Annotated in this window: 359 protein-coding genes, 11 tRNA genes and 1 riboswitch; of the genes, 213 read left to right on the top strand and 157 right to left on the bottom strand. The window is 51.0% G+C overall.

The features are described 5' to 3' along the window. The 4 genes from H575_RS09475 to H575_RS09225 all read left to right on the top strand — a co-directional run. Positions 1-202: hypothetical protein (locus H575_RS09475; RefSeq protein WP_211213851.1), on the top strand; the 202-nt coding region annotated here is incomplete at its 5' end. 127 nt (positions 203-329) lie between these two features. After that, complete coding sequence (locus H575_RS01825) at positions 330-803, top strand: hypothetical protein (RefSeq protein ID WP_042696925.1); 474 nt, start codon at positions 330-332, stop codon at positions 801-803. A 180-nt stretch (positions 804-983) separates the two neighbouring features. Then, a complete protein-coding gene (locus tag H575_RS09230; protein WP_155897828.1) occupies positions 984-1127 on the top strand; it encodes a hypothetical protein in 144 nt (47 codons plus the stop codon). Between the two features lie 14 nt (positions 1128-1141). Beyond that, on the top strand, positions 1142-1804 hold the full coding sequence (locus H575_RS09225) for a hypothetical protein (RefSeq protein WP_095641573.1): 663 nt from the start codon (positions 1142-1144) through the stop codon (positions 1802-1804). 68 nt (positions 1805-1872) lie between these two features. On the opposite strand, the gene H575_RS01810 is transcribed toward H575_RS09225, so the two are convergent. The 3 genes from H575_RS01810 to H575_RS01800 are packed head-to-tail and all read right to left on the bottom strand — an operon-like array spanning position 1873 to position 4533. Next, positions 1873-2343 carry a VOC family protein gene (locus H575_RS01810; protein ID WP_042696916.1) on the bottom strand — a complete coding sequence of 157 codons (471 nt, stop codon included), beginning with the start codon at positions 2341-2343 and terminating at the stop codon, positions 1873-1875. Further along, positions 2340-3500 carry a histidine phosphatase family protein gene (locus tag H575_RS01805; protein WP_042696913.1) on the bottom strand — a complete coding sequence of 387 codons (1161 nt, stop codon included), beginning with the start codon at positions 3498-3500 and terminating at the stop codon, positions 2340-2342. Before H575_RS01805 ends, H575_RS01810 begins: the two co-directional genes overlap by 4 nt. Positions 3501-3507: 7 nt before the next feature. After that, the gene (locus tag H575_RS01800; RefSeq protein ID WP_042696910.1) at positions 3508-4533 is read right to left on the bottom strand and encodes a type II glyceraldehyde-3-phosphate dehydrogenase; all 1026 of its coding nucleotides are present in this window, start codon (positions 4531-4533) and stop codon (positions 3508-3510) included. A 208-nt stretch (positions 4534-4741) separates the two neighbouring features. Between H575_RS01800 and H575_RS01795 the strand changes: the two genes are divergently transcribed. The 7 genes from H575_RS01795 (at position 4742) to H575_RS08855 (ending at position 17676) form a co-directional block, all read left to right on the top strand. Continuing rightward, on the top strand, positions 4742-5581 hold the full coding sequence (locus tag H575_RS01795; RefSeq protein ID WP_042696905.1) for a class I SAM-dependent methyltransferase: 840 nt from the start codon (positions 4742-4744) through the stop codon (positions 5579-5581). Positions 5582-5858: 277 nt separating this feature from the next. Beyond that, entirely contained in the window at positions 5859-6803 is a 945-nt protein-coding gene (locus tag H575_RS01790; protein ID WP_042696901.1) for an ABC transporter substrate-binding protein, read from the top strand. A gap of 7 nt (positions 6804-6810) precedes the next feature. Beyond that, positions 6811-7863 carry a FecCD family ABC transporter permease gene (locus tag H575_RS01785; protein ID WP_042696897.1) on the top strand — a complete coding sequence of 351 codons (1053 nt, stop codon included), beginning with the start codon at positions 6811-6813 and terminating at the stop codon, positions 7861-7863. Beyond that, a complete protein-coding gene (locus tag H575_RS01780) occupies positions 7860-8639 on the top strand; it encodes an ABC transporter ATP-binding protein (RefSeq protein WP_042696893.1) in 780 nt (259 codons plus the stop codon). Before H575_RS01785 ends, H575_RS01780 begins: the two co-directional genes overlap by 4 nt. Before the next feature lie 327 nt (positions 8640-8966). Continuing rightward, a complete protein-coding gene (locus H575_RS01775; protein WP_042696889.1) occupies positions 8967-15530 on the top strand; it encodes a molybdopterin-dependent oxidoreductase in 6564 nt (2187 codons plus the stop codon). A 35-nt stretch (positions 15531-15565) separates the two neighbouring features. Continuing rightward, the gene (locus tag H575_RS01770; protein ID WP_042696881.1) at positions 15566-16327 is read left to right on the top strand and encodes a PGF-pre-PGF domain-containing protein; all 762 of its coding nucleotides are present in this window, start codon (positions 15566-15568) and stop codon (positions 16325-16327) included. A gap of 173 nt (positions 16328-16500) precedes the next feature. Next, on the top strand, positions 16501-17676 hold the full coding sequence (locus tag H575_RS08855; protein WP_052319902.1) for a hypothetical protein: 1176 nt from the start codon (positions 16501-16503) through the stop codon (positions 17674-17676). A 159-nt stretch (positions 17677-17835) separates the two neighbouring features. On the opposite strand, the gene putP is transcribed toward H575_RS08855, so the two are convergent. Continuing rightward, the gene (gene putP / locus H575_RS01760; protein WP_209315044.1) at positions 17836-19407 is read right to left on the bottom strand and encodes a sodium/proline symporter PutP; all 1572 of its coding nucleotides are present in this window, start codon (positions 19405-19407) and stop codon (positions 17836-17838) included. Between the two features lie 121 nt (positions 19408-19528). On the opposite strand from putP, the gene H575_RS01755 reads away from it, so the two are divergent. Continuing rightward, positions 19529-19723, top strand: a complete 195-nt coding sequence (locus tag H575_RS01755) for a DnaJ domain-containing protein (protein ID WP_042696873.1) — start codon at positions 19529-19531, stop codon at positions 19721-19723. 268 nt (positions 19724-19991) lie between these two features. Then, entirely contained in the window at positions 19992-20936 is a 945-nt protein-coding gene (locus H575_RS01750) for a magnesium transporter CorA family protein (protein WP_042696869.1), read from the top strand. Here the strand turns inward: H575_RS01750 and H575_RS01745 are convergent. Further along, on the bottom strand, positions 20933-21616 hold the full coding sequence (locus H575_RS01745) for an SAM-dependent methyltransferase (RefSeq protein WP_042696865.1): 684 nt from the start codon (positions 21614-21616) through the stop codon (positions 20933-20935). The two genes, H575_RS01750 and H575_RS01745, sit on opposite strands and share 4 nt — an antisense overlap. Positions 21617-21802: 186 nt before the next feature. On the opposite strand from H575_RS01745, the gene H575_RS01740 reads away from it, so the two are divergent. The 9 genes from H575_RS01740 (at position 21803) to H575_RS01695 (ending at position 33049) form a co-directional block, all read left to right on the top strand. Beyond that, entirely contained in the window at positions 21803-22720 is a 918-nt protein-coding gene (locus H575_RS01740; protein ID WP_143744974.1) for an EamA family transporter, read from the top strand. Between the two features lie 255 nt (positions 22721-22975). Next, positions 22976-24253, top strand: coding sequence for a phosphomethylpyrimidine synthase ThiC (gene thiC / locus H575_RS01735; protein ID WP_042696862.1), 1278 nt, complete (start codon positions 22976-22978; stop codon positions 24251-24253). A 114-nt stretch (positions 24254-24367) separates the two neighbouring features. Beyond that, positions 24368-24832, top strand: coding sequence for an NfeD family protein (locus H575_RS01730; protein WP_042696859.1), 465 nt, complete (start codon positions 24368-24370; stop codon positions 24830-24832). 3 nt (positions 24833-24835) lie between these two features. Next, the gene (locus tag H575_RS01725) at positions 24836-25873 is read left to right on the top strand and encodes an SPFH domain-containing protein (RefSeq protein WP_042696856.1); all 1038 of its coding nucleotides are present in this window, start codon (positions 24836-24838) and stop codon (positions 25871-25873) included. A gap of 141 nt (positions 25874-26014) precedes the next feature. Beyond that, positions 26015-26887 carry a DUF432 domain-containing protein gene (locus H575_RS01720; protein ID WP_042696853.1) on the top strand — a complete coding sequence of 291 codons (873 nt, stop codon included), beginning with the start codon at positions 26015-26017 and terminating at the stop codon, positions 26885-26887. A 1-nt stretch (position 26888) separates the two neighbouring features. After that, entirely contained in the window at positions 26889-27818 is a 930-nt protein-coding gene (locus H575_RS01715) for a mechanosensitive ion channel family protein (RefSeq protein WP_042696851.1), read from the top strand. Further along, entirely contained in the window at positions 27818-28294 is a 477-nt protein-coding gene (locus H575_RS01710) for a HEAT repeat domain-containing protein (protein ID WP_042696848.1), read from the top strand. The genes H575_RS01715 and H575_RS01710 overlap by 1 nt, the downstream gene beginning before the upstream one ends. A gap of 3 nt (positions 28295-28297) precedes the next feature. After that, positions 28298-31723: a DNA polymerase II large subunit gene (locus H575_RS01705; protein WP_042696845.1), complete on the top strand. Its 3426-nt coding sequence runs from the start codon at positions 28298-28300 to the stop codon at positions 31721-31723. A 969-nt stretch (positions 31724-32692) separates the two neighbouring features. Continuing rightward, a complete protein-coding gene (locus tag H575_RS01695) occupies positions 32693-33049 on the top strand; it encodes a cupin domain-containing protein (RefSeq protein WP_180738240.1) in 357 nt (118 codons plus the stop codon). A gap of 26 nt (positions 33050-33075) precedes the next feature. Here the strand turns inward: H575_RS01695 and H575_RS09510 are convergent, their stop codons facing one another. Next, a complete protein-coding gene (locus H575_RS09510) occupies positions 33076-33927 on the bottom strand; it encodes a hypothetical protein (RefSeq protein WP_042696838.1) in 852 nt (283 codons plus the stop codon). On the opposite strand from H575_RS09510, the gene H575_RS09075 reads away from it, so the two are divergent. Further along, positions 33815-34096: an SOUL family heme-binding protein gene (locus H575_RS09075; protein WP_342664203.1), complete on the top strand. Its 282-nt coding sequence runs from the start codon at positions 33815-33817 to the stop codon at positions 34094-34096. The genes H575_RS09510 and H575_RS09075 overlap by 113 nt on opposite strands. A 32-nt stretch (positions 34097-34128) precedes the next feature. On the opposite strand, the gene H575_RS01685 is transcribed toward H575_RS09075, so the two are convergent. Both H575_RS01685 and H575_RS01680 read right to left on the bottom strand, forming a co-directional pair. After that, positions 34129-34210: transfer RNA gene (locus tag H575_RS01685), tRNA-Leu, on the bottom strand. Positions 34211-34852: 642 nt separating this feature from the next. Further along, a complete protein-coding gene (locus tag H575_RS01680) occupies positions 34853-36649 on the bottom strand; it encodes a hypothetical protein (RefSeq protein WP_042696835.1) in 1797 nt (598 codons plus the stop codon). Between the two features lie 137 nt (positions 36650-36786). Here H575_RS01680 and H575_RS08850 point away from each other — a divergent pair, with 137 nt between their 5' ends. Then, positions 36787-37179 (top strand): zinc ribbon domain-containing protein, encoded by a 393-nt coding sequence (locus tag H575_RS08850; protein WP_052319900.1) that lies wholly within the window; start codon positions 36787-36789, stop codon positions 37177-37179. Between the two features lie 45 nt (positions 37180-37224). On the opposite strand, the gene H575_RS01670 is transcribed toward H575_RS08850, so the two are convergent. The 4 genes from H575_RS01670 to H575_RS01650 form a co-directional block, all read right to left on the bottom strand. Next, on the bottom strand, positions 37225-38292 hold the full coding sequence (locus tag H575_RS01670) for a type I restriction endonuclease (RefSeq protein WP_042696829.1): 1068 nt from the start codon (positions 38290-38292) through the stop codon (positions 37225-37227). A 756-nt stretch (positions 38293-39048) separates the two neighbouring features. After that, positions 39049-39381, bottom strand: a complete 333-nt coding sequence (locus tag H575_RS09605) for an energy-coupling factor transporter transmembrane component T (protein WP_342664200.1) — start codon at positions 39379-39381, stop codon at positions 39049-39051. 125 nt (positions 39382-39506) lie between these two features. Continuing rightward, positions 39507-39782: an HNH endonuclease gene (locus H575_RS01655; RefSeq protein ID WP_042696824.1), complete on the bottom strand. Its 276-nt coding sequence runs from the start codon at positions 39780-39782 to the stop codon at positions 39507-39509. A 137-nt stretch (positions 39783-39919) separates the two neighbouring features. After that, positions 39920-40882 carry a methionine synthase gene (locus H575_RS01650; protein ID WP_342664199.1) on the bottom strand — a complete coding sequence of 321 codons (963 nt, stop codon included), beginning with the start codon at positions 40880-40882 and terminating at the stop codon, positions 39920-39922. A gap of 42 nt (positions 40883-40924) precedes the next feature. Between H575_RS01650 and H575_RS01645 the strand changes: the two genes are divergently transcribed. After that, the gene (locus H575_RS01645) at positions 40925-41404 is read left to right on the top strand and encodes a pyridoxamine 5'-phosphate oxidase family protein (protein WP_042696821.1); all 480 of its coding nucleotides are present in this window, start codon (positions 40925-40927) and stop codon (positions 41402-41404) included. A gap of 83 nt (positions 41405-41487) precedes the next feature. Here the strand turns inward: H575_RS01645 and H575_RS09375 are convergent, their stop codons facing one another. Next, positions 41488-41721: a hypothetical protein gene (locus H575_RS09375; protein WP_095641605.1), complete on the bottom strand. Its 234-nt coding sequence runs from the start codon at positions 41719-41721 to the stop codon at positions 41488-41490. Positions 41722-41747: 26 nt separating this feature from the next. Between H575_RS09375 and H575_RS01640 the strand changes: the two genes are divergently transcribed. Beyond that, entirely contained in the window at positions 41748-42167 is a 420-nt protein-coding gene (locus H575_RS01640; RefSeq protein ID WP_042696816.1) for a hypothetical protein, read from the top strand. Continuing rightward, positions 42167-42373 (top strand): helix-turn-helix transcriptional regulator, encoded by a 207-nt coding sequence (locus H575_RS01635; protein ID WP_042696814.1) that lies wholly within the window; start codon positions 42167-42169, stop codon positions 42371-42373. The genes H575_RS01640 and H575_RS01635 overlap by 1 nt, the downstream gene beginning before the upstream one ends. 2 nt (positions 42374-42375) lie before the next feature. Here the strand turns inward: H575_RS01635 and H575_RS01630 are convergent, their stop codons facing one another. The 3 genes from H575_RS01630 to H575_RS09065 are packed head-to-tail and all read right to left on the bottom strand — an operon-like array spanning position 42376 to position 44204. Further along, positions 42376-42660, bottom strand: a complete 285-nt coding sequence (locus H575_RS01630; protein WP_042696812.1) for a Dabb family protein — start codon at positions 42658-42660, stop codon at positions 42376-42378. A gap of 10 nt (positions 42661-42670) precedes the next feature. After that, positions 42671-43960, bottom strand: coding sequence for an aspartate--tRNA(Asn) ligase (gene aspS / locus H575_RS01625; RefSeq protein WP_042696810.1), 1290 nt, complete (start codon positions 43958-43960; stop codon positions 42671-42673). Between the two features lie 7 nt (positions 43961-43967). Beyond that, positions 43968-44204 carry a hypothetical protein gene (locus H575_RS09065; RefSeq protein ID WP_155897827.1) on the bottom strand — a complete coding sequence of 79 codons (237 nt, stop codon included), beginning with the start codon at positions 44202-44204 and terminating at the stop codon, positions 43968-43970. Between the two features lie 52 nt (positions 44205-44256). Between H575_RS09065 and H575_RS09060 the strand changes: the two genes are divergently transcribed. The 5 genes from H575_RS09060 (at position 44257) to H575_RS01605 (ending at position 46817) form a co-directional block, all read left to right on the top strand. Beyond that, a complete protein-coding gene (locus tag H575_RS09060; protein ID WP_209314974.1) occupies positions 44257-44487 on the top strand; it encodes a hypothetical protein in 231 nt (76 codons plus the stop codon). Further along, entirely contained in the window at positions 44484-45005 is a 522-nt protein-coding gene (locus tag H575_RS08845) for an ATP-binding cassette domain-containing protein (RefSeq protein WP_052319898.1), read from the top strand. The genes H575_RS09060 and H575_RS08845 overlap by 4 nt, the downstream gene beginning before the upstream one ends. Next, positions 44951-45406, top strand: coding sequence for an oligopeptide/dipeptide ABC transporter ATP-binding protein (locus tag H575_RS08840; protein WP_081406607.1), 456 nt, complete (start codon positions 44951-44953; stop codon positions 45404-45406). The genes H575_RS08845 and H575_RS08840 overlap by 55 nt, the downstream gene beginning before the upstream one ends. Then, positions 45400-46023 carry an ABC transporter ATP-binding protein gene (locus H575_RS01610; RefSeq protein WP_042696805.1) on the top strand — a complete coding sequence of 208 codons (624 nt, stop codon included), beginning with the start codon at positions 45400-45402 and terminating at the stop codon, positions 46021-46023. The genes H575_RS08840 and H575_RS01610 overlap by 7 nt, the downstream gene beginning before the upstream one ends. Before the next feature lie 65 nt (positions 46024-46088). After that, the gene (locus H575_RS01605; RefSeq protein WP_211213850.1) at positions 46089-46817 is read left to right on the top strand and encodes an AAA family ATPase; all 729 of its coding nucleotides are present in this window, start codon (positions 46089-46091) and stop codon (positions 46815-46817) included. A 24-nt stretch (positions 46818-46841) separates the two neighbouring features. On the opposite strand, the gene H575_RS01600 is transcribed toward H575_RS01605, so the two are convergent. From H575_RS01600 to H575_RS01580, 5 genes are all read right to left on the bottom strand, one after another. Then, positions 46842-47096 carry a 4Fe-4S binding protein gene (locus H575_RS01600; protein ID WP_052319896.1) on the bottom strand — a complete coding sequence of 85 codons (255 nt, stop codon included), beginning with the start codon at positions 47094-47096 and terminating at the stop codon, positions 46842-46844. Then, complete coding sequence (locus H575_RS01595; RefSeq protein ID WP_042696803.1) at positions 47093-47623, bottom strand: 2-oxoacid:acceptor oxidoreductase family protein; 531 nt, start codon at positions 47621-47623, stop codon at positions 47093-47095. The genes H575_RS01600 and H575_RS01595 overlap by 4 nt, the downstream gene beginning before the upstream one ends. Next, on the bottom strand, positions 47624-48751 hold the full coding sequence (locus H575_RS01590; RefSeq protein ID WP_042696800.1) for a transketolase C-terminal domain-containing protein: 1128 nt from the start codon (positions 48749-48751) through the stop codon (positions 47624-47626). After that, positions 48748-49638 (bottom strand): thiamine pyrophosphate-dependent enzyme, encoded by an 891-nt coding sequence (locus H575_RS01585; RefSeq protein WP_042696797.1) that lies wholly within the window; start codon positions 49636-49638, stop codon positions 48748-48750. Before H575_RS01585 ends, H575_RS01590 begins: the two co-directional genes overlap by 4 nt. Positions 49639-50005: 367 nt before the next feature. Then, the gene (locus H575_RS01580) at positions 50006-50917 is read right to left on the bottom strand and encodes a type IV pilin (protein WP_081406606.1); all 912 of its coding nucleotides are present in this window, start codon (positions 50915-50917) and stop codon (positions 50006-50008) included. A 138-nt stretch (positions 50918-51055) separates the two neighbouring features. Between H575_RS01580 and H575_RS01575 the strand changes: the two genes are divergently transcribed. Next, entirely contained in the window at positions 51056-51271 is a 216-nt protein-coding gene (locus tag H575_RS01575; RefSeq protein ID WP_042696791.1) for a hypothetical protein, read from the top strand. Between the two features lie 7 nt (positions 51272-51278). After that, positions 51279-52238 (top strand): biotin--[acetyl-CoA-carboxylase] ligase, encoded by a 960-nt coding sequence (locus H575_RS01570; protein WP_042696789.1) that lies wholly within the window; start codon positions 51279-51281, stop codon positions 52236-52238. On the opposite strand, the gene H575_RS01565 is transcribed toward H575_RS01570, so the two are convergent. The 10 genes from H575_RS01565 to H575_RS01520 form a co-directional block, all read right to left on the bottom strand. Further along, positions 52235-52927 (bottom strand): site-2 protease family protein, encoded by a 693-nt coding sequence (locus H575_RS01565; RefSeq protein WP_042696788.1) that lies wholly within the window; start codon positions 52925-52927, stop codon positions 52235-52237. The genes H575_RS01570 and H575_RS01565 overlap by 4 nt on opposite strands. Beyond that, positions 52928-54112 carry an aconitase X gene (locus H575_RS01560; RefSeq protein WP_042696786.1) on the bottom strand — a complete coding sequence of 395 codons (1185 nt, stop codon included), beginning with the start codon at positions 54110-54112 and terminating at the stop codon, positions 52928-52930. An 18-nt stretch (positions 54113-54130) separates the two neighbouring features. Continuing rightward, complete coding sequence (locus H575_RS01555; protein WP_042696783.1) at positions 54131-55369, bottom strand: UbiD family decarboxylase; 1239 nt, start codon at positions 55367-55369, stop codon at positions 54131-54133. Further along, on the bottom strand, positions 55369-55911 hold the full coding sequence (locus tag H575_RS01550) for a UbiX family flavin prenyltransferase (RefSeq protein WP_042696779.1): 543 nt from the start codon (positions 55909-55911) through the stop codon (positions 55369-55371). Before H575_RS01550 ends, H575_RS01555 begins: the two co-directional genes overlap by 1 nt. Positions 55912-55913: 2 nt before the next feature. Next, positions 55914-57119 (bottom strand): HD domain-containing protein, encoded by a 1206-nt coding sequence (locus tag H575_RS01545; protein WP_042696775.1) that lies wholly within the window; start codon positions 57117-57119, stop codon positions 55914-55916. Then, positions 57120-57452 carry a hypothetical protein gene (locus H575_RS01540; protein ID WP_162139389.1) on the bottom strand — a complete coding sequence of 111 codons (333 nt, stop codon included), beginning with the start codon at positions 57450-57452 and terminating at the stop codon, positions 57120-57122. Between the two features lie 79 nt (positions 57453-57531). Further along, positions 57532-58449 carry an adenosylcobinamide-phosphate synthase CbiB gene (gene cbiB / locus H575_RS01535; protein WP_042696772.1) on the bottom strand — a complete coding sequence of 306 codons (918 nt, stop codon included), beginning with the start codon at positions 58447-58449 and terminating at the stop codon, positions 57532-57534. Next, positions 58431-58985, bottom strand: a complete 555-nt coding sequence (locus H575_RS08835) for a DUF7524 family protein (RefSeq protein WP_052319895.1) — start codon at positions 58983-58985, stop codon at positions 58431-58433. The genes cbiB and H575_RS08835 overlap by 19 nt, the downstream gene beginning before the upstream one ends. Before the next feature lie 6 nt (positions 58986-58991). After that, entirely contained in the window at positions 58992-59171 is a 180-nt protein-coding gene (locus H575_RS01525; protein WP_042696769.1) for a methytransferase partner Trm112, read from the bottom strand. Positions 59172-59174: 3 nt separating this feature from the next. Next, positions 59175-60185, bottom strand: a complete 1011-nt coding sequence (locus H575_RS01520; protein ID WP_042696767.1) for an adenylosuccinate synthetase — start codon at positions 60183-60185, stop codon at positions 59175-59177. Positions 60186-60737: 552 nt separating this feature from the next. Between H575_RS01520 and H575_RS01515 the strand changes: the two genes are divergently transcribed. The 4 genes from H575_RS01515 to H575_RS08830 all read left to right on the top strand — a co-directional run bounded on the left by H575_RS01515 (position 60738) and on the right by H575_RS08830 (position 69122). Further along, a complete protein-coding gene (locus tag H575_RS01515; protein ID WP_162139388.1) occupies positions 60738-63128 on the top strand; it encodes a PGF-CTERM sorting domain-containing protein in 2391 nt (796 codons plus the stop codon). Positions 63129-64406: 1278 nt separating this feature from the next. After that, positions 64407-65924: an AMP phosphorylase gene (locus H575_RS01500; protein ID WP_042696757.1), complete on the top strand. Its 1518-nt coding sequence runs from the start codon at positions 64407-64409 to the stop codon at positions 65922-65924. Positions 65925-65957: 33 nt separating this feature from the next. Continuing rightward, positions 65958-67133, top strand: a complete 1176-nt coding sequence (locus tag H575_RS01495) for a hypothetical protein (RefSeq protein ID WP_042696753.1) — start codon at positions 65958-65960, stop codon at positions 67131-67133. Between the two features lie 51 nt (positions 67134-67184). Beyond that, positions 67185-69122, top strand: a complete 1938-nt coding sequence (locus H575_RS08830) for a tubulin/FtsZ family protein (RefSeq protein ID WP_052319894.1) — start codon at positions 67185-67187, stop codon at positions 69120-69122. A 5-nt stretch (positions 69123-69127) separates the two neighbouring features. Here H575_RS08830 and H575_RS01485 read toward each other — a convergent pair whose 3' ends face one another. Next, complete coding sequence (locus H575_RS01485) at positions 69128-69589, bottom strand: winged helix-turn-helix transcriptional regulator (protein ID WP_245554478.1); 462 nt, start codon at positions 69587-69589, stop codon at positions 69128-69130. Positions 69590-69695: 106 nt separating this feature from the next. On the opposite strand from H575_RS01485, the gene H575_RS01480 reads away from it, so the two are divergent. Beyond that, positions 69696-70181 (top strand): helix-turn-helix domain-containing protein, encoded by a 486-nt coding sequence (locus H575_RS01480; RefSeq protein WP_042696748.1) that lies wholly within the window; start codon positions 69696-69698, stop codon positions 70179-70181. 8 nt (positions 70182-70189) lie between these two features. Here H575_RS01480 and H575_RS01475 read toward each other — a convergent pair. The 3 genes from H575_RS01475 to H575_RS01465 all read right to left on the bottom strand — a co-directional run bounded on the left by H575_RS01475 (position 70190) and on the right by H575_RS01465 (position 71854). Further along, positions 70190-70273, bottom strand: a tRNA-Ser gene (locus H575_RS01475). Positions 70274-70310: 37 nt separating this feature from the next. Next, positions 70311-71159 carry an RNA-guided pseudouridylation complex pseudouridine synthase subunit Cbf5 gene (locus H575_RS01470; RefSeq protein ID WP_042696746.1) on the bottom strand — a complete coding sequence of 283 codons (849 nt, stop codon included), beginning with the start codon at positions 71157-71159 and terminating at the stop codon, positions 70311-70313. Further along, positions 71159-71854: a uroporphyrinogen-III synthase gene (locus tag H575_RS01465; RefSeq protein WP_042696744.1), complete on the bottom strand. Its 696-nt coding sequence runs from the start codon at positions 71852-71854 to the stop codon at positions 71159-71161. Before H575_RS01465 ends, H575_RS01470 begins: the two co-directional genes overlap by 1 nt. A gap of 54 nt (positions 71855-71908) precedes the next feature. Between H575_RS01465 and H575_RS01460 the strand changes: the two genes are divergently transcribed. Further along, on the top strand, positions 71909-73129 hold the full coding sequence (locus tag H575_RS01460; RefSeq protein ID WP_042696742.1) for a tripartite tricarboxylate transporter permease: 1221 nt from the start codon (positions 71909-71911) through the stop codon (positions 73127-73129). Here the strand turns inward: H575_RS01460 and dcd are convergent. Next, positions 73118-73549 (bottom strand): dCTP deaminase, encoded by a 432-nt coding sequence (gene dcd / locus H575_RS01455; RefSeq protein WP_042696739.1) that lies wholly within the window; start codon positions 73547-73549, stop codon positions 73118-73120. The two genes, H575_RS01460 and dcd, sit on opposite strands and share 12 nt — an antisense overlap. A gap of 42 nt (positions 73550-73591) precedes the next feature. On the opposite strand from dcd, the gene H575_RS01450 reads away from it, so the two are divergent. From H575_RS01450 to pdxT, 4 genes are all read left to right on the top strand, one after another. Beyond that, positions 73592-73663, top strand: a tRNA-Arg gene (locus tag H575_RS01450). 152 nt (positions 73664-73815) lie between these two features. Continuing rightward, positions 73816-74799 carry a 5,10-methylenetetrahydromethanopterin reductase gene (locus tag H575_RS01445; RefSeq protein WP_042696737.1) on the top strand — a complete coding sequence of 328 codons (984 nt, stop codon included), beginning with the start codon at positions 73816-73818 and terminating at the stop codon, positions 74797-74799. A 307-nt stretch (positions 74800-75106) separates the two neighbouring features. Beyond that, on the top strand, positions 75107-75982 hold the full coding sequence (gene pdxS / locus H575_RS01440; RefSeq protein WP_042696736.1) for a pyridoxal 5'-phosphate synthase lyase subunit PdxS: 876 nt from the start codon (positions 75107-75109) through the stop codon (positions 75980-75982). Positions 75983-75986: 4 nt separating this feature from the next. Further along, a complete protein-coding gene (gene pdxT / locus H575_RS01435; protein WP_042696734.1) occupies positions 75987-76556 on the top strand; it encodes a pyridoxal 5'-phosphate synthase glutaminase subunit PdxT in 570 nt (189 codons plus the stop codon). A 124-nt stretch (positions 76557-76680) separates the two neighbouring features. Here pdxT and H575_RS01430 read toward each other — a convergent pair whose 3' ends face one another. Then, positions 76681-77523 carry a F420-dependent methylenetetrahydromethanopterin dehydrogenase gene (locus tag H575_RS01430; protein ID WP_042696732.1) on the bottom strand — a complete coding sequence of 281 codons (843 nt, stop codon included), beginning with the start codon at positions 77521-77523 and terminating at the stop codon, positions 76681-76683. A gap of 312 nt (positions 77524-77835) precedes the next feature. Here H575_RS01430 and H575_RS01425 point away from each other — a divergent pair, with 312 nt between their 5' ends. The 28 genes from H575_RS01425 (at position 77836) to cmk (ending at position 93581) form a co-directional block, all read left to right on the top strand. Further along, positions 77836-78240 carry a Tfx family DNA-binding protein gene (locus tag H575_RS01425; protein ID WP_042696730.1) on the top strand — a complete coding sequence of 135 codons (405 nt, stop codon included), beginning with the start codon at positions 77836-77838 and terminating at the stop codon, positions 78238-78240. Positions 78241-79004: 764 nt separating this feature from the next. Next, positions 79005-80006 carry a 50S ribosomal protein L3 gene (locus H575_RS01420; protein ID WP_042696729.1) on the top strand — a complete coding sequence of 334 codons (1002 nt, stop codon included), beginning with the start codon at positions 79005-79007 and terminating at the stop codon, positions 80004-80006. An 8-nt stretch (positions 80007-80014) separates the two neighbouring features. After that, positions 80015-80758 carry a 50S ribosomal protein L4 gene (gene rpl4p / locus H575_RS01415; RefSeq protein ID WP_042696727.1) on the top strand — a complete coding sequence of 248 codons (744 nt, stop codon included), beginning with the start codon at positions 80015-80017 and terminating at the stop codon, positions 80756-80758. A 2-nt stretch (positions 80759-80760) separates the two neighbouring features. Then, on the top strand, positions 80761-81009 hold the full coding sequence (locus tag H575_RS01410; protein ID WP_042696725.1) for a 50S ribosomal protein L23: 249 nt from the start codon (positions 80761-80763) through the stop codon (positions 81007-81009). Positions 81010-81019: 10 nt separating this feature from the next. Further along, positions 81020-81742, top strand: a complete 723-nt coding sequence (locus tag H575_RS01405) for a 50S ribosomal protein L2 (RefSeq protein ID WP_042696724.1) — start codon at positions 81020-81022, stop codon at positions 81740-81742. Positions 81743-81748: 6 nt separating this feature from the next. Next, positions 81749-82159 (top strand): 30S ribosomal protein S19, encoded by a 411-nt coding sequence (locus tag H575_RS01400; protein ID WP_042696722.1) that lies wholly within the window; start codon positions 81749-81751, stop codon positions 82157-82159. A gap of 5 nt (positions 82160-82164) precedes the next feature. Then, positions 82165-82638 carry a 50S ribosomal protein L22 gene (locus tag H575_RS01395; RefSeq protein WP_042696720.1) on the top strand — a complete coding sequence of 158 codons (474 nt, stop codon included), beginning with the start codon at positions 82165-82167 and terminating at the stop codon, positions 82636-82638. Positions 82639-82640: 2 nt separating this feature from the next. Continuing rightward, on the top strand, positions 82641-83336 hold the full coding sequence (locus H575_RS01390) for a 30S ribosomal protein S3 (RefSeq protein WP_042696718.1): 696 nt from the start codon (positions 82641-82643) through the stop codon (positions 83334-83336). A 2-nt stretch (positions 83337-83338) separates the two neighbouring features. Beyond that, positions 83339-83539 carry a 50S ribosomal protein L29 gene (gene rpmC / locus H575_RS01385; protein WP_011832467.1) on the top strand — a complete coding sequence of 67 codons (201 nt, stop codon included), beginning with the start codon at positions 83339-83341 and terminating at the stop codon, positions 83537-83539. A gap of 9 nt (positions 83540-83548) precedes the next feature. Next, entirely contained in the window at positions 83549-83836 is a 288-nt protein-coding gene (locus H575_RS01380; protein WP_042696716.1) for a ribonuclease P protein component 1, read from the top strand. Between the two features lie 19 nt (positions 83837-83855). Continuing rightward, positions 83856-84182, top strand: coding sequence for a 30S ribosomal protein S17 (locus H575_RS01375; RefSeq protein WP_042696715.1), 327 nt, complete (start codon positions 83856-83858; stop codon positions 84180-84182). Further along, positions 84179-84577 (top strand): 50S ribosomal protein L14, encoded by a 399-nt coding sequence (locus H575_RS01370; RefSeq protein WP_042696713.1) that lies wholly within the window; start codon positions 84179-84181, stop codon positions 84575-84577. Before H575_RS01375 ends, H575_RS01370 begins: the two co-directional genes overlap by 4 nt. A gap of 9 nt (positions 84578-84586) precedes the next feature. Continuing rightward, on the top strand, positions 84587-84952 hold the full coding sequence (rplX, locus tag H575_RS01365) for a 50S ribosomal protein L24 (RefSeq protein WP_042696712.1): 366 nt from the start codon (positions 84587-84589) through the stop codon (positions 84950-84952). After that, positions 84952-85671 (top strand): 30S ribosomal protein S4e, encoded by a 720-nt coding sequence (locus H575_RS01360; RefSeq protein WP_042696711.1) that lies wholly within the window; start codon positions 84952-84954, stop codon positions 85669-85671. Before rplX ends, H575_RS01360 begins: the two co-directional genes overlap by 1 nt. Next, positions 85668-86183, top strand: a complete 516-nt coding sequence (locus tag H575_RS01355; protein ID WP_042696710.1) for a 50S ribosomal protein L5 — start codon at positions 85668-85670, stop codon at positions 86181-86183. Before H575_RS01360 ends, H575_RS01355 begins: the two co-directional genes overlap by 4 nt. A 1-nt stretch (position 86184) precedes the next feature. Then, a complete protein-coding gene (locus tag H575_RS01350) occupies positions 86185-86355 on the top strand; it encodes a 30S ribosomal protein S14 (protein WP_011832473.1) in 171 nt (56 codons plus the stop codon). Positions 86356-86368: 13 nt separating this feature from the next. Next, entirely contained in the window at positions 86369-86761 is a 393-nt protein-coding gene (locus H575_RS01345) for a 30S ribosomal protein S8 (RefSeq protein ID WP_042696707.1), read from the top strand. A gap of 12 nt (positions 86762-86773) precedes the next feature. Further along, complete coding sequence (gene rpl6p, locus H575_RS01340; RefSeq protein WP_042696705.1) at positions 86774-87298, top strand: 50S ribosomal protein L6; 525 nt, start codon at positions 86774-86776, stop codon at positions 87296-87298. A 1-nt stretch (position 87299) separates the two neighbouring features. Next, on the top strand, positions 87300-87734 hold the full coding sequence (locus tag H575_RS01335) for a 50S ribosomal protein L32e (protein ID WP_042696703.1): 435 nt from the start codon (positions 87300-87302) through the stop codon (positions 87732-87734). After that, a complete protein-coding gene (locus H575_RS01330) occupies positions 87727-88179 on the top strand; it encodes a 50S ribosomal protein L19e (RefSeq protein WP_042696701.1) in 453 nt (150 codons plus the stop codon). The genes H575_RS01335 and H575_RS01330 overlap by 8 nt, the downstream gene beginning before the upstream one ends. A gap of 3 nt (positions 88180-88182) precedes the next feature. Next, positions 88183-88707, top strand: a complete 525-nt coding sequence (locus tag H575_RS01325) for a 50S ribosomal protein L18 (protein WP_042696700.1) — start codon at positions 88183-88185, stop codon at positions 88705-88707. A 1-nt stretch (position 88708) separates the two neighbouring features. Next, positions 88709-89326, top strand: coding sequence for a 30S ribosomal protein S5 (locus tag H575_RS01320; protein WP_042696698.1), 618 nt, complete (start codon positions 88709-88711; stop codon positions 89324-89326). Next, positions 89326-89787 carry a 50S ribosomal protein L30 gene (locus tag H575_RS01315; protein WP_042696696.1) on the top strand — a complete coding sequence of 154 codons (462 nt, stop codon included), beginning with the start codon at positions 89326-89328 and terminating at the stop codon, positions 89785-89787. Before H575_RS01320 ends, H575_RS01315 begins: the two co-directional genes overlap by 1 nt. A 5-nt stretch (positions 89788-89792) precedes the next feature. After that, positions 89793-90218: an uL15m family ribosomal protein gene (locus tag H575_RS01310; protein ID WP_042696694.1), complete on the top strand. Its 426-nt coding sequence runs from the start codon at positions 89793-89795 to the stop codon at positions 90216-90218. 18 nt (positions 90219-90236) lie between these two features. Then, positions 90237-91676 (top strand): preprotein translocase subunit SecY, encoded by a 1440-nt coding sequence (gene secY / locus H575_RS01305; RefSeq protein WP_042696692.1) that lies wholly within the window; start codon positions 90237-90239, stop codon positions 91674-91676. A gap of 156 nt (positions 91677-91832) precedes the next feature. Continuing rightward, positions 91833-92405 carry an adenylate kinase gene (locus H575_RS01300; protein ID WP_042696690.1) on the top strand — a complete coding sequence of 191 codons (573 nt, stop codon included), beginning with the start codon at positions 91833-91835 and terminating at the stop codon, positions 92403-92405. 39 nt (positions 92406-92444) lie between these two features. Beyond that, positions 92445-93047 (top strand): DUF106 domain-containing protein, encoded by a 603-nt coding sequence (locus H575_RS01295; RefSeq protein WP_245241094.1) that lies wholly within the window; start codon positions 92445-92447, stop codon positions 93045-93047. Next, complete coding sequence (gene cmk, locus H575_RS01290) at positions 93048-93581, top strand: (d)CMP kinase (RefSeq protein ID WP_042696686.1); 534 nt, start codon at positions 93048-93050, stop codon at positions 93579-93581. Positions 93582-94079: 498 nt separating this feature from the next. On the opposite strand, the gene H575_RS01285 is transcribed toward cmk, so the two are convergent. Beyond that, positions 94080-94856 carry a DUF1614 domain-containing protein gene (locus H575_RS01285; RefSeq protein WP_042696685.1) on the bottom strand — a complete coding sequence of 259 codons (777 nt, stop codon included), beginning with the start codon at positions 94854-94856 and terminating at the stop codon, positions 94080-94082. Positions 94857-94952: 96 nt separating this feature from the next. Between H575_RS01285 and H575_RS01280 the strand changes: the two genes are divergently transcribed. Together H575_RS01280 and H575_RS01275 are read left to right on the top strand one after the other, a co-directional pair. Beyond that, a tRNA-Gln gene (locus H575_RS01280) sits at positions 94953-95025 on the top strand. Between the two features lie 65 nt (positions 95026-95090). Further along, entirely contained in the window at positions 95091-95810 is a 720-nt protein-coding gene (locus tag H575_RS01275; RefSeq protein WP_042696683.1) for a thymidylate synthase, read from the top strand. An 8-nt stretch (positions 95811-95818) separates the two neighbouring features. On the opposite strand, the gene H575_RS01270 is transcribed toward H575_RS01275, so the two are convergent. Then, on the bottom strand, positions 95819-96478 hold the full coding sequence (locus H575_RS01270; RefSeq protein ID WP_042696681.1) for a JAB domain-containing protein: 660 nt from the start codon (positions 96476-96478) through the stop codon (positions 95819-95821). 94 nt (positions 96479-96572) lie between these two features. Here H575_RS01270 and H575_RS01265 point away from each other — a divergent pair, with 94 nt between their 5' ends. From H575_RS01265 to uppS, 8 genes are all read left to right on the top strand, one after another. Further along, positions 96573-97073 (top strand): rubrerythrin family protein, encoded by a 501-nt coding sequence (locus H575_RS01265; protein WP_042696680.1) that lies wholly within the window; start codon positions 96573-96575, stop codon positions 97071-97073. A 179-nt stretch (positions 97074-97252) separates the two neighbouring features. Beyond that, positions 97253-97753: a rubrerythrin family protein gene (locus H575_RS01260; RefSeq protein ID WP_042696678.1), complete on the top strand. Its 501-nt coding sequence runs from the start codon at positions 97253-97255 to the stop codon at positions 97751-97753. Positions 97754-97818: 65 nt separating this feature from the next. Further along, the gene (locus tag H575_RS08825; protein WP_052319893.1) at positions 97819-98841 is read left to right on the top strand and encodes an AI-2E family transporter; all 1023 of its coding nucleotides are present in this window, start codon (positions 97819-97821) and stop codon (positions 98839-98841) included. Then, positions 98838-99545, top strand: coding sequence for a pentapeptide repeat-containing protein (locus tag H575_RS01250; protein WP_052319892.1), 708 nt, complete (start codon positions 98838-98840; stop codon positions 99543-99545). The genes H575_RS08825 and H575_RS01250 overlap by 4 nt, the downstream gene beginning before the upstream one ends. 49 nt (positions 99546-99594) lie before the next feature. Continuing rightward, entirely contained in the window at positions 99595-100416 is an 822-nt protein-coding gene (locus tag H575_RS01245) for a DUF4013 domain-containing protein (protein WP_081406605.1), read from the top strand. Between the two features lie 130 nt (positions 100417-100546). After that, positions 100547-102064: a lysine--tRNA ligase gene (gene lysS / locus H575_RS01240; protein WP_042696675.1), complete on the top strand. Its 1518-nt coding sequence runs from the start codon at positions 100547-100549 to the stop codon at positions 102062-102064. 2 nt (positions 102065-102066) lie between these two features. Next, positions 102067-103071, top strand: coding sequence for a radical SAM protein (locus tag H575_RS01235; protein WP_042696673.1), 1005 nt, complete (start codon positions 102067-102069; stop codon positions 103069-103071). Then, a complete protein-coding gene (uppS, locus tag H575_RS01230) occupies positions 103068-103826 on the top strand; it encodes a polyprenyl diphosphate synthase (RefSeq protein WP_042696670.1) in 759 nt (252 codons plus the stop codon). The genes H575_RS01235 and uppS overlap by 4 nt, the downstream gene beginning before the upstream one ends. A 2-nt stretch (positions 103827-103828) precedes the next feature. Here uppS and H575_RS01225 read toward each other — a convergent pair whose 3' ends face one another. Both H575_RS01225 and H575_RS01220 read right to left on the bottom strand, forming a co-directional pair. After that, positions 103829-104536 carry a DNA alkylation repair protein gene (locus tag H575_RS01225; protein ID WP_052319891.1) on the bottom strand — a complete coding sequence of 236 codons (708 nt, stop codon included), beginning with the start codon at positions 104534-104536 and terminating at the stop codon, positions 103829-103831. Next, the gene (locus H575_RS01220; RefSeq protein ID WP_042696668.1) at positions 104511-105110 is read right to left on the bottom strand and encodes a flavodoxin family protein; all 600 of its coding nucleotides are present in this window, start codon (positions 105108-105110) and stop codon (positions 104511-104513) included. Before H575_RS01220 ends, H575_RS01225 begins: the two co-directional genes overlap by 26 nt. 87 nt (positions 105111-105197) lie before the next feature. Here H575_RS01220 and H575_RS01215 point away from each other — a divergent pair, with 87 nt between their 5' ends. The 6 genes from H575_RS01215 (at position 105198) to H575_RS01190 (ending at position 110987) form a co-directional block, all read left to right on the top strand. After that, complete coding sequence (locus H575_RS01215) at positions 105198-105575, top strand: carboxymuconolactone decarboxylase family protein (RefSeq protein WP_245241090.1); 378 nt, start codon at positions 105198-105200, stop codon at positions 105573-105575. Between the two features lie 50 nt (positions 105576-105625). Beyond that, on the top strand, positions 105626-106396 hold the full coding sequence (locus H575_RS08820; protein WP_052319890.1) for an A24 family peptidase C-terminal domain-containing protein: 771 nt from the start codon (positions 105626-105628) through the stop codon (positions 106394-106396). Positions 106397-106461: 65 nt separating this feature from the next. Beyond that, positions 106462-107943, top strand: a complete 1482-nt coding sequence (locus tag H575_RS01205) for a TrkH family potassium uptake protein (protein ID WP_042696666.1) — start codon at positions 106462-106464, stop codon at positions 107941-107943. Positions 107944-108030: 87 nt separating this feature from the next. Next, positions 108031-108837: a Ni-sirohydrochlorin a,c-diamide reductive cyclase ATP-dependent reductase subunit gene (gene cfbC / locus H575_RS01200; protein ID WP_042696664.1), complete on the top strand. Its 807-nt coding sequence runs from the start codon at positions 108031-108033 to the stop codon at positions 108835-108837. A 7-nt stretch (positions 108838-108844) separates the two neighbouring features. Then, on the top strand, positions 108845-109864 hold the full coding sequence (locus H575_RS01195) for a nitrogenase component 1 (RefSeq protein ID WP_052319889.1): 1020 nt from the start codon (positions 108845-108847) through the stop codon (positions 109862-109864). Then, positions 109857-110987 carry a nitrogenase component 1 gene (locus tag H575_RS01190; protein ID WP_042696662.1) on the top strand — a complete coding sequence of 377 codons (1131 nt, stop codon included), beginning with the start codon at positions 109857-109859 and terminating at the stop codon, positions 110985-110987. Before H575_RS01195 ends, H575_RS01190 begins: the two co-directional genes overlap by 8 nt. A 32-nt stretch (positions 110988-111019) precedes the next feature. On the opposite strand, the gene nikR is transcribed toward H575_RS01190, so the two are convergent. The 3 genes from nikR to H575_RS01175 all read right to left on the bottom strand — a co-directional run bounded on the left by nikR (position 111020) and on the right by H575_RS01175 (position 113577). Continuing rightward, entirely contained in the window at positions 111020-111439 is a 420-nt protein-coding gene (gene nikR / locus H575_RS01185) for a nickel-responsive transcriptional regulator NikR (protein ID WP_042696660.1), read from the bottom strand. A gap of 92 nt (positions 111440-111531) precedes the next feature. Then, positions 111532-112509, bottom strand: coding sequence for a cobalt transporter CbiM (gene cbiM / locus H575_RS09370; RefSeq protein WP_342664202.1), 978 nt, complete (start codon positions 112507-112509; stop codon positions 111532-111534). A 114-nt stretch (positions 112510-112623) separates the two neighbouring features. Continuing rightward, a complete protein-coding gene (locus H575_RS01175) occupies positions 112624-113577 on the bottom strand; it encodes a transcriptional regulator (protein WP_042696659.1) in 954 nt (317 codons plus the stop codon). A 49-nt stretch (positions 113578-113626) separates the two neighbouring features. Here H575_RS01175 and H575_RS01170 point away from each other — a divergent pair, with 49 nt between their 5' ends. After that, positions 113627-114850: a tRNA(Ile)(2)-agmatinylcytidine synthase gene (locus H575_RS01170; protein ID WP_042696657.1), complete on the top strand. Its 1224-nt coding sequence runs from the start codon at positions 113627-113629 to the stop codon at positions 114848-114850. Positions 114851-114903: 53 nt separating this feature from the next. Here the strand turns inward: H575_RS01170 and H575_RS01165 are convergent, their stop codons facing one another. Both H575_RS01165 and H575_RS01160 read right to left on the bottom strand, forming a co-directional pair. Then, the gene (locus tag H575_RS01165) at positions 114904-115236 is read right to left on the bottom strand and encodes a P-II family nitrogen regulator (protein WP_042696655.1); all 333 of its coding nucleotides are present in this window, start codon (positions 115234-115236) and stop codon (positions 114904-114906) included. 21 nt (positions 115237-115257) lie between these two features. Then, the gene (locus H575_RS01160; protein WP_042696654.1) at positions 115258-116457 is read right to left on the bottom strand and encodes an ammonium transporter; all 1200 of its coding nucleotides are present in this window, start codon (positions 116455-116457) and stop codon (positions 115258-115260) included. A 238-nt stretch (positions 116458-116695) separates the two neighbouring features. Here H575_RS01160 and H575_RS01155 point away from each other — a divergent pair, with 238 nt between their 5' ends. The 4 genes from H575_RS01155 to pyrF all read left to right on the top strand — a co-directional run bounded on the left by H575_RS01155 (position 116696) and on the right by pyrF (position 120038). Continuing rightward, positions 116696-117613 (top strand): hypothetical protein, encoded by a 918-nt coding sequence (locus tag H575_RS01155; RefSeq protein ID WP_042696652.1) that lies wholly within the window; start codon positions 116696-116698, stop codon positions 117611-117613. A 273-nt stretch (positions 117614-117886) separates the two neighbouring features. Next, on the top strand, positions 117887-118363 hold the full coding sequence (locus H575_RS01150) for a hypothetical protein (RefSeq protein WP_143744978.1): 477 nt from the start codon (positions 117887-117889) through the stop codon (positions 118361-118363). A gap of 97 nt (positions 118364-118460) precedes the next feature. After that, on the top strand, positions 118461-119399 hold the full coding sequence (locus H575_RS01145; protein ID WP_042696649.1) for a deoxyhypusine synthase: 939 nt from the start codon (positions 118461-118463) through the stop codon (positions 119397-119399). After that, entirely contained in the window at positions 119400-120038 is a 639-nt protein-coding gene (gene pyrF / locus H575_RS01140) for an orotidine-5'-phosphate decarboxylase (RefSeq protein WP_042696648.1), read from the top strand. 361 nt (positions 120039-120399) lie between these two features. On the opposite strand, the gene H575_RS01135 is transcribed toward pyrF, so the two are convergent. The 4 genes from H575_RS01135 to H575_RS01120 all read right to left on the bottom strand — a co-directional run bounded on the left by H575_RS01135 (position 120400) and on the right by H575_RS01120 (position 125739). After that, the gene (locus H575_RS01135; RefSeq protein ID WP_155897823.1) at positions 120400-121470 is read right to left on the bottom strand and encodes a hypothetical protein; all 1071 of its coding nucleotides are present in this window, start codon (positions 121468-121470) and stop codon (positions 120400-120402) included. A gap of 107 nt (positions 121471-121577) precedes the next feature. Continuing rightward, on the bottom strand, positions 121578-123233 hold the full coding sequence (gene thsA / locus H575_RS01130; protein WP_042696644.1) for a thermosome subunit alpha: 1656 nt from the start codon (positions 123231-123233) through the stop codon (positions 121578-121580). 185 nt (positions 123234-123418) lie between these two features. After that, positions 123419-124549 (bottom strand): pyridoxal phosphate-dependent aminotransferase, encoded by a 1131-nt coding sequence (locus H575_RS01125; RefSeq protein WP_042696642.1) that lies wholly within the window; start codon positions 124547-124549, stop codon positions 123419-123421. A 59-nt stretch (positions 124550-124608) separates the two neighbouring features. Then, positions 124609-125739, bottom strand: coding sequence for a pyridoxal-phosphate-dependent aminotransferase family protein (locus tag H575_RS01120; protein WP_042696640.1), 1131 nt, complete (start codon positions 125737-125739; stop codon positions 124609-124611). 64 nt (positions 125740-125803) lie between these two features. Between H575_RS01120 and H575_RS01115 the strand changes: the two genes are divergently transcribed. Then, the gene (locus tag H575_RS01115) at positions 125804-126193 is read left to right on the top strand and encodes a 5-(carboxyamino)imidazole ribonucleotide mutase (RefSeq protein WP_042696638.1); all 390 of its coding nucleotides are present in this window, start codon (positions 125804-125806) and stop codon (positions 126191-126193) included. Positions 126194-126304: 111 nt separating this feature from the next. Here the strand turns inward: H575_RS01115 and H575_RS01110 are convergent, their stop codons facing one another. The 3 genes from H575_RS01110 to H575_RS01100 form a co-directional block, all read right to left on the bottom strand. Then, positions 126305-127096 carry an ABC transporter substrate-binding protein gene (locus H575_RS01110; RefSeq protein ID WP_042696636.1) on the bottom strand — a complete coding sequence of 264 codons (792 nt, stop codon included), beginning with the start codon at positions 127094-127096 and terminating at the stop codon, positions 126305-126307. A gap of 96 nt (positions 127097-127192) precedes the next feature. Then, positions 127193-127492, bottom strand: a complete 300-nt coding sequence (locus H575_RS01105) for a ferredoxin-thioredoxin reductase catalytic domain-containing protein (protein WP_052319888.1) — start codon at positions 127490-127492, stop codon at positions 127193-127195. Positions 127493-127553: 61 nt separating this feature from the next. Continuing rightward, positions 127554-128027: a peptide deformylase gene (locus tag H575_RS01100; protein ID WP_042696634.1), complete on the bottom strand. Its 474-nt coding sequence runs from the start codon at positions 128025-128027 to the stop codon at positions 127554-127556. 54 nt (positions 128028-128081) lie between these two features. Here H575_RS01100 and H575_RS01095 point away from each other — a divergent pair, with 54 nt between their 5' ends. Together H575_RS01095 and H575_RS01090 are read left to right on the top strand one after the other, a co-directional pair. After that, positions 128082-128393, top strand: coding sequence for a YunC family protein (locus tag H575_RS01095; RefSeq protein WP_052319887.1), 312 nt, complete (start codon positions 128082-128084; stop codon positions 128391-128393). A 51-nt stretch (positions 128394-128444) separates the two neighbouring features. Continuing rightward, positions 128445-129746, top strand: coding sequence for a PEGA domain-containing protein (locus tag H575_RS01090; protein WP_042696631.1), 1302 nt, complete (start codon positions 128445-128447; stop codon positions 129744-129746). Positions 129747-130217: 471 nt separating this feature from the next. On the opposite strand, the gene fhcD is transcribed toward H575_RS01090, so the two are convergent. From fhcD to hpt, 5 genes are all read right to left on the bottom strand, one after another. Beyond that, positions 130218-131102 (bottom strand): formylmethanofuran--tetrahydromethanopterin N-formyltransferase, encoded by an 885-nt coding sequence (gene fhcD / locus H575_RS01085; RefSeq protein ID WP_042696630.1) that lies wholly within the window; start codon positions 131100-131102, stop codon positions 130218-130220. Between the two features lie 123 nt (positions 131103-131225). Next, positions 131226-132407 (bottom strand): MFS transporter, encoded by a 1182-nt coding sequence (locus tag H575_RS01080; protein ID WP_042696628.1) that lies wholly within the window; start codon positions 132405-132407, stop codon positions 131226-131228. Further along, positions 132404-133006 carry an METTL5 family protein gene (locus tag H575_RS01075; RefSeq protein WP_042696625.1) on the bottom strand — a complete coding sequence of 201 codons (603 nt, stop codon included), beginning with the start codon at positions 133004-133006 and terminating at the stop codon, positions 132404-132406. Before H575_RS01075 ends, H575_RS01080 begins: the two co-directional genes overlap by 4 nt. Continuing rightward, positions 133003-133953, bottom strand: a complete 951-nt coding sequence (gene dph2, locus H575_RS01070; RefSeq protein WP_042696623.1) for a diphthamide biosynthesis enzyme Dph2 — start codon at positions 133951-133953, stop codon at positions 133003-133005. The genes H575_RS01075 and dph2 overlap by 4 nt, the downstream gene beginning before the upstream one ends. Next, a complete protein-coding gene (hpt, locus tag H575_RS01065; RefSeq protein WP_042696621.1) occupies positions 133937-134500 on the bottom strand; it encodes a hypoxanthine/guanine phosphoribosyltransferase in 564 nt (187 codons plus the stop codon). The genes dph2 and hpt overlap by 17 nt, the downstream gene beginning before the upstream one ends. 92 nt (positions 134501-134592) lie before the next feature. Here hpt and H575_RS01060 point away from each other — a divergent pair, with 92 nt between their 5' ends. Further along, complete coding sequence (locus H575_RS01060; protein ID WP_042696619.1) at positions 134593-135081, top strand: hypothetical protein; 489 nt, start codon at positions 134593-134595, stop codon at positions 135079-135081. A gap of 1 nt (position 135082) precedes the next feature. Here H575_RS01060 and H575_RS01055 read toward each other — a convergent pair whose 3' ends face one another. From H575_RS01055 to H575_RS01040, 4 genes are read right to left on the bottom strand one after another with little or no spacing between them, the layout of a single operon-like run. Next, complete coding sequence (locus tag H575_RS01055; RefSeq protein ID WP_042696617.1) at positions 135083-135640, bottom strand: manganese efflux pump MntP; 558 nt, start codon at positions 135638-135640, stop codon at positions 135083-135085. Beyond that, positions 135640-135906: a DUF1894 domain-containing protein gene (locus tag H575_RS01050; protein ID WP_318261560.1), complete on the bottom strand. Its 267-nt coding sequence runs from the start codon at positions 135904-135906 to the stop codon at positions 135640-135642. The genes H575_RS01055 and H575_RS01050 overlap by 1 nt, the downstream gene beginning before the upstream one ends. Beyond that, positions 135903-136364, bottom strand: a complete 462-nt coding sequence (locus tag H575_RS01045) for a DUF1890 domain-containing protein (RefSeq protein WP_042696614.1) — start codon at positions 136362-136364, stop codon at positions 135903-135905. The genes H575_RS01050 and H575_RS01045 overlap by 4 nt, the downstream gene beginning before the upstream one ends. Positions 136365-136413: 49 nt before the next feature. Next, positions 136414-136911 (bottom strand): DUF367 family protein, encoded by a 498-nt coding sequence (locus H575_RS01040; RefSeq protein WP_042697008.1) that lies wholly within the window; start codon positions 136909-136911, stop codon positions 136414-136416. A 48-nt stretch (positions 136912-136959) separates the two neighbouring features. Here H575_RS01040 and H575_RS01035 point away from each other — a divergent pair, with 48 nt between their 5' ends. Beyond that, a complete protein-coding gene (locus tag H575_RS01035) occupies positions 136960-137790 on the top strand; it encodes a nucleoside 2-deoxyribosyltransferase (protein ID WP_042696613.1) in 831 nt (276 codons plus the stop codon). 15 nt (positions 137791-137805) lie between these two features. On the opposite strand, the gene H575_RS01030 is transcribed toward H575_RS01035, so the two are convergent. The 3 genes from H575_RS01030 to H575_RS01020 are packed head-to-tail and all read right to left on the bottom strand — an operon-like array spanning position 137806 to position 139686. Further along, positions 137806-138657, bottom strand: coding sequence for a deoxyribonuclease IV (locus H575_RS01030; RefSeq protein WP_042696612.1), 852 nt, complete (start codon positions 138655-138657; stop codon positions 137806-137808). After that, the gene (locus H575_RS01025) at positions 138650-139453 is read right to left on the bottom strand and encodes a DUF7714 family protein (RefSeq protein ID WP_042696610.1); all 804 of its coding nucleotides are present in this window, start codon (positions 139451-139453) and stop codon (positions 138650-138652) included. Before H575_RS01025 ends, H575_RS01030 begins: the two co-directional genes overlap by 8 nt. Further along, on the bottom strand, positions 139453-139686 hold the full coding sequence (locus H575_RS01020; protein WP_042696608.1) for a hypothetical protein: 234 nt from the start codon (positions 139684-139686) through the stop codon (positions 139453-139455). The genes H575_RS01025 and H575_RS01020 overlap by 1 nt, the downstream gene beginning before the upstream one ends. A gap of 154 nt (positions 139687-139840) precedes the next feature. Between H575_RS01020 and mmp11 the strand changes: the two genes are divergently transcribed. The 7 genes from mmp11 to H575_RS00985 are packed head-to-tail and all read left to right on the top strand — an operon-like array spanning position 139841 to position 146745. Then, positions 139841-140728 (top strand): methanogenesis marker protein 11, encoded by an 888-nt coding sequence (gene mmp11 / locus H575_RS01015; protein ID WP_042696606.1) that lies wholly within the window; start codon positions 139841-139843, stop codon positions 140726-140728. Then, positions 140725-141756 carry a radical SAM protein gene (locus tag H575_RS01010; protein ID WP_052319886.1) on the top strand — a complete coding sequence of 344 codons (1032 nt, stop codon included), beginning with the start codon at positions 140725-140727 and terminating at the stop codon, positions 141754-141756. The genes mmp11 and H575_RS01010 overlap by 4 nt, the downstream gene beginning before the upstream one ends. Next, positions 141753-142880: a thiamine pyrophosphate-dependent enzyme gene (locus H575_RS01005; protein WP_042696604.1), complete on the top strand. Its 1128-nt coding sequence runs from the start codon at positions 141753-141755 to the stop codon at positions 142878-142880. Before H575_RS01010 ends, H575_RS01005 begins: the two co-directional genes overlap by 4 nt. After that, complete coding sequence (locus H575_RS01000; RefSeq protein ID WP_042696602.1) at positions 142861-144027, top strand: homocitrate synthase family protein; 1167 nt, start codon at positions 142861-142863, stop codon at positions 144025-144027. The genes H575_RS01005 and H575_RS01000 overlap by 20 nt, the downstream gene beginning before the upstream one ends. Then, positions 144024-145274, top strand: coding sequence for an aconitase/3-isopropylmalate dehydratase large subunit family protein (locus H575_RS00995; protein WP_042696600.1), 1251 nt, complete (start codon positions 144024-144026; stop codon positions 145272-145274). Before H575_RS01000 ends, H575_RS00995 begins: the two co-directional genes overlap by 4 nt. Next, entirely contained in the window at positions 145274-145750 is a 477-nt protein-coding gene (locus H575_RS00990) for a LeuD/DmdB family oxidoreductase small subunit (RefSeq protein ID WP_042696598.1), read from the top strand. Before H575_RS00995 ends, H575_RS00990 begins: the two co-directional genes overlap by 1 nt. Continuing rightward, positions 145747-146745, top strand: coding sequence for an isocitrate/isopropylmalate dehydrogenase family protein (locus H575_RS00985; protein WP_042696596.1), 999 nt, complete (start codon positions 145747-145749; stop codon positions 146743-146745). Before H575_RS00990 ends, H575_RS00985 begins: the two co-directional genes overlap by 4 nt. A gap of 31 nt (positions 146746-146776) precedes the next feature. On the opposite strand, the gene H575_RS00980 is transcribed toward H575_RS00985, so the two are convergent. After that, positions 146777-147733: a tRNA(Ile2) 2-agmatinylcytidine synthetase gene (locus tag H575_RS00980; RefSeq protein WP_042696594.1), complete on the bottom strand. Its 957-nt coding sequence runs from the start codon at positions 147731-147733 to the stop codon at positions 146777-146779. Positions 147734-148189: 456 nt separating this feature from the next. On the opposite strand from H575_RS00980, the gene H575_RS00975 reads away from it, so the two are divergent. The 13 genes from H575_RS00975 to H575_RS00915 all read left to right on the top strand — a co-directional run bounded on the left by H575_RS00975 (position 148190) and on the right by H575_RS00915 (position 159548). Then, positions 148190-148471, top strand: coding sequence for a 4Fe-4S binding protein (locus H575_RS00975; protein WP_042696592.1), 282 nt, complete (start codon positions 148190-148192; stop codon positions 148469-148471). Positions 148472-148493: 22 nt separating this feature from the next. Further along, positions 148494-149657 (top strand): 4Fe-4S binding protein, encoded by a 1164-nt coding sequence (locus H575_RS00970; RefSeq protein ID WP_081406599.1) that lies wholly within the window; start codon positions 148494-148496, stop codon positions 149655-149657. Between the two features lie 6 nt (positions 149658-149663). After that, on the top strand, positions 149664-150248 hold the full coding sequence (hdrC, locus tag H575_RS00965) for a CoB--CoM heterodisulfide reductase subunit C (RefSeq protein ID WP_042696591.1): 585 nt from the start codon (positions 149664-149666) through the stop codon (positions 150246-150248). A gap of 3 nt (positions 150249-150251) precedes the next feature. Continuing rightward, positions 150252-151178 carry a CoB--CoM heterodisulfide reductase subunit B gene (hdrB, locus tag H575_RS00960; RefSeq protein ID WP_042696588.1) on the top strand — a complete coding sequence of 309 codons (927 nt, stop codon included), beginning with the start codon at positions 150252-150254 and terminating at the stop codon, positions 151176-151178. Position 151179: 1 nt separating this feature from the next. After that, positions 151180-153219 (top strand): CoB--CoM heterodisulfide reductase iron-sulfur subunit A family protein, encoded by a 2040-nt coding sequence (locus H575_RS00955; protein ID WP_042696586.1) that lies wholly within the window; start codon positions 151180-151182, stop codon positions 153217-153219. Next, positions 153219-153647: a hydrogenase iron-sulfur subunit gene (locus tag H575_RS00950; RefSeq protein WP_042696583.1), complete on the top strand. Its 429-nt coding sequence runs from the start codon at positions 153219-153221 to the stop codon at positions 153645-153647. The genes H575_RS00955 and H575_RS00950 overlap by 1 nt, the downstream gene beginning before the upstream one ends. Before the next feature lie 89 nt (positions 153648-153736). Further along, complete coding sequence (locus H575_RS00945; protein WP_042696581.1) at positions 153737-154132, top strand: molybdopterin dinucleotide binding domain-containing protein; 396 nt, start codon at positions 153737-153739, stop codon at positions 154130-154132. A gap of 13 nt (positions 154133-154145) precedes the next feature. Beyond that, entirely contained in the window at positions 154146-155462 is a 1317-nt protein-coding gene (locus tag H575_RS00940) for a formylmethanofuran dehydrogenase subunit B (RefSeq protein ID WP_042696580.1), read from the top strand. Between the two features lie 5 nt (positions 155463-155467). Further along, positions 155468-157180 (top strand): formylmethanofuran dehydrogenase subunit A, encoded by a 1713-nt coding sequence (locus H575_RS00935; RefSeq protein WP_042696579.1) that lies wholly within the window; start codon positions 155468-155470, stop codon positions 157178-157180. Positions 157181-157189: 9 nt separating this feature from the next. Continuing rightward, positions 157190-157990, top strand: coding sequence for a formylmethanofuran dehydrogenase subunit C (locus H575_RS00930; protein WP_042696577.1), 801 nt, complete (start codon positions 157190-157192; stop codon positions 157988-157990). A gap of 170 nt (positions 157991-158160) precedes the next feature. Then, complete coding sequence (locus H575_RS00925) at positions 158161-159042, top strand: 4Fe-4S dicluster domain-containing protein (RefSeq protein WP_245554477.1); 882 nt, start codon at positions 158161-158163, stop codon at positions 159040-159042. Positions 159043-159087: 45 nt separating this feature from the next. After that, on the top strand, positions 159088-159291 hold the full coding sequence (locus H575_RS00920) for a hypothetical protein (RefSeq protein ID WP_042696574.1): 204 nt from the start codon (positions 159088-159090) through the stop codon (positions 159289-159291). A 44-nt stretch (positions 159292-159335) separates the two neighbouring features. Continuing rightward, the gene (locus tag H575_RS00915) at positions 159336-159548 is read left to right on the top strand and encodes a rubredoxin (RefSeq protein ID WP_042696572.1); all 213 of its coding nucleotides are present in this window, start codon (positions 159336-159338) and stop codon (positions 159546-159548) included. Between the two features lie 51 nt (positions 159549-159599). Here H575_RS00915 and mobB read toward each other — a convergent pair whose 3' ends face one another. The 3 genes from mobB to H575_RS00900 are packed head-to-tail and all read right to left on the bottom strand — an operon-like array spanning position 159600 to position 161977. After that, on the bottom strand, positions 159600-160055 hold the full coding sequence (gene mobB / locus H575_RS00910) for a molybdopterin-guanine dinucleotide biosynthesis protein B (RefSeq protein ID WP_081406598.1): 456 nt from the start codon (positions 160053-160055) through the stop codon (positions 159600-159602). A 32-nt stretch (positions 160056-160087) separates the two neighbouring features. Beyond that, positions 160088-161059 (bottom strand): nitroreductase, encoded by a 972-nt coding sequence (locus tag H575_RS00905; RefSeq protein WP_155897822.1) that lies wholly within the window; start codon positions 161057-161059, stop codon positions 160088-160090. A 21-nt stretch (positions 161060-161080) separates the two neighbouring features. Continuing rightward, on the bottom strand, positions 161081-161977 hold the full coding sequence (locus H575_RS00900) for a hypothetical protein (RefSeq protein WP_042696566.1): 897 nt from the start codon (positions 161975-161977) through the stop codon (positions 161081-161083). A 136-nt stretch (positions 161978-162113) separates the two neighbouring features. Here H575_RS00900 and H575_RS00895 point away from each other — a divergent pair, with 136 nt between their 5' ends. The 12 genes from H575_RS00895 to H575_RS00840 all read left to right on the top strand — a co-directional run bounded on the left by H575_RS00895 (position 162114) and on the right by H575_RS00840 (position 172602). Next, positions 162114-163049 (top strand): AAA family ATPase, encoded by a 936-nt coding sequence (locus H575_RS00895; protein ID WP_245554476.1) that lies wholly within the window; start codon positions 162114-162116, stop codon positions 163047-163049. Continuing rightward, entirely contained in the window at positions 163046-163909 is an 864-nt protein-coding gene (locus tag H575_RS00890) for a DUF58 domain-containing protein (protein WP_052319885.1), read from the top strand. Before H575_RS00895 ends, H575_RS00890 begins: the two co-directional genes overlap by 4 nt. Continuing rightward, positions 163909-164850 carry a vWA domain-containing protein gene (locus H575_RS00885; RefSeq protein ID WP_042696563.1) on the top strand — a complete coding sequence of 314 codons (942 nt, stop codon included), beginning with the start codon at positions 163909-163911 and terminating at the stop codon, positions 164848-164850. Before H575_RS00890 ends, H575_RS00885 begins: the two co-directional genes overlap by 1 nt. Next, on the top strand, positions 164847-166271 hold the full coding sequence (locus H575_RS00880) for a hypothetical protein (RefSeq protein ID WP_042696562.1): 1425 nt from the start codon (positions 164847-164849) through the stop codon (positions 166269-166271). The genes H575_RS00885 and H575_RS00880 overlap by 4 nt, the downstream gene beginning before the upstream one ends. Before the next feature lie 22 nt (positions 166272-166293). After that, positions 166294-166998: a hypothetical protein gene (locus H575_RS00875; protein ID WP_042696560.1), complete on the top strand. Its 705-nt coding sequence runs from the start codon at positions 166294-166296 to the stop codon at positions 166996-166998. 2 nt (positions 166999-167000) lie between these two features. After that, entirely contained in the window at positions 167001-167801 is an 801-nt protein-coding gene (locus tag H575_RS00870; protein WP_042696558.1) for a hypothetical protein, read from the top strand. After that, positions 167802-168350: an ECF transporter S component gene (locus H575_RS00865; protein ID WP_042696555.1), complete on the top strand. Its 549-nt coding sequence runs from the start codon at positions 167802-167804 to the stop codon at positions 168348-168350. It begins immediately after the preceding gene. Next, entirely contained in the window at positions 168328-169737 is a 1410-nt protein-coding gene (locus tag H575_RS00860; protein ID WP_042696553.1) for an ABC transporter ATP-binding protein, read from the top strand. The genes H575_RS00865 and H575_RS00860 overlap by 23 nt, the downstream gene beginning before the upstream one ends. Continuing rightward, entirely contained in the window at positions 169734-170534 is an 801-nt protein-coding gene (locus H575_RS08815; protein WP_052319884.1) for an energy-coupling factor transporter transmembrane component T family protein, read from the top strand. The genes H575_RS00860 and H575_RS08815 overlap by 4 nt, the downstream gene beginning before the upstream one ends. Before the next feature lie 127 nt (positions 170535-170661). Next, the gene (locus H575_RS00850; RefSeq protein WP_042696552.1) at positions 170662-171582 is read left to right on the top strand and encodes a hypothetical protein; all 921 of its coding nucleotides are present in this window, start codon (positions 170662-170664) and stop codon (positions 171580-171582) included. A gap of 55 nt (positions 171583-171637) precedes the next feature. Beyond that, positions 171638-171961, top strand: coding sequence for a transcriptional regulator (locus H575_RS00845; protein ID WP_042696551.1), 324 nt, complete (start codon positions 171638-171640; stop codon positions 171959-171961). Between the two features lie 56 nt (positions 171962-172017). Further along, on the top strand, positions 172018-172602 hold the full coding sequence (locus H575_RS00840; RefSeq protein ID WP_042696549.1) for a carbonic anhydrase: 585 nt from the start codon (positions 172018-172020) through the stop codon (positions 172600-172602). On the opposite strand, the gene H575_RS00835 is transcribed toward H575_RS00840, so the two are convergent. From H575_RS00835 to nifS, 3 genes are read right to left on the bottom strand one after another with little or no spacing between them, the layout of a single operon-like run. After that, positions 172599-173261, bottom strand: coding sequence for an HAD family hydrolase (locus H575_RS00835; RefSeq protein WP_081406597.1), 663 nt, complete (start codon positions 173259-173261; stop codon positions 172599-172601). The genes H575_RS00840 and H575_RS00835 overlap by 4 nt on opposite strands. Continuing rightward, positions 173236-173667 (bottom strand): Fe-S cluster assembly scaffold protein NifU, encoded by a 432-nt coding sequence (gene nifU, locus H575_RS00830; protein WP_042696544.1) that lies wholly within the window; start codon positions 173665-173667, stop codon positions 173236-173238. Before nifU ends, H575_RS00835 begins: the two co-directional genes overlap by 26 nt. Next, on the bottom strand, positions 173657-174838 hold the full coding sequence (gene nifS / locus H575_RS00825; RefSeq protein ID WP_042696542.1) for a cysteine desulfurase NifS: 1182 nt from the start codon (positions 174836-174838) through the stop codon (positions 173657-173659). The genes nifU and nifS overlap by 11 nt, the downstream gene beginning before the upstream one ends. A 304-nt stretch (positions 174839-175142) precedes the next feature. Between nifS and H575_RS00820 the strand changes: the two genes are divergently transcribed. Genes H575_RS00820 through H575_RS00810 form a run of 3 tightly spaced genes read left to right on the top strand, consistent with a single transcriptional unit; the run spans position 175143 to position 177854 of the window. Beyond that, the gene (locus H575_RS00820) at positions 175143-176009 is read left to right on the top strand and encodes an Mrp/NBP35 family ATP-binding protein (protein WP_042696541.1); all 867 of its coding nucleotides are present in this window, start codon (positions 175143-175145) and stop codon (positions 176007-176009) included. Position 176010: 1 nt separating this feature from the next. Further along, entirely contained in the window at positions 176011-176916 is a 906-nt protein-coding gene (locus H575_RS00815; RefSeq protein ID WP_042696539.1) for an ATP-grasp domain-containing protein, read from the top strand. Beyond that, positions 176913-177854 carry a hydantoinase/oxoprolinase family protein gene (locus tag H575_RS00810; RefSeq protein ID WP_042696537.1) on the top strand — a complete coding sequence of 314 codons (942 nt, stop codon included), beginning with the start codon at positions 176913-176915 and terminating at the stop codon, positions 177852-177854. The genes H575_RS00815 and H575_RS00810 overlap by 4 nt, the downstream gene beginning before the upstream one ends. 18 nt (positions 177855-177872) lie before the next feature. Here the strand turns inward: H575_RS00810 and H575_RS00805 are convergent, their stop codons facing one another. Then, on the bottom strand, positions 177873-178490 hold the full coding sequence (locus H575_RS00805) for a hypothetical protein (protein WP_155897821.1): 618 nt from the start codon (positions 178488-178490) through the stop codon (positions 177873-177875). Positions 178491-178585: 95 nt separating this feature from the next. Between H575_RS00805 and H575_RS00800 the strand changes: the two genes are divergently transcribed. Genes H575_RS00800 through H575_RS00785 form a run of 4 tightly spaced genes read left to right on the top strand, consistent with a single transcriptional unit; the run spans position 178586 to position 180778 of the window. Continuing rightward, positions 178586-179146: a hypothetical protein gene (locus tag H575_RS00800; RefSeq protein WP_143744981.1), complete on the top strand. Its 561-nt coding sequence runs from the start codon at positions 178586-178588 to the stop codon at positions 179144-179146. A 16-nt stretch (positions 179147-179162) separates the two neighbouring features. Beyond that, a complete protein-coding gene (locus tag H575_RS00795; RefSeq protein ID WP_342664197.1) occupies positions 179163-179891 on the top strand; it encodes a Nif3-like dinuclear metal center hexameric protein in 729 nt (242 codons plus the stop codon). After that, positions 179888-180223: a hypothetical protein gene (locus H575_RS00790; protein WP_042696531.1), complete on the top strand. Its 336-nt coding sequence runs from the start codon at positions 179888-179890 to the stop codon at positions 180221-180223. The genes H575_RS00795 and H575_RS00790 overlap by 4 nt, the downstream gene beginning before the upstream one ends. Before the next feature lie 48 nt (positions 180224-180271). Next, complete coding sequence (locus tag H575_RS00785; RefSeq protein ID WP_052319883.1) at positions 180272-180778, top strand: NAD(P)H-dependent oxidoreductase; 507 nt, start codon at positions 180272-180274, stop codon at positions 180776-180778. Here H575_RS00785 and surE read toward each other — a convergent pair. Next, complete coding sequence (surE, locus tag H575_RS00780; RefSeq protein ID WP_042696529.1) at positions 180775-181566, bottom strand: 5'/3'-nucleotidase SurE; 792 nt, start codon at positions 181564-181566, stop codon at positions 180775-180777. The two genes, H575_RS00785 and surE, sit on opposite strands and share 4 nt — an antisense overlap. A gap of 154 nt (positions 181567-181720) precedes the next feature. On the opposite strand from surE, the gene H575_RS00775 reads away from it, so the two are divergent. Then, positions 181721-181794 (top strand) — tRNA-Met (locus H575_RS00775). 26 nt (positions 181795-181820) lie between these two features. Here the strand turns inward: H575_RS00775 and thiE are convergent. Together thiE and H575_RS00765 are read right to left on the bottom strand one after the other, a co-directional pair. Continuing rightward, entirely contained in the window at positions 181821-182450 is a 630-nt protein-coding gene (gene thiE, locus H575_RS00770) for a thiamine phosphate synthase (RefSeq protein ID WP_042696528.1), read from the bottom strand. After that, a complete protein-coding gene (locus H575_RS00765; RefSeq protein WP_042696993.1) occupies positions 182450-183217 on the bottom strand; it encodes a sulfide-dependent adenosine diphosphate thiazole synthase in 768 nt (255 codons plus the stop codon). Before H575_RS00765 ends, thiE begins: the two co-directional genes overlap by 1 nt. Positions 183218-183259: 42 nt before the next feature. Further along, a riboswitch (TPP riboswitch) is annotated at positions 183260-183372 on the bottom strand. A gap of 158 nt (positions 183373-183530) precedes the next feature. Between H575_RS00765 and H575_RS00760 the strand changes: the two genes are divergently transcribed. The 3 genes from H575_RS00760 (at position 183531) to H575_RS00750 (ending at position 186797) form a co-directional block, all read left to right on the top strand. Further along, on the top strand, positions 183531-184337 hold the full coding sequence (locus H575_RS00760; RefSeq protein WP_042696527.1) for an EFR1 family ferrodoxin: 807 nt from the start codon (positions 183531-183533) through the stop codon (positions 184335-184337). A gap of 61 nt (positions 184338-184398) precedes the next feature. Continuing rightward, on the top strand, positions 184399-185304 hold the full coding sequence (locus tag H575_RS00755) for a protein translocase subunit SecF (protein ID WP_042696523.1): 906 nt from the start codon (positions 184399-184401) through the stop codon (positions 185302-185304). Then, the gene (locus H575_RS00750) at positions 185301-186797 is read left to right on the top strand and encodes a preprotein translocase subunit SecD (protein ID WP_081406595.1); all 1497 of its coding nucleotides are present in this window, start codon (positions 185301-185303) and stop codon (positions 186795-186797) included. The genes H575_RS00755 and H575_RS00750 overlap by 4 nt, the downstream gene beginning before the upstream one ends. A gap of 9 nt (positions 186798-186806) precedes the next feature. On the opposite strand, the gene H575_RS00745 is transcribed toward H575_RS00750, so the two are convergent. Beyond that, positions 186807-188087 carry a lipase family alpha/beta hydrolase gene (locus H575_RS00745; protein ID WP_042696522.1) on the bottom strand — a complete coding sequence of 427 codons (1281 nt, stop codon included), beginning with the start codon at positions 188085-188087 and terminating at the stop codon, positions 186807-186809. Positions 188088-188332: 245 nt separating this feature from the next. Between H575_RS00745 and carA the strand changes: the two genes are divergently transcribed. Next, complete coding sequence (gene carA / locus H575_RS00740; RefSeq protein ID WP_042696521.1) at positions 188333-189394, top strand: glutamine-hydrolyzing carbamoyl-phosphate synthase small subunit; 1062 nt, start codon at positions 188333-188335, stop codon at positions 189392-189394. Then, positions 189387-192548 carry a carbamoyl-phosphate synthase large subunit gene (carB, locus tag H575_RS00735; RefSeq protein ID WP_042696519.1) on the top strand — a complete coding sequence of 1054 codons (3162 nt, stop codon included), beginning with the start codon at positions 189387-189389 and terminating at the stop codon, positions 192546-192548. The genes carA and carB overlap by 8 nt, the downstream gene beginning before the upstream one ends. Before the next feature lie 22 nt (positions 192549-192570). Here carB and H575_RS00730 read toward each other — a convergent pair whose 3' ends face one another. Continuing rightward, positions 192571-193746, bottom strand: coding sequence for an MFS transporter (locus H575_RS00730; protein WP_042696517.1), 1176 nt, complete (start codon positions 193744-193746; stop codon positions 192571-192573). An 83-nt stretch (positions 193747-193829) separates the two neighbouring features. On the opposite strand from H575_RS00730, the gene H575_RS09445 reads away from it, so the two are divergent. Both H575_RS09445 and H575_RS00725 read left to right on the top strand, forming a co-directional pair. Further along, complete coding sequence (locus tag H575_RS09445; protein WP_167815577.1) at positions 193830-193988, top strand: hypothetical protein; 159 nt, start codon at positions 193830-193832, stop codon at positions 193986-193988. 5 nt (positions 193989-193993) lie between these two features. After that, positions 193994-194521 carry a hypothetical protein gene (locus H575_RS00725; protein WP_052319882.1) on the top strand — a complete coding sequence of 176 codons (528 nt, stop codon included), beginning with the start codon at positions 193994-193996 and terminating at the stop codon, positions 194519-194521. On the opposite strand, the gene H575_RS00720 is transcribed toward H575_RS00725, so the two are convergent. The 5 genes from H575_RS00720 to H575_RS00700 all read right to left on the bottom strand — a co-directional run bounded on the left by H575_RS00720 (position 194495) and on the right by H575_RS00700 (position 198315). Next, complete coding sequence (locus tag H575_RS00720; protein WP_042696515.1) at positions 194495-195664, bottom strand: hypothetical protein; 1170 nt, start codon at positions 195662-195664, stop codon at positions 194495-194497. The genes H575_RS00725 and H575_RS00720 overlap by 27 nt on opposite strands. A gap of 107 nt (positions 195665-195771) precedes the next feature. Continuing rightward, entirely contained in the window at positions 195772-196392 is a 621-nt protein-coding gene (locus tag H575_RS00715) for a 30S ribosomal protein S3ae (RefSeq protein WP_042696513.1), read from the bottom strand. 3 nt (positions 196393-196395) lie between these two features. After that, a complete protein-coding gene (locus H575_RS00710) occupies positions 196396-196647 on the bottom strand; it encodes a KEOPS complex subunit Pcc1 (protein ID WP_052319881.1) in 252 nt (83 codons plus the stop codon). Beyond that, positions 196644-197843 (bottom strand): DHH family phosphoesterase, encoded by a 1200-nt coding sequence (locus H575_RS00705; protein WP_042696511.1) that lies wholly within the window; start codon positions 197841-197843, stop codon positions 196644-196646. Before H575_RS00705 ends, H575_RS00710 begins: the two co-directional genes overlap by 4 nt. A gap of 13 nt (positions 197844-197856) precedes the next feature. Continuing rightward, positions 197857-198315: a 30S ribosomal protein S15 gene (locus tag H575_RS00700; protein ID WP_042696510.1), complete on the bottom strand. Its 459-nt coding sequence runs from the start codon at positions 198313-198315 to the stop codon at positions 197857-197859. A gap of 272 nt (positions 198316-198587) precedes the next feature. Between H575_RS00700 and H575_RS00695 the strand changes: the two genes are divergently transcribed. Next, positions 198588-199814: a BaiN/RdsA family NAD(P)/FAD-dependent oxidoreductase gene (locus tag H575_RS00695; protein WP_081406594.1), complete on the top strand. Its 1227-nt coding sequence runs from the start codon at positions 198588-198590 to the stop codon at positions 199812-199814. Positions 199815-199929: 115 nt separating this feature from the next. Next, positions 199930-200001: transfer RNA gene (locus tag H575_RS00690), tRNA-Thr, on the top strand. A 175-nt stretch (positions 200002-200176) separates the two neighbouring features. Here H575_RS00690 and H575_RS09220 read toward each other — a convergent pair. Then, positions 200177-200371 carry a hypothetical protein gene (locus H575_RS09220; RefSeq protein WP_042696508.1) on the bottom strand — a complete coding sequence of 65 codons (195 nt, stop codon included), beginning with the start codon at positions 200369-200371 and terminating at the stop codon, positions 200177-200179. Between the two features lie 605 nt (positions 200372-200976). Between H575_RS09220 and H575_RS00675 the strand changes: the two genes are divergently transcribed. From H575_RS00675 to H575_RS00665, 3 genes are all read left to right on the top strand, one after another. Beyond that, entirely contained in the window at positions 200977-201906 is a 930-nt protein-coding gene (locus H575_RS00675; protein WP_042696980.1) for a DUF1848 domain-containing protein, read from the top strand. 937 nt (positions 201907-202843) lie between these two features. Continuing rightward, a complete protein-coding gene (locus H575_RS00670; RefSeq protein WP_042696505.1) occupies positions 202844-203167 on the top strand; it encodes a PadR family transcriptional regulator in 324 nt (107 codons plus the stop codon). Continuing rightward, positions 203164-203718 carry a DUF2812 domain-containing protein gene (locus tag H575_RS00665; RefSeq protein ID WP_042696503.1) on the top strand — a complete coding sequence of 185 codons (555 nt, stop codon included), beginning with the start codon at positions 203164-203166 and terminating at the stop codon, positions 203716-203718. Before H575_RS00670 ends, H575_RS00665 begins: the two co-directional genes overlap by 4 nt. 173 nt (positions 203719-203891) lie before the next feature. Here the strand turns inward: H575_RS00665 and H575_RS00660 are convergent, their stop codons facing one another. The 5 genes from H575_RS00660 to H575_RS00645 form a co-directional block, all read right to left on the bottom strand. Then, entirely contained in the window at positions 203892-204440 is a 549-nt protein-coding gene (locus tag H575_RS00660; RefSeq protein ID WP_042696500.1) for a GNAT family N-acetyltransferase, read from the bottom strand. A gap of 2 nt (positions 204441-204442) precedes the next feature. Next, on the bottom strand, positions 204443-205297 hold the full coding sequence (locus H575_RS00655) for a patatin-like phospholipase family protein (RefSeq protein ID WP_042696498.1): 855 nt from the start codon (positions 205295-205297) through the stop codon (positions 204443-204445). A gap of 72 nt (positions 205298-205369) precedes the next feature. Further along, a complete protein-coding gene (locus H575_RS00650; protein ID WP_042696497.1) occupies positions 205370-209065 on the bottom strand; it encodes a phosphoribosylformylglycinamidine synthase in 3696 nt (1231 codons plus the stop codon). A 143-nt stretch (positions 209066-209208) separates the two neighbouring features. Then, positions 209209-209346 (bottom strand): hypothetical protein, encoded by a 138-nt coding sequence (locus H575_RS09215; RefSeq protein ID WP_155897820.1) that lies wholly within the window; start codon positions 209344-209346, stop codon positions 209209-209211. A gap of 94 nt (positions 209347-209440) precedes the next feature. Continuing rightward, complete coding sequence (locus H575_RS00645) at positions 209441-210028, bottom strand: hypothetical protein (protein WP_042696494.1); 588 nt, start codon at positions 210026-210028, stop codon at positions 209441-209443. 382 nt (positions 210029-210410) lie between these two features. Between H575_RS00645 and H575_RS00640 the strand changes: the two genes are divergently transcribed. Then, positions 210411-210614 carry a hypothetical protein gene (locus H575_RS00640; protein ID WP_042696493.1) on the top strand — a complete coding sequence of 68 codons (204 nt, stop codon included), beginning with the start codon at positions 210411-210413 and terminating at the stop codon, positions 210612-210614. Positions 210615-210618: 4 nt separating this feature from the next. Here H575_RS00640 and H575_RS00635 read toward each other — a convergent pair whose 3' ends face one another. After that, complete coding sequence (locus H575_RS00635) at positions 210619-210873, bottom strand: TfoX/Sxy family protein (protein ID WP_042696492.1); 255 nt, start codon at positions 210871-210873, stop codon at positions 210619-210621. Positions 210874-211560: 687 nt separating this feature from the next. Between H575_RS00635 and H575_RS00630 the strand changes: the two genes are divergently transcribed. Then, on the top strand, positions 211561-211848 hold the full coding sequence (locus H575_RS00630) for an autorepressor SdpR family transcription factor (RefSeq protein WP_211213849.1): 288 nt from the start codon (positions 211561-211563) through the stop codon (positions 211846-211848). After that, positions 211835-212461 (top strand): SdpI family protein, encoded by a 627-nt coding sequence (locus H575_RS00625; RefSeq protein ID WP_042696488.1) that lies wholly within the window; start codon positions 211835-211837, stop codon positions 212459-212461. The genes H575_RS00630 and H575_RS00625 overlap by 14 nt, the downstream gene beginning before the upstream one ends. Before the next feature lie 642 nt (positions 212462-213103). On the opposite strand, the gene H575_RS00620 is transcribed toward H575_RS00625, so the two are convergent. Continuing rightward, the gene (locus H575_RS00620) at positions 213104-214807 is read right to left on the bottom strand and encodes a C1 family peptidase (protein WP_042696487.1); all 1704 of its coding nucleotides are present in this window, start codon (positions 214805-214807) and stop codon (positions 213104-213106) included. Positions 214808-215072: 265 nt separating this feature from the next. Between H575_RS00620 and H575_RS00615 the strand changes: the two genes are divergently transcribed. Then, positions 215073-216890, top strand: coding sequence for a GmrSD restriction endonuclease domain-containing protein (locus H575_RS00615; RefSeq protein WP_081406593.1), 1818 nt, complete (start codon positions 215073-215075; stop codon positions 216888-216890). 938 nt (positions 216891-217828) lie between these two features. On the opposite strand, the gene H575_RS00610 is transcribed toward H575_RS00615, so the two are convergent. The 3 genes from H575_RS00610 to H575_RS00600 form a co-directional block, all read right to left on the bottom strand. Beyond that, positions 217829-219547 carry a hypothetical protein gene (locus tag H575_RS00610; RefSeq protein ID WP_042696486.1) on the bottom strand — a complete coding sequence of 573 codons (1719 nt, stop codon included), beginning with the start codon at positions 219545-219547 and terminating at the stop codon, positions 217829-217831. Positions 219548-219707: 160 nt separating this feature from the next. Continuing rightward, the gene (locus H575_RS00605) at positions 219708-220082 is read right to left on the bottom strand and encodes a VOC family protein (protein WP_042696484.1); all 375 of its coding nucleotides are present in this window, start codon (positions 220080-220082) and stop codon (positions 219708-219710) included. 85 nt (positions 220083-220167) lie between these two features. Further along, complete coding sequence (locus tag H575_RS00600; RefSeq protein ID WP_042696483.1) at positions 220168-220329, bottom strand: preprotein translocase subunit Sec61beta; 162 nt, start codon at positions 220327-220329, stop codon at positions 220168-220170. Between the two features lie 55 nt (positions 220330-220384). On the opposite strand from H575_RS00600, the gene H575_RS00595 reads away from it, so the two are divergent. After that, positions 220385-221413 (top strand): amidohydrolase family protein, encoded by a 1029-nt coding sequence (locus H575_RS00595; protein WP_042696481.1) that lies wholly within the window; start codon positions 220385-220387, stop codon positions 221411-221413. A 250-nt stretch (positions 221414-221663) separates the two neighbouring features. On the opposite strand, the gene H575_RS09465 is transcribed toward H575_RS00595, so the two are convergent. Further along, positions 221664-221948 carry a hypothetical protein gene (locus tag H575_RS09465; protein ID WP_042696479.1) on the bottom strand — a complete coding sequence of 95 codons (285 nt, stop codon included), beginning with the start codon at positions 221946-221948 and terminating at the stop codon, positions 221664-221666. A gap of 20 nt (positions 221949-221968) precedes the next feature. On the opposite strand from H575_RS09465, the gene H575_RS00585 reads away from it, so the two are divergent. The 4 genes from H575_RS00585 (at position 221969) to H575_RS00570 (ending at position 224159) form a co-directional block, all read left to right on the top strand. Then, a complete protein-coding gene (locus tag H575_RS00585) occupies positions 221969-222397 on the top strand; it encodes a universal stress protein (RefSeq protein ID WP_042696478.1) in 429 nt (142 codons plus the stop codon). Positions 222398-222584: 187 nt separating this feature from the next. Further along, entirely contained in the window at positions 222585-223430 is an 846-nt protein-coding gene (locus H575_RS00580) for a CBS domain-containing protein (protein ID WP_042696974.1), read from the top strand. A 67-nt stretch (positions 223431-223497) separates the two neighbouring features. After that, entirely contained in the window at positions 223498-223767 is a 270-nt protein-coding gene (locus tag H575_RS00575) for a thioredoxin family protein (RefSeq protein ID WP_042696476.1), read from the top strand. 56 nt (positions 223768-223823) lie between these two features. Next, positions 223824-224159, top strand: a complete 336-nt coding sequence (locus H575_RS00570; protein WP_042696474.1) for a hypothetical protein — start codon at positions 223824-223826, stop codon at positions 224157-224159. 669 nt (positions 224160-224828) lie between these two features. Here H575_RS00570 and H575_RS00565 read toward each other — a convergent pair. The 8 genes from H575_RS00565 to H575_RS00535 are packed head-to-tail and all read right to left on the bottom strand — an operon-like array spanning position 224829 to position 229364. Continuing rightward, a complete protein-coding gene (locus H575_RS00565) occupies positions 224829-225365 on the bottom strand; it encodes an aldolase (RefSeq protein WP_042696472.1) in 537 nt (178 codons plus the stop codon). Between the two features lies 1 nt (position 225366). Next, positions 225367-226284 carry an ornithine carbamoyltransferase gene (gene argF / locus H575_RS00560; protein WP_042696470.1) on the bottom strand — a complete coding sequence of 306 codons (918 nt, stop codon included), beginning with the start codon at positions 226282-226284 and terminating at the stop codon, positions 225367-225369. Then, a complete protein-coding gene (purD, locus tag H575_RS00555; RefSeq protein ID WP_042696468.1) occupies positions 226281-227573 on the bottom strand; it encodes a phosphoribosylamine--glycine ligase in 1293 nt (430 codons plus the stop codon). Before purD ends, argF begins: the two co-directional genes overlap by 4 nt. Before the next feature lie 18 nt (positions 227574-227591). Beyond that, on the bottom strand, positions 227592-227729 hold the full coding sequence (locus H575_RS09210) for a hypothetical protein (protein WP_155897818.1): 138 nt from the start codon (positions 227727-227729) through the stop codon (positions 227592-227594). Between the two features lie 10 nt (positions 227730-227739). Continuing rightward, positions 227740-227937 (bottom strand): helix-turn-helix transcriptional regulator, encoded by a 198-nt coding sequence (locus H575_RS00550; protein ID WP_042696467.1) that lies wholly within the window; start codon positions 227935-227937, stop codon positions 227740-227742. Beyond that, entirely contained in the window at positions 227937-228281 is a 345-nt protein-coding gene (locus tag H575_RS00545; protein WP_042696466.1) for a DUF3796 domain-containing protein, read from the bottom strand. Before H575_RS00545 ends, H575_RS00550 begins: the two co-directional genes overlap by 1 nt. Positions 228282-228330: 49 nt before the next feature. Continuing rightward, entirely contained in the window at positions 228331-228840 is a 510-nt protein-coding gene (gene pyrE, locus H575_RS00540) for an orotate phosphoribosyltransferase (protein WP_042696464.1), read from the bottom strand. Then, the gene (locus H575_RS00535) at positions 228834-229364 is read right to left on the bottom strand and encodes a CDP-2,3-bis-(O-geranylgeranyl)-sn-glycerol synthase (RefSeq protein WP_042696970.1); all 531 of its coding nucleotides are present in this window, start codon (positions 229362-229364) and stop codon (positions 228834-228836) included. Before H575_RS00535 ends, pyrE begins: the two co-directional genes overlap by 7 nt. A 126-nt stretch (positions 229365-229490) precedes the next feature. Between H575_RS00535 and tes the strand changes: the two genes are divergently transcribed. From tes to yciH, 3 genes are all read left to right on the top strand, one after another. After that, complete coding sequence (gene tes, locus H575_RS00530) at positions 229491-230966, top strand: tetraether lipid synthase Tes (RefSeq protein ID WP_042696462.1); 1476 nt, start codon at positions 229491-229493, stop codon at positions 230964-230966. 9 nt (positions 230967-230975) lie between these two features. Further along, on the top strand, positions 230976-231620 hold the full coding sequence (locus H575_RS08810; protein WP_052319880.1) for a DUF2115 domain-containing protein: 645 nt from the start codon (positions 230976-230978) through the stop codon (positions 231618-231620). A gap of 70 nt (positions 231621-231690) precedes the next feature. Further along, the gene (gene yciH / locus H575_RS00520) at positions 231691-231996 is read left to right on the top strand and encodes a stress response translation initiation inhibitor YciH (RefSeq protein WP_011832698.1); all 306 of its coding nucleotides are present in this window, start codon (positions 231691-231693) and stop codon (positions 231994-231996) included. 61 nt (positions 231997-232057) lie between these two features. On the opposite strand, the gene H575_RS00515 is transcribed toward yciH, so the two are convergent. From H575_RS00515 to H575_RS00495, 5 genes are all read right to left on the bottom strand, one after another. Then, complete coding sequence (locus H575_RS00515; protein WP_042696460.1) at positions 232058-232288, bottom strand: hypothetical protein; 231 nt, start codon at positions 232286-232288, stop codon at positions 232058-232060. A gap of 1 nt (position 232289) precedes the next feature. Further along, positions 232290-233780 carry a methanogenesis marker 14 protein gene (locus tag H575_RS00510; RefSeq protein ID WP_042696458.1) on the bottom strand — a complete coding sequence of 497 codons (1491 nt, stop codon included), beginning with the start codon at positions 233778-233780 and terminating at the stop codon, positions 232290-232292. A 67-nt stretch (positions 233781-233847) separates the two neighbouring features. Further along, positions 233848-234210: a helix-turn-helix transcriptional regulator gene (locus H575_RS00505; protein WP_042696456.1), complete on the bottom strand. Its 363-nt coding sequence runs from the start codon at positions 234208-234210 to the stop codon at positions 233848-233850. A 2-nt stretch (positions 234211-234212) separates the two neighbouring features. After that, the gene (locus H575_RS00500) at positions 234213-234446 is read right to left on the bottom strand and encodes an LSM domain-containing protein (protein WP_011832702.1); all 234 of its coding nucleotides are present in this window, start codon (positions 234444-234446) and stop codon (positions 234213-234215) included. 57 nt (positions 234447-234503) lie between these two features. Further along, complete coding sequence (locus H575_RS00495) at positions 234504-235004, bottom strand: regulator of amino acid metabolism, contains ACT domain protein (RefSeq protein WP_042696453.1); 501 nt, start codon at positions 235002-235004, stop codon at positions 234504-234506. 130 nt (positions 235005-235134) lie between these two features. Here H575_RS00495 and H575_RS00490 point away from each other — a divergent pair. The 3 genes from H575_RS00490 (at position 235135) to H575_RS00480 (ending at position 237334) form a co-directional block, all read left to right on the top strand. After that, positions 235135-235219, top strand: a tRNA-Leu gene (locus tag H575_RS00490). 211 nt (positions 235220-235430) lie between these two features. Then, a complete protein-coding gene (locus tag H575_RS00485) occupies positions 235431-236468 on the top strand; it encodes a hypothetical protein (RefSeq protein WP_042696452.1) in 1038 nt (345 codons plus the stop codon). Positions 236469-236470: 2 nt separating this feature from the next. Further along, the gene (locus H575_RS00480; protein ID WP_042696451.1) at positions 236471-237334 is read left to right on the top strand and encodes a mechanosensitive ion channel family protein; all 864 of its coding nucleotides are present in this window, start codon (positions 236471-236473) and stop codon (positions 237332-237334) included. A 124-nt stretch (positions 237335-237458) separates the two neighbouring features. Here H575_RS00480 and H575_RS00475 read toward each other — a convergent pair whose 3' ends face one another. The 4 genes from H575_RS00475 to H575_RS00460 form a co-directional block, all read right to left on the bottom strand. Further along, complete coding sequence (locus tag H575_RS00475) at positions 237459-238505, bottom strand: DUF3089 domain-containing protein (RefSeq protein WP_042696448.1); 1047 nt, start codon at positions 238503-238505, stop codon at positions 237459-237461. 164 nt (positions 238506-238669) lie between these two features. After that, positions 238670-239629, bottom strand: coding sequence for a radical SAM protein (locus H575_RS00470; protein WP_042696446.1), 960 nt, complete (start codon positions 239627-239629; stop codon positions 238670-238672). 138 nt (positions 239630-239767) lie between these two features. Next, positions 239768-240319, bottom strand: coding sequence for a tRNA (N6-threonylcarbamoyladenosine(37)-N6)-methyltransferase TrmO (gene tsaA, locus H575_RS00465; RefSeq protein ID WP_081406590.1), 552 nt, complete (start codon positions 240317-240319; stop codon positions 239768-239770). Positions 240320-240332: 13 nt separating this feature from the next. After that, positions 240333-241082, bottom strand: coding sequence for a DUF364 domain-containing protein (locus tag H575_RS00460; RefSeq protein ID WP_042696444.1), 750 nt, complete (start codon positions 241080-241082; stop codon positions 240333-240335). Between the two features lie 118 nt (positions 241083-241200). Here H575_RS00460 and H575_RS00455 point away from each other — a divergent pair, with 118 nt between their 5' ends. The 5 genes from H575_RS00455 to H575_RS09205 all read left to right on the top strand — a co-directional run bounded on the left by H575_RS00455 (position 241201) and on the right by H575_RS09205 (position 244094). After that, positions 241201-241536 (top strand): NifB/NifX family molybdenum-iron cluster-binding protein, encoded by a 336-nt coding sequence (locus H575_RS00455; RefSeq protein WP_011832716.1) that lies wholly within the window; start codon positions 241201-241203, stop codon positions 241534-241536. A gap of 56 nt (positions 241537-241592) precedes the next feature. Beyond that, the gene (locus H575_RS00450; protein WP_042696441.1) at positions 241593-242444 is read left to right on the top strand and encodes an ATP-binding protein; all 852 of its coding nucleotides are present in this window, start codon (positions 241593-241595) and stop codon (positions 242442-242444) included. Next, complete coding sequence (locus H575_RS00445; RefSeq protein ID WP_042696439.1) at positions 242441-243322, top strand: ATP-binding protein; 882 nt, start codon at positions 242441-242443, stop codon at positions 243320-243322. Before H575_RS00450 ends, H575_RS00445 begins: the two co-directional genes overlap by 4 nt. Continuing rightward, positions 243309-243749, top strand: a complete 441-nt coding sequence (locus tag H575_RS00440) for a DUF134 domain-containing protein (RefSeq protein ID WP_280841935.1) — start codon at positions 243309-243311, stop codon at positions 243747-243749. The genes H575_RS00445 and H575_RS00440 overlap by 14 nt, the downstream gene beginning before the upstream one ends. 120 nt (positions 243750-243869) lie before the next feature. Next, entirely contained in the window at positions 243870-244094 is a 225-nt protein-coding gene (locus H575_RS09205) for a hypothetical protein (protein ID WP_245554475.1), read from the top strand. Between the two features lie 117 nt (positions 244095-244211). Here H575_RS09205 and H575_RS00435 read toward each other — a convergent pair whose 3' ends face one another. From H575_RS00435 to H575_RS00420, 4 genes are all read right to left on the bottom strand, one after another. Next, entirely contained in the window at positions 244212-245318 is a 1107-nt protein-coding gene (locus tag H575_RS00435) for a KamA family radical SAM protein (RefSeq protein ID WP_042696437.1), read from the bottom strand. A gap of 258 nt (positions 245319-245576) precedes the next feature. Beyond that, positions 245577-246395 carry a putative beta-lysine N-acetyltransferase gene (gene ablB / locus H575_RS00430; protein WP_042696957.1) on the bottom strand — a complete coding sequence of 273 codons (819 nt, stop codon included), beginning with the start codon at positions 246393-246395 and terminating at the stop codon, positions 245577-245579. A 7-nt stretch (positions 246396-246402) separates the two neighbouring features. Next, positions 246403-247764, bottom strand: a complete 1362-nt coding sequence (kamA, locus tag H575_RS00425; protein ID WP_042696435.1) for a lysine 2,3-aminomutase — start codon at positions 247762-247764, stop codon at positions 246403-246405. Between the two features lie 449 nt (positions 247765-248213). After that, complete coding sequence (locus H575_RS00420; protein WP_042696433.1) at positions 248214-249074, bottom strand: methanogenesis marker 8 protein; 861 nt, start codon at positions 249072-249074, stop codon at positions 248214-248216. Between the two features lie 41 nt (positions 249075-249115). Here H575_RS00420 and H575_RS00415 point away from each other — a divergent pair, with 41 nt between their 5' ends. The 5 genes from H575_RS00415 to H575_RS00395 are packed head-to-tail and all read left to right on the top strand — an operon-like array spanning position 249116 to position 253168. After that, positions 249116-249853, top strand: coding sequence for a heparan-alpha-glucosaminide N-acetyltransferase (locus H575_RS00415; RefSeq protein WP_042696431.1), 738 nt, complete (start codon positions 249116-249118; stop codon positions 249851-249853). A gap of 40 nt (positions 249854-249893) precedes the next feature. Then, positions 249894-250073: a hypothetical protein gene (locus H575_RS00410; protein ID WP_042696428.1), complete on the top strand. Its 180-nt coding sequence runs from the start codon at positions 249894-249896 to the stop codon at positions 250071-250073. After that, positions 250070-251248 (top strand): O-phospho-L-seryl-tRNA:Cys-tRNA synthase, encoded by a 1179-nt coding sequence (pscS, locus tag H575_RS00405; RefSeq protein WP_042696426.1) that lies wholly within the window; start codon positions 250070-250072, stop codon positions 251246-251248. Before H575_RS00410 ends, pscS begins: the two co-directional genes overlap by 4 nt. 2 nt (positions 251249-251250) lie before the next feature. Further along, the gene (locus tag H575_RS00400; RefSeq protein WP_042696423.1) at positions 251251-252354 is read left to right on the top strand and encodes a TIGR04084 family radical SAM/SPASM domain-containing protein; all 1104 of its coding nucleotides are present in this window, start codon (positions 251251-251253) and stop codon (positions 252352-252354) included. 4 nt (positions 252355-252358) lie between these two features. Continuing rightward, entirely contained in the window at positions 252359-253168 is an 810-nt protein-coding gene (locus H575_RS00395; protein WP_042696421.1) for a sulfite exporter TauE/SafE family protein, read from the top strand. Positions 253169-253184: 16 nt separating this feature from the next. Here H575_RS00395 and H575_RS00390 read toward each other — a convergent pair whose 3' ends face one another. From H575_RS00390 to H575_RS00375, 5 genes are all read right to left on the bottom strand, one after another. Next, positions 253185-253610 carry a flavodoxin family protein gene (locus H575_RS00390; protein ID WP_042696419.1) on the bottom strand — a complete coding sequence of 142 codons (426 nt, stop codon included), beginning with the start codon at positions 253608-253610 and terminating at the stop codon, positions 253185-253187. 84 nt (positions 253611-253694) lie between these two features. Next, positions 253695-253913 carry a hypothetical protein gene (locus tag H575_RS00385; protein WP_042696416.1) on the bottom strand — a complete coding sequence of 73 codons (219 nt, stop codon included), beginning with the start codon at positions 253911-253913 and terminating at the stop codon, positions 253695-253697. Next, positions 253910-254032, bottom strand: coding sequence for a hypothetical protein (locus H575_RS09600; protein ID WP_281166562.1), 123 nt, complete (start codon positions 254030-254032; stop codon positions 253910-253912). The genes H575_RS00385 and H575_RS09600 overlap by 4 nt, the downstream gene beginning before the upstream one ends. Positions 254033-254146: 114 nt before the next feature. Beyond that, complete coding sequence (locus H575_RS00380) at positions 254147-254416, bottom strand: hypothetical protein (RefSeq protein ID WP_162139384.1); 270 nt, start codon at positions 254414-254416, stop codon at positions 254147-254149. Between the two features lie 46 nt (positions 254417-254462). Next, positions 254463-255917, bottom strand: coding sequence for a DHA2 family efflux MFS transporter permease subunit (locus H575_RS00375; RefSeq protein ID WP_042696412.1), 1455 nt, complete (start codon positions 255915-255917; stop codon positions 254463-254465). Positions 255918-256007: 90 nt separating this feature from the next. Between H575_RS00375 and rpiA the strand changes: the two genes are divergently transcribed. Further along, a complete protein-coding gene (gene rpiA, locus H575_RS00370) occupies positions 256008-256676 on the top strand; it encodes a ribose-5-phosphate isomerase RpiA (RefSeq protein WP_042696410.1) in 669 nt (222 codons plus the stop codon). A 50-nt stretch (positions 256677-256726) separates the two neighbouring features. On the opposite strand, the gene fen is transcribed toward rpiA, so the two are convergent. Both fen and H575_RS00360 read right to left on the bottom strand, forming a co-directional pair. Next, positions 256727-257728 carry a flap endonuclease-1 gene (gene fen / locus H575_RS00365; RefSeq protein WP_042696407.1) on the bottom strand — a complete coding sequence of 334 codons (1002 nt, stop codon included), beginning with the start codon at positions 257726-257728 and terminating at the stop codon, positions 256727-256729. Then, complete coding sequence (locus H575_RS00360) at positions 257729-258043, bottom strand: hypothetical protein (RefSeq protein ID WP_052319878.1); 315 nt, start codon at positions 258041-258043, stop codon at positions 257729-257731. Positions 258044-258083: 40 nt separating this feature from the next. On the opposite strand from H575_RS00360, the gene H575_RS00355 reads away from it, so the two are divergent. Both H575_RS00355 and H575_RS00350 read left to right on the top strand, forming a co-directional pair. Beyond that, on the top strand, positions 258084-259004 hold the full coding sequence (locus tag H575_RS00355; RefSeq protein ID WP_052319877.1) for a presenilin family intramembrane aspartyl protease PSH: 921 nt from the start codon (positions 258084-258086) through the stop codon (positions 259002-259004). A gap of 43 nt (positions 259005-259047) precedes the next feature. Beyond that, positions 259048-259119, top strand: a tRNA-Gly gene (locus H575_RS00350). 104 nt (positions 259120-259223) lie between these two features. Here H575_RS00350 and H575_RS00345 read toward each other — a convergent pair. Next, a complete protein-coding gene (locus H575_RS00345) occupies positions 259224-259916 on the bottom strand; it encodes a uroporphyrinogen-III synthase (protein ID WP_042696405.1) in 693 nt (230 codons plus the stop codon). Between the two features lie 93 nt (positions 259917-260009). Between H575_RS00345 and H575_RS00340 the strand changes: the two genes are divergently transcribed. Then, positions 260010-260735 (top strand): glucose-6-phosphate isomerase family protein, encoded by a 726-nt coding sequence (locus H575_RS00340; RefSeq protein ID WP_042696403.1) that lies wholly within the window; start codon positions 260010-260012, stop codon positions 260733-260735. Between the two features lie 3 nt (positions 260736-260738). On the opposite strand, the gene dnaG is transcribed toward H575_RS00340, so the two are convergent. The 11 genes from dnaG to thpR all read right to left on the bottom strand — a co-directional run bounded on the left by dnaG (position 260739) and on the right by thpR (position 269805). Further along, positions 260739-262046, bottom strand: coding sequence for a DNA primase DnaG (gene dnaG / locus H575_RS00335; protein WP_042696400.1), 1308 nt, complete (start codon positions 262044-262046; stop codon positions 260739-260741). A 97-nt stretch (positions 262047-262143) separates the two neighbouring features. Next, entirely contained in the window at positions 262144-262674 is a 531-nt protein-coding gene (locus tag H575_RS00330; protein ID WP_042696398.1) for a type IV pilin, read from the bottom strand. A 209-nt stretch (positions 262675-262883) separates the two neighbouring features. Further along, positions 262884-264146: a dihydroorotase gene (gene pyrC, locus H575_RS00325; RefSeq protein ID WP_052319876.1), complete on the bottom strand. Its 1263-nt coding sequence runs from the start codon at positions 264144-264146 to the stop codon at positions 262884-262886. A 2-nt stretch (positions 264147-264148) separates the two neighbouring features. Then, a complete protein-coding gene (hypE, locus tag H575_RS00320) occupies positions 264149-265174 on the bottom strand; it encodes a hydrogenase expression/formation protein HypE (RefSeq protein WP_042696396.1) in 1026 nt (341 codons plus the stop codon). After that, positions 265171-265515: a hydrogenase maturation nickel metallochaperone HypA/HybF gene (locus tag H575_RS00315; RefSeq protein ID WP_042696393.1), complete on the bottom strand. Its 345-nt coding sequence runs from the start codon at positions 265513-265515 to the stop codon at positions 265171-265173. The genes hypE and H575_RS00315 overlap by 4 nt, the downstream gene beginning before the upstream one ends. Then, positions 265508-265744, bottom strand: coding sequence for a HypC/HybG/HupF family hydrogenase formation chaperone (locus H575_RS00310; protein ID WP_042696391.1), 237 nt, complete (start codon positions 265742-265744; stop codon positions 265508-265510). Before H575_RS00310 ends, H575_RS00315 begins: the two co-directional genes overlap by 8 nt. Positions 265745-265802: 58 nt before the next feature. Next, positions 265803-265889: transfer RNA gene (locus H575_RS00305), tRNA-Ser, on the bottom strand. 70 nt (positions 265890-265959) lie between these two features. Beyond that, positions 265960-267153 carry a tRNA uracil 4-sulfurtransferase ThiI gene (thiI, locus tag H575_RS00300; protein WP_052319875.1) on the bottom strand — a complete coding sequence of 398 codons (1194 nt, stop codon included), beginning with the start codon at positions 267151-267153 and terminating at the stop codon, positions 265960-265962. Beyond that, positions 267132-267887: an ATP-dependent sacrificial sulfur transferase LarE gene (larE, locus tag H575_RS00295; RefSeq protein WP_042696388.1), complete on the bottom strand. Its 756-nt coding sequence runs from the start codon at positions 267885-267887 to the stop codon at positions 267132-267134. Before larE ends, thiI begins: the two co-directional genes overlap by 22 nt. Next, positions 267884-269278 carry a CCA tRNA nucleotidyltransferase gene (cca, locus tag H575_RS00290; RefSeq protein ID WP_042696387.1) on the bottom strand — a complete coding sequence of 465 codons (1395 nt, stop codon included), beginning with the start codon at positions 269276-269278 and terminating at the stop codon, positions 267884-267886. The genes larE and cca overlap by 4 nt, the downstream gene beginning before the upstream one ends. Beyond that, complete coding sequence (gene thpR / locus H575_RS00285; protein WP_042696386.1) at positions 269275-269805, bottom strand: RNA 2',3'-cyclic phosphodiesterase; 531 nt, start codon at positions 269803-269805, stop codon at positions 269275-269277. Before thpR ends, cca begins: the two co-directional genes overlap by 4 nt. 101 nt (positions 269806-269906) lie before the next feature. On the opposite strand from thpR, the gene H575_RS00280 reads away from it, so the two are divergent. The 3 genes from H575_RS00280 to H575_RS00270 all read left to right on the top strand — a co-directional run bounded on the left by H575_RS00280 (position 269907) and on the right by H575_RS00270 (position 272873). Then, positions 269907-271886, top strand: a complete 1980-nt coding sequence (locus H575_RS00280; protein ID WP_042696385.1) for a DEAD/DEAH box helicase — start codon at positions 269907-269909, stop codon at positions 271884-271886. A 220-nt stretch (positions 271887-272106) separates the two neighbouring features. Then, positions 272107-272397, top strand: a complete 291-nt coding sequence (locus tag H575_RS00275; RefSeq protein WP_042696384.1) for a 50S ribosomal protein L30e — start codon at positions 272107-272109, stop codon at positions 272395-272397. Between the two features lie 2 nt (positions 272398-272399). Beyond that, positions 272400-272873 (top strand): NusA-like transcription termination signal-binding factor, encoded by a 474-nt coding sequence (locus H575_RS00270; RefSeq protein ID WP_042696383.1) that lies wholly within the window; start codon positions 272400-272402, stop codon positions 272871-272873. Between the two features lie 60 nt (positions 272874-272933). Here H575_RS00270 and mobA read toward each other — a convergent pair whose 3' ends face one another. Both mobA and H575_RS00260 read right to left on the bottom strand, forming a co-directional pair. Further along, on the bottom strand, positions 272934-273563 hold the full coding sequence (gene mobA, locus H575_RS00265) for a molybdenum cofactor guanylyltransferase (RefSeq protein WP_042696382.1): 630 nt from the start codon (positions 273561-273563) through the stop codon (positions 272934-272936). Further along, complete coding sequence (locus tag H575_RS00260) at positions 273554-274468, bottom strand: ketopantoate reductase family protein (protein WP_042696381.1); 915 nt, start codon at positions 274466-274468, stop codon at positions 273554-273556. Before H575_RS00260 ends, mobA begins: the two co-directional genes overlap by 10 nt. A gap of 206 nt (positions 274469-274674) precedes the next feature. Here H575_RS00260 and H575_RS00255 point away from each other — a divergent pair, with 206 nt between their 5' ends. The 8 genes from H575_RS00255 to H575_RS00220 all read left to right on the top strand — a co-directional run bounded on the left by H575_RS00255 (position 274675) and on the right by H575_RS00220 (position 281417). Next, on the top strand, positions 274675-275889 hold the full coding sequence (locus H575_RS00255) for an ABC transporter substrate-binding protein (RefSeq protein ID WP_042696380.1): 1215 nt from the start codon (positions 274675-274677) through the stop codon (positions 275887-275889). A 140-nt stretch (positions 275890-276029) separates the two neighbouring features. Further along, positions 276030-276791, top strand: coding sequence for an ABC transporter permease (locus tag H575_RS00250; protein ID WP_042696379.1), 762 nt, complete (start codon positions 276030-276032; stop codon positions 276789-276791). Beyond that, positions 276788-277570, top strand: a complete 783-nt coding sequence (locus H575_RS00245) for an ABC transporter ATP-binding protein (protein ID WP_042696378.1) — start codon at positions 276788-276790, stop codon at positions 277568-277570. The genes H575_RS00250 and H575_RS00245 overlap by 4 nt, the downstream gene beginning before the upstream one ends. 55 nt (positions 277571-277625) lie before the next feature. Continuing rightward, positions 277626-278126 (top strand): 50S ribosomal protein L16, encoded by a 501-nt coding sequence (locus H575_RS00240; protein WP_042696377.1) that lies wholly within the window; start codon positions 277626-277628, stop codon positions 278124-278126. A 225-nt stretch (positions 278127-278351) separates the two neighbouring features. Then, complete coding sequence (locus tag H575_RS00235) at positions 278352-278636, top strand: hypothetical protein (RefSeq protein WP_042696376.1); 285 nt, start codon at positions 278352-278354, stop codon at positions 278634-278636. 379 nt (positions 278637-279015) lie between these two features. Continuing rightward, a complete protein-coding gene (locus H575_RS09595; protein WP_281166561.1) occupies positions 279016-279150 on the top strand; it encodes a hypothetical protein in 135 nt (44 codons plus the stop codon). A 237-nt stretch (positions 279151-279387) separates the two neighbouring features. Further along, entirely contained in the window at positions 279388-280275 is an 888-nt protein-coding gene (locus H575_RS00225; protein WP_342664195.1) for a PhzF family phenazine biosynthesis protein, read from the top strand. A 143-nt stretch (positions 280276-280418) separates the two neighbouring features. After that, positions 280419-281417, top strand: coding sequence for a CPBP family intramembrane glutamic endopeptidase (locus tag H575_RS00220; RefSeq protein ID WP_162139383.1), 999 nt, complete (start codon positions 280419-280421; stop codon positions 281415-281417). A 156-nt stretch (positions 281418-281573) separates the two neighbouring features. Here the strand turns inward: H575_RS00220 and H575_RS00215 are convergent. Continuing rightward, positions 281574-281645, bottom strand: a tRNA-Thr gene (locus tag H575_RS00215). A 51-nt stretch (positions 281646-281696) separates the two neighbouring features. After that, on the bottom strand, positions 281697-281990 hold the full coding sequence (locus H575_RS00210; RefSeq protein WP_042696373.1) for a DUF3467 domain-containing protein: 294 nt from the start codon (positions 281988-281990) through the stop codon (positions 281697-281699). Between the two features lie 45 nt (positions 281991-282035). Between H575_RS00210 and H575_RS00205 the strand changes: the two genes are divergently transcribed. From H575_RS00205 to H575_RS09460, 5 genes are all read left to right on the top strand, one after another. After that, a complete protein-coding gene (locus tag H575_RS00205; RefSeq protein WP_042696372.1) occupies positions 282036-282719 on the top strand; it encodes a CRISPR-associated protein Cas4 in 684 nt (227 codons plus the stop codon). 37 nt (positions 282720-282756) lie between these two features. Then, positions 282757-283455, top strand: a complete 699-nt coding sequence (locus H575_RS00200; RefSeq protein ID WP_042696371.1) for a metal-dependent transcriptional regulator — start codon at positions 282757-282759, stop codon at positions 283453-283455. Continuing rightward, the gene (gene feoB, locus H575_RS00195; RefSeq protein ID WP_042696370.1) at positions 283452-285326 is read left to right on the top strand and encodes a ferrous iron transport protein B; all 1875 of its coding nucleotides are present in this window, start codon (positions 283452-283454) and stop codon (positions 285324-285326) included. The genes H575_RS00200 and feoB overlap by 4 nt, the downstream gene beginning before the upstream one ends. Positions 285327-285390: 64 nt before the next feature. After that, positions 285391-286149, top strand: coding sequence for a diphthine synthase (dph5, locus tag H575_RS00190; RefSeq protein ID WP_042696369.1), 759 nt, complete (start codon positions 285391-285393; stop codon positions 286147-286149). After that, positions 286143-286703, top strand: a complete 561-nt coding sequence (locus tag H575_RS09460; protein WP_211213848.1) for a DUF357 domain-containing protein — start codon at positions 286143-286145, stop codon at positions 286701-286703. The genes dph5 and H575_RS09460 overlap by 7 nt, the downstream gene beginning before the upstream one ends. On the opposite strand, the gene H575_RS00180 is transcribed toward H575_RS09460, so the two are convergent. The 5 genes from H575_RS00180 to H575_RS00160 all read right to left on the bottom strand — a co-directional run bounded on the left by H575_RS00180 (position 286700) and on the right by H575_RS00160 (position 291796). Further along, a complete protein-coding gene (locus H575_RS00180) occupies positions 286700-288052 on the bottom strand; it encodes an aldehyde dehydrogenase family protein (RefSeq protein WP_281166560.1) in 1353 nt (450 codons plus the stop codon). The genes H575_RS09460 and H575_RS00180 overlap by 4 nt on opposite strands. Positions 288053-288079: 27 nt before the next feature. Then, positions 288080-288304: a DUF3006 domain-containing protein gene (locus tag H575_RS00175; protein ID WP_052319874.1), complete on the bottom strand. Its 225-nt coding sequence runs from the start codon at positions 288302-288304 to the stop codon at positions 288080-288082. Next, positions 288301-289311 (bottom strand): ComEC/Rec2 family competence protein, encoded by a 1011-nt coding sequence (locus H575_RS00170; RefSeq protein WP_052319873.1) that lies wholly within the window; start codon positions 289309-289311, stop codon positions 288301-288303. The genes H575_RS00175 and H575_RS00170 overlap by 4 nt, the downstream gene beginning before the upstream one ends. A 56-nt stretch (positions 289312-289367) precedes the next feature. Next, positions 289368-290954 (bottom strand): MFS transporter, encoded by a 1587-nt coding sequence (locus tag H575_RS00165; protein WP_081406586.1) that lies wholly within the window; start codon positions 290952-290954, stop codon positions 289368-289370. Between the two features lie 65 nt (positions 290955-291019). Further along, the gene (locus H575_RS00160) at positions 291020-291796 is read right to left on the bottom strand and encodes a hypothetical protein (RefSeq protein ID WP_042696366.1); all 777 of its coding nucleotides are present in this window, start codon (positions 291794-291796) and stop codon (positions 291020-291022) included. 201 nt (positions 291797-291997) lie between these two features. Here H575_RS00160 and H575_RS00155 point away from each other — a divergent pair, with 201 nt between their 5' ends. Further along, positions 291998-292927 carry a hypothetical protein gene (locus H575_RS00155; protein ID WP_042696365.1) on the top strand — a complete coding sequence of 310 codons (930 nt, stop codon included), beginning with the start codon at positions 291998-292000 and terminating at the stop codon, positions 292925-292927. 77 nt (positions 292928-293004) lie between these two features. Beyond that, positions 293005-293538, top strand: a complete 534-nt coding sequence (locus H575_RS00150) for a tetratricopeptide repeat protein (RefSeq protein WP_042696364.1) — start codon at positions 293005-293007, stop codon at positions 293536-293538. 38 nt (positions 293539-293576) lie between these two features. On the opposite strand, the gene H575_RS00145 is transcribed toward H575_RS00150, so the two are convergent. The 8 genes from H575_RS00145 to H575_RS00110 all read right to left on the bottom strand — a co-directional run bounded on the left by H575_RS00145 (position 293577) and on the right by H575_RS00110 (position 299426). Beyond that, a complete protein-coding gene (locus H575_RS00145; RefSeq protein ID WP_042696363.1) occupies positions 293577-294494 on the bottom strand; it encodes a Ppx/GppA phosphatase family protein in 918 nt (305 codons plus the stop codon). A 96-nt stretch (positions 294495-294590) separates the two neighbouring features. Further along, positions 294591-295058, bottom strand: coding sequence for a 6,7-dimethyl-8-ribityllumazine synthase (gene ribH / locus H575_RS00140; RefSeq protein WP_042696362.1), 468 nt, complete (start codon positions 295056-295058; stop codon positions 294591-294593). Positions 295059-295068: 10 nt separating this feature from the next. After that, positions 295069-295728, bottom strand: a complete 660-nt coding sequence (ribB, locus tag H575_RS00135) for a 3,4-dihydroxy-2-butanone-4-phosphate synthase (protein ID WP_042696361.1) — start codon at positions 295726-295728, stop codon at positions 295069-295071. Between the two features lie 2 nt (positions 295729-295730). Next, entirely contained in the window at positions 295731-296381 is a 651-nt protein-coding gene (locus tag H575_RS00130) for a riboflavin synthase (protein ID WP_042696360.1), read from the bottom strand. Positions 296382-296598: 217 nt separating this feature from the next. Continuing rightward, positions 296599-296672 (bottom strand) — tRNA-Val (locus tag H575_RS00125). An 81-nt stretch (positions 296673-296753) separates the two neighbouring features. Beyond that, positions 296754-297698, bottom strand: coding sequence for a methenyltetrahydromethanopterin cyclohydrolase (gene mch / locus H575_RS00120; protein WP_042696359.1), 945 nt, complete (start codon positions 297696-297698; stop codon positions 296754-296756). 77 nt (positions 297699-297775) lie between these two features. Further along, positions 297776-298909, bottom strand: a complete 1134-nt coding sequence (locus H575_RS00115) for an ORC1-type DNA replication protein (protein WP_042696358.1) — start codon at positions 298907-298909, stop codon at positions 297776-297778. A gap of 7 nt (positions 298910-298916) precedes the next feature. Next, positions 298917-299426, bottom strand: coding sequence for a hypothetical protein (locus H575_RS00110; RefSeq protein ID WP_143745018.1), 510 nt, complete (start codon positions 299424-299426; stop codon positions 298917-298919). Positions 299427-299649: 223 nt separating this feature from the next. Here H575_RS00110 and H575_RS00105 point away from each other — a divergent pair, with 223 nt between their 5' ends. The 4 genes from H575_RS00105 to H575_RS00090 are packed head-to-tail and all read left to right on the top strand — an operon-like array spanning position 299650 to position 305604. After that, complete coding sequence (locus H575_RS00105) at positions 299650-300699, top strand: hypothetical protein (RefSeq protein WP_042696356.1); 1050 nt, start codon at positions 299650-299652, stop codon at positions 300697-300699. A 54-nt stretch (positions 300700-300753) separates the two neighbouring features. Next, positions 300754-303351, top strand: a complete 2598-nt coding sequence (locus H575_RS00100; protein WP_042696355.1) for a valine--tRNA ligase — start codon at positions 300754-300756, stop codon at positions 303349-303351. A gap of 52 nt (positions 303352-303403) precedes the next feature. After that, positions 303404-305221 (top strand): AMP-binding protein, encoded by a 1818-nt coding sequence (locus H575_RS00095; protein ID WP_042696354.1) that lies wholly within the window; start codon positions 303404-303406, stop codon positions 305219-305221. Positions 305222-305268: 47 nt separating this feature from the next. Beyond that, complete coding sequence (locus H575_RS00090) at positions 305269-305604, top strand: hypothetical protein (protein WP_042696353.1); 336 nt, start codon at positions 305269-305271, stop codon at positions 305602-305604. Between the two features lie 51 nt (positions 305605-305655). Here H575_RS00090 and H575_RS00085 read toward each other — a convergent pair whose 3' ends face one another. Next, on the bottom strand, positions 305656-306390 hold the full coding sequence (locus H575_RS00085; protein WP_162139382.1) for a M48 family metallopeptidase: 735 nt from the start codon (positions 306388-306390) through the stop codon (positions 305656-305658). Between the two features lie 22 nt (positions 306391-306412). Between H575_RS00085 and H575_RS00080 the strand changes: the two genes are divergently transcribed. The 12 genes from H575_RS00080 to H575_RS00025 all read left to right on the top strand — a co-directional run bounded on the left by H575_RS00080 (position 306413) and on the right by H575_RS00025 (position 320181). Continuing rightward, positions 306413-306784, top strand: a complete 372-nt coding sequence (locus H575_RS00080; protein WP_042696351.1) for a Mov34/MPN/PAD-1 family protein — start codon at positions 306413-306415, stop codon at positions 306782-306784. After that, complete coding sequence (locus H575_RS00075; RefSeq protein WP_042696350.1) at positions 306781-307203, top strand: adenylyltransferase/cytidyltransferase family protein; 423 nt, start codon at positions 306781-306783, stop codon at positions 307201-307203. The genes H575_RS00080 and H575_RS00075 overlap by 4 nt, the downstream gene beginning before the upstream one ends. Continuing rightward, the gene (locus H575_RS00070) at positions 307200-307814 is read left to right on the top strand and encodes a DUF2284 domain-containing protein (RefSeq protein WP_052319872.1); all 615 of its coding nucleotides are present in this window, start codon (positions 307200-307202) and stop codon (positions 307812-307814) included. The genes H575_RS00075 and H575_RS00070 overlap by 4 nt, the downstream gene beginning before the upstream one ends. Before the next feature lie 5 nt (positions 307815-307819). Continuing rightward, a complete protein-coding gene (locus H575_RS00065; RefSeq protein WP_042696349.1) occupies positions 307820-309238 on the top strand; it encodes a phosphoadenosine phosphosulfate reductase domain-containing protein in 1419 nt (472 codons plus the stop codon). After that, positions 309225-309833 (top strand): imidazole glycerol phosphate synthase subunit HisH, encoded by a 609-nt coding sequence (hisH, locus tag H575_RS00060; RefSeq protein WP_042696348.1) that lies wholly within the window; start codon positions 309225-309227, stop codon positions 309831-309833. The genes H575_RS00065 and hisH overlap by 14 nt, the downstream gene beginning before the upstream one ends. A 259-nt stretch (positions 309834-310092) precedes the next feature. Further along, complete coding sequence (gene gyrB / locus H575_RS00055; protein ID WP_042696347.1) at positions 310093-312048, top strand: DNA topoisomerase (ATP-hydrolyzing) subunit B; 1956 nt, start codon at positions 310093-310095, stop codon at positions 312046-312048. Then, positions 312038-314512, top strand: coding sequence for a DNA gyrase subunit A (gyrA, locus tag H575_RS00050; RefSeq protein ID WP_042696346.1), 2475 nt, complete (start codon positions 312038-312040; stop codon positions 314510-314512). Before gyrB ends, gyrA begins: the two co-directional genes overlap by 11 nt. A 140-nt stretch (positions 314513-314652) precedes the next feature. Next, positions 314653-314982, top strand: coding sequence for a hypothetical protein (locus tag H575_RS00045; RefSeq protein ID WP_042696345.1), 330 nt, complete (start codon positions 314653-314655; stop codon positions 314980-314982). A gap of 2 nt (positions 314983-314984) precedes the next feature. Next, a complete protein-coding gene (gene hisS / locus H575_RS00040; RefSeq protein WP_042696343.1) occupies positions 314985-316217 on the top strand; it encodes a histidine--tRNA ligase in 1233 nt (410 codons plus the stop codon). Then, the gene (locus tag H575_RS00035) at positions 316201-318003 is read left to right on the top strand and encodes a DNA topoisomerase VI subunit B (RefSeq protein ID WP_042696341.1); all 1803 of its coding nucleotides are present in this window, start codon (positions 316201-316203) and stop codon (positions 318001-318003) included. The genes hisS and H575_RS00035 overlap by 17 nt, the downstream gene beginning before the upstream one ends. Continuing rightward, positions 317996-319093 (top strand): DNA topoisomerase IV subunit A, encoded by a 1098-nt coding sequence (locus H575_RS00030; RefSeq protein ID WP_042696338.1) that lies wholly within the window; start codon positions 317996-317998, stop codon positions 319091-319093. The genes H575_RS00035 and H575_RS00030 overlap by 8 nt, the downstream gene beginning before the upstream one ends. Further along, the gene (locus H575_RS00025; protein ID WP_052319871.1) at positions 319093-320181 is read left to right on the top strand and encodes an MFS transporter; all 1089 of its coding nucleotides are present in this window, start codon (positions 319093-319095) and stop codon (positions 320179-320181) included. The genes H575_RS00030 and H575_RS00025 overlap by 1 nt, the downstream gene beginning before the upstream one ends. 13 nt (positions 320182-320194) lie before the next feature. Here the strand turns inward: H575_RS00025 and H575_RS00020 are convergent, their stop codons facing one another. The 4 genes from H575_RS00020 to H575_RS00005 all read right to left on the bottom strand — a co-directional run bounded on the left by H575_RS00020 (position 320195) and on the right by H575_RS00005 (position 323715). Next, positions 320195-321415 (bottom strand): hypothetical protein, encoded by a 1221-nt coding sequence (locus H575_RS00020; RefSeq protein ID WP_155897817.1) that lies wholly within the window; start codon positions 321413-321415, stop codon positions 320195-320197. 34 nt (positions 321416-321449) lie between these two features. Beyond that, complete coding sequence (locus H575_RS00015; RefSeq protein ID WP_042696336.1) at positions 321450-322403, bottom strand: methyltransferase domain-containing protein; 954 nt, start codon at positions 322401-322403, stop codon at positions 321450-321452. Between the two features lie 87 nt (positions 322404-322490). Next, positions 322491-323393, bottom strand: a complete 903-nt coding sequence (locus tag H575_RS00010; RefSeq protein ID WP_042696334.1) for a DUF2156 domain-containing protein — start codon at positions 323391-323393, stop codon at positions 322491-322493. Further along, on the bottom strand, positions 323380-323715 hold the full coding sequence (locus H575_RS00005) for a GNAT family N-acetyltransferase (protein ID WP_081406584.1): 336 nt from the start codon (positions 323713-323715) through the stop codon (positions 323380-323382). Before H575_RS00005 ends, H575_RS00010 begins: the two co-directional genes overlap by 14 nt. Positions 323716-324318: the final 603 nt, after the last annotated feature.

Genomic DNA, 324318 nt, shown 5'->3' with positions numbered 1-324318 from the left:
TATAGAAATTGACCTGTTTTCTATTGCCCATAATATTCACGAGTCTGTTCAATGGATACACTTAGCATTGGATTCCAGGCTCAATGTATTGATAATAGATGAGGGAGAAGGTATAGTTGTGGATCGAGTTCCAATCTGCACGATTATCCAAAAGAGAGATAACCTCTGCTGCTTACGTAGATTCGGGAAGGAACTCTTCTAACGAGATTCAGATGATGAAATTGCGTATAAAAATTCTTGCTGCATGCATATGCATACTTCTGTTGATCATTAGTGCCGGCTGCATCTTACCGGAACACCACTCAGAAAATAATAGTCTGCCTGACTTCATGCCGGGTATATTTGATACAGGATTTTTTTCATCACCCCCTTCACCCCCTAACACATCGTCATATACTCATGCAATCGACTGGTACTTTGATCTGGACAATGCAACAGGTTTTGTAAGCGTTCAGAAACGGGATGACCGGTCAAATCAGATTCCCATTTACGTTGCAGAACCGGGTGTTGAGGGAAGAATTGCCATAGAAATCACGGCATCCGGGGAGGATATTATTGTTATGCTCAATAGAACATTTCCTATGTCTCCTTTGCCGGAAGGGATGTCGCTCACCCTCGAAGGTGAGCCGATCTACGTGAAGGACGGTGAAACGGCAGATGCAACTCTTATTCTCCAGGTAGATCCCTCTGCAGTGAATTCTGTTACGCACACGGTGGTCTGGCTGGAGACGACGAGCGGGTGGGGACGGGCACGTGTCTGTCAGTTGTATTCAGCCGCTGATGCAAACAGACCGGATATTTGAATATACAATATGCGGATGTGAGATTCCTCCCTTTATTTTATCACTATTTTTCTTACGATCTCGAAGGATACACTCAGCATTGGAGTCTACGCTCAATGTATTGATAACACATGAAAGAAAAGGTATATTCATGGCGATAGAAAAACCGGCATCCGATGAAATCTGCGAGGAAAAATACTGATGAACGATAACGAGTTTTCCAAAGATGTTACGAAAATAGCATTAGGTGTTGTATTAGGTATCGTATCTGCCGTTTGTATTTTATTTATCCTGAGTGTTATTGCCTCCGGCGTTGTCCTTCTCGTCGCACAGATCATGTCGTGAATCTATCCGGGAGCATGACTGACCAAACCCAAACAACCCAACGAAGTGCCGTCTGCATTGCTCTCATCTATTTTTTGCCGGTATCTGTATGGCTGCTGTATATTTTAGTCACGCAATATTATGATCCTGCAATTTCCGGCAGCCTTGCTCCGGTATTCCTTTTCGGCATATCTCTCCTTGCGGTACTTTCGGTCTCCCTTCTCCTCCTCCCGTTTGCCGGGGCGATACAAGGTCTGCGGATGCATACGCTGCAAAAACTTCCCTGCATACTGATAATTTCCGCAGTTGTTCTCATTCTTGGTATATCCGTATGCTTGATGTTCATCGGACATCCCCGTTCATTTTCAGAAGCTCTGCGACTATTCTCCATAGATCTCTTCTTCTTATCGCTGATTTTTACGCCCCTCTACTGTCCGGCGGCATTTATGCTTAGACGGGCCTCTTCGAAAAAGGCAGAATCTGCAAAAATATCGGGTATCTGTCTTGGCATTGCCGGTTTAGGAATGACATACGTGTATTTCTGGGTCTATCGCAGCGTCCAGCAGTATGATACATCACTTAACCTGATAAAAGACATATGGTATTATTCGATCTGGGTATTACTCATCGGTTTTGGCATATGGGCAGTGATCGGCGTGACAGCCGGAATTCTAACGCTTGTGTCAGTAAAAAAATAGAGAGGATCTGCCGTAAATCCTTCATCCAAAAGGACAGGGGATCTGCGCTGCGTCCTATGATCCAGGAGTTATTCCCCTTCCAGGAAGAACTTCACGACCTCTGCCGGGAACATCGTTTTTTCGACGATTCTCTCCAGGGTCATACCCTGTGCCCTCAGTCTCCGGCAGACATGCATCATACTCTCGCCTACTTCGATGATATGCATGTCCGGATCATAGAATCTCACAACTCTCTGACCCCAGGCATACTCCTTCACCGGATGGACATACTTCACACCGCACGTTTTGAGGCGTTCGACGGATGCATCGAAATCCGGCGCCTCAAAATAGAGCTCGGCGTCATTTCCCTGATACCGGATCTCTGAGGCAGGTTTGTCGATAAACTCTGTCCAGGTACTCTTCGACTGGATCGCAAACGACTCGGCAAACGTCACATTTGCTCCAAGATCCATGGTTATCTTCTGATCAAGGACCTCGGTATAGAACTTTTTCGATACTTCGATATCATCAACTACAATTAACGGGCATATAAATTTCATACTTTTGTCTCCTTACCTCTCCACCAGAGGTACCATTCTTCTTTTTTCCGGAACAGAATACAGCCGTCCAGAAATCCCGGCCAGTCATCCGTGAAATCATACCCGGTCAGCGTCGATACAAATGCGCAAAGAAACACATCATGGGTCACGCAGACCGAGACCCCGTCCTGGAATGCCGTATTTTTCAAAAATGCAGACAGCCTTTCGGTTCCCTCGGCTATCGGATAATGACCCGGCAGCGTGCCGGTTCTGATATACTGAAGGGTCACCGTCTTGGTCGGATTTTTCACATAAAAACCGCGGGTCAGCTCGTCATCGAAGATGTATGCCCCGGGGTCGCCAAGCTGATCGTTTGCCTCGGGTTTTTCTTCGGTTCCTCTTCCGGCAAGGATCAGTTCCGCGGTATGCATGCACCGAAACATCGGGCTTGCATACGCTTTGACCGGCCGGCTTCCGAGTCTCTCGCCAAAGGTCAGCGCCGCCCGCTCTCCCCGGGTCGTGAGTTTTTTCTGCGAACCCGGCTCTCCTTTGATGAACGGTTCTCTCTCGGCGTGCCTGACGAGAACGACGGCGGCATCCCACTCGGTCATCTTTAGAATAGTGGGGATCGGACTCTCTTCTCCGATGAATCTGACAATTCCGGAAACAGGATACGGATCATCCGGGGGATCGGCACGCCTGATCTCCTGCCCGATTTTGTCGATAACGAGCCAGCCGTCTTCGTCCCGGACGAGGGCCTCGCCGTTTCGAAAACTCCGGGCATCGAAGTACCAGTCCCCGTAAAGCATCTCGCCGCCGGTCGTGATGTGGGTCGCTCCGTAATTTTTCCGGTAGATGACCGCGGTTCCTTCGACGAACTCCTCTGCATAGAGATAGTTGTTGTGTCCGATCCGTTTTCCCTCTTCGTTGATGTGATAATACTCGCCGTCTGCTGTTTTGACGACAGCACAGTCGTCGGCGTAATCCCCGGTCCAGAGATACCTCTCCTCATAGACGGGATTTCCTGCAAAGTCGATGTGATATGCTCCGGAATCATCGAGGACGGCGGCAAGACCCGGGAATCTGAACGGCCCGACCGTTTTGAACCGTTTATCATAGATCGGAGCTCCGCCGAATTCGTGATACGTCCCGTCGGAACTGGGTATTGGAAGATCCATAAAAAAATTAGCGAATGGCTGTAAGGCCAACTGCTTTATTCGTGATCGAAATCGATTCCATGGCGGTTTTTACATCGCCCGCCATTGCCCGGATACAGTCCACGGTCTCCACAACGACGTCGGCTTCCTGGTGGATCGCCTGGAACAAATAGAGGTCGGTCCCGTCGAGGACCGAGAGTGAGTCGGCAAAGATTCCGTTCTCCCAAAGATCTCCCCTTGGCCGGAGCAGATCGGAGGTGAACTCTTTGAGTTCTGCCGTGCTCGTGATACCCGTGCTCTTCTCGATAAGACCGAGACGGGAGTGGGCTTTGATCAGTTCGATGACCTGCTCTTTGGTCGCCGGATTTTTCAGCTCCATATTGATGAAGTGCATATGCATGAGGGTCGTCGGGACGATCATCGCGGAGGTGACGATGCTGATATGCGGCAGAACGCTCTGCACATCGGGACCGTGATGGGACGGGATGGTGACCGGATTCAAAACGATCGCATCGATCGGTCCGCGTTTGATGTCTCCGGGATCTCCTCCCCGGCGAACCATCGTCGCCCGGACTTTTTTCACGCCGAAGACGGAGTCGATGAGTTTGATGATCCGGCATAGACCGGTGGTGTTGCAGGAAACGACCCGGGCAAACTGCCGGCCGATCGCCTGATCGTAGTTGCAGGACGAGTTGAAGGAAAAGCCGGCGAGTTCATGCTCCTCTCCCCCTTCCCAGATGGCTTTTTTCTGGTACTTTTCGTAGAGGGCTTTGTTTCCTTCGCCGACTCCTCCGGGCGTTGCATCGACGACGATGTCAGCTTTTTGGATCATTTCTTCGACCGAGCCGGCGACTTCGAGGCCCGCTTTGATGAATGCATCTTTTTTGCTGATGTCTGCGATGTAAAGAGGGTAGCCTCTTTCTTTCGCAACGTATGCCTCAGCTCCCGGTTTTGTTTTGGAAACACCGATTATTTCCATATCCGGCTGACAGGAAACCGCGTCGGCGACGCGTTTTCCGATCGTTCCGTACCCATTGACTGCAACCTTAATCATTACAGTATGCTTTTCTTTTTTGATACATAAAAGGGTAGGTCTTCCGCTCTTAAGGAGGGAGGATCTGCGGGGACGCCCCCTCTTCAGCGGATGATTTTCCGGACCATTTTTCTGTTTGTTTAAATCAGTTAACTTTTTAGAAAATATATATGCATTATTTATCAGAAGTCCATCATATCAATAAAGATACATTTTGGAGGTTTATATTATGGATTCTCTTATCAACTGGCAGGCTCTGCAAAAACTCAGTATGCCGCCGATGCCCCCTCACTCGCAAAACGGGGAAAACATGTGGGATACGGCGGCAGTGATGTACAATAAAATGGCGGCTCTGGAAAAAACCTACACGTTGAACCAGATCAATGCCATTCCTCTGCGGCCGACCGACAGCGTTCTCGATATGGGGTGCGGACCCGGCCGTATCACGGTCCCTGCCGCTCAGCGGGTTTCCTCGGTCACCGCCGCCGATTCGGCAAAGTCGATGCTGGCATACTGCGTGGAAAACGTAAAAAAGGCAAATCTTTCGAATGTCGATCCGGTATTTCTTGACTTCAATGATGCCGTTGTGGGAAAAAACATCAACAGACATGATGTGGTCATCTGTTCGCGTTCGGCGGGTCTTCAGGATCTGGAAAAACTCAGTTCACTTGCAGAAAGGATCGCCGCCATCGTGATCTGGGCAAATGCCCCGAGTATTCCCGAGCTTCTCGAAAAACTGTTTGCCGGAACCGGCAGAGAGAACAAAAGACCCCGCCCGGGGCGAAGCGACCGGAGGGTTGGGTATAATCTGTTCTATAATATAGTGTATGATCTTGGGTATGAACCAAGCGTACATATTGTCGATGACGGGTTTACCCGCGAGTATGCTTCACGCGAAGAGGCCTACAGCGATCTTTCGACCCTCGGCACGTTCGATTTGGATAAAATCGATGTGTTTGAGCGAAATGTGGATCGGTTCCTGACAGAAAATGCAGCCGGGGGATATACTTTTCTTTTGGAAACACGTTCTGCCGTCATCTGGTGGGATGTTTCCAGAAAAACCTTCTGATTTTTCCCTCTTTTTTCTCATCTCTGTTTTTTATCATGCGCTTTGTTAATTCATAATGATTACTTTCATGATATTTTTCCGAATAAAATACATCATTTTACATTAACGTTTTCACTAAAATTAGTTAACTTTAATACTGGCTGCGGACGTAACATAACCAGATAAAATGATGAAAAAACCGCTCATTCTTCTCGTATCTCTGGTTCTGATGCTTGCTGTTTCAGCAGCCGGATGCATCGATGTCGGCCAGCCGGCATCCAACTGAACAATTACCGATATGACCGGCGCAGAGGTCGCTATTCCCGCAGAAATACACACCGTGGTGAATTTATGGCCGGCATCCAACTCGGTTATGCTCTGTATGGGTGCGGGCGATAAACTCGTCGGGACAACGGCCTTTACAAAAAAGCTGTTCTGGTCGCAGAAAGTGTATCCGGGCATCGTCGATGTGCCGGTAGCGACCGACAATGTTGAAGAGCTTTTGACGCTCTCACCCGATCTGATCATCACCCCCCAGCAGAAAACCGCAGAAACGCTGCGTGCAGCAGGTCTTCCGGCAATTTGTCTGATGTTCAGCGATTATGATACGATGAAACAGGCGTTTACCATTCTTGGTCAGGCGTTTGGCGGCGAATATATTGAAAAAGCCGCTAAGTGGTCTGATCTTGTGGATCAGAATACCGCCCGCGTTCAGGCGGCAGTCGGCAGCATCCCCGAAGATAAGAAACCCGTCGTCTACTATATCCAGGGTCAGTCGAACCAGGGTCTGTATGCGACCTTCTCCGCAAACTCCATCATGGAGGACTGGACCGAGGTATCGGGAGGTATTTTTGCATCGACGCTTCTTAATCTGAGCGGGACAACGGCATCGGCCGAGGATGTGCTCGCACTGAATCCTGACGTCGTCATCATCGGCGGCCCGGCTCAGCATGAACTTTATGAAGAGCTGATGGCGGCTGAGGAGTGGAAGGGGATCAATGCGGTAAAGAATGTACGTGTCTACACGAATCCAAACGGTCTTTTCCCATGGGAACGGTTCGGTATGGAAAGCGCTCTGCAGATCCTCTTTGCCGCATCGGTGATCCACCCGGATCTGTTCCAAGTTGACATGGTGTCTGAAGTTCAGGACTTCTACAAAGAATTTGTCGGGATCGAGCTGACAAAAGAAGAAGCGCAGAATATGATCAACGGGTACGGACCAAAAGGCGAAGACTACACGTGAGACGCTGATGGGATCTGATATCGCCGGGAAAATCAGCGGGAGAGCGGCATCCAGCGCAAAATATCGGATGATCATGGTATGCCTGGTCATTCTGCTGATCGGCATATTTTTCCTCTCGCTTACTGTCGGCCGATACAGTATCCCTTTTTTTGATTCGATCGCCATTCTTCTGGCCAGGGTCTTTCCCATAGAACCGGCCTGGACCCAGACGATGGAGGCCGTCATTTTTAATCTCCGTCTTCCGCGAACCATCGCGGCGGTCCTGATCGGCGGCGGTCTTGCCCTTTCCGGGGCCGCATATCAGAGCATGTTCAAAAACCCTCTCGTTTCTCCTGATCTTCTGGGTGTTTCGTCAGGTGCATGTATCGGCGCCTCGCTGGCCATACTTTACAGTATGGGGCCGGTGATCATTCAGATCTGGGCGTTTATCGGCGGGATCATCGCCGTATCGATCACGGTCGCGGTTCCCCGTCTGATGCATAACTCCTCGACGCTGATGCTTGTTTTATCCGGTGTGATCGTCGGCGGGCTGATGTCTTCGATCATGGGGGTCATCAAGTATACTGCCGATGCTGATACGGCGTTGGCAGAAATGGTTTACTGGGCGATGGGATCTCTGGCCGATGTGAAGATGATCGATCTTTATTATATCGCTCCCTGTATTCTGGCCGCGGGTTTTGTTCTCCTGTTGTTCAGGTATCGTCTCAATGTTTTATCGCTTGGAGAGGAGGAGGCAAAAACTCTGGGAGTCGATGTCCGAAATGTCCGCAGGATCATAATCGTTTGTGCCACGCTTTTGACCGCGAGCGCCGTCTGTCTTGCCGGAACGATCGGGTGGGTGGGTCTTGTGATCCCTCATCTTGGAAGGATGCTTGTCGGTCCGGACAACCGGAAGCTGCTGCCGGCTGCCGTGATTCTTGGTGCGGTGTTTATGGTCATGATCGATATCACGGCCCGGTGCCTGACAAGTGCCGAGCTGCCCCTCAGTATCATCACCGGTCTGATCGGCGCACCGTTTTATTTCTATCTGCTGATACGGCAGAGGGCGTCTATTACATGAAGCTGGAAGTACGTGATCTCGGTTTTCATTATCCGAAACAGGAAAGGATGATCTTTTCCGATGTCTCGTTTGGCATCGATAAGGGCGAGGTCATCTCTATTCTTGGAACGAACGGTGCCGGAAAAAGCACACTGCTGAACTGTATGGCGAATCTGTACAGGCCGATCCGCGGCGAGATCCTTATCGACGGGCGAAATCTGCGGGATATGCGGTCAAAGGAGGTGGCAAAATATATCGGATATGTTCCCCAGGTGCATAATCCCGCCTATGCCTATTCGGTTCTTGATTTCGTTGTTATGGGGAGAACGCCCTATATCGGGATGTTTCAGACGCCAAAGGAGGGGGATTATTCTGCGGCAGAGGAGGCTCTGCGCTGTATCGGGATCACTCATCTGATCGATAAACCGTACACGGAGATCAGCGGCGGCGAACGGCAGATGGTCACGATCGCCCGTGTCCTTGCCCAGCAGCCGGATGTTATTCTGCTTGATGAACCGACCGCTCATCTGGATTACGGAAATCAGATAAGGATGACCAGGCTGGTGAGAAAACTTGCAGATTCCGGATATGCGGTCATTTTGACGACGCATATGCCGGATCATGTGATCATGCTGCAGGATAAGGTCGGGATCCTGGATCATGACGGGCGCTTTACGTTTGGAAAGGCAGAAGATATTTTGTCGGATTCGCTTCTTTCAAATCTGTACAGTGTGGATCTCAAGCTTGTGTATATCGATGAGGCAAAACGGGATACCTGTGTTCCTTTTGCATACTGAGAGTTTTTCCGTCAGGAAAGTCCACATTCAAGACGGGGAAAACCAGATCGGGATTCGAGGATCCCCGTATCTCCGTACCATCTTTGGGATGGAGCACGGTCCTTTTTTTGCGCGAGGGTGCGGGATACCAGCTAGTATGCCACGTTGATAACCAATTGGTTGCGCACAACGAGTTTAGTTAATTAACTTTACTTTATTCACACACATTATTCTAATAATACATTGAATATAATGCGCATGCTCAAAAATCGGATTCAATGAGCAATACTTGTTGATCCGGCCGCTGTCTTATCTGAGGGGGACAGAAGAGTACTTTGGAGTTATTTTATGAACGAAAACACGAAAAAATCTGCAAAATCCCCCATGCAGCATGCATGGAAGATCCTGCTGGTTCTGCTGTGCATCGGTCTGCTCGTTGGAGCGGTCAGCGCAGCTCCGACGACTTCTGTCGAGATCTCCAGGATCGCGGCTGACGGAACAACCGTTCTCGCAAACCAGACGGTCACTTTTGCATGGATGAAGGAGAATCTGAAAATCACCGGTGACGGCGTAACGCATTACGGTCATCAGGGTCCGGTGTTTGATACACACCCAGACTACTACGGAGATCCCTGGGACCCGCAGGAGATCATCAATACTGATGATGCCGGCGCCTTAAGGGGAACAGCTGTTCTCGATCTTGCTTCATTGGTTGGCGGTATCCCGGAGGGGAGCACTGTTAAAATCATTGCAAAAGACGGGCTTTCCCGAACATTCAGTTCCAGTTACATCCTCTCTCCGGAATCCCGCATGGGACCGCTGGTCCTCGTCTGGGAAGTCAACGGCGTGAACGTTTCCGCAGCAGCAAGCGGCGGGGATGCATCAGACGGTATGCGGATCTACTTCTTTGCCGATGATCATGTCTTTGGAAACTATGATATGCTCCAGACTATGCCGGAAAGTGACCGGTACAACTACTCGAATATCTATCCCTCGACCCGAGGATTATCTGTGCAGTATGTTGACAGGATCAAGATCTACACCGATGAAACCGAGTACATCCCTACCCCAACACCTACGGAGACACCTACCCCAACACCAACCGTAACTCCGACTCCCGGACCAACGTATGATCTTGCCGGCTTTGACCGTGTGATCACCATTGACAATGGCCAGATCACTATCCCTGCTGACACGCTAGGAAGCAGCAGTTCATTGAAAACTGACACTCCTGCCGGAAATAATTCAGTTGCTGCTATGGTGTACAACACCTTCGGCAGTGATGTGACATTCTGGAAAGGCGGAAAGACTGGAGATAAATTCAACCTGGATACATTGCTTGGAAAGGCCCACAAAAATGGAGGCTACTGGTATCTTTTCGTGAACGGTGCAGAACAGAGCATCGCGAACTGGGCATCTGATCTTACCATAACCTCAGGTCAGGTCGTCGAGCTCGTTTATGATTCCGACACTTCCGGGGTTGCAAACTTTACCGTACGGATGAAAGCATCCGATGATCCGATGTACATCTATGATAATGTCTTGGATATTGGAAAGACGGGCGCATTTACCGAAACTATTAACGGTGTCTCGTATGAAATCCCCTGGTATTCTCCGGCAGGAATTCTCAAGAGTCTTGACTTCGATGCAGAGTATCGTGTCACACAGAAAGGTATTCTTAACTTTAATTCCTTCACCGATCTGCAAACAGGAAAGGTCTATACAGGTGATTACATCAATGCCTACAATGCCGCCAATTTATCTGAGACACTCCCGGTTAATGCAGAAATTCTTCCCGGCGACGTGATCTACATCCAGTTCGGCGGGGATAAAAACAAAATCGAGGGATCGACCGCAGTTATCCGCGCTGAAGTGTATGCCGCAGGAAAAACCGCGACCTGGCCTCTCTTTTTGAACGGTGCTGTCGATATCCCTGTTGATAAGGATTACTTCGAAGCAGATGCATCGACCCATTCCCGCGTGACCTACACCGATACCAACGGTGATGTCTGGAGCGGCGTTCCCCTGAGAGTTTTAGTCGGCATGACCGATGATATCGAATCGGTCGGTGTCTCCCATTACACCTTCAACTCGACACGGGCAGCCTCCGGCTACACCATCACCCTCACCAACGGCGACGGAACGTCGTCTGCAGTCAACGCGAACGTCCTGCCGGCAACCCGTAACGCCGACAAGACATACACCGATGATTATCTGATCGCAGACACACTCAACGGCGTGAAAACCGCTCTTACCTTTGTCGGTTCATCCGTACCGGCAAAACTGACGGATGTTCGTTCGATCGACATGGATGTTTCTGCATTCGAACCCGCGACCGAAGTCTGGTCTATCGATCTCTTCGGCAGGATCAACGGCACCCTTGCAGACACCTTCATCTATCTGGCGGTCGACAGCGGATGTGCGCCGACCCACAACGTGACCTACACCGATTCGAACGGTGATGTGTATTATGGAATGGGCATGAGCACCATTCTTGGCTGGGTCGATGACGAACACCCCCACTCTCTCGCATCCGAAACACTCGCGGGAGGGGTCACGATCACGTTTGCAAATGATGCAGGCCAAAAAACGACCGTTGACTCAGATCTTTTCAAAGACGATACAAAGAAAGCGATCATCGCCGTCTACAAAAACGGTGCAAAGATCACACCCACATTCATTGGTGAAGTTGTAGATACCGCAGACCGTATAACTGATGTTTCAACCATTACATTCACCAACTACCGTAATCCGCCCGAGATCGAGGGTCTGACCGTCATCAGGAAAACCGCTGACGGCACGATTCTGAATCAGACCTATATCTCATGGCAGGAAATGCGCGATACCTTCCCGGTGATCGGTAACGGAACCTATAACTACAGTATCCAGGGCCCGATCATGCCCGATTATATCGGGGAATACGGCAACTGGGATGAAAACGAACAGTTCCCTCCCTGCGGAACTGCCGATGATCCGCGGTTCAAAGTCAATGATCAGGTCAAAGGAACGGCGATCGTAAACCTTACCGACCTTGTCGGCGGTATGGATGCAGGAGATCAGTTCAGGATCATCTCTATCGACGGGAGATCAAAGACCTTCACTGACGGATACAGGTATCTGTACAGCCCTGATCCAAAAATGGGAACCATGTTCCTTGCATGGTCTGATGACGGTATTGACGGACCTGCCGGTTACGGTAATCTGTTCCGTCTTTACATGACGTCGGATGACAACATCTTCAGTCTGTGGGATATGCATGAAAGTATGGCGGAAGACGACTGGGGATTCTATGCAGGCACCTATCCGACCCCGGCTGACTTCTCCGTCTACAAGATCAACAAGCTCGAGATCATCGTCAGTGATACAGATTTCACCTACGAATACACCGCAGGCATTGCCAAAGAAGTGGATAATGCATCGGTCATCGGTGTTCTGTACAACACGTTCCCGGGAATGCTGTTTTACTACGGCGGAGATACGGCGACGTACTTCAACGTACAGTCATACGAAGGGAACACGCACAAAAAACCATCAAGCAATGACAAATGGTCTCTTTCGATCAACGGAGTCACCTTAGGCGGCAAAACCGATCCTGACTGGAGTCTTGTTTTCGTCGAAGACAAAGACTTTGTTTCCCTGACGTTTGACAATCAGACCGCCGGAACCAAATCCTGCTACAACCTGACGATCGAGACGGCCCCTGTTGGAACCGTCATCACGATCGTTGACGGCGAAGTTGTCATTCCCGCAGCTGACATCTCAGGAAGCGATGTCGACGTCAGCGTTCCGGGTTCATCACTTATCGGCGTTCTTTCAGGTATCGAAGGTGTCGGATTCTACAAAGGAGGAAATCAGGGAGCATACTTCAACCTTGACTCCTACGAAGGTCACACGCACAAAACACCAACCAAGGATGATAAATGGTACGTTTCTCTTGACGGTGCTGAAGTAACCGAACCAAACTGGACGACCGTCTCTGTTTCTGACGGTCAGCTCATCCGGCTGTTCTTCGATGAAGTATCGACTGGAAACAGCTATGAGTATCTCTTCACCGCTAAGGGCGGAGCGGCACCCGGCTGGTCGGTCAAACTGATCAACGGAGAGACTCAAACGACCCTCACCCAGAAAGAGTTTGAAACACTTGCAAAGAAGTACACCTCATACAACTGCACCGACGAAGACGGTGTCTGGAAAGGTGTTCCCTTATACGTCCTTGCCGGAATCGTTGACGATGAGGATGCCTCCTCGTTTAATGAAAACCTTGCCAATATCGGCTACAGTATCCGGATAACCGATTCCCAGGACAAACCCTACTCGACAAACTTTGACAGCGCGGTGATCACAAACGATAACACCATTATCGTTTCTAACACCCTCAATGGAGATCCGCTCCCCGAATTAACAACAGGCGGAAAGCCATGTGCACCTTTACAGATGAAAGGTGTGTCAGCAGGACAGCTTATTGGAAACATCGGAACCATTGAACTGATCGATGTTCCGGAAGAAGGAAACCTCCTTTTCCTCTCAGGAAAAATGGAGAGGTATATTACTCAGGATCAGTATGACAACAGTAATCACCACTTCGTAACCTACGGCGATTATGAGGGTATGCCTCTCTACACACTGGTTTCAACGGTCGACGACGTCGAGTCGGGAACCCCGGGGACCTACTCGAGCAGTCACTTCACCCTGAACACCACTCTCATTTCGACCGCTCCTTACACGATCCTCATCACAAATGCCGACGGGCAGACACGTGAGATCGCATCAAGCGAGATCGTATCAGGAAAAACGGGAGCATTGAATTACATCATTGCACAGAAAGATGATGGTTCGCTCATACTTACCGGAAACAGTGTTTCAACCATCTTTGAAAATGTCAGATCCATCGAACTGAAAGGCGAAGCTTATCAGGGTGATGACTGGTATATCCTCTTGAACGGACCTGAATTTGGTGTATACGTCAGCAAGACCGAGATCGAAGAGATGGTCGGATGCGAGTGGCACTACAAAGCGTTCACTGATCCGTATACCAGTGAAGTCTGGTCAGGAATGACGCTTGCATCTCTCGTCGGGTATGTTGATGATTCAACGATGCCGATCGGTTCGAACCATGGAGGATCGTTCAATCTTCAGCTTGCCCAGAACGGGTACACGATCATTCTGACGGCGGCAGACGGATACAGTGCGGAAGTAGACAGCAAAGATCTGGCAGACAACAAGAACGGATTCATCATTGCAAACAAAGTTGACGGACAGGATCTTTTCAGATCCGAGAACCTGAAGGAGAACAAATATCCGCTCAGACTTGTCGGCAGCGAAACCTATCTGAATACAGGCGATGCAAAAACCTCGAAATTCACGAGTATCGCGGTCGGCGGTCTGGTGAAGATCGAGCTCAAAGAGTTCGCACCGGAAGCGGCGTCTCCAAAGCTTACCATTCAAAAGTATGATCCGGCAGGAAACATAGTTGCGAGCGAAGAAGTTTTGTGGTCCACGATCTGGTCTGATCCGACCTCCTACCCGGTGATCGGCGACGGCGTAACGAAGTACTCGTTCCAGGGACTTGTCATGGAAGAAGACGGTGAGAAGATCGGCCAGGGTCTTGGCTGGGATCTTGAAGAGAAGTATCTCGCCGGCAACTACAAAGTTTCCAATGCGGTCAAAGGAACCGCGGTTCAGGATCTTACCGATATCGTCGGGGGTATGAATGCGACCGATGAGATCAAATTCATCTGCAGCCTCGACGGCTGGACGACGACGCTGAACTACTCGAACATCTATACACCGACGGTCAGACAGGGAACGGCGTTCCTTGCCTGGTATGCTGACGGAAAGACGGTCCCTGAATATTCACAGGGTCCGCGTCTGTTCTTCACGTCTGATGACAATGTCTTCAGCCACGCTGATATGTACTACTCGCTGGATGAGTCCTACTGGCACTACAACAGCGGCCGTGCATCTGCAGGCGGTATTTCTGCCCAGATGGTGGATGTTATCAAAATCATCCCGAAAGCCGAGAGCTGGACGATCGGTCTGAACGGCGCCATCAATGAGACCATCGACAAAGGATACTTTGAGGCAGGATTGACCTGCACATTTGCAAACGGTACGGTAGCTGACCACCAGGCATACTACACCGATGCGAAAGGCCGCGTCTGGGCCGGTATGCCGCTTTGGATCCTGACAGGATTTGTCGATGATGAAAATTCCCATGTCGGCAATTCATACAACAGGACCCTTGCATTAGAAGGATACAACATTACGGTCGTTGGAGAAGACGGATCGACCGCTGTGATCAGCAGCCGCGATGCGTTCATGAACAACAACTATATCGTTGCAAACACGCTGAACGGGACGCTGCTTGGCGTAGATGACGGCTGGCCTCTGCGGCTTGTCGGTGCAAATGTCACCGGGGCAATGCAGATAAAAGGCATTCAGTCGATCGATCTTGACCTGCAGCCTGCCGCCGAAAAGGAGCTTGAGTATGACAGCACGGTCGTTTTGAGAAACACAACGCTTTCCGTTGATGTGAGCGGCAAGGCGTACGATGTCCAAAGCAACACAGTTCTCGGCGTCATACTCGAAGCAGGATTAGAACCGGTGATCGGCACAAAGAAATGGGATATCGCAGGCATTCTGCTCTTTGACGGTCTGGTCGGATATGAGAATGATGATCATACCGAATGGGTCATCACCGTGAACAATGAGACGGCGATCGACGGTTACAATGACGAGACAAAGAGTGTTGCAGTCAACATCTATGAAGTCAAACCCGGCGATGTGATCACCGGAAAGTTCATCGGAAACGACGGGGTCACCGTCAGTCAGGAGTTTAGCATCACCGTAGAAAAGCCTCAGAGGGGTATAATGACGGTCCCCGTCTCCTCTGGTGGCCTGATACGTCGGTAAATCCATGGGGCAGTCACATATTCGGCGTAGCTGACATGAAAGCAACGATGTATGCATCCGAATGGTATTATTATCAGGGAACCTATCCGACCACGACCGGGATCTCCGCACAAAAAGTGAGTAAGATCAACATCTATATCGGAGGGCAGATCACCCCCACACCCACCCCGACTCCGACACCGACCCAGACAATAAGCGAAGGAGCAATCAATGCATCCGGGATCTTCACGACAAACCAGACGACCGGAGTAACGGCTGTCAGCTTCTCCCGGAATATAACCGGAAATGTGACGATCGTCATCGGATCCATCGGTGATGTTGAACTTCCAAAAAACCTTAGCTACTATAATGTTTATGACATCAAAACACCGGAAAATGCAGGTGTGATCGGGATCAGCTTTTCATTGCCCAAAAACGAGCTTCCCCCCAACAAAACAGCAGAAGATATTATTGTTCTGCATTATAAAAATGAAACCTGGTATCAGCTGGCGGTTAAAGATCTGAAAGAAGATGAGGGGATGATCACCTTCTCAGTCAATACAAACAGCACATCACCTTTTGTGATAGCGTATAATACCGCCGGTCTTTCGTTTCCGTTTGAAGAAGACCCGCTGCCTACAATAAATGCCACGGAAATTCCCACGAATTCGACTGCCAACATTACAAAAACGATCTCAACCCATACGCCTGCCGCAACAAAAGCGCCAGATACGCAGCCGTTTGATTTCTCGTTCATAGGACTCTGCATCGGATTACTGGCCGCGGCAGGGATCATTGCACTGATCCTGAAAAGATAAATGAGGGACATACCCTATATTTTTATCTGAATATTTTTGAATAATAAATTTATTGGTAAAAATTATTAAATCATTAATGTTTACAAATTTCGATAAAGTTTATGTTGCTATCATTTCAATATATCTGTATCGGGGATCAGAAAAATCTGCCGCTCTCGTTGGACGATGTATCTATGAAGTTTGGAAAAGTATTCTATGGGGCTCTCATCGCAGTTCTTGTATTGACCTGTATTATCGGTGCGGTCAGCGCAGCTCCGACGACCTCTGTCGAGATCTCCAGGATCGCGGCTGACGGAACGACCGTTCTCGCAAACCAGACGGTCACTTTTGCATGGATGAAGGAGAATCTGCCGATCACCGGTGATGGCGTAACGCATTACGGCCATCAGGGACCGGTGTTTGAAGGAGATCCCTGGGACCCGCAGGAAATCATCAATACTGATAATGCCGGAGCTTTAAGGGGAACAGCCGTTCTCGATCTCGCGGAATTAGTTGGCGGTATCCCGGAAAACAGCACGGTAAAAATCATTGCAAGAGACGGATTTTCCCGATCATTCAGTTCCAGGTACATCATCTCACCGGAATCCCGCATGGGACCGCTGGTCCTCGTCTGGGAAGTGAATGGGGTGAACGTTTCCGCAGCAGCAGGCGGCGGAGATGCATCCGAAGGCATGCGGATCTACTTCTTTGCCGATGACGGTGTTTTTGGAAACTATGATATGCTCCAGACAATGCCGGAAAGTGACCGGTACAACTTCTCTTCTGCATATCCCTCGACCCGCGGTTTATCTGTCCAGTATGTTGACAGGATAAAGATCTACACCGATGAACCGGGAACAACGCTGCTCTCCCTAAATCTGAGTAATGGATGGAACTTCATTTCAGTCCCAAGGGTCCTCAACGCAGAAAATGCCGCAGCAGAGAGATTATTTTCCGGTGTTGAAACGGAAAGCCGCGCTATTCTTGGATATAATGCGGAAAAGAATGAATGGGAAACCGTTGGCCCCGCTCAAATAATCAAACCGCTTGAAGCCTACTGGATCTACTCTGCCGGTCCGGTCTCTATTCCCCTCACCTACGCCGTGTACCCGCCTCCACCCTCGAAAAAAACTCTTTACCCCGGATGGAACGCTGTCGGCCTGGCTGCTTACGCCAATGTCCCGGCAGAAAATGCCCTTGCAGGCATATCCTGGAAGACTCTGATTCCGTGGGATCTTGAAACAGGACGATATGATGCGGCGATAATACATGGCGGCAGCGGCCCATACAGCCCGGAACGCGGGATGGTGCTTGGGACCGGCTATTGGATCTATCTCGATTCTGAGAGTATTTTCACAGAGCTGCCGTAAAATAGGAAGACGAGTGACCTGGTCATATATCATCATCTTTTTTCGATAAGCAGACAGGATCGCCTGTCACGTATACGATATTTTCACAGCTCATCAGGATATCATCAGTGTCTATAATGAGATTCGGGTCTCTTATAGCGCTCAAAAAAAAGAAAAAGATCAGGTCCTCTCGTCGCCGATCTCTTTTACATATGCGTCAAAGGTATCGAGAACCGCTTTTTCCGGCTCTCTGGTAAGCTTGGTCACGATCACGATCGCAAGCAGACTTGCAATAACGCCGGGAACCATCTCATAAAGACCCGTAACGGACGTAAGGAACGTACCCCACGTAAAGGAAACGACACCGCCGGTAAGAATACCTGCCAGAGCCCCCTGCCAGTTCATCCTTCTCCAGAAAAGACCGACAAGAATGACCGAGCCGAACGTACAGCCGAACCCTGCCCAGGCGTTCGAAACGATATTGAACACCGTCGCATTGCCCATAAGTGCAATAACGAGCGCAATAAGCGAAACAAGAAGGACCGTTGCTTTGGAAACAAGAAGCAGACTCTTATCGGACGCCTTCTTGTTCACGATATTCTTGTAAATATCCTGAGAAATGGCGGATGCCGCCACAAGAAGCTGCGATGAGGCTGTACTCATGATCGCGCCAAGCACTCCGCAGTAAATGATACCTGCGATGAACGGCAGAGATCCAAACATATCTCCCGCCATAAAGATGAAGACCTTCTCCGAATCGAATCCGGCGATTGCTGACGGATCAGGGAACATGATCTGACCGACCAGTCCGACAAAAATCGCTGCTGTGAGAGTGATGAGGACCCAGACCATAGCGATACGGCGTGCTTTGGGGATATCCTCCGGCTTCTCGATCGCCATGAATCTTGGCAGGATATGCGGCTGACCGAAGTATCCGTATGCCCAGGCCAGTCCCGAAACGATCGTAAAGACCGAAACGAACTCAAAGACCCCGTTCGTCGGATCATACTCCCAGAAAAGGGAGAACGTCCGCGGATCAAGACTTGCAAGACCGGCTCCTCCGTCCGAGAGAAGAAGAACAAGAGCAAGCACCGGCACCACGATAAGCGCTGCCAGCATCAAAAATCCCATGATCGTATCGGTCAGACAGACGGCTTTAAACCCGCCGGTAAACGTGTATGAGACAACGATCAGTGCGCAGACAAGAATACCGATGACATAGACCATGCCAAGATCGGGATTTCCCAAAAAGCTCAGATCAAGATTGTAGATCGTCACAAGAGAGCTGAAGAGTTTTCCTCCTGCGACGAACTGTGCCGAGGTGTAGATAACGAAGAAGACCAGAATGAAAATGGATCCGATCGCCGAGATCAGCCCCCGTTTTTCGTTGAATCTGTTCGTGATGAACTCAGGAAGCGTGAGTGAGTTGTCTGCCCTGTGGGTGTACACCCGCAGTCGTTTTGCGACAAATCTCCAGTTCAGATAGGTACCGATCGCGAGACCGATCGCGGTCCAGCCTGCAGAAGAGAGACCGAACGCATACGCCATACCCGGAAGACCCAGAAGCAGCCATCCGCTCATATCCGATGCTTCCGCCGACATAGCCGAAACCAGAGGCGGGAGTTTTCTTCCGCCGAGGATATAGTCACTGGCGGTTTTGTTCTTCTTCATGAAAAAGAAGCCGATATAAATCATTACCCCGAAGTAAATAACAAAGGCGGCAAGGATTCCGATTAAATTCCAGTCTACCACAAAAATACACTCCATTCAACAGATCTTCACCCACACAGGGAGCGTGAAAAATCTATGTATTACGAGTTATATGTTGCGTTCCCATATTATTTATGTAATCTGAATCAACAAAGTAACTGACATGATCGAAGAAATGACAAAGGAACGGGCATATGCCATACTCGGGCTGCCGGTCGGCGCTGACTTCTCCACGACATCGCTTGCATTCCGCAACCTTCGGGACAAATATCATCCTGACATCAACCCGAGGATGAGAAGAGAGTACACAGAGGTCATCGCCGCATTCGAGTATCTCCAGCGCATGTTTTCCGACTGAACGGTCCGGACGAATGCCCGGAAAACCCAAAAAATTGCAGGCAGATTTGGCTATCTCCCTGAGTGAGAACACGATTTTTCAAAATCAGGGGGGCATTATCGCACCGCGCGGTCAGGGGTATATATACTTCCGGGTTGTATCTATCTATTGTAAACCCCCGGGATGAGACTTCTGACAGTACTCTTGTGGTTTGGTCCTTCACAAGTCCATCCTCTTTTCTCCAGAACCATTATTATATTCGTGTCTCCAATGAATCATTCAGAGAATCATGATCGAGATATACTCCTCGATAACCGAGAGCAGACTCCCGGTCCTGCAGGATACCATCACCAAAGGATCCTGGATCCGCCTGATCAGGCCGACGGATGAGGAGGTTTCGTATGTCTGCGATGCCTTGTCTTTGGACAAAGATGAACTGACCATCCTGTTAGATGAAGAGGAGCGGCCGCGTGTGGAGCATGATGCCGGGATATCCCTCATCCTGATCGATACGCCGTATGTCGATACCGAAGAGGATATCGAGTCATACACCACCATCCCTGCCGGATTCGTTCTTCTGCCCGACAATATCATCACTGTCTCTCTGCGGAAAAATCCGATCCTTGATCAGTTCGCATCCGGGAAGATCAAAAATTTTTCGACCGCAAACCGGATCAACTTCATTCTGCTGTTTCTGTACAAAAACGCCGATATGTTTGTGCAGATCCTGCGAAAAATCGACAAACGGATCAGTGCGATCGAACAGACCCTCAAAAAGTCAACCAAAAACGAGCAGCTTTTCCATATGCTCACTCTTTCAAAATCCCTTGTCTACATCACCAATTCGCTGAAAGGAAACGATGCGGTCCTGAAAAAACTTTCCAGGACCCAGGTGGGCGCCGCGATGCTGACCGAAGAGGATCATGATCTTCTGGATGACGCCATCATCGAGAACCGTCAGGCTCTGGAGATGGCCCAGACCTTTTCCGAGACCATTTCAAGTACGATGGGGGCGTTTGCCTCGATCATCAACAACAATGTAAACTGGGTCATGAAAATCTTCACCATTTTTGCGGCAATTATGGTGATCCCCATGGTCGTTGCAGGATTTTTTGGTATGAACGTCAGTATGCCTCTGGAAGATCATCCGTTTGCCTTCCTCGGGATCGTGTGCGGGTCTCTCGGCTTATCGGCACTCGTGATTTTTGTGCTGCTGAAAAAACGGATCCTCTAACCCCGGAACACAAAACATCCCCAGGCCATATATTCCCGCCCGTAGGTAAGGTATTCATCCTGGATCTGCTCAAGATACTCATATAGATCTTCAGAGACGGCATTTTGCCAGACTGCAGATTCATACTGGTCCCATTCCTCATCCGAGGCACTTAGCATACCGGTAAGCGTGAGCCCCAGATATCGTGCCGTTGAAACCAGTTCCAGGGATGTCGGGACATCTCTCCACTCTCTCGCAAAATCGGGCGGCACGGACTCCTTCTTCCAGAACCTGTCTCCGATGATGAGACTCCCTCCCTCTTTTACAAACCCGGCAAGATGTTCCAGGGCTTTTTCCGCTCCGCCGAAAATAAATGATGTGCCAAAGGCGCATACCGCGTCGTACGATCGTTCAGGGATACATTCAGTAGCGTCTCCTTCGATCACCGAGATGCCGGTCCCCCGGAGAAGTTCTTTTGCGCGGGACGCTGACGCTTTCTGCAGCTCGATGCCGGTTCCAAAGATCCCGAACTCTTTTTGCCAGAGATTCAGGAGTGTGCCGTTCCCGCATCCAACGTCCAGAACCGAGGTCCCGTGTTTGAGATCCGCATACTTTCCGGCAAGGATCAGCTTCTTTTCAGAAACAGGATTCATTATATTCATATTTCCCTGGGTCAGCATGCTGATTTCATCCTCGTCCATGACACAATAATGGTTGTTCTCCATTAAAGCAATATTGCACAGATACTCTTGCCAACTAGTAAAATAATTCTTAGTTACCTAAAGAAATACATAATTTATTATAGAATTTTCAGCCAAAACTATTGACAGGAGTTATCTGTGGATCTGAAAAAATTATCAAACTCAGTTGTCTTTTGCTCGATTCTGGTGCTTTTAGCATCTTGTTCGTATGCAATACTTTCAACTATCGTAACGCTCGCCGTAATGAACGGTTTTGGGATACCGGTCATTCTGGTCGGAAAGTTCGTCTACGGATGGATCATCCTTTTCGTACTTGTGGTTCTCATCTGGTTTGTCTATCAGAGAAAACAGCCAAAACATGCACCAAGCACTCTTCCGCTTTGGAAACGTGTTGTAACACTCATCATCACCGGTATTGTGATGGCGCTTGTGACGGTCTGTTACTTCCTCTCGCTTGGATACCTGCCGATCTCTCTTGCCGTTGTTTTACTCTTCCAGTATTCCTGGATAGGTGTGGTTATCGAGTCGGTCACCGGAAGAAGACTTCCTTCGAGAAATAAGGTCATTGCCTGTGTCGTCATCCTGATTGGTACGATCCTTGCAGGCGGTATCATTGGATCAGGTCTCTCACTTGCAGAGATGAATCCAGCCGGTATCGTGCTCGGTCTCCTTGCAGCATTCTTCTACGCCTTGTTCGTTCATCTGAGCGGAAGGGTCAGCCCGGAACTTGCACCAATGAACCGCAGTTTCTTTATTGCTACCGCCGGTATGGCCTTTGTTCTGCTGTTCGTCGGAACGCTCTATGGAGGGGCCGCAGTCATTGAAGGAATCACGAATGTGAATGCGTTGGCCTACAGTATCCCGCTCGGTCTCTTCGGTATCGCAATTCCGATCTTCTTCCTTGCAGTCGGAGCCCCGAAAGTCAGTACCGGTATGGCAACTATTCTGAACTCGGCTGAACTTCCGGTCGAGGTACTTGCAGCTGCCGTGATCATTCTTGAACCGGTCGCAGCACTTCGCTGGGTCGGTGTCATTGTCATCCTCATGGGTATCGCTCTTCCGTACATCCTTGAACGAAAGATCACCAGCGGTCTTGAAAAGTAGATCATACAAAATATTTCATATCACTTTTTTTGGGACCTTCTCCTCTTTGATGTTTTTTTCAGAATATTACGCAAGATCGGTTTCCCGGCCCGCAAGTTTACCATACTCAGGACCAAACTTTACTTGCTGATCACCCCAAATATCCGGGATAAAACACAATAAAACGGTATTTTACTTGCTCACTCAACAAATAAATTTGTTTTTATTTATGGTAAATAAAATAGTTTATAACCTTCAGTCTCCTGACGTATAGGTATGACAATCGTTGAAGATGCAAAAAAAGGCCTCATCACTGAAGAGATGAAGGTCGTGGCAAAGTCCGAAGGAGTCACCGAGGATTTCATCCGCCGGGGGATCGCCGGCGGTCATATCGTCATTCCGATGACGCCCTACCGGAAAGTAAAACTCTGCGGTATCGGCTCGGGACTTCGCACGAAAGTGAATGCATCGATCGGGACCTCGTCTGATATCGTGAATGTGGAAGAGGAGCTGGAAAAGGCACGTCAGGCAGAACTCGCCGGAGCAGACACGTTGATGGAGCTCTCGACCGGGGGGGATTTCCTTGACATCCGCAGAAGAGTCTGTGAGCAGTCAAATCTTTCCGTTGGTTCTGTGCCGCTGTATCAGGCGTTCATCGAAGCCGCGAGAAACAAAGGCGGCGTCGTGTTCATGGACGAGGACGATCTCTTCAAGATCACCGAACAGCAGGCAAAACTCGGTACGAATTTTATGGCGATCCACACCGGGATCAACTATGAGACCGTGAAGAGACTGAAAAATCAGGGCAGACACGGCGGGCTTGTCTCACGCGGAGGAGCGTTCATGACGGCATGGATGCTGCACAACGAGATGGAGAACCCTCTCTACCGCAGGTTCGACTACCTTGTCGAGATCCTGAAAGAGCACGAAGTCACCCTCTCCTTTGGAAACGGCATGCGGGCGGGCGCCTGTCATGACGCCACGGATCGTGCAGCCATTCAGGAACTTTTGATCAACGCAGAGCTTGCCGATCAGGCAACTGCCGCCGGCGTTCAGTGTATCATGGAAGGTCCGGGCCACATCCCGCTCGACGAGATCAAAACGAACGTCCAGCTCGAAAAGCGTGTTACGAACAACAAACCGTTCTACATGCTCGGCCCCCTTGTAACGGACATTGCTCCGGGATATGACGACCGTGTCGCCGCGATCGGCGCTTCCGTCTCGTCGGCCGCCGGCGCAGATTTCATCTGCTATGTGACGCCCGCCGAACACCTCGCTCTTCCGACCCCCGAAGAAGTGTATGAAGGTGTCATCAGTTCACGTATCGCCGCCCACGTCGGGGACATGGTGAAACTTCCAAAGACCCGTGAGGCGGATCTTGAGATGGGCCATGCACGCCGCGATCTCGACTGGGAACGCCAGTATTCCGTCTCTATCAACCCGGAAAAGGCACGCTGCATCAGAAACTCCCGTATGCCGGCCGACTCCGACGCCTGCACGATGTGCGGGGACTTTTGTGCGATCAAGATCGTGCAGAAAAACTTCAACTTCTAATCCCCCCGCTTTTTTTCGAACTCCCCGGTCTTCTGCAGGAAAAACTGGTTAACCTGATCTCTTTTTCTGAGAGCAACTATTTAACGCCCCTCGCCTATAAGTAGTATATCAGATATGTTCGAACTACTCCTCAGCCCAGCGGTACTGCCGTGGGTATTGATCGTCATCGGAGCCGCCCTTCTGCTTATTGAAGCCGGCTCGCCGGGCTTTTTCATGGCAGTTCCCGGAACCGCCCTGATCTTTCTCGGAGTCACGTCATTCTTCTTCGGGTTAGAGTTCCTCTCCTCTCCCTTAGGCATCACGCTGACCGTTTTTGCAGCGATCATCGCTGCGGTCATCACGGTGTTTATGTACAAGAAAATCTCTCCCGATCAGAAACCCACTACCTCGGGTCAGGACTCACTCATCGGCAAAACCGGTTTTGTCACGACGGAAGTCGTATTTGACTCGATCTCGGGCAAAGTCGAGATCGACGGCGTCGTATGGAGTGCCAAATGTATTGACGGGACCATCCCTCCCGGAACAAAAATCGAGGTGACCGCCGCGAGCGGTGTCCACCTCACCGTAAAAAAGGTCTAATTTATGGATGCATTAACATTACTTGCAATAATTCTCGTTGTCATCATCCTTTTCATATTTGCAAAAGGTGTCGTCATCGTTCAGCCGTATCAGAAAGGACTCGCAGTTCGTCTCGGAACCTACACGGGTCAGGTCAATCCGGGTTTCAAATGGGTCGTTCCGTTCATCACGACCGTCTACAAACTCGATCTCAGGACCCAGGTCATCGACGTCCCGTCCCAGGAAGTCATCACGAAAGATAACTCACCGACCGATGTGGACGCCATCATCTATGTCCGCGTCATGGACCCGGAACGCGCCTACTTCGAAGTAGCCAACTACCGTCAGGCGACCGTCGCCCTTGCCCAGACAAGTCTTCGTGGCATCATTGGTGATATGGAACTCGATGAGGTCCTCTACAACCGTGACATGATCAACCGCAGACTGCGGGACATCCTCGATAAGGAAACTGATCAGTGGGGTGTCAAGATCGAACGCGTCGAGATCAAGGAAGTCAACCCGATCGGCGCCGTCAAACAGGCAATGACCGAACAGACCTCTGCGGAAAGAGAACGGCGTGCTGCAATTCTTCGTGCAGACGGAGAAAAGCGTGCCGCGATCCTCAAAGCCGAAGGTCTCAGACAGAGTATGATCCTCGAGTCCGAAGGTGAACGTCAGAGTAAGATCCTTCGTGCGGAAGGTACCCGTCAGAGCCGGATCCTCGAAGCCCAGGGAGAAGCCCAGGGCCTTCGGATCGTCGCGCTTGGTTCAAGAGCGCTGGACAAACGGTCCATCACGGTCCTCTCCTTAAACACCATGCAGAAGATGGCCGACGGCCAGGCTACCAAGATCATCTTCCCGTTCGAGCTCACCAACCTGATCAAACAGGGTGCAAAGTTCCTTGGCGGCGAAGAGCTTGCCGAGATCGACGAGATCCCCGACATTGCTCTGGATGAAAACATCTTAGGCGACCTCCCGGACAAAGAGGAGATCGCAAAGGCCGTAGAAGCGGTCAAAAATGCAAGTGAACTTGCACGGACCCCGGAAGATATCGTCGAATAACCCCCCTCTTTTTTTGATCGTTTGGTATCAGCAGGGATCATTTTCCCGGATGCTTCATCTCTTATGACAAGGAATGTCTGCTAATGAAAACTAACTTACCCCTGCAGTACCTATAGATAGATACATCCAAGGGACGATATTATGGCACTCAAAATACTCCACACAGGCGGCCGCAAAAAAATACGGGATTCTGTAAAATTTGAACTGGAAAACGGCGCCGACACGCCGCAGTTCAGCTACGGCAAATTTCCGATCACCTACGCCGACACGCCGCAGTTCAGCTACGGCAAATTTCCGATCACCTACGCCGTCAACTTCCAGGGACTCTCGCTCTCCGTCGATCAGGAAAAGGGTATGTATCATTACCGGCGTGCTCTTGGCAACTGGAAGACCGAGAAGAACGTGTCCATGTCAAACGGCAGTCTCCTCATCCACCCGGTAGAGCCGCTCAACCTTCCTGACAATGTCACGGATTTTCTGGAGATAGGCTTTGACCCGATCATGATCGAGCCGGAAGGCAGATGCGTCGTTTTTGTGACCATGCCGATCGAGATCGGGGTTTTCATCGAGTCCGAAAGCGGCGAGACCGAGGTACTCGACATCGTCTCCTACATCTACCCCAAATACTCCATGTACGGCAATTCCAGCCGCGGCGTGATAACCCGGCATCATACAAGCAGTGTGTATTATTATCCCCCCAATGTCAGAAACTACCAGTCCGGCCTGCTCAAACTCGAGATCGAAAACAGGACGACCGGCTGGGTCAACATCGGCAGAGTGGTCCTTTATCAGAAAGGACTCTTCCTCTACTTCGATGAGCATATCACCGCAGCGACGGCGACCGTGGTCATCACCAGTCCCGATGTTGCCTCGGTGACGGGGATCGATTACCCTATCCGGGAGGATATGACACCCGCAAGCCGGGTGTATGTTCCCCGCAAGATCACGCCGTTTTATAATATTCCCGGTATGCTCAACGACACCGTCTTCACGATGGACATGGGGCTGATCTGAAATGGTCGATCTGTCGCTTTTCTTTACAGGAAACAGTTTTCTTGACACCAAGCTGATCGGAGAGATCACGTATGGCGACATGCTTGGGGTCATCATCATAGTCGTCGTGACCTATCTGCTTGCCCGCACGCTCTCCACTCTGCTCAGGCGGATTCTCGCGGGAAAAGTCGAGACGAGCAACATTGCGTTTCTGGCGAAACTCCTCAAATGGACCATCTACTTCATCGGCTTCCTTGTCATCAGCCCGTATCTCCACCTTGATCTCTCCGGCCTGATGGTCGCCGGGGGAGTGGTGGCCGTGGCATTTGGTTTTGCCTCGCAGAACACGCTCTCGAACTTTGTCGCCGGCGTTCTGCTGATGTTCGAGCGGCCGGTGGCGGTCGGCGACAACATCAGCGTGAACGGTACCGAAGGATATGTCGAAGACATCGGTCTGTTGTCAACAACGATCCGCACCTACAAAGGGCTGTTTGTCCGTATCCCCAACTCATCGATGTTCAGCTCGGAGATCACCAACTACGTGGCCCACATCGCACGGCGATTCGATTACGATATCAGGATCAGATACACAGATGATGCGAATAAAGCCGTCAAAGTGATCAAAGAAGTCATCGACAAACATCCCTACGCCCTCAGGAGTCCGGCTCCGTCGGTGTTTGTGGACGAACTGGGAAACAACAGTATCAACCTGAAAGTCCGCATCTGGTGTCCGTCAGGCTTCTGGTGGGATGTCAAGACCGACCTGCTCTGGAAGATCTTCAAGGCTCTCCGCAAAGCAAACATCGACATCCCGCTCCCGCAGGTGACCCTCTGGTACGGCGAAGAAGCGCCGAAGTCGGCCCGGTTGTCAGGAGGCAACGGCTTCACGCCTGATGAAGTGCTCGGAAAAAGCGAATCATCGCCGGAAAACGCCGTCAAGGTGATCAAGTAATGGACATAGCCCCTCTCCTCTCCCGCCTCACGGATGCCGATCTGAAACTGCGGCATGAAGCCGTCGAACAGCTGGCAACGCTTGCCCGAAACGATCCGGATCCGGTCGTTCCCGAGATCATTGCGGCACTAAAGGAAGCCGACCTCAACGTCCGCTGGTACCTCGGCCGTGCGCTGATCCGGATCGGCCCGTCCGCGATCCCCTTCCTTGTCGCTGCGTCGGAAGAGGAGACCGACATGGCGGTCCAGAAGTATTACGGCGCCGTTTTTGCGGCGTTCGGCGAAGAGAGCATCCCGACGCTTGTCGGCATGTTCGCCTCGGAAAATCCTACCACCCGCGGCATGGCGGCCGCCGCCCTGGAAAAGATCGGCGAGCCTTCGCTCCCGTCTCTTTTAAAAGCCGCGAAAAGTCCAAACGGCACCGTGAAACTCTGCGCCGTTTTGACGCTCGCAAAATTTCAGATCTATGACTACTGATCCATGGCAGAACTCGTAACCTCGCCTGAGTACCGGGCGTATCTCGACGGCCTTATCGCCGGCCTCGACCGGGCAATGGAGATTGCCAATGCGGCGAAAAGCATCGGCGTCGACCCCCGGCCGTATGTGGAGATCCCGATAGCGAGCGATCTCGCCGGCCGCGTGGAGGCTCTGCTCGGCTACAAAGGGGTCGCTGCAAAGATCCGGGAGCTCGAGGACAGGATGTCCAGAGAAGAGGCCGCTCTCAAGATCGGCGACGCCTTTGTCGGCAAGGAGTTCGGCGAGGCGGCCCGCGAGGAGATCCTCGATCACGCGATCCGTACATCCATGGCCCTTTTAACCGAAGGCGTGGTCGCGGCGCCGACCGAAGGCATCGGCAAGGTCGCCGTTCGAAGAAACGACGACGGGACCGAGTATCTCTCGATCTACTACGCGGGACCCATCCGATCCGCCGGAGGGACCGCCCAGGCGCTTTCCGTTCTCGTCGGTGATTATGTCAGACGGCTTCTCGGGATCGACCGGTACAAACCCCGTGATGACGAGATCGAGAGGTATGTCGAGGAGATCAAGCAGTACAACAACATCCAGAGTATGCAGTATCTCCCAAAAGACGATGACATCCGCATGATCATTCGTCACTGTCCGGTCTGTATTGACGGTGAACCCACCGAGCAGGAAGAGATCTCCGGATACCGGAATCTCGAACGCGTCGAAACGAACGTCGTCCGCGGAGGGATGTGCCTTGTCATCGCCGAAGGTATCGGACTGAAGGCCCCAAAGATCCAGAAGAACGTCGCAAAGATGAACCTTGACGGCTGGGAGTGGCTCGAGGAGCTCATCAGCGGAAACGCGCCCGCTCAGGAAGAGGAGGAGGAACCTGGCGTCCACCCAAAGGACAAGTATATGCGGGATATGCTCGCCGGCAGGCCTGCTTTTTCGTATCCGATGAGGAAAGGCGGGTTTCGGTTCCGCCTCGGCCGGTGCAGAAACACCGGTCTTGCGACCTGCGGATTCAATCCGGCCACCTTGCACATCCTTGACGATTATCTCGCGGTCGGCACGCAGATGAAGGTCGAACGGCCGGGTAAAGCCTGCGGGGTCGTTCCGTGCACAGATATCGAAGGGCCGACCGTCCGTCTGAAAAGCGGCGAGGTCTGCAGAATCGACACGCTCGATTCGGCGAACAAATATTATGATCAGATCGAGTACATCCTCGACATCGGGGAGATTCTGATCTCGTTTGGCGAGTTCATGGAGAACAACCATGTCCTCATGCCGCCAAGCTACTGTGAGGAGTGGTGGCTGCAGGAAGGCGGCTCCCGGCATCCGGCAGACGAAGCCGAGGCTCTCCGTTTTGCAGCGGAGGGCGCCTACCTTCATCCGGATTACACCTGGTTCTGGGACGACTGCACCGAGGAACAGCTGACCTTTCTTGCAGAAAAGACGGCCGCCTCCGGCTCGATGAAAAACGGTGTTTTGTACATCCGCGAGGATCCTGCGGTGAAAAAAGTACTCGAAGAGCTGCTCGTTCCGCACACCGTAGAAGAGGGATCCTATGTCCTGAGAACGCCGCTTGCCTTTCTCCGGGGACTCGGTCTGACCGATACGCTGGAAAGATCGTCAGCCTGGCAGACCCTCCCGCCGTTTACGAACGGTCTGATTATGGCGGCGCATCTCTCGGGTCTGAAGATGCGGTCCAAAGCCGGGACACGGGTCGGGGGAAGGATGGGCAGACCCGGCAAATCGGCGCCCCGAAAGATGAAACCGCCGGTCCATGTGCTTTTCCCCATCGGGGAGGCGGGCGGGATGAAACGTTCCATCGACAGCGCGTCAAAGATCTGCAGTGCAGATTCGGATGAGAACTTTGCGGGAACTTCGGTGACTGCGGGTCAGGTCGAGGGCCTTATCCAGATCCAGACCGGCGAGCGGCGGTGCCAAAAATGCGGGGCCGTCACGTTTAAGAGCCGGTGTCCCGACTGCGGCGCCCATACCGAAGCGGTGTACCGGTGTCCCCACTGTAATCAGGAAGGGGAACCCGGTCAGGACTCCTGCCCGCGGTGCGGAGCGAATCTGGTCTGTTCGAAGGAGAGTATCATCAGTCTGGCGCAGGAGTATGCGGCTGCGCTGAAAAACGTCGGGATGTCGCCTTCTTCAGCCCCCGAACTGAAAGGGGTCAGAGGGCTCATCTCGCGTGAACGGGTGATCGAGCCTATGGAGAAGGGTCTTCTTCGGGCGAAGAACACCATCTTCGTGTTCCGCGACGGGACGATCCGGTATGATATGATCGATCTGCCCCTGACGCATTTCCGTCCGGCGGAGGTCGGGGTTTCTGTGGAAAAGCTCCGGTCGATCGGCTATACGAAGGATATGCACGGGGCGGAGCTGACGGATGCTTCGCAGACTGCGGAGCTCCATCCGCAGGATATCATGGTGTCCGTGGACTGCGGGGAGTATCTGGTCAGAGTGGCCAGGTATATCGATGAGCTTTTGGTGAAGGTGTACGGGCAGGAGGCGTTTTATCATGTGGAGACGCCCGAGGATCTGGTGGGTCACCTGGTGATGGGTCTTGCGCCGCATACAAGTGCGGGCGTTCTCGCCCGGATCGTGGGGTTCACGAAGGCGAAGGCTGGATATGCCCATCCGTATTATCATGCGGCAAAGCGGCGAAACTGCGACGGGGATGAGGACTGTGTGATGCTTCTGATGGACGGTCTGCTGAACTTTTCGCGGTCTTTTCTGCCGAGCACCCGGGGCGGGACGATGGACGCTCCGCTGGTTCTGACGACGACGCTGAATCCAAAAGAGGTGGATAAGGAGACGCTGAACGTGGATGTGATGTCCCGCTATCCGCTGGAGGTTTACCTGGCGTGTCTGACGTACCGGCCGCCAAAGGAGGTCGGAAAGTTCGTGGATTATGTGGAGAAGCGGGTGGAGACGCCCGGCCAGTTCGAGGGTTTTTCCTTTACGCATGATACGACGGATATCTCGGAGGGGCCGATCGATACGATGTATACGAATCCGATCCTGAAGGGGACGGCGGATAAGATCAAGGCGGAGCTGGGGCTCGCTGACCGGATCCGGGCGGTGGATACGAACGATCTGGCAGAAAGGATCATCAACAGTCATCTGATGCCGGATATGATCGGTAATCTGCGGTCGTTTTCCAAGCAGGCTTTCCGGTGTCCGAAGTGTAAGACGAGTTACCGGCGGATCCCGGTTTCGGGGAAGTGCAATAAGTGCGGGGGGCCGGTGAAGGCGACGATGCATAAGGGGAACGTGACGAAGTATCTGGAGATCTCGAAGTATATGGCGGAGCATTATACGCTTTCGGATTATACGAATCAGCGGATCCAGGTGACGGAGATGAATATCAATTCGACGTTTGGAGAAGAGGAGAAGACGCAGATGGATCTGTCGGACTTCTTCTGACGGAAACCTTTAGGTTTCTCAGTGGAGGCGGATCGACGGTGCAACCGGCGATTTCAGCTAAGCAAACCGAAGGTTTGCGACCAAGTCAGAGCGAAGCGAAGACTTGCGACCGCGGGCGAGCCGATAGGCTCGCCCTCAGGTATGCGAAATTTGTAATGGTGCGGGAGTTTTTTTTTTGGTGTTTTTCGTGTTAGTGTACGGGATTTTCATTGATTGAGCGGATTCATCACACGAAATTCACGAAAAATTCACAAAAACACGAAAATAAAAAGAATGAAAAATGGTGAGAAAGATGTGGTTCCCTCCCCCGTCCCCCAACACCAAAAATCACAAATTCGCAAACCTTCGGTTTGCTCAGCTGAGGTCGGCCGCTTTCAGCGTCCAACCCGCCAACGAAATGCACGAAAAGGGGGACAGGGGTGGAGGGATGGAGACTCTTCTTTTTTATTTAGGGGTGTGGGGAAGTGACTGCGGGCTGGACGCTGAAAGCGGCCTTAGCGGAGGCGGATCGATGGTGCAACCGGCGATTTCAGCGGAGCAAGGCTTTGCCTTGCGACCGCGGGCTGACGGCAAAGCCGGCGGTGAATGACTTTTTTTAAATAGGACTTACGCGGTGTTTGTGTAACTCTAATTCGTAAAGGAGTTTTTTGGGTGTGGAAACATAAAAATAACCAACCGCGAATCGGCGCACTCGCAAACCTTTGGTTTGCTCTCCGCTTCGCGGTTGGTTTTATCTCATGTGTCCACACCCAGTACTACCCTTCCCAAATTGGATTGGGAATGACACCGCGTAACTCCTATTTTAAAATAGGAGTCACGCAGGGTTGGGGCGGATCTCATTCAGGCGGAAGATGTTTCCACACTCAGTCACCTCCTTTCCGAATTGGATTGACACGAACACCCCCTCCTCAAATCAACATCTCTGCCTCATCAGTAACCTATTTCCCCTCAGTAGCGAAGCTACATAGTATGACGATCTACGTAACACAACTTGACAAAACCCCCATCGCAGACACCCCTCACAAAGTGGACGTCCGAAAGATCCACGGATCGGCGGTCACCGACATCGTCGTCATCAGTCTCCAGCCGGGCGAATCCCTCAAAAAGCACATGACCCCCGTCGACGTCCTCTTTTATGTACTCGAAGGACAGGGGACCGTCGTCATCGGCGACGAACAGGAAAATGTGGAAAAGAACTCCCTCATCGAAAGCCCCAAAAACATCCCGCATCTGCTCATAAACGACAGCAATGCCCTGTTTCGGGTCATGGTCATCAAACAGCTCACAACCAGCGACGGAAAGGAGATGAAGACCAGGATCCTCTAACCCTCCCCGATGACCCCGCCGGGGGGTCACCCCTCCTTCTGCTTTATTCCGTCAACCAGGAGCTTCAGCCCGGCACAGATCACCAGAACCGGCCCCACCACATAACCTCCCCAGACAACCACTCCGAGAACGCCGAGCAGAATCAGTTTTGCTCCCCGATACTTCACGGGTCTCATCATATACCGCAGGATCAAAACTCCCATGACCAGCGGGATCAGAATAAAGATCGCCGTCACCAGAAACGATCCCGCAAACCCGGTTTTCATAAGCGCCATAAGCGCCTGGACCAGCATAAAACCCGACCCCGCCAGATACAGCAGACCTCCGGCCGATCCGGCGAGCGTCTCCGGATGTAAAGGCAGCGGCTCTTTTTTGAACCTGAACAGATACACCATCCCAATCAGGACAATAAACACGGGAAATCCGACCACAAACGCCTGGCTGCTCCCTTCCCACACCCGCACGTTCCCGATCGAAAGAGGGATCATGATCCATTCCGCCAGAGTGAACTCCTCGCGAAACCCGAGCGCAAGCCCGTAATTTCCGGCATTCGTTCCTTTGTTCACCATCGCGATATAATACGTGCCCGGGACCTCAGCGATGTATTCAGCCTTCAGCCACTGATAATTTGCGGCAGGCGTGAACGGTTCATACTCCGGATGATCGGGCTTTGTTCCCGGGATCACCAAATATCCGCTGCCTGCAGGAACACTGACGGCGGCAAAGATCCCGATGACAGCGCCGGTCGTTTCCGATGCGTCGACGATGTCGTTTGTGATGCCGGCGGGGAAAACCCCGGAAGAGGTCCCGGAGCCGCTGGATAGTAAGGTGCGGATCGTTCCGGTGCCTGAGCGGGAGGCGGCGGTTATCACGTTCAAGGGAAAAACCCGTGAGGAGGAGGTGAAGGAGGTTGAGACCCGGCTCTTGAAAGGGCTTCGTGACGCGGGGATAGAGCCGGCGGGAGAGGTGTTTTTGATGCGGTATAATCCGCCCTGGACGCCGGGATTTTTGCGGCATAATGAGGTGGGGGTGGAGGTTAAGCGGTGAAGAAAAGGGTTTCAAAACAGGAATAATTCCGATGCGAGGGGAGGGATTCGAACCCGCGAACTACTTAAGAACAGATCTTGAGTCAGTCTCCGTTGGCCACTTGGATACCCTCGCGAAAATACTTGTACATATTGGCTATGGGTTCTAATGAAGCTGTCGTCTTTCGGCGGTCAGTTCATCTTATGATAGGAGTTACGCGGTGTTATTCTCAACCGAAATAAACTGATGTACTTATGAGATGTCTTCGAGTTCGTGTATGGGATATCTTTTGAAACAAGAGAAAAACCAACCGCGAATCGGCGCGAACCGCAAAGCTTCGCTTTGCTCTCCGCTTCGGGTTTTCGACCCTCGCTTGAATCCGCCCTACGGGCGAGAGTGAGGATCAGCAAATCCGATTCTTTGAGCAAGCCAACGGCTTGCGGGATTCGCGCCGATTCGCGGTTTGTTTTTCTTCATGCTTCCACACCCAACAAACATCCTTCCCGATATGGATAAAAAAACCCATATTAAATTTGGACACATTTTTCTCAAAACCCTGGGAAAATTTTCTAAACCCTAAATATACCCTTATTTCCTACAAAATACAGAGTTTTGGAAAAAATGTGTCCAACATGATAAAACCCCAAAATCAAGCTATTTTTAATAAAAAACTGAATTCAAAAGGTTTCTCGTGGACACGACCGGTTTTCAGAACGTGTCCAAAACCTCCCCTAAAAAATGAGTTGGACACGTTTCAAAAATACAACGTGTCCAAACTCAAGACCCACATTTCAGCCGGCAGTTGAAAAATCGTCCTGCCCCGGACTTAATCTCCTCAAACCCATACACCCGCATCCCCTTAAACAGCGCCCTCTTCTCCTTCTCCGACAGACCCTGCCGGAAATTCACCTGCGAATACTCATCATACCCCGGCATCTGGATCTTCGAAAGCCCCACCGGAATATCATGCCTGGCACACCACGAAATATACGCCTCCTCCAGCTCCAGACGGGAAACCCGCCCTGTCTCCGACTTCTCCACACACTCCTCAATGAATGCCGACACCTCGAACCCTGCAAGCAGCTCATTCTGCGTCGAAGCACAAAACGCCGGAACCGGCAAAAGACCTTCCTTCGTATATGCGATAAGCTCATCCACCATCATCGAAAAGATCGCATCCTTCTCTGCAAGCAAAGACTCCCGGATATCCTTCACCCGCTCATCCCCCGCAAACAGATGCGGAAACGGGATCGTTTTCAGCCGGCGCAGCAGGGCAAAATCCAGCGTCTTATCGAATCTCGGCAGCTCATTCGTCACCCCCACCGGCGTGCAGACCACCTTCTGCGGCCGCGACTTCGCATACATATCGCGGAACCGGCTCGTCATCGCGTCCCCCGTCAGCGCTTTCACCGTATCCGCACTGATCCGCCCGCCCCGGGACTCCTCATCGCTCGCCTCCGAGATCAGCATCGCACGCTTCGAAAGCGACCGGGAAATACCCGACGCCGGCCGGTCCTCAAATCCTGCATACAGCTCCCGGACCGACGCCTCCGACATCTCGGGCCCGAAGATCTCCCGCAGCACGTCGATCGTCGTCGACTTCCCGTTGCTTCCCTTCCCCCACAGGAAAAGGATGATCTGCTCGGGATTTCCCGGATACAGCAGATAGCCCGTCAGCCGCAGAAAAAACCGGCCGAGCTCAATCATCCGAAGCGTCCGCTCCTCTTCCGAAAGGCCGCTCGTGTTGTCGTCAAACACCTTTTTGAGGTGGTCGATGAACGCCTGCGAGCGAAGCCCGGGCGTGTAGGTCAGATCGAAGTAGATCAGCGGATACTTTTCGCGGATCGAATCGCACGCCCAGATCGGGATGAACTCGCCGGTTTTGCAGTCGATCGCACCGTTTTTGCAGGTGATATACCGGCCGTCGGAAGCTTCGGCGAGGTTCACCTGCATGGAGGAGCCTTCGATCATTTTCCGAAGAGACACCTGTTTTGTGTGGTTTTTGCTGAGGTTCAGGTGATTCTGGAGCTGAGCAACGAGGTTTCGCATCTCGGGGGTGTTTTCGATTTCTGCCCGCCGGTTCCAGTATTTCTGTTCTTCTTCGATGCTTTTGCCGATGAACCGGAGGGTTTTGCCGATTTTGTCGCCGGCAGGTTCCCAGTGATTGTTGATAAAGGCATACCATTCGCCGCTCGCGACGTCGTAGACAAGGTGGCCGGCGGCTTCTTTTTCGAAGCGGACGGCGTTTCCTTCGTCGTTGAGGGAGTTGAGGAGAGCGTCAGGCGAGGGGAGCTGCCGGCGGATCATGGTCTTTCGCTCCCAGGGCGGGGCAGAAGACGGGTCGAAGAACCGGAGAAGGAACGCTTTTTCGGGACCTTCGGGTTCATTGTCCGTGATGTGTTCTTTGACGGCCCGACGAAGATCGGGGCCGGTATCGAAGGTGGTGATTATGTCGACGAGTTCGCCGTTTTTATACAGACCGAACCGGTAGGCGCTCAAATCCAGGTTGACACCGGGGTGTTCGGGCGAGAGTTGTTCTGTGATCGTTTCGTGATGCTTTACTGTGTAAGGCATCGGCAGGGTTGTTTGCACTTCAATCAAGGCTAGGTTGTCACTCCTTTTCTTAGTTTTATCAAATGTATCATGATATACAGAATAATTAGATAGCATAGTATTTATAGCTATAACCCGTATATGTAAATAGATACATTATGTCTGAAGAAAGAAACGATGATCAGATCCTGATCCGGCTCCCGAAGAACCTGAAGATGCAGCTGGAAACGGCGGCACGCGTGGAAGGGACGACGGTTCAGGATTGGGTGCGAAAAGCGATGGTGAATCGGATCAGTCTGCTGAATGTGTGCCCGGCGTGCGGCACGGTGAATTCAGGGACGGCGAAGTTCTGTAATGAGTGCGGGGCGAGTCTGAAGGATAGTAAGAGGTCGATGTATTTCGCGTGGCTGAAGGATCTGCTGAGGGAGGAGCTTGAGGAAGGACGGGATCTTGACGCGGTTCTGAAGGTTCTGGATGATCCGGCAGGGGCGCAGGCGAAGATGGAAAAGAAGGGGAAGTGGATGGTGAAGACGGAGGAGAAGAGGGAGTAGGGGATCCCCTCAATCCTCCAAGGTTATTGGAACGCGTAGGTTTTCTTATTTAATATCGTATTTTTTAACAGTATCCCGAAGTTGCGAGGCGTATTTGTAAATATCCGGAATTGAATTAATAACCTGCCTCTCCTCTTTTTCATTATTAAATAACCCAATATAGCGCTTTGTTTCACTGTTAAAATATAACCGGCAAATTGGTTTTCTATTTGTATCATCCAAAATGATGCTGCAATACGATTTTACATCTCTCATTATGACCCGTTCAGGAGCAACGATATCACTCAGTATTGCACGAATGATGTAGAACCCTTCTATCTCACTTTGGGTTGTAGTAATTTCAGAATCATCTTCAATGATGCCTTCGTCCACTGGTTTTTCTTCTGGTTTTTCAGATAGTTCAGGAGCCATGGCAGATTTCAGCCGCTCATTTATTACATCATTGATATACTGGTTCAAAGCACGTTTGGTGATTTCGGTAAAGTTACTAACCATATTTTTAGTGAGCCGGCCGTCATAAATCTGATGAGCAAAGTATTGCACGATCTCTTGTGATGGAGATTCCATATCCTGAGCGAGAATTTGTTTTATCTCCTTGATATATTTCATGTTCAATGCTGAGGGGAGGATTTTGTCAACATTGAAAGATTCCTTTCTAAACTGTTTGAGTGTCTCAATATTCTGATCAGTGAGGTTTACCATATCCAATTCAAGAAAGGGCTTTGTATCCATCTTGTTTGGAGCATCAATATCAGAGAAAAACAAATATTTCTTACCATTAGTAAGGATCCCAAGTTTTGCCGGAACAACGGAAAAATACCGGAAAAGTTGTGACATGTGTATTGATGCTAAATCAACATCAAAAGATTTACACTCGATTAATATTACAGGTTTCCCCTCTTTCATAATCGCATAATCAACTTTCTCTCCTTTTTTTGTTCCAACATCTGCTATGCACTCAGGGCATACCTCGCTTGGATCAAATACATTATAGCCAAGAATTTGAAGAAAAGGTAAAATTAATCCATTTTTTGTTGCTTCTTCTGTTTTTACACTCTCGATAATTTTTGGAATGCGAACTGAAAAAGCGCGTAGTTGATCGTTAAAATCCATTAAAATTCACAAGTTAATGATATAGTCCAAAAATATATAGTTGTTTCCCCAAATATTCTAGATGGGAGTTACGTGGTGTTGTGATCTCGACTGACACCAACTGACGTACGTATAAGATGTATTTCGATTTCGTGTAACGCTGGGTTTGGATGTATGAGATATTCCACCGCGAATAAGCCCAAGCGGGCAAAGCCCGCTTGAGGCGGCACGCAAGCCTTCGGCTTGCACGCAATCGCGAATCTCCGCGAATCGCATTTTTCTTGCGCCGTCGTGCTCTGCTCCGGCTGATGCGTGCAAATCGAAGATTTGCGTGCCGCCTCAAATGGGCTTTGCCCATTTGGGCTTCGCCTGCGCAGGAATCGCACGCCGTCTGGAAAAGTCCACGAGCTGAAAGCTCGTGAGACGTCTCAAGAGCCTTTGGCTCTTGGACAAATGCTATCGGAAAAACCGGCGTGCCGGTTTTTCTCTCCGTAAACTTCTCTATTTGTGTAATCGAAAAAATAATGAAACAATAGAAAAACCCGCACGCGGGTTTTTCCGATAGCATTTTTCAAGAGAGGGTGCGATTCCTGCGTAGGCGATCAGCCGGAGCAGAGCACCCGAACGTAAGGAAAATGCGATTCGCGTTAATTCGCGGAGATTCGCGGTTAAATAATCTCTTGTGTCTACACCCAGTAATACCCTTTCCGAATTGGATTCAGAATAACACCGCGTAACTCCTATTAAAAAACAAAAAAAAAGGGATTATCCCCCCACTCACAGGATAAACGTCACATACACGATGCCCGCAAAGATCCCGGCAACCAGAAGGACCGTCACGAGATCTGCCGCATGGTAGACCATCTTCCTCCGGTGCTCCGACGCTTTCCGGTAGCCCCGCATATCGATCGTCAGCCCAAGCGTATCCGCCTTTGCAAGCGAATTCAGCATAAGCGGAAGCATCACCGGGCCGAGCTGCTTCAGCTTCCCGATAACGCCTCCTCCGGGAGAGTACCCGCGGGAAAGCTGCGCCTCATTGATCCTGACACCCTCTCTCTGCAGAGTCGGGATAAACCGGATCGCGATCGTCAACGGCGGTTCGCAAGCCAACAGCCCCGACCGTCTCATGACGCCTGGAAACGGTTATTGGGTATATGTCGACACGCAAAGCACGATGACAGGACTCACGGCGTGACAGCAATGAAAAAACTGCTCATCACCCTCCTCCCCTCCCTTCATCTCTCCCCGAAACGCGGCCCTTCGACCCGTGCCGGCGGCCGCTCCCCGCTCCTCACCGGAGCCGGTGCATTATAACACTCCATACACACGATCATACAGTTTCTCACCTCATCCTTCCCCCCTTCAAGAACCGGTTTGATATGCCTCGCCTCCCAGCCTCCCCGTCCCTGCGCACTCCCTCTGCTCGCATACACCAGTTTCTTCCCGCAGACCTGACAATACCCGTTCACCCGGTCAAACGCGTTTTTCACCACATCTTCTGTAAATGCCATATCTTCTCCATTACGTAGGAGTAGGTCTCTCCGTCACTATAAACCTATCCATAACTGCTATTTTCAAAAATCCCGGGATTATGCGGGGAAATGACCCGCAAACTGGCCCCTCATCTAAAAAAAATCTCTCCGTTTGTTCAGAGAGCCCCTCTCACGTTCCGCGTCGCTATGCACATCCTTGCTAGCTTCTCGAATGCCGTCTCAGGCGTATGCATCCGAAGACCGCAGTCCGGATCGATCAGAATATTCTCTGCCCCAAACGCATCCACGCAGAGCATGATCCGCCGCTCGATCTCCTCCACCGACTCCACGTTTGGATCCGAACTCTTCACACACCCGCAGCCGATCTTCTTCCCCCCAAGATCCCGCTTTGAAAGAACCGAAAGATTCTCCATCGAAACCGCATACTCGAAATCCAGAATATCCACCGGAAGCTTCGTCCACGAATCCGCGATCTCCCCAAGCATCCCGCACGTATGGATACACGACGGGGTCTTGATCCCTGCAAAAATGATCTTCAGCGCCTCCCGTGCCGTATCCACAGAGATCGCCCCCGTTGAAAGGATCGGCTCGTCCACCTGAATGATCGAAACCCCCGTCTCCGCAAGAAACTTCGCTTCCTGATGCAGAGCGGCCGCAAGATCCATCACCACCTCCTCCTTATTCCGGTAGATCGGCGTGTTCACCTGCAAAGCATACGCAAGCGTGCAGGGGCCTGTCAGGATCCCCTTCACATACTTCGTCTGCGTCAAAGCATACTTCGTATCGCCCACCGTGATCGGCTTATCGGCCGCCCCGATCCTGCCGACGACCGTCTTTTCAGAGATCCCCGGCAGCTTCGAAACGAATGCCTGCACCATATCCGATCTCACCTGCCCGTCGGAGATGATATCCACCCCTGCTCTCAGCTGCTCTGCTACTGCAAACTGAACCGCTTTTTTATACGGGTCTATAAGGGACGAAAGTCCCGTCCCTTTCACGCAGGGAAACGAACCGACGACCGTCGTCGGCATAAGGCACGGCAGATCCATGATAAAGTAGGTCGTCCTGCGCAGATAAAAATCCTCTGGATCCGGTCTTCCCGATTTTGCCGCGACCAAAGATTATATCAACGCTCAAAGGAATCTATTCATTAGTCACCCATGTCCGCACCATTAAAGATCCCGAAGATGCTAAAACCCGAATACGACTCACTTATTCGTGACAACGTAATATCCCGGATCGCGTTTTTCGGTAAAGATCATCCCTACATCGCACCCTTCCTCTATGTATTCGATGAGAAAAACCTCTACTTCCTCTCGACCAGATACGGCAAAAAGGTGGAGTTGTTCTCCCAGAATCCGGCCGTCTCTGTCGAAATAGAGGATGTCGCTTTGGATATGTCGACATACAGGTTTGTGACGCTTCTCGGCAAGCTCTCCGAGGTGACGGATGACGAGAGAAAACGTGCGGTAAAACGCCACTTCGTCCAGCTGATCTCAGACAAAAAAATCTCGGAAAACAGTCTCTATGCCCTGGGTCATTCACCCACCGAGTCACCTGAGAAGATCATCGGCGAAGACCGGACAATGGTTTGGAAATTGGTTGATGTGAAGGAGATCGTTGCGCTGAAAAACGGATGATCTCCACATTTTAAAAAATTATAGATTGCCTCAAAAAAAGATGCTTTCCCATGCTGGATATACCCCGTGGGAAAAGCATCTGATCATTTAAGCTTTTTCTCGAGTTTCTTGAGCTTTTTCTGGGCTTCTTTGCTTCCGTCGGCAGCCTGCTTGGCGAGTTCTTCTGCCTTTGCTTTCTTTACTTTGTTGAGTTTTTCCAGTTGTTTTTTACTTGTCGGCATACTTTTTACCTCGCTGTACTTTTGCTGATTCAGATTGGCGTTGAACCCTGTTAAAAATATCCCCGGGATTTTTATTTGATGTGAAGAAAACTTCATATGAAATAAACTTCACATACCATAGTATGAAAAAGAATATCCTCATTTCCGTCTGCGGACTTGCCGCCGGGATCGTTCTGATCCTTCTGGCCGTATTTGTATTTACAGGAAGTACTACGTTGAACGGAGCATGTTACGGGATCGGCGCAGCGTTACTCGTTCTCTCGGCGGGAAATCTGGTTGGTGCATCCGTTAAAAAAGCTGTTGAGACGCCCGAAACTCTCAAAATCCAGGAGATCGAGGAGCATGACGAGCGGAATATCCGTATCCGTGAACGTGCCGGCTGGAATACTGTCCGGATCTTTACGCCGGTTTTGTGTGCATGCACGCTTGTTTCGGCGCTGGCAGGAGCCGAGGTGTATGTGACGTTTGCGGCGTGCGGGCTTGTTCTTCTGGTTGCCGGGCTTTCGATCGGGTCGCAGATCTATTACGACAAGAGGCTGTGATGAAGAACCGGATAAAAGAACTGCGGGCCGCCCGTGATCTGACCCAGGCGGAGCTTGCAGAGATCATCTCCGTTTCGTCGCGAACGATCATTTCGCTTGAGAAGGGCCAGTATAATCCGTCGGTCCTCCTTGCGCACAAACTTTCTCTTGTATTCGATTGTCCGATCGAAGAGGTGTTTCTTTTCGGCGAAGAGGACGGGATCTGAAATCAGATGCGATAATCTACGATCACACTTTTTTCACTCACGCTTCTCACATACTTTGTGACCGGATCTATGTGATAGGGATGCTCTGCATATCCGCGGAGAGCGGTTTCGTCGTCTACGATGACTGAAAGCGCGATGTCAAACGACCGTTCGGTGTGCGCATAGTCGATGCCGACTTCGATCTCGCGGATCTGTTGAACAACGCCTTTCATCGAAAGGAGCATCTCGCGGGTTTTTTCAGCGCAGGCAGGGTCTTTGAGTTTGAAAAGGACGATGTGCTTTATCATAAAAAAGGGGTTATGGGCTGACTCTGTGTCGGTCCCGCGGGAAGAGAACGGCTTCTCTGATATTCTGGAGATCGAGCATGGTCATGACCAGGCGTTCGGCACCGAGTCCCCAGCCTGCGTGGGGCGGCATGCCGTATCTGAACGGGTTTAAGTAGAACTCGAACGCATCGGGGTTGAGACCTTTTGCTTTGATCTGCTCAACGAGGAGGGAGTGGATATGACAGCGCTGGGCGCCGGAGGTCAGTTCCATTCTGGGGTGCATCATATCGAACGCACGGCAGATCTCGGGGCGGTCTTCGAAAGGCATGGTGTAGAACGGTCTCGTCGAGGTAGGCCATTCGGTGATGAAGTACATGGTACCCATCTTTTCACCAACGACTCTCTCGGCAGCGGTCGAGAGGTCGTCACCGAAGACGAGCGGTTCGCCGCCGGCGGTGGAGATCTCGATGGCTTCTTTGTAGGTGATGCGGGGGAACGGAACGGTCGGGACCTTGAAGTCGGTGATGCCGAGGGTTTCCAGAGCGTCGCCGCAGTGTTCTGCGACGTATGCATACGCAGAAGCGACGACGTTTTCGAGCATCTTCATGGCGTCTTCTTCGTCAGCGAAGGACATTTCGATATCGATCGAGGTGGCTTCGTTTAAGTGACGAACGGTGTTGTGCTCTTCTGCACGGAAGATCGCGCCGATCTCGAAGACTCTGTCAAACCCGGCACTCATGAGCATCTGTTTGTAGAGCTGAGGGGACTGATTTAAGAATGCTTCCTTGTCGAAGTAGGCGAGCGGGAAGAGTTCGGTTCCTCCTTCGGTTGCGGCAGCGACGATCTTCGGGGTCTGGACCTGGGTGAATTTCTGGTCCCAGAGGTATTCGCTGATGGCGCGGAGACAGGCGTTTCTGATCTGGAAAATAGCGTTGATGCGGGGTTTTCTGAGATCGAGGTACCGGTTGTCGAGCCGGGTGTCGAGTTCGGCGGGAACTTTTTCCGAGACATCCAGCGGCAGCGGGGTCTCGGCACGGGAGATAACGCGAAGCGTCTCGGGGACGAGTTCGCGTCCTCCGGGCGCTTTTTCGGTGGCTTTGACCACGCCTTCACATTCGATGACTGACTCGCGGGTGGCGTCTTTGACGGCGGCGAGTACTTCGGGGGTGACTTTCTTTTTGGGTATGGTGACCTGAAGGATCCCGGTTCTGTCGCGAACGAGGAGGAAGGTGAGCCCTCCAAGATCACGTTCTTCGTGGACCCAGCCTGCAATGTGCGCACGCTCAACTGCGGGGGTCACGTCTTTTATTGGTATACGCATAAAATCTCTATAGTATTTGCGGTGGAGATAGATTAGTGTTTGTTCCAGGCAGATCCACTTTCCATGAGATGTGTGCATACAGCCCTTCGTCCGGGAAGACGAGGCTGCCGTTTGCTCCCCGGACGAGCACTGAATCCAGATATTTTCGGATGATTTCTTTCTGCCGCTCGTCATGGGCTTCCATCCGGTCGGCATACTCGCTGACTGCGGTCTCCAGATCCGGATATCCCCGTTCGTCTTTCATTGGATACACGGCAATATCCGCATAGATCCCCATTTGAAACAGACAGTTCCAGATGACATCGGCTTTGGGTTTTGCCCAGTACTTCTCCCCGTGCAGACTTTCCGACCCCCTTATGGTCTCGTGGGGCGGGATGATCTCGGATGCCTTTACGTACAGCGGGTTCCTTCGCGGTATGTGGTACTGGTGGCTGCCTCCGGCATTATGCATAATTCTCGGCGTTCTGGTGATCACCAGTCTTGCCTTTATCCATGAACGCGGGGTCCGTGAGGTGGTGCAGGTATGACGGATATGCTTGAGATCACTGATCTGTCGGTTTCGTTCCCGGGGTCTGGCGGAAAGATCCCTGCAGTTCGCGATGTCTCTCTCTCGCTTGCGCACGGAGAGTGTCTCGCGATCGTCGGCGAGTCGGGGTGCGGAAAGTCCGTGGTCGCTCAGTCGGTGATGGGTCTGCTTCCTTTCGGGACGGAGGTGCTTGGCAGGATTTCGTATCAGGGTCAGGATCTTTTGCATCTCACTGAACGCGAGCTGGAATCGATCCGCGGTCAGGAGATCGGGATGGTGTTTCAGAGTCCGGAGAGGGCCCTCAATCCGGTGATGAAGATCGGAAAACAGCTGGTCATGCCGCAGGTGATCCACGGACTCTGTTCGGAAACGGATGCAAAGCTGCGGGCCGAAGGGGTTCTCCGGGGTCTTGGTCTGGATGCAGGCCGGGTGATGGATGCCTATCCCTGGATGTGTTCGGGGGTATGTGTCAGCGGATCGTGTTTGCCGCGGTGTCGCTGCTTCATCCGAATCTGGTGATCGCCGATGAGCCGACGAAGGGTCTGGATGCCGCCAATGTGAAGGATCTTGAGGCGATGCTTTCTACGGTGACCGCCGGAAATCGGGCCGGGCTGCTTTTGATCACGCATGATATGGATGTGGCTTCCCGTCTTTCGAACCGGATCGCGGTCATGTACTGCGGGATGATCGTTGAAGAGGGGGAAACGCGTGAAGTGCTGACGTCGCCAAAACATCCCTACACCCGGGGTCTTCTCGGCAGTCTTCCAAAGAACGGATTCGTTCCGATCCCGGGGATCTCTCCCGCACTTACCGATCTGCCGGAAGGCTGCGTGTTCCATCCGCGATGCCCGCATGCCGGCGAACGGTGCAGAACGGCTGTTCCCGATCTTAAAGACGGGGTGAGGTGTCATAAATGCTGATCCTTGAAGCTGAGCATATCTCCAGATCCTACGGCATGAACCCTGCTCTGGATGATTTTTCTCTTTCGCTCTCTCCCGGCGAGACGGTCGGGCTTACGGGTCCTTCGGGTTCGGGAAAAAGTACCTGCGCCCGGATCCTTGCCGGACTGGAACGCTCCGATACCGGGTCCGTCAGGTATGCCGGAAAAACGCTGACCCGCCCTGACCCCGGGATCCAGATGATCTTTCAGGATCCGGCAGGTTCGTTCAATCCGGTTTTGACGATCCGGCAGTCGCTTTCAGCTGTTCTGAGCCTTCGCCGTGTTCCAAAATCGGATCATCACGCCGTTCTTCTGGCTGAGTTCGAACGAGCCGGTCTGCAGACCGAGATCTTATCGCGCTATCCTGACCAGATCTCCGGCGGTCAGGCACAGAGGGTCGCGATCGTCCGGGGCATGCTCGTTCACCCGAAGGTGATGATCCTGGATGAACCGACCTCGGCGCTGGATGTTTCGGTCCAGGCGCAGATCCTGCACCTGCTGAAAGATATCCAGAAGGAAAACGGTGTCGCCTATGTGTTCATCTCGCACGATCCCTCGGTCGTCTCATTCATGGCGGACCGGGTGATTTGTCTGTAAGGTTTTTCCTTCAGATCCTGATGCGCAGTTTGATATTTTTTCCTGCCGATTGTACTACTACTATCATGTCAGGGTCCGTCTATCTGCATAAGATCATGCTGAAGGATTTTCTGGACACGTCGTATCTTGCTGATCTGCCGGTGGTCCAAAATCTTTTGCGTATGGGCGAGCTGTCGTTCGAGTCGCCGGTGACGTTTTTTGTCGGAGAAAACGGTTCGGGCAAGTCAACGCTTCTGGAAGCTATCGCCATTTCAGCTGGGTTCAATGCGGAGGGCGGGTCGAAAAACTTTTCCTTTGTGACACGACCGACCGAGTCAGATCTGCATTCGTATCTGACATTATCGCGCCGAGGCCGGGAGAAGGACGGATTTTTTTATCGGGCAGAGAGTTTTTACAATGTGGCATCACAGGCGGATGATCTGGATCTGGATCTTTTAGGGTACGGCGGGAAGTCCCTGCACGATCAGTCGCATGGGGAAAGTCTGCTGGCGCTTGTCCAAAACCGTTTTCGAGGGAACGGCCTGTATATTCTGGATGAGCCCGAAGCGGCACTATCCCCCATGCGGCAGATGACTTTGCTGCTTGAAATCAAACGGCTGGTCGAAGAGGAGGATTCTCAGTTTTTGATCGCGACCCATTCTCCGATTTTGATAACGTATCCTGGTGCTGATATTTTTGAGATCACGCCGGAGGCTATTTTGAAAACGACGTATGAGAAGACCGCGTCGTATCAGATCACGAAACGCTTTCTGGATGATCCGAGCCGTATGCTCGATGCTCTGTTCGAGGATTGAAACAAAGAAAAAAAAAGAAAAAGGTCAGTGTTCTTCTCTGACCATTTTAATACACTTTTTCGGGCATTCGTTGGAACAAATGCCGCAGCCTTTGCAGTAGACCAGATCGATCTCGAGCGTATCAGGGTCGATGACCGCGTCCGGGCAGAACATCGCACAGATCCCGCAGTGGTTGCAGGTTTCCCGGTCCACGACCGGGCGGAACGTTCTCCATGTTCCGGTGAGTCCGGCGGCAGCTTCGTGCGGGACGCTGATCGTCATTTTCGGCATTCTGCTCATACGATGACCTCCTCATAAGCTGCTTTTGCAGCTGACGTGTTTCTTGGATCGGCGAACGTTTCGGTGATTGCTTTTACGCCTGACTCCCGGCTGAAGAGGCCGAGTTTTGCGAGAGCGCCGATCACCGGCGTGTTCAGGATCGGACTGCCGGCAACCACGAGGTTTTCGCGCAGAGCGATCCCGGTAAGGTCCGCCTTGTACACATTGAACTCTTTCGGGAACGAGACCTCTTCGTGCGTGTTGATGAAGATCGAGCCTCCTTCTTTCAGACCGTCCAGGACATTGACCGTGTCCATGACGGTCGGATCGAGGATGACGATCATATCGGGTTTGTTGATCTGGGAGTAAATTCTCACCGGCGCATCGTCGATCCTGACGAATGAAACGATAGGAGCCCCGCGGCGTTCTGCGCCGTAGAACGGGCAGGCGGTCGCGAACTTTCCATCTTTTACGGCGGCGGAGGCCATCATCCGGGCGGCCGTCACGCCGCCCTGTCCGCCTCTTGAGTGGATACGGATCTCGTACATTTACTGCTCCTCCTGCGGGATCCCGAACCAGAACTCCGTCCCCATCTTGCGGCTGCGGACGAACTCTGCCATATCCTCATAGGTGACTTCCTGACCCCCGAGACCGGCGATGACGCTCGCGATCTTTGCGTCCGGGTATCTTGCCTGGATCTCTCCGGCAATAACACCGCCGAATCCAAACGAGTAGTCCCTGTCGATCACGACGAGGTCTTTTCCTTTGATGTTCATGTCGAGCGGGAAGGGTCTGAACCAGCGGATCCGCATAACGCCGGCTTTGATTCCCTCTTTTCTCAGGAGATCGGCGGCGACCTCGGCTTCTTTGCCGAGCGTTCCCATTGCGATAATGATAACGTCCGCATCATCGCAGAAGTATTCCTCGACCGGCGCATAGCTTCTGCCGAAGCGTTTTGCAAACTCGGCCTCGGTCTCTTTGATGACGGTTCGTGATTCACGCATGCATTTTTCCATGTCGAATCTGAACTGGTAGTGGACGTTTGCCGGGCTCATCGCTCCGTAGCCTTTCGGATCGTTGACGTCGATCTTGTGCGGGAGATCGAGCGGCGGGATGAAGTCTCCCGGTTCGGTCATCTCGAACGGCTGCATGATGTGTGAGAGCAGGAATCCGTCCATGTTGATCATGACCGGCAGAAGAACGCGGTTGTCTTCTGCGATCCGAAATGCCATCAGGGTCGCGTCGTATGCTTCCTGGACGGTCGAGACGTAGACCTGCAGCCAGCCGGTATCCCTCTGCGAGAGGGCATCTGAGTGTTCGGCCCAGATGTTCCATCCCGGAGCGAGTGTTCTGTTGACCTGTCCCATCACGATCGGGAGGCGTGCGCCTGCCGCCCAGTGGAGCATCTCGTGCATGTAGAGAAGACCATGCGAACTTGTCGCGGTGAAAACTCTGACTCCTGTGATGGATGCGCCGATCGCGGCGGTCATCGCGGAGTGTTCCGACTCGACCGGGATGTAGCGTGCTTTGAGTTCGCCTGCTTCGACGTAGTCGGCGATGCTTTCGATGATCTCGGTCTGGGGGGTGATGGGGTATGCGGGAACGACGAGCGGTTTTGCCATTTTTACGGCTGCGGCGACGGCTTTGTTGCCGGTGGACATTACAAGTTCGTTCATTCTGTTTCCTCCGATTGTGCGGCTTCGAGAGCTATTCTTTTGAGGTTTTTGTCGACGTTTGCCTGGATGATTCCTGCGGTCTTTTCATCGACTTTTCTGAATCGTCCCTGGGCTTTGAGGTAGTCGCCTACGGGTGCGGGCCGTTTCATGGCGGCACGCGACGGGGCGCTGACGGTGAATTTGTCGTACTCTTTTTCCCAGAGGACCCAGATGCCGGATTTGACTGCCATCTTTCCGATCTCAACGGTCTTTTCCGAGGGGATCCTCCAGCCCGGCGGGCAGGGCGCGAGGATATGGATGAATTTGGGGCCCGGGATCGACAGGGCTTTTTTGACTTTGTTGTAGATGTCGGCGGGGTAGGAGGAGCAGGCCGTTGCCTGGTAAGGCAGGTTGTGGGCCTCGACGATCCGGTCAAGATCCTTTTTATTGACGGTTTTTCCGTTCGGGGTGGTTGTGGTGATCGCTCCCAGAGGAGTCGCCCCGGATCTCTGCATGCCGGTGTTTCCGTATGCTTCGTTGTCGTAGCAGATGTAGAGGAAGTCCTCGCCGCGTTCCAGGGCGCCGGATAGTGCCTGGATACCGATGTCCGCGGTCCCTCCGTCGCCTGCGTAGACGATGACGTTGGTTTTTTCGCCTTTTGCCCGGAGAGCTTCGCTCATTCCGGATGCACAGGCCGCGGCGGCCGCGAATGCGATGTTATAGACGGGCACGGTGTGAAGCATGTAAGGGTAGACCCCCTGGATCACACTGTTGCAGCAGGCAGGGATCACGAGGACCGTGTCTTTGCCGGCAGCCTTGAGGATATAGCGGAGTGCAAGTAACGAGCCGCATCCAGCACAGGTGGACGGGCACTTTAAGAGCATCTCTTCTTTGGGAATTTCCGTCATGGGTTCGTAATATATTTGTCACGATTTATAATGAGGTTTACTAATCGAAGCGACGCTTCGATAAGTGAACCGCTGAACAAATCTCGTCAGAGATTTGTGATTGGGGCTTGCGAATCAATATCATTCAAAGCTGTGGTAATGCAAAAAAAGGACAGAGGTAATTACGAGGTATAGAGTCTGTCGGCCGTAACAACCCCTCCTGTATTAATGCTTATGATATCTCCATCCAAGATAAAAGCGAGCGGCAACGTATGAGTGAAGTGCAGGATGGAGAAGTTGAGATTATTTCGATCATTTTTGGAGTTTGAGTAGGGATAATTCTCATGTAGATAATGTTTACATTGTTTCAATGAAATATGAGGGGAACTTAGGTGGTCAGCGTTCCGATTAGTCTCCAGCCATTATAGTTTATGTATTGAGCCCCTCCAAAACCTCCGATAGCACCCGTACCGGTCACATTCATGTTGAGATAGAGGCTCGTCCCATCGTTATATAACGCCCCTCTCTCAACTGGTATCACGTCCGACTTGAACACACGTACACTGCCCCCATCTAAGTCAGTATTATCAATGGTAAGTACTCTGCTGGTAACTATTTCCACAAATACATCATATGGTGGTGTATGTGCATTATAATAGAGTGAATTAAATGCTTCAATGGTAAAACTCGGATCACCGGCATTTTCGGTTGAAAGCGGCTCTGGGTTATATGCAACCCAATAATTTCCATCCTGATAATATATTGCGTTTGTTTGGATTAGATAAGATGAACCACTTAGGGAAACATTGTTTTTCAGCATGTTCCATGTTCCATTAAACAAAGGCAGAGTGTAAGCCTTTCCTCCTACTGTTAGAATACTCAGATCTCCTCCTCCGCTCCCCGCCTTCCCGATCCTCTTCTCCGCAAGCAGCGTTGAGACCCCCTTATCACTCGTATAAACTACCGACACCGTTCCGACCTTCTCCGTCCCTGAATCCCACCTCAGCGTGATCCCGGGACCAAAATCCCGTGTTCCCCCGAATGCTGCCGTTTTGTCCACGCCGTCAACGAGGATCTTATAGGATCCTGCCGGGAGTTCCGCTCCGTTAAGATGCGTGACCGTAATGATATTTCCCTGACTTCCGATCGCTATCCCGAGGATCGGCGCCGGCTCCGCCATGCCAAATCCCATTAGTACAGCTCCGATAATCCCGACAAGGACAACTGTGAGGGCGACGAGAAGTATCGTTCCGATAACCGGAGACACGGCGTCTTCCATTCGGGATGCGGGAACGGTCATAATAAAATATACATGAACCCGATAGTATATTAAGCATCCCGGAAGAAAACCCGGACATATTTCGGGATTTCAGATGAAAACCTCCCAAGGCGCGGTGAGAGAAGTATTATCATCTCCTCTCACGCAAGAATCATTACTATGGATGATGTTCCCGATCAGATCGCCACGCTGACGATCTTCTGGGGCAAAGTCACGGTAATGAAACTCCAGTATGAAGTGGCCCTCACCTATCTGGGCAATACGAACAACAATGAAGCGGCGTTTCGAATGCTGATCTCAAGCGACCGGCAGCTTCCCGAGTTCCTCATCACACTCTTCCTCTCCTCGAGCGGGGTGAAGGTCCAGTCAGTATAATCAGAAAATGACAACAAAATCCCTGGTGCTTGGCATCCTGGAAAAAAATCCCGGCAGCTATGTGTCGGGTGAGCAGATCGCCGCTGAGCTTTCTCTTTCGAGAACTGCGGTCTGGAAAGCGGTCCGCACCCTGCAGAGTGAAGGCTATTGTATATCTGCCGTGTCCAACAAGGGGTATCTTCTGGAGAATGCGGATGTTCTTTCAGCTGAAGGCATTCGATCCAGGCTTCTGCCGAAGTATGGCGACACGGTCGTTATCGTGAAAACATCGACCGAGTCGACGAACACTGATGCGAAAGTTTTTGCCGCCGCCGGAGCAAAACACGGAACGGTGATCCTTGCTGAAGAGCAGACCGCCGGCAGAGGCAGATACGGAAAATCCTTTTACTCTCCCAAAGGCACCGGCATCTATCTGAGTATCATCGCCAGGCTCGGCCTTTCCTTTTCGGCCGCGGTCATGATCACGACCGCGGCCGGCGTTGCGGTCTGCAGATCGATCGAATCGGTTTCGGATCTTCAGCCGAAGATCAAATGGGTCAATGATATTTTTCTGAACGGAAAAAAGATCTGCGGGATCGGCACCGAGGCCGTCAGCAGTATCGAATCGGGAATGCTCGAGTCGGTGATCGTGGGTGTCGGGGTGAACTTCAAAACATCCGCGTTCCCTGAGGATCTCAAGGATATCGCGGGCCCGCTGTTTCCAGATGATTTTCCGCTCACCAGAAATGCGTTCGCCGCGATCCTGATCAATCACCTTTTAGAAATGTTTGACGCTCTTCCTGAGAAAAGCTTCATGGAGGAGTACCGCTCACGCTCACTCATTCTTGGAAAAGAGATCATGTTCCTTGAAAATAATCTCTGGCACTCTGCAAAGGCGATCGAGATCGATGATAAAGGCGGGCTGGTTGTCGAAGCCGACGGAAAAATCAGGACCCTGACCTCGGGTGAGGTCAGTGTTCGCATTTAGACAAAGAACTGCAGGATCAGCGTCGGCATAAGCGCGAGATAGAGCAGGGCAAGCGATACGGCGATAACCACGCCGAAGATGACCGGGTTCCATCTCATGATCTTTTTTCCGTCAAGCGGCCCGACCGGCAGCATGTTGAAGAATGCGAGCATCGCATTCACCTGGAAGCCGATCATTCCAAGATAGAACAGGAATCCCGGCAGGGTGAAGAGCACGATTCCCGTTGAAGGCGACATCATAAATCCGATGATCATGATGATGAGGAACGGGATGATCAGGACAAGATTTGTCAGGGGTCCGGCGATGGAGATGAGCCCGTTTTCTTTTTTGGTCATTTCGCGCCCGGCCGTGTTGATCATCGTCGCTCCGGGAGCGGCAAATACGATCCCCGTGATCGCCGCGATGACGACCGCGATGATCAGCATCTGGGTGCTTTTTCGAAACTCCGCCCAGTAGCCGAACTTCATTGCGGTGAATTTGTGGGCAAGTTCGTGAAGCACGAAGGAGAGACCGACCGCAATCAAAGCGACGAGGAAGGTTATCAGAAGCGCCTCGACGGTTATTTTCTGGTACTCGGTGATCAGTGCAAATCCGCCGTTGATACCTAACGTGAAGGCAACGCCGAGGACGAGCCAGGCGATCAGAAGATCTTTTCTTTCAAACGGTGAGATTTTATCAAGGAGACTCATTTATTCACCACATCCTGCACGGACACATTCCTCGAGAGTGCCTAAAAGCGGCGTCGCTTTGCACATTCCCGGAAGGTACGTGAATGCTTTTCCGGAGTTTGTCATGACGACTCCGGCTTTGTCCATCAGCGGCGAGACGACCATACAGGTGTCGGGAACGATTTTTGCCCCGCTGCTGAGGATCTTATTACAGAGATCCGGGTGTTTTGCTCTCAATTCTTCTGCAGCAAAGATGTAAAACGGCATGACGACCCGTCTGTTTTCCAGAAGGAAGGCCAGCTCTTCTAACTCTTCCTCGGATAGGTGAGGACATCCGAGAGCTATGACATCCGCCTCAAGACTGCCGAACAGTTCTTCGATCTCGGCAACTTCGATCTCGACGACCTCGCGGTCATCCTCTTCGATGTGTTTTTTGAAGAAGGGGAAGCGGGTCTCCGGCGTGATCTCGTTTACGTGATACAAGGCAACTGCCCCGCTTGCGGCCATGGCGGCCCCAAGACTTTTGAGCATGTCACGGTTGGGACGAATATCGGTGAAAAACGGGATCCGGTTTCCGGAGATCGCTCCGGCGATGATCCCAAGAGCCCCGTAATGGGCGTTCGTCCAGGATTTTGTCGCCGCCGGGTCGTCGATGTGGAAATCGATCTGGGGAACACGGTTTTTCACGATGTGAAGGCCGTAGTAGGGCGTTTTTCCTGTAAGGGCGGCTGCGAGGGCTGAGGGACCGCCTTCCCGGTTGGTTCGTGCTCCGAGAACAGAGTTCACGTAGCTGACGGCCGAGGACTCAGACCATGCGAGGTGGTCGCCTCGTTCTATGATGTTGAAGTAGTACGGCGTGCATGTGCAGGTCAGACGGATGCCGAGTCGTGCATATGCGGCGTTTACTTCCAGCTGTTTTTTCGCGAAATCGTCCGGGATCCCAAGGTTCTGCCACTCGTCACGCGGCATGCCGATCGGGTTCAGAAATGACGGGACGACGGCTTTTCCCGAGAGGGTATTGAGCCAGGAGAGTCCCGCATCCCCGATGGTTTTGAAGGACGCTCCGGAGACCTGAACACTTTTTACTTCGATGAACTTCTCCGCCTCGTAGATCTTTCCAAGAGCGAGGAGGATCTCCATCATTTTCTGTTTGGTCTCGCCGTATTCTCCGTTCAGCAGCGCCTGATCATATTTGTCTAGTTCCATTTTTCACTTCCTTAGTATTCAATCCCATTCAGCACGGATAAATTCATCTTCTTGACCAAGAGGAATGGTCGCATCCACGCCGGCTTTTACATTCATGCCGTCTCCTATCCTGCAGGGGTCGAGGGACGATCCCCTGACACCAGAAATAATCATGACATCCGTGTCTGCCCGGACGCGTGTTGCGATAGCGAACTCCACGTCCGAGGGGTCGTAGATATCGATGTCTTCATCGACGATGACGACATGTTTGAGCGAGGTGTGGGCGGCAAACGCTGCCATGATGGCATTTTTTCCGTCTCCGTCGGTCATCTTTTTGATCTGAACGACCGCATGGAAATATCCTGCTCCTCCGGGTGTTAAGTAGACGTCTTTTACGTTCGTTACTCCCGCGACCGCCTGATAGATCCGTGGTTCGTAGGGAGCTCCCATGAGCATTTTGTGTTCAGCGCCGGCGGGAACGATCCCGTGGTAGATGAAGTCGGGTTTTGTGTGCATGCCGACGAGCTCAAGCACGGGCTGCATACGGATTGGGTCATAGGTTCCGCTGATGTCGACGAACGGTCCCTCTTCATGGAGTTCTTCGGTCAGATACCCGTAGAGAACGATCTCCGCGTCGGGGACTTTCACCCCGTTCGGGCAGGTGAAAAGATCCAGCTCTTTTCCAAGGATCTCGGCCGCGTACTGCATCTCTTTTCCCTCGGGAACGCGGGTGGATGCGGCAAAGGTCACGGCGGGGTGGGGTCCGATCACTATTGCGATCGGAAGTTTTTTTCCTTCGGAAAATGCCTGCTTCATCAGTTTGTAGGTGTGGCGGCCTTCAACGATCCTTCCGATGAGATGCGTTTCGTCCAGCACCTGCAGGCGGTGGATCGAGGCGTTGGTGACCCCGTTCCATTCTGAAAACACGATCCCCGAGGTCAGATATTTTCCGGCATCCTTTGGGAAATGCTTCATGATGGGGATCTTTGCAAGGTCGGCATTTTCGAACTGAAGCGGACCCGCATCCCGGGTTTTTCCTGCGTAGGTACAGGCGGCGAGTGTTTTGACGAGTCTCTCCTTTGGGATGCCCAGAGCGACCGAAAGTGATTCCCGGTCGAAGATGGTGTTCATCACACATCGGTGACCGTCCATATTCGTAAACTCCAGCATCTTATGTGTCCGGAAGGCAAGCTTCGGGGCTTCGTATACGGAAGATACCGGATCAGTGATCTCTTCGACAAGATCTGCCGATTTCATCTGCTGAATAAAAGTTCTCATTATTTCCACCGTGTTCCAATGGTATGTTCGATCCTGAGGTGATCGAGGATCCGTGCGGCGATCATATCTGCAAGCTCGTCGAGCGTTTTCGGCTGCGTGTAGAGCGGGGGTGATGCCGGCAGGATCAGGGCCCCGGCATCATGGGCCGCGAGCATGTTGACGAGATGGACCCGCGAGTACGGGGTCTCCCGCGGGACAAGGATAAGCGGTCTCCTTTCTTTGAGACAGACATCGGCGGCTCTCGCAATCAATGTTGTCGAGTATCCGTTTGCGATCTGGGCAAGGCTCTTCATACTGCAGGGGACGATCACCATTGCATCGAATCTGAACGATCCGCTGGCGATGCCCGCTTCCAGGTCACAGTTCTCCTCGTAGTGTACCGGGTATCCGGAGAGATCGACCTCTTCGAGTCTGGCGACGGTCCGGGCTGTATCCGAGATGATGAGAAAAACTTCGGCTTCTGCACTGGCGAGTGCTTCAAGCAACCGTTTTGCATACAGTATCCCGGAGGCCCCGGTCACTCCGACAACGATCCTCTTCATATCTATACTATAGTACCTGGGAGTTTATCTTGTTTTGTTGCCCGGCGCAGAGAAAGAACTTCCCGTGCCGCATCGCCTGCTTTGTCAAGGACGTCTGCCGGAGCATAGACCCCGAGCCTCCACTGACCCTGTCGTGTGGCATTCATCATCGATAGCAGGGGGATGATCTCTTCGAAGGCGACCAGATCATGCCTGTTTTGTACCTGGACCCTCATCCGCATCTCTTTTCGAATCGGCGGGATGTCGAGGATGATCTTTTCTTCAGGCAGTCCGGCTGTTTCGGCGATCGCCCGCCTCATCCGGTTCTTTTCTTCCGGTCTGAGTGAAGAGAGCCGGTCCATGTCCAGCTGTTCCCTCCCGGTGTAGACCGCCCGTTTGTAGAGATCTCTTTTTCTTATTCTGTGCATCATCTCGCGGGATATGGCCGAAGGCGAGTTCATAAGAAGGGTCGTTCCAGCAATATCGTCCATTCTCATGAAGGAGTCGGGGGAACTGTCGGCAAAATGACTTCTTCCGGCAAGCAGAAACATCTCTTCTGCGATCCTTCCGACATGATGATAATAGACCGAAGGTCCCATGAGTGTTCTGGCAATAAGGAGGGATTCGGCGGCCGCAATGCCGGATTCTTTGACGGCAAGCCCGTCTTTTGTCAGAACAAGGGATTGTATGAGCCTTCCGGCGTCCGGATTTCCGTACGGAACGCCGGTGTAGTGAGCATCGCGCAGAAGATAGTCCATCCGGTCAACGTCGAGGTCACCGTGTATTATGTCGGCGAGACGATGATTCCCGGCCACGATGTCTGCGATCTCTTGTGGTTTTGTCCCGTTTTCTTTCAGAATGCCGGCGATATCCGGGTCGGCGAGCAGGGTGTATATCTCGTCGTGGGAGAAGGGCCCGTACTCTCTGCGGAGTCTTTCACTTGCATGGGAGAATGGTCCGTGGCCGATGTCATGGAGGAGAGCCGCCGTGCAGACGAGGAGCATGTCCTCTTCCGAAAGGTCCAGCTGTCTGGCCAGGAGCGAGGCGAGATGCATCGCCCCGAGTGAGTGTTCGAACCGGGTGTGGTTTGCTCCGGGATAGACGAGATAGACGAAGCCGAGCTGTTTGATGTATCTGAGCCGCTGGACCGCTTCCGTATCGAGAAGCGGGACTAGAGGTGTTGGGACCTCGATATATCCGTGGACCGGGTCTTTGATCTGTTTCGGCATTTATTCCGCTATTCCCAGTTTGTTTTTCAGATCGGCAGGATCCTTTCCGCCGTCGCTGAATGTGATGACGGATGTATGTTCTTTGATGATCCTGCCGTCTTCTATCGTATAGATGACAGCATATTTTGCATCTCCGTAGTAGACCCCGATCAGCGAAGCGGCGCCGATGTAGTCACCGTCTTCAGTTTTGATGACAGGGATCTCTGTTCCGTCGGCTGCCGTAACGGTGAGGAGTTCGACGCCGAACCACTCTTCCAGGGTGGATGCCTGCCGCTCAAAGGCGTTTGCATTGCCGAATCCTGCAAAACCGAGGGCGACCCCTGTAGATATCATGCAGACTGCAAAAATGACCGCTGGTATTTTCAGATATGTCTCCATGAGTAGAGTATTCGGGGTGGAAGGTAATGAATTTTTATATGAAAATGAGAAGGAGAATGCCGATCGCGGCACAGATGACCGTACACCATTGAATCGTCCTGATGATCATCTTCCCTCCTTCGGCAAGTGTCTGTTCGGGATAGCCGATCTGATAGACACCGGGTTTTTCAAACATTACTCCGCAGCCGCCGGCGATCAGACTCATGGGAATACCGCCGTTGAATCCCGGCCGTAGTTTCCGGTCGTGTTTGAAGATATACCATGCCTGTTTGATTCTTCCTTTGAGGAGGAAGATGAGAAGGAGTACTGCTCCGGTGATCCGTGCAGGGATGAAGGCGAGGATGTCGTCCATTCTGGCAGGGAACCAGCCAAGACGGATCCGGTCGTCTTTGTAGCCGAGCATCGCATCCATGGTGTTGGCCGATCGAAACAGTACTGCTCCGATGATCCCCATGCCGAAGAGGAGTTCAAAGACCACGAACCAGAAGATCGGAGCGATGATGCTGTCGACCAGATTTTCCGCTGCGGATTCGTAGGCGCCTGATCTGATCTGTTCGAAGGAGAGGGTCTTTGTGTCCCGGCTGACGAGATACCGGACGGCTTTTCTTCCCTCTTCCTCACCCTGTTCGAGAGCAGTTTCGACTGCTTTTACATGCTCTTCGAGTGAGCGCCATCCGATGCAGAATGCAAGGACGAGGGCGGAGAACGGGAGGGAAATATACCACGGAGCGTAGAGAAGGATGAGGAGACAGGGAAGGATCGCGATCCCGACGGTGAGCAGCCAGCCGACGATCCCGATGAACCGTTCGGTCCGCGGGGAATAAAAGTTCGTGCGTCCCCAAAGACCGATGAATCTTCCGATCAACGCTACCGGATGGAAATTTGAACGCGGATCACCGATCAGACGGTCGATGACCAGTCCGAAAAAAAGTATTACTGCACCGATCGCCATGTAATGATGATCCCGGCAAGCATGATGATGTAGAGGATCACTGCCATGACGGTGGTGTTGACCGCCGCGGGTGCCTGTATCCAGAAGATGAGAACGATGAAGCCGAGGATCGGGGCGATGAGGTTGATGAGGATCACGCCAAGGCCCGCCGTGGTCAGAGGGGCTCTCCGGGGCGGCTTTTGTGTGGGTTCGGGGCAGACGGGTTCTGTTTTTTCTTCAAGTTCGGGGAGGATGACGTTGACGGTGAAGCCGGACCGCCGCATGCCGTATCCGGAGATGACCTGTATCTCGAAACTGCCGGGGTTTGCTGATGGGAGGATGTCGATTTTTATCTCGGATTCGGCTTCGACGTAGAGGTTTTCGTAGGTGAAACTGGTGTATGCCGATCCTTCGGTCCGAAGCGTCGCGTGTGTGGGGGCGCCGAAGTTTACGACCCTTACGTGGAGGGATGTGCCTGCACTGACTTCTACGGAGTCGGCCAGGACTTCGAGTGAGTTTATTCCGAGACGATTCAGCTGGACTTCAACAATTGGCATTTTTGGTTACCTCTGATCTTCGGGAAGGAGGTTTGCGATCCCTGATGAGATCGGATAGACCCGTTTACATGCAGTACAGGTTAAGAGTCCTTCCAGTATTTCTGTATCATTACCCTCCATCTCTGTAAGCATAAACTTTCCCTTGCACGCGGGGCAGCAGATGATGTCAAGTATCCGGCGTTTCATGTATTACAGCTCTGATCTGATGTCGATGATGTGTGACTGGTCAGGTCCGGTGGAGATGATCCCGACGGGTTTTCCTGTGTCGGCTTCGATTTGATCGATGAACGCAAGTACTTTGGGAGTGAGTTTTGCGTAATCGGTCGCCCCAAAGACTGTTTCGTCGATGTGGTCGACTCCGGTTATGGCGATCGTGGTGCAGCCGTTGATCATTGCGGAGTAGCGGGCCATTTTTCCGTCCCACATGCCGATACGGCGCTCTCTGCGGGTGACGGCGCCAAATTCCTGTATTCCGAGGGCGATGGATTCGTCGTGGGTGAGTTCGGTGGGGAAGGGTCCTTCGCCGACTCGTGTCGGGAATGCTTTGAAGACAACGACGACGTCGTCGATGTTGGTCGGGCCGACACCGACGTCAGCAGCCATCTGGGAAGCTGAGGTGTCTTTGCTGGTGACAAAGGGGTAGTTTCCATAGTAAAGGGAGATGCCGAACCCCTGTGTTCCTTCGATGAGAACGGATTCACCTTTTTCGATCGCGTCGTTGACGTTTTGGGCAACATCGGTTATGTAGGGTGCGAGTTCGGGAACGTCTCTTGCAAGACGGCCTTTTCTCATGACGCGGTCTGAGTTTGCGGGTCCGCATCCGGAGCCGGTGGATCCGACTGTTTTTGCAAGATGCGGATCTTTTTTGTCCATAAGGATGTGCTCTTCTTCGATGATCCCGCAACGGCTGTCGATTCTGGTTCTGCCGGCGCATTTGAGGATGTCAAGTTCGTGAGCGAAGACTCTCGGGTCAACGAGTACGCCGCTTCCGATCATGAGTTCCGCTTTGGGATAGAGGAATCCTGACGGGATCATACGGACAACGTATTTTTCGTTCAGTACGTTTATGGTGTGGCCTGCGTTGGGTCCGACTCCGCCGCGGGCAATGATGGTTGCTTGGTCTTTTTGTGCAATGTGGGCGACGATCTTCCCTTTCCCTTCGTCGCCAAAAAAGCCGCCGACTATGATCGTACTTGGCATGGTTATCGAATATTATTGGATGCAGTTGGTGATAAGGACTTGGGTTACCGGGTTATGAGCGAAGCGAGTAACCTTAGGTGAGCAAACCGCAGGTTTGCGATTGCGGGCCGCATTTGAAAAATGCGGCCTCAGCTGAACAAGTCGATAGACTTGTGAATGCGGGGTGGAAAATCCTTTCCCCCTACAATCCCCTGCTCTCGCCCCACCACTAATATAATATGGTGCACTCACGCTCACATTTATGCAAATGACGTATCCCTGCGAACGCCAATCCGTCGTTTGTCGAAACCACTCCCGGCAGTTTCTTCGCCGGAAAGCCGTGATCATCAGTGTGCGTGTCCGCTCTTTTGGCTGAGCGTATCGCCGGAAATGCCTCGGAACAAGGCTCCTGACCACAAAGTCTATTATATTACATAATCAAATATCAAAGCATATTCCGTTGATCGGAGTATGACCCTTGCAGAATGCTTATTCGACGCATGTCGAATATCACGTATCGCATGTCAAACATGCAAAGAAAAATTTACAATCCTAATTTAGGAGGAATTGAAATTGAAAACAACTAAAATGATTACCGCAGTTCTTGCAGTATTCCTTGCACTGACTTTCTTTGTCAGCGCAGGTGCTGCAATGGATACGGTATTCGTATATGAAGAGATAACTCCAGGTGCTCCATTTACTGCTACCTATGCAGTTGGTAATACCTATTATCACACTAGCGATTCATCAAAGACCGTAACTTGTGTTCTTGGCAGTACCCCTGGTACTGTCATGTTCGTTGGTGACAACATCAAAGAAGGACGATACACATTAACTGGAAGCAGTGCAGCAACTGATAACTTCATCTTAATGTATCCGACCGCACAGGTTGAGATGGTCATCTCTGGAACTACTGCATCAATCATTGGTGGCACAGTTCCATCTACGTCCCTGATTGATGTTTCCACTATAATGCCAACCACTAGTCTGTACACATCAGGTATTGATTATGGTCTTGTATTTACTACCCCAACTGGTGGTAAGACAACCATCTTTGGTCAAGCTGGTGCTCCACTCGCACCCGTTGACTGGAGTACGACTGCAACTCCCGTAGTTGGTGTCGATATTTCTGGTGAAGAAACAGGTACATGGTCCGTACAGGCTAAGTTTGTAAGAGCGCCTGTAGGTAAACTTTCATCCACAACTCCGGACAAGTATCTCGACGGTAAAACAGTATATTCATTCTCCATTGCAGAGACAAAACAGGCAATCACTGTTTCCAAAGACACTATCGTTAAAGGAAACAACTTCCTTGTGACCCTTTCCGGTGTTCCTGGAGATGTTGCCGTTCTGACAGCAGATGTTGCCGGCCTCTTCTCAATTGCGGGACAGCCGGGTGTTGCACCTGCAGCAAGGACTGATTTAACCGCTGTTGGTGGTGTTACTGTAACTATTCCGGATTCCGGTAAGATTGCAGTCGAGATCCAGAGCACTGTCGAAGAGACCTATCTCATTTCCGCTGCATTCACAGGAAGTGCAACCAGCACAAAGGAAAAGAAAGTAACTGTTGAAGGTGGAGATATTACCATCAAAGCAGAAGCTGACTCTTATTACCTTGGTCAGGAAGTGAAGCTCTCTGGAACTAACACTGAATCCAAGACTACTTATATCTTCATCAAAGGTTCAAACGTTCCTGAAACACAGCTCACAACAGCAACCGTGAAAGAAGGTAACGTCTGGTCAAAGGATCTTACGATTTCCGGTGCGAACTATGATGCAGGAACCTATACAATCTACGCTGCAGCTGCGGTAACCGCAACTGGAGCAATGGACAAGGATTCTGCATATGAATCTATCTCTGTAACTCTGAAGCAGCCGTTCCTTACTGCAACCGCAGAATCTTCAACAGTTGCACAGGGTGACAAGATCGTAATTACCGGAACTGCAGAAGCAGCAGACAAAGGTCTTAAGTACTATATCTTTGGTACGAATTACTACTCGTCCGGCAACATCAAAGTCGATGATGATGCACACTACGAAGTAAAGATCCAAACATCAGGTCTTGATGCTGGTCAGTACTTCGTTGTAGTTCAGCACCCCATGTATGATGGAAACTTCAATGTAGCTCCAGTTAACACCATTGTTGTTACACAAGTGACTCCTGGTGTTTTTAACTGGGTTGCAAACAGCAATGCGGCAACCATTGTTATGAACAACAAAGAAGCCGTCAATGCACAGGGCGAATACACGCTGACTGCTGCACAGCAGACAGGTGCCGCAGTATTACCTGTTGTATGGACTGCAAGCAGAGCATATGCAACTCCGTTAGTACTTGCTGATGTTGGTGCATCTGCAGTTATTACTGATGCAGGACAGAACAAAGTACTCTTCAACACTGCTAACCGCCAGAGCGCAAATGCTGCTGAAGCATTATGCCAGGCACTTGACAATCAGGATATCGATGATATCTACGTAAAACTTCAGTTTATTGTTGCCAAGCCATACGTCACTATGGCCCCAGTATCTGATGTTACTAAAGGCTCTGCCCTTAAGGTATCAGGTACCACCAATGTCAAAGCAGGCGAAACTGTAACTGTTGATGTCCTTTCCACTGCATTTACTGCAATTGAAAAGACCTCAGTTAACTCTGCATCGTTCATCACCCTGACCACCAAGGTCGTTAAGGGTGCTGACGGCGTCAACACCTGGGAAGTCACCTTCGACACCACCGGATTAAATGTTGACTCATACACTCTTCAGGCAATAGTAGCTGACCAATCTGCTACTACGACCTTCAAGGTCCTCGAAGCAGCCCCAACCGCAACTGCAACCGCAACTGCAACCGCAACTGCAACCGCAACTGCAACCGCAACTGCAACTCCGACCACGACCCCAGGCTTCGGTGCATTCCTTGCACTCGCCGGCCTTGGCGCTGTCGCAGTTCTCGTCCTCCGCCGCGACTAAATTCTTCTGAAGAATTTTAACGGCTAAGACAGATTTGTGTCCCACCCGGGGCACAAATCCCCAAATTTTCCAAAAAGGCTTTTTTGCAGATTTTGTATTCTGGATATGCGGGTATATTTTCCTTGATGTGGCTGCTTCTCACTCTAGGCATTACTCAGCAAGATCAGATTCATCTGATTTACACGGACGATATTCTCATGTTCCACACCTTATCGCCTCTTTCCCCTATTGAATCAGCATCAACACTGGGGAACTCCTATTTGAATAGGGCTTATGCGGTGTTATCCTCAATTCAATTCAGGAAGGGTATTACTGGGTGTGGAAACATGAAGAAAAACAAACCGCGAATCGGCACGAACCGCAAATCAGAGATTTGCTCTCCGCTTCGGGTCTTCGACCCTCGCTTGAATCCGCCCATCGGGCGAGGCGAATCGGATTTGCTGGTCGTCACTTGAACACGGCGGGTCTTATCGTCCCGCCGGTTCATCCCTCATCGGGAGCGTTCGGGCAAATCCTGTCGGCGCCCCTGCGCCTCCCGTGAGGGAGAGATTCATTGAGCAGTTCTTAATCTGAATAATATCCATTTTACTGACAATTACAACATATAATCATGACATAAGATCAAGAGGCAAATCAATAATGGGAGCCGCTGGGGCGGCGACAGGATTTGCCCGAACGCTCCCGATGAAGGGATGAGCAAGACAGCGAAGCTGGATTGCGAAAGTGAGGAACAGCAAATCCGATTCTGGGAGCAAGCCATCGGCTTGCGGGATTCGCGCCGATTCGCGGTTGGTTTTTTCTCTTGTGTCTAGATTAATGCCGTACACGAAATCGAAGTACATCTCATAAGGACTTCAGTTTTTTTCGGTTGAGAGCACACCGCGTAACTCCTATTAGAATTCAACGCACCCTTTTTTTCTTCACAAACCTCCTGTCTCCTCTCCAAAAGAATCGTCACATCGATACAAAAAACCAAACATACCATCACCGCCCCCACTCGCAAGTCTGTTGACTTGCTCGACTGAGGGCACCCCTTCGGGGTCCCCCGTACTCGCAAATCAAAGATTTGCTCGGTTAAGGTCGGCCGCTTTCAGCGTCCAACCCGCACTCGCAAATCAAAGATTTGCTCAGCTAAGATCGCCGGCTACGCCGTCGATCCGCACTCGCAAGTCATCGTCGTTCGCTCTCGCTCCCTCCGTAACTTGCTCGACTGAGGACGCCACTTCGTGGCGTCCCGTCACAAAATCCTTATCCTTTCCCGACCAAAAGAGAATCATTATGAACCTCATCCTTGATATCATCGACATATCAACTCCCGTTATTCTTCTCAATGACATCGACGCCAGACATATCGGTGTTCTGGAAGGAGACCGGGTCACCATCACCCGCATAAAATCCAAACACACCATTGCCGCCCCTGTCTCCATCACAAAAACCCTCACCAGCCAGGGAACTGCCACCGTATCTCTCGGAACCAACAACGCACTCGACGGAGAAAAAGGGGATGAAATTGAGATCCGTGCGGCCTCCCGTCCCTCCTCCATCGCCTTCATCCGCAAAAAAATGGACGGAGGCAAATTCACCCGCGAAGAAACGGCCGCCATCATCTCCGACATGTCATCCAACGTACTCTCTCCATCTGAGATCACCGCCTACATCACCGCCGCCTACATCAACGGCCTTGACATGGACGAAGTCGAATTCCTCACCCGTGAGATGGTCGCCTCAGGCGAACAGATCACCTTCTCGAAAAAACCCGTCGTCGACAAACACTCCATCGGCGGCGTTCCCGGAAACAAAATCACCCTCCTTGTTGTCCCCATCATCGCCTCAGCCGGTCTCCTCATCCCGAAAACCAGCTCACGTGCCATCACTGGAGCCGGCGGGACCGCCGACCTCATGGAAGCACTCGCTCCAGTCGCTTTTTCGGCATCTGAAATCAAAACAATGACCGAAAAAGCCGGCGGCGTCATCGTCTGGGGCGGATCAACCAACATCGCTCCTGCCGACGACATGATCGTCACCTACGAATATCCGCTCAAAATCGACGCAAGGGGTCAGATGCTTGCAAGCATCATGGCAAAAAAACTTGCCGTCGGATCCGACACCTGCGTAATCGACATCCCGATCGGTCCCGGCACAAAAATCCCTGACGAAGCAGAAGGCCGCATACTTGCAAACGAACTCATCACCCTCGGAAACCGTCTCGGGATCAGAGTGGAATGCGCCGTCACCTTCGGCGGCTCTCCCATCGGCAGAAACATCGGCGTCAACCTCGAAGTCTCCGAAGCTCTCAGCATCCTCGAAGGAAAACGGGGCGCCAACTCCCTTGTCCAGAAAAGTGTCGCCATCGCCGGCATCGCGCTCGAAATGACCGGCAAATCCGGCTCAGGAACCGGCTCGGACGCTGCCTACGACCAGATCAAAAAAGGAAAAGCCCTCAAAAAAATGCTCGACATCATCGACATCCAGGGCGGCGACCCCAAAGTCAAATCGACCGACTTCCCCGTCGGTGAACACACCTTTGTTGTACCTGCAGCTTCAGACGGCTACGTGGTCTCCATCAAAAATCATGCACTCATCAGCATTGCCCGGGCAGCCGGATCCCCGGTAGATCACGGCGCCGGTCTCCATCTCCACAAAAAACCCGGGGAATATGTCAAACGCGGCGAACCTCTCCTCACCATCTACGCCGAACGCGGCTGGCGTCTTACCCGGGCCGTCGAAGAAGCAAGAACCACCTACCCCGTCCTTGTCGAAGGCATGCTTCTCGAACGCATCTCGAGCAACCGATGAACTAATAGGAGTTGACCGCAAAAGATGAATATAATGATAAAGCGTATCCTTGCAGTACTTCTCCTCCTTCTTTTTTTATGCGGTCCCGTCTCCGCCGTCTCCACTACCTTAACGGTAAATGTGTTTGACAACAATGCAAACTACGACCCGGTCAGCGGAGCACACGTCGTCATTACAAAAGGAACGGTCACCAACACCCTCTACACAAATGTCAACGGAGCCGCCCACTTCTCCGAAGTTGAATACGGCGGGGTCTACACCCTCTCAGTTTTCAAATCAGGCTACATCTCCCAGACGAAAACCATCACCATCAGTACAATGCCGAGAAGCGAGTCCGTCTATCTCGTCTCGGAAACACCCGTCTCCATCAAGATCACCGATGAAAACGGCGCAGCGGTCGCCGGAGCGGTAATAAACATAGACGGAAAAGCGTCAGGCACAACCAACAGCGCCGGACTTCTGCACGTCGGCATCGAAAAAGGGTCGTATCACCTGATCGAAGTCACTGCCGGATCGTATGATCCCTACAGTTCATCACAGTACATCGGCACAGACCAGACCTCTCTGACGATACCTCTCACCACCTCCCGGTTAACGCCGCTGATCCTTATCTACAATGAAGCGAAGCTTCCCGTCTCCGGAGCCGCCGTCTATCTCAATAAAAAGATCGCCGCTTACTCGGACTCCTACGGGCGTGCTCAGCTTCCAACCTGCACCTCAGGAAACTATACGCTGACCATTGAAAAAGAGGGATACGTATCAAACGAACAGGCGCTTTATCTCACCTCTGCCGATCCCGATATCATCATCGAACTTGCCTACGCCGTTGTTCCTCTCACGATTCTGGTGACTGCTCATGAAAAACCGGTTTCCGGGGCGATCGTCTACTTCGACAAAACTGCAGCCGGCCTCACCTCCCTCAACGGAACCTACACATCCAACATCAAACCCGGAACAACGCTTGTGCTTTCCGCGTCTGCCGAAGGATACACCGGAACCGATCTCACCTACCTTGTCCGTGCCGATACGGACAACAAAGTCACCCTCACCTTATCGGAGAATCTGCCGACCACGTTCATCGGCATTGCTGCTCTTGGCATCATCATTGTGATCCTTCTCCTGATCCTCGTTACCGCCGGAAAAAGACACCGGACAAAAAAATCCGGAAAATCCCGTTCGCCTGCATCAGGCAGAAAGGATTCACTGTGATATTTTCTATAAACATTATATCTTTGCAAGGGGAATAATACAAACATACAGATGCGGGCGTTACTAATAGGAGTCGGAGGTGCGGGATGCCGGATCGTTGAGACGTTGGCACGTCAGGATGCCAAAAGCGGCGTGAAAAGCGTCCGCTCATATGCCTTTGACTCGGATCGCGATCTCATCAACCGGCTCACCGGGATCCCGGCAGCCAACCGGACCGTATTAACGCCCATCGACCCGGTGAAAGAAGTGTACGATCGCGGTTCTGATTTTGACACCGGGCATCTCGCCAGCTGTTTTCAGGATGCGGGAGTCGACGAAGTCGACGCGATTTTTGTATGTGCCGGACTTGGCGGCAGAATGGCCGAGCTTGTGCCGGATTTTGTCAACCAGCTCAGCGCCGCATTTCCCGATCCGGTTTTTACGATTCTGACCCTTCCTGGAAGAAACGAAGGGATCAAAGTCTCCGCCCATGCCTCCGAGACGCTCGCCGCCATCCGGAAAGTTACGAGCGCTTCTCTGCTCTTCGACAACGAAACCTGGTATACCAAGATCACCCAGGACATCTCCCTCGCTGCGGAAAAGGATCCGGCAGCTTCGAAACCAACGATCGAACAGCTCTACGCCCGGCTGAATGAGGATCTTGCTGCCAGAGTTGGCCTGCTTCTTCGTGCAGGCGAGTTCGGCCTCAGAGGTGTTGAGTCTGCCGAAGTCGTTTTGGATGCCGGAGAGATCCTGAATACTCTCACCGGCATGGATCTGGTATCTATCGGCTATGCTGTGGAAAAACTGCCGACCGCCTGGTCAAGTTTCATGAAACGACTGAGAGTCGAGGAGTATCTCCTCAATGAAGGCCATCTTCGGACCTCCCGTATCGTGGAACTTGCAAAAAAAGCGGTGTATGAGGAGGTCTCGGTCCCCTGCGATCTCACCTCGGCAGAAAAAGCTCTGATCCTCATCTCCGGCCCCTCAAAGGAACTCTCTATGAAAGGATTCCAGACCGTGCGAAAATGGATCGACCGCAGCATTCGCGGGCTTGAGATGCGTGCCGGCGACTATCCGGTCAAATCCACGAAATTTGTTGGTGTCATCATCGTTCTTGCCGGCATACAAAATGTTCCCCGGGTCGCCGAACTTGATGAGATACGGATGGTCTATCAAGCAGAGCAGAACAAAGTCTATGGTTGTGAAGAGATCGAAACATCCGATATCCCTCTTCTGGCAATGGCAAAGGACGAGGTCATCTTCGAAGATGACCTGGTCGATCTTGGACAACTGCCGCAGGGATCGGACGGATATGGGGAACATGGTGATTTTATGGAATATGCAGACGAGGATATTTTTGAAGAACGCATCGCAGTAGAATCTACACCCGACCAGGAGGACGATCTTTTTGAGATCGAGCCGGTGATCATCCGGGCAAAAACTCCGGCAGCGTCCCCTCCCAAAAAACAATCTCCAAAGAAAAAGGATCCGCAGATCGCTGTCGGCGCTGCGAAAAAAACACAAAAGATCGATACCAGCATCCCTCTTCCGAAACGTGACAAGAAGGAGGACGGCGTTCTTTCAGGCAAGGCAAATGTCGGCGGTAATGACAAACCCCGGGAGACGTATGACGGCGGAAAAATTTCTGCGGCCGGACCGGCGAAAAGATCTGAAAGATCGTCATCCGGAGTTCTGGAAGGTTCGGTAATGAAAATGGCTTCTCAGCAGCGCCCGAAGGAGACTGACGGGCAGATCCGGATGGCTGATACCCGGCGCCCGAAGGAAGCGGACGAACAGATCCGGATGTCATCATACACACGCCCTAATGACACCGTCGGATCGGTAAAGGCCGGAAGTTCCAAACGGGCAAAGGATGACTCTGCAGATATTAAAATGTCAAAGACCAGGGTCGCAAAAGATGTCGACCAGCCGATCCGCGTGACCTCGATCCCTCTTCCAAAAAACATCGACGGAAAAGTGGAAGCAAAGAAAAAAAAGCAGATCTGATCTTTTCACTCTTCCAGAACAAATCCTTCTGCTTTTTTCTGTTCAGCGGGTTTAGGTTCCATGTGGATGTGGATCGGACATCCCTCTTCAGCATGTCCGCCGTTTTTGATCACCCATGTAAGAAGCGGGATCAGAAGTTCGCGCAGCTCCCATCCCGTGACGGTCAGATAATATCTGACGGCAGGGGGGCTGGTGTCCAATATTCTGCGGTCGATCAGGTTTCTTTCTTCCAAATCTCTCAGGGTCACCGAAAGGGTTTTTGAACTGACGTTGCCCAGTTCGCGCTTCAGCTCATTAAATCCTGCACACCCTGAGTTTCCTATCACTGCGATGATCATGAGTGCCCATTTTTTACTGATCGTGTCAAGTATTCCATGCATCGGGCAAAAACATACGGTCGTGTGATCAGATTTTTCCAGCTTCTCCATGTGTTCATGATACGATCCGCCCTGTAATAAAAGTAACACTAAGTTTCCAAAAGAAACCCCGGTGTCCAGATGCTTTCACGCGGTCTGTGGTATGAGATGATGGATGAGATTATTTATCCAATAGTATATACTATGATAGAGCAGTATGTTTGAGCAGAGAATATTTGAGACCGATTTTCGGACTGCTTTGTCCGAAGAACTTGATCGCCGGGGTCTAAGCATTCGCCAGCTTTCGGAAATGACCGGGATACCTGCGGTCACCTTGTATAAAATTGCCTCAGGCGAGCGCGATCCACGGCTTTCTACCGTGAAAAAAATCGTTGCAGCCTTCTCTCCCCGTCACGGCAAATTCATCGCATTGATCGCGGCAAAGTTCCTCCTCGACGAGAACGAAGGGGTAAAGATCATAGCAAACGGGACAGAGTACAGGATCAAAGGGTATGCAGCCAACTCTCTTGAAGACTGTCTTATTGTGGCCGTACGAGCACGAAACGACGGGGCAGCCGGCATCATCTGTGCTCCGATCCTTGCCTCTCTTATCGAAAAAATGGTTGATGTTCCCGTAGCGATCCTGAAACCTGATATGCACGCCGTCCTCGGCGCAGCTGAATCCATTGGAAAACGACTCTAAAACAAGAACGCTGAGGGGGAGATTTGAACTCCCGAGAGACTTTCGCCTCACGGGCTTTCCAGGCCCGCGCCCTACCGCTAGACTACCTCAGCATAAAAACTAGCATAAAAGATGTGTTCTCTGCCTTTATTAACTTACTGAGTCGGGCCTGGCGAACACGCGTGTCGATTTCGCGATCAGGCCGGGGCTTCCGCAGACGATCTTGTCCGAATCGAACAGTGAATCAGCAAGCGCGATGAGCATCCCGCTTTGCGTGACCAGAGCAACACTCTGGCCGCGTGAGAATTTTTCCACCGATAAAGCTCCGACGCCGGCGAGCATCGCTCCATTTGCCACTGCTTTTGCTGCGTTGTCTCTTATGACGATCTTCGGGATATCTCCGATCGCCCGTTCCGGCGCAAGGATCATCGCTGCAAGTTTTTCTTTCTCATCCATCTCCACGGCATCTCTTAGTTCATGAAGGGTGTGCGCCTCGTCTGATGAGAACCCGCCGGATTTCGTTCTGCGCAGTTCTACCATCTGGCCTCCGCATCCGAGCACATTGCCGATGTGAACACAGACCGATCTGATATAGGTTCCCGCTTCGCACCGGATCTTTAACAGAACCAGTCTGTCCTGCATGTCGAGTAGTTCGATTCTGTAGATGACCCGTATCCGAAGAGCACGCTTCACTGCCGAGCGTCTGGGTGGTCGCTGATACACTCTGCCGGTGAACTGCTTTACGACCTCTTCAACGCGCTCACGGGGCATATCCGCATGCAGGCGCATACACGCCACATACTCTTTTTCATGCTGAAGCAGAAGGGGGGCGAGCCGAACTGCTTTTCCAAGCATGACAACAAGGACCCCCGAGACCATCGGGTCCAGTGTTCCCGAATGGCCGACATCCGACTTCAGCATTTTGCCGACCCAGGCCGCAACCTGGTGGCTGGTGGGTCCGCGAGGTTTATCGACCAGAATGACCCCCGTGTATCCCATCAGTGGCTCTCCGTCACCAGATAGGCATTCAAAGCTTTCAGTGTCCCTTCGATCGACCCGTCTCCTATTACGGAAGGGGCATCCCCCCCGTACATCATCTCGTGTGCTGTTTCTTCACCGATTGCCATCTGAATGATATTTTCCATTTTTGGAAGTATGGCCAGTCTGAATGCCACAGGACTCGTGAATAAAATCGCCCCGACTCCTGTCAGGTCCATGACTTCATCCGTCTTCTCAACATCATAGCATTTGTATTCTGCAGGTATCCCTCCTGCCCGCTGTATGTCTGCGGTAAGTTTCGGATAGGTGTTTCCTGCTCGCGGGATCCCGATCTTTTTTCCGCGGATCCAACGATCAAGGTACATCACGAGGTCTTTTGTGTAGAAAAACGGCAGCATCTCTGCAGCGAGACCGATATTATGCAGAATTCTTGCGGTTTGCGGTCCGTTCCCTATTATTCTGACCCTGGATGCGATTTTCGGGTCGATACAGGGCCCAAGTTTTTCTGCGACATATGCATTCGGGAAAAAGACGGCGTCGAACTCCTCCTCATTTGCAGCTTTGAGGAACTTGCCGATGACCTCCAGATCTTTGACCGGTTTTATGGGTGATACAACCTTTGCTTTATGGTTGTATCTTTCACAAAGGGCAGCGTCCTCTAAAGCCCCCGTATGACGGGTTATGGCGATTAACATATATGAGATTATTGGACTGTTAGGTTTAATAGGCGTTGTGTATAAATCACTAGTATGCTGGGTGTTGTTGCCGGATTTTTCACAGGTGTCACCCTGGGCATTATCGCAGGTTTTGTGCCCGGCATCCATTCAAACACCCTCGCCGGGCTTCTCGCGGCATGCTCAGTGCCTCTTATCGTTGTATTCGGCATCGATGGCATCTCTGTGATGATCGTGTCGATGATGGTGGTTTATACGTTTGCTGACATTCTTCCGTCCACTTTTTTGGGCGTTCCCGATCCGGACACCGTACTTTCCGTGCTTCCTGCTCACAATCTCTGTCTTATGGGAAACGGCGAAGAGGCGGTCAGAGTTTCAGCTCTTGGCAGTCTGTGGGGTTTTGTCTTCTGTCTTCCGTTATTTGCTCTCTTTATGATCTTCCTTCCCTCGGTTCAGGAGTATGTCGACTGGGGCGTTGGTCTTGTCATCCTGCTTGCAGCCGGACTTCTGATCGTATTCAGCAAAGCTCCTTCCTGGTCCTTTGCCGTTTTTCTTGTGTCCGGTCTTCTTGGCATATATGCAATGCGTTTTTCCTACTTTTCCTTCGGCGTCTTTGGCATAGGTGAGATCCTGCTCCCGCTATTGACCGGTCTTTTCGGGATCCCTGTTCTTCTTACGTCGATGAGGGCTCTGTCAAAACCTGCCGAGCAGACATTTTCCGGACTTATGATCTCACAGGGATCGATCATTGGAAACGGTATCAAAGGCGCTTTCGCCGGAGCGATCGTCGGCTGGCTTCCCGGATTTTCAAGCGGTACCGCGAACGCTCTGCTCGCGGTCAGAAGAAGTTCGGAAAAGATGGATCCGCGCGAGTATCTTGTATCAACATCTGCAGCGAATACGGCAAATGCCGTTTTGGGTCTTGCCGCTTTGTATGCTTTGGGGAGGATGCGTTCGGGGGCTATGGTCACGCTTGCCTCTTTCGATCTTCCGTCGGTATATCTGCTGGTCCTGGCAGCCGGCGCCGCTGCTTTGGCCGGCTATCTCGTCACGGTCTCCTCCTCGAAACTCAGCCGTGTGATCATGCATCTGGATCAGAAGATCATTGCCCGTGGCGTCTTGCTCTTTCTTGTGGGGATGACAGTGATCTTTTGCGGTCCCTTCGGCGTTTTGATCCTGATATTATCCACGCTAGTGGGTCTAGTCCCAGGTATGGCCGACATACCGAGGATATTTTGTATGGGGGCGATCATGCTGCCGGTGATGCTGTTTACGCTCGGGATCCTAAATTTTTGATTTGACCACGCCAAAACTGTCCTGATAATTGCCGTTGTACGCACTTTCCACTTCCCCCTCTACGGTATGGATAAGCATCTGAACGACCCGCATACCTTTGGTGACAGGGATATCCTCTGGTCCGCAGTTAGCCATACAGAGCGTCAGATTCCCTCGAAATCCCGGGTCGATATAGCCGGCGCCAAGCACAACACCTTTTCTTCCAAAAGAGGATCTTCCCCAGAGGGTCGCACAGAGATCTTTTGGGAGACTGACAAACTCCATCGTCGGAACAAGGGTAAGCTGACCTTTTTTCATGATGATATCCTCGGCACTTCTGAGATCATAGGATGAAGGCTGAAGAGATTCTTCAGCAAACGGATCTATGCCCAGTGTCCCGTCTTTGATGCGTGTCCTGATTATCGATGAAGAAAGAACCATATATGATAATACGCACCGGACGCAAATATAATATGAGACTCTGGACTTGTAGGGTAGTGGATATCCTTTCGGGCTTCGAACCCGAAGAACCGGGTTCGATCCCCGGCAGGTCCGTTCCGTTCATAGAGAGCGCATACAAAAAGCCCTGTTTTTCGCATTTTTTTCTGATCGTAGAGAAATGGCCGGAATTCTGCCGCAAATCCCTCTTTTAAATCAGAATATATTTAAGCAGAGGAGAGCAATTTTAACGTGAGGTGTAAAGAACTATGACTTATGGAATTGAGTTTGTTCCAGGAAACGTAAATGTCAAGCAGGTAGTTAACTTCTGCCAGCTCGCAGAGAGCAAAGACATTGACTTTGCATGGATTACCAACCACTACAACAACCGCCACTGTTACCCGGTCTTAACCGCAGTAGCACAGGCAACGACCTCTCTTAAGATGGGTCCGGGTATCATGAATGCATTCACTGACACTCCGGCAGCAATGGCATCCTTTGCCTGCACTCTTAACGAGATCTCCGATGGACGTGCAACCCTCGGTATCGGCCCAGGTGACCTGTCCACCCTTCCGAAACTGGCAATCCAGCCGGAAAAGCCGGTCGCAAGACTCGGTGAAGCAATCGACCAGATCCGCGCACTCTGCAGCGGTGCAGAAGTTAAGAAAGACGGCAAACAGTTCTTCGACTACGATGGTGCCAAACTTACCGGTGTTACACTCCCAGGCAAGAAAGGTATCCCAATCTATGTCGGCGCACAGGGACCCAAAGTTCTTGAGCTCGCAGGACTGAAAGGCGACGGTGCACTTATCAACGCATCCAACCCCAAAGACTTCGCAGTCGCAATCCCAATCATCAAAGCCGCATGCGACTCTGTCGGCAAGAAGGGATTCGATGTTGGAGCATACACTGCACTCTCCATCGACAAAGATGAGAAGAAAGCAAAGAAGGCAGCAAAGATCGTCGCAGCATTCATTGCAGCAGGATCTCCCGAAGCACTTCTTCTCCGCCACGGTCTCGACCTTGCAAACGTAGCAAAGATTAAGGACGCACTGTCCCGCTTTGACTTCGGTGCAGTCGGCGGACTTGTAACTGACAAAGAAATTGAAGCATTCACCATCTGCGGTACCCCAGACACTATCCGCCAGAAGTGCGATGACCTTACCGCCGCAGGCGTTACGCAGATCATCTTCGGTTCCCCGCTCGGACCCGACATGACGACCTCGATCCGCCTCCTCGGCAAGATTATGTAAACTCGGCACTGCCGATTTTACCCTTTTTCTTTTACAATTTTCCCGGAGATCATTTTACAGATTTTTCCCGTGAGTGTCCGCTCAGCTTTCGGATTTTTTACGAAAAGACTCTTGATGTATGCGTTAATTTTCGCTATTCCTCAGATTTCATTTAAAAATGCTCAACTGCATTCCAGTCAGCAAGGTCTCAAGTATCTTTCATTCATCCAAAACCCTGATATAACGTCAGTGGTATATTGAATAAGGTATTCTACTGATAGGTCATCTGCCTTTCAAAGGATAATAACCATACAATCCGTGAGTGTTCATGACAGAAAATCGTTCAAAACTTAACAAGGAACTTGCACAGATGCTGAAAGGAGGCGTGATCATGGATGTCACCTCGCCGGAGCAGGCTAAGATCGCAGAGGATGCAGGAGCCTGTGCTGTTATGGCTCTGGAGCGTATCCCTGCTGATATTCGTGCCGCCGGGGGAGTTTCCCGTATGAGCGACCCGAAGATGATCAAAGGTATCCAGAAGGCGGTATCGATCCCCGTTATGGCAAAGGTCCGGATAGGACATTTTGTCGAAGCGCAGATCCTGGAAGCTATCGAGATCGACTACATCGATGAAAGTGAAGTCCTCTCCCCCGCAGATGATCTCCATCACATCGACAAAACCCGGTTCAATGTTCCTTTTGTTTGCGGCGCCCGTGATCTTGGCGAGGCTCTCCGCCGTGTCGCCGAAGGTGCAACGATGATCAGGACCAAAGGCGAGGCAGGTACCGGCGACATCGTCCAGGCCGTTCGTCATATGCGCACATTGAACAGTGAGATCCGCCGTGTCGTCAGCCTTCGTGAGGATGAACTCTACGTTGCGGCAAAAGATATGCAGGTCCCTGTCCATCTTCTGCAGTATGTTCATGAAAACGGCAAACTTCCGGTAGTCAACTTTGCCGCCGGCGGTGTTGCCACGCCTGCAGACGCTGCACTCATGATGCAGCTTGGCGCCGAGGGTGTATTTGTCGGCTCAGGTATCTTCAAATCAGGCAATCCGGCTAAGCGTGCAGCAGCTGTAGTAAAGGCTGTCACGAATTACAATAATCCGGCAATACTTGCCGAACTCTCCGAAGATCTTGGTGAGGCGATGGTCGGCATCAACGCTGATGAGATCTCCATCCTGATGGCGGAACGGGGAAAATAACGTTATGAGGATCGGTGTTCTGGCACTTCAGGGTGCATTCATCGAACACATCAGGATGCTGGAAAGTCTGGGTGCCGAGACGTTTGAGATTCGCAATATCTCCGATCTCAAAGAAAGACCGGATGGTCTGATCCTTCCAGGGGGGGAGAGCACGGTCATGTCAAAACTCCTCCAGGACCTTGGGCTTTATGAGAAGCTTCGTTCACTCATATTGTCCGGCACTCCGGTAATGGGCACCTGCGCAGGTCTGATCCTGCTTGCAAAATATGTTGAGGGCGGCCGTCCCTCTCTTGCAACGATGGACATTACAGCTGTACGGAATGCTTACGGCCGGCAGCTTGGCAGTTTTGAAACATATGCGCCGTTTGCCGAAACCGGAGATATTCAGATGACCTTCATACGTGCGCCGGTGATAACCGCCCCTGGCAAAAATGTGGTCGTGCTTGCCCAAGTTGATGGAAACATCGTCGCCGCTCGCGAAGAAAATCAGCTTGTCCTGTCATTCCATCCGGAGCTCGGAAAAGATCCCGCCGTCCATCGGTATTTCATCAACATGATCTCAGGCAATGCCTGATCTTTTTTTTTTAATTTCTTCCTGCTGTTGAATAAGGGATTATATTATTTACATATGGGGGCGGGTTTTTTTTATTCCCGCTCCCTGATCCAAAAAGAAAAATGGTAAAATTGGGATGTCCGATTTACTCGGGCTTGCTGATAAGGGCGACCTTGGAGACGATCTCACCGGTCTTCTTGTGCGGCTTGCGGATAACGCCGTCGCATCCCTTCTCGAGTTCACGTGCCTGATCGCAAAGATCTGCTGCTGCACGCATCATTTCGTGTGCGGAGGTGACGATTGGTACGTAGTCTGTCCACTCTTTGGTCATGAAACAGCCTTTGACGTTTACACCTGCAACTGCTGATGCGATCTCGTATGCTGCACGTGCTTTTGCCAGTGCATAGGGGTTTGTGAACTCGCCTTTGGTGGAGTTGTCAGAGTTCAGAACAAGTTTCGGGAGTTCGATCTCTGCACCCTTCTTGCCTGCTTTCACCTGGTCGATTACTTTGTCAAGCTCCATCTGGAGTTTGCGGAATGCACCGGTGAGGGCAAGGACCTTAACGAGGTTGCCGTTGTAGTCTGCCATCTCGACTGGGTCGAGGAATTCGCGGCGGGCGCCGATCATTGCGTCTGCTTTGACGATGATGTAGCCAAAGCCGGATGCCTTGAGTGCTTCCCAGCCTTCTTTCTTGGTCGTGACATCGTCAGTGATGACGATGGTCGGGATACCTGCTGCTTTCAGGTCCTCGCGTGCGCCGACTGGTCCTTCGAGAACTCCGTTCGGGGAAACAACGATTGCGAAGTCAGGCTGCCATGCTTTCAGGTTTGAAACGACACGGTCAACATCTTCCTTCTGCAGTTTGGTTCCGGAAGTCGCCATGAATGTCATCATGTCTTCACGGTCTGCACGCTCATCTAAAAGCAACTCTGCCATAACACCTGATGCGATGTTACCGAGTTTTGCAACTCCTACCTTAACTACCATATTTGATACACCTCTCATTTTGAAATGAGAACATCAGTTTATCGACGAGAATCAATATAAGGTTTGTGAATGGCATTGCCCTCAAACCAAATAATCGTGATTTCGGCCTGTTCACATCTATCAGAATCAAATGCTTAGGTATTTTTACTATGGCTCCTCTACAGTATGTGGGAATAATCGGGTTCTCACGTAATTTTTGTGAAATCCGGGCTGTAATCTTCTCTCTTTGTCTGCGCGTACTGTTATTGGACATCCGTTTCTTAGGAATGTTTAATCAAATCATTTATAGTTAATCAGGTTGAATTAATACTGATGAAAGATACACTTCTTACTGACCGCCAGAAGGAAGTCATACGATACCGGAAACAGGGTATGACGCAGCAGCAGATCGCCGACCGACTTGGCACATCCAAGGCCAACATATGCACGATCGAAAAATCCGCGAATGAAAATATCCGCCGGGCAAAAGAAACTCTTGAGTTTTTGTACACGCTTGATGCGACTGAATTATGTGTTCTTCCCGAAGGTACTGATCTGATGGAAGCTCCCAAGATAATCTATGTGTCGGCTGCCCCTCTCAATATCAAGATCAGGTATGATACACTTGCTCTGATCAACCGTATCTCTTCATATATGCCGGAGAAGATCAAGGGCCGGCACGTCAAAGAGGACATCATCGTTTATCTGAATAATGAAGGCGATCTCTACTTCGGCTAATAATCCTCCTCTCTTCGGTTGTAATGCGCCGTGTCTCTCCCTCTCTCTCATGGCTGTCGGTCGAAACGGTGTGACGTGTATCTTCTAGTTGCTCCGTACCATTTCTTTTTTTTTGATTTCTCTTAGCCATACAACAATTTATATTCTCTCTCCTCCAATAACATAGGAGCCTTCAATAGGCTGATATCAGCACAATCTGCTGAATGAGGATATCCAGTTGGTATGAAACAATCGTGGTTTCACGTTTGTTTTGTAATTGTGTAACTCTGAACGGGTAATTCCGTGGCAGACGTTAAGACCTACAATAGGTCTGATCAGATGCGCCGGGCGAACGTCTCTAAGATGTGCCCTTTCCTGGACGTCAGGAAGCGTATCGGAAGTCAGGTTCTCTTTCGTGAGACTTGGAAATCGCAGTATCATTACTGCAACTCGGGTAAATGAACAGATAAGACGTTATCGTGTTCATAATCGGATATCCCGCAAGGAATCTCAATTGCATGCAAAGCAGAGCTTTGCAGGCCTTCACACGTTGGAATACACGTGGGTTGAACTCCCGTCTTTCCGTCCAATGTGTCACACACTCTCTGCCTCTCGGGCGCAGACCGGGTGTGTCAAACACAGAGACTGACAAATTGCGTCCCGCGGGTCGATTCCTGAATTCTTGGGAAGCCGGCGGTGAAAGAACGGCTGTCATATTGATGACAACCACAGCAGACGTCTTCTTTGCATAATGCAAGAGAAGGCACTAAAGGATTGATTAATAAATGAGAACAGTGAGACCCCGCGCAGGGTCCCTTGCATACTATCCCCGTAAACGGGCCAAGGGTATTGTACCAAAGTACCAGTCCTGGCCTGAATACAACGGACAGCCCATGCTCCAGGGATTTGCAGGCTATAAAGCCGGTATGACCCATGTGATCATGATCGACGATCACAAGAAGAGTCCGACTGAAGGTAAGGAAGTAATGGTTCCCGTGACCGTTATCGAGATCCCCGCCATGAGCGTTGCCGCCATTCGTGTTTACGTCAAAGATACCTATGGCAAACACCCGCTTACCGAAGTCTGGGCAGAAAACCTCGAAGCACTCTCCGGCAGAATCACCAAAGCAAAGACCAACAACGCTGCAAAAGCAACGGAAAAAATCAATGCTGCAATTGGCGATGTTGTCGAAGTAATGGTGCTCATGTACACCAAACCGACTGAACTGACCGGTATCCCAAAGAAGGTCCCCGACCTTATGGAGATCCGTGTTGCAGGCGGCAGTGCACAGGAACGTTTTGACTATGCTCTTTCCATCCTTGGAACCGATGTCGATATGAAATCTCTCTTAAGTGAGGGCCAGTTCGCTGACATCACCGGTATCACCAAAGGAAAAGGATTCCAGGGTGCAGTCAAAAGATTCGGCATCACCCTTCGTAAGAGAAAACACGCAAGAACCAAGAAGGAAAGACACATCGGAACTCTTGGTCCATGGACTCCCCACCACGTCCGCTGGCAGGTACCAATGCCCGGTCAGATGGGTTTCCAGCAGCGTACTGAGTTCAACAAACGCATCATCAAGATCGGTGAGAACGCAGATGAAATCAACCCGGCCGGAGGCTTCCTCCACTATGGTCTTGTCCGTAACAACTACGTCCTGATCAAAGGAAGCATCCCCGGACCGGCAAAACGCCTTGTCAGAATCCGGTCTGCGACCCGCATGGGTGAACAGAAGATTCAGGCACCGGTTGTGGAATATGTCAGTCTTCAGAGCAAGCAGGGGTGAAATGACCGATGAAAGCAAATGTAAAAGCAATTAACGGCTCAGTCCTCCATGAAATTGAACTTCCGGCCGTCTTCGATGAAGCATACCGCCCGGACCTTATCAAAAGGGCCATTCTCGCTTACCAGAGCGAACAGTACCAGCCGCACGGTGCAGATCCGTATGCAGGTCTGCGCACCTCTGCAGTAGGTTGGGGATCCAAACGCGGTGAAGCTAAGATCCCGCGTATCAAAAACGGAAGCCGTGCTGCAAAAGTACCGAACGTAAAAGGCGGTCACCCGGCACACGCACCCAAAGCAGAGAAGATCCTTGTTGAGAAGATCAACAAGAAAGAGAAAGCAAAGGCAATCCGCTCAGCCATTGCAGCTACCGTCAACACCGAACTTGTCGCCGCCCGCGGTCACAAATTCGAAGGCGAAGCAGCAATTATCGTTGATGATTCCTTTGAGCAGATCGCCAAGACCGCTGAAGTCAAGCTCGCCCTTATGGCACTTGGACTTGGAGCTGACCTTGAGCGTGCAAGACTTTCCAGAAATATCCGTGCCGGCCGCGGAAAGACACGTGGACGCAAATATAAGCAGGCAAAGTCTGCTCTTATCGTGACGTCCGGTGAATTCCTTGCAGGCGCCAATATCGCAGGAGTCGACTGCGTCCCCGTCAATGCACTGAACATCAATGTTCTTGCACCCGGAGCCGACGCCGGCAGACTGACCGTCTGGACCGAAGCTGCAATCAAGAAGTTCGGGGAGGCCTAATCATGACACTTGCACACCCCCTCGTAACAGAAAAAGCCATGGTTCTTTTAGAGAACACAAACCAGCTCTCCTTCATCGTTGAAAAGGAAGCCGGCAAAGCATCCATCAAGGCAGCAATGGAGAAGAACTTCGGTAAGAAGATCGTCTCGATCAACACCATGATGACCTCTAAAGGAAACAAGAAGGCAGTCATTACCTTCGAAGAGAAAAACGCCGCTGAAGAAATCCTTTCTCAGCTCGGAATCGTGTAAGGTGAGATAAATGGGACACAGAATCAGTACACAGTCACGTGGAAAAGGCGGTCCAACCTACCGCGCCCCGTCGCACCAGTATAAAGCAGAGCTCAAGCACTTTGGCTCCGCACTTCAGACTGTTCGTGCAACCGTCATCGACATCGAGCACGATCCGGCCCGTCACACGCCGATCGCCGTCGTGAAAATCGAAGGTAAGATCGCTGAAAAGAAAGAATACGCACTGATCACCGAAGGTGTCGGTATTGGCCAGGAACTTGTATGGGGACCTGAAGCCACTGTCGAAAACGGCAACTCGTTACCGCTTTCAGCAATCCCGACCGGAGTTGCCGTCTGCAACATCGAAGCACGCCCCGGAGACGGCGGCAAATTCGTTCGTTCAAGCGGTGTCCAGGCTGTTATCATCGGAAAATCCGCTGGTAAAGTCGGTGTCAGAATGCCTTCAGGAAAACCCAAATGGTTCAATGAAGCATGCCTTGCAACCGTCGGCCTTGTAGCTGGCGGAGGACGCGGCGACAAACCGATCCTGAAAGCAGGTAAACAGTATCACAAGATGAAAACCTCGGCAACCCGCTGGCCAAGAACCCGTGGTGTCGCAATGAACGTCATCGATCACCCATTCGGTGGTGGAGGACATCAGCACCCAGGTAAACCAAAGACCGTTGCCCGTGGAGCATCACCCGGTAGAAAAGTCGGATCCGTTGCAGCACGGAGAACCGGATACCGGAGGTGAACGTAAATGGCAAAGAAAACTACTAAGAGAATGCCAAAGCGGCGAGAGGAATACACCTATCACGGCTTCAATATCGAGCAGCTCAAAGCCATGTCCATGGACGAGCTTCTTGCTATTATGCCCAGCGGCGCACGCAGAAAGGTCCTTCGCGGATTTACCCGTGATGAAGAGGACGTTCGCGCGAAGATCGCTGAAGGTGACGGTGTAAGAACCCACAGCCGTTCAATGATTATCCTCCCCGAAATGGTCGGCAAGAATGTTGCCATCTACTCCGGTAAGGAGTTCGTTAACGTAGAGATCCCGGTCGAAGGAGTTTTCCACTACTTTGGAGAGTTCGCTCTGACCCGTAAGAAAGTTACCCACGGAAGTGCCGGTATCGGTGCAACCAAGTCGAGTAAGTATGTTCCGTTGAAGTGATTGTTATGGCAAGAACAGAATACAGCAACAAACTTACCGGCGACAACATCGCCCGTGCCAAAGCGAACGAACTTGGCTGCTCACCAAAGCATGCTATTGAAATCGCTCACCTTGTCCGTAATATGATGGCAGACGACGCAGTTGCCTACCTTGAACAGGTCATCGACCTCAAGCGCGCAGTGCCGTTCCACCGTTTTAACAGAAACGTCAGCCACCAGAAGAGCTTAAACGGCAAAACCTTCGGAACCGCAGCCGGCAGATACCCTGTCAAGGCAGCCGCAGAATACGTCCGTTTAATCCGCTCCGCACAGAAAAATGCAGAATATGCTGGTCTTGCACCGGAAAAGATGGTCATCATCCACGCCGCTGCAAACAAAGGCCGCTGCATGAAAGGAATCTTCCCCCGTGCAATGGGCAGAGCTACTCCCAAACACAGAGATTCCGTCAACGTTGAACTCATCCTCCGCGAGGTACAGTAAGTATGACAATCGAAAAGAAATTCGTTGCAGACGGTGTCCGCAAAGTCAGAGTCGAGCAGTACCTTAACAAGGAACTCAAACGTGCAGGCTACGGAGGTATGGACATCGTCCGGACCCCTGTCGGCACCCAGGTCACGATCTTTGCAGAGAAGCCCGGTATCGTTATCGGTAAAGGCGGTAAACTGGTTCGCCAGCTGACCTCTGACCTCAACACTGTCTACGGCATCGAGTCGCCCCAGGTCGAGGTCCAGCAGGTCGCAAACCCGAACCTCAACGCGCAGATCATGGCAGAACGCCTTGCAAACGCACTTGAACGCGGATGGTACTTCCGAAAGGCCGGCACCTCCGTAATCCGCCGTGTCATGGACTCAGGCGCTCTTGGCTGTGAAGTCATCATCGCAGGAAAACTGACCGGTGCCCGTGCACGTGTCCAGAAGTTCGTCGAAGGCTACATCAAACACTCCGGTGAACCTTCAGAGTCGATCGTTGAGAAAGGCTACGCAACTGCTATCAAGAAGCTCGGTATCATCGGTGTCCAGGTCAAGATCGTTCCCCCGGGAGCAAAACTTCCTGATCAGTTTGAGATCCGTGCCGATGCAGCTCCTGCTCCGGCACGTGTTGTTGAGACCGATATCTTTGAAGAGTTCGATGCAGAACTTGCAGCCGAACCCGAACCTGAATTTGTTGAGGAGGTCTGAACATGGCTATCTTCAGAGCAAAAGAAGTCGCCCAGTTTTCCGATGCTGAATTAGTCGAGAATGAGCAGAAACTCAAGATCGAACTGATTCAGAACTATGGAAAAGTCAGCGCCGGTGGTGCACCGGAAAACCCCGGAAAGATCCGGGAAGTTCGCAGAACTATCGCACGTATCAAGACTGAACAGACCAAACGTCAGGCATAAGTCTCGTCTATGATCACTCCGCAGAATATACTCAGACACGAACTCATCGGTCTTTTTGTATCTGTGGAGTCTTCACCGAACATGGTTGAAGAAGGGCTATCCGGTGTCATCGTCGATGAGACCAGAAACACTCTTCGGATCCACACAGGGAATGGCATTAAGTGCTTGGAGAAACAACGTAAGTTACTCCGGGTGACCCTCCCGGACAGTGTTCAGGTGATAATAGACGGCAATGCTTTGTCTGTTTCTCCAACGCGGCGCGTAAGTATGCGCGTAAGCCCATATCGCAAGGTATGAGCGAGACATGAGGGTTAATATGGCAAAAAATATCGGCTTAAATGTCGCAGTCCCGGAAAAGGATTGTGACGATGTAAATTGTCCGTTTCACGGCAGCTTACCGGTGCGCGGCCAGGTGATTACCGGTAAGGTCGTAAGCGAACGAATGCAGGGAACTGTTGTCGTGGAGAGGAACTTTCTTCATAAAGTCCAGAAATATGACAGATATGAGAAACGCAGTTCCAGAATCCACGCACACATGGCTCCATGCCTTGACGCCAAAATCGGCGACGAGGTAAAGATTGCAGAGTGCAGACCACTGAACAAAACGACCTCCTATGTAGTTGTCGAGGTGACTAAGGAATGAGAGGCTTAACGTCCAAAATTCCGCGCGCACTTCAGACCGGCTCAAAGATGGTTTGTGCAGACAACACGGGCGCCCGTGTTGTACAGATTGTTTCCGTCTTCGGTTACCACGGTGTCAAAAACCGGCAGCCCAAGATGGGACTTGGAGACCTTGCGACCGTCACGGTCAAGAAAGGAACTCCGGACATGAAAAGAAAGCTCGTGAGAGCAGTCGTTGTCCGTCAGAAGAAGGAATTCCGTCGCCCGAACGGCCTCAGAGTCTCCTTCGAAGAGAACGCAATGATCCTTCTGAACGAAAACGGCGATCCGCGCGGAACCGACATTAAAGGCCCGGTTGCCCGTGAAGTTGCCGAACGTTTCCCCAAGGTAGGATCAATGGCAACCATCATTATCTAAGGTGAAAACATGGCACGTATTTCAAGCACTCAGCCAAGAAAGCAGCGGAAGTTCCGGTATAATGCTCCGATTCACATTCGTGGTGCATTCTTACACTCACCTCTCGCAAGCGATCTTCGCGAAAAGTATGGAAAGCGCAGTTTCCGTGTTGTTACCGGCGATACTGTCAAAGTACTTCGTGGTGAATTCAAAGGAATCGAAGGCGTTGTTGACGGCGTAGACGTCAAAAACACCAAGGTCCTTGTTCACGGAGTTTCTGTCAAGAAAGCCAACGGCGAAGATGTCCCAAGACCACTCGATCCGTCCAAGATAATGATCACCAAACTCAACACCAAAGATGCAAAGCGTGTTGCACGTCTTGAGGTGAAGGCATAATGACCCGAACCAAGAGAATGACTGCACCGGATGCATGGCAGATCGCCAGAAAAGAAAGCAAGTATGTCGTCAGCACCTCAAGCGGTCCGCACGACGGCTCGGCTCTTCCGATCGGCGTCTGGCTCCGCGACCACATGCAGTTTGCATTAAACACCAAAGAAGTCAGAAAGATTCTGCACGACCGTCAGGTTGTCCTGAATGGCCACATCGTAACCGATGAACACATCGGAATCGACGTCTTTGACATCATCAGCTTCCCGAAAATCGACAAGCACTACATGATCCTTGTCGACGAGAAGGGACGCCACAATGAATATGAGATCTCCGCGGATGCAGCAAAGATCCAGCTCGTTAAAGTTGCCAGCAAAACCACCATCAAAGGCGGCAAGACACAGATCAACTTAACCAGCGGTGCAAACTTCATCGGTGAAGACACCTGCAAAGGCAAAGACTCACTCGTCATCGGCATCACCGGCGACGACCGTTTCGCCGTTCAGCAGCACTTCCCGTATGCAGTCGGCAACATGGTCGTAATCATCGGCGGACAGCACACCATGAAGACCGGAAAGCTTGCGGAAATCCTTACTCAGGACTCCTCACTGCCGAACCGTGTTGTCATTGAAGATGCCAACGGCGACAAATTTGAGACCATTGAAGACTATGTCTACATGATCGGAACCACCGAGTCCTTCCTGAAAACCTGGGGTGTTGACGCATGAGTGATATGCAGACCCCGTTCGTTGCAAAAGTCGTCGTCCACATGGGCGTCGGCGAAGCAGGTGAGCGTCTCGTCAATGCCGAGAATATCATGGCCGATCTGACGAAAGGTGCAAAACCGATTCGTTCCTATGCCAGAAATACGCTTCCGGCATTTGGTATCCGCAAAGGACAGCCGATCGGATGCAAAGCCACTCTTCGCGGCAAGAAGGCAATGGACTTCCTCGAGATGGCCCTCAAAACCTACGCTGTGGAAAATGTTCTCCACACCCGTCAGTTTGATGTGACCGGCAACTTTGGTTTCGGTATCGAAGAACACACCGACTTCCCGGGCCAGGCATATGACCCGAAGATCGGTATCTACGGTATGGATATCATCGCTGTCATCGAAAAGAAAGGAACCAGAACCGCACGCAGAAAAATCCAGCAGAAGAAACTCAACAGCAAACTTCGGATGTCTCGTGAAGAGTCCATGAAGTTCGTTACTGAGACCTTCGGCATTGAGGTGGAGTAACATGGCAGCAAAAGACAACGGCAAAGTCCAGCAGAAAAAGTATGGCCGCGGTGCAAACCAGTGCCAGCTTTGCGGACGTAAGCAGGGACTTGTGCGCAGATACAACATTTACTTCTGCCGTCAGTGCTTCCGCGAATGGGCACCCACCATGGGCTTTAAGAAGATGAACTAAGAGGTGAAGGAGAATGACAAAACAGAATCCTATCGCAGACGCAATGAGCGCTATCAAGAATGCCGGTGACACTGGTAAACTTGCAGTGACCGTTGAACCGGCAAGCCGCCTCTTTGGTGACATGCTTAAGGTCATGCAGGAATATGGCTACATCACCGGCTTTGAGAAGATCGACGACGGAAGAGGCGGTCAATTCCAGATTGCTCTCTCCGGCGGCATCAACAAATGCGGTGTAATCACGCCGCGTTTCTCGGTGAAAGTTGAGGACCTCGAGTCCTGGGAAATCAGATACCTTCCGGGAAAGGGCTTTGGAATTATGATCCTGACCACTTCCAAGGGTGTAATGTCCCACGAACAGGCACGTAAGCTCGGCATCGGCGGCGAGCTTTTAGGATACGTCTTCTGAGGAGTGAAAACAATGGCAGAATTGATTTTCGAAATCCCGGAAGGCGTAACGATCACCAAAACCGGTGATTTCGTTACCGTAAAGGGATCCAAAGGCGAACTTACCCGCACAATGTACCACCCTGCGATCAGTATCACTATCGCAGACGGTTCGGTCACGCTTGTAAGTACTTCCGCAAGACGCAGTGTGTATGCACTGCTCGGAACCTACAAAGCACACCTTGGTGTCATGAGCAAAGGCGTATCCGAAGGCTACGAATACCATATGAAAATTGTGTACAACCACTTCCCGATCCAGGTCAAGGTTGCCGGCGACAAACTCGAGATCGGCAACTTCCTTGGTGAGAAGCAGGCACGGTATGCAAACATCGTAGAAGGTGTCAAAGTCAAAGTCCAGGGCGATGAACTGATCTTAACCGGTATCAACCGTGAGACGATCGGCAACACCGCAGCAAATGTCGAACAGGCATGCAAGGTCAGAAACCGTGACCCGCGTGTGTTCCAGGACGGCATTTACATTACCAGCAGAGGCAACTAACATGGCGAGTGAAATCAAGAAACTTATCCAGGCTCGTGGAGCTAAGAAGTCATCCCGCTTTGCACGCCAGTGCCTTCAGGCTAAAGTAAAACTGGCAGACAGCTGGAGAAGACCAAGAGGTCTCCACAGCAAACAGCGTAAGGATTACCGTGCAAAGGGTGCACACCCGGAAGCAGGTTTCGGAGCACCGAAAGCAGTCCGCGGATTCCATCCAAGCGGATACCGCGAAGCTCTCGTCTTTACTCCGGCTGAGCTCAGCACCATCGATCCGGCAACCACCGCAGTACGCATCGGCGCAACTGTCGGCGGTGCAAAACGCAGCGTTATCCAGAACAAAGCAGCTGAACTCGGTATCAAGATCCTGAACCCGAAGGAAGCAAAAGTTGCCGTTACACCGGCTGCAAAACCTGCAGAAGAGGTGAAAGCAGATGAGTGATCTCGCATCCCAGCGCAGAATCGCTGCATCCGTTCTTGACTGCGGTGAAAACCGTGTATGGTTCAACCCGGAAAAACTCTCAGAAATCCAGAATGCAATGTCCCGTGAGGATATCCGCAATCTCATTGATGAGGGTGCGATCTCTTCCCACCAGAAGAAAGGCATCTCCCGCGGACGCGTCCGGGCCCGTATGGTCAAACGTTCCTACGGACACGGAAAAGGTCCGGGACGCCGGAGCGGTGCAAAAGGCGCCAGAACTCCGTCCAAGACCCAGTGGATCAAAAAGATCCGTGCCCAGCGTAAAGAACTCCGTGCTCAGCGCGAAGCAGGATCCATCACACCGACCGAATACCGCAGACTTTACCGTCGTGCAGCAGGCGGTCAGTTCCGTAACGTCGCTCACATGAAAACACAGGTTGAGCTCGTAACCTCCAGGAGGGAGTAAACAATGGCAATTAATGGAAGATATTTCGTTCAGTTCAGAAGACGCCGTGAAGGCAGAACTGATTACTACCAGCGCCAGCGTTTAATCGTTTCTGGTAGAAACCGTATGGTTGTCCGTAAAACAAACCGCCACATCATCATCCAGCTCATCGCAGCCCAGATGGACGGCGACTACACCCTCGTTCACGTCAACAGCCGTGACCTGGTAAACTACGGATACAAAGGATACCTCGGAAACACCCCTGCCGCATATCTCACCGGTATGCTGTTTGCAGTTCGTGCCCAGAAAGCCGGTTACGAAGGCGGAATCGCAGATCTCGGTCTGCAGGTCGCATCGACCGGTGCACGCGTGTTTGCTGCAATCAAAGGTGCAGTTGAAGCAGGTTTCGATGTCCCGGTAGGAGAATCGATCCTTCCGGACGATGACCGCTGCAACGGCGCCCACATCGCTGAATACGATGAGCGCTTTGGTGACCTCGTTGAAAATGTCGAGGCAACTAAAGACGCAATTATGAAGGAGCTGGAGTAATATGGCTTACGAGCAGGAAGTATGGGTTCCAGTAACCGGTCTTGGCAAAAAAGTCATGGCAGGCGAATTTGCAAGCTTCGATGAGATCCTTGCAAGCGGACAGCCCATCAAAGAGGCAGGTATTGTTGACGCAATGCTTCCCGATCTTGTTGACGAAGTCCTCTGTATCGATATGATGCAGCGTATGACTGACTCCGGACGTCGTATTAAGTTCAGAGCTGTGGTCGTCATCGGCAACAAGAATGGTTACGTCGGTTTTGGTCAGGGCAGAGATGTCCAGGTCGGAACTGCAATCAAGAAAGCAATCACAAATGCAAAACTGAACATGGTCAAAGTCCGCCGCGGATGCGGTTCATGGGAATGCGGCTGCGGTATGAAACACTCTGTACCAATGCAGGTCACCGGTAAAGCCGGCTCTGTCACCGTCACTCTCAAACCCGCTCCGAAAGGAATCGGTCTTGTGACTGGTGATGTTGGTAAGAAAGTACTTACCCTTGCAGGAATCCAGGATGTCTGGGTTTACACTAGTGGAAACACCAGAACTACCCTGAACTATGCAAAGGCAACCTTCAATGCACTTCGTGAATCGAATATGATTCGTATCGGAGGGCGCAAATAATGTATGCTGTCGTTCAGGTTCGCGGTGTGGTCAATACCCGCCGTGACATCAAGGAAACCCTGAAGATGCTCCGTCTTCACCACATCAACCACTGTGTTCTTGTGCCTGAGACCCCCGAGTACCTCGGTATGATCCGGAAAGCAAAGGATTTCATTGCCTTCGGTGAAGTTGACGCTGCCACACTGGCAACTATCCTCACCACCCGTGGAAGACTTACGGGTAACAAACCGCTCACCGAAGAGTATGTGAAAACTGCAACCTCCTTTGGAAGCATTGCAGATTTCGCCGCTGCTCTTGTCAACGGTGAGATCCGTATGAAAGATGTCCCCGAACTGAAGCCGGTGCTTCGTATGCACCCGCCAAGAAAGGGATACAAGACCACGAAACGCACGTATACCCAGGGCGGCGCCCTTGGTTATTACGGTACGGAGATCAATGATCTTCTGATCAAAATGAGGTAATAAGCATGCCAGTAAACAAGCGTTCAAAGTTCCGGGGAACCCGCACATGTGGTGGAGGTACGCACAAAAACCGCCGTGGTGCAGGTAACCGCGGAGGTCGTGGAGCAGCCGGATGGCGTGACCACAACTTTACCCGCTGGTATCTTCTCGGGAAGACCGAGGGAAAACACGGATTTGTCAGTAAGATATCTGTAACATATGAGGTTCTTGATATTGGCGACATCGATCAGATGATTCCTGATCTTGTTGCCCGTGGAATTGCAACCGAAAGTGGAGATGTTATTACTCTCGACGCCGCACAGATTGGTGTGGAGAAGGTTCTCGGCGGAGGCAAGGTTACGCGTAAACTTGCCGTCACTGCTGAAAACTTCTCGGCCAGTGCTGTTGCGAAAATTGAGGCCATGGGCGGAACTGCCCAGACCTCTGAATAATTTTTTGGTGTATAACTCATGGGAGAACTGTTGGATCGAATGGAACCACTGTTGGCTCGTATGCCGTCAGTTAAGCCACCGGAAGGCCACGTTCACTTCAAAAACAAACTGATGTGGACGGCTGCGGTGTTGCTGCTGTATTTTATTTTAACGAACATTCCGGTGTTTGGTCTTTCCGCCACATCAATCGATGTTTTTGAGTATTACCGTGCCCTTTTAGCTGGTGCACAAGGTACTATCCTGCATCTTGGTATCGGACCGATCGTTACCGCGTCAATCGTTTTGCAGTTACTCCGCGGTGCTGATCTGATCAAAATCAACACCTCAGATCAGCGCGGCCAGGTACTCTACATGGGTCTGCAGAAGCTGCTTATCTTCGTCATGATCATTCTGGAAGCTCTGCCGAATGTGCTGGGCGGATGGATGACTGCTGATGCATCTGTTTCAGCATTTTTCGGCGGGAATGCCGGATTTGTGATGCTTTTGATCTTCCTGCAGATCTGTATTGGAGGAGTTCTCGTCATGTTTATGGATGAGGTCGTCTCCAAATGGGGTATCGGTTCCGGTGTCGGCCTTTTTATCGTCGCAGGAGTCGCCCAGGGTCTTATCAACGGATTCTTCAATTGGGAAGCAACGACCGATCAGTTCGCTGTAGGTTTCTTCCCGAGACTGTTCCAGGTCATCGCTGATGGTTCAAACTTTATCGAATACTTTGGTCTTCAGCTCCTGGCTCTCGTAACAACTGTGGGACTGTTCTTCGTGATCGTATACGTTGAATCGACCCGTATTGAGATACCGCTCGCTCATGCAAATGTCCGCGGCGCCAGATCGAGATTCCCGGTAAAACTTGTCTATGCAAGTGTTCTGCCGATGATTCTTGTCCGTGTGCTGCAGGCAAATGTGCAGATGGTCGGTATGTTCCTTTCGAGTATTGGATTTACTGCACTTGGCGAGTATAATGGTTCAACCCCGATTAACGGCCTGATGTGGTTCCTCGCTCCGATCAATCAGCCGCAGGACTGGATGTGGTGGCTCTCTTCGTTCACAGGAACCGGTCATGCCGCATGGGAGGTCATTATCCGTGTGGGTATCGACTGTACTGTGATGATTCTTGGAGGTGCCCTCTTTGCAATCTTCTGGGTCAAGACGGCAGGTCTCGATTCGAAGCATGTCGCACGGCAGATCCAGAACTCAGGTATGCAGATCCCCGGCTACCGGAGGTCTCCGGCCGTTCTTGAACGCTATCTGGACAGATACATTCCCCGTGTAACTGTTATCGGAGGAGTGTTCATCGGTCTTCTGTCTGTTCTTGCGAACATGCTTGGTATCATCGGCTTTGTCGGCGGAACCGGTCTGTTGCTGACTGTCTCGATCATTTACCGTCTGTATGAACAGATCGCTAATGAGCAGATGATGGAGATGTATCCGTTTATGCGGGGCTTCTTCGACAGAGAATAAACCAAAATCCCAAAAATATCTCTTATTTTTCCTATTTCTGATTGCTTGACTCATTTCATCCTGAGATTTTCTTTTCATCTCGGGTAACGTGAAAATACCTTTATTAGCATCAAAACCCAACCTTAAAGATACTATCTCCAAAGGAAGAGAATATCCATGTCAGGCAAAAAAGTAATCATCACCGGAGTTCCAGGCGTTGGAAAAACCACCGTCATCAACTCCGCATTTGACAAAATCACCGCTGAGGGTGTCAAATACCAGAACCTCAACTTCGGCAGTTTCATGTTTGAAGTTGCCCAGGCCGAAGGTCTCGTCGCCGACCGCGATCAGATGCGAAAACTCGACCGGATCTCTCAGAAACGTCTGCAGAAGACCGCTGCTGAAAAGATCGCCGCCATCGACGGAAACGTCATCGTCGACACCCACGCATCCGTCAAGACCCCGAACGGGTATCTTGCCGGTCTTCCCGAGTGGGTCGTCTCGGCGATCATGCCCGATGTCATCGTTCTCGTTGAGACCGACAACGACCAGATCCTCGGCCGCAGACTCTCTGACGAAACCCGTGTCCGCGATCTGGAAGGTTCAAAGTCCATCGCCGAACACCAGGAAATGAACCGTGCCTTCGCCGCTGCATACTCAATGCTCACCGGCTGCACCGTCAAGATCATCACCAATGCAGACTTCCTTTTAGACAAGGCAGTCGATGAACTTGCAGCAACACTGAGGTAACTGGTCATGGACAGAGCCGAGTTCAGCAAGAAATACAGTATGTATATAGCCCTTGCTGTAGTTTTTGGCATGATGCTCCTCTACGGCTGGCAGGAAGCCCGTCAGGTTATCGCAGGTGTTGTGAACATCGTTGTAGGTCCGTTTGCGGCACTTGGTCTGCCGTTCTTTGCCCTTGTTCTGATTCTCGCCACCATCACGGGTTTTTACTCCTCCCTGATTCAGAAATACACCATGGATTACGACAAGATGTATGAGAATCAGGCAAAAATGAAGGAGTTCCAGGCGAAGTTCCGGGAAGCCCAGCTCTCCGGCGATGAAAAACTCATCAAAAAGATGCAGGCACGCCAGCAGGCCATGATGGCCGATCAGATGGAGATGTCCAAAAACCAGTTCAAACCGATGGCCTACATCCTGGTTTTGACGGTCCCGATCTTCTTCTGGCTGATCGAACACATCCCGACAGAAGCGCAGATGCTTGCCGATCCAAGTCTCTCGACCGCGATCGTTATCCCGTTCGCCGGACTTTCCACCTACTTTGTAGTCTATCTCGGCTTCTTCCCGCTGTGGATCCTCTGGTATATGCTCTGTTCCTTAGCCATGTCTCAGATCATCAGAAAAGCCCTGAACATCGGGGGAATCTAAGTGAGGATCACGATCAGCGGATCACCCGGATCAGGTACGACAACCCTCGGCCGTTCGATCGCAGAGAAGTACGGATACCGCTATGTTTCAGCAGGAGAAGTGTTCCGGGGTCTTGCAAAAGAACGGAACATGGATATTGCGGCATTTGGCAAAATCGCTGAGAACGATCCTGCGATCGATCTCGAGATCGATGCCAGACAAAAGGAGATCGGCGAGTCATCGGATGATATAATCCTCGAAGGCCGGCTTGCAGGCTGGATGGTCGAGAACGCTGATCTTAAAGTCCTTCTCCGGGCCACGCCCGAATGCCGTTCGACCCGTATCGCGGCACGCGAAGGTCTTACTGAAGAACAGGCATATGAACTGACCGTCGAGCGCGAGGCCTGCGAGGCAGGACGGTATATGGAGTATTATGAGATCGATATCCTCGACTTCTCGCCATATGATCTGATACTGAATTCGGAAACATTCAGTGCAGATGAGTTGTTTGCTGTCGTCGACACTGCTGTTTCTTCGATCCTGAAACGCGCTTAACTCTTCTTCACTCCCTATTTTTGCGAGTATTCAGTTTACAGATCCTGATGTTTCCCTTTTGCCGGCACATCGACATCTGTTTTTGTTCGTGGCCGGTGATAAATGCGGAACTGCCTGGAAATTTTACGCAGAAGACGTAATAACCTGAATTTGACAGTTGGCAAATATACTCTCCCGTCTCTTTCCTTTTTTCTGATTAAGGGGTGCGGGGACGCGACTCCGGCGCGAAGGCGGATCGACGGCATAGCCGGCGATCTTAGCTGAGCAAGGCTTTGCCTTGCGAGTCGGCCCGCGGTGGAAATATCTTATGTTCAAGGCTCACGTTAGCGTTCTGCTTAGCGAATCTTTCGTTGAATAGTCAGAACGGAAGGGATTGGGGGGTATGAGATGTATTTTGAAGGGAAGTGGTTTGGGAGTATGACCATGATCTAATACTTCCCAAATTGGATCAACGCCGCATAACTCCTATCAAAAAAAGAATGAGAGCTCCATCTCAACTTAGAACGATGCGATCAGCGCGGTGATGATCCCTGTAAGGAAGATGCCGTCAAACGTTCCCGCTCCGCCGATCGAAAGCATCGTTGCTCCCTTATCCGAAACATCCTTAAGATGCAGGAGATCAGCGCCGATCAGGGTTCCAAGCGTTCCCGCCACATAGGCGATCCCTGCCGCCGGAAGACCAAAACCGCCGCCAAGGATCAAAGCCGCTGCAAGCGTCACCGCCGGTCCGACAAAAAACGGCGTCGCGATCCCGATCCCCCGTACAGGTTTTGCCGCCAGATACACACAGACCGTCGTGATCGCGAGGGCGGCGATCATCTTCGCCGGATACCAGGGGTCTGATGAGATACTGCCGGATGCTCCCAGCAGGATGATATAGAGAGAGATCAGGATCGGGATCACCGCCCCGCCGAGATTGATGAAGATACGGGTGCTGGAACGTTCCGCATCGCCTGTGTATGGTTCGGGCTCGAACCGGTCGGTCCGATACATCTTATCATACATCGACGGAGCATACTGTCCTGACGGTTTTCTTTTGGCAGGCTCCTCTTTTGGTTTCCGGTCGCGCGGCTTCAGCGTTCCCAGAGGGATATTGATAAAACTCCCGACAATGATCGCGATGATCAAAAGCACGATCATCCAGAACCCAAACCCGAGATTGCCGAGGGCTGCTCCGATCAGTCCGAAAAACAGCAGAGGCAGACCTAGTACGACCACCAGGATCAGGGCCAGCAGAACCCAGATCGAAATCGGGCTGAAGAATACTCTTGACACTGGTATTTTGTTTGTGGGGGCTGATATAAATGCTATCTGGTCGCCCACCAATCGCTATCTTAATATTCTGTGATGTCATATTCATTAAGGTAATTTAGCCCGTTAGTGTAGTGGTCAATCATGGGGGACTCTGGATCCCTCGACAGCAGTTCGAATCTGCTACGGGCTACTTGTTTTTTCATCGTTTCAGTATGACCGGCAACCTCTATCTATCTCAAGGTCCTACTCTATTACATGAAACTTATTCGTGCACCGAATCTTGCACGGGCCCATGAACTTGTTATCCGTTATATCCTGGAAAAAGGTTCTCTGCTGACCACCGAGAACGGCGAGGAAACCGTCGAGACCGATGAGATCTGCATCAGTGTGGACACCCCGCTTGCCTCTCCGATGGTCTCAGCCTCCTCCCGATTCAAGGAAGCATTTCTGGATGAGTATGCCAAAAATCTGATTGAGGGGTCGGATTCGGTGTTTGAGTATGATTATCACGGACGGCTTTTCGACTGGGGCTGCGGTCTTATGCAGAACGGCGAGATCCATCAGGATCAGATCCGCTATATTATCGATAAACTCCGGCAAAGCCCGGTTTCCCGCCGTGCCGTCGCTGTGACCTGGTGTCCCCCGGTCGATGCAAAACTTGCCGACTGTCCCTGCCTTCAGCTGGTTCAGTGCATCGTCAGAGAAGGAAACCTCCATATGAAGATCGTTTTCCGGAGCAACGATATGCTGTCTGCCGCCGGTTCCAATATGTTTGCTCTCGCAAAACTCCAGGAGTACATCGCGGAAAAAATCGGTGTCGGTGTCGGGACATACACGCATATATCACTCGTCCCTCATGTATATTATAAAAGAGATGCCGCCGATATCCCGCCGTTCTGCGAAAAAGGCGCACAGTTCACCCCGCGTGTCGAGGTCTGCCGTGCATGCGGCGTTTGCCAAAAAGCAAAACGCTGACCTTTTTTTTACTCTTCGTCCATAATGCTCCAGAACCCTTCTTTGGGTCCTACGATCAGATGATCGAGCAGTTTGATCCCGAGAAGTTCTCCCGCGGCCTGCATATCCTTGGTGATCTTCAGATCCTGCCTGCTTGGATGGAGGTTCCCGGACGGATGATTATGCACCAGGATCATCGCTGCCGCCCGATCCATGATCGCTCCGGCAAAAACCTCCCGGGGATGGATCTGTGATTCATTGAGAAGACCTTTGGTAATGAGTCTGACCTTCAGTACCTCGTGAGCGCCCGACAATGTAACAGAAACAACGTTTTCCTGCGTGTCATACCGGTACTGGTGAACAAACGGCAGTACATCCTCAGCTTTATGGATGACCGCAAACCGGTGGACCGGGGGAGGAAACCGTCGGGCGAGTTCCAGGGCCGCTATGATCTGGCAGGCCTTCGCCTCTCCCATCCCGTTCACCTCGCAGAGATCGTCAACCATCGTTTCATAGGTCCTGGACATCAGGATCTTTGCGACCTTTTTTCCGATCTGGACTGCGTCACAGCCGGGTATCCCCCTTCCGATGATCGCTGCGACGAGTTCTTCCAGTTCAAGGCTCGCCGGCCCCTTGGCGATCAGTTTTTCGCGGGGTTTATCGATATCTGCGGTGTTCTTCAGACTCATATCTACTTCTCTTTTGGCAAAGAGTATAGATAGTTGTTTCGCAGAATGTCTTGTTCCCAAATCTTTATCCGATTTTCTGAACAATTAATACTGTATGAACACTCAGGACTGTATTGACGCAGCATTTTCCGGCGAATCCCAGGCAAACCGCAAGTATAAATCCTACTCTGAAGCAGCAGCCGACGAAGGATACGATCATGTTGCCAAACTTTTCCGTGCAACTTCGGCAGCGGAAGAGATCCATGCCCGCAGACTTCTGCGTGTCGGCGGATATATCGGCAGCACAGTTGCCAACCTCGAAGCAGGACGTATCGGCGAACTTCACGAGACCAATGAGATGTACCCGGAGTTTGTTGCGATCGCAGAAAAGGAAGACCGGCAGGACGCGGTCATCACCTTCACCCATGCTATGAAAGCCGAGGCGGCACACGCAGCTCTCTATCAGAAGGCACTTGATGCAGTGAAAGCAGGCAAAGACTTTGATGTGAAAACCATCTACCTCTGCCCGGTCTGCGGAAACATCGAGATCAACAAGACCTCCGAGCGCTGCCCGATCTGCGGCATTCCCGGCGCATCATTCAAAGTAGTCGAGTAAATCTGATTTACTCTTTTTTTTCTTTTTGCCCTGAATCTCGCCTCCTTTTCGCCATCATTCTCTATCCCGGATCTTTCAGACGCTGTCAGCTGTTCTTTGGAAAACCGTGCGGTATCTGCATTTTGAAAAAAGTCTCCCCTCCATTATCTTTATCAAATTTCTGGACAAAGTATCATATTATGAACACAGACGACTGTATTCTCAGTGCGTTTTCCGGTGAAGCCCGCGTAAACCGCAAATATAACTCCTTTGCCAAAATAGCGGCCGGCGAAGGATATGATCATGTTGCAAAACTCTTTCGTGCAACCTCAGCGGCGGAAGAGATCCATGCACACCGTCTTCTCAGTATCGGAGGATACCTCGGCACCACGGCCGAAAATATCGAGGCCGGCATAATTGCTGAACTTCGTGCAAGCAATGAAAGTTATCCAAAGTTTATCACGATCGCAGAAAACGAGGATAGACAGGAAGCAGTTGTCACGTTCACGCATGCTATGAAAGCCGAGGCGGCACACGCCGTTCTCTATCGGGAAGCAGCTGATGCAGTAAAAGGAGGCAAAGACTTTGATGCGGAGATCATCTACCTCTGCCCGGTCTGCGGGAACATCGAGATCGACCGGACCCCTGAACGCTGCCCGATCTGCGGCATCCCCGGCTCCTCATTCAAAGCAGTTGAGTAAACCTGGTTTACCCTTTCTCTTTTTTAACCCAGAATTTATTATCCTTTGCCGCCTCTATTCATATAATGAATCTTTCCCGGTATGCAAGAGATCATTTCAGCCTGATACTGATCGCTCTGATATTTCTGGCAATCCTTGCCGTCTCGTGGAACTATATCTTCCTCTTTATCCTTGCATTGTCCGTGGCAGTCGTGATTATGCCGATGCATAGAAAGATGATCAAAAAAATCCCTGCAGGTCTCTCTGCCGGGATTTTGACAACACTCGTTCTCACGGTTATCATCGGCGTCTGTGCGGTCATCGTTGTGGTCATCAGCTCTGACTTTGAGTATTTCATGTCCATTTTCCAAACCATCATCACCTCCGTGACAAATCTTCTCCATCTGACCGACGGCAGCGATTTTTCCCTGCGTGTGGTCGAGGAGGTAAAAACCGTCATCCTCACCCTGTTTCCAAGTTTTGCTCTGAGCGCGGCACAGATGGTCCCTGCCTTCATTATCGATATCATCCTCTTTTACGCTCTGGTCTATCTCTCGATCATCTTTGGCGACCGGGTTTGGGCTGATTTTTGCGGGATCGTTCCGGAGAGTTCGAGGGAAAACGTCTCTTTAATGGCAAAAAAGACCAAGGACATCCTCTTCTCGATCTATATCGTCCATGTCTTCATCGCATTTCTGACATTTTTTTTAGCATACGGCTTTTTCCTGGTGCTCGGCTACGGTCACGAGATCTTCTTTTCCACGATGTGCGCTCTGTTTGCCCTGATCCCGGTCTTAGGTCCGCTGATGGTGATCATCTTTGTCGGCGTCTATGCATTGTGTCTCGGCGATATCCGGGGCGTTCTTCTGACCGCGACGCTTGGCTACTTCCTGACCTGCGTCCTGACCGATCTTATCATCCGTCCCAAACTCACCGGCCAGCGGGTGAAGATCAGACCCATGCTGATGTTCGTCGGATTTTTCGGCGGGGCTATGGCAATGGGACTTCTGGGATTCGTTTTAGGTCCGGTCCTTCTGATCCTCGGGATCACCGGGTATGAGATCTTCATCAAAGAGGCGGGAAAGAAAAAGCCGGGTGATGAAGTATGAAAAAACCCAAGTTTGATGCAAAGCAGTATGCAATGCTCCGTGAATGTTCCGGGGAAAAGGATTTCACCCGCTGGAACGCGTGGTATGCCGTTCATCTGAAAGAGACGATGTATCTGAGAAGTTCGGATGCATACGGCGCCCATCTCGAAGGCGGGGATCTTGCCTACTGGTTTTTGGAAGGTGCCGATCTCAGGTTTGCGAATCTGAGAAATGCCGACCTGTCCTACTCCTATCTGAAGTCAGCCGACCTCTCGTATGCAAATCTTGCCGGTGCAAATCTCTGGCGTGCCTATCTTTCCCGGGCGGTTCTCGACGGCGCCAACCCGGATGCTGCCGTCTATGATTCGGCAGGAAAAATCAAATGCGATCCTGCCCAGGTAGCACGGCTGAAAGCCGGCGTCCCCTCCTGGAACGCGTGGTATGCACACGAGATCGCGAACAAACCGGATGACACCCGGGTCTTTGGCGCGTATCTGGAAGAGGCCTCGTTTGTGGGCCTGGATCTTTCGGGCGTGCATCTCTCCTACGCCCATCTGGAAGGTGCCGATCTCAGGCATGTGAACTTTACGGGAGCTGATCTCACGCACGCCCATCTTGAGGGGGCGGATCTCTGGAAAGCCGATCTTACCGGCGCTGATCTGCGTTTTGCCGAGCTTGGGGGTGCAAACCTCGCCGGATCCGTCAAAGTAAACACCTTGTTTTAAACCGGGCGGCGAAACCATATATAGTTCCAGCAACTGATACGTTAGTATTATGGTAATGGGTTTTAGCGAAAACCTCCAGAATTCAATGGAGTATGCAAACACTGCATTCAAAACATTCGGCAGCTGGTTTGTCCTCATCCTTTTGTACGCGGTGATGTTTGCCGGTACTGTCATGCTGATCCTCGGAATGATTTTCCTGATGGGAAGTCTCATGATGGTTGCCGCGCCGATGATCTCATCGGCGGCCGATCCTGCTATGATGACCGGACCGATGATGACCGATCCGGCATTCGGCATAATCGCTTCGATCTCGGTCTTTTTGTTCATTCTTGGAACGATCGTCACGATCTTTGCCAGCATCTTCATCTACGGATTTATGATGAGGGTCTACCGCGGGGGAGAACTTGCCCTGAACAACTGGGGCAAGATGTTTATCGAGGGTATCCTCGCACTGATCATCCTCTTCATCTACATGATCCCCTACACGGTCGTATCCACGATAACGATGCTTGGTCCGATGGATAATCCGGCCTATCTGATCATCGTTGCGATCATTATCCCGACCATTCTTCTGATCATCTCGATGATGGTTGGAATGATGGGTGTCATAAAATTCGCAAAGGAAGAGAGTTTTGGCGCAGCGTTCCATTTCAAGGAACTTTTCAGCATCATCGCAAGGATCGGGTGGCTCAGATATCTTGGCTACATGATCCTCATCAGTCTTATTGTCAGCGTCGCAGAACTCGTTCTTCTCTGCATCCCGTTCGCCGGCAGTGTTCTGCTCGTTGCAGCCATGCCGTTTATCGTGATCGTCACCGCCCGGTTCTTTGCCAATCTCTATGATTCGGCTATACCGGCAGCTGCCGAATAACTCCCCTCTTTTTTTAATCTCCAGACGTAATGCGGGCTTGCCATACACTGATCTTCCCTTCCCGGACATCAGGTATTATCAGATTTGAAAACACATACGTACAGACACATCTAATAGCAGGTACCAATACATGGAAGAAAAAATACATGAGAAGATCCACTGGGCCGATGCAAAGGCAGCTCAGGTTCCATCCGATGTCCCCCAGCTGATCGCCACCGGTATCACGCCGTCAGGTCCGATCCATCTGGGAAATATGCGGGAGGTCATGACGGGCGATATGATCTACAAAGCCCTCCTCTCACGGGGAGTCGAGGCAGAACTCGTCTATATTGCCGACGACTTCGATCCGCTCAGAAAAGTCTACCCGTTCCTTTCTGACGAATATCAGAAGTATATCGGCTGGCCTGTCAGCGATATCCCGTGTCCCTGCGGAAAACACAAAAGCTATGCAGAGCATTTCCTCGACCCCTTCCTCTCGGCGATCGAAGAGCTCGACATCCACCCCCGTATCATCCGGACAAGTGAAGCCTACCGCTCGGGAATGTTCACCGAGCAGATTAAGCAGGCTCTCATCCATGCTGAAGATATCAAAAAGATCCTTGAAGACGTCTCCGGCAGAAAACTCGAAGAAGGCTGGACCCCGTATTATCCGATCTGTTCATCCTGCGGCACGATTTCCCGTGCGGCGATCCTCTCCCACGATATCGAAAACCATACCGTCACCTACAAATGTCCCTGCGGGCACGAAGGCGTCTCCGACTACTCGAAAGGCGAAGGAAAACTCGTATGGCGTGTCGACTGGCCGATGCGCTGGTCCGTACACGGCGTAACGGTCGAGCCGTTTGGAAAAGACCACGCCTCACCCGGAGGATCCTACGACACCGGAAAGATCATCACGAAAGAGATCTACGGCTACAATGCCCCGGTCCCGGTGACATATGAATGGATCAGCCTGAAAGGAAAAGGCGAGATGCACTCCTCAAAAGGCGTCGTCTTAACGATCCGTGATATGCTCGACATCGTGGCCCCCGAAGTGCTCCGCTACTTGATCGCCAAAACCAAACCCGACAAGACCATCGCTTTTGATCCGGGAATGGGCTTACTCCGATTGATCGACGAGTATGACAAGGCAGCCGCTGCCGGCGAGTCCCGCGAGTTCGAACTCTCCAGGATCGCCTCTCCCCAGACAACGATCCCGTTCCGTCATATGGTGACGGTCGTTCAGATCGCACGGACCGATGATGCCGTTTTCGATATCCTCAGACGCAGCGGATATGAGATCGTCGACAAAGAGGCCGTTCTCGATCAGGCAAGCCGTGCCAAGGTCTGGCTTGAACGGTATGCTCCCGAAGACGCCAAGTTCGCCCTTGCCGAATCCCTGCCGGAAATCGCTGCCGGCGAACGGACCGAGGTCAAAGCAGCCGTCGCTGCATATGCAAAACTGATCATCGGCGCCGAGTGGAAAGCCGATGTTCTCCACAATGCCGTCTATGATGCGGCAGAGGCTGCCGGCGTTACCGGAAAGGATGTCTTTACCGGCATCTACCGGGCTTTCCTCGGCGCTGACAGAGGTCCGCGTCTCGGTTGGTTCCTGGAAGCGCTTGGCCGTGAAGAGACGATGAAACGTCTTCTTGAGATGTCGTTGTAAACATGGCGAAGGACAAACTCCCAAAAAACCTCTCCGACGGCTGCAGACTCTGCTACATCGGGGCAAAGCTGGTTCTTTTCATCACCGGAAGATGTGATAGGACCTGCTGGTACTGCCCTCTTTCGGAAGAGCGCAAGGATCTCGACGTGATCTATGCAAACGATCAGAAGATCACGACCCCGGAAGAAGCGATCGCCGAAGGAGAAATGATGGACGCTCTCGGGACCGGTGTCACGGGAGGGGAACCTCTGATGGAGATCGAACGTGTCGTTGAGTTCTGCTCAGCGCTGAAAAAACACTTCGGCAAAGATCACCAGATCCATATGTACACCGGCCGGGCGCCGACCGAAGAGGAGCTCGCTGCCCTCGTCGGCTGTGTCGATGAGATCAGAATGCATCCTCCTCACGAGATCTGGAAGGATATCCTGACCTCGCCATACGTTCAGTCGATCGCCGATGCGAAGAAGATGGGATTTCTGGTAGGGTTCGAGGTGCCTTCCCTGCCGGGTCTCCGGCATTTCTTTCCGCTGCTCGACTCAGTTGACTTTTTCAACATCAACCAGCTTGAATGGGGGGATGCCTGCGCAGACAATATGCGTGAGAGAAAACTCGAAACGGAAAATCCTCTCTGCAATGCGATCAAAGGTTCGACCAAATGGGCCGGTGAGATCAACGGCCACCCGAAAGTCCATTACTGCACGTCCACGTTCAAGGATTCCGTCCAGCTCAGGGAACGGCTCAAGCGTATCGCGATGAACTCTGCCCGGCCGTTTGATATGATCACTGAGGACGGAACCGTGATGTACGGCTCTATGGAAGTGAACGGGGATCTCGAGATGATCATCCCGTATCTTCGTGCCGGAAGTTATTATGAGGAGATGGAGGACGGGACGATCGAACTCGACTGGCAGCAGATGCGAAAGATCCCCCGCAAGTTCGGCGGCGAGCGCAAAATCATCGAGCGGTATCCAAACAACGGGATGATCGTTGAGGTGATCCCCCAGTGAGTCTCCGGTCTTTTGCAGAGAACCTGTATGTTCACAGGCTTATCCGGCAGCTGACCTATGTCCCGACCCATGTAGCGATCATTCAGGACGGAAACCGGAGGTTTGCAAAGGCCCGCGGAAAAGACCCGGCGTTCGGTCACCGGGCCGGGGCCGAGACCACGATGAAAGTTTTCGACTGGATGGAGGAGCTTGGGGTGATCCACACCACATTTTACGCTTTTTCCACAGAGAACTTCAAGCGTTCGCCCGAAGAGGTGAATGAACTGCTGGAACTTTTTATCGAAAAGTTCTCCGAGATGATCCTGGATCAGCGGATCTATGACAAGCAGGTGAACATCACGGTCATCGGCAACCGGTCACTTATCAATGACCGGCTCATGGAGAAGATCCGGGATGTCGAGGAGGCGACGAAGGATCATCACCGCTATTATCTGCATTTTGCCATCGCTTACGGCGGCCGAAACGAGATCCTGGAGACAACGAAGTCGATCGTTGCGAAGGTCCGTGCCGGTGAGCTTTCTCCGGCTGAGATCACGCCGGACTGCGTGACGGAAAGGATGTATCCGGAAGTGGAGATGCCGCCCGTCGATCTGATCATCAGAACGGCGAACGACAAACGGACCTCAAACTTCCTCCCGTGGCTGGCGAACGGAAATGAAGCGGCCGTCTGTTTCTGTGTGCCCCCCTGGCCGGAGTTCCGGTACGTGGATATGGTCCGTGCCCTTCGGACATACGATCAGCGGATGAAAGCCTGATTTTATTTTCTCTTCATTCCTCTGAGAATATTTTTTGCCTCTTCATCCGCCCGGTAGGATTCACATATCTTCTGGATCGATTTGTTATAGGTTCCGTCATCCAGCGAACAGTTCTCCAGATACGCATGCGTGATCTCCGGAAACTTCACATAACAGACGGAAACCGCCCATGCGGCCGCCATTTTTACATAATATCCGTCGTGTGAGATCGTATCCAGCCGTTTCAGTACTGCTGAGATATATTTTTCATCCACGTAATAAGAGAGCAGCATCACGATCCCGAACCGAACGAAAAACTCCCGGTCCGAGTCAAGATACGGCTGGATAAACTTCCAGAACGTCTCCTGATGTTTTTTCGTGATCTTGAGTCCCATCACGACCGAATCACAGACCGACCAGTTGTCTATCTTCGGAATAAAATACGTAAGGGCAGCGGTGATCTCTCCGGGGTCTGCCTTTGCATACCCGATAACAAGTCCCTGGAGCATGATCTCTTCGAATGAGTCATCAGCTGCCTCTTTGAGATATCCTTTCCAGTCTCCCGCGGCGATTTTCTTTGCAAGGTCCCGGAGATCCGGGATCCGAACCCCGATAATGTTGTCCGCTCCCGGAATGAGTCCGCTTGAAAAACTGCGGTATTTCGGGTCTGCAAGCCGTATGAGTTCTGATTTTATATCGAATCTCTCAGCGTGCTTTCGTGACTGCTTCACCTAAGGTTCTCCCTTTTTCGTATGCCGCTTTCAGCACTTCCGGTTTTGTGGTAATATCTTTTATCGTGTCCATATCGTTTTGCAGGAGTTCATCGACGTATCCGGCGTCGATAATCTGACAGAATGCCTTCGCGGTCAGCACCGGTCCGATGAACACATCCGGCGTGTTCATCCCGGAGATGCAGATGAAGAGAGTTTTCCGGATCTTTGCGTGTTCAGGAGTGATGAATGAGTTTTTCCGGTGATATTTCGCCATATAAAACGGCTGACACCGGTCCATGAAGGATTTCAGATGACCCGGTATCCCGTAGGTCATGACAGGCGTTGCGATAATGATCCCGTCGGCCTCTTTAAGCAGAGTAAAATACTTCTCTGCTTCATCCCGGATGACACAGGTCTCTTTTTCCATACAGTGATAGATCTGTCTGCATCCCGAAATATTCGCCTGGACGACATCCACTCTCTCAACACTGCACCCGGCCTCTTCTGCGCCGCGGATCGCTTCGTTTAACAGTTTGTCGGTGTTTCCGCCGAAAACATTGCTGCCGAACAAGGCCACGATCTTTTTCTTCATTGCTGAAGGATATGGCGTGCAATCTATTAAAAGGTGCTTCGATAGATACAATAATTATCTTATGGGACAATATTTCGCTGAAGTTAAATGTCGAACGAAGAGAAAAAAGGCACCTGCGGGTGTCAGGGGCAGATGAAGCAGCTTGAACACAATATCGGACACGTTCCGGTGTTTTTCAAAGAACTCGCGGACACCGATCCGCTGATGCATGAAGCAGTTCTGAAACTGGACAACTACATCTGGTCGGACGGCTCTCTGACGAGAAAACAGAAAAAACTGATTGCGATCGGTATTGCGGCCGCGATGAGAGATGATCATGCTCTGCGTGCCCAGCTCAACGGGGCCAGGATGGTCGGCGTTACGCTGGATGAAGTGGAAGAGGCACTGCGTGTATCCTATATGCTTGCCGGCATGCCGTCCTACGTCCACGGAAAGTACGTGGCAAAATCTGTTTTTAATGAGTGAGGTAACCCTCACCCATTGAATTTATCTGATTTCAGATCGAATCGTAATCAATGATACTTTCACTGCCGCTGTCGATCTCGGCGCTTCTGGTTCTTATCACCTTTTTGTATGCCTGCTGGCAGGACCTGAAGACCCGGACGATTTATGCCGTGACCTGGTATCCGGCGGCGGTCGGCTGCGCTGTGCTGATGATCTGGTTCTGGATCGGGGCATTTTCCGCTCCCTGGGCGGCGTATGTGTTCGCGGCCTCCGTTCTTGTCGCACTCTTGATGGCCGGCTTCACCTATTTCGGCCTTTTCGGGGTGGCGGACGGAAAAGCCATGATCCTTTTGTCACTCGCGGTCCCGATAACCCCGTTCGCTGCATGGATCTTTCCTTCGCTTGCCTTGTCCTCTCTTGTAAACGGTGCGGTTTTTGCATTGATCGTTCCGGCATTTTTTTGTCTGCGGAATATTTTTGCCGGAAACCGGGCGCCGTTCTGGCTTATGTGCTCGGGAAAACCGGTTCCGGGAGATTCTATCACGAAGTATTTCGGTTTTGTCTCCGAGGAGATCACCGAAGTTAACGGGGTCATCTCCCGAAAGTTCTGCCGGCCAAACAGTTCGATCCGTGCTCTGAGGAACCGGTCTGCGATGGCGATCAGGAGTCTGAGGGAGGAGCCGGAAACCTATGCTTCTCAGCTCGAACTGTATGCCAAAGCCGGCAATGTCTGGATCTCGTACGGGCTCCCGTTTATGATCCCGATCACGGTCGGGTATGTGACTGCCCTGTTTGGGTTTTCTCTGACGGATCTGGTTCTCGGGTCTCTGATAATGTACTGACGTGATCCCCGCACCCCTGATTTCAGGGAACTTCTATTATTGTCAAACGCCTAAATGTACTGCAAATGGGGTACCTCAGGGAACTTCCGGCGATCGGTCGCGATATCGGGTCAGTGCTTCTGCTCATAGGTGCCGCCACTCTTCTTCCAATCATTGTAGGCTGTCTTTACCAGGAATGGTATGCCCTTCCCTGGATGGCAAGTTCCACGGCCGCGATGCTCGGCCTTGGAGGCCTTCTCCACCTCCTTCCAAAAAACACCAAACCCCCGAGAGCCAGTCTCTCGATCTCGGCGACCGCGGTCATCTGGGCGCTGGTCGGATTTCTCGGCTGTTTTCCCTTCATTTTTGCCGGCATGCCCTTTATCGACGCTGCGTTTGAATCCATGTCTGCATGGACGGGGACAGGATTTACCCTGACAACGAACCTGGAAGACTGGCCAAAGACCATTCTTCTGTGGCGTTCCCTTATGCAGTGGATCGGGGGGCTTGGGATCGTCGCCTTTATGCTGACGGTCGCGAGCCGCTCAGGTCTCGTCACCCAGAACCTCTACCGTTCGGAAGGCGGCTCGGAATCATTTATGCCAAGCGTGATCGCGACCGCTTTTCAGATGTGGAAGATCTATCTCATCTTAACGCTGATCGCGATCGTGGCGATCCTTCTGACAGGTCTGAGTCTCTGGGATGCCGTCAACGTTGCTTTTTGCGCGATCGCGACCGGAGGTATGAGCATATACGCTGTCGGGATAACCCACTTTGACAATCTGGCGCTTGAAATGGTGCTGATCCCGATCATGCTCGCCGGCGCCATTCCTTTCCGGCTCTATTATATCATTTATGTCAGCAGATCGTTTCGGGAGATCCTGCACGACCGTGTCCTGCACATGATCATCGGGGTTTTTCTCTTGGTCTCCGCGGTTTTGATCGTTGAACTTTCTGTATCAGGAATGCCCCTTGTGGACACGCTGCGGGAGGGTCTTTTTATGGCCGGAACCGTTGTCAGCTCCACCGGGTTCCAGAACACGACCTTTGCCGGCTGGGGAATGGCGCCCATCCTGTTTCTCTCGATCTTTCTTTTGATCGAAGGAGGGCAGGGAAGTACATCGGGAGGTATCAAACTGAATCGTATCCAGGTCATGTTCGAGGCTCTCGGCTGGTGGTTCAGAAAAACGCTCCGGAGTCCGCGAGCCGTCATCCCGATGCGTCATGACGGAAAACCCATCTACGGAAAATATGCGGAAGGCCTGATCGCAAAATCCCTTCTGCTCATCCTCTTATATCTGTTACTTCTGGTTGGAACGCTGATCGTGTTTCTTCACGACCCGTACTTCTCGGCAAATCTTGCAAACACCGTCTATGATCTTTGCAGCTGTATTGGCAACAACGGCAGTTCGACCGGCGTCGTCGGGCCGCTGATGCCGGATTATGCAAAGATCATTCTGTTCTTCGTCATGTGGGTCGCCAGACTGGAGATCATTCCGGCCCTCATCCTCGGCTGGGGTGTCCTTCGAGGGTTTGACACCCAGAAGGGATCGAAAAAGAGAGGATAAGAAACGCTCCCCGCAAAGAGCCGTCTTTCCCAGACTGCATGGATTTAACTCAAATTATATGTATCCTGCGGATCAATATATACAGGAATGAGACAGATCGCCCTCTATGGAAAGGGAGGTATTGGAAAATCCACGACATCGGCAAATCTTTCGGCGGCATTTTCGGAGATGGGGCTGGATGTCATGCAGATCGGCTGCGACCCGAAACATGACAGCACACGGATGCTTATGCATGGCCGATGGATTCCGACCGTTCTTGAGCAGATGTATGATCACAAAGAGATCAGAAGTGAAGACATCATCTATCAGGGATTTGGGAACATCCGCTGTGTCGAAGCCGGAGGACCCGAACCGGGGATCGGATGTGCCGGCCGGGGGATCATCGCGACGTTTCAGCTCCTGGAAAAAATGCAGGCACTCTACGGGGACGTTGTCGTATATGACGTTCTCGGCGATGTCGTCTGCGGGGGATTTGCCATGCCTATGCGGGACGGATATGCCCAGGAGGTCTATCTCGTCACCAGCGGAGAACTGATGAGTCTCTATGCGGCGAACAATATCTGCAAAGCGATCGCCAGAATATCAGAGCGGAGCTCGGCAAAATGCCGGCTCGGCGGCGTGATCTGCAATGCAAAAAATATGGATAACGAACAGGGACTCGTCGAGGAGTTTGCAAAACGGATCGGCTCAAAACTTGTCTGTTTTATTCCGCGGAGCAACTCAGTAAGAGCTGCGGAGGTGAACCGGATGACGGTCATCGAACATGATCCGGCGTCAAATCAGGCAAAAGTGTATCGGGACTGTGCAAAGATCATTCTGGAAAACACCGATCTTCGGATCCCGACCCCGCTTGCACTGGAGGAACTGGAAGAGCTTGCAAGAGAGTATCTCTGAATCACGGATGGGGGGGTGCACCCTCACGGGCGCCCTTTCCGTCGCCTGTTTTATTCCCGGGGCAGTAACGGTAGTCCATGCCCCGAAAGGCTGCGCCCATCAGACGTTTTCCATGCTCCACGCGCTGATGAACGAAGCAGAGACTAGAATCGTTCCTGAGATACTCGTCTCCGGGCTTTCGGACAAAGATGTCATCTTCGGCGGAGAGGATTGTCTCAGACAGGCACTCGACCGTGCGGCAGAAAAAAAGCCGGAGCTGATCATCGTTGTCACCTCCTGTGTCCCGGAAACGATCGGGGATGACTGTCTTGCCGTCTGCCGGGAACACCCGTATGCAGAACGCACGCTCTATATCCCGACATCCGGCTTTCTCGGCGGAAGTGCAAAGGACGGAGAGAATGCCGCTCTCATCGGACTCTCGGCTCTGGCAGAGCCTGCAGATCCGGTACCGGGAACCGTCGGGATCATCGGGGAAAAAAATCTGGAGTCCGAGGTCGAGGAGAACTTCGCCGAAGTACAACGGCTGCTCGACCTTCTCGGTCTGACCGTTTCGGTCAGATTCTGCAGAAACGCCGCGGTGTCGGATCTTCGAAAGCTTGGCACCGTCTCCTGTTTTATTTTGCGGGACGGACGCTGCGCTGACGCCGGCCGGGAACTCGGCAGAAGGTTCAGCCGCCCGGTGGTCGGCGGTTTTCCCCGCGGACTTTCCGGATCGGTTTCATTTCTGCAGGAGACCGGCAAAGCCTGCGGACTTTCTGCGGAAAAAATCGAATCTGCTGTCCTGCAGGAGACCAAATACCAGAAAAAAATGCTCGAACGGTTTGCAAATCTTGCAGGCAGCAGGGTCTGTCTCGGCGCAGAACCGTTTGAAGGGACCCTCACCGCTGCACGCGAAGCGCTTGCCTGTCTGGATATGACCGAGTCTCCAAACGGAATAAACGTCAGACTGCCGTTCTATCTGCCGGTAGGCGCATCCGGGACCGTGAAAATGCTTTACCTCTGGCGGAGGGCGATTCTCCATGGATAAAGGTCTCTGCGTGAATCCTGTCTGGCCGTGCGCCATGACCGGAGCCTGTTCCGTTCTTGCCGGCATCTCCGGACTGGATGTCTTGATCCACGGCTCTTCGGGCTGTTATTATTATCCCCGGTCACTGCTGAAGGTTCCTTTGTTCTGCACCTATCTTCTGGAATCGGAGATCGTGTTCGGCACGACCGGCCGCTTAAAAGAGGTCGTGGACGGGCTTTCGTCCGCCGACCGGCCGGTCGCCGTTTTGAACACCTGCATCCCGGCGCTTACCGGCGAAGATCTCTCCGGGGCGCTGGAAAACAAAAACGCCGTCCTTGTCGATGCACCAGGTTTTCTCGGCAATGCCGAGGAGGGGGCAAAGACCGCATATGACTGCCTGGGGATCAAAACCGATCCTTCGCGAAACGGCGTGAACATCGACGGCGTTTCCCTTCTCGATCTTTTCTGGCGGGGAAATCTGCACGAAGCCGAGCGGCTTTTACGGCTTATGGATATCCCGGTCGGCGTTCGGCTTGCAAAAGACAGGTATGCAGATCTTCGAAAAGGGGCCGCTTTGCACACGGTCTCGGTCAATCCGTCGTATCCGTCCGGTGTTGGAACGATGCTCGGCTCGTTTTTGTTTACGGACGTAAAAGACACCTGTGCAAACCTCGCTGAAACGTTTCCGGATGCGGATATCGAACCGGTCCTCGAGGAGTGGCGGCGTGCCGATGAACAGATGTTTTATTCAAGCGACAAATATCTCCGCAAATATGAGCCGCCGGTAGCCGCCGTCTGCGCTCAGGAAAGTTACGCGCTGTTTGCCAAAACAATGCTGGAACGCTACTTCGGCGCCGAGGTCCCGGTCGTCCTTGCACGAAACCGTGACGCGGCCCATATCCCCTGCGAGACCGATCTGACGAAGATCGTCCGGGAAATCAGCGCAGCGTGTCCTGATCTGATCCTTGGCTCCACCTTTGAAGCAAACGCGTATCCGGCTGCTTCCTTCCTCGGGATCACCCCTCCCGACCGGAGCCGGGTCTCGATTGCCGCCCGGCCGATCGCCGGCATCGAAGGGGGGATCATGTTTCTGGAAAATGTGCTGAATACGCTGATAGATGCCGCGTCTCACACAAAAAAATAAAAAATAAGAGAGTCTTATTTTGACCGACGATCTCAGTCGGTTTTTATTGTTGTCAGTTTGACCGACTCGACGCCTTTCAGGGACATCAGGCGCTCTGCAAGCTGTTTCAGCTGTTCGCCCTGTCCTCTGACGAGGATGACTTCAAGACAGCGCTCATCGCTGACATGAGAATGGATCGTCGACTGGACGATATGTCTGTTTGAATGCTGGATCTCAGTGATCGCTTCCATAAGACCGCGGTGATCATGATCATAGACCATCGTGATGACTCCCTGACGCTCGCCTGACACGTCGTTCATCCATTCATAATAGGTGATATAAGACCGGATCGCGTCACGGATCCCTTCGGATCGTGATGAGTATCCGCGTTTTCCGATGATATCATCAAATTTATTCAGAAGGTTCTCAGGCAGTGAAATACCTATGCGTGAAAGATCCGACTCTCCAACCATGATGAAGTATTTGTCGTAGCTCTATATTATAGTTCTTACATAATCTGAATTATGTGCACACTCACACATACTTCGAATGAAAAAGAGAGGGATTAGTTCCTCTTCCCCGAGGAGGAGTAGACGATCTTTGCTGCAAGAAGAATAATAACGAGAGCTGCAAAGATCCCGATGATCAGGGCAATGATCGCTCCCGCCGTACTTTCTCCAAGCGCATAATCGGGCATCGGAGCCGACCAGCCGACCGGATCCTCCGCCTCAGCGATCTCCTCTCCGGTTGCCGGAGCAAAGAGCTCTTTGACGCCTCCGCTTACAAGCAGGGTGCTGTCAAGCCCGTCCGGGTCGCTTGAAGCGAAGAAGACCGCAGATCCGCCGATGATGAGCGCGATCACAAGACCGGCGGCCAGAACTTTTTTCATCGGAACCGGCTGTTTTGTTGTGTCTCCGGTAAGTTCCGGCCGGACGGTGAAGATCAGGGTCACCACGACCGCGGTTATGACGCCTTCGATGATACCGATCAGTGCATGGTAGACAAACATCGTCGGAAGTCCGATCCCGATCGGGACCGCGCCGAGAAGGGCGATTTCAACCGCCGCGAAACAGGCCGCGAGAACGCAGGCAAGCCAGGCTGCTATCCCGGCAGCTCCGGCGGCAGGGATCGCCGGGATGAAGGCTTTGATCCCCTTATATGAGTAAAATCCGACAAATCCGCCGATCACGCCCATATTGACGATGTTTGCGCCGAGCGCCAGAACACCTCCGTCGCCGAAGATGAGCGCCTGGATGATCAGAACGATCGTCAGCACAAAAACGGCGGCAAACGGCGAGCCGAGAATGATTGCTGCGAGCGCTCCGCCCACCAAATGGCCCGAGACGCCAAACCCGGTCGGGAGATTGAAAGCCTGAAGGGCAAAGATTCCTGCAGCTATGACCGCAAGGATCGGGATTTTTGCCTCATCAAGATTTTTCCGCGCCCAGTTGATCGAAAGAACGATAAAAACAAGGGCAATTATCCAGAATACGATGCCGATAGGGATGCCGAGTCCGCTATAGCCGAACAGAAAATCAGGAATATGCGTGGTCTTTCACCTGTATATTAGAATAACACGTGTTATCTAATAAGTGTTACGGCAGATGCCTGATGGAAAAAAATGTAATATTTTTATGACCCGAATCTGCAGTTCGTGTTATTTTTCATCGGTGACCATATCCAGCAGATCTCCGCCCTCCTCCACATCTTTCAGACGCGCCTCGCCGATCACCAGCGTTTTGCCGATCATCTTCTCTTTGCGGTAATCGGAAACCACGCAAAGCGAATGCGTTCCGGTGATCTGGGAGATGTTTCCGAGAAGTTCCGCCCTCTGCACGGTTTTCTGCGGTGAACCGTAACAGGTAAGGATCGTTTTGTTTTCAAATACCGCAAATGCGTGGAAGGGCGCTCTTCTCAGTTCCTGCACGTCGATCCCTATCGATCGGAGGTGATCCTCCGGCCGTTTTGGCAGAGCGTCCGGCTCTGCTGTATGGCCGGACGGCAGGGATGCCGGGCCGCGTGCCTCCTCTGCCGGCGTATAATTCAGCAGATCGATCGGCATGACGATATCGTCGTTGAAAAACTCCTCGAGCCTCATCGCCATCTCAAGGGTCGTGCCCATCCCCCCTTCGTATTTGCTGATCGTCCGTCTGGAGACCCCCAATGCATGGGCGAGATCGCCAAGAGACATCGACTGTTCTTCACGCAGGGTTCGAAGTCTGTCAGCGTCGATGTTCACGTACAGACCTCCCGGTGAAGCATACACAAGCGGGAGTTCGCCTTCTGCAAGATAATCATACAGGGTGGCAGACGAAACGGCGTTTATCCCGTATCTGACATAGATCGCTCCGCGCTCCAAAGCAACATCCCGCGCGCGCTCTCCGATGATAAGCGGGACCGCGTGGAGATGGCGTGCGATCTTGTCCAGGTCCCATGCAATGTCTTCGTTTACACTGTCGATCTGTGAAACTACTTTGATAACGAGCAGATTCTCTCCCTTTGATGTCATCAGGTCGAAACTTCTCGGACGAATTTCACATCGTTCCGAGACATTGTATCCGGTCATCAGGAGGATACTGACCACGGTCTGGAGGAGTCTGTCGTTGGACATGAGATGTATAATCGTAATAGTAATGCGGTTCTATAAAATAATATCATTTATGTTACTCGGGCTTGACGATACGGATTCACCGGACGGGATGTGCACAACCTATCTTGGAGCACTCATAGCTGATGAGCTGGACCGTATGGGGTATACGGTCTCCAGCTGCCGTCTGGTCCGGCTGAATCCAAACGTTGTCTGGAAGACCCGGGGAAATGCCGCCGTCTGCATCGGGATCGTTGGAGGGGACCCTGAGACCGTGTTAAAAATCGCCTGCGGATTTGTGGACCGGTTTGCGGAGTTTTCCTGTGAAAAGACCAATCCCGGCGTGGTAGTTGTCGAGTCAGCGCCGGATCCGGCGTATTATTTCCAGGCTCTGCAGAGATTCTGCACGATTCAAGAGACGGTTTCCCGGCTGGATACGATCCATGCACTGTATAAAGGATACAAAAACGGCCGCGGACTGATCGGGGCGCTTGCAGCCGTTTCATCCGTCCTCCCGGACAAAACCTACGAGTGTCTTGCCTACCGAAAGGCTGAGGTGCTTGGGACCCCCCGGATCTTCGAAGACGAGGGATTTTTTATTTCCGAAGAGAAAACGGCTCCCCATACCTGGGACACAGTGGATTTTATTCGAAGAGCGATCGTCTGCGTTCCGCATGGAAAAGATCCGGTATTATACGGGATCCGCGGGGAAAGCCCAGCCTGGGTGCAGGAAGCGGCCGGGTATCTGGAGACGGAAGAGCCGGCATTTTCCAGGATCTGGGAAACGAATCAGGGAACGGATGCCCATCTTCTTCCTCTTCCAAAGGAAGGGCCGGCCGAAGGCGAATCCTACCGGTTTTCAGGGATCGTGGCGTCAGCGCCGAAAACGAACCGCGGAGGTCATGTGCAGTTTACGATCTCCCGCGGGGGGGTGAACATCTCCGTGTTTGCTTTTGAACCGACCAAATATTTCAGGAACGCGGTCCGCGAACTTGCCTGCGGGGATCAAATCACCGTCTGCGGCAGTTTTCAGAAAGATGTCCTGCATCTGGAAAAGTTCCGGCCTGAGGAACTTGCCGGACAAAAGATGCGGGTCTCCCCGAAGTGTCCGGTCTGCGGGGGAAGGATGACCTCTGCCGGAAAAGACAAGGGATACAAATGTCGGGAATGTTCTGCAAGAGTCCGCGAGGTGCCGGATCTTTCCCGAACCCTTCAGATGAAATGGTATGAAGTTCCGCCCGGATCCAGACGGCATCTGGCAAAACCTGCGGTCAGGATGAGAGATCAAAACAACTGATCAGAGCATTAAAAAAAGATTGGATAGAGAGAAGGGAAAGAGTAAAAAGGGTTTTATCCGGTGATGTACTCATCGGTTCTGACCCATGCTGCCGCTTCAACGGGCAGAACAAAGATCCTTCCGTCTCCTTTTTTACCGGTCCGTGCATGTTCACGGATGATCTTTATCAACACCTCCACATCTTTGTCCGGGACGACGATCTCGAGTTTGGTCTTCGGGAGGGTCTTCACCTGCATTTTGCCGGCCCTGTACTGAAGACAGACCCCTCCCTGTTCACCGCGTCCGAGAACATCGGTGATCGTGACCCCCGGGATGCTGTTCTGTTCAAGTGCATTCAATACCTCATCCACCTTTTCCGGGCGGATGATCGCTGTTATCATTTTCATGTTGTGAAACCTCTTTTGTGCTTATGCCTGTTCACCGTGCTGGGCAAGGTCCATACCGATGTACTCCTCATCCTCCGTGACCCGGAGACCCATCGTCTTGTTGATGATCCATCCAAGGACAAATGTCAGTCCAAAGGCGTAGACCATTGCGATCACCGCGTCAAGGACCTGAATGCCAAACTGCTGTATGTTTCCTTCAAGAAGTCCTCCGACCCCGCAGATCGCGGAAACGGCAAAGACCCCTGTCAGAACTGCGCCGGCGAAGCCGCCCATACCGTGGATCGCCCAGGCATCGAGAGACTCGTCGAGCCCCTTCTTGATCCTGAAGGTAAGAGCCGCGTAACAGACGATCGCTGTCAGAACACCGATCAGCATCGCGCCGACCACGTTCACATATCCGGCCGCCGGAGTGATCCCGACCAAACCGGCCAGGGCCCCGGAGATAAATCCAAGCGAACTCGGCTTTCCGCTCTTCCAGGAAAGTGCCATCCATGTCAGAGCACCGGTGGCGGCTGAGGCAGCTGTAACGAGAAACGCACTTGCAGCGAGTTCATTTGCTGCAAGGGCGGACCCTGCGTTGAACCCGAACCAGCCGACGATCAGAAACATTCCGCCGATAAGCGTCATTGGAATGTTGTGCGGAGAGAACATGTGTTTTCCGTAGCCGATCCGCTTCCCTATCACCAAAGCAAGCGCGAGCGCTGCAAATCCTGAACTGATGTGAACGACTGTTCCTCCGGCAAAATCAAGGGCTCCGAGCTGTGCTGCCCATCCCCCTCCCCACGCCCAGTGGGCAAGAGGAGCGTAGACCAGTGTCAGCCAAAGAAGACCGAAGACTATGTAGGACGACATCTTCACCCGTCCGACGATACCTGATGTCAGGATCGCCAGTGCCAGACAGGCAAACATCATCTGGAAACAGACGAACAGAACATCAGGTATCCCGTTTGTCACGCCGTCAAGCGGGATCCCCGAAAGACCGACATACTCCAGAGACCAGCCGATCACGCCGCCCACATCGCCGCCGAAGGCAAGCGAGTAGCCGATGATGATCCACTGAACGATTCCAAGGGCAAGTGCCGTAAATGAAAGCATCATCGTTGAGATGACGTTTTTCTTCCTTACCATTCCGCCATAGAACAGCCCGACTGCGGGAACCATCATCAACACTAATGCTGCTGAAATGAGAACCCAGGCTGTTGCACCAGTATCAAGATCCATGAGTGATTCACCTAAATCAGCACAACCAAATACAAATAACCCGAAAAAACAGTCCCGCCCCCGACCCGTCGTGGCTCTTCACCACGCCCGGAGACCAAACTGTATTTCCGGATTTTATGTGGTGTTGATGTGCATTTTTATTATAGGCGCTCCTGATATAAAATTATATGCTCCATGTTAACAAGTGTCACACTGACACAGAATTAATAACCATTTAGAGGACATACCAGATACCCAGATGACACTGGAAGAGAAAATCACCTTTTATTCCCGGGAAGATGCGGCCGCATTTCAGAAGTATCTCCGGGAAAAGGGATGTCCGTCACGGATATCTGTAGAACACAGCTTTTCGGGCACGCCGTATTTTGAGGGCACGATCGCGTCGATTCTGCATCTCATCGAGCTGATCGGGGCGCGTGAAAAGGATGCCGATCTGGATGAACTGAAATCAGACCTTCTTACACGCAGAAAAACCCTGGAAGAGTTTTTCGCATCGCACAAACCCGGGGATTCCCTGACGGAAGCAACGCCTTCGCAGCTTCTCGCGCAGGCTGAATCCATCGATGCGATGGGTGAGGATGTGCAGAAACAGGCGTCCGACAAGTTCATGAACGCACTGATGATCCTTGGGACCCTGGAGGATAACGAGCTTCTGGAAGTCTCAGAGGAAAACGAATGCTACACGCTTCTTGACATCAAGGATCCAAACGAGCTCCGGGTTATGTATGCCTACACGGACTTCAGCGGGGTTATGGAAGACGATCTGAAAGAGGCCGGAGTCAGCAGCCATATCCGGACCTCATCTGCGACGGCGTATATCATAACCGCCGGCGCCGAGCTTCTGTTCGTTTCCGATATCGAGGATCTGGCCGAGCTTCTGGATAATATGGATGTTGAAGACGACGAAGCTGCCCGGTTTGTGGACGCGGTCTTTTTCAAACAGGCTTTGATCGCCCGGATCCATGCCCTCGTTTCAGAAGGAAAACAGAGCGAGGCCGAACTGCTTGCCGCGTTTGATGCCCCGGCGTTTCCGCTTGAAGGAACGGATGATGTCATTTCCTATGATATTTCAGCCGAGTATCTGTCCGGAGTCGTCTCAGACCTGAGAAAACAGGGTGTTCTCTCAGGGAAAGACGGTAAGATTAAAAGCAGTTAACGTCATATAATACTGTTAGGTGGGGGATGTGGAGTACAAAGCAGTGTGGATACTGCTGCCCTCACCATTTGTTCTGTGAGCATTTTTTTTATATTTTTTTGGCGTTGTGTCTCTTTCTTTGTTTTACATGATTTTACCCTGACGGAAAGATTAATACATTCTGATTTCCATTGGTAGATTGTATAACGGTTTAGTGCATTCTCGGTTGAGCCCGGGCTTTGGTCCGGCCGAAAAACCCGTTGGTGTGATAGATCCGGCGAATGGATGTCTTAATTGGCGGCGCAGGTCCTAAAGGACAGCTGCGGGGAAGAGTACGGCAGTATTATGCAGAAACGGCCCGGATCCAGAATCAGGAAAGGAAAGACCCTGACGTCTGCGACGATCATTCTGATAGCTCTGCTCATGGTGATCATTCTGGGTCTCGCGAGTACCGGAATGCTTGGGACCAATCTGTTTGTAGAGAATCCTATCCTGAAAAAGGATGTGGGAGCGCAGGTTTCGGTTGTGGGCGAGGATGTGGTTGTTTTTATCGCCTGCGGGGAGGATGCAGCGGATCTTACCGAGGTCATCATCTGTATCGAAGGAGTGAGGCTTTCGGATCAGGAGGCCAGGCAGGCAGTTGTCAATAATACCTGTACATTTTCGGGAGCCGCCCGCGGGGTTGCCGGGGAGCGGGATGTCTCTATGAAAGGCGTTTTTTCCGACGGGTCGGTCACGTCGATCCGCTGTTCGAAACTGAATTGTGTGTGACGGATCATCCGTTGCCCCTCCCTCCTTTCCCCGCAAAAAACAAGACATACTTATATGGTGATACCCGCCCAACCTTATCCAGCAAAAGGTCAAAATCATGCATAAACATTGTAGCACCCAGGTCAAGCAGTTTATCCCGCGCGGCGACATGACCGTAAATGAACTCGTCTGTGAGATGGGAAAAGCAGGAGCATACAACGGAGGAAGTCTCTTCCACGCAGTAGAAGTCTATGAAAAGATGCTTTCTGATCCTGACATGACCAAATTCTTCGCTCTTTCCGGAGCCATGGTCCCGGCGGGAATGGGAGGGATCGTCTCGACTCTGATAGAAAAAGGTCACATCGATGTGCTGACCTCAACGGGCGCAAACCTCACCCATGACGTTATCGAGGCGATCGGCTGCCACCACTACCACGGTAAAGCCGAGTGCGATGATGTCGAACTCAGAAACGATGAAGTAAACCGGATCTACGATGTCTTTCTGCCGAATGATGCGTTCGAGGATCTGGAAGAGTTTATTCAGGACGTCTACTGCGGACTTCCCGAAGCGCCGGTCACGATCAGCAGCCTTTTGAAAACGATCGGTGAACAGCTCGACACGGGAATTCTTGCAACGGCAGCAAAACATGACGTCCCCGTCTACTGCCCGGCGTTTCAGGACTCGGTCCTCGGTCTCCAGTACTGGATGTTCTCCCAGTTCCACAAAAAGACGATCCTCGACGCGATCGGCGATATGCATGTTCTGATGAATCAGGTCTTCAACGTCAAAAAAGCCGGAGCGGTTTTAGTTGGGGGAGGGGTCCCGAAGAACTTCACGCTCCAGAGCATGCTGATGACGCCAAATGACTTCACCTACGTTATCCAGCTCACCGGAGACCGCCCCGACCTTGGCGGACTTTCCGGAGCGACCCTTGACGAGGCAAAGTCCTGGGGTAAGATCGGGGAAGGAGGGACAGGCGTTACCGTATACGGCGATGCCACGATAACCCTCCCCATCCTTGCGGCCGCCGCCCTGGAACGGCTGGAGAGAAAATAAATGGCTGAACTTCTGCTCGCTCTTGACGTGAAGGGGAGAGAAGAAGCAGCCCGCGTCGCTCTGGCCTGCGAAGGGGAGCTGGATGCGATTAAGATCGGCTACCCTCTGGTCCTTTCGACCGGTCTTGGCATCGTGAAGGAGCTTGCCAAAGCAAACATCCCGATCATTGCCGACTTTAAAGTCGCCGACATCCCAAACACCAACGCCCTTATCTGCGAAGAGGTCTTTGCAGCAGGATGTTCCGGGATCATCACCCACGCATTCTGCGGGTCGGATTCTCTCCAGGCGATCGTGGACGGGGCCCACGATCACGGGGGAAGCGCCTTTGTGGTCTGCGAGATGAGTCACCCGGGAGCTCTTGATTTTCTGAGCGGGGCAAATGCCGAACGAATGGCGAAGATGGCAAAGGAGTCAGGGGCCGACGGGATCATCGCCCCCGCCACGCGTCCTGACCGGACGGCTGTGCTGCGGTCGGTCATCGGCGGTTCGATGAAGATCTACTCGCCCGGCGTAGGAGCTCAGGGAGCACAGCCGGAAGATGTAAAAAAGTATGTTGACGGGATCATCGTCGGCCGTGCCATCTACGAATCAGCAGATCCGGGGAAAGCAGCGCACGAGTTCCGTGTGCGGGCACTCTGATCTTTTTCTTTTTTTTACGCAGGATATCTGTTGTGTTGGACTGGATCAAATCCGGAAAGTGTAAGGCTGTGTGTGGAAACCTTAGATAAAATCAACTGCAAACCGTAAATCAGAGATCTGCTCTCCGAATCGTTTCGCTTGCTTGAATCGGCGCGGTTGGTTTTTCTCTTGTCTCCACACCCAGCTATACTCCGCCTGATTTTTAGAATTTCGCTGTATCCGCTGTCGCAAACCTTCGGTTTGCTCGCAAGTCTATTGACTTGATCGCAAGTTTCCTTCGAAAACTTGCCCAGCCGAGCCCGGTCCGACGGACCGGGCCGCCTCCGCTAAGACCGCCCCTTCGGAGCAACCCGCTATTTATTTACAACCCGGTCCTCTTAAAAAGTCCCAGACACCGTTTCTTATACTCATCCTCGGTGATGATCCCGTTCTCCCGCAGATACTTCAGCGCCTCAAGGGACTTATCGATCGCCTCATCATCCAGCCCCTCACGCGGCTCCAGCGTTACCGGCGAAACGGGTCTTGCCGCCGGGGGTCTCTGGATATCCGGCCTCACCGTCTTCGAAACATACACCACCGAGTCATCATCCTCCGGCAGACCCATAGAATCGTTCGCAAGATGCTTATACCGCCCGCCCCCGACCCGGGTCCGTCCTCCCGGCAGGATCATCGCATCCCCTTTCCCCTCATCATGCCACTGATCGTCCATCTTCCCCGAATCCTTCTCGAACACGATCACATCATTCACCGGTTCATCTGCCTTCTTTACCGGCTCCGGCTTGGGAGAGACCGACTCCACCATCCGCGAGACCCAGGCCGCCTTGGCTTCCTCGATCTCCTTTCCCGTCTGACCTCCCCCCTCCTCGAAAAACGCATCTCCGGCGCCGTTCCTTTCCGCAAGATCAGCAAACAGACTCTCCGCCGACTTGCCGGCACGGGATCCCGCCGGGGGCTCCTCCTCAAAAACATCATCCTCCCCTGTCCCCTCCGCCGGCTTATGCACGCTCTGCCGTACCAGATACTCTTCTGTAAGCAGATTATGTTTCGCCGCGATCTCCCAGTTGTTTCCCGCCTTCATATTCATCATCTCCCGCAGCGTCAGCAGAGCAGCCCTCAGCTCCTCGACCGAATTCTTGAGATTATGGAAAACATACTTATCGTTATTCACCGTTTTCAGCGTAAGAGTCGGCGCGACCGCAGCAGGCACCCGGACTGACGCCTCCAGCAGATCGATATAGTTCATCTCATAGATCCGGTACACCGTCTGACGCTCAGGGTATCCCCAGATCATGCGAAGACGGGTCAGCAGGATAGGGATCAGAAATTTATCCTTACTCCGTGCGTATATCACATTCAGGACCTCTTCGGTCCGCGGAATGTCATCCAGGATCTCGATCGGGAGATCATACTGATACAATACTTCGTGACGCACGGAAAAATTCCTCTGATATTACTATACCATTAGCGTTTGAAAATAGTTAAAGGTCGTGAATGATCGAAAAAAAGATGAGGGAGAATTCTCCCGGGGCATTTCTGCCTTTACATCATTCCCGGGGGCATGCCGCCCATTCCGCCCATGCCTCCGCCCATCGCGGCCATCTCTTCGGGTGATGGTCCGGCTGACTTCGCGGATGCGATGACGTCATCGATCCTGAGGATCATGACAGCGGCTTCTGCTGCTGAGGAAATTGCCTGGGTCTTTACACGGAGCGGCTCAACAACGCCTGCTTCCCACATATCGACTGCCTTTCCTTCAAAGACATCAAGACCAAAGGTTTTGTGTCCTTTTTCGTGTGCTGCACGGAGTTCTACAAGTTTGTCAATCGGGTCGAGACCTGCGTTCTCTGCAAGGGTTCTCGGGATGATTTCCAGTGCGCCTGCGAATGCTTCGATCGCGAGCTGGATACGTCCGCCCTGGGTCGCTGCGTATTCGCGGAGTCTGAGGGAGAGCTCAACTTCAGGAGCGCCTCCGCCGGCCACAACTTTCTTGTCTTCAACGACACAGGCAACGACACGGAGTGCATCTTCGAGTGCACGGCCGAGCTCGTCAACAACGTGGTCGGTTCCGCCTTTGATGATGATCGAGACTGCCTTCGGGTTCTTGCATTTCTCAACGAAGATCATCTCTTCGCCGCCGACTTTGCGTTCTTCGACGATACCGGCAATACCGAGCTCATCGCCGGAGATCGCGTCGATCGAGGAGATAAGTGATGCGCCGGTTGCGCGTGCAAGCTTTTCCATATCGGATTTCTTTACACGGCGGGTTGCGAAGATACCTGCTTTGGAGAGGTAGTGCTGTGCAATGTCGTCGATACCTTTCTGACAGAACAGAACATTTGCGCCGGATGCTTTGATCTTCTCGACGATGCTCTTGATCATACGCTCTTCCTCATCGAGGAACATCTGGAGCTGATCAGGGGACGTGATGGAGATCTCTGCGTCGACTTCGGTCTTCTTGTATTCAACGGCTGCGTTGAGCAGAAGGATCTTTGCATTCTTCACGGATTTGGGCATGCCCGGGTGGACACGTTCCTTGTCGATGATCATTCCTTCGATGATCTCGGACTCGTCGATCGAGCCGCCGACACGCTTCTCGACCTTGACGTTTTCAGTGTCGACTGTTCCGTCGGCGTCTGCAACGAGGGTAATAGCGCGAACGATAAGGTCACAGAGTTTGTCCTTGGAGGATTCTGCGTTCTTGCCGGTCATCGCGGTTCCGGCGATCTTTGCAAGGATCGCGGTGTCTTTTGCTTTGACATCGATCGCGATGGTCTTGAGAAGCTCCTGTGCTTTCTCTGCTGCCTGTCTGTATCCGAGAGTGATAACGGTCGGGTGGATGTCCATCTCGAGAAGCTCTTCAGCTTTCTTTAAGAGTTCGCCTGCAATGATGACTGCGGTAGTGGTTCCGTCGCCGACTTCATCGTCCTGGGTCTTTGCGATCTCGACCATCATCTTTGCTGCCGGGTGTTCGATGTCCATCTCTTTGAGGATGGTGACACCGTCATTAGTGATGACAACATCTCCGATGGTGTCGACGAGCATCTTGTCCATTCCCTTCGGACCAAGAGTCGATCTTACGGCTCCGGCGACGGCTTTTGCCGCTGCGATGTTCATGCTCTGTGCATCCCGTCCGCGAGTACGGTTTCCTCCTTCTTTGAGGATAAAAATTGGCTGTCCGCCAAGTTGTGCTGACATAGTATAATCACCTATACCCTGTTTTGACAGAGTAATGTATGGAATATGTTGTTTAGTGGTTCTATATAAACATGATTATTTTTGACGGTCATCGGCGATGTTTTCGGGCCCTATCTTCCTGACTGTATGCAGGACACCCGGTACGCGCCGAAGAAAAATTGGGGAGAAGAAGAGGGTTCTGCTGATCAGAGGACGGATTCGATACGGTCGAGCGCCTCTTCCAGCCGTTCCATGGAAGCAGCATAGGAGATGCGGATCCAGCCCGGAGCTCCGAAAGCAAATCCCGGGGTGGCGGCGACGTGGGCTTTGTCCAGCCAATGGTTGGCCGTTGCTCCGTCGTCTCCTCCGCAGTTGATGAAGGCGTAGAATGCTCCGTCTGCCGGTGCAGTTTTCAGTCCCATGCCGGCAAGTCTGCCGATGACATATTTTTTCCGCGCCTCGAACTCTTTTCGCATGGACTCAACACAGGTCTGATCCCCGGTGAGAGCAGCGACGCCCCCCCACATGGAAAAGGTATTGACGTTTCCAACCGAATGCTGCATGACTTTGTCCATGTACGGGATAACGGTTTCCGGAGCTGAGATATAACCGAGTCTCCATCCGGTCATTGCGTAGGCTTTGGAAAATCCGTTGATAGTGATCGTGCGTTCGTCCATGTCCGGCAGGGATCCCATCGACACATGTTCCTGTCCATAGACGAGCTTTTCATAGATCTCGTCCGAAAGACAATACAGGTCGTGGTCGATGCAGGCATCCGCAAGGATCCGGAGTGATGACCGCCCGAGGATCGAACCGGTGGGGTTCGACGGCGTGTTGACGATGATCATCTTGGTTTTATCGGTGATTTTTTCGTAGAGGGATTCATCGACCTGGAAATTATCGTTGAGAGAGTGATGGACCGGTTTTCCCCGGGCGATGGTGACACAGGGATCATAGGAGACCCATGCCGGGTCGAGGATGATGACTTCATCGCCGGGATTCAGGCATGCCGTCATTGTGATCCTTATCGCGTCTTTGGCGCCGCTTGTACAAAGGATCCGGTTCTGGGCGGTCGGGATATGGTTTTCTGTATTGAGTTTTTCAGCTATCGCTTTGGTCAGAGCGGGGATTCCGCGGGAAGGAGCATAGTGGGTCTCGCCCCGGTGTAAGGCGTCGATTGCGGCCTTGGTGATGTGTGCGGGCGTAGCGAAGTCAGGTTCGCCGACCGCGAGGCTGATGACATCTATACCGTTTGAGATCATCTCTTTTGAACGGTTGTTCATCGCCATCGTTGCGGACGGGGGGACTGCAGCGATGTTTTCTGAAAGAGGCAACATACCTTCTATGTCTGTTCTGCAAGATATTTAAGGAAAGATGTTGGCCTGAAAAAAAGGGATTAGGATAAGAAATCGACGGCTGCGGAAAGTCCGTCACCTTCGAGTTTGTACCCGGCTTTTTTGAAGCACATCTGGACGGCGGCAACGGTCGCGATGATCTCGGGTGTATCGATGATACCCATATTGCCGATCCGGAAGATCTTGCCTTTGAATCTGTCCTGGCCTCCGGCGAACTCGATGCCCATCTTTTTGCAGGCTCCGCGGATCTTTGCATCCTCGACGCCTTCGGGATAGAAGAATCCGGTGACGGTGTTCGAGGCTTTGTGCAGAGTATCGACCTGGGGAACGAGGGAAAGTCCCCATGCTTCCCCGGCAGCCCGAACGGCGCCGGACATTTTGTGGTGGCGTGCGATCCTGTTTTCGAGTCCCTCTTCTTCAATGAGTCTGCAGGCTTCGCGCAGTGCAAGGAATAAGGGGACGGCCGGTGTGGTCGGTGTTTCCATCGGGCTGCCGTCGGCGGATTTCTTTGCTTTCTTTAAGTCGAGGTAGAAGGGCCTGTTTTCGGAAAGTCTGTCCCAGGCTCTTTGTGAGACGGAAACGGCGGCAAGTCCTGCAGGGGCTGCAAGACATTTCTGGCTTCCGACGATCGTTACGTCGGCTCCCCATGCATCTGCCTTTACGGTGTCTCCGCCGATCGAGGTGATCGCATCAAGGATGAAGAGAGCGTCGTATTTTCGGGCGAGTTTTCCGACTTCTTCGGCCGGGTTGAGGATCGCGGCGGACGTCTCGTTATGTACGAGGGTCACGACTTCGGCGCCGTTTTCCAGTTCCTGTTTGAGGGCTTCGAGATCCAGGGCGTGTCCCCATTCGGACTCGAGCATGGCGGTCTCGCCGTAGAGTTTGGAGATGAGACCGAGGCGTTCGCCGAACTTTCCGTTGACGAGGGAGACGATCTTTTTGCCTTTGGCAAACGAACCGATGGCGGCTTCCTGTCCCGCGGTTCCGGATCCGGAGAGGACGAGCATGTCGTTTTCGGTGCCGAAGACGGGTTTGAGGGTCCGAACGATATCTGCGTAGCAGTCGCCGAACTCTTTGCTTCGGTGGTTGATCGCCTGTTTCGTCATTGCATTTCGGACCGTTTCCGGCATCGGAACGGGACCGGGCATCATGAGCAGAGTTTCTTTATACATGGGAAAGTCTGTTACATATATGAGAATAGACATACATATACTAATTCCATAGAGGTTTTATCAGATGCCAGAAGTCGCAGTTATAGCCGGTTCAGTTTCGGATCAGACGATCGTTGATAAGGCAACGACCGTTCTTCAATCATACAATATTTCCTTCGATGTTCAGTTCATCTCTGCTCACCGCGATGCCGATAAACTGGATGCCTACGTCAAGTCGTCGGATGCTTTGGTCTTTATCTGTATTGCGGGGATGTCGGCGGCTCTTCCGGGGGTCGTCGCCGCGAGGACGAAAAAACCGGTGATCGGGGTCCCGGTCTCCGGGAAGATCGCCGGCGGGCTGGACGCTCTTCTTTCGATCGCCCAGATGCCAAAAGGGGTCCCGGTCGCCTGTATGGCGGTGGACGGCGGGGAGAATGCCGGACATTTCGCGGCAAGGATCCTTGGGAAAAACTAATTTTTTTGGCGGCTCTGCCGGTGCTGATTTTTACACAGTGACACGGGACGATTTCGTGTCGGTCAGATTATAAAAAAGAGGCTGCCGGTTTTTGGCAGCTGGTTTTCACACTTATGCTTCGATGATGTACTTGGCGAGAAGCTCGTTCCATTTCTCGGAAGCCATCAGTTTGGTGAGTCCGTTGTTGATGAGCGTGTGGAGTTCGGTATCACCGTTTCTCATAGCCACACCATACTCTTCACCGGTCGGAATGGTTCCGAGAATGATGATCGCATCTTTTGCTTTGATGTAGTCTTTGATGTTTACATCATCGAAGATGACCGTCTGCACGAGACCGTTTTCCAGAGCGACCATCGACTGGGGGAAGGTATCATAGAGTTTGATCTTTCCGTCTTTTACCATCTGGTCGTACTTTGCCTGGCCAAAGAAGTCATCGCTCTGGATGTACTGATCTGCCGAACAGCTTCTCTGCACACCGATCGTGACGTCTCCTGCCTTGAACTGGTCCATCGTGACAGCAGAGCCTTTCTTTACGGCGACACCCTGATCAACGCTCCAGTAGGGTTTGGAGAAGGTTACCTGAGCTGCACGGGCCGGAGTGATCGTCATTCCGGAGTAGACCATATCGATCTTGTTTCCAAGGAGTGCTGGAATGATTCCGTCCCAGGCGACTGCCTTGATCTCGACATTGAAGCCTTCCTGCTCTGCGATCCACCGGATCGATTCAACATCGAATCCGGCGAATTTGCCGCTTTCATCAACGTAGGAGTACGGCGGGTAGTCCCCGTCGATACCGACGATATAGGTTTTTTTCTCGGACTGAGTGCCGACACAGCCTGCCGTTAAAACAGCAGCCACCACAAGAAGGGCTATGATCGCCCCTAAAAACACTTTTCTATCCATCTGTTAATCATTTCTGTTTCTTCTATAAATCACTTGCTTCCCGGGCGCAGGAATTTCAGAATGATTTTCAAAAGTGTGTGAAAGAGTAGTTACATGTTATTCTTTTTTGAAGTACAGATAACAATGACAGTGACCAAACGCTTCGATATCTGCTGCGGAGTCCCTGCACGGGCATAGGTATATTTTATCGGCCTCGGCGTCCCCGGTCGGGATACGGCAGGGACAGAACCGTTTTCCGTACACGAGTTTGTTTCTGGCTATTCCTTCGATCGTTGAATTAGTGATATCTTTGTTATCATTGAGCGCCCAGCCTTTTTTTACGGCGACCTTCTCGATCGACGGTCGTATCTGCTCGGCGACTTCGCGTATCTCGTCGCGGGTGGGAATAAGATTCATCAGCAGATATTCCCTCTCAAAAGTTATCAGGGTTTGGTTTGCGGCTAGTGAGGCGGCACACTTATGGTTCCAGGGATTTTTGGATCATGCGTTTCTGTATCGGTTTTAAGTGGTCGAGAAAGAGGATCCCGTCATGATGATCCTTTTCATGCAGAAATGCCCGGGCGGCCACTCCTTTGAGTTCGGTTTCGATGATCTGGCCTGAAATGTCGAGATATCTGCAGATGATCTTTCCCGGCCGCCGGACCGGCCGCTGGACTCCCGGAATGCACGGACTTCCTTCCATCTCTTCAACCAGCGTTCCCTCTTTGAGGACTTCGGGGTTGGCTCCTTTGATTGTTACTCCGCCGACGTTTACGATGAACAGACGTTTTGACACGCCTATCTGGGGGGCTGAAAGGCCGACGCATCTGTTCTGGATCATGGTGTCCCACATATCCGTCAGAATGCCGAGCTCTTCTTCCCCGAACTTTTCGACCGTTTCCGCCTGCTGAAAGAGTACAGGGTCTCCGTATTTTCGTATCTCGCGAATCATATGATTCTTTTCTCTCTGGAATCGTTTTAGTGTTGTGATTGCCAATAGATAGGTATGGAGTTAGCGTATGACCACCCGGGGCATGCATCGGGCGTTGTGAACGGAAAAGAGTTCGAGGGTTTTTGTCTGCCGGTCCCGCGGTCGAATCTGATTTTTATCAAGACTGCCGGAGGATTCATCGGCTGCGGATTTTTCGATATGAAGACATTTGATAAACTCGGGATACCGGCCGCGAGGATCACCGGCGTTTCAACCCTCGAAGAGCTTCTTGCCGGAAAAATCGTTGATATGACAGAGTCAGCAGAGAAAGCCGGTGTCAGGATCGGGATGAGCGGGTATGATGCACTTATGCGTTTTTGTTCCTGAAATCCCTGCATGGAGCAAAGATTTTTTAGCAATCAATCCGTTGTATTATCTATGAGAACATCTATTCTCGCATTACTTGCGGTTTTGGCTGCCCTTTCCCTTCTTTGTCTGCCGGTCTCGGCAGCGATAGGTTCGGATACGGCGACCATTTATGTAACGTCGTCTCCTTCCGGGGCCACGGCCACTGATTCGGCAACGGGAGACAAGATCACTACGCCTGACAGTTTTATCGTCTACACGACCGGCACTCCTACGCATCATTACATAACCGTTTCGAAGAACGGGTATTATGATTATTATTATGATGCCGGGATCCCGGCAAAAGATGATTATATCCAGGTCAATGCTGTTTTGACTCCGATCCAGACGACCGGGTACCTTTCTGTCTCTTCGAGTCCCTCGGGAGCCAATGTCTATGTTGACGGCATCTACAAGGGAACGAGTCCGGTGACGGTTTCGGTGTCTGCGGGTTCGCACAGTGTTCGTATGGATAAGTCCGGGTATGATTCATGGACAGGCTCAACCTCCGTGACTGCCGGTCAGACCGCGTATGTCTCTGCGTCCTTAAATCCGTCGGTCACCTACGGGTATCTGTATGTCTACTCCAGCCCGCCGAATGCGGACGTGTACATCAACGGTGTCTACAAAGGCGATACGCCGTTTACGATCGGTCTGAACCCGGGAACCTATCAGGTCATGGTGAAGAAAGCAGGTTATACGTCCTACTCGACCACGTCTTCTGTCTACACAGGCTCGACGACGTCGGTCTCGGCAAATCTCCAGAAGAGTGCGGACGCCTACATCCAGGTGGCTTCCTATCCTTCCGGAGCTGCTGTATACATTGACGGCGGGTATGTGGGAAACACCCAGTACTCCAGCCCGTCGAACCCGAATTACATGCAGGCCGGCCCGTTCACTTCCGGAACATCCCACACGCTTATGCTGAAACTTGACGGATACGCCACCTACTCGTCGTCATTTGTTCTGAGCTCAGGCGAGACCAGAACGTTTTCCGTGACGATGAATCCGGTAACGCCGGTCGTGACGACCGGTTCTCTGCATATCACTTCAGATCCGTCAGGCTCGGATGTGTATGTCGATAATGTCTTCAGAGGCTATACGCCGCTCACGCTGAACGATCTCGCCACAGGTTCCCACACCGTGCTTCTTCAGCACGGCGGATATAAAGACTGGTCAGAGACGATCACCGTTTCTACCGGCCAGACGGTTGAGAGAACGGTTGTGATGTCCCAGTCCGTTGTCCCGACTCCGACCTCGTCGCCGGCACCCTTTATCGGGATCCTTGCCGGACTTGGCGCCTGCGGAGTTGTACTGGCTGCAAGACGCCGGTAAACATTCTGGTTTCAAGACCACTCATTTTTTTGAGAGGTCTTTCTTTTTTTGGAAATTATTTAACGGACGATTTTTCAATCCTTCTTTGAATAGGACTTACGCGGTGGGCTTTCTCATGCTCCCACACCCAGCAATATACTTTCCGAATTGTATCCTCACAATTATCACATATTTCCTATCTGAATCCTTCACTCCAGATGAACTACCTGGAAAGCCCAAATGGGCAAAGCCCATTTGAGGCGGCACGCAAATCTTCGATTTGCACGCATCAGCCGAAGCAGAGCACCCGAACGCAAGAAAAATGCGATTCGCGTGAATTCGCGGAGATTCGCGGTTAAATAATCTCATGTTTCCAAACCCAGCCGTACCCTTCCCAAATTGGATTCACAACCACACCGCGTAAGTCCTATTTGAAGAAAATCGCCTTGGCTCATAAGGTCGAGTCAGCTGAATAAAATACGTAAAAAAAAGTTAGATGCAGTCCTTTAAGTGGAACTTAAAGGGACCGAGGTTTCCGCCGTAGTTTCCTGCGGTGATCTTGACGACACCCGGAACTCTGCATGCTGCCTGGACACCGGCTTTCATTGCTTCATTTACTGCTGCTTCGGAGACACCGTCGATGACGATCTCGTAGACTGCCTTGACACCTTCGGGGATCTCGGTATCCGGGACCTTCTCGCGGATCGTGGGGCAGAACTTTTCGTTGGTGGATGCGCCCATGAACTTGTATTTGTTGGAGCCGACCTTGGAACCGGATGAGACAACTCCTCCGGGGAACGGGGTGATGGTTCCGGGAACACAGCTGATCGCGTCAACTGCCGCCTGTGCTGCAATAAGGGCAGACATCTGGGAGTCGCCCATGATCAGGAAGTTTCCGCCGGCAACGCCTTTGATTGCGCCGACTTCTTCTTCGATGATGAAGTCTCCGCCCATGATCGGGATCGACCAGCAGTTGATGCCGCCGACAACGACCTTGGACTCATATCCGTCGCCGAAGAAGTGGAGTTTGACGGGGATGATCTCTTCAAGACCTGCTTTTCCATTAAAAACTGCGGTCGTAGGTGCTGTTAAAACACACTCTGCGATACGCTCGAGGACCTGTTCTTTCAGTGCTTTCTTTCCGCAGCAGAACATGACCGCATATCCGGGGCGGTTGTCGGGGGTCTCGGAGGCCGGAACGAACCGTTCGATTCCTGCTTCGCAGGGACATCCGATCGTCGAGGTCGCAAAACCGGTTGCTTCGGTTGCGGCTTTGTATGCCCATTCTTTCGTTACTGCAGTGATGATAACACGGGCAGCCCACACCGGGAAGCCTTCTGCATATGTGTCTTCAAGAATTACACCGTTGAATTCCATATTATATGAATTGGGCATTGGGGTAAATAGCGTTTGCGGGTTGGATGCGAAAAGCCCCGTGTCCCCGGGCCGGGATAATGCATTTTCAGCCGGAAAAAAGGAGTGTTGGGATCCCGTCCTGATCTATTCAGCTTTTCTGCGGGAAGGGCTGAGCAGTTTGAGCGGATAGGGAAGGGCAGCACACAAAATGACGGCGGCCGCAATAAGCCAGACCTGGGTGAAAAGTGCTGCCGGCATCCCGACGGTGTCTGCCATGATCCCGATCACCATGATCGAAACCGCGGCAAGCCCCTGGGGAATACCGATCATGATCCCGGATGCAAGGCCGACGCTGCCGGGCATAAGTTCCTGGACCGTCGCGATCTCCACGGAAGCAGTTGCCATCATAAAAAATCCGGCGATGACAAGAGAGATGACCGAGCCGATGCCTGACAGGAAAAATATCCCGAAGTAGGCGATCGTTGCTCCGATGTAGGCGGCGAACATGACCTCCTTTCGCCCGATCTTGTCAGAAAGCGGGCCGGCAATAAGGGTGCCGAACATTCCGGCAAAGATCATGCAGCTGACGACCCCGGTCGCCAGAAGATAATCGACGCCAGCGTATTTCGTTAGATACACGGCAGCAAAGGCAAGGAATCCGTAATAGACCCAGGTCCTAAGCGAACTTATCCCGAGAACCAAAGCGGCATGTCTCCATTTCGGTTTTACCCCTCCGTTATCCGCGGATCTTTGCGGCAGGACCGCCGGTTTCTGCTGATGTTTTCTCAGCAAAACGGCTACTCCGACCGCCGGAATCACGAGCCAGATGAGTGCAGGAAATCCTCCCCAGGCAAATAAAGCTCCGGTGATGAGGGGTGCAGCTCCGTATCCGAATGATCCGCCTACCGAGAACAGGGAAAGGAACGTTCCCCGGTTTGCCGATGTGGTGAACTGATGGATCTGCTGATAGGCATTCGGGTGAAACATGGAGTTTCCGGCCCCGGTGATCACTGCCATGATCAAAAGGACCCAGTAGTTCTGGGTGATCCCGAAGAGAGCGACGGCAAAACCCGTCATCAGGATGCACCAGGAGAGACCCGGGACCCAGCGTCCCTTATCGATCATCCAGCCGGTCAATGGCTGAAAAATGACCATCGTCAGGGTCAGGAGGGTAAACAGGCATCCTGCCATTGCATAGGATGTGATGCCCTGTTCGGTGAACAGAGGGATCAGTGCCGGCAGTATCGCCGGGATCACCGGGATGTAAAAGTCCACTGCCCCGTGGCCGGCGGCAAGGCCTGCTATGCGTTTTGTAGTATCGTTCATGCTATCCGTTCTAATCGGACGATCTCAACAGGGATCTCCAGATTTTCCTGTGTGTGGAAGGCGAATTGTTTTGGGATATTCAGCAGAGCTGCTGTTTTTGCGGTGATGACGGCGGTATTTTTTGTGTATGCTTCAAGGAACGGGATACTGCCTTTGTTGAAGATCCCGTAACAGACCGGCGCCGTCAGGAGAGCGAAGTCGATGAACGGCCGGTCGGCATGCTCTTTTTGTGCGCCAAACGGGGGGTTCATGATCACCGTGTCTGCTGCAAGGGGTTTAGCGGTCTCGTCGATACGCATTCTGATCCATTCGATATCGACCCCGAATGCTTCGGCATTTTTTCTGGCGATTTTCAGGGCCGCTTCATCTATATCGATGCCGGTGACCTCTGCACCGAGAAGCGCCGCTCCGATCGAAAGCATCCCTGTTCCGCAGCCGAGATCAACGACCTTCATTTCGCATATATCACCGGCGAGCGCTGCTTCGTGCAGAAGCCTTGCGGCGAGCGGGGCAGGGGTCATGTACTGTTCGATATCTGCTTTCGGCGAACGAAATCCCTGTATCTTCTGCAGACACATCTCAAGTTGTCTGAGTTTCATGGTAAAATTTCATCTATGATGTAATCATCCCAGGAGCGTTTTCCAAGAACGATCTCAAACTCAGAGGGGGAGAGGACCGGCATGGGAAATCTGCTCTGGTCGTCTAAGGCAAGTCTCGGGCACGCTGTGTTCACATAGGCATCGAAGCCGAGATTTCTCAGCTGCATCTCGGAGATTTCCCGGATCAGAATGATCACGGCGTTTTCGTGGAGACCGGCAAGCCGTTCAGCCAGCTCGCGGCGTCCCTGTCCTGACTTGGAAGAGAGCAGGATCCCGAAGGTCTTCGCACTCTTCGCCTTTTCGATCTGGGCGAAACGTTTTCGCAAGAGTCGGTCGGCAGAGACCTCCTGCAGGATCCCGTCGGCGAACGGGTCAAGGGCAAAGGTCGGTTTTTTCGTAGCGAGCGATACGCCGATCGCATGAAAAACGCCGGTCCCGATGAACAGATATGCTTCTGCTTTTGCATTTTTTGCCGAAGCATACGTACATCCAAGAACCTGACCTTCGAGAGGCGTCCTCGAGGATCCCGTTCCGATAACGGCGTTCACTCCGTGATCTTTGAGCCATTTGCAGATCGCTTTTGTCTGATGGGCATGCTGGATCGTGGTCGTTATACCTACTGATGTGTACTGCCTGAGTTGAGGCACGGCTGACTCGAGGATCTCCAGAGGGATGTCCTGCTGGAACGGGAGATAGATGACGTTTTTTTCCGTGGTGACAGGGGTGTGTCCGACATGGACGAGAACATCTGCCCATTCCAAAGCATCCAGACTCAGATCGCAGGCTCCCCAGCAGGCATCTCCGCTGATGAGGACCTCAAATCCCTCGTTTTTCAGCGTTGCCGAGATCTCCGCAGCTTTTCGCTTCAAACCTTCGGGCAGCTGGACGGCGACCCGTTTCGCGTTCCGGCTTTTCAGCTGGGTAATAACTTCAGAAAGCTGAATCAATGATCTTCACACCGTTTTCATCAACATCGATCGTGACCAGTGTTTTGTAGGGAATGCCGATGTCGGGAGATCCTCTGTTGACAACAAAAAGGATATCAACTAACTCTGCTCCGGCGATTTTCAGCGCAGGAAGGATCCCTTTGATCGTCCCACCGGTACTGATTACATCGTCAATGATCACGACACGGTCGCCTTTATTTACACAATTCATATAGAGGTTCCCTTTGGAGTATCCGGTTTCCTGACCGATGACGACTTCGCCGGGCAGACGGTACTCTCTTTTTCTGATAACGACGAAGGGAATGCCTGTTGCCAGAGTCAGCGCCGTCCCTATATGGATCCCCATTGCCTCGGAGACCACGATCTTATCGACATTTTTCAGATCGAGTGATTTCAGCATCGCGGCCGTGACATCGCGGAGAAGTTCCGCGGTGACCGCCGGGATGCCGTCTGTTATCGGATGGATGAAATAATTATAGACGACCCCGTCTTTTTCCCGTTTGACCATCGGGCAGGTCAGCAGGGACTCTTTGAGGATTTCAAGCATGTGTATATGTTGACGTTTCTTACAAATACGTCTAACGCCGGGACCCGCCTGCGGACAAGGTTTTTTCTCTTTGTGCCGCTAATGCTCTTTCAATGAAATATATTCCGGCTGTCCTTCTGTTTGCAGTGATGATCGTTTTGAGTGCCGGCTGTATCGGTCTTGGGACACAGACGACCGACATCGTTATGGGAAATGAGACGGTCGGGCATATTTATCTCACGCCGGTGACGGAGAATCTTTTGTCAAACGGATCGGTGACGGAGAAGTTCGACATGAAGGTGGAACTTTTCGGATTCACCTTCACCAAAGAGGGGATAACACAAAACGAGGCTGAGGATCTCATGACCACGCTTTCCTCCGTCAACTCCACGAACACGTCGTCTCTTCTCGATCTCGGGTTCGTTCCCTCGCTCGATGGGATCTCTCCTGACGATCCGGATGATTTTCTGCACCAGATTTTGACTATGCCTGTCACAAATCAGGGGACCCAGGCTGCGCTTGATTCGGTCGACTTCGACGGTGCCGGGGAGCGGATACAGGCATCGGCCGAACGGATCGCCGAACTTTTAGGGCTCGTCTGATTCAGAGACAGTATTCGATAAAGAATTTTATGCCGATCAAAACGAGGATGATCCCTCCGAAGATCTGCATTTTGTTTCCGAGGATACTGCTGAGTTTGTGACCCGCAAAGACCCCGAAAAAGGAAAACACAAAGGCGACCACACCGATGATCACCGCCGGGAGAAGGATCGCTTCTCCGATCAAAGCAAAACTGATTCCGACGGCGAGGGCGTCGATGCTTGTCGCGACGGCTAAAAGGAGCAGAACTTTCCAGCCGATAAGACTCACGCCGTCTTCTTTTCCAAAAAGACTGTCCCATATCATTTTTCCGCCGATGAAGAAGAACAGACCGACCACGATCCAGTAACCGAACGGATCGATCATTCCGGTGATAGGGACTCCGACCGCCCATCCAAGAAGCGGCATCGCAAACTGGAAAAATCCGAAAAATATGCCGGCGGTCACTGCCGTTTTTCCAATTTGTTCTTTGAGTGATGCGCCGCCGGCGAGCGATACGGAGAACGAATCCATCGCAAGACCGACCGCGATCAAAAGGGAGGAGAGAAGAAGATCTGTCATTACTGGACAGGTTTTCCGTTCCTGCGCACGTGTTCGATCCCTTCAGGGTCTTCGACGACGACGATGAACGTTCCGTGGCAGGGTTTTGTGTAGGCGTAAATGAGTTTTTCATCGGCGATGCCGATGATAAGCGGCGGCACCCCGATCAGAGCTTTATCCAGCAGTTTGAATCCCGGGGGGACTTCGTATCTCTCCGTGCTGTTCGATCTGATGATCTCCCGTGCTTCTTTGAAACTGCAGTTCTTCGCCAGGATCTCGTATTTCATATTTTCAAGACAGCCCATTCGAGTACCTCGTCTAATTTTGTGAGAAGTGGCCGGGTGTTGTGCGTTACCGGCGCCACGACTTTTTCTGTCGGATATTCGATCTCTTCCGCGAGATCATATGCGTGTTCTCCGAAGAGAACAGAAATGAGAAGAGCTTTGGGAGCAACCGCGGAAGTTGTTGCCGTGTACGTGAGTCCCGCGTCGTTGTGGATCAGGGAAATGATCAGCGGATACGAAACGCTCCCCTCAGCCAGCTCTCCGATTGTCTTCTCCACATCTTTGTATTCCGCAACATAGTGACTTTTTGGATCGCTGGTTTTTATGAGCTGCTTCGCTGACGGATTCGCCGCAACGACCGGGCGGTGTCCCGCATCCTGAAGAAAGTCCGCAATGTAGAGTACAAGCGGAGACTGGACAGGGATCTGGGGACAGCCGATTAAAATGAGCACCTCTCCCATTGTAGATATCCGTCTGTTTTGTGAGGGTATTAACTATTTGTTCAGGTGATTATCCGATGTATTCACTTTGGATTTTGAGCATTTCTGCGCTGTCTTTTGCGTTGGCATACTCTTCCAGCGGTTCTTCATTGAGTTTGAGGAAGTTGAGACCCCAGTTGAACTTTTCGAGGATTCGTACTGCCTGTTCTTTCTCTCCGAGGATAACAAGAGCTGCCGCGAGCGCTTCCACGGATGTCAGGGTGAAGGGTTTTCCAAAGTTCACCGGGTTTGCGGCGACCAGAAACGGCAGGGCACGCCGGTTTTTCCATGGATTTAAGTTGGTCGTGTCAAGGACCACCCAGGAGCAGTCGAGCGCGGTGATGGATGTGACCCATTTTTTATCGGCCGGGGAGATAACGTATTCGGCTGTGGGGTCGAGGAGGAGCGTGGTCTTTGGAACCTGCGTGATCTTTTTGACGACGTTGATCATCCCGAACTTTTCCAGTTTTTTCACGGTGCATTTTTTCGGATCGCAGGAGTTGTCACGGAATGCAATCAGGGAGATCAGCATGCTCATGGTCTTTATTTATGTCTTCATGCTACAAATACTATACTCATGTTTATCCTCGCATCACCCTGTGTACTCAATGAAAATCTTCGTGCAGACGGTATTACGACGGATGAGGACCGTGAGGTTTTTTTGCGGTGCAGAAAGCGGTGTGAGGAGTTTGGGATCGAACTTGTTCCTCTGCCATGTCCGGAGACGCTGTATCTTGGGACCCCCAGACCGCCGGGTTCATTTTCAGAACGTCTGGATACTCCGGAGTTTTCTGCTCTGCTCGACCGGTTAGAGCAGGAGGTGAGGGATATCATCTCGGTGAAGGGTGAGCCTCTCTGTATCCTCGGCGTGAACTCATCGCCGACCTGCGGGGTGACGACGACCTATTTCACGAATGAGAAGTCAGCCGGCCCTGGTGTTTTTCTAAAGAGATTCTCCGGGTTTCCCGTCGTAGACGCCCGCGTTTTTGCACGATACCGGATCTATCTGGCGTCACCGCTCTTTTCGGAGGGTGAACGCCGGTATAATACATACCTTGCCGAAGTTCTTCGAAAAAATTTCTTTTCCGTGTATCTTCCCCAGGAGTTTGACGACACTGCCGAGGCGAGAGGGAATGATCGCGAGAGGACGATCTATGATAAAAATCTCTCTGAACTGAAAAAAGCGGATATCGTTGTCGGGGTCATCGACGGGTCTGATGTGGATTCCGGCACTTCCTGGGAGATGGGGTATGCATTTGCCTGCGGGAAGCGGGTTATCGCTCTCAGAACGGATTTCCGGCGGCTCAGCGGGAATGAGCGGGTGAATCTCATGCTTGAATCAGGGGCCGAAGTCGTCTCGAGCGTTGACGAACTCAGATCGGCACTGAGTTTTTTGAAGCTCCCCTGATTTTTTCTGCTGAGGTCAGGATGACACGGCAAGCCGTCGGGCGACGGCCATATTGTCTTTGTCGGTCCTGATCTCGTCAGACGGCGTTTCCATAATAAAGGCGCAGTGAGAGATCTTTGGAAACGTTAAGACATCATGGATCGTCTCTTCCCCGAGGTAACCGAGCCCTAGATGTTCGTGCCTGTCGAGGTGGGAGCCGACGCCTCCTTTCATGTCGTTGAGATGGATGACTTTGAGCCGGTCGAGGCGTCCGGCTTCATCGTTGAACCAGCCGAAAACCGTCTCAGCTCCGTGCCCTTTGAGATCATAACCGGCAGCTGCAGCGTGACAGGTGTCAAAACAAAATCCGATCCGCTTTTCATTTGAAAGAGCGTCTGCGATCACTCCCACATCGGTGAATGTGCCCCCGACGGTATTTTTTTCGTTCGCGGTGTTTTCGAGCAGGATCATCGTTTCACCTTCGGATTCGTCCAGTGCCTGGCCGATCGCGGCGATCACCTTCTCCTGCCCTTTTTTATGTCCGTCCTCCTTTCCATGATGGCCAAGATGCGTAACAAGATAGGGGATCTTTAATTGGTCACAGCGGTCCAGCTCCTCGGTCATGGTAAAAATCGATCTTGCATATATCTCGGGTTTTTCTGCAGCCGGATTCGGGAGATAGGGCATGTGATCAACGACGGGGCCGATCCCCGAAACGGTCAATGCATCTTTGAACGCTTTCGCGACGGCGGGTTCGATCGGTTTGGCGGCCCAGACCCGCGGACTTCTCGTAAATATCTGGAAGGTGTCGCATCCGTTTTCCTCTGCACGGGAAACTGCGAGGGGCAGGGAACCGGCGATCGATACATGGAATCCAAGCTTAATCATTTCGTTCTCTCCATTCCTTCATCATGCCAAAAAATGCATCGGCGATCGTTTTCGGGTTGGCTCCCCAGTGGACGACTGCGCCGAAGTATCCGTTGTACATGCCGATCCCGCTGTTTTCCGCTCTGCAGCACCGGGCAATGAACGGCTCTCTGTTTACCTGGGTGATCGGGCAGATGTCTTCGAACTCGAAGTCGTACCCGTAATTCTCGTGACAGATCTGTCTGCCGGTCCGGCAGCAGGCGATCCTTGATCCTTTCGGCGGGACGTCACGGTCCAGCGTGTGGGGAAATCCTCCTGCTCTGCAGGGATAGACTTCCGTGTCGAGTTTGCTGATGTCTCTGATGTGGTGTTCAAAGACAACGTTTTCTGTTTCGAAAAATCCGAGCGATTCCAGTCCGGTGAGTGTGTCGACTAAGGAGGGATTTGGCGGCGTGATATCGAAGACATGGACCGTTTCAAATGTCGAGAGGTCGGGATCGCAGATGAAGGTCATGTGATCGTCCTCTTTTCCAAAGATCGTGCACCTCTTCTGTGTTGAAAGCGCTTTTCTGACAAGACCTGCTCTGTCATGAGTATTGACTTCATCACTCCAGAGAGCGATATCCTTTGGTCCGGCGACCAGTTCCACAGACTCGATCTCTCTCATGAGTCCGATCCCGTCTTTCGGCTGTATTTTCAGGACCTCAAATCCCCCTTCGGTCGGGTGGATCAGATATTCTGTGAGGAAATACACTTTGTTGCCGAGGGGGGAAGATGCGGCGTTTCCCACGAATTTACACTCTTTAGGAAATATCATCACTCGGGTCTTTCTATTTTTGCCAGTACTTCGATGAATTTGTAGGTGAGTTTGACCGATCCGCCGCCGATATGTCTGATCGTTACGGCCGATTCCGGAGCTGTTTGTATGGGCAGTCTGTTTCCTTCATATACGAAGATGACCTGATCATTTTTTATGTAGGCTGAAGCATCAGCTCCTGTCATTTTTGCACAGCCGACTTCCTGTATCTGTTCTTTTAATGATTCCCACATGATGATTACTCATTTGGGGTTTTGAGGATTAGTATTTTATCCAGTCGGCACCTCTCCCGGTCAACACAAATCCTTATATCCCGCAAGCCACACATATTTGTTAACGATATTTTCGTTTGCGAAAATTTCGGCTACAAACATCCGGCTGATACCTATGACCGAAGAATCCAGTGCACTCAGTAATCCCTACTCCATATCCTACCCGGAGATTTTAGCTCTCGCATCAGAAGACGGCAGAACCGTTGAACTTATCGAGAGGTTCGACTGTGTCGGCGGAGCGATGTGGGTGAAAAATCATTATGCGAAAAGCCCTCTTGTCAAAAGTTCCCGCATCGTTTCCAATACCCAGCGGTTTCTGCTTGAGACCGGTGATGTCAGTCTCCAACTCGAAGGCTCCTACTTTCCTGCAGGAATTTGCGGGGCGGAAGTAACCGAGTCGGAGATCTCCGTCTCGTATCTCGGTCTTGGCGGCGGAGGTGTCGGGGCAAGTATCTGCCGTGCGACTGCCGGCGGAGTCTTACGTCATACAAGCGATGTTTGCGGCGGAGGAAAAGTTGCCGGATCGACCATCCATCTGCCGAGATATACCCGGGTCATCATCGGTCTCGATGATACCGACACTCCGGAGGAGGGAGCGACCTGGACGCTTGCCCACAATATATCGAAGGCTGTTGAAACATCCAGCTCCCGTTATCTCTCCCACACGATAACCCAGCTTTATCCGGTTCCCTACCGGACCAAAAACTGTGTCGCTCTCGCCTGCGAGTTTGCCACAACAGAACCTGAAAAACTCATCGACCGGTTCGAAGCTCTGGTCAGACGCTACACTCTTTCCGATGAGACCGGTCTTTGTGCCTACATCGGTTTCGATCCGTCAGCGATCATGCCGTATGCAAGAAAAGTCAAAGCCGGCGAGGTGACGCTGGATGATTTTGCGTCTGTCCGCCGTCATCTGGATGTCAGGATCGAAGGAAGGGGTATCATCGGAGCAGCGGCGGCGATCCCTTTCTACACGAATTACGCCGAGGCTCTTTTGATATGACCAGCGTCCCGAAGACGGCAGATACAAATGATCTTGGCCGAATCAAACACCAGCTTTTGGCTGTCGGTTCAGCAAAGGTGACCGGCATCCCGCTTCCGGCTTCACTCTCATCCACCGCCGGCCCTAGCGCCGGAAAAGGCGGATCGGTTTTTTTCTCCGACGGTGTTTCCAGAATACGGTTGATGCTGGATGAGAAGAGCACTGTTCATATCGAAAACTATGGGGACTCTGCGGTCCTTACGTTCGAAGGACCGAACGGTCCGGTTTTTGTTGACGGGTTTGTGGAAAAAACCGGCTGTCACTGCCCAAAGCAGGCGTATATCACGATAAATGAAGGCTGCATCTTTTCATGCAGATACTGCAGTGTTCCAAACCAGGAAAAACACATAAAAACGCCGGATGAAATCATTTCTCTTATCAAAGATGCCTGTTCCCGGGATACGATCGAATGCATCTCTCTTACGAGCGGCGTTGTCGGGACGATGAACGAGGAGGATGCACGCCTCTTTACGATTCTCGAAAAGATCCGCGTTTTTGATCTGCCGATCGGCGTTTCGGTGTATCCGACTCCCGGGCTTTCCAAAAGACTCTTCGAGCTTGGAGTCTTTGAGGTGAAGTTCAATCTCGAGACCGCGACTGAGAAATTATTTGCCGAGATGTGTCCCGGCCTTGACTGGGAGGAGGTATGGGCCGCCCTCAAGGAAGCCGCCGGGGTTTTTGGAAAAAACTGCGTGTATACCAACATCATTCTGGGTCTGGGCGAGTCAAAAGCGGAGATGAAAGCATGCATCACGCAGTGTCTCGAAAACGGGATCATTCCGATCATCAGGCCGTTGACTCCGTCGGCAGAGCTTTCCGATTATTCCCGTCCTTCTGCGGCGGATATTCTCGACATTGCCGAATTCCTGCAGAGTGAACTTCCGCGTTTCGGTCTCGACATGTCAAAGGCCAGGACGATGTGCGCAAAGTGTATGGGCTGCGATCTCACTCCGATGACAGATCTGCATGCGAGGGAGGTGACGGTATGAAAGCGGAAGATGGATTTGCCTCCGCTGTTTTACACGGATCCGATGTATGCTTCGCGGTCCCGGGTTATCCGGTCACGGATCTTGCGGAAAAATGCGGAGCGGAGTACACGCTCAACGAAAAGATCGCTCTTGAGTATGCTCTCGGGATGTCTCTTTCCGGGAAAAGAGTAGTGGTGATCGTCAAAAATGCCGGCATGAACACTCTTTCCGATCCGCTGGTCTCAGCGACCTATCAGGGACTCAAGGCAGGTGTCGTGATCATCGCAGGCGACGATACCGAGGTTCGCGGATCCCAGACCCGGCAGGATTCACGAAAGTACGGGGATGTTGCCTCGGTCCCGGTCCTTGAACCGACGTCTGACGATCTTTGCTCTTCGGTCGAAGCGGCCATGCGGAGTTCGGAAACCTACTCGCGGGTCGCGATCATCCGGGTCACTCCGGCGGTTTTGGATGCCGGGATTTTGGATGTTTCCCTTCCTGAACGAAGAAACGGATACGGGATAGTATTCCCGGATGATCTGACGATGAAAGGGCGCTGTGAATACGCAGAAACCATCACCGCTGTTATGAAGCAGAAGCTGATTCGGGAAAATACCGTTCCCGAGACGTTCGCTTCCCGCGGTCATTACCGGACGCTCTGCAGGAATTGTCCGTACAAACCGCTGTTTTCCATCCTGAAAAACACGCTTTTACAGAATAATACTGCTGCGATCTGCGATACCGGCTGTTCGCTTCTTTCGAAGAACCCGCCGTTTTGTTTTTCTCATGCAAACTACGGGCTTGGATCTTCGCCGGCGGTTGCTGCAAAGAGCACGAAGATCGCCCTCATGGGTGATTATGCGGTTTTGCACTCCGGGCTGAATGCTCTCATCGATATGTACGAAAAGCACGGCTCTCTGTTCTGCATTATTTTGAAAAACAGAAAACTGGGCATGACCGGCGGTCAGGACTGCCCGGATATTCTGCCCTATCTGGCCCGGTTTACCCCCACGGTCGTTTCGGCTGATGATCCCCGTCTTGAAGAGCTGATCGAAAAAGGAGTTACTGAAAACACCGGTCTTGGAATTCTGGTCGTTGAAGGGGAATGCCCCTCTGGAGAAAATCATGAAACCATTGAATGTTGAAATATGCGATGTAACGCTTAGGGATGGTGAACAGACGCCTGGGGTGTCTTTCACCTGTGAAGAAAAACAGGATATCGCCCAGCGCCTTTCAGATATCGGGATCGATATCATCGAAGCAGGGTTCCCAAGCGTATCCGAGTATGAAAAGCGCAGCGTCAGATCCATTGTCGAGATGGATCTGCCGTCGGAGATATGCTGTTTATCCCGCTGTGTTCAAAGCGACATCGATGCAGCTATAGACTGCGGTGTCGATCTTGTCAGTCTGTTTTTCGCGACGTCGGATCTGCATCTCCGTATAAAATACAAGAAGACCCGGGAGGAGATGCTTGATCTTGCTCTTGGCATGCTGGATTATGCCCTCGATCACGGGATAAAGGTCAGATTCTCCGCAGAGGATGCGTCGAGGACCGATGTCGGATTTTTGAAAGAGATGTATGCGAAAGGAGCTGAACGGGGAGCTTCCTACAGCAGTTATGCCGATACGGTCGGCTGTATGACGCCTCTTTCCATGTATGAGACCGTGCTTGAACTAAACGAGGGATTGAAAAATTCTCTGTGTGTTCACTGTCATAATGACATGGGTTTTGCGAGTGCCAACACGTTTTCCGCAGCCCAGGCAGGAGCATTCCAGCTTCATACGACCGTAAACGGGATCGGCGAACGGTGCGGAAACGCTTCCCTTGAAGAGGTTCTCGTCGCACTCAGGATGCAGGGCGGGGTCGACCGGTATGATCTCTCTGCTCTTCAGACTCTTTCGAGGACCGTGGAAACCTATTCCGGGATAAAAATCGCAAAGACAAAACCGGTTGTGGGCGAACATGCCTTCTGTCATGAAAGCGGGATCCACATCGCCGCGTTGATTCAGGACAGAAATACCTACGAGTATTATCCGCCGGAGATGGTCGGGGCTGAGCAGAAGTTCATTCTCGGCAAACATACTGGAAGAAAAGGACTCGAGTATATTCTGACGACCCTTGGATACAGCCCGGTCCCAGGCGAGGTCGATGTAATTCTGGAACGGATCAAATCGATCAGCGAGACAAAGCAGAGTATCACTCAGGATGTTCTTCTCTCGGTAATTTCCGAGGCCAGACAGGAAACTGAATTGAAAAAGACATCGGGTTTTGATAAAGCCAGGACGGGATGAATATGGCAGGAACACTTTCCGAACGTATCCTCGGGTCTGCCGAAGGAACGTATGTCGACCGGATGGTCGATCGGGCTTTTGCCCACGACGGGACTGGTGCTCAGGCATTGGTCGCTTTCGAAAATTTCCGGATACCAGGCAAGTCTGTTGTCAATCCTGAAAAATTATCTATAATATATGATCACATCTCGCCGGCGAACAACTCGGTCACGGCCGATCTTCAGGGAGATCTTCGGAAGTTCTCGCGAGAGAATCGGATGCATTTTCACGAGGTCGGCTGCGGGATCTGTCATCAGATAATGAGCGAAGGAGTCTGTCTTCCGGGCGAGATCGTTGTCGGGGCGGATTCGCATTCATGCACGCTTGGGGCACTCGGCGCATTTTCAACCGGTGTCGGAGCAACCGATATGGCGGGCATTTGGGCAACCGGCGGGACCTGGTTTAGAGTTCCCGAGTCGATAGGTATTGTGCTCTCCGGCAAACTTTCCGGCCATGCCGAACCCAAGGACGTCGCTCTATCTTATGTAAAGGCGCTTGGCATGGACGGCGGGACCTACAAAGCTCTGGAGTTTATCGGCGACGGGACCGCCGGCATGCCGGTCGAAGGAAGGCTGACGTTATCTAACATGGCGGTCGAGACCGGTGCGAAGACCGGATTATTCTACGCGGATCCTCTTACCCGTGAACATCTGATGACCTACGGGGCGGATGAGAAAAGAATTTCTTTGCAGAAACCCGAAGACTGCAGTTATGAATCCGAGATCTGCCTCGATCTCGATAATATTGAACCGCTTCTTGCCGTACCTCACCGGGTCGATAATGCCGAACCGGTTACCCGGTATTCGGGGACTTCGATCGATCAGGTGTTCGTCGGCACGTGTACGAACGGCCGTTTTGAGGATCTCAAACGGTTCGCTGACATTGTCAAAGGCAACAAAGTCGCTGTACGAACGATCGTGACTCCTGCTTCGAAGGATGCGTATGCAAAAGCTCTCTCGACAGGTGTTTTGTCCGACATCCTTGAAGCGGGCTGCGTTATCTGTCCGCCGGGATGCGGACCGTGTCTCGGGGCACATATGGGTGTCCTTGGTGAAGGTGAGGTTGGTCTTTCCACAGCGAACCGGAATTTCAGGAACCGGATGGGTGTCGGAGCCGAATATTATCTCTGTTCTCCTTCGACTGCCGCCGTCAGCGCCCTTTACGGGGAGATCAGATCGCCTGATGAGTGGAACGGAGGGCTGAACTGATGATCGTATCAGGACATGCCGTTGTGATCGGCGAGGATGTGGATACCGACATGATCATCGCCGGGCGTTATCTTCGGACGACCGACCGGTCGGTATGGGTGGAGCATGCCTTTGAAGATTATGATAAGAGTATTGCCGGAAGACTGAACGGCGCCGTATTGGTTGCCGGGAAAAATATCGGCTGCGGTTCTTCCCGCGAACAGGCCGCTGCTGCTCTCAAAGAAGCCGGGGTCTGTGCCGTCGTGGCTCCGTCTTTTGCGAGGATCTTTTTCCGCAACTGTGTGAATCTCGGACTGTATGTTTTCGAAGCGGATGTTGTATGTGAGAATGGCGATCTCATCTCTTTTGACACCGATGAATCGTATGTCAAAACAGCAGATGCCGTTTATCAGGCAAAACCTCTCTCCAGCCGGATGAAGGAGATCCTGTATGCCGGCGGTCTGAATGCCTATCTTTCCGGGTCTGGTGAACCATGAGCCATCGTATCGCTGTAGTGGAAGGGGATGGTATCGGGCCCGAGGTTATCCCCGAGGCACGAAAGATCCTTGAGCATTTTCTCACCGATGCGGATTTTTTTGAGGTCGAACTCGGTCTTGCCAAATGGGAGAAGACGGGGTCTGCCTGTTCCCCGGATGACATTCGTGAGCTGAAGGGAGCCGACGCGATTATATTTGGGGCTGTGACGACACCTCCGGATCCGGATTACCGGAGCGTTCTTCTGCAGATCAGGCATGAACTCGATCTGTATGCGAATCTTCGGCCGATCCGATCCCTGCAGTCATCCGGCGACGGATCCTCCGTCGATATGATGATCGTGCGGGAGAATACCGAGGGACTTTATTCGGGGATCGAGGAGATCGGGACCGAGAGGTCGACGACCCTTCGCGTGGTGACGAAGGCCGGATCCAGGCGGATCGCCGAGAAAGCCTGCTCTCTTGTTCTGGAACGAGATCGGAATCATCCGCTCGTTATCGGTTACAAAGGCAATGTTCTGAAATCCGATCTGCTTTTCAGAGACACGTGTCAGGAGACCGCAGAGGCATACGGAATAAAAACACAAGCTGTGTTTATCGATGCTTTGTGTCTGGATGTTTTACAGCATCCAAAGAAGTATGATGTGATCGTTACGACAAACATGTTCGGCGATATCTTAAGCGATGTCTGCGGGTATCTCACCGGGGGTCTTGGGATGCTTCCAAGCGCGAACATAGGGGAAAAATATGCATTTTTCGAGCCGGTCCACGGAAGCGCTCCGGACATTGCCGGCAAGGGTATCGCAAATCCCGTTGCTGCGATCCGGAGTGCAGCGATGATGATTGAACATTTCGGGATGAAGGATGAGGCCTGTCTCGTCGAAGAATCAATATCCAGTCTGATCAGCCGCGGCATATCTACACCTGATCTTGGAGGCATGGCCTCAACGTCAGAGTTTGGCAGCCGTTTGGTTGACGCTGTCAGTAAAAAAGAATAGAGAGGAATAGAGAGGGTACTGGTAGTTTGTATCAGGCTTTCTCTCCGTACAAGCCGGCAGCTTCCACTCCGCCGTCTGCCCAGAGCAGTGCTCCAAGAGCCCCTATCCTTCCTTTTCCGTTTGCACTGTCGATAAAGGTGATGCCGAGTTTTTCCGCCTCGTTCACGGCCTCTTCACGTGTCAGGAGTTCGGTCTTGACCCGCTTTGCATATGCCGAGTCCGGAAGACGAATGCCGGCAAAGTAGCAGATCCCGGTCGTTTTGCTCATCGTTCTTTCTTCGACGAATGCTTTGACAAAGGCGATAAGTTCATCCTTCTTCTCAGGCTTTACCGCAAACGTGATCACTGAACCGGTACAGTTGGTGGTCTTTTCCGGAGCTTTCGGGTTGAGCTGGATGATCCGCATGCCAAGGAAGGTGGCCCCTTCAATAGAACAGGCTTCGCCGCACTTCAAAGCAAGGACCCAGGTTGCTCCTCCCTCTTTCGTATCAGTATCATCTATGCCGAAGGTGATCTTTTCATACTTCGGGAGAATGATCGTGCTTCTGCAGATACGTGCACCGCCGACTTTCAGATCTTCTTCACTGGCATATTCCGTTCTGAGGACGCCAGGCGCCTGGGATAAGCATGCAGCGACCCCAACACCGGCCCCGGCCGCTCCTGCCCAGGAGGTTCGTACTTCAGTTCCCTCTACAACTACGGCTTCAAGTGCCTGGCCGCCGAGTTCCGTATCGGAGGGCCCAAAGCTGACGGGATAGGAACCGATTTTTGCGATCATCGTCATTGAGGTCCCTTCGGTTTTTGCTGAGATCAGGGCGCCTTTTGCTCTTCTTCGGTTCATGTGGTCCCATTCGATCGGGCCTCTTGCATGACATTGTTCATGGATCTCGACAATGCCGTTTTTCTCATCGGTCATCACAAGGAGCCGGTGACAGAACATCGGTCCAAACTTTTCTTTGATCTGATCTGGGGTTAATGTGAGAGTCATATTTTTGATACCGGAAATTTCGTTAACAGAAAGATCGGTCGTGGGAGTATAAGAGATGTTCGATGCGACAGTTTTTTTAACAACCCACCGTTATTATCCTGATTCAAGTAAACAAACATGATTGATATCCTGTCAGCTTTAATCAGATTCCAAACATCCGGGCCTTTTGGAAAAACGCGCATAAATTGGGTTTTCATTCAAAATAAGCTTAAATTTTGGATTGATTGCTTAACCCTCTTTAATTTGAAGGGATATCCGCGGGAGTTATTTCGATCAATACTCGTGGGTTATTTCATCCATACTATGTTAACAATATATTATTAGTAAATCATAGTATTTTATTGTTGGAAATCTAAGCTCAAATTGAGCTTCTTTCTATTGAGAACCTTTATCTATCATCTTACTCAACCATATCAGTAATCGATTTCGATCGATATAGGCTGGTGCATATAAGCAATGGCATTTGCAATGCATATTAACATGGAGCGATGTACCGGTTGTAACAATTGTGTGGTCGCATGTCCCGTGAACGCACTCGAGCTCAACACAGTAGATCCGGCAACGACCGACAAGATCTACCTCGTCGTTGACGGCAAGGCTAAAATCCTTGACGTGAAACACGAGCTCTGTGCGGGCTGCGGTGTGTGTGTAGAAGCATGTCCGTACAACGTTATTCGACTGGTAGGACCGCAGGAAGGAGCGCCTGCAGCGAAAGCTGTAGTTGGAGCTCACCACTAAAAAAATTGGAGAGGATTAATACATGGCAATGAGCACAATGTATCCAAAATTCTCCACGAAGACTGATGGAGACAACATCATTATGGAGCAGAAGCTCCTCGCGAAAGTCTCCCACCTCGTGTTGAAAAAGAATGTATGTACCGGGTGCGGTATTTGTTCTGAAGCATGTCCAAAAGAGGCAATCGTCCTTGGGCTTGTCGGAGCAGTCCGCCGTGGTGCAGTGACTACCGAAGCACCGATCTCAGTAGATCCGGCAAAGTGTTCTTACTGTGGTGTGTGTGTAATTTTATGTCCGTTCAATGCTCTTGGTTTAGAGGTTGACGGCGAACCGAGTCTGCCTATCCTTGAACAGGAAGGTTTCCCGCAGTATGATATTACTGCCGAAATTGACGAGTCCAAGTGTAACCGCTGTACTATCTGTCATGAGGTCTGTCCAAACGATGCAATCATCCGTGATGTTCCGACCTTTGAAGGTGTGGATGCCGCAGATGGTGCGAAGCGTCAGGCAGCTCTTACCGGAAAGACGACCTTTGTGGTCGACAAGGAAAAGTGTACAGTCTGTGGTATCTGTGCGGCACTATGTCCGGCACTTTCCGTAGACCGTATTCCATTCTATGCTGAGACGGCCAAATCTCTCGGAGATATCGTCTGGGATGAAAAACTCTGTAACGCTTGTCAGGTCTGTGCACTTGCATGTCCAACTGAGGCAATAAAGGTTGAGCGCGCTGTTGAGTCCAACAAACTTCCAGGCAAAGTAACCATCGATGTTGAAAACTGCTGCACCTGTTCATGGTGTGAGAAGACCTGCCCAACCGAGGCAGTCACCATCAAGAAGTTCTTCGATGGAGAAATCAGCTTCAACGCAGAAAAATGCCCTGCCGGCTGTTCGACCTGTGTTGAAGTCTGCCCGTGCAATGCGATTTATCTTCCGTCTCCCGCTTCTGCTGTCGGCATGAAGAAACAGAAGGAGGCAGTAATTGCCGTCAACAAGGATCTCTGTATTTTCTGCGGCGCCTGTGTCAATGCATGTCCGTCAGAAGATGTTATCAGACTCAAGAGAACTGAAATCAGAGTCAAAGGACCTGAAACCGACCTCTTCAAGAAGATCGCAGAAAAACTCTACGTCCCCAGAACCTCAAAAGTACGTGAGACTTCCGGTCACGTTGAAGTAAAAAAAGTGGAGTGAACAAATATGACTAGTGCAAAAGCATACAAAGATGCTGCCCTTGCAGCACGTCTCACTGACAGGTATTACCGTCCAAGTCAGGACTCAGACCCGTCGTTCACTGCCGAAGTCGAAAAGATCGGTGGAACTGAAGCCCACATATGTTTCCAGTGCGGAACCTGTACTGGTTCCTGTCCGTCAGGTGCAAGAAGCAGCTACCGTATCAGAAATTTCATGCGCAGAGTCAATCTCGGTATGAGAGATGTCTGTCTGAACGACCCGGATCTCTGGCTGTGTACGACCTGTTATACCTGCTCGGACCGCTGTCCAAGAGACCTCATTCCGACCGATGTCATCATGGCAATGAGAAATATTGCAGCAAGACAGGGAATCGTCCCGAAAAACTTCCTTGCAACGGTTAACTTCATCTACAACACCGGTCACGGTGTTCCAAACAGTGATGCAAACCGTGCAGCCCGTGTCAAGTTAGGTCTTGAAGCAGAACCGGAAACAACCTCCAAATACCCCGAATATATTCCGGCCATTCGGAAAATCCTCGAGGCATACGGTACCAAACAGCTTGCAGACAAAGTTCTTGCGGAGGGTCAGTAAATTATGTCACACGAGACACACAAATACGCATTCTTCCTTGGATGCATTGCTCCGAACCGGTATCCGGGCATCGAGGCCTCTGCAATCCGTACTGGTAAGAACCTTGGTATTGAACTCGTTCCGTTAAAGGGAGCATCCTGCTGCCCGGCACCTGGTGCATTCGGGTCCATTGACCTCAATGTCTGGTATGCAATGGCTGCAAGAAACCTCATCTTAGCAGAACAGATGAATATGGATATCGCCCTGATCTGTAACGGCTGTTACAAGTCGATCTGGGAAGTCAACCACAAACTGAAACACAACGACGAGCTTCGCGACTCAGTCAACGAAGTTTTAAAGGAAGTCGACATGGAGTTTAAAGGCACTACCAATGTCTACCACCTTGCGGAGCTTTACTACAACGATGACGTCTGCGGTCTTGACAAAATCAGAGACAGTGTGAACACACCCCTTGCCGGTGTGAAAGTCGCCTGCCACTACGGCTGCCACTTACTCAAGCCCGCAAAGGACCGTGAGTTTGCCGGCGGTGCAATCGGTGACAGTGAACACCCGATGTGGTTCGAAGAACTCGTCGATGCTCTTGGCGCTGAAGCTGTTGAATATCGCAATAAAATGGAGTGCTGTGGTGCCGGCGGAGGAGTCCGCGGATACGATATCGCTCACGCTCTCGACATCACCAACGAAAAACTCACAAATATGGCTGCTGTCGGTGCTGACGCAATCGTCGACACCTGTCCGTTCTGCCAGCTGCAGTTCGACCGCGGTCAGTTTGAAATCGGTCAGAAGTTTGGTGTCGAGTGGAATATTCCGGTTTTACACTACTGTGAAATGCTCGGTCTTGCCCAGGGTATGACTCCGAATGAACTCGGTCTCGATCTTCACCAGATCTCATGCAATCCATTCCTTGACAAACTGAAGGGAGGGCAGTAAGATGGTATATACAGGTAAAAACGCCGCATCATCTCCTGCAGTTGAAGAACCAAGGATCGGTGTCTTCATCTGCCACTGCGGTACAAATATCGCAGGATCGATCGATGTTCCGGCAGTAAAGGAATATGCAGAAACCATTCCTCACGTTGTCGTTGCCCAGAATTATGCATACATGTGTTCGACTCCCGGTCAGAACATGATCAAAGAGGCAATCGAAGAGCACCACCTTACAGGTATCGTCGTTGCTGCATGCACCCCCCGTCTGCATGAACAGACCTTTAGAACCGCCACTGCAAACGGCGGTCTGAACCAGTTCAGATTCGAGATGGCAAACATTCGTGATCAGGGCTCATGGGTCCACATGCACGACTGGGATGGCGGAACTGACAAGGCCAAAGACGCCGTCCGTATTGCCGTTGCAAAAGCTGCAAAACTCGAAGATCTCTACCCGATGGCAGTGCCGGTCGAACACCGCGCCTTAGTTGTTGGTGCAGGTATCGGCGGTATTCAGGCATCTATGGATCTTGCAGCTGCCGGTATCGAGACCTACTTAATTGAGAAGGAACCGACAATCGGCGGTCGTATGTCCCAGCTTGACAAGACCTTCCCGACCCTCGATTGTTCACAGTGCATTCTGTCTCCAAAGATGGCAGAAGCCGGCAGAACGCCGAATATTAAACTCTACACTCTCGCTGAAGTCGAGAATGTCGAGGGATACATCGGTAACTTTGATGTCACAATCCGCCGTCACGCCCGCGGGGTTTTAACTCCGACGGAAGCAGCAGCAAAAGGTATCGTCGGTGGAGGATGTACCGGCTGTGGTGATTGTTCCACCGTCTGTCCCGTCGTAAAACCCAACTCCTGGGAATTCGGCATGGCACCCCGCAAGGCGATCTACATCCAGCATGCTCAGGTTGTGCCGCTTATCTACACCATCGACTTCGATGCATGTGTTAAATGCGGTCTCTGTATTACTGCCTGCGGAACCAAGAAGGCAATCGATCTTGAGATGGAAGACGAACTCTTCACGATCAAAGTCGGTACTGTCATCATTGCAACCGGTTACGAAACCTTCCCGATCGAACAGAAGAAAGAATGGGGTTACAAACTCTATGACAACGTCATCACTTCTCTTGAGTTCGAACGCCTGATCTGTGCATCCGGTCCGACCATCGGTCACCTTGTCCGTCCCTCTGACGGCGAGACCCCGAAGTCCGTTGGATTCGTTCTCTGTGCAGGTTCCCGTGACAACACCGGTGTCGGCAAGCCGTACTGCTCCAGATTCTGCTGCATGTACTCGCTGAAACACGCTCACCAGATCATCGAAAAGATCCCCGGGTGCAAAGCCTACATCTTCTACATGGACATCCGTTCCTTCGGTAAAGCATACGAGGAGTTCTACTACCGTATCCAGCACGAAGGCGCGAAGTTCATCCGTGGACGTGTTGCTATGATCCAGGAGCTTCCAAACAAGAATCTCCTTGTTATTGCAGAAGACACGCTCCTCGGCATGCCTGTTGAGATCGAAGTCGATCTTGTTGTCCTTGCAGCTGCTATCCAGCCGACTGCAGAAACGGAAGTTGTCCGCAGACACTTCGGTGTATCCTGCTCGATCGACAAGTGGCTCCTTGAGGCCCACCCGAAACTGAACCCCTGTGGAACCACCACCGCCGGTGTGTACCTTGCAGGTGTCTGTCAGGGTCCAAAAGACATTCCAGACACAGTAGCACAGGCAGAAGGTGCCGCGTCCGCAGCATCCATTCCGATTCACGCAGGTCAGGTCGAACTCGAGCCGTACTATGCCCAGTGTATGCAGGATATCTGCGCCGGCTGCGGTATGTGTGTTAATCAGTGCCCATACTCTGCTCTTGCCATGACAATCGTCGACGGCAGAACAGTAATGGAAGTAACTGCAGCAAAGTGTAAAGGCTGCGGTACCTGCGGCGGTTTCTGCCCAGGAGGAGCAATCAAGATGCAGCACTTTACGAGCCCGCAGATTCTGGCTCAGATCGATGCATTCTTCCTTGGAGGTGAGCAGTAATGTCTGACGAGTGGAAACCAAAGATTATCGGTATTATCTGCAACTGGTGTTCCTACGCCGGAGCAGACGGTGCTGGTTCAGCCCGTACCCAGTATCCGCCGGACATTCGTATTGTCCGTGTCATGTGTACTGGTCGTATCGACACCCTGTTCGTCCTGAAAGCTTTTGCCGATGGAGCAGACGGTGTTCTCGTGTCCGGCTGTCACTTTGGTGACTGCCACTACCTTGCAGGAAACTTCAAGGCAGCAAAGAGAATGTTCCTTGTCAAGAGTATTCTCAACAACATGGGTATTGAACACAGGCGCTTCCGTATGACCTTTGTGTCAGCATCGGAAGGTGCAAAATGGGCAGTCGTTATCACTGACGTGATCAACACGATCAAAGAGATCGGTCCAAGCCCCATCGCGGAGTTTAACAAAAGGAAATAATGTGTGGACAAAGATAATTTAATTTAAAATTATCTCCACACGTATCTTTTTGACAAACTCAGCAGAATATAATAGGAGCACATGAGTTTATGAACACGATTACTCTGAATCTGATCACCGGAAGAACGATCCAGCAGGGTGTTTCAATGGAGTCTGGTAAAGAAAAACCTGATTACATGAAAGCCTGCGGAATCATCGAACTGGATCCTTCAGATATCAAAAAACTCGGCATCTGGAAAAATACCAATGTCCGCGTTACCAGTGAGTATGGTAGTATTATCGTCAAAGCCATTGAGGCAACTCAGGGTCCCCACCCGGGAATCGGATGGATTCCAATGGGTCCCTGGGCCAACATGGTAGTTGATATCAATACCTATTCTACCGGAATGCCGACATTCAAAGGTACCAAAGTTACCGTTGAACCTGCAGAAAACGAGACGGTCCTCGACTCGTTATCTGTCGTTCTTAAAGCATGTGGACAGTAAGAGGTGTAAAACTATGTCAAAACTGGTTACTGATGTAATCTGCCCGTTCTGTGGAACGCTTTGCGACGACCTTGAAGTCGAAGTAAGCGATGACGGAAAACAAATCCTGGAGGTTCGCAATGCATGCGCAATTGGGGCCACCAAATTCCTTCACTCACAGGCATCGGACAGAATAATCCGCCCCCGCATGAAACAGGATGATGGGACTTGGAAAGATGTCAGCTACGCAGAAGCAGCAAAGTATGCTGCCAAAATCCTCTGCGAAGCGAAGAAACCGTTAATGTACGGTTGGTCCTCAACATCCTGCGAAGCTCAGGCGACCGGTCACATGATTGCAGAACAGGTTGGGGGTATTGTTGATAATACCGCCACTGTCTGCCATGGACCATCTCTGATCGCAGTCCACGATGTTGGTATCCCGTCATGTACGCTTGGTGAAGTTAAGAACCGTGCCGACCGTATCGTCTTTTGGGGATGCAATCCGGCACACGCTCATCCGCGTCACATGTCGAGATATTCCATATTCCCAAGAGGTTATTTCACTGGAAAAGGATCCAAGAGCAGAAAGATCATTGTTGTTGATCCGCGCCCGACTGACACAGCATCCCTTGCTGATTACCACGTTCAGGTTGAACAGGGTCGCGACTACGAACTGCTTAATGCAATCCGCGTCGCATTCAAAAATGGCCCTCTGCCCGACGTTGTTGCCGGAGTTCCCAAAGAAAAGATCTATGAAGTCTCCCGCGTCTTAAAAAGCGGCAGATTTGTTGTGATCTTCTTCGGAATGGGCGTTACCCACTCCCTTGGTAAGAACCACAACATCGATGAAGCAATCGCCGTCACCAGCGATCTGAATGCATACACCAAAGCGTCCATCATTCCAATGCGTGGTCACTACAATGTGACCGGCTCTGGTCAGGTGCTTGGCTGGCAGTTCGGATTCCCGTTCTGTGTCGACTTATCCCGCGGCTTTGCCCGTTATAACCCTGGAGAAACCAGTTCGAACGATCTGCTTCTCAGGAATGAAGTCGATGCATGTTTCGTCCTTGGCAGCGATCCGGGATCACACTTCCCGAACAAATCTGTCCAGGAAATCTACAAACTCCCGTCAGTTTGTATCGACCCGCATATGACCCCCACTGCAGCTGTCTCCAAATGCCACGTTCCAGTAGCATTTGTTGGTGTTGAAGTTGGCGGTTCCTGCTATCGTATGGACAACGTGCCAATCGAATCACGAAAGGTTGTTGACCCGCCGGCAGGTATGCTTACCGATGATGAGTTCCTGAAACTTGTTCTGGCAGAAGTAATGACAATCAAAGGAGCTGCATAAAAACCATGACTGAAATCCTCATTAAAAACGGATTCGTCTTTGACCCTACTCAGGGAATTAAAGGCGATAAAAAAGATATTGCTGTCAAAGACGGCAAAATCGTTGACAAGGTTTCCAGCTCAGCAAAGGTTATCGATGCAACCGGAATGACCGTCATGGCTGGTGGTGTGGACATCCACACTCACGTTGCCGGAGCAAAGGTCAACGTTGGCAGAAACTTCCGTCCGGAAGACAAACTTCAGGCAGTCTATGAACCGGCTCGCGGTGTCCGCCACATGTCTGGCGGATACTCGGTCCCGACGGTATTCAAGACCGCATACAAGTACGCAGACCTTGGTTACACCACCGTCTTCGAGGCAGCAATGCCGCCGCTGTATGCCCGCCACACGCACGAAGAGATGCGTGACACCCCGATCCTTGATCAGGGTGCATTCCCGATGTTTGGCAACAACTGGTTCATGCTTGATTACCTCAAGAACCAGGAATACGACAATGCAGCTGCATACATCGCCTGGCTTCTTCGTTCCACCAAAGGATATGGTATCAAGTGTGTCAATCCTGGCGGAACAGAAGCATGGGGCTGGGGTCTCAACTGTCTTACCGTAAACGATCCGGTTCCCTACTTTGAAATCACTCCCCGTGAGATCATCAGCGGACTGATCAATGCAAATGAATCCCTCCTCCTGCCTCACTCGATGCATCTGCACGGAAACAATCTCGGTAATCCCGGGAACTACACGACCACCCTTGACTCGCTCAAGATTGCCGAAGGCGTCAAGACCGATAACAAGTTTGGCCGTGAGCAGGTTCTTCACCACACCCACATTCAGTTCCACTCATACGGCGGAACAACGTGGGCAGATTTCGAGTCTAAAGGTCCCGAAGTCATGGACTACATCAACAAGAACAAAAACATTACCTGTGATATCGGTTTTGTAACTCTTGATGAAACCACGACCATGACCGGTGACGGTCCGTTCGAGCACCATCTGACCGCCTTAAACCACCTTAAGTGGGCAAACACCGACGTCGAAGTTGAATGCGGTTCTGGAATCGTTCCATACGTCTACAGCAAAGATGTCTATGTCTGCGGTGTTCAGTGGTCCATTGGACTTGAAATGGCACTCCTTGCAAAAGATCACATGAGATGTCATCTGACAACTGACCACCCGAATGCAGGTCCGTTTACCCGGTATCCGCGTGTAATGAAGTGGCTCATGAATCAGGAATCCCGTGAAGCCCTTCTTCACACAATGAAGAACGAAGACAAGGTCCGGGACAGATCAAGTCTGTCATCAATCGACCGCGAACTTACGCTCTACGAGATCGCCATGATGACCCGTGCAGGAACCGCCAAGGCTCTTGGTCTTGCCGACCGCTGCGGTGGTCTTGGTATTGGCCTCCAGGCTGATATCGCTGTGTATCCATTCAACCCCGAGACTGACGGCAACGATGCTGAAAAGATCGAGTGGGCATTTGGCAATGCTGTCTATCTTGTCAAAGACGGACAGATCATCATCAACGACAGTGAGATTGTCAGCAACGGAAACAAGAAGACCTACTGGGTTGACGTCACAACCAATCCGAACAAACAGGTCGAGCGCGATATCAGTGAGATGTTCACGAAATATTACACTGTTACCGAGAAGAACTACGACGTCGAAGAGCACGCATTCATGAAGAATCCCTTCGTCATTAAAGTTGATGCAACACAGTGAGGTCAAAAGATGAACACTGTCACAATCACTATAACAAAACAGCCGGAGTTATTCATCGAAGCTGAGTGTTTCTCTCCCGACGCACTTGCAGGCAAGTCTGCTGACGCAATCTCCAAACTCCCGATCTATATCGGTAAAACCACAGAAACCGTTGGTGACTACTTTGCCGTCGATGGAAATGCCGGAGCTACCGCTGCCGAAACCAAACTGGTTATCAAAGGCGACACCAGCCGTGTCAAATATATCGGATCCAAGATGACTGCAGGCGAAGTCGTTATTAACGGCAACGCAGACATGTATGTCGGAAACTTCATGTCCGGCGGCAAGATCACTGCCAAAGGAAACATTGGTCACTTTGCTGCTACCTCCATGTCCGGCGGCGAGATCATTGTTGAAGGAAATGCCGGGAACTATCTTGCAGCCTCCTATCGTGGAGACTGGAGAGGTATGTCCGGCGGCAAGATCACCGTCCTTGGAAATGTAGGCAGCGACTGTGCTACCTTCATTACCGGCGGCGAGATTGTCATCGGCGGAAATGTCGATGTCCACGTAATGACCCATGCAGACGGGGGTAAAGTTATCATTAAAGGAAATGCAAAGAGCCGCCTCGGCGGTCAGGCTTCCCGCGGTGAGATCTACCTCTTTGGAACTGTTGATGTCATGATGCCCGGATATGCATACTCCGAAGACGTTGAACTCGAAGTAGCAGGAACCAAGGCAAAGTTTGCAGTATATAATGGCGATCTTGGTGAACGTCACCCGACACGCAAAGGTCAGCCGATCTATGCCAAACTCTATCTGAAGAAATAATCTCTTCAGATCAGCACAACATTTTGGTTGTGCAGGGGACGATTATTTCGTCCCCCCTCTCCAATTTTATCGCGATCTTCTTTGCAGATACCGGTAGGTATTAACTGTTCTCTGACCAACTCTCATCTATGAGTATATTCAGGGAGTATGGTGAGTCCGGTGTACATGTTATGGGCGGTGTGATTACTCAGAAAAATGCTGATTATTGTACTGTCAGGATTCGTTTGCCTGCCGGTGTCGTTACTGTCGATCAGATTCGCGGTCTTGCACGTATCGCAAAAACGTATGGAGATGGCACACTTCATGTTACAACGCGTCAGACGTTTGAGATCCCGAATGTCAAACCGTCTACTCTTGAAAAACTCGATCTCGCTTTGAAAAAAAATGGAACGCCTATAGGTGCCGAGTTCACGGAGGTCGTGAATGTCACAGCATGTCCGGGAACACTCCGGTGCAAATATGCCAACATAGACAGTGTTGAGCTTGCAAAGAAAATCGATGAAAAATATTTCCGCAAAGAACTCTCGATTCGGGTCAGAATTGCCATCTCCTCCTGCCCCAACTCATGTGTGGCCAGTTGGGAAAGTGATATCGGTATAATTGGGATCCAAAAACCCATCAGAAATCCAACGCTTTGTTCGGGCTGCGGGACCTGTGTGGCTTATTGTAAAGAACATGCACTTACCGTCCGCCAGGGAACAGTAAAACTTGATCACGGGCTTTGCAATACGTGCGGAAACTGCATTGAGACCTGTCATTATCATGTTATTAAGGGTGAACCTCTCGGTTATCAGATCATGGTTGGCGGCAGTCATGGAAGGACCCCGCATGTTGGCAGGTATCTTGTTTCCGTCTCATCTGAAGAGGAGCTGATGGTAGTTATTGATGGGATCATTGAATGGATCCGCCGATACGCGAGATCGGGTTCCCGTTTCAGAGCACAGATCGAGGAAGAGGGATTTGACGAGTTCAAAGCATTTGTTCTGAAAAAAGCCGATTCTTCTTCCTTTGTTGCAATTGAAAACAAACGGCTCATTTCCGACACGGAATGATCTGATTCCATACTCTTTTCTTTTTGACCGTTCTAATTAAAGCATATGACATCCGAAAAAGTCAAAGACGCGTTTGAGAAAGAAGGTATCAGTACCGAGATCACCTGTGCAAAAGCGCATGAAATGAGTGAAAAATATGCTATTCCGATTACAATGATCGGGAATTACTGCAATGTTCATGACATCAAGGTACAGGCATGCATGCTTGGCTGTTTCTCCGGCAAAAAACATCACTCTCCCAAAGAGTAACCTAAAAGTCAGGTTCATATCTTTGCTCCGCAAAATTATAATAAATGGCAAAGTGGTATTGTATTTATTGCGGCTGGATCTATGACGAAGAGAAAGGTGATCCGGCTCACAACATTGCCCCCGGCACAAAGTATGCAGATATACCCGATTACTGGAAATGTCCTCTCTGTCTGATACCCAAGACAAAACCAGGATTGTTTAAGATGATCGAAGGAGAACAGCGCGATGAAACTTCTGAGTTCTCTCTAAAAAATTAATTTCATATGGATATTGGTCGGATATTTTCCGGCCAAAATCTTTTATCTTTCTTATATCTTCTTTGGAACGTAAACATCAAAGAGATCACGTTTTGCAAAAATCTCTTCAGCGGATGCTTCGCGAAGAATAACATTTTTCCCCTCGATGTCCCCTAAGACCACTGTGGAAAATGATTCCAGTTTAAATCCTTCGATCACAGCATAATCATATCCTTTCCACGCGTAGAAATCCAGGATGTCGCGTAAGTCTGTGGTTCTCATACTCAGCACAGTTTTTTCCAGATCTATTCCCGCAGAAATCTGTGCCCCTGTCTCAAAGTGGACCGTGGTATCCTTTCCTTCCGGCAGTTTCCACGAGTGATGCCCCATGTGTTTTATTGTTGCTACGCTCCCAACTTCGGAGAGGAGAGGGATGAGCCTGGTGATCAGGGTTGTCTTTCCTGAGTTGGAATGGCCTATAATATTGATGATCCGCATATCCTTATAACATATGTCGTTAGACGGCATAATAAGTTCGTCATGATATAGTCTCCAAGCATTTATGCCTCAGCCGCCCGTCTTCTTTTTCTGAAAAGGAGCCGGGCACTACAGATACCTGCCCCAATCCCAAAAATATCGATAGGTGTTTTTGTAGAATTTTTCCGGTTTTCGCCCCCCTCTGTTCCTGAATATCCTGGTGATGAGACGGTGGTAGTAAACTCGCCGGAATCCGGTGAAAGACCGCTCCCTAAAACTGCATAACCGCTGGCACCCCCTGTTCCATCGTCGGCAACACGGTTTGTCCAGGAAATACCCTCTCCCTCATTTGACTGATTACACCACGCATAAGCGTTGAAGACCGCGCTGCCGCTGAGATTCTTAAATTCATACTCAATTTTGACAGCTCCATGATCACGCAGACCGGTAAGTCCGCTGTTTATCCCTAGAGTTCCTGCTTTCGTATCGAAAAATAGTATGGCAAATCCATTCGAAGGATTTGTCGTGTCCTGTCCGTAGTAGATTGGATAGTTTTCTATTCCTGCCGGTTTCCAGGTCTGTGAAGCATACCTGAAATCCGTCGCAGTTAATATAGTCCCTGATGCAGACTCGGTATAAGTCAGTTCCTCGTAAGTCGGACCGATATTTACGATCGGCGTGGGATTCCACTGATAACCGCTGGATGTGAGATGCAGGGCAAAATCATCGGAAATTGTTCCATTCACAGCGATCATCAGAATAATTCGATCATTAAATCCCCTGCCTCCGGTATAGGAAACATATACTGTGCCCGCCTGGCGGTTCGTTGTCGTCACCTGGCCATAGGGTTCCTCCGGGATTGTAGTAAGATGTAATGAATTCAGTCCTCCCTCGTCATCAAATCTGACCGCGTATATCGTCCCGTCGGTTGTTGAGATCTCCACCTGTTTGTAGGATGGCAGGATCTCACCTGCGGTATCTGCCGCGGCTGCATGCCAGCATCCTACTATGATCAACAGGAGAGCGACACACAAAACCCTCTCTAAATAATTCATGTGACGCATAAATTCCTGATATTAGTATTTCCTGACAACAAAATACACTGAGCCAAGAATCCCGGCAATGATTGGGAATACACTGAGCGGTGACTGCGTCGTTTCCGGACCGGGCAGGTCAACAACATTTACAGTAATTCCTTCTGTCTCTGCTGCAGTCCATCCAAGAACCTGTTTAGGATCATTCTTGGGTTCATCCCGATATCCATATGGAATAAATGTGACCTGACCCGTGAGTCCGGCGATCTCGTAATCGATCTCGGCACACCCATTATGTATCAGATTTCCATTGGGTACAGTGCATGTTCCAACATGAAGGTCGACAAGCATTACGTAAAATGTTTCATTCTCACTTTGTGTTGGGTAGAAAGTAAACCCTGCTGCATCTGCAGGTCTGAGAGATACGGGGCCATAGAGAAGATCAGATTTATCAAACCACTCAGATATCGCCGCCGTGTTATATGTACCTCTGGCTCCAAAATCCAGAGATCTGAAAGTACTTTGGGAAACCGGTTCCCATACATATCCGCCGGAGGTGATCTTTATTTTGAAATCGTCGGTAATGTTTCCAGCAACGCCGACCATCAAAACTACATCATCGATGTACCCTGCTCCGCCTGTTTCATAGACATAGAATGTTCCGGATCGATTTTCAATAATTACTGCAGGATTGGAAGCGCTCTTTTGGTATCTCTCCGAGATATGCATCCCTTCTGTTCCGAGGCTTATGGGGAGATAATACGTGTTATCTCCGGCATTATTGAATCTGACATCATTTGATATTTTCAGGGTGATGTCTTCCATCCCTGGGAAGGGTCCATTCTCTGCAAATGCTGCTGATCCTGTACCAACTGAGAAAAGAAAAATCATCAGGATTGCGGTCAGGATAATCTTTCCGAGATGTGAATTACCGGTCATAATGTACTAGTAATTATATCCTGTATCGGCATATAGATTTTGAATCATGTTAACTTATAATAATTAATTGTTCAACAGATATATCATATAATCTTCATAACAAATAGTACACACATTAGAAGAGGAGAACGACAGCGTGGATAAAAGCATCTCACAGGACATTGCGGATCTGAAATTTCAGTTACAGAAACTGATCGTTGGACAGGAAAACGCTCTTGAAAAAACAGTGATCACTCTTATAGCAGGAGGGAATGTCTTACTTGAGGGTGTTCCGGGTGTCGCAAAAACTCTGCTTGCGCGTTCACTTGCGGGATCGATCAATAGCAGTTTTTCCCGGATCCAGTTCACTCCTGATCTTCTTCCCTCGGACATCACCGGAACAGTTGTATTCAACCTAAAATCAAATGAGTTTTCCACGGTCTTCGGCCCGGTATTTCATCAGATTATTTTGGCGGATGAGATCAACCGTGCCCCTCCCAAAGTCCAGTCTGCTCTTCTTGAAGCGATGCAGGAACATCAGGTCACGATCCAGGGGACTACCTATCCCCTCCCTTCACCGTTTTTTGTTATCGCTACAGAAAATCCTCTTGAGTCGGAGGGAACCTATCCTCTCCCTGAAGCTGAAACAGATCGATTCATGACAAAAATAGTCATGACCCTCCCTTCGATAGATGATGAAATTGTGATTATGGAACGATTCTGCGGTGAGAGAGTACCGCACGCGGAGCCTGTTCTTTCAATAGAGAAGATCCTTGCTCTGCAAAATTCCGTTAGAAAGATCCATGCCAATGCAAAAATTCACCATTACATCGCAGAAATTGTTGGGGCAACGAGGACTGCCTCACCTGTCATAACGATTGGTGCCTCACCCCGTGCCTCAATTGGTCTTTTGATGTGTTCAAAAGCTCACGCTCTTCTAAACGGCAGAGATTATGTTATTCCTGAAGATGTGATCCACGTTTCAATGGAGGTCCTCAGGCACAGAATCCGGCTCAGTTTTGAGGCACAACTTGACGGAATTACGCCTGACACCGTAATAAAGGATATTTTGACCACCGTTTCCATCCCATGAATCAGCGTCTGTTCGAACTCCTGGAAAAATCCCGCCCCGTTGCCGCCCGTTTTCAAAGACCGCAGGGAATGCAGGGATCGTATATCTCCCGCAGAGTAGGACTTGGAACGGAGTTTTCTGAATTACGCGAATACCTGAGTGGAGATGATGTGAGGGCCATTGACAAAAATGTCACTGCACGAACAGGGATTCCGCATGTAAGGGTTCATGCTGAGGAACCTGACCTAAATCTTTACATCGCTGTCGACCTCTCAGCTTCCGGACATTTTGGATCAGGAACAAGCAAACTCATGACGGCAAAAATTGCCGCTGCATCCATTCTCCTTTCGGCTGAAAAAGAGCATATCCCTCTGGGTTTATGTCTGTTTACCTCCACAGTAGAAAAGTTCATCCCGGCAGGATCCGGCACGTCTCATCTGCATCTTCTTCTTACCACTCTTGCAGAAACTGATGCAAAGAATTCCGGGACCTCTATCCAGAATGCCTGCTGTGAACTTGCATCCCGCATCCAAAAATCCTCATCGATTATTCTTATTTCGGATTTTCAGGATACTCACTTTGCATCCGGCCTTCAGCTTCTTGGAAAGAGACATCGCTTATCAGCCCTTCGGATCACCGATCCTGGTGAATTTACTCTGCCTGATGTTGGCAGGATCATTCTCGAAGACCCTGAATCAGGCAGACAATATATGATCAATACATCAAGTCAGGAGGTTCGAGAACGGTTTTCTGCTGCCGCAAAAGATGCAGAGAACAAATGTTATAGCATCTTTCTCTCTTCGGGTGCCCAGTATGTTTCGTTATCTACAGACGGAAGTTGTATCCAGTCGCTGCAGAAACTATTTTCCCGGGGTGTCTGATGCCGGGTTTTTCTTATCCGCTTTATCTGCTCTTCCTTTTCATATTGCCACTTCTTTGGTATTGGTATCATAAAGCGGCTGCTGAAAAGAAACGAAAATCCATAACGTTTTCTTCCCATGTTTTTTTGGATGAGACTCAACATAACGATCTGAAAAAACGGGAGAGACTACTGTTTCTCGTTTTTCTTTTGATACTGGGTTGTGCCATCATCGGCGTTGCCGATCCTCACATACCCCTTGTCTCCTCCTCGGAGAATGTGAATCTGGTTCTCGCCCTTGATGTTTCTGCAAGTATGACGGCAGCTGACTACGTACCTACCCGGCTTGAAGCGGCAAAAAGCTCTGCAAAAATTCTTATAAATTCTTTAAGTGAATCAGACAATGCGGGAGTAGTAATTTTCGAGTCAGGTGCATCGAGCGCAGCATACCTGAGTTCGGATAAAAATCGCGTGCTTTCACGACTTGATCAGGTCTCGGTAAAGACAGGTAAGACTGCTCTGGGAGATGGATTGACTCTTGCTGTTGATATGGTGACGGCAATCCCAGCCGGAACATACATCGTTGTTCTGCTTTCCGACGGAGTGTCGAACACCGGCATGATCACTCCCGAAAATGCAGCTATGTTTGCAAAAAATTCCGGGGTTGTTGTTTACACAATCGGCATCGGAAGTGATTCCCCGGTGGAAGTATCCACCGAGGGAGTTCTGCAGTATGCCTCTCTTGACGAAGCAGCGCTCAGATCAATTGCTGAAATAACCGGGGGGGAGTATTTCCGTTCGGTTAATGAGACGACCCTGATGCAGATTCAGAATACGATTGGAAGTTCCATTGCAAGAGAGGCTGAGGAAACCAGTATCCAGTCCTGGTTCTTCTGGATCATACTCATTTTGCTTTTGCTTGAGGCATATCTCAGATACGGCGGCAGACGGGTGATTCCATGAGGTGCAGATTTCTCCTCCTCCTTTTAGTTCTCTCTCTGCTCATCGTACCGGCGGCGGCTGAGATTATTTTTACTTGCCCGTCTCAGGAGTTTTCCGTTGATCCGGGCGAGTCAATATCTCTAAAGTTAGGGGTCGACCAGAACACGGGATCCGATATACAGGGTAAACTGACCATCAATGAAATCAGAATTTCCGGGACCTCAGTTTTTCGCGAGTCGCGAATAACGGACAGAACGGTGTTTTCTGACGCGTCTTCTTTTCCGGTGAATATCCCTGCAATTTCTGAAGGGGATGAGCTGGTCGTGAATCTGGTATTCACCTACACTGATGCCTCGGGGACCATGCGTGATGTAACATTACCTCCGGTTACAATCAGAACAGGTCCGATAACGGGTCAGCTTTCACCGATAAGAAGTGCTGAATCCATTCATGTTGTAAAACCGTCGGTATCCTCCGGAAGCGGTACGACAGCGGACCCTTCTTCCCAGATCGCAGGTTCTGTGATTTCGAATTCAGCAGATCAGCTTCCTGATCTTTCTCTTAACCTGACGGAGAATCATGACGAAGAATTTACTTCACATCTGCGAACACTTCCGGAGTTCACTTTTTTGGAAGAATCGATCACGAGTTATGGGTTCCTGGTCTCTAAAACTTTTGTAACTTCATCGGCATCCGATGCGGGAACTTTCTCTATTGGTTATAGAAATGCAAACGGCAATGAGGCAGAGATAGCCGGAAATGTTTCAGGCTCCCTCTTTTCCGCCTCATCTTTAGCAGATGCTCCAGCAGGCATTCCCCTGATTTTGAAGAAAGATACACGCTACCTTTCCGCCGTCTCCGAAGTAAATGCTGAAGGGTATCTTCATACAGGGACAATGAGTGATGTTCACGACGGGGATGTCGTAATTGTCGTGCATCTGGAGAATCCCGAGGGTAAGGCCGCTGAGATCACTGCACATCTGAACAACGGAGGTGTGACCTCGGTAGAAACAAGTTTTGAAACGGACTTATTCTCACCCTGGATGATTATCGCCCTCCTTCTTATTACCGGGATTCTCATATTATTCTACTGGAACAGGCGCCGGCTCTCTGTCATCTCGCTTCCTTCTTCTCCGAAAATAGATCGTGCGAGTAACATCTCTCTTGCAGACGAGTATTTGTTGTGTGCGAAGGCAGCCTTTGAAAAAGGATTGTATCAGGATGCCTCAGCATATGCCGGCAAATCCCTTAGGTATTTCCTTACTGGAGATAGGGAAGTTACAACGGATGAGCTTCTGTCCCGGGATATCTCTCCCCGTGCAGCAGATCTTCTACTAAGATGTCGTGATGCCGGATTTTCTCATAGAGAGATCGAAAAACAATGGGCTGAAAAAATAATTAACGAAGTTGAGAAGTATATATCATATGATTATAACAATTGAAAAACAGACATAACAATCACTTATGACAATCTATGTTGGAATGGATGATACTGACAGCCTCGAGTCGAGAGGAACCGGCAGACTTGCCCGGGCGGCTGCCGCTGTCATTTCGAAAAAATGGCCGGTAAAAGGAGTGACCCGTCATCAGCTCTACGTCCATGAGTCCATTCCTTTCACCTCGCACAATAGTTGTGCTGTCCTTCACGTCGATGCAGATGGTCCGGAGATCGCGGATGAACTTTTTGCACTCACCGAAGAGATAATGCTCAGTGATTTTATTCCGGGGAGTGATCCGGGTCTTGCGGTTGCAGAGGAACGACAGATACATCCTGCGTTGATCGCTTACGGCCGGGATGCCCAGACCACCGTTCTCAACCAGAATATTGCGAGAACCCTTGCACATAATCTTGGTATCAGGCTCAAAGGTCTTGGCGGAACAGAGGATGGGGTTATCGGAGCACTAGCCGGACTCGGACTTGCAGCGATGAATAGTGACGGCCGGTATCTTCTGATCGGAAACATCCGAGATCTGACTGGTCCTGTTACCGTAGAACAGGTTCTTGCCGCCGGCGTGGACTGTGTGCAGACGATCGACGGGGAAATACTTACAACCGGTCTTATTATGGAACAGGAAGGCAAATCCGTAAAACCGTGCCCGATCGGAGGGAAAGTAACCCTTCTCGTCAGAAGGGAGGCCGGGAAAATCCTGCCGATTAAACGGGGATAACTATGGGTCCCGTCCAGAAAAGGATTCTGATTACTCTCAGCATTTTTGGGATTATTATTGCCGGATTTGCCATAGCCGAGTCTTCATTCGCCACATATGAATCTGATCTTCCGGACGTTGTCACCTCTTCCAAACAAAACCTTACTGCTGACGATTTTACCTATGGCCCGGTAAATTATCGTCCGGGGTATCTCCCGATCCCCATTTATGCAGAATCTGGTCTGTATGATGCTGAAGACTGGATCGTTTTGTTTGCTGTAGTGAATGAGACTCCCGTAAACGGCAATCCTTTTTTCGTCCGCCCCGGCTCAGTCAAAATTGATTACATATTTGAAAATCTCACGGGAACTGCCGTGTTCCAAGTTTATGGCCTTCGTTATGATTCCGGTCAGACCTGGACTACCCACCAGTTCCATTCACCTGCATCCGGCTACCGGGTAATCGCTTCACCACAGTCAGGTATTCTTCCCTCTCTCACCGATTACTCTGAAGAACTGCCAATGATAATCTCTGCTGCGAATCTGTATTACTCTCCCGACGGCGATATGGAGATTGGTGTTCCCTTTGCCTTTCCATTTCCAAAAGATGAGTTGAACGGCCTTTCCGCTCTCCACTTCACCCTGGATCCTGACATGCCCAGGGGTCAGGTTACTACTACCTCTGAATTGAACGGGACGTTCTATATCACTCACACCGGAGGAGATACAGTCCGGAGACTTATCCTCATGCTTGCAGTTAATTCTCCGCAGACTGATGACTTTTTGTTTACATTTACGAGCAGCTTTGTTCCATGGGAGGTCTGAATGAAACCATATTTTCAGCTTCATGAGATCGCTTTGCTCTCGCTTCTCGGCGCCCTTATTTTTGTTTTGCGTCTGGTTTTCAAGATCCCTATCCATGTACCCGGAAGCTCAGGTCTGGTATGGGTCCTTCCCCTCATTATCGGTGTGGGAATTGTACGAAAACCCGGGGCTGGATTGTACATGGGCTTTATATCAGGGATCCTCGCATCATTTTTTGGTGTAGGAGCTTTGCATGTCCTTGACATCTTCAAGTATCTTGCAATGGGACTTTCTATTGATTTGACATCTATGCTCTTTCTCTACCGTTTCAGTAATCCAATGGTAGGGTTTATTGTTGGAGCTGTTGGAAATTTTACGAAGATGCTGGTAAATTTCGCTGTTCAGATGTTGTTTGGTGTTCAGGCAACTTTTATTCTGGTTGGAATCACTGTTTCAGCAACAACACATCTGATATTTGGCGGTATCGGCGGAATTCTTGCCGTGCTGATATTGTCTCGTCTGAGGCGTGCAGGAGTGATTACTGAGGATGACAAAGACGCCGATAATTGAGGTGAACAATCTCACATACATCTATCCCCGTCAGCCTGGAGGGAGACGCCCCGCTCCTTTTCATGATCTGAATCTCACGGTATATGCAGGTGAACGAATTCTTCTTACCGGAGATTCCGGTTCCGGGAAATCAACGTTTTTACGCTGTCTGAATGGTTTGATTCCGCATTCAGAATCCGGAAAGATGGAAGGTACCGTCAATATCGCAGGTATTGATACTCGTAACTCCGGCATATCCCAGCTTGCCTCTCATGTTGGCATGGTATTTCAGGATCCTGATTATCAGTTATTCTGTTCAGATGTTGAAAGTGAAATTGCCTATGGGCTTGAACAACATGGTGTATCTCCTGTGGAAATGCAGAGGAGGATCGAAGAAGTCATTGAATTATTACGTATAACTCATCTTCGTGGCAGAATGATGGACACTCTTTCATGGGGAGAGCGTCAGCGGGTCGCTATCGCCTCGGTCCTGGTTATGCGGCCTGAGATCCTTCTTCTCGATGAGCCGTTATCCGGGCTTGATGAAGGAGCAGTCAAAACACTCATCGAAGTGTTGAAAAATCTGAATGAACTGCTTGGGCTTACTATCATCATCGCAGAACACCGAACAAATTGTCTGGAAGATTTTCCGACCCGATACATCCATTTTGGAGATCCGGTATCCGCCAATTCTGCTGTTGTACGTTGCCCATCTCGGTCATGTACATCTGATAATTCTCTCTCCCTCTCTCAGGTAAATTTCGCGTATGGAGAATCCGACCGATTGGTTTTGTCCGATCTCACTCTCTCTTTTCATTCAGGTATGATCTCTGTTCTGATGGGAGAGAACGGTTCTGGAAAAAGCACATTGATCCGGCATGCGAATGGGATCCTTCGCCCGGATTCAGGAGAGGTGTTTGTTCATGGAGAAAATATTCGTGACAAAACCGTGGCGGAGATCTCGTCAAGTGTCGGCATTTGTTTCCAGCATGCTGATTATCAGCTTTTTGAAGAGACGATTCTTGATGAATTACTCTGTACACCCCGTATTCGCGGATATCCGGTTGGACCTTCCAGATGTCGTGCCCGCAGTATTCTTGATGATTTAGGTCTTCTTTCGCTTGGCGAAAAATCATCTCCTCTTAAAGCATCTGTTGGCGAAAAACAGAGGATTGCTATCTCGACCTTACTCATGATGGATACATCCGTAATGATTTTAGATGAGCCAACCCTTGGACTTGACGCATCATCCAAACAGATACTGGCCTCTATTCTGCAAAAAGAACGGGATCTTGGAAAAACCGTTATAGTTGCGACACATGACCGCGGTTTTGCGGATCTATGTGCTGACCGAATCATCAGTCTTTCCGGCGGCCGGGTCATACACGACACAGGGGTTCTCAGATGAAGTTCTCAAAAAAGATGATCCGGTATGTTGATAGGGATACCATTTTTCACCGTCTCGATCCGGGAACAAAAATCATTCTGGTTTTATATTTTAGTATCATCGCCATTCTGATCAACTCTCTGCCCGCAATGCTTCTGCTTCTGTTGTTTGTCTATCTGCCGATCATATGGGAGCATTTGACTCTGATTCTCGTTCGTTCTCTGCGTTTTCTCATTCCTGTCTTCCTCTTCATCTTCATCATCAACCTGATGTTTCCTCAGGTGATCCCTGCTGATCCTTGGGTCACCTATACCTTTCTTACTGTAACCGGTGGTCTTTCTTTTGAGGGGATCATCTATGCCTGCCTGATGACCGCACGGATGTTTATGATAGCTTCAGTATCAACGTTATTCATTATGACAACAACCAGTAACGCGTTTGTTCACCGGCTGAAATCCGTTGGTATTCCGGAAACCCTGGCATTTTCTCTTGGTTATGCCATGAAATCCATTACCACGCTGAGTACTGATATGGCCAATATCATGGATGCACAACGATCCCGGGGCATTGAGTTGGAAAAAGGAAATCCTGCAAACAAAGGATTACAGTATATGGCTCTTGGTATACCAATGACCGTCTCTGTGATGCAGCGTTCCAAGCAGACAGCTGATGCGATGCAGTGCAGAGGATTTGGGAGTTCTGGAAAAAAAACTCTTCACCGGCCTTTTAAAATGGAAAGATCAGATTATCTTGCACTGATAATATCGGTATTGGTTGGGTGTGCTTTGTGGTATTTTTCAGCCATCCAGTATTTCTAAACCAGCGCTTAGTTAATTAAGTTAATTTAACTATTTAACAACATTTATTTGTGTGTGAAACGGCAAATACTAATGATACCCATGTCTTGCCTTTGCTTGACTATTTGTGGGTGTGGAGAACTATAGTATGAAAAAATCATCTTTCGTCGCAATGATCACTTTTGCAGTAATCTTTGCATTTTTATTTGTTCCGGCAGTCAGTGCCGAGACCGTTGAAAAGACTGTGATTCTTGAAAGTGGAGACATTGTAATCCCGATGGCAAACTTCGACGGAGGGTCCGCTGATGTTACTGTTCCAAAAAACTCAGTAGCAGGTATTATTTACCAGGCCTACCCGGATGTTGAGTTCTGGTTTAAACCTGGAAGCACCAAAACATGGTTCAACTTAAATGTTCTGGAAGGTCGCACCCACAAAGATGGCGGAGTCTGGACGCTCTATGTAGGCGGCGTTGAGCAGACCTCAGATATGGTTAACGACTGGTCCCAGCTTATCGTAACTCCCGGTGATACAGTGAAGTTGATCTACGACGCTGATGAATACACAGTAAAGATAAAAACTACAGTGTCAAACACTGCAAAACCAGTAACACAGTCCATTAACGGTGTTTTCAAAACTGAAGCCGTTAATATCCCGGCTGAACAGATTTCCGGATCAGATACAGCAGTCAGTGTTGCCGGAGATTCTCTTCTTGGAATCCTTGCCAATTCTCTTCCATCGGTCGAATTCTATAAAGGAGGAAATCAAAACTTCTTTAATCTGAATACCTATGACGGACACACGCATAAATCTCCGAACAAGACTGACAAATGGTATGTTTATGTTGATGGAACTGAAGTAACTACTCCGGACTGGAGTACGGTTAAACTCACCAAAGGACAGGTCATTACGATGAAGTTCGATGATATAACTAACGGAGCAATCTACCAGTATGTCATTGAAACATCTGCTTTAGCAGGTGACAGCGGAACCACGTCGCCTCTGCCGGCTGCAGGTATTATTTTTGGTCTTGGAGCAGCAGGATTGTTTGCATTATCCCGCAAACTCTAAATCTCTTTTTTACTCGTGTGAAATCTATAATAGTTCACAGCGGGAATATGTATGTATGGTCAAAGTCCCCTGTCAGGAAATCGTGTGGGACATCATCCCCGCAATACAGGCAGCTCTTGCTGTTGAACTGGTGAGTCTGGGCGTATCTCAGATCCAGATCGCCGCCCATCTCTCTCTTGCTCCGTCAGCTGTATCCCAGTATCTGTCCGGTAAACGGGGATACAGAATCGTTTTCGACGATCCTATAAAAGAGATCATCTCGAAACTGGCCCGGGACATCAGGTCAGGTTCCGTCTCGGATGATGATCTTTCAGCTGAATTATGTTCCATCTGCCGCTCACTCAGAGGGGACAGCAGATGCGGCAGTTCTTTGGATTAAAACCCAAAACCTCATAAGTTAGAAGAGTCAACTAAACTTCTATCGGGGTTCAACTCATGATAGAAAGTTTTATTGAAGGAAACAAGATCTTCCAGGAACAGGATTTCGAACGGAAGAAAGACCGGTACATGCAGCTGACCACTCAGCAGCACCCGACCGTATTATGGATCGGCTGCTCGGACTCCCGAGTCAATCCGGAACGTATCACCCACTGCCGTGCCGGTGAACTCTTCACCCACAGAAACATAGGGAACATCGTTCCGACCCATGACTGGAATTTTGCAACTGTTTTAGAGTATGCCGTGAAGCATCTCAAAGTGAAAGATATTGTAATCTGCGGCCACTCTGACTGCGGAGCTCTCAACGCTCTTGATGTTGATATGTCAAAGGATGCTTATATCCCCCAATGGATCAATAACGCCCGTGAAGCGCAGATCAGAGTCGACGCCCGTCTCGGCGAGGCAAAAACTCCGGAGGAAAAGGCAGCCCGGAAAAAAGAGATCGAGTATGAAAACATCAAGCTTCAGCTTGAACATCTCAGATCTTATCCGCTTGTTTCCCTGGCGGAAGAAAAAGGATGCCTGCATGTTCACGGATTATATTATGATCTGAAAACCGGCGCTCTTTCCAAGATCGCCTAACTTTTTTTTACGAGTGCAAGAAACTCTGCCGGTGAATCAACCGCACATATGTTATCCCGTTTATCCACCGACCCGAAGGTAGCGTGCACGCCTTTGATGCCCAGCTCTCTTGGCGGTCTGACATCCCGGTTTTTCTTGTCTCCGATCATCATGGTCTCTTCCGGTAAAACATCAAGAGCTTCCAGTGTCTTTTGATAGACGAGCGGATCCGGCTTTTTCACGCCGAAGGTTTCAGGTGTGACGATCAGTTCAAAATAGTGTGCATAGCCAAGGGCAGCCATCCGTTTTTCCATGTCAGGCCGGTCGGCATTTGAGATAACTGCCAAACGGACTCCTGCTGATTTCAACTCACTCAGCATTTCTTCAACTCCCTCAAAGGGAGAGATACAGGCAAGTTCCAGGGTGTGATAAAGCCACGTACACTCCTGAAACTCTCCTTCGACTCCGTCTGCAAGATAAAGAGAGACGGCATCTTCAATTAGGCTTGGCGGATTTTTGTTCAGAGAATAAAAATGCAGATCGCCGAATATCCCGCAGTATGCCATCAAAGCATCTGCTGCACACATACGTGCCCTGCGAAGATCGTGCAGGGTGTTGTCCATATCGAAGATCACTGCACGGGGAAAGGGTGCTTCAGAGTTCACAGGTATCACAGTCATGCCCGCAGGAGCTGCATTCTCCGTCGCCCCACGGCTCCCTGCCCGACTTTACCAGAAAATCATTGATCGCTTTGTGGATGGTTTCTTCTGCAAGGACCGAGCAGTGCATTTTGTTAGGGGGCAGCCCGTCCAATGCTTCTGCTACGGCTTTGTTTGAGAGGGTCCATGCCTCCTCCAGCGTTTTGCCTTTGATCATCTCTGTGGCCATACTGCTGGAGGCAATCGCAGCACCGCAGCCGAATGTCTGAAACTTGGCGTCGATGATGATATCGTTTTCGACTTTCAGATACATCTTCATAATGTCGCCGCATGAGGGATTTCCCTCCTCGCCGACACCGCTTGGGTTTTCGATCACACCGACGTTTCTCGGGTTGGTGAAGTGATCCATTACTTTTTCACTGTACATTTTTCAGCTCCTTTGGGGTAAGCGGGGACATCGCTCTGAGTTTTTCCACCGTTTCTTTGAGTGCGGCTGTCACGATCTTTACATCTTCTGCAGTTGTTCTCTCGCCAATGGTCAGCCTGATCGATCCATGGGCGATTTCGTGAGGGATCCCCATCGCAGTTAAAACATGTGATGGTTCAAGGGATGCCGAGTTACAGGCACTTCCGGTCGATGCGCAGATCCCTTTCATGTTCAGGAGGAGGAGAACCGACTCTCCCTCGATGTACTCAAAGATGATGTTCGTGTTGTTTGGAAGACGTTTTGTCGGATGACCATTTAAGTGTGTTGCCGGTATCTTGAGAAGTTCGCGGGTCAGCTCGTTCCTCAGGTCAGTGAGCCGATCCATTTCTTCGGGCAGATGGGTTACTGCCCGTTCGATGGCGGCTCCAAGACCGACGATGCCAGGAACATTCTCTGTACCTGCACGGCGTTTCCTTTCCTGGGCGCCGCCGTGCATGAAGCTCTGGATCCGTGTTCCTTTCCGGATATAGAGAGCTCCAATACCTTTTGGTCCGTATAATTTATGGCCGGATAGTGAGAGAAGGTCAATGTTTTCTGAGACCACATCGATTGGAACATGACCGACCGCCTGGACTGCATCAGTATGGAAGCAGATCCCGTGTTTTCTGGCGATCTTTCCGATCTCGGCAATCGGCTGGATCGTTCCGACCTCGTTGTTTGCGTACATGACTGAGATGAGGATCGTGTCTTGACGGATCGCTTTTTCTACCGACTCCGGAGAAACCATGCCGAACTTGTCTACCGGAAGATAGGTTATCTCAAATCCTCTGGATGCGAGCCATTCGCAGGAATGAAGTACTGCATGGTGTTCAATGGAGGTTGTGATGATGTGTTTGCCTTTTCGTTCGTTGGCAAATGCCGCGCCTTTCAAAGCCCAGTTGTCAGATTCGGTCCCGCCGTTGGTAAAGAAGATCTCGTCAGGCTGGGCATTGATCGCAGATGCCGCCTGCTTTCTTGCCAGGTCAAGAACTTTTTTGTTGGACTGGCCGATCGAATACACTGAAGACGGATTGCCGAACTCATCAGAGAAGTAGGGGATCATTGCCTCTACGACCTCTTTGGCTGTGTAGGTCGTAGCGGCATGATCCATATAGATGATTTTTTTGTCCATAATGTTCACGCCGTGAATCTTATTACTCTATTATTTAGCGGTGCTCATATCTAAAGATTAGTGCAGAGGGCCTGTATCGTCCGGCGGGAGTGAAATGAAGGAAATATGCCGGAAAGATGACTGAATGGATGAACAGACCCTAGAACAAACCTGCCCGAATCCACCGTCTGTGTATCTCTCTTCTCACAGGCATGCCGTATGCCTAGTTTCCTTTCCTCAGGTTGCTCAATCCAAAAAGACTATACTGTAATCCACACAACAGATATGCAATAAGTTATATAGACTTACAATTCAGGAGTAAATCATGAGCGATCAGCCAGAAGGATGTGATGGTCACTGTGACAGCTGTTCACAGAAGACCGATACCTGTCAGAAACCCAAGAAAGCCAATATCAATGTAAGACATGTGATCCTTGTCCTCTCAGGAAAAGGCGGTGTCGGAAAGAGTACGGTTTCAGTTAATCTTGCATATGCCCTTTCCAATCACGGCTATCAGACCGGCCTTATGGATCTGGACATCCATGGTCCGAGCCTTGCCAAGATGCTCGGCATCGAGGATCTCCGGCTTCAGGCGATCGGCAATAAGATCATGCCGGTGAAAGTGACCGGTTCTTTGAAAGTGATCTCCATGGCCCTTCTTTTAAATGAGACCGACAGTCCTATTGTCTGGCGCGGTCCGATGAAAGCCGCCGCGATCCAGCAGTTCCTTGGTGATGTCGAATGGGGAGAGCTTGACTATCTCGTCGTCGATCTTCCGCCCGGAACCGGCGATGAAGCATTAAATATCGTGCAGTTTGCTCCCAATGTAGAAGGCGCTGTCATCGTTACGACTCCTCAGGACGTCGCGGTTCTGGATTCCACCAAAGCGATCAAGTTCATCGAGATGATGGATCTCCCGGTTCTCGGTATCATCGAAAACATGTCGGGAATGGTGTGCCCGCACTGCGGTGAGGTCGTCGATCTCTTTGGAAAAGGCGGGGGAGAAAAAGCTGCGAAGCAGTACAACGTCCCGTATCTTGGCGCCATCCCGATCGATATCGAGATGAGAAAAGCCGGTGATGAAGGAAGACCGTTCATTGTCAGAACACCCGGTCAGACTAACCCCACCTGGGATGCTGTTGATCAAGTCATGGAAAACCTCATTGCCGAGGTAGAAAAACGCGACGCATAATATGAAAGTTCTCATCGCTGAATATACCGCTGTCCATGATCCGGCTCTCGCCCCGGAGGGAAAAGCTATGGTTTCTGCTCTGAAAAAGAGTTTCGAAGCCTGTGGTCATACGATTGTAATGCCGTCAGGAAGGGACTTTGATGCAGAGATCTCCCGTCTGGCTCCGGAATGTGATTACGGTCTTGTCATTGCGCCGGATGAATATCTCGCAAAATATACCCATACCCTTGAGCTTGCCACCCATAACATCGGCTCCGACAGTACTGCCATTGCCGTTTGTGCGAGCAAACGTCTCTCCGCCAAGCTTCTTGCGAAGGTCGGCATCGATGTTCCGGCTGAAGTCTCAGCTGACTTTTCGGGCAAACGTGTGATCAAACCGGTGAAAGGCGCAGGTTCGGTCGGTGTTCGTATCGCAAAGGATGGAGAGTTGCCCGGAGATGGCGAGATGTCTGTCGAGTATCTCGAAGGCGAGCATTTCAGTGTCAGTATCATCGGAAGCCGCGTTGTCGGCGAAGCCTGCGGGTTTTACAGCGGCCTTCCTCCGGTGTTTCTGACGATCAACCGTCAGTTCTGCGAGGTGGGGGATGACGGCAGGTTTGTTTACAAAGGCGGCGAAACACCTGTCCACCCTGCCCGCGAAGGCGAGATGATCGAGATCGCCAAAAAAGCGATCGAAACGCTCGGCTGTCAGGGGTATGTCGGCCTTGACATGATCGTCGGTGAGAAGATCTGGGTGGTCGATGTCAATCCCCGTCCGACCATGAGTGTGCTGGGTATCGTCCACGTCATGGAAGAGGAGATCGCCGACGTTCTGCTGAAAGCAACGGTCGGTCTGCCTCCGGAAACTGTTCACTACAACGGCAAAATCGCGAAATTTGATGATGTCGGTGGAGTTAACTTAGAGTGATCGGCATCGATGTCGGAGGTGCAAACCTCAAAATCGTTGATGAATCAGGAGTCCACATCCATTACTGCCCGCTGTGGAAGGAGTCCGATCTGGCAGAGATCATCAGCACGTATGCCGGAAGAGAGAATGCGGCGGTCGTCATGAGCGGTGAGCTTGCCGATGGATTTATCACCAAATCCGAAGGCATCTCTTACATCGTTGACGCAGTTTTGCAGACTTTTCCGGATGCTGTTTTCTACGGGACCGATGCCAAATTGCACATGAAAGCTTGTCCTCAGCTTGCAGCCGCCAACTGGCTCGCTTCCGTCGATCTTCTTCGCAGGACCTATCCTGACGGAATGATGCTGGATATCGGAAGCACAACCGCTGATATCGTTCCCTTTTCCCAATTTACCCGTCTTATCGGGATGACCGACACCCTCCGTCTTCAGCAGGGGTACCTGGTTTATACCGGCATGCTGAGAACACCGGTTGCCGCGCTTGCAAACTCAGCAGAGATCAACGGGATCATGACGCCCTTCTCCACTGAGTATTTTGCCTGTTCGGGAGACGCCCACTTTGTTCTTGGACACATCGGATTCGATGAATATTCATCCGCGACGCCTGACGGAAAAGAGGTTTCACGCGAAGCCTGTCTCAGGCGGCTTGCCCGGATGGTTTGTGCCGATCTCGAAGAGATCGGAGAGGAAGGTGCACTTCATATAGCCGAATCCTTCTGGGCTGCCCAGCGTGATCTTGTCTGCACTGCAGTGGAAAAAGTAAGAAAAGACGCCGGCGCAGATATCCTTCTTGTCGGAGGCATCGGCTCGTCGACGTTTGCTCCGCTCACCGGCGGTGTTGATCTAACCGCTGCACTTGGAATTCCTGCAGATGCGTTACCTGCATATTCTGTTCGTGAGATCGCCGGTGTTTTGGAGAGATCATACGGGACCGTCTGAACTCCGGTTTCTCATGATCTACTGTTTATTTTTACGTTTTTTCTGTTTCTGAAACTCAGCAGAAGTATTTTTTCCATCAAGGGGCGGTTTGTAAGCTGACGGATAGCCGCTTGATGCCAGGATCTCGCCTGAAGAGACCGAGCCTTTCGACCCTGAGATCTCTTTTGTCATGAGCGAGATGAATGAGTTCGGCAGCTGCATTCCGTACAAAAAATTTGCCGGCGGGATCGGAAGATTGGAAAGTGCATAATTTCTGACAGACCCGCGGTCGATCTCGATTCCCAGCGCCTTCATGATCTCTGCCGTGTGGGAGTAGGAGTGGAGTCTTGCAAGGGAGATTGCCATATCCACGATCGCAGAACCGAGCCGTGTGTCTGGATAGAACGGTTCCTCTGCGTAGATGAGGTTCCCGCATTTTTTGCACTTGAACCGTCTGATATTCACCATGATCTTTTTTCGTCCTGTCGGTGTTTTCAGTATCACGTAGAGTTTTTTTTTCGTATCGTACGGCTGGGGTTTCCCTCCGCAGAGAGGGCAGGGTTTTGCTGTGGCAAAAAGCGTGCCTTCAAGAGAAGAGATACCGACCATTACCGTGGTTATGAGCAGTGACGGGATTTTTACCTGTTGCCTGGGCATGTGTATTATTATTAGTGGGTAAGAAGAGTTTATCAAAGCTCTGGAAAGCCGGCGTCGTTATCTTCATTAGCTTCCCCCTCCCATTTCTTACTCAGATGAAAATAAAAGGAATAACTGTCAGGATGCCTCCTCTCCTTCTTGCAGCAACCGTTTTTTTTGCAGTTATGTGTGCAATGACCTTTGGCTCCACCAAGGATCTTATCTATATCTATATTGGTCTCCCGCTGTGTGCTCTCTTAATTGGTTTTCCTCTCTGGGTCGCCTATACAAATGAGAAGCAGGTCCTTCGTGATGCTTCGCAGTACCGTTCGCAGGCAAAATTTGTACGGGCGCGTCAGCTCTCTCCGGCAATGCGGGGAAGCGTGGTTCTTATGGAAGGAAAAGTGCTGAAAGTCACCGGACTTATGATGAACAAACCCTCTTATCTGATCCAGGATCCGACCGGTCAGGTCGTTGCGAAACGGTTTGCCCTTCCCGATCCGCTGATCGGTGTCGGAGCGGATGTCGAGATTCTCGGCCGTGTCTTTGGCAAGGCGGCCAATGCTCAGTCGCTGTATATCAATACCCTCACCATTAAACCAGTTTCGAGTCTGCGTCAGACCAGTGAAGAGGCGCAGTCGGATCAGGAAAAGCTCCGGATTAAGAAACTCAATTAACATTTGCGATCCTATTATGAGTATGGATAAAGACGCGTTCGTTGCTCTTCTGGAAAAAATCGCTCCGCCGATGCTGGCAGAGGATTTTGATACGGGCCGTATCGGTCTGATTGCAGAAGGCACAGACCAAATCGAAAAGGTGGGCTGCGCTTTGGATGCCACACCTTATGTGTGTGAGCGTGCTGCGGCAGAGCGGTTTGACGCTCTTGTAGTCCACCATCCGGCATTCTGGGCTCCGATGCATGGAATTACCGGGAGAAATGTCGAGATTCTCCGCCCGTTACTGCAGAACAACATCAATCTGTATGCCATGCACACGAACTTCGATCATGTTCACGGCGGGATCAATGATGTTCTTGCACGCGAAATAGGGCTCTCAGACTGTGTGCGAATGGACAAGACGCCTTCCTCTATTGGTGTTGTCGGAACTATGTCGAAAAGTTTTGCCGAGATCTCCAAAATCCTCGGGTGCGGTCTTCGCGTCTGGGGGGATGTATCCGGCGTCAGAAAACTTGCAGCAGCCGGCGGATCGGCGTTTGATATGGAGTTGATCCTGGAAGCCGTGTCGCTTGGAGCCGAGGCGTATCTGGCATCCGAATTAAAGTATAATATTGCCCGCGAATCACCGATCCCCTGTATCGAAGCTACCCATTATGCTTTGGAGGCACCGGGTATGCGTGCGCTTGCAAAAACCCATGGCTGGGAGTTTATCGAGGATACGCCGCTCACATCGATCATCCAATGATCCATCCGTTCCAGGTTTTAAAGAAAGAGGGTACACTCAATGACGTTGTGCGTAAAGCTTTCATCGATGCATATGGAAAACGCGGGATGGAGGCAGTTGACGCCGTCAGAGAAAACCGGGTAAAAAAGTATCAGGATTACTTTGTGGTCGTTGGAAATACCGATGAGTACTTTGTCGAGGGGTCGTTTTGCAGCTGTAATGCCATGCTCTACGGGAAGGAGTGCTGGCACACCCTCGCAGTGCAGATAGCAGTCGAGCTTGGAATTTATGATTCATACAATCTCTGGTATTATAAGGATGGTGTCGATGAGGATGAACCTGAGTATGAATAACTTTCACAAAACCTATTTTTAAAATGCTGCGACGCCTATCTACTAGGAATGGCCTCGATACTTGTGACCTGTTACAGCAGGACTGGTAAAACAAAGAAGCTTGCCGCTTCGATCGGCAAGGGAGCAAAGGAGGTTTTGGGTGTGGACGTTGATGTTCTTCCTTTCAACCGCGTGACCGCAAGTGATCTTGTCAGATATGACGGGATCATTCTGGGTTCCCCGGTGTATTTCGGGGGGATAGCAGCGGAGTTGAAGGAATTCATCGATGAAACCACGTTTGTGCGCGGAAAGCTTGTTGGAAAGGTCGGCGCTGCATTCACTACTGCCGGGGACCGGACCGGCGGAAAAGAGACGGCCATCCTGTCGATCGTTCAGGCGATGCTGATTCACGGAATGATCGTTGTGGGTGATCCGATAGCCGATGAATCGAGCAATGAGGAGCACAACGGGGGGCATTACGGTTTGGCTGCCGACGGTCAGCTTACCGAGCACGATCTTTTGCAGGCCGAGTATTTCGGCCGGTATGTGGCAAGTGTTGTCGCCCGCATGTGTTAATTGATATCCGCAATCATTTTTTTCAATTCACTGCACGCTTTGTATGCTGTATTGTCCATAGAAAGCGGCGTGATCGAGACGTAATTTTTTCTGATCGCCGTGACGTCAGAGTGTTCTTCCGGAATGTAGATGGGAGTTCCGTTGATCCAGTAGTAGGGTTTGCCTCGCGGATCGATCCTTTGTTCGACTGATGTTTCAAACAGCCGTTCGCCAAGTACGGTGACTGCGTAGCCTTCGATTCTCTTTGCCGGGATATTGATATTGATCAGTTTGCTTTCAGCCGGCATGCCGTTTTTTAGAAAATGTCTGGTGAATTTGGTGACGACCTCTTTACTCTGCGTGAAATCCATCTTATGGGTCCTGGGGTCTGCGAATTTATTTCCCTGATCGTTCATCTGAAGGGAATATGCGATGGCAGGAACACCCTGATTGACCGCTTCCATTGCAGCACCTACCGTTCCGGAGGTGGTGATCGATTCAAACGAGATGTTCTCGCCAAGATTGATGCCGGAGACAACCAGATCCGGTCTGAGCCCGAGTCCGTAGAGGCCGAGGAGCAGGGCGTCGGTCGGTCTTCCTTCGACAGAGTATGCCCGGGTCTGATGCATCGCTACCTCGTTCATCCGGATGGGTTCAAAGATCGAGATCGATCTGCCGACTGCGCTCTGCTGGGTCGCCGGAGCTACGACCGTAACATCAGCGATAAGAGACAGAGCGTCATATGCGGCCCAGAGGCCTCCGGAGTTGATCCCGTCATCATTGGTTAGGAGTATCTTTGGTCGGGACATTCTTCTCAGATACGTTTCATCGGTGAGGTATTACACCTTTGGGTTTGGGCGGGTTTGAGCGGATACAAAAAATATGTGTGTTATCAGATTTTATTTTCCCTCCTGCATTTCGGAATCTATATATTGAGATACAGCATTCTTATTATGCATATTTGCTGCGGTGGCCTAGCTGGTTAGGGCGCGGGACTCATAATCCCGAGGTCGGGGGTTCGGATCCCTCTCGCAGCACTGTTTTTTTGATATTTTTTGCAGAATCACCATCTATAATCGTTCAGGATCTTTACCGTTTCTTTTACCCTTTTCTCTAACTGTTCACTGTTCATAAAATACCGTACCATGCACACATTTTTTGCACCTGCATCCAGAACGCTGATGAGGTTATTCCCATCGATCCCGCCGATCACAACAACCGGAACATCTCCTGCCCGTTTCACTGCCTCTGCGATCAGCTCAGTTCCGGTAACCGGATCGGGTTTTGCTTTCGCGGGTGTTGTAAAGACCGGGCCAAAACCGATGTAATCCGGTTTTTGTTTTATCGCTTCATCCACCTGGCTGAGCGTATGGGTCGAGAGTCCAAACACCGATACCTTCTCCCTGCAGATCGTTTTTGCATCGGTCAGGCTGATATCATCCTGGCCGAGATGGAGACCGTCTGCCCCGCAGAGATACGCAAGGTCTGCCCGATCATTCAGCACAAATCGCGTTTCAGTTCCCTCAGTTATACTCATAATTTCGCCTGCAGCCCTCAGGATCTCCCTGTCGGATAATGCCTTTTCCCTCAGCTGCAGATATCTGACATTATTTTTGACTGCTGTTTCGGCGATCTTCTTATACGGCAAAAAGGGATTGGTGATTATTAGATAAAGTCCGAAGTCACTCCTCATCACTTCAGCTCCTCTATGATCAGTTTTGCAACCTTTTCTCCGGACAGAAGCATACCTCCAAACACCGGCCCCATACGCGGAGATCCAAACACGCCGTTTGCTGCCATTCCGCAGACATAGAGGCCGGGATAGATCATTTTGGTATTATCTACCGTCATTGCTTCACCTTCGGCCGCATTTAAGGAACGCTCCCCGCAGACTTTTCCGGCAGGCGTGTTCAGGATGATGTTGTTCTTTCTTGCCGCCGTTTCCGTGATCATACAGGGATGACCGGTTGCATCCACGACGACCTTTGCCCGGAAGGAAAGCGGGTCTACATGAAGTCCCTCTCTTACAACCGGCCCCCAGTTCACGACAACACCCGAAACTCTGTCATCTTTAAAAACCACATCTTCCACGCTCATAGCGTTGTGGATCAGAACACCTCTTTTTGCGGCATGATAGATCAGAGCTGATGTTGCCAGAACACTATCACAGGTCACGAGATGATCGTTATAGCGTTCGTATGGGATCTCCAGTTCGTCCAGAAGATATACTGCTTCATTTTGGATCGCAACTGATGAAAACATCATGGCTCCTCCCCACATCCCCCCTCCCGGGGCAAGTTTGCTCTCAAACATCGAAACTTTATATCCGGCTTCTGCGATCCGCAGCGCCGCAATAAGCCCTGAGGGTCCTGTTCCTGCAATTGCTGCATCGAAACACAGATTCTCCTGCAGTTTAGAAAACCAGGATTCTGTTATTGCTTTGGTTACTTCCAGGTCCATTTTCATGTCCTCCCTAACGGCAGCCGGATAATGCACATGGGCAAGTATCGAAAAAACGATTCCCTCCGCCGGCATTACCCGGATCAGGTTATATGGGTATGATCTCAGCCGGTGCAGCCGGATATCCGTCTGCATCAGCACCCCATTATCATATCCGCATTTCTGGTATAAGGAATGCTCGTATCCAAAAAAAATCTGAAATCCGGACATACGCGTCCAAACACCGTGTTCTCCTGCTAAATCCGTTTAACCCGGCCGCAAGGATTAATCATACAGACTTTCCATAACTAATCAAGCGGAGGTGCCAATCACCATGAAAACAATACTGTATTACTTTACCGGCACAGGCAACTCGCTCGCCGTGGCCAAAGCAATATCCTCAAGGCTCCCTGAAACCGAACTTGTCCCCATCCCCAAACTTATGCTCGCTGGTGAGAGGATCACCGTTCCTGCTGACGCGAATGTCGGCATAGTGTATCCTCTTTATGCCATGGGCCTTCCCAAGATCGTCGTGAATTTTTTCGCGCTTCTTGATCTCTCCCCTGCAGGCTATGTCTTTTCTGTAGTGACCGAAGGGGGAAAAAGCGGATCTCCGACAAAGCAGATCTCTGCGCTGTGCGAAAAAAGCGGCCATATGCTCAATGCCGCCTGGTGGATCCAGATGCCTGACAACTATATCCCCTTAAGTGCGCCGCCGGAGAAGTCTGTTGAGAAGACCATCCGGGAAAATGCGCTTCGAAAAGTTGCCGTCATCGTTGAAGATATCAAAAACCGGCAGGGTTCGCTTGCAGGATTTACGGCAATCGGCAGCGTCATGAAGCTCATGTATGGTCCTTTCATCAGAAACATCCATAACTTCGACAAAAAATTTGTCGTCAGCCCATCCTGCAACGGATGCCTGATATGTGTGCGGATCTGCCCGGTAAACAACATCCGGCCGCTGCCCCATGGAAAAAAAGAGTGGCTGCATACCTGTGAAGGCTGCCTTGCCTGCCTGCAGTTCTGCCCGGTCGAAGCTCTTTCCTGCGGAGGAAAAACTGCGAACCGTCCGCGGTATCACCACGCGAATGCGACCGTGGAAGACATGCTCGAACAGAAAGGCAGCATCGAAACAAACTAATCCCTCTTTTTCCCTACGTATGAACGTGTATATATTCATTGAACGTAAATATTAGTTCAGTATGAAACTCCCCAAATACGACATCAACAAGTACGATCCAAAACGTATGATGGCAATCCCTGCTGTCCTTTTTGGCATCGCTCTTTTGATCGTCGGTATAACGTTTGCATTGACAGGTATGCCTGTCACACCCGGAATTGATTTTGCCGGAGGGACGGCCGTTACCATCCATACGGATGATACCAAAGAAGAGATCGTCGCCTTCTTTGCCGGCTATGATCTGAAGTCTATCGATGAAGGTATCGGCTCGGGCGGCTATTATCTCAAGTTTGGTCCGATGTCCAACGAGGACATGATGACATTCAACGATCATGCCCTTTCGAAATATCCTGAAGCAAGCATCGACCAGATCGGTGCAAACTTCGGTTCAACGCTCCAGACCCAGGCGTTGTGGGCGATCATGTTTGCCTTCATCGGCATGGCAGCAGTCGTGTTCATCGCTTTCAGAAAAGTCATTCCTGCCGTAACGGTCGTCTGCGCCGGTATTGCCGATATCACTATTACTGCCGCCGTCATGAACCTTCTTGGGATCGAACTTTCCCTTGCAACGACGGCTGCTCTTCTGATGCTCATCGGTTACTCGGTTGACAGTAATATCCTGCTGACCACAAAAGTCCTTAAACGTCAGGGAAAACTTGAGGAAAAAATGGAAGGCGCGTTTCGCACGGGTATCATCATGACTACGACGACACTTGCCGCAATCATTGCCATGTTCCTCGTTGCATTCATCGGTCAGGTGCCGACGCTCTATTCCATCGCTGCCGTTTTGATAATCGGTCTTATCTGTGATATTATTTTCACCTGGGGTTTCAATGCCGGCATTCTCCGGATGTATCTATCCGGGTCGGAAAAATCTCAGACAACACCAAAACAACCTAAAAAGGACAGCAGAGGTGCAAAACAATGAGCTCAAAAAGATCATCCTCTCCTCAGAAAAAAGAGAAGAAGGAGTACTCCGGCTGGCATGCGGTGATCCGTGATCCGCGCGTGGTTCTTGTTCTTGTCTTAGTGGCTCTTTCTCTTGCGGCGATCTTTGTTCCGTTTGGAGACCGGGAAGGTTTTACGAACCTGCAGTTCGGTCTTGACCTTGACGGAGGTTCATGGATCCAGCTGGAGTTCCAGTCTGAAGTCGTGACGATCGGCCAGGGTGCCGATGTTACGGCCGTAGCAGACAAGATGGAAAAAACACTTGACTGTACTGTCATTCCTATTGGCCAGACCAAGATCGAGGTTCAGAAATCGGCGACAGATGCTGAGCTTCGGGCCGCTGTCGAGGCTGCCGGAGCTTCGTTTGTCAGTTCTGAGCCGGGAGTAGGTACGGATACGGCAGATACTATTAAACGTATCCTTGAATCCAAAGTCAACAGTCTTGGCACAAGTGATGTAAAGGTCAATACGCTCACGAATATGGACGGCGTTTCCCAGTATGTCCGTATCGAGATGGCGGGCGTAGATATGCAGACTGCTCAGGAACTTGTCGGGACCCAGGGTCTTTTCGAACTTCGTATCGTTACAACCGGGAATGAAACCGCGCACGTCTTGTACGGCGACTCGGTCGTTTCTGTCCAGACGCCGACCCAGAACCCTGCTGGTTCTGACAACTGGGGTGTGGCATTCGGTATCGACAACAACGGAGCAGAGGCACTTCAGCAGGCCTGCATCACGTACGGTGCGACCACGAACCCTGCTGCTCACGAACTGGTCATGTATCTTGACGAAAAACTTGTCTACAGCGCTCCGCTCTCCGCGGATCTTGCCGCATCCATCGCGAAAAGCCCGGTGAACAGTCTGTATGCCGGAACCGGTCACGGGGATGAAGGTAAAGAGCAGGCGCAGGAGCTTGAGATCCATCTGCGGGCAGGCGCTCTTCCAGTCCAAGTCGAGATCGCCGGTTCCGGTTCGACTTCGGCGGTGCTTGGTGACTACTTCAAGATCATTTGTCTGATAGCTGCGATCGCGGCACTCGCGGCAGTTGCTTTGATAGTGTATCTCAGATACCGTACCCCGGAGATCGTTCTGCCGATGATCGCCACGAATGTTGCCGAGATCGTTATCCTTCTCGGGATCGCCGTCTTCATCCAGCAGCTGGATATCGCGGCCATCGCGGCGCTGATAGCGGTTCTTGGAACCGGTATCGATCAGCTGGTCATCATCACCGATGAGGTCATGCATGAAGGCCGGGTCCCGTCTCAGGCTTTGTATCTCAAACGTCTGAAGCGTGCTCTCGTCATCATCATGACTTCAGCAGCCACTGTAATAATCGCCATGTTCCCGCTGATCATCATGGATCTCTCCACTCTGAAGGGATTTGCGATCATCAGCATTCTTGGTATCCTGATCGGTGTTCTCATTACACGTCCGGCTTACGGTCGTGTCGTGATGGAGATCATGGCAAAATAATTTTTTTTATCACGGCGTTTTTTTCTGGTTTTTGATCGTCGTCATCAGTTTCTGCAGTTTGGCAAGGATCTCCTGTCTGCCGGCCGGTTTCACGAAGGCCGGTTTGTCAGTTATGACAGGATCAGACCTGATATGCGCAGCCGTTTTTTCTGAAAGAACTGCTATGATCCAGTCGATCACCGGGTCATGATTTACAATGGCCCCATGCTCCGCTTCTGTTTTGAGCAGACGTTCGTTTCCCTGCGGATCTTTCCCAAGCTTTTCGAGATGGCCGAACATCGTTGCCGAATCTGTCGGAACACACCCGTCGCCTGCATGATCGTAGATGATGTGGGTGATCTCCGGCTCATTTGGGTCATCTGAGAATATCAGTGATCTGATCGTCTGGTGATTTATCCCGACAGCGAAGTATGAACGGTCGAGTTCCGGCAGGATCCGGCTGTCATTTTCCAGTCTGAGGGCGTTCCCGTCACTAAAGATATGCTGCAGGGTCATCGCATACTCCTTTGGGGTCATCGGTTCGTAAACATTCACCCCGGCATCTCTGATCTGCCCTGCCGGTAAATAATACGGTTCTCCGTCCGGTATGCTGTCTTCAGCCGTCATCTCATCATTCACCGGGATGTTTTTTGTATAATGATACATCGGATGCCGGCTGAAATACGTCATCGTCGGGATCAGATCGCTTCCTGAAGGAAAACTCGTCCGTACATCCCGGGTGATCTTCGTTACTGCATCAAACAAACCTCCGGGAATATACGTCAGCTCCCCGGTCAGCGCTGTGTTTATTATATCGGGGGTGCCCTCGTAGGGTGTTGCGAGGGTCATGATCTTTCCGACCGTGTCGCTGCCGAACATCCCGAGATAGGCGGAAACGATCAGTCCTCCCAGGCTGTGCGCAATAAGATCTGCTCCGGAAGCTCCGGCGGCATGCAGGGTCCGGCGGATCTGCTGATCGAGCAGCTTTGCGGTATCTTTTTTGGACTGACGGAAATCATAGGAGAAAAAGTAGACGCCTCTTTTTGGAAATTCAGCACAGAGCCGGTCGATGATTTTCTTGTAAGGGTACTCAAACGCTCCCATCGCCCCGTATTCACGTTCATCCTCGGATAGAGCCGCAAGGTCCTTTTCATTATTTTTTACAAAGAGAGGGTTTTGTATTCTCATCATCTCGCCGAGTTTTGTAAGTTTCAGCGAATACTCTACCCAGACAAGATCGCCCTCCTGATCATAAAGCCGGCTTCCCATGATGCCGGGTATAAATATCACCGGATTGTGTGTCATCGTCATGATAGTATGATTTTCCCGGGCAAGATGCGTATTCTCTCTTCCGTCTCGCCTGAATGTATGATGTACTGCCGGGGATAATGAAGATATCCTGCCGGTGTAAGTATATATTTTTCAGTATTTGATATATATTTTTATTATGAAATAAATATATTTAGAAGTAAGAATATTTTTATATGGTATGACTATTGTCTAATCGGAGATTAGTCTTATTATCTATCCTGCTGACATGTATATGGTACAAAATCATGAAGGCTGTCTTAGGACTTGAAGATGGGACGATCATCACCGGAACCGGCTTCGGCGTCGAAGGTTCCGCGTCCGGTGAACTGGTTGTCACCCTTGTATCTACAGGATACATGGAAGCCCTTAGTGATCCGAGCGTATCCGGACAACTGCTGATGTTCGGATACCCGCTAGTCGGAAACTACGGAGCAAATAAAGATCAGCTCCAGCATGAAAAAGTTCACGCTGCGGGAACAATTGTGCGTGAACTCTGCGTTCATCCCAAACACCAGCCGACGCTTGGTGAATTCTTCGAAGACAACGGTCTTATCGGCATCGAAGGTGTTGACACCCGGATGCTCACGATAAAACTGCGTGAACAGGGTGTCATGCGGGCCGCCCTTATCACCGGTTCCGACGACGGATACAAAGCCGTCAGTATGGCACAGACCGCTCCTGTCCAGGAGACCCGCGACCTCATCTCCGGCGTCACCTGCCAGGCTCCCTATCGCATCGAAGGAAAGGGCAAAAAAATTGCTGTCCTTGACCTTGGATGCAGAAAGTCCATACTTACCAGCCTGAAAAACCGCGGTGCAGACATCTATGTCTACCCGTACGGAACACCGGCTGATGTGATCATGGCAGAAAAACCGAGCGCTCTATTCTTAACGAACGGACCCGGCTACCCGTTTGCCGCGCCAAAAGCAATCTCCTGCGTGAAAGATATCCTTGGAACCATCCCGGTCCACGGGATCTGCATGGGAACCGAGATCATCGCCGCAGCGCTCGGCGGTCAGGTCGAAAAACTCAGACTTGGTCACAGAGGAGCAAGCCAGCCCGTCAAATTCTCTGACGGTACGGTCGCCGTAACCTTCCAGGGACATGGCTACGCCGTAGTTGGTGACAGTCTTCCGGAAGGCTGCGAGGTCAACTGTATCAATGCAAACGACGGCACGGTCGAAGGCTTCGTGAACAACGACCTCGGCGTGTACTGTGTTCAGTTCCACCCGGAGCACGACGGAATCTACGACGGCGTGGAAAAACCGATTTACGATATCATGTACAGGGGGATCCCTGATGCCTAAAAACACCTCACTTAAAAAAGTCCTGCTCATCGGATCGGGACCGATCCAGATCGGACAGGCTGCCGAGTTTGACTACGCAGGAAGCCAGGCATGTAAAGCTGTGCGTGAAGAGGGTATTGAAGTTGTCTTAGTCAACTCCAACCCGGCGACGATCCAGACCGATCCGGAAACTGCGGACAAAGTCTATGTTGAACCGCTGAAAGCAGAGATCATCGCTGAGATCATCAAAAAGGAAAAGCCGGACGGTATCCTCTCAGGTATGGGCGGCCAGACCGGTCTGAACCTTACAGCTGAACTCTATGAAATGGGCGCCCTTGAAGGCGTCCAGATCCTCGGCACCCCGCTCGAAGCAATCTATCATGGTGAAGACCGTGATCTCTTCAAGAAACTTATGATCGAGATCGGTGAACCGGTCCCGAAAAGTTTCATCTTGACCAAAATCGAGCAGCTTGAAGAGGCCTATGCGGAAGTCGGTCTTCCCGCGATCATCCGCCCGGCATACACCCTTGGAGGAAGCGGCGGCGGCGTTGCGAGCACCAAAGATGAACTGAAAAAGATCGTTGAGTACGGTCTGACAAAGTCCCGTGTTCACCAGGTCCTGATCGAGGAATCGGTCAAAGGCTGGAACGAGATCGAGTTCGAGGTCATGCGCGATGCGGCTGACACCTGTATCATCATCTGCGGTATGGAAAACGTCGACCCGATGGGTGTTCACACCGGTGAGTCCGTCGTCGTCGCGCCGATCCTGACACTCACCTCTGACGAGTTCGGCATCATGCGGCGTGCTGCAATAAAAATCATCCGTGCACTCAATGTTCAGGGTGGATGTAATATCCAGTTCGCGTTTAACAACGGTGACTACAGAGTCATTGAAGTCAACCCGCGTGTCTCGCGTTCCTCTGCCCTCGCCTCGAAAGCGACCGGTTACCCGATCGCCCGTGTGGCAGCAAAAGTCGCAATCGGTCTGCACCTCGACGAAATCAAAAACACGGTCACGGGCTGCACGCCTGCCTGCTTTGAACCGGCAGTCGATTATGTCGTGGTCAAAGTTTCCAGATGGCCTTTTGACAAGTTCAAGACCGCCGACCGGACCCTTACGACAGCGATGAAAAGCACCGGCGAGGTCATGGCGATCGGCCGTACCGTTGAAGAAGGATTCAAGAAAGCTCTCCGCTCGCTTGATACGGATATCTACCGGCACACCGACTTAAATGAGATCAGAATGATCCTCTCCCGCCCGACCGATGAGAGATTCCCGACCCTCTTCGACGCCTTCCGCCTTGGAATGACCGTCAAGGAAGTCTACGACCTCACTCAGATCGAGCCGTTCTTCTTAGAAAAGATCCAGAATGTTGTGGACATCGAGCTTGAGCTCCGTGACCACCCGACTGAAGAGCTTGTCAAGACCTCCAAGAAGTTTGGATTCTCCAACGCCGAGATCCGCGAACTTACCGGCTGGAACATCTACAAGATCGAAAGCCTTGTTGGTCTGCCGACCTACAAGATGGTCGACACCTGCTCGGCCGAGTTCCCGGCAAAAACGCCTTACTACTACTCCACCTGGGAGCAGGAGTGCGAACTTACCCCGTCGGACAAGAAAAAGATCCTCATCCTCGGTTCCGGTGCGATCCGTATCGGTCAGGGTATCGAGTTCGATTACTGCACGGTCCACGCAGTCAAGTCCCTGCGTGAAGAAGGCATCGAGGTCCATATCTTAAATAACAACCCGGAGACGGTCTCGACCGACTTCGACACCTCGGACCGCCTGTACTTTGAACCCATGCAGCTCGAAGATGTCGTCAACATCTTGAGAAAAGGCGACTACGACGGCGTAATGGTTCAGTTCGGCGGCCAGAACTCCGTCAACCTCGCCATCCCAATCCAGGAAGAGATCAAACTCTTCGGTCTGAAGACCAAAGTCCTTGGAACGAGCCCCGACAACATGGATGTTGCCGAAGACAGAAACCGGTTCAGCGTCCTTCTGGAAAACAACAACATCCCGTCTCCGGCAAACGGTTCCGCCTACTCGGAAAAGGAAGCCTACGCGATAGCCAACAAGATCGGCTACCCGGTCTTAGTTAGACCAAGCTATGTTCTCGGCGGCCGTGCGATGGAACTTGTTCACGATGAACTTGAACTCCAGACCTACATCAAAGAGGCCGTCCGCGTCTCCAACACCCACCCGGTTTTGATCGACAGATACCTCGATAATGCAACCGAGCTGGACGTGGACGCCGTTTCCGACGGCGAAACCGTTCTGATCGGCGGCGTGATGGAACACATCGAAGAAGCCGGTGTCCACTCAGGCGACTCTGCGTGTGTTATCCCGACCCAGACCCTCACTCCTGAGCAGATCGCGACCGTCAAAGAGTACACGCGAAAGATCGCCCTTTCTCTTGGCGTGATCGGTCTGATCAACATCCAGTATGCCCTTCACAAAGGAACGGTCTATGTCCTCGAGGCAAACCCGCGTGCAAGCCGGACGGTCCCGTTCGTCTCCAAGGCGACCGGTATCCCCCTTGCAAAGATCGCGGCAAAACTCATGATCGGCAAGAAACTTGCAGATCTTGGATTCGAGGAGAAAGAGATCAAGCACGTCGCAGTAAAAGAAGTTCTTCTTCCCTTCTCCAGACTGCCGGGTGTCGATCCGATCCTCGGTCCGGAGATGAAGAGTACCGGTGAAGTCATCGGTATCGATTACGACTTCGGCAGAGCATTCTACAAGGCAAGTCAGGCGGCAGACAACACCTTCCCGCTGAAAGGAAATGTGTTCATCTCGGTCACCAACGATCAGAAGTATGAGATCCTGCCGATCGCCAGAAAACTCCATGATCTCGGCTTCTCGCTCTACGGAACGGAAGGCACGGTCAAGTTCCTTACCCAGCAGGACATCCCGATGAACCTTGTCAGAAAGGTCCAGGAAGGTTCCCCCAACATCCTGGATATGATCCGGGCACTGGATGTGCATCTCCTCATCAACACACCCGGCGATAAAAATGCACGGGCCGATCACCTGCAGATCATGCGGGCAAGCATCGACTACTCGATCCCCTACATCACGACCATCTTCGGAGCAGAGGCCGCCGTCCAGGCGATCGAATCGATGAAGACCAACAAGATCACGATCGAGCCGCTGAGTCACTACCTCAGCTGATCACCCTTTCCTTTCTTTTTTTTTATCTGGTGATCAGCACAAATACCGACGTCAGCACTGAAAGTACGAGGCAGAGACCAAAACCGATCTGATATCCCGCAAGCATAATTACGATCCCGCTGATAAGTGGGCCCGATGAGTGGCCGATGTCCATAATTGAAGACAGGGCCCCCAGAGAGGCTCCAAGTTGGTTCTTTTCTGCGGTATTTGCCGCATACACATTGGTAGCTACCGTCGAAATCGACATGCCGATCCCAAAAATACAGCTAAGGACCAGCAGGATCCGGAAGTCAATTGTCAAACCCATGATTCCAAGCGAGAGACCCGTGATCAGCATACCTGCCGCGATCTGTTTTTTGGGATTTCCCTTGTCTGCACGCCGGCCGAAGAATGGTTTGGTGAGTGCGATGACCACCACCTGCACGGCAAAAATGATTCCGGTCTGCCATGCCGGAACGCCGATCAGGAGGAGATAGACCGGCAAAAATGTTTCAAACGTCCCAAAACAGAAGTAGGTAATCATCTCTGCGACGGAGGCGGCGCGAAGCCCCTTGTTCGAAAGAAACGTCTTCAGACTGTTTGTGAAATCGGCAAAGGTTATCTTCTGCACCCCTCCATGGGTATCGCGGAAGAAAAGGATCAGGATAAACACCGGAACTGCAGCACAAAACGCTGCCACATACACCATATGATAGGCGGTGAATCCCGGAGCCAAGGCAAATAATGTGATAATTGCCCCGCCTATCAGAGGAGCTGCCGTCCTGCCGATGAGCGTGGCCGAGCTGTATGTCCCCATCATTACGCCTTTTCTGCTGCCGAATTTTTCTGCGATCGCCGCTCCAACCACCGGCCCGAGGATCGCGGTCGCTAAGCCGTGAAAGAATCTGACGGGGATAAGCAATATCGGGTCCATTATCAGAAGATAGAGAAGCGGGGCAGTGAGAAAAATGCATCCGGATGCAATGAGAAGTTTTCTCCGGCCAAGTCTGTCTGAAATCAGGCCTACGGGAAAACTGAATAAAATGCCGGCGAGAGGCGATACGGCGGCGATAAGCCCTAGATAGGCATCGTTTGCTCCAAGAGATGCTGCATACAAGGGGAGCGCCGGGTTTTTTGAAATAGTTGTCGAAAATATCGCGAAGCAGCCGATTATGCAGAAGTAGATGATGAACTTTTTTTGTATATTCTCTTCTGACATTTGTGTTGATATTTATCGGCATTTTATATAGGGTTTGGCTACCCACCGACACGCATAATACCTCCCCCGCCCAAAAATGAATTATGTGTTCAGCAGGCGGACCTGTCGATGTTGACCTCAATGACCCCTTAAAGGGCAGAGGCAAGAAGTATAAATGCAATGACTGCGGGGCGACGTTCACGGGGATCGGGAAACACCCGATGTGCCCAACCTGTCAGTCAGACGACGTTACCGAGATGTAACTTGAATGACCGGTGATCTTCGCGTTCCATTCAGAGGTGACCAGCCGGTCATCATCCGTGGAACCTCTTCTTTTCTTGTAATTTCCAGAGCCTTTGAAAAATTCCCTCTTCTGATCGAGACCGACACAGACGAGATTGTCCAGGGTGTGTATCCCGGTGATCTGATCATCGTATCGGCACCGGAAGGCGGGGATATCCTTCCCGCTCTCTACCTCCTCGAGATGGTCAGAACCTATCATCTGCCGATCATCGCTCTGCCAAAAACCCATCCGGCGGGAAAACGGCTGTCATATGTCGTATCGGCTGCAGAAAAAATCGAGATGCGGTGTGATATCAGACGCGGGACCCATCCCGAGCAGCATCTCCTCTGCTCTGCCGACGAGTTCACCGGCATGACTTTGTATTCGGAAGAAAACGATCTGGTCATCCGCTTCCCCCGTCCCGGGATCAGAGTGTCCAGTCTCGATTGGAACCCGTCATTCACCGAAAAAAGTGTGGAGACAGGCTCAGATCCGGGCTGCCCGGATCGTTGAGATATACTCAGTGCCGGCATCGGTAAAGATCTCCGAGAGGCTGAGGGTGTTTTCCTCCGCCCAGCCCATCCCAAGATAGAGCCCGCCGTTCTTCTCATATCTGAAAAGGATCATCTCCCCGTCAGGGGCCACGATCCCTCCCGTCTCTCCCTCACCGACCCCCATGTACGATGTTTCTGCAATGAACCCGTTCGTATTCCGGCTCCCGATCCTGATGATGAAATCCGACGGGAGGCCGGCATCATACCCGTTCTTCGAGATGACCTCCTGATCCTTCGTGCTCCAGGTGCCGGCAACATCCGGCCCATCCGGCCGGATGCCCGCCGCCGAGCCGTATCGCAGATACGTGAGTGTTTTTACAGCGGTATGATCCTGACCCGTCCGCTCATCTGTACTGGTGACGGTGATCCTTTCAGGAGAGACCCCGCCAAACCAGAGCCGCATATCACCGGTCACAAAAAGAATATTTTCCGGCTTGTTCCCGTACATAACTGCGCTGAATCCGGCGGCTCCATTTTCTTTCGTCCCGTTCCCCGTGTCGGCGATGCCGTAGAAAATAGCGCCGTTTTGTCCCTGAACAACCAGGCTCCCGCCGGAAACCGTCTGTAAGGAATCTGCAGAAAGCAGCGATCCGCTGTCGAACATGTAGACGCCGGCGATCTCCGGATAGGTTTTTACCGCCGCCTCTGCGCCGTTTCTCAACAGAACTGTTGACTGCGTGCCGGAACTCTGCTCTTCTGACAAAAATCGCCCGGTCTTGGAAAACACAGCGCCGGCGAGTCTGATCTCGTTTTCATTCACCACGGTCCCGATCTGCACCGCAGAAGAATTTCCTTCCCCGTCCGCTGTCTGCGAGGTCAGGAGGAACTGTGCTCCGTCTTTGGAAAAGAACGATCCGTAAAAATCTGTGCCGGCATATGTTCCGGAAAAGAGTCTTCCTTCCTGGAAGGTGACATCAAAGACTTCGGTCGTCAGCGCGGGCTGCATGAATCCTTCCTCTCCGTTTTCGTGTATGGTCAGGGATCCAACGGTCCATGGTCCGGTTATGTCGGGGATTTCCGTTCCGGATTTCGCCACACATCCGGCAGAGATGATCACTGCTGCGAGAAGAACCAGCAGAAACAGTCGGGCTGCATATTTCATGAATACTACTTATCATCTCAGAAAATAAAACCGCAGGTCCCCTTCCTCGAAAATCGGTCTGCCGGCTGCACAAAGAACTGTCGTGTTAAAAAAAAGATTATCCGTATTTAACGGATAAGAGCTGCTGCGCGGTCTGCTGCTGAGCTGACCGACTCGGACTTGATGATCTCGATCCTGCGGACCGGGAAGATCGGCTTGCATTCAGCGAACATCTTCTTGGACAGTTCGCCTTTCAGCATAGCGGAAACAAAGGACTCGAAGTCGGACTCCTTTGCGGCCTCTTCGACAACCTGGACCATCTTTGCACGAAGCTCCTGGACCTGGGAAAGTCTTGCGTGGTTGATAGTGAAGGCAGTGATAGTTACCTGAAGTTCGCGGGTGCTGCCAAGGGGCTTGACCGTGATGGTGCTGTCGACACGGGATGCTCTTTTCTTGACCATTGCGCGAACGAACTCCTTTGTCATCTCATGACCGTTGAACTGGGTGTATGCTGCATCTCCTGCAACATTCATGATCTTAAAGGATGTACGAACATTCTGTTTGGAGTAGTCCTGGATCAGTTCGCCCAGACTAACCGTCAATACACGACCCGGAACATTTTCCGGATTTGAAGAGATGATCTCTCCAATGAACTGCTTGCCGAGGAACTCCGGTGCGTGAACTTTATACCAGTTCTTTGCCTTCCATCCTTCGACTTTGCGTCCGCCACTCTGCTTTTTTCTTGCCATGGTTTATTCACCTGAAGTATTTTTTAACGTATTCTCTTCGCAGATCGTCTCGATGAGCCGTTCTGCAACCGAGAGATTCATCAGATAATCATCAACTGTCGCAATAACCGACCGAAGCGACTCACCGTTCACCCTTGCCGTAATATACCCATCCTCAAAAGACGTCTCAATAAACCCTGCATTGTCCGGCGCAAGAGATTTTTCGATCTCGTCTGCGCTTGGGATCCTGGACCGGATCTCGCCTGTTATCTTCATGCAAATGCCTCCAGCGAACTGACAAACTCAGCCTCAGAGGCAAGGGGGAGTTCTCCTCCCGCCCGGGTCTTGTGACCTCCGCCTTTTCCGCCGAATGTTTTTGCGGCAGTCGTGATGAACTGCTCAAAATCCACGTCAGCGGTCCTGGGCGCTCTGGCTGAGACCTTCAGATACGACGCTCCTCTGCAAAGAACGAAAACAGGCCGGTTCTCCGACTCGGCAAACATGTCTGCGACATCGCTCACCGTATCGACGGAATCCACCATCCATGCATTCGTTGTCAGCTGCCTGGCTGAATCTGCGGCCCGGATCACCTTTTTCTTAAACGAAAGAGCGATCTCCCAGGCCTCTTTCAGCAGGGAGGCATCCCCGCATGCCAGCCCGAATGCGATGTCGGTTCTGCCTGCTTTTCCGCAGGCATCGATGACCATCGTCAGTGAGTGGGCATTCTGGATGATCTCCCGCTCAAGACCCCAGGTATCGCCGTAGAGATTCGTCAGCGCATCATACGATGCATTGGACCGTGCGATGATCTCTGATAAAAAACACCCGAGATACGCTTCATCCGACGTTTTCGCCGAACAGGCTTTCACGATTTGTTCAGCCTCCCCGCTGTTTCCGGAAAGACCCGGAAGATAGGGTGAAGACGCAACTTCGATCTGCTCTTTGGGTGTTCTGCCGGCAAGAAGTATCCCTCTTCCCGGATTTATCAGATTGTTCGCTATCCCCTCGCCGATGATCTTTTCATTCATGCCGGCAACGGTCTGCCCGTCCCCGATGATGCCTAAAAGAACCAGGCCGGCAAGGTCACGGTTATCTGAAAGGGCATTTGCGACCAGATAGGCGCATCCGGCGGCGGAAAGTTCCGTTTCGCCGTCTGCACCGAACAATCGCGGATTGATATGGTATTTTGAGGTGGTGTAAGGCACGTGATGATCGATGATCATTGTCGTTTCCGGTAAACCGGCACACGACGCACCCAGATCACACAGAAGGGAAATGTCCGGATTCGTGACATCGGTATTCGTAAGAACAGGTAAGAACCTGAGCCGAAAAGCGATGCCCGCCCGTTTTAAGGCGATGGACATGATCGCCGCCGAGGATATGCCGTCCGCGTCGTGATGAGAGTACATTTCCACGTACTCCATCCCTTTAAGGCGTTCGGCGATATTTTTGGCAGCTTCTTCCAGTGACATGGGTTATGATGATTTATCTGGACAGAAGGATCTCTGCAGTCTCCGGCTTGTAGACCCAGCCGAGCGGTAAGCGTTTGCTGCCAACATAGTACTTTACAAGTCTGCGGACCTTTGCTTCGGTCAGCTGGAGCTGACGTTTGTTGTGCAGGTCTTTTTTGTTCTGCTCAAGGTGTTTTCTCATGCCGAGAGCCTTGTGCATCAGGTTACGCAGATCTTCGGGGATGTCAGTGTCAAGGTCGTTTTCACGGACGATGGCATTGATTCTCTTGCCGGTTGCGAGTTTTACGTTCGGGACTCCGTGTTTGTCACGGAGAACGAGACCGATCTGTGCACAGGTAAGACCTGCTTTGCGCAGCTCGACGATTTTACCCTCGATCTCTTTGACATCGGAGTTGGACCAGGCAGGGACTTCTTTTCTGTATGGTCTCACAGAGGATGCAATTCCTCTTCTTCTAGCATGCATTCGTGCCATAATTTATCACCTCGCGAAAGAGACTGTCCGCCCATCCGTACCGGGCGGAGAACCAACCTGACGACGTATTCGCGGATACTGTAATTTGACAGGTATGGTCGTAAGTCACGAAAAGAGCAGCATGTATAATACAGCTGACTCGTCGTAATCCCAAAGCCAAAAAGGCAGTGTCTTAGTAGACAGACACGTCGGACTTACTTCAGTCAGCACCTAAGTGCTTCGTATATGTTGGAGGGGATCAATAATAAGGGTTTGGGACGTACGTACATACAATGAATATGCGTGAGTATGATGTGATCGTTGTCGGGACGGGACCGGCAGGTCTGTTTTGTGCTGCCCATCTTGCCCCGGCGAAGGTCCTCGTCCTGGAAAAGATGAAACTGCCGGGCAGAAAACTTCTGCTTGCCGGTTCCGGTCAGTGTAATCTCACGCATGCCGGCGATGTGAAAACGTTCACCGGAAACTACGGGGATCATGGAAATTTTGTGAAGCCTTCGCTGATGGCGTGTTCGAATGAGACCGTAAGGGATTTCTTTTCGCATCGCGGGGTCCCTGTGTTCACAAACGAGAACGATAAGGTGTTTCCCGTTTCGCTTTGCGCGGATGATGTGCTGGACGCTTTGCTTTCTGCCTGTGATGAGGCGGGAGCGGAGATATTTTATTCGGAAGGGGTGAAGTCTGTCACCCCAAACAGCGGAGGATATTCTGTGCAGACTTCTCTCGCATCATATCAGACGAAGTATGTGGTGATCGCGACCGGGGGTATGTCGTATCCGGGGACCGGCTCGACGGGGGACGGGTATGCCTTTGCGGAATCGCTGGGTCATATGGTCGTTTCGCCGGAACCGTCTTTAACGCCGGTGTATGCCGATGACCATCAGCTCCGGGATCTATCCGGGATCTCGCTTCCCGCGAAGGTGAGTATCTGGCGGGACGGAAAGAAGATGATGACCCGGGAGGGGGATCTGCTGATCACCCGTTTTGGGTATTCGGGTCCGGTGATCCTGGATGCTTCGAGGTGGATGCGGGCTGGAGATGTTCTCAGGATTTCGTTCACTCCTCTCTCCCCGGGGGAAACGGATGCTCTTTTGAAAGAGCGGACCGCGGCGTCAGGAGGAAAGCAGGTGCAGAATCTTTTGTCCGGTCTTTCCTGTCCGGACCGTCTTACCCGCGCTCTGGTGGAGGTGTCCGGCATTCCTGAAGGAACGACGGGGGGTCAGCTGACCGCGAAGATGCGGGCATCTCTCGTTGAGAATCTGACGGCGTTTCCGGTCACGATCAGCCGGCTCGGCGATTTCAATGCGGCGATGTGCACGGCGGGGGGCGTGTCGCTTGCGGAGATCAATAAGAAGACCTGCGAGTCAAAGATCGCGCCCGGGGTGTTTTTCGCGGGAGAAGTGATGGATATCGACGGGGATACGGGGGGATTTAATATCCAGGCGGCGTTTTCAACAGGCTTTGTCGTCGCGAAAACGATCCTCCGGTATTTATGCGCGTGAGACCGTTTTGCCCCGCCTTCAGGTGTGAGGGCCGGTTTCCGGTTTCAAAATAATGGCCTCGTTTCATAATCTTTAAATGATTCCGTGTCGTATGTTGTTATCGCAATATTTTGTTGCCTCAGTGGCTTAGTGGTATAGCGCTTCCTTGGTAAGGAAGAGGTCGCGAGTTCAACTCTCGCCTGAGGCTCTTTTCTTTTTCTGAAATTAGTATTAATGTGATCGTATCAATCCAAAGAGTTTCAGGACATTTTTTCTTCAATTCGTTTTAGAATAGGATTTACCCGGTGTGCTCTCAATCCAATTCGGGAAGGGTATAACTGGGTGTCGAAACAAGAGATTATTTAACCGCGAATCTCCGCGAATTAACGCCAATCGCATTTTTCTTGCGCCGCCGTGCTCTGCTTCGGCTGATCGCCTACGCAGGAATCGCACGCCGTCTGGAAAAATGCTGTAGGAAAAACCGGCGTGCCGGTTTTTCTCTCCTTTTTCTTCTTTCTTTGTGTGATGAAAAATAATGAAACGACAGAAAAACCCGCACGCGGGTTTTTCCCCAGCATTTTTCAAGAGAGGGTGCGATTCCTGCGTAGGCGATCAGCCGAAGCAGAGCCCCCGAACGTAAGGAAAATGCGATTCGTGAGGATTCGCGGAGATTCGTGGTTGGTTTTTTCAGGCATCCACACTCACTCATCTCCCTTTCGAATTGGATCTATCCCAACACTGCGGAACTCCTATTAGAATAGGACTAACGTTGTGTGCCGACTTGCCGAAATGAGACCGTAGTTGTCAAACGGGTTGTCAAGTGTTTGCGGGTTTATTTCAGCAATCGAAGGTATATTCTGGATTTGATTTTGGTATTTGTCTATTTTACCAACTTGACGAGAGTGTGATAAGAGGAGAGGGGGGAGAGTCGGATATGCCGGGCGAAGAGACTCTTCGGGCCTTTCTCTCTCTTTTGGGTAAAATAGTAAAATATAATAAAATAAAATAATTATAATTATAATATAAGGTATTTTTCAATTTCAAGGAAGATATGGGCTTATTCTTGTTGTCAAACGATTCGACAAGTAGGTGACAAGTTGACAAATACGCTTGCGTGATGCCGTCACTTTTCCCGCCTCCCTTTTATCCTCCCGAAAAGAACATCTATCAGAGTGAACCCGCCATGATCCTCAACACCGGAAGCAGAACCGACATCCCCGCTTTTTTCAGCGAATGGTTCTTCAACCGGATCCGCGAAGGATATGTCCTTGTTCGAAACCCGTATTATCCCCGTAAAGTTACGAAGTATCTGCTCGATCCGGACATTGTGGACTGTATCAACTTCTGCACCAAAAATCCTGAACCGATGCTTCCGAGAATCCACGAACTGGACGGATTCGGTCAGTTCTGGTATGTCACCATAACGCCGTACGGAAAAGAGATCGAACCAAACGTCCCTCCGGCAAAACAGGTGATCGATTCATTTCAGACACTTTCAGACCATGTCGGACTCAGCCGGATCGGCTGGCGGTATGACCCGATTTTTCTGACAGAAACATATTCTCTCGAGCATCATATCGCTTCGTTTGAAAAAATGGCCGCAGAACTTGCCGGATACACCGACGTCTGCGTCATCAGCTTTCTCGACCTCTATGAAAAAACCAGATGGAACTTCCCTGCCGGCAAAGACGTGGAACAAACGGACCGCCTCGCTCTTGGAAAAGCCTTCTGTGAGATCGGCCGCGAGTACGGAATAACGATAAAATCCTGCGCAGAAGGCGTCGAACTCGCACCCTTCGGCGTTGATTGTTCCGGGTGTCTTACCCGCGAAGTCCTGGAGCGTGCCGTCGGTCAAAAACTTCGTCACGATCCCGGCAGCACATCGACACGCAGTTCATGCTCCTGTCTGCTGAACTGCGACATCGGAGCCTACAACACCTGCGGACACGGATGTGTCTACTGTTATGCGAATTATGATCAAAAAACCGTCCAAAACAATCGTTCGCTCCATGACCCCTCATCACCATTTCTCATCGGCACATCAACAGACGGCGATATCGTGATGAATGCCCGTCAGATCCGTCTGCGTGACGGCCAGACGCCTCTCTTCTAAGCATTTTTCATTGGAGTTACGCTGTGTTATTGTCAATCCAATTCGAGGTGGGTTTCATAAACCACTTGGAAACAAATATGGCCCCGATAAATAGGACATCTCCACCGCGGGTCAGAAAAGGAAATGGAATATTCTAGTGGGAGTTATGCGGTGTGATCTCAAATGAAAAAAAACTGACGTACTTATGAGATGTACTTCGATTTCGTGTACGGCATTAGTGTAGACACAAGAGAAAAAACCAACCGCGAATCGGCGCACTCGCAAACCTTCGGTTTGCTCTCCGCTTCGGGTCTTCGCCCCTCGCTCGAATCCGCCCTTCGGGCGAGGAAAATCGGATTTGCTTATCCTCACTCTCGCTCGTCGTGTCTTTCAGCCACGACGGCTCGTCCCTTCATCGGGATCGTTCGGGCAAATCCTGTCGGCGCCCCAGCGCCTCCTATTATTGATGTGCTTCTTGATCTTATGTCGTGATTGACAGTAAAAAGGATATTTTTCATATTTAGAAATCTCTCCCTCACAGGAGCCGCCGGGGCGGCGACAGGATTTGCCCGAACGGTCCCGATGAGGGATGAACCGGCGGGGCGAGCGGGGTGAGCTGAAAGGCTCGCCCTTAGCTGAGCAAATCTTTGATTTGCGATAAGGCCCGCCGAGTTCAAGTGAGGAAAAGCAAATCCGATTCTGGGAGCAAGCCAAAGGCTTGCGGGATTCAAGCGAGGACTGCAAGTCCGAAGCGGAGAGCAAACCGAAGGTTTGCGAGTGCGCCGATTCGCGGTTGGTTTTTTCTCAGGTTTCAACACCCAACCAACTCCTTCCCGAATTGAATTCATCCCAACACCGCGTAACTCCTATTTCAGCAATCCTTATATCGGATGACGATATACAATTATATCGCAAGACGATACATCGTTAAACGTTACATCGCCGCACGGAATAAAACATGACACCTCCTTTGGAAAAATCCCCCCTCACGGAAGCAGCCTACTACATCCTGCTCTCTCTCTACGAACCGATGCACGGCTACGGGATAATGCAGAATGTCAAAGTACTGAGCAGTGACCGGGTCAATCTGGGCCCCGGGACCTTATACGGAGCAATCAATACGCTGCTCGAAAAAGGCTGGATCATCTCTGCCGGTGAATCGGATTCGAGAAAAAAAGAGTATCAGATCACCGAATCCGGAAAAAAAGTAGTGAGTTATGAAATACAGAGACTCGAAGAACTTCTTGCCAACGGCAGAAAGGTTACGGGGATGACATCATGAAGCACACAACATGGAGATGGATCTCCGATTATGAAAAAGAGGAGAAATGGCTGAACGAGATGGCGGCAAAGGGCATGTCCTTGTACAGTTTCTTCTTTGGGAAGTACACCTTCGAAGAGACCGAGCCTGGAAAGTACATCTACCAAATCGAACTTCTGGAAAGTTTTCCGACGTCGCCGCAAAGCGTTGCCTATCTCAGATTCCTGGAAGACACAGGCGTTGTCTGCGTTGCATCCGTGTTCAGATGGGTGTATTTACGAAAAGAGGCGGCGAGCGGTCCGTTCGAACTTTACACCGACATCGACTCAAAGATAAAACGCCTCTCAACGATGAAAAATCTCTGGTTTACTTTTGTCTGGCTCGAGTTTATTATCGCAGCGGCAAATCTGGCTATGGTCATCTATGGATGGATCGTTATACATCAGATGGCGTGGATAAACCTTGGCTGTGCGGTTATGCTTGTTGCCCTGGGTCTTCTCCTGCTTCATTTAGGGTTAAAACCTGCACGAAAGATCAAATCCCTCAAACGCGAACAGCTGATCCGCGAGTAAAACTTTTCCTTTTTTTCGGAACCCCGATAAAATCCCCAACTTCTTCGGCCCGGATATATCACGACCAAACAACAGATAATGCAGTATGAAAGGAGGTAACACAATGTCCGGTATTCGTTAAAATAACTCTCGCACTCAGCCTGTTTCGACGAAATACAACCTCATCGAATATGTCACTTTTTTGCAAGGCCCCTATTTTGAAAATACCCCTCTCTCAACACCGAAAAGCAGTCCTTATCCAGCACTTTTCCGTCATACCGCTTTTCTGCGAGAGAAAGTGTCCCCTCATACCGGAACCCGAGTTTTTCAAGGACACGCCGGGAACGGAGATTAAAGGGATAACACGTAGCCGAAATAAGATCCAGCTGCATCTCTTCAAACCCGTATCCGATGACTGCGCCGGCTGCTTCCGTCATGTATCCCTGTCCCCAGAACTCTTCGCCGAGCGCATACCCGAGCATCCTCACCGAATCGTTCTCACGCAGAGGATCATCGATCAGACCGACACTGCCGATCATCACGCCCGTCTCCTTCAGGACCATCCCGAAAACACTCTCCTGTTCGAGAAAAATTTCCTGCATGATCAGCCTTGTCTCCTCCAGGGTTTCGTGCGGCTTCCACCCGGCATCCCGGCCAGTCTCTGGTCCCTTTGAAAAAGCAAAAACCTCTTCTGCATCAGCGGGAACGATCTGCCGAAGGATCAGCCTCTCTGTCTCGATCATAATCACCTCAGGAACTCTTTCAGCTCATCCCGTCTGGCATCATAATCCTCAATGCCGAGATCATACTGCTCATGGATATCCTCAGAGTCTTTGGTCGTCGTCTTCACCTTTCCCGCCTGAGACGGGGCAAAAACAAATGCCTTTCCTTTCGCCTCCAGATCGTTGATCTGCGCTATAACCTGATGATACCTGAGATGCCGGTCATCGATCTTTTTCACCACTTCCGGGAACCGGCGCAGGATCATATGATAAAACGGCTTGTATCTCTGGGGCTGACGGTGGAAACTTCGCGGATTTTCCAGAATCACCACCAGCTTGTCGCATTGGTCATCAAGCGCCTTCTGTATCGGGATCGAATCCGCAACCCCGCCGTCAAAATACAGTTTCCCGTTCAGTTCCACCGGCTTACACACAACCGGGATCGCACAGCTCGCCATGATGGCGCGGAAATCATCCTTTTTCATATCGGCTCCGGATAAATACTCGGCTTCACCGGTTCTGGCGTTCGTCGCCGTCAGATAATACTCCGCCGGATTTGCCTGCAAAGCGTCAAAATCCACCGGATCGATCCCAGTCGAGTTCGAGATCGTGCCGTAAATATACTGCAGATTAAAATACGACCCGTTCTTCAGATAATTCCTCATCCCGAGATACTCAGGATGTTTCTGATATATCGTATAAAAATGCAGATTCCGCTCACGCTGGTTCGCGAGATACGACGCCAGATTCCCCGAACCCGCTGAAACCCCGATACACTCATCAAAACAGATCCCGTCATCCAAAAACCGGTCAAGGATGCCTGCGCTGTATGCACACTTCATCCCCCCTCCTTCGACGATCAGCCCGTTCTTACTCATGATACTTGATATTTATCAGACTCACCCTTAATACCGCGGTATTTGTTCCGGGCGGACGGCCGAAAAAAAGGATCAGGGCCGGAAGTACTCGACCAGCGACTCGAAGAGTTTCATATCGAACTGCTCATCATAGTTCTTGTACAGCCCCTCGCCGATACGTTCCGCGTGTCCCATTTTTCCAAGAACCCGGCCGTCGGGCGAGGTGATCCCTTCGATCGCCATCATCGAATCATTCGGATTGTAGCGGATATCCGAGGTCGGATGATTGGTCAGATCGACATACTGCGTTGCTACCTGACCGTTTTCGATAAGGTGCTTCAGCACGTCGTCGTTTGCGAGGAATCTTCCTTCCCCGTGGGAAATAGGCACGGCGAACACATCGCCGGGCTTCACCTTCGCAAACCAGGGGGATTTCACGGACGACACGCGTACGCGGACGATCTTCGACTGATGTCTGCCGATCGTATTGAACGTCAGCGTCGGCGAATCCGCATCGACGTCGACGATCTCTCCGTAGGGAACGAGCCCCAGCTTGATCAGGGCCTGGAATCCGTTGCAGATCCCAAGGATCAGTCCGTCCCGGTTCTTTAACAGATCATGGACGGCGTCCTTGATCTTCGCATTGCGGAAGAACGCTGTGATGAACTTGCCCGATCCGTCGGGTTCGTCTCCGCCGGAGAACCCGCCCGGAATGAAGATCGCCTGGGACCGGGAGATCGCGTCCGCCGCCCTATCGACCGACTCGGCCGTGTCCTTCGCCGTCTGATTGTTGATCACGAGGATTTCAGGAATGGCGCCGGATCTTGCGACGGCCTTCGCGCTGTCATACTCGCAGTTCGTTCCCGGAAACACCGGAATGAAAACCCGCGGATGGGCAGTCCGCTCCCGCGGTTTGATGAGACTTCGTGTCTCGTACTTGATCTTTTTGATCCTGCCCGACCCCTGCGGAATATTGCACGGATAGACCGATTCCAGTTTTGCTTCGTATGTATTCAGCAGCGTTTCCAGCGAAAGCTTTGCCCCGGCATACCGGATGAAAGCGTCCGGCGTCGTCATCCCTAAGGGGATTCCGACCTTTGAGTCATCGGCGAGTTCAAGAACAAATGCACCGTAGGCGTAGCCGAAGATCTCCGCCGGATCCACACTGCTGTCATACGCGAATCCGATCATGTTCCCGAATGCCATTTTTAATACGGCCTCCGCGATGCCCCCGAGGGAAGGAGTATAGCAGGAGAGGACTTTCCCCTCTCTCATAAGCATGGTGACAAGATGGTAATTTGCGGTCAGCGACTCCGCCTTCGGGAGACCGTTTTCATCAGACTCGGCCTTCAGCAGAACGACCTTGTGACCCGGACTCTTGAACTCGTTCGTCACGATGTTTCTGATCTTCTCCGTCGTTACGGCGAACGAGATCAGTGTCGGAGGGACATCTAGTTTCTCAAAGGAACCGCTCATCGAATCCTTCCCGCCGATCGCGCCGACGCCGAGCCCCATCTGGGCTGCAAATGCGCCAAGAAGCGCGCTCATCGGCTTGCCCCAGCGTTTTGGATCTTTGCCCGGCTTCTCGAAGTACTCCTGGAACGAAAGATACACGTCTTTGAACTCGGCTCCGGTCGCGATCAGTTTTGAGACGCTTTCGACGACCGCGAGATACGCCCCGTGATACGGACTCTTCTCCGAGATCATCGGATTGAATCCCCATGCCATCAGCGAGCAGTCGTCGGTATCGCTTTTCTCCACCGAAATCTTGTTCACCATCGCCTGGATCGGGGTCAGCTGATACCGTCCGCCAAACGGCATAAGGACCGTTCCGGCGCCGACCGTCGAGTCGAACCGCTCGGAAAGTCCCTTCCTCGAACAGCTGTTCAGGTCGCCGGCGAGCGCGGTGTAATTCTCCTCAAACGTGCCTGTCACCGTCTTTTCATAAGGCTTCGGCTCGGCGAGTTCGATCTCGATGTGTTTTTCCGTCCCGTTCGTATCCAGAAATGCACGGGAGATATCGACGATCTTTTTCCCGTTCCAGTTCATGATCAGCCGGGGATTCTTTGTGACCCGGGCAACGACCGTTGCTTCCAGATTCTCCGCGTGAGCGAGAGAGCGGAACGTTTCCGCGTCGTTTTTGTCCACGACCACCGCCATTCTCTCCTGCGACTCGCTGATCGCGAGTTCCGTCCCGTCAAGACCTTCGTACTTTTTCGGGACCGCGTTCAGATCGATCTCCAGCCCTTCGGCAAGCTCTCCGATCGCGACCGAGACCCCGCCGGCGCCGAAATCATTGCAGCGTTTGATCAATTGGGACGCCTCCCGGTTTCTGAACAGTCTCTGGATCTTGCGTTCCTCGGGAGCATTTCCCTTCTGAACTTCCGCTCCGCAGCTCGTGAGCGAAGCCACCGTATGGGACTTCGAGGATCCGGCCGCCCCTCCGCATCCGTCCCGCCCGGTCCGTCCGCCTAAAAGGATCACAACATCCCCGTCTTTTGGGACCTCGCGCCGGACATTGTCCTGCGGGACTGCCCCGATAACGGCGCCGACTTCCATCCGTTTTGCCACGTATCCCGGATGATACAGCTCATCCACGATCCCGGTGGCAAGCCCGATCTGGTTTCCGTACGAGCTGTAGCCCGCCGCCGCCGTCGTCGCGATCTTTCTCTGCGGAAGTTTGCCGGCAAGCGTCTCACTCACCGGCGTTAAGGGATCTCCGCCGCCCGTCAGCCGCATCGCTGCATACACATAGGCCCGGCCGGAAAGCGGATCGCGGATCGCTCCTCCAAGACAGGTCGCCGCCCCGCCGAACGGTTCGATCTCGGTCGGGTGATTGTGGGTCTCGTTTTTGAACAGTAAAAGCCAGTCCTCGTCCTGCCCGTCGACAGAGACGGTTATTTTTACCGTACAGGCGTTGATCTCGGGTGACTCGTCCAGCTTGTCGAGTTTTCCCGCCTGTTTGAGATGGCGGACCGCGATCGTCGCGATGTCCATCAGATTGACCGGTTTGTCCCTGCCGACGGCTTTTCTGACCGCGAGGTAGCCGTCGTATGCTTTCTGGAGAAGCGGGCTTTCTGTGGTCACTCTGTCGATCGTCGTTAAAAATGTCGTATGGCGGCAGTGATCCGACCAGTAGGTGTCGATCATCCGGATCTCGGTGATCGTCGGGTCACGGTTTTCCGCAATAAAATACTGCTGACAGAATCTGATGTCGTCTTCATCCATCGCGAGCCCCAGTTCGCGGATAAGGGCGGCGAGGCCTTTTTCATCCAGTCTGGTGAATCCGGTAAGGGTTTCAACGGTTGTCGGGATATGGTAGGAGACGGAAAGGGTCTCCGGTTTTTCGAGCGACGCTTCTCTGCTCTCGACCGGGTTGATCACGTAATTTTTGACCGCACGCAGCTGTTCTTTGGAGATCTTTCCTTTGAGAACATACACGCGTGCGGTGTTTACGAGCGGCCTCTCTCCCTGGGAGATCAGCTGGATACACTGCGCTGCGCTGTCTGCCCTCTGGTCGAACTGGCCGGGCAGAAACTCGACGGCAAAGACGTGTTCGCCCTTTTCCACCGGTATTTCGTCAAAGGTCAGATCCAGCTGGGGTTCGGAGAAGACCGTTGTCTTTGCGTATTCGAAGAGGTCCTGTTCTATATTTTCGACATCGTACCGATTGATTATTCTGACCGATGTCAGTTCTTTGATGCCCAGCAGACTCTGCAGTTCATTCTGGAGCGAGCGTGCTTCGTTTGCCAGAGCGGGTTTCTTTTCAACAAATATCCTGTAGACCATATCAGTATCCCTTTCCTGTACCCGGACGTTTCTATGCCTATATGTAGGCTATGCATGCAAATTAACTGTTCCCGTGCCGGGGTTCGCATGACGAATTTTCCCGCGTTGAGTTTCGTATCCGGTGTCTAGATATATATCTGGAGTTAGATGCGATGGTAGTTCTTTGTCATCATTTTTTGGGTATCGAACCACAAAATGGTGGCGTCCTTTCGACGGCGCTGATCTTCTTTGGTGTTCTCATTCTCATCACCTTGGCTTTCTTTATCTCGTCCTACATCCATAGTGTTATCTTGGTGATGCTGGAGATATGTACCTAGTCATCATCATTATCGGGGGAAGGTAACGGCAATAAAAAAGAAGGGAATTGGGGATTATTCAGCTGAAAAGTTTCTCATATTCTTCAACTGGTAATCTGTGTTCAATAACTAAACGGTAATTTGATGAATTATAAACCGCTGTTATTATCCCTGAGCTAATACTTGGATCTTTACAAAAAACAGTTTCTCTATATATCCAGACAAAACCATTCTTCATTGCATCAGATTTCATTTCGTTTGTTTGTTTCAATATATCCGTTCCTGGATATCTTGTACAGTCTGTCTTACCAACAACTTCTTCGTGGTTTGAGTTTTCCGAACTAAATACTATTACTGGAATTGTAATATCACCACCTGTGTAAGTCCTGGATGAGATTGTCCAATTCCAAATTTTCGCAGTTCGTATCGTGTACCCAGTAGGATTCTGATAATAATTTTCAATAATCTCTTTATTAGGGCCATCTGGAACAGCACTTCTGTAAGCAAGTGAATCAAAAGGTACAGAAGTTGGTGTGACTTCCGGTGTAACTTCAGCAATATTCTCTATATTGCCCTGCTCAGAGGATGCTGAAATACACCCTGCCGATAGAATTAGAATTACTGTTATAATTCCAATACCTATCATAAATAAATTGTAATTTTTCATTTCTCTCTCATTTAAATGGTGTAATGTCATAATATATAAATATTTTGACCTTTTTTTTTTCAAAATATTTAGTTATTAGAATCATTCCGATCGTGAATCTGATACATTTTTCAAGAATATTTAGATTGATGGGGTAAATTTTCATCCCGGAATAGAATCCGCCATATCACTATTTGAGAGAGAAAAAGCTGAGGAACTGGCGCGGGGGTGTGTGGGAGTGTTAACCATTTTTGGAAAGCAAAACTTTGCTCTCCGACTCGCTTCGTTCGCTTGAATATCCACCAATATCAGAAAAGAAAGGAGTTAGGATGAGGGGGGTTGAATGCCTCTTATTATCGAATCCTCAATATATTTATCTACATATAAGATGTATGTTAGAAGTATGTCCTCATTTTTCGAGTATCTGACCAAAGACGGGGGCGTCCTTTCGACCGCTCTGGTTCTGCTCGGTGTTGCCGTTATTATAGGGTCGGCAGTTGTATTGTCAGGCTACAACTTTATCCTGATGATCGTCGGGATCTTTGTAGGGGTGATCATCATTATTATCGGAGGAAAGTATTCGAAGTTTAAAAAAGAGGAGAACTAGGGATTTAGGAGAAGGAAGAGAAAAACTCCTTCAGGTCTTTTTTTGTTTCGGGGGAGAGTGCTGATTTTTTTACGCCCAAAACCGCTCCTTCAAGTCCGTAGAGCCGGTGAAGGCAGGCAGTGTCGTCGATCGATCTGATCATCAGCCAGGCTTTTTTGCTGCCTGTTTCACGCAGCTGTGCGGCAGTCGTGATCCCGACTTTGTTGAGTTTTTCTTCGGTGTCTTTGCCGATGTTGGGTAACGATGCAAGTTCGCCCATGGGTTTTGCCTACGGTATCTATTGGCAGGAGGGGATGTTAATCTTACGCGGTGTTGGTGTTGATCCATTTCGTGAAGGGGGTGAGAGGGTGTGGAAACATGAGAAAAAACCAACCGCGAATCGGCGCGAATCCGCCCTTCGGGCGAGGCGAATCGGATTTGCTATTCCTCACTTGAACACGGCGGGTCTAATCGCAAATCAAAGATTTGCTCAGCTAAGGGCGAGCCTTTCGGCTCACCCCGCACGCCCCGCCGGTTCATCCCTTCATCGGGACCGTTCGGGCAAATCCTGTCGGCGCCCCAGCGCCTCCCCATGGTAATTTTCTTTCTCCGTTTCATTTTGGGCCTGGAGTAAAAGAACATTTTACAAGTTTTAGAACTGCTCAATGCATATTTCCCTCACAGGAGCCGCTGGGGCGGCGACAGGATTTGCCCGAACGGTCCCGATGAAGGGACGAGCAAGACAGTGAAGCTGGATTGCGAGAGTGAGGAAAAGCAAATCCGATTATGAGAGCAAGCCAAAGGCTTGCGAGATTCGCGCCGATTCGCGGTTGGTTTTTCTCTTATGTCTACACGAATGCATTACACGAAATCAAAATACATCTTATCCGTACTCCGTCTTCCTCCAATCTATTTCGAAATCCATCAATTTAGAAATACATCTAAATAGTTTCGCAGACAACAGAGTATGAGTAATATGGGATTTCCCGAGACATTCAAAGCATTATCCGATCCGGTCAGGCGCGAGATCCTCACGCTCTTGAAAGAGGGGAAGATGTCTGCCGGCGATATCGCCGGACACTTCGATATGGCCGGAGCGACGATTTCGTATCATCTGTCCCAGCTGAAAAAAGCGGATCTTGTGACGGAGACGAAGTACAAGAACTTCGTGTATTACGAGCTGAATCTTTCGGTATTTGAGGAGCTTATGTGCTGGATCTCCCAGTTTAACGAGGTACAAAATGAAAATCGATAAAACCCTGTTCATCACCTCGGCGCTTTGTCTTGCGCCGATCCTGCTTGGCGTTCTGCTCTACGACCGTCTGCCGGATATGATTCCGATCCATTTCGACTTCGCCGGCGACCCGGACAACTGGGGGGCAAAACCGTTCGTTGTGTTCGGCATGCCGGCTCTCCTCTGTCTGCTGAACATTATCTGTAATGTTTCGACCCGCAAATACGGCGGGGAAAACCAGAGTATGCTGCTGAAGTTCTCCCGCTGGCTGATCGCCGTCATCGCGCTGATCGTTGTGCCAATCACGCTCTTTAAGGCGATCGGCGCCGATATCCCGATCGAGGTGATCGTTCCCGTTCTGGTCGGTGTCATCTTTATCATCATCGGGAATTATCTTCCGAAGACGAAACAGAATCCGGTCGCCGGCGTGAGACTCCCCTGGACGATGGAAAGCGCCGAGAACTGGCGGCGGACCAGCCGGTTCTCCGGGTATCTCTTCATCATCGGCGGGTTTGTGATGATCCTGAATGCGTTTTTCGCGTTGTTCTGGATCCCGGTGTTTTTCGGGATCCTCATCGCGATGATCGCGGGACCGGTCATCTACTCGTATCATCTGCATAAGAAAGGGATCTGATTTTTTTTGGAGAAATCAGGTATAATCTTTTTTTGGTCGGGTAACAGAATCGGTTTTTGTTAGGTTTATCTCGGTTTGGTGTACGTAATTTTGCGGATGGCGGCACCCATCACACGAAATCCACGAAAAAAACGCAAATCAAAGATTTGCTCTGCTGAGGTCGGCCGCGTTCCGCGTCCAACCCGCCAACGAAAACACGAAAAATAAAGAATCAGCTGGGTGGAGATACAGATAGTACCCTCCCCCGTCCCCCACACGGAAAATCACAAATTCGCAAACCTTTGGTTTGCTCGGCTGAGGTCGTCGACTTCGTCGCCAACCCGCCAACGAAATTCACGAAAAGGGGGACAGGGGCGGAGGATTGAGATATTGGGTAATAGAGGAACAGCCAGATTATTTTGAGTGAAGGAAAATCCTTTCCTCCGCCCCTGTCCCCCTTTTCGTGCATTTCGTTGATTTTCGAACGTTTCGTGTGGGGGACAGGGGAGGTCACTACATCTTTCCCACCATTTTTCATTTTTTTATTTCGTGTTTTCGTAAAATTTTTCGTGGATTTCGTGTGATGGATCCGCTCATAAAAAAAGAATCCAGTACACCAAAACGAAATACATTGTTGTCATCTCAGATGAACCGGTACCTCCCTCACCCCGCCCGTATGATCGTCCCTTTCGCTCCAAAAACCAGCATCCCCGTAAACCCTTCCGGCACAAACCAGCTCTCCGCCAGGACTTCACTTCTCACCGCCGACAAAGCATACTCCTCCTCGATCAGCTTCACCGGGAAAAACCTGACCTCCCAGAAATTCGCCATCTCTCCTCTCTGAACCTCAGCCGGCTCACAGAGCGTCTTCCCATCCGGGCAGACAAGCGTCACCAGAATCTCCCTCCCGGGCGCGAAGTTCGTCGTTCCGGTTACCGAAACACTCCGCTCCTTCATCGACGCAGAAACCGGCTCCATTTTGATCCAAAACACCAGATCGTTCGAAAAAGCCTTGATCCGCAGATTCGTCTCCCCGTCCGCGCTCAGATCTTCCCACGCCCCCGTTTCTGTTCTCAGAAAACTCTGGCCCGCACGGGCAAACGTCGTTGTGGACACCTCCTCTGAAACCGCGGACGTATCGATCGAAATATTCAGGGGCTTCTCCCCCTCGAGATCATACACAACCGAAAAGGTCTGCCCCTTCTCGATTGGGACAGGATCATCCAGCCGGATCGTATAGTATCCCGGGAATGCGATTCTCCCCGTCTGCTCTGCAAGCAGCGTCCCGGCATCCGGTTCATCCGGCAGCGGATCGGTGTAGACACGCAGCGCGTAGTTCACGGACTGGTTCGTATCAAGCGTTACGGCCCGGATCTCTTCATTCCCGCCTGCCGTGAACACATTCCCGATCCTCGCCGAACTTTGGTTCAGCGATCTGTTTTCAACCAGCGTCCCGCCGTCATACTGATACGTATGCTCAAACCAGGGTTCTGTCCCGAGGAAGAACGTAAACGGGTAGGTCACCTCCTCATACGGCATCCAGATGTAGGTAGAGTTCGAAAGATCGCTTCCCCACGAGTTCTGGATCAGCCATGCCCCGTCATGTTCCGGCGGAACCGCGAACAGCTCTTTTGCAAAATCATCGTCCCAGCCGATCAGAAGGACGGCATGCCCGCCGGCATACTCAAGGTTTTCTCTGTCGGTATCTCCAAGGGAAAACACCCAGTCCCCGTTCTCCAGCTCCTGCAGATACGGCTCGACCGGGTTAAAGAAGAATCCGAACGCGGCCGCTCCTTTTTCGAGGAGCATGGTCTTTACGTCGTCCTTTTCAGAAGGGGGGATCATGACGGCGGAGTCCAGCACGATCTCGTTTTGGGAAATTGCCGTGTCATCGGACGGGGCGGTATTGTTCCCGTAGGAGTCGAAGGGGGCGGCGGATTCGTTTACGGCGCCGAATCCGGCGGCAAGGGTATACATCGCCTGGGTGAGCTCTCCGCCGAGAATAAGCCCGGAGATGTTGTCCTGCGGGTCGGTTTCCTGAACATGGGTGTAGTCGCCTGCGATGCCTTCGAGCCCGGGCCAGGGGGACGCCGGGTCGATGAGGGCGTCCCGGTTATAGGTGAAGTAGGCGGTGTGGAAAGCGGAGAGGTCGATCCCGGCGTATTTTTCCGGATCCTGTTGAATCATGCCGGATTCAAGTGAGCTTATCGAGGCGAAGGTCCAGCAGAGTCCGAAGTATCCCTGGTCGGTGATGAGGGGGGTGAGGTTTTTGTCCCGCATGTCGTAGGAGGACGGCAGCTCGGCCGCGGCGGGGAAAATGAGGAGAGCGGTGAGGAGGAGGGCCAGGGGGAGGATTTTCCGGGACATGATGATGGTGTTCTGAGATTCTATGGAGGGGTGAGGGTAATAAGGATATGTGTTGCGGGCAACGCCTGTCCTGTATTCGTAGTATCTGCATACAAAAGGTATCTGATTTTTTCCGGAGAAATCAGGTCTATTCTTTTTTTTGGGTCGGTTCGAAACGAGAGCGGATTTAGACGAATAGTATTTGTGGGCGGAATGAGTATGTCTTACATAAGGGAATCATCGAATGTTTTCACAGAAAATGTAACAGATTTCTTAGGTTTATAAAATGACAAGTATGTTTCAATCAAATGATACCAGTGTTTCAGACTTATTACAGAAGATAGCGGATGGAAGAATTCAGCTACCTGATTTCCAGAGGGGCTGGGTTTGGGATGATAAGCATATTACAGCTCTCATAGCCAGTATCTCAAATCAATACCCAGTTGGGGCATTAATGTTTTTGAAGTACAACGGCGAGTCTATTCGTTTTAAATATCGTCCTTTAACCGGAGCATCGGGAAGTAATACTCCTGAAGCTCTTGTATTAGATGGGCAGCAACGTCTCACTTCAATTTTCAGTTCAATGTTTTCCAAAGGCCCTGTGGATACCAAAACAGATAAGGGGAATTTAATCAAGCGTTTTTACTATCTTGACATTGAAAAATGTTTGAGCAGCACGACTGATCGTCAGGAAGCCATAGTATCCATACCTGAAAATAAGATGCTTCTCACTAATTTTGGACGTGATATCATACTTGATATCAGCACGCAGGAAAAGGAGTTTGAATGCCATCTGTTTCCACTAAACATTGTCTATAATTCTATAGAATGTACTAAATGGCAAAATGCATATCAAAAATATCATAAGTATGATCCGAATATTTTGGATCGCTATGCAAAATTTATCGCTGATATCCTCATGCCCATCCAAATCTATAAAGTGCCGGTTATAACTCTTGGAAGTGAGACGCCAAAAGAAGCTGTATGTCAGGTATTTGAAAATGTAAATACCGGGGGAGTATCTCTCACGATATTTGAATTAATGACAGCGACGTTTGCAGCTGATAATTTCGAGTTACGCAAAGATTGGGATGCCCGACGTGAAGTTCTCGTTACTAAATCCGCATTATCAGCAAATACTAAAAACTCTTCAGTTTTGTCGGTAGTCTCATCCACGGATTTTCTTATTGCAATGACGTTACTCTCCCGTTATTATAACAAAGATAAAAACGGCGAGGCGGTGAGTTGTAAAAAGAAGGATGTTTTGAATTTGACCCTTGATGATTACAAAACATATTCTGAGCAGTTAACGAACGGTTTCCTCCGTGCGGCAAGTTTTCTTAAAGAAGAACGGATATTTTCATCAAGAGATCTGCCATATAGCAGTCAATTGATTCCTCTGTCTGTGGTATTCGCCATACTTGGTGATCGGTCCAAGGACGGTCCTATTAAAGAGAAAATATCACGTTGGTACTGGTGCGGGGTTATGGGAGAGATGTATGGGGGAGCAAATGAAACCCGATATGCGAATGATGTGATTGGGATTATTGAGTGGATTCGCAATGGCCCGGAACCCGATACTGTACAAAGAGCATATTTCCAACCAACACGCTTATTGTCCCTTCAAACCCGGTTGAGTGCTGCCTATAAAGGAGTAATGGCATTGATACTCAAAACGGGATGTCTGGATTTTATCAGTGGCAGTCCAATGGATTTTACGGTGTTCATAGATGATAATGTTGATATTCACCATATTTTTCCACAAGAATATTGCGAATCAAACTCAATCCCAAAAAAGAAATGGAATTCGATTGTTAACAAAACACCATTATCTGCGCGGACAAATAGAATAATTGGTGGGAGTGCCCCGAGTAAATATTTGAAACACATTGAATCAGCTGATCACGTCACAGAAGAAAAATTGGATGCCTCTGTCTCTACACATCTGGTTGATGTTGATTGTTTGCGAGCAGATAATTTTGACGCGTATTTCCTTCATCGTGCAAAGTCATTAATCAATATCATCAGTAAGTCTATGGGGAAACCTGTTACCAATTTAGCAGGAGATGACGTTATCACAGGTTTTGGTGGATCTTTGGAATAATGCAATATTTTTGCTGAATCCTACTGAATATCTAAGTATTCCAATTGGATTTACGCGGTGTTGTGATTCTGCTCGGGAAAAACAAGTGTCTTATGGTATGTCGATTTCGTGTACGGTAAGGCGTGGAAGTATGAGAAATCCACCGCGAATAATCGCGAATCTCCGCGAATCGCATTTTTCCTGTTCCGCCCTCTTGACCTTCGGTCGCGTCCCTACGCTACGCCTGATCGGCTTCGCGTGGTCGGGACGGCGGAACGAAAAATGCTGGAAAACCCGCGTCGCGGGTTTTCTGTAAAGAATCTCTAACACTTACAATAAAAAAAAGCAGATCGGTATTTTCTCATGAGAAAACCCGCGACGCGGGTTTTCCAGCATTTTCCACGCTGGCGTTCCGTCCACGCGGAGCCGATGAGGCGAAGCGTAGGAACGCGGCCGAGGAGTGAAACGACGAGGACAAGAAGACAGCGTAAGGAAAATGCGATTCGCGATTATTCGCGATTATTCGCGGTGGATATCTCATGTATCTACACTTTTGTCATCCCCTTCACGAATTGAATTGAGAGCACACCGCGTAACTCCTATTTACGTATAATTCATATACGAGTTATGCGGTGCGGGTTTTTCTCCCCCTTTATGTGGGATTCATGCAGGATGTATGTAGGTTATCATGCAGGATAAAGTCCATCCAATCATCTTAGATTCATAAACAAGCCATAATTCAGGAAGTATGTAGGTAATGTAGGATAAACTGAGATCCATCTCCTACGGCAGAACATCTCTCACCTCAAATCCCCTATACGCTGGACACCCGATCATCCTACATACCTACATAAAATCACACATACTCCTCTAAATCCAAAACAAAGAACGATCCAGCCGTAAAAGTATGTAGGGTTGAGGATTTTCATCCTGCATTCCTCCTACATTACCTACATATCCTAGAGAGTATCCGTAATGCTTGTCTGTTTTTCTACAGGAACGAGTTTATATCGAACACCAAGAGGCGTCCGGCTCTTCGTCAAAAACCGGTCATATCCCGCAAACTTCTGATCCGCCAGCTGCGAGATCCATCTTCCCGTCATAACATCCGTCAGCGTACCGGCCACCGCCGCCTTCACCAGATGCTCAGGCGCATAATCCAGGATCATCTGCCCTGAAACCTGATGCTCCTTCCTCTGCTCCCCTTCCCGGATCAGAACCGCCTTCAGTCCCGCCGGCGAAAACATCTCGCTCCCGAACATGGCATCCAGCCGGGCAAGCATCTCGCAGCCCTCTGTCTCCGCCTCATTATCTCCCGTCTGGACCTCCCCCAGATTCGAAAGCACCCGGGAAAATCCCGCCGCATACAGCGAGCCTGCTATCGTAGAAAACCATTCCGGATACTCCGAAAGATTCCCCGGAAGCGGCGGCGGCGCCGGTCTCCCCTTCGAAATCCAGTTCTTCAGAAACACCGAAAACGCCCACACCAGCTTTGCATGCATCTCCTCGGCATATCTGATCAGCTCATCCTTCTGCCGGGAAAACCTCAACTCCTGCCATGGCTTCTGGGCAAGGATATTCGTCACCACCACTCTCCCGCAGACATCCGCCGCGATCTTCAGATGGTTCCCGTTCACGCAGAACTGCGTCGTCACGACCCGTTCCAGCTGAGTCAGACTGCCGAGATCCCGAAACGCCGCCGTTCCGTTACCCGACGTCGCCGAGAGAAGAAACTCCGACACAAAATCCGCACCCGGCGCCACATTGTCGATAACGGCATACAGCGGACTCTCCTTCACGATCGTCTTATGCAGCTTCTCCATCTCCTCGGCCCGTGCCGGCGCCGGATACACCTTCGGTTCAGCGCCAAACGCCGCGATTCCGTTGATCCTCTGCAGAAAACTGCCCCCGGTCCGCGGACTGTTCTTCTGCACGGCAAGGATCGGAAACGGGCCGGCAAGACTTGGTCTAAGCATCGCGGAAAACACCGAAGCCAGATTATTTTCATAATCCGCCCGGTCTTTGAACAGGAACTCGTGATACACACTGTCGAGATATTCGCGTGCGAGGGCGAGATCGGATTCAGACGGGATCTCCGGAATCTGCGGGACAGCCGTTTCCTTCAGGAAAAACCATCCGGTCTTTTTGTCAAAGCCTTTCGCGGAAACGACTTCGCCGTCAGGCTTCAGCATAACGCCGGGATGCAGGCCGCTGATCTCCGGCAGATGATCCAGCTCCTTTGCCGAGGCTTTCAGCACGCTTTCGAGCAGATCGAAGGGAAGCGGGACCTCGGTTTTGGCTTCATCCCCCGGTTTGTGCCAGGAGGAAAGCGCCGTCAGCAGGATACGGAGCCTGCCCCGGTCAAGAGGCGTGACGGCGCCGTTTGCGATCTCGCAGAGCCTGCCGGCATAGATCCCGACAAACGAACGGTTCGCGGAATTGTAATACCGCAGAGCCTTCCCGGCGCTTTTTACTGCCGCCGCGGTATTTGCCGGCAGTTCCCGGGGGATAGGGACCGGCGAGACGGGGCATAGTTCACCTTCGGGTTCATTTTGGTCATAGGTGAGGGTGATGGTCGGATGGCTGTTCGAAGGCGGAGAGAAGATCGAGAGGTCGATATCTTCCGCCGAAGGGGATAGGGTCCCCTCTCTGTGTGGAATCGTCGTATCAAAATACATAGATCGGCTCGTATCCATGCCGGCGGGTGGGTCGGTTCTCAAAATTATGAGTGGTATATTTCAGACCGGCAGAATGTAATGAGATATATGCTTTATAAGTGTAAAAAACCCGGGGGAAATGTCTTGATTTCTCTGTATTTAGATAAATTAATATACAATATCATCCTCTGCCAAGCGGCAGGATCTCGATCGTATATCCGTCAGGATCCTCGAGGTAATAGATACCACTTGCCTTGTTGACCGACTTCACGCAGCCCATCTTCTGGTGTTTTTCAAGGGATCCCTGAAAATCGTCGGTCGAGAACGCGAGATGCCTTCCATTGTCTCCCGGCTCATATGGGTTTGTCCGCCCGGTGATCTGCGTGAGTTCCAGTTTGTGGTTCGATTGGCCGTCCCCCAGAAAAACTATTCTAACGTCCCCTGACTCGGGCACGATCCGTTTTACCTCAAAAAGTCCCAAAGCTTCTGCATAGAACTTCATCGATCGGTCGAGATCGAGCACGTTGATATTGTTGTGGATCATCTGAAACTGCATACAGATACCTCTCTTCTGAAATATTTAAGCGATCCGGGGATCAGAAAAAAAGCTGAGAAAGATTCTCAGATATAGTATTATAGAATCAGATGAGAAGGTTCAGCACGTAGATAAAAACGCCTACGATACCGGCGACCACTAAAACGACCGTTGGTCTGATGTGAAACGCTTTCTTGTCATCCGCATCGTAATAGGTAACCAGACCTGCCGATGAACTTAGTCCTTTGCCCGAGCTCTTTGCTGCCATATCCTATTATATTGCTCCTCTACCCATATAAAAGAACAGGAGAACACAAAGATCCATGCAGCAGGAAACACTCGAGGGGCTGGCCTTTGTCGGAGAAGCGTTTACGCCGGAAAATGTCAGGATCGTGATCGAAAACGGCCGTATCGCCGAGATCACCGAGAGGAAAACCGGCTCCGCGAACTGGATCGTTCCGGCGTTTTTCAACGCGCATACGCATATCGCCGACACGGTCGGGATGGATACCCCGGCCGACCGGCCGCTTGCGGAACTCGTCGCCCCCCCAAACGGGCTGAAACACCGGCTTTTACGCGAAACGCCGCCGGACCGTCTGGTCTCTGCGATGCGGGACACAATTGGGTTCATGAAGGCGACCGGGACGCTTGGTTTTGCGGACTTCCGGGAAGGCGGCCCTGAAGGGGTGGATCTTCTCCGGCAGGCGGCCGATCCGGCGGTCGGGATGGTTGTTTTCGGACGGGACGGCGGGGAGATGACCGCTGACGGACTCGGTCTTTCGAGTGCGAAAGGAACGGCCGGCGAGGGGGGAGCTGTCCGCCGTGCAAAGGCGGCCGGGAAACGTTTCGCCGTGCATGCTGGCGAAGCAGGGGTCAAAGACATCGAAGCGGCGTTTTCCCTCGACCCGGATCTGATCATCCATGCGACCCACTTTACGAAGGAACACATCCGGGAGGCGGCCGACCGGGATATCCCGATCGTCATCTGTCCGCGATCAAACTGGCGGCTCGGCGTAACGGCCGATGCCCGCCGGCCGCCTGTTCATGAGATGCTCAAGGCAGGATGCCGGGTGTTTCTCGGCACGGACAACGTGATGTTCGTTTCCCCGGATATGTTTGCCGAGGCGGCATTCCTGCAGACCGTATACAAAACCGCCTCTTCAGACCTCCTCCGGATGATGACGGGCGGCTTTTCCCTTCAGGGCAGGCGGGGTTTCCTCGAAGAGGGCGGCCCGGCCGATCTCGTTGTTCTTGACGGCGGATATGCCGGCCGCTGGACGAAGGATCCCCGCACATCTCTCTTTACCCGGGTGGGATCCCGGGGTATCACCCGGATCATTTCCCGGTGGTAATAGGACTTACGCGGTGTTCTCTCAACTAAAAAGCTAACTTACTTATGGGATGTACTTCGATTTCGTGTATCGTATTTGAGTGGATACATGAGATAAACCAACCGCGAATCTCCGCAAATAAACGCGAATCGCATTTTCCTTGCGTTCGGATGCTCTGCTCCGGCTTATCGCCTCCGCAGAATCGCATCCTCTCTTGAAAAATGCTGAGGGAAAAACCCGCGTGCGGGTTTTTCTGTTCTTATATTATTTTTCATACGACACAAATAGAGAGCCAACTTGAAAGAAAAACCGGCACGCCGGTTTTTCCTATAGCATTTTTCCAGACGGCGTGCGATTCTGCGGAGGCGATAAGCCGGAGCAGAGCACGACGGCGCAAGAAAAATGCGATTTGCGAAAATTCGCGGAGATTCGCGGTTTTTTTAATCTCATGCTTCCACACCCAGCAATACCCTTCCTGAATTGGATTCACACCAACACCGCGTAAGTCCCATTGTAATACCATCTCTTTATAACCTTGGAGGAGTAATTTACTCATAAAGTAGGAGGTTCTAAAAAATGTTTACCAAGATACTTGTTGCAATTGACGGATCCGACATCAGCAAAAGTGCGTTCAATAAAGCGATCGAACTGGCAAAGCTGTCCAAAGCTGAACTGCATGCCATTTATGTTATCGAGTCGGGTATGATCTCGCCGGGTCCGGTGGATACATCCTGGGAACTGATCTATCAGCGGTTTGAGAAGGAAGGCCGCGATATTATGGCGGAACTGGTCGAGGATGCAGCGAAGAAAGGCCTGAAGGCGACGCCACATCTGGAGGCCGGACATGCCGGCGACACGATCCTTGAAAAAGCAGCCGAGCTGGAATGCGATCTGATCGTTGTTGGTTCCCGCGGAAAGAGCAAGCTTGACCGCCTTTTGATCGGCAGCGTCTCTTCGCATATCGTGAACTATGCGAAAACCAACACGCTGATCATTAAAAAATAAATCCCCTCTCTTTTTTCCGCGCGATTTGCCGGTTCGCCGGCATTTTCGGTGCCGCCCGGGCGTCGGAATGTATGTGTTATTTATCTGCAGGAGTTCAAAAAATTACACACGGATTTTCTGAAACGGAAAATCACCGGGCCGAGTCAAAGCGGCAGGCCTGATCCTTTAGGTGAATATCATGATGGAAATGTTAGCAAAAGATTACATGACAAAGGATGTTGTCACGGTCGAGATCCCCTCGGGCCGCGATGATGTTTTGCGTATTCTCAAGCGGACCGGGATCAGCGGTGTTCCGGTAACCAAAGGCCCGGAGAAGAAACTTCTCGGAATCGTTACCAGAAAGGATATTCTTCGTAAGCCTGAAGAGACCCAGGTCGCTCTTTTGATGTCAGCAGAACCGCTGACGATCCGCCCGGATGTTACACTTTCGCAGGCTGCCGATATCATGACGAAGATGAATGTCCGCCGTCTGCCGGTGGTCGAAGGCGAGAATCTTATCGGGATCCTGAGTGTCTCCGATTTGGTCGGCGCGGTGGCAAAACTCCGGGACGTTCGCGAGATCAGGGACGGGTTTGTGAGCAAAAGGACGTATGCTCTCTGGGAGGAGACTCCTCTGCCGGTCGTCGGCAGGATCATGGAACTGGCGCACACGGATGCGATGCCGATTCTGAATTCGGAGAATAAGCTGACCGGTATCATTTCGGAGCGCGATCTTATCAGATGTTCGAGTATCGAGGATGATGTGCAGACGAGCGACTTTTCGACCGGGACGGATGATGATGAGTGGACCTGGGAGAGTATCCGGGACAATCACACGATCTCGTATGGTGTCTCGAAGGTCGAGCTCCCGAACCGGCCGGTGAAGGTGTGTATGGTTCGCAAGGTCATCGCAGTCCCCAATAATGCGGAAGTGAGTGACTGCGCTCTCAGGATGAAACGGGGTCGTGTGGATCAGCTGCCGATCATCGATAATGATCAGCGTCTTTCGGGGATGCTGTTTGACCGGGATCTGATCCGGGCGCTTATCGAGTAACGTTTTTCCTCTTTTCTTTTTTTCCTGAATGGGAAGGTATATTAGTGTTCTTCTCCCAGTTGTAATTATGACAAAACCGGTATTATACGACTTCTTCGCCACCTGGTGCGGACCCTGCAGAATCCAGAGCCCGATCGTTCACGATCTTGCCAAGAAACTTGGTGATAAGGTGGATGTCCAGATGGTCGATGTGGATGAGCACGGGGACCTTGCAAATAAGTATTCGATCAGTGTTGTTCCAACGCTCATTATTGAGAAGGACGGGAAGGTCATCCAGCGGCTGGAGGGCGTGACCGATGCAGCAACGCTTGAGAGTCTGCTTTTAGCTCTTATCTGAGTGAGCGGCTTAACGGTTCACTATTCTTTTTTTACAGTCAGCGCTAATACATTAGCATGACTCCGATTTCTGTAGAAGTGATTGGCTATACGTACCGGCCGTGCGGCCCGTTTCCCTGTGATAAGGACCGGTCCTGCGGGCTTGTTGACTGTTTTGAGAAGGAGACGCTGGGGTTTGCGTTTCCGGCACTGGAAAAAGCGCTGAAAGAGAAGTACGGGGACCGGGTGTCGGTGACCCTTACGCCGCTGGATGAAGGGATCCCTGAACGGGTGGTTGAACTTGTCCGGATCGATCATCCGCCGCTGCCGATCATTTTGGTGAACGGGAAGGTTGTGCCGGTGGGCGCAGTTTCGGTACCGAGGATCTCAGAGTATATCGATTTGGCACTCTGAGCCCCATACTCGTTCTTTTTTTTATAGGAGTGACGCGGTGTTGTGATCTTGACCAAGAAATACTGACATATTTATAAGTTGTACTTCGATTTCGTGTATGGGATTCATGTGGAGACTTGAGAAATCCACCGCGAATAATCGCGAATAATCGCGAATCGCATTTTTCCTGTTCCGCCCTCTTGACCTTCGGTCGCGTCCCTACGCTACGCCTGATCGGCTCCGCGTGGCCGGGACGGCGGAACGAAAAATGCTGGAAAACCCGCGTCGCGGGTTTTCTTTAAAGATTCTCAAATCTTTGTAATAATTATGCAGATTGGTTTTTAATCAGGAGAAAACCCGCGACGCGGGTTTTCCAGCATTTGTCCAAGAGCCAAAGGCTCTTGAGACGTCTCACGAGCTTTCAGCTCGTGGACTTTCCACGCTGGCGTTCCGTCCACGCGGAGCCGATGAGGCGAAGCGTAGGAACGCGGCCGAGGAGTGAAACGACGAGGACAAGAAGACAGCGTAAGGAAAATGCGATTCGCGAAGATTCGCGGAGATTCGCGGTTAAATAATCTCAGGTATCTAAACAAATACGGTACACGAAATCGAAGTACATCCCATAACTAAGTTAGCCATTTAGTTGAGAGAACAGCGCGTAAGTTCTAATGGAAATAGAAAAATAAGAAGTTATCTGTAGGTTTTCGTCAGATGCAGGACTTTGCAGCAGTGTTCCGCGAGCGAGGTGTAGAGATATGCCTGGTCGAGGTCTTTGCCGCCCGCAAAGGTCCCGTGTCCTTTGGCGATGACGATGTTTGCCGATGCGAGTTCGTCTGCGACGACATCGGCAAGCTGCTGTGATCCGCAGGGTCCGTCAACGACCTGGATCGTCGGGGCAAGCAGTTTTCCTTCGCTGTCAATGGTCGTGATCTCGGCATCGCCAAGAAGGGAGAGGGCCACCGCATACGGCGGGTGGGCGTGGACGATCGCCTGATGTTGTGAGGCATTGTAGACCGCGGTATGCACCCGCCATTCGCTGGAGGCGCTCGGCGTGACCCGGCCGTTTAAGGGCATCAGAACGATCTGTTCGGGATCTGCATCGAGGTAGGATCCGGTTTTTGTGATAAAGTATCCTTCATTGGCCCTGACACTCATATTCCCGAAGTTGCCGCCGACCAGATGTTCCTGAAACAGCCTTTTCCCGATCCGCGGAAAGTCGGGCTGCATTTCAGTGTCCCAGGCTCATCAGCCGGACGAGAATGGCTTTCTGGGCATGCAGGCGGTTCTCCGCCTGATCCCAGACCCCGCTCTGCATGGAGTCGATGACTTCATCGGTGATCTCTTCGCCCCGGTGTGCCGGCAGGCAGTGGAGAACGAGAGCGTCCGAGGCTGCCTTGTTCAGCAGCGCGGTGTCGAGCTGATAGCCGACGAAGTCTTTGAGTTTGGACTCTTTGATGTCCTCTTCGCCCATCGATATCCAGGTGTCGGTATAAATTGCATGGGCATCGGTCACGGCCCGCACAGGGTCGTCGTAGACGGTGACTTTGCCGCCGTTTTCTTTGGCGAATTTCACCGCTGCCGGATCGGGTTCGTAGCCTTTCGGCGTTCCGACCGCGATCTCCATACCCGTCTGGACGGAGGCCATGATGAGCGAATTGCAGACATTGTTTCCATCGCCTATCCACGCGATCTTCAGCCCGTCTAAGTTGCCGAACTTTTCCTTGAGGGTGAGTGAATCGGCCATGATCTGACAGGGGTGTTCCTTGTCGGAGAGAGCGTTTATGACGGGGATGGATGCGTATTTCGCGAACTCGGTGATGGTTTCGTGTTTGTAGGTCCGCATGATCGCCCCGTGAACATACCGGGACATAACGCGTGCCGTATCGGCGACGGTTTCTCCCCGGCCGAGCTGGGTCTCTTTGGCGTTGAGGTAGAGCGCATAGCCTCCCAGGTCGTACATGCCGACGTCAAACGACATCCGGGTCCGGGTGGACGCCTTTTCAAAGATCATTGCCAGGGTTTTTCCGGCGAGGAGGGGGTGGGGAACGCCGGCATACCGCTGGCGTTTGAGCCGGGCGGCCAGGGTGAGTATGTCTTCATACTCTTCGGCGGAGAGGTCGGTGATCGAAAGAAAGTCTTTTTTCATGAGCGAAGTTCCTTCATGTGGGCGATGCGTTTTGCAAACAGGGTCTCGGTTCCGATGTCGCTTCGGTATCTGACGTTTCCGGTGACGTTTCTGCAGGCCGCTTCCGCATATTTTTCCGCTTCGGCAAGACCGGCGCCGACGCCGACATAGGCCATGGTCCGGGAGGTGAGTGTTTTCAGAACGCCGTTTTCCAATTCAACGTTTGCGTAGTAGAGGATGGTATTTTCCGCCGGACCCGGGGTGATAACGTCGCCTGCATGGGGTTTGTCAGGGTAGCCGGTCGGCACGAGATATTTGCAGACCGTGGCTTTCTTTTCAAAGGAGACGTCCTCTGCTGAAAGCGTGCCGCTGATGATGTGTTCTGCGATGGTGAAGAGGTCGGAGTTGAGGATGGTCAGGACGTTCATTGCTTCGGGGTCGCCGAACCGGGCGTTGAACTCGATGACTTTGGGGCCGGTTTTTGTGTTCATGAACTGACCGTAGAGGATGCCTTTGTAGGGGCTGCCTTCTTTTGCGAGGGCGTTGACGGTTGCCTGCATGATCGAAAGGGCACGGGCGTAGTCGGTCTCGGTGACGAAGGGGAACGTGTGGTCTTCGAGCGAGTAGGAGCCCATTCCGCCGGTGTTTGGACCGACGTCTCCTTCGAATGCCCGTTTGTGATCCTGAACGAGCGGCATGGGAACGAGGGTTTTGCCGTCGGTGAATGCCATTAAGGTGAACTCTTCGCCGAGAAGACGTTCTTCGAGGATGATGACCTGATCTTTCAGGGTCATGGCATATTCGACGGCGCCTTCACGGTCGACCTGTTCGCCCATGACTTTGACACCTTTTCCGCCGGTAAGGCCGGTGGGTTTGACGGCGAGGTCGCCGGGATATTGCCGGATAAATGCGGCGGCTTCCTCCGGGGTTTTGCAGAGTTTGTAGGCCGGGCAGCCGTCGATTCCGTGCTTATTCATGAGTTCGCGGCAGAAGCCTTTGTCGGTTTCGATCCTGGCGGCTGCTTTGACCGGACCAACGCAGCCGATGCCTTCTTTGGTGAGGGCGTCGGCAAGACCTGCTTCCAGCGGAGCTTCGGGGCCGATGAAGGCGTATTGGATATTGTGTTCTTTGGCGAAGGCTCGTACTGCCGGAACATCCGTTTCTGCGTGGATGAGGGTTTCCCTGGCTATTTTGGCGATGCCGGGGTTCTTTTTACCCATGACGGAGTAGAGTTCGACGTTCGCATTTTTGGTGAGTGCTAAGCAGATGGCGTGTTCCCTTCCGCCACCTCCGGCCACTAGTATTTTCATATCCTTATCTATGGCGCGTCAACAGTCAAATAATGTTTCCACGAACACGGGATTTCCTGCGTGTCTGCAGACCTGATTCTGCTCTCCGGCAAGGAAATCTGTTCGCCCTGCCGCCATTTTCCGGCCGGGATGGCCGGATATCGATCCAGGTGTCATGTCTGCAGGTTCATTCGTCTTCGAAGGAGAACAGCTCCTCGACCGGGATCTTGAGGATCTTTGCCAGTGTGAAGCCGAGTTTGAGCGAGGGATTGTATTTGCCTTTTTCCAGATGGACGATCGTTTCTCTGCGGACGCCTGCGCGTTCTGCGAGTTCTCCCTGGGTCATTGCGAGTTTCTGCCGGCATTCGCGGATCTTTGTCTGCATCACTCCTCCCGGGATCTGACGTTTTCCGCCATTTCATAGATGACCAGACGGAGAATAAATACCATGACCGAAAAGACGAACACCAGAGTGAACAGGGTCGGGATCAGGGCAGGATCGCCGAGCAGGACGACTGCACAAAGGGCTGCGCAGAACAAGACGACCGAGGTAAAAAATGCGGTCGTTGCGGCTTTTTTTACATAGGTGTCAAAGAGTTCGTCGTATTTTTTCAGGGCATAAGTGAAGAACACAAAGAATCCAAAGAATCCGAAGTATCCAAAATTCCCGGTATAGAATCCGAGAAAGCCGAGGAACCCGATAAGTCCCATCAGTGCGATCATATTCATCTGTGATGTATTTGTCACAATATGTTATAAATATGTAACTTGAAAAAAGTTATGCGAGGAGTTCGCTTGCTTTGACGAGCGCGTGCAGCGTGACTCCGTCTGCTGCGAGCAGTTTTTCTGCCCCGCCTTCCCGGTCGACTACGGTTATGACCGTATCGATCAGAGCGCCGGCTTTTCTGAGTTCATCAACGCCGTACTTTGAGGAACCGCCTGAGGTCGTGACGTCTTCAATTAAGATGACGCGTTTTCCTTTGACGTTTCCGATGATCATTTCATTTTTCCCATGGTCTTTTGCTGCCGCCCGGATAACGGCGCAGGGTTTGTCTGCTGCCAGAGATACTGCTACGGCGAGCGGGACCCCTCCGACGGCCACTCCGGCGATGCACTCGAACTCGAAGGAAGCAGCGACCTCCGCGGCGATCTCTTGAAGCAGTTTCGGCTGCATGATCGCTGTTTTCACATCGATGTAATACCTGCTTTGGGCACCGGACGCGAGGGTGAAATCCCCAAACTCCACTGCCTTATACTGAACCAGAAGATCTAATATTCTGTTTACCATGGTACGTCCTTTAATCCGAGTAAGTATCCGATAATATTTGTTCCTCTATGTAATAGAGGTGACAGTATGAGGATCGCAATTAAGGTCGCGATGAAGAATCCGGCCGAGTCGAAGTTCTCGGCAAACCAGCCGATGTTTCCGGTCACGAGCAGAGCGAGCGTCATCAGAACAAGGGATCCGACGACCATGTCATACATGTCGGCGATCGGCCATTTGGCTCCCCGGTCCTTTCCCATCCTGCGCTTGAAGTAGCTCTTGATCATGTCACCGAGAAGAGCGCCGGCAGCCAGGGAGAAGATGGTTACAAGGGTGTGTTTCGGCAGGAAATCCAGCTGGAAGCAGTCAACCAGAAATATCTGGACAAGACCGAAGATGATACCGACAATAATACCGCCGATCAGTCCGCGCCATGTTTTTCCGTCGCCGAGGATCCGGCGTCCGTCTTTTGCACATCTGCCGAAGTCTACCGGCGTTCCTCCGCCGAGTAAAGCGGCGGCAGGATTTGGAATGTAGGCCGGGATCATGATCCAGACTGCCCAGAGGCATGCCATTGCGGCTGTCATCAGAAGTTCCATACTCAAACTCTCACTCTCATTCTTTTATAGTTACACGCGAATTAGTATAATACTTCTATTTCAAGGGAGTTAACCATGACGCTCGTAAAGAAAACCAAAAGCCTGTGCCCCGTCTGTGGTAAATTGCTTGACGCGGAGATTACTGAAAAGGACGGCGCAATATGGATATGCCGGACCTGTCCTGAACACGGGTATGCAGAGACCCTCTACTGGTCGGATGCTGCGATGTACCGGAGGTTTGACACGTATGACCGCGTCGGCAGAGGTGTCGAAAACCCGAATGTGACGCTTTCCGGCGAGTGTACGACCCGCTGCGGGCTGTGTGCGAATCATAAATCCGGCACGCTTCTTGCAAATATCGACGTGACGAACCGATGCAATCTGAAATGCGAGTTCTGTTTTGCCAATGCAAAAGCATGCGGGTATGTGTATGAACCGACCTTCGATGAGATCTCCTCGATGCTGGCGCTTCTCAGGAACGAAAAACCGGTCCCGTGTCCGGCAGTTCAGTTTTCCGGCGGAGAGCCGACGATGCGAGATGACCTGGCGGAGCTCATCAAAAAAGCCAGGGAACTTGGATTCAGTCAGGTGCAGATGGCTTCAAACGGGGTCAAGCTTGCCCAGAATCCCGAGCTGGCAAAGACGCTTCGTCAGGCAGGACTTTCGACGGTGTATCTCCACTTTGACGGTATTTCCAAAGAGACGAACCCTCTTCTGGAAAAGACCAGTCTTCCGGCGATCGAGAACTGCCGGAAAGCCGGTCTGGGCGTTGTGCTTGTCCCGACGATCATTCACGGGCAGAATGATCATGAGATCGGGGGCATCATCCAGTTTGCCGCGAAGAATGTCGATATCGTCCGCGGGATCAACTTCCAGCCCGTCGCTTTCACCGGCGCGGCAAAAGCGGATGATGTGCAGCGTGAACGGGTCACGATCCCTGATATCACCCGGTGTGTCGAGGAACAGATGGGCGGGCAGCTGAAGTCTTCCGATTTCTATCCGATCCCGTCGGTAATGACGATCTGTGATCTGATCGAGGCATATACCGGAAAGCCCCAGATCATGTTCTGCGCCCATCCCCACTGCGGGGCGGCCACCTACGGATTTATCAACGATGACGGGGATATCGTCCCGATCACGCGGTTTGTCGATGTGGATAAGTTCTTTGCCGAGGCAAATCTGATGGCGGAGAAGTTCAAGACCGCCGGCAAGACCGGGAAGTATCTGGCGATGGCGTCGGGTCTTGGCAGGATCAACAAGGCTCTTACAAAAGAAGAGGTCGAGGGGATCAGGATCGATCTGAAGAAACTGATCTACGATGCTCTCGTCAAACATGATTACGAGTCGCTTGGCAAGTTCCATGAAAAAGCGCTCTTTATCGGGACGATGCATTTCATGGACGCCTTCAACTATGACACCGACCGTGTTTCCCGGTGCTGTATCCATTATGCGACGCCGGACGGCAGACTGATTCCGTTCTGTACATATAACAGCGGGCCGACGTATCGGGAAGAGGTCTGGAAGAAGGGCGCAAAGCCGTTGAACGAGTAAGGTGGGCTGATGGGGTTTTGGAACCGTGAGGGTGTCTCCCCCTCGGGAACACTTTTTTCCTGGGATGAGCTTTCCCGTATTTCACGAAAAGGCGCACTGCTTTCTGCTCTGAAAGAAAAAGGTCAGCTGTATTCTCCGGAAGATCTGGAGCTGATGCTTAACCGTTATGCAAAAAAGCTTGAGAATGTGCCCAAAGACTACGGCGATTCTCTGCTGTATTATGCCCGGATCCAGATCGTCGACGGGTATCACCGGATGATGACCGATGAGCTGAGCGAGATCCGGGGGGCCGTTCCCCTTGCTTCTTCATGGAAGAAGTTCACGGCGGATGCAAAGGCGGCGGCATCGAAAGGAACGCCCGGTGACCGGCTTCGCTCTCTCAAATATCTGATCGCCGCCTACACGGTTTACATCAGGGAAGAGCCGGTTCACCCGGTCGGTATGCCGTTTCCCGGCGGGTTTTCCGTTGAACTGTATGACGGGGGGTATTACTGCCCGGTCCGCGCTGTCTGGAATGATATCGATGATGCATTCTGTAAATTCTGTCCCGCGATCCAAAGCAGGGAACGCGATCTTCTTTTGTCGAAATCCGAGCGTGATATTGTGACAAAAAAAGAGAAACTCAATAATTATTTTTATAATTTTAAAGGATAACTTTCCTTGACCGGCTTCTGCCCGGTCAACCATATATATTTTAACCAGACGGCACCAACTAACTACTGCAATGAACAGTGGCATCTGCCCGAAATGTGGTTTACCAAAGGAACTCTGTATTTGTGAAGAAGTCGCAAAAGAACAGCAGCGTATAAGTGTTAAAGTCAGCAAGAGACGGTACGGCAAAGAAGTGACGGTTGTCGACGGTCTCGATCCGTACGAGATCGATTTAGAGGATCTGTCCAAGTTTCTCAAAGGCCGGCTTGCATGCGGAGGCACCGTGAAGGAAAACTCTATTGAGCTTCAGGGAAATCATCGTGACAGAGTAAAAGCTCTTCTGACGTCACGCGGATACAGTCTCGAAAATATCAATTAACCATATCCAATATTTTTCATCCGCTCTTTTTTCTGTAGAGAAACGGCCTTAAAAAAAATAGTTAGCTTTCGATGAATTCCTTGATCTTCTGATACAGGAACTCATTTACTTTTTCGATCTCTTCTTTGCTGCCCCGGAATGCCAGGAGTTCACGTTCGTCGTTGACCATGTTGGCATAGTTCAGCGGGCGGGTGACTCTGACAAGTTCGACGTTGAATTTCAGCGCCGCGTCGCGAATGACCGTTCTTGGAGTGCCCGGGGGGATAACTAAATCAAATTCTTCGTCTGCCATATTACTTACCTATCTTTTGGCGTTTTGCCATTATACAATGTCCGCCCCGGACCCCGCCGATCGGGCATTTTGGATTGCCGATACTGTTCATACACCGTCCCATCAGCGCTGCTCCGCGGGCGAGTCCGTCGTCGACGAAGACGAGGTGATCGACAGCATCGTCATAGATGCCGCGCTCTATCACGCCTTCAAGGATGTACTGGGGTTTGTTTCCGGAGATGATCGCACGGCCGGTGAATCCGATCGAGCTGTTTTTCGGGAGGAAATTTCGTTTGATACAGAGGTCGATGATCTTGAGCGCGACGTTTGCACAGACCCGGTCGCTCACTTCCCGGACGACCTCCTTATTTTCGTTTTTGGCAATGTCGGCTCCGATGGATTCCAGGTCGGCTGTCCGATCACCGTTCACGCCGATATCGACGCCTATCAAAACGATGCCCGAATCTTCGGCGACATCGGCGCAGACGGGAACTTTTCCGAAATGCGTGCGGTCACGCGGAACTTCGGTGACGTCGATGATCTCCATGCAGCGTTCGACGTAGGGCAGTGCTTTTTTCGTTGCACGGGTCGAGGAGGGTTTGCATTTTTCGCCGAACAGGTCGAGCGCGGTTCCTTTCTTTTTATCGACGAGACCTGTTCCTCTGATGATCGCATCTGGTATGGCGCCGGCGAGGCCGCAGAAGTTTCCGATGGTTTTTGCAAACGGATTTTCCGCTTTGGAATCGACATCGCTGGTGATACGGCCGTCAAGCGTTGTTCCAAAGTCCATGGAGATGCAGGGGTTTCTGAAGTCGACGCCTGTCCATTTGGCGCCCTCTTTTATTCCTGCCATTGCGAGTTCCCCTTCCATCTCGTTTGCGACCATCTCGACACCGGTGGATCCGATCGGGGGCATTACGCCGGCGATTGCTCCGGTGAAAACGAGCCGGTCGGCATAGGAAAAGTCTCTGAGTTTTTTCGGCAGGCTGTTGATCCCCATCGGGGGGGTCATCTTTTTTGGCGGGACGCCGGCGAGCAGGCATCCGTTTGCGAGTGCCTTGACGAACTCGCCGACCTGATCGGGCGAGTCCATTGCGGCCACTACGCCTGTACTTCTGACAACGAAGTCGAGTTCATCCTTGATGCTCAGATCTGCATCTTTGTGGCATTTGATCAGCGTGTCTTTGACAAGTTCGGTGACGGATTCCCGTGTGAGTTCCGTTCCGTCAAGGGTGGCTCCAAAGACTTCTTCTCCGTTTTTTGGTTTTCGAACGTCCCTGCTCATGGAAACGGTTTTGTTGATGATATAGGATTTTCCGGTATCAAGGTTCGTACCTGTCAGGATGCATTTGGTGGTGGTGTTTCCCATCTCTACGGATGCGACGATGAAATAAGGATTGGACTTGTATTCGGGCACCTGCATTCCTGCCCCGTGACCTGTCGAGGGCGGCGGTACACTCTCAACGATCCAGGGTTTCTTTGCAGCGAACCGGTCAAAAAAACCTGCCGACATAATACACTGAATCTGTATGCAATGGGGAAATAGGTTTCGTTATTGATTGGCTGGGTAAAAAAGAGGGTTATTCAAGTTCGTCGAAGACCAGTTCATAGATCCAGTCTTCAAGCATTTTGCAGTGTTCGACGGTGCACTCTTCATCACATGCGACGCACGGGACGATATGCTCCCCTGCCATCAGGAGGTTCGGGTCGACCGCCTGGGAGGTGTGGACGATGGTGATGAGGTAGGTCCTCGTCCCGTCCTTTTTGGTCTCTTCCCGGGCGATGAGGCCGGCATCCTCGAGTTTTTTGAGGATGCGCGAACATGTGCGGCTGTCCACCTCGATAGCTTTCCAGAGGTCACTCTGCAGAACACCTTTGGGATGCTCTTTGAGATAGGCAAATGTTTTTTCGTCCGCTTCGTTTAGTTCAGTTTCTCTGGACATATTCAGTTCAGCGGAGAGATGGTGAGGATGTTGTTTCCGCGGATGACGACGGTGCCGATGTTTCTTCGGCCGTTTGCGGTGATCTCGACGGTCTCTTCGAGGTGAAGGTTGAGATACTCGTCCATTGCGACGAGCCGGCCCTCGAATTTACATCCTTCATCTTTTATCTCCACGGAAATTTTTGAGTCAACGAGCGAGTTGACTTTTTTTATCGGAAGGACAATGCTGGATACCATATCTCTAAGTGTTAGTTATATGACATAATTAATCTGTTCTTTTGTGACAAGGCATGCCTAAAGGATCAGGGATCTTACGGTCGGAAGGCTGCGGAGTTTCTGAATCGCTTCTGCCGGGATCACGCCGTCGATTATGATGACAAGGCGCGGTGTTTCGACCACGTAGGGGTCGGTGACGAAGATCTGCCGGAGCGTGAGGTCGTAGGAGGCAAGGACGTCAACTGCCGAGGAGACGATGTTTTTGTCGCCGGCATTGTTCGGGAGGATGGTGATCACCGAGAGCCCGAGGTTTTTGGCAACGTCCGTCAGGTCGGGAGTGACGCGCAGACGGGAAAAGAGGGACTGCAGTTCATCGATTTCGATGATCCGGCGAAGGGTGGCGTCCACGACCCGCCTGTCGACTTTTATGACTCGGGAAAGGGCGGATGCCGATATTTCTATGCCGTTTACTATGGTTTTTCCTTCGGGAGAGACGCCGAACCCGTTTTCAAGAAGAAAACGGACGACTCTCTGCTGCGAGGGGGAGTCCTGGAACTGATCAAGTATTTTCCGCCACATTGTATCTTTGTGTCTATCACGGAATACATATATACGCTTCCCTGGATTTTTGTACAGAGGTGACCCGGATCTCTGTGTAAATCCAGCAGATTTATTTACTTGACTGACCCACATGTATAGGTCGCACAGTGCGAGGGTAGCCAAGCCAGGTCAACGGCGCTAGCTTGAGGGGCTAGTCTAGTAGTAGTTCTTGGGTTCGAATCCCATCCCTCGCATATGGATGTGATGTTTTTGCATTCAGATTTCTTTTGATTCGTTTTGTACATTTTTGTTCGGAGGTTTACCTCCGTCAGATTTCCATCTTCGACTATTTCTTCCAGCTCTTTTTCTTTGACATTTTCATAAAAGAAACCGCGATTGGTTGTCAGGTTTCTGCATATCCTTTAATAATTCGCCGGATACCTTATTATCAGGAACAAAAGAGCCATGGCAGAAAATCCGAAGGAGGTTTCCGACAGACCCGTTATCGGCCTTGAGAAGGAGCTCCAGGAAATCAATGAGGCCGTTGAACGGTTTGGGGACGGGGTGCCGGCGCACATCGCGATCGTTTCCGAACCGCTTGGCGGCAGGACAACGATCGCCAATGAGATCCGGCGCCTTTACGGCGAAAGGGTCACCTATCTCCCGCTGAAGTTCGTGATGTCACCCTCCTCCCTCCCGGATTTTTCTGCCAGTCCGGGGGATATTATCCTGATAGACAACTGCCGTCTGCTTGCAACGCGGAGGATCGGCGGTTTCGATGTGCTTGATGCATTTTTGCTTGCCCTGATCTCTTCAAAGAAACTCTTTATCACGACATGGAATATGTACAGCTGGCAGTATCTTTCGGCAGTGATGAACATCGAGGCATATTTCTCGACCGTTATCGTTCTTGCGAGGATGGACGCGCCCGATCTCAAACAGGTGATCATGTCCAGGTATAAGCCCGGGGAGATCCGGTTTATCAACGACGGGGTTGCTGAGCGCTCGATGTTTTTCTCTCTGGTCCATAAACAGGTCCGTTTGCCGCTGAAGGGTGCTGAAGTATCCATTCCCTGGATAAAACTGAACTTTACTCTCATGCTTCGACGGCTCCCCAGAAAAAAACGCATCCAGATATCCATTGAGGACTTGATATTTGAAAAGATCAACAGGATCTCCCGGGGAAATCCGGGTGTGGCCGTCCATCTGTGGGAGGCGAGCCTGGAAGATAATGTTATTTCACTGAATGCGATCAATGAGACGACCTATTCCATCAATCTCGATACCAGTGAATCATTCATCCTCACGATCATTTTGTCGATGAAATCCCTGCAGGAGGATGATCTGATCGCGATCGTCGGGTCGGAGATGGATATCCGGCGTGTCCTCTATCGTCTTGTCTGTGAGGGGCTTGTGAGGAATGATGACGGGTATTACAGTATTCCGGCGTTTGCACTTGAGCCGGTTGCCGAGTACCTGAAAAAGACCAGGAGACTGTGGTGATCATGGCTGATACGCTGCTTACAAATGTTACAACGGGTGTCGTCACCGAACTCCCGTTTAAGACCTTCGACCTGAATCTTGTTCTCTATATTGTATTCATCATCGTCTTCGCCTACGTCCTGAACCGGCTGCTCGGTTTTGTTCTGACCCATATCTCGGAACGGATGGGCTGGCACCGGACCACGGTGACCATGGTGATCCCGCTTCTGAAGCTTATCGTTTCGGTGACCGCCCTTTATTACATCATAATTGCCGTTATCGAGCCTTCGCTGACCCAATTGATCGCCTTTTCGGGTCTCTTCGGCGCTGCCATCGGATTCGGCTTGAAGGATGTTTTTGCCGATATCATCGGGGGGATCGTCATCATCTTTGAAAAACCCTACCAGATCGGCGACAAGGTATCCATCGGAGGTACGTATGGAGAGGTGAAAAACATCGGGATCCGTTCTACCCGTTTGCAGACCCCTGATGATGAACAGGTTTCGATCCCGAATGTTACGGTATTCAGTCAGCCGGTGACCAGCGGGAATGCGGGGGATCTTGCTATGATGATAGTCATCGATCTCTATATCCATCCGGAATCCGATGCAGAGATGGCTATGAAGATCTTTAAAGAGGCGTTGGTCACATCAAAATATGTGATCATCTCGAAAAAATATACTTATACCGTGCTTCTTGAGGATTTCCCGTTCTACATGCGTGTCCGGGCAAAGGGGTATGTCAATGATCTCCGGCTCGAGTTCGAGTTTAAATCGGAAGTTACCCGGCGGGCGTGGTCGGAGTTCAGAAAAGCAGGGATCCGGCCGCCGGTGTTTGTTCCCGCTGCGGGGGATCAGGGTAGTTTGCCGGGTGAAGCTGCGGCATAATTTGATTTTCAGGCAGTCGTCATAACCATTTCACAAAACTCGGCATCCAGTCCCCCATCTGATAACGACCGTACTCAAAAATACTGCTGTCCATCAGCTGTCAGAAAAAAGGAGACGGGTTATTTCATTTTCCTGTGACGTTATCCTTCTCCAGATACGAACGGATCCGATCACCCACATTCTTTCTGAGGTTCCCGTAAAAGACCGCATAGTCGTACATGTGGTAGACACCTTCCGGGAAGGTGACACTGGTCGCCGGTAATTCTTCCGGATTGGAAATATTCGTTATCACCAACGCGTTGTGTATGATTTGAGCTGCTGCAAAGTTCGGGTATCTGTCCGGATTTTTTGGATGCTCATGTTTAAAGAACACTGCTTCTATATTTTCCGAAGCAGGTACAAACGTGGTATCGGTTGTCCAACTCAGAGGATTTACCACAAACGTTCCGGGAATGATCGTTGGCCCCTCCTTTTCCTTGTCATCTGCATCGGATATCGTATTATATGTGATAAAACATTCCGTTTCCGTTGCAGATTCACAGATTTTCATCAGGGGATTTTGTTCGAGATCCGACGGTGTGATCGAATACCCGATAACATACGCCGCTACAAGTCTCTTCAGGGATCCTGCATCGCCGGTCAGGAGCTCTCCTGCTTTTGAGAGTTCAACGACCCTGACCGATCCCTGACTGTGGGCCGCGAGAATAATGGGGCGTTCGCCTTTGTTGAAATGTTTCAGAAAATAGTCAAATGCACGGATGAGGTCCTGCTGTCCCAGATCAAAGATAGGTTTTGCCTCGGTCAGCATCAAAGGATTTATTTTTACATTGTTCTGCCGGTAAAACGGTGCGTAAATATTTGCCTGCCCGTCGAATATGCTGGCCTGTTCCACGAGTGTCCAGTGCGCTTTCTCCCGTAATGCCGCATTGCTGATATCCATCAGATAGGTCACATTGTCGGAGAGAATGGTAGGATACACCCAGAACACATCGACCGGCTGTTTTTCCCTGCTGAAGTGTGCGGGCATTACAAGCCAGCTGTCGGGATTTGTATAATTCGGAGAGGCGGGGACATCCGTATCCGGATCAAAGGCAGGCAGTGTTCTCGGAATTCCTAACTCCCAGCCTCGCAAATCATCCAGTGTGAGTTTTCCTCCTTGGTTTACGGTCATAATCTGTTTATATGTCCAAGAAATGCATATTATTTTTGATTTGGGGTAGCTATTACCTCGCATTCTTTTGTTTTCAGAGTCTTGATCTATGATTTATCATCTTCGTCTTAGCGTATCTGCTGATTTTTATGAAAAATACGTAAAAAAAGGTGAGAGTGTTATTTTTATTTCCGGTCTGTATTCGGTCCGGCAAAGTAGAACACGCCTCTTTTTCCCCTCTGGATATGGACCGTTCCCTCTTCAAGAAGGCCGGAGAGGTATTTGGCCACTTCATGATGATGTAATCCGGTCATGGATGCGAGATCTTCGACCGTCGAAGGCCGGATGCGGAGAGTTTTCAGGATCTGTTCATGCGTGCTTTCTCCGGCTCTGCAGACATCGGGCTGCTCACAGCAGACTCCTGCCACATCTACAGGGATCTTGAGTTCGGCAAAGTATTTCCTGATATTTTCCAGCTCGTCCGGATCCGGGGCCGTGACCCAGTCCTCTGCCGCCGGCCGGTCGAGCGTGTTCAGCTGGATGCGTGCAGGTTGGATTTTATCTATAACGTCTCGAAGTGATGTCAGTTCTTCTAAGCTGGTGTTCAGATCCGGTATGAGGAAGATCTCCAGCCAGATCTCACCATGGAATTCCTTTCGAAACTCCAGTATGTCACTGATGATCGTTTTTGTTAAGAGGCCGGGATATGGACGATGGATTTTTTCAAACGTTTCCTGCGATGTGCTGGTCAGGGTAGGGATAACCAGATCCGCCTGGGATAAATCCGCTGCGACCTCCTTATTTCCCAGCAGGCTCCCGTTCGTGAGAACTGCGACTTTATATTCAGGATAGGCAGTTTTCAGGTGTCTGATGATCCGTCCGATCGAGAGGGAGAGGGTCGGTTCACCGGATCCGGCAAATGTTATGTAATCCAAAGTAGGTCTTTCTCTGAGGACCGTATCCAGCTGGGAGATCACCTCTTCGGTTGGAAAAAACTCGGCCCTTTTTGTCGTCAGACTGTTTGTCGCTCCGCATTCACAGTAGACACAGTCATATGAACAGGTCTTGAAGGGCAGAAGATCAATCCCAAGTGACCTTCCGAGTCTGCGGGACATGACCGGCCCGAAGATATGGTTTTCTGTCATTTCAATCCCCCGTATCTGTGCCAAGGGGCGTTTTTCGTCATTGGTATCTCATTTAGTGCTAAAAGATAATAATAGAATTTTTTGAGGGTCGTGCTGATAGTTTGTCTCATCGTTTTGTCTATCACCTGCAGCGTTCAGTTATCTGAATCGTTCATCAGCCCTGACCGACCCTGCGTTACCGGCGGTCTGATCGAGCCATCCTGCTTTTGCATCGGAAAACGCATCGAATGCCGGCACATAGGGTTTTATATCCAGCAGAGGTGTTCCGTCAAGAAGATCGACATTCTCTATTATCAGGACGTTTTCCTCGACCGCGATCAGTCTGACGATCGAGATTCCGATCGCATTCGGGCGTTTCGGCGCGCGTGTCGCAAAAACACCGTGCCGGGCTGTGTCCAGAAACGGCGTGACTTCGAGGGAGTATCCTTTCGATCTGTGAAATGCATAGATGAGGATTATGTGGGAGAATCCTTTCAGATCGGCAAGGCCGGCTTTCAGATCAGGACGCAGAGCGATGGTCCCGCGCACGCCTTTTGCTCCGGCCGGCTGGATCGGCATCCCTGCTGTATCGGTAAAGGGTGACCGAACGATCCCTATCGGTGTGTATATGAATGAATCCGCCTGGCATACGGTAGAACCCATCTCCTCCTCATCTTTGTTCGCGGTTTTATCCATAGTGTCTGCTTTCATTTTATTTTTTAGATTATATGCGTTTTTCGGGGTTTGTAAAGGCCAGCAGTTTCACTCCGGTGATCTGTTTGAATGACGCTCCCTGTCCGACAGCGGCGAGAACACTTTTCCCGTCGATGACACGGGATCCTGCGATAATATCCGCCCCATGCTCAAACATGACCGGAGAAAGCGGCGTCGTCGGACCCAGAACAATGACCAGAGCATTCGGATCACAAAGGTCCAGGAGGCCGTCCATCGTATGATTTACCAGAGAACTCCCGGTGATCCCTACGACATCTGCACGAGGAATGATCTCAGCAGCTGCCTCTTTAGGATACTCATCTTCCCCGGGGTGTATCTCAAGGACCTGAAGGTTTCCGACGCGTTCCCGGAGTTTTTGAATAAACGGAAAATGCCCGACAAGCGCTACCGTTTTTCCTGCGCCTTTTTCCATCAGCAGATCCGCCGCGTTTATCTCCGCCGCATTTTGTTCATTCACTTCCAGAAGCGAGTTGATGGCGGCAACGCCGATTCCTGCTTCCAGGGGATTTTTCGAGAGAGCGTATCCGGCCAGCTCCTGAGCACTTTTCTCATGAAGATGTCCCGCCTCGCGGACAACGATTGTGTGGTCGTGGACCTCCTCGCCGATAATCGTTGCAGCAAGGCCGCAGTGTGTACTGCAGACGGCTGTCCAGTGCGCTCCGATACAGACGGATCGGACGGGTACTGGTTTTTCCGGCAGATCTGCAAGCAGATCTTCAATAATACTGTTTTTGCTCATGTGATCCGTTCCTTTGCATGCTGAGTTTTTCTCTCTGCAGAGGGCAGTATGATTACGATACGATAGTTTAAATTACTTGTGCGCATATGTGTAAAATAATATTGAGGTTATATCTATCATGAAAGTATGTATTACAGCACAGGGTGCACTACTCGAGTCCAAAGTCGAAAACAGGTTTGGCCGGGCTCCGTATTTCATTATCGCAGACACTGAAACAGGATCGTTTGAAGCAGTTGTAAATCCGTTTGCCGACGGATCCGGCGGTGTGGGTCCAAAAGCCGCCAACTTGATCATAGAACATCAGGCCGGAGCTCTCATCAGTGGTCTTTTAGGGGGAAATGCAAAGGCCGTTTTAGATATGGCTGGTGTAGAACAGTTTGTCTATCAAGCTGGCGGAACGGTAAGCGATGCTCTGGACGCGTTCAAAAAGAACACGCTTGATCGGGTGAAATAACGCCCGCAGACCGATGAGATTGATTATCAATTCATTACATAATAATGAGTAAGAGTATGAAATTAGCAATAGCCAGTGGAAAAGGGGGGACCGGGAAGAGTATGACGGCCGCTAATCTTGCCTTCACCCTTGCATCGGATCGCTTGGTCAGTCTCGTTGATTGTGATGTGGAGGAACCTAATCTTCATCTTTTCTTTCCTTCCAAAACCACACCGCGTGACGTAACGCTGCCGATACCGGTGATCGATGAATCCGTCTGTACCTACTGTGGAAAGTGCGGAGAGTTCTGCCGGTACGGCGCTATCTCCGTACTGCCGAAAAAAATTCTTTTTTTTGCTGATCTCTGCCATTCCTGCGGCGGATGCACTCTTCTGTGTCCGGAGCATGCGATCCATGAAGTACCAAAACGGATCGGAACGCTCTCTGTCTCCACGCCGCTTCCCGGCCTGAAGCTGGTGACTGGCACGCTGGATTCGGGCAGCCCACTCGCCGTGCCCATTATCCACGCGGTAAAACTTGAGGCTGAATCGGATCCTCTCGTTATTCTGGACACGGCTCCTGGAACATCCTGTCCGGTTGTCGAGGCTCTTGAAGGATGCGATGCCTGTATCCTTGTTACCGAGTCAACGCCGTTTGGCCTGCATGATCTCGAACTTGCGGTTGATGTGACAAAACGTCTCGGGATTCCGGCGGCAGTTATCATCAACCGGAGTGACGGAAAGGATGAGGAGACACTCAGGTTCTGTGAACAGCAGGATCTTCCTGTTCTGCTGACGATCCCGTTCAGCCGTGAGATCGCTGCCGTTCAAAGCAGGGGCGATCTGCTCTGCCGGGCATATCCCGAGTGGCAGAAGGCGTTTCGTTTGGTCTTTTCCAAGGCTGAATCGCTTATGGAGGCAAAGTCATGATCAGGATAGCTGTTGTCAGCGGAAAGGGAGGCACAGGAAAGACGATGATAACCGCGGCCCTTTCCTGTCTTCTGAAAGGATCTCTCGTGCTTGCGGATTGTGATGTGGATGCTGCCAATCTTTCGCTTGTTCTCTCCCCCCGGCTGATCAGAACGGATCCGTTCATGGGAATGAAGGCGGCGGTGATCGACCCAGATCTCTGTACAGAGTGCGGGGCGTGTCGTGAGCACTGTCGTTTTGATGCTGTTGAGATAGATGACGGAGCCTACCAGATCAATCCTTCGCGGTGTGAGGGGTGTGCGGTCTGTACGCTCGTCTGTCCTGCTGATGCCGTGACAATGCAGCCCAGACAGACGGGCGTGATCATGTATTCGGAGGTCGATCGGGGCCATCTGGTCCATGCACGTCTCGTACCGGGTGCAGGGAACTCCGGCCTTCTCGTCCATGCAGTGAAAAAAACCGCCTTACAGGAGGACGGGGATGCCGAGAAGTTCCTCGTTGACGGACCGCCCGGGACCGGATGTCCTTTGATCTCGTCGGTGAGCGGTATGAACGCCGTGATCGTGGTCACCGAACCGAGCGTGTCGGGTCTTCATGATATGAAACGGGTCATCACCGTCTGCCGGCAGTTCCGGGTGAAGATCTTTGTCGTTATCAACCGGTATGATCTTGATGTAACGAAGACGGAGGAGACCGAGGCTTACTGTCTTGAGGAGTCAATCCCACTTATTGGGAAGATTCCCTTTGATCCGGCAGTGATATCAGCCGTTCGTGCCGGTGTTCCGGTAACGGATCAAGGTCAAGGTCCTGCGTCTCTCTCGATCTGCGGGATAGCGGATACCCTTGAAAAGGAGTTGGTAAATCTTGCCGCCCGGTAATGAAAATGATGAGTGCCGGGGAAGAAGAGGCCGCCCGCGGAGAAATCGGGGGATGTATGATTCGATACATGGCCGGTGTTATGCTCCCCAGTGTAATATCCATGAAAACACTGAAGTGGTGTATCTCTTCCCTGAGGAGATTGCCGCGCTTGACCTGATCGATATCCAGCAGCTTGATCAGGAGGAGGCAGCGCTTCGTATCGGTGTCTCCAGAAAAACCATCTGGCGTGATGTACATGAAGGGCGGCGTAAAATGGCCGATGCCATAATTCATGGAAAAGTGATCGTGATGAAGGAGTGTTCGGATCGGGGGAACGGTGCATGCCCAAAGCTGAATCTGACCATGTGTCCGAAGACGGACGGGGGGGTTTGCCCCCGTCCCTCCGGCGTGTCCGATCAGACGGATGATTCCCGACCTGATGCCTGAACCATATTTGCCGCAATAAATATCTTTATTTATTTTTACGCATATGAGTACATATGGTGCTGTAAACAGCATCAGGGAAGAAATTTTATGCCAGGATTAGATGGAACAGGACCCCGAGCAATGGGGTCAATGACTGGACGGGGCTTTGGGAAATGCCGGGGAACCGGACAGACAGAAGGTGTCATGTCAATGGAACAGGCACTTTGCGGTGCAGTGAAGCCGGGAGAATATCAGACTCAGTCTGCAGCGAAGGCACCTTTCTATGGTGCCGGTCGTGGCGGTATTCCGTGCGGCTGTGGGAACGGACGAAGATTCGGCGGCGGCAGAGGATGCCGCAGGGATTAATCCCTTTTTTTAATACCATTTATCCTACCTGTCAAAGACGTATTTGTCTGTGCGGTAAGGATTTTTTAATCGAACAGCGCCGAACTCTATTGAAACTTTTGTAAAAAAAGGGTTTGCTTAGTTCTTTACAGGTTTTTGTCCTGCAAGATAATCATCGAACCATTCGGCCTTTGGGTTTGTTGGAAACGTCATGAACTTCCCGATATCATCATCATCTGCTGCCTGATGATACCTCATGAAGACATTCTCATCATCCTTCCCAACCACCTCGACTTTTCCGGTCGAATGGGACATGATGAGCCGTGCCCGTTTTGCAAGGCCGGAGCAGTTTTTCCAGGACTCCTGCAGGATATCATATGAGGTCTCGACCGGAAGCTGGAACAGACCGTTGCCGGTTGCAGGTCTGCACTGGAAGACATAGTAGGGTGAGATCCCTGCAAAGGAGAGTTTTCGAAACAGTGTCGTCAGCGTTTCCGGATCACTGTTGATCCCGTTCAGGATGGGCGTCTGGTTGACAACAATAACGCCGGATTTCTGCAGAGCTTCTGCGGCCTCGATCGACACCTCCGTGATCTCGTTTGGGTGGTTGAAGTGCGCCATCAGATAGATGCGCTTCTCCGGCGTGCTGTACCGGGAGAGAACGAACAGGAGTTCCGGATCATTGAGGATACGGTATGGATCGTATGCCAGCATTTTACTCCCGATCCGGATGATGTTCACGTGCGGGATCTCGCGGAGTTCACGGAGAACGGATTCGAGATGCCGGGTGTCCAGCGTCAGGGGATCCCCGCCGGTCAGAAGGACATTGGTGATCTCCTTGTGTTCCCGGATATACTCAAGATTTTCGGATACGTCTCTCACGGTCTCGCGTTCGCAGGACATAAAAAGGCGTTTTCGAAAACAAAAACGGCAGATGCCGCCGCAGACATCGGTCAAAAGCAGAAGACCGGTCTGATCGTATTTATGCTGCAGGCCGGGTTTTTTGGTATAATCTTTTTCACAGGAAGGGTCATCTGATCCGCCGGATTCAAGTTCACGGGGATCGGGAACGATGATAGCTTTGATCGGGTCCCTCCGGTCTTTCCAGTCGATCAGGGACAGGTAATAGTCGTTTGCCCGAAACGGGAACACGTCGGTCACTCTCTCCATCATCTCCCGTTCTTTAGGAGCAAGCCCGACAAGATTGTCAAGCGCAGAAATCGATGTAATGTACTTTGGTTTCATTGTATCCCTCGTTTGCTGGGGTAATCTGCCCAAAGGGGGCAAACTTAATCTGTGCAAAAAGACCGGTCACATTGCCGTTAAACAGAAGATCTTAGTGACCTGATGCACAATTCTTTAAACACTTTTCTCTTGGTCATTATCATATAAACCCTTTCCGTATTTTTATCTTTATATGGGGAAACCTGCTGAAATTTGGTTGAATGTTTTCAGATATGTGGTTATATCTGCAAAAAATTGGGAGAATTTCGGAGATATGGTCTAAAGTTTTTTGTACCAGGTGTTCATGCTCTCTATCGATCCGCTGATGTTGGTGTTGTTTGGCAGCATCCCGCCGAAACGGTATCCTGCACCAGCAAAAACAGCGTTCATAGGGAGTGAGGCCGATCTGGCAATAGTATATGCGGTGATGATTCCTTCTCTTCTCATTGTCTTTTCCATCTCTTCAAGAAGGATCCCTGCAAAACTGCGCCCTCTGTAATGAGGGTCAACTGCAAAATCCGTCATCTCCGCCGTCAGACTCTCTTTATCGACCTCACAGGATGATGCAGCTGCAATTTTGTCTCCCTCTTTTATCAAAAAATAGCGTACGTTATCCTGCATGTTGGTTCTGATGTACTCCGGATCGGAGATGGGAAAGGGATAGGTGGGGAAGACTTTACGGAACAGATCTGCGAGTTTCTCGGTATCTTCTGTTCGTGCCGGCCGAAGGGTGAACCCATTAGGCAGAGATCCCCTTTCCTTTCGTCCGGTATGTTCCAGCGCTGCTGCACGTATCTCGGTAAGTTCCGTTGCATTTGCTGTTTTTCTTCGCTCGGGATCAAAGTACTTGGCCATAAATACCGCCTCTTCTTTACCCTGAAAAAAGGAGGGGATGGATGCTTCGACGACGTAACCGGCACTGGCAAACATATCCGCCGATGATGCGGGCACTTTCCCGAATATTTTGGTGTAATTTTCACGCTTGGCCAGATCGTCAGCAAATCCGATGATTCCCGGGAGATCATTTTCTGCAAGTGTCATGATATATATGCGGTTATTGAATCGACCGTGTTGGAGTATGCTGTTTCCATACTTCATAACTGAGTCAGAGGCTTTCATCATCTCTCCTTTCAATCCGTTCATTATTCTCCGGAATCAGGGTCGTCGTCTCGTCATAATCGGCGAGAAGTCTCGCGACCCCGACGACCTTGGATTCATCGGCATGTTCGATGTCCAGCTGGAGTTTGCAGGCATCACAGTTTTCATCGCAAAGGATCCGATCATAGTGTGCAGGTTCCTGATAGGTGCAGATTATCCCTTCATAATTTCGGAGCACGACTTTGTTCACCGACCAGGTCAGTAGGTAATTTGGGGAAACCGGGATCTTCCCTCCGCCTCCAGGCGCATCGACCACATAGCGCGGAACGGCAAATCCGCTGGTATGTCCGGTCAGACTCTCCATGATCTCGATCCCTTTGGATATGGGGGTCCTGAAATGACTGATTCCTTCAGAAAGATCACACTGATAAAGATAATACGGGCGTATCCGGTTCTTCACCAGCTGATGGACGAGTTCTTTCATGATGATTGGGCAGTCGTTGATCCGTGCGAGAAGAACCGACTGGTTTCCAAGCGGTATGCCGGCATCGGCAAGTTTGGCAATGGCTGATTGTGCCGAGTTCGTCATCTCTTTTGGATGATTGAACTGCGTGTTGATCCAGATCGGTTTGTGCCTTTTAAGGATGCCGACAAGTTCGTCGGTGATCCTAAACGGCAGGACCACCGGGACTCTCGTCCCGATACGTATCACCTCAACATGCGGGATAGCGCTAAGTTCGGTCAGTATCCAGTCCAAAACCTCATCACTCAGCATTAACGGATCACCTCCGGAGAGAAGCACGTCACGGATATGGGAATTCTCCCGTATGTAGGCTATACCCTCCTGAATTTTTTCACGGTCAGGAATCGAGTCTAAGTCGCCGACTTTTCGTTTCCTTGTGCAGTGTCTGCAGTACATGGCACAGGTATTACTGATAAGAAAAAGGACCCGGTCAGGATATCTGTGGGTAATACACTCGCATGGACTGTCTTTGTCCTCGGAGAGAGGGTCGCTGAGTTCATAATTTTCCACGATGAGTTCTGCAGGGGAGGGAAATGCCTGTCGGAAGATCGGATCGTTTCGATAATCCTCAGTGTCAATAAGAGAGAGGTAGTACGGTGTAATACAGAGAGGAAACTTATCGACGGTTTTTTGGAGTTGACTGCGTTCTTCCGGGTCAAATGTGATCCCCAGGACCTGCTGGACCGTGTCGATGCTTCTGATCGCATGGCGGACCTGCCATTTCCAGTTTTTCCAGTATTCTCGTGTATCTATGCCGGCATATCCTCCCTCGGGAAAGGATCCTGCCTCATTTATCGCCGCACTCCCGCATGCGGTTTTGTCCGCGGACTCTGGCGGCAGTGTCATTTACCTGCCTCCCCCGTCCAAATCGGTCCGGAGTCACTTAATTCATAATGATGATCCATCACCCACTCGGCGACAGGATCTATTCTCAGTTCGTTTCCATGCAGATCAGGCTCTGGCTCATTACTAAGCCTGACAAATGATGTAATGTACAATGAATGCATTTTTTCCTCCTCAAAGCGGTGTTCATATCCACTAAAACGTGGTAAAAATCGGTCTGTGAAAACCAGAACCGTATTGAAATACCAAAAATCACCGGCATACGGCTTCACAGTCCGGTGAACACTTTAACTTTGGGCTCACGCTATAAACCTTTTGCCCTAATTCGATTATAATTAAGTGGAATGTAAAAATAGCTTGAAATTGAGTTCTGAATAAAAACAAAGCTGTATTCTGGCAGCTCTTTCGTCACAGATATCCGAAGGCTGAATCGGATATTTGCTGGCAAAAAATTAGACTAAGGGTTCCGGCTGTTTTCCCATATCCTCGACCGGTAGCTTGGTGTTTTTCACCAGGATCTGCTGATCTGTTTCGATCAGTCTTTCCATGATCAGGCGTTTTCCTGCCTGGCTCACTGCATACACCGGTACACCCACCCCTCCTTGTACCAATGCTTTGGAAACGGCAGCACGGACATATTTTGATGCACAGGCAAAGACAAGATCGGATGCGGCGACCAGTCTGTCTGCATTTTCGGCGCTTGTAACGCCGGACGTGTGAACGGCGATGATCAGTGCATCCGGATATTTTGTGCGGATCTCCTCTGCGAGTTCATGCTGAAATCCTGCAATCGTAACTGCCGTTTTCGTCCAGCCTTCAGTTTTTGCCCGTGCAAGTCCGGCGAGTACGTCAAGTTTCGCGGTCTCTTTATCGATCACGACACCGCCTGCTTCCTCGATTTTTTCAATAACTTCCGGATACGGAGTCGTCGAGACGAGTCCCGACATCCTTCCGCCGAGCCCCTGGACAAGGTCCGGTGTGCGCACGATCACCGTACCGGCTCCGTCTGCGCAGATGACTGCCGCATCCAGCGTCTTCGTCCTTAGACCCGTGCTCATCAGCTCGGAGGCTCCAAACAGAACGAAGGTTTCCTTGTCAAGAACCTGACGATCGTTTGTACACATCCCGAAGTTTTTGATCCGCGACTCGATGTTTTTCTGCACAGATTCCTTCGTGATCGGGTCAACTGGTGTTGCAAACCGTTTTGCAAGCGGACAGAACCGAACCTCCGGCTCTCCTACTTCCACGACCTCTCCGTTCCTTATGACGACCCGCGTCATCCCGACTGCCTCGATAATATGTTCGTCTTTCATTTCCGATGGATAGATATGACATCCGCATCAACATAAATCCAATGAGAGGGTCACGCTACTTTGAACTGGATGCCGCACGCGGAGTTGCCCTCATTCTTATGATCCTGTATCATATCCTCTTCTGTCTGTACTTCTTTAAGACCGGGCTTGCCCCCTGGTTCGATCCGTATACCATGTCGGGTGCGCCGATCGCATTTCTCTTTGTAGTGATCGCTGGCGTCTCCCTTGTTCTCTCTACTGGTCGCGAGACCGACCCTGTCCGTTCGGCGAAGAAACTCTTTTTCCGTGGTCTCTATCTCCTCTGTTTTGCTGCCGTCATTACGATAGTGACCTTGCTCGTCTATCCTGCGGAAACGGTCGTTTTCGGCATTTTGCATCTGCTTGGCGTTTCCACTATCCTTACCATACCGTTTGTCGTGATGAAAGTCAAACCATATATCCCGCTTGTATTCGGCATAATCTGTATCGCCCTTTCGCCGATCGTCTCGCTGCTTCGGGGGCCTGCCTTTTTGATCCCGTTTGGTATCACCTACAATGGATTTGCAACTCTGGATTATGAGCCGCTCATCCCCTGGTTCGGGGTAGTTCTTCTCGGCGTGGCACTCGGATCGGTAGTATATAAAGACGGCATTCGGCATGGGATCCTCACCCGGCTTGGCGAGATGCCGCGGGGATTTGCCCCGCTCTGTTTCATTGGCCGCCACACGCTGATCATCTATCTCGTCCATGTCCCGGTCATCATAGGGGTCCTCTTCCTCCTTGGTCTCGTTAGTCTGTAACGATATTTTCTTTTGTCCAGGAGTAGACGTACATAGCATCATGTCACAGCGAGCCGCAGATGCAGTATTTCAGGCTTTGTTCTCCCTAACGGATATCAGAGCCATTCTCCGGACTACTGCCCCGGATCATTCCCTTGACGACGACCAGAAGGCAAAAACCGCAAAGGCCCTCGCATCGGTGGAGAAACAGATATCCATACTTAGAGAGGAACTCTTATGAAATGCTGTGATAATATCGATGCACGCATGGTCGATGAGACATCCATCAATCTGGATCCTATCCAGGTGGGAGGTCGTCTTACTCCTGAAGCGATGAAAGCGATGATCTCCTGGGGAGATGGTTACTCGGTCTGTGACAACTGCAGAAAACCGTTCCGCCTGGATTATATCCAGAACCCGCCGTTGAAGGATTTCCATGTGGATGTTGCCGAGTGGCTTGGGATGGCTCAGGCACGCACGATCCCCGGAGCACGCCGTGGATTCCAGCAGGTTGCCGGTACGTATGTGGAAAAAGGCGATCCTGTTCTGATCGGTGCGCTTGCCCACTATACTTCGTATTTATCCGTCGAACTGCAGAAAGGAATCGTTCGCGAGATCCCCAAAACTGCCGACAATCATATCACCGCTGAGGACACCGCGAACCGGATCGAGGATGTTGTTCGTGAGTTTGGCACCGCCCCAAAGCTGCTCTATATTGATCATGTGGATTATCAGTTCGGCAACATGCATGATGTAAAAGGCATCGCAAAGGTCGCTCATCAGTATGATATCCCTGTCCTCTGCAATGGAGTCTACACTGTGGGCATCATGCCGGTGAACGGGAAAGAGCTCGGGGTCGACTTCATCGTTGGGTCCGGTCACAAAAGCATGGCTGCTCCGGCTCCTTCGGGAATTCTTGCCGCAACCGAGGAGCGTGCCGATGAGGTCTTCCGCACGACACAGATGGAAGGCGACATCACCGGGCGGAAATTCGGTATCAAAGAGGTTGGCATTCTCGGTTGCTCCCTGATGGGCGCTCCGATCGTCGGACTTCTTGCTTCATTCCCGACGGTGAAGGCACGCGTCGAACACTTTGACGAGGAGCTTGCCAACAGTAAGATCGTAGTCGAGGCTCTCAGATCGATAGACGGAACGAAGATCCTTTCCGAGTATCCAAGAAAACACACCCTGACACGCGTGGACACCACCGGTTCCTTTGATCAGGTCGCGCAGACCCACAAGAAGCGGGGTTTCTTCCTCTCCAGCGCTCTTTCCAAAAAAGGGATCACCGGCATCATTCCCGGAGCAACGAAAGTATGGAAGATCAATACCTACGGCATGACCAGAAAACAGGCCGAATATGTGGCAGATGCATATCTTGAGATCGCCGAAACGAATGGTCTGACCATTAACTAAGTATGTTCTTCCATCTGATCGTGACCGATGACTGCAATCTCTGCTGTTCGTACTGCAGGGGAAAGATGTTTGAAGAGGAAGACCCAGCGGGTCACTCTCCGGGAACGATCGATGAAACGATATGTGAAAATCTGGCTTTTCCATTGACGGAACTCTATGCATTTCTTGCGAAGGATCCGGAGGCCGTCCTCACGTTCATCGGCGGCGAACCGCTCATCCGCTCCGATCTGGTTATGGAGATCATGGACCATGCGCCGGTGAAACGGTTCATGCTCCAGACGAACGGGACCCTTCTTGGCAAACTCCCCCCTGAATACACAAACCGGTTTGAGACGATCCTTATCTCCATCGACGGGGACCGGGATCTGACCGACAGACACCGGGGGGAAGGAATGTATGATCTTGTGCTTGGCACCGCAGATCTCATCCGTGCGAACGGTTATACCGGCGAGCTGATTGCCAGAATGACGGTTGCCGAAGACACGGATATTTTTTCTTCCGTGACCCATCTTGCAGAACATTTCAGCTCGATCCACTGGCAGATGGATGCGGATTTCACCGGGGATTTTTCCCACAGGAAGTTTGCCGCTTGGAGCGAGGGGTACAATTCCGGTATCCGCCGGCTCGCTGACGAATGGGTTTCCCGGATCGGTTCGACGGGTGTTGTTCCCAAATGGTATCCGTTTCTTTCGACGACAGAGGACCTTCTGCTCGGCCGATCTTCAAAACTCAGGTGCGGCTCTGGGTATGCAAACTACAGCATAATGACCAACGGACGGATAGCCCCCTGTCCGATCATGGTCGGAATGGCGGATTATTATGCAGGCGATATCAGGGATGCCGATCCTCTCACCCTTCCTGAGATCCCTATTCAGGAACCATGCCTTTCCTGCGACATCTACGGATTCTGCGGAGGACGGTGTCTTTACTCAAACATCGTCAGACCGTGGTGTGATGAGTACCGGCTCGTCTGCGGCACTATCAGGAATCTGCATGACGCTTTGGTCGAAAATCTGCCCGGTATCCAGAGAATGCTGGATGAAGGCAGACTGACGATGGATGCATTTGCCCACACGCGGTATAACGGCTGCGAGATAATACCCTGACATCATGGACCCAATCTTCATCTGTATTTTGATCGGGACCGGCCTTCTTGCCGGGTTCATGTCCGGTCTTTTGGGAGTCGGCGGGGGTTTTTTGTATGCGCCGGTGATGTTTTTCGTCCTTCTTGGTTCGGGAGTACCGGGGGATATCGCGATTCTCGTGGCGTTTGGCACCAGTCTTGCAGCGGCATTCCCAACTGTATTGACCGGGGCTGCCGGTCATACACGAAAGGGGAACGTTGTATGGCGCGATGCGCTAATTATGGGGGTGTGCGGTATTCTGACCGGATTTATCGGCGGCACGGCTGCCACCTATCTCCCGGTTCAGATCCTGACGATCCTTTTTGGCGTGATGCTGATCATAGGTGCGATCCGGCTGGTGACCTGTCTGCCATCCGGAACGGGTGAGAGAATGACCGCTCCCCTGGCGGGAGGTATCGGAGGTGCCGCTGGATTCCTGTCCGGCCTTCTGGGTATTGGAGGGGGAACTGTCCTCGTGCCGCTGATGGTGCTTCTGGGGAAGTTCAGCATGAAAAAAGCTGCGGCCACCTCCTCAGCAGCGATCGTTTTTATCACGCTTGGCGGTGTCCTCTCTTATCTGATCAATGGTTTTTCTGCGGGAGCTGATCTGTCCTCATATGGATTTTATCTCTTCGGCTATATCGACGTCATGATGTGGGCAATCCTCGTCATCACGGCGATACCGATGGTAATATTTGCCGTCAGGATCTCAGGGCATGTACCGGATGTCTGGCTTCGCCGGATATTTTTCATCCTTATGCTGGTGATCGCTTTCCAGATGCTGATTTCCGGATAAATATTGAGATGATTGATTATGCGGATAAGCTGCCGACGAATTCTTCGATCAGCTGATCCTCGTTATGTTTGCTTTTCATGATGTCCAAAACCGACATATACCCGTCCCGCTCTTTTAAATTCATGCCGCCCGATGAGACGATCAGATGCACTTTTTCTTTTGGAACTTCGTCCAGCAGTTTTCTGATCGCCGGCGTGATTTTTCCGCACCACATCGGGCTCACGATGACATACTCGTCTGCTTCCCCGATTTGACCGTGAATCTGAATCGCAACAGCACCATTTTTCATGGCGTGTTTTGCAGCACGCATATAGCCCAGAGTTCCGTCCCAGTCCATGTTGTCGGTCACCTCGATCGGTTCAACTGAGAGTTTTTTTGCGATTTTTTCCGCAATTTTTCTGCTTGTTCCGCTTCGTGTAAAGTAAATCACTGCGTATTTCATGATAATTTCACCCTCTGGTTACTAACTACATCGCCGTATTTATACATAAAGGTAATTGCGGATACGGATCAAATTACGCATTATTTAGTTTTTCCGTGCCTTTGCCCATCTCATACGGATTATATTCAGCATTACCAGACAGATGATCAGACCTAGTTTTGCCCAGAGGTGGATCGGCGCAATAATCGCAATAAAAAGCAGAATGCATCCAAGAAGGGCGTGCGCCAGCAGATTTTTCCAGTCGGTCAGATATGCCGCAAGACCTTTGCCGGCTTTTTTTACGAAGATGGTTTGTTTGTTCATTCTCTCTCCCGGTTACATGCGGTCTTGGCATTTTGTGCAAGTCGTGCAAGCATATCATTCATCAACTCGATCTCCTTTGGTGTGAATCCATCCAGCACTTCGGCGTTCCATTCTGTCATGATAGTCATCAGCACTGCTTTGAATGCCGACCCCGCTTCTGTCAAACTAAACACAAACGATCTGCTGTCCTTTGGGTTTACTGCCCGGATAACATACTCTTTGGCTTCAAGAGACTACATCGTCCGGGTCATAACGCTTTTGTCGTAATGCAGTTCTTGTACCAGTTGATCCTGGGTTGTTTCCTGTTCACTGGTCAGGATTCTGTCGATATTCTCTCCCTCGTTTTCCCTCCCCTTTTCCCGGACTGAGAGAAGAGCCATTCCTTCGGCGATATTGAGATCATAATCATTAAGGCAATTTTTCAGATACACTCTGAAATATTTGTCAAATGCCATAATGTTGTGGCCGATACCTCTCTCTAACGGATTTTGCTGCATTATCATGTTATGGTTGCATTTGCAACTATTCATCTATGTTTGAAAAAAAGAATTATTCCTCTTCTGCCTGTTCTTCTTTGATAAAGAAACAGAGGATCAGGATCCCTGCCGCCAGGATCACCGAGACGACAAACGCCATGTCAAAACCGAGTGCGAGGATCGATGCGCTGATCTGTGCCGGCGGCATCTCCGTGATACCTGAATTTCTTATGAGCGTGACGATCCCTACGATCAAAATCAGGTTGTAGACTGCCACGCCGATCGTCATGGGGGCGTAACGCTCCAGTCCTGTCAGACCGGATACCATTCCCTGTTTCGATGCAGGCACGGCTCCCATGATCAGTGTTGTAAGTGGTGTCGTCGTAAGGCCAAGGCCGAGACCTATCAGCGAAAGTGCGGTGATGATGACGCCTAATCCTGTGACTGGACTCAGATGCGTGAGCAGATAATATCCGGAGCCGATCAGAACGACTCCGGCCATGACCATATACTTGATCTTTCCAACAAGTCTGCAGTAGATCTGCCCGGAAACAACTCCGGTGACCATCATCCCGACCGACATCGTCGTCAGGATCAGTCCTGCGTTCGAGGTCGAAAATCCGTGCACGTACTCAAGATAGAACGGGAGCATATAGTTCGCTCCGGCAAACGTGAAAAAGAGCAGCGCCAGGATCATGTTCACGATAACAAACGATCTGCTTTTGAACATGCCCAGGTCGATCAGCGGGTTTTCGTAGTGCCGCTCCCGGAAAATGAAACCTCCTATACAGAATACGGCAAGGAGCAGTGAAATGATGATCGGAGCTGAGGTCCAGCCAAGGGAGAATCCTTCCGAGAAGGCGAAGAGCAGCGCCGCAAGGCCGACGAAAATAAGAACTGCCCCGGCCGTGTCGAATTTTTTGAGCAAACATGATTTTGCCTCAGTCTTTGGAATCACGAACAGTCCAAGGACGACTGCGATGATCCCGACCGGGACATTGATGTAGAAGATCCAGTTCCAGGAAAGATATTCGGTGAGATATCCTCCCAGGGTCGGGCCAAGCGCCATGCCGACGGCGGCAAAGAGCATCACAAGCGAGAGGCCTTTTGCCCGCCGTTCTCCAGGCATGAATCGGGAAAGCATCGCCGGGGCCACTACCATCATCATCACGCCGCCGATTGCCTGAATGATCCTTGAGATCAGAAGGATGTGAAAAGAGTTTAAAAGTTCCGGAAAAAATCCGCAGGAAAAAGATCCGATCACAAAGATGGAAAATCCTGCCAGAAATATTTTTTTAAGCCCGATAGTGTCGGTAAGTTTGCCGACGATCAGCAAAAGTCCGGCAATGACAAGAAGATAGATGGTGCTTACCCAGGCAACCGATGATGTGGTGAGGCTGAATGCTTCAGCGATACTTGGGAGAGCGATATTGACGATCGTTCCGTCAAGGGATGACATGAATGCGGCAAGAGATGCCGAGATGAGTATGAGTATCAGCGTTTTTCCGGATGGAAGAGCATCTTTCATAGACAGTAATGGTTTTTTCCCCTAATAAAGAGTTCAGAGAAGTGCGTATCCAAAGTCATTATTAGGATGTCAGGCATATTTGTGTGCATAATGGATCTTGTAGCGCAAGCAAAAAAAAATGCCGGGCATCGTGCGGCTGATATGGTTAAGGACGGGATGATCGTGGGGCTAGGAACCGGCTCGACGGTATTTTTCGCGATGGAACGTCTGGGTGAACGGATAAAAACCGAGGATCTCTCGATCCTCGGGGTCCCGACGTCTCATCAGACCGCGATGCGTGCCGAGGAATACGGGATTCCTCTGACGACCCTCTCTCTTCATCCGGCACTGGACATCGCCATCGACGGAGCAGATCAGGTGACTCCGTCTAAGCAGATGATCAAAGGTCGCGGTGCGGCGCATCTCAGAGAAAAGATCGTGGCTGATGCGGCAAAGCAGTTTGTCGTAGTGATCGATTCGGCAAAAGAGGTGCCTGTTCTTGATGCCGCGGTTCCAATAGAGATCCTGCCTTTTGCTTATGGGAGTGTCTGTAAGAAACTCGTTGAACTTGGGGGCGAGCCTGTTATGCGTAACGGCGTAAAAAAGGACGGTCCTGTCATTTCCGACAACGGGAATTACATATTCGACTGTGCATTCGGGAAAGTGGACGATCCTGCTCTGCTCGAGTCTGCAATCAATTCGATCCCGGGAGTGCTGGAGAACGGCGTCTTTGCAAAGATGACGGAAAAGACGATCGTCATCGTTGGAAAAAGCGCCTGATCCTTTTTTCACACTCTTTTTTTGAAATTAATTCCGTTGAAAAAACGTGATCAGAACCACGCATCCAGCGTGGCCTGCCCCTTTTTCGCACCGAATCTTTCCAGTCCCGCCTCCACCCTCTCCTGAGTAAAACCGTGCTTTCCGCAAAGCAGATCGATGACCCGGTCCGGATCCGGTGATCTGTTTTCGATATTGTATGATGTCTCAACCGGCGGGTCGAGGAAGTAGTGTATCAGCTGGTCCGGGTCTGCGGCATTTTCGGATTCGCCGATCCTGTCATAGAATGTACCCTCTCTGACGATCTTCACCGCGGTCTTCGGTCCTACTCCCGGCACCCCGCTGTTGTAATCCGTCCCGATCAGCAGCGCGGTCTGGACAAGCTCCTCACGAGTGAGAGATAATCCTGTAAGCACAGCCTCCAGATTCAGCCGCTCGGGATACACCGAAAGAACCTTTCCGCGGAAACGTTTTTTTCCGGATACTGTGATGTTTCGAACCAACTCCGGCGCTCCAAACAGCAGCGAGTCATAATCCTGAGATACTGCATAGGTCACGTCTCCCTGCTGCGCCATATACGAAGACTGGGCTTCTCCCTCCTCAGGTGCCTGGACCCAGGCTATTCCCAGAGCGGAAAGTAATTCCTTTGCCGAATCGATGACAAAGGCATCGACCTTTGAAGATGCCATCGCATATTTTCTCGCGCTCTCCTCATCTCCTTCTTTCAGTGCTTTCTCCCATGAGTCCGCGGCATGTTCCCTGACTTCACGGCGCTTCGCCAGCGTCGATGATTTGAATGCCGGCGGCTTTCCGTCAAAAACATATACTGGAGTGATATTCTTCTCGATCAGGTTCGCGTTTCGAAAGAGAAGACCGCTTAGATGGGAGGTGATGCGCCCCTCCCCGTCCATGAGGGGAGCTCCGTCTGCCTGACGTATTCCTGAAAGAAACTGATAGAGTGCGTTGAAGGCGTCGACCGCCGCAACACCGCCGAGCCCTTCCCATCCGGGCGTTTCTTTATACTCCGCAAGAAGCGGCCGGAGGGCAACACCCATCTAACGGTACATCCGCATCTTGATACTTTCGACCGCCTCGATCACCGTCTGTGAGGTAAGATCCTGTTTGGCGATGAGCTGTCTGCCAAGATCCTCCAGATTGCTTCTCAGCATGCGCTCACGCTGGATCGCCTGTTCCTCCAGCCGGCGGAGACGTATGAGGACCTGCAGGATAAGCCCGCCGAATGCAAGTATAAGCAGCAGAATTCCGACGGAAATAATGGCATCCTGCCATAATCTGCTGACAACCACGATCGCGGATACCGCCATCAGCAGGATGAGCAGTATCTCCGGAATGATGTCGCGAACATTCATAGTTTAACTAAGGTGAGGTGTAATATTAACTTACCTATATATGAGCGAATTTAATCTGCGTTCAGCGGCATCTTATGCCGGTCTGATTCTGATGATGGCGGTGACCAGTCTCCTTGCGATCCTTCTGATCGGTCCGGTGAAGGCGGCCGGTCTTGGCGCATTTGAGGATCCTGATTCGATCCTGAATGCATTTTTGTTCATTTTTGCAATGCTGGTGATTACAGCTGTTCTGCTGATCCTCATCAAATGGAAAGCACAGCAGGTGATCAGCGTCATCATTGGCTTTTCCCTGGCTGCGGTGATTTATTATGTGGTTATGGCTCTTCTGCACCAGGCTGGGCTGGGTGTATTGGCCGATGCGGGCGGCGTGATCTGCGGTATCGGGGTCATTGCTCTGCTTTGGTTCTATCCGGAGTGGTATGTGATCAACACAGCAGGGATCCTGGTGGCAGCAGGGTGTGCGGTGATCTTTGGCGTCTCTCTCTCTCTCCTGCCGGTTCTCGTTCTTCTTGTTCTGCTGATGGTCTATGATTTTATTGCGGTAAAACGGTCCAAACACATGCTCACTCTCGCCGACGGCGTGCTTCGTCAGAAGATGCCGATCATGTTTCTTGTTCCGAAGACGAAAGGCTACTCGTATCGGAAGAGCGGTTTTTCGATTCGCAACGAGAAAGGGGAACGCGGCGCGTATATGATCGGTATGGGGGATGTGATCATGCCGGCAATACTCGTGGTCTCGGCCCAGGTGTTTGCCGGAGGTGAGGGCGTCATGTCGGTTTTCGGCATATATTTGCCGGCATTAGGGGCACTTATTGGCGGAATTGTCGGTCTTTTGATCCTGATGATACCGGTAAACACCGGCAAACCTCAACCTGGCCTTCCGCTGATCAATGGATGTGCGATCATCGGTTTCTTCCTCTGCTGCCTGATTGCCGGTTCCTGGGACTGGCTTGTCTGGTAGAAATCTTTTTATACGAATTTATGTAATAGAATAGGGCACACTAGCATCGATAGTGTAGTGGTTATCACTAGGCGTTGCCAACGCCTAAACTCGGGTTCGAGTCCCGGTCGATGCATCTTTTCTTTTTGAGTTTTTCTCTGTCATTTCCTGCTTAGTCAGTTCATCAGCCGGAATATTATCCGTCCTGTCGATGACAGGGAAAAAGAGGAGTGTATTCTGTTATTGTGTTTTCAGATATTCGTTCAGGGCTTTCAGCGTTCCTTCAAGTGATCCGTCGCCAACAACTATCGGGTCGACTCCTCCCTCCTGCATGCGTTTTGCCGTGATATCTCCTATCGCGATCGGTAGGATCCCTGAAAGATCCGGCAGATTTGCTTGTGAGAAGGAGTTTGCGCTTGTAAACAGTACACTCTCAGCTCCGTTAAGATCAAGCATCTCGCCGGTCGGAACAAGTCCGTAACACCGGTACTCAAAGGCCATTCCGCCTGCCTGTTCTATGGCCTGGATCAGTTCCGGGTTTGGCACATCCGCCCGCGGAATGCCGATCCGCTTTCCATCGATCCACTCGCCCAGATACGGCACGAAGTCCCGCGAATAAAAAGTCGGGAGAGTCTCCGCCGGGATCCCCTGATCGTGCAGGATCTTTGCGGTCTGCGGTCCGATTGCTATGACCCGGCATTTTTTCGTGATATTCCGGTCCAGATGCATACCAATGTATTTTGCCGGATATGCGCTTGTGAAAAATATCGCATCGAACTCTCCGTCGTTTGCCGCGAGAACAAAGGTCTGGACAAGGCTTGCTTTCAGTTCGGCCTTCAGCGGTGAGATTATTCTGGCTGAATGGCCGTATCTTTCGCACAATGTCTGATCGGCTGTACCTTTTTCTGCGAGGCGGGTGATCGCGATCTGCATGGATATACCATTGTTCTTTCTTGATAAAAAGTATCTCCGTTCGGTTCGCAAAATACTCATGTCCTTATATCAGGAACCGCATACTATTATTTCATGAAAATGTTCTGGTCAGGATCCCTTCCCGCCCCCTCTGTCCGAAGCGTGGGGGATATGGAGAATGTGTTTGCCACAAGACCGTCGAATCGTGATCCGGCTGCACCTCTCTATTATATGTACAGGGATCTTTATCAGACACATGGCGACCATACCTGGCTTGAACGTCACCATCTCAGATACGATATCACAAAAATTCCGCCGGGAATCATTAACGGCGAATACACTAAAACCAAAGGACATTATCATCCCTCAAACGCTGCAGGAGTGCCGTATCCTGAGGTGTATGAGGTATTGTCCGGGTTTGCGTACTACCTTTTACAAAAACGCGATCATACCGATGTCATACTCGTTCCGGCCCACACAGGAGACCTCGTCCTCATTCCCCCCGGATACGGGCATGTGACCATCAATCCGGGCCGTGAGGATCTGATCATGGCAAATCTGGTATCTACGGACTTTTCCAGTGAGTACGGCGAGATCAATGAGATGCACGGAGCAGCCTATTATTATATGAAAAAAGAGGGTTGGGTCCCAAATCCGCATTATGGTGAACGGATCCCGATGCATGTGATCCTTCCGCTGCCTCTTCCTGAGCTTGGTCTTGTTCAGGGAAGGTGTCTTTACGAGATGGTCGGCACGACCGATACTCTGGATGTGATGAACCGGCCTGAGGAGTATATGGATATCATCGGCCGGTTCTGTTCTGACAAAAAACGGTTTTGAATTTTAGAAAGGTATCATTCTAAGACCAGCCGGTCTTCGCACAATTCCTTCAAATCCGTGTGCTGCGACATACTTCAGCCCTTTTGCAAATGCCTGATCGATGAACTTCTGATCGACGGAACCGTCAACAATGATTCCTGCGGCATCATCATTCAGTTTCGGCAGGATTTTCTTGAGTTCCTGGGGGGAGTAGTCACCAATGACGCCGGCATCTTCTGTGAGAACTCTGGTCCTGCCGGTATTTTTCATATACTCGGTATGTTCCCGGATCGTGCTTGGGTTCTCCGGTTTTTTCTGTATGTCTGATTCCGGATTTTCGACAGAGGCCGTTGTTGGTTCCTCTGTTATTGTCAGCGGGGTTTCAGTCTGCGGCGTTTTGGGTTCTGGATTTCTGTCCTCTTCGATCAGTACGGCTGTCTCGGTCCTCTGATCGTTTCCTGTGACCGATTCGATCTCGAAGACCAGATCAGAGATCGGTTCGTCCTTTTCGATGTGCGCTTTAAGGACCGATGCAGGAACCTTGTTTCTGAGGGATTTTACGATCTCTTTGCGGCTCATGTCCTCGACACTTCTTCTGCGCGGAGAAAATGCCACGAAGTCTATGTCGGCAACCTGAAGTAGTTCGCGTAAAATCAGATCCCCTCCCCGGTCACCGTCAACGAACACGGTAGTGTTTTTCTTATAGGACAGGTCGATGACCGTTTCCGGGACTTTTGTCCCTTCGACCGCTACGGTGTTGTTGATCCCGCACTTCAGCAGATTGAGTACGTCTGCCCGGCCTTCAACGATGATTATTGCATCGGAGTCCAGAACTGCAGGTCCGGCGGGAAGCCGCTCCGGCCCGATCGCAGTGATCTTTTCGATCCTGCTGGCCTGTCTGACTTCGGCAAGAATGTCGTATGTGGATATGCCTATCTCGTCGAAGGAGTCGAGGAGAAGTTCTTTTGCCCGTTCGACTATCTGCCGGCGTTTGATTGCCCGAAGGTCTTCGATGTTCTGGATCCGGATCACGGCCATACATGGGCCGATACGGTCGATCGTTTCCAAAGCTGCTGCTAATATCGCGGTCTCGGCGCGGTCGAGGGATGAGGCGATGTAGCATTCGCCGGCTGTTTTTCCATGTTTGCTGGTGATCTGGACGTCGATCCTGCCGATCCTTCCGCTTCTCTGCAGATCGCGGAGATCCAGGTCTTCACCAAGAAGCCCTTCGGTCTGGCCGAAGATAGCTCCGACTACATCGGTTTTTTCGACCACCCCCTCTGCTTCGATGTGGAGATGAATGAGATATTTGATACTGTCGATTGAATACATGTAAAGCCTCCATGGATGTGTAAATGAATGTGATAAAAATCCATAGGTACGGGATATATTTATTCTTGTACTACTTAAGGAACATGGAGACTTATTTTTACTCAACCAGAGTTACGGAACGCGAGATTACTTTCCCATCCTCTTTTCTGATGATGTCGATCCGGAGTGTGCAACCAGGCTGGACCATACTATCAATAAGATCAAAATCGCCGGAATTCCCAGGTTCCCATTCATACCCAGTTGGGCCGCTTCCGGAGATAGTACTTATCCCGAAATGATGTGTGTCAATAAAATCGTGGGCCTGCAGTGTATTGATAATGACATACTGTTTTACATCGTTTATATACACTTCAGCAGAGTAATTTTCATTGACGAGGGGCTTGGTTCCAATGTTTCGCAGTTTTACTTTACTGGCAAAGGTTAGCTTTTTGTCATTATAGTGATCGACTGACACGATAGCTAGTATTTCAGGTGGATCTTCAGAAAATTGACCAGATGAAGTGTAGCAATAATTCATTAGGCAAGCGAAAACAATAGCACAAATAATTAGCGTAAGGGCAATAAGAAGTAGCGTGGCAATAACAGGAGATACGCCGTCATCACCTTTGTTAGATGACCTTTGTTTCATGGCTGAGAAGATGAATGTCCCCTGCCATTAACCGAGCCCGTTCATCGTATGCTGCTGCATGTTCTCGCGGTTCTTTGACCTGGCAGGAGGCGCCTGTGGCATGTTCTGTTGTCCCGGAACTCATTTCACGCGATCGCGTATAGATCGTACGGGGGCCTAAAACATGTCTGGTATTTTCGGCACGGATACTCTATTTGTTGTAATGGTTTTTACTCTTTTCGGCGAAGCTGACGTGCCCCGGCATTCATCCACATCTGCCCGCCGCCTGATGTGAACTCCCCGTCGTGCCATGCAGGGATCCCGCCGATCACGGTTGTCACCGGAAAAACTCCGTCCATTCCTTCGTAGGGCGTCCAGCCGCATCTGCTGTGCAGAGATTCACCTGATATTTTTACCGGGGTGTCAGCATAGACGGCAAGATCCGCCCGGCTTCCAGGGGTGAGCGAAGGGGCAGGTATCCTAAGTATCCTGCATGGGTTTGTGGCCGTTTTTGCAATCAATTGACCCAGCGTGATTTTTTGCTCTGTCACCGCGTTCATCAGCAGGGGAAGCATCGTTTCCACACCCGGAACCCCTGACGGTGCGAGGGAAAACGGCTGTGATTTTTCCTGAATTGTATGCGGGGCATGGTCCGAGGCGATAACCGGGATCTTTGCAAAGTTCTGGATGAGTGCGAGGCGCTCTTTTTTTGTGCGGAGCGGCGGGTTCATTTTCCAGAAGGTGTTTTCGGCTGTCGTCTCCTCACAGGACAAAAAGAGATGGTGGGGGGTAACTTCGAAACTATCTTTGATTGTGCCAAATGCTTCTGTTCCGCTGACATGACAGATGTGGAGCTTTGTGCCGTGCGGTGCGAGATCCTGCACAAGCCGAATAGTTTCTGCTTCCCCCTGAACAGGACGTGAACGGGAGTGTTCCTCAAGAGAGTGAACTTCTCCCGGGAGCACTTCTTCTGCGTGAACAGTCACCAGCATGTCATGATCCGCAAGGATCCGCAAAGAATCCCGGATCACATCAGGCGTGAGGGCATTCCCGTAGCTTGACGGAGCGGCAAACATCTCGCCGAATGCAAGGACGCCCGCCTCTATCAGGCCGAGAAAATCGGCATCCGCAGTGACCGATCCGTTGATTCCAAAGTGACATACAGAGTTCTTTGCAGCGAGGTCTGCTCTCTGTCTAAAATTTTCGGCTGTTTCCATCGAAGGGATGGTGTTTGGCTGATCAACGACCGTTGCCACTCCTCCCGCCGCCGCTGCTTCGGTCCCTGTTTTCCAGGTCTCCTTTGCTGCCTGCACTCCGTCACGCATATGAACATGCATATCCGCGGCTGCCGGAATACAGAGCCGATTTTTACAGTCGATCACTCTGTCTGCTGCATCGGAACTGCCGATGTGGGTGATGATCCCGTGATCTATCGAGATGTCCGCGATCCTTCCGTCGGGCAGCCGCGCGTTTGAAAGAACCAGTGCGGTCATCTTCAGCAGACTCTTGGAACGGGATCGCCGAGAGGGGGTTCGATGAACCGCTCGCCGCCGATACGTGTCTGCATTACAACACCGGACCCTTCGACCACTTCACCGATGACTGCTGCATTTTTCCCGTAGGGATGGGATTTCAGGGCTGCAAGAACACGTTCTGCTGCTTCCGGTGCGACACCCATAACACACTTTCCTTCATTGGCGACCTGCAGGGGGTCGATGCCGAGCAGTGAGCCGGCAGATGCAACGCTCTCTCTAATAGGCACTGTATCTTCTCTCACAACGACTTTCACGCCGGCTTTGCGTGCCATCTCGTTGATGCAGGCCGCAAATCCTCCGCGCGTCGGGTCCTTCATCGCATGGATATTGCCGTTACCTGCAGCTTTCATAGCTGCTTCGATCATCTTCCAGAGGGGGGCAACATCTGACTTCAGCTGATCGCCGAGGTCAAAGCCTTCTCTGTATGATACGATGGCAAGTCCGTGATCTCCAAGCGTTCCCGAGACGATGATCTTATCTCCGACGGCTAGATTCCTGTCACGGATCAGAAATCCTCCCTCTTCAATTACGCCGACACCCGCAGTGTTGACAACAATACCATCCAGGCTCCCCTTTTCAACAACCTTGGTGTCTCCGGTGATGATCGATGCGCCGACCTCTCCCAGGGTTTCGTCCATGGAGGCTACGATCTTTTCCAGATCGGCGATCGGAAACCCTTCTTCAATGATCATTGCGCATGTCAGAGCGATCGGCCGCGCGCCCATGACTGAGAGATCATTTACCGTTCCGGAGACCGCGACCCTGCCGATGTCCCCGCCGGGGAAGAAGATCGGTTTCACTACATGTGAGTCGGTCGTTAAAACGACGGTCTTTCCTCCGATGGTGAAGGTCGAGCCGTCATCCAGAGATTCAAGGCCGATCCCGCCTGCATTATTGTTTTTGAATGCCGTCAGCGTCTGAAGAAGTTCACCCATGACTTCTCCTCCGGCTCCGTGCATCAGATTAACTTCTGTATCCTTTTTCATGATGATTCACCTGTTTCGATCTCAAGATTTTTCACGAAGATCTCTCTTCCCTGGATCATGCGGGGCAGTTTCCCGCAGTTAGGGCAGACAAAGATCTCCGGTCCTTTATATCCGCATTCGCACTCTGCAACTGGAAGGATGGTATTAAAAACGAGTTTTGTTTCTGCGAACATTGGATCGTCAGAAATAAAAGTGCGAAACATGAACTCCACCTGCTCAGGGTTTACCATCGCCATGGAACCGACATCAACAAAAATGGTTTTCACGGTTACTGCATGATTCTCCTCGGCCGCCCTCTTAGAGGTTACGTACACATCATAGGCGATACCGGATTCATGCATGGTCGGATTCTTCCATCGCTTTATAAACTTCTTTAAACAGCTCCCGCGTTTCCAGTCCCTCCTCACGCGAAAGCCGCTGAATAGCAAATCCAACGTGTACAAGGACGAACTCGCCGACTTTCACGTCAACAAGATCGATGCGGACCTCCTGCTGGAGTTCACCGTAATCAACGAGTGCGACATTTCCGTCGCGGATTTCAAGAATTTCTGCGGGAACGGCAATACACATATAATGGTATATTGGTTGATAACCGTGATAAAGAAAGCGAAAAGAGACTGATTCAAAATGGCGCCGAGAGGGAGATTTGAACTCCCGAGGTATTGCTACCAGAGGCTTTCAAGGCCACCGCCTTTCCGGACTAGACTATCTCGGCTCCGGACCTTATGATATTAGTCGTAGTGGTAAAAATAGATTGTGTGTTGCCGGCCGGGGTGCCGGTTCGATCATTCGGTGGGGGCCTTTTGAAAAATATCCCCGTCCTTTGCGATCCAGAGTTCTGCTGACTGAACTGCTTCACGGATGAGTTTATCCATGTCAACTTTCTTCTCTTCGGCTTCGATAAGTTCCTGACCGGAGCGGGTTGCCGGTTTTTTCGGGACCGCGAGGCATTCCGTATCTCCGGGACTTTCATGATATGTGCCGATCCTCCGTGATATTGCCACGATCTCCTCCTTGTCATAGGTAAGAAGCGGTCTCAGAACCGGGAGTTTGACTGATGTCGTGATAACGCCCATGTTCTGGAGTGTCTGGGATGCTACCTGTCCAAGATTCTCTCCGGAGACGATGCCTTCCAGCTTATTCTGCTCTGCTATCCCCTCTGCTACACGCATCATGAATCTTTTACAGAAAAGACAGGTATAATGCCGGTCACAGGAGGCTGTCATCGCATCGAAGAATGGTTCGAGATCTGCGATCCAGAGCGGTATGCCTCTTCCCGGACACCAGGTGGAGAGGATCCTGACGTTGTCCATCGCCAGACTTCGCGTGGCAGATCCCGCCCATCTTCCGCCGTCCATGAATACGCCGGAGATGGTCACTCCTCTTCTCATCATCAGCCACGCGGCGACCGGCGAGTCGATGCCTGAGGAAAGAAGAGCCGCGGCACGCCCGGCAGTTCCAAGCGGCAGACCTCCCTGCCCCGGGATCCGTTCGTCGTAGACGATCCCGCCGTATTCGCGTGCTTCAACGAAGACTTCATACTCGGGATTATCGAGATCCACCACGAAGTCCGGGATCTTCTCCCAGATCACATCGGCGATCATGCCGGCAAGCTGCTGGCTGGTAAATCCGCTCACATGCTGACGTCGTGCTCTGACCGCAAAACGCATACCGGGTTTGAGTTTTTTCTCGGCAAACTTCAGGGCCGTCTTCGCCATGTCTTCCGGAAGGTTTGTGGTGGTCTCACAGATACTGACATCAACGATCCCAAATATTCTTGCAGCGATCGGTGCGATTTTTTCCGGATCACCAAAAATCAGGATCCTTCCCCGGTACTCTTCGAGTGAGTATTCTATCTCCTGCGTTTCCATCGCTGCTTTGATGTTTCGTGTTAAAGCCAGCATGAACTGTTTTTTTACCGGTTCGCTTTTGAGCCAGAGCTCACCGATACGAACCATTACTGCTCTATTCTGCTCCATGTATTCCCTCCTCCTGTTTTATATTCTTTAAATGATATCGTGGTAAACCCGAACGTTTTCAGATCCTCTGTATATAATGCAGCGCGGACCATCTCATTTCTTTCGGTCTCGATCACCGCGTCTCTGCCGCAAAGACGCACGCGCAGAACTCCCTGTATCCCTTTTTTCCGAAGAAAGGCTTCGCTTTCGGCAATTATTTTCAGGTTTTCTTCGGTGATCTCTTCGCCGAACGGAATTCTCGTGGCAAGGCAGGATGATGCCGGGTACACCGTGACTCCAAGCTCCTTTGCTATTGAGATGATCCCGCGTTTGCCGATTCCGCAGAGAGCAAACGGACTGACGATGCCCAGCTCTTTCAGAGCTTTTTTTCCCGGGCGTTCTTCATCAGCATCATCAGCATGTGTCCCGTCACAGACCGTTTTTCCGTCTGCTGCGAAGAGAAGGGTCTGCATGATCTGTTTTTTACAGAGATAACATCTGTCTTCAGGGTTGGACCGCAGATGTTCATCACTAAGAACCGAAACGTCGATGACTCTCCACTCTACTCCCAGTTTTCGGGCGAACAGTTCTGCCCGTACTATCTCCTCCGGCGGGGTGAACTCCGATCTGACAGTGGCGGCAGAAACCGGCAGTCCCTCCTTTACGAATGAGGCAAGAAGCGTCATGCTGTCGGTCCCGCCTGAAAGAGCAATCAGCGCGGGCGTGTTCTCTTTAAGTATTGTTCTCAGACTCATTTCTGATCAATAATCCGCAGTTTTCTTACTGCGTGGGAGCTTTTCGCGAAGTATGCCGAAAGGAAGAAGGTGAACTCCGGGGACCATATCTCTTCATTTTTGCGGATGGAATATCCCTCTTCCATCGATATCCTGACATGTTTTCCAATCGAGCCGGAGAGGATCTTCTGCTGATCGGCCAGAAGGTCATAGGCATGCGGGTATCTGCGGTCCACCTCGGTATAATATCTGTCTTCACTGATCCATGGTCCGGCAAATGGATTGCCTATGAGATATTTTTCCACGAACCTGTCTGCATTGTCATGCACCCAGACTGGCGGTCCGTTTCGAAGAGTGATCTTTGGCAGATCGGCAACCAGCAGTTCGAAGATGATCAGACAGTTATCTGTTCCCATCATCACTTCTGCACGGTGAACCGGGAAGTCCTCTGTTTCGAGCTGGTTTCGTATTGACTCCATCGTTTTTCTCAACTGCGGAACGACGGTGTCGGGGACATAGGCCGGTGTTTTAAAAGAGAGAGCCAGCATTGTGGTCCCCCGCGTCTCCAGCACAGATCTGAACTCCTCTTTTGAGATCGACGTCGGCGCATCGGGAATGAAGTAGCATTGATCGGGTTTCGTGCAGTAATCTCTGGCAAGTTCGACGAACTCGGAGAAACGCGTGGGGGTAAGTGCCGCCGCCACGTTTCTGGTTTTGTCGGTCGGATCAATAACTATCAGCGGTTCGGAGAAAAGTTTTCTGACCGTTTTTTTATCAGGATAGAATCTCTCGATATCGATGACCTCTCCGTAACGGAACGTCGATGCTGCCTGAAGAAGTTCCGTGAATCCTCCATATGCGAGAATCAGCAGTTCGCAAAGGTATCCGGAGAATCCGCCGGTCATATGGTCTGAACCATAGACACCCCCGCCTTTTGTGAACTGTTTCAGGAGAAGAACATCATCACGCAGACCGCCGATCCGGTCAAGAAGATAGCGGGTATGAAACGGTGTCCGGTCAACAGCGCACTGCATCTCGGCGGTCGAATCGATATGGTAGCAGGGGACCAGATCGACATCAAACCCCTCGATTACGGCATTCAGGTAAGGATGTTCAGCATACTTCTCTTCGGAGGATCCCTTGAACATCTCTACAACTGCATATGCGGCGGCAAGTCCCTTTTCCTGCAGTTCCTCACGGGAGAGTGTTTTTGGAAACAGCATGAATATGTCGATGTCTTTATCTCCGCGGACCCATGTTCCGCGGGCAACTGATCCCGTCATCATCGCCGGCACTCCAGCGACCCGGATCACTGCATCGATGAGTTTTTGCCCCATCTCCTGAACTTCGCGCCGCTCCTTATCTGCCGGTCGGACGTTTAGTAATATCTCTTCCTCTATTGTGTTTCTCATAATCTCACCCGCGCAAGTGTGGAATATATTGATCCTTTTGAGGTTAATGTGCTCTGTTTCAGGAGTATCTCCCCGATCTGGCATGTGCCAAACTCTCTGTTCTGCAGGATCTCCGTTTTATCCGCGAGATCGGGCGTATACTCTTTTATGCGGGCAAGGGTGATATGGGGGGAAAATGGCCGTGTCTCTTTAGAAAATCCAAGCGGCAGAAGATATGTGTCGATCTGCTTTGCAAGATCGGCGCAGCATCCCTGATCCGTCACCTCGGCTTTGATGACCCGCCTGCCGAATGTGCTGACCCGCGCTGCGGTCAACGGAAACGGGGCGCTCCTTATCTTTTCAAGAGCGGCTGCAATGTTTTGGATCTTACTCTCCTGGACCTCTCCCAAAAACTTCAGCGTGATATGCATCTGATCTGCGGTCGGCAGTGTCAGACGTGCATTCGAACCCGAAAGTAACATCCCTGCCTCTTCCAGCCTGTTTCTCATCTCTTCTGCCGGTTCAACTGCTATAAATACCCGTGCCATTCTAGGTGATTATTTGCCACTCATGCATTATGATAGTTACATTGGTCAAAAAAATTCCCACCTACCATTCTATAACCTCATAACACGCATATGTACGAAGAATGGAGGAAACAAAAACATTCGCGGAGTTCGCTATCTCTGAAGAACTACTTCAGGCGATAGGCGACATGGGATTTGAGGAGCCTACACCAATTCAGGCAATGGCAATACCACAGATTCTTGATGGGAAAGATGTAACGGGGCAGGCACAGACGGGAACGGGAAAAACGGCAGCGTTTGGGATTCCAATTATTGAAAGGCTTGATCCAGATAACAAAAATGTACAGGCATTAGTTCTGTCGCCGACAAGGGAACTTGCAATACAGACGGCCGAGGAGTTCTCCCGGCTGATGAAATACAAAAAAGGACTCAATGTAGTCCCGATTTACGGCGGACAGCCGATCGAGCGCCAGCTTCGTGCCCTCAAAGGCAGTGTGCAGGTCGTCATCGGTACTCCGGGTCGTGTGATTGATCACATCAAACGCGGGACCCTTCACCTTGACTCGATCAGCATGTTCATTCTGGACGAAGCTGATCAGATGCTCGATATGGGATTCCGTGATGATATCGAGGATATCTTCCGTGATACTCCGAAGAACCGGCAGACGATTCTGTTTTCGGCTACTATGCCGCAGCCGATTCTGGACATTACCAGAAGGTTCCAGCATGATCCTCAGTTCGTGAAGATCACCCGCAAGGAACTTACGGTCCCTCAGATCGAACAGACTTATATTGAAGTCAGAGAGCGCGACAAGCTTGAAGCGCTTTGCCGCACTCTTGATATGAACAACCCCGAACTTGCGCTCGTGTTCTGCAATACGAAGAGAACGGTTGATGATCTCATGAGCCGTATGCAGGCGCGCGGATACTTTGTGGAAGCTCTCCACGGAGATATGAAGCAGCAGCAGCGCGATCGCGTTATGGCACGCTTCCGGGCCGGAACCATCGATGTTCTGATTGCAACGGATGTTGCAGCACGGGGTATCGATGTCGATGATGTGGATATCGTATTCAACTACGATGTTCCGCAGGATGTCGAGTATTATGTCCACCGTATCGGCAGAACTGCCCGTGCGGGCAGGACTGGAAAATCCGTAACGTTTGTTGCTCCGCGCGAGATATACAAACTCAGGGATATCCAGAGATATGCAAAGATCCAGATCGCCAAGACTCCTCTGCCGACCTTAGACGATGTCGCCGAGATGAAACAGCAGATATTCCTGGACAAAGTCCGTGATATCATGTCTGCTGGAAATCTCGAGTTGTATCTGCCTCTTGTCGAACAGCTTCTTGAAACCGAAACCGAGGCCGGTTCAGAATCTGCAGCAGAAGTGACCAGTATCCAGGTCGCCGCAGCTCTTTTGAAGATGCACCTTGATTCGGGCAAGAATGCGGGTCAGAGTGAGGAGATCAAACCTCTTCAATCATCCCCCTCGATCTCGGAGAACGTTACTCCGGGTACTGTTGAGAACAGCGGTGCTGAACCGGGAATGGTAAGATTCAGGATATCTCTTGGTAAAAACCAGCAGATACGCCCGAAGGATATCGTAGGCGCCTTTGCAGGCGAGTGCGACATTCCCGGATCTTCTATTGGAAGGATCGACCTGTACAACAACTACTCGTATGTTGACGTCCCTCTGGAGCATGCGAACCTCGTTGCCGAAGTCATGGGTTCCAAGACCATTCGCGGTCAGGAACTTGAGATCTCGATTGCAGCACCACGTACTGCTGAAGAGGAAGAACATGAACGTGACCGGGATAAAGGCGGAGATCGGCGCGGAGGTTCCTCTGGCGGATACAGAAGCGGCGGTTCATCCAGCTCAGGCGGAGATCGCCGCAGTTACTCCAACAACCGCAGTGGGTCCTCTTATGGAAATCGCGGCGGAAGTAATTACCGCAGCGGTGACCGGAGCTCCGGAAGCGGCGAACGCCGCAGTTACGGCAGTTCAGGCAGCGGTGACAGAAGAAGTTTCAGCCGCGGAAGCAGCGGATCGGGTGCCCCCAGACGGGATTCCGGTCACGGTTTCTACGGAAGAGACTGACCCTCCCTTTTTTTAATATTCATATTCTATTCGTCCGCTCGAGGATACCTTCATTATTTCCAAGCACCTATAAGTAAAGAGTTTTCAAGGGTACTCCTGAAGAAACTTCCCGGTCTCATCTATGAAACCGGCGGTCTGCGGGATGGACAAGAATATTGCGGGGACTCACCTCCCCTGAGTCTTGTCCGGAGTGCAGTGAACCTCAAAAAGGTGAACAAACATGGATTTCAACTTATCTTTAAGAAGAGCAATGAAAACCGGCGAGGTAACCCTCGGCCAGAACTCTGTTGAGAAAATCGTTGCTGAAAACAAAGCAGAACTCGTCATCATCGCCAAGAATGCCCCGGAAAAAGTCCGTGCATTTCTTGCTGCAAATGAAAACGTTCCTCTCTATGAATTTGACGGCAGCTCACGTCAGCTCGGCAAAGAATGCGGTAGAGACCACATGATCAGCGTGCTTGCGATCGTCAATGCAGGCGAATCCGACATCCTCTCCCTTAAGAGTGAATAAATATGAGTGAGATTACCATTTCCGAAGACGCCATGCGTATGATTGCCCAGTTCGAAAATCTCACCGGTGCGGGCGCAAGAGACTGTGTTGTCGATGATAAATTCGGCCGGATCCTCTTTGTCATCAATCCCGGAGAGATGGGACTTGCAATCGGAAAGAAAGGTGCCAGCATCAAGAAGGCATCTGACGCTTTCGGTAAGAAGGTCGAGGTCGTCGAATACAATCCGGACAAGGTTCAGTTTATCAGAAACTGTTTCCTCCCCGTCCAGGTACAGACCGTCACCTTCGAAGAGGATGAAGAGGAAAATACCGAAGTCGCCTACATCGAAGTTGCAGACGCCGACCGCGGTCTTGCAATCGGAAAAGAAGGCAGAAACATCATAAAAGCAAAGAAACTCGCGTTCCGCCAGTTTGATATCGCCAATGTCGAGCTCAAACAGGAAGAGGAAGAAGAGTCTGATGAGGATGAGTTATAACCTCACCTCTTTTTTGAGATAATATCTTTCGAAGTCTGATTTATAAAAATCGGAACTGTGTTACTTTTCCGGATGTTTTTCCTGATATGCAGCTTCGGGACCCATTGCCAGAAGCTCCTCAAGTGTATTCACGTTTCTGAAACTTTCAAGATCGGGATCCACTGTTCGAAACATCTCCGGCGGTATCCGTTTTGTGTTCAGTGTATTCACCATGTCACGAAGTGAAAGAGATTCATGGTTTATGACGTATTCTCTGAGAGCTGATACCCGGTAAACGGCATGCAGAGGTTCGAGATCGGTGTTCTCCCACTCTGGGATGATCGCATCATACTCTTCAATATTCTCAAAAAGATAGTGTACGATGGGTTTGTGAATCGTGGGCATGTCGCACGCTGAGATGAACACCAGGTCTCCCTTGATCTCATTCAGACCTGCTGAGATCCCGCCGATCGGTCCGAGTCCGGGTTTTGTGTCCCATGTACATCGTACGAGGTCCGAAAGTCCGGAGAAATGCTCAGTCTGTTTTTTATTTTTTGCGACGATGACGATCTCATCGACAAGTCCCTCAAATGTCATGACAAGTCGCGAGATAAATGAACAGCCCCTGTACGAGAACAAATATTTTTCGCGTCCGTTTACCCGCCGTGCCTCGCCTCCGGCCAGGATCATTGCTGATCTTTTTATCTGCATGAAAGCTCCTCTTTGAAATGTGTCAGATTTACGATCGTTTCATTTACCGGTGTGGAGATTTTGTGTTTTCTTCCAAGCATCACGATTGCCCCGTTGATATGATCGACCTCGGTTTTTCGGCCGGATGTGACATCCTGATACATGGAGCAGAAATGTGCTGCAGTGGGTGGTATTTTTTTTGTTCTGAGGAATTCCAGATATTCGCCGGCTGTTTTCTGTGCAAGAACGACATTTTCTGCGCATGAAACCTCGAATGCCTCCTGAACAATGCTGGTGATGATGTTCCAGGCAGGTTCTTTGAGCAGTTCACCGTAGGGACATTCCATGATGGCCCCGAGAGGGTTGAGTGAACAGCTGTATAATGCTTTTGACCAGATAACTCCTCTGATGTTATCGGTCGAACTTGCCCGCATACCTGATTTCTTGAAAATATCTGCAAGAATGTCGGCTTTTATGTCAGTTCCGCCCGGGAACCTTCCAAATACTGTCTCTCCTCCGTCGACTGATACAAACACTGCGTTGTCAGCTTTCCACTCAAATCCGGTTATGATCATTGCGCCAAGCACATGGTCGGTGTATTCGGCGATGATCTCCTCGTTTCCAATTCCGTTCTGAAGGCTTACGACCTCTGCTTCGCCGAATAGATGATTGTACTGCTCACATATCTCCCTTGTGGCGGCAGCTTTGGTGGATATGATAATATAATCCCAGGTTTCTTTCGGCGGAACACTTCCGCAGGGAAACCGGACGTTTTCCTCTCCCCAGATCCCTGTCAGAAAAAAACCCTCGTTTTCTATAGATGTGCTGCATCTATCACGGCATACCGCAAAAACCTCGGCATATTTTGATAATTTTGCGGCGACTGACAGACCTACGGCCCCGGCGCCAAGTATTAATATCTTCATTTGTTCTTACTCTATTGTCTCTAAACCACATTAAAAGAAAGGTTTTTCTAAGGAGTTTTTTGCTTTGTTTCCGGATACAGAACATCCAAATTATTTCAATAAATTATACCAAAAATTCTTAAAACATATTTAATGTATATAATATTTATAAATATTATATTTTACAATACGATTAATTAATAATGGAGATACACTAACATACTTGTATGCAGAAAAAGCTGATTCTTATTTTCATGGCTCTCGTTATGTGTGTCATGGTAGTTTTTACCGCAGGATGCACCGAGACCGGCAACGAGAATGCCACCGTTGAGATCCTCTATACCGGAGCAGGAACCATGCCCGGACTTCTCGCTACCGGCCAGATCGACGGTTACATCAACTGGCAGCCTTTCATTGCCGTTGCCTTAGAGGGTGACATTGGAAAAGTGGTATCCTACAGTCAGGATTTACCACCTAAAGGGACCTGGACCGATCATACCTGCTGTGTGTTCGGCGCCAATTCCAAGGCATTGGAAAATCCGGATGCTGCAGCAAGCCTTTCGGCTCTGATGATCCTTGGAAACAAATATATCAACGACTATCCGGACAATGCCGCAGCTTTGACTGCAGACTGGCTTTTCTCCAGTCAGAACATGACTTACGGAAATGTGATCGTCAGTTCAACTGATGTAATGAAGACCTCGATTCCGACGATCAAGTTCTCCAGCGAAATCACTGACTCGTGGCTGAACAGCAATGAGGCGTTCATCCAGTCACAGCGCGATCTGGGTATCGTTACCGCCAAGCTCGCTTCGACCACAACGGACGAATCTGCAGCTCTCCTTTACGACTTTGGTCCGTATGACTCAGCAGTTAAACAGATCGAAAGCAAAACCTTCGTCACTCCTGCTGCGACCTCGACCATATCGATCGGGTATCTGCCAAGCGATCACGATGCGCCTTTGTTTGTTCTTTTGAAGGACTGGGAGTACTTCAAGAGTGCCTACAACTGTTATCTGAAACCCGTCACGGAGAAAACCGGAAAGATCACGGACGCAGAACTCTACATCAACGGTCAGAAGGTTGCCAATGTCAAACTCATCGAAGGAACCGGCGGACCTCAGCTGATGACGCTTCTCCAGCAGAATGCAATTCAGTATGCACTCGCCGGCACCCCGCCGTTTATCAGTGCAGTCGATAAGAGTACCGGTGATATGGGTCTCAAGATCCTCTCGCCCCTTATGCTTGAAGGCTCAGGACTTGTGGTCTCGACCTCTTCCCCGGCAAACGACTGGGACGGGTTTGTTGCCTGGATCAAAGCACGCAGCGCCGAAGGGAAAAATGTGGTTCTTGGTGACCCTCAGCTCGGGTCTATCCAGGACGTTCAGCTGAAGTTCGCTCTTGAATATGCCGGCATAGGCTACGTGGTTAAATCCGCGTAACCTCACTCACAATTTTTTGTTCTCTTTTTTCGGCATGTTTCTTTGGTTATTCACGCCGGAGTACCGGGGTAAAACAAGTAACACATTTGATATCCTGTAACATGTACATACATAAAAGAGGATGGTGAATAACAAAGATCATGAAATGGTACATTAAGCTGATACTTCCGGCACTTGTTCTTGTCATGTGGGAGGTTGCGGCAATTCTGATGAACAATGCATACATCCTCCCCCGGGTGGAAAACGTCCTTGCTGTTTTTCTGACGCCGTTTGCCGACCTCTACGGATGCGGAAGTCTGATGGAAAACAGCTGGGTCAGTATTTACCGGGTAACGCTTGGTTTTATCATCGCCTGTCTGATCGCAGTCCCGCTGGGTATCATTCTCGGCCGGTATCCGGTTCTTGAACAGTTTTCAGACAGTCTGATCCAGATCCTGCGCCCGATCCCTCCTATGGCGTGGGTGCCTCTTTCTCTCGCCTGGTTCGGTCTGGGGCTTACTCCTATCGTGTTCATTATCGTGATAGGGTGTATCTTCCCTATCCTTGTAAACACGATCGACGGTGTAAAGAGGGTCAAGAAGAGCTGGGTCGAAACAGCCAGGATCTATCAGGCAAATGAACGCCAGATCATCACGAAAGTACTCGTCCCCGCGGCAGGTCCCGCCATATGGAACGGGCTCCGTGTGGGATTTGGGATCGCCTGGATGAGTGTTGTCGCAGCAGAAATGATGCCGGGTACCGTTTCCGGTCTTGGCTATCTCATCATGTATACGTACAACTGGGGCCAGGTCCAGATGGTTATCGCCGGTATGATCGCTATTGGTATCATAGGTATTGTTATGGACCAGTTCTTCCAGTATGTTCTGCGGAAAAAGTTCGCCTGGGAGGTGCTTGACAAATGACTGACTGGGATAAAGTATGGGTAAAGGTGGAGGACGCCACAAAGACGTTCTCTTCCCGGAAAGGTGATGTCACCGCTTTGGAGCATGTCAATCTTGAGGTCCACGACGGTCAGTTCGTCTGTCTGCTCGGTCCTTCCGGCTGCGGAAAAACCACGCTGCTTCGGATGATCGGGGGACTTGATGTTCCGACCAGTGGGAAAGTCTCCATCGATGGAAAAATCGTGGACGGGCCTTCACCGAAAATGACGATGGTCTTCCAGGAATACTCGCTTTATCCGTGGCGTACCGTTGCGGAAAATGTGGGTTTTGGTCTGGAGATGATGGGCGTTTCCAAAGAAGAGCGGATCATCGAGGTGAATAAGCGTCTCGCTCTGGTAGGTCTGACCGGATTTGCCGACAGTTATCCCTACGAGCTGTCAGGGGGTATGCGTCAGAGGGCTGCCGTTGCCCGGGCTCTAGCCTCGGATCCGGCCGTCATGCTGATGGATGAACCATTCGGCGCGCTCGATGCGCAGACCCGGAATAAAATGCAGCGCGAGCTTCTCCAGATCTGGGAGGAAACGAAAAAGACGATCCTTTTCGTTACACACAGTGTTGATGAAGCGGTTTATCTTTCTGACAAAATTGTCATTCTGACTCCCCGTCCGGGAAGAATATATGAAATATATCCAAATACTCTGCCCAGGCCGCGTGATCGTACCAGTGTGGAGTTTGCGAAACTCAGGAAAGATGTTCTCGCCGAGATCGAGAAATTAGAGGGGGAGAATGAGAACCTTTAATATGGTTTCCAACCAACCTAATTTGCACATTTAAGAGAGCTAGGAGTAATTAAAAATGGTAAGAAAGCCAGCACGAATGTATAATAAGCTCGCCAAGAAGGCATATTGCCGCCGTGAATATATGGGCGGTGTACCGGGCTTAAAAGTTGTAACGTTTGATATGGGAAACCTCTCTGAAGAGTTCCCGGTCGCAATTCATCTTGAAGCGCTTGAAGCATGCCAGATCCGTCACACGGCAATGGAAGCTGCACGTATCAACATGAACAGACGTCTGATGAAAGATGTCGGAAAAAACAATTTCCACTTAAAGATCAGACCATACCCTCACCACGTTCTCCGTGAACACAAACAGGCAACCGGAGCCGGTGCAGACCGTATTTCTGAAGGTATGAGACTTGCATTCGGCAAACCAGTCGGAACTGCAGCACGTGTTGAAGAAAGACAGCGTATTTTCACCGTCTGGACAACCCCGCAGTATATCGACCAGGCAAAGGATGCCCTGCTCCACAGCGGATACAAACTCCCGACTCCGGTCCGGGTAATCGTTGAGAACTAAGGCTTTTGCCTAAGCTCTCAATTTATGATACTTTTTTGTTGAAACTGTATGTTGGTTGCGATCTTGTGCAGGGTACCGTCTGATTCTGCACGTAACTACTGACTCCTCACCGATAGAGATTCGTGGTTTATTTCATTTTGCGGTGTTCGGGCTCTTTTGGTTTGTTCCGCCTTTTTCCTCTCGATGGGAATGTATTAATATCATCCTGCTGGAAACGTTAGGATTATGTTTGATCTGTTTAAAAAATCGAAGGCATCTTCCAATGCGCCTGAGATTGAGGATGATGAGTCTGATGAGGAAAATATTGTCATCTGGGAGCGGTACAACACAAAGACCTGTGAGGTGGAAGATATCCTTGAGCTGGAATGCTATGATGAGGACGGGCTTGAAGCGATGGAAACGCTCACCGACGTGAAAAAACCAAACGGTGAGTGGCAGGGATACCGGTACGTGTACATATCAAACGGCGTGGAGAAACATATCCGTCCAAAAGACAATAGATATCCCTGATTTTTATATGAGCAACAGTTTTTTTTCAGGTGGAGCCCGCGCTTGATACGGAATACATGCAAATATCACTTACTGTTACTCATCTGTGTGTATTATCTCGGCATTTTATGCTTTAATCCGGGGATATTATTCAGAAATGGGTGTGAATGTCCTGAAATTACAATTTGGGCATGATCCCGGGTCTGATGGAGGGAGACGGCATACCGGGTCCATGAACCATTTTTCATCACGAAGTAAGTTAAGGCTGGAGAACTATTATAGAACATCGCGGAACATTTCCGGGAATATCATCTGAACGATCCGCACGAACGGATATCCCGTTATGCGGAATCTGGTATGTGAACAAGCGTTCTTCAAAGCGAAGAACGGGAAAGAAAAAATGACAGAGTTTGTCGCAACCTTACAAAAACAAATAAAGCACCAGAAGCCTCCCGCAAAAACCCCGGGACAGTCTGCCAGAACCATTCGTCGGAAATATGAACTCATCGAACAGCTGAAAGAATCGGCAAAGTGAGAATATATCTGCCGTTGTATTAGGGAGATGACATACTTTTTTGATCTTGACGCGGTGATATTGTTTCGATTCCCTGTGGAATGGGAATATTCAGGCGCCGAAATGTATCCCTGAAGAAATTTTATCTCCTAAAAATGTATGATCTGCTTTTTTAAGCCAATGGTGATATTAATATAATTGGTACAATTTTACTATTGCATAGCAGTAGTAAGGAAAAAAATTCTGCAGAGCAAAAGGATGCGTGCAAAAATGGGAATATACCGATATCAGAAAGTGGATGCGTTTACATCAGATACATCAGCCGGTAATCCGGCTGCCTGCATTTTTTTGGATGAAGAACAATCTTTGTCAGAAGAAGCAATGCTGGAGATTGCCAGGCAGCACAAAGGGTTTGTTTCCGAAGTGGTCTACTGCCGGATGCACGGCGGTGTTTTTCTAACCTACTATTCATCTGAATGTGAAGTGAATTTCTGCGGACACGGGACGATCGCATGTATGTACTCCTTAGTTAAAAACACGGCGAGCCTTTCTGCATGCAGCGAAATACCGATCCATACGAACAGAATGGGGCAATTAACTGTCTATAACAGAATCAGAGATCAGGACGCTGTATTTATCTCTGCTCCCAAGCCAGCGTATATCGCTTCGTCTCTGCAGGCGGCGGATATTTCTGCTCCTTTGCGTTTGTCCGATGAAGATATAAGCAGGGAATTTCCGCTTGAGGTCATCGACGCCGGACTCAGAACATTGATCGTGCCGCTGAACTCTTTCCAAAAACTCGTTTCCATCTATCCGGATGAACCGGGTCTCAAGGAGTTCTGCCTGCAAAATGATATCGACATCATTCTGATCTTTTCTCTGGACCCGGTCGATACAAATAATATTGCCCATACAAGGGTTTTTGCACCGAAATTTGGATATTTGGAGGATCCTGCGACCGGTTCCGGAAATAGCGCGTTTGGATACTACATGTTAAAACACGATATATGGGACGGTTCATTGTGTTCCATCGAACAAGGGGGAAACAACAGAGTATTTAATAGTATCAAACTTCAGTTTCAGGACGATCTCCTGCTGTTTGGCGGTAAAGCCACGATCCGCATCGACGGTGTGTACTATTATTAACAGAGAACCCCAAAGAAAAATGTCCGACCATCAATTGAGATGAGGGCCTAGATAAAAATTGGCGGGGACTGGATTAAATACTGCCGTGCAGAACGTATCATTTAACTGAGAATATGATCGCAGCCAAATCAGAAAAAAAACAAATGACAAGAGAATTGTTTGCTTTTCTTGCCATAACCTTTGCCGCAACCTATCTCCTTGAGATCTTTGTGATCATGCAGGAGGGGTCCGGGATATTATCCAGCAAGTGGGTGCTCATTCCGATGTACATTCCGGCTGTTGGTGCAATACTGTGTATGGTCGGATTCAAATCAAAGGCTTTGACAAGGCAGTCAAAACAATTCCTTGCCATGTTCCTGCTCGCTTCCGCTGTCACGCTGGTGGAGGGATTATATCAGCCTCTTCTTGGAACGATCGGACCTCTTCCCCTTCTTACCGCGATCATCTCTGTTGCGGCATTCCTACTGGTTCTCCTGCAGAACCTGAAAGCATCCGGGAGGAGAAGCCTCTCTGACTCAAAACTATCCTTTGGACATAATTACCGGTACTACCTCATCATACCGGTAATCTTCTCGGTGCTGTTCATCCTTGCGTATTTCATGATCCATATGCTTGGACTGAGCCTTCCGACGATGGAATACAGTCCTGGCTCATTCTTCGTGTTCATTGGCATGTCCGTATTGACGTTCGTTATTACATGGCCCAAATATTTCGGAGAAGAGTACGGCTGGAGATTTTACCTTCAGGACAGGGTATTTGCCCTCTTTGGCGTTTACCCGGGAGTTGTCATTGTTGGGATCGTATGGGGCTTGTGGCACCTGCCGCTTATGCTCGTCGGGTTGAATTTTCCCGACACCCCCCTTGCAGGAAATATCATGTATATCGGATGGACGATCATTCTCGGTATTATATTCAGCTATGCCGTGCTGAAGACCCGGAGCATCTGGATTGCAGTCCTGCTGCATGCCCTCACGGATGCCTTTATTGGTACTGGGAGCGGGTTGATCGCAAACAGCAATATTCTCATAGCATTTCTGCCGATTCTTCTTCTTATGGGAATATTTGCTGCCGTTCTCATCAGGTCGCGGGTATGGAAGGATGAACCAGTCAGTGAAAGTATCGAAAAACCATCCTCTCTCTGAACAGCTCATCTCTGATCCATGTGAGTTCAACAGAGTTTTATCGACACCGAAAGGTGGTGGAAGTGTCAGCTCACTCTGTTAATTGAGATATTTCCGCTGTTCCGTCTCATAGCGACGAATACTGCCTTAAATCACGATTTAACGACCTTAAAAGAGAGCCGTCGGAGGGACTTGAACCCTCGGCCTGCTGATTACGAATCAGCCGCTATACCGCTAAGCCACGACGGCACACTGTGTGCTTAAACACATTGCCTGTTAGACAATAAATAGGTTATTGATTTATGAATATCCCTGAAGGGTCGGCGTATCCGTTCCTTCGGGATGCGCTCCGTTTGTTATCTGTCCAAACTTCGTCTCGTACTCATTCACACTCTTCTGCAGCGCGGTCAGAAGTTTCTTCGCATGGGTCGGGCTGATCGCGACGACTGCCTTTGCTTTTGCCTGATTTGCCATAGGGAGCTGATGTAAAAACATCATCGTGAACTCGTCATCCTTGAATGCGATCTGGATCATATTGCTGTAGACCGGGTCAAGGTTCTGAGGGATCTGAATGTTGAGTTCGTTGCCTGCCATAATTATTAATAGTGTGTTAAACGAACTTATGTTTATGGAGTCATCATGCCGGACGAAAAAATTTCTGTAACAGATGTGGTGAAAGCAGGCACCTGTCCCATGCAGTTGTACCTGGCAAAATCCGTCGTTATTCCCTACGAAGAGCCGATTGCCTACACGGTTGCAAAGCAACTGTCCTATTATCTTGGAGATATCCTCTCTGCCGAGGATGTCTGGGAAGAGGGGTTGAAAAATATGGTTCCCGAGGATCAGCCCGCGCTTTCGTACCTGGAAAAAATGGTTGCCGCCTGCAGCAAGGTGACCTGGCGTCAGGCCGAACGGTATGATGTATCTGTTTATTCTGAAAAATACGGGATATACGGGAAGGTAGACCGGTTTTTTGATGACAGTTTCTCACTTGTAAAAAGCGGCGAGGCGCCGACCCGCGGTGTCTATCTTCACGATCGCCTCAGAGTGATCTGTTATGCCGTCTGTCTTGAAGAGATGTTTGGAAAACCCTTCTACGGGCGCGTTGAGTATCTTGGTTCGGGAACGATCCGCAGTGTCGTTGTAGAGCCAAAAGACCGCCGCGCTCTTTTTCTTGCACTAAGGGCAGCAGAAAAGGTGATGAATGGGGGGATACCGAAAGTCGTCCGCGGCCCGTATTGTACCTGGTGTAAATTCGTGGACACCTGTTCCGCCGTTGAAAAACCCAAATCTCTCTTTTCCAAAATGATGTCAAAGGCATAACATAGATATTCTGAGAATAAAAGATACTAAGATAATAATGACCTTTGAACTCTCAGAAGATATTCTCGAAGCAATACTCAATACCGGAAAGGAGACAGTAAAGGTTTCGAATCTGGAAGATCTGGTACACGGTGATACCGAAGGACTCAGCAAAGCGGTAACCTGTCTCAAAGACAAAGGGTATCTCACCGAATCTGCTCATGGCCTTTCACTCACTGATAAGGGTTCAGTCAAAGCTGCCCAGGTGGCGCGCAAACATGCTGTCCTGACCAGTTTTCTTACCGATGTTCTTGGAACCGAACCTGATCACGCATCAAAGGAGGCGTGCCTCATGGAGCACAGCATCTCGTCAGAAACGATTGACCGCCTTGACACGTTTCTGGAAAAGCGCGGCCCGGGACATAAACCCGGCCGCGAAAGAGGATGGGGGAGACGCGCATCCACGTCGGAACAGACGAGTCCCAGGGAACATGAAGGACATGCCGGACTCACGAAACGAAATCCCATCGTGTCTCTCTCCGAGTGCGAGGAAGGTTATCTCCTGCATGTCTCCATGATCCGGTGCTTTGCAAAACACAGCAGGCTCATCGATCTCGGCGTCATCCCCGGGGAGCTCATCACACTCAGACGAAAACTTGACAATCACGCGGTCGTCATAACCGTAAAAGGATGCGATATCGCATTAAGCCCCGAGGTCGCCGAGAATATCATGGTCGAGCGGTGCAATACCCCATGATGCGCCGGGCAGTTCTGATCGGTAATCCGAGTGTAGGGAAATCCCTTATCTTCAATCACCTGACAGGGCTGGGTGTCGAGGTGAGTAATTATCCGGGCACGACCGTAGGCCTGATGTCCGGACTCGTTCGTCACAACGGAACAGAGTTTTCACTTGCCGATCTTCCTGGGATCTATTCTCTCTCTGGAAGATCCGATGAGGAGAAACTCGTCAGAGAGTATCTTGTCACCGGAGATGCGGATCTCATCGTGGCGGTTTTGGATGCCAAACATCTCGAACGGAATCTGTATCTTCTTCTTCAGGCCTCCGAGATCAGAAAACCTCTGGTGATCGTGCTCAATATGATGGACGATGCAAGATCTGCAGGCAAGATCATCGATGCTGATGCCCTTTCGAAAAAGTTCGGGGTTCCGGTGATCGAGACGATCGCAACAGAGGGTAAAAACCTGGAAAAGATCGCGGACTATGTCATCGGCGATGAACTGCCTGTGCCCGCGATCGTTCCGCGCTATGATCATCACATCGAAGCAGCGGCCAAGAACCTGCAGAAGTTTCATAATCTTTCGGAAGCCGAGTCGATGTTTGCTCTGGAAAATGTTTCCCTGAGCACTCTCTCCCCCGAGGTGATGGAAAGTGCCGCGGTCATCTCAGACGAGATCCAAAAACGGCATATGATGTCGCCGGATCAGATCATCGGGGCAAACCGGCACAACACGGCAAAGGCGATCTCCGAAGAGGTGACGACCATATCCCCGCAGAAGAAACGCCGCGACCTCGACTCGCTTCTCACGCGCGGGTTTCCCGGCGTTCCCATTCTGATCATCACGATGGTCGGTATTCTCGGCATCGTCTTTCTCCTGGGCGGATTTCTGGAGGAGGGCATCATCGGTTTGATGACGACCTACCTTCTTGATCCGTTTCACACTCTGGAGCTGAATCCGTTTCTGGATACGGTCGGGGGCGCCGTGATCCTTGCTTTGATGTCAGGTTTCGGCATCGCCTTTCCTTACGTGTTTTTGTTCTATATCTTCATCTCGATTTTAGAGGACACCGGATATCTGACCCGAGCTGCTTTCCTTGCGGACCGGGGTATGCACAGATTAGGTCTCCACGGGCAGGGACTGATTCCACTCGTGCTGTCATTTGGATGCAGTGTCCCTGCGATCATGAGCACGCGTTTTCTCCCGACCAGACGTGAACGGGTGATCGCCTCCGTTCTCGTGACGATGCTTCCCTGCTCTGCGAGAACCGTCGTCATCTCCGGGATCGTTGCTTCCTTCGTCGGGTTCGGCGCCGCATTTTCCATCTACGGGATCGTCTTCATTCTGGTCTTTGTTCTCGGCTGCGTGCTTTCCCGGATAACTCCCGGTGAACAGTACGGGATGATCCTCGAGATGGCTCAGCTGCGCCGTCCGATCCCGAAGTATGTGGTGAAAAAAGCATGGATGCGTGTCAGCGAGTTCCTGTACATCGCGATGCCTCTTCTGCTGATCAGCAGTGTGTTTCTGGGGATCTTTGAGTACCTCGGACTTGTCACGATGTTCGAGTCATTCATAGATCCGATTTCCACCGCGGTCCTCGGGCTGCCCGGATTTGCGTTCACCGCTCTCATGTTTGGGATCCTTCGAAAAGAGATGGCATTTGAGACACTCGCAGTCTTAGGGGGAACGACCGATCTTGCTTCGATCCTTTCGAGCAGTCAGCTCTATATCTTTGCCTTGGTGTGTGTTCTTTTCGTTCCCTGTATCTCAACGATCGCCGTTCTGATGAAGGAGATCGGGGTAAAAGCGGCCGCTCTTATCACGGTGTTCACTCTTCTGCTCGGCACTTCCCTTGGCGCGCTTCTGCATTTTGTGTTCATGCTTGTATGAGCCGGGGATCCCCCTCCCTCTCTCAATAAAAATAACATGAGCGAGAGCCAACAGATGAGTAACAATGCTGACTTTTATCGGGCTTGGCCTCTTTGACGAATCTGATGTATCGGTCCGGGGAATGGATGCCATCAGATATGCCGACACGGTGTTTCTGGAAGTGTATACCTCAGTTCTTACCGGCGCTTCGATCGAACGGCTCGAAGCCTGTTACGGAAAAAAGATCACGCCTCTCTACAGGGAGGATGTGGAGATCCATGCAGATAAGATCCTCGATGCCGCCGAGTTTGGGAATGCGGTTTTTCTGACCGCAGGTGACTCGATGATAGCGACGACCCATTCGGATCTCCGTATCCGGGCGGCAGATCGAAACATTCAGACGAAAATCATTCACGGGGCCTCGATCACGACCGCGGTCTGCGGTCTTTCCGGTCTGCAGAACTATCGGTTCGGCAAATCCGTTTCCGTCCCGTTTCCGTACGGGAAATGGTTCCCGATGACCCCGATCGAGGTCATATCGGCAAACCAGAAGGAAAACCTCCACACGCTGGTCTTTTTAGATATTCAAAAAGACAAGGAACGCTACATGAAGATCTCCGAGGCGGTCGATCTGCTGGAAGAACAGGCCCGCCGCGTGGATGCAAAGATCCCGCTGTATGTCGGCATCGCCCGTGCGGGTTCGCCCGACCCAGCGGTCCATGCAGGAAGTGCCGAGGAGATGAGATCGTTTGAGTTCGGCTCCCCTCTGCATATTTTAATCGTCCCGGCAAAACTTCACGACATCGAGCGGGAGTATCTCGAGAGGTTCGCCGGTCTATGCTGATCGATGCATACGGGAAGATTTTTGCCGGGGATTCGCGTTCCGAGAAGACCGTGCCGAACGACACGGTTCTTGGACAGACCGCGGACGAGATCGCCGAGATGGTCTCCTGTTATGCATCGGACGGCAGGGTGTTTTACAAAAAAGGTGATCTGGTCAACGCCGCCGCCTCGTTTGCCTATGGCTCCGGCTGGCTGGATGCCGGTCGTTATCTAGGCTACCTCGCCGGCTCGCCGTCGGCTCCTCCAAAGATCGATGAATGCCTCCCGGAATCTCTTGCAGAGCATCTGATCGAGAAAACCTACCGGTATCAGAGGATGCTGACGAGCGCCTTGGACGGAGTTACTCCCGCGCCCGACCAAAAGACCGCGATGTATGCGGCGGCATGTATGATTTTTGAAACCGCCCACTCATATCTTGGCAGGGGGGCAGTTTATCTTCCGGATGATCTCATCAATGCTCTGGTGCTGTTTTCCTACGGATACGGCTGGCTTGACTGCGGGGTTCGTGTCGGTCTGTTTTCGATTTCCGGAGACCGGCATCTCTTCACCATCTAAAACAGTCTTTTCCGCCACTTTTTCACGAGCTTCAGCGTTTTCTCTTTGTATGGAGGATACCGAAGGGCGATGTCGGGTCTTGTTTTTCGGATCACGACCGTACGTTTCCTCGTGAATGTTTCCAGCGAATCTTTTCCGTGATACTTTCCCATCCCGCTTGTTCCGACCCCGCCGAAGGGTGAATTCTGGTTTGCAACCTGCATCATCACATCATTGATGCAGACTCCTCCGGAGGGATGAAGGTCAAGGAGGGTTTTGCAGAACTGTTTGTTCGCAGAAAAAATGTACAGAGCCAGCGGATCTTTTTTGATCAGCTGTTCAAGTTCATCTTTCCTATCCCAGGTGAGGATAGGGAGGATCGGACCGAAGATCTCATTCTGCATTATCGTGTCGGACATACCGGCTGACAAAATCGTCGGCGCGATCTTTCTTCCTGTCGGATCGTGTTCTCCTGCACGGAAGATGAGATTGTCCGGTGTTTCAAATGAAATCAGACGGTCATATGCCTCTTTTGTCACGATCTTTCCGTAGTCGCCATTTGTTGCCGGATTACTTCCGTAGAGGGTGACGATCTCTTCTTTGAGTTTTCTCACGAGTTCGTCCCGCACTGAGCTGTGTGCCAGCAGATAGTCCGGGGCAATGCAGGTCTGTCCGGCATTTGCAAACTTCCCCCAGGCGATCCGTTTTGCGGCTACGGAGATGTCGGCTGTCTCGTCGACGATGCATGCATTTTTCCCGCCAAGTTCCAGGGTCACCGGCGTGAGATGGATCGCCGCCTTTTCTGCAATCATTTTTCCGGCATCTTTCCCTCCGGTGAAGAAGATGTAGTCATACTGGGCATCCAGATCGACCTCATCCTCTACACTGACCCACTCTTCGGGAAAAACTTCCGCAAGGATCGTCCGGATCATTATCCCAGTCTCCGGGGATCGTCGGGATGTTTTTCCGATAACCACGTTTCCTCCGGCGATGATGCCTGCAAGCGGGAGCATGAAGAGATGGAACGGATAATTCCACGGAGACAAAAGGAGAGCAAGCCCGAACGGATCGTGACGAATAACAGTTTTTGCCGGAAAAAGCAGCAGGGGGGAGCGGACCTTCTCATCTCTCAGGAGTTTTTTCGTGTGCCTGATCAGGTAATCGATCTCGTGAAGGACAGGCGCGATCTCAAATGCGTATGCCTCGAACGGACATTTGCCAAGATCGGCAAACAGGGCGGCCGTGATCTCCGGTTCATGGTCCTCTATGGATGCACGGAGTTTTTGCAGAGCGAGGAGTCTGCGCTTTATCGGGAGCGTATTGCCGGCGTCAAAAAAATACCTGTGAGCTTCGATGGACATATGTTCCACTTGTGCTTCACAAAAATAAAAAGGGATCTATTGATTTTTCAACGTCTGGTGAAGGGTATGGATCCGCTTGCGGGCTGCAGTCGTTTCCTCATCTTCTTTTTCAAATGAGAGTGAGAGGATATCGCCGACGGTTGTGCCTGCCGGCAGGTTTTCCAGAGGGAACACTCCAAGCGGTCTCTCGCCTTTTGGAACGCGAAGCAGGAGCGCGGCTTTGTTGTTTTCTATTTCATCCACGGTCACGAGCAGCTTCATACCCTGATCCCGTCTCCCGACACGAGAATATTTCCTGCGATATGTTCGTTTCTAGTGACGACGGAGTAGACTGATCCGTCGGTCGTCACAACCACATCCCCGTCAAGATCGGTCCGGTAGATATGGTCGGTGTATTTTGCGAACCGTGTCAGGGCTTCGATATGCGGATGACCGTACTCATTGTCTGCACCAAGACTCATGACGATGACGTTCGGGCTGACTGCTTTGAGGAATGCATCCGTGGATGCGGTCGAACTACCGTGATGTCCGGCTTTCAGAATTTCCGCATCAATCGAGGTTCCGGTGGAGAGAATGTAAGCCTCGGCCTTCTTTCCGGCATCTCCCGTGAGAATAAATGAGACATTCCCGTAGGTTACGTTGAGAACGATGGAGTTTTCGTTGATATCGGGCGATGATCCGGTCATAATCAGATCCTGCGGCGGGGAGAGGATCTCGATTTTCACGCCGTTCCATGGTGATGGAATAACATCTCCTTCTCTGACAAGAGAGTAACTGACATTTTCGTCAGAGATGTACTGCAGGAGATTTTCATATGTTGCGGATGTATGTTCCACACCGTTGTCATAGACAACTCCCACGTCGTAGGCCGCGAGAACATCCTTTGCTGAACCGATGTGATCATAGTCCTGATGGGTTAGCAGCAGGAACTCCAGTTTGTCGACGCCAAGCGAATCAAGGTATGCGAATATTGCCGAGCGTGATTCGCGAATCGAAGGGGACATCGTCTCTCCTGCATCGATCAGCGCATATGTTCCGTCTTTGGCAAGAAGTATCGCATCCCCCTGCCCGATATCGATGACATGCATGGAAAATGCGTGCTCATCGGTGATCAGCGGGGCAAGCGGTGTTGAACCCCCGAAGCCGCCAAGTTCCGCACCTCCAAAGATGACTACAGCGGCGATAACGAGCAGACCTGCGATAAGGCTGATGATCTTTTTCTGTGCCGAAGCTGATGAACGCCGTTTTCTGCCTGATCTCTTTGCCATATGAGGTAATGATATGAACACTGAAGAAAAAAAGAGATTGGTTTGGGTATTTTGGATTATGCGTTCTTTACAGAGCCCGCAGTCCAGGAAAGGATCATCGCAAGGACCAGAACGATGAGTGCCGCAATGATGGTTCCGTCAAGCATCTGAAGGAAGGATGCTGAGTAGTTGTCCGAGGCTCCCGCAAGGAAGATGTTTTTCAGGATGGAAACGATCCCGATGGAAATTGCCATTCCAAGCATTCTGGTGGTGGAAAGCGTTCCTGAAGCCATTCCAAACTCCTGGCGTGTCACGGAGTTCATAATGGCAGTGCTGTTGGGCGTTACAAAGATCGCGATACCTACTCCGAAGAGTGCCTGAACCGCGATCATGCTCCAGATGGCTGTTTCCGTACCGCAGGTAAGCAGAACGATCATTCCTATACTGATGATGAGCAGTCCCGTGGTCGTTGCATACTTCGGCGGGGCGTTTTTGATGAGCCGGTCGATCGCGGTGAGGATCAGAGATCCGATTCCAAATGCGGCGATGCTTGCCGAGAGGATCGCTCCGGTCAGCCAGACAGGTTCCGCGGAAGCTGCGCCCATAAGGAATGCTCCTGCAATTCCTGCGATGGTGAGAAGTACGCCGGAAGCAAGAAGCCATCTTGGGAGAAGGTGATCATAGAATCTGCCCGCCACGATTGTGAATAATACGAGGATCAGTCCCTGTGTGGTGACGATAAGGGCACGCGGGAGCGCGTCTGTTATTCCCCAGACATTTGTCATGTAGAGCGAGACAAGGGACCCCATTGCATAGATAGCCACATAATACAGCAGGTTTGCCGAGTTGTTGAAGGTGAATCCCCTGTTGTGCAGGATCAGGTTGATTGGAATAAGGGGATTTGCATTCCTCTTTTCATAGAAGAAGAATGCGATCAGAAGAATGATCCCTACGATAAGAATCCCGAATGCTTCCGCGTTTGGCTGTTTGGAAAATCCATAGAGCGAAAGCGCCATGCCGATCATAAATAGAACAGCTCCGATCCAGTCGTAAGGACCTTTGTCGGTCGGCTGATCACGCGGAATGAAGGGAAGTGCAAGGAAGAAGGAGAGAAGCGCCACGGGACAGAGGATGAGATATACCATCGACCAGCCGAAGACATCGGTCAGTGCTCCGGCAAGCAGAGGTCCGGCGAGCTGTCCCATAAAGACGCCGGTCATGGCGATCCCTATTGCGGTGCCTCGCAGTTCGATTTTCACGGCCGATGCAAGCAAAGCTATCGCGGTTCCAAACATCAGCGCATTTCCGATGCCCTCTATCGCCCGCATCATCAGGACCATTTCGCCTGACGTTGACATCCCAACCCCGAGTGATCCTATGCCGAGCAGAAGGACACCAATACAGAAGAACCACTTCTTGCTGAATTTATCGGCAAGTCTTGCCGCAGGTATAAGAAAAATCGTGGATGTGAGCAGGTAGACGGTAAGGATCCAGCCGTAAAGACCCCAGTAGTCAGGTCCCATCGTATATCCCAGTCCGTTCAGCATATTCGGGAGGGCGATGTTCGTCGCTTCTCCGATGAACGGGGGCAAAAAGCAGGCAATTCCGACTGTTATGGCAATAAGATATTGTTTTGCACTCAGACGCAATGTTTCCATATACATCTGTATTGTTTTTTGGATGTATTAATGAGTGTCTATTTTGCGTTGTTACTCAAAAAAGAGTTCGATCAATTACGTCTGCGGCCTTCTCTGACGATCTCATCAGCTCTGTTCTCATTCAGACCTGGTGCAAGAAATCGCCACTCGCTTTTTATCTCCCGTTCATCTGCTGGATCCCTATATTTCATGAGCATCGTTACGGCATGCATGCAGGTTTTGCAGAGGGGGACGGTGTTTTCTGGATCGGATTCTTCACCGAATCGGAACTGCTGATGAGGAACCGAAGTGTCTGCTCCGCAGAGATAGCAGACGTTTGGGTGATATCTCACCGTCTGCTTTTTTGGATTCGGTTTTTCTTCGAGGAAGAAAGGAGCGGGTTCATCATCTGATCTTCCGATCACCGATTTATCTCTGGCGAACGTCTGAGACGTCGGATATGTTTCTTCAGAGGGTTCTGGATCGAAAACTGCCGGCTCGCTCATCTCCCGAGGCTCTTTTTCAAAAATGTCATCTTCAGAGGTATCCGTTATCCTATGAGAATGTTTTTCTCCCTCAGGTGTACGAGCATGATCTTTTGTAGGGAATTCTGGGGGTCGTCCTGATGATTTTCCCTGACCGAAGATCCCTGACAAAAACCCTCTTTTTTTTGGTTTGTCCGCCCGTCCGTCCGCCGTCAGGGCATCGATGCCGTAACCAGATAATGGTCCATGATTCGCTTCGTCATAGACGCTCGACGAACCTGTGTGTTCTTTTGATCCAAGAATAGGATTATTTTTTCTGATCTTTTTTGGTTTTTCACTGCTGATGGATCCGCCTAATGGATCAAACTCCTTTTTTCGTGCCAATTCAATGATCCCCTGTTATAGGGAATATACATTTTCGTTTACTTAATACCTCTGTCCCTTCTATCCAGATTTTTTCAGATTGCGTGTTCATTCCTGTATTTGAGATTTGGATCTCTCTACTTTTCGTACAAAAAGAATACATACTAGTGAGAGGTATTGTATAGTATCAGAACTAATTCTGATTAACACGAGAGTGATTCTATGAAAAAGACTTCCTATTTGTTTATTGCTCTGATCGTCCTCTTTCTCTTCGCCGGTGCTGCATCAGCACAAACCATTGGCGGTGACAAAGGTGTCGTTCAGGTAACCTGTGATGTGAACGGGGCATCCGCCTCTCTGATTTCCATCAACGGTGATGTTGTTGAGACCAAGACCATTACCAACGGTATGGCTGAGTTCTACGTGTACACGACCGGCACTCCTGTGAATCAGGTCATTGTTTCTGCAGACGGTTATTACACTGCCAGTGCCTCCGTCTCCGTCCCGGCAGCCGGCGAGACCACTGTTGTCCCGGTAACGCTTGAGGCAAAACCGGTTGGCGGCGACCGCGGTTTCCTCCAGGTAAACACCAATGTCATTGGAGCAAAAGTTGATGTTATGTCGTCAGGTTCAGTCGGCTATTCCGGATACACCGATGTTGACGGCAAGATCCAGTTTGCTGTGTATACGACTGGTACACCAATTAACTCTGTTGTCGTCTCGGCACCCGGATGGGTCACCCAGACCGTTTCAGTAACTGTCCCTGACAAAGGTCAGACTGAGATCGTCAATATTGAGATGGTTTCCACTAACCCTATAATTGGCGGCGACCAGGGCGTTATCAGCGTTACCAGCAATGTTGAAGGCGCAAAAGTCGAGCTGATCTCCATCTCCGGTTCTGTCGGTTACACAGGTATGATCTCCAACGGTAAAGCAGATATTGCGGTTGTCACGACCGGAACCCCGGTCAATCAGGCACGTGTCTCCGCGACCGGTTATCAGACCGCCACTGTCGGGGTAATCATGCCGTCAAAAGGTGAGACCCTTACCTTCAATGCTCCGCTGAACGCAACACCCGCATCCCCGATGGGCTTTGCCATACTCGGTCTTCTTGGTGTAATTGGTGTAGTTGCTTTAGTCCGCAGGGACTAATCTTATTTTTTTCTTTTCTCATTCACATTTCCTGTCAACGGGATTTAATATCTCAAAGTTCTATTCTGATTACAGCTATGAGTGATTTGGAACCGATCGATAATCCGGAAAGCTGGTTTTCAGCTGGTGAACGTGAACGTGATGCAGGAAATCTCCGTCAGGCTCAGTTGTGCTTTGAGCGGGCAGTCGTTCTCGATCCGCACAATGCAGTGTACTGGTCAGAATTAGGGCTCGTGATGCATGAGAACAATGATGAGACCGGCGATCCCCTCCGCTGTATTCGCCGTGCGCTCGAACTGGATCCGCGTTGTGCTGCGATCTGGTGCGCGAAAGGTGTCGTTCTCTTTCGTCAGGGAGATCCGCAAGCTGCAGTGGTGGCATTTCAGCGGGCAACGAAACTTAATCTTCGTGAGGCTGATTACTGGATGAATCTTGGTCTTGCCTACGCAGCTCTCGAAGAGTACAATAATGCTCTTCAGGCATTTGAGATCGGCATCGAACTTGTACCAACCGATGCAGGATTCTGGGAAAGAAAAGGAACGGTCCTTCGTGAACTTGGCGAAAAAGAACGCTCAGAGATATGTCTGGCCAATGCCCGCCGCTTTTCCTGAGGGCATAATCATCTTAAGGTCTCTTCAGGAACATATGCTCACACAGGCCTGATTACGCCTGCAGTTTCGAGTTTATGATAGAGGTATCCGTCCCGCACTCCGGATCTGCTGATGATCACCTTCTTACTTCCATAATATCCAGCGATAGTCTGGAGGATGATCATTCCAGGAATGAGCGTGTGGATCCGTTCGGGAGCCACGTTGAGGATGTATGATATTGCGGTTTTTCGATCTCCATCTGCCAACTCGATCATTTTCTGAAGATCATTGATGGTGTATTCTATTCCAGGAGCGTCTTTGCCATTCAGTTCGCGGTTCAGGCGGCAGCTTGCCCGGACCGTCCCCCCGACGCCGCAGATGGCTGTTGCAGGAATATGTTTACAGGATGCAGGAATCAAATCGAGTTTGGTCTTCACCTCCTTTTCGATACGTTTACGCTCCGCAGGAGTCGGCAGAAGATCTGAAATGAATGAGGTGTAAGCATTCAGGGAACCGATCTGCATCGATTCGGTGGTGAGGATCTCGTTATTCTGATAAAACACCAGTTCAGTACTCCCGCCGCCAATATCCACCAGAAGGCCGTCATGCATATCAACGGTCTGCAAAGCTCCATAGTAGTCGAAAACCGCCTCTTCTCTGCCGCTTAGGACATCAACATCGAATCCTGTATGTTTTCTGATCTCCTCGGTTACTTCCAGCGTATTCTCGATATTTCGAAGCGATGCCGTGGCAAATACATACAGACGCTCCACTCTCACACTCTCCAGTATCATTTTGAAGTCATGTAAGACATCCACTGCTTTTTTTATCCCTTCTGGTGTCAGACGCCGTTTTTTTACATACCCGACGAGTCCTGCTGTATGTTTTTTACTGAGTTTCGGCTCAAGAGCGCTGCCGTTTACGTTGTACAGTACCAGACGTACCGTATTGGAACCAAGATCTATCACGCCGTACATTGTTTTGGTTTCTCCCTCGCCATGCTCTGGTTATAGCTTACACGTGAAGATTCTTAATAGTGTGCTATAGAAAAAAAGAGGAGTGCAGTGAAATTTTCAGTTATTGAATTCTCTGATGACGTTGACCATCTCGATTGCCCCCACCGCGGCATCGAAGCCTTTGTTTCCTACCTTTGATCCGGCGCGTTCAATCGCCTGTTCAAGATTATCTGTTGTCAGAACACCAAACATGACCGGAATTCCGGATCTCAGCGAGACGGTCGCGATACCTTTTGTCACCTCATTACAGACATAGTCGTAGTGGCTTGTTGATCCGCGGATCACGGCTCCCAGACAGATGACCGCGTCATACTTTTTGGACGCCGCCATTTTTTCGGCGATCAGCGGGATCTCGAATGCTCCGGGGACCCAGGCGATCTCTATGTCGTCATCTGCCACATCATGCCGTTTTAGGGCATCCAATGCCCCTCCAACCAGTTTTGCTACGATAAACTCATTGAATCTTGCTGCAACTATACCTATTTTAATGTTTTTTGAAACCAGCTTTCCTTCGTAAACTTTCACACTAATCACCTTAACAGTCCATTGGACTCATCTTTTTCTGTTCAACTGCAAGAGCCGAAGCCTCCTGCTCTCTCCGGTATGTCTGGAGGTCTTTGATGGTCACAAAGATCAGATTATACTTCTTCGCCATCGAGATAAGCTCGGGAGTCCGCATCATTTCTCCATTGTCCGCCATGATTTCACAACAAAGTCCTGCCTCCTTAAGTCCCGCCAGTTTCATGAGATCGACGGTCGCTTCGGTGTGTCCTTCACGTTCGAAGACGCCGTTATCTTTTGCAACAAGCGGGAACATATGCCCCGGTCTTCGAAAATCGCCAGGGCGTGCCAAAGGATCGATACATTTTCGTGCCGTGATGCCGCGTTCTACCGCGGAGATGCCGGTGGTGGTGTCGACATGATCGATGGAGACAGTGAATGCTGTTTCGTGATTGTCGGTATTTTTTATCACCATCGGCGGGAGAGAGAGTTTCTCGGCGAGCTGTCCCGACATCGGCATGCAGATCAGCCCTCTGCCGTATTTCGCCATGAAGTTGACATTTTCCGTAGTGGCATGTTCGGCGGCACAGATCAGGTCACCTTCATTTTCTCTGTTTTCATCGTCGGTGACGATGATCATCCTCCCATTTCTGAGAGATTCCAGCGCTTCTTCGATTGTGTTAAATGTAAACATGGCTAAAATCCTGCTTTGCTGAGGTATTCCTCGGTTATGACACATCTTTGCGGTTCGCTCTTCTGCATTCGGGTGATGAACCGTTCAACGTATTTGCCAATCATATCACACTCCAGATTCACAGTCTCTCCCTGAGATTTTGTGAGAAGGGTCGTGGATCGTTCCGTGTGGGGAATAACGGCAATGCTGAATGAATTCTGAGTTGTGGATGCCACTGTAAGGCTGATGCCGTCAACTGCGATGGATCCTTTTTCAACGATGTATTTCAGAATGCTGTTATCAGCGGTAATGGTGACCCAGACGGTTTTTCCATCCCGGCGGATCATTGAGATAATTCCTGTTCCGTCAACATGACCGGTGACGATGTGCCCGCCGAAACGACCGTTTGCCGCCATGGCACGTTCAAGATTCACGAAACTTCCAGCTCTGAGTGCTCCAAGAGAAGTCCGTGCGAGTGTTTCGCTTGTGGTATCGGCATCGAAACTCTGCCCGGCAAGTTTGCTTACGGTAAGACAGACGCCGTTCACTGCCACACTGTCCCCTAGACGCAGGTCTTCAAAGATCCTGTCGCCTCTGATGGAAAGTATCGAGGAGTTTTGACCTTGCATGATCCTGGTCACTGTTCCGATCTCCTCTACGATTCCGGTAAACATGATCTTTGACTCCTGTGCAGGTTGAACCAGCCTGATTATCTATTCAACCCTCAGCTATTTAATCGTTATCAATTTTGAGTTTCAAATCAAAAATGAGTTAAAATGATTTTTGACCTGCCTGATGCCGGTGCTTTCCGGCTCTATGCAGCTTGATTCCCTCACGTATTTACTATGGCTGGCAGCGTCACGAAAAATCATAAAATAAAAACAAAAACAGTGGACCCGAAGGGATTCGAACCCCTGACCTCCGCCATGTAAGGGCGACGTCATAACCACCTAGACCACGAGTCCAAATTACCTTACTAAATACTATTTACGGAGTTATTAATCCTGCGGAAAAGGAGTGGGAATGATCCCGACCCGATTTCTGTCTTATGCAAGACCGAATGACTTCAGGGTAACAGCGGTGTCGACCTTTCCGACCTGATACACTTTGCCCGTGGAGACTTCGTTGATGATGACTTCGGCCGGTGAGAACAGGCTCTTGTCGATCTTGTAGAAGTCGTATCCTGCTTCCTTGAAGATCTCATTGAACGGTTTGCCGTATCCGTTCGATGAACAGCTGGGGATCTTCTCAAGATAGTCGACGATCTCCGGAGCATTCATCGTCAGGTTGATCTGTCCGTGGTAGATGGTTGCGTCGTTTGTAACGCCCATGGCGAGTTTTGCTCCTCGTACCGGCGGGATCGGGGCAGTACCTGCGGCCGCAATGATCTTTGTCGTGTCAAAGCCGAGTTCGTTCAGTTTGTACACTGCGGTCTCGACGCAGCGTCCGGCGACCTGAATAGAGCCGACGATGGATGACGTCGGGGCAACGAGTGCGCAGACGTTCGCGACATCGACCTTACACTTCTCTGCGATCATCTCCATGACCGCTCCGCTTGGCAGACGGTCTGCTTCAAGACAGATCACTGCTGCATCTGAGTCATCCTCATAGCCGATCACTTCATAGGTGTGTTTCGGCTGAAGGGACAGGGCGCGTGCGGGTCCGGATCCCATTGCGAAGAAGTTGTCAAGTTTCACGGTCCAGCCGGCTTTCTGTGAGCCGAGGCAGGAGATCGCCGGGAAATCGGTGTTCACATCGATGAAGGTCATCGGGAACTGGCCGACCATACCCTGACGGAAGGCAATGTCTCCAAGGCCGCCCATACAGATGCGGGTGAAGTAGTCACCTGCTCCGTATCCGCCTGGGACACTCACACCACAGTCGACCACACGGGAACCGTTGTCGAGTTCGTGGTATGCAACATTAAACAGATCTGCGTTCTCTACGAGTTCTTCGAAGAGATCAAGTCCAAGTTCGTTTACACTTACCAAAATAAATCACCCTAAGGAATATTATTCAGATATGGGACCGTCAAATAGATAAGAGTTATGAGTCGGGATCGTTTCTCTCAGTTCTTCTTCTGCAGGAGCTTACTGACCCGTTCTTTCTCATATCTGAGGTTCACATAGCGTTTTCTCCCGCTCCCTTTATTAGCATAGTCAACGGTGATCACCCGGAGATGATCGAGTTTTTCGACGATCTCATTGAATCGGGTAAGCTTTGGAGCATCCTTCGTCATCGATCTGCGAAGGTCTCCGGTCGTCAGCAGCGTTTGTGTGCCTGTCATCTTCACCAGCTGTTCGAGGATCTGGAGTTCATCCGGAGAAAGAGTTTTGATCGTTCCGGCAAGATGGAGGTCCTGTGAAGCTGACGCGGCTTTTTGCAGATCTTCCTGCGTGACCGCTCTTCTTGCATCCGTTTCCGCGTACATTACTGCGCGTTTGATCATATCCAGACCTATGCGGATGTCTCCGCAGCGCATCGTCCGGTCCACGATATAATCCAGCTGTTCTGAGGTGAGAACGTTTGGGTAGAGACCCTGGGCGACCCGCTGTGAGAGGATCCCTGCCACCTCTGCAGCGCTGTATGGTTCGAAGTTGACCGTCTCGTATCTGAAAACCGAGGCGACCCGTGCATCAAGTATGGACTCGAGGAGGATATCCGGGTCGCTGATGACGACGATCACCCCGATCGCTATCTTTTGGTAAACTTCGTGGATACGCAAAGCAGCGTAGAGAACATTGTTGAACTCTTTATTGTAAATCAGATAGTTCGCATCATCCAGACAGATAAGCGGGATCACTTCCTCCTTCTCAACATATTTTGCGAGCATGTCCATGAGAGTTTTGAAAGCGGTTCCTGAGGGCGGCTGCCTGTTTTTTGTCAGTTTCGTATATATCCGGGAAAAAACTGCATACTCTGTGCTGTCGATCTGGCAATTGATATGGATCGGAACGATTTTTGTTGCCGCTCCCTCCACCTCTTCAAAAAATTTCTTAACAGATGTGGTTTTTCCGGTGCCGGGAACACCCCTGCAGATTGTATTTAGGATGCTTCCGCCGATCAGGGCGGGTTTGACGGCAAATGCCAGTCTTTCGATCTGTTCGTCGCGGTAATCAAACTGCTCGGGGACATACGTGATCTCAAAGACTTCTATGTCTCTGAAGAGGGTCTGATCCCACATGAGCAGATTTTTTTTCATTTTATCCTCATTTCATACATTTTTTACAGAGTGTCTTCCCCATAAAAAGATTGGAGACGTCACGCTGCACTTTGGATACCGGAACCCCGCATTTCTCACAGACAAATTCTCCTTCATGGATCTCCGGTGTTTCCTTATTTTGGGTCGCGATCTCAGTCTGATCATCCTCCTCTGACTCTTCGGGCTGGATGATCCTTGTATCCTCCAGGATATCCGGGGGGATCTCCTCCCCCTCCTCGTCCACCGGATGGATGAGCGGAACTTCCTCCATTGGGAAGTAGCCGCTTTCCAGATCTTCCGGCGCGTCCCGTTCAAGCACCCGTTCTTTATATCTCTCGACCGCCGCTCTGGTTACGGTATCCTGCACACCGAATTCATCCAGGGTCTGTCCGAGAAAATCGACGAGCTCTCTTACTGCGCCCTCATCCTCGGCTATGTCGGAAACTTCGACCCTCAGGCTCTCATAATTGCCCAGATTGATCGTCACTCCAATCGTAACTGTTCTCTTGTCTACCATAAGCAGTATGATGTGTTAACGTATGTTTTGCAAAGAATTAATGATACTGATGAATGATATAATAGTTAATCGGACAGATGATGAAAGTTACCCCCGCTGAACCGCAAGGTCATGATGATGCGTGGTCCTGATGTCCCATCACTTTTCTTTATCCATGCTCGCTGGATCTTTGTGATCGCAATCTCCGGTTTTTTCATCTTCCCCTCCAAATAATGTACCCTGCATGGCAAAACGCGGTCTGAAAAAATGTGTCGTCTACCCTCAAATCGTCCCTACGGATGAGTCTGATACGATTTCAGCGCAGATCACGTTTCCATATCGTCATCTTAACTACTCATTTACAATTGAGATCCCGCTTTCTCTTTACAAGGGCGCAAAAAGATCGGGAAAGTCCGCCAAAGTTCCGGCAGGGATCCAGGATGCCTGGCTTGCCGGATATTATGCAGCCTTCACTCTCGATCCTTGTCTGAACCGTGTGTATCAGACTCTTCTGTCCAAATTTCGCAAAATCAGAAATGAGCGAAACCTGAATGATGATGAATATCTGGAACTTTTGACTGCGTATGTTCAGTCTCTTCCGTATGACACGGAAAAACTTTCTTCAATCGATCCTGCACCCCGCTTTCCGGTCGAAACGATCGTTGACGGCACCGGGATCTGCAGCGACAAGTCCCTTCTTCTTGCAGGTCTTCTCTCTCACGAAGGGTATGCGGTCTCAGTTCTCCAGTTTGCAAAAGAGAATCATCTTACAGTCGGTCTGCCCGCCCCGCCCGGATATGATTTCGCCGGGTGCGGTCATGCGGTCGTCGAAACCACTGCGATATCATATATCGGTCATCCTGCCGGTGAGTACGCCGACACAACGTCAAGGCCAAAGGTTTTTCCGATCGGGCACGGCACAAAGCGGTACGGCAGTATCCGGGATGTCGCCAAGATCCTTGAAATGCTCGATTCTCTCAATGAAAAGATATCTGAGAACGGGACGCTTACTTTGGAGATCGTCCGTCTTCATGAAAAACTTCTCGATCTTAAAGATGAACTTACGCGGTCCAGTGACGAACTCCTGGTTTTGTCTGCCGAAGAAAAAATTCAGGAGTACGAAGCGCTTCGTCATCGCCACAACGCCAATGTTGCCCGTCTTAAAAAAATGATCGACTCCTACAACAGACTTGTGGGCGAGTATCAGAAACTCGCCGGCCTTGCCGAGTTCATTAAACATAACCGGCTGGATCGTCCGGCTGTCTCCCGCAAACTCAACTCGGCCGTGGATTAATTTCCTCCCGGGTGTGGGAGTCTTATATGGGAAGAAAAACAAAACCTATTCCACATGTTGACCGAGGAACTTCCAAAGACCTACGACTTTGCCTCTGTCGAAAAACGCTGGCTTGACCAGTGGGACGACAGCGACTTTTACTTTGATAAAGACTCAAAAAAACCTCAATACGTAATAGATACTCCTCCGCCGTATCCGACTGGAAAACTCCACATCGGGCACGCTCTTAACTGGGTATATATGGATATCATCGCCCGCTATAAGCGTATGACAGGGTTCAATGTTATGTTCCCGCAGGGGTGGGACTGTCACGGGCTTCCGACCGAGGTGAAGGTCGAAGAGACTCACAATATCACAAAGAACGATGTCTCCCGTGAAGAGTTCCGCACAATGTGCCGCGAGCTCACAATAGAGAACATCACCAGAATGCGGCAGAGTCTGCGAACGATGGGATTCTCCGTTGACTGGAGTAATGAATACATCACGATGGAGCCGTATTACTACGCAAAGACCCAGCTGTCGTTTTTGCGCATGCTCAAGGCAGGTTACATCTATCAGGACGAACATCCGGTCAACTTCTGTACCCGCTGCGAAACGGCGATCGCCTTTGCCGAAGTATCGTATTATGAAGGAGAGACGCTTCTCAACTTCTTTGACTTCGACGGAATCGAGATCGCGACGACCCGCCCCGAGCTCCTCGCAGCCTGTGTAGGAGTCGCTGTCCATCCGGATGATGAGCGGTATAGATCTCTCGTAGGGAAAACGCTCAGGGTCCCGATCTTTGGTCATGAGGTCGTCATAATCGCCGATGACGCCGTAGACATGACCTTCGGGTCCGGCGCTGTGATGATTTGTACATTCGGTGACAAGACCGATGTGTTCTGGTGGAAAAAGCATCATCTCCCGCTCAGAAAGGCTCTGACGACCAAAGGCACGATGACCGCGATCTGCGGAAAGTATGAGGGCATGCCTTCTAAAGAGTGCCGCGCAGCCATCCTTGCTGATATGAATGAGCTCGGCATTCTAAAAGACCAGAAGAAGATCGAGCAGAGAGTGGGTGGCTGCTGGAGATGCAAGACTCCGATCGAGATCCTCTCCGAGCGTCAGTGGTTTGTGAAGGTGAACGGCGGCGAGATCGTCAAGGCTGCCCGGGAAATCAAATGGTATCCAGAACACATGCTCCAGCGCCTGGAAAACTGGGCGGAACAGATGGAATGGGACTGGTGCATCTCGCGGCAGAGGCTGTTTGCCACCCCGATCCCGGTTTGGTTTTGTGACAAGTGCGGTGAACTGATCCTTCCCGATGAGGCCGATCTTCCGATCGATCCGACGATCGAAAAACCAAAACATGTCTGTCCTAAGTGCGGAGGAACCGAGTTCACCGGCGAGAAGGATGTTCTCGACACCTGGATGGACTCGTCCATCACCGACCTTCACGTCACAGGATGGGACGGAAGCGGCATGCCGCCGTATTTCCCAGCCCAGATCCGCCCGCAGGGTCATGATATCATCCGGACCTGGGCCTTCTATACGATCCTCAGAAGCATGGCCATTCTCGGGGAGAAACCGTGGGATGGTATCCTCATCAACGGCATGGTTCTTGGTGAAGACGGGTTCAAGATGTCCAAGTCACGCGGCAATGTGATCGGTCCGGAAGATGTTATGGGGCCTTATGGTGTGGATGCTCTGAGACAGTGGGCGGCTTCAGGCTCGTCGACTGGTCAGGATATCCTCTTCAACTGGAACGATGTGGTCGCTGCATCCAGATTCCAGACAAAGATGTGGAACATCGTCAGATTCTCGCTGATGCAGATCAAAAAAGAGTCGCCTGTTCCGGAAAGCGATGCTCCTTCAACACTGATCGACCGGTGGATGCTTGCTAACCTTTCAAAGACCATCGCTGAGGTCACCGGGGCGATGGAGGAGTATCTCTTTGATAAGGGTCTGAAAACGATCCGCGATTTCGCCTGGAACGTGATGGCTGATGAGTATCTCGAGTTTGTGAAAGGCAGACTTTACAGTGAGGAGCCTTCACGCGCCGGAGCTGTCTATACGCTGAAAACAACGCTTGATGCACTGTGTGCGATGCTCTCTCCCTATATTCCGTTCTTCGCTCAGGAGTGCTATCATCATTTATCCGATGGAAAGAGGATCATCGATCACCCATGGACGACGTTTTCCTACGTGGATGAGGATGCACTGCGCGACGGCGATCTGATCGTGAACATTGTCAGCCTTCTTCGCAAATACAAGCACGACTCGGGTCTCGCGCTGAACGCACCTCTTGGCAGTGTTACGATTTATACTCCCTCACATAACATCGATGACTCCGGCGATCTCGGCAGGACCGTGAACGCCGAGGTTGTGTGGAAAGCTGAGGAACCGGCTCTTGAAAAGAAGGTTGGCGAAGTCGTTTTCAATAAGAGTGTTGTTGGGAAAAACCTCAGAAATAAAGCAGGCGCATTTATGACTGCAGTAAATGCCCTTCCTGATGCTGACAAGATCACGCCTCCGGTCTCTATCTCCATAGAAGGTGAAGAGGTCAGTGTTCCTGACGGGGCCTGGACCACATCGTACATCTATTCAGTTTCCGGTGAATCGGTCGATGTTCTTATGCTCGATGACGTGATGATCACCATAAAACGCACCTGATTTTTCAGGTGTAACACGTTTTTTATATTCTCCGCTCTAACGTAGTAAGCACATGTCTGAAAGCTACGCATGTGGGACTTCCCAGAAACCACTTCTTGGAAGTACCGTAGGATACGTCTTGAACAGCATTGCGGCTAAATACCCACGCAGTGATGCTCTAGTATCCTTTCAGCCGAATCCCTACAGTAAACGGTGTATGTCTGCCGCGGCAAATTACTGCCACGAAGGGCTCGTTTCCGACGAGCCGAACTCGTACCGCGAGTCCGGACTAACCCTAACGACTGCAGGGTCTAAGGTCCTTCGCTACACCTGGGCGGAGTTCCTTGCTGAAACGAATGCCGTGGCAAAAGGTCTTATGATGCTCGGCGTGGAACACGGGACCCGTGTTGCCATCTGGGCAATGAATTATGCTGAGTGGGTACTCGTGCAGTTTGCGACCGCAAAGATCGGGGCAGTGATGGTCAACATCAATCCGGCATACCGGACGTTCGAACTGGAGTATGCCCTTAAGCAGTCTGAGGTAGACACGCTGATTCTGCAGGGCAAGTTCAAGACCTCTGATTATGTCGGAATGTTCTACGAAGCATGCCCCGAGGCATTCGAGGCAAAACCCGGCAAGATCCGGTCCGAGAAGTTCCCGTATCTACGCAACGTCGTATTCATGGGTGAGATCATCTACAACGGCATGTACCGCTGGAGTGAGCTTCTGGAAATGGGTGAGTATGTCTCCGACTTCGAGCTGGAAAACCGTGAGGAGTCCGTCTCCTTTGATGATGCGCTGAACATTCAATACACGTCAGGCACGACCGGATTTCCCAAAGGTGTCGTGCTTTCCCATCACTCGGTATTGAATAACGGTCTCTTTATCGGAGACGGAATGGGCTTTACCGATAAGGATAAACTCTGTATCCCAGTGCCGTTCTACCACTGTTTCGGGATGGTCCTCTCGAATATGGCATGCGTGACGCACGGATCCACGATGGTCATTCCTGGACCCTTCTTTGATGCCGAGGCTGTTTTGCAGGCCGTCGAAGCTGAAAAGTGTACGGCGCTTCACGGCGTTCCGACCATGTTCATCGCAGAACTGGAACACCCGAACTTCGACCGATACGATCTTTCAAGTCTCAGGACCGGTATCATGGCAGGTTCTCCGTGTCCGATCGAAAAGATGCGGGAAGTTGCCTCACGGATGAACATGAAAGATATCGTCATCGTCTATGGCCTGACTGAAACGGCGCCGGGCATCACGATGTCCACCACCTCTGACACGCTCGAAAACCGTGTTGCGACCGTTGGAAGAGCATTCCCGCACACCGAGATCAAGATCACCGATCCGAAGACCGGAAGGATCGTTCCTCTCGGAGAGAAAGGCGAGATATGCGCCCGCGGCTACATGAAGATGAAGTGCTATTACAATAATCCGAATGCAACCAAGCAGGTCATCGACAAGGACGGCTGGCTTCACTCGGGCGATCTTGGCACTATGGATGAGGAAGGCTACGTCCGCATGGCAGGCCGCCTGAAGGAGATGGTCATACGCGGCGGAGAGAATCTGTATCCGCGTGAGATCGAGGAATTCTTCCATCTCCACCCAAAGATCTCCGACATTTATGTCATCGGCGTCCCGGATGCAAAGTACGGTGAAGAGCTTTGCGCCTGGGTGAAATCAGAGCCCGGTACGACGGTCACCGAAGAGGAGATCAGGGCATTTGCTGAGGGCAGGATCGCCCGTCACAAGATCCCCCGTTACTACAAGTTTACGGACTCCTTCCCTATGACGGTCACCGGCAAGATCAAGAAAGGGGATATGCAGGAAGTGTCCATCGCCGAACTTGGTCTCGCTGACGTTGCGAAGATAAAAACTGCCTGATGATAAAAAAGAAAGAGTGATATATCTCACTCTACCACATCTATTTTATGAAGAAAATTCTTATTGCATTTGTTCTCTGTGTCCTGCTTTTCTCAATAGGAACTGCGGGCTGTATCGGCAGTGAGCCGATCGTTGGAGACTGGCTTATATACGGTACCGAGATTCCGGTCGTATTCAACAATGACGGAACCGGAACAATAACTATAACCTTCTTCGGCATCACTTCCACCGTTCCAATGACCTGGGAGAAGACCGAAGAGAAAACGTATAAGCTCACCGGAACCTCAGAATTATTCAATGCAGGCACCTACACCCTCTCTGCTGACGGGAAATCCCTTGTGGAGGTTTCCACCGGACTTAAGGTATTTGTAAAGAAAACATAACCCTATTTTTTATTTCTTTTTCGGTGTTTGAAGAAATCTGTTCTTATCAGTTTAGAACTCCCATCTCCACCCGTCTGTTTTCATCAGTTTTTCTACGTCTTTGTAATCGGGCATCAGTCGTTTGACCTCATCCCAGTAGTTTTTCTGATGGTGGGGGAATCTCAGATGCACTATTTCGTGAACAACGAGATACTCCGCGACGATTTTTGGTGCGAGCAGCACCCGTGCATTGATGATGATGCCGTTTTTTGGTGTACAGCAGCCCCATTTTTTCTTCTGGAGCCTGATACGCAGCTGCGGTTTATTTACGCCGGCAAGTTTCGCATACTTCTCCACATACGGATCCAAAACCACGGTTCCCAGGCGCCGGTACAATAGCGTGACCAGATCACGTGCCAGATTCTTGGAATCATCTGGAGAAAATGTGTCAGGTATCGATAACCTAAGCTGTCCTTCGAAGATCTCCGTTCTGGCGGGTCCAATTGTGCGCTGTATGGTCAGAGGTTCGCCAAAAAACGATATTTTCTCTCCGTCTTCATAACTCCGCGGGTTCGCCTGTTTTTTTTGAAAAACAGACTGCTGTTTTGCGATCCACTCGACCCTGCTCTGCGCGATCTCTACTGCCCGTTTTTCCGAGATCATCGAAGGAACCCGCACAAGGACTTCTCCTGCGGTCGTAACTTCGATCGCCCAGGACTTTCTTCTGTCTGAGTAGATCACGTTGATCGGGATATAATCTCCATTCCATACAACAGCCGGACCCATATGTGAAACATTATCTCTCATACTCTCCAATATAAGTAACTGAATGTTAGTCCGTGCCATAGATCAGGAAGTGCTTGATCTCCTTTTGGAGATGGGCAGATCAAGTTTTCCTGATGAATATATCGTCATGCTGGGCATGGAAAAAGGGGTCATCAATGTTACCTACCCGATACCCGGCACTACTGTTTCGCAGGACAGCGCCAATATCTTCATGGATATGATCCCGCTGGGGATGCAGATCGCCGGCACCGCTCACAGTCATCCAAACGGCTGTTTATCTCCTTCTGATGCTGATCTTGCCACATTTTCCCAAAGCGGCCAGTGCCATATCATTGTAGGCGCGCCCTTCGATGAAAATTCCTGGAGATGTTACGGAAGGGACGGGAAAGTAAAAACTCTTGAGGTCATATCATGAAACGGGTCGTTGCCACCGGGACTTTTGACATCCTTCATCCCGGACATATCTACTATCTTGAAGAGTCGAAAAAACTCGGTGACGAGTTATGGGTCATCGTTGCGCGGGAAAAAAACGTCGTGCATAAACCCCGCCCTATCGTTTCTGAAGAGCAGCGGCTCAAAATGATCCGGAGTCTCCGGTGTGTGGATCATGCCGTACTTGGGGATCAGACTGATATGTATAAACCGATCCGGGAGATCGATCCGGCTGTAATAACAATAGGTTTCAATCAGAAATGGTCCGAGGAAAAATTGACACGGGAGATGCGTGAACGCGGAATCTCTGCCGAGGTCGTTCGTATTGCTGAGTATTCCGGGATGCCGTTCACCTCATCAACTAAGATCATCGAAGAAGCCGTAAGGAGAAGATCGCAATGAAATCAGATAAGAAACTGGACAATATGGACAAGATATCCGAACTTGTCAGATTTGTCGTTGAGAAGGGCGGCGAGGCAACGCTGATCCCTGCAAAAGATATCGTCACCGCCGAATGGGTGAGACAGAAATGTCTCTTCGGGTGTAATGGATTTGGCCGCCGGTTTTCCTGTCCTCCTTATACGCCAACCCCTGCGGAGACCAGGAAAGTTCTCAAAGAATACAAAACTGCCATCCTCATAAAATTTGTAGGCGATGTCGGCGAAACCACGCCGGAGAGGCTTGTCTCCCGTGAGATGACTGCGTATGTCCAGAATGTCATGTATGATCTTGAGATGATGGCATTCTCAGCGGGTTTTTACAAGACATTCGGCTACACTGGTCATCAGTGCGGGCTGTGTGCTCACTGCAAAGCAAAAGATGACGATGCGGAAATAACTGACTGTGTCAACCGAAGAAAAATGCGCCCGAGTATGGAAGCTGCGGGAATCGATGTGTATGCCACCTGCGCCTCCGTCGGCTGGGGTCTCGAGGTTCTTTCCTGCACGGAAGTCGCGGGCGGATGCGTCCTGGATTCACCGATGACGACCGTTATGCTCCTTTTAATTGAGTGAATCATATGAAAAATTCCCCATTTTTAGCCCCTGTCCCGTTTTACTGGTGTGACAAATGTCATTCTCCGGTGATGGGAAAACTCTGCTCCTGCGGAGAAAAAACCCGTCCCGTCTCAGTGACGCCGCCGGGAGATGTCCGCCCCGCTTTTGACCGTGACAGAAATCTTGTGAACCGCCTTTTCGAAGAACAGTTTGGTGTCCCGCTGATCCCTGAAGGATTTCTTGCAATTCTGAATAAAGTCCCTGACGAGGACAGGATGGAGGAGATAATCATCGGCGGAGCGGTAGTCTGTGCGATCAGATATATCCCGGCTGAGTCCCGATGGGAGGTTCTCCCAAGGGAAGCGGCGGCATCGCTGGTCGTTCCGACCAAGCGTTTCATCAAAGTCACCGATGATGCGGCAGGATATATCAAGGAAGGAAGCAGCGTTCTTATGCCCGGCGTTACCTTTGTCTCTCCCGATATCGCCGTAGGAGATAGTGTCTTCGTTATTGCCGAGTCCGGAGAATGTGTGGCAGTCGGCCGAGCAAAAATGTCTTATCAGGAGACGGTGGGTGCGACCCGGGGGCAGCTCGTTCGGACCCGCCGGACCCAAAAACCCGTGGTGGATGCATCTCCTTCGACTTGGAATGATGCGATTTCAGCAAACAAAAACATTCTCGATCTCTATGAAAGAAAATCGATCGAGTTCATCCTGGACGTCATCGCCAAAAATCCGGACATCCAGCCGACCGTTTCCTACTCCGGCGGAAAAGACAGTCTGGTAACGCTTCTCATCACGCTAAAGGCCGGGCTCAGACTTCCGCTGATCTTTGCGGATACCGGACTTGAGTTCCCGGAAACGATCGAAAATGTCCATCAGGTCTCCGAAATGTTTGGCCTTCCTCTTATTGAGGAGTCGGGGGATTCCGGATTCTGGGAGGCATTTGAGACGCAGGGTCCGCCTGCAGTGGATTTTAGGTGGTGCTGCAAAGCATGCAAACTTACGCCGGTCAAGACGTTGATCGAAAACGAGTGGGGTGAGGCCATCTCTTTCATCGGTCAGCGGAAGTTTGAGTCTGCAAAACGGATGCAGAGTCCGCGGGTCTGGAGAAATAGAAATGTTCCCTGCCAGCTTTCAGCAGCCCCGATCCAGCACTGGACCGCTATGCATGACTGGCTGTATCTTTTCCGGGAAAAAGCGCCCTACAATCCGCTATACGAACTTGGCCTGGATCGGATCGGCTGCTTTATGTGCCCGTCGTCCGACATCGCCTGCATGAAGGATATCGAGGCGCGGTATCCGGAGATGTGGGCCGACTGGGAAAAGAAACTGAAAGCATGGGGGGATGCAAACGGCAGATCACCTGAATGGGCGTCGAAAGGTTTATGGAGGATCCGTGAAACAAATGAAGAAGACGGTGACATAGATGGGCACTTCTGAAATCGCAGTTTTGGATTATGGATTAGGAAATCTCAGGAGTGTGGTCCGTGGTCTCGAGGCAGCGGGGGCCCGCCCGATAATCACGAACGATCCTGAACTCATCCAATCGGCTGACGGGCTTCTCCTTCCGGGAGTAGGGGCCTTTGCCGAAGGGATGAACAAACTCGCGCCCCTGATCGATCTTGTAAAAAAAGAGGCAGCAAAAAAACCTCTTCTGGGAATATGTCTCGGCATGCAGATGCTTCTAGAGGAGAGCGAGGAACACGGTCTTCACAAAGGGCTTGGCTTTGTGCCCGGAACGGTTCGGCTTTTTCCAAAAAAACCCGGGATGAAGATACCTCAAATGGGATGGAATACGATCTCTCCTTCGGGCCATCCGCTTTTTGAAGGAATACCTGACGGGACATATGTCTACTTCGTCCACTCGTATTATGCTGAAACTACCCCTGACTTTACGATCGCGACGACCGATTATGTCGTATCATACGCATCGGCCGTCTGTGCGGGCAATGTAATGGGTGTTCAGTTCCACCCGGAAAAAAGCGGGGACGCCGGCATTTTGATTCTCAAAAATTTTGTTCAGATGATCGAATGAGATAAAGGCATTTTCTCCCTCTTTTCTCCGCATGAAAAATCATCTGTTTTATGCTGCTCCGTCTTTACCAGCATGGAAATTATCCTTCAATTTGGGTTTATTCCAACCAGGTTTTCATTTGTGGTTCACCCACATTAATAAGCAATCCGCACTAATATAATAATGCAAATATATTTTTGAGAATCGCTTCCGAGCATGTTAACCATTTTCGAAATCGACTCCAAATCTATGTCAAATTGACAAGGAGAACCAAACTTAGATGACTGATAATTACGACGCCTCCCACATCACAGTTCTGGAGGGGTTAACCCCTGTCCGCGAAAGACCTGCCATGTATATCGGCAGTACCGATACCCGCGGTCTTCATCACCTCGTATACGAGGTCGTTGACAACTCGATCGATGAAGCCTTAGCCGGATTCTGTAAACATATCGTCATCATCATCAACCCGAATGGATCGGTATGTGTAGAGGATGACGGCAGGGGTATTCCTGTCGATATCATGCCGAAACAGAACAAGAGCGCCCTTGAAGTCGTTATGACCGTGCTTCACGCCGGCGGAAAGTTCGATAAAAACACCTATCAGGTCTCGGGCGGTCTGCATGGGGTCGGTGTTTCCGTTGTAAACGCTCTTTCCACGCGCCTTACTGCCGAAGTATTCCGTGACGGAAACATCTACTCAATGGTCTTTGGGAAAGGCATCCTTCTGCAGCCGCTTTCCTGCAGGCCAGAAACCGATGAAGAGTATCTTCAGCGCCAGAAGAGGATGGACAAGGTTGGTCAGGCAAAAGAAACCACCACGGGAACCCGGATCACCTTCTATCCCGACGGCTCCATTTTTGAGACGACCGAGTTCGATTATGATGTCCTTGCCCACCGGTTCAGAGAACTTGCTTATCTGAATAAAGGTCTGGAGATCCAGATCGAGGACCACCGTACCGGGGATACCGACACCTTCTGTTATCAGGGAGGTCTTCGCGAGTTTGTCACCCACTTAAACGAAGGTAAAGAACTCCTTCACCCTGAACCGATCTATGTCGACAAATCCGACGATGTGAACAAAATCGAGGTGGAGGTCGCTCTTCAGTATAACGATACCTACGGAGAAGTCCTCTATACATACGTGAACAGCGTGAATACCCGCGAAGGGGGCACGCACCTGGAAGGATTCCGCTCGGCTCTTACGCGTGCGATCAATAATAGTGCCCATGCAAATAAACATCTCAAAGAGGATATCTCCGTCCGCGGTGAGGATGTTCGCGAGGGTCTGACCGCCGTAATCAGCGTCAAGATCGCGAACCCGCAGTTTGAAGGCCAGACCAAGATGCGGCTTGGAAACAGCAGTGTCAAAGGCCTTGTTGACTCGATGATGTATCAGGCTCTGACCGAGTTTTTCGAGGAAAACCCGAAGGTCATCGCATCTATCGCCAAAAAATCCCTTGATGCGGCAAATGCACGCGAAGCTGCCCGCCGCGCGAAGGAACTTGCGAGAAGAAAGACGTCTCTTGAGATGTCAGGACTTCCCGGTAAACTTGCCGACTGCTCCGAACGCGATCCGGCAAAAAGCGAGATCTATATCGTGGAAGGAGATTCTGCAGGCGGTTCAGCCAAACAGGGACGCGACAGAAAATTCCAGGCGATCCTGCCTCTTCGCGGTAAGATCCTGAATGTGGAAAAAGCACTGGAACACAAGGCTTTGAAAAATGCCGAGATCCAGACGCTTATCACGGCGATCGGTGCGGGATACGGCGAAAAGTTCGATGCCGAACGCGCCAGATATCACCACATCATTATCATGACGGATGCGGATGTGGATGGGGCACATATCAGGATTCTGCTCCTTACCTTCTTCTACCGGTTCATGAAGCCTCTTGTGGAAATGGGATATATCTACATCGCTCAGCCTCCTCTCTTCAGAATTGCGAAAGGCAAACAGGAAAAATACGTGTACACGGAAGAGGACATGCGCTCGGCAATCGCAGAGTACGGCGAGAAGGGCATCTCGGTCCAGAGATACAAGGGTCTTGGTGAAATGAATGCAGGTCAGCTCTGGAACACCACCATGGATCCCAAATTCCGTATCTTAAAGAAAGTACGGATCGAGGATGCAGGTTATGCAAATGAGATATTCGAAAAACTCATGGGAGATGATGTCATGCCCAGAAAAGATTTCATCAAACGTCATGCAGGGGAGGTGAAGAACCTTGACATCTGAAGAAGAAACCACGCACAAGACGGTCTCGATCAACATCGAAGATGAGATGAAGAACTGTTTCATCGATTATGCGATGAGCGTTATCATCGGGCGTGCGATTCCCGATGTCCGTGACGGTCTCAAACCGGTCCACCGGCGGATTTTGTATGCCATGTTCCACGATGAGGGGAACACGAGCGATAAGGCATACAAGAAATCCGCCAAGGCAGTCGCAGCCACCATGGGTAATTATCACCCGCACGGTGACTCTGCGATCTACGATACGCTCGTGAAGATGGCTCAGCCGTTCTCCTATCGGTATACGTTAGTGGATGGTCAGGGTAACTTCGGTTCGATCGACGGTGACTCGGCAGCAGCAATGCGTTATACCGAGGCAAGGCTTACCAAAGCAGCCGAATCTCTTCTCGAGGATATCGACAAAGATACCGTCGATTTCGTCCCGAACTTCGATGAGTCGTCCCAGGAACCGGACGTGCTCCCAAGCAGGATCCCGAATCTTCTGGTAAACGGTACTACAGGTATCGCGGTCGGTATGGCGACCAACATGATGCCGCATAACCTCGGCGAGGTCTGTGATCTGGTGGATGCCTACATCGATAACCCGGAGATGCAGCTCGATGAGATGATGAAGATCCTCCCGGCACCTGACTTTCCGACAGGCGGAAAGATCATGGGTACTGACGGGATCGTCAATGCTTATCAGACCGGTCAGGGAAAAGTCATTCTCCGCGGCATTGCCGAGATCGAGGAACGCAAAAAAGGATTCGAGCAGATCGTTATCACCGAGATCCCCTATCAGGTGAACAAGGCATCGATGATCGAGAAGATCGCCGAACTTGTAAAAACGAAGGTGATCGAAGGCATCAGCGACATTCGTGATGAGTCCGATAAAGATGGTATTCGTGTTATCATCGAACTCAAGCAGAACACGCAGGCAAATGTTGTTCTGAACCTGCTTTACAAACATACTCAGCTCGAAAATTCGTTTGGTATCATCAATCTGGCTATCGTCGATAAGAAGCCGAAGATCCTTTCACTCGTCGAGCTTCTCCGCTATTTCATCTCACATCGGGTCGAAGTCGTTCGGCGCAGGTCCCAATTTGATCTGCGTAAAGCAGAAGAACGGATGCATATCATGGCTGGCCTTTTAAAGGCTCTTGATATGATCGATGTGGTGATCGCGACCATTCGTGCCTCTCCGGAGGCTTCTGTGGCACAGGAAGCCCTTGTTTCGACACTGGGCTTTTCTGAGGCGCAGGCCGAGGCAATCCTCAAGATGCAGCTTCGCCGTCTCGCGGCCCTTGAACAGCAGAAGATCGTGGATGAGACCACCTCACTCCAGCTGATCATCGACAAACTCACCTGGATCTTGTCATCCGAGGAGAACATCCTCTCGGTCGTGAAAACAGAGACTGCCGAGGTCCGTTCGGCCTACGCCGATGAACGCCGGACCCAGATCGATTACACGGCCAACACCGACTTCAACATGATGGACCTGATCCCGGACGAACAGACCCTTGTCATGCTCACGACCCAGGATTACATCAAGAGAGTTCCGCTGGATCTCTATCGCCAGCAGAAACGCGGCGGCAGAGGCGTGATCGGCATGACCACAAAGGATGAGGACTCCGTCGATAAAGTCTTCATGGCGAGCACGCATGATTATCTGCTGTGTTTCACCAACAAAGGCAGAGTCTACTGGCTCCGTGTGTATGAGATCCCTGAAGGATCAAGGACCAGTAAGGGTAAGGCGATCGTCAATCTGCTGAACCTTACTGATGAGGAAGTTTCGGCGGTCATTCCGATGCGGGATTTCGATGCTGAAAAGAATCTTCTGTATGCAACAAAGAAAGGCCGTGTCGGCAAGTTCAGTCAGGATCTGTTCTCACGGCCAAGGACCGGGGGGATCATTGGTATCACGCTCCTCGACGGCGATGAGCTTGTTGATGTGGTCGTGACCGGCGGCAGTTCTGATGTCGTTCTTACGACCGCATTCGGTCAGGCCCTCAGATTCTCCGAGGATGAGGTCAGAGCAACCGGCCGCGGTACCCAGGGCGTTATCGGTATCCGGCTGAAGTATGAGGGAGATTATGTATGTGGTCTTACCCTGGTCGAGACCCAGTATCTGCTGATGATCACCGACAAAGGATACGGTAAGAGGACCGAGTTCGATGCATTCATGGGTCATGGCCGCGGTACCCAGGGCGTAAAGTCTATCGTGGCGAACTTCGAGCGCGGCAAAGTCGTCTCCTCGCTCGCGGTCTCGGATGACGATCAGGTCATCATCACGACTGCCGCAGGAGTTGTGCTGCGAACCCAGGCTTCGGACATCTCGATCCAGGGACGCGGAACACAAGGTGTCCGTGTCATCCGGGTCGACTCTGGAGACAAGGTCACGGGTGTTGCCGTTGTTCCGCCGGATGAGGTTGATCCCGCTCTGCCGGAAGGCGAAGATCAGGCCTGATCTTTTTTTTTTTCTTTTTTCAGATATCCATTCTGTTTTGGATGCGGGGCGCCTTCAGATGTTTTTCACTGATTACTCAATGAAGAGCGGGTGTCAGGTGACATCTTTAATGCATATCTCCGCCAAATAGTACAGCATCCATGTCCTACATCGACCCGATCGTACTAATCATCGCCTTTGGTGCAGCTTCCGTCTCGTTTCTGTGGCTGAGAGATACCCGCATCTTTGTCAGAACCGGTAAAGAGGGGTATCGGAAAGCCGCCTATCATGGTGTTCTTTATTCAGCTCTGGGATGGTTCGGCTGTGCTCTTGCCGGTTTTGCCGAAACGACATTTATGTATCTGGGTGTCGGCTGTATGCTGATCGCTTTGTATCTCCAGTCCAGACTGAAGAAAGAGGATGTATGGGTAGGAAATGAATCTGCATGGACCCGGTTCATCGGATCGGCGCCCCGTCAGGAGAGAAAATAAATATGATACAAAAACCCCGCGGAACAAGAGATTTTCTTCCGGCTGAAATGACACAGCGCCGGTTTGTTGAACAGAAAATGCGGTCCGTCGCGGCAGGATTCGGATACGGCGAGATCGTTACGCCCATGTTCGAAGAGCAGGAACTCTTCACGATCAAGTCAGGCGAAGGGATCATCAATGAGATGTATGCATTCGAGGATAAAGGCGGCAGAAAACTGACGCTCCGCCCGGAACTCACCTCTGCTGTTCTCCGTGCCTATGTCAACGAGGCGCAGATGGCGCCAAAACCCCTCCGCTGGTTTTATTTCGCGGAATGTTTCAGGTATGAACGCCCGCAGAAGGGAAGATACCGGCAGTTCTGGCAGTTCGGCTCCGAGCTGATCGGTGCAGATTCTGCAGCTGCCGATGCTGAAGTAATAGCCCTTGCTTATGAATTACTGAAATGCAGCGGTGTCCGCTTTGTTTTGAAAGTCGGCCATCTTGCTCCGATGAAGCATCTTCTTTCAGGTCTCGATGCCCCTTCGCAAAAACAGGTCATGGTAGCTCTCGATAAACGTGATATGGGGCTGCTTGAAACAACGCTTGCAGCTCTTGACCGTTCTGATCTTTTTGAGCCGCTCAAGGTTCTCGTGACGGCAAAGACCCTCCCGGAAATATTTGCCGTTACGGGAGATATCCCGGAAAAAACGAGGATCGAGGAGACCTTCGGCTATCTCGAAGCACAAAACATCCCCTTTGAACAGAACTTCGGGATCGCCCGGGGTCTTGACTACTACACGGGAATGGTCTTTGAAGGATTTGCTGACAATCTCGGTGCGGAAAATCAGATCCTCGGCGGAGGGGCTTACCGTCTCGCACACCTTTTCGGCGGAAAGGATGTTCCCTCCTGCGGATTTGGCATAGGGTTCGACCGTGTCATGGTTTCTCTTGGGGAGTTCTCCCTCGAGACAAAACCGGCGGCAGCGGTCATCTGCACGCCCGAGACTCGGATCCCGGCATACAAAGCCGCGTCCTCCCTTCGCAGCGCGGGGATCACCGCGGTCATGGACCTTCTCGATCGAGGATTTGGCGCCCAGCTGTCTTCCGCGTTGAAGTCAGGAGCATCATTCGCTGTTGTCATTGGCGAAAAGGAAGCCGCAGCCGGCACCATTACTCTCAAAGATCTCAGCACCGCTGTCCAGACTGAGATGTCACTGGAATCTGCCATCGAGGTAATCCATGGTTCTTGCCGATGAGCTCGCCAAGAAACAGCGGAGCATCAGTGTAGCGGAATTTTTTGAAAAAAATAAACAGATGCTTGGTTTTGATTCTCCGACAAGGGGGATCATCACCACCATAAAAGAGGCGATCGACAATTCGCTCGATGCCTGCGAAGAGGCACAGGTCCTTCCTGATATTCTTGTTTCGGTCAGGCGGATCTCGAATGATGTTTTCCGTGTCGTTGTCGAAGACAACGGCCCGGGGATCGTTCCGGAAAAAATGCCGAGCGTTTTTGCGAAACTTCTGTACGGCTCACGATTCCATCAGGTCAGACAGACCCGCGGTCAGCAGGGGATCGGCATATCGGCAGCGGTTTTGTATGCTCAGCTCACGACCGGAAAACCGACGATTGTAACATCCCGGACCGATGCAAAGAACAAAGCGCATACCATGTCTCTTGTCATTAAAACGGAGACAAACGAACCTGAAGTTCTCTCCCACGAAGAGGTTGACTGGATCCTTCCTCACGGAACGCGTGTTCAGCTCGAGTTCAAAAGCAATATCGCGGCAAGAAAAAAACTCATCGAGTATCTGAAATACACCTCGATCGTCAATCCCCATGCGAAGTTCCGTGTAGAGATCGATGACGAGTCTTTTACGTTTGAGCGGGTTTCATCCGAAGTTCCGCCCTGTCCGGTGGCGATCAAACCTCATCCTTACGGTATAGAACTCGGTGTTTTGAAACGGATGACGACCGCATCCGATCTGCCTTTAAAGGAGTTTCTTGTTGAGAGTTTTTCGAAGGTAGGTGAGAAAACCGCTCTCGAGATATGCAGTTCCGCAAGACTCGATTCCGCAGTAAAGGTTTCCTCCCTTGGCCTCGAATCACTCAATCCTCTTCTTGATGCCATGCAGACAACAAAGATCCCGGCTCCTTCTGCATCGCAGTGTTTGTCCCCGATCACCGACGAACTTATCGTGAAAGGCATGGAGAAGGAGTTCGAGCTTGACTTCATCAAAGCCAGGACACGTCCCGGAAGTGTGTATGGCGGTCACTCGTTCATCGTGGAAGCGGCGATCGGTTACGGCGGCAAACTTCCTCCCGAGGGAAGCGCTATTCTTTTGCGGTTTGCGAATCGTGTCCCGCTTCTTTATCAGCAGGGGGCCTGTGCGATCACAAATGCGGTTCAGAATGTGAACTGGAAATCCTACGGGGTTTCCCAGTCGGGCCTCCCCACCGGACCCATACTTATTCTCGTCCATGTGGCGGCGACCAATGTTCCGTTCACGAGCGAATCCAAGGACGCCGTTGCGGCAGTTCCTGAGATCGAGCGGGAGATCACCCTTGCTTTGCAGGAACTCGGCCGCGACCTGAAGATGTTTCTGTCCCGCCGCGACAGAAATAAACTGCAGGATGACCGGGCACGTGCGATCTGCTCGGTAATTCCCCTGATCGCCGCGAAGGTCGGCGAGATCGTTGAACTTCCCGTGCCGGATACGTCCCTCATCGAAGGAAGGATCATGCGTCGTGTGGTCCTCAAGAAAAGCTCGGCAGGCGGCAAAGTTATGATCCATATCGACAACTACACAACAAAATCCCAGGAGATCTCCCTGTATGATATCTCAGGAGACAACGCAGGGGACGCGACCGTTCCTCCCTCATTCGTATCTGAGATGGATGGCGAGTATACGAAGATCTGGAAGGTTACCCTTTCCGCAGGTGAAGCATTCGAAGTCACCTATACCGGAAGCGGCGGGGGAATGATCGAGATGCAGGGTGTGGCCGAAAACCTCAAAGTGGTGGTGGATCTGGATGTCTGACCCAACTGAAAGAGACACGGCAACGAAGAAACGTCTTATGGAGATGGCCAAAGTATGGTATGATCAGATGAACAACGGCGAGATCCCGTCGATCACTCTGCCTACCAGAACAAAATACAATATCGAATATGACGATGAATCCGAGGTTTGGAAGTACGGCGACAAAGAGTCCGTCAGAAATGCCGGGACTGCGAAGTCGGCCACGCACATGCTCAAGATGGCCTATGTCATCTGGTTCATAAAAACACAGCTGCAGGAAAACCGATCCTCGACGTTAAGAGAAATGTATTACATCTCGGAGGGCTGGAAACAGGCAAAGTTCGGCGCCCAAAACGAGAGTAACTATCTGATCGAGGATCTCGAGATCATCACTGCTATGCAGAGGGAGTTTTTCCATATGCGTCCTGAAGAGGACGGGGCCTCGATTTTCGGACCGATCCGTATCCGGGAAAATACCCGGCGTGGTATGAAAGAGATCCACTGTCAGGATGATGTTGGAGAAGCAGGATACAATATTCCGAACAATGTGGAGAACGTGGAACTTGTGGATCATGATGCTTCTTGCGTTATCGCCATCGAAACTGGTGGTATGTTTTCCCGTTTACAGGAAAACGGCTTCGATGAAGATTACAATGCTGTCCTTCTTCATCTGAAGGGTCAGCCGGCCCGGGCTACAAGGCGTATGCTGAAACGCATGAACGAGGAGCTGGGTATCCCGGTTGTGGTTTTCACTGATGGTGATCCCTGGTCTTACCGTATTTATGCATCCGTTGCCTACGGTTCGATCAAGTCCGCCCACATGTCCGAACTTCTCGCGACGCCGTCTGCCCAGTTTATCGGGGTAAAGCCTTCGGATATCCAGCGGTACAATCTTCCTGCCGACAAACTTACAGAGCAGGATGTTTCAGCACTGCGGGCTGAACTGACCGATCCGCGGTTTGCGACCGATTTCTGGAGAAAAGAGATCAATCTCCAGCTTGAAATGAATCTGAAGTCGGAACAGCAGGCATTTGCCAGCCGCGGTCTTGATTTCGTTACAAAGGAGTATCTTCCCTCCATGCTCTCGGAAATAGGTGTTTTGAAACGCTGATGAATCCATCACTTCTTGCGCTTTATGTCGGCGTTTTCGCCTCGATGGCTCTTTCAAATGCAGTCGTTCCGATCCTTTCGATCATCACTCCGGATCCCGGTATGCAGGGGGCTGTCTTTGCCGCCTATTTTTTAGGCGCGTTTTTCATGGTGTTTCCTGCCGGCTGGATATCTGATACGGTCGGGCGTCCGCCGCTGATAAAACTTGGTCTCCTCGGGACCTGTGTGTCCGGCCTTTTGATCTGGTTTTTCCCGGGAGATCCTCTGTTTACCGTATCACTGAGGTTTCTGGAAGGCCTTTTTACCGGAATGTTTGTCTCTTCAGCACTTTCGTATGTCAACTCAGAGGCCGATCATAAAAAACTGTCCGGGATGTACATTGCTTTGCTGAATGTCGGTCTGGTGGCGGGACTCGTGATTCCAGGTCTGCTGGCAGCATATCATCCCTATGCAGGGGTCCTCGTTTTTTCTGTTCTGAGCGGATGTGCATTTTTTACCGGGATATTTTTCCGTGACCATGCAGATTTTGTCTCGCTCAGGATCCCGATTAGAACAATCCTCTCGATCACTCAGTATCATAAATGGTTATGGGTGACGTTGTTTGTTTTTGCCGGAGCGACCGGTGTTGTGACAAGTATGTATCCGGAGATGTCTGGATATTCTGCTGAGATTTCCGGGATCGTGACGGCACTGATGAGTTTGGCCACCGCCGTATGCGTCTACGCCGCAGCACATCTCGCTTTATCCGATTCTCTTGGCGTTATTCGAAAGACGGCTCTTCTCCTTGCCGTATCCATTCCCCTCGTTCTGCTTACCCCGTTTGGTATGATCATTGTCGGCGGTGTGTTTGGGGTGATTTCGGCAGCTGTATTGAATTATATCGCCGTTACTCCTCATCCCCAGGGCGTGATGAACGGTCTTTTTACGACGATGCAGTATGCCGGCATGGCCGCCTTGCCATTCGTCACCGGTCTTCTCGTCACACCTCTCGGTTATCTGTGGGTTTTTGTGAGTGTCGGTATTCTGGTTTTGACAGGGGGTCTTCTGATCGTTCGGTGTCCCTGTTATGTCCCCGCGTTAGGTAAATGAGGAATTTTCTTCCTTACTTTCGTTTTTTTCGTGGATGGTAGTGATGTTTGGGTACGGTTGTTCCGGGAAGCAGGCATTCGGCGGTTCCGTCGCGGCAGTCTTTCAAGGGTGTACTGCAGTACTCCAGTATGCTCAGTGCTCTCTCGGCACCGATCGCCGGCTTGGTTGCTTCCAGCCAAAGATAAAATCCTACTCTGGACGGTGTCGGCCGTTCATATTTGAATCCGCCTGTTTTTGACGGTACCATTTTCAGATAGGTCCGCTGTTTTTTTGGTTTGAGGTAGATCACAGGTGACATCTCGGGAAAATCCACCGCAAGGATCACGCGCGAGTAGTTCTCCTGGAGTGAATCGGCGTCAAGGATCTCTGATTTGACCCGGAGGCCGTAATTTGTGATCAGCGCCTTGATCGCGGAAGGATATAGACCTCCGCAGATAACCTTTTTCACCAATGGCGAGACGGAAGGATCCGAGAAGTACTGATCCGGCGACATGTCATGGTCCATGGCGAAAAACAGCTTTGTGAGTGCGTCGTCGTGGAGTTTTTTGTAATCAAAGTCGCGTATCTTTAATGTCTCGCTGGGGATAAGCACCGGATTTTTTTCCGGATGTGTGGGGATGGATGTGATTCTGAGACCTTTGAGACAGGATTTCATCACTTCACATTCATGTGTCCCAATGTACGCATTATCCGGATCGGCAACCAGCCTTCGCACAACCTGTGTTCCGGAGATATCGACGGATGAAAAGAGAATGAATCCCACATGCTCCTGATTGAACATGTAGCCAAACAGCTTTTTCTTATAGATGATCTCTGCTTCAAGATCTTTGAGATCAGCAGGACTGGTCACGATCTCACTGAATACGACCTGTTTGTCTTTATCGAAAAGGAGGAGGTCGACTTCAGCCAGATCCTGACCGTTCCCTCTGACTCTGATGTCGCCTTTTTCTGCAGAATATATCCCGTTCACGCCGAGCCTGATCTTTTCGCGGTGTTTCGGGACATCGGCGCCTTTTCTGACGATCTTCTTGATGGTATCGGTTTTTTCCGCGATCCTGATGAGCTGTTCGTATATGAGATTTTCAAACCAGTATCCTTCGGCGGTCCTCATCAGCATAATGTCTTCCGAGAAGAGGTTTTTGCGTTCAGCTGGCCGCATGTGGCGCAGGGCTCGTACTGCCATCGCCCGATCGGGTTTATAGTGGCAGAACTGCTCACTAATCCACGAGAGCATTACAACTCTCCGCTATGTTGTTTCATAATGTATTTTATGCGAGGATGAGTATCCTTCGCGTGAGACTTTTATGCACTCTCTGCTCGTAGTATCCGACGATCTCAAAGAGATCTTCAGCGAGAGGTCTGATGTCTTTATGTGTCACGATAACAGCCCTGCCTCCGGATCTCAGCACACGCCGTATCTCTTTGAGGGATTCGGTGTAGAGAGTATCAATGCTTTCAGCCCCTATCGTGGTCGACTGACCGTATGGGAGGTCGGTTGCGATGGCATCAAAAACTCCGTCCGGATAGGGCATGTTCGTTGCATCGGCCCGAATGTATGCTCCGTTTGGCAGGTTCTGTCTGCATCCGTTGAGCATCTCGGGGTCGTAGTCGCTTCCGACTGCGTCTATGCCCAGCATTTCACATTCTAGAAGCATGCCGCCAGTCCCGCAGAAGGGGTCGCATAACCATTGACCAGGCTCGACATGGGTCAGGTTGACCATTGTCCGAGCCATCAAAGGCATCATGACACCCGGGTGGAAGAATGCTCTTCTCTGGGGGTTTCGGTAGGCGTATGATCCGCGGTCGATGGTTTGTAGTACCTGACCGAAGAAGCATCTTCCGTTTGTAAAGACAGCGCGGTATTCTACAGCCGGATCTTTAAGATCGACCGTGCCGCGAATTTTTTGTCCCATCATGCGCTCGAGTTCCAGTTGGGATGCATTGACGGTGACAGGATGAATCTTTCTTGCCCGGCAGCAGAATGTGCCGGGGGCTATGGGGGCGAGCTGGTCAAGGAGGCGTTCGAGGGCTTCCTTTGACGCATCGCATTCGCCAAGAAGGCGCATTACTACATGCGTCTGCGCGAGCCGTGTTGTTCTCCGCGGATCATCTACTTCAGCTATGGCAATGCCGTTTTCTGTACGGGTAACTTTCCCCACACAGGACAACTCGGCGATCGCCAGAGGCAGGTTCTCTCCGGAGAGTTCAAACAACAGGTTCATCCGCTTTATACATGTGCCGTCTGGCTAATAATATCTGTGGGGTCCGAAAGTTTCTGCGCTCTGCTGCTGGGCATAAATTTGCCGGAGTCAGCTGATCTCTTTTCGTTTGATGTACCAGATCTTCGCACATTTTTCCGGGTGGTATCGAAGTTTCGCCTCGCGAAGACCGGCGACGTCCATGTCAGACTCGCGATTGATCCAGGTGTATTTCCCCTGAAGCTGCCTGGCGGTTTCCTGGTTGATGACTTTGTAAATTCCTTTGTACTGGGCTAAGCCCTTTTCAAAATGAATGACTGCAGTTTCATAATTCATCTCTCCCCAAATAGCCGCCGCTCCTATTTTGTTCCGTGGGCCGACGCGGATCACCAGCCCTTCACACCCGAGTTCATGCCAATTTTCCAGCGCAGTGTGTGCGGCTCTGACTTCTTCATTGAGCACGGTGTTTGTATCGGCGATTTTTGTATCGCTCCATTTGTCGAGCATGTCATGGAGTTCGGGAATGGTTTCCGGTTTGATCGTCTCGACGGTGTATTGGTATTTGGTATTGAATCGGTTGATATGTCTGCGGATGTTGAGGTATTTTTGTCCGGAGAGTTCGGCCAGTTCCTTTGTTCTGTAGTAGTAATCGCTGCATCCCCGGGAGTGATAGACCGGGGTTTCGGGGTGGTAGAGGTGCATGTACGGAATGTATTTGTCTTCATAAAAGGCAATAGCGCAGTCTCCTGTGTTTTTTTTGGCAAAGGAGATGAGTTCTTCAAAAAGTGCAGGGTCGAATTCGCCAACCGGAGCATGACACGTGCTTCTGCCGTTGATCGTGTTGGAAAGGATGAGGTGGTCGTTTATTACCGCATATTCGCAAGGGGCGTAGTGTTCCCACGAGAAGAGCGTAAGGAAGTTGTGTTCGGAGTGATACTGGGGAAAACGCCGGAAGTAGTCATCGATGAGAGGCTTGTCTTCGAGGGTTATTTTTTTGAAGTCAGTTTTTTTCATGTTCAAAGAGCATTGGGGTGTAGTTTTTCATTTCAGAGAAGCCTGCTCTGCGGTAGATTGATTCTTTTCCAGGTGCAGAGACGAGGCCTATCCATGTCAGGCCCTGCGCTGATCCCAGGCGCTTCAGCGTTTTTGCTATGCGCTCTCCGATGCCGCGTCCCCGGAATTCGGGGAAGACAACCACGTCCTGAATATATCCGTCGGCAACTCCGTCGGAGATGATGCGGCCCATTCCGACTGCGCGATTCTGGGTGTCGTGGGCGATAAGAAAGATGGAGCTGCCCTCTATGATCTGCGCGATGCGGTCTGTGCTCCATCCCATTTCCCACCACCCGCCGGTCCTATAAAGGTCAAGGATTTCTGTCCTATTCCATGAACGGACTATACTTAGGGTTATTTCTTCTTCTGACAAGGGTAATGCCGTCCTGTAATTTATTAGTTATATTTTCATCTGAGTGGTTTAGGATAATGATATTTATGGTCCGTTCTTCTCATCAAAACAGGTGTGTTTATATGTATGTTTGCCTAACATTATTACCTCACAAGACGCACGATCCAAGCCTTGTCCTGCCGGTTTCTTCCGGCGGGGCATGCCTGCTTTGATTCGGTGGGTTTATAAGTGATTGGAGGTAACTATGTTACCTCGCAAGGCTCTCGAACTGCCTTTTGGGTTCTCCGGCTTCTGATGCCTGAGTTTTCCGGAATGCGGTTCGAAGACTATATAAGCATCTGATGCTGATATAGTAGAGCTGTTTAAGTGGAGGACAAAACGCGAATCATCCGGGTTTCCCGGAGTGATTGTTGGTCCTGACGTTGGTATTGTGGCGATGCGGACATTCATTGAAATGACCGCTGATTCCTTTCATACGGTTGTGTTTTTGTGATTATGTCGTAGAAAAACAACTGTGTGCCTATAAGAAAGAAA

Source organism: Methanocorpusculum bavaricum DSM 4179, assembly GCF_000430905.1.
GTDB classification, from domain to species: domain Archaea; phylum Halobacteriota; class Methanomicrobia; order Methanomicrobiales; family Methanocorpusculaceae; genus Methanocorpusculum; species Methanocorpusculum parvum.
Note: the sequence above shows the minus strand (reverse complement) of the source record. Positions and strands in the feature narration are given on the sequence as shown.

Excerpts from the sequence above, each read along its gene's own strand:
- H575_RS01825 (WP_042696925.1), top strand. The coding sequence starts at position 330 with ATGCCGGGTATATTTGATACAGGATTTTTTTCATCACCCCCTTCACCC.
- H575_RS09230 (WP_155897828.1), top strand. The coding sequence starts at position 984 with ATGAACGATAACGAGTTTTCCAAAGATGTTACGAAAATAGCATTAGGT.
- H575_RS09225 (WP_095641573.1), top strand. The coding sequence starts at position 1,142 with ATGACTGACCAAACCCAAACAACCCAACGAAGTGCCGTCTGCATTGCT.
- H575_RS01810 (WP_042696916.1), bottom strand. The coding sequence starts at position 2,343 with ATGAAATTTATATGCCCGTTAATTGTAGTTGATGATATCGAAGTATCG.
- H575_RS01805 (WP_042696913.1), bottom strand. The coding sequence starts at position 3,500 with ATGGATCTTCCAATACCCAGTTCCGACGGGACGTATCACGAATTCGGC.
- H575_RS01800 (WP_042696910.1), bottom strand. The coding sequence starts at position 4,533 with ATGATTAAGGTTGCAGTCAATGGGTACGGAACGATCGGAAAACGCGTC.
- H575_RS01795 (WP_042696905.1), top strand. The coding sequence starts at position 4,742 with ATGGATTCTCTTATCAACTGGCAGGCTCTGCAAAAACTCAGTATGCCG.
- H575_RS01790 (WP_042696901.1), top strand. The coding sequence starts at position 5,859 with ATGACCGGCGCAGAGGTCGCTATTCCCGCAGAAATACACACCGTGGTG.
- H575_RS01785 (WP_042696897.1), top strand. The coding sequence starts at position 6,811 with ATGGGATCTGATATCGCCGGGAAAATCAGCGGGAGAGCGGCATCCAGC.
- H575_RS01780 (WP_042696893.1), top strand. The coding sequence starts at position 7,860 with ATGAAGCTGGAAGTACGTGATCTCGGTTTTCATTATCCGAAACAGGAA.
- H575_RS01775 (WP_042696889.1), top strand. The coding sequence starts at position 8,967 with ATGAACGAAAACACGAAAAAATCTGCAAAATCCCCCATGCAGCATGCA.
- H575_RS01770 (WP_042696881.1), top strand. The coding sequence starts at position 15,566 with ATGAAAGCAACGATGTATGCATCCGAATGGTATTATTATCAGGGAACC.
- H575_RS08855 (WP_052319902.1), top strand. The coding sequence starts at position 16,501 with ATGAAGTTTGGAAAAGTATTCTATGGGGCTCTCATCGCAGTTCTTGTA.
- H575_RS01755 (WP_042696873.1), top strand. The coding sequence starts at position 19,529 with ATGATCGAAGAAATGACAAAGGAACGGGCATATGCCATACTCGGGCTG.
- H575_RS01750 (WP_042696869.1), top strand. The coding sequence starts at position 19,992 with ATGATCGAGATATACTCCTCGATAACCGAGAGCAGACTCCCGGTCCTG.
- H575_RS01745 (WP_042696865.1), bottom strand. The coding sequence starts at position 21,616 with ATGGACGAGGATGAAATCAGCATGCTGACCCAGGGAAATATGAATATA.
- thiC (WP_042696862.1), top strand. The coding sequence starts at position 22,976 with ATGACAATCGTTGAAGATGCAAAAAAAGGCCTCATCACTGAAGAGATG.
- H575_RS01730 (WP_042696859.1), top strand. The coding sequence starts at position 24,368 with ATGTTCGAACTACTCCTCAGCCCAGCGGTACTGCCGTGGGTATTGATC.
- H575_RS01725 (WP_042696856.1), top strand. The coding sequence starts at position 24,836 with ATGGATGCATTAACATTACTTGCAATAATTCTCGTTGTCATCATCCTT.
- H575_RS01720 (WP_042696853.1), top strand. The coding sequence starts at position 26,015 with ATGGCACTCAAAATACTCCACACAGGCGGCCGCAAAAAAATACGGGAT.
- H575_RS01715 (WP_042696851.1), top strand. The coding sequence starts at position 26,889 with ATGGTCGATCTGTCGCTTTTCTTTACAGGAAACAGTTTTCTTGACACC.
- H575_RS01710 (WP_042696848.1), top strand. The coding sequence starts at position 27,818 with ATGGACATAGCCCCTCTCCTCTCCCGCCTCACGGATGCCGATCTGAAA.
- H575_RS01705 (WP_042696845.1), top strand. The coding sequence starts at position 28,298 with ATGGCAGAACTCGTAACCTCGCCTGAGTACCGGGCGTATCTCGACGGC.
- H575_RS01695 (WP_180738240.1), top strand. The coding sequence starts at position 32,693 with ATGACGATCTACGTAACACAACTTGACAAAACCCCCATCGCAGACACC.
- H575_RS09075 (WP_342664203.1), top strand. The coding sequence starts at position 33,815 with ATGTCGTTTGTGATGCCGGCGGGGAAAACCCCGGAAGAGGTCCCGGAG.
- H575_RS01680 (WP_042696835.1), bottom strand. The coding sequence starts at position 36,649 with ATGCCTTACACAGTAAAGCATCACGAAACGATCACAGAACAACTCTCG.
- H575_RS08850 (WP_052319900.1), top strand. The coding sequence starts at position 36,787 with ATGTCTGAAGAAAGAAACGATGATCAGATCCTGATCCGGCTCCCGAAG.
- H575_RS01670 (WP_042696829.1), bottom strand. The coding sequence starts at position 38,292 with ATGGATTTTAACGATCAACTACGCGCTTTTTCAGTTCGCATTCCAAAA.
- H575_RS01655 (WP_042696824.1), bottom strand. The coding sequence starts at position 39,782 with ATGGCATTTACAGAAGATGTGGTGAAAAACGCGTTTGACCGGGTGAAC.
- H575_RS01645 (WP_042696821.1), top strand. The coding sequence starts at position 40,925 with ATGTCCGCACCATTAAAGATCCCGAAGATGCTAAAACCCGAATACGAC.
- H575_RS09375 (WP_095641605.1), bottom strand. The coding sequence starts at position 41,721 with ATGAAGTTTTCTTCACATCAAATAAAAATCCCGGGGATATTTTTAACA.
- H575_RS01640 (WP_042696816.1), top strand. The coding sequence starts at position 41,748 with ATGAAAAAGAATATCCTCATTTCCGTCTGCGGACTTGCCGCCGGGATC.
- H575_RS01635 (WP_042696814.1), top strand. The coding sequence starts at position 42,167 with ATGAAGAACCGGATAAAAGAACTGCGGGCCGCCCGTGATCTGACCCAG.
- H575_RS01630 (WP_042696812.1), bottom strand. The coding sequence starts at position 42,660 with ATGATAAAGCACATCGTCCTTTTCAAACTCAAAGACCCTGCCTGCGCT.
- aspS (WP_042696810.1), bottom strand. The coding sequence starts at position 43,960 with ATGCGTATACCAATAAAAGACGTGACCCCCGCAGTTGAGCGTGCGCAC.
- H575_RS09065 (WP_155897827.1), bottom strand. The coding sequence starts at position 44,204 with ATGAAAGACGAACGGGGATATCCGGATCTGGAGACCGCAGTCAGCGAG.
- H575_RS09060 (WP_209314974.1), top strand. The coding sequence starts at position 44,257 with ATGACATCGGCTTTGGGTTTTGCCCAGTACTTCTCCCCGTGCAGACTT.
- H575_RS08845 (WP_052319898.1), top strand. The coding sequence starts at position 44,484 with ATGACGGATATGCTTGAGATCACTGATCTGTCGGTTTCGTTCCCGGGG.
- H575_RS08840 (WP_081406607.1), top strand. The coding sequence starts at position 44,951 with ATGTGTCAGCGGATCGTGTTTGCCGCGGTGTCGCTGCTTCATCCGAAT.
- H575_RS01610 (WP_042696805.1), top strand. The coding sequence starts at position 45,400 with ATGCTGATCCTTGAAGCTGAGCATATCTCCAGATCCTACGGCATGAAC.
- H575_RS01605 (WP_211213850.1), top strand. The coding sequence starts at position 46,089 with ATGTCAGGGTCCGTCTATCTGCATAAGATCATGCTGAAGGATTTTCTG.
- H575_RS01600 (WP_052319896.1), bottom strand. The coding sequence starts at position 47,096 with ATGAGCAGAATGCCGAAAATGACGATCAGCGTCCCGCACGAAGCTGCC.
- H575_RS01595 (WP_042696803.1), bottom strand. The coding sequence starts at position 47,623 with ATGTACGAGATCCGTATCCACTCAAGAGGCGGACAGGGCGGCGTGACG.
- H575_RS01590 (WP_042696800.1), bottom strand. The coding sequence starts at position 48,751 with ATGAACGAACTTGTAATGTCCACCGGCAACAAAGCCGTCGCCGCAGCC.
- H575_RS01585 (WP_042696797.1), bottom strand. The coding sequence starts at position 49,638 with ATGACGGAAATTCCCAAAGAAGAGATGCTCTTAAAGTGCCCGTCCACC.
- H575_RS01580 (WP_081406606.1), bottom strand. The coding sequence starts at position 50,917 with ATGACCGTTCCCGCATCCCGAATGGAAGACGCCGTGTCTCCGGTTATC.
- H575_RS01575 (WP_042696791.1), top strand. The coding sequence starts at position 51,056 with ATGGATGATGTTCCCGATCAGATCGCCACGCTGACGATCTTCTGGGGC.
- H575_RS01570 (WP_042696789.1), top strand. The coding sequence starts at position 51,279 with ATGACAACAAAATCCCTGGTGCTTGGCATCCTGGAAAAAAATCCCGGC.
- H575_RS01565 (WP_042696788.1), bottom strand. The coding sequence starts at position 52,927 with ATGAGTCTCCTTGATAAAATCTCACCGTTTGAAAGAAAAGATCTTCTG.
- H575_RS01560 (WP_042696786.1), bottom strand. The coding sequence starts at position 54,112 with ATGGAACTAGACAAATATGATCAGGCGCTGCTGAACGGAGAATACGGC.
- H575_RS01555 (WP_042696783.1), bottom strand. The coding sequence starts at position 55,369 with ATGAGAACTTTTATTCAGCAGATGAAATCGGCAGATCTTGTCGAAGAG.
- H575_RS01550 (WP_042696779.1), bottom strand. The coding sequence starts at position 55,911 with ATGAAGAGGATCGTTGTCGGAGTGACCGGGGCCTCCGGGATACTGTAT.
- H575_RS01545 (WP_042696775.1), bottom strand. The coding sequence starts at position 57,119 with ATGCCGAAACAGATCAAAGACCCGGTCCACGGATATATCGAGGTCCCA.
- H575_RS01540 (WP_162139389.1), bottom strand. The coding sequence starts at position 57,452 with ATGATATCTACAGGGGTCGCCCTCGGTTTTGCAGGATTCGGCAATGCA.
- cbiB (WP_042696772.1), bottom strand. The coding sequence starts at position 58,449 with ATGGCGATCGGTGCAGTAATACTTTTTTTCGGACTGGTCATCGACCGT.
- H575_RS08835 (WP_052319895.1), bottom strand. The coding sequence starts at position 58,985 with ATGCCAATTGTTGAAGTCCAGCTGAATCGTCTCGGAATAAACTCACTC.
- H575_RS01525 (WP_042696769.1), bottom strand. The coding sequence starts at position 59,171 with ATGAAACGCCGGATACTTGACATCATCTGCTGCCCCGCGTGCAAGGGA.
- H575_RS01520 (WP_042696767.1), bottom strand. The coding sequence starts at position 60,185 with ATGCCAAGTACGATCATAGTCGGCGGCTTTTTTGGCGACGAAGGGAAA.
- H575_RS01500 (WP_042696757.1), top strand. The coding sequence starts at position 64,407 with ATGAACCTCATCCTTGATATCATCGACATATCAACTCCCGTTATTCTT.
- H575_RS01495 (WP_042696753.1), top strand. The coding sequence starts at position 65,958 with ATGATAAAGCGTATCCTTGCAGTACTTCTCCTCCTTCTTTTTTTATGC.
- H575_RS08830 (WP_052319894.1), top strand. The coding sequence starts at position 67,185 with ATGCGGGCGTTACTAATAGGAGTCGGAGGTGCGGGATGCCGGATCGTT.
- H575_RS01480 (WP_042696748.1), top strand. The coding sequence starts at position 69,696 with ATGTTTGAGCAGAGAATATTTGAGACCGATTTTCGGACTGCTTTGTCC.
- H575_RS01470 (WP_042696746.1), bottom strand. The coding sequence starts at position 71,159 with ATGGGATACACGGGGGTCATTCTGGTCGATAAACCTCGCGGACCCACC.
- H575_RS01465 (WP_042696744.1), bottom strand. The coding sequence starts at position 71,854 with ATGTTAATCGCCATAACCCGTCATACGGGGGCTTTAGAGGACGCTGCC.
- H575_RS01460 (WP_042696742.1), top strand. The coding sequence starts at position 71,909 with ATGCTGGGTGTTGTTGCCGGATTTTTCACAGGTGTCACCCTGGGCATT.
- dcd (WP_042696739.1), bottom strand. The coding sequence starts at position 73,549 with ATGGTTCTTTCTTCATCGATAATCAGGACACGCATCAAAGACGGGACA.
- H575_RS01445 (WP_042696737.1), top strand. The coding sequence starts at position 73,816 with ATGACTTATGGAATTGAGTTTGTTCCAGGAAACGTAAATGTCAAGCAG.
- pdxS (WP_042696736.1), top strand. The coding sequence starts at position 75,107 with ATGACAGAAAATCGTTCAAAACTTAACAAGGAACTTGCACAGATGCTG.
- pdxT (WP_042696734.1), top strand. The coding sequence starts at position 75,987 with ATGAGGATCGGTGTTCTGGCACTTCAGGGTGCATTCATCGAACACATC.
- H575_RS01430 (WP_042696732.1), bottom strand. The coding sequence starts at position 77,523 with ATGGTAGTTAAGGTAGGAGTTGCAAAACTCGGTAACATCGCATCAGGT.
- H575_RS01425 (WP_042696730.1), top strand. The coding sequence starts at position 77,836 with ATGAAAGATACACTTCTTACTGACCGCCAGAAGGAAGTCATACGATAC.
- H575_RS01420 (WP_042696729.1), top strand. The coding sequence starts at position 79,005 with ATGAGAACAGTGAGACCCCGCGCAGGGTCCCTTGCATACTATCCCCGT.
- rpl4p (WP_042696727.1), top strand. The coding sequence starts at position 80,015 with ATGAAAGCAAATGTAAAAGCAATTAACGGCTCAGTCCTCCATGAAATT.
- H575_RS01410 (WP_042696725.1), top strand. The coding sequence starts at position 80,761 with ATGACACTTGCACACCCCCTCGTAACAGAAAAAGCCATGGTTCTTTTA.
- H575_RS01405 (WP_042696724.1), top strand. The coding sequence starts at position 81,020 with ATGGGACACAGAATCAGTACACAGTCACGTGGAAAAGGCGGTCCAACC.
- H575_RS01400 (WP_042696722.1), top strand. The coding sequence starts at position 81,749 with ATGGCAAAGAAAACTACTAAGAGAATGCCAAAGCGGCGAGAGGAATAC.
- H575_RS01395 (WP_042696720.1), top strand. The coding sequence starts at position 82,165 with ATGGCAAGAACAGAATACAGCAACAAACTTACCGGCGACAACATCGCC.
- H575_RS01390 (WP_042696718.1), top strand. The coding sequence starts at position 82,641 with ATGACAATCGAAAAGAAATTCGTTGCAGACGGTGTCCGCAAAGTCAGA.
- rpmC (WP_011832467.1), top strand. The coding sequence starts at position 83,339 with ATGGCTATCTTCAGAGCAAAAGAAGTCGCCCAGTTTTCCGATGCTGAA.
- H575_RS01380 (WP_042696716.1), top strand. The coding sequence starts at position 83,549 with ATGATCACTCCGCAGAATATACTCAGACACGAACTCATCGGTCTTTTT.
- H575_RS01375 (WP_042696715.1), top strand. The coding sequence starts at position 83,856 with ATGGCAAAAAATATCGGCTTAAATGTCGCAGTCCCGGAAAAGGATTGT.
- H575_RS01370 (WP_042696713.1), top strand. The coding sequence starts at position 84,179 with ATGAGAGGCTTAACGTCCAAAATTCCGCGCGCACTTCAGACCGGCTCA.
- rplX (WP_042696712.1), top strand. The coding sequence starts at position 84,587 with ATGGCACGTATTTCAAGCACTCAGCCAAGAAAGCAGCGGAAGTTCCGG.
- H575_RS01360 (WP_042696711.1), top strand. The coding sequence starts at position 84,952 with ATGACCCGAACCAAGAGAATGACTGCACCGGATGCATGGCAGATCGCC.
- H575_RS01355 (WP_042696710.1), top strand. The coding sequence starts at position 85,668 with ATGAGTGATATGCAGACCCCGTTCGTTGCAAAAGTCGTCGTCCACATG.
- H575_RS01350 (WP_011832473.1), top strand. The coding sequence starts at position 86,185 with ATGGCAGCAAAAGACAACGGCAAAGTCCAGCAGAAAAAGTATGGCCGC.
- H575_RS01345 (WP_042696707.1), top strand. The coding sequence starts at position 86,369 with ATGACAAAACAGAATCCTATCGCAGACGCAATGAGCGCTATCAAGAAT.
- rpl6p (WP_042696705.1), top strand. The coding sequence starts at position 86,774 with ATGGCAGAATTGATTTTCGAAATCCCGGAAGGCGTAACGATCACCAAA.
- H575_RS01335 (WP_042696703.1), top strand. The coding sequence starts at position 87,300 with ATGGCGAGTGAAATCAAGAAACTTATCCAGGCTCGTGGAGCTAAGAAG.
- H575_RS01330 (WP_042696701.1), top strand. The coding sequence starts at position 87,727 with ATGAGTGATCTCGCATCCCAGCGCAGAATCGCTGCATCCGTTCTTGAC.
- H575_RS01325 (WP_042696700.1), top strand. The coding sequence starts at position 88,183 with ATGGCAATTAATGGAAGATATTTCGTTCAGTTCAGAAGACGCCGTGAA.
- H575_RS01320 (WP_042696698.1), top strand. The coding sequence starts at position 88,709 with ATGGCTTACGAGCAGGAAGTATGGGTTCCAGTAACCGGTCTTGGCAAA.
- H575_RS01315 (WP_042696696.1), top strand. The coding sequence starts at position 89,326 with ATGTATGCTGTCGTTCAGGTTCGCGGTGTGGTCAATACCCGCCGTGAC.
- H575_RS01310 (WP_042696694.1), top strand. The coding sequence starts at position 89,793 with ATGCCAGTAAACAAGCGTTCAAAGTTCCGGGGAACCCGCACATGTGGT.
- secY (WP_042696692.1), top strand. The coding sequence starts at position 90,237 with ATGGGAGAACTGTTGGATCGAATGGAACCACTGTTGGCTCGTATGCCG.
- H575_RS01300 (WP_042696690.1), top strand. The coding sequence starts at position 91,833 with ATGTCAGGCAAAAAAGTAATCATCACCGGAGTTCCAGGCGTTGGAAAA.
- H575_RS01295 (WP_245241094.1), top strand. The coding sequence starts at position 92,445 with ATGTATATAGCCCTTGCTGTAGTTTTTGGCATGATGCTCCTCTACGGC.
- H575_RS01275 (WP_042696683.1), top strand. The coding sequence starts at position 95,091 with ATGAAACTTATTCGTGCACCGAATCTTGCACGGGCCCATGAACTTGTT.
- H575_RS01270 (WP_042696681.1), bottom strand. The coding sequence starts at position 96,478 with ATGAGTCTGAAGAACACCGCAGATATCGATAAACCCCGCGAAAAACTG.
- H575_RS01265 (WP_042696680.1), top strand. The coding sequence starts at position 96,573 with ATGAACACTCAGGACTGTATTGACGCAGCATTTTCCGGCGAATCCCAG.
- H575_RS01260 (WP_042696678.1), top strand. The coding sequence starts at position 97,253 with ATGAACACAGACGACTGTATTCTCAGTGCGTTTTCCGGTGAAGCCCGC.
- H575_RS08825 (WP_052319893.1), top strand. The coding sequence starts at position 97,819 with ATGAATCTTTCCCGGTATGCAAGAGATCATTTCAGCCTGATACTGATC.
- H575_RS01250 (WP_052319892.1), top strand. The coding sequence starts at position 98,838 with ATGAAAAAACCCAAGTTTGATGCAAAGCAGTATGCAATGCTCCGTGAA.
- H575_RS01245 (WP_081406605.1), top strand. The coding sequence starts at position 99,595 with ATGGTAATGGGTTTTAGCGAAAACCTCCAGAATTCAATGGAGTATGCA.
- lysS (WP_042696675.1), top strand. The coding sequence starts at position 100,547 with ATGGAAGAAAAAATACATGAGAAGATCCACTGGGCCGATGCAAAGGCA.
- H575_RS01235 (WP_042696673.1), top strand. The coding sequence starts at position 102,067 with ATGGCGAAGGACAAACTCCCAAAAAACCTCTCCGACGGCTGCAGACTC.
- H575_RS01220 (WP_042696668.1), bottom strand. The coding sequence starts at position 105,110 with ATGAAGAAAAAGATCGTGGCCTTGTTCGGCAGCAATGTTTTCGGCGGA.
- H575_RS01215 (WP_245241090.1), top strand. The coding sequence starts at position 105,198 with ATGTCGAACGAAGAGAAAAAAGGCACCTGCGGGTGTCAGGGGCAGATG.
- H575_RS08820 (WP_052319890.1), top strand. The coding sequence starts at position 105,626 with ATGATACTTTCACTGCCGCTGTCGATCTCGGCGCTTCTGGTTCTTATC.
- H575_RS01205 (WP_042696666.1), top strand. The coding sequence starts at position 106,462 with ATGGGGTACCTCAGGGAACTTCCGGCGATCGGTCGCGATATCGGGTCA.
- cfbC (WP_042696664.1), top strand. The coding sequence starts at position 108,031 with ATGAGACAGATCGCCCTCTATGGAAAGGGAGGTATTGGAAAATCCACG.
- H575_RS01195 (WP_052319889.1), top strand. The coding sequence starts at position 108,845 with ATGGGGGGGTGCACCCTCACGGGCGCCCTTTCCGTCGCCTGTTTTATT.
- H575_RS01190 (WP_042696662.1), top strand. The coding sequence starts at position 109,857 with ATGGATAAAGGTCTCTGCGTGAATCCTGTCTGGCCGTGCGCCATGACC.
- nikR (WP_042696660.1), bottom strand. The coding sequence starts at position 111,439 with ATGGTTGGAGAGTCGGATCTTTCACGCATAGGTATTTCACTGCCTGAG.
- H575_RS01175 (WP_042696659.1), bottom strand. The coding sequence starts at position 113,577 with ATGTCCAACGACAGACTCCTCCAGACCGTGGTCAGTATCCTCCTGATG.
- H575_RS01170 (WP_042696657.1), top strand. The coding sequence starts at position 113,627 with ATGTTACTCGGGCTTGACGATACGGATTCACCGGACGGGATGTGCACA.
- H575_RS01165 (WP_042696655.1), bottom strand. The coding sequence starts at position 115,236 with ATGAAAATGATAACAGCGATCATCCGCCCGGAAAAGGTGGATGAGGTA.
- H575_RS01160 (WP_042696654.1), bottom strand. The coding sequence starts at position 116,457 with ATGGATCTTGATACTGGTGCAACAGCCTGGGTTCTCATTTCAGCAGCA.
- H575_RS01155 (WP_042696652.1), top strand. The coding sequence starts at position 116,696 with ATGACACTGGAAGAGAAAATCACCTTTTATTCCCGGGAAGATGCGGCC.
- H575_RS01145 (WP_042696649.1), top strand. The coding sequence starts at position 118,461 with ATGCATAAACATTGTAGCACCCAGGTCAAGCAGTTTATCCCGCGCGGC.
- pyrF (WP_042696648.1), top strand. The coding sequence starts at position 119,400 with ATGGCTGAACTTCTGCTCGCTCTTGACGTGAAGGGGAGAGAAGAAGCA.
- thsA (WP_042696644.1), bottom strand. The coding sequence starts at position 123,233 with ATGTCAGCACAACTTGGCGGACAGCCAATTTTTATCCTCAAAGAAGGA.
- H575_RS01125 (WP_042696642.1), bottom strand. The coding sequence starts at position 124,549 with ATGTTGCCTCTTTCAGAAAACATCGCTGCAGTCCCCCCGTCCGCAACG.
- H575_RS01120 (WP_042696640.1), bottom strand. The coding sequence starts at position 125,739 with ATGTATAAAGAAACTCTGCTCATGATGCCCGGTCCCGTTCCGATGCCG.
- H575_RS01115 (WP_042696638.1), top strand. The coding sequence starts at position 125,804 with ATGCCAGAAGTCGCAGTTATAGCCGGTTCAGTTTCGGATCAGACGATC.
- H575_RS01110 (WP_042696636.1), bottom strand. The coding sequence starts at position 127,096 with ATGGATAGAAAAGTGTTTTTAGGGGCGATCATAGCCCTTCTTGTGGTG.
- H575_RS01105 (WP_052319888.1), bottom strand. The coding sequence starts at position 127,492 with ATGAATCTTATTCCCACCCGCGACGAGATACGCGAAGTCGCCGAGCAG.
- H575_RS01100 (WP_042696634.1), bottom strand. The coding sequence starts at position 128,027 with ATGATTCGCGAGATACGAAAATACGGAGACCCTGTACTCTTTCAGCAG.
- H575_RS01095 (WP_052319887.1), top strand. The coding sequence starts at position 128,082 with ATGGAGTTAGCGTATGACCACCCGGGGCATGCATCGGGCGTTGTGAAC.
- H575_RS01090 (WP_042696631.1), top strand. The coding sequence starts at position 128,445 with ATGAGAACATCTATTCTCGCATTACTTGCGGTTTTGGCTGCCCTTTCC.
- fhcD (WP_042696630.1), bottom strand. The coding sequence starts at position 131,102 with ATGGAATTCAACGGTGTAATTCTTGAAGACACATATGCAGAAGGCTTC.
- H575_RS01080 (WP_042696628.1), bottom strand. The coding sequence starts at position 132,407 with ATGAACGATACTACAAAACGCATAGCAGGCCTTGCCGCCGGCCACGGG.
- H575_RS01075 (WP_042696625.1), bottom strand. The coding sequence starts at position 133,006 with ATGAAACTCAGACAACTTGAGATGTGTCTGCAGAAGATACAGGGATTT.
- hpt (WP_042696621.1), bottom strand. The coding sequence starts at position 134,500 with ATGCTTGAAATCCTCAAAGAGTCCCTGCTGACCTGCCCGATGGTCAAA.
- H575_RS01060 (WP_042696619.1), top strand. The coding sequence starts at position 134,593 with ATGAAATATATTCCGGCTGTCCTTCTGTTTGCAGTGATGATCGTTTTG.
- H575_RS01055 (WP_042696617.1), bottom strand. The coding sequence starts at position 135,640 with ATGACAGATCTTCTTCTCTCCTCCCTTTTGATCGCGGTCGGTCTTGCG.
- H575_RS01050 (WP_318261560.1), bottom strand. The coding sequence starts at position 135,906 with ATGAAATACGAGATCCTGGCGAAGAACTGCAGTTTCAAAGAAGCACGG.
- H575_RS01045 (WP_042696614.1), bottom strand. The coding sequence starts at position 136,364 with ATGGGAGAGGTGCTCATTTTAATCGGCTGTCCCCAGATCCCTGTCCAG.
- H575_RS01035 (WP_042696613.1), top strand. The coding sequence starts at position 136,960 with ATGTTTATCCTCGCATCACCCTGTGTACTCAATGAAAATCTTCGTGCA.
- H575_RS01030 (WP_042696612.1), bottom strand. The coding sequence starts at position 138,657 with ATGATTAAGCTTGGATTCCATGTATCGATCGCCGGTTCCCTGCCCCTC.
- H575_RS01025 (WP_042696610.1), bottom strand. The coding sequence starts at position 139,453 with ATGATATTTCCTAAAGAGTGTAAATTCGTGGGAAACGCCGCATCTTCC.
- H575_RS01020 (WP_042696608.1), bottom strand. The coding sequence starts at position 139,686 with ATGTGGGAATCATTAAAAGAACAGATACAGGAAGTCGGCTGTGCAAAA.
- mmp11 (WP_042696606.1), top strand. The coding sequence starts at position 139,841 with ATGACCGAAGAATCCAGTGCACTCAGTAATCCCTACTCCATATCCTAC.
- H575_RS01010 (WP_052319886.1), top strand. The coding sequence starts at position 140,725 with ATGACCAGCGTCCCGAAGACGGCAGATACAAATGATCTTGGCCGAATC.
- H575_RS01005 (WP_042696604.1), top strand. The coding sequence starts at position 141,753 with ATGAAAGCGGAAGATGGATTTGCCTCCGCTGTTTTACACGGATCCGAT.
- H575_RS01000 (WP_042696602.1), top strand. The coding sequence starts at position 142,861 with ATGAAACCATTGAATGTTGAAATATGCGATGTAACGCTTAGGGATGGT.
- H575_RS00995 (WP_042696600.1), top strand. The coding sequence starts at position 144,024 with ATGAATATGGCAGGAACACTTTCCGAACGTATCCTCGGGTCTGCCGAA.
- H575_RS00990 (WP_042696598.1), top strand. The coding sequence starts at position 145,274 with ATGATCGTATCAGGACATGCCGTTGTGATCGGCGAGGATGTGGATACC.
- H575_RS00985 (WP_042696596.1), top strand. The coding sequence starts at position 145,747 with ATGAGCCATCGTATCGCTGTAGTGGAAGGGGATGGTATCGGGCCCGAG.
- H575_RS00980 (WP_042696594.1), bottom strand. The coding sequence starts at position 147,733 with ATGACTCTCACATTAACCCCAGATCAGATCAAAGAAAAGTTTGGACCG.
- H575_RS00975 (WP_042696592.1), top strand. The coding sequence starts at position 148,190 with ATGGCATTTGCAATGCATATTAACATGGAGCGATGTACCGGTTGTAAC.
- H575_RS00970 (WP_081406599.1), top strand. The coding sequence starts at position 148,494 with ATGGCAATGAGCACAATGTATCCAAAATTCTCCACGAAGACTGATGGA.
- hdrC (WP_042696591.1), top strand. The coding sequence starts at position 149,664 with ATGACTAGTGCAAAAGCATACAAAGATGCTGCCCTTGCAGCACGTCTC.
- hdrB (WP_042696588.1), top strand. The coding sequence starts at position 150,252 with ATGTCACACGAGACACACAAATACGCATTCTTCCTTGGATGCATTGCT.
- H575_RS00955 (WP_042696586.1), top strand. The coding sequence starts at position 151,180 with ATGGTATATACAGGTAAAAACGCCGCATCATCTCCTGCAGTTGAAGAA.
- H575_RS00950 (WP_042696583.1), top strand. The coding sequence starts at position 153,219 with ATGTCTGACGAGTGGAAACCAAAGATTATCGGTATTATCTGCAACTGG.
- H575_RS00945 (WP_042696581.1), top strand. The coding sequence starts at position 153,737 with ATGAACACGATTACTCTGAATCTGATCACCGGAAGAACGATCCAGCAG.
- H575_RS00940 (WP_042696580.1), top strand. The coding sequence starts at position 154,146 with ATGTCAAAACTGGTTACTGATGTAATCTGCCCGTTCTGTGGAACGCTT.
- H575_RS00935 (WP_042696579.1), top strand. The coding sequence starts at position 155,468 with ATGACTGAAATCCTCATTAAAAACGGATTCGTCTTTGACCCTACTCAG.
- H575_RS00930 (WP_042696577.1), top strand. The coding sequence starts at position 157,190 with ATGAACACTGTCACAATCACTATAACAAAACAGCCGGAGTTATTCATC.
- H575_RS00925 (WP_245554477.1), top strand. The coding sequence starts at position 158,161 with ATGGGCGGTGTGATTACTCAGAAAAATGCTGATTATTGTACTGTCAGG.
- H575_RS00920 (WP_042696574.1), top strand. The coding sequence starts at position 159,088 with ATGACATCCGAAAAAGTCAAAGACGCGTTTGAGAAAGAAGGTATCAGT.
- H575_RS00915 (WP_042696572.1), top strand. The coding sequence starts at position 159,336 with ATGGCAAAGTGGTATTGTATTTATTGCGGCTGGATCTATGACGAAGAG.
- mobB (WP_081406598.1), bottom strand. The coding sequence starts at position 160,055 with ATGCCGTCTAACGACATATGTTATAAGGATATGCGGATCATCAATATT.
- H575_RS00905 (WP_155897822.1), bottom strand. The coding sequence starts at position 161,059 with ATGAATTATTTAGAGAGGGTTTTGTGTGTCGCTCTCCTGTTGATCATA.
- H575_RS00900 (WP_042696566.1), bottom strand. The coding sequence starts at position 161,977 with ATGACCGGTAATTCACATCTCGGAAAGATTATCCTGACCGCAATCCTG.
- H575_RS00890 (WP_052319885.1), top strand. The coding sequence starts at position 163,046 with ATGAATCAGCGTCTGTTCGAACTCCTGGAAAAATCCCGCCCCGTTGCC.
- H575_RS00885 (WP_042696563.1), top strand. The coding sequence starts at position 163,909 with ATGCCGGGTTTTTCTTATCCGCTTTATCTGCTCTTCCTTTTCATATTG.
- H575_RS00880 (WP_042696562.1), top strand. The coding sequence starts at position 164,847 with ATGAGGTGCAGATTTCTCCTCCTCCTTTTAGTTCTCTCTCTGCTCATC.
- H575_RS00875 (WP_042696560.1), top strand. The coding sequence starts at position 166,294 with ATGACAATCTATGTTGGAATGGATGATACTGACAGCCTCGAGTCGAGA.
- H575_RS00870 (WP_042696558.1), top strand. The coding sequence starts at position 167,001 with ATGGGTCCCGTCCAGAAAAGGATTCTGATTACTCTCAGCATTTTTGGG.
- H575_RS00865 (WP_042696555.1), top strand. The coding sequence starts at position 167,802 with ATGAAACCATATTTTCAGCTTCATGAGATCGCTTTGCTCTCGCTTCTC.
- H575_RS00860 (WP_042696553.1), top strand. The coding sequence starts at position 168,328 with ATGACAAAGACGCCGATAATTGAGGTGAACAATCTCACATACATCTAT.
- H575_RS08815 (WP_052319884.1), top strand. The coding sequence starts at position 169,734 with ATGAAGTTCTCAAAAAAGATGATCCGGTATGTTGATAGGGATACCATT.
- H575_RS00850 (WP_042696552.1), top strand. The coding sequence starts at position 170,662 with ATGAAAAAATCATCTTTCGTCGCAATGATCACTTTTGCAGTAATCTTT.
- H575_RS00845 (WP_042696551.1), top strand. The coding sequence starts at position 171,638 with ATGGTCAAAGTCCCCTGTCAGGAAATCGTGTGGGACATCATCCCCGCA.
- H575_RS00840 (WP_042696549.1), top strand. The coding sequence starts at position 172,018 with ATGATAGAAAGTTTTATTGAAGGAAACAAGATCTTCCAGGAACAGGAT.
- H575_RS00835 (WP_081406597.1), bottom strand. The coding sequence starts at position 173,261 with ATGACTGTGATACCTGTGAACTCTGAAGCACCCTTTCCCCGTGCAGTG.
- nifU (WP_042696544.1), bottom strand. The coding sequence starts at position 173,667 with ATGTACAGTGAAAAAGTAATGGATCACTTCACCAACCCGAGAAACGTC.
- nifS (WP_042696542.1), bottom strand. The coding sequence starts at position 174,838 with ATGGACAAAAAAATCATCTATATGGATCATGCCGCTACGACCTACACA.
- H575_RS00820 (WP_042696541.1), top strand. The coding sequence starts at position 175,143 with ATGAGCGATCAGCCAGAAGGATGTGATGGTCACTGTGACAGCTGTTCA.
- H575_RS00815 (WP_042696539.1), top strand. The coding sequence starts at position 176,011 with ATGAAAGTTCTCATCGCTGAATATACCGCTGTCCATGATCCGGCTCTC.
- H575_RS00805 (WP_155897821.1), bottom strand. The coding sequence starts at position 178,490 with ATGCCCAGGCAACAGGTAAAAATCCCGTCACTGCTCATAACCACGGTA.
- H575_RS00800 (WP_143744981.1), top strand. The coding sequence starts at position 178,586 with ATGAAAATAAAAGGAATAACTGTCAGGATGCCTCCTCTCCTTCTTGCA.
- H575_RS00795 (WP_342664197.1), top strand. The coding sequence starts at position 179,163 with ATGAGTATGGATAAAGACGCGTTCGTTGCTCTTCTGGAAAAAATCGCT.
- H575_RS00790 (WP_042696531.1), top strand. The coding sequence starts at position 179,888 with ATGATCCATCCGTTCCAGGTTTTAAAGAAAGAGGGTACACTCAATGAC.
- H575_RS00785 (WP_052319883.1), top strand. The coding sequence starts at position 180,272 with ATGGCCTCGATACTTGTGACCTGTTACAGCAGGACTGGTAAAACAAAG.
- surE (WP_042696529.1), bottom strand. The coding sequence starts at position 181,566 with ATGTCCCGACCAAAGATACTCCTAACCAATGATGACGGGATCAACTCC.
- thiE (WP_042696528.1), bottom strand. The coding sequence starts at position 182,450 with ATGAGGAGTGACTTCGGACTTTATCTAATAATCACCAATCCCTTTTTG.
- H575_RS00765 (WP_042696993.1), bottom strand. The coding sequence starts at position 183,217 with ATGGACCTGGAAGTAACCAAAGCAATAACAGAATCCTGGTTTTCTAAA.
- H575_RS00760 (WP_042696527.1), top strand. The coding sequence starts at position 183,531 with ATGAAAACAATACTGTATTACTTTACCGGCACAGGCAACTCGCTCGCC.
- H575_RS00755 (WP_042696523.1), top strand. The coding sequence starts at position 184,399 with ATGAAACTCCCCAAATACGACATCAACAAGTACGATCCAAAACGTATG.
- H575_RS00750 (WP_081406595.1), top strand. The coding sequence starts at position 185,301 with ATGAGCTCAAAAAGATCATCCTCTCCTCAGAAAAAAGAGAAGAAGGAG.
- H575_RS00745 (WP_042696522.1), bottom strand. The coding sequence starts at position 188,087 with ATGACGATGACACACAATCCGGTGATATTTATACCCGGCATCATGGGA.
- carA (WP_042696521.1), top strand. The coding sequence starts at position 188,333 with ATGAAGGCTGTCTTAGGACTTGAAGATGGGACGATCATCACCGGAACC.
- carB (WP_042696519.1), top strand. The coding sequence starts at position 189,387 with ATGCCTAAAAACACCTCACTTAAAAAAGTCCTGCTCATCGGATCGGGA.
- H575_RS00730 (WP_042696517.1), bottom strand. The coding sequence starts at position 193,746 with ATGTCAGAAGAGAATATACAAAAAAAGTTCATCATCTACTTCTGCATA.
- H575_RS09445 (WP_167815577.1), top strand. The coding sequence starts at position 193,830 with ATGTGTTCAGCAGGCGGACCTGTCGATGTTGACCTCAATGACCCCTTA.
- H575_RS00725 (WP_052319882.1), top strand. The coding sequence starts at position 193,994 with ATGACCGGTGATCTTCGCGTTCCATTCAGAGGTGACCAGCCGGTCATC.
- H575_RS00720 (WP_042696515.1), bottom strand. The coding sequence starts at position 195,664 with ATGAAATATGCAGCCCGACTGTTTCTGCTGGTTCTTCTCGCAGCAGTG.
- H575_RS00715 (WP_042696513.1), bottom strand. The coding sequence starts at position 196,392 with ATGGCAAGAAAAAAGCAGAGTGGCGGACGCAAAGTCGAAGGATGGAAG.
- H575_RS00710 (WP_052319881.1), bottom strand. The coding sequence starts at position 196,647 with ATGAAGATAACAGGCGAGATCCGGTCCAGGATCCCAAGCGCAGACGAG.
- H575_RS00705 (WP_042696511.1), bottom strand. The coding sequence starts at position 197,843 with ATGTCACTGGAAGAAGCTGCCAAAAATATCGCCGAACGCCTTAAAGGG.
- H575_RS00700 (WP_042696510.1), bottom strand. The coding sequence starts at position 198,315 with ATGGCACGAATGCATGCTAGAAGAAGAGGAATTGCATCCTCTGTGAGA.
- H575_RS00695 (WP_081406594.1), top strand. The coding sequence starts at position 198,588 with ATGAATATGCGTGAGTATGATGTGATCGTTGTCGGGACGGGACCGGCA.
- H575_RS09220 (WP_042696508.1), bottom strand. The coding sequence starts at position 200,371 with ATGCTGGGGAAAAACCCGCGTGCGGGTTTTTCTGTCGTTTCATTATTT.
- H575_RS00675 (WP_042696980.1), top strand. The coding sequence starts at position 200,977 with ATGATCCTCAACACCGGAAGCAGAACCGACATCCCCGCTTTTTTCAGC.
- H575_RS00670 (WP_042696505.1), top strand. The coding sequence starts at position 202,844 with ATGACACCTCCTTTGGAAAAATCCCCCCTCACGGAAGCAGCCTACTAC.
- H575_RS00665 (WP_042696503.1), top strand. The coding sequence starts at position 203,164 with ATGAAGCACACAACATGGAGATGGATCTCCGATTATGAAAAAGAGGAG.
- H575_RS00660 (WP_042696500.1), bottom strand. The coding sequence starts at position 204,440 with ATGATCGAGACAGAGAGGCTGATCCTTCGGCAGATCGTTCCCGCTGAT.
- H575_RS00655 (WP_042696498.1), bottom strand. The coding sequence starts at position 205,297 with ATGAGTAAGAACGGGCTGATCGTCGAAGGAGGGGGGATGAAGTGTGCA.
- H575_RS00650 (WP_042696497.1), bottom strand. The coding sequence starts at position 209,065 with ATGGTCTACAGGATATTTGTTGAAAAGAAACCCGCTCTGGCAAACGAA.
- H575_RS09215 (WP_155897820.1), bottom strand. The coding sequence starts at position 209,346 with ATGGATGTAGGACGAGATAAAGAAAGCCAAGGTGATGAGAATGAGAAC.
- H575_RS00645 (WP_042696494.1), bottom strand. The coding sequence starts at position 210,028 with ATGAAAAATTACAATTTATTTATGATAGGTATTGGAATTATAACAGTA.
- H575_RS00640 (WP_042696493.1), top strand. The coding sequence starts at position 210,411 with ATGTCCTCATTTTTCGAGTATCTGACCAAAGACGGGGGCGTCCTTTCG.
- H575_RS00635 (WP_042696492.1), bottom strand. The coding sequence starts at position 210,873 with ATGGGCGAACTTGCATCGTTACCCAACATCGGCAAAGACACCGAAGAA.
- H575_RS00630 (WP_211213849.1), top strand. The coding sequence starts at position 211,561 with ATGAGTAATATGGGATTTCCCGAGACATTCAAAGCATTATCCGATCCG.
- H575_RS00625 (WP_042696488.1), top strand. The coding sequence starts at position 211,835 with ATGAAAATCGATAAAACCCTGTTCATCACCTCGGCGCTTTGTCTTGCG.
- H575_RS00620 (WP_042696487.1), bottom strand. The coding sequence starts at position 214,807 with ATGTCCCGGAAAATCCTCCCCCTGGCCCTCCTCCTCACCGCTCTCCTC.
- H575_RS00615 (WP_081406593.1), top strand. The coding sequence starts at position 215,073 with ATGACAAGTATGTTTCAATCAAATGATACCAGTGTTTCAGACTTATTA.
- H575_RS00610 (WP_042696486.1), bottom strand. The coding sequence starts at position 219,547 with ATGTATTTTGATACGACGATTCCACACAGAGAGGGGACCCTATCCCCT.
- H575_RS00605 (WP_042696484.1), bottom strand. The coding sequence starts at position 220,082 with ATGCAGTTTCAGATGATCCACAACAATATCAACGTGCTCGATCTCGAC.
- H575_RS00600 (WP_042696483.1), bottom strand. The coding sequence starts at position 220,329 with ATGGCAGCAAAGAGCTCGGGCAAAGGACTAAGTTCATCGGCAGGTCTG.
- H575_RS00595 (WP_042696481.1), top strand. The coding sequence starts at position 220,385 with ATGCAGCAGGAAACACTCGAGGGGCTGGCCTTTGTCGGAGAAGCGTTT.
- H575_RS09465 (WP_042696479.1), bottom strand. The coding sequence starts at position 221,948 with ATGAGTAAATTACTCCTCCAAGGTTATAAAGAGATGGTATTACAATGG.
- H575_RS00585 (WP_042696478.1), top strand. The coding sequence starts at position 221,969 with ATGTTTACCAAGATACTTGTTGCAATTGACGGATCCGACATCAGCAAA.
- H575_RS00580 (WP_042696974.1), top strand. The coding sequence starts at position 222,585 with ATGTTAGCAAAAGATTACATGACAAAGGATGTTGTCACGGTCGAGATC.
- H575_RS00575 (WP_042696476.1), top strand. The coding sequence starts at position 223,498 with ATGACAAAACCGGTATTATACGACTTCTTCGCCACCTGGTGCGGACCC.
- H575_RS00570 (WP_042696474.1), top strand. The coding sequence starts at position 223,824 with ATGACTCCGATTTCTGTAGAAGTGATTGGCTATACGTACCGGCCGTGC.
- H575_RS00565 (WP_042696472.1), bottom strand. The coding sequence starts at position 225,365 with ATGCAGCCCGACTTTCCGCGGATCGGGAAAAGGCTGTTTCAGGAACAT.
- argF (WP_042696470.1), bottom strand. The coding sequence starts at position 226,284 with ATGAAAAAAGACTTTCTTTCGATCACCGACCTCTCCGCCGAAGAGTAT.
- purD (WP_042696468.1), bottom strand. The coding sequence starts at position 227,573 with ATGAAAATACTAGTGGCCGGAGGTGGCGGAAGGGAACACGCCATCTGC.
- H575_RS09210 (WP_155897818.1), bottom strand. The coding sequence starts at position 227,729 with ATGACACCTGGATCGATATCCGGCCATCCCGGCCGGAAAATGGCGGCA.
- H575_RS00550 (WP_042696467.1), bottom strand. The coding sequence starts at position 227,937 with ATGCAGACAAAGATCCGCGAATGCCGGCAGAAACTCGCAATGACCCAG.
- H575_RS00545 (WP_042696466.1), bottom strand. The coding sequence starts at position 228,281 with ATGAATATGATCGCACTGATGGGACTTATCGGGTTCCTCGGCTTTCTC.
- pyrE (WP_042696464.1), bottom strand. The coding sequence starts at position 228,840 with ATGGTAAACAGAATATTAGATCTTCTGGTTCAGTATAAGGCAGTGGAG.
- H575_RS00535 (WP_042696970.1), bottom strand. The coding sequence starts at position 229,364 with ATGATCCCGGCCTACATTCCAAATCCTGCCGCCGCTTTACTCGGCGGA.
- tes (WP_042696462.1), top strand. The coding sequence starts at position 229,491 with ATGACGCTCGTAAAGAAAACCAAAAGCCTGTGCCCCGTCTGTGGTAAA.
- H575_RS08810 (WP_052319880.1), top strand. The coding sequence starts at position 230,976 with ATGGGGTTTTGGAACCGTGAGGGTGTCTCCCCCTCGGGAACACTTTTT.
- yciH (WP_011832698.1), top strand. The coding sequence starts at position 231,691 with ATGAACAGTGGCATCTGCCCGAAATGTGGTTTACCAAAGGAACTCTGT.
- H575_RS00515 (WP_042696460.1), bottom strand. The coding sequence starts at position 232,288 with ATGGCAGACGAAGAATTTGATTTAGTTATCCCCCCGGGCACTCCAAGA.
- H575_RS00510 (WP_042696458.1), bottom strand. The coding sequence starts at position 233,780 with ATGTCGGCAGGTTTTTTTGACCGGTTCGCTGCAAAGAAACCCTGGATC.
- H575_RS00505 (WP_042696456.1), bottom strand. The coding sequence starts at position 234,210 with ATGTCCAGAGAAACTGAACTAAACGAAGCGGACGAAAAAACATTTGCC.
- H575_RS00500 (WP_011832702.1), bottom strand. The coding sequence starts at position 234,446 with ATGGTATCCAGCATTGTCCTTCCGATAAAAAAAGTCAACTCGCTCGTT.
- H575_RS00495 (WP_042696453.1), bottom strand. The coding sequence starts at position 235,004 with ATGTGGCGGAAAATACTTGATCAGTTCCAGGACTCCCCCTCGCAGCAG.
- H575_RS00485 (WP_042696452.1), top strand. The coding sequence starts at position 235,431 with ATGGCAGAAAATCCGAAGGAGGTTTCCGACAGACCCGTTATCGGCCTT.
- H575_RS00480 (WP_042696451.1), top strand. The coding sequence starts at position 236,471 with ATGGCTGATACGCTGCTTACAAATGTTACAACGGGTGTCGTCACCGAA.
- H575_RS00475 (WP_042696448.1), bottom strand. The coding sequence starts at position 238,505 with ATGACCGTAAACCAAGGAGGAAAACTCACACTGGATGATTTGCGAGGC.
- H575_RS00470 (WP_042696446.1), bottom strand. The coding sequence starts at position 239,629 with ATGACAGAAAACCATATCTTCGGGCCGGTCATGTCCCGCAGACTCGGA.
- tsaA (WP_081406590.1), bottom strand. The coding sequence starts at position 240,319 with ATGAAAGCAGACACTATGGATAAAACCGCGAACAAAGATGAGGAGGAG.
- H575_RS00460 (WP_042696444.1), bottom strand. The coding sequence starts at position 241,082 with ATGAGCAAAAACAGTATTATTGAAGATCTGCTTGCAGATCTGCCGGAA.
- H575_RS00455 (WP_011832716.1), top strand. The coding sequence starts at position 241,201 with ATGAAAGTATGTATTACAGCACAGGGTGCACTACTCGAGTCCAAAGTC.
- H575_RS00450 (WP_042696441.1), top strand. The coding sequence starts at position 241,593 with ATGAAATTAGCAATAGCCAGTGGAAAAGGGGGGACCGGGAAGAGTATG.
- H575_RS00445 (WP_042696439.1), top strand. The coding sequence starts at position 242,441 with ATGATCAGGATAGCTGTTGTCAGCGGAAAGGGAGGCACAGGAAAGACG.
- H575_RS09205 (WP_245554475.1), top strand. The coding sequence starts at position 243,870 with ATGGGGTCAATGACTGGACGGGGCTTTGGGAAATGCCGGGGAACCGGA.
- H575_RS00435 (WP_042696437.1), bottom strand. The coding sequence starts at position 245,318 with ATGAAACCAAAGTACATTACATCGATTTCTGCGCTTGACAATCTTGTC.
- ablB (WP_042696957.1), bottom strand. The coding sequence starts at position 246,395 with ATGAAGTATGGAAACAGCATACTCCAACACGGTCGATTCAATAACCGC.
- kamA (WP_042696435.1), bottom strand. The coding sequence starts at position 247,764 with ATGACACTGCCGCCAGAGTCCGCGGACAAAACCGCATGCGGGAGTGCG.
- H575_RS00420 (WP_042696433.1), bottom strand. The coding sequence starts at position 249,074 with ATGAAAGACGAACATATTATCGAGGCAGTCGGGATGACGCGGGTCGTC.
- H575_RS00415 (WP_042696431.1), top strand. The coding sequence starts at position 249,116 with ATGAGAGGGTCACGCTACTTTGAACTGGATGCCGCACGCGGAGTTGCC.
- H575_RS00410 (WP_042696428.1), top strand. The coding sequence starts at position 249,894 with ATGTCACAGCGAGCCGCAGATGCAGTATTTCAGGCTTTGTTCTCCCTA.
- pscS (WP_042696426.1), top strand. The coding sequence starts at position 250,070 with ATGAAATGCTGTGATAATATCGATGCACGCATGGTCGATGAGACATCC.
- H575_RS00400 (WP_042696423.1), top strand. The coding sequence starts at position 251,251 with ATGTTCTTCCATCTGATCGTGACCGATGACTGCAATCTCTGCTGTTCG.
- H575_RS00395 (WP_042696421.1), top strand. The coding sequence starts at position 252,359 with ATGGACCCAATCTTCATCTGTATTTTGATCGGGACCGGCCTTCTTGCC.
- H575_RS00390 (WP_042696419.1), bottom strand. The coding sequence starts at position 253,610 with ATGAAATACGCAGTGATTTACTTTACACGAAGCGGAACAAGCAGAAAA.
- H575_RS00385 (WP_042696416.1), bottom strand. The coding sequence starts at position 253,913 with ATGAACAAACAAACCATCTTCGTAAAAAAAGCCGGCAAAGGTCTTGCG.
- H575_RS09600 (WP_281166562.1), bottom strand. The coding sequence starts at position 254,032 with ATGACAGAATGGAACGCCGAAGTGCTGGATGGATTCACACCAAAGGAG.
- H575_RS00380 (WP_162139384.1), bottom strand. The coding sequence starts at position 254,416 with ATGATAATGCAGCAAAATCCGTTAGAGAGAGGTATCGGCCACAACATT.
- H575_RS00375 (WP_042696412.1), bottom strand. The coding sequence starts at position 255,917 with ATGAAAGATGCTCTTCCATCCGGAAAAACGCTGATACTCATACTCATC.
- rpiA (WP_042696410.1), top strand. The coding sequence starts at position 256,008 with ATGGATCTTGTAGCGCAAGCAAAAAAAAATGCCGGGCATCGTGCGGCT.
- fen (WP_042696407.1), bottom strand. The coding sequence starts at position 257,728 with ATGGGTGTTGCCCTCCGGCCGCTTCTTGCGGAGTATAAAGAAACGCCC.
- H575_RS00360 (WP_052319878.1), bottom strand. The coding sequence starts at position 258,043 with ATGAATGTTCGCGACATCATTCCGGAGATACTGCTCATCCTGCTGATG.
- H575_RS00355 (WP_052319877.1), top strand. The coding sequence starts at position 258,084 with ATGAGCGAATTTAATCTGCGTTCAGCGGCATCTTATGCCGGTCTGATT.
- H575_RS00345 (WP_042696405.1), bottom strand. The coding sequence starts at position 259,916 with ATGCAGATCGCGATCACCCGCCTCGCAGAAAAAGGTACAGCCGATCAG.
- H575_RS00340 (WP_042696403.1), top strand. The coding sequence starts at position 260,010 with ATGAAAATGTTCTGGTCAGGATCCCTTCCCGCCCCCTCTGTCCGAAGC.
- dnaG (WP_042696400.1), bottom strand. The coding sequence starts at position 262,046 with ATGTATTCAATCGACAGTATCAAATATCTCATTCATCTCCACATCGAA.
- H575_RS00330 (WP_042696398.1), bottom strand. The coding sequence starts at position 262,674 with ATGAAACAAAGGTCATCTAACAAAGGTGATGACGGCGTATCTCCTGTT.
- pyrC (WP_052319876.1), bottom strand. The coding sequence starts at position 264,146 with ATGACCGCACTGGTTCTTTCAAACGCGCGGCTGCCCGACGGAAGGATC.
- hypE (WP_042696396.1), bottom strand. The coding sequence starts at position 265,174 with ATGAAAAAGGATACAGAAGTTAATCTGATGCACGGAGCCGGAGGAGAA.
- H575_RS00315 (WP_042696393.1), bottom strand. The coding sequence starts at position 265,515 with ATGCATGAATCCGGTATCGCCTATGATGTGTACGTAACCTCTAAGAGG.
- H575_RS00310 (WP_042696391.1), bottom strand. The coding sequence starts at position 265,744 with ATGTGTATTGCCGTTCCCGCAGAAATTCTTGAAATCCGCGACGGAAAT.
- thiI (WP_052319875.1), bottom strand. The coding sequence starts at position 267,153 with ATGGAGCAGAATAGAGCAGTAATGGTTCGTATCGGTGAGCTCTGGCTC.
- larE (WP_042696388.1), bottom strand. The coding sequence starts at position 267,887 with ATGAGTCTGAGAACAATACTTAAAGAGAACACGCCCGCGCTGATTGCT.
- cca (WP_042696387.1), bottom strand. The coding sequence starts at position 269,278 with ATGAGAAACACAATAGAGGAAGAGATATTACTAAACGTCCGACCGGCA.
- thpR (WP_042696386.1), bottom strand. The coding sequence starts at position 269,805 with ATGGCACGGGTATTTATAGCAGTTGAACCGGCAGAAGAGATGAGAAAC.
- H575_RS00280 (WP_042696385.1), top strand. The coding sequence starts at position 269,907 with ATGGAGGAAACAAAAACATTCGCGGAGTTCGCTATCTCTGAAGAACTA.
- H575_RS00275 (WP_042696384.1), top strand. The coding sequence starts at position 272,107 with ATGGATTTCAACTTATCTTTAAGAAGAGCAATGAAAACCGGCGAGGTA.
- H575_RS00270 (WP_042696383.1), top strand. The coding sequence starts at position 272,400 with ATGAGTGAGATTACCATTTCCGAAGACGCCATGCGTATGATTGCCCAG.
- mobA (WP_042696382.1), bottom strand. The coding sequence starts at position 273,563 with ATGCAGATAAAAAGATCAGCAATGATCCTGGCCGGAGGCGAGGCACGG.
- H575_RS00260 (WP_042696381.1), bottom strand. The coding sequence starts at position 274,468 with ATGAAGATATTAATACTTGGCGCCGGGGCCGTAGGTCTGTCAGTCGCC.
- H575_RS00255 (WP_042696380.1), top strand. The coding sequence starts at position 274,675 with ATGCAGAAAAAGCTGATTCTTATTTTCATGGCTCTCGTTATGTGTGTC.
- H575_RS00250 (WP_042696379.1), top strand. The coding sequence starts at position 276,030 with ATGAAATGGTACATTAAGCTGATACTTCCGGCACTTGTTCTTGTCATG.
- H575_RS00245 (WP_042696378.1), top strand. The coding sequence starts at position 276,788 with ATGACTGACTGGGATAAAGTATGGGTAAAGGTGGAGGACGCCACAAAG.
- H575_RS00240 (WP_042696377.1), top strand. The coding sequence starts at position 277,626 with ATGGTAAGAAAGCCAGCACGAATGTATAATAAGCTCGCCAAGAAGGCA.
- H575_RS00235 (WP_042696376.1), top strand. The coding sequence starts at position 278,352 with ATGTTTGATCTGTTTAAAAAATCGAAGGCATCTTCCAATGCGCCTGAG.
- H575_RS09595 (WP_281166561.1), top strand. The coding sequence starts at position 279,016 with ATGACAGAGTTTGTCGCAACCTTACAAAAACAAATAAAGCACCAGAAG.
- H575_RS00225 (WP_342664195.1), top strand. The coding sequence starts at position 279,388 with ATGCGTGCAAAAATGGGAATATACCGATATCAGAAAGTGGATGCGTTT.
- H575_RS00220 (WP_162139383.1), top strand. The coding sequence starts at position 280,419 with ATGACAAGAGAATTGTTTGCTTTTCTTGCCATAACCTTTGCCGCAACC.
- H575_RS00210 (WP_042696373.1), bottom strand. The coding sequence starts at position 281,990 with ATGGCAGGCAACGAACTCAACATTCAGATCCCTCAGAACCTTGACCCG.
- H575_RS00205 (WP_042696372.1), top strand. The coding sequence starts at position 282,036 with ATGCCGGACGAAAAAATTTCTGTAACAGATGTGGTGAAAGCAGGCACC.
- H575_RS00200 (WP_042696371.1), top strand. The coding sequence starts at position 282,757 with ATGACCTTTGAACTCTCAGAAGATATTCTCGAAGCAATACTCAATACC.
- feoB (WP_042696370.1), top strand. The coding sequence starts at position 283,452 with ATGATGCGCCGGGCAGTTCTGATCGGTAATCCGAGTGTAGGGAAATCC.
- dph5 (WP_042696369.1), top strand. The coding sequence starts at position 285,391 with ATGCTGACTTTTATCGGGCTTGGCCTCTTTGACGAATCTGATGTATCG.
- H575_RS09460 (WP_211213848.1), top strand. The coding sequence starts at position 286,143 with ATGCTGATCGATGCATACGGGAAGATTTTTGCCGGGGATTCGCGTTCC.
- H575_RS00175 (WP_052319874.1), bottom strand. The coding sequence starts at position 288,304 with ATGAAGCTGCTCGTGACCGTGGATGAAATAGAAAACAACAAAGCCGCG.
- H575_RS00170 (WP_052319873.1), bottom strand. The coding sequence starts at position 289,311 with ATGGCAAAGAGATCAGGCAGAAAACGGCGTTCATCAGCTTCGGCACAG.
- H575_RS00165 (WP_081406586.1), bottom strand. The coding sequence starts at position 290,954 with ATGTATATGGAAACATTGCGTCTGAGTGCAAAACAATATCTTATTGCC.
- H575_RS00155 (WP_042696365.1), top strand. The coding sequence starts at position 291,998 with ATGAAAAAGACTTCCTATTTGTTTATTGCTCTGATCGTCCTCTTTCTC.
- H575_RS00150 (WP_042696364.1), top strand. The coding sequence starts at position 293,005 with ATGAGTGATTTGGAACCGATCGATAATCCGGAAAGCTGGTTTTCAGCT.
- H575_RS00145 (WP_042696363.1), bottom strand. The coding sequence starts at position 294,494 with ATGTACGGCGTGATAGATCTTGGTTCCAATACGGTACGTCTGGTACTG.
- ribB (WP_042696361.1), bottom strand. The coding sequence starts at position 295,728 with ATGTTTACATTTAACACAATCGAAGAAGCGCTGGAATCTCTCAGAAAT.
- H575_RS00130 (WP_042696360.1), bottom strand. The coding sequence starts at position 296,381 with ATGTTTACCGGAATCGTAGAGGAGATCGGAACAGTGACCAGGATCATG.
- H575_RS00115 (WP_042696358.1), bottom strand. The coding sequence starts at position 298,909 with ATGAAAAAAAATCTGCTCATGTGGGATCAGACCCTCTTCAGAGACATA.
- H575_RS00110 (WP_143745018.1), bottom strand. The coding sequence starts at position 299,426 with ATGGTAGACAAGAGAACAGTTACGATTGGAGTGACGATCAATCTGGGC.
- H575_RS00105 (WP_042696356.1), top strand. The coding sequence starts at position 299,650 with ATGGCAAAACGCGGTCTGAAAAAATGTGTCGTCTACCCTCAAATCGTC.
- H575_RS00100 (WP_042696355.1), top strand. The coding sequence starts at position 300,754 with ATGTTGACCGAGGAACTTCCAAAGACCTACGACTTTGCCTCTGTCGAA.
- H575_RS00095 (WP_042696354.1), top strand. The coding sequence starts at position 303,404 with ATGTCTGAAAGCTACGCATGTGGGACTTCCCAGAAACCACTTCTTGGA.
- H575_RS00090 (WP_042696353.1), top strand. The coding sequence starts at position 305,269 with ATGAAGAAAATTCTTATTGCATTTGTTCTCTGTGTCCTGCTTTTCTCA.
- H575_RS00085 (WP_162139382.1), bottom strand. The coding sequence starts at position 306,390 with ATGAGAGATAATGTTTCACATATGGGTCCGGCTGTTGTATGGAATGGA.
- H575_RS00080 (WP_042696351.1), top strand. The coding sequence starts at position 306,413 with ATGTTAGTCCGTGCCATAGATCAGGAAGTGCTTGATCTCCTTTTGGAG.
- H575_RS00075 (WP_042696350.1), top strand. The coding sequence starts at position 306,781 with ATGAAACGGGTCGTTGCCACCGGGACTTTTGACATCCTTCATCCCGGA.
- H575_RS00070 (WP_052319872.1), top strand. The coding sequence starts at position 307,200 with ATGAAATCAGATAAGAAACTGGACAATATGGACAAGATATCCGAACTT.
- H575_RS00065 (WP_042696349.1), top strand. The coding sequence starts at position 307,820 with ATGAAAAATTCCCCATTTTTAGCCCCTGTCCCGTTTTACTGGTGTGAC.
- hisH (WP_042696348.1), top strand. The coding sequence starts at position 309,225 with ATGGGCACTTCTGAAATCGCAGTTTTGGATTATGGATTAGGAAATCTC.
- gyrB (WP_042696347.1), top strand. The coding sequence starts at position 310,093 with ATGACTGATAATTACGACGCCTCCCACATCACAGTTCTGGAGGGGTTA.
- H575_RS00045 (WP_042696345.1), top strand. The coding sequence starts at position 314,653 with ATGTCCTACATCGACCCGATCGTACTAATCATCGCCTTTGGTGCAGCT.
- hisS (WP_042696343.1), top strand. The coding sequence starts at position 314,985 with ATGATACAAAAACCCCGCGGAACAAGAGATTTTCTTCCGGCTGAAATG.
- H575_RS00035 (WP_042696341.1), top strand. The coding sequence starts at position 316,201 with ATGGTTCTTGCCGATGAGCTCGCCAAGAAACAGCGGAGCATCAGTGTA.
- H575_RS00030 (WP_042696338.1), top strand. The coding sequence starts at position 317,996 with ATGTCTGACCCAACTGAAAGAGACACGGCAACGAAGAAACGTCTTATG.
- H575_RS00025 (WP_052319871.1), top strand. The coding sequence starts at position 319,093 with ATGAATCCATCACTTCTTGCGCTTTATGTCGGCGTTTTCGCCTCGATG.
- H575_RS00020 (WP_155897817.1), bottom strand. The coding sequence starts at position 321,415 with ATGCTCTCGTGGATTAGTGAGCAGTTCTGCCACTATAAACCCGATCGG.
- H575_RS00015 (WP_042696336.1), bottom strand. The coding sequence starts at position 322,403 with ATGAACCTGTTGTTTGAACTCTCCGGAGAGAACCTGCCTCTGGCGATC.
- H575_RS00010 (WP_042696334.1), bottom strand. The coding sequence starts at position 323,393 with ATGAAAAAAACTGACTTCAAAAAAATAACCCTCGAAGACAAGCCTCTC.
- H575_RS00005 (WP_081406584.1), bottom strand. The coding sequence starts at position 323,715 with ATGGGATGGAGCACAGACCGCATCGCGCAGATCATAGAGGGCAGCTCC.